This is a genomic window from Cytobacillus sp. FSL W8-0315, assembly GCF_038002905.1.
In the GTDB taxonomy this organism is placed as follows: Bacteria; Bacillota; Bacilli; order Bacillales; family Cytobacillaceae; genus Cytobacillus; species Cytobacillus pseudoceanisediminis.
Genome location: NZ_JBBOOC010000001.1, coordinates 2,418,818 through 2,880,190 on the forward strand (window position 1 = coordinate 2,418,818; position 461,373 = coordinate 2,880,190).

The following is a 461,373-nucleotide window of genomic DNA, read 5'->3' on the forward strand; positions in this document are numbered from 1 at the left end:
TCCATTGATTTAATTGGGAATGCCAGCTATGTTTACCGCTGTGAAGCGGAAATCAATATGGAAAAACCGCAAGAGTTCACCCTATCCCAGAAAGAAGAACATACTGGAGAAATTAAGCAATATGCTAAACTTCAGGAATATGCCCAAGCGGTACTTAAAGAATGGATGTAGGATAAGGCATTGGCCTTATCCTTTTTTGTTTTCCTGTTTTAAAAAATCGAGCACTGGAGAAAAGGGCTGATTTTCCTTTGTCTGAAAATAAGAACTGAATGGATCGCCATCGCTGTTTACCCTTTTTATAAGATTGGTTATCTGAAACCGCTCCATTGTGAGTTTCTCATTGACTTCCTCCCAAAACAGAGGAGCAGCAACAGTTGCTGCTTTATTTCCTCTTGCTGAATAAGGGGCAATGATCGTCTTGCCTTCTGCATGCTGGATATAATCCACATAAAGCCGGCCTCCGCGATTTTTCTTTAATCTTTCTATTGTAAAAGAATCGGGATCTTTGGAAATTAGATACTGGGCAATAAATTCGGTGAACAGCCGAGTATCATCAAAGCTATAGGTATTTTCCTGCAGCGGGATATAGATTTGCAGACCTTTATTCCCGGATGTTTTGACAAAGCTGATTAATTTCAGCTGATCAAGCACCTCTTTAATCAATATTGCAGCTTTAATGGCAAGATGAAAAGCGTCCCTCGAAGGAGGATCTAAATCAAACACTATTTCGCTGGGACCATTGCTGTAAATGGTCTTAAATGGGATATGATATTCAAATGCAAGCTGGTTGCCAAGCCAGAGCAGTGTTTGAAGATTATTGCAGACAATATAATTGATGCCTTCAGACATTTCAGTTTCTACAAAATCCGGTGCGTAATCCGGGCAATTTTTCTGGTAGAAAGGCTCAGCAAAGATCCCATGCGGGTAGCGGATTACAGTTAAAAGCCTTTTCTTTAAAAATGGCAGCATATATGGAGCAATCTCTCTTAAAAAGTGAATGTAATCAATCTTTTGAATAGCTGGTGTTTCCCATAATGGCTTATCTGGATGGGTGATTTCTATTTCGGGAGGCAGGTTTTTCTGCTGTTGTATAAATTTCTCATAAGTGCAGGCATCAGGCTTCAAATCGAAACGAAACTGGTGAAAATGCGGTTCGCGCATTTGATCCTCATAAATCTCCAGATATTTAACTTCCACACATATTGCTGGTTCTACATATATGAATTGGCTGTTTTCATCTGTTTTATTATCTTTGATGATTTGGAATAAGGCTTGTTTTTCATCGGGCTTCAACCCAAAAAGAAACTGTCCGATTGCTATGACAGCATCCCCCTGGAATACACCAGCATAAAAATAGCCATTTGATTTTTCATATGCGGTGATAAAGCAGTTAACGTATTTCCAATTCTTGAATTTTAGCCATAAAGATGATCTCTTTCCTTCTTCCCATTTATTCTTCAACTGCTTTGCCACGATTCCTTCACCATCATGCAGGACAATTTTTTCCCAAAGTTCATTAAAGCTGCGGTATGGAGGGATTAATTGTATCAATCTCGGATCCTTCTCATCAGGTTTTAAGGGCATATTACAATCCTTAAACAAAGCTTCCAGTTCTGCTTTTCTGGTAAAGTACTCTTTATCGGTCATTTTTTTGCCTTTTACCATCAAAATGTCAAAAATAAGAAGACGGCATGGCGCAGTTTTTGCCTTCTCTTGAATTTTCTTTTCAGACCTCATCCTGCCCCTGACCTGGATGGACCCAAAATGGGCTTTATAGGCATTCTCCAGAAAGACTAATTCTCCATCTAGTGTAAGTGGAAGGTATGATTCGAATTTATCTTTGTTTTGCTCTAAAAAATCCTTAATTTCCGGGAAAATATGTAATAAAGGCTTATCATTCCTGCTTGTCAGTCTGGGTTCCTTGTCCAAGTGCAGGATTGCTCTAAAACCATCATACTTCGCTTCAAAGAGCCATTCCTTCTCTTCCGGAACATCAAAAGTTAAGGTTGGAAGCATTGGTCTCATTCAATTTGGCCTCCTTTACAATCGTTACTATAGTTTTGGCCATTGCCGCTAAAACTACTCAGTTTCCAAATGTTTTAGCGTATTTCCCTTTTTGTTAATACACAAGTTATGAGTACTACATCTAATAAGAATGGGAGTTTGACTATGCACACAATGTGGAAAGGAAGCATCAGTTTTGGGCTGGTGAATATACCAATTAAGCTGCACTCGGCTACAGAAGATAAGGATATAAAGCTGAGAAATCTTCATAAAGAATGTCATACGCCAATTAAATATGAGAAAACATGTCCTGTTTGTGAAGTAGAAATTAAAAACGAAGATATTGTAAAAGCTTATGAATACACAAAAGGAAAGTTTGTCGTTTTAGAGGATGAGGATTTAGAAAAGCTTAAACAGGAAAATGAGGATAAAGCTGTCGAGATTGTGGACTTTGTAAAAATACAGGAGATTGATCCGATTTATTATAATCGCACATATTATATGTCTCCAGGGGACGGAGGAGGAAAAGCCTATTCCCTTTTAAGAAAAGCGCTGGAGACGTCAGAAAAGGTAGGTTTGGCAAAAATCATTATTCGATCCAAAGAACAGCTGGCTGTGGTCCGGGTATATGAAAACACTCTTGTAATGGAGACGATTCATTACCCTGATGAAGTGCGTAAGGCTGCGGATGTGCCAAATGTACCTGCAGAAGACAAAGTGACTGATAAGGAAATCGATACTGCCATTATGCTGATTGATCAATTAACCACTGAATTTAAACCCGAGAAATATAATGATGACTACCGGACAGCTCTTTTGGAGCTTATCGAAGCAAAACGTACTGGCAAAGATATAGTCACACCGGTCGAAAAAGAACCTGCAGCCAATGTAACCGACCTTATGGCTGCCCTGCAGGCATCAATTGATAAAACCAAGCCTGCTGATGCAGAAACAAAGAAAAAACCGGCAGCTAAAAAGAAACGTGCTCCTGCAAAAACAAAAGCAAAAAAGCAGGCTTAATAGAAATAAAACCGACTTTGCTTTTGCAAAATCGGTTTTTTACTGGAGCTATTTTTTTGAAGAAAAGTCTTCAAAAAATGTTCTGTTTATCAAAGTTAGTGGTAATCCTATAAATAAAAAGGATTTGTTTAAATGAACAGGAAGAATTTAACATCAAAAAATATCATCTACTTAACGTTGGCAGCTGCAATTATTGGCGGATTTGTGCTGCTTTTTATTGAAATAGTGGACGAATTGAAGGAAAATGAGCTAATTCGATTCGATGAAGCTGTGATTCAGTATGTACAGGCCTTTATTTCTCCCCGGCTCACGGAGTATATGAGCGTGATTACTTTTTTGGGGTCGGTAAAATGGCTGGCTTTTTCTGTAATTATGGCGGTCGTGCTTTTGTTTATATTTAAAAAGAGTTCACTTGCATGGTTCATGGTTCTTTCATCCGGTCTTGGAGCACTTTTCAACTTGCTGCTGAAATGGATTTTCAAAAGAGAACGACCGGATATCAGACCTCTGATTGAGGAGCAGGGATTCAGTTTTCCGAGTGGCCATTCAATGGGATCTTTTATTTTTTATGGCTCGCTGGCCTATATGATCATCCATTTGGCAAAAAGAAAACGATGGAAGACTGCATGGACAGTGATGCTAGGCTGTTTTATCATCATGATTGGGTTAAGCCGCATCTATTTAGGCGTTCATTTTCCCAGTGATGTAATAGCTGGATTTGCAGCCGGAGGTGCCTGGCTGACAATAATGATAATTGGATTCCGCTATTATGAGTACCGCAAAAATGTATAATGGGTATTGAGAAATGCGCAGTTTCTTTATAACATAGGGAAATAACAGATACAGGAGTGGGAACAATGAATCAAAAAATTTTGCCGGCATCTTCAAACATGAAAGAATTTGAAAAGTTCCTGAAAAGCCCCTATGACATTGGTGTATTTCTCGATATGCACATTTCGCAGCTGAAGAATGTTTCGCAGATGGCAAAAGCACATAACAAAAAAATGATTTATCATGTTGATCTGATTCATGGCTTGAAAAGCGATGATTATGCCGCAGAATATATATGCCAGGAATTTAAGCCTTACGGGTTAATTTCTACTAAATCCAGCGTCATCCTAAAAGCAAAGCAAAAAGGAGTGATCGCTGTCCAGAGGATTTTCCTCATCGATTCTCACGCGCTTGAAAAAAGTTATAAATTAATCGAGAAAACCAGGCCGGACTACATAGAAGTTTTGCCGGGAGCCATGCCATGGATGATAAAAGAAGTAAATGAACGTTTGAACACCCCCATATTTGCTGGAGGACTCATCCGATCAGAAGAAGAAGTGAAGAATGCGCTTGGTGCAGGAGCAGCTGCCATTACAACTTCGAAAATAGAATTATGGGAAAGGTTTTCATAAAAATGTTCAAGGAAAGTTTGACAACGTTTTCATAGACTTGTATACTCGGTTTAACAAGTTAATTTATGTGTCGGAGATTAGGAGATTCACACAGTTTAGCCATTAATGGCTTAATCTGTCGTGAATCTCCTTTTTTGTTTCCGATCACCCAAAACGGAAAGGGGATTTTCAGATGTCTGCTTTTATGGGAGAAATAATTGGAACGATGATCTTGATTGTTTTTGGAGGAGGCGTTGTTGCCGGAGCGAATTTAAAAAAGACTTTCTCTTTCAATGGAGGGTGGATTGTTATCACCATTGCCTGGGGACTAGCTGTAACGATGGGGATTTTTGCTGTAGGATCGATTAGCGGGGCACACTTGAATCCTGCTGTAACAATCGGGTTTGCGCTTAGCGGGGATTTCCCTTGGGCAGACGTGCCTGGCTATATTCTGGCTCAAGTCCTGGGAGGTTTTTTGGGAGGGGTTATTGTATTCCTTCACTATCTCCCGCATTGGAAAGAAACAGAAGACCAGGGTGCTAAACTTGCTGTTTTCTCAACCAGTCCTGCGATTCCCCATACATTTTCAAATTTATTAAGTGAAATGATTGGGACGTTTATTCTTGTACTGGGATTGATGTTTATTGGGGCAAATCAATTTACAGAAGGCTTAAATCCGATAGCTGCAGGCCTTCTGATTGTTGTAATCGGAATGTCGCTCGGAGGGACAACTGGCTATGCGATTAATCCGGCTCGAGACCTGGGACCGCGAATTGCTCATTTTCTTCTTCCGATTGCAGGAAAAGGGAAATCGAACTGGGGGTATGCATGGATACCGGTAGCTGGTCCAATCCTGGGGGGATTAATGGGTTCCGCATTCTATCAAGTGATGTTCGATGACAAAGCTTCAGGCATGTTATGGGCAGTGCTCGGTGTTAATATAATAGTATTAATTCTTTCATATATTTTTGGCAAAAAACAGCCAGGGGAAGTTGATTCTTCTAAAGTGGCTGCATAAATAAAATAATGAACAAGATTGGGAGGAGTCATTTGTGGACAAATATATTTTATCATTAGACCAGGGGACTACTAGTTCGCGTGCTATCCTATTTAATAAAAAAGGGGAAATTGTGCACACGGCGCAAAAAGAGTTCACACAGCATTTTCCAAAGCCTGGCTGGGTTGAACATAATGCAAATGAAATATGGGGTTCAATTTTATCGGTGATTGCAGGTGTTTTTTCGGAATCCGGGATTAAACCAGAGCAAATTGCCGGCATTGGCATAACAAATCAGAGGGAAACAACTGTTGTTTGGGATAAAGAAACGGGAGTCCCGATTTATAATGCGATTGTCTGGCAGTCAAGGCAGACAAGCGAAATTTGCGATGAATTGAAGGAAAAAGGCTATAACGATCTATTCAGAGAAAAAACCGGTCTTTTAATAGATGCCTATTTCTCAGGAACAAAAGTTAAGTGGATACTGGATCATGTGGAAGGGGCAAGGGAAAAAGCCCAACAGGGCAAATTATTATTTGGAACCATCGATACATGGCTAATCTGGAAGCTATCGGGAGGAAAAGCGCATGTGACCGATTACTCCAATGCGTCCCGCACTCTAATGTTTAATATCCACGAACTTAAATGGGATGAAGAGCTGCTGAACATACTCGGAGTCCCGAAAGCGATGCTGCCTGAAGTGAAGCCATCTTCCGAAGTGTATGCTAAGACAATTGACTATCACTTTTTCGGCAAGGAAGTACCCATTGCCGGAGCAGCGGGTGATCAGCAGGCAGCGCTATTTGGACAGGCATGCTTCGAGAAAGGAATGGCTAAGAATACTTACGGAACCGGCTGTTTCATGCTAATGAATACAGGTGAAAAAGCGGTACAATCTGAACATGGACTTCTAACTACCATTGCCTGGGGACTTGAGGGGAAAATTGAATATGCATTGGAGGGCAGCATTTTTGTTGCGGGCTCTGCCATTCAATGGCTCCGTGATGGAATGAGGATGTTAAAGGATGCAAAGGACAGCGAAAGCTATGCAAAAAAAGTGGACTCGACAGATGGAGTGTATGTGGTTCCGGCTTTTGTAGGTCTAGGGACACCATATTGGGACAGTGATGTAAGGGGTGCAGTATTCGGAGTCACAAGGGGAACGTCCAAAGAGCATTTTATCCGTGCGACACTTGAGTCACTTGCGTATCAGACAAAAGATGTTCTATCTGCCATGGAAGCGGACTCAGGCATTAAGCTTAAGACGCTTAGGGTTGACGGAGGTGCCGTGAAAAATAACTTCTTGATGGAGTTCCAGTCAGATATTTTAGAGGTGCCGGTAGAAAGACCGACAATTAATGAAACTACTGCGCTTGGTGCAGCTTACCTTGCTGGATTGGCTGTCGGGTTCTGGAAATCCCAGGAGGAAATTGCTGAGCAGTGGGCAATTGATCAATCATTTCATCCATCGATGGAAGAAAAAGTCCGTGCAGGTCTTTATCAAGGCTGGAAAAAAGCAGTCAAGGCAGCAATTGCATTTAAATAGTCAGAAGAAAGTTTTATACACAAATCATATCTTTTTATGTTATAATAAGATTAAGTTAATAGTTCGGCAGGAGATGCGGAGAGACCACAAAATCATTATCGGGTAAGCGATAATGTATTTTGTGGTCTCTTTTTTATTCCCTGCTTTTAAAGGGTAGTTATAACTACTAGCCTTTTCGACAAGGAGGAGACAACTATGATATTTTCTAATTTAAATCGTACTGAAATGATAAAAACACTGACAAAGGAAGAATTTGATGTTCTGATTATTGGCGGCGGCATAACGGGAGCGGGAATAGCTCTGGATGCAGCAGCACGGGGAATGAAAACAGCACTCGTCGAAATGCAGGATTTTGCAGCCGGAACTTCCAGCCGTTCAACAAAACTGGTTCACGGCGGATTAAGATATCTTAAACAATTTGAAGTTAAGATGGTAGCGGAAGTCGGCAAGGAGCGGGCAATCGTATATGAAAATGGGCCACATGTGACTACACCGGAGTGGATGCTGCTTCCGATGCATAAAGGAGGCACATTTGGAAAGTTCTCAACTTCTATCGGACTTAGAGTTTACGACTATCTTGCAGGCGTCAGAAAGTCTGAACGCAGAAGTATGCTCAATGCCCAGGAAACATTATCAAAAGAGCCGCTTGTAAAAAAAGATGGACTTAAAGGCGGGGGTTATTATGTAGAATACCGCACAGATGATGCCCGTCTTACAATAGAGGTAATGAAAGCTGCGGCAGAAAAAGGCGCTATGCCTGTTAACTATTTGAAGGTCGAAAAACTTTTATATGATGAACAAGGAAATGTATGCGGAGCTGCAGCTGCAGATCAGCTGACAGGCAGGGTTCATGAAGTTAGAGCAAAAAAAGTCATCAACGCAGCAGGTCCCTGGGTTGATTCCATCCGCGAGAAAGACGGATCAAAGAAAGGAAAGACCCTGCGTTTGACTAAAGGTGTTCATTTGGTAATAGACCAATCCAAGTTTCCGTTAAAACAGGCTGTATACTTTGATACACCTGACAAACGGATGGTATTTGCCATACCGAGAGATGGTAAGACCTATGTAGGAACAACAGATACATTCTATAATTCTAATCCTGTAAATCCCAAAATGACTGCAGATGACAGAACATACATCATTAATGCCATTAACTTTATGTTTCCTTCTGTGAAGATAGTGGAGGATGACATTGAATCCAGCTGGGCTGGTGTTCGTCCGCTTATTTGGGAAGAAGGAAAAGATCCTTCCGAAATATCACGCAAAGATGAAATTTGGGAGTCGGATACTGGTTTGCTGACGATTGCAGGTGGGAAACTGACCGGGTACAGGAAAATGGCCGAAACCATTGTTGATTTGCTTGCTGAAAAATTCAAACAGGAATCAAATAGAACATTTAGCGGAAGTATTACAAAAACATTGCCTATTTCAGGAGGAAATGTAGGAGGATCATCCAAATTTCAGGAATTCGTCAGGTTTCAGACTGAAAAAGGAACAAGTATTGGTTTATCAGCGGAACAGTCCAGGCACCTTGTTAAAATGTATGGATCTAACGTCGGTATCATTTTTAATATGATTGAGACGAAAAGGAGTGAAGCTGAGAATTATGGCTTGCCGATTGTATTATGGGCAAAGCTGAAATATGCAATTGAACATGAAATGGCTGCCACCCCTGTAGATTTTTTTAACCGCCGAACAGGAGCGCTGCTTTTTGATATTGAAACGGTAAGAAACTATCAAAAGCAAGTAATTTCATATATGGCTGATGCATTTAAGTGGGATATAGCTGCAGGAAATAATTTTGAAAACCAGCTGAACCAGGAACTCAGTTTTGCGGTAAAGCCGGCAGATCAGGACTAAAGCTCCCCAATTGGGGAGTTTTCATTTTTTAGGAGTATTTTCTTTAACAAAAGGGACATTCCATTGGCATATTATAGACTAGATAGGTAGCGGAGGTGGCTTATGTACAATGTTCTCATGTTTGTTGACTCGGGGGTTGATGATTCACTTGCCCTAATGTATGCCCTTCAGCATCCCGAGATTAATCTAGTAGGTGTAGTCAGCGCTTATGGCAACATAACCAAAGAAGAATCCATCAATAATACTGCATATTTACTGAAACTTGCAGGCAGAGAGGACATTCCCATTATAGCAGGGGCGAGCGGGCCATTATCCGGTGAGACCGCTGTCTTTTATCCTGAAATACACGGGGAGGAAGGCCTCGGGCCCATTCAGCCTCAGGAGAATTTCATCAGCAAAATAAAGGTATATGACATAAACAAAATAATAGAAATTGTAAATGAATACAAAAATGACCTTGTGATCGTTGGAGTTGGAAGGCAGACAGATTTGGCATTGCCGCTCATTCTGTATGGAAAGGATGCATATAAAGATGTAAATGCATTCTATTTAATGGGCGGTGCGTTTTTAGTTCCGGGAAATGTAACACCAGAGGCTGAGGCGAATTTTTACGCTGACCCCATTGCAGCGGATTCAGTGCTTGAAAAAGCAAAAAACATCTATATATTTCCCCTAAATGTAACAAATAAAGCGATTATCAGGCCTGAAACGATTGATTTTATTACAGATAATACTCAATCGCCTTTTAAAGATCTAATCAAACCTGCTTATGATTATTATTATGAGGCTTATCAAAAGCTTGTCCCGGGAATTAAGGGTGCACCTCTTCATGATGTTCTTGTATTAAGTGTTCTCACAAATCCTGATCTTGCCAAATATGTAAAACGAAGAGTGAGAATAGAACAGTTTGGAAAGGCAAAGGGTAAAAGCATAGCTGACTTTAGGCCGGTGCCCGAAGTTGATCCGCCCGAAACACTTGATAATATAGCGATGGAGTTTGATCTGGAACGTTTTGTTATTGATTTTATCGAGGTTTTCCTTGCTCAGAAAAATCAGAAATAGCTTTTGACACTCAGTGTTAAAAGCTTTTTTATTTGGTGTTGAAGGGGAAAGGAAAGTTGGCATAGAATGTATTAACATGGAAAACATTTGCAGTCAGGGAAGGTTTCTTCAGACAAGGAAGAATGGCAATAATTCCATTTAGTTTCAGCATACATTATCAAAATCAAATGGAGGCTTTCAAATTGCTAAAAAACAAGAAATTAAACAGGTTTCTTTCAATTCTGGGAATGGTCATAGCTATTGCCATAGCATATAGTGTACTTGTCTTTTTAAATAAGGATGAATCAAAGGTTCAAAAAACCTCAGCAAATGCGGAGACATCTGAACAGGGATTAATGTACGATGATTTAGGGGAATTCATTGCCTCCAATCATACTTTTTATAATGAAACACTTGGATGGGGAAGAGATCGTAAAGTCAGCTGGCCAAAACAAAGAGATCAGGCTGAATTAATCGTAAATTCGCTTAAAAAAATATCAGCTGAGAATGAGGATTTGCAGGCTGACCTGGGCACAATAACACGGCTGGCAGAAACTGTGCAGTCGGGCACTAAGGATAAGGAAGTTTTAATTAAATTGCACCGATATTTTCATGATCTGGATATTGGATTTAATGGCTATAAAGACACAACCGATTATTTTGATGTAACAGAGTATAAAGGAGAAGGCTAATAAGCGGGTGACAAGTTATTTTCTTGACACTTTACCGTAAATAAGATAACATAGTGATTGAAGTATTTGAGGTATATTGTTGAAGTCGTTAATTCACTTGGATTGTTCGGCAGCCGAACCTTCTTTTTTTGTGAAACTGCGGCTTTTTATTATGTTTCATGCTCTTTAGGATTTTGAAAGAGTAAGCATGTGTTTGTAATTAAGAATAATTTGTGTGGACAGCTTAATGCTGAATTTTCTTCTTAATCATCTTCTATAAACCAGACACTTCTCCGTATTTTTACTTCAGTAAGTTTCTTACCATTTAATATTAAAATCTCAGAGAGCATCTAAGTCGGAAAGAATTCCGACCAACCTGATTCCCACTGGCGCGGTCTAGGAGCCGCAAGGATGGAAGAGAGGCAGGGCTTTCATTGTTTTAGGTATAACTAATTAACTCAAATATATCATTTATAAGGACAGTATTTGCTGTCCTTTTTTATATATCTCGCAAAAAAACACGAACGTTTGAATAAGTTTCAGTTTAATTATTTGTGTTTTTGTGGTATGATGTATTCATTAGAATAGCTTTTCAAAATCGCAGTGACTGACGACAATGCGGAATGAACCGCTGGGGAGCTGCGTCTATGTATAGCCGGTCGTCTGGGCAGAGATAAGGGATACCCTTGTCTCTTTTTTTCATAACAAAATGGAAAAGCCCGTCAGCCGAATAGGTGCTTTTCCTATAGGAGGAATATGCATGGAAAAAAAGATTATTCTTGATGGAATTGTTGTGGCAAAACATGTGAAAGACCAATTAAAGGATCGAATTGAAGAATTGAAGGGGAAGTATATCGTCCCTTGCTTAGCCACAATTTTGGTGGGAGATGACCCTTCCTCTGAAACGTATGTACGGATGAAGGGGAATGCTTGTGAAAAACTTGGCATATTATCAAAACGTATTCATATGTCAAAGGATACAACAACACAAGAACTATTAGAGAAGATTGCAGAATTAAACAATGATCCTTCTGTACATGGAATCCTTCTACAGCATCCCGTACCAGGACATATAGATGAACGAAAAGCTTTCGAAGCTATTGCTATTGAAAAAGACGTAGACGGTGTTACAAGCCTTGGATATGGACAGACCGCATTCGGTTTTGGTGAATATCCGTCCTGTACACCTGCAGCTATTTTGGAAATTATGGATTTCTATAAATTGAGTGCTGAAGGTATGCATGCTGTAGTCGTAGGCAGAAGCCCAATCCTTGGCAAGCCGGTCTCTGCCCTTTTACTCAATCGAAACGCAACAGTCACTACGTGCCATTCATATACCAAAAATCTGCCCCAAATTGTAAAGCAAGCTGATATTGTAGTAGCAGCTGTAGGGAAACCTAACTTTATCAAGGGTGAATGGATTAAAGAAGGAGCTATTGTCCTTGATGCCGGATATAATGAAGGAAATATTGGGGATGCAGAGTATGAAAGCTGTGCTGAAAAGGCGTTTGCCATTACCCCCGTACCTGGAGGAGTTGGACCTGTTACGATTTCCATGCTTTTGAAACATACTGTTCATGCTGCAGAAAAAATCGCTGAAATACAAGGGAAGCATAAATAGTTCATTTATCCCTAAATAAAAATTGATCTTTAAAAGGATTGACTTATAACTGGGTGTCGTTTATTATTAGGTTAACGCTGTAAAGTTCGTTATATACTTTTTGGATAAGTAGTCGTAGCTGCAAAGAAATGTAGGCGATCGTTCATCCTCATTTCTGCAAGCTGCGACTTTTTTATGTTTAAGTTTATATGGTACATTATAGTGAAAAACAATTTATTGGGAGGCAACACAAATGAACACAGGTAAAGTTAAATGGTTTAATGCAGAAAAAGGTTTCGGATTCATCGAATCTTCAGAAGGTCAAGATGTATTCGTACACTTCTCCGCTATCCAAACTGAAGGTTTCAAAACTTTAGAAGAAGGTCAAGACGTAACTTTCGAAATCGTTGAAGGTAACCGTGGACCTCAAGCTGCTAACGTAACAAAAGCATAATTTTGCTTAAAATGAGGTGATGCATGTCTAATCATGCATCACCTTTTTATGTTTGCATATCCACTTTGTAGCCTTCAGCATTCCTCAAAACAGATCTTCTGTAATAACTGCTTTTAGGAATATGTATTTTTCATTTCACCCAATTAAAATACTTCACTTACAAAAAGTTTAAAAATAGTGCAAACGGAAATGTAAAAAAGAGATACAAACTGGAAAGCCTAGTAAAGTGTCCATGTCTTTATACAAAAAACAATCTTTCAGTACCTAATAAGATTTGCAATTCAAGGAGGAAATTATATTTTGACAACTTTTTCAGATTTTGGCTTAAGTAATGAAATAGTAAAAGCCCTTTCCAATATGGGCTTCGAGGAACCAACACCAATTCAGGCACAGGCAATTCCAATCGGAATGAAGGGGAAGGACATGATTGGCCAGGCGCAGACTGGAACTGGAAAAACCACTGCTTTTGGTGTGCCGCTGTTAGAGCAGATTGATTTAAACGAAGGTATTCAAGGTCTAGTCCTTGCGCCAACACGGGAGCTTGCTGTACAGGTGGCAGAAGAATTAAACCGTATAGGACAGGTAAAAGGAGTCCGGACACTTCCTGTTTACGGTGGTCAGGATATCACCCGCCAAATTCGTGCGCTTAAAAAGCACCCGCATATTATTGCTGCTACACCGGGAAGGTTAATTGATCACATTGAAAGAAAAACAATCCGTTTAAGCAACATCAAGATGGTAGTTCTGGATGAAGCGGATGAAATGCTTAATATGGGCTTCATCGAGGACATTGAAAGAATTTTAAGTGAAATTAAAGGTGAGCGCCAAACCCTTCTTTTCTCAGCAACAATGCCAAAAAGAATTCAGTCTCTTGCTGAAAAATTCATGCAGGAACCAGAAATGGTTAAAGTCAAAGCGAAAGAAATGACTGTTAAAAATATTGAGCAGTACTATATGGAAGTGCATGAAAAACAAAAATTTGATGTGCTTTGCAATCTGTTGGATATTCAGTCACCTGAACTGGCTATTGTGTTTGGAAGGACTAAAAAGCGTGTAGATGAAGTGGTGGAAGGTCTTATCAAGAGAGGCTATTCGGCTGAAGGAATTCATGGTGATATTCCCCAGGCGAAAAGAGATCAGGTTATCCGCCGTTTTAAAGAGCAGACAATCGACATAATGGTAGCCACTGACGTTGCTGCACGAGGTCTGGATATTTCAGGTGTTTCCCATGTTTATAACTTCGATATCCCGCAGGATCCTGAAAGCTACGTTCACCGGATTGGACGTACTGGGCGTGCCGGAAATAAAGGGCTGGCAATTACGTTCGTTTCTCCAAGAGAAATTGACCACCTAAAAATAATTGAAAGTGTTACAAAAAGCAAAATGGCGAAAAAGCCTGTTCCTTCCTTTAAGGATGTTGTTGCAGGCAATCAGCAGGCGACTATTAATAAACTTATGGAAGTTATTGAAAAAGAAGAACATGCAGACTTCAAGAGAGTGGCGGAAAGCCTTCTTGAAGATACAGATTCTGTTACTTTGCTTGCTGCAGCCATCAAATTGCTGACTAAAGGTCCTGATGTAACACCGGTTAAATTAACTGCGGTGGAACCTATCCGTGTCAGAAAACCTAAAGGTGATCGCGGCGGAAGAAGATTCAACGACAGGTCCAGAGGCGGCAGCCGTGATAGAAGAGATTTTAAAGGCGGCCGGGACAGACGCACTAAAAACCGCAGCAGCAATAAGGGATAATACGGTTTAAAATCCAAGAGAAAATGGATATATTGATTTTTTTCGGTACTTTTTGAACATTTTATTATAAAATTAGAGGAATTTACCCATATTAGTAAATGCAGGGTAAAAAATCACTCTGTGAGTTATAGATATTAGGAGGAAATTTACATGGCAACAGGCAAAGTAAAATGGTTTAACTCAGAAAAAGGTTTTGGTTTTATCGAAGTTGAAGGCGGAGAAGATGTATTTGTTCATTACTCTGCAATCCAGACAGAAGGTTTCAAAACCCTTGATGAAGGCCAGGAAGTTAACTTTGACATAGAGCAGGGCCAGCGTGGACCTCAAGCTGTAAATGTAACAAAGTTATAATTAATTGATAAGAGGGTCCCTATTAAGGGGCTCTTTTATTTTTGGGGTAAAATAGGGTATAAAAGTAAGAAGGAAGGAATGATAGTGATTAAAATCCTTATTCTGTCTGATACCCACATGCCAAAGAAGTCAAAACAGCTCCCTGATATACTTCTGAATGAACTTCTCAGCTGTGAATTAATTATTCATGCAGGTGATTGGCAGAGCGTCGAACTGTATTATGAATTAAAACAATATGCACCTGTTGAGGGGGTATATGGAAATACCGACAGTGATGAAATTTGCTCCATTCTTAAGAAAAGAGTACTGCTTAAAATAGAAGGTTTTAAAATTGGGGTTGTCCATGGACATGGAAAGGGAAAAACAACTGAAAAAAGAAGTATAGAAGCATTTGATAAGGAAAATGTTGATGCTATTATATTTGGGCATTCACATATACCGATAAAGAAACTCCATAATGGAATAATACTGTTTAATCCCGGGTCTCCGACAGATAAGCGCAGGCAGCCGAACTATTCGTTCGGCACCCTGGAAATTTCAGATGAGATGACATTCAATCATGTTTATTTTGATTCAAAGGAATAAAACGTGTTTCAAACCTTGAGTGTGTTCAGATCATATTCGTAATAATCTTGTGTGCCGTATGGTACAAAGCCGCATGATTTGTACAATGAAAGTGCATGGTCATTTTCTGCAGCTACTTCTAGATGCACCCAGCTAACTCCCTTGCTGTGCTGCAGATTAACAACATTTGTAAGAGCGCCCCTGCCGATTCCTTTCCCCTGAAAAGAAGGATCGACAGCAAAGCCGTAAATCCACGCAGCATCTTTTTCTGTTTGAATTCTGATTTTGCCGGCTTTTTGGCGTTTGTATTCAATGATAAAAGTCCTCTCATTTTTGCAGGCAAAGATTTTTTTATTAAAAACCTCTGCTTCGTCTTTGGGGATATCAAAGCATGCAGTATCCAGATGATTAATGAATGCAAGGTCACTGCTCACTGCTTGCCGCATAGTTACTTCAGAATTTGCTGTTCCGATTTTTTTGCTTTTATGGCGCTTCATTTGATACTCGGAGAATGAATAGGTGCAAGGTAATGATTTAATATAACCTTCTGCTGATTGGGAAGAGGCTGGAGCATTAATAAGTAATTTGCGTGCTTGGGCCAATTGTTTTACTGCCTCATTGAACAAGCTGGAAAAGATGCCTTTTCGTCTATGATTAGGATGAACCATTCCGCATAATTCAACCGGACCTCCGAAATTATATAGAGCAAGGTAACCTAATAAATTCCCGCTATTATCATAATGGAAATAGTCATTTTCCTCGTCGGCCCTTGACTTCAAGGTATCCCAATTTAATTTTAATTTGATATTGCCCGTTTCTTCGCAAATTTGCTGTAGAGAATGAATATCGTTTAATTGTTTTTTTGTCAGCACTCAGGCGGCCTCCTAGATAAAAGAAATAATAAACCAATATTATAAGAAAACGGTTCATACGAATAGTCCTAAATTTCAATCTATTAGCTTTGGATTGAAATTATGTAAATAAATATAGCAATATGTTAGGATTGTATGGAAAAAGGGGGAGAATCAATGAAGAATTTCACAGTGATGTTCCATAAGGAAGATAATATACAGCCGATGGCTGTTCAAAAATTAAATGAAAATGACTTTGAATTATACACAGAAGGCGGCACAAGGCATTTATTTGAATTGAACTCTAATGTTGGCTATTTTATATTTTTTGATGCTATTGATAAGGAAGGTAAGGAGTCTTACCTGGTTCTTCAATATGAAGGGGAGTCGGAAGAACCCAGTGCATGCTTTGCTTTTGAATTAAAAGATTTCTATCAATTCACCGCTCTTTATCTGAATGACCTTGATTTTAATGAAGGAAATAATGTGGATAGGGAAGAAGAAGCTTATACACCGATACAGCATTTGGCACATTTAATGTATCACATTATTGAAGAGGGTAAAAAAATTCAGTGATAAAATAAAAGAGCAGGTTCTCCTGCTCTTACTCTTGTGCTTGAGAAAGGTTCTCTCTGCAGAAAGCAGAAACTTTCTTTTCTTCCACTTCATCCAAAGCGAAATCCAATATGTTTCCTGAATGACTTTCGACAAAATGATAATTAAGAATCCTCTCATCTTCTCCATTTTTATAATAAAGGACCCTTAACTTAATGCCATTCTCTGAATATAATTCATCGTCTTCATCTACATCGATATCTAAAAAGTATTCGTAGCGGTCACCCGTTAAAATGCCGGTAGGATCCTGTATGTACTCAACAGTATAACTTGTAATATCCATGGTCTTCACCCTTTCTTTCGCTGCTGTACATGTCATTATACACTTTTCCCAGATTGGTTTAATAGTATTTATCAATTTTTTGCCGTGTTTCTAAGGCTGCTGTGTAAGTTTAGAACTTTTTGACAGCGCCCTTTAAATATGTTATACTAATTTTAGTTAAAAGAATATAATATTGCCCATAAACACTTGTTATATAGAGCCAGTGGTTCGTCACTTTATATAGCAAGTGATTTTTATTTTGGGTAAGGGTCTTACTCTTTGGGAGGTGCCTGATTATGGCAATGGGATTTGGCAGAAAAAATTTGGAAGAAATCAAGGTTGAAGAAGTGAAAATCTGGGAGTGTACATCTGAGTCTTGCAACTGCTGGGTAAGGGACAATTTCAAAAGCAGCCAGGTACCTATTTGTCCGATTTGCAAAAGTGAAATGGCAGAAACGACTAAAGAATTGCAAGTCGTTAACAATAACAGCATCTTTTCTAAATAATTGTAAGGGCGATGACATCGCCCTTTATTTTTTTGCTGATTTTTTCTATTACGCTTGCAAGCTCATCAGATCTTAGAAATTCAATAGTGGAAAGCTTTTTTAAACTTAATACTTCCAGATTCAATAAGCAGTACATAACGTCCGTTTACTTTGGCTATAGGAATCGTTTCCCTGAAATCTGAAGGAGCCCGATCACGGATACGTTGTCCATCCTTTAACTTAAGCTCAATCTATGGAGAATGTTTGATAATTTATATGGAAGCTTCAATTACGTGGTCTGTTGAATCTCCCTTTTTGGACTGGCTGCCCAAATTTCCATGCTGCTTTCCGATTGATCTCTCTTCTTCGCTATCAGACTGGAATGCTCTTCTATATGTTCTTGTACCACCGAGTCGTTTGCAATTTTAACAATTTCCGGCAGAGCTCTTTGCAAGCTCACCATCCTAAAAATCCTTTATTGCACTATTCTCATATTTCTCTGAATCGGGAGTCTGAAAGTGTTTAGAGTACTTCTCGGCATTTTCCCCTTTCCCTCGACCTGTACAACAAAAAATGACAAATAACTAATTTCAAAATCCATACATTTCCCCTTTTTCTTCATCTTTAACTTTATAATAAATCTTACATCTAATTGCCCTTCGTTCAATGTTGAGTATATGTTTTTCCATGATGAACAAAATAATGGAAACGCGCTAAACTGGATGTGGAAGAATGTCAAATTTGCTTTGGTTTCTTGGATTAGTGCTTATCAGCATAGGTCTTATTTATATAACTTATATTAGAACTGAATTTCGGCATAATCTGGCGGTTTATTTCTTTGTTATGGGACTTTCTTTTTTAATGGAATACATTGTATTAATTTTAGGTGACGCATACTCCTATTACCCGAAATTATTTTCTATCCAGTGGTATGATGATGTTTTTGGCTCCAGTATATCTCAGGCTTTTTTTATTCCTAGTGTACTAATGGCAATAGCTGCTTTTAGAATTCGCTTCAGATGGATTGCTTTCATAATCGCCGCGATATATGGAATAGAAGAGCTGTTTCTCTGGCTGGGCATCTATCAGCACAATTGGTGGAAATCTTGGTTTACCACGATTATCTTGTTTGCTTCAGTTTTTATTATAAAATGGTGGAGGAATAGAGTTGAAGATCCCACTTTTTTTATACAGTTTATAACCGTTTATATGGCCATCACCACAATTTTTCAGGGTATATCTTTTGGTTTGACGTCTATCCTGGGAACCCATCAGTATAACATTGGGTGGTTTGTATCACCTTATCAGGACCATATAGCTTTCAGTGTTCTGGTTTGGATTATCTATGCACTGCTGCTGACCATTATCATAATAAAATATTTTCGATTTAAATGGATGGCCTTGATATTTTTTGCCGATTTAGCTTTTCAGTGCTTTATGGTGAAAATGGACATTCTAGAAATAAGCACTTTTTGGAATCCTATTTACTTCAGTATGATACTTATGCTATTGCTGATGCTAATCAGGAAATTAAATAACTATATGTTTCCGTCAATCTGAAATCCATACTTTAAGAATTGTTATCTGATGATCCAAAGAAAAAAACTGGAATAAAATACCACGAATAAAGCGTTGACCTGAAGCACTGGCGGTGCTATTATTTAAGAACAGCTTTCACAAAATAACTGATTGAAATTTTTTTTAAAATGTTGTTGACGATGAAGGTTGTAAGTGATATGATATAAAAGTTGCTTTAAGAGATGGCAACTTGAAAGATTGATCTTTGAAAACTGAACGAACAAAAACGTCAACGTTAATTCTTTAGTCTTTTTTGAAAAGACAACTTATGAGCTTAATCAACTCTTATATGGAGAGTTTGATCCTGGCTCAGGACGAACGCTGGCGGCGTGCCTAATACATGCAAGTCGAGCGGACAGATGGGAGCTTGCTCCCTGAAGTCAGCGGCGGACGGGTGAGTAACACGTGGGCAACCTGCCTGTAAGACTGGGATAACTCCGGGAAACCGGGGCTAATACCGGATAATTCTTTCCCTCACATGAGGGAAAGCTGAAAGATGGTTTCGGCTATCACTTACAGATGGGCCCGCGGCGCATTAGCTAGTTGGTGAGGTAACGGCTCACCAAGGCAACGATGCGTAGCCGACCTGAGAGGGTGATCGGCCACACTGGGACTGAGACACGGCCCAGACTCCTACGGGAGGCAGCAGTAGGGAATCTTCCGCAATGGACGAAAGTCTGACGGAGCAACGCCGCGTGAGTGATGAAGGTTTTCGGATCGTAAAACTCTGTTGTTAGGGAAGAACAAGTACCGGAGTAACTGCCGGTACCTTGACGGTACCTAACCAGAAAGCCACGGCTAACTACGTGCCAGCAGCCGCGGTAATACGTAGGTGGCAAGCGTTGTCCGGAATTATTGGGCGTAAAGCGCGCGCAGGCGGTTCCTTAAGTCTGATGTGAAAGCCCCCGGCTCAACCGGGGAGGGTCATTGGAAACTGGGGAACTTGAGTGCAGAAGAGAAGAGTGGAATTCCACGTGTAGCGGTGAAATGCGTAGAGATGTGGAGGAACACCAGTGGCGAAGGCGACTCTTTGGTCTGTAACTGACGCTGAGGCGCGAAAGCGTGGGGAGCAAACAGGATTAGATACCCTGGTAGTCCACGCCGTAAACGATGAGTGCTAAGTGTTAGAGGGTTTCCGCCCTTTAGTGCTGCAGCAAACGCATTAAGCACTCCGCCTGGGGAGTACGGCCGCAAGGCTGAAACTCAAAGGAATTGACGGGGGCCCGCACAAGCGGTGGAGCATGTGGTTTAATTCGAAGCAACGCGAAGAACCTTACCAGGTCTTGACATCTCCTGACAACCCTAGAGATAGGGCGTTCCCCTTCGGGGGACAGGATGACAGGTGGTGCATGGTTGTCGTCAGCTCGTGTCGTGAGATGTTGGGTTAAGTCCCGCAACGAGCGCAACCCTTGATCTTAGTTGCCAGCATTCAGTTGGGCACTCTAAGGTGACTGCCGGTGACAAACCGGAGGAAGGTGGGGATGACGTCAAATCATCATGCCCCTTATGACCTGGGCTACACACGTGCTACAATGGATGGTACAAAGGGCTGCGAGACCGCGAGGTTAAGCGAATCCCATAAAACCATTCTCAGTTCGGATTGCAGGCTGCAACTCGCCTGCATGAAGCCGGAATCGCTAGTAATCGCGGATCAGCATGCCGCGGTGAATACGTTCCCGGGCCTTGTACACACCGCCCGTCACACCACGAGAGTTTGTAACACCCGAAGTCGGTGGGGTAACCTTTTGGAGCCAGCCGCCTAAGGTGGGACAGATGATTGGGGTGAAGTCGTAACAAGGTAGCCGTATCGGAAGGTGCGGCTGGATCACCTCCTTTCTAAGGATATTTACATGAAACGTGACGCGTTTTGTTCGTTTAGTTTTGAGAGTTCAATCTCTCAATGAAAGATTCGTTCTTTGAAAACTAGATAATGATAATGAAGAAGCAATAACCGAGTAATCGCCATCTTAGTTTTTTTCTCTTATTTTTGTTTTAAAACGAAGTAAGAGCACAAACCATGAGGGCAATGAGAAGCAAGAAGATCAAGGAAGCGACCGAACGAGCACCGGAGCGTACGAGAGTACGTGAGGAGCACAGTGACGGAGCTGACGCAGAGATTCGCCGCTTATCATTGGCCGAAGTAGGTTAAGTTAGAAAGGGCGCACGGTGAATGCCTTGGCACTAGGAGCCGATGAAGGACGGTACTAACACCGATATGCTTCGGGGAGCTGTAAGTAAGCTTTGATCCGGAGATTTCCGAATGGGGAAACCCCCTATCCGTAATGGGATAGGATCTTTACCTGAATACATAGGGTATAGAAGGCAGACCCGGGGAACTGAAACATCTAAGTACCCGGAGGAAGAGAAAGCAAACGCGATTCCCTGAGTAGCGGCGAGCGAAACGGGATTAGCCCAAACCAAGAGGCTTGCCTCTTGGGGTTGTAGGACACTCTACACGGAGTTACAAAGGAACGAGGTAAATGAACAGGTCTGGAAAGGCCGGCCAGAGAAGGTAAAAGCCCTGTAGTTGAAACTTCGTTCCCTCCAGAGTGGATCCTGAGTACGGCGGGACACGAGAAATCCCGTCGGAAGCAGGGAGGACCATCTCCCAAGGCTAAATACTCCCTAGTGACCGATAGTGAACCAGTACCGTGAGGGAAAGGTGAAAAGCACCCCGGAAGGGGAGTGAAAGAGATCCTGAAACCGTGTGCCTACAAGTAGTTAGAGCCCGTTAATGGGTGATAGCGTGCCTTTTGTAGAATGAACCGGCGAGTTACGATTACATGCGAGGTTAAGTTGATGAGACGGAGCCGCAGCGAAAGCGAGTCTGAATAGGGCGAATGAGTATGTGGTCGTAGACCCGAAACCAGGTGATCTACCCATGTCCAGGGTGAAGTCCAGGTAACACTGGATGGAGGCCCGAACCCACGCACGTTGAAAAGTGCGGGGATGAGGTGTGGGTAGCGGAGAAATTCCAATCGAACTTGGAGATAGCTGGTTCTCTCCGAAATAGCTTTAGGGCTAGCCTCATGTAGTAAGAGTCTTGGAGGTAGAGCACTGTTTGGACTAGGGGCCCCCATCGGGTTACCGAATTCAGACAAACTCCGAATGCCAAAGACTTATCCATGGGAGTCAGACTGCGAGTGATAAGATCCGTAGTCAAGAGGGAAACAGCCCAGACCACCAGCTAAGGTCCCAAAGTATACGTTAAGTGGAAAAGGATGTGGAGTTGCTTAGACAACCAGGATGTTGGCTTAGAAGCAGCCACCATTTAAAGAGTGCGTAATAGCTCACTGGTCGAGTGACTCCGCGCCGAAAATGTACCGGGGCTAAACGTATCACCGAAGCTGTGGATTGACATCTTACGATGTCAGTGGTAGGAGAGCGTTCTAAGGGCGTTGAAGCGGGATCGCAAGGACCCGTGGAGCGCTTAGAAGTGAGAATGCCGGTATGAGTAGCGAAAGATGGGTGAGAATCCCATCCACCGAATGCCTAAGGTTTCCTGAGGAAGGCTCGTCCGCTCAGGGTTAGTCGGGACCTAAGCCGAGGCTGAAAAGCGTAGGCGATGGACAACAGGTTGATATTCCTGTACCACCTCTTTACCGTTTGAGCAATGGGGGGACGCAGGAGGATAGGGTAAGCGCGCTGCTGGATTAGCGCGTCCAAGCAGTTAGGCCGGTAACGAGGCAAATCCCGTTACCACACAGGCTGAGCTGTGACGGCGAGGGAAATTTAGTACCGAAGTTCCTGATTCCACACTGCCAAGAAAAGCCTCTAGCGAGGGAAAAGGTGCCCGTACCGCAAACCGACACAGGTAGGCGAGGAGAGAATCCTAAGGTGAGCGAGAGAACTCTCGTTAAGGAACTCGGCAAAATGACCCCGTAACTTCGGGAGAAGGGGTGCTCATTAGGGTGAATAGCCCTGATGAGCCGCAGTGAATAGGCCCAGGCGACTGTTTAGCAAAAACACAGGTCTCTGCGAAGCCGCAAGGCGAAGTATAGGGGCTGACGCCTGCCCGGTGCTGGAAGGTTAAGAGGAGAGGTTAGCGCAAGCGAAGCTTTGAATCGAAGCCCCAGTAAACGGCGGCCGTAACTATAACGGTCCTAAGGTAGCGAAATTCCTTGTCGGGTAAGTTCCGACCCGCACGAAAGGCGTAACGATCTGGGCACTGTCTCAACGAGAGACTCGGTGAAATTATAGTACCTGTGAAGATGCAGGTTACCCGCGACAGGACGGAAAGACCCCGTGGAGCTTTACTGTAGCCTGATATTGAATTTTGGTACAGCTTGTACAGGATAGGTAGGAGCCTGAGAAGCCGGAGCGCCAGCTTCGGTGGAGGCGTCGGTGGGATACTACCCTGGCTGTATTGAAATTCTAACCCGCGCCCCTTATCGGGGCGGGAGACAGTGTCAGGTGGGCAGTTTGACTGGGGCGGTCGCCTCCTAAAAAGTAACGGAGGCGCCCAAAGGTTCCCTCAGAATGGTTGGAAATCATTCGCAGAGTGTAAAGGCACAAGGGAGCTTGACTGCGAGACCTACAAGTCGAGCAGGGACGAAAGTCGGGCTTAGTGATCCGGTGGTTCCGCATGGAAGGGCCATCGCTCAACGGATAAAAGCTACCCCGGGGATAACAGGCTTATCTCCCCCAAGAGTCCACATCGACGGGGAGGTTTGGCACCTCGATGTCGGCTCATCGCATCCTGGGGCTGTAGTCGGTCCCAAGGGTTGGGCTGTTCGCCCATTAAAGCGGTACGCGAGCTGGGTTCAGAACGTCGTGAGACAGTTCGGTCCCTATCCGTCGTGGGCGCAGGAAATTTGAGAGGAGCTGTCCTTAGTACGAGAGGACCGGGATGGACGCACCGCTGGTGTACCAGTTGTCTTGCCAAAGGCATCGCTGGGTAGCTATGTGCGGAAGGGATAAGTGCTGAAAGCATCTAAGCATGAAGCCCCCCTCGAGATGAGATTTCCCATAGCGTCAAGCTAGTAAGATCCCTGAAAGATGATCAGGTTGATAGGTCAGAGGTGGAAGCGTGGCGACATGTGGAGCTGACTGATACTAATCGATCGAGGACTTAACCAAAACGAAAAGCGGAGGCGACTGTCAACTTCGAGAGAAGTTAGGAGCCGAAGCTAGACAAGTCATTGGTGAATACTCGGCAAATGCTTCTTCATACATTATCTAGTTTTGAGGGAACGAAGTTTCTTCAATTACATAGTCCGGTGGCGATAGCGAGAAGGTCACACCCGTTCCCATACCGAACACGGAAGTTAAGCTTCTCAGCGCCGATGGTAGTTGGGGGCTGTCCCCCTGTGAGAGTAGGACGCTGCCGGGCATATGAAAGAGCACCTGATGGGTGCTCTTTTTTTGTATGTTTGGATGATTTTCAGTTTATGCTTCACTTTGGCACATATATGCGTCACTTTCATTCGTATAAGCGCCAGAAATGAATTATATATGCTTCACTCCTATTTAACTTCCTGTTTTATGTGTTAAATTTGTTCTCAGCAAAGAAGTATTGTGCCAAATGTGAGATAAACACCAAAACATGTAAGATAAAAATGAAAACCAGTTAGGTCAACTCTTAGACATGCTAAATAAAACTTAATTCATGTCAGATAAATCCCCAAACTTGACAGACAACCATATTAACTGTAATGCAGCTTCAAAGAATTCATACCCTTGGCCATCCTGCAGCTCAGATTGATATTTCAGCACGTAATTATCTGTTTTTCGCCCCCTTGTCTGAATGGATGGAATATGTATTACAACAAAAGTTTATAAGCCTGTATCCCAAAATAAATCCCAAAGCCAATCAGCGATAAGCCAGATAATATGGAAATTAAAGCGAGAATTTTTCCGGTTAAAAATCTTCTAAAGCTGCTGGCGACGGCAGCCATCGTTATGTCCCAGAGGAGAAGCCCAGTGAAAATTGCACCGCTGTATAAAATGACATGAGCCTTGTCATACTCGGCTGCTGTTTTGGCCAGAATGGAACCATAGATGCCAAGCCAAAACAGTATAGTTAAAGGATTTGACAAAGACATGAGAAAACCCGACATAAAGGATTTAATTTTAGATTCATCTTTGGTTCTATAGCTTGAAACGACTTTGCCGGCACTTGTCAGGGTTTCAACTCCTGTGTATACAAGGACGAAAAATCCAAAGCACCATAAGAATGCTTTCATGAATGGTATCTCAAGAAAGTGTACAACCCCCAAATAAACAGCCCCCATATATATGGCATCTGCTGTCATAGCTCCCAGCCCCACCAGCCAGGCATGGAAAAACCCATTTTTTATTCCTTTATCCAACTGTGCAGCATTGATTGGACCGATTGGCGCTGCAAGCGACAGACCCAAGAAAACATAGCTTAGAAAAATGCTCATAAGTGTACAGCTCCTAACTCCAAAACCTATTTGTACAAAGTGTATTCAGTGTATTGGAAGGATAGGACAACTTTTAATCCAGAGCAAGTTATGAACAGCAGATTTTAATCAGATGCCATAGTCCATATAGACCTTGATCAAAAATCGAAGGCTTACTCACTTCACTTTTTGACAAAGTAAAGCATAAATTTCTCGACCATGCAAAAAATAAAATGAAAAATGCAGAGGAGCGTGTTACTTATGGATGCAAAACGTGTGAAGCAAATTCTTTCATCATCAGCAGATATCGAAGTAAAATACAATGGTGCTTCTGTGTGGATCGATAAGCTGAATGAGGATGGAAGAACAGCTACGGTACATTTGCGCGGTCCACTTGAAGAAAGATCCGAGGTAGAAATTGGAGAACTGACAGAATTGTAAAGATGATCTTAAGCCGCCATGTTGGCGGCTTTTAACTCTATATTTCCTGATTGGACTCAGTTTGTGTACGTTCATTTAAATATTGATTCTCAGCAGAAGCAAAATTTACTGACTGCAGGCTGATATCTTTATCGATCCCATATAAATCTTTGCCCGTGTCTTCTGGATTTTTATGCTTTCTTTCCACATTAGCTGCCTCCTTTAATAAAGTGTTTCCGTTAGTATAAACAGAGATTTTAAATATCATGAAAGGGAAATTGTACATAAAAATCCGTAATTTATTTCATTTTGAGCACAGGCCTTTACATAGGATACCGGGGTATAATATAATAAATATAAAGGAGGCTGATCAAATGGCTTTTGAACTGGAAAATGAGGATTTATTGTCTGAAAGCTGCTGTTCGATCGAATCGGAACGAAAAAGTCATCACTCAGAAAAAGTTAAAAAGAATTTGACAACCCGTTTAAATCGGATTGAAGGTCAAATACGCGGAATAAAAGGACTAATTGACAGAGACGTGTATTGTGACGATATAATAACACAAATTTCTGCAACCCAGTCCGCTTTGAATAGCGTAGCGAAGCTTTTGCTCGAAGGCCATTTGAAAAGCTGTGTAGTTGAAAGAATCCATGAAGGCGATCAAGAAGTGCTTGATGAATTTTTAGTCACTATTCAAAAACTAATGAAAAAATAATTGGAGGTTTAAATATTATGGAAAATATCACTTTAAAAGTTAGCGGAATGTCATGCGGACATTGTGTAAAAGCGGTAGAAGGCAGTGTCGGCAAACTAAATGGTGTTGATAAAGTAGCAGTTGACCTTGATAATGGCCAGGTGCAGGTTCAATTTGACTCATCAGCAGTTACACTTGGGCAAATCAAAGAAACAATTGATGATCAAGGCTATGATGTAGAGTAATAGGATCGGGAAAGAACGTGTGAACAAAATACACGTTCTCTTTTTTTAGTAAATAAAATGAGTAATTTGTCTGGATTTATTTGGTTGACATATAGGGTAGATGGGTATAGTATACAAATTGTGAGGAACATCGTTTAATAAAGGAGTGGGAGTTATGGTTGATGCAGCCCTTAAAGAGGTTCACCTTCCAATATCAGGCATGACATGTGCTGCCTGTTCGTCTCGAATTGAGAAAGGATTAAATAAGCTGGATGGCGTCCAAGAAGCAAGTGTCAATCTTGCTTTAGAGAAAGCAGCAATTAAATATAATCCTGAAGTAACTTCTGTCGAAGCTTTTGAGAAAAAAATTGAGGATTTAGGTTATTCGGTCGTATCTGAGAAAGCAGAGTTCGAATTGCTGGGCATGACTTGCGCTGCTTGCTCTGGAAGGATTGAAAAGGGACTTAATAAGCTTCCAGGCGTCAAACAAGCTGTAGTCAATCTGGCTCTTGAAACGGGCACTGTGGAATATAATCCTGAACAAATCTCCATTCAGGACATGATAAAGAAAGTGGAGAATCTAGGGTATCAGGCGAAAGTGAAAATGGATAAAGACCAGGATATCGAGGGATATCGGGAAAAGGAAATTGAGAAACAAAAAGGCAAGTTTATTTTTTCTTTAATTCTTTCCATCCCTTTATTCTGGTCCATGGTTGGACATTTCGAGTTTACATCATTTATTTATGTTCCCGATATGTTTATGAATCCGTGGGTACAGCTGGCTCTTGCAGCACCGATACAATTTTTCATAGGAAAGCAATTTTATGTCGGGGCATATAAGGCATTAAAAAATAAGAGCGCCAATATGGATGTGCTGGTTGCACTCGGAACTTCTGCTGCTTTTTTCTATAGCTTATACCAATCAATTTTATCAATTGGCAGCAATGCACATATGGTGGAACTTTATTACGAAACAAGTGCTATCCTTATAACATTAATAATCTTAGGCAAGCTGTTTGAAGCCCGGGCTAAGGGACGTTCTTCTGAAGCAATCAAAAAGCTTATGGGGCTGCAGGCAAAAACAGCAACTGTCTTAAGGGAAGGGGAAGAAATTGAAATTTCCCTTGAAGAAGTCATTGCTGGGGAAATCATATATGTAAAGCCAGGTGAAAAAGTTCCAGTTGATGGTGAGATTATCGAAGGACAGTCTGCTTTAGATGAATCCATGCTGACAGGGGAAAGTGTACCTGTTGATAAAACAGCAGGAGATACAGTTATTGGGTCCACCATTAATAAAAATGGCTTCCTGAAAATTAAAGCCACTAAAGTCGGCAAAGATACAGCATTGTCACAGATTATTAAAGTGGTTGAAGAAGCGCAAGGTTCAAAAGCCCCTATACAGCGAATGGCAGACAGAATCTCTGGGATATTCGTTCCCATTGTAGTGGCCATAGCAGTGGTTACATTCCTGGTGTGGTATATATGGGTAAGTCCTGGAAATTTTGCAGAAGCACTCGAAAAATTGATTGCTGTCCTGGTAATTGCATGTCCATGTGCTCTAGGTCTGGCGACGCCAACCTCTATAATGGCCGGCTCAGGCCGGGCAGCGGAATATGGGGTTCTCTTCAAAGGCGGAGAGCACCTGGAGCTCACGCACGAAATCACTGCAGTCGTTCTTGATAAAACTGGAACAGTTACACATGGCAAACCGGTATTAACAGATGTGATTATAGAACACAACGTTGAAGAAAAAACATTTCTCCAGCTTGTAGGGTCAGCGGAGAAACAGTCTGAGCATCCATTGGCTGAAGCGATAGTAAAGGGAATAAAGGATAAAGGAATCATGCTATTTAATCCAGTTGAATTTGAAGCTATTCCGGGGTATGGAATAAAAGCGAGAGTGGATGGAAAAGATCTCCTGATAGGTACAAGAAGATTAATGGACAAATACGACGTTAATGTCCAGTCAGCCAAACTTGATATGGAAACACTGGAGGAAAATGGAAAAACGGCAATGCTTGTCGCGGTTGATGGCAAATATGCAGGTATCGTGGCAGTTGCGGATACAATAAAGGAAACATCCAGAGATGCAATCAAACGCTTAAGGAAACTGGGCATTGAAGTCATTATGATTACGGGAGATAACAAACGTACGGCTCAGGCAATAGCTGATGAAGTGGGCATAGACTCTGCAATTGCAGAGGTTCTACCTGAAGGCAAGGCAGAAGAAGTAAAAAAACTTCAGAACCAGGGAAAAAAAGTAGCTATGGTCGGCGATGGCATAAACGATGCACCTGCACTTGCTGTAGCTGATATTGGTATGGCGATCGGAACCGGTACAGACGTTGCGATGGAAGCAGCTGATATTACGCTAATGAGAGGGGATTTAAATAGTATTGCAGACGCCATCCTAATGAGCAAAAAAACCATTAGGAATATAAAACAAAATCTTTTCTGGGCATTTGCATACAATACCCTTGGCATCCCAGTAGCTGCATTAGGGTTCCTTGCACCTTGGCTTGCCGGCGCCGCAATGGCGTTCAGCTCCGTATCTGTCGTTTTAAACGCACTTCGTTTACAAAGAGTAAAAATAAAGTGAAACTTCAATCAGCGGGAATTCTTTTTCTCTGCTGATTGTTAGTTGAACAAATCGGGCCTCAATGGGCAGTTGACCCACTCATCCTCCATGGACTCCTCTGAGCCCTGTAGTGGGGTCATACTGTCCGTTAGACTGCGATAAATGAAAAAACGTTTTATTAAAAGGAGCAGATAAAATGAAAAAATGGGCAGGTGCAGCGATTGCGTATCTCGTTCTTGTAATGGCAGGGTATGCTGTATATGATTCATTTTGGGCTACCCCTGAGCCGGTATCTCATGATATTGAAATGGAAAATCATGAGTGAGAAATAAAGAACAGAGGGAATATCCCCCCTGTTCTTTTTCGTCCATTAACGATTAAAAATTTGTAATCTATTTCTCTATATGATAGAATCATCTACAATATATAGTATATATTAAAAAGAATAAAAACTACATATAGATCGTGATTGGTGTCCTATGAGGACTTAATAGGGAATTCGGTGTAAAACCGAAGCTGTCCCCGCAACTGTAAGTGCAGACGAAAAGAGCATGCCACTGTACAAAACGCTTTATGGCGTTTGTATGGGAAGGGCTTTAAGTAGAGTGAAGCACAAGCCAGGAGACCTGCCAGGGCGATCGAAAGTTTCATATCTTCGGGGATTGAGATGATGAAACGATCGCGTAATGGCCGTTTATTCATCTTCTTCCAGCTATTATACTATCGTTTGATCCGCTCATTTTCCGGGCGGATTTTTATTTTGCCTTTAGGAGGAAGTAAGATGGTCCAAACCATACAACCGATAGAAATTTTAGAAGAACTTAAGACAGAATTTCCACAGCTCGGCATAGAGCACCTATTAAAAAGGTATGAAGAAATGAGCCAGCTGGGAGCGGAAACAATGTATGACCAGTTTATACTGGATTGTTTATCTTTTATCAGTATTGATGAGCCTGATTGGACTTTTGCCGCGTCACGTCTGCTTCTTAAGAAGCTCTATACTGAGTCAGGAAAAAATAGAGAATGCCAGCCGGATGATTGCTACAAACATTTTTATACGTTAATTGAACGGCTGACGGCTTTAGGAATTTATGACCAGGATTTATTAGATGTGTATTCAAAGGATGAGATAAATGAACTTGCCCAATTCATAAAGAAAGAAAATGACCGCTTATTTACATATTTGGGGTTGAAAATGCTGGCTGACCGATATCTTGCCAGGGACAAACAGAAAAATCTTTATGAGCTTCCACAGGAACGGTTCATGATCATCAGCATGGTGCTGATGAAAAGGGAGCCGAAGGGTAAGCGGCTTGAACTCATTAAAGAAGCTTACTGGGCAATGAGTGGTTTGTATATGACTGTTGCCACGCCAACACTCGCTAATGCAGGGAAAAACTGGGGACAGCTTTCAAGCTGTTTCATTGAGACCGTTGATGACAGTCTTGATTCTATATATGACAGCAATACCGATATTGCATCACTGTCTAAAAATGGCGGGGGAATCGGAGTATATTTAGGGAAGATCCGCAGCAGAGGAAGTGATATTAAAGGATTTAAGGGTGCATCTTCAGGTGTGATTCCCTGGATGAAGCAGCTGAATAACACAGCAGTCAGTGTTGATCAGCTTGGACAGAGGCAGGGTGCTATAAGCGTCTATCTGGATGTCTGGCATAAAGATATCTTCTCGTTTCTTGATGCAAAGCTTAATAATGGAGATGAACGGCAACGGACACATGATTTATTCACAGGTGTCTGCATTCCGGATTTGTTTATGGAAAAAGTGGAAAGCCGGGGATATTGGTATTTATTTGATCCCCATGAAGTCCGCAAGGTAATGGGCTTTTCACTGGAGGATTTTTATGATGAAGGTGAAGGCGAAGGTTCATTCCGCCAGAAATATAAAGAGTGTATAGATAACCCGAATCTATCAAGGGAAAAAGTGCCTGCCATCGATATAATGAAATCCATCATGAGAAGCCAGCTTGAAACAGGGACACCATTTATGTTTTACCGGGATGAAGTAAATCGGAAAAATGCCAATTCACATTGCGGAATGATTTATTGTACAAACCTGTGCACTGAGATTGTACAAAACCAAAGTGTTACAAAGAGGGTTGAAGAATATACAAGGGATGGGAGAATTATTATCGAAAAACATCCAGGAGACTTCGTTGTCTGCAATCTTTCATCCATCAATCTTGCAAGGGCCATAAGTGAGGGAGTACTTGAAAGGCTTGTGCCAATTCAGGTGCGAATGCTTGATAATGTCATTGATATTAATAGTATTCCGGTGCCTCAGGGCCAGATCACAAACCAGAAGTACCGTGCGATTGGACTGGGGACTTTTGGATGGCACCACCTTCTTGCACTGAAAAAAATCACATGGGAAAGCGAAGAAGCAGAAAAATTCGCTGACATTCTATATGAGCAAATTGCTTTTTTAGCGATAAAAAGTTCTATGGATCTGGCTAAAGAAAAAGGAAGCTATTCAGCCTTTAAAGGTTCTGATTGGGAAACGGGTGCTTACTTTGAAAAGAGGGGATATCTGGAGGCAGAGTCAGACATGGACTGGGCTGCATTGAGCAAAGAGGTAAGTGAAAACGGTGTTCGAAATGCCTATTTGCTGGCGGTTGCACCTAATGCATCAACTGCTTTAATTGCAGGAAGCACTCCAAGTATTGATCCTATATTCAACAAGCAGTACTCCGAAGAGAAAAAGGATTATCGGATCCCTGTGACAGCTCCCGATATTAACAGTGAGACCATTTGGTATTACAAATCTGCCTATCATATTAACCAGGAGTGGAGCATCAGGCAGAATGCAAACAGACAAAAACATATAGATCAAGCTATTTCATTTAATTTCTATATACCGAACCATATTAAAGCAATCGATCTTTTAAATCTGCATCTTTCAGCATGGAAGAAAAAATTAAAAACAACGTATTATATCCGATCAACTTCATCTGAGATTGAAGACTGTGAATCTTGCTCAAGCTAAAGGAGGACGTTATGAATACTCTAGAAAAACGGCCAATTATTAATCAATCGGCGCCAAACAAATCAACATCAATCATCAATGGGGAATGCTCCAATATTCTTAATTGGGATGATGTACGCTTCTCCTGGGCCTATCCAAAGTATAAAAAAATGCTCGCTAACTTTTGGACGCCTTTTGAAATAAACATGTCACAGGACATTAAGCAATTTCCGGAATTAACGAAAAGTGAACAAGAGGCATTTTTGAAAATTATTGGCCTGCTTGCATTGCTCGACAGTATCCAGACGGATTATGCCGGAAAAGTTGCTGATTATATTACCGACTCAAGCATATCGGCACTCATGATCATACTTGCACAGCAGGAGGTGATTCATAATCACTCATATTCGTATGTTCTATCAAGCCTTGTTCCCAAACAAAAACAGGATGAGGTTTTTGAATTCTGGCGTACAGAACCTATATTAGCTGAAAGAAATGAATTTGTTGTGAACGGATATAAAGATTTTGCTGAGAATCCAAGTGCAGAGAACCTGCTTAAATCTATTGTGTTTGATGTCGTTCTGGAGGGGCTTTTCTTTTATTCAGGCTTTGCATTCTTTTATCACCTGGCCAGAAATCAGAAAATGGTAGCCACCTCAACGATGATTAATTACATCAACCGGGATGAACAAATTCATGTAGATTTGTTTGTTAAAATTTTTAAAGAAATTCTGCAGGAAAATCCGGAACTTAATACTAATGAATTAAGTAAATTCGTCCAGGAGACTTTTAAAAGAGCTGCTGAACTGGAGATTGAATGGGCCCGCGATGTGATCGGCAGCAAAACAGAAGGCATCCTGCTGTCTGACGTTGAAGCTTATATCAAATTTTATGCCAATATCCGCTGCAATCAGCTGGGATATGAACGGCCGTTTGAAGGCTACCGGACCAATCCGCTCCGCTGGATAGTAGCTTATGAGCAGGTTGACCATGGGAAGTCCGATTTCTTTGAACAAAAATCGCGGCAATATACAAAAGTTCAAATTGATAATGGCTTTGATGAATTATAAACCTTATCCGGATATAAAAAAAAAGATTCTGCTGTTGCGCAGAATCTTTTTTTTCATGAGAATACTGGTTCCCCAGATACAAAATCAATCTCAAAACCCAGATCCTTCAGCATTTGGTGATCCGCTGTGCTTTCCTGACCTGCTGTGGTTAAGTAATCTCCTACGAAAATAGAATTAGCAGGATAAAGCCCGAGCGGCTGAAGGCTCCTAAGATTCACCTCTCTGCCTCCGGATATTCTGATTTCCTTTGATGGATTGATAAAACGCATCAGGCAAAGCACCTTCAGACAATAGCGGGGATTCAAATCATCTGTCCCTTCTAAGGGCGTCCCATCAATTGCATGCAAAAAGTTAACCGGGATTGAGTCGGCATCCAGGGCTTTTAGGCTTTTGGCCATCGCTACGACGTCTTCCCTGGTTTCTTTCATGCCAATAATTACCCCGGAACACGGTGAAATACCTGCGTCCTTTATTAATTGGACCGTATTGACTCTGTCACGGTATGTATGGGAGGTAGTGATGCTCTCATGATGATTTTCAGAAGTGTTAATATTGTGATTATAGCGGTCGACCCCAGCCTCCTTGAGCTTATCAGCCTGATCAGGCTTTAGAAGCCCGAGACAGGCGCAGACCTTCATGTTATAGTTATCCTTAATTTCTTTAACCGCTGAAATTACTTCATTTAGCTCCCTATTGCTCGGACCTCTTCCGCTTGCAACGATGCAATAGGTTCCAACATTTAGCTGATGTGCCTGTTTTGCACCCTGGATGATAGATTCCTTATCCATCATCCTGTATTTTTCAATAGGTGCTGTTGAGATGCTGGATTGTGAGCAATAGCCGCAGTTTTCAGGACATAGGCCTGATTTGGTATTAATAATCATATTTAATTTAACATGATTCCCATAATGATGATGGCGGATTTTATAGGCGCTGTGCAATAGATTCAGCAGCTCTTCATCTGGACAATTTAAAACATCCATTGCCTCCGAGTCTGTAAGTTCATGTCCTTCCAGTACGTCAAGTGCTAACTGTTGGAAATTCATATGTATCCTCCTTAGTAAAATTGTTTATGCTGCTCGGTTCATTTTTCTGAACTGACTGCTTGCAAATACTCTATGCTCCAGACGATGGGCCATTAACCCGGCAAAAACAGAGAGAATTATGTCTTTTGGAAGGGGGACCGCCATCCACAGCCATGCCAAATGATAGGTAAATCCCTCAGGTGCTGTAAACCAAAGTTTATAGGCCATATACATCCAATTCGTCCCAAAAACATAATTGATCACCATTCCGATTAAAGCTGCAGTAATATACACCGGAACAGATTTTTTCTTTTCTATCAATTTGCCGGTGACATAGGCTGTTACTATAAACGATAAGATAAAACCGAAAGTGGGGCTTAATAAGGAAGCAAAACCGCCGCCGAATTTTGAAAATACAGGGGCGCCTGCAAGCCCGGCAAAAGCATAGACAGCCATAGTAATAGCCCCTAATCGGCTACCTAAAATAGCCCCTGCCAGAATGGCAAAAAAAGTCTGCAAAGTAATAGGCACTCCCCCAATAACTAAAAATGGGACAAATGAAGTGATATTTGCTCCAACCGCCATTAGGCCAACAAACATGCCAGCCAATGTTAAATCAATCGTTCTTAAACCTGTCTTCATAAAATGCCTCCTGATAGATTTGTATTTATACAATTTAGAATAATAGCAGCAAACGTTTATTGTCAACTTAATTTTATAATAGGTTAACATATATATTTGGTTAAGGTGTGTAAACGTATGGTATGGCATATTGAATGGAGGTTAGGAGAGAAGAAATCGGGGTTAGGCATGGAGTTTCTTTTTTGCTAATAAACCAGCCGCCGGCAATTGGCCAGCGGCTGGATAAAAGCATTAATTATTGCCTTGTGTTTTTTTTCGGACAACATCAAAAAGTCCGGAACCGATGATATCAAGTGCTGATTGCATTCTTTCTGCAGAGATATTATCTTCGATAGTATCCTGCGGTGTATGATAGACTTTTTCAATATGGTAAACAAGCGGATCCCAGCTGTCTATGCCCATCCAGATAAAAAGGGCCGCAGGAATGCCGGCATTATGGAAAGGAACATGGTCACTCGATCCGAATTTGCCTGGGAGAATATCCGAATTGCCCAAGCGTGCCCCAGCTTGACCAGTTGAAGAAGTTACAATGTTTTGGCTGCCGTCTGGTGTCATGGCATATAGGTTTGTAGCCTTTTCATAATTTGTAGCAACCATATCAGGAACAAAAACAGCTTCTATTTGATCTTTTTGTGTCTCTGTTAACTGATCTACATAATATCTTGCTCCTAAAAGTCCGCGTTCCTCAGATCCAAATGCAATGAATTTAAGGGTTTTGTCTGTATTGTATCCTTTATAAACTCTGGCAAGTTCAAGCATTAACCCTACACCGGAAGCATTATCATTCGCACCTGGAGCACCCACCACACTATCATGATGGGCACCTAGTATAACCTCTTTTGTATCTTCATCTTTTGATTTAGCTTCCTTGGTTGCAATTACATTTACCGATTTTAGATCCTTATAATGTTTTGCTGACAGGGAGAGCTCAACTGCACCTTGCTCCATTTGTTCCTTGAGCCATTCTCCATGAATATAGGAAGCCCCAAAAACCGGGATATCATATTCCGATGTAAGGTTAGGATTAAAAGTTTGTCCGTAATTGCCGCGGCTTCCAACAAGGCTTTGGAGAATCACACCAGCTGCCCCTGCCTCAACTGCTTTGGCTACCTGCTCTCGGTATCCGGCTGTAGTATCTGCTCGAGCCAGAAGAACTATTTTACCTTCGGCTCCCTGGAAATTCTCATTTTCCACAAAGATGACTTCTGCATGAACTGGCGTATCGCTGATTGCTCCGTTTGGTGCAGCGCCCATTTCCCATACCGTCCCATCTTCAAATGCTGCACTGCCTATGAATTGATCTGCTACTGGAAAGTATTGAAATTCAACATCATAGCCATAACTTTTGAGTGTATTGGCAATATACTCTGCCGATTTTTTTTCATTTTCTAATCCGCCGGGTCTTGTCCCGATTTCTTCCGATAGATACCTCACGTGTTCGATAGCACGTTCAGCATTTACTCTGGCAATAATCTTCTGATCTTGCGAGTGGGATGAATTTCCATTTTCATTACTTAGCGGGGCAGCATACCCGATTGTGCCAAAAGCTAAAGAAGCTGCTAGAGCCGCTGCTAATATCTTGGGAGATTTTCGACTATTTCTTGACATAATACCCTCCTGAAATTTAGTGGTTTTTCGATTCCCTAACGATTCCTAGTTTAGTAGAAAATGGTATTTTTTGAATAGAGTACTAATTCCTATGGGGTAAGCCTATTTTTGCGACACTATGTGTCAAATTTATATAATAAAAGACAAAATCTATTGGGAAATTATTACTGTTTATGGCGAGAGACTTTGTGTTTTTTTACTCCCTAAAAGGGTAAAGTGATAGTACTCATCGATAGATGAAAGTTCATTTATATAAAGGAGGTATAAACATGGCAAATCGTAAAAGCAACATTCACAGTGATGAACAGGAACAATATTTTAAGGACAGAGCAGGTACAGATGAAGCAAGATTCCATGTAGTACCGCACGATGAGGAAGGATGGGCAGTCAAAAAGGAAGGGCAAAACGAGCCTGAGTATACTGCAGAGTCACAGTCAGAAGCGGTGGAGAAAGCGAAGAGCATGGCAGAAGAAGCGGGGACAATGGCAATACTGCATAATGAAGATGGAAAAATAGATGATCTCGTAAATTATGAAGATAAATAATCGGTCTTATAGAAGGGCACTGCCATTGAGCAGTGCTCTTTTCCTGTTCTGGAAGGCTAATGGAAAGAGATTCTATTTCCAAAACAAAAAAATTCCGCTTTCAAAAAGAAAGCGGATCAAAAAAGAGACCTTGGAACGAGTTAATTCTTAAATTAAAACAATATATAGTATCTGTGGTTGAACAAGAAACTATATATTGTTATTTTTGATTCTAGCATAATCAGACGGATAGAGCAAACTATTATTTTAATATATTTAAAATATTCTACTATTTTAATAATTATTGAGTTAATAATCGTAAAACAATCAAAAACGTTCGATATTTGAACGCTTTTGATTGTTTTTGAATGAAAATGATTGATTTTTGCAATCGGTTTCAGTATGATGTAATCAAGAGGAGCAACACATTCCAGGGGGTGATGTTTTGTTAACACCAGAGCGCCACAAATTGATTCTGCAGCTTTTAAAAGAAAAAGGTGTAGTGAAAATTCAGGATCTCGTTGATATGACAGAAACATCGGAATCAACAATCAGAAGGGACCTGACTCAGCTTGAGGAAGGAAAATACTTAAAAAGGATACATGGAGGGGCTGCCAGGCTTCAGGGAAAGCTCCAGGAACCCAGCATGTCTGAAAAATCCGCCAGAAACCTTCAGCAAAAGCGCCAAATCGCCCAATATGCTGCAAGTCTTGTTGAAGAAGGTGATTCCATCTATCTGGATGCAGGCTCGACAGTTACTGAAATGATTCCTTTCTTGCCTGCAAAAGAAATTGTAGTTGTAACGAACGGATTAATGCATATCAACGCATTGCTGGAACGAAATATAAAAACGTTTTTAATTGGCGGTTTTGCCAAGAGCCAGACAAAAGCCATCATTGGCAGGGGGGCATTGGAAAGCCTCGAAAATTATCGATTTGATAAATGTTTTATGGGGGTTAATGGCATCCATCCTCAATTCGGATACACCACACCGGATCAGGATGAGGCCATGATTAAGCAAATGGCCATTTCGCTTTCAAGGGAGGCATTCGTGCTTGCCGATGATACGAAGTTTTCAGAAATCGCATTTGCCAAGATTGCCGATTTGCATACAGCAGCAATTATTACTAATGAACTGAATGAGGATCAGCAAGAGCCTTATATCAGCAAAACTACAATAAAGGTCGTGACAGCATGATACACACATTGACGCTAAATCCGTCAGTGGACTACATCTTAGAATTGGATGAGATAATAGTCGGCGGTCTTAACCGCATGCAGCATGATACAAAGTTCCCTGGAGGAAAAGGGATAAATGTTTCCAGAGTGCTGAACAGAATGGATGTTAAAAGCAAGGCCCTTGGCTTTGCAGGCGGATTTACAGGAGAGTATATTGTTGATTGCTTAAACAAGGAGAATATTCAAACTGACTTTGTCCAAGTTGCTGGTGACACAAGAATCAATGTAAAGATCAAGACAAAGACGGAAACAGAAATCAATGCCAAAGGGCCGGCCATTTCAGGAAGGAATTTCGAGGATCTGAAAAATAAGATCCGCAGCCTATCAGAAGAAGATTTGCTTGTTCTGGCTGGCAGCATTCCATCTACATTGCCGGAATCAACTTATGAAGAGCTGGTAAGAATTTGTTTAGAAAACGGGACGGCTTTTGTGGTGGATGCAGAGGGAGAATTACTGAAAAAGGTCCTTCCATACAAACCGTTTTTAATAAAGCCTAATCACCATGAATTAGGTGATTTATTCAAGACAGAATTTACTTCCGCAAAAGAAGTTATCCCATATGGACAGAAACTTGTAGAAATGGGCGCACAGAATGTAATTGTTTCATTAGCCGGCAAGGGAGCAGTCTTGATTTCTGATGAAGCAGCGTATATTTCAAGCGTTCCAAATGGGGAAGTGAAAAGTTCTGTAGGTGCAGGAGATTCCATGGTAGCCGGATTTCTTGCAGCTTATGAAAAAAACAAAAATATAGAAAAGGCTTTTCAATACAGTGTTGCTTCCGGAAGCGCTACGGCTTTTTCACTTGGTCTTTGCACAAAGGAAAAAGCAGAGGAATTGCTTTCTCAGGTTTCGATTGAAAAGGTCAGCCTAAAAGGGGAGATTTAGGATGAGAATAACAGAATTACTGACAAGAGATACGATTCTGCTCTCATTGAGCGGAACAGGCAAAATGGATGCCATAAATGGATTGGTAAACCAGCTTGATCAAGCAGGAAAGCTTCATGACAGTTCTGCCTTTAAGAATGCAATTATAAAAAGGGAAGAACAAAGCACAACAGGTATCGGTGACGGAATAGCCATTCCGCATGCAAAAACTGGTGCGGTCAAGGAGCCTGCTATTGCATTCGGCAAATCAGAAGCAGGAGTGGATTATGAATCACTTGACGGTCAGCCCGCACATCTATTCTTTATGATTGCAGCCCCGGAAGGAGCAAACAATACACATCTGGAAGCTCTATCCAGGCTTTCATCAATACTAATGAACGAGGAAGCACGCAAAAAACTCCAAAATGCTGCTTCTGCAGACGAAGTTATTGGAATTATAGACAGCTATGACGAGACAGAAGAAGAGGAAGTCCAAAATATTGCAGACAGTAAACGATTTGTTGTTGCTGTAACAGCCTGCCCAACAGGAATTGCCCATACTTATATGGCGGCTGATTCCCTAAAAGCCAAGGCAGCTGAAATGGGCGTTGATATTAAAGTTGAAACAAATGGCTCCAGCGGTGCTAAAAATGTTCTGACACCAGAAGAAATCGCGAATGCGGCAGCAGTTATAGTCGCAGCAGATACAAAGGTTGAGATGGAGCGATTCAGCGGGAAGCATGTCCTTGAAACGGCAGTTGCTGATGGCATCCGAAAACCTCAGGAACTAATCGAAAAAGCGCTAAAGCAGGATGCGCCGGTATACAAGGGCGGAAGCGCGGACAGCAGCGGAAAAGCAGATAATAAAAAAGAACAAAAAGCAGGAATTTATAAGCATTTGATGAATGGGGTTTCCAACATGCTTCCATTTGTTGTTGGCGGCGGAATACTCATTGCCATTTCCTTTATGTTCGGATATAAAGCAGCAGATCCTAATGATCCGTCGTATCATCCTATCGCAGAAGCACTGATGACCATTGGGGGAGGAAATGCATTTGGATTGATTGTTCCAATACTTGCAGCGTTCATTGCCATGAGTATTGCTGACCGTCCCGGCTTTGCTGCAGGCGCAGTCGGCGGAATGATGGCAGCATCTGGAGGCGCTGGATTCCTTGGCGGCATCATAGCCGGCTTCCTTGCAGGTTATGTAGTAGTTGGGTTGAAAAAAGTCTTTGCTGGTCTGCCTTCATCACTTGAAGGAATTAAAACGATTTTGCTCTATCCGCTCTTTGGAATTGCGTTCACGGGATTGCTGATGCTTTATGTTGTCAACAAACCAGTTGGCGCATTAAATACTGCTATCACCGAGTGGCTTTCAGGTCTTGGTACTGGAAATGCTGTATTGCTTGGAGTAGTCCTTGGGCTGATGATGGCATTTGATATGGGCGGCCCGGTTAATAAATCGGCTTACGTATTTGGTACAGGGCTGCTTGCAAATGGAGTATATGAACCAATGGCAGCCATTATGGCGGCGGGGATGGTTCCGCCTCTTGCCATCGCGCTTGCTACTACTTTATTCAAAAATAGATTTTCAAAACAGGAACAGGATGCAGGAAAAGCAAATTACATCATGGGATTTTCGTTTATCACAGAAGGCGCAATCCCGTTCGCAGCAGCAGATCCATTGCGTGTCATCCCGTCCATCATGGCAGGATCAGCCGTGGCAGGTGCCATCTCAATGATGGCTGGAGTCGGATTAAGGGCACCGCACGGCGGAGTCTTTGTCGTCCCTCTCGTCGATGGCCCATGGGGAATTTACCTTGCAGGAATAATAGCAGGTGCTCTTTTGTCTGCGATCCTTATCGGGTTTCTGAAAAAACCTTTAAATAAATAATGAATAACTAAAGCCGGTACTTAATGTATCGGCTTTTTTTTTTAGAAAATTCCTTTTAGAAAAGATTGAAAAAACAGAAAATAAATGATTAAATTAAAATAAACTAATCAGTCTATTTTATTATATGAATAAATAAACTATCCAGTCTGTATAATTGGAGGTGTGAAACCATGGCCATTATCATTGTTATTAGAAGAGGAAACAAACATAAATAACCAGCCATTAGATGCACACCAAGTAAAACATCAGAAAACACATGAAGGAGAGCGTTTATGAAAATAAAAAAACTTTCTCAAGTTACCCTGGAGGAGGCGCTGACTGCCTGGAATAAAGGCTTTGAAGGTTATATAGTTCCAATAAAAATGGATATCCAGGCCTTTGTTAATCGAATCGCATCTGAGGGACTTTCGCCTGAAAAATCCATTGTCGTTTTTATGCACGGCGAACCTTGCGGAATCATATTGAATGGGTTCCGTGAGATTAACGGCAGGAAAATTGCCTGGAACGGAGGCACCGGGATCGCACCACAATACAGGGGAAAAGGTCTTTCTGCAGCCATGATGTCAGAGGTGCTTAGCATATATAAAGCTGAAAATGTACACACTGCTGTTCTTGAAGCAATTGAAGAAAATGAGAGAGCGATTAAGCTGTACATAAAAGCCGGCTATGCAATTACTGATCAATTGCTTTATCTAAACAAGAAGCTAACACATAAAGAAATAGGCTCATTGACGGAAAGCCATTTAGCAATAAAAAAGATATATCCTGAACAGCTTCAGTCAATCAGCTTTTATGACAGCGATGCTGCCTGGCAGTGCCAGTGGCAAAGTGCGAAACAAGGGGAAGCTGCTGTGCTTATGAGTGAAGATGGGAAAGAGGAAGGCTATATTTTATACAAAAGAGTGCTGGAAGCAGCAGGACGTACAGAACGCATTATTATTTATCAGCTAAATTTTACGGATGGCAGTGCATATGAGGCAATGACTGAAAGTATTCTGGGCCAGCTGTTCCTTGATCAGGATGATTCGATTGATTTCACTGCAGTTAATATTTCTGTTTCCAATCCCGCATCGAAAGCTTTGCTTAAAATGGGATTTGAAAAAAAGATTGGCCAGGTAATGATGAAAAAAACACTATAGGATGCATGATTCCTAGTTAAGATTCCCCCTTTCTGCAAAAAAATAAGTTACCAATTAATTTTTGAGATTCGTGCTTATAGGCATAATTTCTAATGGTTACTGATATGTTTTTATGAGTAAGATGGAAAGGGGAGATATTTTGGCTGCTGGATTTGAAAATGCTGCAAAATTTGAACATGGATTTTGGCTTCAGATTTTGGGTGATCATGCACGCTTCATACATGATTCACTATCACCAAAGGAAAAAGACAGCATTGAAAGAGCAAATTACTTTATACAAACCTTCGATCAGCTATTAGGAAGGGTTGAAGTGGATAACCTGGAGCAATTGAGCCGGAGGGCAGAACAGGAAGCTAAAAAGCTCAGGGAATTTAAATTGAACCTACTTGAACGTCATCTGATAGGGAAAATTTCCATTCATCTTGGTCCTGTTTTTATAAACCATATGGTCAATGAACTTGAAGAATATATGCTTGTCCTTCAATATTTAAAAAAAGGGGAAGTCCCGCCTGTATTTCATGAGCTTCACCACCATTTAATCTGGCTTCTGGATGCAGCTGGCCATGCTGGAGCCATATCAGATAATATGGAAAGTGTTGAGAAGAAAATAAAAAAAATCAGTGATGGCTATACAAAGGATTTTGAAGCATTCTATTTAAAGGCGGTTGAAATGTCCGGCTTCCTTCGGACGAATGTTGAGTCATTCCCGGCACTTCAAAAGTTCAACAGCGATGTTGCACTTGAAATATCTTTGTTTATGAACTTTCTCAATGAAATTGAGGAGCTTGAATTGAGCAAAGAGGCATTGGGGACATTTGCAGCTTTAATGGCTGATCACATGTACCGTGAAGAATGCTATTACCTGTCAAAGCTTGCTGAGTCCACTCAGTCTGAAAAACCGAAATGTGATCCGGCAAAGCCGAGGCTTAAAGAATAAATTCAATGCTGCCAATTTGGCAGTTTTTTTTGCATTAAGAACATGCGTCAGTGTTTTCTGGGTAAAAAGAGTATAAAAAGGCTGATATCATGAAACTGGTAAGATGGAGTTACATGCGGAGAAATCAGGTAAAGGGATTGTTTGACTGTTATCCTGAAGCGGTCATCATTTTTAAAAGAATAAAGAATTATTATTTTATCCACAGTGCTGAATGGACAGGCAGTCCGCAGTTAATTGCTAAGCAGCAGATGGAGGAAATGGAGTATTTGCTTAATAAAGAAATGGGTTTTCTTCGTGGATATCTACAAAGGAAATCTGCAGGCGATAAAGATAGTGAAACTTGAAAAAATAGGAAAGAAGAATCAATTTTACTAAAATAGAACACACGTTCGACTAAATGGACAAGGTTGTGTTATAATAAAGAAGCAATGGGAGTTTCTCAAGGGTGGTCGGCTAGCCCCGTATGAAAGGGGGTGATGCCTTTTGACAGTTTTCGAATCGATCATGATGATGATTTCCTTTTCTAGTCTGATCATTGCTGTCATGACTTTTAACCATAAAAAATAGACCTCCCTTGATCTGACAATTGAGGGAGAGGTCTATGTCTTTGACAGGCCGATCCCCTAAGGGAACGACTATTGCGAATGACCGTGGGTGCGGCAACACCTGCGGTCGTTTTTTTTATTCATATTCTTAATTCAAGAATATCATATACGGTTCAGAAAGTCACGGAAATAAGCATAATCGCATGATTACTTATAGTATATGCAGATTCCAGCTGAAAATCCATAATGATTCGAATCCTAATGTGCCATACTATAATGGCAGTACTTTAAAGGAGGATTAACATGACAAAACGCAATATTAAGACTAAATCCGGATTGCAGAGCACAAACAAGAGCATAAACGATATGGAGTTCTCAAAAGAGCTTGATCAGCAAAGCAAAAAAGCTAAGAAGACAAGACCTAACTGATGTTGGAAATAAAGAATTGACCGAGATGGGGCAGACTAAAACTGTCCCATTTTTATATGGAACAGGAGGCTTTTGAGCCATCTATGTTTTGTGAATGGAAAGGACGATTCTTGTGCCAGCATGTATTTATGAGGATACAAAGATATTTTATGAAACGATGGGAAAAGGGGTACCGATAATCTTTATACATCCGCCTGCCATGGGGAGAAAGGTATTTTATTATCAAGGCCTGCTGGCTGAGCATTTTCAGGTTGTTTTTCCTGATTTAAGCGGGAATGGAGATACCATCGGTCCCGAGAAAACAGTAACCATTCAGGGCTATGCAGAAGAGGTTAAAGCTGTATTAGACCACTTGGAAATTGAAAAAGCCGTTATCCTGGGTTATTCCTCTGGAGGCATAATTGCTCAGGAATTTGCTCTTTCTTTTCCTGAAAGGACACTTGGAGTCATACTGTCTGGCGGATTTCCAGAGGTTTTATCAGAAACTTTCAAATATGAGCATATAATGGGAATGTATTTCGTGAAACATTTTCCGGGTTTTCTGCGGTATGTAATAGCAGCAAGTCACACAAATGATCCAAAAGTCAGAAAAGATATTCTGGAACACATGAAAAAGGCGAATCATACTATGTGGTTTCAATTTTACGATAGGTCGCTCCACTATTCATGCACGGATCGCCTGAGGAACTTGAGTGTCCCCCTTCTCCTGATATATGGATCAAGAGATTTTGTTAATCAGCATATTAGGAGCTATAGGAGATATGTCAGCTTTCAGGCGGCAATAATCAAAGGTGTTTCCCACCAGGCGCCAACCAAAAAGTGGCAGCTTTTCAACCAGGTTGTAACTGGTTTTGTACAGCAGCATTTTAAATAAAAAAATCCGTATCGTCATTGAACGATACGGATTTTTTTTAGCCCTCATTTGCGTCAGGTTTGATTGCTATAATGGCTGCTAGGGCAGCAAGAATGGTTATCCCGCTTAATATATAAAAAAGCCCTTGATCAGAATGCTTCATCAGAATGGCAATGGCCGGCGGGCCTCCGGCAACGCCTATAAACCTCATTGAACTGTATAAAGAAGTAATGGTTCCACGTTCTTCTTTTGCAATTCCTTCGGTAATCAGTGCATCCAACGAAGGCAATGCAACGCCTATGCCAATTCCGGCAAACAGGAACATGCTGATCATAAACCACATGTTGTTTGAAAAGCTTAAGATTGCAGTGGCAGCTGCCACAAGCACTGAGCCTAAAAATATGATCCACTTCATCAGTATTTTATTTTCTTTTATTTTTTTTCCTGTCAGATAGGAGGAAAGGCATAGTGCGCCAAGCGGGACAGCTAGGAGAAGCCCTTTTTTAACATCTTTAATATCGTATGTCTTTTCAAGCACATCAGATAAATAAAAAAGTATCCCAAAAAGCACAAACATAAGAATGGCACCTATTAAGAAAATAGCATATAGCCATTTTCCGTTGTTTTTAAAGGTATCCTTGATATTGCTCCAAAATTTCTTTAGAGGAAGCGGCTCTTCTCTTTTATTTGGCGTTTTTACAAGAAAGAAAACCAGCAGAATTGAAATCGTACAAAAAACCGGAAACGAAAAAAACGGTAAAAACCATATAAACCCTGCAAGAAATGCTCCAAGTATAGGCGATAGAACTTTTCCAAAAGTATTGGAAGTTTCAATAAGTCCAAGGGAACTGCTGACATCATCATCATTTTTAAACATATCCCCTACTAAAGGCATAACAATTGGTGCCGCACCAGCTGCCCCAACACCCTGCAATGCCCTCCCAGCTAATATGATCCAATAAGCATCCGCCATTTTCCATGCCGCCCATCCGGAGATCAGCCCGCCAATTCCTGCAATGAACAGACTTGGTATAATGACTTTTTTACGGCCGATATGATCCGATAAAAAGCCTGCGATTGGGATCAAAATAATGGCTACAATACTATAAACGGTAATAATCATGCTGGATTGGAATGCAGAAATATTTAGTTTATTTTCCATCGCCGGCAGTACAGGAATCAGCATGGAATTCCCAAGTGTCATAACGAGAGGAATTGAAGAAAGTGAAAGAATGGCCCATTTTTGGTTATGAACATCATCACCTGACTTCTTTTTAGCTTTGGAATTTACAGATTGTAAATTTTCAACATGCTCCATATTTCTGACCTTCCTTTTCGTTAATCAAACTAGTCTTAATATGAGCTAATTGCAGGAAAACTAACTAGAAAAACCTCTGTCTTTTTATGGGAAAATTCAAATTCTGGAAAAATATGTTTCGATTTACTAAAAGGAAAGCGTTAAAATATATAGAAAAGCGAATCTGGCGAGGGGATGAATGTGAAAGAAATTATTAGTTTAAGCATAGGGAAACCGAAAAAGCACAGCTGGAAAAACCGTGAGGAAATATCGGGAATAGGCAAAGAAAAAATTGAAAGTGCGTTCTTAACGAAGGATGGTTTCCTAGGGGATGGAGTGGCAAACACTGATTTTCATGGCGGCCCCGACCGGGCAGTTTGCCTATACCCGTTCGAACATTACGGGATGTGGGAAAAAGAATTTAAAAAGACATTCTGTCCCCCGGCATTTGGTGAAAATATTTGTGCGGGTAATATGCTGGAAAAGGATGTTTTTATAGGTGATACCTTTTCGCTTGGTGAATCTGTTATCCAAATAACACAGGGCCGCATTCCATGTTCAACCATATCAAAGCATAACGAAGAAGATCGGCTTTTAAGCAGAATTGTTGAAACATGCTTTACAGGCTACTTTTTCAGAGTGCTGAAGGAAGGAACTGTAACAGCAGGCAGCGTTCTTAAGCTCGAAGAAAGAAAGCAGGAAAAGGTATCGGTTCTGCAAGGAAATTTTATCATGTTCCATGACCGCAAAAATCGTAAAGCAATTGAAGAACTCCTGCAGATTGAGGCACTTGCAGCTGTCTGGAGAGAAAAGCTGGAAAAAGCTCTATTATAAAAAAATGAAAAATATCCTTGACATTTTTCATTTATCGGAATAGTATAATAAGCAATATATCGATCGGCAATGACAAAGAGTAGTAGCTGCAGTGGAAGCTAAAGAGAGCTGATGGTTGGTGCAAATCAGTGTGGAAACAGCAGTGAATGGACTTTCGAGCCTCCAAACCGAACCTTTTTAAGCAGTAGGCTTTGGCGAACGGTCTCATCGTTACAAGGGACAGATATTCAAACGGTTTTTCGTTTTGATATCTGTTAAGTGAGCTGATGTATCAGCTAATGAAGGTGGCACCACGGGTCTCTCGTCCTTTTTAGACGGGAGGCCCTTTTTTATTTAGTTCAGAAAAAATATAGAATTTTTGAACTTAAATAACTGTCTAGCGCAAGCAGCCTACCCCCTCGAGTTCACAAGCCAATCCCCTAAAAAGGCAAAGAACGCCTTTCCGGGAGGCTCGTCTTGTGCTTGTCGGGGGTGGCAAGGCGCTTCCGCTTTTCTTTAACTTTATTACTTTAAATCGCTGAGCAAGAGGAGTAGATTGATGGAGTCCGTTCAAGAGAGCCGGGGTAAGGTGAGAGCCCGGTACGGTAAGTCATTCGAATGGACTTGCGAGAGGCTTCCTGAAAGATAGTAGGGAAGCACGGATTTCCACCGTTAAAAGGATAGGGTATCGATATGTTTCCGTACCCGAAAAAGGGAGCAGCATGCTGCTCTAAAAAGAGGTGGCACCACGTTCACAAGACACGTCCTCTATACCCGCAGATTCTGTCTGTGTGTATAGGGGACTTTTTTATTTATAGTTAAGTAAAAATTCTGAAGTCAGATACCTGTCTGGCTCCATCGCCTGCTCCCTCAAAGTGTCAGGGGTGATCAGGGCGCTTGCGCTTATCTGAATCCGAAAGAACTGGAGGAGAAATATATTGAAAACGATTTTGGAAGGTCCTTATATCATCGAAGAGCTTGAGGGGGACACATTAACACCTATTTTGATCTACCAGAGAATGAGCGGGAGAAAAAAATTTCTGCTTGAAAGCTCGCTAAAGCATGAAAAGTCGGGAAGGTATTCCTTTATTGGGGCGGACCCGGTGATGGAACTAAAAGGGGAAGCATCTCGGACGGCTGTTACTGCGGAGGGGAAAATAGAAGTTTTTAATGAAAAGCCGCTTGATGTATTAAGAAGGCTGATGCCCGAGGAAAAGGCTCACCCCATTGAACAGTTCCCATTTTGTGGAGGAGCTGTTGGATATGCAGGCTATGATGTCATCAGGCAATACGAAGATATCGGGGTGATCCCTCATGATGAGCTGAATGTACCAGATGTTCACCTTATGTTTTTTGAGGAAGTGGCCGTTTTTGATCATCTGGAGCAAAAGGTATTTCTGGTAGCCATGTCTTTATTGGCAGCAACCGATGAATCTCAGCTACGTGAAAGATTGCAGAAAAGAAAGGCCGAAATCCAAAAGGGGGCTGCGGCATCCCAATCGGAAGAAGCATCGCTGTCGGCTTTCAAAGCTTCCATATCTAAAGAAGACTTCGTTGAAAAAGTAAAAAGGGCCAAGGCCTATATTGAAGAGGGAGACATTTTTCAGGTAGTGCTTTCTCAGCGGTTAAAAGCAGAATTGACTGGAGATCCTTTCGCATTTTACCGGAAGTTAAGAGTGCAAAATCCCTCCCCATACATGTACTATCTTGATTTTGAAGAATATGCGGTTGCAGGGGCATCGCCTGAAAGTCTTATAAAAGCAACTGGAAACAAAGTAATTACTAACCCTATTGCAGGAACAAGGCCAAGAGGCAAGACAGAAGAGGAAGACTTACAGCTTGAAAGGGACCTGATAGAAGATGAAAAGGAGCTTGCCGAACACAGGATGCTGCTCGATCTAGGCAGAAATGATCTCGGCCGTGTATGCGAATTTGGATCGGTAACTATAGAAAAAAACATGGTCATTGAGAGATATAAGCATGTCATGCACCTTGTATCCGAAGTGGGCGGCAAGCTGAAAAGTCCTCACAAAGCGATTGATGCCTTAATAGCGTGTCTCCCTGCCGGAACGGTTTCAGGTGCACCCAAAATTAGAGCAATGGAAATCATCAATGAACTGGAAGCAGTGAAAAGAGGAATTTACTCAGGGGCAGTCGGCTATTTTTCCGGAAACGGCAATATGGATTTCGCCCTGGCAATCAGAACCATGGTAATAAAAGATGGATTCGCTTATATACAAGCTGGGGCAGGCATCGTGCATGATTCGATTCCAGAAAAAGAGTACGACGAAACACTTCATAAATTAAAAGCATTTTTGGAGGACAAAAAATGATTCTGCTGATTGATAATTATGATTCATTTACATTTAACCTTTATCAGTATCTGGGTGAACTGGGACAAGAAATTAAAGTTGTAAGGAATGATCAAATAACAATCGAAGATATTGAAAAATTAAATCCTGAAGCCATTGTTCTATCACCTGGACCGGGACGGCCTGAACAAGCTGGAGTTATTGTTGATGTTATTCAGCAATTTTACAGGAAGCTCCCTATCCTGGGCATTTGCCTTGGCCATCAGGCAATCGGCTATGCCTTTGGGGCAAAGATTGAAAAAGCCAAGAGAATTATGCATGGCAAGGTGTCTAATCTGAAGCATAACGGATCACAGCTTTTTCAATACATGCCACAGCCGATCCATATCATGCGTTATCATTCCTTAATAATTAAGTCGGGAACTTTGCCTGGCAGTTTTAAGGTTTTGGCAAGATCAATGGATGATAATGAAATAATGGCAATCAAGCATGAAGATTATCCTTTATACGGTTTGCAATTCCATCCGGAGTCTGTAGGAACAGGCCTTGGAAAAAAGATTTTGGAAAACTTTTTACAAACTATCGGGAGGGAGAAAAACGATGAAAACTATACTGCAGAGGTTATCTGATCGCGAGTCATTAACAGAGGCAGAAATGAAGGAAGCGATGGACAATTTATTTGCCAATGATGTGACGGACAGTGAGATTGCGGCATTTATGGTGAGCCTTAAAACAAAAGGGGAAACAGTTGAAGAAATTGCAGGCATCGTAAAAGCAATGCGGGATAAATCCCTTACATTTAGCAAGAAAATTCCTAATGTTTTGGATAATTGCGGTACAGGAGGAGATGGTTCAAGCAGCTTTAATATCAGTTCTACTTCGGCCTTTGTGATTGCAGGAGCAGGAATTTCTGTTGCCAAGCATGGCAATAGAAGTGTATCCAGCAAAACAGGCAGTGCCGATGTACTGGAACATTTGGGAATAAACTTGGATCACTCGCCTGAGCGCACGGAGGAAATTCTGGAGGAAATTGGGATAGCCTTTCTATTCGCACCTCATGTCCATCCGAATATTAAAAGAATCATGAAAGTACGCAGGGACCTGAGAATACCTACAACTTTCAATTTAATAGGACCTTTAACCAATCCGGTTGAACTTGATCATCAGCTTCTCGGGATCTACCGGAGAGATTATATTGAAATGTTTGCAGAGGTGTTAAAAGCTTTGGGAAGAAAACGGGCAGTTGTTTTAAATGGTGCAGGGTTTATGGATGAAGCATCCTTACAGGGGGAAAATCACCTGGCCATTCTTAATAACGGCAAGGTAACGAAAAAGGTTCTTCATCCAGAGGAAGTTGGCCTATCGGTTAGCAGCAATGATGCGATCAGAGGCGGAGATTCCAGGGAAAATGCTGAAATACTCCTAAGTGTCCTAAAGGGGGAGAAGGGAGCAAGAAGAGACACGGTCCTTCTTAACGCCGGGATTGGCATCTTTACAGGAGGCAAGGCAGAAACAATTCATGGCGGGATAAATTTAGCCAAAGAAAGCATAGATTCAGGTGCTGCATTAGAAAAACTGCATAGGTTAATTGAAGCAAGTAAAAGCGTCCATAAAGAGGTGATATAAGATGGGAACAATTCTAGATCAAATACTGGCTGAAAAAAGAAAAGAAGTCATCGTACTGCAGAAGGAAAAGGAATATTTTCAAATAGGAGAAACCATGTATAAACGCTCCTTTATTAACAAGCTTGCATCAGGCAGTGAACTGGCTGTGATTGCGGAATTCAAAAGAGCCTCACCTTCAAAAGGTGATATAAATACCGGACAAAATCCGAAAGATCAGGCATTATTTTATAAAAAGTATGGTGCCGATGCCATTTCCGTTTTAACAGACAATAGGTTTTTTAAAGGCAGCTTCGCTGATCTGTCAGCTGTCAGAGAGACAGTCGACCTGCCTATCCTTTGCAAAGACTTCATTATAGACGAGGTGCAAGTATTAAAAGCAAAAGCATCAGGGGCAAACCTAATTTTACTCATTGCTGCTGCGATGGAAGCTGAACGGCTTCAAGAGCTTTTCGATTTTGCTGAAAGTGAAGGCCTTGAGGTATTAATGGAGGTTCATAATGAAGAAGAACTGGAAATAGCTCTAAGAACCGGTGCACAGCTGATCGGAGTCAACAACCGAAATTTAAAAACTTTCGAAGTAGACCTTGGTGTAACAGAAAAACTTGCCCCGCTAATAAAAAATGCGGGAAAATTCCTGATCAGTGAAAGCGGGATTAAGTCGGAAGACGATGTGCGGCGTGTAATTGCAGCAGGAGCAAACGCCATTCTTGTCGGAGAAGCATTCATGAAAGCAGATAATCTGGAAGGGCTTTTGAAGGCCATGAAGATTCCTTTGCAGGGGGCTGTCAGACAATGAAGGTGAAGATTTGCGGAATCAGGGATATCAGCACGGCACTTTTTGCTATTGAAAACGGGGCTGATGCCCTGGGATTTGTTTTTGCAGAAAGCAAAAGAAAAATTAATCCTGAGGCAGCAGGGGAGATAATCAGAGAGCTTCCCGGAGAAGTTTTAAAAGTCGGAGTGTTTGTAAATGAAACGAAAGCGACCATTGAAGAAATAGCAAATGTTTCAGGGATCAATGTCATCCAGCTGCACGGAGATGAAACGCCGGAATTTTGCAGCTCATTTTCTCTTCCGGTTATAAAAGCTTTGAGTGTAGGTTCACCAGATGATTTATCTCAATTAGATGAATTTTCATGCGAATACATTCTTCTTGATAGTCCGAAAGGAAAATATCGGGGGGGCAACGGGGTATCTTTTGATTGGTCGATTTTAAATAAACCATTGCAGGACAAAAAAATGATCCTTGCTGGGGGGCTCAATCCTGAAAATGTGGGGGAAGGAATTAAAGCAGCCAATCCTTATATGGTTGATGTAAGCAGCGGGGTTGAGACTGAAGGGAAGAAAGATCCGGAGAAAATAAAAAGATTCATAGAAAACGCTAAATGTGTGGAGAGGGAGGAAGTAAAATGAACACAGCTTATACATTGCCTGATGAACGAGGTCATTTCGGGGATTTTGGAGGAAGGTATGTGCCGGAGACACTTATGCAGGCCATTCTTGAATTGGAAGAGGAGTATAAGAAAGCTCAAGCCGATGAAAGTTTTCAGAAAGAACTGAAGGCTTTGCTGAAAGACTATGTCGGACGGGAAACTCCTCTTTATTTTGCTGAGAACCTCACAAATTATGCCGGCGGTGCGAAGGTCTATCTTAAAAGAGAAGATTTGAATCATACAGGTGCCCATAAAATAAACAACTCACTGGGCCAGGCTCTATTGGCGCTGCGAATGGGAAAAAGAAAAATAGTAGCTGAAACGGGTGCAGGGCAGCATGGAGTCGCAACAGCAACTGCATGTGCGCTTTTAAATCTTGAATGCATTATTTTTATGGGTGAAGAGGACATCAGGAGACAGCAGCTGAACGTATTCAGAATGGAACTGCTTGGAGCGAAGGTTGTAGGGGTACAATCGGGAAGTGCCACCTTAAAAGATGCAGTCAACGAAGCACTCCGCTACTGGGTGACAAATGTCGAGGATACACATTACATCCTTGGTTCTGTGATGGGACCACATCCTTTTCCTATGATTGTACGGGATTTTCAGAGTGTTATCGGAAATGAGACGAAGAAGCAATACCTTGAAAAAGAAGGTAAACTCCCTGATGCAGTTGTGGCTTGCATTGGAGGCGGAAGCAATTCAATGGGCATGTTTTATCCTTTCATTAAAGATGATACGGTCCGCATGGTTGGGGTTGAAGCAGCTGGTTTGGGTACAGATACAGATAAGCACGCTGCTTCTTTAACAAAAGGAACTCCTGGAGTTCTTCATGGAGCATTAATGTATTTGCTGCAGGACGAACACGGTCAAATTCAGGAGGCTCATTCCATCTCAGCTGGCCTTGATTATCCAGGAGTTGGGCCGGAACACAGCTATCTGAAAGACAGCGGAAGAGCCGAGTATGAATCCATTACAGACGATGAGGCGCTTGATGCATTAAAGCTTTTATGCAAACTGGAAGGCATTATCCCTGCGCTGGAAAGCTCCCATGCCGTAGCCTATGCATTAAAGCTTGCCCCGCAAATGAAAAAAGACGAAGGCCTTGTCATCTGTTTATCTGGCAGAGGCGATAAAGATGTAGAAACTGTAAGAGCAAGATTAGGAGGGAAAGGACAATGAACCGGGTTGAAAAAGTTTTTAAGAGCCTTAAGCAAAACAAAGAAAAAGCATTTGTGCCATATATAATGGCTGGGGACGGAGGCTTAGAGACACTGGCCGAGAAAATCACATTCCTTGAAAAAGCGGGAGCAACTGCCATTGAAATTGGGATTCCGTTTTCGGATCCGGTTGCAGATGGCCCAGTCATCCAGCAGGCTGGCATTCGAGCATTAGAAGCCAGAACAACCCTTAGAGGGGTCTTAGCTAAAATTGCGGAAATCCGGCCTATTGTTCACATCCCGCTGATCTTTATGACATACATGAATCCGATCATGGCCTATGGCATTGGCAACTTTATTTCTGATGCCTCCAGGTCAGGGGTAGACGGCTTAATAATCCCTGATCTTCCTGCAGAGGAAGAGGAGATCATTGCACCAATTGCAGAAAGATCTGGAATCGAAATTATCCGCCTTGTGACCTTAACCAGTCCATTGGAGCGCATAGAGGCGATTGCAGCTAAAGGGAAAGGCTTCCTATACGCTGTAACGGTTAATGGCATCACTGGGGCAAGAAAAGAATTTAAAGATGAGCTTGGAAAGCATTTGGAGAAGGTTAGAGATGTAAGTCCGATACCAGTATTGGCCGGCTTCGGAATTTCTGAACCAGAGCATGTAAAAGAAATGAATCAGCATTGTGACGGGGTAATCGTTGGAAGCAAGATCATAGAACTTTTTCAAAGCGGTGAGTTAGCAAAGGTTGAAGAGCTGATCGCTTCATCTAAAATAGAAGAAATTAAATTGTGAAACAATAGCTTTCTCCTTGATGGAGGAGGCTTTTTATTTGATTAAGCCCAATTTTAAAAATATTTATTGTAATGGTTGACATGCAAGGTGAATACTTTATAATTACAAGTAATCCGAGTAAATTAATGAGATTTATAGGAATAGGTGATTTTTAAAATGTTCATTGAGATAAACGATGTGAATAAACAATATTGCGATAAAGAAAATCGTCCTGTTGACGTCTTGAAAGATATTAATTTATCCATTGAGAAAGGCCAGTTTGTTTCAATTTTAGGCCCTTCAGGATGCGGAAAGTCAACACTTCTTTCAATCGTCGCAGGGCTGACTAAAACAACTTCAGGCCACATTCAAATCGATGGCAAAGCCATAACAAAGCCCGGAAAAGACAGGGGAATGGTGTTCCAGCAGGCAGCCTTATTCCCTTGGCTGACAGTCATGGAAAATGTCACGTTTCCGCTGAAAAAAGAAATGAAGAAGAAAGATGCAGAGGAAACAGCACTTAAGTATCTGCAAATGGTTCAGCTGGGAAAATATATATCCCATTATCCTCATGAACTTTCTGGAGGAATGCAGCAGAGGGTGGCGATCGCGAGAGCACTTGCGATGAACCCGGAAACACTCTTAATGGATGAACCATTCGGAGCTCTTGATGAACAGACCCGTTCGCGTCTGCACGGACAGCTGGAAAACATTTGGACTGAGACGAAGAAAACCATTCTTTTTGTTACTCATAGCATCTCAGAATCTATTAAACTGTCAGATCGAATCATTGTTATGGGAACAAAGCCGGGAATCATTTTACAGGATATAACGGTTGATATACCCAGACCCCGTGAAGAACACAAAAAAGAAATGCTCGAGATTGAAGACCACATTATGAAATACCTGAAGAAGGAAATTGATAAAGTTGTAAGTGAGGAACTCCAATATGCAAACAGCCATTAAAAGGATTATATTTTTTGCAGCCATCATTGCATTTTGGGAGATTGGGTCACGGCTTGAACTTTGGCATCCTCTGATTTTCCCTTCCCTTTCTAGTGTATTCAGTGCTCTTGTTGAAGGGTTTCAGGATAAAACTCTCATTTATGATTTAATCGCCAGTTTTAAGAGGCTCGCAGTCGGTCTGGCTATCAGCCTTGTCATTGGCACATTGATTGGCGTTCTCCTTGGAAAATCCAAAACAGCTGATGAAACACTGGGTGCAGTCATCCTTGCCTTGCAAAGTGTTCCCAGCATCGTCTGGCTGCCGATCGCGATTATGTGGTTTGGATTAAATGAAAAGGCTGTTATTTTTGTAACCATACTTGGCGGTACATTTGTAATGGCTCTGAACATGCGAACAGGCATAAAAAATGTTTCACCATTATATATCAAGGCAGCTCAGACTATGGGAGCGAATGGAATTGACTTATTCACAAGAGTCATCTTTCCGGCATCCATTCCATACGTTGTCACTGGTTCACGACTTGCCTGGGCATTTGCCTGGCGTGCATTGATGGCCGGTGAGCTTTTAAGCACAGGACCAGGATTGGGCTACACACTTCGATATGCTTCAGACTTTGGAAGAATGGACATCGTAATCGGTGTCATGATTATTATTGGAGCTATCGGAATGATTGTTGACCAATTCATATTCCAGCGCATTGAAAAATCAGTCATAAAAAAATGGGGACTTGAGTCTTAATTTTGGAGGGGTATAAATGAAAAAGGCTATTTTATGGGTTGCTATATTATTTACCTTCACCGGGCTGCTTGCCGGATGCGGGTCATCTGAGAAGAGCAGCGGAGGAGAAGACAAGATTGTCATCGGCTATTTCCCGAATATCAATCATGTGCCAGCAATGGTTGCGAAAGATCAAGGCTATTTTGAGAAACAGCTTGGCGATGGTACTAAGGTAGAATATAAGACGTTTGCTGAAGGCGGTTCATTCATGACTGCCCTGAAAACAGGCGATATTGATGCAGGACTAGTAGGACCCGGACCAGCAATGAACAACTTCTCAACCGGAGCTGATGTTAAAATTATCGCCGGTGCCTCAACTGGCGGAACAGTTGTCCTTGCCAGAGAAGGAGTAGAAATTAACTCACTTGAAGACTTCCAGGGAAAAACGTTTATTACACCTGGCGTGGGCTGTACACATGATGTCCAGTATGAGACATATCTTGAAGAAGCCGGCATCACTTCAGCTCGCATCGGAGGTACCATGAAGCATTTGACAGGCAACCCTGCACAATATGCAAGTATGCTGAAAACAGGTAAAGTCGATATTGCAGTTGCTCCCGAACCATGGGCAGCGGTCATTGAACAGGAAACAAACGCTGAAGTCGTAATTGGCTGGGATGAAGTATCCTTCGGTGAAACACTTCCGGCATCAGTATTGGTTGCTACTGGTGATGCTGTGAAGAACAGCCCGGAAAAAGTACAGAAAATCGTTGATGCACATAAAGATGCAGTTAAATTTATCGAAGAAAATCCTGAAGAAGCAAAAGCAATTACTATCAAAGACATTAAAGAAGTGACTGGCCAGGAACTGGAAAAAGAAGTCGTAGACCGCGCCTGGGAAAGAATCGGGTTCACTTACGATGTTGATGCAGACACCATCCAGGAATTTGCAGATTCATCCTACACTTTAAAATTCCTGAAAGATAAACCTGAATTCAGTGAACTGATTGCGAACAATTTTATTAAATAATCATACTTGAACTGGGGCCCGAATGGGTTCCGGGTTTTTGTTGTATTATAGGGATTGTTTGGCGCAACTGTGATAAGGAGGCAGCGCGAAAAAGAGACACGGAGGCTCGAATAACCTGCTGGATGACGCGATTATGGGAAGTTAGACGCATTAACGTTGTGATAGCGCAAAAAATTAAAAGATCAGTGCAATAACCTGTCCTGTAGACGCAATATAAGTCAGACATGAAGCAATAATGATAGATAATTACGCGATTACTCTTGATATTGTAAAAAGTCATATGCACGAAACCTACAAGAATTCGCGCTTTAAAGTAGTATATCCGCCCGAACCTGAAGCCTGCCACGATTAAAACGTGCCCCCCGCGCAGAAAAGGAGCCCGCCCGCGCGTAAATCATCCAAATCCGCGCACAAAAGTAATAATCCCGCGCAAAACAGAAGCCAGCCCGCGCAAAAAAACGTGCCCCCGCGCAGAAAAGGAGCCCGCCCGCGCGTAAATCATCCAAATCCGCGCACAAAAGTAATAATCCCGCGCAAAACAGAAGCCAGCCCGCGCAAAAAAACGTGCCCCCGGGCAGAAGGAGCCCGGTCGCGCGTAAATCATCCAAATCCGCGCACAAAAGTAATAATCCCGCGCCAAACAAAAGGAAGCCCGCGCAAAAAAACGTGCCCCCCGGGCAGAAGGAGCCCGGCCGCGCGTAAATCATTCAAATCCGCGCACAAAAGTAATAATCCCGCGCAAAACAAAAGGAAGCCCGCGCAAAAAAACGTGCCCCCGCGCAGAAAGAGCCCTGCCGCGCGTAAATCATCCAAATCCGCGCACAAAAGTAATAATTCCGCGCAAAACAGAAGGAAGCTCGCGCAAAAAAACGTGCCCCACGCAGAAGGAGCCCGCCCGCGCGTAAATCATCCAAATCCGCGCGAGCTTAACAACATCAGCAAACCAATCTCCAGGTTTAACTTTCACCCCAAAAAGGAAAAATACCATGCAAGTGACAAAACAACTTAGAAACAGGAGTGACGCAAATGAAAAAAGGTATGGGAGTTTTAATTGCCGTTATTGCGGCAGTAGTCATAGCAGGCATGATGCTGATGTCCAGTTATAACAGGTTTGTAAGTGCTGAGGAAAATGTGGATCAGGCTTATTCTCAAATTGAGAACCACCTGCAGAGAAGGCTGGATTTGATTCCTAATCTGGTAAATACAGTAAAGGGATATGCTGCTCACGAGAAGGAGACAATTCAGGCTATATCAGATGCTCGTGCGAGATTGGCGGGAGCGGGGTCCCCTGAAGAGGAAGCAGCTGCAAACGCCGAGCTGTCAAGCGCTTTGAGCCGTCTGCTTGTAGTGGTGGAGAACTATCCAAATTTAAAAGCGGATAAGCAGTTTACCCAATTAATGGACGAGCTTGCGGGCACAGAAAATCGGATTTCGGTTGCCCGAAAGGATTATAACGACCAGGTTGCCGTATATAACAAACAAGTAAAAAGGTTCCCGGGTGCAATTGTTGCAGGGATAACCGGCTTTGATGAAAAAGAGTATTTTAGGGCGGATCCGCTGGCGAACGAAGCACCTGATGTTGACTTTGGAGGCAATGGGGAATGATCATCCGCTGGGTCTCTTTGGCCCTTCTTTTCGCAAATTTAATAATGGGGGCAATCCCAGTCCATGCAGATGAATCCATACCGCAGCCTGCTGGAGATATTTATGTCCAGGATTTTGCGGAGGTTCTGAATGACCAGGAAAAAACTGAATTGAATAACCTGGGGAGGCAATTGGAAGATCAGACATCTGCACAGGTTGCAGTGTTAACTGTTGGAACTACTGGAGACAGACCGATTGAAGAATATGCTAATGAAGCTTTCCGGTCTTATGGCATAGGCAGTGCCGCAGAGAATAATGGTGTCCTCTTGGTTGTGGCCATGGAGGATCGGAAGGTGCGGATTGAGGTTGGTTATGGGCTTGAAGGCCAAATTCCCGATGGAAAAGCAGGCAGGATTCTGGATGACGTCACCCTTCCATATCTCCAGGATGGCCAGCCTAACAGAGCTGTAATTGAAACCTATAAGGTGCTTGTACAGGAAGCTGCCGGGGAAGAAGTGAATTTAGGCGGCGATTATGCTGATGCCGGAACACAGGATAGAGGCATTGGCATACCGTCCTGGCTGATAATTTTAATTGTTGTTGGATTATTATTTCTGGACATTAAATTTTTTGGAGGAGCCTTTTCTTACGCCATCCTTTCCATTCTCTCAAGAGGTGGAAGTGGCGGTGGCGGTCCCCGGGGAGGGGGAGGCGGTTCTTCCGGCGGAGGAGGAGCCAGCCGAGGCTGGTGATAAATTGAAAAAGAGCGGGAGCTGCAATCTCCCGCTCTTTTTTATTATTATTTAATTGCAGTTACACAAACGGTTAATACGGGGCGGGCTTCTTTATAAGAAATGGAAATAGAATGGAAACCTGCCGCTTCCATATCAGTTTTGATCACCTGTCCGAGATTTTTGGCAATGGTGTCATCTGCTCCTTCTTCTCTTGGCTGGACGGTGATGGCAATTATTCCGTCTTCCTCAAGCATCCCATAGAGATACTGAAGAGACTCTCTTGGTTTTGTCCATAAAGGATAATTGTTTACTGAAAATATCTTATTATACGTTTTATCAGGGAAGTAATCGTGTATATCTTTTACGAACAATCTGACCTTTCCCTGACGGATATACTCATCATTCCGTTTGGCTGCTGAAGCCTTCATATCTTCGGATACATCAACTCCATCCGTTTCTGCATGGCGGAAGTGATCCATTATATGCCTGATGCTGTAGCCAGGGCCAAAGCCTACTTCTAAAATAGAGTCCCTGCGATTAATCTTTAATTGCTGTATTGTCCATTTGTTAATCTTGCGGTTCTCAAAATACATGATTTTTCCAGCAAGCTTCCCAAGTAATCCTGCGGGTTTCTGAAATTGTTTTGCTAATATATCGAACATGTCCCTCACCTCGTTGCTTAATACTTATATTTAGTCCCTTTAAAGCGGTCCTAAACCTATTCCGTAAAATGGATAAATAATTTTTAACTGGAAAAGGTACTAATATGAATTAAGATTGGAGGAAGTCCGGTGATTTATGGCGAAGATCAATACCGAAAAGATTTAAACCGGTATATTGACAATATCGACAGTCAGATTCATTCTATTTCCAAAACGCTAGAGGACTTCAGCTGCTGTATTTTATCTGATTTCGAGAACTTGCAGAGGGCGGTAACGGAGGCTCACACAATTGCTTCGACATATTATCTTCAGTCATATTTATCGCCGTATACCAAGGAATATTCGAGCTTATCATTGGCCGCCCAGCATTTATCGGAAAAAAGGCATGGCGGGCTTATTGTTGTGGAGAGAAGGCTGCCTATAGGCGATTACCTTCATAATGGGACTCCTATTGGAGCAAAAGTAAGCAGCACTTTGCTCGAAACCATTTTTTATCCTGGAAACCCATTGCATGACGGGGGTATTCTAATAAAAGAAGATACCATTATTTCTGCAGGCAACATCCTGCCTCTTGCCAATAAAACCATTGAGGGGAAAAAATTTGGGACAAGGCATAGAGCGGCAATGGGACTTACGGAAAAATCAGATGCTGTTGCTATTGTAGTTTCAGAGGAAACAGGCCGTATTTCTTTTGCAGTGGAAGGACAGCTGTATACAATCAGGACATGAAAATCCCCCTAAAATGGGGGATTTGTCATTATGACTTCTTATTAATTTGCTTTCCGCTTTTTTTCTGGCTTTGAGATTTATCATTTCCTGCCTGAAACTCGCTTCCCAGTTCAACATCGTTTCGTTTATCCTGTTTTTCAATTTGGGCTCTCGTTTGATTTGCATTTTGTCTGCCTTGTTTTGTCATATTTCATTCCTCCCTGTAAAAATAGCTGACAGTTTTAATATGCGCTATATCCGGGAATAGATGAACATTATATTGCTATTGACTTAAAAGAGGTGATTATATTGTGCGGCCGGTTTACACTAACAGAAACCATCGAAAAACTTCAGCTGCTGTTTGAATTTGAATATGCAGAGGGAGAGGTTTTACCCAGATATAATATCGCGCCAAGCCAGAATATCTTAACCATCATTGGAGATGGTAAACAGCGGATCGGCAGACAGATGAAATGGGGACTGGTCCCCTACTGGGCTAAAGACGAAAAAATTGCTTACAAAATGATAAACGCAAGAGCGGAAGGCATCGACTCGAAACCCAGCTTTAAAGCTCCTTTTAAAAGCAAAAGGTGCTTAATCCTTGCAGATGGCTTTTATGAATGGAAGAAAACCGAAGAAGGTAAACAGCCGTACCGGTTCATTATGAAAGATGATAAGCCGTTTGCCTTTGCAGGCATTTGGGATTCATGGCATAAAGGAGAAAATCCTCTAACGAGCTGTACAATTATTACAACGGGGCCAAATGAAGTAACCGAAGATGTTCATGACCGAATGCCGGTGATATTAAAGGAAAGCGATTTTGAGGACTGGCTTAATCCTCGTTTTAATGACACTGAATACCTGAAGTCATTGCTTGAACCTTATCCGGCTGAAAAAATGGATAAGTATCCGGTATCAAATAAAGTGAATTCACCAAAAAATGAGCTGGCAGAATTAATTTCTCCCCTTAATAGTTTTTAAAACGGACGCGGCGACGCGTCCGTTTTTTCAAAATGATAAGAAATTATAACTTTTAACTTTGAGTACTGTCTAGCTCCAGCGCCTACCTTCTCGAGGAGTCGGGGGTGAGCGCCAAGGGAAAGCTTCCTTGGATGTTCTTCGCAGTAACAAGCGCTTTGGCTTGTTTCGAAGGCGCTTCCGCTTTTCTTATCATCTGCTCACAAACATCGGAAGCTCCGTATGGCCCATTTCACGTACGTAGACAAACAAATTTCCTTTATGATGAATTTCATGATCCATTGCAAGCTGCAGCAGCTGGATGCCGGTAAATTCCATTCCAAATATCCGTGACATATCAATCGTTCTTTCTAACTCATCATTTGTTAATGATGAAATGATCTCAATGGTTTTTTCTGTGTAGTTTTCAGCGGCTTCAGAAAGGTTTGGGGCAATTTCTTCGAATTTCTCGCCAAACACTGCAGGGCTGCCTTCTTTTACTGTTTTGGAAAACATATAAAAAGAAGTAAGCATATGTGTTACAAGCTTGCCGGCCGCCATGCTTGTTTCAGTTGGTTTGTAGTCATAGTTATTTTCATCAATCTTCTTGATTAACTCATTAGTCACCTTTCTGTGAGATAAAAAATAGTTCAGAAATTTTTGTGCTCTTTCCATATTAAAGACCTCCTAAAAAAAATTATCAGATTAACATTTCCACTTAACCTCTTTAAATACCTTTATATTTCAAAATATGTTTTGGACTGGCAGGGATTTTACAAAAACCGTGGAATTATTTAACAGGGGAAGATTTGGAAGAATCTCTATTATACAGACATAATGTTCATAAGGGGGGAGATTCGTACATGGGGAAAAAGAAGAAAAAGAAAAGCCATGTGCCTTTTAGGGTTAATTTATTGTTTTTTGCTGTTTTTGTTTTGTTTTCAGTACTAATCTTAAGACTTGGCGTTGTCCAGATTGTAAATGGTGAGACATACAAAAAAGAAGTGGACAGGACGGAAGATGTCATCGTAGCTAATCCGGTTCCAAGGGGAAGGATGCTTGACAGGAACCATCAGGTTATTGTGGATAATATTCCAAAGAGTGCGATTACGTATACAAATCGGAATGCCAAACAGAAAGAAATGCTTCAGGTGGCAGAGCGGCTGGCCATTCTGATTGATAAAAAGACGGATAAAGTGACGGAACGAGATAAGAAGGATCATTGGATTCTAAAAAATCCTGATGCTGTCCGGGATAAAATAACTGATAAGGAATGGAAGCTGTTTAAAGAGAACAAATTGGATGATAAGCAAATTTATGAGATGCAGCTTAAGAGAATTACAGACGAAGATCTGAAACAGCTGAGCAAGCAGGATCTGGAAGTGCGGGCAATCTTCCGGGAATTTACGAGCGGTTATGCCATGACGCCGCAAATAGTCAAAAATGAGGATGTATCAAGTAAAGAATATGCTGCGGTAAGCGAGAACCTTCAATATCTTCCAGGGGTCAATACAACTACTGACTGGGATCGAACTTATGCTTTTGACAGTACGCTCCAGACAGTCCTGGGGAAGGTTACAGATACAAACGAAGGGCTGCCGCAGGAAAGGCTGGATTATTTTCTGGCCAGGGACTACAGCAGAAATGAACGCGTAGGTAAGAGCTATCTCGAAATGCAATATGAGGATGTTCTGCATGGCCAAAAATCAAAGGAAAAGCTTATTACTAAAAAAGGAGAAATTCTCGGAAGTGAACTGGTTTCTCAGGGCCAAAGAGGCAAGGATCTTGTTCTGACGATTGATATGGATCTGCAGAAGGCTGTGGAAAAAATATTGGAAGAGGAAATTTGGGCTGCAAAAAGGACTCGGGGAACATATTTAATGGATCGTGCGTTTGTCGTCCTAATGAATCCGCATACTGGTGAAGTTCTGACGATGACAGGGAAAATGATAGACAAAGATGATGATGGCAAAACGGTTCTGCAGGATTATGCGCTGGGTACGATTGCCTCTTCTTATAATGTGGGATCCTCTGTAAAAGGGGCAACCGTTTTAACAGGATATAAAACCGGTGCAATTTCACCCGGGACTGCATTTTTAGATGCACCAATGAAAATTGCAGGTACACCACAGGTGAAAAAATCGTGGTTTAACTTTCAGGCAATCATGAACGAAACAAGGGCTTTGCGTATATCCTCAAACGTATATATGTTCAAAACAGCAATTGAAATTGCGGATGCGCGGTATGCATATGATCAGCCTCTGGGATTTAAAAACCCTAATGCATTTGAAGACATGAGAGAGTCATTCGGCCAATTTGGCCTCGGAGTCAGAACTGGCATCGATTTGCCGAATGAGGCGATAGGCTATGAAGGACCGCTTCGCTTGCCGGGATTTCTATTAGACCTTGCAATCGGACAGTATGATACCTACACTCCGATGCAAATGGCGCAATATATATCAACGATTGCAAATGGCGGCTATCGTATCCAGCCGCGCCTTGTAAAAGAAATCCGTGAGCCCGCCACAGAGCAGGAGGAGCTTGGCCGGATCTGGAAGGATATCCAGCCAACTGTCTTAAATACGATAGATGTAAGTGATAGAGAACTAAACACTGTCAAAGAAGGATTAAGACAGGTGATGCAGCATCCTGAAGGGACTGCATATCGAAGGTTCGCAGATGCGCCATATTCTCCAGCAGGAAAAACAGGTACAGCGGAAGCATTTTATGATGGCCCTCTCAAAAAAAAGGGAGATGCATTAATAGATGTTATGAACTTGAGCCTTGTTGCCTATGCACCCCATAATAATCCAGAAATCGCCATGTCTGTCATTGTTCCATGGGCATACCAGGGAAGAAGCGGACATACAGCCAATTATGAAATTGGCAGAAAAGTATTAGATGCCTATTTTGAGCTGAAAAAGAAGCGGATGTCCGGACAGGAACAGTCGCCAGAAGAAGATTCTGAAACAGAAGAATCTAATTAAATATGAGTTTTAGCGGCCAATACTTGCTGGACAAAAAAGCCTTTCCTTATTGGGAATGGCTTTTTTTATACTTGAATTTATTTTTTAAGTGATGCAGTTTTTGTTTAATTAAAACCGGTTTGCCGCTTTTTCCGAAGACCTTACGATTCACCGCAAATTGAATCGTTTCTTCCAAAATAGCGAGGATAATAATAGGGATGAAGATTACCAGAATCCAGAACCACATGCCTCTGCTCCTTTCGTCTGATCGGCATACAATTTATTTATATTCAGGATTGAAACGATAATGATATTTATGGGAAAATCAGCCATGTATTTTTTGGACCGAACAATGTCCTGGTTATTTTCTTAAATAACCTATTATTTCTGAAATAAACTTCTGCTTTTTTAAAGGTTCTGTGTAGTTTAATGAAAAGGCATTCGGGAAAATAGCTTAAAAAGGAGGTCCTGACATGAAAACAATAAATGTAGAGCTTCAGTATGATGATCAGGAAATGAATAATACTCAGACAAAGGTATTTGATCAATTGAAGAACCAGCTCGAAGGAACAGGATTTAAAGTGGTAACGATTATGGAAAATGATCAATATCTAAAGGAGCACTCAGGTCTACCCAATCAAAAGAAAAACAAAGTGCTGCCATCTCAGCCTGAAGGAGCAGAACCTGATATCAATTCCAGCGGTGCCGGCGGTATGGTCTCCCCTGATTCCAGTGAAAGCAAATACTCTGAGTAAGTTACATGAGCCTTAGTCACATTCCGGACTAAGGTTTTTTTATTTTTAAAAAGGAATTAATACGCGTTTGGATAGAATTTACAAAAATAGAGAATTTGTTTGGAGGAGGGGCATTTATGAGTCAAAAGCTCTTAAGAGTGGGAATAGTCACATACCTGTCAGAAATGTAATGGATTCTTTAAACTGGTACACAGAGAATCTTGGAGCAGCAAAAAGTTTTAGGGATGAAAAGGGAAAAATGGCCATAATCAATATGGCAAGCCAAAGCTTTTTCCTTTTGGAAACACCTCAAAGAGGAAAGTCTTAATTTTAAGGGTTCTGACGGAAGATTGCGATTTTGTTTAACCTTTGAACTCAATGGAATAACAGAGCTCGAAAACTTGCATCGGGAACTTTTTGAGAAGGAAGTAAATACAGGAGCTATCGAAAATCGCGGGCATCCTGGCAGGAATTTTGTATCTTCTGACCCGGACGGCATCTTGTTTGATGTATGGAGTGAACTGAGCCCAAGTTTTAAGAAATAACCTTTAGGAAAGAGAGCAGACAATGGACTCTGCTCTCTTTTTACATATGGACATCTCTCCAGCAAATCCTTAGCAATTATCCGATTTGTGAAGATGTAGCGGCGGAGGAATAAGCCAGCCTTTTTCTTTATTCATTCGAAGAACCTTAACACCTAAAGCTGCTTTCTGAGTATGAAATTGGCCAAACATGCCTGCGATATCTTCACGGATACATTGGCCCATGATTGTACTGCAGCCAACCAATCCTGCTGCCAGGTCTCCTGCTAACTTTGCAGCTACTTCAGGATCCATGAATCGGGCACCTGGAGGGATATCATTTACACAAGCATCAGGTCTATCAGGTGGTGCGGGGGGAAGACCGATCCCGTTTTCCTTTAACATCGCCTCAATTTGTTCCTCTTCCTGCTTGCAGAGGCGGATGGCTTCTTCAAGCATTTTCTTCAAGTCCCCATCCCCAGAGTGGCTAAGCATCGTTTGGTAGGCAGAGGTCATTCCCTTTCCTGCCAGCAAGTAGGACCATGTGCTATAAACCTCGCCATAATGCAAAGGCTCGTCCTTTGGATTTCCGCTTAAAATACCCATTGTATACCTCCTGAAAAGATTCATTTTTTGTGCCACCTTCCTTATAATGCACAGCTATATCATGCCCAACTAGCGTCTTAAAATGTCATTGAATATTAAATGGTTAAACTTCCTCAGTATGTGGTAAATATCGTATAAAAGATAGAGGAGATGAAAAACATGGACCAAACAAAAAAAACATATTATATAGATATTGAAAATGCGCAGATTTACACAGAACCAGTTGAAGCAGCCGAATGGCAGTTTAAAATTTTTGCAACAGATGAAGAATTAGCTCAGTTAAATGATTATATTAATGAGAATTATGATGCAGATCTTAAAACATTTGCCCGTGCACATGTCCCTTTCCTGGAATACCACAAAGAATCAAAAAATGATGAATATGATGCATCCATGGAAGGCATATATAAAATGATTTATGATCTGGGTGATGACAAAGCGCGGAGACATATAGAAGGGATGGGAATATTATAATCTAAAAAATGCAGCTGGTCTTTAATCGGACTGGCTGCTTTTGAAAAGATAATACATAAAAAAAGAACCGTCTCTTCTGTTTTCATCAGAATAACGGTTCTTATATTTGCTCCTGTATAATTGTTCTTTTTTGGTTTTTGTTTTTCTTGTGCGCATGTCCGCATTTGCAAATGGGCTTCGATTGCATTCAGGGTTTCTTTTTCCCTCACGTACTGCTTTTTCCCTTAACTTTTTCGCAGCTGATTTAGCCATATGACCAACTCCTTTTCAAGATTGTACCATAATGCCTAAATTGGAGGAATAATATTTGTTAACAGTAAGATAAAGAAAACAAGACCAATAAGTAAAAAGATAACCGAACCGAGAACAGCATAATTCGGTCTGAAGCTGAATTCCTCCCTTTTAGATATGAATCCAGTCATGGCACTTGCGGTGCTGTCCATAAACCTCGTAACCATACCGCCGCTGCTCGAAAACCATACAGTTAAAGCTGTAAAAACCACACCTGAAAAAAACATGATTTCGATGAATCGGATTGAAAAGGCACGTGAAGCGAGCAGGGTAATTAAAGTTTCTGCTGCTAGTGTAATGAACATTATAAATATATTTTTTTTCATTATTCCGCCTCCTATATAGAAATACGCATGAATTTGGAAAAAGTTTCAATATTTTCGCAAGACCTTTGAAAAGGTCTTTTTTTTGTGCATTGTCTTCAGCAACATGCTCATTTAATATCCTTTCTTAAAGATAGGGGAATTTCCCCCCTCTAATGGGGAAGTTCCCCGATATTGAAAAAGTCCTCCCGCTTTTACAATAAGGTTAAGGTAATTGTTTGTGAATGAGGAGGAGTTAATATGCAGGCAAAAGCTGCAGTCAATCAAAAAACAGGAAACACATTAAACAATGCGTTTGCATCTCATTTTGCCAAGTCGATGTTTTTATCTGTTACAGCATTAGCAATTCTTTCTTTTATTGGCACTAGAATGTTTACACATGTGGATTTAAACCTGTACGGATATATGGTCGGAACGATTGTGTTTATTGGAGGGTTTTTCTATAGGTTTATTGCCTGGGGCGAAAGGCCGCCAACAAAGCTTATCCTGAAAAAAGGATTGAAGCTGCTATTTAGAAAGTCAACGCCAAAAACGTCTGTTGAGCATCTTGCAACCTACAATTTTATCTGGAATAGGGGAATTTACCGATGGACTCAGCACGTGCTTATCGGCTGGGGCTGCATTTTATCCTGCTTCGTTACATTCCCTCTCGTTTTCGGATGGATGTATTTTACGATGGATGACAATGGCCATTACAACATTATTGCAATGGGCATGAAGGTAATGACTGTCCCTGCGGATGGCATCGTTGCCACCCTTTCTTATAACGCGCTGAATATTACAGCAGTAATGGTAATCGCTGGAGTTTGCATGGCGCTGTACCGCCGTCTGAAAAATATGCAGGCAAGAGCAGAGCAGAAATTCTTATATGATTTCATGCCTCTTTATATGCTGCTTCTAGTCAGCATCACAGGGTTGGCTTTAACCTTTATGAATCTCTTTTTACACGGTGCAGGACAGCCGGCAATGTCATTGATCCATCAGTGGTCAGTCATCATTACACTGATTTACCTGCCATTTGGAAAGCTTGCACATATTCCTTTCCGCCCAATGAGTGTTTTGGCAAGAAACTACAGAGAACATTATGCCGAACAGGGCATGAAGGAATGCAAGGTGTGCGGAGATCAGTTTGTTTCATCAGAACAATCAAAAGATGTCGTCGATGTACTCGGCGTGAACGATATTGAATTTAAAGCAAAGGAAGGACATCATCTTGCAGAAATGTGCCTCCCTTGCAGAAGGAAATACCGGATTGCACAATTTTCCGGATTCCCCACTCATGAAGTGAAGGTCAAGGAGGCAAACCAGAATGCAAAGGGATAAGTTTTTTAAAGAAATTGAGAATCTAAACCATCCGAATGAAAAATTGATCAAAACACATTGCAGCTATTGCGGCATGCAATGCGGAATGAACTTGAGGGTTAATACACAGACAAATAAAATCATTGGGGTCGAGCCCCGGTATGACTGGCCGGTTACGGTCGGGAAAATGTGCCCTAAAGGGGTTACCGCCTACCAGCAGACCAACCACAAGGACCGCCTGCTGAAACCGCTGATCCGGGATGATGCTTCGTTGAAAGGAACCACAGAAGGGTTCCGTGAAGCAAGCTGGGATGAAGCATACGATTTAATTGCAAAAAAATTTAAAGAGCTTCAAACAGAATTCGGAAAAGATTCACTCTCCGTCTTCAGCGGGGTATCAATGACAAATGAAAAATGTTATTTGACAGGTAAATTTGCCCGTGTTGCTCTTGCAACGCGATATATTGACTATAACGGACGTTTCTGTATGTCAAGCGCTGCCGGCGGTTTCCTCCGTTCTTTCGGAGTTGATAGAGGGTCAACATTGCCTTGGACAGATATTCATGAAACAGATTGCCTGTTTATCGCTGGAAGCAATACAGCTGAATGCCATCCAACTTCCATGTTCCGCATTTGGAACGTTCAGGAAAGAGGCGGTTATATCATTGTAGTCGATCCACGGGAAACGCCAATTGCCAGAAGAGCTGACCTTCATCTCGACCTGCAGCCCGGAACAGACCTTGCACTTGCAAACGGAATTGTTAATCAATTGATTGAAATGGGCTATATAGATGAAGAGTTTATTAATAAACATACCAACGGATTTGAAGAAACAAAGGAACTTGTAAAGGATTTCACACCTGAATATACAAGTATGCTGACTGGTGTGGCGGAGGAAAAAATCATTCGTGCTGCAGAAATATACGGAAAAGCTCCAAATGCAGTTGTCATGTTTGCACGAGGTGTTGAACAGCAGCATAAGGGTGTTGATAATGTTTCCGCCTACACCAATATGGCGCTTGTTACTGGAAAGATTGGCCGTCCGAAAGCCGGCGTAGCCACATTCACCGGTCAGGGCAATGGACAGGGCGGAAGAGAGCATGGACAGAAATCGGATTTGCTTCCAGGCTACCGAAAAATTACTAACCCGAAACATGTTGAAGAAGTATGCAGTGTTTGGGGAATTACACCTGAAGAAATGCCGCAGCCTGGTGTATCTGCTTATGAAATGATTGAGCTGATGGAGCAAAAAACGATTCGCGGTTTATACCTTCTATGTTCCAATCCTGCTGTATCTGCACCAAATCAACATTTTGTCAGGAAAGCATTTAAGGCTCTGGATTTCATGGTATGCTCCGATTTCTACCTTTCTGAATCGGCAGAATTTGCAGATGTTGTTCTTCCTGCAGTCACATGGTCAGAAGATGAAGGAACAGTAACGAATATTGAAGGCCGCATTATTAAAATCAATAAAGCCCAGGAACCTGTTGGGGAATCGAAGCCGGACTGGCAAATACAAGTGGAGCTGGCTGAACGTTTAGGAAAAGGAAAATACTTTTCTCACCTTAAAACGGCACGAGATGTTGCAGATGAGTTCAGACTGGCTACCAAGGGCGGCTATGCTGATTACTATGGAGCTACCTGGGATAAAATCGACAAGCAGGATGGAGTTTTCTGGCCATGCAAAAATGAAAAGGATGAAGGGACACCACATATGTTCCTTGATAAGAAATTTTATCATCCGGACGGCAAAGCAAAAATATGCGCACTTCCATACCGTCCGCCAGCGGAAGAACCATGTGAAAAATATCCGCTCCGTTTAACAACTGGCCGGGTGGTTTACCATTACCTATCCGGTAATCAGACTAGAAGAATTCCATTCCTTCATGATATGTGCCCTGAACCATTTGTGGAGATCCATCCGGAAACAGCATCAAAATATAATATGGAACATGAAGAAAGGGTCCGTTTATTTACCAGAAGAGGCGAGGCCATCTATAAAGTCAAAATTACGGAAGCCATCCGCAAGGATACCGTCTTTGTTCCATACCATTTTGGACATGAGGATTCTATTAATCTATTAACAATTGCAGCATTAGATCCTATTTCCCGAATGCCTGAGTTCAAGGCATGTGCTGCACAGCTGGAAAAAGTCGAATTAAAGAAGGTGCAATAAATGAAGAAGAGGCTGTATTTAGAACTTGAAAACTGTATAGGATGCCGTTCTTGTCTGGCAGCATGTACACAATGCGGGGGGCATGAGGAGCGCAACAGGAATTATGTGTATGATGTAAATCCTCTTGTGAACCGGCAGACGATGCCTCTCATGTGCCTTCACTGTGAAAATCCGGCATGTGCCCGAAGCTGTCCGGCCCAGGCTATTCAAATTCATGAGACAGGCGCTGTGTTATCTGCACTGGTGGAAAAGTGTATTGGCTGCCAGAACTGCACAATTGCCTGCCCATATGGCATACCAAAATTTGATCAAGAGCAGAACTTAATGTACAAATGCGACCTATGTATTGACCGTACTAAAGATGGAATTCCTCCTATGTGTGCGAGTGTATGTCCATCCAACACGCTGCAATGGCTGACAGATGAAGAAATTGAAAACAAGAAGAAGCAATTTAACCTTGATAACGGCAAATGGGTAACAAGCATGCCATACCTAGAAGGCGAAACAAACGTTAAGGTAAATCTGCCGGGAATCCTGCAGGGGATTACAAAGCTGTTTTAGGAGGGATTAGGGATGTCTGATAAGAATAACAAGATTCCCTTTAATGAAGATAATTATACGCATAATATCGAACGGAATAACGAAAGAAAACTGGATAGACGCGGGTTCATGAAAACTTTGGTTGGTGCCGCCGGTGTATTTGCGGTTTCCTCCCTTCCCTGGGGGGCAGTTGCTGCCAAAGAATTAATGGGGCTTGGCGAAAAAGAATATCCTCATAAGAAAATAACTGAAGTAAGCAAGCTGCCAATCGGTGATGCAGTGGAGTTCAAGTTTCCTGGGGATCATGATGACGCCATTTTAATCCGCTTATCAGAGAACAAATATGTCGCCTATCAGAATGCGTGCACACATTTGCGCTGTCCGGTATTTTGGGTGAAGGAGCAAGGTGAAATGATCTGCCCTTGCCACCACGGCAAGTTCGATGTGGAGACTGGTTCGCCAACTGCGGGACCGCCAAGAAGGCCGCTTCCGGAAATCCAGGTTAAGGTGGAGAATGGAGCAATCTTTGCAGTGAGGGTGAAACGTTATGAAGCGTAGCTACCTGGGTGTCATCATTTTGGCCGCGATATTAATGATGAATATTGTCTTTACCCAATATATGGTCCACCAATACTATTACGAAAACTATGTAAATGTACTGATTTTCGGCGGACTGAATATTGTTCTTTTTCCCTTGGCTGTATTCGCTTATAAAAAGACGATTAACAAGAGGGCGTGATTTTTATGAACAGTGAGACATATCTTGATTTTTGTTTTGTAAGAGAACAATCCGGGGATTTTGCTCCAGAAGTGGATCAGCTCCTTTCCGAACTATTCAAGGGAGTCCGCCTGAACTGGTATTTGGATGAGAAATCTCATGACGGCATGAACATTGTTGTAGCAGAGATAAAAGGGATGAGCAAATGGCAATCAGAAGAAGAAACCATTGAATTCATAGAAGAACATGCAAGTGAAACATTCTGGAAATATCTGCAGGGTTATCAAATGTATATTTACCCTGCAAAAAGAGGGTGCGGCAGCTGTGGAACTCATTAAAAAAGAAGATTTGGACCGCTTTGTCCGGCAAAATGTGCAGGTGGCAATTTTAGATGAAAAGGGAAATGACAAAGCCCCTTTTGTTCACAAAGAAATAATAAAAACCGGGCTCTGTCCGGATGGAACACATTTGCGTATTTATTTTGACCGCATGAATTTTTTTGCAGTCCCGCTGACTTCCTCTGTGGAAGCATCTGATAGCAGGTGGGCTGCTTTTGATCAGGAAGCCGGATTAAAATATGTAATAAAGAAGAGAGTGTGAACACAATGATCAGAAAAATACAGCTGCCTTTGCAGACGTTAAACTTAGTAGCCGGGTTTATGGTTTGGGTGCTGATATCCTCCCTTATGCCGTTTATTAAGGAAGATATCAGTATTCCAGCCGACAAGCTAGCCCTTGTAACAGCAGTTCCGGTAATCCTTGGATCGCTGCTGCGCATTCCTCTGGGGTATTATGCTAATCAGTTTGGCGCAAGAATAATCTTTATGCTGAGCTTTATTCTATTATTATTTCCAGTCTATTATATCAGTATAGCTGATTCCATTACTGATTTACTGATCGGGGGATTATTCCTCGGTCTTGGAGGAGCGGTGTTTTCTGTCGGTGTTACATCTCTTCCAAAGTATTATCCAAAGGAGCGCCATGGGTTTGTAAATGGAATATACGGGGCAGGCAATCTTGGAACAGCCATAACCGCATTTGCGGCTCCGGTTGTTGCCACAAAGTTTGGATGGTCCCTAACCGTACAAATCTATCTTGTCCTGCTCGGAATCTTCATTGCAGCAAACTTCTTGCTTGGTGATAAAAAAGAAGTTAAAGTGCAGACTCCGCTTCTGGAACAGATTAAAGGCGTATATAAAAATGAAAAGCTGTGGCTCTTGAGCTTATTCTATTTCATTACTTTCGGATCATTTGTTGCGTTTACCATTTATCTTCCAAATTTCTTAGTTGCTCATTTTGAACTCGATAAAGTGGATGCGGGATTAAGGACAGCCGGATTCATCGTCCTTGCAACTGCCATGAGACCGATTGGCGGATGGCTTGCAGACCGTTTCCATTCTTTAATTCTTCTAATGTTTGTCTTTGGAGTATATACCATCTCTGCAGTAATTCTATCATTATCTCCGTCAATTACATGGTATACATTTGGATGCTTAAGCATTGCTCTATCAGCGGGAATTGGGAATGGTGTTATCTTTAAGCTGGTGCCTATGTACTTCCAGCAGCAGGCGGGTATCGTAAACGGAATTGTTTCCGCAATGGGCGGCCTGGGAGGGTTTTTTCCGCCGCTGATCCTGACCCTGTTATTTAATATCACCGGCCATTATGCGATTGGCTTTATGGCATTGTCAGAAGTGGCGCTTGCCAGCCTGATTCTGGTTGTCTGGATGTACTTCCAAGGTAAAATGGAAATTGCGAGCCAGGTGATTGATCATACAATTGAAGGAATTCTGGTAACGGATAAGGGCGGTAAAATAATCTCTGTAAACCCTGCTTTCACAGAAATAACCGGTTACAAGGAAGAAGAAGTAGTCGGCAAAAATCCGAATATCCTTAAATCAGGGAAGCAGACTAAGGGCTTTTACCAGGACTTATGGACTTCAATCGAAAAAAATGGATTCTGGCAAGGGGAAATATGGAATTGCCGCAAAGACGGAGAAGAATATCTCCAATGGCTTACCATTAGTGCTATTAAAAATGATGCTGGAGATGTAGTCCAATATGCGGGCATGTTTAGTGACATTTCCAGCCATCGGGTAAAAAAAGCAAAGTAAAAGCAAAAATAAAGTCGTAAGGAGGAGGGGTGAAATGGAGATCCAGCCAGCAAAGAAAAATATCAGTTCCTATATTATTCAATCTCAGGAAGATGAGATCAAGCGCATCGCCCTGGAGCTTCATGAAGGGGTCGGGCAGACGCTCTACAGCTTATATACAGGCATGCAGTTCATTCAAACTGCGGTCGATCAGCCCGAGATGAGAGGCTATATTGGAGATATGGCGCAAATGATGGAAAAAACGATTCAGGAAATCAGGCTACTGGCTGTGGAATTGCATCCCCCTGCTCTGGGAACCCTCGGCCTGCTGCCGGCGCTGAAAAGTTATCTGAAATTATACACTTCCACATATGGAATAACAGTGGATCTTCAAAATGAGGGGATGGAAGTCCAAATCAATGAAAGAGAAAGCATTACTTTGTTCCGAGTTTGCCAGGAAGCTCTGGCAAACATAGCCAGGTATGCTGACACAATGAGTGCAGCCATCTTCCTGCAATGGAAACCGGGACAGCTTTCTATAAACATTGAAGACAAGGGGAAGGGCTTTGATGTTAATGCTGGAATGCAAAAATCGTCTGGTCTTGCTGCCATGATTGAAAGAATGTGTTTAATCAGCGGCAAGTGCGTCATCAGCTCCAAAATCGGTGAAGGGACTACAATAGATATCAGCCTTCCGTTATACTAAGATTATACTTAACAAGGGGCCTCGCAAAGCGGCTCCCTTGTTGCCTATAAAAGATTTTTAGCACTGGAATTGTTGCTTTGTACTTCGAGAACTGTCCGGCGCAAGCAGCCTGCCCCCTCGGGCAGGCAAGGCGCTTGTGCTTTTCTCGTGCGGACAAATGGTAAAGGGGGAGCAAGGTTGATCAATATTTTACTTTGCGACGACCACGCGGTAGTCAGAATGGGTTTGAAAATGCTTTTAAATAACCATGAAGATATGCAGGTGGTCGGTGAAGCTTCGGAAGGCAACGAGGGGATTCAGCAGGCTCTTGAATTAAAGCCTGATGTGGTAGTAATGGATTTGAGCATGCCCCATGGAAAAGATGGCATGTCGGCAACGTCAGAATTGAAAAAATTAAAACCGGAAATACAGATCCTGATTTTGACCATGCATGATGATGAAGAGTACTTATTCAGAGCGATCCAAGCGGGTGCGTCCGGATGTATTTTAAAAAGTGCTCCTCATGATGAACTGCTCGCAGCAATCCGGTCTGTTGCAAGCGGGAATGCCTATTTGCATCCGTCTGCAACTAAAAGGCTGATGGAAGAATATATCGGAAGTGTAAAGCAGGGGAACACCGATACATTCAACCTGTTGTCTGACAGGGAGAAAGAGGTTCTTACTTTAATAGCCAAAGGGTTTTCCAATAAGGATATTGCTGAACAGCTTGTGATTAGTGTAAAGACAGTTGAAACCCATAAAGGTAATTTAATGGAAAAACTTCAGATGAAAACCAGGCCGGAACTAGTAGCGTATGCTTTAAAGAAAGGGCTGCTTGGTTATGGAATATAAGGGTTGCAGCCCGGGGGGAAGTGCACTTATTGATCAGGCTTGTGAAAAGGTGCTGACAGAGCTGGACTGTAATTTTGTCGGATTGGCACTGCAAAATACAGATGGCCCGGATGTAAGATGGCATTATGCAGCAGGAAATAGCAACGAAAAATATAAGCGGATTACAGTAAGGTACGGCAAAGGCATTGCAGGAAAGGTAATTTCAACCGGCAGGCCGATGTACGTAGAAAACTTCCCGGAATATGTTGCTGGAAAGGCATTGGAATACCCGATTATGCTTGCTGAAGCCCTGAAGTATGCATATGCTGTTCCCATTCATTTTAAAGGAATCCCTAAAGGGGTCTTCTTGATCGGGAACCGGTCAGGTCAGCCTATAAATGAAAACAAGCAAAACACTGCAAGGAATGCAGCGAGGACACTTGAACTCAAGCTGAATGGTTAAAAAATGCAACTGGAGGAACGTAAATGGACAGGAATAATCAGTTGCCGAAAAAGAGAGAGATTGCTCCTGATTCCAGTGATGCAACGATTCTTGTTAATAGATTTGGGGTCATCTCCTATGCGAATGAGCAGGCGCAAGAGCAATTTGGATATAGGGTAAATGAACTGCAGGGGAAGAGCCTGAAGGAACTGCTCCCTGAGATCACTCTGCATGAAACGGAAGAGGGCAAAGTGGTACACCAATATGGCCGGCATCGTAATGGTCAGGTATTTTCAATCTTTTATAGAATTAATTCTTTCATGCAAGGAGAAGAAACCTATTATTTAATCGTCTTTCATTCAGTCAAAGACCGTTCCCGATTAAAAAAGCAGCAATCATATTCATTAAAGGAATTGGTTGATCTGCAATTTGCCCTGGATGAATCAACAATTGTGGCCTTTACAGACAAAAAAGGAAAAATTACGTATGTGAATGAAAAGTTCTGTGAGGTGTCGAAATATTCTGCGTATGAGCTGGTTGGTAAAGATCATAGAATTATCAACTCATCCTACCATTCCAAAGACTTTATGCAGAACCTTTGGGAAACCATTTCGAGCGGTGAAGTCTGGCGCGGGGAAATTAAAAACAAAGCTAAAGACGGAACTTATTATTGGGTGGATACCACCATCGTTCCCTTCATTGATGACAAAGGAAAGCCATATAAATACCTGGCGATCCGGAATGAAATAACTGAATATAAGCGTGTTGTGGAGGAACTGAAAAATTCCGTAAACGAGCTGATTGATTTAAAATTTGCCCTGGATGCTTCATCCATTGTGGCAATTACAGATCAGAAAGGCACCATTACTTATGTAAATGATCAATTCTGCAGCATCTCAAAATATTCACGGGAAGAATTGCTTGGACAGGATCATAAAATTATCAACTCAGGTTACCATTCTAAAGAATATTTCAGAGATTTGTGGAAGACAATTTCTTCCGGACAGGTATGGAAAGGAGAGATCAAGAACAGAGCCAAGGATGGCACACATTATTGGGTGGATACCACCATCGTCCCATTCCTTAATGAAAAAGGGAAACCTTATCAGCATCTTGCCATTCGCCATGAAGTCACGCAAAGAAAAAATGCAGAAGAAGAGCTGCAAAAAATGATGACCAGGATCATAGAGGTTCAAGAGGATGAACGGAAAAGATTGTCTCGTGAGCTTCATGACGGAATAGGACAGAATTTGTACAGCCATCTTATTACCATTAATAGGCTTCAGGCGGAAATAAGCCACCCGCTGCTTGATCAGATGCAGGATGAGGCTGCTGAAGTCATTGAGGAGCTGAGAGACCTTTCATGGGAACTGCGTCCTTCTGTGCTTGATGATCTTGGTCTGATACCAGCGATTCGATCCTACCTGGTCCGATTTTCAGAACATCACAATATCAACGTCCATTTTGATTGCTACTTGGCTACCCGTCTTAGTTCTAATAAAGAAATCACCATCTACAGGATCATTCAGGAAGCCCTGACTAACATAAGGAAATATGCTGAAACAGATGAGGCAGCAGTCACAATCAGGCAGATGGAAGAAGAAATCCGTATAGTCATTGAAGATAAAGGCATAGGGTTCAATGTTAATGAAGTCTCCAGAGGAGTTGGTCTTTTTAGCATGGAAGAACGAGCAAAAGCTGCAGGCGGTTCCATAAATGTTTATTCAGCAGAAGCTAAAGGGACAAGAATTGTACTTGAAATACCCCTATAGAAAAAAGCTGCCTAATCCAGGCAGCTTTTCTCATTAGATGCGTTTCTAAAATATTGATCCTAATATCGTTCCGCCGATGGCACCTGTCACAACAATAATCCATGGCGGCAGCTTCCAATAAACAAGCATGCTGAATAGTACTGCTGCAAAGGCAAAATCAGCCGGCTCCAGGATGCTGCTGGTCCAAATTGGATGATAAAAGGCAGCGATTAAAATGCCGACAACTGCAGCATTTACACCCATTAATGCACCCTTTATGTTAGGATTGCGGCGAAGTGTGTCCCAAAATGGGAGGGTGCCTAATATCAGCAGAAAGGCAGGCAGGAAGATCGCGGCCGTTGCAAGCAAACCGCCTTGCCAGCCATTCATCACTGCCCCAAGATAGGCAGCAAAAGTAAATAACGGCCCTGGCACTGCTTGGGCTGCACCGTAGCCAGCCAGAAAAGCTTCTTCACTTAGCCAGCCTGTTGGGACAAATTCACGTTCCAGCAAAGGAAGGACAACATGGCCGCCCCCGAAAACCAGAGATCCGGAGCGATAAAAGCTGTCAAAAAGAGCAACCCAATCCAATGCGGTTAACTCCCTTAAAATTGGAAGAATTATTAAAAGGGCGAAAAACAACACTAAACAGCCAATCGCAAACCCTTTTGAAATGGGGAATTCCATACGGGCTTCGCTGTTATCTGCATGCTTCTTGTAGAGTAAAAATCCAATAAATCCAGAAATAAGGATGACCGCTATCTGAGTGATGGCTGTCTGCCATAAAAGTGTGACGATAATCGCGAACAGTGCCAGCGTTTTTCGCGGCAGGTCAGGTACAAGTTTTTGTGCCATTCCCAAAACCGCATGAGCCACTACAGCCACCGCGACAATTTTGAGTCCATGGATCCAGCCGGCTTCCGCAGGATTAATGCCTTGAAGAAGAATGGCAAAAATAATCAGAGCAATAACAGATGGCAATGTGAAACCAAGGAAAGCCATAATGCCGCCGGCTACTCCGGCCCTCATGACACCAACGCCAATGCCAACCTGGCTGCTTGCCGGTCCGGGCAGGAACTGACAAAGTGCAACTAAGTCTGCGTAGCTTTTCTCATCCATCCATTTTCTTCTGCGGACATACTCATCGTGAAAATAGCCGAGATGAGCCACAGGTCCCCCGAAAGAGGTAAGTCCAAGCCTTGTTGAAACCATTAATATTTCCAGTAAAGATTTTAAGCCAGTTCTGTTTTTGTTCATATGCATCTCCTTTAGTCTTTAATCTCTTTAAAAAGCTCATAAGCTTTTTTTCTGGCTTCCTCCAGCACCGAAATTCCTTTTTCTGTTGCAGTATAATATTTTCGGATTCGGCCATCTACATTTTTCTTCTCCTGATGAAGCAGCCCGTCTGATTCCATCGAATGCAGGATAGGATACAATGTTCCGGAACTGATGCTATATCCATGCTCTTTCAGCTCTTCCACCATCCAAGCGCCGAAAACAGGATGTTCCTTTGCATGGTGAAGTATATGGATTTGAATAAACCCCAGGAACAGCTTACGCAATATTTTATCTTCCAAGCAAATGCCTCCTTATTAATTTCGAAAACCGATATCGGAATTCGATAATAGGATGATACCAAAATAATGAGGACAAAAAAAGGGGGAATTATAAATTTACAAAACTTTAACATAGACATAAAAAAGAACGCTTTTCCAAGCGTTCCAGTATTAACTATTTTGTTCATTTCTTAAAATTTCATAAGCATAATCACCGGCTGCTGCCGTTAAACTTTCCCATAGCTGATCACGCAGTAAATCGAGTTCAATAATTCTTCTCGCCAAATCTATTGTATTTTTAGTTTCCATACGGGCCCCCTGATTAATAACGGTTTCGATTGCTGTGTTTTTTAAATATTACCTCAAGTTCTGTTAAAGTCAGCTTTTGCAGAGCCGGTTCAGAATGCTGATATTCGCTTCCAGATTTGACCAGCAGGCCGATTAGATATTGCCGTTTTTTCTCAATCGCCTTCCGTAAATATTGCATTCATTATCTCCCCTTTCCTTTAATGTTTTTTTTATTCTAAAAGAAATTTAGCTCATATTCATGTATTATGTTAAGTTTTCTTACATTGTTTTTGCTGTATTGTTAGATTTTCTGACAGGATTGATGAAAATGTTTGAAAGATTAGTATAATAAAAGAAAATGGTTAGATTGAGGTGACATGATTGGAAAGTGAATCATCCTACAAAACCAGAAAAGTCATTTCGATTGGGACGGTCAGCGAACTGACAGGACTTAGTGAACGGCAGATACGGTATTACGAAGAGAGGAAATTGATTTTCCCTGAAAGATCAGAACGCGGGAGCAGGAAGTATTCTTTTAGCGATGTAGAGACGCTCATCGACATAGCCAACAAAAGGGAGGAGGGAGTCCGAACGGAAGAAATCCGCTCGGAATTAAAGAGAAAAAAGAAAAAAGACGATCAGGCATCACGTTCAAAAATGATTCAGGGTCAGCTTAATGCGCAGTTTGGAATCCGGAAGAAATAATGGGAAAGTGATTATTCTGCAAGGGATAATCGCTTTTTTTATTCAGCTTTAATTCTGCCTTTTAGAATATGCTGCCGGAGTTTACGAAACATTTTTATATAAATTTTAGACAAAAGGTCTTTCTTTCGTTTACCATTTCCGTTAAGATGTAACCCTATATATGAAGGTTTTAAATTTTGATCTGTAAAGCAGGTGAAAGAATGGGGAAGGAATTTCCTCCAACAATAGAAGTAATAGAGATCTGCTTGCTTGCCGGGAAAATCATGCTTCAGGGCGGTGCAGAAACCTATCGGGTAGAGGACACAATGACCAGGATTGCAGCCTCCCTGGGTATACCGCACTCCCATAGCTATGTGACTCCAACCGGAATCATATTTTCAACGGATGGAACTGAACCGGCAAAGCTGATTCGGATTTCAGAACGGTCAACGGATTTGTATAAAGTAACATTAGTGAACGGAGTTTCACGCAGGATCAGCAGCGGTGAACTGGATGGAAAGGGAGCCTTGGCAAGGCTGAAGGAAATTGAAAGTGCCGACTATACTTTCCCTGTTTATCAGCAGATTCTTGCAGCCTCCATTGCAAGCGGGTGCTTTTTAATTATGTTCCTTGGAAGCTGGACAGATTTTATTCCAGCCATGATTGCAGGCGGTCTTGGTTTTGTTTCTTTTATATACGTACATAGAGTGGTCGAGATTAAATTTTTCTCTGAATTTATTGCTTCATTACTAATTGGCCTTATCGCCTATTTCTTTGTGTACACAGGAGCGGGAACAGAACTTGATAAGATCATCATCGGTTCAGTCATGCCGCTCGTTCCGGGGCTGCTGATAACAAATGCAGTCAGGGACTTAATGGCCGGGCACCTTGTTTCTGGTCTGTCAAAAGGGGCTGAGGCCTTTTTGACGGCATTTGCCATTGGAGCTGGGATTGCTCTTGTATTCACTTTCTAAATGAAATGCATTAGCGGAGGAATATGCGTATGTTTATGTTGACACATATGATTACAAGCTTTATTGCTTCAGCAGGGTTCGGAGTGCTTTTCAACGCTCCGAAAAAATCACTGTTGAAATGCGGGTTTGTCGGGATGGTCGGCTGGTTTGTTTATATTTGGCTTGTCAATTGGCAGTATGATGCTGTCATTTCATCATTAATCGCTGCTTTTACCATTGCAGTGATCAGCCAGATTTTTGCCAAAATGTATAAAACACCTATTATTATATTCAGTGTTGCCGGCATCATTCCATTGGTCCCAGGGGGGATTGCTTATAATGCAATGCGGAATTTTGTTGAAAATGATTATAATACGGCAATTCAGCTGGCTGCGAAAGCATTCATGATATCAGGGGCAATCGCAGTAGGACTTGTCATTTCAGAGGTAATCAATCAAATGATCCGTAAAGTTCAGTTTAAATCAAGAATCTAAAATAACTGCGAAGTACGATTACATCGGCCTTTCTTAGGAATTAAGCCGTAATATAACCTCTAACTATCAGACTCGTTTCAGGAAATAAATAGGGACGGGTTTTTCTTGTAATATATTCCTGGTGAATTTATAATCCTATTATGTTTGATTTTTTCAGAAAAAGGAGATTATGATGATCCGACGGTTTTTTAGCTACTATAGGCCACATAAGCGCCTATTCATTCTTGATTTTAGTTCGGCGGTATTCGTGGCAATTCTTGAATTGGGCTTTCCGCTTGCGGTTCAGTGGTTTATCGACAGCCTGCTTCCAAGCGGGAATTGGTCCATGATTGTTTCTGTAAGTGCCGGCCTGCTTGCTCTTTATTTGACCAGCACACTTCTGCAGTTTGTTGTTAACTATTGGGGCCACAAGCTGGGCATCAATATCGAAACAGATATGCGGCAGCAGCTTTTTCAGCACGTTCAAAGGCAGTCTTTCCGCTTCTTTGATAATACCAAAACAGGGCATATCATGAGCCGGGTGACAAATGATCTTATGGATATCGGAGAGCTCGCTCATCATGGCCCCGAGGATTTATTCATTGCGGTCATGACGTTTGCGGGTGCCTTCTGGATTATGCTGACGATCAATGTGAAGCTCGCTCTTATAACGATATTTGTTCTTCCCTTTCTTGTATGGCTGATTACATTTTGCAATATTAAAATGAACAAAGCATGGAAAAGGATGTACGGTGAAATTGCTGATGTGAACGCCCAGGTTGAGGATAGTGTATCTGGAGTGCGTGTGGTTCAGTCTTTTACAAATGAAAGCTATGAAATTAAAAGATTTAGAGAAAACAATGGCAAATTCCGTCTTGCCAAGCTTGCAGCATATAAAATTATGAGCTTTAGTGCTTCCGGAGTTTATATGCTGACCAGATTAGTTACGCTGATTGTTCTAGTGTACGGTTCCTGGCTGAGCTTCAACGGGCAGCTATCATATGGAGAATTGGTCGGATTTGTGCTTTATGTGAATGTACTTTTAAAACCGATTGATAAAATTAGCGCCCTGATGGAACTGTATCCAAAAGGAATGGCTGGTTTCAAACGCTTTTTGGAAATTATTGATACTGAGCCAGAGATTGAGGATGCAAAAGATGCCATTGAGGTTGAATCCTTAAGGGGTGATATCCGCTTTCAAGATGTAGCATTTAGTTATGACAAGCATAAATCGGTGCTTCAGGGGATTGACCTTCAAATAAAAGCAGGTGAAACAGTTGCTTTTGTTGGACCTTCAGGTGCCGGAAAGACAACGATTTGTTCTTTGATTCCACGCTTTTATGATGTAAATAGCGGAAGCATTAAGATCGATGGCATGGATATCAGGGACATGACGAAAAAATCACTGAGATCGCAAATCGGCATTGTTCAGCAGGATGTCTTCCTGTTTACCGGTACACTGAAAGAAAATATAGCTTACGGAATGCTTGGGGCAACAGACGAGCAGATTGCGGACGCAGCTCAAAAAGCCCACCTGCAGGACTTCATTGCATCTCTTCCGGATGGCTATGAAACTCAAATTGGGGAACGGGGATTAAAGCTGTCTGGCGGACAAAAACAAAGAATTGCCATTGCAAGAATGTTCCTGAAAAATCCGCCGATTTTGATTTTGGATGAAGCAACTTCGGCATTGGATACAGAAACCGAACAGATTATTCAAACTGCGTTGAATGAGCTTGCCGTAAACCGCACTACACTTGTGATTGCCCACAGGCTTGCAACCATTCGAAATGCAGACAGAGTGGTGGTTGTCACAGAAGACGGCATAGCCGAAGAAGGTACACATGATGAGTTAATAGAACAGGGCGGGATCTTCGCAGGCCTCCATAATGTGCAATTCCAAAGATAAAGCAGAATCCGTAATGGATTCTGCTTTTTTGTCTAAATGGAGACCTCTGCAAAAATACTGTTTCATCAAACAAACCTGGAAAAAATTAAAGAATAGTAGAAAACTAGCAAACAAGCATTCATTTTTACAAATGAAATTTGGGAAATCTGCAAACAAATCATGGAGTCAATCAATGAAATGCATAATTTTCAGAATAGTCAAAAAGAACTATCGTTTTAATTAAATATATGGAAGTTTTTAACTAGAACAGGACTTATGTGGTATAGACAACTATACTCTAACTCTATTAATCTTACAGTATGTAAACCCTTTCAAACATAAAGGAGGTTATTGGCTGATGAAAGTTCATAAAATTAAAGGAGGCAGTATGAAACATAAAACCAAGCTTATTGCGCTATCAGCAGCACTTAGCACATCACTCTTTATTCCGGCAGCATATCCGGCATCTGCGCAAAGCGCGGAAGGAGTTAAGCCAACAATGGAAAGGAAGGATCATAAAGAGGTGAAATACAAAAGTCATCCGATTTTTTCATGGGATCGCCCTGGGCCGATTTCTCCTATTCTTCATCCAGGTTCAGCGGCGGGAGCTGGAATGGTTCAGCAGCCGCTCAATGAAATCGATCCGCTGATGGAAGGTATGATTTCAGAAGGAGTCATGCCTGGTGCTGTCACTTTTGTCGCAAGGCGGGGCCATATTGTCAAACAAGACGCATACGGATATTCCTACCGTTATACGGATGATAAATTTACTGAAGCGCAGAATCCGATTGAAATGACGGAAGATACAATCTTTGATCTGGCTTCAATCAGTAAAATTTTCACAACTACTGCTGCGATGATATTGTATGATGATGGCCGCTTTCAACTGGATGATCCGGTTGCGAAATATATCCCCGAGTTTGCTGAAAACGGCAAGGAAAATGTAACGATTCGCCAGCTGATGACACATACTTCAGGATTTACTGCATGGATTCCTTTATATTCACAAGGGAGCAGCAGAGACGATCGGATGCAAATCGTTTTTAAACATCCATTGGCCAATGAACCGGGTGAAGCGTATACATACAGCGATTTGAATATGATTACCCTCGGCGCAATAATCGAACGCCTGTCAGGACAAAGCCTGGATGAGTTTGTGAAAAAACGCATAACCAAACCCCTCGGTATGAAGGATACGATGTATAATCCTCCTGAATCTTTGAAACACCGGATTGCGGCAACGGAATACCAGCCTGCTATCGGCAGGGGCCTTGTCTGGGGGGAGGTTCATGATGAAAATGCCTGGTCCCTTAATGGCGTTGCCGGACATGCAGGTGTCTTTTCCACTGCATCCGATCTTGCTAAACTTGCCCATATGTATGTGAATGACGGGCGTTATGGCGGCAAGCGGATTTTAAAGGAAGAGACAGTGAAAATGCTGATTCAAAACCAGATTCCTCAATTTCCTGGAAATGATCATGGCCTTGGCTGGGAGCTTGGTCAGGGATGGTTCATGGATGCCTTATCAGAGGGAACTTCGCTTGGGCATACAGGGTACACTGGTACATCTATTGTAATAAACCGGAATAATGGCACGATTGCTATTCTCTTAACAAATCGCGTCCATCCATCAAGAAATACTGTTACAACGAATATTGCAAGGCGAGCATTTGCAAGACAGGTAGCAGATTCCATTCCTGTTGCAATCCCTGGAAAAGGAGATGCCTGGTTCTCAGGATATGGAGATAAAATTCAGCACAATTTAACGGCTAAAGTGGATCTCAATGAAGAGGCGGTCCTGTCGTTTGATACCTGGTACAGAACTGAAACCAATGCGGATATGGCCTTTGTAGAGGTATCAGAGGATGGCGTCAATTGGACACAGGCGGCACAGCCATTAACAGGCAGCAGCATCGATTGGAAAAACGAAAAACTAACGATTCCTGAAGGAACCTCCCACATTCGATTCCGATACCAGACAGACAGTACAGTAAATGGCAGAGGCTGGTATGTTGATAATGTAAAACTCAGACTTTCAGATGGCAAAAAAGTGACGCCTGCCTTCTCAGGAAACGGGTGGAAAAAAAGAAATTACTAGCATTCGATTTTTTAGTGAAAAGTAAGCTTAAGAGCATATGAAATAAATGCAGTAAGGACGGTGGAAGAAATGGTTAAAGCCCGTAAAATAATGTTCATTTCCCTTCTCGCAATTACACTTGCCGTTTCGCAGTTATGGATCGGAGGAACCTTGAAACAAGCCTCTGCAGAAAGTGCAGCAAAGGATTTAATCATCCTTCAGAATGTGCCTGATGTCAGTACGGAAATTAGTGGAGAAGCATTTCAATTAAAGGCGCTTCATGTCTATAAAGAAGGACATTTCATGGGAATTTCAGATGGTGTGAAATGGAAATCTTCAAATAAAAATGTTGCAGCAGTTGATCAGGCGGGGAATATCACCTTAATGGGGAAGCCAGGAAAAACCTTCATCAGTGTAACGGACGGAGTATATAAGGACCGTATTGCACTTCAAATAAAACCTGACGGCAAAAAGCACAGCAAGGGCAAGCCAGCTTTTAAAGTGAAAATCATTAAGGAGCATGGGAAACGGTATGATCTCATTAGCCGAGCAGTGAAAAACATGTCTATTGAAGAAAAGGTCGGCCAGATGCTGATGCCTGATTTCCGCACCTGGAAGGGGAAAAATGTCACTGAAATGCTGCCGGAAATTGAGAAGCTGGTAAAAGATTATCATCTTGGCGGGGTCATATTATTCCGTGAAAATGTGGTGACAACAGAACAGACAGCCACACTGGTTTCCGACTATCAGAAAGCTGCAGATAAATTCGGCTTATTAATGACGATTGACCAGGAAGGCGGAATTGTAACACGTCTTCAATCAGGAACAGACATGCCTGGCAATATGGCGTTAGGAGCTGCCCGTTCTGAAGAAATTTCCCGAAAGGTCGGCAAGGCGATTGGAAAGGAACTGGCATCACTTGGCATAAATATGAACTTTGCACCTGTTATGGATGTAAATAATAATCCCGACAATCCGGTAATTGGCGTTCGTTCATTTGGTGAGGACCCGCAGCTTGTCGCTGACATGGGTGTTGCTTATACCGAAGGATTGCAATCAGCAGGTGTTGCCGCTACAGCAAAGCACTTTCCCGGACATGGAGATACAGCAGTAGACTCCCATCTTGGATTGCCTGAAGTACCACATGACAAAGAACGTCTAAAAGAAGTTGAATTGTATCCTTTCCAAAAGGGAATGGAAGCAGGGATTGATGCGATCATGACAGCACATGTTACCTTCCCTAAGATTGATGATACAAAAGCAATCTCGAAAAAAACTGGTGAGGAAATTGCAGTTCCGGCCACTCTTTCCCATAAAGTGCTGACAGAACTTATGAGGGAAGAAATGGGCTATGATGGTGTTATTACAACAGACGCGATGAATATGAATGCCATTGCCGAACATTTTGGACCAGTTGACGCGGCCATTCGAGCAGTAAAAGCTGGAACAGATATTGTGCTAATGCCTGTTGGGCTTCAAGAAGTTGCAGAAGGGCTAGTGAATGCTGTGGAGAATGGAGAAATATCAGAAAAACGCATTGAATCATCAGTTGAACGAATTTTAACTTTGAAAATAAAGCGAGGAATTATTAAAGAAGAGACACCACAGCCGATCGATGAAAAAATTGCAAACGCACTTCAGATTGTTGGATCAGAAGAACATAAACAAATAGAAAAAGAAGCAGCTGAACGTTCAGTCACATTGGTTAAAAATGAAAGAGATGCACTGCCGCTGCAATTATCTCCTGAAGATAATATAGTCGTTGTCGGCAATACGTATATTGCAGACTTAAAGAACGCAATCAGCAAGTTTCATGCAAACACAACGGTCATCCAAACCTCAAGCTATGCATTAACGGAAGAGCAGAAGGAGCTAATCAGGAATGCCAGTGCTGTTATTGTGGGCTCCTATACGTTTAATGTATCAGGCCGCTCACCGGACAGCGCTCAGATGAAAATGGTTAATTCCATCATTGCTGAGTCAGAAGCTCCAGTCATTTCGGTTGGCATCCGTAACCCATATGACATCATGGCTTATCCGGAAGTTGATGCCTACATTGCGCAATACGGATTCAGGACGGCAAGCTTTGATGCATCTGCAGGTGTTGTTTTTGGCCAGGTTAATCCTTCAGGTAAATTGCCTGTAACAATTCCGGGTCCAGATGGCAGTGTTTTATTTGAATTTGGCCATGGATTGAGCTATTAGGCACACTGCTATTTTTAAATAGGAAGGGGTACAGGCAGCCTAGGGTTTTGCCTGTGCCTTCATTCTTAATATTAGTAGAATTTTTATCGTTGGAATTTTAGAAACTTTCTAGCTCCACCCCCTTCCCCACCAAGATGTAGGGGATGGGCAAGGAGCTTCCGCTTTTCTGATCAAGGAGGGAAAAATATATGAAGAAATGGTTTATGGGGTTTTTGACAATGATTCTCGTACTCTCTTCTTTAACTGTTGTGCTTGCAGATAACGGCAATGGCAAAGGAAAAGGCAAGAAAAAGAAATTCGAGCTTGGAGTTGAAGTTCTTTTAAATGATAAGAAGGATCTCATAGAGGGGAAAAGAGTGGGCTTAATCACAAACCCGACTGGGGTAGACCAGAATTTAAACAGCATTGTCGATATTCTGCACAATGATCCCGATGTGGAGTTAACAGCTTTATATGGCCCGGAACATGGAGTCCGCGGAAGTGCACAGGCGGGAGAATATGTTGAGTATTATATCGATGAAAAGACAGGGCTTCCTGTTTACAGCTTATACGGAAAAACCAAGAAGCCTACACCTGAAATGCTGGAAAATATCGATGTGCTCCTGTTTGATATCCAGGATGTAGGAACACGTTTCTACACGTATATTTATACAATGGCATATGCAATGGAAGCAGCAAAAGAAAACAATATTCCTTTAATCGTGCTGGACAGGCCAAATCCCCAAGGTGGAACAAAGGTTGAAGGACCTGTGCTTGATATGAAGTATTCCTCATTTGTGGGGAATTATTCGATCCCGCTCCGGCATGGGATGACAGTAGGTGAACTGGCCGAATTATTCAATGAAGAGTTCGAAATTGGTGCAGAGTTAACTGTTGTCAAAATGAATGGCTGGAAGCGGGAAATGTATTATGATGACACCAGCCTTCCGTTTGTCATGCCGTCCCCTAATATGCCCACTTTAGAAACTGCTTTAGTATATCCGGGAGCTGCATTGATTGAAGGGACGAATGTTTCTGAGGGACGCGGAACAACGAAGCCGTTTGAATTAATTGGTGCTCCATTTATCAACGCTGATGATTTGGCTGGACATTTGAACAGTCTTAATCTTCCGGGGGTAACCTTCAGAGCTGCTTCGTTTACACCAAGCTTCTCTAAGCATGCAGGAAAGCTTTCACATGGGATTCAAATTCATGTTACACATCGCGATGCATTCAAGCCTGTCGAGACCGGACTTCATATCGTGAAGGCGATCCATGATATGTATCCGGAAGACTTCGAATTCCGTGCCGAAAACAGTGCAGGAATTTCATTCTTTGACAATCTGATGGGCAATGGCTGGGTCCGTGAAGACATTGAGGAAGGGAAGCCAGTTGAAGAAATCTCCTCCAAATGGCAGAAAGAATTAAAACAATTCAATAAGACACGTGAAGAATATTTACTCTATTAAACTCGCAGGAAAGAACTTGGCGGCAAAATGCCCCAGGTTCTTTTTTTATTATATGGCGGGTCGGCATAATACTGATGGTGTCTGGTACTGAATTATAAAGCCTGTTCATATTATGTAATAATCCATGCAGAAAGAGGTGTGTAAAAATGTTGGGGTTTTTACAAAAGATTGGCAAGTCTTTAATGCTGCCGATTGCAGTCATGCCTGCTGCTGCACTTTTGCTTAGGCTGGGACAGGATGACCTTTTAGGCATTCCGTTTATATCTGCAGCCGGGAATGCTGTGTTTGGACATTTGGCTCTATTGTTTGCCATCGGGATTGCCATCGGTTTTTCTAAGGATGGCAGCGGGGCCGCTGCCCTAGCCGGTGCAGTGGGTTATTTTGTGCTGACTGAAGGTGCCGCGGCGATAAACGAAACGGTCAATATGGGTGTTTTTGGGGGAATCATTTCCGGTATTATTGCAGGGCTATTATACAATAAATATCATGATATTAGGCTGCCGGAATGGCTTGGTTTCTTTGGAGGAAAACGGTTCGTGCCCATTATCACATCACTTGTTATGATTGTCATTGCATTTTTGTTCGGGTATGTGTGGCCGCCGGTCCAGGCAGGCATTAACAGTGTGGGCGATTGGATTATTGGTGCAGGTGCCGCGGGTGTTGGAGTCTTCGGATTCCTCAACCGATTATTAATTCCGGTTGGGCTCCATCATATATTGAACACGCTTGTCTGGTTTGAGTTTGGTGAGTTTACTAATGCAGCCGGGGATGTCATTAAAGGAGACTTATGGCGATTCATTGCAAAAGATCCATCTGCAGGGATTTTCATGACTGGATTCTTCCCGATCATGATGTTTGGTCTGCCGGGCGCTGCTTTTGCCATGGTTGCAGCTGCTAAAAAGGAAAGAAGGAAAGCGGTGGCAGGGGCGATGGCAGGCCTCGCATTTACTTCCTTCCTGACCGGTATTACAGAGCCGATAGAATTCTTATTTATGTTCTTATCACCGGTACTATATTTTATTCATGCTATTTTAACAGGTTTGGCTATGTCCATCTCCTATTTGTTGGATATTCATCATGGGTTCGGGTTTTCAGCAGGTGCCCTGGATTATTTTCTAAACTTCGGCATTGCCCAGAAGCCAGTGCTGCTTGCGGGAATAGGTCTCCTTTATGGCCTTCTGTATTTTGTGGTTTTCTATTTCCTCATTAAGAAACTGGATTTAAAAACGCCGGGAAGGGAAGATGAAATTGCAGGTGAATTTGAAGGGAATTCCGCTCTAAAAGGCAACTATGCTGAAGCTGCAGATGCTTATCTGGAGGCTCTGGGCGGCAGAGAAAATCTTGAAGAAATCGATAATTGTGTAACCCGCCTTCGTTTAAAGGTGAAAGATATAGCTATGGTTGATGAAGGGCGTTTAAAACAGCTGGGGGCAAAAGGGGTAATAAAGCTCAGCAAAACCAGTCTGCAGGTTATTGTTGGAACGGATGTTGAATTTCTGGCAAATGAATTGAAAAAGAAGTAAATGAAAAGCTGGCTCGCTGTCACGGGGGCCAGCTTTTGTTACATATAGTTTTACAAGGGTGCCTCAATTCCCTTAGATACTGATGAAATATATGCTTTCTCATATAGTAATTAAGTTTTAATGATCTCTGCAAATCATAATTTTAATAGCTTTACAGTAAAAAATTAAATTTATAGGATGGACATTTTTTCAAATTTAAGTGTTATCCCCCATGGACAAGCGCCCTTTTTTCTCAGTATAGGATAGTAGTTTAAGCATGTCCAAATTTTAAACATAACATGTCTACGTAAGGGTTCCCTTGCTAAATGACTTTAAAGGGGGGATATCATCATGGTAGAACCATTAACGGTGTTAATTGTCATTCTTTTAGCCGTTGTATTACTTTTGGCAAGCATTCTTGTACCTTCAGCAGAAGGTGCCATCGTGGAGGCAATTTGCAGCCTTTTGGGATGCTCTGCAAATGACGCTTAAAGAAAAATTACAGAAACCCTGGTATATTTCCAGGGTTTTTCGTATGAAAAAATAAAATCTTTTAATCCTGTATGTTTGTCCATTCCAAATATACTGCAGTTTCATAGAATAGTGAGTGAAAACGAAGAAGGACGGGATAAAAATGGAGGAAAATAAACCAGAACAGCAGAATTCATCTGAAAAACCGGCAAGCAATAAGAATCGGTATAATTCCGAGGCTGTAGAAAAACTGGCAGCAAATTTACTGAAGGATGAAAATAATATCAATTTCGGATCTTTATTTAAAATGGCCAATAAGATATTGAAGGATGATTCCCTAATGGGACTGGTCGGGGAAATCTCTCAAAAGCCGCCTGAAGATAAAGATGGAGCAGCTATCGAAGAGATTCCAGACATCGAAAATAGAGAACTTGTTTCCTTGCAAAAAGAAATGGAGGCAATAAGATCCGAATTAAAAACAACTCGAAAAGAGGTAGCTGAATTAAAGAAACAAAACGCTTCCCTTTTAAGCCTATATTTAAAAGTACTTAATGCAGCAAACAATGATTTTAAAAAAGGTATTGGGCTTATATCAGGATTAAGCAAATTATTAAAATAGAGACTTAAGGCATTACTTTTACGGGTAATGCTTTTTTTATGGCACAAAACTAGACCGGCATGCTATAAAACCTTAGGATAGAAAGAAAAACGATGGAAAGATGGTGTCCCAATTGGAAGAAAAAACAGGAAGGATTGCTCAGCAGCAGCTTGATGCTTATAACCGGCAGAACATTGATGAATTTTTAGCAGTATATAGTGATGATGTAACAGTTATGACATTCCCTGGGGACGAGGTTATGTATAAAGGAAAAGAAAAAATGAGGGAGAGGTACAGCCAGCTTTTTAAAAACAATCCAAATCAGCATGCTGAGCTGATTTCCAGAATGGCAAAAGGAAATATAGTTATTGATTATGAATATGTTACTGGAAGGGCAAACGGTCAGTCTATTTATGCAATAGCAATGTATGAAATTGAAGAAGATAAAATTCAAAAAGTCTGGTTTGTAAAATAAAATAGTGTTAATTAAAAAATTTCGTATTCCGATTAAAAAAGTATTGTGCTATGCAGGAAAATCATTGATAATTTTTAAAAGATAGAGTGATACTCATCTATACATTTTCTGATGAGGGGGATTACATTGAAAATTCGTGTATCTGCTGTGCAGTATCATCTGCACACCATTCGTTCGTTTGAAGAGTTTGCCGGGCAATGTGAGCATTACATTAAAACTGCACAGGAGTTCGGATCGGAGTTTGTCTTATTTCCTGAATTTTTTACCACACAGCTTTTGTCCATTGGAAGCGAGCAGGGAACAAGTCTGACGATAAATGAATTGCCTGGTTTTACAGAACAGTATAAAATGCTATTTTCCAATTTTGCTAAAGATACAAAAATGCATATTATTGGCGGTACACACGTTATTAACAGAGATGGCCGCCTTTATAATGTGGCTCATTTATTTTATCCGGATGGGCGGATTGAAGAGCAGGCTAAACTGCATATCACTCCTACTGAAGTCCATGAGTGGAATATGTCACCTGGCGAAGGCCTCCGTGTATTTGATACAGATAAAGGCAGAATAGCAATCCTGACATGCTATGATATTGAGTTTCCGGAAATCGTCCGTATGGCAAAAGCAAAAGGAGCAGATGTTATTTTCTGTCCTTCCTGTACGGACGACCGGCATGGTTTCCACCGTGTCCGCTATACAAGCCATGCAAGAGCTATTGAGAATCAGGTATATGTTGTGGTCACAGGAACAATTGGTTCCCTGCCTACTGTCGACTTTATGCGTGCCAATTTCGGCCAGGCAGCTGTCATTACACCGAATGATATTCCATTTCCGCCAAAAGGGATTATGGTGGAAGGCGAGTTGAATGACGATATGATTGTGACTGCCGACCTTGACCTTAGCCTTTTATATGAAGTCCGAGAACGCGGCTCTGTTACGACTTGGCGCGACCGCAGAACGGATTTGTATGTCGACTGGGAAAAAGAAAATATCGAAGGATGAAAAATGGCATATAGAAGCGAATTTTATGTGTTTGATGGGGATAAGCCGGTGCCTGCTGTAATCAGGAATTATACTAAAGCGGATTTTGATCAATTAATTGACATTCAGGCTGAATGCTTTCCGCCCCCTTTTCCTTCGGATTTATGGTGGAATAAGGAGCAATTAACTAACCATGTGGAGCTCTTTCAGGATGGTGCACTTTGCATCGAGATTGAAGGAATATTAGCAGGGTCTTTAACTGGGCTGATTGTTGATTTTGATCCTTCCCACCCGGAGCATACATGGGAAGAAATAACCGACAGCGGCTATATTCGCAATCATAATCCTCAAGGCAAAACATTATATATTGTTGGTATAAGTGTCCGACCCAAGTTCCGAAAACTTGGGCTGGGCAAATTAATGATGCAGGCTATGTATCAGGTTGTCATTAGATTAGGTCTCGATCGCTTGCTTGGAGGGGGGCGGATGCCTGGCTACCATAAATTCGCCCATGAATTGACTGCCCAGGAATATCTTCAGCAATTGATCGATGGGAAGAAGAAAGATCCGGTTATCACATTTTTGCTGAGGTGCGGCCGAACTCCGCTTACTGTTGCAGAAAATTATTTAGAAGATGAGGAGTCACTTAATTACGGTGCCTTAATGGAGTGGAACAATCCATTTAAGGTATAAGCGGCAAAGGAGATAGTACATTGGAATATATCAGAATTACGAGTATTCATGATCCTCTTTTTGTTAAAATGCATGAGTTGATGAAAGAAGTCTTTCCTCCTGAAGAAGTACTTGAGTTTGAATTGTGGAAGGAACCTCTTGAAGATTCTGGAATTCGTGTGTTTGCGGCTGTTCATGAAGGTGATGTGGTCGGTGCTACCGAATATCGCTACTATCCGCAATGGAATATTGCCATGACTGATTTTACCATCATTGGCCATCAGGGCCTAAGCCTTGGCCGTTTCCTTGCACGAAATCGATCCAAGGATCTTGACGAGCTTGCCGGCCAAAACGGTAAAGAGCTATTTGGCATGTTTGCAGAAATTTATGATCCTTATGGAATTGAAGACCATGAATTTGGCGGTGCCAAGCCAATGAACCCATTCGTCCGCCGGGAGGTTTTGTCTCATATGGGCTATAAGAAGCTTGATTTCCCATATCTTCATCCTTCTTGGAAAAATGATGGGGAAGCAGTTAAGGGACTTGATTTTTGCTTCATGCCAGCAGATGAAGAAATCACAGAGATTCCTTCTGGCTTGGTTATTAATTTCCTTTCAGAATATTACGCTGTTCTATCGGCTAAACCGCAGGAGTGGTATGGAATGATTGAACAGCTGAAAGAAAAAGAGAAAATATCCCTGCTTCCTTTATAATCAGCAGAAAGCCCTTGCCTCAAGGGCTTTTTTGCATTCAATGTTTAACGGACATACTAAAAAGGTAAAGAATATAAAGTAATGTTCAAACCGAAAAGAGGGATCCTTTCATGGCATTGAAAAGATTAATAAAAGCATTCATTGTAAAAAACGGTGCTTCATTAGTGAAAAAATATGTTGTTCCGGCTGTAAAAAGAAAGCTGAAAAGCAGGAGATAAATTTATTCAGGCATCTTCCATTGGAAGGTGTTTTCTTTTTTTGGGGGGGGCAAAAGAAATACGCAAAGACTGGTCAAATTAGTGTAAATATCATATTCCATTATGTTCACTAGTTATATAGGATGGAAGAGAATCAGTCATATATTGTAGAAAATATAGGAAAATTTTCTGATATTAAAAATTCTGAATTTTCTTTAATATAAAAAATGCAGTATTTCGGGACACTTAAACTTAGCGTACCGACTACATAGCTAAATTATATTAGGGGGAATAAATTTGAAGAAGAAAATCTTAATTAAAACTGCTTTAGCCGGAGCTCTTGTCCTATCCGCTGGTGGCCCAACAGCATTTGCACATGATGAATTCAGCGGAGGTATTGAAAAAGGTGATAGTCTGGCAGGTGTTGAATTAGCTGTTCCATTGCTTGATGGCAGCAAAAATACAGGTAATCTTCAAGAAGTAGCGTCTGTTCCACTAAAAGAAGTAAAAGAGGGAGTACAAAATTCATCGGGTGATGTTTATGCGCATAAAGGCTTTGCCTATGTAGGCACACATACCAAAAATGGGGGTGAAGGCGGAGTGCGTGTATTTGATATGAAAAAGCCTTCAAATCCAGTAGAAGTGTCGTCATTTGCTCATATCCCAGGGACATGGCAGGAAAAAGTAATTGTAAAAACTGTTAATACGAAGCACTTTAAAGGTGATTTGGCTGCAGTCAGCGTTCAAAAGGTAGATCGAACCAACCCAAATGCAAAAGGAGGATTTGTATTATACGATGTAACAAACCCTCGGGAACCAAAGGAATTGGGATTTTGGGAAGATACATCGGGGGCACGGGGAACACATGAACTTTACCTAACCGTTCAAGGAAATAATGTTTATGTGCTGACTGCAAATTGCTATGCAGATCTGTATTCTCATGGTGATAAAATGGATGTTAATATTGTAGACGTTACTAATCCCTCAACGCCTGAAACAATTTATGAATTTAATCCGCGCAATTATATATCTGAAGTGAACGATGATAATTATGATGGATATAATTGGACTGATGAAGACGGAATTCAAAGGGCAGCGTTTGCTCATAGCGTCAAAACAGATGGAACTGGGAAAACAGCTTTCCTTTCGTACTGGGATTTAGGAACAATCATACTTGATATTAGCGATGCCAAAAATCCAGTTTATCTGGGCAGGACGGATTTCGCCAATGATGTTCAGGGAGCCGCCCATTCGATGGATTTAGCTAAAGGAGGAAATGTCCTTATAGAGACAAGGGAGGTATTTGGTCCAACCAGAGAGGGCTTTGAGAGTGCCTATGGCTACACAATGATTTATGATATCAAAGATAAGACAGATCCAAAGCTTCTAAGCACTTTTAGAACCGACTTCACTGAGAAGATTCCTGGAGGAGCGACGGTCCATGATCCAAAGGTTCAGGGGAACACATTGTATCTCTCACATTATGCAGGGGGTGTAAGGACAGTTGATATTACAGACCCGTCGAATCCGGAAGAAATTGGTGTCTATATTCCAAGCAAATCTAACATTTGGGGTGTATTCGTAGATCGCAATTATGTACTTGCATCCGATATGGGATCTGGATTGAAAGTCCTGCAGAAAAACGGCAGCCAATAATAATTAAAAAACAGGAGTCCCCGAAGAAGGCTCCTGTTTTTTGATATCTCCTAAAAAAGGACGGTTATAATGATAAACTTTTGACCTGACAAGAAGCAGGTTTTGTGAAACTACAGAGTTATTTTTGAGTTTTCAGCTTTCATTTTTCTCGGCCAAACAGTATAGCTGAAGCTGATGGCAAAATCGATTGCAAGAACCAATGTCCATATTCCTGCTAATCCTTTGAGACTCTCCGTTTGCTGGGGATTGTCAATAAAAAGGATCATAGCCATTAATAAAACCAAACCAATTATCCATGCGAGAAGATGCCTATACCATCCGTTTCTCTCTCTCCTTGCATGTTCTTTGCCGTATTTTGCTGGCTTTTCAGGTTTTGGTCCATTTCCGAACTTAAAGGCAAATCTTTCGTCTGCCCATTGAATCATAGGTTTTCCATAGGCTACGGTTACGCCAATATAAATTGCTGCAAAGCCATGGAAAATGGTTGCCTCTGTTCCACTGTGCAAATCAATGGTCGTTGCTGCAATTAGAATTAAATCAATTAGCGGGGTACAAAGCAGAAGGAAACCACCTAATGATTTTTTCTTTACTATATATCTTGCTGTTAAACCTGCAGCAACAAAAATCCAAAAACCAATTTCACATGCGATAATTAGCCAGCCAATCAGATTTTCCACATCCCTTTTTAACACAGTTGTACTATAAAAATATTGTAATACAACTGTGTTAAAAAAGCAATAGGTGGTATAATATAATTATGCCAAAAAAAGTTAACCATGAAGAGCAAAAGCATATTTTAGGAAAAGCAGCATGGCGGGTGATTAAAAAAGAGGGCATTGAAGGTGCTTCTGTTCGTAAAGTTGCGGAGGAAGCAGGTCTATCTGCTGGGTCTTTGCGCCATTATTTTTCAAATCAAAATGAACTGTTGGCGTATTCAATGAACTTAGTATCAGAAAGGGTGAAAACACGAATTCAGAATGCGGCTTTTACAGATGATCATTTCGAAAATATGATTCTCGTGCTGGGGGAATTACTTCCTCTAGATGAAGAACGGCGATTGGAAATGGAAGTCTGGATAGCATTTAATATAAAGGCTTTAGTAGACCCGCATCTTTCTGAACTTAGCAGCCGTGTATACGAAGAAATGAAGACAGGCATCAGAAACATCATTGAGGGACTAGTTAAATTAGGACTGTCCGGAACTGAAATGAAAGTTGAGGAAGAAGCAGGTCGTCTGCATGCCCTTATTGATGGCCTCGCCCTCCATGCAGTAATGAAACCAGATCAATTTAATGAAGAAAAAATGAAAGCGATTCTTAGAAATCATTTGTTGTCATTGCTGGAAAAATAAATGTGTTAAAGGCGGCTGAATTTACAGCCGTTTTTTTTGTGTCCATTAAAATCTATTTTTGTTAGAATGCCTGGAGTTATCTGCCAATATCATTAACTAAACGTTTAACTTTTTCTTGCAAGGGTAGTGAAAACCTAAGAAACCGATTCATTGAAAGGATGATTGAGTTGCCAGCATCTCTCAATATAAAGATAAATGGTATAGAAATGAAGGCAAAGCAGGATCAAACCGTTTTGCAATTATTAAACGATAGTTCGATTGAAATTCCTCAGGTTTGCTTCCATCCGAGCCTTGGAGCAATAGAGACCTGTGATACCTGCATTGTTTCTGTCAATGGAGAACTTGTACGTTCGTGCTCCACAAAAATTAAAGATGGAGACGTAATTGATACTGTGGATCCTGATGTAAAACAGGCGCAGACCATTGCCATGGATAAGATTCTCTTTAATCATGAATTGTATTGTACGGTTTGTGATTATAACAACGGGGGATGTGAAATACATAATACGGTTAAGGCGATGAAAATCAATCACCAAAGCATCCCGTTTGATCAAAAACCTTATGAAAAGGATGAATCTCATCCATTTTACAGATACGATCCCGATCAGTGCATTCTTTGCGGAAGATGTGTGGAAGCCTGTCAGGACGTCCAGGTTACTGAAACCCTTACCATTGATTGGGAGCGGGAGAGACCAAGGGTTATCTGGGATAACGATGTGCCCATTAACGAGTCCTCCTGCGTATCCTGTGGACACTGTTCTACGGTTTGTCCATGTAATGCCATGATGGAAAAAGGAATGGAGGGGGAAGCCGGATTTCTGACTGGAATTGCCAAAGACACTCTTCGTCCAATGATTGAAATCACTAAAAATGTTGAAACAGGATATGGGTCCATTCTGGCTATATCTGATATGGAAGCAGCTATGCGGGAAGAGAAAATTAAAAAGACCAAAACAGTCTGTACATATTGCGGTGTCGGCTGCAGCTTTGATGTATGGACAAAGGGCCGTGAAATACTGAAGGTGGAGCCTCAGGCAGAAGCACCTGCCAATGGAATTTCTACATGTGTAAAAGGGAAATTTGGCTGGGACTTTGTGAATAGTGAGGAACGATTAACGAAGCCGCTAATCAGGGAAGGCGATTCATTCCGTGAAGCAGAATGGGACGAAGCATTGGAACTGATTACACGAAAATTCTCGGAAATTAAAGAACAGCATGGCCCAGATGCATTGAGCTTTATTACATCATCTAAATGTACCAATGAGGAATCGTATTTAATGCAGAAACTTGGCAGGGCAGTCATAGGGACAAATAATATCGATAACTGTTCAAGATATTGCCAGACCCCTGCAACTGTAGGGTTATTTCGAACTGTGGGATATGGAGGGGATGCTGGTTCAATCGAAGATATTAAAAACTCTGAATTAGTGCTGATTATTGGTTCCAATACGTCTGAATCCCATCCGGTTCTTTCTACCAGGGTGAAACGATCCCAGAAGCTTAACGGCCAAAAAGTAATTGTGGCTGACTTAAGGGAACATGAAATGGCAGAGCGGTCTGATCTGTTTGTGCGTCCTCGTGCAGGTACGGATATGGTCTGGCTTTCTGCCATTACCAAATACATTATCGACCAGGGATGGGCGGATGAGAAGTTTCTGCAGGAAAAAGTAAATGGACTTGAAGAATTTGTATCAAACCTGGAGAAATATACGCTGGAATTTGCAGAAGAAACGACCGGGATTTCCAAAGACAATTTAATCAAAATGGCGAAAATGATTCATGAAGCCAATAGTGTTTCCGCTTTATGGGCAATGGGTGTCACACAGCATCTTGGAGGCAGTGATACAAGTACAGCCATATCAAATCTGCTTCTTGTAACAGGAAATTACGCTAAACCTGGTGCAGGTGCGTATCCTTTAAGGGGCCACAACAATGTGCAGGGGGCAGGTGATTTTGGAAGCAGCCCCGATAATTTGCCTGGGTATCAGAAGGTTTCAGACCCTGATGTGAGAAAGAAGTTTGAAGATGCATGGGGAGTAAAGCTTCCGGAAAAGGCCGGACTGAATAATCACGAAATGGTAGAAGGGATTCATGAAGACCAGCTGAAAGCGATGTATCTGAAGGGTGAAGATATGGGACTTGTGGATTCAAATATTAATTATGTGCAGGCTGCTTTTGAGAAGCTTGATTTCTTTGTGGTACAGGACATTTTCCTTTCCCGTACAGCTGAGTTTGCGGATGTGGTGCTTCCTGCAAGTCCAAGTTTGGAAAAGGAAGGAACATTTACTAACACAGAGAGGAGAATTCAGCGTCTTTACCAGGCGTTCGAGCCGCTTGGGGATTCGAAGCCGGATTGGCAGATTATCATTGAAGTTGCAAATCGGCTGGGAGCAGGCTGGACATATACGCACCCAAGCGAAGTAATGGACGAGGCAGCTGGACTTATGCCATTATACGCAGGAGTTACTTATGATAGATTGGAAGGATACAATAGTCTGCAATGGCCCGTGGCTGAAGATGGAACAGACAGTCCTCTCCTCTATACGGAAGGCTTTCCTTTTCCGGATGGCAAGGCAAGACTTTTTCCGGTAGATTGGACTCCTGCTCTTGAATACCCAATGGAATATGATATTCATGTCAATAATGGGCGTCTTCTGGAGCACTTCCATGAAGGTAATATGACCTATAAGTCAAAAGGAATCAGCTTGAAAACACCGGAAGTTTTCCTGGAGGTATCACCTGAACTAGCCGAAGAACGAGGGTTGAAGGATGGTACACTTGTTCGTTTGACATCGCCATATGGCAATGTGAAAGTAAAGTGCCATATAACGGATAGGGTTAAAGGAAAGGAAGTTTACCTTCCTATGAATGATAGGGGCGAAGCCGCCATAAATTTATTAACAAGCAGCTATGCCGACAAGGATACCGATACACCGGCATATAAGGAAACGAAGGTAAAGCTTGAAATCCTGAGTGAAGAAGGAAGCAACCCGCTTCCAAGAATTAATCACCGCTATGGCAATCCGCAGCCGCAGATAGGTGTAAACGTGCAAAAGAAATGGGCAAGAAAAGATTATATTTTCCCGGGAGAAATGGTGAAAAAGGAGCGAAAGCAGCATGGCTAAAGCGATTAATAACATCAAGCGTTTTGAATTAAGCCCAGAGGATAAACGCAAAAAGGACCTGGAAGAAGTGGAGAATGCCCTGATAGATAATAAGGATTCCATTCTTGAGCTACTGACAGCAGTAGGACATATGCATGATCGGGGAATTCTTTCATTATTAAATGGCTTATTTGGACAGGGAGATAAAGTATTGAATGTCCTTGTTAAAGCAGTGGATAAACCGGAAGCTACCAATACAATCAAAAACCTGCTTCTCATGGTTGGAACTCTTGGCACCATTAATGTTCAGCAGCTTGAACCCTTGCTGTTAAAATTAAATTCCGGTATTGCCAGGGTGGCGGAACATAAAGAAACGGATGAAAAAACAAGCTACTTTGAACTGGTAAAGGCATTAAAAGATCCAGAAGTCAATCGTGCGGTTACACTTCTGATTACTTTCCTAAAAGGGATGGGAGAAGATACAAGCGCCATGGAAAGGAACACACAGCTTCCAGAAGACCAGAAAATACACAAAATGGAGAAAAACGAAAGAGATGTTCCTCCTAACAAAAGAGAATGACAACAAGCCGGTGACCCCATTTAAGGTCACTGGTTTTTTATTGGAAATGATAAAATCAGGCAAATAGCCTTAAATATTGTCAATATTCTCTTTAATATCAATTTAATAGCAAAATTTTTGTGGAAAAATGGAAAATCATGTACTAGAATGGCAATATAGGAAAGTTTATTAATTTGCCACCCAAAACATACATCATTTGCGAAGTATAAGAAAGAGGGTAATAAAGTGGGCATTATAAATGAAGATAGTTTCATTGAAACAGTCCACATGAAAGGCTTGCAAATCTCCCTGATTGCTTCGGGGGACGGGACAGAGGTTATTTATCATAAGCTTGATCCGGGCATAATGTGGGGGATTGAACCCCAAGAAGGCTGGGAAGCACTAGAATATTTATGTGTACTTTCAGGGGAATTAATTCTTAGAAATGGAAATGAAACCAAGAAAATAAAAACAGGGAGTTCTTTTTTTAGGGCACCAGTAGAAGAACATTATGTTTTTGAAGCAGCAGCTACCACTGAATTTCTTTATGTAACATCAAGGCCAGTTTTTTTTCATTATAGTAAAGTAACAAAGGAAATGATGGAGTTATCAATATCAATTGAAGAAAAAGATGGATATACCAGAGATCACTGCCAAAGAATTAATAAGCTTTCTATGCTGGTTGGAAAAACATTAGAGTTAGATTCTAAGCAACTAGTAAACTTGAATTTAGCTTCTTTTCTTCATGATGTGGGGAAGTTGCGCATACCCCTGGAAATATTGCAAAAGCCGAGTAAACTCACTCCAGAGGAATGGGAAATAATGAAGAAACATTCTGTTTTCGGAAGAGAAATACTTGAGGAAACAGGATTGCCGCTCTTGATAGATGCAGGAAAAGTAGTCGAACAGCACCATGAGAGATTTGATGGAAAAGGTTATCCTCTTGGATTGAAAGGCAGCGAGATTTCTATTGAAGCTTCGATCATTTCGATTATTGATTCTTATGATGCTATTACCACGGATAGAGTGTACAAAAAGGGCAGGAGTAAGGAAGAAGCTAAAAAAGAATTATTGAATTACCGTGGAACCATGTATCATCCTGAAATTCTGGATGTTTTCCTGGGGCTTATAGATCAAATTTAAATTTATGGGGGAAAAAAATGAAAAAGATAGGGTTTATTTTAATGGCAGTAATCTTGACTGCCGCATTAGGAATTAAAACCGCGGAGGCTGCATATTTACCGGAATATGATAAATATGTCGAAGTTTCCTATGAAGATGCAAGGAAAATTGCTGATTTGCTGGGATTGAAAGATATACCATTAGGAGAGGAAACAGCAAGGTTATCGTTTGAAATGCAAGAAAAGTTAATCGCTAAAATTGAAGTGATACTTAAAACAGAGATTGACCATTATTATGTATGGTTAACAGTCGATGGACAGCCTGTATTAGGAATTGATCCTCCCGTTCCATTGTATAATTAAATTATAAATTGATTTCAGTGTGAAAAGCCGATCAGAACTTGATTGGTTTTTTTGTCTGAAAAATTAAAATAAAATTGAAACCAAGGTGTGTACAAACACCTTGGTTTGCTAGCTAATAATAATTAGGTTCCTCTTTTATTAATCTTCCGCCCCTGAAACGATCCTTTCAGGATGAGAATAAACATTAAAAGACTGACCGCGTATAAAGCCAACGGCTGTGATATTAAGATCTTCTGCCAGTTTTATGGCCAGATCAGTCGGAGCTGATTTTGATAGAATTATGCCTACTCCGATTTTGGAGGCTTTTAGAAGAACTTCCGAAGAGATTCTGCCGCTGAATGCAATAACTTTATCTCTTACAGGAATCCTGTTTTCAATGCAATACCCAAGGATTTTATCTAGAGCATTATGCCGGCCAATATCTGTTCTGCTGACAATCACTTCATCTGCAGAAAATAAGGCGGCATTATGTACTCCTCCGGTTTCTTGAAAAGTCAGACTGCCTTCCTGCAGCTGTTTCATAAATGAGATGCATTGGCTGGGAGACAAGGTCAGCTTTGATGTAGAAGTTCTGGCTGTCCTGGCATCATTGTGAAAATAAAATTGCCTGCTTTTCCCGCAGCATGAACCAATAAACCGTTTGGAGTGGAACTCATGGCTTGCTGTTGAAGTTTGGGTATGTAACTCCACATATGCAAATCCTTTGCTTTCATCTATTTGTATATCCTTGATTTCGTCAATACTCCTGATGAAGCCTTCAGAAGCCAAAAAGCCGATTGTTAATTCCCGAATATTCTCTGGGCTGCAGACCATTGTTGCGAACTCTTCTCCATTTAGATGAATTGTGAGAGGGTGTTCGGAAACAATTGAATCTTCTGCATCCTGCAGAACTCCATTCTGAAATCTGACAATTTTTCTGCTGCTTAGAATATCCATAATTCTTCCTCCTAGAACCTTTCAACTAACAAAATAGTAGCATATAATTCAGTTAAACAAGAAATTTAGATTGTTTAGTTTGACAATAATTGTATTAATTGATTAACTTATTAAAGTGAAACCTGCATTGGACATGTATAATTGGGATTATACATGAAAATAGGTTAATGAGGGTTGGAATATGAACAAGTATGAAGCTGAATTCAGTAATTTAGTGCGCTCCTTCCGAAAAAAACATATGGGCAAAGGACCTAGCAAAGTTAGGACAACTTTCTGCAAACATTGGGCTATATGTGAAATGGAAGGTAATTTATCTCCTGTGGAAAAATTCATAGCAAGTGCAGACGAAGGGAAACAAATGCTTCGGGCTGCCAGAACAGAAATGGTCAAGGAGATGTATAAAAAGAACCGGCCGGCTGAAATGGAAGAATTTTTGCAGGCAAGACTAATTGACCTGTTTGTGGATATAGATATCGAACGGGATTTTGGAATGTCGGTATTTGTGTTCGATCAGGATATCCAAAGCAAGTTTATGGATTAAAAGTATTCATTAAAGACTGAAATCTGGAAGATAGAATCCGGATTCCAGTCTTTTTTTATTCTTTCCGGAATACAGCACACAACTGTCGTTGGACATCTTCTCTGAGTAAAATAGGGAATTATGTCATATAAGGATGGCGAAAAAAGGGGTTTAATGTCACGTTTGAAATATTTTTGTAATATTTCTATAACAAGTCTGTCAAATAAGGATGGTATAATCCTCCATGGAAAGACAAATTTACTAGAGATATTTATTGTAATCACTTAACAAAATATACATAGATAAATAGTTTTATATTCTTACGGCCAATAAATGACCAAGTACATATTAGAAAGCAGGGTAATGACTTTGAGAAAAAGGCTCATCGTTTTAAATACAACTATTATCCTTGGGCTTGGAAGTGCTTTTTCAATCCCAGGTGTAAATGCTGAATCAATCAATAAGCTCGAAAACCAAAAAAGCCAAATACAGCAGCAGCGTTCCAGCTTGCAGGCCACACTGGCTGAAGCGGATAAGGAATTGGTAAGTGTACTTAAAGAAATCGCTGAATTAAATAATAAAATTAGTAAAGTTGAAAAGGCGATTGAAGATAATAATAAATTAATAGCTGAAACTCAAACTAAAATTGCCAGCACTAAATCCGAAGTAGATCAATTGAAGGCAGAAATGGCTATCATTGAGGAAAGAATCGAAAAGAGAAGCGCGATCCTAAAACAGCGTGCACAATCTTTTCAGGAAAGCGGCGGAACAGTGGCATATTTAGATGTTCTTCTTGGTGCGTCCAGTTTCAGTGACTTTGTTGACCGTGTCGGAGCAGTAACCACATTTGTTCAGGCAGACAAACAATTACTGGAAGAACAGGAACAGGATAAAAAGGCATTTGAAGAAAAGAAGGCTGCAGTGGAAGAAGAGTTAGCGGGATTAACCAGCATGATGACCGAATTAAAAGGCATGCAGTCCATCATGGAGGAGCAAAAGCAGCAAAATAGCTCATTAATCCAGCAGTTAAAAGATAAAGAAAATTCAATTGCAGATAAGAAGGCAAAGCTGCAAAGCGAAGATGTTAAATATGCTTCTATGATTGCTCAAATCGAACAAAGCATTGTGGCGCAAACAGCGCCAGTAGTACAGACAGCTGCATCGACTTCATCATCAGCAGGTTCGGCTTCAGTGACTTCTGCACCAACAGGTTCATCATCTGTCAAAGAGCAAAAAACTGCTGCACAGAAAACAAAAGGATCCAGCAACTCTGCTCCTAAGCCAAGCGTCAAGGGCGGAAGCGCAATTAGCATTGTTACAACTGCAGGCAATAAATATATCGGTAATTCTGTTTATGTTTTTGGCGGCGGCAGAAATGCTTATGATATAGCCAATGGAAGATTTGATTGCTCAGGTTTTGTGCATTGGGCATTCTCCCAGGCTGGAATTAGTGTTGGAGCCAGCACAGATTCTCTTAAGTTTGGCGGGCGCCAGGTTTCAGCAAGCGAAATGAGAGCTGGAGATCTTGTTTTCTTTGATACTTATAAAAGGGATGGCCATGTAGGCATTTACCTCGGCGGCGGTAAATTCATCGGTTCACAAAGCTCAACGGGTGTTGCGGTTGCAAACATGTCCAGTGGCTATTGGAAAACTAAGTTTAATGGACGAGTTGTACGCGTTATAGAATAGTAAAATTAACCTGACTTCCATGTTAAAACGTGGAAGTCAGGTTTTTTATGTTGAACTCACTTTTAGATTATTACCAAATCAGAGTTGGGGATTTATATTTTTTTGGGCCGTGCTGCTTGCAATAACTTGACTGGTTCGGACCCAAAATACGGGATAACCTCAACCAGAGTCCGAAGTTGCACTAGGTTCGGACTCAAATTCCAGGATGAGCTCAACCAAAGTCTGAAGTAGGCTCAGGTTTGGACCCAAAATACGTGATATCCTCAACCAGAGTCCGAAGTTGTACTAGGTTCGGACTCACATTTCAGGATGAGCTCAACCAGAATCTGAAGTAGACTCAGGTTCGGAGCCAAAAAACAGAATCTCTCTACCAGAGTCCAAAGTGCCATCAAGTCCGGACCCAGTTTACTAAACTACCTCAAACTGAGTTTAAAGATACCTCAAGTTTGAGACTCCATCTCCTCAAAAATCCGAAGTTCTCCAGCAATCAAACTCATCCCGCCCATCAAGATAAAATAATTTTTATTAAATTCTAAATATTTTATTGATTATTACAATTAAGCGTGCTTAAATAGTAAATAACAATTAACTTATCAGATATGTGATGTCTGCAAAGGGAGGAGGCGTAAGAATGAATGTAAAAAAGATCTCAACGCGCAAAATTTCTGAGGTTGCTGCTGAGCAAATTCAAGACATGATTGCAAAAGGTTCCTTTAAACCTGGGGATAAGCTTCCTTCTGTAAGGGAGTTGTGTGAACTATTTGGTGTTGGACGGTCAGCTGTCAGAGACGCGCTAACCTCTTTGCAGGGCAAGGGGATTGTGCAGGTAAAGCAAGGAGAAGGCACTTACATAACCCGCTTTGATTCTTCTAAACTGTTTAATAATCCACATTTGCACCCGGATATAAAAGATATCCATGAGTTATTCCAGGCAAGAAAAATGGTTGAGACAGGTCTCGCTGAAATGGCAGCCGCAAATCGGTCTGAAGCGGATTTGGCGAAGATGAATAAGCTGATTTCCGATGCAGCCATCCATGGATGGGAGGAGGATTATCAGTTTCATATGGCGATTGCCCATGCAGCAGGCAATGATATACTTATCCAATTTGTGCAATTTATATCTGAAACACTGAAAAAATCCATGATCGATTTCCATCATTATCTTCAAACACGGGATGATATCGCAAAAAAGATTGAAGAGCAGCATCTGGGTATCTATTTGTCTATTAAAAATAAGCAGCCGGATCAGGCGCATAAGAATATGATTGAACATTTAGAGCTGGTTGAGAAACTTTTGCAAATGAGTATCCTGCAAGAACGTTAATGTTTTTTTGAAATTTATCAGAAACGTTGTTTGCTATTACGAAACAAACGGGGTGGATATGTTGATTGCAGCAGAATCGATAAGTGCTTTAAAAACTTATTTTAGAGAAGACCAGATAATTAAAAATGAAGTTTCAAGCCCATTTGGCAACTCAGGAGAAATGATTATATTACCGGAAACAGAAGATGAGATTGCAGCGGCAATTAAGCATGCAGATTTGAATGGTCTAACCATCAACATTATGGGCGGTGGCACAAAACGTGGATTCGGAGGGTTAAATGAAAAAGCGGATTTTCTTTTATCACTTGAAAAATATACAGGGATTGTGGAACACACACCTGGTGATATGACAGTAACAGTAAGATCCGGAACTCGCTTTAAAGACCTTCAGGATTATCTGGCCAAACATAATCAAAAGATATCTCTCGATCCTTTTTGGCCCGAAAATGCCACAATAGGCGGAATCATTGCAGCAAATGAAAGCGGACCCAAAAGGTTGGGCTACGGTTCAGCCCGTGATGCAGTTATTGGATTAAGGACTGTTTATCCGGATGGAAAGGTAATACGTTCGGGTGGCAGAGTCGTAAAAAATGTTGCCGGCTATGATATGAATAAATTGTTTATAGGATCGATGGGCACACTTGGTGTGATTTCTGAAATTACCTTAAAGCTTCGCCCAATCCCTAAATGTGAGAGTCTGGTTCTCGTTTCGTTTCCAGCCGGAAATCTGGAGGATATAAAGGCGTTTGCAGTGAAGGTTTTGGATTCTATGATTGAACCAGTTTCGCTTGAACTGCTGAATCCGGCACTTTCAGATAGACTCAGCGGAATAAACTCTTACACGATAGCTATGAGTTTTGAAGATGTTGAAAGCTCTGTACGTTATCAGGAAATTTTTGTGGGAAATATGCTGCCGAAAGATGCGAAATTGAGTATAAGCTCCAAGGAAAAAGCGGATTTGTTTTGGGATCGCTTTTACAGGCATATTCCGAATGGGGCAGACAAGGAATTGCTAATTCAAACAGAAGCCTCCTTTAAGGTTGGAACTGTTAATCTCGACGCGGTGAGAATATTAAAGGATACTGAACTGCTTCAAGATAAATTCAATGTGAAAGTCGAATCACACGGAGGTCTGGGCCATGGATTGAGCCAAGTGACCATTAGAGGAGCAGAGCCAGATGTCGCCGATGCCGCTTTACATGTAAGGCAGATCGCTGAAAGAGCAGGGGGATATGCGGTTGCAAAGCACCTGCCATTTGAGCTTCGGAAAAAAGTGGATGTTTGGGGAAATAAACCTTCTCATTTCTTTTTGCTTCAGGGGATTAAAACAAAAGTCGACCCAAATAAAACAGTAAGCCCAAACAGATTCATAGGAGGGATATAAATGAGTGTCCGTGAACTCGATTTAAAGCAAGAGCCGCCATGTACCTCGGGATTGGGAAACTATTTATGGAGCGATCCGCCAGATGAAAAGAAATGGGCTGACTGTGTCCATTGCGGCATGTGTCTGGAATCATGCCCGACATATGAACAGACAGGTCAGGAACAGCATTCTCCAAGGGGGCGTGTACACTTGATCAAATCTGTGGCTGAAGGGAAGCTTCAAGTAAATGAGCAATTCATGGACCCGGTATTTCAATGTCTGGATTGCCGTGCCTGTACAACTGCATGCCCAGCTGATGTCGATGTTGGCGGTTTGATTGAGGAAGCACGCGGCCAGATTCGGCAGGCAATGCCATTAACTGGAGTGAAAGGAGCCATCAGCAAGTTTTTTCTTCATGACCTTTTCCCTCACCAGAATCGCTTAAATACGCTGGGCGGCCTTCTGAAATTCTACCAAAAAAGCGGCATGCAAAAAGCAGTCCGGAAAACCAAATTAATCAATATTATGCCGCAGCACCTTGCCGATATGGAATCCATCATGCCTGAAGTGAAAGAGCCTGTAAAAAAGAAATATAAAGACGTAAAAGTAATCAAAGCAAAAGGGGAGACAAAGCAGGAAGTTGCGATGCTGACCGGCTGTGTAATGGATGTCATGTTCAGTGATATTAATGAATCCACCATAAATGTACTGACCCGAAATGGAAATGATGTTGTCATTCCCCAAAACCAAACATGCTGCGGAGCCCTGCATGTTCACGCGGGAGACCGTGATATGGGCAGGAAGCTGGCGAAGCAGAATATGGAAGCATTCAAAGACTTTGATAAAGTAATTGTTAATGCAGCCGGATGCGGGTGCATGATGAAGGAATACGCAGAATTATTTAAGGAAGACCCTGAAATGCATGCAAAAGCGGAAGAGTTCTCTGAAAAGGTAGAGGATATTTCAAAATTTCTTCATGAAACAGGCTATGAAAAACCAAAGGCAGAAATGAAAACCAGAATTACTTACCATGATGCCTGCCATTTAGCACATGGTCAGGGAATCCGGCAGCAGCCGCGTGATATTCTCCTTGATATTCCTGGTGTTGACATGGTACACATGCCTAATTCAGACCGCTGCTGCGGAAGTGCAGGAATATACAATATTACCAATCCGGAAATGGCCAATGCGGTCCTTGAAAGCAAGATGGAAAATGTTCCAGATGATGTGGAAATGATCTCAATGGGAAATCCCGGCTGTATGCTTCAAATGGCCATGGGAGTTCAAAAATACGGCAGGAATCAGAAAATTGTCCATACTGTCCAGCTTCTTGACTGGGCTTACCAAAAGGAAGACCGTGTGAAGGAGGGAAAAGAGTGAGAACGAAAGATCGGGTTAAATCACAGGACCAACACATCTTAAATTTGGCTGAAATTGTGGGAGGTTCCCGTTCCATTCTTTACCAGAAAGAAGATCTTGTTGCTTATGACTGTGACGGCTTTACGATCCATAAGCACTTGCCAAGAGCAGTCGTTTTTCCAAAGAATACACAAGAAGTGTCGGAGATTGTCACGTACTGCTCGGAAAACAATCTTCCCTTCCTGGCCAGGGGGGCAGGTACGGGGCTGAGCGGCGGAGCCATACCTCTTAATGGAGAAATAATAATCAGTATGGTTAGGATGAAAAAACTTATTAGCGTTGATCTTGAAAACCGCCGCGCCGTTGTGGAGCCTGGGTTTGTAAATCTGAAACTCACAAATTCAATATCCGATAAAGGCTATTATTACGCACCGGATCCATCCAGCCAATACTGCTGTACAATTGGCGGAAATGTTGCAGAAAATGCCGGCGGTGCACATTGTCTGAAGTACGGAGTTACTACAAACCACATTCTTGGACTTGAAGTGGTCATGCCTAATGGTAAGATAGTGGAAATTGGCAAGGACGGTATTCCCGATGCTCCCGGATATGATTTACTGGGTCTGATTACTGGTTCTGAAGGGACCCTTGGAATTGTAACAAAAATAACTGTGAGGGTACTGAAAAACCCTGAAGGAAAGCAGACTGTCCTCGCCTACTTCGATCGGGTTGAAGATGGGAGCCAGGCAGTATCAGATATAATATCTGCGGGTATTGTACCAGCAGCTCTTGAAATGATGGATAAGACTGCTATTGAAGGTGTGGAAGCTGCAGCTTTTCCGGTAGGCCATCCAAAAGATATAGAAGCAGTTCTTTTAATTGAAGTGGATGGAATTGCAGCGGGAATTGAGGAACAGATCGACCAAATCCTTGAGGTTTGCAGAAAGAGGAATGTCCGTGAAGTCCGTGCGGCAGGAAGTGAAGAGGAAAGAGCAAGATGGTGGGCGAACCGTAAGACAGGCTTTGGTGCCATGGGAGCCATTTCTCCCGATTATCTGGTTCAGGATGGGGTCATTCCTCGAAGCAAACTGCCTGAAGTTTTAAGCAGAATCAATCAGATTAGCAGTGAATCGGGATTAAGGATTGCTAATATTTTTCATGCGGGAGATGGAAACCTGCATCCTCTTGTCCTATTTGACGCAAGGATACCAGGAGAATCAGAGAAAGCACTTGAAGCTGGAAGCCAGTGCCTAAAAGTCTGCGCCGATGTTGGAGGGACCATAACTGGAGAACATGGAGTCGGCATTGAAAAGCGGGAAGAAATGCGATTTGTTTTCACAGAAGAAGAAATTGCTGCCCAGACAGATATCCGGGAAGTCTTTAATCCTCATAATCTGCTGAATGCTGGAAAACTGTTCCCATCGCCGAGCAGATGTGCTGAAATCAAAAAAGAGATGAAGGCCCAGGCAATTTCATAACAGAATACCCAGCCTTCAATAGAAGGCTGGGCAGTTACCGAATGTTGAAAAACTAAATTCAGCCTTATCAATTAGAAGAATAAAGTTGTGTGAAAATTATTGAAAATCCATTTGGAAACATGCTATTATTTTTTTAAGAGAAAGTTAGAAACGCCGTTTCGTAATAAGAAACAAGGATCGGCAGCCGCATTAAAATTAGAAATGGTAAAAGCAGCAACCAAAGGAGGAAATGAATATGGGAAACTATGTAAAAACAGGAAGCCTGCAAGTTGCAAGAGAGCTTTATGAATTTATCAATTCCGAGGCTCTGCCGGGAAGCGGAGTGGATCAGGAACAATTTTGGCCAGGTTTGGAAGCGCTTATAAATGATCTGACACCTAAAAATAAAGCATTGCTGGCGAAGCGGGATGAAATTCAGCATAAGCTGAACAATTGGCACAGAGAAAATCAAGATTTTGATTTTAATAGCTATAAGTCTTTTTTAGAAGAGATCGGCTATCTTGAGCCAAAGACCGAAGATTTTAAGATTACTACGGAAAACGTGGATGATGAAGTAGCTGTGAAGGCTGGACCGCAATTGGTCGTTCCAGTTAATAACGGGCGTTATGCGATTAATGCAGCAAATGCCCGGTGGGGAAGCTTATATGATGCACTTTACGGCACAGATGCAATCAGTGAAGAAAACGGGGCAAATAGAGATGGCGGATATAATCCTGTAAGGGGAGAAAAGGTTATTGCGTTTGCCAGGGAATTCCTTGATCAAACCGTTCCTTTGTCAAGAGGTTCTCACAAAGACGCTGTTCAATATAAAGTGGAAGACGATAAGCTGTCTGTTGTACTTAACAATGGCGAAACTGCAAATCTAAAAGAAGAAGCAAAGTTTGCCGGATACCAGGGAGAGCAGGATCAGCCTTCTGCGGTACTTCTAAAGAATAATGGCCTTTATTTTGAAATTCAAATTGACAGAAGCCACCCAATTGGAAAAACGGATGATGCCGGAGTAAAGGATGTTTTGCTTGAAGCTGCAATTACCACAATTATGGATTGTGAAGACTCAGTAACAGCAGTTGATGCTGAAGACAAGGTCCTTGTGTACCGCAACTGGCTTGGTTTAATGAAGGGAGACCTTTCCGCCGCCTTTACAAAGGGTGCTAAATCAATGACACGTACATTAAATCCCGACCGTTCGTATGTTTCTCCAGATGGAGAGAAGTTCTCATTATCTGGACGCTCATTAATGTTTGTCAGGAATGTCGGACATTTAATGTCCATTAATGCGATTTTAGATGCGGATGGAAATGAAGTACAGGAAGGTATTCTGGATACGGTAATTACCAGCCTGATTGGCAAGCATACATTGCTTGGAAATGGCCCATACCAAAACTCATCAGAAGGTTCCATTTATATCGTTAAGCCAAAGATGCACGGTTCCAAGGAAGTTGCTTTTGCAAACGAGTTGTTTGACCGGACAGAAGATCTGCTCGGACTTGAGCGGAATACACTTAAAATTGGTGTAATGGATGAAGAGCGCCGTACATCTTTGAACCTGGCAGCCTGCATTCGTGAAGTAAAGGAGCGCATCGTCTTCATAAACACTGGGTTCCTGGACCGGACTGGGGATGAGATGCATACTTCCATGGAAGCTGGCCCAATGATCCGCAAGAATGACATGAAGGCAACAGCTTGGCTAAAAGGCTATGAAAAATCCAATGTCAATACAGGCCTTGAAACAGGCTTCCAAGGCCGTGCGCAGATTGGAAAAGGTATGTGGGCTATGCCTGATATGATGGCTGATATGATGGAGCAGAAAATCGGCCATCTGAACGCTGGAGCCAATACAGCCTGGGTACCTTCTCCAACTGCTGCAACCCTTCATGCTTTACACTATCATCAGGTGGAAGTTCAAAAGGTGCAAAACCAGCTGCTGGAAGAAATTTCGGACCTTCGTGATGAAATCCTGCAGATTCCGGTTGCTGAAAATCCGCAATGGACTCCAGGGGAAGTTCAAGAAGAACTGGATAACAACGCACAGGGTATCCTGGGATATGTTGTCCGCTGGGTTGAGCAGGGCATCGGCTGTTCCAAAGTTCCTGATATCAATAATATTGGTTTAATGGAGGACCGTGCGACATTAAGAATATCAAGCCAGCATGTTGCGAATTGGCTGCACCATGGAATCTGCACGAAGGAGCAAGTGCTTGAGACACTTAAGAAAATGGCTAAAGTTGTGGATGAACAAAATAGTGGAGATCCAGCATACCGCCCAATGGCTGCTGACTTTGATCAATCAGTTGCATTCCAGGCAGCATGTGACCTCGTTTTTGAAGGTTATGATCAGCCAAATGGCTATACAGAACCTATTTTGCACCGCCGCCGTCTTGAAGCTAAGTCCAGGTATGCTGTTAAACAGTAATAGTTTTAGAACAGGGCATGCATGTGCCCTGTTTTTCTAAAGATCTGCAGACTTAAAGTAATTGAGGGGAGAGGGAAAAAGATGAAATTTACTAGATTTGAAGTTAAAGGGGCAGTACATACAGGAGTAGCAGAGGGGGGCATATTTAAAGAAATTAAAGGTGATATTTTCGGAGATTGGGAGTATACTGGCCAGAGCTTTTCGCAGGATGAAGTTAAGCAGCTTGCTCCGCTGGTTCCAAATCAGATTATTGGTATTGGAGCTAACTATGTGTCAGTGAAATCAGATTTGCCTGAGACACTCCCGGAAATCCCTGTATTCTTCTTTAAGCCTGTATCTTCTGTTATAGGGCCTGATGAGGATATTATCATTCCTGAAGGCATTGAAGAGGTGAAATTTGAATCAGAACTGGCAGTGGTCATTGGCAGGGAAGCTAAAAATGTAGCAGAGTCAGATGTGCTTGATTATGTTTTTGGCTACACAGTTGGGAATGATGTTACTGCACCGCAATTCTTCCATAATGATGGACATTGGACAATTGGCAAATCCTTTGACACATTTACTCCGCTTGGTCCGGTTATCGAAACAGACCTGGATCCATTTCAGGTTAAAGTTGAGGCTAAATTAAACGGCTCAGAGAAGCAGAGCAGCAGCACAGAATTAATGATTATCCCAATTCGAAAAATGATTTCCTACCTGACTAATGTCATGACGCTGATGCCAGGTGACGTAATCCTTACAGGAAGCCCTGTTGGGGCTGAAATGGTTAGGTCAGGCGATGTTATCGAATGTGAGATCAAAGAGATTGGAACGCTGCGGAATACCTTTGCAGTGGCACGTGAAAGCGCAAAAACGGTATAATCTATTTGTAATGGATTAAGGTTTTTGCACCAGAGGTGAGTATTGTGGAAAGAGAAAACATGGTCAAGTCCGTCAGCAGGGCACTGGATATTATTACATTGATCAGCCTGAAAAAAAGCGGTCTTGGCGTAACGGAAATTGCCAATCAGATTGATATCAATAAAAGCTCTGTTTATCGTATCCTCTCTACTCTTGTTCAGTACGGATATATAGAGCAGGATAGCGAAACCGGCAAGTACAAATTAGGGTATAAATTCCTGGAGATCAGTTCAAAACTGCTTGAATCAATCGATTTGCGTGCAGAGGCAAGACCTTTTCTTCAGGAGCTGGAAAATGAAACAAATGAAGTCATTCATTTGGTCGTCTACGACCAGGGAGAGGTTGTGTACATCGAAAAGCTTGAGGGCAATGAGACTTTAAGGATGCATTCTAAAGTTGGCAAACGAGCTCCGATGCATTGCACTTCTGTCGGAAAAGCCATTCTGGCTCATCTGCCTTCAAGCGTTGTTTTTGATATCCTTGAAAGAAAAGGGATGCCGGTTCATACAAATAAAACCATAACGGATAAAGATGAATTTATGAAAGAATTGGGGCAGGTCAGGCAAAATGGATATGCCCTTGATCTGGAAGAAAATGAATATGGGATTACTTGTGTTGCCGTTCCTATTTTTGACCACCTCGGCAAAGTTATTGCTGCAGTCAGTATCTCAGGCCCGACAATGCGGATGACTAGTGATCGACTTGATGCATTAAAGTCTATAATGGTAAAAACCGGACAAGGGATTTCCGCCCGGCTCGGACATGTCAGCCGAATAAGTTAGGATTAGCCCAATATATCTTGATAAAAAGATATATTGGGCTAATTTTTTTGTATATACATACAAATTTTTTTGTGTAAATGCATAGATTAAATTTTCCAAATATTATTGAAATTATGAAAAATGTTTGTATAATAAAAATAAGCTTGATTCATTGTTGTATAACAAAACAATTATAGTTATATAACATGTTTCGCAGTCCGCAACAAAGTGCAATTATTGTTCGCTATTACAAAACAAAAGGGGGAAAAGTAAGTAATGAGTACTGGAATGTTAGCTTTATTATCATTATTGCCAATTATTGCAGTTGCAGTATTCCTTGTCGGACTAAGATGGCCGGCAAGTAAGGCCATGCCCATCTCGTACCTTGTAGCTGTTGTCCTGGCGCTATTTGTCTGGAAGGTGTCGGGTGCAAAAGTGGCGGCTGCATCCATTAATGGCCTGGTTGTCGCCGGAACACTCCTATACATTATTTTTGGTGCAATACTGCTTCTGAATACTCTGCAGGAAAGCGGCGGCTTAAAGACCATCCGCCAGGGATTTACCGATATCTCTCCTGACCGCAGAATTCAAGTGATTATCATTGCCTGGCTATTCGGTTCTTTCATTGAAGGCGCATCCGGGTTTGGGACTCCTGCAGCAGTAGCTGTACCGCTATTAGTGGGTCTGGGCTTCCCGGCTATGGCAGCTGTAATTGCCGGGATGGTTATTCAAAGCACACCAGTTTCATTCGGTGCAGTAGGCACTCCGATGCTCGTTGGTGTGCAGTCCGGTTTATCTGGCAATGCGAGCCTTACAGATAATCTGCTTGGCCTTGTAACGCAAATTGCCGGACAAGTAGCTATTCTCCATATGATTGCAGGCACATTAATTCCTTTATTTGTAGTAGCTTTAATGACAAGATTCTTTGGCAAGAACAAATCGTTTACAGAAGGGATAAAGATTTGGAAGTTTGCCCTGTTCGCATCTTTTGCCATGACAATCCCTTATGTAATTGTTGCCAATGTTCTTGGACCTGAATTCCCGTCTATGATTGGAGGATTAACTGGTTTAGCAATTGTTGTTGTTGCGGCAAAAAAAGGATTTCTTATGCCTCCTAAGGATCAGGTTTGGGATTTTGAAGAGAAATCCAAGTGGGATCCGGAGTGGACTGGTAAACTTGAAATCAAAGCAGTTGCCCACAAAAGCGGAAGCATGAGCATGCTGCGTGCCTGGACTCCTTATGTTTTAGTTGGCCTGTTCTTAGTATTGTCCAGATTGAAATCGCTTCCATTCCTGGAGTGGCTCCAGGCCTGGACGGTTAAGTTTGAAAACATTTTCGATTCCGGCATCACCTCAAGTTTCCAGCCGCTGTATTTGCCGGGGACCATTTTTATTCTTGTATCCGTTATCACCTATTTTATTCATGGAATGAATTCTGGTTCATACAAAAAAGCCTGGGCAGATTCAGGAAAAACAACCGTTGCTGCTTCAACCGCATTAATTTTCACTGTTCCGATGGTACAGGTTTTCATCAATACCGGCGGGGGAGAGGCAGGCTATAATCAGATGCCGATCGAACTTGCAAACGGTGCTGCAGCACTTGCAGGGGAATTCTGGCCGTTCTTTGCAACGTTTATAGGAGGCATGGGTGCTTTTATCGCGGGAAGCAATACTGTCAGTAATATGATGTTTTCTCTATTCCAATATGATGTTGGTTCACAGATTGGAGTGGATGCAACCTGGATTGTAGCTCTTCAGGCAGTCGGCGGAGCAGCTGGAAACATGATTTGTGTCCATAACGTAGTTGCTGCATCAGCTGTTGTTGGTCTTGTCGGAAAAGAAGGCACTGTCATTCGGAAAACCCTTTTCCCATTCTTCTATTATGCCTTGCTGGCTGGGTCAGTGGGCTACTCGATTGTATGGTATTCGCAAAAAGGGATCTTCAATCTCGGATCCTTCATTGCGGTTGGCATCGCATTCGCAGCTGTTTATATTATCGCAACAAACAATAGACGTTCCAACATGATTTTGCCTCCGCCTCCGGTGAATGTGAAATCAGCTAAATAATTAATTATAACTGGTTTAGCCCTTTGGCTGAGCCAGTTTTTTCTTTTTATAAAAATTTAAATTTCCTCTTCTCTTTTCCAATTACTTGTAATATAATCTAACTGTATTAACTGTACTATGAATGATAGTACACTACGTACAGATGGGAGGGTAAACATGTTTGAATTGGACGTAAGGAGCCGAAAGCCTATATATGAACAGCTGGTTGAGCGGCTTAAAGAGCTGATCATCACCGAGGTCTTAACAGCAGATGAACAGCTGCCTTCCGTTCGAACACTGGCCCATCAGCTGACAATCAATCCCAATACGATTCAAAAGGCATACAGGGAACTAGAATCTCAGGGCTATATTTATTCTATAAAGGGGAAGGGCAGTTTTGTCAGTCCAGCAACTCCCAATCTGAACAGAGAAAAAATAGAAAAAGTGAAAAGTGAACTTTCAAAGCTTTTATCAGAAGCTATATATCTTGGAATTACAAAAGATGAATTATTTAATATGATTCAGGAATTAGAAGCAGCTATAGGGGGAGGGATAGAAGATGATCAAAATCCGTAATGTACGTAAATCATTCGAGGAGATGGAGGCTGTTGAAAATGTCTCCATCGAAGTCAATAAAGGGTCCATATACGGCTTGCTTGGTTCCAATGGAGCCGGAAAAACAACGCTCTTGAAGCTTTTGGCAGGCATCTATGCGGAGGATGAGGGGTATGTTGCCATTGACGGCCAGCCGGTCTTCGAAAATCCGGTAATTAAGGAAAGGATCTTTTTTATTCAGGACCATCCCTATTTTCTGCCTCAATATACAGTTAAGCAAATGGCACAATTTTATCAAAATATTTACAGCAGATGGGATGACGGCCGCTTTGAAGAACTTGCTGCTATTTTTGAAATGGACATACATAAAAAGATTCATAGATTTTCAAAAGGCATTCAGAGGCAGGCTGCTTTTATCCTGGCTTTGTCTGCCAGGCCGGAAGTTTTAATTTTGGATGAGCCTATGGATGGGCTGGACCCGGTCATGAGAAAAAAAGTGAAAAGCCTGCTTATAGATGAGGTTGCCGAAAGAGAAATGACCATCCTTATTTCCTCTCATAACCTGCGTGAAGTGGAAGATTTATGTGATTTTATTGGCATCATGCATAAAGGGCGTATGATCCTGGAAAAAGACCTGGATGACCTTAAAACAGATACACATAAGATTCAAGTGGCTTTTAAAGGATCTGTACCAGCCATTTTCGATCCGCTGAAAATCCTTCATAAAGAAAAAAGAGGCAGCATTATGATCTGCATTGTAAAGGGAGATGCGAAGGAAATATCATCATATGTAGAACAATTTAAGCCTGTGATTTTCGATATGCTTCCCCTTACATTAGAGGAGATCTTCATCTATGAAATGGGGGATATTGGATATGCAGTCCAGAACATCCTTGGTTAAAAGGGAAATTTTAAAAACGATTTTCAGAAGTGTAGGCTGGGTTTCCATTGTATATTTTCTCGGTCTGTTCTTCGCTATTCCACTTGATATAATAATGAATTCTTCAGAGGAACAGCGGAAATTTCTGGACATTGACAATCTGTTTCAACACAACTTCCAAATCCAGTTTATTTTTAATATATCAGTGCCGGTGATCTTGTCAGTGTTCTTATTCAGATACACACAGGTAAAACAATATAGCGATTTAATGCACAGTCTCCCAGTCAAGCGGGCATCCATTTTTCATCAGTATGCTTTAACTGGCATCATGCTATTAATTTCGCCGGTTTTACTCATTGCTTTGATAGTTCTGATACTGTACCAGCCCATGAATTTGCAGGAGTTCTATTCAATTGGGGAGATATTCAATTGGGTGGGCATCACCCTTTTGTTTAATATTGTGATTTACCTGGCAGGAGTTTCTGTGGGAATGCTGACGGGATTATCCGCCGTTCAAGGTGCCTTAACGTATATTTTCCTCTTGCTCCCTGTAGGCCTGATCATTTTAGTTTCTATTAATTTGCCATTCTATTTATTTGGCTATCCAGACCAATATTATATGGCAAGCAAATTTGAGAAGTTTTCTCCCTTAATTGCACTAACTCAGATGAACATGCGCACTCCCTCAAGCGCAGAGGCTGTTATTTATCTCTTTCTTATTTTGTCTCTGTATTGTCTTGGTTTGCAGATCTATAAAAGGAGAAGGATGGAGGCTGTCTCCCATGCCCTGGTTTTTCCGATTACAAAACCCATCTTTAAATATGGTGTAACTTTTTGCACGATGCTTTTAGGGGGAGGATATTTCGGTGAGATGCGCGGCGGCATGAGCTGGCTTATAGCTGGCTACGTGTTTGGAGCATTGATTGGATATGCGGCTGCCGAAATGGTTCTGCAAAAATCATGGCGTGTGACCATTAATATGAAAGGATTGCTGGCATACACAGCTTTAATGGCGGCTTTATTCGCCTTATTCCAATTTGACTTTACTCAATATGAAAAAAGCATACCACGGGGCAATGAGATTGAGCGGGTTCATTTTAGCGAGAGTTTTTACCTTTATAGTGATATCGATACTGAGGAACCCTTATATTTGAAAGAATACGAGAATATTGATTTGGTCAGAAGATTTCATGAGACGATTGTAAAGGATGAAAACAGGCTTGCGGAGATTCCGGGCCGCGATTCAGTTTTTATCGTGTATGAACTGAAGAATGGTGAAAAGCTAATCCGTGATTACAGGATTAATAAAAAGGAATACAAGCCATTTCTTAAGCTGATTTATGAATCAGATGAATATAAAAAGGCAACAAATGAAATTTATCAGGTTTCAGCAGATGCTGCAACGAAATTGACGATTACTCCAACTGGCCCAGTTACGAAGCGGGCGGTCATTACAGACGATAAAGATCTAAAAGAGGCTATTGAGATATTAACTGAAGAAATTGATTCTGCTTCCTTTGAAGAACTCCAGGGAAGTGACGAGCCATATGCGCACATTGAGATTTTTTATAATGACAGCAATAAAGCTTATATGCCCTGGTATCCTTCTTATTCAAGATTTGAGAAATGGCTGGAAGAAAAGTCACTGCTGAATGAAGCAAGAGTGAACAGCAATGATATCTCTTATGCTTTGGCTGCAAAAGCGAAGGATATCGATATCAACTTTGCAGCAGGGTACTCGTATGAAGAAGTTTTTGAAGAAATGAGAGATAGCAAATCTGCCGTCAAATTAACGGATAAGGAACAAATTGAAAGCAGCTTGAAGAATTCAGAAGGATTCGTGGATGGAGACTATCTTATTGCGTTCTATTTTGATGAGCAAAGGACAATTGATATTAAAAGCTTCACGGAAAAAACAGTTCCAGCCTTTATAAAAGAACGGCTTCAATAAAAGGTTAGAAACCTATAGGAGAGGGGGATTAAAGTGATTAAACCTTCAATGGATATGAGAGAGATCTGCAGGCTCTACAATAAACGGCTCTATCATATTGCTTATAATATAACTCGGGATCATTATCTTGCACAGGATGTTGTGCAGGAATCCCTGCTCAAAGCATATAAAAAAATGGACAGCATTGATGATCAGGAAAAGCTGGGGGCCTGGTTATCCTCGATTGCAACCAGAACTGCGATTGATTTTGTCCGGAAAGAAAGAAGGACAAATGAGAGAATACAGGATTCTTTTGATTTTGAAAACTGCATGGAAAGTAAATTTATTGATGCTGGGCAGGAAGCAGAAGTTAATTTGCTTGAGGAGCAGATATACGCTTATGTGGATTCCCTCTCCTATGAACAGAAAAGGGTTTTCCTGCTTAAAACAAAGCACGGGCTGAAAGAGAAAGAAATAGCGGACATTCTCCATCTCAACCCAAACACTGTCAAAACTAAATTGTATCGGGTCAGGCAGCACCTTAGAGAAATTCTTGGCGATCGGTATTTGGCATAGAAAAACAGCTTCTGAAAAGGAGCTGTTTTTTTGTGCAATTACAAGGAATTGATAAATAATCAGCAGGGAATTCGGCCAGTCAGCAGGAAAATCTCCATTCTTAATGGAAATGTCTTCATAGAAAACCTGATTAATAAAAGGAGGTTCACTATGGAATTGAAAGATTGCAGGGCCATAATCACTGGCGGCGCCTCAGGGCTTGGCGAGGCGACTGTGAGAAAAATAGCCGGATGCGGCGGAAAAGTTCTTATTGCAGATTTGGCGGAAGATCGGGCAAGCCATCTTATCAAGGAACTGGGAGGGAATGTTTATTTTTTTAAAACGGATGTAACAAAAGAAGAAGACGTGCAGGGAGCAGTTGCATTCGCTTCTGAAAAATTTGGCAGCTTTAATACTGCCGTTAACTGCGCCGGCATCGGAATTGCCGCCAAGCTGCTTGGCAGAAAGGGAGTCCACACACTGGATATGTTCCAAAAGGTCATAACGATTAATCTGGTCGGGACTTTTAATGTCATTCGCCTGGCTGCTGAACAAATGGCAAAGAATGATCCGAATGATCAAGATGAAAGAGGCGTCATTATTAACACTGCTTCCGTAGCAGCCTTTGAAGGACAAATTGGCCAGGCTGCATATAGTGCATCGAAAGGCGGTGTGGTTGCCATGACCTTGCCAATTGCCAGAGAGCTGGCGGATTATGGGATTCGTGTTATGACGATTGCCCCTGGATTGTTTAATACACCTATGTTTGATTCACTGCCTGATGAGGCAAGGGATTCATTGGGGAAAATGGTGCCCTTTCCTTCAAGACTGGGATATCCTGAGGAGTATGCCAGGCTGGCTGAGAGTATTTTAGTGAATCCGATGCTGAATGGAGAAACGATCCGTCTGGATGGCGGCATCCGTATGCAGCCTAAGTAAATAGAGAACCTGCCCTTTCTGCATAGAATAGGTTCTTTTTTTGAAAAATTATTTTAATGTTCTAAAAATATCGATAATTATTGTACAATATAAATGTAAGCCTTTTCAAAGGTGAGGAATAGTACTTTGTGTTATGTCAAAAAAATTTTAGATTCGGAGGATCATAATATGGCTGCTTCATACATACAGGAAGAGCATGAAATTTTTCGGCAATCACTGCGTAAGTTTTTAGAGAAGGAAGCCTATCCGAATTATGACAAATGGGAAGAGGACAGGATCATTCCCCGGGATTTTTGGTACAAGATGGGGGAGCAGGGTTTTTTATGCCCTGATATTGAAGAAAAATATGGCGGAAGCAGCGTTGATTGGGGCTTCTCAGTAGTCATCAATGAAGAACTTGAACGTGTTGGCTCAGGCATGGTGGGAATTGGGCTTCACAATGATATCGTTGTTCCGTATATTACTGCTTATGGAACAGATGAGCAAAAGGAAAGGTGGCTGCCAAAGTGTGCGGCAGGAGAAATCATTACTGCTATCGCAATGACTGAACCTGGCGCCGGATCTGATTTAGCCGGCATCAGAACGACAGCAAGACTTGAAGGGGACCATTACATAGTGAATGGCGAAAAGACCTTTATAACCAATGGAATTCATTCCGATTTAATCATCATTGCCTGTAAAACCAATCCCAATGCAGTTCCCCGGCATAAAGGAGTAAGCTTGCTTGCGGTCGAGAGGGAAACCAAGGGGTTTACAAGGGGAAGAAAATTAAACAAGGTCGGACTTCACTGTCAGGATACGGCAGAGTTAATTTTTGAAGATTGTAAGGTTCCGAAAGAAAATCTGATTGGAGAAGAAGGGAAAGGTTTTCTTTATTTGATGGAAAAGCTGCAGCAGGAAAGACTTGTCGTAGCAATCGCTGCCCAGGTGGCTGCAGAGGAAATGCTTAATTTAACAATGAATTATGTTAAGAATCGCGAGGCATTCGGAAGACCGGTCAGCCAATTTCAAAACACTCAATTTAAGATTGCCGAAATGGCAACAGATATAGAGATGGGAAGGTCGTTCCTTGATCAATTGATCACAGAACATATGGCAGGCAAAGATGTAGTTACAAAAGTCTCCATGGCGAAATGGAAGCTTACAGAAAATGCCCGGAATATTGCCGCAGAATGCATGCAGCTTCATGGCGGCTATGGCTATATGGAAGAATACGAGATTGCAAGGAGATACAGGGATATACCGGTTGCCAGCATATATGCAGGTACAAATGAAATCATGAAAACCATTATTGCGAAGAACATGGGTTTATAAGGAGGAGTAAACATGCGTGAAGCTGTCATCGTCGAAGGTGTCAGAACGCCAGTAGGAAGAAAAAACGGCTTTTTAAAAGATATCAGGGCGGATGATCTGGCTGCTGAAGCACTAATGGCACTTGTCGAACGTGCAGGTATAGATCCGCAAATTATTGATGATGTCATTCTTGGGTGTGTCTCGCAAATAGGCGAACAAACAGGGGATATTGCAAGGGTCGCAGCTTTGATCGCAGGGTTTCCGATTGAAGTGCCAGGTACCACCATTGATCGTCAATGCGGCTCCAGCCAGCAGGCTGTCCATTTTGCAGCTCAGGCGATTTTGGCGGGAGATATGGAAATTGTTATCGCAGGCGGTGTCGAAAGCATGTCCCGTGTCCCAATCGGCTCCAGTTATCAGGGTGTAGGATTCAGTGAAAAACTGACAGACAAACATGAAATCATCCACCAGGGCTTATCAGCTGAACGCATTGCTGAAAAATATGGTTTTACAAGAGAAGAACTTGATCGCTATTCATTAGAGAGCCACCAAAAGGCTTTAAAAGCCCAGGACGAAGGACGTTTTGAGAGAGAGATTGCACCATTAAATGTGAAATTGCCTGATGGACAGCTCATGACGGTTTCGGAGGACTCTGGCCCCAGAAAGGAAACGTCGCTGGAAGCACTTGGAAGTTTAAGGGCTGTTTTTAAGGAGAATGGGGTCATTCATGCAGGAAATTCAAGTCAAATCAGTGATGGAGCCGCAGCACTATTAATTATGTCACGCGATAAAGCAGAGGAGCTTGGAATGAAGCCGAGATTCAGGATACTTTCCCGCACAGCAGTTGGCTCTGATCCTACTTTAATGCTGACTGGACCGATACCTGCAACCGAGAAAGTGTTAAAGAATGCTGGACTGGCTATTGAGGACATCGATGTGTTTGAAGTGAACGAAGCGTTCGCTCCTGTTCCGCTTGCCTGGCTGAAAGAAACTGGAGCCGACCCTGCAAAGCTTAACCCAAACGGCGGAGCCATTGCACTCGGCCATCCTTTGGGAGGCAGCGGTGCACGGCTGATGGTCACCATGATGCATGAACTAGAAAGAACAGGGGGGCGCTATGGACTTCAGACCATGTGTGAAGGCCTTGGTATGGCCAATGCGACTATTATTGAACGTTTAGACTGAAGAATGGGGAGGAATGAAAATGACTACTACTATTGGAAGAATTTTCGATCTAACTGCCGGAAAATTTCCGAATAAAGAAGCCCTGTATGATGTCAGAAAAAATCTGCGTCTTACCTATAAGGAATGGAGCCTTGAGATCAATAAATTGGCGAATGCCTTAATGAATGAGGGAGTCAGGAAGGGTGACAGGGTTTCAACCTACCTTTTTAATACTGAGGAGCTTGCAACAGCATTTTTTGCATGTGCAAAAATCGGCGCCATTTTTAATCCGATCAACTTTAGGCTGATGTCAGAAGAAGTTGCTTATATCCTTCAGGATGCAGAGCCAAAAGTAGTGTTATTTGAACAAATGCTGGAATCCGGCATTACCCCAATTGCTAAACGTTTTCCGCATACAGCCTTTTGGTACATTGATGACAAGGCACCCGGATATGCTTCATCCTATCGGGAAAAAGTGGATGCAGCATCACACGATGAAATTGAAATAGAAATGGACGAAAATGACTTATACGCGATCATGTACACAAGCGGTACCACGGGAAGGCCAAAAGGAGTTGTCCACAGGCACCGGGATATGGCTGAACAAAGTTTAATCGTAATAGGAGCCACAAAGCTTGAAAGCAGTGACAATGGTCTCGTGACTGCACCAATGTTCCACTGTGCAGAGCTTCACTGTGCCTTTTTGCCAAGGGTGCATGTGGGGGCAAAAAATACCATCCTCCATCACTTTGATGCAAAAGAAGTATTACAGTTAATCTCAGATGAGAAGATTACAAAGTTTTTTGCAGCACCTACCATGTGGAATATGCTGCTGCAGGAAAACTTAAGCCATTATAACCTGGAAAGCCTGAAGCTGGGACTGTATGGAGCAGCTCCAATGGCTCCGGCACTTGTTTATGCCTGCCGGGAAAAATTAGGCGTATCCCTCGTACAGGCATATGGAATGACCGAGATGGGGCCAGCGATTACGTTTTTATCTGAAAATGATCAAATCCGGAAAGCAGGGTCTGCCGGGCAGGCATGTTTAAATCATGAGATTAGGATTGTAAGGCCGAATGAAAATGGTCCATCAGATCCTGAGAATGTGGTGCCGACAGGGGAAACAGGTGAAATCATCGTAAAAGGTCCATGCATGATGAGTGGTTATTTTAATCGGGATGAGGCAAACGATCTTGCCATGCACGGGGGCTGGTACCATTCAGGTGACATAGGATATCTGGATGACGAAGGCTACTTGTACGTTAAAGACAGAGTCGATGATATGATCATTAGCGGCGGTGAAAACATTTACCCTAGGGAAGTGGAAGATATTTTATATACGCATAATGGCGTACTGGATGTGGCAGTGATCGGCCAGCCTGATGACCGCTGGGGTGAGACGGTCACAGCATTTGTAGTTAAAAAAGATCCGGCACTATCTGAAAATGAGCTGGATGAACTGTGCAGGAATAGTGATGAACTTGCTAATTATAAGCGGCCGAGAAAATACGTATTCTGTGAAGCTCTGCCAAGGAATGCAAGCGGCAAGATTCAAAAGTTTATGCTCAGAAAGCAGCTGGAGGATCTGTTCGCTGACGGAAAAATTTAGCCGGAAGAAAGGGATGCATGATGTTAAAAGGCATTAGAGTAATTGATTTTTCCAATTATCTCCCCGGTCCGTTTGCTTCCCAGAGACTTGCAGAGCTTGGAGCTGAAGTGATTAAGGTTGAATCCTTGACTGGTGACCCCGCAAGGCAGCTGGATATTAAAATAGAGGGTACAGGAGCCGTGTTTGCCGCCAACAACCGCGGTAAAAAAAGCATTACACTCAATCTGAAGAGTGAGGATGGAAGAAATGCAGCCCTAAAGCTGATTTCTGAAAGTCATGCCGTGCTGGAAAGCTTTCGGCCAGGAGTCATGAAAAAGCTCGGACTTGATTATGAGACTGTAAAAAGACACAAGCCCGCTATCGTTTATTGCTCCCTTACAGGCTACGGGGGCAATGAAGACTATCAATATTTAGGCAGCCATGATTTAAACTATATGGCAGTAAGCGGCGCCCTTTCCCAGCTGAAGGACCCCAGCGGCCGTCCAGTTCACCCGTCCAATACAATAGCGGACTTTATGGGAGGAATGGCCGCGAGTGAAAGGATACTGGCAGCCCTGCTTTCCAGCAGGATTTCCGGAAATGGCGGGCATCACTGCATTTCCATTGCTGAAGTGATGGCTTCCATCATGGGAAACCATTTGCTGATTGAAAACGAAACGGGTTATTCAAATGGGCTATCGGTACTAAGCGGGGAGATCGTCGCCTACTCTATTTATGAAACAAAGGATGCGAGGTTTGCTGCTCTTGCTGCATTAGAGCCGAAGTTTTGGATTAACTTCTGCAAGAGTGCCGGCAGGGAGGATTGGATTGATTCCCATTTCTCCCGTGCTTCTGGCAATAATCCTGTATATTTGGAGATGACCGAATTATTTAAAAGCAGGACATTAAAAGAGTGGACTGAATTCGGGCAAAGAGTTGATTGCTGCCTGACTCCGGTATTGGAGACGGGTGAATTAAAAGACTTTCCACTTTTTAAGGAGATTTATGAACAAGACGGGAATTACCCTTTAGTTAAAATGCATGGAGGAATTGACTCAGCATTGACTGGCCCTCCAAAACTGGGAGAACATAATGAGGAAGTTTTAAGCAATATTGCTGGAATGTCAGCGGAGAATGTTAAAGCTCTGACAGCAAAATAAATATTCTAAATAAAAGTCGGCGAACTTGTCTTTCAGATAGCCGATCTGTAACTTATGAATTCATGAAGAGCCCTAAATCCATATGATGGATTATGGCTCTTTCTTTTTTGGCGGCGAATGTTTCTATGAAAGAGGAGGGCTTTAAAGAAGATTAAATGGTATAATGAAAGGGAATATATAATAAAATAAACTTTTTTCTATTTTTGGAGTGTGATGGTCACTAGTGCGTTTTATTAAAACAATTCCCAATATGGTCACTTTGGGTAACTTATATTGCGGTTTTCTTTCAATCGGAATGGCTGCCAATGGCGAATTTAAAAATGCAGCAATATTAATTTTAATCGGCATGATGCTTGATAGCATGGACGGCAGGCTGGCAAGAATGCTGAAAGCGGATAGTACGCTTGGAAAAGAACTTGATTCACTGGCAGATATTGTTACATTTGGGGTTGCCCCTTCATTTTTGGTCTTTTATACATACTTTTTTCAATTTGGAATCCTTGGATTAATCGTTTCAGGTCTTTTTCCTCTATTCGGGGCATATCGGCTTGCCCGATTCAATATCAGTCCCCCAAAGTCCTCATTAAATTATTTTATAGGAGTTCCAATAACAGCAGCAGGAGGGATAATGGCCATACTGACCCTTTTTGGTGACCGTATTCCCAATATCATTACAACTGTTGTGTTCACAGCACTATGCTTTCTGATGGTAAGCAGAATTCGGATTCCCAGCTTTAAGGAAGTTCCTCTTCCAAAATACGGGACGATTGTTACCATTTTTCTTGGAAGTGTTCTGTACGTTATTTATAAGGGCTCCTATGGACCATTTCCCGATTTAATTTATATTGCGATTCCGCTTTACATAGCGTATTTGACATACCGATTCATTAAAGGTAAAAACAAAAAAGAAATCGATTAATTAGAAATGCGGAAGCGCCTTGCCCGCGAAGGAACGCAGACTTAGACCGCCACCCTCCCAAAAGCTGTTGCTTTCGGTCGTGTGATGTTTATGCTGACGCCCTGGGGCCTCACCTCGAGGAGGCAGGCTGCTTGCGCAAACAGTTATCAGAGTTCAAAGTTATACTTTTTTACAAATAAAAAAAGGCCGGGATGGCCTTTTTTATTTGTAAAATACCTTGTCTATATTAAATTTTGCATGAAGGGTATTAATGATATAAGTTTCATAAATTTCGCGCTCCATGCTGTCTTCCACGTAAATGACCGCAATTTTATAGATATCATCGCGATGATTTTTTATTGGAGAAACATTATCTTCAAAATGTTTTTTCACGCGCTGCCTTAATTTTCGTGCCTTCCCTACAAATAGCAGATCTTCATTCGCATCGAAAAACAGAATCATGCCGCCCTTGTCTCTTGGTATTTTATGATAATCTGTGAAACCATAGACACTGCTAAGGTCACTTTCTCCTGCCTGTCCCGTTTGCCTGCTTCTTGTAATTACGAGATCAGGCTGAGGGATTTCAATTTTTATCAATATCATCACTTCCTATTCTAAGATTAAAGAGTACCATAAATTTCATATGTAATCTACATTAAAAAGTATCATTGGATCCTGCCTTGCCGCAGAAGCTCCTTATATGAAGTGTAATTGTTTTTGTCTTTCTTTTGTCATATTCAGCAGCACTTCATTATTAAGCGAGCGTGCCATTTTAAGGGTAAGATCCAAAATCTTTTTGATTCCTTCCTTCTGGCCGTAATCAATAGCAACCCGATCACATTGAACTTCAGTATCTGTACAAATTATATTCTTTCCAGCAGGATAGGTAATATGTCCAATTTCATGCCAGATTATCGCTTCTTTTATTTCTCTGTCTGAACAGAACTTTTCATAATCATAGACGACAATAAACCAGTCATAATGCGCATACAGGGATTGATAAAACATAGTCAGGAGTCTGCAGTCAATATTCCACAAGTTCAGCCAGCTTCCATCGTTTAGACCAAAGTTTTTTAAAACAGTATGTTTATCTTCTAAAATGGCTATTATTCCGTCCAGGCCGCAATAGGATAAGGAAAGCTCTTCACACAAACAGATCAAGTCAGATTCTCCTTTTAATTAATTTCGGTTTACTAGCATTGTTATGTAAGCGGCACTTTTTTAATCACCAGCCTATAAAAAAATAAAGAAATGAATGGATTTGTTTGCAAACTGCCATGCGGCAGTATGATGCAAAAACGTGGCAGCAGATACATTTCAAGAAAATCTGCAAGGTAATTAATTTAGGTGTGATTTAACTAGTAATCCAAAAGCGGGGCCTCAGCAGCCTTCATGGAGGGGTAAAGGTTGCTCGAGACCAAACTTTCATATGCACAGCGGCTTTCCAGCACACTTTCAGCTAAGCCTGGTTAACGGCACTTTAAGAAGTTAATCGTGTTTTTTCCTGATTATAGTAAACCAAAATGGGTATATTCTAATAAAAATTAACATTGAACGGGTGAATTCCTAAGCTGAGCACATCTGTGTTAGCTTTTTTTCGTTCTTTTTACATAAAGAGTTTCCCTCATAATTATTACTTAGCTTATAGTGAAAAATACTTACACATAAGGAAATTGTCATATCAATATTCCATTTCACATAAAAATGAAAAATAGCTAAGGGCTAAAAAATATTTTAAATATAAAAAGGAGAAAATAAATATGTAAAGAATATTAAAACTATTCATAATTTTATAAAAAATATTTTGTGTTTCGAAATAAAGGGGGTTAGCAAGTTGGGGATATTAGAGATTAAAGATGCTACTTTGAGGTTTGGAGGCGTAGTGGCGCTTGACAACGTCTCATATGAAGTGCAGGAAGGAGAGATTTTTTCACTTATTGGGCCAAATGGCGCAGGGAAGACAAGTATGCTGAATTGCATTAGCGGACTATACAAGCCTTCATCTGGTTCCATCCATTTCAAGGGGGAAGATATCACCCGCTATAAACCTCACAAAAGAGCCAGTATGGGCATTGCCAGGGCATTCCAGAACATCGAACTTTTTCCGCATTTATCTGTTTTGGACAATCTGATGCTTGGCAGGCATGTGAGAATGAAAACCGGACTCCTTGCAGGAGGATTTTATTGGGGAAAGGCGCAAAGAGAGGAAATTGAACATCGGAAAAAAGTTGAGCAGGTGATCGATTTTCTTGAAATTGAGGATATCCGCAATACTCCCGTGGGTACCCTTTCGTATGGATTGCAGAAAAGAGTCGAAACCGGCAGGGCTCTGGCACTGGAACCTGACATCCTTCTTCTGGATGAGCCGATGGCAGGCATGAATAGTGAGGAAAAAGAGGACATGGCCAGATACATTATCGACATTCATGAAGAAATGAATACAACTATTATATTAATTGAACACGACATGGGGGTTGTAATGGATTTATCCGATCACATTGCAGTTCTTGATTTTGGTAAGCTGATTGGTTACGGGACGCCTGAAGAGATTCAGAATAATCCTAGAGTCATAGAAGCTTATCTGGGAGAGGAGAATGCCGTATAAAAGATGATTCGTCTAAACGGTAGATTAATAGTTTTGTAGGGGGGAGAGATTCTTTTGAGCATGACATTTCCGCAGCTGCTTATTGAAAGGGCATACATAAATGGGTCACAAGTTGCTTTAAGAGAAAAAGAATTTGGAATTTGGAATGAGATAACGTATGAAGCGTTCTTGGAGAAAGTTAAGAATTTCAGCTTGGGATTGGCCTCTTTAGGACTAAAAAGGGAGGATAAGCTAGCCATTATCGGCGATAACAGACCTGAATGGGTAATCAGTGAGCTTGCTGTGCAAAGCTTGGGCGGCATTTCAGTTGGAATCTATCAGGAATCCTTATCTGCAGAACTTAGTTACATTATTGATAATTGTGACGCAACTATAATAGTTGCGGAAGATCAGGAGCAAGTGGATAAGCTGATGGAGATTAAAGACTCCATTCCTAAAGTCAGAACGATTATTTATTATGATTCACGGGGCATGAGAAGTTATCGGGAGGATTTCCTGTTTGAATTTGAAGAGGTTCTGCAAATGGGACAAAGCTGTCACTCGGAGCAGCCTGATTTATTTTCGCAGGAAGTTGATAAAGGCACTGCAGATGACGTGGCGATTTTATCATATACTTCAGGAACGACAGGCAATCCGAAAGGAACGATGCTTACCTACCGGAATCTGCTGGATATGGCTAAAAATTTGTCAGACATTGATCCGCTGACGGACAAAGATGAATATGTTTCATTCCTTCCGCTTGCCTGGATCGGGGAGCAGATGATGACCCTTGCGATGGGCTTATACAATGGAATGACAATTAATTTCCCTGAAGAGCCTGCAACCGTTTTGGAAGATCTGCGGGAAATTGGGCCACAGGTTATGTTTTCGCCGCCAAGAATCTATGAAGATATGGTGTCGCGCTTTCAGGTCAGAATTCAGGATAGCGGCTGGCTGAAAAGAAAGATATATAACTGGTGCAAGCCGATAGGCGAGAAGGTAGCTAAAGCCCATTTTGGGAATAAACCTGTCAGCGCAGGTACGAAGGCTCTTTATAAAATTGCTGATTATGTGATGTTCAGTGCAATTCGCGATCACTTTGGACTTTTGAAGATCAAGCGTGCTTATACCGGCGGTGCTCCTTTGGGCCCGGATGTATTTGAATTCTTTCACAGTATTGGAGTCAATGTAAAAAGCATTTACGGGCAGACAGAAGTTGCCGGCATATCCATTGTGCACAGGGATGGCGACATTAAGCTTGATAGTGTCGGAATTCCTATTCCGGGAACAGAAGTGAAAATTTCTGATGAAGGGGAAATTCTGATCAGGAGCTCGAGTGTGTGCAAAGGGTACTACAAAAACGAGAAAAGCACAATCGAAACCATACAGGAAGGCTGGCTGCATACAGGGGATGCAGGGAGGCTGGATAAGGAAGGGCATTTGTATATCATTGACAGGATTAAAGATGTCATCCGTCTTGATACAGGTGAGATGTTCTCCCCGCAATTTATCGAGAATAAGCTTAAATTCAGCTCGTTCATACAGGAAGCGGTAGCAATCGGGAAGGATCGCCCATATGTGGTTGCCATGATCAATATTGATATGAAAAATGTAGGGCGCTGGGCCGAGAAAAATCAAATCAGCTATACCACGTATACCGATTTATCTTCCAAACCTGAAGTGCTGGAATTAATCGAAAAACAGGTGCAGGAAATCAACCAGACCCTGCCTGAAAAAGCCCGGGTTAAGAAATTCGTCCTTCTATATAAAGAACTGGATGCCGATGATGAAGAGCTTACAAGAACAAAGAAAGTCCGCAGGCAATTTGTTGCTAAAAAATATCAGGCATTGATCGACGGGCTTTATACAGAGGACAAAAAAATACGTGTAAATGGCACGATCAAATATCGTGACGGCATGGAACAAACCATCCAAACAACGCTTCAAGTCATTTTTATGGATGAAGGAGAGGGGGCAGCTTAATGACTTTTTTCTTGCAGATGCTTGTAACAGGAATCGTGGTAGGAAGTGTTTATGCACTTGTGGCATTGGGCTTTGTGCTTATTTATAAATCCAGTGACGCCATCAACTTTGCACAGGGTGAGTTCCTTTTAATTGGAACGTATGTATGTTTAACGCTTATTACAGCCTACAACATCCCGTTTATAGCAGCCCTTTTAATTGCGCTTATGTTCAGTGCCGTTTTGGGATTTGTCATTGAACGGATTGTTCTGAGGCCGTTTATCGGAGAGCCGGTCATATCCATGATAATGGCGACGATCGGTTTATCGAGTGTTCTTGCCGGGATTGTCCATATTATTTGGGGCCATGAAACACGTGTGTTTCCAAAAATCTTCTCAGAGCAGCCTGTTAATCTGGGTGAAATTGTCATTGCGCCCGTCTATTTATGGTCACTTTTAATCGTTGTGGCTATGCTAATCATTTTCACTCTATTTTTCAAATATTCGAAGCTGGGAATTGCGATGAGGGCAACCGCAGATGATCAGCAGGCAGCGATGTCGATGGGAATCAGCGTAAAAATGATTTTCGCAGTTGCCTGGGCGATTGCTGCCATTGTTTCAGCAGTTGGAGGCATCCTTCTCGGGAACATAAATGGTGTTAATGCATCCCTTTCAGCGATCGGGTTAAAGGTACTTCCGGTTGCCATCCTTGGGGGACTTGACAGTATCCCAGGGGCCATCATCGGCGGACTGATTATCGGCATTCTTGAGAGCCTGACCGGGGGATATCTGGATCCATTGGTTGGTGGCGGTCTGAAAGAGGTTATGCCGTTTGTCATCCTCGTATTTATCCTTATGTTCAAGCCATATGGTTTGTTCGGAAAAAAAGAAATCGAGAGGGTGTAGCCGAGTGAGAAATCCTTTTGTAATGGATTGTGGAGAATTCCATGTGAATTATAAACAAGATATGGCTATCTGGAAAATAACCAGAGTAAGGATGCGTGTCTTCATTCTTCTGGCTGTATTTGCAGTATTCCCGATGTTGGCATCCGATTATATTATTGGACTGGCTACGCTTTGCGGAATTGCCGCGATTGGTGCTATTGGTTTGAACATCCTGACGGGTTTTACCGGCCAGATTTCCATAGGGGTAGGCGCCTTTCTGGGGGTAGGCGGTTATACATCGGCCATTCTGACAGCAAAGCTGGGGTTAAGCTTCTGGATTGCTATGCCGACAGCCGGCATTGTGACGGCGATTGTAGGCGGACTATTCGGATTGCCTTCCTTAAGGCTAAAAGGATTATATCTAGCCATTGCCACCCTGGCAGCACAGGTAATCATCCTGTTTGTTATTTCCCGCTGGGATGCGCTGACTGGCGGAACAGCCGGAATGGTCCTATCCAGGCCTGAACTTGGCAGTTTTGTCTTTTACAGTGAGCGGAGCTATTATTATCTGATGTTTACGGTGCTGATTATTACAGCCGCCTTTACCTTAAACCTCTTCCGATCGCGGGTCGGCAGGGCATTCATAGCAGTCCGTGACCGTGATGTCGCTGCAGAAGTTATGGGAATCGATTTGTTTAAGTATAAGGTATTGGCATTTATTGTTAGTTCCTTTTTCGTCGGCATCGCCGGAGCTTTACTGGGTCACTATACGATGGTTGTAAGTCCCGAGCTTTACAGCATCACAGTGTCCATTGAATACTTGGCAATCATACTGGTAGGCGGTTTAGGGAGTGTATTCGGGTCGATTTACGGAGCCGTTTTTATTACACTGCTTCCGGTTGTCCTCAGGTCAGGTGTAGAAATGATGAGCGGGGTTTTCCCAGACTTATCTGCAGTCTTAATAGGAATGAAAGAGGTGGTATTTGGCCTCGTGATTATCTTATTCCTGATTTATGAACCGCAGGGGCTCGCAAAAATATGGAAGAATATTAAAGACTACTTTAAGCTGTGGCCGTTTTCTTATTAATTCCCGGGTAATAATTTCTGAAAATTTTGAAAGCAAAACTTTCAAATTTTTATAAAAAAGAGGTAAAAATGAGGGGGAACATTATGAAGAAGGTGTGGAAAGGTTTATTGGCAGCAACATTAATGGCTGGAATGCTTGCTGGCTGTTCAGGAGGCAGCGAGGGAGCATCCGGTGACAAGAAAGGCACTGTCAAAATCGGCGGTATCTTTGACCTAACGGGCGGTACCGGTGATGTAGGAACACCATATGCAGAAGGTGAAAAAGCATTTTTTGAATCCATTGCAGGTGAGGAGATCAATGGCTATAAGCTCGAATTAATCGGTGATGACTATGCTTATAAAATTCCTGAAGCTCAAAAACTTTATCAGAAATTAAAATCAAAGGATAAAGTATCGGCTATTTTAGGATGGGGAACAGGTGACACAGAAGCTCTTCGCCAGCAGGTGGCAGCCGACAAGCTTCCATTCATCTCGGCTTCATACTCAGAGAATCTAAAAAATATTGACGAAAGTCCATATAATTTCCTGGCCGCCGCTTCTTACTCCGACCAGGCAAGATCTGTACTGAAATGGATAAAAGACAATCACACTGGCGGCACACCTACTGTTGCCTTAATTTACAACGATACGGCTTTTGGAAAATCCCCAATTGAAGATGCCAAAAATTATGCACAGGAAAATGGCATTGAAATTGTTGATGAGCAAATAGTTGACCTGAAAACACTTGATGCAACCTCCCAATTACTGAACATGGAAAAGAAAAATCCTGATTATGCGATTATCAACCAAACTTGGGGGGCAACCGCAACGATTCTCAAAGATGCTAAAAAGCTTGGCCTTGATACAAAATTCATCGGTTTAAACTGGGCTACCGGAGAAGGCTTGCTTCCAATTGCGGGCGATGCGGCTGAAGGATTTATCGGGGTTGTCACACATGCATTCCCTTATGAAGATCTTCCTGGAATGGAAGAAATCAAGAAGTTCGTAGAAAGCAAGGGAGAAAAGCTGGAAGACAAAAACCAGAAATTTATCCAGGGATGGGTTTCCGCAAAAATTATGGTTGAAGGCCTAAAACTTGCTGAAGACCCGACTTCAGGCGAAGGGATCCGATCTGGCCTTGAGAAAATCTCAAATCTTGATCTTGGCGGTCTAGCTGCCCCAGTTACATTTTCACCTGACAATCATGCTGGTACAAACCAAATTCGGTTGGCAGAAGTCAAAAACGGCCAGTTTGAAGTGTTCACTGATTATATCGGCTACTAAAATGGTGGGGGCGAGGTTTTATACCCGCCTCCTGTTAACTTTTAAAGGCTTGGATCATTACTAGATTGAGAACTTGGCAAATAAACTCGAAATTTGGCAAACAAACGATTTGAATCCGCAAACAAATCTCAGATTTTGCAAATAAACCGAGAAAACCAGCAAACAACAAATGATTCAGAACTTGACCTTGGGACGAATAAATAGAGAAAGAGTTTATAAAGCTGGGAGGACAGATGAATGCTGACAATAAACAATGTCGAAGTGATGTACGATAAGGTCATCCTTGTACTAAAGGGGATGTCAATGGTGGTGCCCAAAGGGAAAATAGTTGCGTTGCTCGGCAGTAATGGCGCCGGGAAAACGACTACCCTTAAAGCCATTTCCGGACTGTTGAAAAGTGAGAATGGTGAAGTAACAGACGGATTTATCGAGCTGTATGGGGAGCGCATTGATGTAAGCGATGCTGAAACCATCGTAAAGAAAGGCATTTTTCAGTGCATGGAAGGAAGGCGCGTATTCAAGCACCTATCTGTGGAAGATAACCTGATTGCGGGTGCACATACCAGGAAAGACCGGAAGAATATTAAAAGTGATATTCAAAAAGTCTATCATTATTTTCCAAAGCTTGAAATGCTGAAGCACAGGCAGGCCGGCTATCTGTCAGGAGGAGAGCAGCAAATGCTGGCCATTGGCAGGGGGATCATGGCAAAGCCAAAGGTGCTGCTTCTTGATGAACCTTCATTAGGACTGGCCCCACTATTAGTAAAAGAGATTTTCGGGATCATAAAAAAAATCAATGAAGAAGAGGGGACCACGATATTGGTAGTTGAACAAAATGCCAATGTTGCCTTATCGATTGCCGATTATGGATACATCATGGAAAACGGCCGGATTGTGATGGATGGAACGGTGGACCGGCTCCTTTCCAATCAGGATGTGCGTGAATTTTACCTGGGAATGGGGGATAAGGGACGGAAAAGCTATAAAGATATTAAATCTTATAAAAGAAGAAAGAGGTGGCTGTAGTGGAAAAGCTGAAGGAAGTGATCCAGCATGCCTATGACAATGCAAGAGGCTTTAAAAGTCAGCTTGATGAGGCACATATTTCTCCAAGTGACATTCTATCTCTAAAGGATTTACAAAAAATTCCCGTGCTTAAAAAAGACCAATTGCCGGAACTGCAATCTGCAGATCAGCCCTTCGGAAGCCTTTCAGCTGTAAAGCCTAATGAGATGGCACGAATCTTTATGTCACCAGGACCAATTTATGATCCGCAAACCACCGAGAAGGATTTTTGGCGTTTCTCAGAAGCTCTCAGGGCAGCTGGTTTTAACAGTAATGATATTGTTCAGAATACATTTTCCTATCATCTTTCACCGGCAGGCTTTATGTTTGACTCGGCACTCCGAGAATTAGGAGCAACTGTCATCCCGGCAGGAACCGGGAATCGGGAACTGCAGATTCAGATCATGAAGGATACCAGGGTAACCGGCTATGTGGGAACTCCCAGCTTCTTTAGCCTTTTACTTGATGCCCTTGAAGAAAAGGGATGGAAGATGGGAAATGATGTTGTCTTGAACAAAGCTTTCTTTACTGCTGAAATGCTGACTGAACAAATGCGGAAAAGGTGTGAAGACAATGGAATTTCGGTATATGAAGGCTATGGGACTGCGGATTGCGGATGTATTGCTTTTGAAGACAAGCAGGGCCCGGGGTTGAGAATAACTGATTCTGCCATCGTGCAAATCTGTGACCCGCAGACTGGATGGGAGGTTTCAGATGGAGAAGGGGAAGTGGTTGTCACTCTATTTGATAAGAGCTACCCGCTCATCCGCTTTGGCACGGGCGACCTCTCCCGCTGGGTTAAAGGGTACGAAGGAAAAAGGATTGCAGGAGTGCTGGGGCGTGTTAGTGATGGTGTAAAGGTAAAAGGAATGTTTGTAAGAGAAAAACAGCTTGCAAAGATCTTGAATGAAGCAGGGTATTCGATTTTCCAGGCTGTTGTCACAAATGAGAACGGGCAGGATCAGCTTGCCATTTTCATAGAGTCTGAGGAAGGCTTGGAATCTGAGCTTTCAGCAAAAATTCAGGATGTGATCCGGGTCAAGCCAATCCTGAAATTAACAGCGGCAGGCTCAATTAAAAAGGATGATAAGAAGCTGGTGGATAACCGGAATTACGAATTAAAGAAGGTGTAGTCAAAGGAGGCTGATTGAATCGGCCTTCTTTTTTATAGAGAACTGAAAAGGATTTCTAATTTTGAACTATGAATAAAGGCGAAAGTGGATCATGAATAAGAGAATGGGAGTAAATCTTTCACATTAATGACGAAAATGCGCTAGGGGAGAGGAAAATGGTAGTTAACCAGCCGGATTAACGCTGAAAATGTGGTTGTGAAGAGGAAACTGGTAGTTAATCGACTGGATTAACGCCGAAAATGTGGAGGGGAGGAGGAAAAGGGGAGTTAATCGACTGGATTAACGCCGAAAATGTAGAGGGGAGGAAGAAACTGATAGTTAACCAGCCGGATTAAGGCCGAAAATGTGATAGGGGAGAGGAAAAGGGTAGTTAATCAGCCGGATTAAGGCCGAAAATGTAGAGGGGAGGAAGAAACTGATAGTTAATCAGCCGGATTAAGGCCGAAAATGTGGTAGGGGAGAGGAAACTGGTAGTTAATCGACTGGATTAAGGCCGAAAATGTGGAGGGGAGGAGGAAAAGGGTAGTTAATCGACTGGATTAAGGCCGAAAATGTGGAGGGGAGGAGGAAACTGGTAGTTAATCGACTGGATTAACGCCGAAAATGTAGAGGGGAGGAAGAAACTGATAGTTAACCAGCCGGATTAAAGCCGAAAATGTTAAGAGGGAAAAAACGGTAGCTACTCAGCTGCCAACAACAAAGATAGAGTAGCAATCCCAAATGGTGCCGCTAATTAAACATTAAAGGCTGCCATCGCTATTCTCACACTCCATTACCAGAAACAATCCTTTATAATAGGAAGCCACATTCGTAACCTTCATGCCGGATTTCTGAATAGACAGAAGTGTATCACGGTTTAGGTGGCAGCCGTCACAAATTCGTTTCCATAGAGGATTCAGGGCTTCCTGGGCAAATGCCAGAGCGGGCTGCTCCATTTTAACATGCTCAAAGAATAGTATTTTTGCCTTTGGCTTACATACTCGTCTGATCTCCGCTAGCGCTTTGTCAGGATTTGGTATCGTGCAGAAAACAAGAGTGGCAACTGCTGAATCAAAAGTTTTGTCCGCAAATTCAAGAACTTCAGCTGACTGCCGGTGGATATGGATAGGTACTGCGGCCGCATTTTTGCGAGGAATAGATTTTTCAATCATTGCCTGGTTTGGTTCAATGGCATCGACCCGATCCGCCTTTTTGTATAAAGGGAAGTTAATGCCTGTGCCGGCACCAACTTCGAGTACCCGGCCGTCCACCATGGAAAGAATTTCACTTCTGATTTTCCGGAATTTTCTTTTTTCTAGAGGCTGCATGGCCAAATCATATAGGGATGGGAATAAGCTGCTCAAAAAATTCACTCTTTTCATAATAGCTGTCTTTTTCTATTTTACTCTTATCCTAAAATGAAACAAGCCGGTACCTCTCTTAGGGGCACCAGCATCAAATAATCAGGGGAGGCTGTCGAACATCTCGTTAAGCTTCTCATACGTGTCCGGATACTTTGCCTCATACTGAAGGTAGGTTGGAACTGGGTAGCGCACACCGCCTTTGTGGGTTTGCTGTAATCCCTCAGCAAACTCATCTGCCATGGAAAAAGGAATGGTAAAGGCCATTTCGTGATCATGTGTCTGCCCGAAAACCCGATCTCCATAGCATGGCAGGATCACTTGCGGCTTACCGGTTTTTATGGTCTTAATAACGATATCGGCACAGTCAGCTCTAGCCGTAAAAGTGGATGTAATTTCACCGCCCGTATGATAGAGGGCAGCCGCAACCATTCTCATGACTTGGGCTGAATTACCATAAACAGTGATTACTTCCGGTTCAAATGCTGCTCTCCCCAGAGGAGCCATTAATACAGTTCCGGCTTCCTCTTTTGAAAATTTAGGAACTGCCGCTTCGGTTAAGGCGCCAAGGTCACAGGTTTTTGTATACATACCATCTGTTAAGCTGCCTTTTGAGTAATAGTCGAGTTCCTCTTCAAATCCAAAAGCGATTTTGGCAATTGGGCATGATAAGTCTTCTTTGCCCATGGCAATGGACCAGCCATATCTTCTAGACATTGTCACACCCTGACAGATGCTGAATGTTTTGCCAAAGTCTCTTGCCGGACGTTTTACCCTGACAGGCAATTCCTCCTCTTTTTTCAAAACTCTTATAGCCAGCGGAAAAGTATCGGGTCTCACATATGTAAGAATCGCAGTTTCCAGATCAGAAAGTTTTTGGGCTTGAATCGTTTCCTGCATCATGATCCCTCCTTTAGATATTAGATTAATTCTGTAAATTATATGGATTAACCTGCATATTTAGGCTTTATTTTAGAAAACATCATAATATTCCAGTTGACATGAAACCAAAAGGTTGTATATGATTTAAATGAAACCAAAAGGTTGTATTTTATAATTAAAGGAGAGTATGTAAATGGAAACACTTCAGGATATTAAACAAACAGTTATACTTAGTGCCCCGATTGAAAAAGTTTGGAAGACAGTCTCTACTTCGGAAGGGATCGAAGCGTGGTTTATGCCAAATGATTTTAAGGCTGAGCTGGGCTATGAATTTCATATTCAGTCCCCATTTGGTCCGTCCCCGTGTAAGGTCACAGAACTGGATGAGCCCAACCGGCTTTCTTTTAAATGGGATACAGATGGATGGTTTGTATCTTTCCTATTGAAAGATTTGGGCGGCAAAACTGAATTTACTCTTATACATGGCGGCTGGAAACAGTCAGATGAACTGGTTGAGAAAGCTCAAGCTGAGAGTGCAGTTATCCGTGAAAGAATGTCACATGGATGGACTGGAATTCTTGCGAAGCTTGGCAAGGTTGTTGAGGAATAATGGGTGCTTCTGCCAGGAAACATGATGTGTTTCAGGCAATCGCCGATCCAACTAGGAGAGAAGTATTGAGGCTGCTGGCTGAAAAAGAACGCCCGATCTCAGAGATAAGTGCTCATTTTCCCATAAGCCGTACCGCCATATCAAAACATCTTCAGATCCTTTCTGAAGCTGAGTTAGTAAAAGGGAAAAAGGCAGGCAGAGAAAGAATCTACCATCTCCAGCCTGAGCCGCTGACAGAATTGAAGCAATGGCTGTCCTATTATGAACAATTCTGGAATAATAAGCTGCAAAAACTTAAATATATACTTGAAGAAGAAAATGAGTGATGTCCTGAAAAAAGAGCTTCTGCAGCTCTTTTTTCTTTTGTCTAAAAATAAGGTCTTTATTCTTAAAGATATAATATAATGATATTTATGATTAATATTTTGAGAAGGAGTCCTTAGGATGTATCAGACATTTACTTTACAGGAGAAGATCAGGCAAATTACCATCATGTTAATTCCCATTTTAATCACGCAGCTTGGCATGTTTGCAATGGTCTTTTTTAATACGATCATGTCGGGAAGATATAATGCTTCCGACCTTGCTGGCGTAGCGATAGGCTCCTCCATTTGGAATCCTGTTTTTACCGGGCTCAGCGGAATTTTAATGGCTGTATCTCCAATTGCGGCTCAAGCGTTTGGAGAGAAAAAGAACAAGGAAGTAACTTCTATCGTAAAAAATGGAATATTTCTGGGCTTTGTTATTGCCTTTGCAGTCATTCTGTTGGGTTCATTTTTGCTTGACCCGCTGCTAGATAGCATGAATCTGACTAATGCTGTGGAAGCAACGGCTCGGGGCTATCTTGTGGGACTCAGCTTTGGAATCGTTCCTTTATTCATATTTAATGTTTTAAGATCTTTCATCTATGCACTCGGCAAAACGAGAGTTGTAATGGTGATTTTGTTTTGTTCGCTTCCAATCAATTTCTTTCTGAATTATGTCCTGATATTTGGCTATTGGGGATTTCCTGAACTGGGAGGAGCAGGTGGAGGGTATGCAACTTCTATTACTTATTGGTTCATCCTTGTCATGACTGCTTTTATTATAAAAACGAAGGAGCCTTTTTCAAACTATACGATATTCAGCGGTCTTAATGATTTTTCATGGGATAAATGCAAAGAAATCTTAAAGATTGGAGTACCCATGGGATTGTCAATCTTTTTTGAAACGAGTATGTTTGCAGTGGTGACCATCTTAATCAGTAAATTCAATGTGACAACTATTGCCGCTTATCAGTCTGCATTAAACATTGTTTCCTTCCTGTATATGATCCCGATCAGCATTTCCATGGCGCAGACAGTGTTAGTCGGATTTGAAGTGGGTGCAGGCAGGTATAAGGATGCAAAAGCCTACAGCTGGCTTGGCATCTATTTAGCCGTATTGATTGCCTTGTTTACTGGGCTGCTGGTCGTATTTTTCCGCTATGAAGTTGCAGGTTTTTATTCTACTGATAGTGCCGTTATTGCCTTAACTGCCCATTTTCTGATTTACGCCCTGTTTTTCCAGATTTCTGATGCCATCCAAGCTACTGCACAAGCTGCATTAAGAGGATATAAAGATGTGAATATTTCGTTTGTTATCACATTGATTGCTTATTGGCTGATTTGTCTGCCTGCTGGCTACGTTCTTGCACATCATACCAGCCTCGGGGCTACTGGATATTGGCTTGGCCTTACCTTCGGGCTTCTTGCTGCAGGTGTTTGTCTTTCAATGCGGCTCATCTTTATCCAGAAGAGGAAATTTATCAATGAAGAAATTCGGGAAGCAGGCTAAAAACCGTCTGGCCGTTTATTGCGGCATTGACGGTTTTTTTTATTTGTTAAGTTTTTTTTGACATCTACCTGACATATTGCCCGGATATAGTAAAGTCGAGGTTAAGAATGCTTGGCCTTGAAAATATTCAGGAGGTATAGGAATGAAAAAGACAATCATTGGTTTTAGCCTTGCAGGTTTATTATTGGCAGGTGGATATGCGACAACATCTTTTGCATCTGATACAGTAACTTCTGCAGAAAAAGGCGAGTTAAGCTGGAAATTTAAAAACAAGTGGTTTGGACATCATGGCAGGGGGTTTACTAATGACTCTGAATCTGTCCTTCAAAGGGCTGAAGAGCTCGGCATTAAAACAGAAGGAAAAGATGCCGAAACTTTAATTGGTGAAATCAGGGAAGAAGAAATTCTGAAAGTAGCGAAGGAGCTTGGGATTAAAACGGATGGAAAAGATACTGAAGACCTTATGAAGGAAGTAATGCTTGCTAAGCTGAAAAAGGAAGCTGCAGAATTGGGCATCAAGACAGAAGGAAAAGATGCAGAAGCTCTTCATGAAGAAATCGGTACAGCAAAACTGAAAGAGGAGGCCAAAGAACTGGGAGTATCGACTGAAGACAAAGATTTGGATACTCTTAAGAAAGAAATACAGGCTGCTTCCTTAAATAAGAAGGCAAAAGAGCTTGGGATTTCTACTGATGGAAAAGACTTGCAGACCTTATCAGAAGAAATATACACAGCGTCCGTAAAAAAAGAGGCAGAAAAGCTGGGAATCTCCATAGAAGGCAAAGATATCAGGGAAGCTTGGCAAGAGGTATTTTCCGTGATGGTCAAAATAGAAGCGAAGGAACTGGGCATATCAATAGATGGGAAATTTATTCAGCAAATTGCTCAAGAGGTCAGGGAGAAAAAAGTGACTGATCTCGCTAAGGACTTGGGTATTTCCACCAATAATAAATCAACAGCAGAACTTATCTCGGAAATAGAAGAGAAGGACAGTGCTAAATTACAGGATGTACTCGGAGAAAATTTTATGGATATTAAAGGGTTGGGCATGAAGGAAATGAGAGGCAGTCATGGGCATGGGAAAGATGGCAGCATGAAGCAGCGCGTATCTAAAGAAAGTCTAACTGAAACAGATACAGACTCAGGCTCTTTGTAATAAGTTTTAAAAATCCCCGTGTACAAATCCGGGGATTTTTCTTGTATAGTTAACATATTGGAGGAAAGTAAAATGAAAAAGATCCTTGTGGCAGAAGATGAATTGGCTATTTCCAGGGTTTTAAGCGCCTATTTGCAGCGAGAAGGGTTTGAAGTTCTAACAGCATATGACGGCACCAGTGCTCTTGAGCAATTTTTCAGTCACTCACCACAGCTTGTGATCCTGGATATTATGATGCCTGGCATGGATGGCTGGAGTGTGCTTGAAAAAATTCGTGAAAAAAGCGCATGTCCTGTTATCATGCTTACAGCGCTGGGGGATATTGATTACAAGCTGAAGGGCTTGAATACAGGTGCAGATGATTATATTTCAAAGCCTTTTATCGGAGATGAGGTTATTGCACGTGTGAATGCCGTATTGAGGCGATCAGCAAATGTGTACACGGATGAACATATAAAACAATATGGAAGTTTAACGATAAATTTTAATGCGCATACCATTTTCCTGAATGGCAAGGAAGTAAGTTTGACTCCGCGAGATTTATCATTGCTTCTGTTTTTGGCTGAACGGCCTAACAGAACTTTCACCAGGGATCAGTTGATTGAACATGTCTGGGGAATGGATTATGACGGAAGCGACCGTGCTGTCGATTTGGCCGTAAAGAGGATACGGCAGGCATTAACAGACTGGCCGGAAACAGAAGGTGAAATAAGGACGCTCAGAGGAATGGGGTACCAATTCCATGTTTATGAAAAATAACAAAAGAACAACACTGCTCCGCTATTGGACAACCCGCTATCTTATTACACTTGTCATCGGACTTATCTTACTGGCAGCGGGATCTATGTGGTGGATCAGGCAGACAACTCTTGAAAACCGGCTGAATTTGCTGCAGTACGTTGCTGTTGAAACAGCAGATCGTGTCGTACAGCAGGACGGCGGCATCGAATTTGATCCATTTTTTAATAGAATGCTGGAGGAAAGAGCGAAGCTGCTGGAATTTAAGTTTGATCCCCAGGTTTTTATAAGCGATTTAAATGGACAGATATTATATAAAAAATCTGGACGTATGCAGAGAAATAACCAGGCTGGTCCCAATCTCGGAACTTTGCCTGCAGATTTGCTTGAGAACCAAAAGAACGTCCAAAAACTGGAGACAGAGGATGGTCAGGCGGTGTATGCTGTTAAGTCGGAGATATCATTCGATAATAACCAGGTTGGATGGGTCGTGGTGGTCCAAAGCGCAGATGATTTGACGAATGTAAATCAGGAATATTCCTTGTTATTTATCATGCTCACAGGATTGGGTTTACTCGGATGGAGTGTCATTTATTTTCTTTCCAGGAAAATTTCGAGACCCATTCAGGAAGTGGCTCAAGCTGCCTCGAAGGTCAGCGAAGGTGACTATAAAATCGAACTGAAAGCCAGGGCCAATGAGGAAGAGATTCATAATTTAATCATATCGTTTAAAGAAATGACTGAGCGGCTTATGCACCTTGAAAAACTTAGGGCAGAATTGCTGGCTGGGGTCACACACGATTTGAAAACACCTGTCACATCTATAAGCGGTCTAATTCAGGCAGTGCGTGATGATGTTGTAAGCGGGGAAGAAAAAGAGGAATTTCTTGATATTTCTTTAAAAGAAGTCAGCCGTTTGCAGAAAATGATTGAGGACTTGCTCGATTTTAATTCTCTTTCGTCCGGTGCTTTTTCAATCAGGCCCGAAAACTGTGATATGAATAAGCTCGTGCAGAATATTGTAAGGCAATGGGCACTGGCTCAGAAAGGCCATTTTCACTATCGTGTAGAAGTGCCCTCTGAAACCATCTGCAGATCAACAGACCCGTACCGTCTGCAGCAGATTATGATTAATTTATTGAATAATGCTTATCATGCCATTGATGAAGATGGCAGCATTACTGTTATATTGAGTGAGAAATTTATTGAGGTTCATGATACTGGTTCAGGAGTAGCGGAAGAGGAGCAGCCTTATATTTTTGAGCGTTTTTACAGGGGTGAACAGAAAAAGCTGAAAGTAAGAGGGCTTGGCTTGGGGCTTCCATTCAGCAAACTGCTGGCTGGTGCTTTGCACGCAAATTTATTTCTAAAAGAAAGTTCGGCAAAAGGCAGTACATTTACGATTATGTGGGAAGAAGAAGGGTAGGTATAAGCTGGGAGACTTGCTTGCCTATCTCTTTTTTTTGGAGGTGAATAAAAAACTCTGCACGATAAGATGCTGAAAGTTGAATGGATTTTGACTCGCAGGCGGCAAATTTCAGCAGCTATATTTCAAAGGTTTTTTTCATATTTAATAAGGGTTTAACAGAAGCATATACATTTTTGACTCCGAAATAATCTTGAGGGTAGAATAATAATGTTCTTTAAATAGATGACTAGACAGCAACGAAAGTATAAAATGAGGGGGCATTCGATGGAGACTAAATCTTCCAAATATGAAATAAATGTAAATGGATCTTTATTCGATTGGGATTTGGATGATGCAACGTTTAGATTTGAGAACGACGATGTGGTAGTATTTTGGATAAACACAGCTTTCAAGACACTGCTGGACTCCATTGAAGAAATCTCTGGTGAAGAGTCGGCCAAGCTTGTGCTGGAAACAGCAGGGTACCGTACAGGGAAAATTGTCAGCAAATTTTATTTGGAATCGAATAAAGAAAAAGAAGACATTATCAATCATCTGCCCAATATTTATCTAACTGCTGGTTGGGGAAAAACAGACATTGTTTCCTTCTGTCTCGAAGAAAAGAAAGCCATTGTACGTGTTAACAGCGGCTGGGAATATAAGATTAATATTGCTCAAAAGAAAAAAACAGAAGGCACTTTTTTGCCTGGACATTGGGCAGGGGTGTTAAGCGGCCTGTTTGAAACAAATATATGGTATAAAGTGAGGCAAAGCCAGGTCCAGGGGGACCAGTATTCCGAATACGAATTTTTCGAATCCGAAATTACACCTTCCCAGAATATTAGCGCAATGATAAAAGAGCGGACACAGAGCTCCCAGAAAGAGCTGGAAAAGGAAATTGCTGAGCAGACCAGAGTATTGTCTGAAATCATTAAAGAGATTTCTTCTCCTATTATACCTGTGATCGATTCCATTTTAGTCATCCCTTTGGTTGGAAGATATGAAGAGCTGCGGGCAGAGGAATTGCTGAACAGAACATTACTGAATCTTCCCCGATATAAAGCTGAGTATCTAATACTGGACTTAACTGCATTAAAAGGGGTAGATCAATATACTCTGGATTTCCTGAAGAAATTTGTCCGAGCCGCTTCCCTATTGGGCAGCAACTGCATATTTGTCGGGATTTCACCAGAACTTAGCCTCCAAATAATAGAGAGCGGAAATAAAGAAACACAAATTCCTTGTTTTTCTATTCTGCAGCAGGGTATCACCCACGCACTGGATCAATTGGGATTGGAGATTTCTACTAAAAGATAATGAGGAAAAACCAGCATTTAGGGCCAATGCTGGTTTTTTACTGCTTATTAATGCAACTAGACTTTAACGATATTTCCTTCTGCAGGTATCGGATGAGCTTTCAACATTCTAGCAAAATGGATTAAATTATAGGCCATTATTTTGGCATGCTGTCTTGTGAAGTCATTTTCATAGCCCTTTGCTTCAATGAAGGATGGGCCGGGACCAGCCTCTCCAACCCAATAGGTGTCAACATTTGGCGGTATGGTGAATCCCATATGGGAGAGTGAATATAGCACAGAACGCGAAACATGTTTGGCTCCATCTTCATTGCCGGTCACCACTACGCCGCCAACCTTATTGTAATAAATATACTGCCCTTTTTCATTGGTCAGACTGCTCCCTCCATATAATCTTTCGATCACTTTAGTGGTGATGCTGCTTTGCTCGCCAAGCCAGATGGGAGAACCAAGGATAAGGATATCTGCCTCTTCAACCTTCTTAAAAATATCCGGCCATTCATCCTCCTGATCCACAGCTTCAGAAGTAATGCCATATCCAATCTTAAAGTCTGCAGCTGTAATGACCTCTGTTTCCACTTCCGTTTCATCAAAAAATTTAATAACCTCATCTATAAGTGCATCGGTATTGGAGGGTTCACTGCTCTTTTTTAGCGTACAGTTTAATACTAAAGCATTAATTGTCATGGTTAATCAACTCCCTTTCTATTATCCAATACTCTTAATTCCCTTTACTTTGGTTCAAAAACAATAAAATAAAGGAAATGTGATGATTTTAACGAATTACATAAATTGGAATGGGATGGGAGGACTGAAAATGATCTATGAAATGACGATTCAATTCAGGGTGCTGGACATGAAAAAGGGACTGTGGTGGTACGAAACTTTACTTAATAAACAACCTGATTTCATTCCGCATGAAGGTTTTGCAGAGTGGGAACTCATCACAGGGTGCTGGCTTCAGATAGCTGAGGGAACTCCCAGTATAGGAAGCGGTCCAATTAGGCTGGGTGTGCCTGATCTTGAACAGGAACGTGAAAGGCTGATCACAGAATTAAAAATAACACCATTTGATATCCATTCGAGGAAAGAAGTCCCTGTTAAGTGGGCAACATTCTCGGATCCCTGGGGAAATAGAATTGGATATTTTGAATATATCGATAAGCATGAACGGGAAACTCAAATAAAAAAGGTAATCAAAAATGAACGGGGGAGATGACAGCTATGGAGCATCATTTTATAGAAAGAGAGGAAGGCTTTACCCTTCATTATCTGGAATGGATACCTGCATTCGAGAATGACAGCCTTCCTGTAATATGCATTCATGGGAACCTTTCAAATGGAAGAATGTTCAGGTGGATTGGGGAAAAACTATCTCAAGGAAAATGGGGAAAACCAAGACGGGTCATTTCAATTGATTTAAGAGGGTGCGGGGACAGCGGCCTTCCGAAGACCGGCTTTACAATCCGGCATCTGGCCAGTGATATTGAGGCGGTTCTCCAGCACGCCGGAATTGAGAAAGCACACTTTATTTCATTTTCCAGGGGAGTCCCGAATACTGTGCAGTTTGCAGTAGATTATCCGGGCAAAATAAAGGGCTTTGTGGTAGGGGACTTTCCTGCAAAAAGCTTTGTTATGAAAAAGGAATGGGTTGAAAACATAATCGCCAGAAATAAAGTTCATCAGACATGGGAGGAGCATTATCAGGCTATCTCCCCTAATCAGGAAATCAGCCCGGAAGAATTTGCAGAAAGAAAGGAAGAATTCTATGTGAAAAAAGAAGATGGAATTCACGCAAGGGTTCATAAAGATCTCCCCATGAAACTTCAGATGGATTCAGAGGATTTGGACTTAACCTATGGGCTGGATCAAATTGAAGGGCCGGTCCTTTTATTGCGCGGAGAGGAAAAAGGCACTCTGATAAAGGAAGAAGAGGTGCAGGAATTTAGAAGATATCACCCTTCATTAAAAGAAGAATTGATTGCAGGGGCAGGACATTCCGTTTTTGATCCGAAAGAACAAACAGAAAGTATTTTCAAAGATTATTTTGAAAGCCTTGACATAAAAAGGAGGACATAATGAAGATTCGAAGTATTGGCCATTCAGAGCCCCCTCCTATGAACCTGCTATTATTGGCAGATCCTTCAATTGAATTTATTGAGGATTATCTAAATCGAGGGGAAACATATATTGCTGAACTTAACGGAGCAGCAGTCGGCGTTTATATCCTTCTTGCCACAAGGCCAGGAACCTGTGAGATTGTTAATATTGCCGTTAGTGAAAAATATCAGGGAGAGGGCATCGGCAAAAAACTTCTTCAGCATGCAATAGAGCTTGCTTTTCAAGGTGGAAATAAAACCCTTGAAATTGGTACGGGGAATTCCAGTATCGGGCAGCTGGCTCTTTACCAAAAATGCGGTTTTAGAATCACTGGGGTCGATAGAGATTTTTTTGTGCGGCATTACAAAGAAGATATCCATGAAAATGGAATTCTTTGCCGGGATATGATCAGGCTGTCTATGGATTTACAAAGACAGAGCCCAAAATGATTAGGGAGGGCAATGAAAAGGGCAAACTAAAAGCTGATTTCATGAATGTTATGCTGTAATGTGTTACGTTAAAATTAGAACAGTCAGAAAAGGAGTGTTTGGTTTTGCGTGAAAAGGAAACTTTAAAGGAAGACATTCTGAATGCCTATCAATTCAGGCATGCGACAAAGGAATTTGATCCAAATAAAGAAATTCCCGAAGAAGATTTTCGATTTATATTGGAGACAGGCCGTCTGTCACCAAGTTCATTTGGCTTTGAACCATGGCGTTTTGTGGTTGTTCAGAATCAGGAGCTCCGTGAGAAAATTAAGAATGCCTCCTGGGGAGCATTCGGTAAACTGCCTGAAGCAAGTCACTTTGTTTTAGTCCTGGCAAGAACGAAAAAAGATACTAAATATGATTCCCAGTATCTGCAGGATCATTTTAGAAATACTCTGGGGATGCCCGAAGAAATGATGGAAAAATATTTGCAGCGGATAGAGGAATTCCAGAAGTCTGATTTTGATCTTCTGGAAGGAGACCGCCCTCTCTTTGATTGGGCCTGTAAGCAAAGCTACATCGCACTGGGGAATATGATGACCGCTGCTGCACAAATTGGCATAGACTCCTGCCCAATTGAAGGTTTCGATATTGAAAAAATGAATAAGCTGCTGAATGAGGAAGGTTTGCTTGAAGAAGGAAGCTTCGGGCTGTCGGTAATGTGTGCATTTGGGTACAGAGTGAAAGACCCAAGGCCGAAAACACGCAGACCATTCGATGATATTATAAAGTGGATTGATTAGGAAAAGAGCTTTGACTCTTTTCCTTTTTTATTGCTTAAGAAAGGAAATTGAAATTATAGCTAGAAAACTAATAAGAAATCAAATGCGCCTAATTAAGAAAGGAATAATTTATGAAGATAACGAAAGAAAGATTTGAGAATACAGGCAGATGGATTAAAAGAAATGCAAGGCCGCTTGAATCAGCTTTATGGTCATACCATTTTGAGGATCTTAATGATGAAGGGGTAATAAAATGTATTGAAGCTTTTCAGAATGACGATGGAGGATTTGGCCATGGCATTGAACCTGATTTCTGGTCCCCTTACTCGTCACCGATGGCTTCATGGGCGGCCGGACAAATTTTGATGGACATTGAAGCAAAACCCGAGTTAAATGTTGTACAAAAACTAGTAAATTATTTAGAACACAGCTATATGCATGAGAAGAAAATGTGGCCATCAGTTATGCCTTCAAACAACGAGTACCCACATGCTCCATGGTGGCATTGGACAGAGAATGTCCAGGAAAATTGGTCTTATAACCCAAGTGCGGAGCTTGCCGGGTTCTTATTGCATTGGTCACCACCTGGTACCAGTTCTGCTGAAATAGGGTGGGAAACAATTAAGGATGCAGCTGATTACATAATGGAAGCTGATGAGATGGATAGGCATGAAATTAACAATTTTCAGAAGCTGGTAAAGTTAATGTCTAAGCAGGAAACTGAATTTGATTCCAGAATTAATTACACTCTCAAGCATACGGCTGAGAAAGTGAATGCTCTTGCATACAAAGCTGCCGGGAAGAAAAAAGAAGATTGGGGATTAGGCTATACAGCCACTCCCTTGGATTTTGCTGAGCATCCAGAAGATTCTCTTTCTATGAAATTTGGAACGTTAATTGATGATAATCTTGATTTCTATATTGAGCAGATCTCAAATGAAGGAACATGGGATATTTCCTGGAGCTGGGGACAATTTGATAATGAATTCCAAATTGCACGCAATCATTGGAAAGGAATACTTGCAGTTAAGCGATATAAAATATTGCATTCTTTTGGAAGGCTTGACGTTTAATAAATGAGGTGAAAATTATGAATCTAGTGATGAAAAGTGACTTAGCTGAGAGGCTGGACCAGGCAGAGACAGATGTGCTGCACTCCAGATTGACAGCTATTAAAAATCGGGATGAAAACCCAATGGGCGTTGAGATTAAAAGAATTGGCCAGACAACCGCTTTTTTTGCCAGGAATATTCCGGGTCCATCATTCAATCTCGTTAAAGGATTTAAGGAAGCCGATACAGAAGTTCTGGATCAAATAGTTGATTTCTACCAGGGAAAAGGAATCCCAATTCGATTGGAGATCACACCATCAAACGGATCATCAGATTTACTGAAGCTGCTTCATCAAAAAGGATTTTATCAATGTGATTTCCATACCACTTTGTTTGCGGAGCCTTCAGATCTTGTGGATCTTCCCATTCATGCTGGCATTGATATACGCAGGATACAAAGAAAGGAATTTGATCTTTTCGGCGAGGTATATACAAAGGGATTTGGCATGCCTGGTTTCCTTAGCCAGGGGATAGCTGAAAATAATGAGGTGCTTTATGGCAATGAAAACTGGGCCTTTTACCTAGCATTTGTAAACAACGAACCAGCTGGAATAGGTGTCATTTTTATGGAAGAAGGGGTGGCAAATCTTGCGGCCGCGGCTGTTTTGCCTTCTTTCAGAAACATGGGAGTCCACAGCGCGCTTATTCAAGCCCGAATCTGCCAAGCGATTACAAATAATGCCGAGCTGCTGACTGGTCAGGCAAGGTTTGGTTCGGTAAGCCAGAATAATATGGAAAAAGCAGGTTTGAAAATTGGATATACAAAAGCAATTTGGATAAGGGAATAAAACCGCTTGAAGGCAGGAAGGTGCAAAATGAAGCATAAGATACATATCAGGAAAACGGCTATTGAGGATATTCCCAAGCTTGCCCGTTTAATGGGAGACTTGGGTTATCCTGTATCGCAAGAGCAAATGGAAACAAGACTTAATAACATCGGCTCACATCCTGATTACTGCACATTAGTGGCATGTCTAAAAGATAAGGTTATTGGCATGGCTGGATTCCATACAGGTCTTTTATACAATACTGACGGCATTCATATCCGTGTTATTGCTTTAGTTACTGATAGTAATTACAGAGGGATTGGTGCAGGCAAGAAACTGATGCTGGCTGTGGAAGATTTTGCAGAACAATTGGGGGCTGCCGGAATCGTACTAAATAGCGGAAACAGGACTGAGCGTGAAGACGCTCATCATTTTTATTTAAGTTTAGGGTATCAGGCAAACAGTACCGGGTTTGTGAAAACTCTCAACTAGGCAGCGGGAATTGAGGTGAAGGAATAGGAAAACCAGGCTGTTTAAGAGCCTGGTTTTTCTTTATAAAGAAGCTTTTGCATCCATCCCAGAAAGGGACGAGTCTATACTCGCGATACCACTCTAATTCTGCAGTTCAAAACTGTAGCACTCAGCTACGTACAATCATACGCGTTCCAATGTAACGGTGGAAAACCCGTCAAAGCTTACTGTATTTCAGCTTTGCATCTCAGAGATGATCTTCGGATCAGGTACTGGACACCGGCTTTCACCATATGCCGGCTCTCTTTGGAAAAGCATTCCTGTCTTACTCTTCTCGTCAGCGACTTATTATTTGAAATTAATTAGTTGACAAGTAAATATTTTTTGTTAATTAAAATTACTTTTTTGGATAAAAGCGTTAAAGTAGACGGATATAGAGGTATTTACCGAATTATTACAGTAGACTGACTAGAATAAGAAAGTATTTTCTTGTTTAACAGTGCAAGGTGAAGAGGTAAATAATAAATATTCAATTGGAAGAGTGCTCATTAGGATATCGTTATCAAAAGTGGAAAAAATACGTTTACAGAATGGAAAGACTAGGAGACAATCATGATTAGAATACAAGCTGTAAATAAGAAAGATGAACTGCAGAAAGATATTACATTTGAGAGGCTGAAAGCAGAGTGGGAAAGTTATAAGTGGTTTTGGGTTGATTTTGATCAGCCAAACGAGGAGGAAACAGCTGAACTCGACAAGACTTTTCATTTTCATCCCCTGGCAATAGAGGATTGTGTTGTTAAACTCCAGCGTCCTAAAATGGATTATTATGAAGACTACAGCTTTTTTGTCACCCATAGCTTAAATCATATTAACGAAGATAAGCAGGAAATCAACTTTTTCATCGGTTCAAATTACATAGTATCGTACCACCATGAGCTCTCCAAAGAAATGAATGATGTTTGGGAAAGGCTGAGCCAGAGTAAGAAAATCAATAAATGGGACCCCTATTTGGTCATGTATCATATCATTGATAAAATAGTGGATAATTACTTTCCCATCGTTTATCACCTGGAAGATCGTTTGAGTCTCATTGAAGATAATCCAAATGATGAAACAATGGAAGAATTATTGGAGAAATTATTTGATATCCGTTATCATTTATTGCAGATAAGATATACAGTCATTCCGATGCGGGATTTAATATACCGTGTCATTAATTCTCACAGGCTTAAAGGCGTAAAGGAAAGATACGAATACTTTGCTGATATTCATGACCATTTGTTGAAATTGACTGAAATGATTGATGAAAACAGGGAATTGACGACCGATATCCGTGACAGTTATTTATCGATCAACTCCCATCAGACAAACCGGGTGATGAGAGTCCTTACCGTGATAACCACCATATTCATGCCATTAACCTTCATAGCGGGCATTTACGGAATGAATTTTGAAAACATGCCGGAATTAACATGGAAATATGGTTACTTTGAAACGCTGTTTTTAATGTTTATTATTGCCTTAGGCATGTTTTGGTGGTTTAAGAAGAAGGGCTGGTTTCGATAAAAGCATAATGAAAGCTTTGCCTGAAATTTTTGGCAGAGCTTTTTTTATTGGTTTTGTTTTGAGGAAGGGAGGAGAACTTTTTACTTATATGGAATGTTAATGTAATAGATTCGCCAGAGGCGGATTGGATAGAAAAATTAAGAAACGGGTGAACGGGTATGGATATTTTCGAGGTTAAATCCATTGAAGGATATAAAAAAGAGCTGTCCAAACTATTAATTGAGGTGGTAAATGAGGGAGCGTCAATAGGGTTTCTGCCTCCGCTTGATCAAGCTAAGGCAGAGGAATATTGGGAGGATTTATTAAAAAACAATGATGTGGTTTTGTTTTTAGCTGTAATGGATGGAAAAGCTGCCGGAACAATCCAGCTCCATTTATGCCAGAAAGAAAATGGAAGCCATCGTGCGGAGATTGCAAAATTAATGACTGACCCCTCCATCCGCAGAAAGGGTTTGGGACGATTGCTATTAAAAGCGGCAGAAGATAAAGCGAAACAGGAGGGCCGAAGCCTGCTTGTACTTGATACAAGAGAAGGTGATGTTTCCAATATCCTTTATCAATCAGCAGGATATCTTAAAGCAGGCATCATACCAGGCTTCGCACAGTCTGAACAAGGCAATCTGGAGGCGACAGTGATTTATTATAAAAATCTAAACGTGACTTATGACACAAAAACTTCAAGTTAATAGAATGCTTCACTAAATTTTTCATTTATAATGATAAGGTATATTATATTTACAGATGTATTTCTATTTACAAAGGAGTTTATATGATTATTTTCAATCAGCTGGGAGTATTAAAAGAGAGTAAAAACCGGGATACGGAACAGCTTTTCTACGTATTTATGCAATCTGAACAAGGTATGTCTAAATGGAGCAATACGGTTTTTCTTACCTGCTGAAATGATTCAATCCGAATACTTTTGGTCACCGGTTAAACTCTCACTGGAAATTGCCTCTATATCGCTTCTCGCTGTTTTAGTGATAGGGGTTTTAGCTGCAAAACTGATGGCAAATCGGACGTTTAAAGGCCAGGCAATTATAGATACTTTGCTGCTTTTGCCATTGGTCCTTCCACCTTCCGTTGTAGGATTTCTGCTTATTGTGGTTTTTGGAAAGCAATCTTTCGTCGGACGAGGGATTGAATCGCTGTTTAACGGGCCAGTCATTTTTACGTGGTGGGCTGCTGTCATTGCCGCGGCCGTTGTAGCATTTCCACTGATGTATCAATCTGCCAGGGCTGGTTTTGAATCCATTGACAATGAGATTGAAGACGCCTCAAGAGTCGATGGTGCATCAGATTTAAAGGTTTTTCTGTATGTAACGATGCCGCTGGCTTCTAAAGCCATCATGACAGGAGCAATATTAAGCTTTGCCAGGGCAATAGGGGAATTCGGCGCCACATTAATGTTTGCAGGCAATATTCCCGGAAAGACACAAACACTTCCCACCGCGATCTACGTTGCTATGGATTCAGGGGATATGGAACTGGCTTGGATGTGGGTTTCAATTATATTACTTATTTCAACTTCCATGCTTGTGTTCATGAATTTTATTAAGAAACGTTTCTAGAAAGGCGGAATGCAGTCATGTGCAAACCGCCTTTTTTTGTGTGAGCAATTGGATTAATTCACATCAATAAGCGCCACTCGTTCATGAGTATTCTATCTGAAAAGCACTATTCCTAGTGATAAGCGCCATTGGCTGATGATGATTCAGTCCAAAAGGCATTATTCTCATTCATAAGCGTCATTGACTGCTGTTAATTCAGCCTGAAAGGGCGCTATTGGGAATAGATTAGCGCCATTCACACAAGCTGATTTTGCTTGAAAGGCAATATCTAATCATAAGAGAGCCATTCGTTCTTTATTGTTGAACCTTGAATCGTATAGCCAAGCTAAGGGAGAGAGAAATGCTTGCATACATATACGAAAGCATTATTATCACAGGGATAAGCCTGTTAACAGCCAATGTATTTTTTCAGAGCGAAGGTGCTCCTGGTGAGTGGCAGTTTATAAGAAGGTATATTGAAACTGGTATTTCTTAAATAAACTTTTAACAAATTGATTTTTAAATAAAGAAAGGCACAGGAATTTCCCTTTTTAATCTTTTATCAGCTGGTACAGTCTAAACATATCATCTCTGCTGAAGATTTTCGGAACAGGATACAGGGGATTGGCTTCCTTTAAGGCACGTTCAGCCATGATTGGAATGTCCCTGTCTTGAATTCCGCTTACTTTTGGCGGGATCCCCATTCTGCTGTTTAGGGATTTTATGCTAAGAATAAAATTTTTAGCATTTTCTTCAGCCGAATCTGACGCATTGCCGATACCTGCGGCCACTGCCAGCTCGGCCAAAGGGTCCCATACTGCCTCTCCATAATGCTCCAGGACATATGGAAGGATGACGGCATTTGCCAAACCGTGAGGGACCGAATAAAAACCTCCGAGTGTATGGGCAATAGCATGAACATTGCCAACATAGGCCCTGGTGAAAGCCAATCCTGCAAGATACGCAGCTTTCTGCATATTGGCTCTTGCCGTCAGGTTTTCGCCATTCTGGTATGTTTCATAAAGATTATCATAAATTAGGCGGACTGCATTTATGCTGAATTTTCTAGTCTCTGCTGTATTGCTTCTGCCAATGTAGGCTTCGATGGCATGGGTTAGTGCATCCATACCGGTTGCAGCTGTTATATGAGGAGGCATTTTTAATGTAATCAACGGGTCAAGAACTGCATAATGCGGGATTAAGTTCAAATCAATAATCGCATATTTCTCGTGTGAGCTGCTGTCAGTAATGACCGCTGCAACGGTGGCTTCACTTCCAGTACCTGCCGTGGTCGGGACTGCAAAAATGGGAGGGAGCTCTTTTCTAACCTTAAATTGGCCTTTCATTTGTGAAATGCTTTTCTCTGGCCTCATAACTCTTGCACCAACTCCTTTGGCACAATCCATCGGAGAACCCCCGCCAAAAGCAATAATCCCCTGGCAGTCATTCTTTTTATATACCTCAAGTGCTTCTTCTATATTCGTATTTGTAGGATTTGGAATGGTTTTATCATATATATAAAACTCAATGTTCTTTTTCTGTAAATTTGAAAGCAAACCATCCATTAGGCCAAGACCACTGATGCCGCTGTCAGTTACAATCAGAATTCTGCTGATCTCATTCTTCTTAATAACATCAGGAAGCTTGTCCAGGCTATTGGGACCTTCTAATAATTCCGGTTTCCGCCATGGCAGAAAAGGCGATGCCAGCTTGAAGGTTTTTTGAACCATTCGGCAGTATGTTTTATACATTCCCTCACCCCTAAACTTATCGGAAAATTCTAATATTATAAATCATATATACCTTTATGTTAAAGAAGAAGTCAATATGCTGAATGATGTAAAATAATCAGTGATTAAAAATGAGTTAAAACACTTGGCTAAATTAATTCAGCTTTCTTCCCTGCCTTTCTCGTTTTCAATGCGGAATGATGAAAGAGTTCAATCCGGATGATTGACACAATCATAAATGTATTTTATAATTATCTCGAAATCAAGATAAATTAATTCGAAGTATTGGCAGGTGATAATATGAAAAGGCCTTGCCCTAACCCGGCATTCCTGATTCTCATGCAGACATCCAAATCCATTCATGAATGCATAAAGGACAGTATCACCAATTATAGCCTTAGCATGACCGAGTTTTCAGTGCTGGAAGCTCTATACCACAATGATATGCAGACGATACACGAAATTGGAAAGAGGATATTAATTACGAGCGGCTCGATGACTTATGTAATTGATAAGCTTGTGGAAAAGGGATATGCCAAAAGAATCGCATGTCCGAATGACCGCCGGGCGATTCATATTGGTTTAACTGACAAAGGAAATAAGTTATTGGAAGAGATTATGCCGAAACACCAGCAAAAGGTGAATACTTTTTTTGAAGAACTGAATTCAGATGAGCTGGATGATTTAATAAATTTACTTGAAAAAGTTAAAAAGCGGACAGAGATTTAAATTAATATCTTGAATTAAAAATATTTGAATTGAAATGAGTTTTATTGGCTGAATTTAGGATACATTAAATAGGAAGAGGTGTTTACAGTGGGCAGAAAAACTAGCGGGATCCATCATATCACTGCCATCGTCGGCCATCCGCAGGATAATGTCGATTTTTATGCAGGTGTACTAGGTTTGAGAATGGTCAAGCAGACCGTAAATTTTGATGACCCCGGCACTTATCATCTGTACTTTGGCAATCAAGAAGGAAAGCCGGGGACAATCATTACTTTCTTTCCATGGGCAAATGCTTTCCAGGGAGTTATAGGGGATGGCCAGGTTGGGGTCACCTCCTATGCCATTCCCAAAGGTGCCCTTGGATTTTGGCAAGACAGATTTAAGAAATTTAATATTTCTTACACAAGGGAAAAAAGATTCGGAGAAGAATTGATAAAGCTTCTTGATCCACATGGCCTTGTATTAGAGTTGGTAGAAAGAGATGAGGGAGAAATAAATACATGGTCTTTTGGAGGCATCACTCCAGATGCTGCAATAAAGGGATTTGCTGGGGCGACTCTTTATTCATCCCAGCCTGAACAAACGGCAAACCTGCTTGAAAGGGTAATGGGCCTTGAACGTATTGGGGAAGAGGAAGAAATGATCCGGTTCCAATCCACTGCCCAAATCGGCAATGTCATAGACCTGAAAAAGGTTTCCGGCAAGCGCGGCCAGATGGGTGTCGGTACAGTCCATCATATCGCCTGGCGGGCAGAAGATGATGAGGATCAATTGGAGTGGCAGGAGTATGTGAGGTCAAATGGATATAGTGTGACGCCAGTCAGGGATCGGAATTATTTTAATGCCATTTATTTTCGGGAGCAAGGGGAAATTCTGTTTGAGATTGCAACCGACCCTCCTGGATTTGCGCATGACGAATCACCTGGGAAAATGGGAGAGAAGCTGATGCTTCCTGAACAATATGAGGATATGAGAAATCGCATCGAGCGGAAATTAATCCCAATTGAAGTTAGGGAACTGGATTAAAACGAAGAGGGGAAGATACTATGAAACATATTTTTCAACAAGGAAAAGATCCTTCTAAACCTGTATTATTGCTGCTTCACGGAACAGGAGGTACAGAAACTGACCTGCTTCCGCTTGCAGGGCATATTGATCCGGAGGCCTCTGTTCTAAGTGTGCGCGGAAATGTGCTGGAAAATGGTATGCCGAGATTTTTCCGCAGACTGGCAGAAGGTGTCTTTGATGAAGAGGATTTGATTTTTCGCACTAAAGAATTAAACGGATTTTTAGATGAAGCTGCACAGAAATACAAATTTAAGCGTGAAAACATAGTGGCAATTGGCTATTCCAATGGAGCTAATATTGCAGGAAGCTTATTATTCCATCATGAAAACTCCTTAAGAGCAGCGATTCTGCACCATCCGATGGTTCCAAGGCGTGGTGCTGAATTGCCTGATCTTAGCGGAACATCAGTATTTATCGCTGCAGGAACCAATGACCCGATTTGTCCCGCAGAAGAATCTACTGATTTACAGTCTTTATTGGAAAGTGCAGGAGCGAAAGTCGAGCTTCACTGGGAAAGTTTTGGACACCAATTAACCATGGGTGAGGTTCAAGCTGCAGCCCGCTGGTATAAACAAATATAAAATTAGTTAATGCAATGAATTAATAGGGAAGACTATGAAAGAATAGGCGGTGCTGATATGGGTATCCTATCAAGGTTATTTGGAAATTCAACTAAAAAGGAGACGATTAATATGGAAAATGTGAAATTGGCCGTAATTTTTTACAGCATGGGCGGAACAAACTATCAATTGTCTAAATGGGCGGAGGAAGGCGGCAAAGAAGCTGGTGCGGAAGTCAGGGTTTTTAAGGTTCCAGAATTGGCACCGCAATCTGCAATTGAAGGCAATCCTGTATGGAAAGCAACTGTCGAGGCAACAAAGGATGTGCCTGAAATCAAGCCGGACGATCTTGAATGGGCAGATGCCATTATATTCAGCGTGCCGACCCGTTTCGGCAATATGCCTTCCCAAATGAAGCAGTTCCTTGATACAACTGGCGGTCTTTGGGCGAAAGGAAAGCTTGCGAATAAGGCAGTAAGTGCAATGACATCAGCCCAAAATCCTCATGGGGGGCAGGAAGCAACAATTCTTTCCCTTTATACAACAATGTATCATTGGGGAGCGATTGTCGCTGCTCCTGGATATACAGATCCGGTTCTCTTCGGAGCAGGAGGCAATCCGTATGGAACTAGCGTAACAGTTGACCAGGATGGAAAAATGATTGAAGATGTGAAGGAAGCTGTTAAGCATCAGGCGAAAAGAACCGTCACAGTTGCCGGGTGGATAAAAAAAGGTAATCAGTAAACATAATAGATGGAGCAATTGTTATTCAATTGCTCCCTTTACATGTAAAGGGGAGAAATGGCGTATGGAGGAGATTACTAAGCGGGAAATTGCTTCAATCAGGAAAGTATATCTGCAGGAGCATAGCCCCATTCATGCAGCAGGCCCTGTGATAGAACCAGGGAATTGGGAGAAGTTTGACCCATTCCTTCTGATGATGGAGGATAAATTTCAAAAAGGTGCGTTTGACATCCATCCCCATCGCGGTATAGAAACCGTAACTTATGTTATTGAAGGGGCTATTGAACATTTCGATAGTCATTCCGGTGAAGGAGGCGTGTTAGGGCCAGGAGATGTTCAATGGATGACAGCAGGCAGCGGTGTCGTTCATAACGAAGTGCCATCAGAAGGAATAACTGCCCATTCGCTGCAGCTGTGGATCAATCTGCCCAGCGGGAAGAAAATGACAGCGCCTAGATATCAAAATCTTAAAGGCAGTGAAGTTCCTGTCAGAGAGGAAGATGGCGTTATTTTTAAAGTCTTCTCCGGATCCTCAAAGGGGGTTGTATCTCCTGCCTTAAATCATGTGCCTGTAACGATGGTTGAAGCTAACATGAAAAAAGGAGCGGAAGCCTCGCAAGATCTGCCTGGAAGCTACAAGGGCTTCATCTATATTATAGAAGGCAGCGGGGTTTTTGGAGAAAATGAAGCATATGCAGCAAAAGGCCAGGTTCTTGAATTGGGAGATGGCGGGGACGCTGGAAGCGAAATTTTCATCAAAGCCGAAGAGCCTTTGCGCTTTTTACTATATGCAGGCGAGCCAGTCAAAGAACAGGTTGTTGCCCGTGGACCGTTTGTTATGAACACGGAAGAAGAAATACGAACCGCATATAAGGAGTATATGGAAGGTACCTTTCTAAAATAAGAAGAGGGTGAGGAGCAATCATATGGTTGCTCTTTTTTTGCCGGGAGTATTGGTTTTCAGAAACATTACCTGTATTTTAGAGAAGTACTAATCAAATCCAAATAAGGAGTTGGCCTATAATGTATGAAGTTAAAACCAAAGAGAACGATAACAGTGTATTTGAATTCATAGAAAAAGTTGAGAGTCCTAAAAAGAGGGAGGATGCATATAGGCTGCTGGATATCTTTACAGAAACGACAGGCTATCAGGCAAAAATGTGGGGACCAAGCATCATTGGCTTTGGTTCGTATCATTATAAATATGCAACTGGTCATGAAGGGGATGCACCACTTGTTGGCTTTTCGCCAAGAAAGGCAAAAATTAGCCTTTATTTTGCACCCGGGGATAGAAAAAGAGATGAATTGCTTGAAAGGTTTGGGAAACATACCACCGGAAAAGCTTGTGTTTACATAAGTAAGATTGCAGATATCGATGTAGAAGTGCTAAAGGAATTAATTGTTCAATCAATTGATTTTTTAAGAGAGACTTACCCGGAGTAATAGGAAGTCCAGTATGTAAATACTCTCGGATCCATGAGGCAGAAACACTTATTCATCCGCCCGGAGATCTGGTGTTATTTACCAGGTTACTTGACTCTCAGAATGATATATTTTTTAATTAAGTATATCATTTTGAAGGTGAGCCTATGAAGCCAAGTCTAACACCCATCGAGCCGGCAGCAAGACACGGAAGAAAAAAATTATATGTCTCCATTAATAAAAAGTTTGTACTCAGCCACCTCTCTTCAGCAGTATGGCTGACTTTTTCTATATATCTATCGCTGCCATGGCTGAAGGACTTATCGGAAATTGTCACACTCCCGATCAGTATTCTTATTATTGGCGGTATTGCCTATTTACCTGGCTATATGAATGCCTTTCTGGTGATGAGCCTGCTTTTGGACAGGCAGCCTTCATTTAAAAATCCGGATCCTGATAAGGAAGTGACATTGCTGGTAGCTGCCTTCAATGAAGAGAATACAATCTTTCAGACGTTAAGCTATGTGGCAAGCCAGGATTATAAAGGCAAAATTAAAGCTATTGTCATAGACAATCGTTCTTCAGACAATACCTATTGTGAATTAGTAAGGGCTCAAAAAGAGCTTAACCTTGAAATCAAGGTTTTAAAGGAATCTAAGCCGGGAAAATTCCATGCGTTAAACAAAGGGCTGCAGCATGTGACAACAGAGTATGTTATCTCGCTTGATGCCGATACCCTGCTTCATCCTTCAGCGGTCCGCTTTTTAGTGGCACGCATGGAAAGCAGTCCTGAAGAAGTGTGTGCCGTAGCAGGCTCCATGCTTGTGCGCAATAGCCGTGAAAACCTATTGACTAAAATACAGGAGTGGGATTATTATCTGGGGATTGCTTCAATAAAGAGGCTGCAGGGGTTATATCAGGGAACACTGGTTGCTCAAGGGGCCTTCAGTTTGTACAAAACAAATTCCGTCCGCCAGGTAAATGGCTGGCCCGATGCCATTGGCGAAGATATTGTCTTGACATGGAGACTTCTTCAGAAAGAATGGAAAGTGTATTTTGAGCCGCTGGCTGCAGCATTTACGGATGTTCCTTCCAATCTATCACACTTTGCAAAGCAAAGGTCCAGGTGGGCAAGGGGAATGATTGAAGGCCTGAATGAAATTAAACCATGGAATCAGCCCCAAATTTACACAAAATACTTAACGGGCGTTAACCTTGTTATGCCATATCTGGACATGGTGTATACTTTCTTCTGGATCCCTGGATTAATACTGGCATTCTTCGGTTATTTCTGGATAGTTGGTCCAATGACCTTATTTGTCCTGCCGCTTACAATTCTAAGTTACGGTATCTTATATATGTATCAAAAGCATTATGTTTTTAAAAATCTTAATTTGAAAGTAAGAAAAAATATATTAGGTTTTTTTGCATTTATCCTTTTTTATCAAATGATTATGTCGCCCATATCTGTATGGGGATACTTTCAGGAACTTTTCAAGTTAAAGCGTGTCTGGGATTGATCTTCGCTGTGGCAAGCAGCGGAGGTTTTTTTGATTTTTTTAATGCACATTTTCCTCAATCATTCTTATAATATTGAAGAAAAAAGAATTGCGGAGTCATTTTTATTGCTTTTGGTTTGCGTTGGAGATAAAATGTTTACCAAAGTAAACTTTTTAAGTTAGGCGCATATACTTTTAGTAATCTAGGATATATATTTTTTTAACGCAAAAGTTGCCCCAGTGAAACTTTTTGGCAACAGTGAAAAAGGAGAGAGTGAAATGTCGCAGGAAGTATTATTTGCATTAGGTCTCACATTGTTTGCCGGCTTAGCGACAGGTATTGGCAGTTTAATGGCTTTTTTTACTTCTAGAACGAATACGAAGTTTTTATCATTGGCACTTGGATTTTCGGCAGGTGTAATGATTTATGTCTCCATGATTGAAATATTTGTAAAAGCAAAAGATGCACTTGTAGGAGCATTAGGTCAAGTAAACGGCAATTGGGCAACAGTTGGAGGTTTTTTTGGGGGGATAGTCCTTATTGCACTAATAGATCGGTTTATTCCTAAAAAGGATAACCCGCATGAAGTAAGAACAGTTGAAGAGATGAATGATGCAGGCAAGGTTGTCGAAGATCCGGCCCTCTTAAAAATGGGGACCTTTGCCGCTTTGGCGATTGCGATTCATAACTTCCCGGAAGGAATTGCAACTTTTACATCTGCACTTCAGGACCCATCGCTTGGAATCGCCATTGCGGCGGCTATCGCGATCCATAATATCCCAGAGGGGATTGCTGTCTCAGTTCCTGTCTATTATGCCACTGGGAGCAAGAAGAAGGCTTTTAAGCTCTCATTTTTATCAGGGCTCTCAGAGCCAATTGGCGCATTTGTCGCATACTTGATTTTAATGCCATATTTAAACGATGTAATGTTTGGAGTCATTTTTGCTGCAGTTGCCGGAATAATGGTGTTCATTTCTCTAGATGAATTATTGCCGGCTGCCAAGAAGTATGATGAAGCCCATACTTCCATTTATGGACTTGTGGCAGGAATGGCCGTCATGGCGCTCAGCTTGCTGCTGTTTTTATAACAAAGAAAGCAGTCTCCTATTGTGCAGGAGGCTGCTTTCTTCATTTCACAATTAATGAGCTGTGCCTTTGTCAAAGTTGCTGCCGCTGACATCGGCAATATTTTCTATAGCCACTAATGCATTCGGATCGATATCTTCCACAATCGAACGGAGCGTAGATAATTCAATCCGTGTTACAATGGTATAAATGATTTTTTTCGGCTCCCCGGTAAAAACACCCTGGCCCTGAATATAGGTCATCCCCCGCCCTAATTGCTTCATAAGCTCTGCAGAGATTTCTTCAGGCATATCGGAAATGATCGTAACCGACTTCAGCTCTTCCATACCTTCCACAACGATATCAATCATTTTATATGCAATATAATAGGTGATAATGGAGTACATGGCAGTTTCCCAGCTGAAAACGAGGAAGGCCGCAAGAATAAATATAAATACGTTGACAATCATGATGAATTGGCCGACAGACACTGGGCGCTTCTTGCTGACTAGGATGGCGATAATTTCTGAACCGTCCAAAGCTCCGCCAGTCCTGATCACAAGGCCGACCCCTGTACCGAGAATGACAGCTCCAATGACCGTCGCTAAAAATAAATCATTGGTTACCGGCTCAAAATGATGCAGATAAGCGGTACTGGCAGATAAAACAATAACACCGTATAACGTATGTATCGTAAATTTCATTCCTATTTTACGGAAGCCAATATAGAGAAATGGCAGATTTAAAACAATCAGGAATATACTCATGGTTAACCCGGTCAGTTCAGCAGCGATAATGGAAAGACCGATAACCCCGCCATCGAGAATATTATTGGGAACAAGGAAAAACTCAAGTCCTGCCGCTGCAATCACCGCACCTAGCGTAATCATGATGAGCTGCCTTATCTCTTTTATTATCCGTTTTTTCTTTGTCATTGCCAATATGATCAAGCCCTTCTTTTTTAAATACTTTCATATTATAGCACTTATATAGAAAAATCTTTAAGCAGGAACCACTTAGCTGCAAAAAAGGAAATAATACGGGAAGCGTTGAATGTAATTAATTGGATTAAAAAAAAGCGAGGTAAATATATGACTGCTGCTAACGTGGATTGGGGCGGAGCAAGGATAAAATTAACCTGGAAGGAGGCAGCCTATCTTCCGGAGAGAGAATTTATTACGAGCGCTCATGGGTTTTGCTTTTTAGAGGGAAAGGTTTTATTAGTGAATTTGCAGAACCGGGGGTGGGATATTCCCGGCGGCCACATAGAAAAGGGTGAAAGCCCGAAGCAATGTTTTAAGAGAGAAGCCATGGAAGAAGGCTATGCCGAAGGGCAGTGCACACAATTGGGATATATTATCGTAGACCATAGCGAGAATCTGCAGTGGACTGAAAGCAGCGTATATCCCAAAATAGGCTATCAGGTTTTTTATCATATGGAAATAGAAAGAATGTATGACTTTGAAGCCCGGTATGAGTCATCAGAAAGGAAGCTGGTCGATCCTCTGCAAATAACTGAGTTTTGCAAGGGATGGCATGAAACACTTGCTGAGGCTTTAAACTCAGCAATGAAAAGGAGCTCCTCCATTTTATGAACCAAAACGAAATAGAGCATGACTGCTCCTTTTTCCATTATGATCCGTTTTTATTCTGGGCCAATTTTTTTCGGTCTTTTGTGCCGGGCGGCTTTTCCATCCAATGATGTTTAATCATAATGTCTGCTCCCGTTTTGGCATATTTGGCAATCTCAATGGACAAGCGTTCATAATTCATGGCCAGGTCGCTGCGCTGGCTGGCAGCTGCTGCCGTAGCATAATTTCCGGTTCCTGCTGCACTTATTAAACTCATATGGAACATGATCAGCTTATCTGAAAAAGTCTGTGTAACCGAATTGCTGACACTGACATCAGGCAGACGGGGTGTTGGAATATCATTTTGCAGCAGAATATCTGAGAAGATTTTAATATGTTTGTTGGCTATTTCTGCACCTCTAAGCATAAAATCTGAGACCTCTTTTGTCGATGAGGTCTGAGCAAAACTGAGGCTTAAGTTTACCCCCATGGCATTGGTCATGACATTCATATACAAATGAGATATTTCTATTGCATTTAACGGCCTTTTATTCGCCAAAGGATTCAGCCCGCTTAAATAATTTTTGCTATCTATATATTCAGTCACATCCGGAGTTTCAATATAAGGGTGCCTTGCAAGCAGGCCTTTGCTGAGGGCAATCCGGGTTGATTTATTATATAAAACGGAAGTTTCATGAAGCCCATTTGTAAAGTATTCACACATGTCTTCCCTTGAACTCATGGAAAGAAAGCCGCCATAAGAAATAAGACCTGTCCGAGCCATATGGTTAATATACGTTAAACAGAACATATCGGAAAAGAGCCATGGGGCAGACATAATGACGTCGTTATCAGAAAAACCATTAGGCACCGGCATCTCATTCTGCTGAAAAAACTTGACAAGTTTTTTTAAATGGGTGGTGGTCAAATTATATGCGTATTGGACCACTCCCTTAATTTCTTTGTCATCGAGATCTTTAAGCATAAACCCTAAAATGCACTTAGCCATGCTGTCATTCATATAGGAAGTCCACAAAGATGCAATTTCAGCGGCTGTGAGACGTGTCTTATTCTTTTGCATTGGATTGCCTCCATTATACGATTATTGACTATGGTTGATATTTTTTCCTTTAAAGTGGTTCTTATTCTTTTTCCGTATTAAGTCATCAATCAGCATTTTGAAAGGGGCCTGATTATTTGAGAAGAATTATGGTGATTGGGATTTCAGCGGGCGCAGGAAAATCAACCTTTGCCAGAAAGTTGGGAGAAAAAACAGGCATTGAGGTACATCATCTGGATGCTGTGTTCTGGAAGCCCGGCTGGGTGGAAAGCAGACTTTCGGAATTTTCGGATGCCCAGCGTGAACTTGTGAAAAAACAGCAGTGGATTATTGAAGGCAATTACAGCAATACTTTTGAAAACAGGGCAGCTGCTTGTGATACAGTCATATATCTGGAACTTCCCCTGTATCTCTGCCTATACAGGGTATTAAAGAGGTGGCTGACCAATCTTGGTAAAACACGTCCGGATATGGCAGCCGGGTGCAAGGAGAAAATGGACTGGAAATTTATTAAATTCATACTGACAACATACAGAACCCGCAAAAAGAAAATGGCTGAACGGCTTGACAGATTTGCAGCAGAAGGTAAAAAAGTCATTGTACTGAAAAATAAACCGGATATTGATTCATTCATAGAAGATTTTGATGTTAAGACTAACAATGCTTCATAGAAACAAAAACCCCTGCATTTTTTGCAGGGGTTATTCTTTCCTGAATTTCGAAACATTTACCCGGCCTGAAAAGAACACGGCACCGCCGCCCATATCGGAAAGCCGGTCCGGAGTCAGCGAATTGACCAGATGTTTTGTTCCTGGGGCGTCAGCCCATAACCCCTGTGAAACAACTGTACCAGGAAGGACAAGTTCTCCGACAGCCGCTTTGAGTTCGCATTCTCCTCGTTCATTCCAAATACGAACCAAGTCACCATCTTTAATTTCAGCATTTGCAGCATCCCTTGTATTTATGTGAAGACGCGGTTCCTTCTCCATCGCTGCATGTTTTGTATTATTTGAAAAAGTTGAATTCAAAAAGTTATGGTTCGGTGCAGGCACAAACAGAAAAGGGAATTTATTTTCTTCCTTCAGCGGTATGTATGCCGGCAGAGGAGGATACCCATCATCTTTCATTCTCTGCGAGTATAATTCTATTTTTCCGCTAGGCGTAGGCAGCCTGCCAGGAAAAAGCGGTTTTACCCTCGCTTTGATAAACTTGTTTTTCTTCAGAGATTCAGCATTGATTTCTTTGATTAGGGGGTTAGCTGGAAAATCTAGTGCGGCATCAATCATTTCTTCTTCTGTTTCTTTAAATACGGCATCATGAAAGCCCATTCCTTCTGCAAGAAGCCGAAACACTTCGACATTGGATTTTGACTCGCCGTATGGTTCTATGACTGGCTCCTGAATTTGCATGTAGTGGTGCCAATAGGATGAATAGATGTCCGTATTCTCAAAAGAAGAAGCTGCCGGCAGAACAATATCGGCATACTTGGCCGTTTCGGTTAAGAACAGATCATGGACAACAAGGAACAAATCCTCCCTCTGCAGCCCTTGACGGACTTTATTCCCCTCTGGTGCAACAACAGCAGGGTTGGTTCCATAGACATACATAGATTTAATCGGTTTTTCCAGTTCAAGGAGTGCCGAACCGATCTGATTCATATTAATGATGCGTGTATCCTTTTTGTGCAGGAGGTCAGGCCTTTGAAGGGCTCCAGTATTAAAAGCAAGATAGCCGGAGTTTCCCTTGATGGCACCGCCGCCCTTTAAGAGCCAGTGTCCTGTAATTGCAGGAAGACATGAAATGGTGCGGATGCACATTCCGCCATTGTCGTGATGCTGTGGCCCGTTGCCGATTCGGATAAAAGCAGGGGAAGTCTTTCCATACATACGGGCTAATTTCAAAATATCATCTTTGGGCACACCTGTTATGCCGGCTACTGTTTCAGGATCATACTCCTTCACATGTTCACGAAGTTCCTGGTGGCCAACCGTATACTTTTTCAGAAAGTTCTCGTCGGCCAGATTTTCGGCAAACAAGACATGCATCATGCCAAGGGCCAGAGCAGCATCAGTGCCGGGAGTAATCGGTATAAACCAGTCGGCCATTTTTCCAGTCTGGTTTTTATGGACATCAATCACAACGATTTTCGCACCGCTCTTTCTTGCTTTTTGTGCGAGAATCATTTGATGCATGTTCGTGCTGACTGCATTAATGCCCCATAGAATAATGAGCTTTGAATGGATGGTATCTTCTGGATCTATTCCAAAGCTACCGCCCATTGTGTACGTATATCCAGCTGTACCGGCAGATTGGCAAATCGTCCTCTCAAGGCGTGATGCTCCGACTTTATGGAAGAAACGGCGGTCCATTCCTTCTGCGTTTAATCTGCCCATATTTCCGTAGAAACTATATGGCAGGATGCTTTCAGGGCCATTATTGACAATTAGCTCCTTCCATCTGGAGGTAATTGTGTCTATCGCCTCTTTCCACCCAATCCGTTCAAAATGACCATCACCTTTGGTGCCAGTACGCTTCATTGGATATTTTAGGCGATCCTTATCATAGATCCTTGAAGGCATGCTGCGGACCTTATTGCATATATTCCCCTGTGTTACGGGGTGATTGGGATCTCCTTCAACTTTTACGATTCTTCCTTCTTTTTTATGAATGAGAAGGCCGCATTGATCGGGGCAATCCAGGGAGCAAACGGATGGGAAAACACCATTTAATATTTTGCTGTAAGAGTTCATGTCCACATACTCCTTCATCATAGTATTTCGATCATAACATAAAATTCAGATTATTTGATGGGTGTCTGGGGGCATCCATCAAATTTTTATAGTGAAACACCAAGCCTCATATTTGAAATTATTCTTTGTAAAAAATTTTATAAAATAGGTTGGTAGATTCAGAATACATCCGGGCAGGTGAACAGAGAAATGGCGATAAAAATTGCGATTGCAGATGATCATAAGCTCTTCAGAGAAGGGGTCAAACGGATACTGGAAATGGAAGAGGACCTTGAAGCAGCTGCTGAAGGGGAAGATGGCCGTGATGCTCTCATAATTGATAAGAATTATAGGCCTGACGTTATGATTATGAATATTCGATATGCCTATTATGAATGGCATCTAAGCAGTGGATAAGCTGAATGAATACAGTCATTAGTTTATTTTTTTATGATGATGAGAATTATGCACGAGGGTGCCTGGATAAAGAGATGATCTCTCCCTATGAAAAGCAGGATGAGTCGTACACATAAGGAGACGCCTTCAAGCTGGAGGTGTTTTTTTTTAATTTAAAAAACTTGTTGATTTTGATAATCATTATCAATTAAAATGAAGATAGGTGATAATCGTTTTCAATCATACATAGTTTTGATTTTAAGGAGGCGAGGAGTTGATCAAAAACCCTCAAGTATCCGTCCGCACAATGACTGACCAGAATTTAACGGATTTTATCCGGTGTCCTTATAAATTTTATTACGCACATATTGAAAAGAAAAAACATCCTCTTGGCTGGCGTCAGGCCATTCAGCATATTATCAATAAAGTTGTTTCATCCTATTTTCAGCTGCCGCAAAGCCATCGGACCCCTGCAAACGTTTTGATGCTGATCGATCAATATTGGGGAAGGCTGGAGCTGCGTATGTTTGATTCCCAGCTCCAATATTATATGGCTGCAGCAGCTATAACTGATGGTTTAATGAGAAACTTAAGCAGTGAATCTGAAATAGCACAGCCGCTGTTTTTGTATGAAAAGTTCAGAATGAATCTTAAAGAACTGAATGCAGATCTTTCTTTAACTTTTGATGTCGCGGAATGGCAGCAGGATTCTTTTATAGTGAAGAAATTCCTGGTAGATGCTGATGAGCAAATGCTTGAGCTTTATTGTCACTTAACAGTGGTTTTTTCAGAAAAGGTATTTGGAATAAGTCCGGCCAGAATTGAGGTCGTGACATTAATGGATGGTGAGAGGCATGTATTCAATCCAAATAAAGATAGCCTTGAAGCGGGATTAAACTATCTGCAGATGATGAAGACGCTTCTTGAAGACACAAAGCAGTTTTCGGATTTATACAATATGAATGAGTGTCCAGCCTGTCCTTTTCAGGGAGTCTGTGACAGGGATGAAAAGAACGAGAGAAAACCAAAATACTTATCTTAAAAAAGGCGCCTGGGGAAAACCAGGCGCTTCTGTTGTTTATGAATATGCACAACCGATTTAGGGTGAATGTATTTCCATTGCTTTTAATTGAATTTCCCGCTAAAGTTTTTACAGGGATGTTAGATAGAAAGGTTGAGATTCTTCTTTGAATATACTAATTACAGGTGCAAACGGTTTTTTAGGGAAAAAGCTTTCATTAAAGCTTTTGGAACAGGGGCATGAACTTTATTTATTAGTCAGGAGCAGAAAGCGGCTGGATGCCTTCATGCAAGGCGAAGGAAGCGATTTTTCCAGACAGATTCATATATTGGAAGGCGATGTTACCGAAGAACATCTTGGATTAAATAGAGAACTTATGAATTCATTAAAAGGAAAGTTGGATGCCTTATACCATAGTGCAGCACTTCTATCATTTGATGAAAAGGATCGGGATAAGACTTATAAAGTGAATGTGGGAGGAACAGAAAATGTTCTGAATCTTGCTTTGGAAATAAATTGTCCAAAAGTTTTATATATCAGTACCGCCTATACGGTTGGGACAGATACTCAGGGGGCGGAGGCTCTTTACTCTGTGGACAGGCGTTTTGTAAATCCCTATGAAGCTTCCAAGTGCGAGGCAGAACACCTCGTATATACATTCCGGGATAAACTGGATATTGTTATTCTCCGTCCCGGTATTATCATCGGTGATTCCAGAACAGGTGAAGCTGATACAAACTTCGGCTTATATGGATTTCTAAAAGGCATCAAGATCTTGAAAAAACGGGCCATGCGAAGACAAGACGGCCAAACGTGCAGAATCTATTTGGATCCTGAAGTTGCCCAGAATTTTGTGCCGGTGAATTATGTTATAGATACACTGGATGCCGCCCTGATTCATGCAGAAAATGGCGGGATCTTCAACATTACAAATCCTAATCCGCCTCTGCAATCAGATGTATATGAAATAGTAAGAGAGGTACTGAATTTTCCGCAATTGGAGATGTGTATCCCAGGATCATCTGCAGAAATGACTAGTGAGGAAAAGGCTTTTCATAATTCAATGAGCATTTTCCACAGTTATTTCCAGCGGACCATTGATTTTCCATCAGACAATACGGAAAGGATGCTTGCAGATGCAGGAGTTCACATGCTGCAAATGGACCGTGATGTATTAACAAGAATAATAGCAGGATATTTACTCGATGAAGCGGGTATACCTTCCTGACGAAAGAAAGACCGGGGATTGAATTCCCGGTCTTCCTTTATCATTCATGTCTGTTCCCCGTCTTTTTGGGCACCTGCTTCAAGGGGGGCTTTTAAAAGCTTCCTGTGCTTAATTTCCATAGTCTGAATTTGATTCAATTCCTCAATTAAGTCATGGATGGAGAGAACCTCATATAGAATGGCAGTTTCGGGCTGGACATGGTGGTGTGTGCGCGGTTTTAAGCCCCCCGCAGGGTTCAGCTGTTTTTGGTCAATAAACCACTGTGTTACCTCGCTGATTTTTTTATGATGGCTTTCTGTAATAAGAAAGACCGGGTCATATAGGCTGTTTTTTATATCCTCAAGAACAGCAGCGGCAGCCTTTTTCCTGTCTTCCTCCAGCTCCGGAAGGCCAGTTGGCAGAAAGATCAAGTTCCCCACGTGATAGGTAATCTGCCTTAAAATAGTCAATTTTTTATATTCATAATGAAAGTCGCGCATGTCTTCACGGCTAAATCGGTGATACCTATATTCAGCTTTTTGATAATGGCATAAAGTTTCCGTTTTATCGATATCTTTAATAAGTCTTTGAAAATCAGAACGGACAGTGCCATCAGATCCCTGTGAATTGAAAATTTCAAGTCCTCTTTTATGTAAAATGTCACCGGATCGTCTGTAAAGGGCATGTATGTTTTTTATGATGGATGTTGAGTAATTGGGCGGCATGACAAAAAAGTTAACTGCTGTGGAAACGACAATTCCGGTAGTGGTAGTCCCCAATCGAATGAAAAAAGAGGACAGATAATGGTCCTGTACCGTTGAAATCATAGCGACACCTGTTAATGTAGCCACCAGCATCCCATCATGAAGCTTCAGCTTATGGCAGACTATGATTGTCGTAAGCGAAACGGCAGCATAACTGTATGGGCTGTCCCCGAAAATGAACGTAAATAATACAGCAAAGCCCGCACCAATGGCTGCCGCAGGAAATCTGACATATGCTTTCCGAATGGAGTCCGCAACAGTAGGTTCAATCGTTACGATGGCCGTAATCACAGCAAACATGGCTGGCCAATCCAGCATATGGCAAATAAAAGCTGTTATAAAAACAGCCAGTCCGGTTTTGGCGATTCTTCCTCCAATAAAATTATATGGAATAGTCTGTTTCATACATAATCCTTCTTTAAATCGTGGTTTCAATATTAAATTTATATTAGTGCAAGAAACCAATAAGAGCAAATGCGAATCTTCTGACAAAAAGAAATTATCCCGGTGACATCATCTGATAGTATGTTAAAATAGACAACTATAAAGTATAAATACTGAATATATATAAGATTTTACGGACTTAGAGGAAGGGTGAGTTTGAATGTCAATTAAAAGTGTGAAAGCCCATTTCAAAAAATGGGATCGGGAACAGGATGTAATGGAGTTTGATTCTTTAAGCGCAACAGTGGAACAGGCTGCTGAAACAATCGGTGTCAGCCCTGCACAAATTGCCAAGACTCTTTCCTTCAGGGGTGATGGGGATGAAGCAATTCTTGTGGTGGCAGCAGGCGACGCCAAAGTGGATAACAAGAAGTTCCGGAAAACGTTCGGTCTCAAAGCCCGGATGCTTTCAGCTGAGGAAGTCCTCGAACAGACGGGCCATGCCGTAGGCGGAGTGTGTCCATTTGGACTGAAAAATAATCTGGATGTATATCTGGATGAATCTATGAAAAGATTCGAGACCCTTTTCCCTGCATGCGGAAGCAGCAATTCCGCCATTGAACTGACACCTGCTGAAATTAATACATATTCAGATGCAAAAGCCTGGGTGGATGTGTGCAAGGACTGGGAAGAGGCGCTGATCATTGAACGGCCACTGGAAAAAATAACGAAATAGAAGTGATATTTACGTGCCGAAATCAAAAATGTGTTGTATGATTATAATTATTAATGAATAAATATATAGATTTGCGGATTAGGAGAGCAGATAATTCATGGGAAAGAATCTGATTATTAAACATATTGATGAACTTCAGGATGACTTTAATAGAATAAGCACTTATATCGGCGAGAATCCCGAATTGGGCCATGAAGAGTACAAGGCATGCAAAGTATTGACAGAGGAGCTTGAAAAGCATGGCTTTTCTGTAGAAATCGGCATATGCGGTTTACCGACTGCTTTTACCGGAACTTATGACAGCGGAAAAGAAGGTCCTGTGATTGGATACATGTCTGAATACGACGCATTGCCTGAAGTGGGGCATGCATGCGGTCATAATCTAATCGGGACAATGGGGATTGCTGCAGGAATAGGACTAAGTAAAGTGATTCGTGAAACTGGAGGAAAGGTTATTGTCTTTGGCACGCCTGCAGAGGAGACGAAGGGCGGTAAGGTGACCATGGCTGAAGCTGGTATTTTTGATGTTTTGGATGCAGCGATCATGGTTCATCCCCTTGACAATTTTGTGAAAAGCGGGACATCACTGGCAATGGATGCTATACAGTTTGAGTTTTTTGGCAAATCAGCACATGCAGCTGCCAGCCCTCATTTAGGAATTAATGCGTTGGACGCTGTCCTGCAAACGTTCAACAGCATAAACGCTCTGCGTCAGCATATCAAACCTGATGCCAGAATCCATGGCATTATTACGGAAGGTGGCAAAGCCGCAAACGTGGTTCCGGACTATGCGGTTGCCCAATTTTATGTTCGTGCATCCAAACGTGAGTATGTGAATGAACTTGTAGAAAAGGTCAAGAAATGTGCAGAAGGGGCAGCTTTGCAGACTGGTGCCGAAATGAAGTGGTCATTTTATGAGTTTTCTTATGATGATATGGTTACGAACAGCCCTTTATCAGAAGCATTCAATAAAGAACTGCTTTCTCTTGGTGTGAATGAGGAGGAAATTCTGGAACAGAAGAATGGGTCAGGTTCTCTTGACATGGGGAATGTCAGCCAGGCAGCCCCTTCCATCCATCCTTATATTAAAATATGCAATGAGGCATATGCTTGCCACACCCATGAATTCCGGGAAGCTGCTATGAGTGAGCAGGCTAAAGAAGCCATGATCCTCGGGGCCAAGGCAATGGCACTTACGGGGTATGAAGTGTTAACCAATCAGGAGCTTTTAAAACAGATTAAAGAAGAATTCAAGTCAAACAAGGCATTAGCTTAAAATCCAAAATAAGGCCATGATCCATAAGAAACATACGGATCATGGCCATTATATTATGATAAACTATCCCATTCTGAATACAGTCCGGTTCCATTGCAGCCCTGGCAGTCAAATTGGTTGGCATGATAAGCGAATTCATTCCCCGGATAGAGTGAAAAACCCCTGCCGTAACAGTCAGGACACTTGTTTTCTTCCTTCATGCGATTGACATGATTTTGATATCTGCTTTCGCGCCATTCATTAAAGGCATTCAATAATCCCATCTTTTTCACCTCAGCCATTTTTTCCTTATTTTGAATAAAATGGGCAGATTTTATACACTTCGGTACTATAGTATATGAATAAAGTGGGACTAGTGTGAAAAAAAGCTTGTTCTAAAAATGACTATTTTCCCTTAGGGTGCTTCCATTTTTCGCCGAGTGCTTCGATAAAAATGCTGACATTCTTTTTTTCCTGCATGATGGGGGATAGAACATAGGAAAGAGTGCGTTTGAATTCCTGATTTTTCACTTTGATTATAGACAGGTTATTTTGTTTAACGTCCCTTTCGACGACGCTTCCGGAAAGAATGCTTATTCCCAGCCCGTTGATGAGTGTTTCTTTTATCCCCTGGTTGCTGCTGATCGTTAAAAGTGATTTCACCTTAAGGCCATTTGATCTGACTACATGGTTAAAATACTCACGTGTCCCTGACCCGTTTTCCCTCATGATCCATTGCTGATTTTGAAGGTCAGCAATGGTTGTTTCCTCTTTTTGTACCAATGGATGCTGGTTGGAAGTCACAATAAATAATTCATCCTCTAAAAAGGGAGTCACGATAAGCTCTCTTTCATTTGTCTGGCCTTCTATTAACCCTATATCCACATGATGGGACCGTGTTGACTGAACAACTTCCTCTGTGTTGGCAATCGTCACCTGGAGATTAAGCTCAGGATACTGATTCTGCAAATCAAGCAGGAGGGGAGGCAGGATGTACTCCCCTATAGTGAAACTGGCCGCAATTTTCAAGTCTCCTTTAATGGTGTTTTGCTGCTCTAAAATTTCCTGCCTGGTTTGCTCGTAAATGGTAATCATCTGCTTGGCCCGGTCATATAATATTTCACCGCTGGGCGTAATTTTCAAGTATTTTGGAGAGCGTTGAAATAGTTTGGTCTGAAATTCCTTTTCCAGATTTTTAATATGCAGGCTGACACTGGGCTGTGACATTAGAAGGAGCTCGGCCGTCTTCGTAAAATTTTTAACTTCAGCCAATGTGACGAATGTTTTTAACGCATCATAGTACAAAATATCACCCTTTCTATAATTAATAATATTAATAGCTGCGATAATTAATATTTATTTTACTAATGGAATATCATTCGGTAAAGTAATAGATATATATTTTTTGTGTATAAAACCGACTTTTTTTATAGGAAAAGAGGAAATTTAAAGAAATACTATAAAACCAGCCTTTTGCGCTGGTTTGCGAGGTGGATCATGTTGCAACTTCAGGTAATGAACAGTCCGTTTAATCAGGAGCAGACAGAGCTCCTTAATCGTCTTCTTCCGACTCTGACAGAGACACAATCTCTCTGGCTGAGCGGGTATCTTGCCGCAATACAGTCTTCATCATTACAGGCTGCCCCAGCAGTGGAAGAACGTCCCGCACCTGCAGCGGTAAGGGCCATTCCAAAAGAAGTGACCATCTTATTTGGATCACAAACCGGGAATGCGCAGAATCTGGCAAAGAAAGCTGGAAAAACGCTTGAGGAGAGAGGTTTTCAAGTAACGGTTTCAGCAATGAGTGACTTTAAGCCCAATAATCTTAAAAAGGTCAAAAACCTGTTAATTGTCGTAAGTACCCATGGTGAGGGAGATCCGCCTGACAACGCTTTGACATTCCATGAATTTGTTCACGGAAAAAGGGCGCCCAAACTGGAAGACTTCCGATACTCAGTTTTGGCACTTGGCGACAGCTCATATGAATTCTTCTGCCAAACGGGAAAAGATTTTGATAAACGTCTGGAGGAACTTGGCGGAACAAGAATAACGCCAAGAGTGGACTGTGATCTTGATTTCGAGGAGCCTGCAGCAGAGTGGACGGAAGCAGTTTTAGCCGGATTGAGCGAAGGGGAAAGCAGCAATCCTTCTCCTGCAGCAGCAGCTTCAGTTTCAGCCTCAGCACCTGCTGAGTCAGTCTATTCCCGGTCCAATCCTTTCCGGGCAGAAGTTCTGGAAAATCTGAATCTTAATGGACGCGGCTCCAATAAAGAAACCCGCCATCTCGAGATTTCTTTAGAAGGTTCCGGTCTGACTTATCAGCCTGGTGACAGCCTTGGGGTATACCCTGAAAACGATCCTGAATTGGTTGACCTGCTTTTAGCTGAGATGAGCTGGGATCCAGAGGAAACAGTCAGAGTGAAGGAGGAAACAGTAACGTTAAAAGAAGCGCTTACGGCTCACTTTGAGATTACTGTCCTGACTAAACCGCTTGTTGAAAAGGCTGCAAAGTTTTCTGGAAATGAAGAACTGCAACAGCTAGTGTCAGACAGCAATCAACTGAAATCTTATATGGTTGGGCGGGACTTAATTGATTTAGTCCGTGACTTTAAACCATGGAACGGTTCGGCACAGGAGTTTGTTTCTATACTGCGTAAGATGCCTGCGCGTCTTTATTCCATTTCCAGCAGCTTCAAGGCGAATCCCGATGAAGTCCATTTAACAATCGGTGCTGTCCGCTATGATGCCCATGGCCGTGAACGCAAAGGTGTCTGCTCCATATTATGTGCAGAGCGTCTCCAGCCTGGCGATACACTGCCAGTATTTATTCAGCACAACGAAAACTTTAAACTGCCTGAGAATCCGGACACACCAATCATTATGGTTGGTCCTGGAACCGGAATTGCACCGTTCCGATCATTTATGCAGGAGCGTGAAGAAAGCGGCGCTGATGGGAAATCATGGCTATTCTTTGGCGACCAGCATTTTGTGACTGATTTTCTTTATCAGACTGAATGGCAAAAGTGGCTCAAGGATGGAGTCTTGACGAAGCTGGATGTCGCTTTTTCCCGTGATGGTGATGAGAAGGTTTATGTTCAGCATAGAATGCAGGAAAATAGCAAGGAATTATTCCAGTGGCTTCAGGAAGGAGCAGCCATCTATATCTGCGGCGATGAGAAAAACATGGCGCATGATGTCCATAATGCACTTATAGATATTATTGAAAAAGAAGGCGGTATAAGCCGCGACCAGGCTTCTGAATATCTTGCCGATATGCAGAAAAATAAACGCTACCAGCGCGACGTATATTGATTTGGAAGGAAAGGAGTTTTACAGCATGGTAAACCCAAACTTAAAAGCACCGGATGGCCCTCCGAGTGATGTTGAGGGAATTAAGGATCGAAGCAACTATTTGCGCGGAACGCTGGCGGAAGTTATGCAGGACAGGATCAGCGCCGGAATTCCCGATGATGATAATAGATTAATGAAGCACCACGGGAGCTATCTGCAGGATGACCGGGATCTGCGGAATGAACGCCAGAAACAAAAGCTTGAGCCTGCCTACCAGTTTATGCTCCGGCTGCGCCTTCCTGGAGGGGTCGCAACACCTGAACAATGGCTTGTGGTGGATGATTTAGCTGAGAAATATGGGAACGGCACATTAAAACTGACAACACGCCAGACCTTCCAGATGCATGGAATCTTAAAATGGAATATGAAAAAGACAATTCAGGCAATCCATTCGACGATGCTTGATACGATAGCGGCATGCGGCGATGTGAACCGTAATGTAATGTGTATCTCAAATCCCGATCAATCGGAAATTCATTCAGAAGTGTATGAGCTGGCAAAGATGCTAAGTGACGACCTCCTGCCCCGCACACGTGCCTATCATGAAATTTGGCTGGATGAAGAAAAAGTAGCGGGCTCTCCTGAAGTGGATGAAGAGGTTGAGCCGATGTATGGCCCGCTTTATTTGCCCCGTAAATTTAAAATCGGGATTGCTGTACCGCCTTCCAATGACATAGATGTCTTTTCCCAGGATCTCGGCTTCATTGCCATTGTGGAAAACGGCAAGCTGTCAGGCTTTAACGTGGCAATCGGCGGCGGAATGGGCTTCTCCCATGGAGATAAGGCGACCTATCCGCAGCTTTCGAAAGTGATCGGCTTTGTGACACCTGATAAGATTTACGAAGTGGCTGAGAAGGTCATAACGATTCAGCGTGATTACGGCAACCGCTCAGTCCGGAAAAATGCCCGTTTTAAATATACGGTAGACCGCCTTGGTCTGGAAACAGTTATTGTAGAGCTGGAGAACCGTCTGGGCTGGAAGCTGGATGAAGCTCGGGGATTCAAGTTTGATTCCAACGGAGACCGCTACGGATGGGTAAAGGGTGTCCGCGGAAAATGGCATTTTACGATGTTCATAGAAGGCGGCCGTGTGGCAGACTTCGACGGATATAAATTGAAGACAGCATTGCGTGAGATTGCCAAAGTTCATAAAGGCGATTTCAGGCTGACCGCCAATCAGAACCTCATTATCGGAAGTGTATCAACTAAAGATAAGGCAAAGATCGAGGCGCTGATTAAGGAGTATGGCTTAACAGACGGAAGCCGCTATAGTGCATTGCGCCGCGGATCCATGGCCTGCGTGGCCCTTCCGACATGCGGTCTGGCGATGGCCGAGGCAGAACGCTATCTTCCTGTATTGGTCGATAAAATTGATGAGATTGTTGACGAAGCAGGCTTGCGGAACGAAGAAATCACTATCCGCATGACGGGCTGCCCGAACGGCTGCGCCCGTCACGCACTCGGCGAAATCGGATTTATCGGCAAGGCGGTCGGCAAGTACAATATGTATCTCGGGGCAGCATTTGACGGAAGCCGCCTCAGCAAAATGTACCGCGAAAACATTGGCGAAGAAGAAATCCTGAACGAGCTGCGTGCCATTCTGCCGCGCTACGCCCGTGAACGTCAGGACGGCGAGCATTTTGGCGATTTCGTGGTCCGGGCAGGGATTATTGAAGCGACAACGGACGGGACTAATTTTCATGATTGAGCTGAAGAAAGATGGGGCGGGGGCCCTGTCTTTTTTTGTTTGTGTGCGGGGCCGAATGCACGTAAATATTTCTATCCGCACATATTTTCTGTCTATAAGCACACAAAATTGTCTATCCGCACATAAATTTTGGCTATCCGCACATAAACATTCCCTTCGGATTTTTTCTTAGAGGATTTGAAGGAGTATTGCAGAATTTTTTAGTATAAAACAAGAATGGAGTGAAAAAATGATCCTCAAAGAACGAAAAGTTCCTCTTTTAATCCGTAAAACAGAAGCTCTCCTCCGCAGGCTTCCAGCTCATCACCCAAAAATTCCTATCATTAACGAAGAACTGAATAAAAGACTTGCAGGCTATAAAGGAGAAGTTTCATTGGATTTTCCTCTTGATTTTCTAGATAATAAGGTATATTTTATCCTTCATGATCTCCGCCTGCCAGATAATGATCGATTTTTCCAAATCGATACTCTTATACTTACAAAAAAGTTTGCTCTAGTAATTGAAGTGAAAAATATAACAGGTATCCTGCATTTTGATACGGTATATAATCAATTGATTCGTATAAAGAATGGAAAAGAGCAAGTTTTTCCCTGCCCTTTAATTCAGGTGAATAGACAGGCATCGCAGCTTAGAAGTTGGATTAATGCCAATGTCAGTATTGAAAATTTACCGGTCTATTCATTTGTAGTCATAAGTAATCCGCATACAGGAATTAAAGTCATTCCTCCTCATATTGACCTCAGCCATAAAGTTATACACCGAAATACTCTTCCTATAAAAATTGAGCAAATAGAAAAATCCATTAATAGAGAAATCAGTGATAAACTCCTTAAAAAGGTCATTCGTTTATTTAAAAAGCAAAATACAGAACAGGAAAGTTCAATACTATCAAGATTCCAGATTAATCAATCTGAAATTCTTACGGGCGTATTCTGCCCTTCTTGCACCTATCTGCCTCTTGAAAGAGTGATTCGCACCTGGAGATGTCCTAAATGCAAGATAACCAGCAAAGAAGCGCATATCAAAGCATTGCATGACTATAGCCTTCTGCTGGGGGATACCATCACGAACAAGGAGCTCAGAAACTTTCTGCATATTCCTTCTTCCTATACCGCAACCCGACTCCTCCAATCCCTCAACCTCCCGCAAACCGGCGCTCATAAAAATAGAAGATATACACTGATTTTCTCCGAAGGAAACACCAATCAAAAGGTAATTAAAAGAGGTATTTGATAGTAAATGTCGAAACATTTAGATATCTATAAACCTATCAAGGAGGAATATTCATGCCAAACGAGGAAATGCTTTTGATTCCAGGGCCGACACCTGTTGCGGATTCGATTTATGAGGCAATGGCACAAGAGACACGGGGGCATACGGATCCCAGGTTTGCAGCAATTTATAAAAGTGCGATTGAGAAGACCAGGGAGATGCTGAAGACGGATGGGGAAGTGTTTGTAATCTCTGGCTCAGGAACGATAGCAATGGAAATGGCTCTGGTCAACACGGTTGCAGCTGGAGAAAGGCTTTTGATTATAAGTCAGGGCTTCTTTGGTGATCGTTTTCAGCAGTTAGCCAAGGCGTTCGGAATCCAGGCAGAAATCATTCAGTCCGAATGGGGAAAGCAGGTGGATCCCGCAGCTGTTGAGGAAAAACTTGCGTCCCATTCCTATAAAGCTGTGACGATTACCCATGCTGATACTTCAACTGGTGTTGCGGCAGATTTGGATACATTAGTGCCTATCATTAAAAAGCACGGGGCTCTTGTTATTTTGGATGGGGTCTGTGCGACAGCGGCAATGGAGGAGGATATGAGCAAATCGTATGGCGAAGGGAAAATTGATGTCGTTTTGACAGGTTCACAGAAGGCGATTGGTGTCCCGCCAGGTCTCGCTGTTGTGGCATTCAATGGGACTGCACTGGCTGCAAGGGAACAAATGGAACGGGTTCCTGCCTACTATTGCGATATCTATAATTGGATTCCCATTATGCATGACCCCAAAAAATACTTTGCTACACCGCCTGTTAATCTGATTTATGCCTATGATGAGGGCATGAAACTGGTCTTGGCTGAAGGAATGGACAATCGCTACAAGCGCCATGAAGCATATGGTAAAGCGGTCAGGGCTGCTCTTGCTGAATATGGAATGAGGGCAATTGCCGATGAAAATGCAGCAGCAGCAACTCTCAGCTGTATCCTTTACCCTGAAGGAATGGATGATGCTGAATTCCGTGCATCTCTTGCGAAAAAAGGTGTGATTGTTGCGGGAGCACTGGCTCATCTGGCAGGAAAAGCGTTCCGAATTGGCCATATGGGGATTACGTCTGAAGATATGCTTGAAAAAGCCATTGTGCTGATCGGTGAAACAATGAACGAAGCGGGATTTGAAGCAGATATCCAAAAAGCAGTTGATAGGTTTAGAGAACTTGCATTGCCTGTTGCTTGATAAGGAGGGAAAAGATGTCTGATTTGACTTTGCGAGCGGCTGAGACAGAACTTGGAGAATTGAAACTTATAGGGATCCGCGTCTTATGCCCGCCGGATCAGTATCTAGCCGAAATTCCGCAGGCTATAAATCTATTATTGGGCCGCCTTACAGAAATTAAGGGAGCTGTAAATCCAAATCGGCTTGTTGGTGCCTTCAAAGTGGAGGAAGACTCTACTGAAGAAGACGGATATTGGATTGGCATTGAGGTGAAGGAATTTATAAGTGTACCTGATGGTATGTTCTCATTAGAAATTCCACCGCAAAAATATGCTTCTGTCCGGCACAAAGGACCTAATGATGAGATTGGAAATACCTATAGGGAATTGCACAGCTGGATTGAAGAAAAGGGATACAAGCGGCTGAAAAATAAGTGGCACATAGAAATCCATCATAGCTGGGAGAGTATGGAGGATTTAGATATAGAGCTGCTTGACACGATATCATAATGTTAAAAGACTGCCTTCCCGGCAGTCTTTTCCCTGAAAAAAGAAGAATGGAGAATTTAAAAGTGATAGATTATCGAATTAAGCATATGAAGGGCTACGATGAAAAAATAGGAAATCTTGTATCAATGCTTGAACATGCCAGGTCTGTGACTCTCAAAGATGTTGCTGGGTTGACACAGAAAGAGCTGGATTTTCTTCCCGATGAAAACAGTAATTCAATAGGAGCACTTCTGAAGCATATTGCTTTTGTTGAATATGTTCACCAAATCATTACTTTTGAAAATAGAGATCTTAACGAAAAAGAACTTTCAAAATGGGCCGCCGCTTATGAATTAGGTGAGAAAGCAAGGAATGAAATTAATAATCATCCTCTTGAATTTTACTTGGAGGAACTGTCAGCAATTAGAGAGAAAACGCTAAAACTTTTAACATCTAAACAGGATAGCTGGCTATACCAAGAAGGAAAGTGGAGCAACGGATTAGCCTTTAATAATTATTGGTTCTGGTATCACGTCATGGAGGATGAAATTAGCCATCGCGGACAAATCCGGGTGATAAAAAGACAGCTGGCAACTCAGAGGTGATAAGCTGACCGTCTGGTTTTTCCAAAAATATGAAACTATAGTTCCTTTTGTTCGTATATAAGGTAAAACATTTAAAGGCGGTTAAAAGTTATGAACAAAAAAAATTGGGCCCTTTCAACAAGCGGAATGGCATACGGTCTGTCGCTGGGACTAGTTTTTGGAATGCTATTTGAAAATTGGGCATTGGGTATTGCCGTGGGAGTCGCCTTTGGGGCATCCTTTGAATCCTCAGAAAAGAAGTAAAGGAGGATCTGCCTTGATTAAAAATAAAAAGCTCTTTCTGACTTCAATTGTGTTAATCGTTATTTCCATGGCATTAAACTTTCCTTTTCCACATGAAAATCGACTAGTTAATGCAGGGGTTATGATTTTAAATATTCCAATTAATTCAGCGGATGGATTTCATTATACAGGGATTTTTATTCTCCTTTTACTTCTGCTGGGTATGGTCTTGCTTCATCGTTCACTCGAAAAATATCATTTGCGATCATTTTTTGCCGTTATCATCATCGTTTCCCTTCTTCCTCCTTCTCTGGCAGAGGCTTGTCAAAAAACGCTGGCAAATGGCATCAATGCCGTTTCCTATATAAAAGATGAAAGTCAATGTAAGTTTGTAATGATTGGTGAAGATACTTTGCAGGGAACTTGTGAGCTGCCATTTGAAAATTACAGCAATGATGAAGTGTCTTTTACTATCGGCTTTTATGACACATATTTATTTGAAGAGGATGTAAAGATGCTTTCACTGATGAACAGCGGTAAACCTAGTAACGTTAAATTGCTCCCAAACGAAGCTAAGGTTGTCCGGATTGAGAAAGAGATCGATGTGTCAAAAATCAAAAACCACGTTGAAAATGGAGAGGCCGCTTATGTAAGCATCATTATTAAGTCAGGTGATTAAAACAGGAAATTATAAGAAGGTGCTGAAGAAATGAACATAAGATTAAAACCCGTCACAAGAGACAACTGGGAAGAAGCCATTAAGATGAAGGTAAAAGAATCGCAGCGTGACTTCGTTCCTTCAGCGGCTGTTTCACTTGCAAAGGTATATATTAAACCAGATGGGGATGCAATAGAGTATATCCCATTTTCTATATATGACAATGAACAAATGGTCGGTTTTATCATGCATGCCTATGAACCGGACACGGCTAACATGTATTGGATTAACGGTTTTTTTATTGACAAAAATTATCAGGGCAGGGGATATGGACGGCCAGCATTAGCCGAGATGATCGGCTGGATAAAAACTAAATTTCCGCAATGCGAGGAAATCCGCTTGACTGTTCATAAAGATAATCATCACGCAAGGAATCTGTATAAAAACTTCGGATTTTCCCCGACTGGAGAGATTTGGGGAGAGGAAGAAGTTTACTATTTTTCTGTAAAAGGAGATATTTATGATTAATGAAACACTAAAAATAAATAAGCAAAGCTGGGATGAAGCGGCTGAAAGGTTTTATGGGCGCAATCCGCTGCCTGAATATGGACCGCTGGCACCAACTGAAGATGATCTTCAATTGTTCGGAGATGTGCGCAGCTTAAAGATGCTGGAGATTGGGTGCGGAAGCGGGCATTCCCTAAAATATTTGGACCAGCGCGGAGCGGGTGAATTATGGGGATTGGATCTGTCTTCCAGGCAAATCGAATCCGCAAAGGAACTTCTGGTAAATTCATCTTCACGAGTAAAGTTGTTTGAATCCCCGATGGAACAAAATCCGGGAATCCCTGCTGATTACTTCGATTTCGTTTTTTCCATTTATGCGATTGGCTGGACCACGAATTTAGACTGTACGCTTAAAAACATTCATCATTACCTAAAATCAGGCGGGGTGTTTATATTCAGCTGGGAACATCCGATGTATAACCGGATTAAGGCTGAAAATGGAGCATTAATTATGGATAAATCCTATCATGAGGAAGGCTCCTATCAGCATATAGCCTGGAACCAGCCTGCCATTATGCAGCAATATAAACTAAGTACATATATCAATTTATTAATAGAAAACGGGTTTGCGATTGAAAGGGTAATTGAAGATGCCAGCCTTACTGAAGAAGATGTTCAGCGGCATTCCAACCGGTGGTATTCCTATGAAAAAACGAAAGCTATACCCGCTGCTTTTATTATTAAATGCAGAAAGCTATAGAAGAAAAGGCGGATGAGACCGAATGACCTATCATATTAGAGTCAGAGCAGGTGCAGTCATTATAGAAAACAATTCGATTCTGCTGATTGAGTTTCAGGATGACAGAGGCCTTCATTACAATTTGCCTGCAGGAGGGGTTGAACCCAAAGAATCTGTTATTGATGCAGTGAAAAGGGAAGCGAAAGAAGAGGCATCTGTAGATGTGACGGTCGGCCCATTGGCATTCGTTTATGAATATGCCCCTAACTTAAATGCATTCAGGTATGGGCAGATACATTCATTGGGCTTACTGTTTGAATGTCAGTTAAGGGAAGGCTCATTGCCTAAAATGCCTTCAGCCCCGGATCCTAACCAGACAGGAGTTAGATGGGTGCCGCTTTCTGAACTGTCCAATATAGTATTGTATCCTAATATGAAAGCTCACATCTTGGAATATGTTAAACATAAAAGAAACATAGATTTGATCGAAGAACACACACTGGATGTGTACGCAATGGAGAAGAAAAAATGAACGAAGAAATAATGATCGATTGCGGTGAGGTCATCCTTAGGGAATACAGGATGGAAGATGTGCCAGAGCTTTATGAAATTACTTTACAGCCGGAAGTATATAAGTTTATTCCGGGTGCACAGGCTACGCTTGAACAGCGTATGAACTGGATGGAGGATTATGAAATTCCTGCGAATAAAAAATTCAGGTCCTCGATGCCTGCCCTGAAAGATGCAGGATATTTGAATTTGGGAATCATACTAAAGGAAACTGGAAAGTTTATTGGCTTTTGCAATACAGGAATAAAAGATGAATTGCCTGAGCCGAACAGGGAAATTGGCTATGCCATCTCAAAACACTACCGAAATAAAGGATATTCCACGCTTGCTGCAAAAGGGCTAATGGGATTTCTTTTTGAAAAAACAGTTCTTGAAAAACTGAATGCCGTTGCATTAACAAGCAATTCCAGTTCCATTCGCGTTCTGCAAAAGTGCGGATTTCAGCATGCTGGAGAAATGGAAATCGACGGAGAGCGATATTTCCATTACATCATCAGAAAAAAGGATTGGGCATCAAATTCAAAAAAAAGCCGTAACTGCAAAGACACCCTCCATCCACTGTGAGGGTGTCCCGTCATTCCATTATCTATCTGATTTAGAGTTTGTATTAAATGTGCCATTTCTGTTTTCCTGTTCATGTCCACGGACCTGGTCTCCGCCATTTCCTTTTTCGTGTACCTTTTTGCCGCCGAGTTTTACGTTTGGATAATCTTGTTCCTGCATGGTATTCACCTCCATGTTAATTAAATTATCCATAAAGGAAAAAAATATATAAATTTTGGGGTTTTTAAATGGAAATAACACTTATCAGACATGGCAGGTCATCGCAAATGGATAATCACCGCATGAATAGCCGTGAATTTAAAAAATGGGTTGAAATATACAACCGCTTAGGGATTCTTGAGGGTGAGACTTGTTCTTCTGACGCAATTGAAAAAGGGAGTTCAGCATCTTTTTTACTTACAAGTGATTTAAAAAGGTCAATCGAGTCGGCCAAAAGCATAAATCCTTCTGCAAAGATACAGACAGATCCATTATTCAGGGAAACTGAATTGCCCATACCTGCCGATAAATTTCCGGGTATGAGATTGAAGCCAAATACCTGGGCTGTGGTATTAAGGCTACTATGGTTATGCGGCTATTCACAGGGCTGTGAATCATACAGGGATGCAAAATTACGGGCAAAGCATGCATCATCAACATTAACCTCTATTGCAAAAGAACATCACTTTGCTGTTCTCGTAGGTCACGGTTTTTTCAACCATTTAATTGCGAGGGAACTTCAAGAAGCCGGGTGGATCGGGAAGAGAAAAACAGGTTCAAAGCATTGGAATGCGGATACTTACATCTTTTAACGGAGGGGAAGTAGAATGGTAAAACCTAATCTGGCAACCAGATTCAAAACATTTGGACAATATGAATGTCATGGATCCAGTGGGCTTTATGAGTTCTTGTCTTACAAGATTGCAGAGGATGAAGAATTGCTGGTTTTGGCATCTGAAGCGAGAGAAGGCCAGCCTGTGCCGAATTTATTTCTTGGAGCCATTCATTATCTGCTTTTAAGCGGGAAAGAGCATGAACTTAAGGAATATTATTCAAGCTTAGTGGAGAATCCAAGAAACCCTCTTGAATCTTTCCAAAGCTTTAAAGATTTCTGCAGGCTAAATTCACAGGAAATTAAAGAAATAGTAAAAGCAAAATTAGTCCAGACGAATGAAGTTAGGCGCTGTGCTTACTTATACCCTGTGTTTGCCTGGATCTTTCAGCAAACCGAAAAGCCCCTGGCCTTGATTGAAATAGGAACAAGCGCGGGCCTGCAGCTTCTTTGGGATAAATACTGCTACACATATGGTACAGAAGAAACTTTTGGAAATCCAGCCTCGAATGTTCAATTATCCTCTGAAATTAAAGGAGGCCATGTCCCGATTTTACCGCCAGAAATGCCGCCGGTAGCTTCAAGAACTGGAGTTGATCTGCATATAAATGACCTGAATAATGGGGAAGACTTTCTATGGCTGAAATCACTTATCTGGCCAGAACACCAGGAGAGAAGAACTTTATTCGAAAAAGCTGCCCAATGTGTGAAAGAAAATCCAATCAGCCTGTTTGAAGGAGATGGTGTTGAGCTTTTGCCCAGTCTGATTGAAGGTATACCTGATGAACACACAATCTGTGTTTTCCACACCCATGTGGCGAATCAAATGCCCGCTGATGTAAAGGAGAATCTGCTTGGAAAAATAAAAGCAAGCGGACAAAGCAGGGATATCTTTCATATTTATAACAATATCCAGGACCGGAATTTGCATCTGGATTATTATCTGGATTCCAAAGAATATAAGAAATTGGTCGGCCAAACCGAGGGGCATGGACACTGGTTCACATGGGAATTAAATTAAGCTTCCTTACTATTTCGCACCTCTAAAATTTTGAAACTTGACAGCATCTGTTATACTTATCTAGGTAAGTATATATTGTTTTAACCTATTAACAGATATATCTTGCAAATATTAAGTGATAGGTGGAAATACAAATGAGTCAAAAACCATACAGAGTTTTACTTTACTACATGTATGTTCCGATTGAGGACCCTGAGGAGTTCGCAGAGGAGCATAAAGCTTTTTGCAATGAGCTGGGCCTAAAGGGGCGTATTCTTGTTGCGAATGAAGGCATAAACGGGACTGTTTCCGGACCAGTGGAACAGACCGACAGGTATATGGAAGCAATGAAGCAGGATCCGCGCTTTGCGGAAATGGTTTTCAAAATAGATGAAGCAGATGGACATGCATTTCCTAAGATGAAGGTTCGTGCCCGTCCCGAGCTTGTAACTCTTCGCCTTGAAGACGATGTGAACCCGAACGAGGTTACAGGCAAATACCTGGAGCCAAAAGAGTTCTTCGAAAGACTTCAGGATGAAGACACAATTGTGTTAGATGCACGAAATGATTATGAATTTGATCTTGGCCACTTTAGAGGTGCGATCAGGCCGGATATCAAAAATTTCCGCGATCTGCCGGAATGGGTCCGTGAAAATAAAGAATTGCTTGGTGATAAAAAGATCATTACGTATTGCACAGGCGGCATCCGCTGTGAAAAGTTCTCCGGATGGCTTGTAAAAGAAGGATTTGAAGATGTAGCCCAGCTTCACGGAGGAATTGTCACTTATGGAAAAGATCCTGAAGTACAGGGAGAGCTTTGGGACGGCCAGCTATATGTATTCGACGATCGCATTGGCATTCCGGTTAACCAAAAGGAGCATGTAATCGTAGGCAAGGACTACTTCACAGGCGAGCCATGTGAACGCTATGTCAACTGTGCAAATCCTGCATGCAATAAAAAAATCCTATGCTCTGAAGAAAATGAGCATAAATATATGCGCAGCTGTTCTGATGAATGCCGCACGCATCCTCGGAACCGTTATGTTGCTGAACACGGCCTTTCCGAGTCAGAAGTGGAAGAAAGATTAGAAGAAGTAAGAGCATAAATGTTTGGAGCAGATTTTCCTTTATGGAATCTGCTCTTTTTTTATTGGAAATTTCATGAAAACTGATATAATATTCTTAAAATTTTTAGGTGGGTGGGATATGGAGAATTTACTGTTATTTCTGTTTATGTCGTTTCTGCTTGTCATTTTGCCGGGACCTGATACTGGCATCCTAATTCAAAACACGATTTCGAGCGGGAAAAAAAGCGGCATTAAAACGATGTTCGGATCTGTCGCCGGGCTGATGGTCCATACAATGGCCGTTGTATTTGGCTTATCGGCATTAATTGTAAAGTCTGCTTACATTTTTTCTTTTATTAAGTATGCTGGTGCGATATATCTTATTTATTTGGGCATCGTTTCGTTAAAGTCTCTATCAAATAAACAAGAATCAGCGGACATGGTGAGAAAGCATAAGAAGAACAAGTCCCATTTTCTTCAAGGATTTTTCACTTGTGTGTCCAACCCAAAAGTAGCTGTATTCTTTTTAACATTTTTTCCTCAATTTTTAAGTACGGAAGGGAATCACTTTGCGCAGTTTCTTGCGATGGGCTTAATATATAGTCTTATCACAATTATCTGGTTCTTTTTCTACGTATATTTGATTGACTTCTTCAGGGCCTGGCTGAAAAAACCTTCTGTTAATAATGCCATCCAAGGCGTTTCTGGTGTGGTTTTAATGGGCTTTGGCATTAAATTGGCACTTGAGAAACAGCCTTAAGGAAGGGACTGCTTAACCTCTAATATAGGTTAAAGCAGTTTTTTTTATGTTTTAAAGGAGGAATTATACCTTTGATTATAGCTGTTCTCCCCATCTTCTAATTAAATCTGTCATAGCATATTTGTTCTGTTCGAACTGCTTAGCCCGGTGCCCATTTGCGCCAGAAGGATGCGGAAAGCCTGATACTATGATATGTCCTGTAAGTTGTTTGGCTGTGTATAGATGACGGATGATCCTTTCGGCGGTTATTCCCAGCGGGATAATGAGTGCATGGCTATTGATTTGAGCCAGCTCTTCTGGGAATACTTCTGTTGCGTACTCGGCAAGCATCGCTGTTTTTAAAAGATCAGGCTGGTGTCCGGTATAATTATTGCCACGGAAGAAAACCGGATATTTTAGAACAGATGTGGTGTGAAGGAGCGGTCTATTTCGCTCGAAAAGTGTATCAGACCCACAATGTGCAGTGCTTCATATAAACCGCATTGATCTAGCATGCTTATTAAATTTCTCCTCATCCCTCCTGAAAAGCTGGCTGCCTTTTTGGTCTCCTTCAGGATTGCATTAAGCTCTTTTTCAGCAGCCAGTCCTTTCATGAATGATTCAAAGGCAATCCTCATTTGGCTCCATCCAGGAGTAATCCCGACGATCACAATTTTTGCGTCTTTATTGATATATTCGTTGTGCGGAGCATAATATATGTCCAAATCCCCACCCTGACTTATTAAGAACTCTTCAGTCATTAATTGATCCTTTGTCAGCGGCTCGCCTTTTGGCAGCTTTTCAATGGCCGGAAGATACTTTGAAAGTAATGAACACTCCATCAAGATCTCCTTCTAATATGAATTGGTATATGAATAATGTTACCAAATCATGAATAATAAAAGCCATCTAAGAGACATTAACAAATAAAAAGGATTCTGCTCATGATTGGACTGATAATAGCTGCCATTCTTTTTAATTTCATTGCATTTACAACAAAAAAGCGTCTGACTAAAAATCAAATTTTACATATATGGACATTCACAATTTCAGCTCAGCTGATATTTGATGTCATGATTGAGTTTAAATATTGGGGATACTGGTACTTTGACAAGGAGCCAAACTGGGCAGGATTGATGGCACATATTGTTCTTGTACCCCCGGTTAACATGATGTTTCTGAATTGGTATCCTTTCAGAGGGGATCTCATTAAACGATTTTCTTATATTATCTTTTGGGTAGTTGCCATTTTGCTGTATGAAGTCATCGCTTTATTGCCCGAGCCCTGGGGATATTTTAATTATGGCTGGTGGAGATTATGGCATGCAGCTTTACTTGATCCCATGCTGCTTTTATTGATGGTCAAATTCTATAAGCTGATTACGAGGTTTGAAGGGGAACTTAAATAACAGTATAAAGGATGATCTATAAGGGGGATGTGCTCTCCCTTTTTGTGTTAGATGAAATGATTTATGGCAGATGACTGTGATACAATTTAAGTATACATATTCCCGGAAGGAGAACATTTGTGGATATTAAATTGAGTCACAAATTGATAAAAGAAATGTGCGGTACTGTCTCCTTCAAAAGAGGGGACGCTTTTTTCCGTAATAAGAAGGTAACGATAAAGAAATACAATGATGATATTTGTGAAGCAACAGTATCTGCTGGTGAGGATTTTTTCGTTTCGGTCGAGAGTACATCCGGAAACAGTTTTAAGACATTGTGCAGCTGTCCAAAGCTAGCTTCGTTTGATAAAGAATGCCAGCATGCAGCGGCTGTGCTGCTGGAAATTTATGATATGCAGCAGCACAGATCGCCCATGATAAAGGATTCAGCAGGCACCCTTGGGGTTTCTCCCGAACACGCCTTAACGGATGGTCTCATGACACTTTTCAGTGAACAGCCAAGAAGGTCAAGCGGTCACCAGCTTCATTTTGAAAACAGGCAGGTGCTACATCCGGAATTCACATGTGTGCCTGTTCATTTGGGGAAGGGGCATTATTTGTTAGCAATAAAATGTACCATCGGCCCAACAGCTGTCCTTGATATCCGGCAATTTCTTCACTCCGTTAAAGAGGGTGAACCAAGCCTATTATCATTATCATTTACCTATGACCCCGCTTTGCATTGTTTCCCGCCAGAATCTGATGCAGTCCTTCACCAGCTGATACAGCTGATACACGATGAATCCATTTATATAAATGCTTTAATGGATGATTTCGATTATACTGCGACCAAGCATATGCTCTTAATCCCTCCATCATCGTGGGAACGTTTGAAGCCTGTTTTGGCGCTCGCTGAGATAGTAAGGCTTGAGATAATGGGAAAAACATTTGAAAGGATGGCTTTTTCAAAGGAACAGCTGCCTTTAAGGTTTGAGCTTAGCGAAAAAGAAGAGAAATGTTATTTAAATGTTTTTGGCCTGGATCGAATGCTGATCCTGGATTCGTATTATGCTGTTCTATCTGGCGGCAAATTAATCACGCTCAATAAAGAAGATTGCCAGCGTTTATATGATTTAACACAAATGCTGGAGTCAGCCGGGAGAAGCCAGATTCCGATTGCTGCTGAACAAATGGAACTGTTTCTGGAAAAAGTGGTCCCTGGACTGAGAAAGCTGGGGGATGTCCATATTTCTGAAGACATGTCACAAAAATTTATGAAAACACCTTTGGTTGCCAAGCTATACTTAGATCGCCTGCGGAACCGGCTTCTGGCAGGAATTGAATTTCACTATGAAAATATCGTGATCAATCCGCTTGAAAGGAGAGAGCCGAAAGGCGGTACGCGGATTATCAGAGATGTGGAATTAGAGGATGAGATCCTTCAGCTTATGGAGGAAAGCTCCTTTGCAAAGACGGATGGCGGCTACTTTCTGCAAAATGAAGAGCTGGAATATGAATTCCTTTATCATGTTGTCCCTAAACTGCAAAAACTGGTGCAAATATATGCCACTACGTCTGTCAGAAACCGTATTTTCAGGGAGAATGCCAAACCGCAGATACGGATAAAAATGAAAAAAGAGCGGACGAATTGGCTGGAATTCAAGTTTGAATTGACCGGTATAGCTGATCAGGAGATACGGGATGTATTATTTGCACTTGAGGAGAAACGGAAATTCTATCGCCTGAAAAATGGCGCGCTCCTTTCTTTGGAAACAAAAGAATTTGAGGAAATCCAGCGTTTTCTGAAAGCTGTGCCTGAACAGGCTGAGGATCTGGAGAGCGGTTTGAACATGCCGATTGTATCTGGTCTTAGAATGCTGGAGGCAGCTAGTGATCAGGAGATGTTCCGTCATGAGGAATCCTTCAGGGAGTTTTTAGAAGAGCTTCAGAATCCATCATGCCTCCAGACTCCTGTGCCGGAAATCCTGAATCCTATTTTGAGGGAATACCAGAAAAACGGCTTTAAATGGTTAAAGACAATGGCGCATTATGGATTTGGCGGCATTTTGGCTGATGATATGGGACTGGGGAAGACGCTGCAAAGCATTGCTTTTATTCAGTCTGACCTTAAGGAGATTCGGGAATATACCGCTCCTGCACTTATTGTGTGCCCTTCATCCTTAACATATAACTGGTTAAGCGAACTGACGAAGTTCACACCGGACATCCAGACTATTGTCATCGATGGAACTCAAAATGAACGGGCTGAGCTTCAAACGGATTTATCTGGCATTGATGTGGTGATTACTTCCTACCCCTTGGTGCTTAAAGATATTAAATGGTATGAAATGCAGGATTTTTACACTGTTTTTTTCGACGAAGCACAGGCATTTAAAAATCCGGTAACCCAAACAGCGAGGGCAGTAAAGAAAATTAAAGCCAAGTATCGCTTTGCTTTAACAGGCACACCCGTTGAAAATTCAGCGGAAGAACTGTGGTCTATTTTTCATGTTGTCTTCCCTGAATTATTTGGCGGCTTAAAGGATTACGGAAATTTAACACGGAAGACGATTGCCAGAAGGGTTCGTCCCTTCATGCTCAGGAGGCTGAAAGAAGATGTTCTTTCAGAGCTGCCTGAAAAGATGGAGCTTATTGATTCTGCTGAATTGCTGCCGGATCAGAAGAAGCTTTATGCAGCTTACCTGGCAAAACTGAGAGAAGATACCTTAAAGCATTTAAATAAAGATACACTCAGAAAAAACCGCATAAGAATCCTAGCTGGTTTGACACGGCTCCGTCAAATTTGCTGCCACCCTGCTTTATTTGTGGATGGATATAAAGGGAGTTCAGCAAAATTTGAACAGCTCAAGAGAATTATCGAAGAATCCAGATTGTCTGGAAGAAGAGTACTTATTTTTTCGCAGTTCACTAAAATGCTTGATCTTATTGGCCGAGAACTTGCCCTTCTGGATCTGCCGTTTTTCTACCTTGATGGACAGACACCTTCCGCGGAAAGGGTGGAAATCTGCCGCCGATTTAATGAGGGAGAGCGCGATTTTTTCCTGATTTCATTGAAGGCAGGCGGTACGGGTCTAAATTTGACTGGTGCAGATACAGTCATCTTATATGATTTGTGGTGGAACCCCGCCGTTGAGGAACAGGCAGCCGATCGGGCTCATCGCATAGGACAGAAAAATACCGTCCAGGTAATAAAATTATTGTCGAGAGGCACCATCGAAGAGAAGATGAATGAACTTCAGGATAAAAAGAAAAACTTAATTGAAGAAATCATCGATTCGAATGAAAGTGCAGCCGGAAGACTGACGGAAGAAGATATACGCGAAATATTAATGATCTAAAAGGAGAGACCCCATGCCAGAAAATAATCTAAAGGGGAGCAGATTCCCTGAAAAGCTGGCAAAGCCAGCAGTACGTGCACTTGAAGGGGCAGGCTATTTTTCACTGGAACAGCTAGCCGCTGCCACTGAAGCAGAATTGCTGGAACTTCACGGAATGGGACCGAATGCCATGGAAAAACTTCGCAAGGCAATGGCGGACAATGGTTTGTCATTTAAAGGTTAGTTTGGAAGACGCGACTCTTGAGGCGCGTCTTTTTTTTGGCTGTCGTATATTTAGGTTTTTTTAATTACTTAGTTTAATTTGCTGAGTTGATCTTCGCTGTGGGCACTTGATCTCGAAAATGCTGACGCATTTCCTTCGTGCGGTGTTGATTCGAGGAAGTTTATTCAATGTCCTGCGGGATCACCGCACGCCCCGCAGAAAGCAAGTGCCCCGTGCTGAAATCAACGGGCAGAATTCATAGGCAACAACGACAATCTATGAGAAAAAAGTCTTCTTAATCTATCAGATTAAAGGAGGGATTTTCCAATAGTTAGAGAAACTCTTAGTATTAAAAGTTTGGAGGGATTCCTATGTGTAAAGTTGTTTCGCAGGAGTTTAAAGCAGTAGTCATAAAGAACAAGGGTCTTTTTAAGGATTATGCCGGCTTGGTGCCTGAAGCAGCTCAGAGCTTCTTGAAGCATGGCCATCTTGTACAGCATAGCAGCGGACTGGAAGTGACCATTTATGAACCTAAAAGAGGGGAAGACCACTTAGAGGGAATATTTTTTGTCGGTTACTTAGTTCATGAGAAACCTGATACGCTGCCAGATGGGATGGAATATATAGAGGTACAGCATACTTATGCATCAATCAGAGGAAAGGGAGCTGACATGGGCGGCCTGTATGCGCGTCTTAACAATTGGATTAAGGAGCAGGGCAATACGCAGGATTCCGCTGATCATTATATTTTGGAAGTTTATTATCCGGTTGAAAATGAGGATGAGGATGTAGAAGTATACATTCCAGTCAAAAACTAACCGCTCAAATTCTGAGCGGTTGTCTGTCTTAGATCTCTTTCGACGAAATCGGGAGAAAGAGCTTTATGCCCCTTTTATTAAATGGAAGCAATTTAAAATCGGCTATCAAATGACTTATATAACCCGCAAGGCATGTATAGAATACACCCTCTATGCCAAGTGATGCTTCAAATTTCGCAGAGATGAATCCAAAAAAAATAACACCCAGGATGGAATGAGTATAACTGCGGTGGGAAACGAAGGAAGCTATTAATATATAAACCCCAAATAATATCAGCCAAAGTTCCTGCAAAGAGATGCCTCCCGCCAGGACGCCAATTCCGGTAATGGTCAGCATATGCTTTTGCCTGATTTTCGCAGAAATGGCAGTCATACTGATCCCTATAGCGATTCCCAGCCATTTCTCTTTCGGCGAGCCTTCATAGAAGCTATAGATGATCATTAAAATTCCTATGATTTGTGCAACTGTCCGAACGACTTCATGTGAAAGTGTAAGCCGGTCACGAAGTTTTCCATCAATGTCGAGGTCCGGAATTAATCCAGAAACGCTGCCGAGTCCTACTAATAATAGAGTTGTGGATGGGCTGGCATGAACAGTGTTCGCAACCACGTATCCTGCTGCTGCTCCAATAGCTGCATGGGCGGTACCATTCAATATAATTTCCACCTTTATAATATATTTGCATTTTTTTCATGCATTCTTATATTATATCAAAACATTTGTTCTGTTTAGGGGTTAATAGATTATTTTGTTATTTAGGGCTAAATTCCCCTCAGAGTTCATTATCCTGGGCATACTTAAAACAGTTCATGGTATAATGAACAATACATTGAGCTATAAGCATACAAAATAGAATTTGTATCTAAGGAAGGTATTTATGTCAGAGGAAAACATAACGAGGATTCATTTAGACGGCAAGGAATACATACTGATAGGAACAGCACATGTTTCAAAGCACAGCGCGGAACAAGTGAAGGAAGTCATAGAGGCTGAACAGCCTGACTCTGTTTGTGTGGAATTGGATGAACAGAGATATCAATCGATTACAGAAGGCAGCAAGTGGAAGGAAATGGATATCATCCAGGTAATTAAGGAGAAGAAGGCATCACTGCTTTTAATGAATCTGGCGATTTCATCCTTTCAAAACCGCATGGCTGACCAATTCGGCATTAAAGCCGGCCAGGAAATGATTCAGGGAATTGAATCAGCAAAGGCTGCCGGGGCAAAGCTTGTTCTGGCCGACCGGAATATCCAGATTACCTTTGCAAGGATTTGGGGTAACCTCGGATTAAAAGGAAAATCCCTGCTTCTTAGTCAAGTAGTAGCAAGTATTTTCAGCAAGGATACGATAACTGAAGAAGAACTTGAGAAAATGAAAAATCAGGATACGATAAATGCGATTCTAAATGAATTTACAGATAGTTTTCCGCGATTAAAGAAACCGCTCATTGACGAACGGGATCAGTACCTGGCACAAAAAATTAAAGATGCACCAGGAGAAAAAATAGTAGCGGTGCTTGGGGCAGCCCATGTACCGGGGATCAAAGAGGAAATCAAAAAAGAACAGGACATGGCCAAATTGACTGAGCGCCCTCCAAAATCCAATGTTCCAAAGATAATTGGCTGGAGTATTCCGGTGTTCATTTTAGCCATAATCGCCTATACATTCTTCGCAAATCCTTCTGCGGGTCTTGCGCAGACTATCAGCTGGATTATTTGGAATGGCTCCTTGTCGGCGCTGGGGGCTGCCATTGCAATGGGACATCCGCTCACCATTTTAACTGCCTTTGTTGCAGCGCCAATTACATCATTGAATCCCCTTCTTGCAGCAGGCTGGTTTGCCGGACTGACTCAGGCTTATATAAGGCGTCCGAATGTAAGGGATTTTGAAACCTTATCTGAAGATGTCTTCAGTGTTAAAGGATTCTGGAGAAACAAAGTGAGCCGGATTTTATTGATTGTTGTCCTGTCCAATCTGGGCAGTTCGCTGGGAACCTTCATTGGGGGAGCCGATGTAATCAGAGTGTTTTTTGAAAATTTATAAGAAAGCTTTTCTGGGATGAAATCAAAATGATTTCATCCTTTTTCAATTTTAATGAATTTTTTATACTTCCAAAAAAATAATGAAGAAGGCCAGATGGCCGATTTTGGCAGCTGGCACTTCTTTCATTATCTGTCAGCAGCAATCGCTTTTCTCTTATAAAGCAAGGACCCCAAAAGAAAAGTAACGGCTCCCCATATCACCATCACGCCAATTCCTGCCCAAAGTGCTGCTGTAGCAATGCCGGTTTCATACACCATGCTTTCCCTTAAGCCTTCAGCAAAATAGGTTAGCGGCAGGATGCTGGATATTGGCTGGATCCATTCAGGCATCGTTTCAATAGGGAAGAACACTCCGCTTAAAAACATCATGAGAAAACTGCAGATATTGGCTACTCCCATATAAGCTTCTGTCGTTTTGCTGAAAGATGAGAAGAAGTAGCCAAGTGCATTAAAGGATAAAGCACCGATCAGGAATACGATAATCAAGGTAATAGGATTAATATAAAGATTGGCGCCAAATACGAGGACACCTATTAATGAAAGCAGGATGATCTGCACAATACTGAACAACAGCCTCATAACCATATCACTTAATCCGAAGATGCCCATATTTGCCGGTGTCATACGCAGCCTTTTGATTAATCCCTTTCTGCGCATGTCCACCAGGTCCACCATGCCAAACATCCCGCCCTGGGCAATGGATAAAGCTATCATCCCAGTTAAAAGGAAATCTGTATAATCCAATTCATTGGTGCCGGAGGTTATCGATTCATATTGCAAATCATATTTCGGAGAAGCACCTGCAGCCATTAAATTGGCCTGCTGGACAAACTTATCCAGAATGCTTGAAACTGCCTGGGCTGCGGCACCCTGTTCATTTTCTTTGTTTATTACAAGGAAAACAGAGGAAGCCTCTGCCGACTCCGGCAGGATGATGGCGGCATCCACTTCCTGATCTTTTACCCATTCCTCCGCTTTATCCCTCGTGACAGGCTTTCCTGATTTGACTTCCAAAACGGGAAGTCCGCTGATTTGAGAAAGCATCATCTCTGAAGCTGGATTCGGGCTTGGATCCACAACAGCCACTTCGGTTTTAAACTCTTCATCTGAATTTCCGCTGAAGATGACCATGAAGATAACCATTAGAATAACCGGGAAAAAGATGCCCCAGAACCATGCCTGTTTTTCTCGAAGAGTTAATTTCAGCTGTGCCAAAAACATCATTTTAAATTGATGGTATCTATTAATCTTAATCCCTCCATTCTTTGCCGGTAAACGCAATAAACACATCTTCCAGGCTCATTTCCCGTATAGAGACCTGTTCCACCCCGAATGAATTTTCTTTTGTAAACTTAAATAAGTCCAAAAGGGTTTCTTCAGGCTTTGCTGCCCATATTTTTAGAGTTGCTCCTTCCCGTTCCGTTTTGGATACAGATTCCAGATCCTTCGAAAACATATCAGCATTTTCTGCAGCACTTACGCCATCAAGAAAACTCAACCTTATTTCCCGTTCATCTGTAAGCTTCTCTATGAGTGCGGAAGGGGAGTCAAGTGTGATCACATTCCCCTGATCCACGATGCATACACGATCACTTAATTTTTCTGCTTCTTCCATGTAATGAGTGGTAAGGATGGTTGTTTTCCCTAGTTCTTTAAGATGAAGAATGATATCCCAAATATTTCTTCTGGCCTGGGGATCAAGGCCGGTAGTCGGTTCATCCAGAAAAATGATTTCAGGGTCACTAATCAGCGCCAGTCCAATGGCAAGTCTTTGCCTCTGACCGCCTGAAAGCTTTTTTACATGATTTTTGCGGTGCTCCGTAAGATTGACTATTTCCAGGATTTCTTTGGCTGGCCGTGCATGGTCGTAAAAGGATGCAAAAAGGTTCAGGTTTTCTTCTGGTGTCAATAAATCAAACATGGCACTTGACTGTGGCTGGACGCCAATTTTCTTCTTTATTGAAACTGCATGCTTATTCCAATCGAGGTCGCCAAAATGGATTTCACCGTTATCGGGTGAAACAAGGCCCTCAATCATTTCCAGTGTAGTTGTTTTGCCAGCTCCGTTTGGACCGATAATAGTGAAGACTTCCCCGGCATTAACCGAGAAACTTATATCCTGGACAGCCTTTATTTGGCCAAAGGACTTTTGCAGATTTCTTACTTCTAACACAGTCATTCGTTTTCCTCGCTTTCATGACAAGTTGGATATCAGCATCATGCAAATTTCTAACCTTTTATTTAATACGTTACTTTTTTTGAAAAAATTCATTTTTTTAGTAAACTTAATAATATCGATACTGGTACCATAATGTGGGACAAACCGATATAGAAAAGATGAATGCTGAGTTTGAAAATGATATGAGAAGGCTTTTTCTATTAGAAGTTAGGGGAGAAGTGTAAATGCGAGAACTTCCAATAGTGGTTAATGATTTATTAAATGAGTACATAGATCTAGTAAATGAATATATGCCCAATCAGCTTGAAGGCCTTTATTTGCACGGGTCGCTTGCACTGGATGCTTTTGTGGAAGGATCAAGCGATATTGATTTTATTGCGGTTACACAAAGCGGTTTAACTGAATCAGAATTAAAAAAAGCTAAGGAAATCCATAGGATACTAGCAGACAAATATCAGTTTCCTAAGATGGATGGGGTTTATTTAACTCAAAATGACCTGGGAACGCTTTGTGAATGTTTCTACTATAATAACGGGATAATGAATTATGGGCATTTTCTGAATCCAGTCACCTGGTGGCTTTTAAAGAAGAATGGTATTGTCATTTATGGGGATGTTCCGGTTATAGAGATAAATGCCAATGATTTGGTTCGTACACTTATGAGAACATGAATACATATTGGGCAAATCGAATCCAGTCATACGAGGAATCGATTGATGAACTTACACAAACAGCCGACTCTGCGATTGATAAAGAAGTTGAATGGACGGTGCTCGGCATTTTGCGTCAGTTTTACACATTGAGAGAGAAGGATATTATCTCTAAGCAAGGGGCTGGGGAGTACTCCTTAAAGCATTTGCCGGAAAAATGGCACCCAATCATAGTGGATGCCATCAATATTCGCAGAGGTGAGGAAAATAGACATTATACAAGTAAGCGTGATCGAATTGAGGAGACTATTAAACTGTCAAAATATCTTATAAGCCAATCAGCAGCAATTAAAAATAAGTGAGCTTCCCTTGATGTGAAGCTCACTTGACTGAAGGCCGTTACGTTATCCTCATTGGAGTATTCAAGTTATGGGAATCCCGATAAGATCGATAAGAGACAAATCTTTTTCCGTGTGAGGATCCATCCAATTGAAGAATCCTTTCATTAATTGTTTCCATATACAGAAAGTCATCATTCGCATTTAGACGATAGAAAGTGTAGGTGTTTCCAAGGAGTTCTTTCTTTGTTATTTGCGTATCGGGATGCTGCTGGATGAATTCTGACAGCTGCTTAACAGAAACTGAAGGAATCTCTGCCATTTCATAAAGCCTTCCTTTAAGGCTGGCTTTTAGCTTGCCTACGGCACTCATTGCCTTTTCTTTATATTTATTCCTGGACATGAAGTCACTCCTTTATAATGAGATATTAAGAATAATTTCCATTTGCAGAAAGAATAAACATTACCGGCAGGAAAGTCAAGAACAGTAACAACTGAAAAAATATTGCTGAAATCTTTCCTGTACTATGAACGATAGGAAGTGCGCGTTTTGCCTAAACAGATGAGTTATTTAATACCCGATTGTGAAAATTGTTTTGGGCTTTGCTGTGTGGCCCTCCCATATGCAAAATCTGCTGACTTTGCTTTTGATAAGGAAGCAGGTAAACCATGTCCCAATCTGCAAGCTGATTTTCGCTGTCAGATACATGCAGACCTAAGGGGAAAAGGCTTCAGAGGATGCACTTCATTTGAATGCTTTGGAGCAGGCCAAAAAGTATCCCAAAACACTTTTATGAATAGAGACTGGCGCACACATCCCGGACTTAAGAAAGAGATGTTTGATGTGTTTCCCATTATGCATCAGCTTCATGAAATGCTTTTCTACTTAACAGAAATTCTATATTTGGAAGCCGCTAGGCCTATTCATGGTGAAGTCAGAGAAATTTTGGACAAAACAGAGGATTTAACTAATATGGAACCGGGTGTGATTATGGGTACTGATGTCCAGTCACATAGGGGTGAAGTTAATAAGCTGCTTCTGAAAGCCAGTGAGCTTGTCAGGAAGAATTCAGGATTGAATCAAAAATCCGCGAAAAAATATAGCGGCCGGAGAGATTTTATCGGAGCCAGATTAAGCGGTGAGGTGTTGTGCGGAGCAAATTTAAGAGGTTCCCTGTTTATTGCTGCTGACCTGCGCAAAGCTGACTTGAGATATACGGATCTTATTGGTGCAGACTTGAGGGACGCGAATTTAAGCGGAGCTAATCTAATGGGAAGTATTTTTCTTACACAGGCTCAGGTTAATTCAGCAAAAGGGGACATGTATACGAAGCTGCCAAAGGGTTTACAGAGACCTCAGCACTGGGTGAATTAAAAGGAAAGAAGAGATACCGAATGACACAGAACGAAATCGTGCTTGCTGCCAGCACATCAATTCTACAGGAAGGCAAAGTGCTGATGATAAAAGAGAATAAACCCATTGTAAAGAATAAATGGAATTTCCCGTCCGGCCGTGTTGAAAAAGGGGAAGATATCCTTGCGGCTGCCTGAAGAGAAGTAAAAGAAGAAACGGGCTTGGACGTAAACCTGACCCATACAACTGGTATCTATAACTTTACCAGCAGTACAAACCATCAGTCATCTTATTCCCTTTTATTGCTCAAATAAGAGGGGGCTTTTTAAACCTTCAGGAAGAGGAAATTGCCGATAGCTTGGTGAACCTGTCAAACCTTAATCGCTTAAAAGACGAGGCACTTCGCGATGCCAAAGTGATAAGGCAAATCCTCCATGCCGTAAAAGCTGATAAACTTATTCCCTTGGAGCTGTTCAAACAAAGTTATGCTGATAAGGTAAAAGGAATTTTCAGGAATTTTGTCGAAAGAATATCCTATCGATAAAATTAGGTGGGGTATGAATGGAGTTTAAAATTAAGAATGAATATTTTAATAAAGCCGTTGGAGAAGTAAGCAGTGCAATTTCTGCCAAGACACCTTTTCCGATTTTAACCGGGATAAAGCTGACTGCTTGTGAGAACCATTTAAGACTCACTGGAAGCAACTCTGATATTGTGATTGAAAAAGTCATTCCTGCTGCTGATAAAGGGGCTGAACTGGAAATAGTAAAGACTGGCAGTGTTGTAGTAACATCCAGATACCTGACAGAGCTAATTAAAAAGCTGCCGGGTGACATACATATCAAAGTGAATGAAAAGCATAACGTGACAATCATATCAGATGAAATTATCACATACATAAATGGTTTTCCAGCCGAACAGTATCCAAAACTTCCTGAATTTGATAATTCGCACGAGATCCAAATTTCTTCTGTAAAATTATCAGCAATAATAAAGCAGACCGTGTTTGCAGCTTCGAAGAATGATACAAGGCCGGTGCTCACAGGAGTGCATATGATTGTTAAAGAAAATCACTTTTCGTGTGCGGCAACTGACTCACATCGTTTAGCGTTTCTGCAGACAAGGATCGCTTCTGCTTCCAAAGGGTCTTTCATTGTTCCAGGCTCGAGCCTAAAGGAACTTTTAAAGCTATTGGCTCATCAGGAAGAAAGTGAAGTACAAATCTTCTCATCAGAGAGCTATTTAGTTTTCAAAACAAAATCGATCATGCTCTGTTCACGGCTTATTGAAGGCAAGTATCCTGATGTAACTGGACTCATCCCGAATGAAGCGAAAACAGTTATAAAACTGGACGCAAAAAAACTATTAAAGGGAATTGACCGTGCCTGCCTGTTTGCCCTCGAATGGAAGAATAACAATGTCCTCCTGGAGATAAAAGAAGGGGCATTGAAAATATCTTCAGTTTCCTCTGCCATTGGAAAAATTGAAGAAACACAGCCTCTGTTAGAAATCACCGGCGAGCGGGAACTATCCATATCACTTGATGGGAACTTTTTAATGGATGCCCTAAAAGCTATTCAGGAAGAGCATGTACTTTTAAGCTTCAGCGGTTCAATGAAGCCGGTTATAATCAAGCCTGTCAGCGGCGAATCTTATATTCAGCTTGTTTCGCCCGTCCGTTCGTATTGAGAGCAGTCTTCTTACAGAATAAATGACATTTCTAAATCACTTTTTGCACCATTCACCAGCTGGGACAGCTGGCGGATGGTGCTTTTTTATGACTTACCATTACAAGTCTATATTTCCATTTCCATCCATTATAAAATAGAAGGGATGTAAAACTTAAGAAATGCAGATTCAATCTTAAGAAATTCTTAAGATTTCTATTACATTAATGTTAAGATTTTGCGTTTAGTATAAAAATATGAAAAGAGCACCTTGAAAGCAGGGGGATTATGGATAACTATTATGTACTCGTTGTAGATGATGAAAAAGAGATAAGAGATGCTATAGAAATTTATCTTAAAAATGAAGGCATTACTGTATTAAAAGCGAAAGATGGAATCGAAGCTCTGGAGATATTGAATGAGAATCAGGTGCATCTGATTATTTTGGATGTCATGATGCCAAAGCTGGATGGCATTTCAGCTACATATAAAATTCGCGAAAAGAAAAACATCCCGATTATTATTCTGAGTGCCAAAACAGAGGATACAGATAAAATCCTGGGGCTGCAGGTTGGAGCTGATGATTATGTGACCAAGCCTTTCAATCCTATGGAATTGGTTGCCCGTGTGAAATCACAGCTGAGAAGATATGTGACATTCGGAACGTTTGAAGGAGTCAAAAAAGTGATTGATCTGAACGGTCTCATGCTGGATAAGGAAGCAAAAGAAGTGAGTGTTAATGGAGAGCCAGTGAAAATGACTCCGATCGAGTATAAAATTGTGGAACTTTTAATGACGAATGCCGGACGCGTTTTTTCCATTAATGAAATTTATGAACGGGTATGGAACGAGCCGTACTATAACGCAGAAAATACGGTGGCAGTCCATATTCGGAAAATCCGTGAAAAGATTGAAATCGACCCGAAAAATCCGAGATATTTAAAGGTGGTATGGGGAATTGGATACAAGATGGAAAAATAAATTCATCATTGCGATGATAACGGTTTTATTTGCTTACGGAGCGAGCGGCGTTTTGTCTGTTCTAATAAACGGAAGGGAATATGCAAACCCGGACTATTTTCACACAAATCAGTTTAGAAGTGATTTGGATCAATATGCCGGATACCTGGAAATGTTCGAACTGAATAACCTTACCCTCGAAAAAGCTAAGGAAGCCATCGAGGTGTCGGAAGAGGACATCCATGAACATCGCTATCGTTATGGGACTCTGCCTGAACAAATAGATAATATTAGAAGCCAATATGAATATAGAATCCAAGAGGCAAAGGACACTGAAAATAATGAATTTGCCAAGGCTTTAACCGATCAGATGAACAAAAGAATCGAGGATATTACGAAGAACTTTGAGAGCGATGAACACGTACGCCCCAAAGTGATAAAAGAAAAAGAAGAAAAAATAGAAGAGTTTTTCAAGGAAAAAGAACAATTGCGGGATCAGTATGACTTTTATGAGGATTCATTTACTTATTATTTTGAGGACACTTCCACTGGTGAAGTATACACCAATTTAACTTTGTCCAAAAATGAGTCTCCGGATGAAGTAATGAAAAAAGAGATGGTTTATCATACCGATTACACCATGGACAAAAATTACTTCCTTCATATTATTATGGGGGGGTATGAGGGGTTTGAACAGTCGCTGGTAGAATCGCAATCAGGCTACTTCAAAGGACAAATTGGCCTGGCTAAAAATCTTCCTGATTCAAATATGTTCATTGACCAAAATAATCTTTTCAAACAAAAGCAGATTGTATTATTAATCTATGGCGGCTCAGCGGTTTTGGCTGTTATCGCTGCATTGATTGCTGGCAGAAGGTCAAAGGCCCTGTCTGCTGAAATCAAAAGGTGGGAGCCTTTATATAATAAGCTCCCTATTGATTTAAGAATAATCTTCTTGGGATTGACAGTAATAGGGAGCAGTTTAGCTCTTTTTCTGATAAATGATTTTTTAATAGACTCCTACAATATCCTGCCGCGTGTTATTGAATTGATTATTGTGCTACTTGGAGCATCTGTTCTATGCGGTCTGACAATTGTTCAGCTCAAATATATCGCGGGTGAATTTAAGGACTTGGAAAACGCAAAGGCAGTTTTGAAAAAGAGTCTGGTTTATAGAACGGCTGGCGGTTTGAAAACCAGCCTGCAGGAAGCCTTTTTAAACCGGAGTACAGGAACGCAGCTGTTTGTTGTTCTAATAATCATCTTTGGAATGGGAATGGGTTCAATTGTCATGTTCTTCCATCCGCTATTTGCCCTGTTTTATGTAATGCTCTTAGCGTTTGCAGGTATTCCGCTGGTTATGGCACTAATCAGGCGCTTAGGCTATTTCAACCGAATTGTTGAGACCGCAAATGAATTGGCAACGGGTCACATGGGCCAGGACTTGCCGGTTAAAGGAAAAGGTGTTCTGGCTTCACTCGCAGGAAATATTAATGTATTGAAGCAGGGCGTCAAAACTTCCCTTAGCGAGCAGGCAAAAAGCGAAAGGCTGAAAACGGAGCTGATAACAAATGTCAGTCACGATCTAAGAACACCATTAACTTCCATTATTACGTACACGGAGCTGCTGAAGTCAGGTGAGGTTTCTGAGGACGATCGCTCTGCCTACCTTGAAATCATTGACCGGAAGTCTAAACGTCTAAAGGTTTTGATTGATGATTTATTCGAAGTCTCGAAAATGGCTAGCGGCAATATTGAGCTCCGGAAGGAAAGAGTGGATCTTATCCAGCTGCTGCAGCAGGCTCTCGCGGAGCATAATAACGCTATTAATGAATCCAATCTGCATTTCAGAGTAACCAAACCTGATCATCCGGCAATCGCATTTGTAGATGGCCAAAAGCTCTGGCGAGTCTTTGATAATTTAATTGGCAATATACTGAAATACTCATTGGAAAACTCAAGGGTCTATATTGCGATAGCGAAAGTGAAAGGCCAGGCAGTTATAACGTTTAAAAATGTTTCTAAATATGAATTGGACGATCAAAGCGAAGAACTGTTCGAGCGTTTCAAACGAGGAGATAAATCAAGGCATACAGATGGTTCAGGCCTGGGGCTTGCCATAGCCAAATCGATTATTGATCTTCATGATGGAAATCTTGAAATAGATACAGATGGTGACTTGTTCAAGGTGAGCATTTCACTGAATATAGAGGAGTAAGGGAAGAGGATGGATTATGGATATTACCGAGCTGTATACGTGTCATTATAAACGCCTTTATCATATATGTTTCTCAATGACAAGAGACGCTTATCTTGCGGAGGATATCGTTCAAGAAACTTTTATTAAAGCCATGAAGAAAGCGGAAACGATTATCGATGAAGAAAAAGCGGGGGCATGGCTGTCTGTCATTGCCCGAAGGACTGCCCTGGACGCTATTCGGAGAGAAAGGCGGAAGGCTGCTGTGCCGATGGAGCAGGACATGCTCGAATGTCTCGGTGTTGCTACAAAACAGAATGTCGAGCAGGAAGTTGAATCCGGCTTTGCTGCTGAGGAAATCACCGGGGCTGTAAAGAAGCTGACAGGCAGCTATAGAGATATTCTTTTGCTGAAAATAGACCGGGGATTAAAGGAAAGGGAAATAGCGGCTATGCTTAATTTAAATCCTTCAACTGTAAAAACCAGAATCTTCAGGGCTCGAAAGCAGCTGAAAATGATGGTGAAAATGGGGGCATAATAACGAGCAATTGGCCAATAAGATTGGCCGCTTGCTCTCTTTTACATTTATCCTTCCGGCATGGGTGTCGTAGCAGACTCGAATCCGATGGAATTGTACTTCTTCATATCAGGTCAATTGTCTTCGCCTCCTTTGCATAGCAGACGTCCGAATTAGTAAATAATAATAATATAAACTTTCGAGAAAGAGATATAAGGAATAACTATGATCTTACTTATAGCTTCAATAATCGCCTTTAATATGATTGCCTTCAAAATAAATAAAAAAATGACTCCCAGCCAAGTATTGCAAATCTGGACTTTTACAATAGCTTTTCAGATGTTATTTGATTTAGTTGTTGAATTTAAACATCATCATTATTGGTACTTTTCTCCAGGTGTTGAATGGGCAGGCTTGCTGCCGAGGTTATTTTTAATTCCGCCGGTAAACATCATTTTTTTGAACGGATACCCTTTTTCAAAAGGGATTATTAAAAAAATGGTTTATATGTTTTTCTTTGTTGCGGCAATTATCCTTTATGAAATGGCGGCTCTGCTTCCTGAACCCTGGGGTTACTTTAATTATGGTACATGGAAAATATGGTATTCGATTATGGTAGATCCATTTCTTCTGCTGTCTCTCGTTTTATTTTATAAATTTATGATTTTATTAGAGCAGAAAAGTTCTTTCCATCAAAAGTATTGAAACAATAAAAGGCGGTTCATTGTATGTATTGGTTTCCTTATCTTTCCTTGCCAAATAATCTGATAAAAGCTCTTATCGAAAATAGAAATTTACGTCAGCTGGGTTGTCATTGCTTTAATTAACTTAAGAACGGATGCAATGCTAAGTTTATATTTTCGCCTATATAAGCTAAAAAGCGGGGAAGCGTAGCTGGGAGTCCGTATCATTGAACTGACTCTTGAAAGCATCATTTGGGATTATTTTTTTAAATTTCATGCCAGAAAGCAAGCCTCTTTTTTCTTCTATACAGCAGCCTGGGTCATTTTTTCACTTCTTTTCGACTGGGTTACAGTCAAGAATTATTTCTCCTGTAAAAGTGGTATCATGCCCCCTATTTTTATGTGTTTGATTTGCATATTATTAGGTGAAATTAAAGCTTCCTGCTTGTGCCGGAAGCTCATTATCTGTTTGGGAGCCTATCTTTATGCCTGGCCATTCTGTTATCGAACAATTTTTTTGCCTCGTGCTTTATCAAACCTCGAAGTGTTGTCAGTATTTTCATGTTTATCACCACTATAGAAATATGCCGCAAAAATCATTCAGTGCAAGTCCTTATATCTGCTAAGGTGAGGAACAAAAGACTCCTGCTCCGTTAATTAGAGGCAGGAGTTTTTTATTTCATTTTTGGGGGAGAACATTCAATTTTCGATAAAATCCATATTTTCCCCTGCTGAAAAAGGGTTTTTATTATTGATATAATAGATGGATGTGTACAGCGGAGGTGAAAACAGCATGAATGCATTTATTAATGTGGTTAAAGAATCATTTAATTTCAGCGGAAGATCCAGACGAAGAGAATATTGGATGTTTATTTTGTTTACATTTCTCATCTCAATCATTTTAACTATTATTGAGATGATTTTTGGATGGGAGATTACAGAGGACATTGGAGTCCTTACAACTCTTTTCTCTCTGATTATGTTAATTCCGAGTCTTTCTGTAACTGTCAGAAGGCTGCACGACACCGGGAAAAGCGGCTGGTGGATTCTAATTTCTTTGATTCCTTTAATCGGGGGGATTATAATCCTCATCTTTACTCTAATGGATAGTGAACCTGGATCAAATAAATACGGGCCATATCCTAAAAAAGCAGTATAATAAAAATCTTCAGCCGCCTTGGCTGGAGTTTTTTTTTGAAACCTTTTTTTAGAAAATTCGTATTACTAATAAGTGGTACTCTTTACCCGGAAGTGAGGAATTTTGGTGAGGAATCGAATATTGAAGAGATTTTCCTATCTTTTTACTGGTGAAACAACGAGTCTCATAATGTTTGTTTTTGTTAGTTATATGGTGAATTATGCTTATCCTGATCTCCATTTATATTCACTTTTTTCTTTCTGGTCATCGTTTCTGCTGCTGGAGTTTTTACTCCTTCAAGGCTCCATTTATTGGTTTGTAAAATGGAAGCGGTTAAAAAAAGAAAATACAGCTGCTGCACCGATAAGGCTGATTAAACAGTTAAGGGCCATAAAAAAATGGAACATTGCTATCATAATAATTATTCCTGCTGCCTTCATAGCAGATTATTATATGTGGCAACCATCAACACCTCAGGGACTGACTATTGCCGCCTTTATCTATATCTTTGCCATCCTCGAGTATGTTAACTATTTTCATATTCAGTTATCTTATGATAATCGCTCTGACATTAACAGCCTCAAGCAGTCAAAGCGCTTTAAACAATCATGCTTGAGCAAAGACTTTAAAAGACTGAAAAATTTAAAAGCAAAAAGCAGGAATTTAGGGTGAGCATACTGAACACACATGACATGGAAATGATAGAATCAGCAAATAAATTAATGAAGAAATTATACCAGGAAGGAAAACATCATGTTGCCGCACCAGTCAGAACCAATTCCGGCAAGGTCTATACTGCGGTGAATCTTGAAGCTTATGTTGGAAGAGCTGCTGTCTGTGCTGAAGCAATTGTACTTGGAAAAGCCATATCAGAAAGCGATCAGGAATTTGAGACTATTATTGCCGTACTATCAAACAGTGAAGGGTCTGATTCCCGTGTGGTCTCCCCATGGGAATGTGCAGGGAACTGGTGAGCGATTATGGGGAAGATATACAAGTGATTCTGCCAGGTAAAGGCGATGTTTTTAGGAAATTTGGGGTAATGGAATTGCTGCCGGATAAGTCTAAAAGAATTTAGTATATTGGAGGCGGATTTGTATGAATGGGATTATATGCTAAATACAAAGGAAGAGATTCTGAACTTCCGCGACATAGAGAAAGAATCATGCATTCTATTGAAAAGGATTTGATACTTGATCAAAATGTATTATCTGTTTTTTATGGCGGTTCCATAGGAGAAAACAGTACGGATTTATTTTCAGACATTGATCTGCGGATTATCGTGAATGATAAGGTATTTGAGGAATATAGGCTTAATAAAAAGGAAAGGGCGAAAAAATGGGGAAATGTATTATTCTTCGAAGATAATCCCCGCGCATCACATACAGTTGCACACTATATTAATTTTATTAAAGTAGATGCATTTTATTATCGTTCCCAACAGCTCCAGCCATCTGTATGGCTTCAGAATATAAAGATTGTTCATGATATGGCTGGAGTAATGCTTGCATTATCGGAAAAGTCAAAAGGTTTAACTTACCAGCCCGCTCTTGAGGAAGTAGAAAGCTGGAGAAATAAATTTTTTGCCTATGTACATGAGATATACAGAAGAGTGAGCCGGGGGGAGATATATTATGCTCTGCACTGCCTGGACAATCTCCGGTTATCCATAGTAACAGCATGGCATATGGAAGCAGGGCTGCAGCCAAATACCTTTGGAGACTGGGCCAGATTGCAGGGAACAAGGAGCAAACTGGAAACCTGGCAGCTAAAACTACTGGAGGAATGGTTCAGCAGTCCGGAACCCTCTGAAATTATGAAGGTAATGACAAGCATGTTCCCGGAATTCAGAAGAGTTCATGCATGTCTTTGTCACAAGGTTGGGCTGGAAGAAAATGATGATGTTTTGGCGGAAAAGGTACTAGGAATGGTTAATTAAGACAAAGAAAGCAGGCGAGACCAATGGCGAAAGTAATCGGATTTGAATTAAACAGCCAGGATCCGGAAAAAGCAGCTGAGTTTTATTCCAATGTTTTCGGATGGGAGATTGAAGAACCGAATTGGGGATATTGGCCAGTCAAGACAGGAAATGACCAAAATCAAGCTGTAAATGGGGGCATCAGTAAAGGGCCAAACGATTATCCGCATGGAACCCGTATTCAGATAGAAGTGGAATCGATTGACGAATCCATTTCTCTTGCAAAGGAAAATGGGGCAATGGTGGTAAGGGACAAAATGGAATTTGATGATTTCTATCTTGCCTATCTGGTGGATCCGGTCGGGCTTGGGTTTGGGCTTATACAGAAAAAGGGATAAGAGTGATGTTTTAGTGGCGTCCCTCTTGCTTTCTGTCATGATAAAGGAGGTTTTCAATATTCAGCCGCCTGGTAACGATTCCATGGGAATGGCGGAATACATGATTCAAGAACTAATAACGACGAAAAAGACGAAGGTCGAAGGAAAATGGGAGTTAATCGAGAAGAATAACGACGAAAAAGACGAGTGTTGAAGGAAAATGGTAGTTAATCGAGAAGAATAACGACGAAAAAGACGAAGGTCGGAGGAAAATGGTAGTTAATCGAGAGGAATAACGACGAAAAAGACGAAGGTCGGAGGAAAATGGGGGTTAATTAAGAATAATAACGACGAAAAAGACAGGGGTAGAAGGAAAATGGTAGTTAGTCGAGATGAATAATGCCCAAAACGACGAGGGCCGAAGGAAAATGGGAGGTAATAAGAAGAATAACGGCGAAAATCCGAGTGTCGAAGGAAAATGTAGTTAATCAAGAAGAATAATGACGAAAAAGACAAGGGTAGAAGGAAATGGTAGTTAATCCTGCGTCTCTTCAAAAAACGATTTCACAGGTATAGGTCCTAATGAGTCCCAATCTTACTGAAGTTAAAAAGGAGGCCATATTATGAGTATAGGTGCAAATTATCTAATGATCGTAAAGAAAAGATTCCAGGCAGTGAAGGAATTAGCGGATATAACCATTCAGCGGCTTTCCAATGAGGAATTGAATTGGGCTTGCAATGAAGAGTCCAATAGTACAGCGGTAATTATCAGGCATATGAGCGGCAATATGGTTTCACGGTGGACCAATTTTTTGACATCAGATGGAGAAAAGCCTTATCGAAACAGGGATGAGGAGTTTTCAACAGCCACAGCCACAAAGGATGAACTATTATTGATTTGGGAAAAAGGGTGGAAAGTACTGTTTTCCGCTTTAGATAGTTTAAAAGAGGAGGATCTGCTTAAAAATATCACTATTCGAGGCGAGAGCCATCTAGTTATGGATGCAATAGAAAGGCAGATGGCCCATTATTCTTACCATGTTGGACAGATTGTTTATATCGGCAAGCTATTAAAAAACGAAGAGTGGGAAAGTCTCAGTATTCCGAGAGGGAAATCCGATGAATTTCTTAAGGAAATGCTCGACAAGCACGATGCCGGAAAATAGGATAGGCAGTGCATTATTTGCAATTGAGGAGGGAAATCATTGAGTAAACTAAGAATATCGCTGGCGGCAGGCAACATTTTAATTTCCCTTTATATGTTAATCACCCAAAGCTTTGATTGGATTCCATTTAGTTCTTTTCTTTTAGGCATGTTAATGCTGGTGATAGGCTGGGAAGAGCTGAAGAAAGGCAAAAGGGGATTCTTTTTCATCACGCTTCAAACATAATTAGCCTAATGGTATAATAAGGAAAAATCGAAAGAAGTGTTCTTTTTGGATCTTATGACGGGGAAAATCGTGTTTACTTCTTTATTTATTATCCTTATACATAGTATTGAAACACTGGCTTATGCAGTCCGATTATCGGGTGCCAGGGTCAAGCTGATAGCATCAGGGCTTTCTTTGTTCAGTACCATTGTCATTGTTTCACGAATGGCAAACATGGGGCAGCAGCCTTTGCTTGGCAGTATTATTGATACAGCGCCTGAACAAAACTTTCTCGTTTATGTGGAAAGCCAATTCAGGGTGTTAATAGGGGCATCCACAATAGGAACCATAATTGGAATTCTATTGCTCCCAACATTCATAGCCATTTTCTCAAGAGCGATTATCCGTCTTGCCGATGAGGAAGGGTCGGTTCCTTCATTACTGAAAATCGGGTTTAATTGGAAATCGGCAAAGAGAATGGTTAAACATTTTAAAATTCCGAGAATCTCCTATTTAAATGGGCTTAAACTTAGTGAAATTCCAAAACGGCTATTTTTATTCAATATGTTTGTAACAGCCATATATACAATTGGAGTACTGGCAGCCTTATATGCTTCCCTGCTTACAACGGCTAGCTCAAATACTGCTGTAATGGCATCCGGACTCATAAACGGTGTGGCAACGATTCTTCTATCCATTTTTGTGGACCCGAAAATTTCTGTTATGTCAGATAATGTGGTGCACGGGAAGGCCAAGTATTCGAATTTAAAAGGAATTTCGATTATGATGGTTACCTCCAGATTGATTGGAACAGTCCTTGCACAAATCATGTTTATACCCGGTGCATATTACATAGCCTGGGCTTCAAAGTTTTTTGTATAAAACATAAATAGAAACGGCACTGTCCATCCAGTGCCGTTTCCATTTAAATTTATATACTTTGGCTTTTTTTGCGCTTGTTTACATATTTGTAAGTGAACACTATAATGACTGCTGCAATGATGATCAGGGCTAGAGGCAGGGCATAGCTATTAAAAATTTCCTCTGCTTCTTTGTAGTGAGGGCCCAGTTTATATCCTAAATAAACATAGAATGCGGTAATCGGCAGCATTGCGAGGAATGTATAGATAGAGAACTTCCACACATTCATTTTGGCCATCCCGCATGGAATGGAAATCGCAGTACGGACAACTGGCATAAATCGGGCGAAGAAAGCTACCCCTGCGCCATATTTTTCAAAAAACTTGTCCGAAGCATCAATCTGTTTTTGAGAAACCAAGAAATATTTTCCGTATTTTAAAACCATTGGACGGCCGCCATATCTGCCCAATGCATATAAAGTCAGCGGTCCAATCGTTCCTCCCACTGTACCTGCTAATACGACTAAATAATAATTAAAGTCTCCCTGGAAGACCCAAAAGCCCGCCAAAGGAAGAACCACTTCTGCCGGGATAAATTCAAAGCATAATGAAAGCAAAATACCAAAGTAAGAAAACTGTTTTAAGAAATCAATAAAGCTGATAATAATTTCTGACATAGCCACACATCCTGTTGATTAATAAGAAAAGCGCAAGCGCCTTGCCCACCCCGACACCTCGAGGGGGCAGGCTGCTTGCGCTGGACAATTCACGAAATTAAAAGATATAAAACGTACATAAGTCAGTCTAACGGGTAATAGGAAAACAATCAAGTATTTATATAGACAGGCAAAAAAGAAACGGCAGCTGCCGTAACCGGAGCCGCCGTTTTTCCTAGCTTAATTGGGGCTTGCTTTTAAAAACTTCCAGATAATGCAGCTGGTGCCCATCTTTTTCGTGGACTTTAAATGTAAATCCATCTGCTTCAATCTCTGTTCCTATCTCTGCTTCCATATGCTGTGTCAGGAACCAGCCGCCGATTGTATCAACGTCTTCATGCTCAAAATCTGTGCCAAGCAGATTATTGACATCGTCTATAAGAAGCTTGGAATCCAGAATATAGTGGTTATCGTTAAGCTTTCTAATTTCAGGAACCTCATCTTCATCAAATTCATCACGGATTTCTCCGACAATTTCTTCAAGAATGTCTTCGACAGTCACCAATCCGGAAGTTCCGCCATATTCATCCATTAAAATGGCAATATGGATGCGTTCTTTTTGCATTTTGACTAGCAGGTCATGAATCGGAATGCTTTCAATTACATGGATAACCGGGTTAATAAACGAGTCAAGCTCAAGATTCTCCGGGGTGATCCTGTTTGTAAGACTGGCCGTCAGAAATTCTTTTACATTAATAAACCCTCGGATATTGTCCTTATCCCCATCTTCCACTGGATATCGTGTGTAATTCTCTCTCTGGATTGTTTGCATAATATCTTCTATTGTGTCATCAGAAGCAATCGTAATCATTTCAGTACGCGGAACCATGATTTCTTTTGCAATTCTTTCATCAAATTCAAAGATATTGTTCACGTACTTTAACTCATTTTTATTGATCTCACCGCTTTTATAACTCTCGGATAAAAGAATTCGCAGTTCTTCTTCGGAATGGGCGATCTCATGCTCAGAAGCCGGTTTTAAACCAAATATGCCAACCAGTACCCGAGCAGATCCGTTTAAGAACCAAATGAAAGGGAACATCAAACGGTAGAACCAAATAATCGGCGCTGCGAACGCCATTGTAACAGCCTCAGCTTTTTGAATGGCAACGGTTTTTGGTGCAAGCTCACCTACAACCACATGCAGGAAGGTGACTAAAGCAAAGGCTATGCCGAAGGATAAAATATGGGTAAGCGATTCGGCAATCTCAAATCTTTCAAATACCGGGTGCAATAACTTTTCGACAGTAGGCTCACCAAGCCAGCCCAGCCCTAATGCGGTAATGGTTATTCCCAATTGACAGGCTGATAAATACTCATCAAGGTGAGTGACGACTCTCTTAGCTGAAATAGCCCTTTTATTGCCCTCAGCAATCAGTTGATCAATTCGGGAAACACGTACTTTTACAATCGCAAACTCAGTTGCTACGAAGAATGCGGTTAATGCTATTAATAGTGCAATCAGTAATAAATTTATGGTTGTCAACGAGCAGTCTTACTAAAGTAAGACATACACCTCCTAAAATGGTTATAATCCTTATAAAGTTCACTACTTAAATTGTGCCCAAATAGATATCCATAATGCTCCAAAAACCCAAAAAAACGTTTTGGGACAGGATATCAGTTGAGCAATAAAAGCAATGTTTGAATTAATGATAAGCTTTCATGTGAAATATTCTTTTTGACATATTCGTATTTTTCGGGATCAGATTTTTTAAGCTGTGAAAGTGCTTTTGTCACATCTTCCTCCAGATCCTGAATTTTGAGCCTTAGTTCAAGAACATCTACCTCTTCAGAAAATCGGCCGATAACTTTTTTCTTTATTTCCTCCAGCGACAAACCATCCGCTTTACATTTTTCGATAAAAGCAATACGTTCGATGGCGGAATAATCATAATAGCGATAATTTGAAGGGGAACGTTCTGCTTTTAGCAGTCCGAGTGAAGTATAGTAATCAATCGTTCTCTTAGTAACCTTTGCTTTTTCAGCCAATTCTCCTATTCTTAACTTCTCAGCCCCATGAGGATTCCTCCAAACTGTTACGTGATGGTTATGAATCTAATTATACTAAAAAATAATAGAAAATCAATGAATTTGAATAATGAAACAAGCAGGGAGGAAGAGATTTCCACAAAAAAATAACACCGGATAACCGGTGCTATTTTGCATTCAGGCTTTAACGGCCTCTTTCTTTGCTTCCGTTTCCGCTACAATTACTGCACAGGCAGCATCACCTGTAATATTAACTGCTGTTCGCGTCATATCAAGCAGACGGTCAATCCCAATGATTAATGCGATACCTTCAACAGGAAGATTGACAGAGTTAAGAACCATCGCTAGCATAATCAAACCGACACCAGGCACACCAGCTGTACCAACGCTGGCAAGAACGGCAGTAAGGACAACCGTGATTAGCTGTGTCAATGTTAAATCAACATTATATACCTGGGCAATGAAAATAGTTGCAACTCCCTGCATGATGGCTGTTCCATCCATGTTGATGGTTGCACCGAGAGGCTGAACAAAGCTGCTGATTGATTCAGGAACTTTCAGATTTTTTTGGGCCGTATTCATGGAAATCGGCAGAGTCGCATTACTGCTTGATGTACTGAAAGCAACCCCCATGGCCGGCGCAAAGCCTTTAAAGAACCATAGCGGGTTTTTCTTTGCAAGTAAAGCAATAGAACCTCCATAGGTTAAAATCGCATGTATAAATAACGCAAGAAGAACTACGATCATATAAAGTCCCATAGCTTTAATGGCACTTAGACCCTGACTTCCTACAGCAGAAACGATAAGTCCAAACGTTCCATAAGGAGCGAACCTCATAACCAGGTTAACAAGGTACATCATCATGTCATTGCCTTGTTCAATAAGGTTTAATATGCCTTTTGTTTTATTGCCGAGCATGGTTAATGCAAATCCGACAAAAATAGAAAAAGTGATAATCTGAAGCATATTGCCTTCCGTGAAGGCTTTTACCGGATTGGTTGGAATAATATTTAATAGTGTCTCTGAGACAGGAGGAGCTTCCTTCGATTCGTACTCCACGTTTGTTACGTCAAATTCACCAACGTTTCCTGGCTGGAAAACAGCTGCCAAAGCAAGACCTATGACGATTGCAATGCTGGTGGTAACCAGGAAGTAGGAGATTGTCTTAATCCCAATTCTTCCCAACTTCTTAGGATCACCGAGGCCTGCTGTTCCAAGGGTGATGGAAAAGAAGACGATCGGAACAACCAGCATATTGATGAGATTTAAAAAGATTTTTCCCAGCGGAGTAAACAAAAACTTGTCAAGCTCGGGGAAAATGCCAGGTGCAAATAAATTAATCAACAGCCCTGTGATTCCCCCCGCGATCAAAGCAAGAATAATTTTAGTAGATAATTTCATACACGTTCCTCCAATGAAATAAATGATGTAAAAAAATGTAAATCGCGCACAAAAAATATTTTGCCTTTCCTATAATACCCCCAAAAAACATAAACCTAACTAAAAAAGGCAACAAAAAAACACAGAGGTAATAACCACTGTGCATTTATGCAGTGTTCCCTCTCAACACGCTTACGAGGTTAGCTGTCGGGTTCGGGTCTTGAGAGTACCCTACCTGTAAAAGGATTCACCCCAGGTACTTTTGTTAAAAAAGTACAGTTGGTTCCCCCGCTCAATTAAGATTAAGCGAAAATTATTAATGTTTTTTTAATATATTAACAATAATCATAAAAGTTGTAAATCATACGATTTTCTTATCTAGGTTTACTAAGGTTACTATAATTCAAATAGTAATTTAATAGGAAAGGTCAATTTGGTTTTTTAGCAATAAGATTAGAAGTTAAGCCAGCTTAAAAGAGGATGTCTTTTTTTGTCTTTCACTTTCAATTCCTTCTTATTCAGCTTGTCTTCATGTTCGGCCAGCCACTCTTTTAACTCTTCTTTGTCCTTGCATTGCGTATAATAAGTCTCGCCGTTTTTCCCAGTGGCACTTACAACATATCTGCATGTATTTCCCATAAAGCACCCTTTTCAAAGTAATTTCTTTTAGAATTATAACAAGATTTATGACAATGTCCACCATTATTTTTTTGGATTATGAGTATATTGGCTTTGGGGATATTGCTGATGAAAATATGCCTGAAAAAATTCAGGTAAGATATCCGCTGAATTATTGTCGCTTCTGCATTTATCCAATTGGTCCGGCAGCTTATTGATTACTGGGAAAGTTTTTTCCTGTTGTCTGTTCCAGGGGGAATGGCCTTTCTTATTTGCGCGGGAAACTGTAATAAAGCCGTCGAGAATCTCATGACTAACAGTAAACCCTTTGCGAGTATAAAATTCAAGAGCCTCTGTATTCCTATTTGATACATAGATAAAATAATCTTCCACATCTTTGAATTGGCTTAACCATTCCATCGACATGTTAGAAAGAACTGATCCAATTCCATATGGTCTGTAGCATTTTTTATAAAGAATTGAGATAAGCAGCCAACATGGCTTTTCCCGACTGAAGTCAGATCAAAAAAAGTGGCGAAATCATTGGAGCTGGCTTCCTTAGGAGAAACATTGGAATAGACATAGCCCGCGATTTCTTCATCGTCCTTAACGATCTCTAAATAATTATGTAAAGCTGATTTTACGGATGGAATCATTCTAGTTTCAAAATTCATGCTGTCAAAACGCTCAGGTGTTATATGTGCCTTAGATTTCTGAAAAGCCATCAGCTTATTGCATAAATCCCGGCAAAGTCTGATTTTCTCTTCTGTTATCACTTCATATTTTAAATTCATCCTATTCACCCCTAGTTAAATTTTAAATTGGAAGGTCTTCATTCGTCCAAAAAAGAGGGAATTTATCCTTGATAGAGAAGTTTATCTTAAAACTAATATAAAAAGAGGGACCATAATGATTAGGGAAATTGATATTAAAGATCGAAAAGCTGCTGTGCAAGTTCTAAGTGTCCAGCTTCCTGCGTATAAAATTGAGGCTGAAATCATTGGATGTCCTGATTTACCGCCTTTGAAGGATACGGCTGATGACTTGCGAATAACCGGAGAAACCTTCCTGGGGTATTTTATAGGTGAAAAATTATGCGGTGTGATTTCTTTTAAAGAGGAAAATAATGTTTTAGATATTCATAGACTGATTGTGCATCCTGAACATTTTAGAAAGGGAATTGCACAAAAGCTGCTGAACTTCATTGAACTGAGGCCGATGAATGAAAAAATGATTGTCACAACAGGCTCTAAGAATACCCCTGCTGTCACTTTTTATTTAAAGAATGGTTTTAAAGAGCTGAAGAAAATGGAAATAAATGAATCACTGACTATTACTGCTTTTGAAAAATATTTATAAAATACTAAAAGATTAAGCGACTCTTTCATTTGGAGGAATCATCCTCTTTAAATCCGTTATATGTTTTTATAGAGTCTGCTATTACTGTCCCGCATTGCTTTAGGTCAATGGAATATTACTTAAAGGGGAATACTCATGTTATTTAGGGATTATGATAAAAGGTTAAGGTCTGTAATTAAAAATGTTGGTTTTTCCGGTGTCGTACTTGTTAAAGAAAAGGAGGAATTGATCCTTCAATTAGCAGAGGGGGATGCTGATCGAGCAAACAAAACCCAAAATAATCCAGGTACCAGGTTTGGCATCGCCTCCGGGTGTAAGATTTTTACGGCGGTTGGCATTTGTCAATTGGCCGAGAATGGATTCATATCATTCGAAACAAGACTTAATGATGTATTGAAGGATGTTTTTCCCTTATTTGATGAGACAATTACCATTCATCACCTGTTAACCCATACATCCGGAGTGCCCGACTATTTTGATGAGTCAATTATGGATGATTTTGAGGAGCTGTGGAAAGAAAGGCCAATGTATCTATTAAATCATCTGAGAGATTTTCTTCCTATGTTCCAGAATAAAAAGATGATGTTTAAGCCCGGGGAGAAATTTCATTATAATAATGCCGGATATATACTTTTGGGTTTAATTATAGAGAAGAAGACAGGACTGAGTTTCCAGGATTATATTCATTCCCAAATTTTTGAACCATGTGGAATGAAGGATTCAGGCTTTTTCCGATTTGACAATCTTCCTGAAAATACAGCAATTGGTTATATAGATAATGAAGAAGATGGGACATGGAGAACCAATATTTATTCATTGCCCATCAGAGGCGGTTCTGACGGAGGAGCCTATGTTACTGCTCAGGATATGATCTTATTTTGGGAAGCATTGTGTAATGATAAGCTCATGAGCGGGGAGTATACTGAAAAGCTGATGTCCCCGCATGCCAAAGCAGATGAGAATGAGTATTACGGCTACGGATTATGGATCAAAAAGAAAAACGAAGCCATCTTCAAATATCACCTCATGGGCTATGACCCGGGAGTCAGCTTTCATTCTGCCTATTACCCTGAAAGCGGGATAACCCTTGTGGTGCCATCAAATAAATCATATGGGCCATTTACTGTAATGAAAGAAATTGAAAAGGACTTTTAGATGAGCTAAGTACAGGTGCTTATTTTTTGTATCTGATCGGGTCTGTTTATAAAGGAGCGGTTATATGAATTTTAATTTAAGAGAAGCTATTGAGATTCTTGAACGTACACCCCATACGCTGGATGCATTACTAAGCGGTCTATCTTCGGAATGGCTTAATGGCAATGAAGGGGAAGGCACGTGGAATGCTGCCGAAGTGGTTGATCATTTGATTGATGGCGAGGAGAAAAATTGGATTCCACGGCTAAAATTTATTCTGCAGGAAGGGGAAAGCAAGCCCTTCCCCCCATTTGACCGCTTTGCTCATTTAAATGTGTCAGAGAGTCTATCACTTGAAGAAAAGCTTGAAGTCTTTAAGACCCTTAGAATGAAAAATTTGGCCATGCTTAGGGGTATAACTGATCTGGAAATTCATTTCGAAAAGACAGGGCTTCATCCAGCATTTGGACCAGTCAGAGTCAGGGAATTGATTTCCACTTGGGCTGTGCATGACCTTACGCATATTTCACAGATTTCTCGAGTATTGGCAAATAGATACAGAACTGATGTTGGTCCTTGGATTGAGTATCTGGGCATTTTAAAAAAGTAAGCACTTTAAATAAATTGCATCATAGTTAAGTTTGTAAATTCTGTGTGAAAAGTAAACTTTTGGGACCAAAACCTCATGATATGGCCGAAGGTGTTCATTTATACTTGTATGGGATTGTGACTTTTCTGATTATTTAAGTCCATTCAAAAAAATATGGAGGCGAATGAATGCTGAATCGTAAGAAAAAAGGCCTGCTGTTAACTTTTATTCTGGTTACTGTCATTCTGATCGTGATGCAGCCCATTCAAAATTCTATAACTAGGGCAGCTGCAGGGGATGGCTCCTGGACATCACCTTATTCCGTATCACAGGGAATCAATACTCAAAACAACTCATCCAAAACTGTTCAAGGCTATGTGGTTGGACAGCCGACTGCGGCAAATACGGTTATTTCAAACCAGTTTCCAAATGACTATGCTTTGGCCCTGGCGGATAGTCCATCAGAGACCAGCACAGCTAAGATGCTTTATGTTCAAATTCCTTCCACGTTTCGCTCTGCTTTCGGCTTAAAATCCAATCCATCTTTGATTGGAGAAAGAATTAAGGTAACCGGAACACTTACCGCCTATTTCTCTCATCCCGGGCTAAAAGATGGGACGGCCTTCGAACAAGCTGGTGATGGAACAGTCATTCCCGGCCCTGAACCAGGAGGATATTATGATGCTGCAAACGGAAAAACAGGGGAGGCTTTAAAAACAGCCCTCCACACTATCATTGATGATCACACGGAAATTTCCTATTCGAATGTATGGGAAGCACTGCGCGAGACAGATGAAGATCCTGCCAATCCCAATAACGTCATTCTTTTGTATACTGGCCGCTCTCAGGGGAAATTCACCAATGGTTCTGGCGTCAATGATTGGAACAGGGAGCATGTTTGGGCTAAATCTCACGGGGACTTTGGAACAGCTATGGGTCCGGGAACAGACTTGCATCATTTGCGGCCAACAGATGCTTCAGTAAATAGCTCGAGAGGGAATCTTGACTTTGACGATGGGGGCACCCAGCATTCAGAGGCACTGGGAAACTACTATGATTCAGATTCCTGGGAACCCAGGGATACAGTAAAAGGCGATGTTGCGAGGATGCTTTTTTATATGGCTGTCCGTTATGAAGGAGACAGCGGAGAAGTGGATCTGGAGCTAAACAATCAGGTCAATAATGGCTCTGCTCCTTATCATGGCAAAATGTCTGTCCTGCTTAAGTGGCATAAGGAAGATCCGGTAGACGATAACGAGCGGAGAAGAAACGAAATCATCTATTCTGATTACCAGCATAACCGCAATCCATTTATAGATCATCCCGAGTGGGCATCAGCAATTTGGGAATAATCTTCAGGAAAGCACTTTCCGTTACTGGGAAGTGCTTTTTATTTTACTTACTTTGAAAAAAAGATTGACAAGAGATTTCCATGGGAGTAATTTATATTTATTAATTTCATAGTAACCTTTTTGCTGAATCATTATGAGCGGGGGAACCAATTTTGATAAACCTGGTTTATCTTGGGGTGAATCTTAGCATATTAAGGCTAAGAAGGGATACTCTCAATCCCTAATCCGACAGCTAACTCCGTAAGCCGAATCGAGGGAAGGGTTGATGGAAACCATTGGCCATTCTTTTTTTAAGAGTGGTTTTTTTGTGTTCATTTTCAAAAAGAAGGGAATTTCTTCAATGAAAAAACAGTATGCAGTATTTGGTTTAGGCCGCTTTGGCGGAAGTCTCGTAAAGGAATTTCATGAATTGGGAGTGGAAGTGCTCGCAATTGATGTAGACCAGGAGAAAGTAAATCAATACGCACAGTTTGTGACATATGCAGTTCAAATCAATGGCATTGATGAAGCTGCCATAAAGCAATCAGGGATAAAAAATATCGATCATGCATTTGTTTCATTTGGTGAAAACATTGAGTCCAGTATATTGACATCCTTGTTATTAAAAGAAATGGGGATTCCAAAGGTGTGGGCAAAGGCACATAATGAGTATCATGCCAGGGTGCTCGAAAAAATTGGCGTTGATCGTGTTATCCACCCGGAGCGGGATATGGCTAAGCGGATTGCCCACCATATTGTTTCGGAAAAAATGATTGATTATATTGAGCTGTCTGAAGATTACAGTATGGTTGAGATTGTGGCTACAGATAAAATTGCCGGAAAATCCCTTTCTGAATTGAATATTAGGGCTAAGTATGGCTGTAATATTGTGGGGATTCAGCGCGGGAAGGAAATAATCGTTACTCCGTCAGCTGAAGAGGTTATTTTAAAGGGCGACGTCCTGATTGTAATGGGACACAATAAAGGGATTGGCAGATTTGAGAGGCATGGAGTATAAGCCTTGCCGATAAAAAAATACCAATACAAGGGGTTAGCCCTATATGTATAAGGAGCATAAAAGAATGAGGAGAATGGGACGTTCCTATAACTGGATAAAAATGAATCCGGCACAAATGCTTTCGGTCGGTTTCTTAATCTTAATTGGTGTAGGCACACTGCTGCTGATGCTGCCTTTTGCTACGAAAGACAGACATCATTTATCGTTTATCGATGCACTTTTTGAGGCGACTTCTGCTGTATGTGTAACGGGTCTCGTGGTAGTGGATACCCAAACCACATTTACTGTTTTTGGCCAGATTGTACTGATGGTCCTCATACAGATTGGCGGCCTTGGATTTATGACATTTGGGGTTCTCATAGCTATCATGCTTGGAAAGAACATTGGTTTGAAAGGAAGGCTGATGATCCAGGAATCTTTAAATCAGCTTTCGATTGAAGGGATGGTCAGGCTGGTTAAATTCGTTGTCGGCTTTACATTAATCGCTGAAATGATCGGTGCATTGATATTGGCTATTCGCTGGTCGTCCGATTTTGGCTTCCCCCGCTCATTGTATTATGGCATTTTCCATTCGGTTTCTGCCTTTAATAATGCCGGATTCGATATAATGGGCCAATTCAGGAGCGTTACTGAATATGCCGGTGATTTTACTGTCATCATGACACTCAGCTTCCTGTTAATAATCGGAGGTATCGGCTATATCGTTGTACTTGATGTAAAAAGAAACAAGAGTTTGAAAAAGCTCTCTTTGCATACAAAATTGGTCCTCCTGATGACGCTGATCCTTAACATTCTCGGAACAGTATTTATCTTTGCGCTTGAATATGATAATCCTGGGACACTTGCCAATTTGCCTTTAAAAGATAAACTATTGGGGGCTTTTTTTCATGGTGTGGTCCCGAGAACGGCTGGATTTAATTCTTTGAATACTGGCGAATTAACTTTAGGTTCGCAGCTGGTAACAATGCTGCTCATGTTCATTGGAGGGGGATCAGGAGGTACCGCCGGCGGCATTAAAGTCACTACCTTTGTCTTGATTTTTCTTGCAGTCAGAGCGCTGATAAAGGAAGAAGATGAAGTGAGCCTGATGGGAAGGCGAATTCCAAAGGATCTTATTGTCAGAGCTTTTACAATAACCGTCTATTCAATAGGATTCATCTTCTTTATCTTATTTATTTTATCCATAACAGAAAATGCTCCATTGAACGTCCTTTTATTCGAGGTGATATCCGCTTTTGGCACGGTAGGCATGTCGATGGGGCTCACACCTGAATTAAGTGCAACAGGAAAAGGGGTAATTGCATTTATGATGTTTGCAGGAAGAGTAGGGCCAATCACAATCGCTTTTGCACTTGCCCGAAGAAAAGGAAAGGCCAAATATAAATTTGCAGAAGAGAAAATCATGATTGGATAAGTGAAGGAAAGTTATCTGGTGTATAGGACAGAATAATTTAGTTTCAATAAAATTTTCCACCATAAATAGGATAGGGGATTTTAAATGAAAACCAGATTTAATGACTATATAAGCATTAAGATTCATCAAATAGACCTGACCTTAACAAGCTATATTAAGACTAAATTAGCCCACTTAAATATTGCCCCGGAGCAGAACCTGATTCTAATGCTTCTCTGGGAAGAAGACGGATTAAGCCAAAATGAAATCGCCAGGCGGCTGGATAAAGATAAATCTAACATTGCCAGAATGCTGAGCAGTCTTGAAAAGAAAGGCTTTATCAAAAAAAGCATGAATAAAGAGGACAGCAGATCTCTGAATGTTTATCTAACCAAAAACGGCAAAAATCTCAGTGAACATGTATATCCCATCACAGAGGAGTTTCACTCAATCGTCACATCGGGTATTACGAAGGAAGAGCTGAGAATTGTTGACGATGTTTTAATGAAAATGAGAAGAAATATGGAGGGTAATTAGCGGTGCAGGATAGAGTGGGATGCTTCTATCCTGTTTTTTTGTGAAGGTCATGAAGCCCAAAATGAGAACAGCGCTGAGAAACAGTCGCCATGAAGGCTCCATGAACCCGAAAAGTCGTGAAGCGAGAAGAAAACAGTCGCCATGAAAGCTTCATGAAGCCGAAAAGTCGTGAAGCGAGAAGAAAACAGTCGCCATGAAAGCTTCATGAAGCCGAAAAGTCGTGGAGCGAGAAGAAAACGATCGCCATGAGGCAGTCATGAAGCCGAAAAAGAGAGCAGCGGTAAGAAAACGGTCGCCATGAGGCAGTGATGAAGCCGAAAATGGGAGCAGCGCCGAGAAAACTGTTGCCATGAATCTATAAGAATTTAAAACGGCACTCTAAAGAGAATCAGTTTATATGCAAATTTGAACTATCTGAGTTACCAGGTAAATCGATTCAGTTCATTCATTAATAATAGTATAATAAAATACATATATTTCTATATCTGGCTAACGGATGTTTTCATTGAGTCATACAGGGGGAAGATGATGACGAAGATTATGCAGATATCAGATGAACTAAAGGATTGGATTGTGGGTGCGCTAAAAAGTGATGTGAGTCCGATTGCGCTTGCGAACGCTTTGATTAAGAAGGGTTTCGATAACCGGTTTGCATATGAGACTTTATTTAAAATTGTTGGAAATGAAGCAATTAAGACGACAGAAGGGCAGCAGATTCGATATACTTATGAAGTCCCCAAAATAGGCAGGAAGGGGAATATCCTTCATACGAGTGATAAGGACGTAAAAGTGCTTTCCAGAAATGAAAAGCCATTTGTGCTCCATTTGGATCAGGTGCTCAGCTCAGAAGAATGTGATGAGCTTATCAGTCTTTCAAGGAGCCGGCTGCAGCCATCCCTGGTGGTGGATAGGGGTTCTGGAGAAGAACGGGCGGGTTCAGGAAGGACAAGCAAGAGCATGGCTTTCCGGCTTAAAGAAAATGAACTGGTCGAAAGAATCGAAACGAGGATTGCTGAATTGACCGGTTATCCTGCAGAAAATGGTGAAGGCCTTCAGATCTTAAACTATGGATTGGGTGAAGAATATAAGCCTCACTTTGATTTCTTTCCCCCCCACATGGCGGATGCCAGCAAAGGCGGACAGAGGGTTGGAACGTTCCTCATCTATTTGAATGATGTGGAGGATGGCGGTGAAACGGTCTTTTCTAAAGCTGGACTTTCATTTGTTCCCAAAAAGGGAGCGGCCATTTACTTCCATTATGGCAATGCTCAGGGTCAGCTGGACCGATTGTCAGTCCATAGCAGTGTGCCTGTAAGAAAGGGAGAAAAATGGGCTGCTACCAAATGGATTAGGGAAAGCAATATATATTGCCATTAGAGTTTTTAAAGAATAATCAGAAGGAAGTTTGATCAGGTGAAACTCATCAACAAACTATTCTCAAAGCAAAAAACGGCTTCGATTGAATTTTGTCAGCGGAATCTGGATGAATTTTTAAAAGAAGAGAGTTTGGCTGCATTTAATCAATTTCTGAGCCAGAAGAATATTAACTATAAAGAATACGAATGCCAGAGCAGATGCAAAGAATGCAGGCAATCACCTTATGCCCTGGTGGACGGGAAGCTGATTGCAGCGGAGAGTTCGGATGAATTATTGATAAAATTGAAAGAAGAAGTAAAGAAATAAAAGGAATCGGAGCAATCCGATTCCTTTTTTCATACTCTTTTTTTTGATGTACATTGAGAATGTGAATGTGCAAATTAATCTAGTATTGATCCTGAAATAGCATCTCCCTATTCATATAAAAGAGAAGGAGGATTATTGCTCCTTCCCTGCACCAAGATCTTCTGCCAATTCCATAATCGCTTTATTGATTCTCCAGACGAAATAAAGGTGATGAATCAAATCACGCTGGGATTGCTGCCTTGCTGGTGCCAATCGTTCAATTTGTTCCCTTTCATTTTCAAGACTATACACAAGCATGCCGTCTCCGCTATCTTTAATCAAATCCATTAATGTCTCAATATTTAATTCAAGCTTTTCTTCAATCCTTATGAAAACATCGACCAGCTCATCGGGATAGTCGAATCCTTTTCGGTAGGAGGAAGCCACAAGGTGTCTTGCATAATAGTTGATGGCTGAAAATAGTGTAATCCATCTGTTAACGTCAGCATGGCGCGGGGATCCGGGTTTTTTTATCAGAGATTGTGCTTCAACGTTTATGGTTTTAAGTTTTTGATCCAATAAGAAGCCTTTGCCTGAAAGCTCCTTAACGTTCACATCTTCCCGGAAGCTTCTCACATACTCAGTGACATACGGTTTCAGTTCTTGTAAGTAGTCATTTAAGGTATCCGCCACTTTTTCCTTCGTTTTCTTTGGGAAAATAAATAAGGAAACTCCGAATGCAATGCCGGCACCGGCAATTGTATCGATTACCCTTGCACTGATAAGGGAAAATGTAATTCCTCCAAGTAAAAGGTCATATATAAAAGCAACCAGCATCGTTATAAACATGCTCATTAACGTATAGGAGACCTCAAACAAATAAAAGGCGAAAAAAACCGCTGCAAAAATCAGCGTTATTTCCAGGACGGAATGGCCGCTGACCACTCTTGCAAGTGTAAATCCAATTACTGCTCCAATAATTGTTCCAACCGACCGCTGAAAACCTTTCGTATAAATGCGCCCGATCGATTCGGTACCGAGCAAAACAATAAAAGCTGTTAAAAGAACCCAATAAGGCTGGTCAGGCGAAAGAATCTGGCCGGCAATGATGGAAATGATTGCAGCAGTCAATGCCTGAAAAGCTTTTTTGGTGGAAGGTTTGATGCCCTTATCTTCTTCAGATGGTTCATCTTCAGTGTCGCCTTCAGCTGCCTCTTCAGATAATTTAATCTCATTGTCTTTCATTTTATGAAGTGCCTGCTGTATGGTTATGCCGCCCTCGATGACATGGTTCGCAATGGACTCGATCCGCCTGATCAGAAACAGCCATCCTGCAGGTTTGTCTTCCCGGCTGAACAAATCAATAATAAGCAGGCGGAGGGCCTGAACAGCAAGCTCTGCTTCACGCAGATTTTGTTCTTCATATTGTTGGGCAAGAACTTCAGCATCGCGAAGAGAACGGGTTACCCAAACCAGGAGTTTTCTCAGCTCATCAATTTCAAGGGCATTTGCTTTTTTTAAGCTTCTAATTGAGTCTGTCAGTGTTTCAATCAGCATACCTGCATCAAATATATATAACCTCAGCTGAGTAGAGGTCAGCCCAGGCCATAATTTTTGAACATCTTCATCATTTATATACTCCGAAACCATGACAGCATAATCCCTGAGCTTCAGCACGTTTCTCCCCAATTCCTCCCGCTGCTGAGGAGTCATTTCCTTGGCTTGCATCCCCTCAATTAAGAGATTGAACGTAAAATTACTTTGGAAATGAAAGGAGCGAATGCTTCTTTTCAGGTTTTTCGCGGTGTCCTGAAAAAGGATGAAATTGAACAGGAAAGCATACGCGATCCCAATCCAAATGCCGAAGTAGAAGGATGGAAGCTGACTGCCTGATAGTTTTAAAATAGACGCGAAATAAAGTGTCATGAATGCAATCATGCATAGAGAAAAATACCGCACTCCAAAGCGGGTCAAATAAAAGCTTAAGAAGATTAACAGAACCATTGCAATATCGATAAAGACCGTGCTTCCCGCCAATAGGGAACCGCTCGATACCCCTGCCATGGCTGAAAGTCCAAGCAGGCCAGTTGTGAGCATTTTACCTTTTTTGGAGTCATCCATGACAATCATGATGCCAAGCATGCCTGCCATTCCGGACACTATCGCCGGAGTGAGAGCGGCATCAGCACCAGCCAATTGCATGATGAACAAAGTCGTAAAGACTGAAGCCATTAAACTTAAAGTGGCCCGTCCTGCTTTTTGAAATCGGATAAGCCCGGGATCGGATGCCAGCAAACGTCCGAGCCACCGGTGTTTTATAGGAAACTGCTTCATTGTTTCACCAATCTTTTCAGAGAGTTAAAGATTATTTTACCACTCGTACTTTTATTATCCAAATGAACCAGCTTGAGATTTTGTGCTTTACAGGTTTAAAAACAGAACAAATGTTCTATAATAAGAATGGAGGGATTTACTATGCCGCTAAAAGACAGAGGGAAAATAAAATGGCAGCCAGCCCACTTCATGCCGGAACACCGGGCGATGCTAAGAAAATTGGAAACTGAACAAATGGCACAGGACAAGCCGCTTATAGATGAATATGAATTGGAGGACTATGAAAACAAAATTCACTATGCAATGGAATATGCCTTCTTTCTAATAGTAAAAGTCTGGCGGGAGGGATTATTCCACGAATATACAGGGAGGGTAAACAGGCTGGACGGCATCGGCAGAAAAATTTATCTGGAATTGGAAGATGGGTTTCTTGAGAAGGTCATGTTTGATGAAATAGCTTCGGTTGAAGTGAAAGAATAGTGCAGCGAGACATAATTCAATTTTTGCAGAAAAGTTAAAGCTTTACCATACCCATTATTTGCAATTTTTAGATATAATAGAAAGAAAGCGGTGATCGGAGGTACATATGAGCACGGACTTAGAAAAAGCGATTGTACTTCGCAATCTCGGGAAATACAAAGATTCCAGCCTTCTGCTTGTGAAATTGGCTGAAGAGTTTCCCCTAAACCCAGTGATTCATTATCATTGTGCCTGGAGTTTTGACGTTCTAGGGGAGGAATCGAAAGCTGTTTCTCATTATGAAAAAGCGATCGAACTTGGGCTGCCTGAATCTGATCTGCCAGGTGCCATTTTGGGTCTTGGGAGCACATACCGGACTCTTGGGGAATATGAAAAATCAAAGATGGTGTTCGAGAAAGGAATCTCCCAGTTTCCGGCTAATCGTGCAATCCAGGTGTTTTATTCCATGACGCTCCATAATTTAGGCCAGCACAGCGAGGCAATGGAGATGCTCCTAAAGTGTGTGGCCGAAACTTCTGATGACCCGGAAGTTTTGCAATATAAAAAAGCAATTACTTTTTATGCAGACAAACTTGATGAAATATTTGATAAAGATTAGAAAAAGGATTTCCCAAAATACATGATATGACGGCGGAGAATAATTCAAACATCTCTGATTTATTAGAGGTAATTTTAATGAATGGTTAATTGCTATAATAGATGATCTTAAAAGGTCAGACGGCGGCCGTATCCTTTATCCATTCGATGAAAGAGACTGCTATCTTCAAAATGGAGTCTCTTATATATCTGCAGGTGCCAAAAGCGGAAAATGACCGTAGTTTCCTCCAATTTGATAAGTGGAAGAGTATGAAAAGAAGGTTTCCAAGGTTATTTCTCAACATGGCCGGAATTTCCTGTGTGCTTATGATAACAGCAGTACCCTTTGAATTAAAGAATAATTAATACGCTGCCATGATCTGCTTATTACAGATAAAGAATATAAATTTTTGCAAAACTAAAGTGTTTGCTATATTAGGAGAAGCCGATGGAAAAAATCACTTTTAATAATATCCATAAACCGGGACACACAGTACTGGAAAATGAACTTTTTATTCACAACCATAACCCTGACATGCTCCTTCAGTATGACAGCAACTTTATTGCTTTTAAAAGAATGCCTTCTGTTCAAGAGTTTGAGGAGGCACATCAATATTTAAGAACTTTTCATCAAAAATATGGCCAAAAGCATGTAAGATTTTATTTTCCTGATGACGAGGAGCTTACCGGAGAACTTCTGGCCAGCTTTGAGAAGGATGTTGATTTTACGGTTGGTTATTTAGAATTATTTGCGATTCATCCAGCTGATTTTCCTGATGTTCAGGAAAAGGATGAAATTACTGTCGAAAATGTTACGGATGAAACATGGAATGATTATCTGGAATTTCAGCATGAGCAGGATTCGGTTTACGGGATTAATTATGCCGAGAAAAAGAAAGGTCAGCATTTAAGGAATTTTAACGATGAAAGGATTAAGCAGTTCATTGCATATTATAAAGGGAAAGCTGCCGGATCAGTAGATGTAATTATCAAGGAATACACAGCTGAAATTGATGGATTGATGGTCCATGAGGATTTTCAGAAAAAGGGCATCGGCAGGCGCCTGCAGAAATGCGTGATGGATCAGTTTCAGGATAAAACCATCATACTTATTGCAGATGGAGAAGATACTCCAAAGGAAATGTACCGCAGGCAAAATTATCAGTATCTTGGAAAGCAGTATAACCTATTAAAAATATACGAATGAAGAGAAGCCTGGTTCTATAGAGAGCCAGGTCTTTTTGTTTAAATAGAACACTGTTTTATAAAGGGGAGTTCATCCTGGATTGATTTCATGGTGTAAAATCGGGATTTTGTCGAAAAACCTCGGAAAAAAATGAATAATACAATATTCTTAACGTAACAGTGTTATGTTACAATCATACCATCGGAAAGGAGACCTGGAATTGAGCGATGAATTAATTTCAAAAAAAGAAGTCCTTGATTTAACTGGAATTTCTTATGGGCAGCTTTATCGGTGGAAAAGGAAAAGCCTGATACCGGAGGATTGGTTTGTCAGAAAATCAACTTTTACAGGGCAGGAGACATTTTTCCCAAAAGAGAAAATTCTGGAGCGAGTCGATAAAATACAAAAGATGAAGGATAGCCTTTCACTGGATGAGCTGGCAGATTTGTTTTCCTTGAATGCTTCGAATCTGAAGCTGACAAAGGAAAGCCTGATTGCTAAAGGGATAGCTTCTGAACCGGTTATGAATATCTTTCTCGAGACACAGGGAGAGCTTAACGAATTCAATTACCATGAGATTTTGAAGCTTTATATCCTTTCCATCCTGCTTGAATCCGGAGATATCCATATCGAGGAAGGGAAAATGCTTCTTCAGTTATTGAGTGATCATCAAAGTATCCTGCAGCAGCCAAAAGCTGTTATCTGCTTTATTCGCAAACTTGGAATGTCCAGCTGCCTGATTTCGGTTAACGGGGAACAAGTCCTGCTTGAAAAAGGAACAAAAGTGGCCGCCACTTTATCGTTAGAACATTGTGCAGAGGAATTAAAATCCAAATTGGTATAGGGGGAATTTTGCTGTGAATATGAAAACACTAGGGAACTTAATAATTAATGGAGTGGGATCGTCTAATGGAGGTACATATCAGAAGGTTGAATTAAATGGAAAGGGAACGGTAAACAGTGATATTGAATGCGAGAGATTTCATTGTAACGGGACGGGCACTGTCCTTGGAAACATAAAAACTGAAAAGGGAAAGATCAGTGGTGCAGCAAAGATCCATGGAGCTGTTAAAGCTGAATCCCTTGTTATCAATGGCTCTGCCGTCATTTCTGAAGCTGTCAGCTGTCAAAACCTTGAAGTCGCCGGAAGATCCACTATCGGAGGCTCTGTAAAATGCGAAGTAATCGCTGTGAATGGGAAAGTAACTATTGAAGGGGACTGTGAAGCGGAGGTCTTCCGTGCTGAAGGGACATTTTCAGTAGATGGTTTACTGAACGCTGAAACTATTGATATTAAGCTTTTTGGAGACAGTAAAGCGAAAGAAATCGGCGGCAGAAAAATTAAAGTGACACAGCATAGAGAAACCCTATTAAAATTAATCAAATCCATTTTTCCCTTGAAACTGGAGGCGGATTTAATTGAAGGGGATGACATCGAACTCGAAGGCACAGCAGCTCTTGTCGTAAGAGGGAAAAATGTAAAAATCGGCAAAAATTGCGAGATCGGACTTGTGGAATACTCTGGTGTTTATGAATGTGCAGCAGAAGCGGAAGTTAAAGAACTTCGCAAAATCTGATAAAAGGAGAGAGGTGCAGGGAAGCAGTTTTTTACATTTTCTTTCGGATAGTCAAATTTTATTTACAGATAAAATGTTATAAGCTGTTTTTATGACTGGATAACAGAAATTATTTGCGTACATTGCAGAAATGAAAATGTTATCCTAATAACTAACTTCGAAAAGCATAGTGTACAAAATAAGAAAAATATACTGTAGAAAAAATAAAAAATAATTTTAGTAATGTAAGCGCTTTAAAGGGTTGAAGTTTTCAGAAGACTTTGATAAGATTTAAAAAACTGAAAAGGCTATGTGTAACTGGCGAAACGCGGATCACCGCGAGGGAGCACATAGTGTCGAAGCCGTTCGCCTGGGCAGAGGTAAGGGATTCTACCCTTGCCTCTTTCTGTTTTAAAATCTGACAAAGTTAGTTGAAAAGGGGAGAATCCAGTGAGTACCATGACTTTAGACAGAGTGAAGACGATTAAAACGCTGAATGCGATTGCGCCAAGCGGTCTTGAGGTGTTTAACAAGGATCAATTTACAATCGATAATGAAAGCGGCAATCCGGATGCGATAGTCCTTCGGAGCTTTAATATGCATTCAATGGAATTGGGTGATCGATTAAAAGCAATTGCCCGTGCAGGCGCGGGTGTGAATAATATTCCGGTTGAGAAATGCACTGAACAGGGCATTGTTGTTTTTAATACACCTGGTGCCAATGCGAATGCAGTAAAAGAAATGGTGCTTACTTCCTTAATGGCTTCATCCCGCAATCTCTTTGCCGGCATCTCCTGGACCAAAACGCTGAAAGATGAAGGAGACCAGATTCCTAAGCTTGTAGAAGCAGGGAAAAAGCAATTTGTCGGAAAAGAAATTAAGGGGAAAACTCTCGGTGTGATCGGATTGGGGGCAATCGGGGCCCTTGTGGCCAATGATGCACTTGAACTTGATATGGATGTCGTAGGCTTTGACCCATTCATTTCGGTTGACACTGCCTGGAACTTATCCCGCAATGTTCAGCGCGCCATGACCATTGAGCAGGTGTTTGCAGAATCTGACTATATCACTGTACATGTTCCATTAACCGATGATACAAGGGAAATGTTCAATGAAGATACATTCAGCATGATGAAGAATGGTGTTCATATTCTGAATTTCTCACGCGGGGAGCTTGTGAATGAATCAGATATGGCAGCCGCCCTTGAAAGCGGAAAAGTGGGCAAGTATATTACAGATTTCCCAAATGAAAATATCCTGAAAATGAAAAACGCAGTGGCAATTCCGCACCTTGGCGCTTCAACAAAAGAATCTGAGGAAAACTGCGCTGTCATGGCAGCACGACAGGTGAAGCACTTCCTTGAAACAGGCAATGTCAAAAACTCAGTTAACTTCCCAAATGCTGCTCTTCCTTACACAGGCAAGCGGCGTGTCACTGCTTTTCATAAAAACATTCCTAATATGGTCGGCCAAATCACACTTGCTATTTCAAGCTACCAGCTGAATATTGCGGACATGGTGAACCGCAGCCGCGGTGAATATGCGTATACCATGATCGATATCGATAATAAAGTTAATGGTGATGTCATCCCTGGACTGCTTGAACAGATTAATCAAATTGAAGGCATTATCAAGTCACGAATTATATAAAAATACAGCCTCAATTCCGCAGGGATTGGGGCTTTTTTTAACTGCACGAAGGAATGAATCAAAAAAGGTATATGACAAGTATAAAATCAGCTATCCTTAGAATAAACTGATAAAAAATATTAATCACCCGTATCTTTTTGTTCTCTTATTCCGTTATAGAAGCAGAGATGTATTAAAGGAGTGAACAGGTTTATGAAGCAAGGGAAAGTTCAGGCTGAATCAAGGGATTCCATAAAGCAGAAGGAAAGCTGTATTGCAGATATCTATCCTTCACTGCAGCGTTATAGCCGGTTTCTTGCACAGAACCGCTGGGACGGGGACGATCTGGCCCATGAGGCAATCATCCGCGCTTATAGAAGCTATTCGCCTGAGAAAATTAATCAGGCTCTTTTAAAGAAGATTGTCTATAATTGCTGGATTGACACTCTTAGAAACAGAAAGCGGGAAAAGCTTCAAGAGGCGCCGGAACGGGAAATGAAGGAGTTCAGCCCTGATGGCACAGAAGCAATCACCCATCTCCTCAATAGGCTGACATTAAAGCAGGCTGTTGTTTTCACGCTGAAGGAAGGGTTTCAATATCAAACAAAAGAGATTGCTGATATACTTCGGACCACTGAGTTTGCAGTGAAGTCCTCGCTGAACCGTGCACGGAAGCAGCTTCAGCACCCAGTGGAAGATGAGGCTGAGGATTCTTTTGCAAATGAGGAAGAAGAAAAGTTATTTCAGCTGCTGCAGCAATCAGTGGCAGCGGAAGACCCGTCCATCCTGATAAAAACCATACCTTTTCTGCGATCCCTTGAAAGTCATGCCCAGAAGCCTGTACTGCGCGTTCCATCTTCTTCTAATACTCTCTGTATGGCGGCATAGATCCGCAATGAACAGGAGGGATACAGGTGACAGCAATACCATATGTCATTGAGCAGTCCAGCAAGGGAGAACGTTCTTATGATATTTATTCACGGCTGTTGAAAGACAGGATTATCATGATAGGAGAAGAGATTAATGATGTGGTTGCCAATAGTGTGATTGCCCAGCTGCTATTTCTTGCAGCTGAATCTCCTGAAAAGGATATCTCCCTTTATATTAATAGTCCAGGCGGTTCGACAACCGCAGGGTTTGCCATCTTTGACACGATTCAATATATAAAGCCTGATGTGAGAACGATTTGTACAGGAATGGCCGCATCATTTGGTGCGATGCTTCTTCTGGCAGGAAAAAAAGGAAAACGCTACAGCCTTCCGAACAGTGAAATCATGATTCATCAGCCTCTTGGCGGAGCAAGAGGCCAGGCGACCGAAATCGAGATATCTGCAAAACGGATCATAAAGCTTAGGGAGCATATTAATGGAATTATTGCTGAACGAACTGGCCAGCCTATAGAAAAAGTAGCACGGGACACGGACCGCGATTATTTCATGACTGCCGAAGAAGCAAAGGAATACGGGATTATCGATGAAATTATCTATAAAAGCTAGAAAAAAAGAAAAAGCAGCCGATGAAGGCTGCTTTTTTCAGTTTGATCATTTTTCCTCGGAGTAGTACTCATCAATTGCCCGAAGCCAGTTGACGCGTGCAATGTGTCCGGCTTTTTCTCTGTCTTTTTGTTCAAAAGCTTTTAATATATCTTCATGTTCTTCTATTGAACGTTCTTTCAAAATAATTGTTTTATTGTAGTAAAGCCGCATGACATGAGCCTGAAGCATGGAAGCTGTATTCGAGATATAAGGATTCTGAGCAAGATCTATAATAATATTATGAAACTTCTCGTCCTGCTTCAAAGCTGTGAAGGTATCTCCTGCAATTAGAGCTTTAGCGAATTTATGATTAATATCCCTGAGTATATTAATCGTTTCCTGGCTGATAACAGGAGCAGCCAATTCTGCAGCAAGTGCCTGCAATACGCCTAAAGGGGGCAGGATTTTACTAATATCCTCAGGATTAACTGAAGTGACCTGCGTTCCAACTCCGGGAAACATTTCGACGAACCCCTGAACATTCAGCAGCTGAAGAGCTTCCCTGATGGGAGTTCGGCTGACGCCTAATGCTTTTGCTAGATCGGCATCATTCAATTTTTCTTTCGGCTGGAGTGTGCCGTCAATGATCCACTCCTGGATTTGGGAGAAGGCGCGATCCTTGGCTGACACACGGGTAGGTGATGAATAATTGGAGGGTATCGGCATAGCTGTAACCACCTTTTCATTTCATGCAATATATCTGTGAAATTATAGTTATTTCCAATAGATTATAAATTTAGTATATAGAAGTATCTTGAAAAATTCAATATATCGCATGATTCGACAAAAAGTTTTGTGCGATATATTGCATAAGTATTTTGGATATGTTATCTTGAGTTATGCAATATATTACTAGCGTACAAAAATAATAATGTTACAGCGCAATAATTTTTCGGAAAATTTAAATTTAACAAAATAAGTAAATCTTTTAAGACAGACAGATTAATAGGAGGAATTGAAATGACAAGCAAAATACCATTCTCATATATTGTAACAGTTGGTTTTATGCTCTTTGCCTTGTTTTTTGGGGCAGGAAACTTAATTTTCCCTGCGATGCTTGGCCAATCGGCAGGAACGAATGTATGGTCAGCGAACGCTGGCTTCATCATCACAGGTGTAGGTTTGCCTCTTCTTGGTATACTGGCATTGGGCTTCTCGGGAAAAAGTGATCTGCAATCACTGGCGAGCCGCGTCAATCCATTGTTCGGACTAGCCTTCACAGTGGCCCTGTACTTATCAATTGGTCCGCTTTTTGCCATTCCGAGAACAGCTACAGTGTCTTACGAAATTGGAATTAAGCCATATCTATCCGAAGGAAGCGGTTCAATCGGCTTAATCGTATGTTCAGTTATTTTCTTTGGAATTACCGCATTTTTCTCTTTAAATTCTTCAAAGATTGTTGATATCGTGGGGAAATATTTAACACCAATTCTTCTAATTGTAATCGCGGTTTTAATCGGTGCTGCATTTTTCAATCCAATGGGTGCATTCCAGGCTCCGACTGAAGCTTATATGAATGGTGCCTTCTTTAAAGGGTTCCAGGAAGGCTATCTGACAATGGATGCACTGGCAGCATTTGTATTCGGTATTATCGTTGTAAATGCTGTGAAGGAAAAAGGCGCAGTAACTAAAAAGGATATCATGTTATCCATTGCGAAAGCAGGTGTGATTGCTTCTGGTCTATTAGCAGTCATTTATACATCGCTTTCCTTTATTGGGGCTTCAAGTGTCAGCGGTCTAGGAACATTGGATAATGGCGGTGCGGTTCTATCTGGTGCATCTTCCCATTACTTTGGCTCATTTGGTGCGCTGCTATTAAGTGTCATTGTTTTTGGAGCATGTTTGACAACCAGCATCGGTTTAATTACAGCTTGTTCTTCATACTTCAATAAACTGATGCCAAGAGTTTCTTACAAAATGTTCGTGATTGTTTTATCTTTATTCAGCGCAGTTTTTGCCAACTTTGGCTTAAGCCAGCTTATCGCCATTTCCGTGCCTGTCTTGGTGGGAATCTATCCATTGGCTATTGCATTGATGGCTCTTACTTTCCTGCACCCAATCTTTAAAGGCAAGAAAGAAGTTTATCAGGGAAGCATGCTTTTCACATTTGTGGTAAGTTTGTTTGATGGTTTGAATGCAGCAGGCATTTCGTTTGCGCCAATCAATGACCTATTCGGTGCGATCCTTCCTTTATATGATGTTGGGTTAGGATGGATTGTCCCTGCTATCGCGGGCGGTCTGATCGGTCTCGTTGCTTCTGCCATAAAGAATGACAGCCAATCACCTTCGGCTGAAGCAAAAAAAGCAGCATAATGATCACAGCCTCCAGTTTTATACTGGAGGTTTTTTTATGGATGAATATAGTGGAATTGCGAATATTAAATAGTTAATATGAACTAAATGTTCGTATTTTAGTTGAAAACCCACGTGCTATTTGTTATATTGTCATTGTAATCTTACAAATTTCATCACTCGTATATGCTCGGTAATATGGTCTGAGTGTTTCTACCTGGTTCCCAATGAAAGAACCGGACTACGGGTTAAAGTATAGAAAAGGCTGCATTCTTTATGTCAGCTGCTTTAACTCTATGGTCTGGAAGGTAGATATCATTCTGCTTTTACAGGCCTTTTTCTATGGTTAGAACTTCGGGTGTATCAGACAACAAGAAAAGGGGAGAACGTACAATGAAAAAGAAATTAGCTTCACTCGCTGCGATTGCAGCACTGTCTGCAGCAATGCTTGCAGGATGCTCTTCGGCTGCAAAATTAGAAACCGAGGCTGAAGGTGCCCAAAAGCCAATTCTTATCCAAGGGCCAATGCCGATCGAGGCCGAAAAGTTTGCTGAGCGATTAGATAAAGTTAAAGTAGAAAAATCAGGGAACTTTGTTTTTTATAAAGGAAAGCTGGACAAGTACCCAGTCATCGTTGCTAAAACCGGAAAAGGCATGGAAAATACGGCGGCTGCCACAGCAATCGCCATCGAAAAGTATGATCCAGCCGCAATCATCAATCAGGGGACTTCAGGCGGCCATGACCCAAGCCTGAATGTGTATGATATCGTTTTAGGAGAAAGAACAGTCAATATCGGATCATTGAAGACTGGTCATTTGGAAGAAGGGGAAGGGATTGAACCAACCAATTGGATCCCGATGGACCTGATGGCTTCTGAGGGAAGTGCCGGTGAAGACCCTGATGCAGAAAAGATTCGTTATTATGAGGGAAATGAAGACCTTCTTGCTGCTGCCAAAGCAGTAAAAGATAAGCACAAGAAGGGCAAAGTAGTCGAGGGGACAATCGGTTCAGCGGACCTATGGAATAATGAAGTTGACCGCATCAAATGGTTTCATGAAAACTACGGAACATCGGTTGAAGAAATGGAAGGCGCAGCAGCAGCGCAGATTGCCGGAGCATACGATGTTCCATTCCTGGGAATTCGTATTCTTTCTAATAACAAAACAAACGGAGGCCAATACGACCCCAACACTGCTGCTGCAAACCAGGATTACGTATATGAAGTCGTAAAACAGTATATTTCAGAGATAAAAGGAAAGTAAATTGGCTATTTACTTATTAGGACAGGAGAAGGACGAATCCGAGGAATTGAGTCCGAAGTCGGAGCACCTTCGGACAGAATTAAGCAAGAATCCGAGGAATTGAGTCCGAAGTCGAGGCACCTTCGGACAGAAGAAGCAAGAACCCGAGGGAATGAGTCCGAACACGGCCCCCTTCGGACAGGATAAGGATAATTCCGAGGAGTTGAGTCCGAAGTCGGAGCACCTTCGGACAGAAGAAGCAAGAATCCGAGAGAATGAGTCCGAAGTCGGAGCACCTTCGGACAGAAGAAGCAAGAATCCGAGAGAATGAGTCCGAACACGGCCCCCCTTCGGACAGAAGAAGCAAGAATCCGAGGGAATGAGTCCGAACACGGCCCCCCTTCGGACAGAAGAAGCAAGAATCCGAGGGAATGAGTCCGAACACGGCCCCCCTTCGGACAGAAGAAGAAAGATTCTGAGAGGATGAGTCCGAACTCGCTCGCCAGTCAAAATAGGAATAAACACGATCAAAGAGATAACACAAAAAAGAGTCTTCCAAATAGGGAAGACTCTTTTTTGATATATATATAAATTAAGCCTATAACCAGTTCTGCGACCATTTTTCTATTTCCTTCATCAGCGGCTCCATGGCCAGGCCCTTTTCTGTCAGGGAATATTCGATTCTAACAGGAGTTTCAGGGTAAACCTCGCGTTTTACGACCCCCTCATTCTCCAGGTCCTTTAACCGGTCTGAAAGAACTTTGCCGCTTATCCCGATAGAGGATTCTATACTGCAGAACCGCTGCGGCCCGTTAAGCAATTGATAAATGATCAATCCGGTCCAGCGCTGGCTCAATATGCCAATGGCTTTTTCAAATCTTGGACAAATTAGCGACTTTTCCATAATAATCACTCCTTGTTTCTTATTATAGTCATAAACTAGAAATAATTAAATCACTTTTTATAAAATGATTACTTGACGAAAACAAATATCAATATTATACTAACTTACATAAAGTAAGTAACTAACATATGATTCAAGGAGGAAAACATGAACAAAAACGAATTAGGTCATTTCATTCTGCGTGTGATTTTAGGATTTATTTTCTTTATTCATGGATTTTCAAAATTTCAGGGAGGAATAAGCAATACTGCCGGTTTCTTCGATAGTATCGGTATTCCTGGTTTTATGGCTTATGCCGTTGCTGTAATCGAGCTGGCAGGAGGCATAGCGCTTATTTTGGGCATTGGTACAAAAATGGTTTCTGTACTATTTGCTTTCATCATGCTGGGAGCTATCTTTACTGCTAAGCTGCCCGCTGGCCTGCTTGGGAACGGCCAAATGACAGGATATGAATTAGATTTAATCTTGCTTGCTGCATCGATCTATTTTGTATTAGCAAAGGAATCACCACTGTCTCTTGGGAGCAAATTAACACAATCAAAGGCAAACTAATGAGAGGAGAAATTTACATGAACTTTCATCAAAAACCGATTACCTTTGTAGCTCAAGTCAATCTGAAAGTACAGGATCTGGAACGGTCACTGGCCTTCTATCAAGAAGCAATTGGCTTTAAAGTGTTAACAAAGACTGACAGAACTGCCCAGCTTACTGCAGATGGCAATAGTACCTTACTGACCATCGAACAGCCGGAAAATGTTGAACCTGCATTGGGAAGAACAACAGGTTTGTATCATTTCGCCCTGCTCCTCCCAAAGCGTTCTGATTTGGCTAAGATCGTGCGTCATTTCGTCGAGATTGGGCTGCAATTTGGATCTTCCGACCATCTGGTCAGCGAAGCGCTCTATCTCTCGGATCCTGATGGCAATGGGATAGAAATCTATACTGACCGTAACCCTTCCGAATGGACATGGAAAAACGGGGAAGTAAATATGACTGTTGATCCCCTGGACTTCCCTGATCTGCTGTCAATTGGGCAGCAGCAGTCCTGGAGAGGACTGCCCGGCGGTACGGTCATGGGGCATATCCATTTGCATGTGGCTGAACTGGCGAATACCGAAACGTTTTACACAGAGGGGCTGGGATTTGAAGCAGTCTGCCGATATGGCAAACAGGCACTTTTCATTTCGAGCGGAAAATATCACCACCATATTGGTTTGAATACATGGAATGGAGTAGGAGCCCCGCAGCCTTCATCGAATAGTGTCGGGCTTCAATCCTTCAAACTCATTTTTGAAAATGAAGCAGCCAGGGATCAGGCCGTGGGAAATTTGAAAAAGATAGGTGCGGCTGCAGCAGTTGAAAATAATCAGGTGATTACCGAAGACCCTTCGGGGAATCGAATCGTTTTAGGATTTTAAATTGTCATCAGGTGGTGTGAGTAATGGGTTTTTTAAATCAATTATTTGGAAGAAAATCTAAGGAGGAACAAAAAATGAACGAGAAATTAAACATTGGGATTATCTTAGGAAGCACACGTCAGGGGAGAGTTAGCCCTCAGGTCGGATCATGGGTTAAAGAAATTGCCGATAAACGCGGGGATGCCAATTATGAGATTATAGATATCGCTGATTTCAAATTGCCATTCTTAGGTGAAGCGGATTCACCGGGAATTGCTGCATGGAATGAGAAGCTTAACAGTCTGGATGGATTTATATTCATCGTTCAAGAATACAACCACAGTATTACAGGGGCATTAAAGAATGCACTTGATCTAGCTCGTGAACCTTGGAACAATAAAGCTGCAGGAATTGTAAGCTATGGCTCAACCGGCGGTGCGAGAGCTGCTGAACATCTGCGCGGAATCATGGGTGAATTGATGATAGCTGATGTGCGCGTGCATCCAACATTGTCATTATTTACTGATTTTGAAAATGGCACAGTATTTAAACCTCAAGATCTTCATCTCGATAATGTGAACGCAATGATTGACCAGGTTATATCCTGGAGCGGTGCATTAAAAACCATTAGATAGAGATTATAAGCAGAACCTTCGAGGTTCTGCTTTTTTAATCTTATTCTGAATAGCGGTTTTTAGGAAGGATCAAAAGGAAATAACTAAAGAAACAAGAGAAAATGGAAGGGGTGATCATGATGTGGAATGCTGCACTATGGGGAGGGGTCTCTGGATCAGCTGTCCTTTTAGGCGCATTGGCAGCCATGTATTTGCCCATCCAAAACAAAATGATTGGTTACATTATGGCATTTGGAACAGGTGTCCTGATTGGTGCTGCTTCATATGAGCTTCTTGGGGAGTCAGTCCATAACGGCGGCTTACTGCCGACAGGCATTGGATTTGTGGCTGGAGCCATTGTCTTTACCCTGTTTGATATCATGATTTCAAACAGGGGAGCTAAGAACCGGAAAAGATCCGGCCATAAAGCAGCAGCCAGCAGCGGAATAGTCCTTTTTGCGGGGACCATCATGGATGCCATACCAGAATCAATCATGATCGGGACAAGTCTGCTTGAAGGAGGTAAGGTGAGTTTTCTATTGGTGACAGCCATTTTTATCAGCAACTTTCCAGAAGGCCTTTCCAGTACCTCGGGAATGAAAAAGAGCGGCTATTCAAAAAAGAAAATGATCCTCCTTTGGAGTTCGGTATTTGTCATTGCGGGAATTGCTTCGATGGCTGGATACATATTTTTGGATGGAGCTTCAATAGAGGTCATATCAGGAATTGCAGGATTTGCCGGTGGTGCAATTATTGCCATGGTTGCTTCCACGATGATGCCTGAAGCCTTTGAGGACAGTGGTCCGATGACCGGATTCATTGCAGCTATCGGTTTGCTGGCTTCATTGGTGCTTGATCATTTTTCTTGAAATTTTCCAGAAAACAACACCTATATCATGAATGTTTGACACCTTATGTGGAAAAGACAAAACAGAGGTGTTATTCATGAAGATTAGAAATATTGTAAAGGAACAGCAGGAAGATGTGCATATTGAGATAGGCGCCTACGAAATGATCATTGAAAAGCGATATAGGGTAGTATCATTTATTAATGATCTGCTTCTGGGTGTTTTATATTTTATCGGAAGTATATTATTTTTAACAGATGTCAGCCAGGCGGTTTCGATATCGTTTTTCCTTGCAGGAAGCATTATGATGATCATCAGGGCAGGCTTGAATATATTGAAGGACCTTCATGTTAAAAAGATAACAGGAACAAAGAGAGAGTAAATCCATTTGAACATGAATTGGGTTTTACGGAAGGGCGAAACGGCAATACTAGCGACATAGCGAAAACCAGCTAAAAAATAAAAGTTTTTAAAGGAGAATGGCGATGACTGAAGAAACAGAAAAGGTAAGCAAAGGAAAAAAAGCGGATGTCGGCGATACGATCAGCATTTTAAGCGGTTCTGAAAAAGGAAAAAAAGGCAGGGTAATCGTGGTACGGGATAACTCAGTCATTGTTGAGCTTGGAATTAATCCGAAAAAGGATGAGCCCATAAAAACGGTGATCAGCCACAAGCGCTATAAAGTCGTTAAATAAAAAGGGAGTGTTAAAGATGAAATCTGAGCCAAAAAGAACATCTGCGTCCATACCTCCTGACGTCCGTGAAAAGATTATTCAATCGGACAAGGATGAGAAAGCAAAGCGGCAAACAAAACGGCCGCAGTAAATGATATCCATGACAGCCCAACACGCTGTCATGGGTTTTTCTGTTGGCTGAAGGGAGTGGAGTGGAAGGTGCTAATAGGACATGTTAAAGAGATTGTCCGCTATCCGGTGAAAAGCTTTTACGGGGAAAGTGTGGAAAAAACAAAAGTAATGAATTATGGCCTGTATGGGGATCGCAGCCATGCCTACCTGGATGAATCAAGGCCGGGGAAGTATTTGACGATTACTCAGTTTCCGGAAATGGTCATGTATAAAGCAGGGTTTATGGGAGAGGAAAATGAGAACATGTTTCCTCCAGTAAGAATTACTACTCCGGACGGAAGACGGATTCCCTGGGATAATAAAGAATTGCTAAAAGAAATGGAAGAGCATTCTTCCAGAAAAATCACTCCAGTGAAATATAGTCCTGCCCATGTACCTGAAGGGGCAATTGAAGAAGAAAATATTCTATTAGTGACAGACGCGTCTTTGCAAAGAATGAAGGAGCTGTGGGGCAAGGACAAGCTGGACTTCCAGCGGTTTCGCCCGAATTTAGTCATTTCCCTATTAAGAGATGAACCTTTTATTGAGGAAAGCTGGTTTGGGAAGACAATGAAGATTGGCAGCGTTGAGATTCAAGTTAAGCGGCATTGCGAACGGTGTATGATTATTACAGTAGATCCAGAGAGCGGAAAGAGGGATCCCAGTTTGCATAAAAAGGTTATCAGTGAAAGGGATAATCACTTCGGTGTGTATTCCTCAGTCAGGAAAACAGGTGAAATTTCGGCAGGGGATGAGGTTTATCTTTTTGATTAAGTACATGTAAACTGGAAGCAATAAATGTTTCCGGGAATGAAAATATGTACGGGCTGGTTTAACCGAAATGGGGGGAGGCTATTTAATTTGGGAATGGATATGGGAAGGAAGCTTATTCCTGGTGAATCGGCAAAGCGGGTTCATCTTTGGCATCATAAGGCGATTCCTGGCCTTCCCGTTTTTTGGAAGAGTGTATGCTGCATGTGGTGGAGTTTTTTTATAGTTCTATCCATCCTCAGGGGTTGGGGCATAGACAAGAAGGCACCGGATCTATATGACTGAATGGTGCATTAGTTTGTCTGGCGGTGGCTTCTATGAACCTCTTCGCACCGAATCATCAAGGCTATTTTTTATACCTTTTTATTTTAAATGACAGGGTAGTATTGCTTATATGTGGGGTGACAATAGAAAGGAGGCCTCATCCCTATCACTGGCAATCGCAGACTCTGAGCATTTGAATTATACATAACCTTCACTTTTTCATCTGACTGGCTGACTAATAAAAATTTTACTTCCGGTGAGTAATAAAACGGCTCCATATCCTTCTCCTCCTCGGCATCTCTCCATTCACTTTATGCACTCCTGCCCGGTTTGATGCAAATTCCCGTTTATCGGGAGAACAAATTGGGCATTTTCCGCATATTTTAGTCGGGAGTGGAATATTAGGAGGGTTTCTATGCCTGATCGGAAAAAAGAATATCCCATGCACCCTAATTATGGGAAAATAACCCGTTATGAAGAAGTGGCGATTACAGTACCGGAGCAGCGGCAATTTCGGCAGCCGGGGACAGAAGGACTAATGGTTCCGAGACCAATCATTGAGAATCCCAATTATATTGGTACAGGCAAACTTGCGGGAAAAGTGGCGCTCATCACGGGAGGAGATAGCGGCATTGGTGCTGCGGCGGCAATAGCTTTTGCAAAAGAAGGGGCAAATGTAGCAATTTCGTATTTGGATGAACATGAGGATGCGAATCGGACTAAATCAAGAATCGAAGAAATCGGGCAAAGCTGCTTATTGCTTCCGGGAGATGTGAGGGAAAAAGAGCATTGCGCCGACATTGTGGAAAAAACAATTCAAACCTTCGGGCAACTGGATATCCTTTGCAATCATGTCGGAATTCAGTTCCAGCAATTAAGCCTGCTCGATATTACGGATGAACAATTCGATGATACCTTTAAAGTGAATGTGTATTCTCATTTTTACACAACGCGGGCAGCTCTCAGATACTTAAAAGCCGGAAGTTCAATTATAAATACATCATCAGTAGTCGCATACTATGGGAATGAGCAATTAATCGACTATTCCGCGACAAAAGCGGCTAATGTTGGCTTTACCAGGGCACTTGCCAATAATTTGGCAGCAAAGGGGATTCGCGTAAACGCAGTGGCTCCAGGCCGTTTCTGGACACCGCTTATTCCGTCCAGTTTCTCCGCGGACGAGGTCACATTAGCCGGCAACCCGATGGACCGGCAGGGACAGCCATTTGAGCTTGCGCCAACTTTTGTATACCTTGCATCAGATGATTCAAGATTTGTAACCGGGCAAACCCTTCATGTTAATGGAGGACAGATTACATCCTCATAAAATGGGCCATTCCCCAGGATTAAGGGGAAGGCCCGTTCTCAAATTCTCCTTCTTAAACATTTTGACCCATCTGTTCAGCCTTTACCGGCTTTCTCGAAAAGAAAATCACCAGAATGACTGTGGTAATCAGGGACCCATGGAATATCCATACCATCTTAGATAATGATAAAGACTCCAATAAAACAGGAGCGACAGCGAATCCGAGGGCAAAACCTAGAGATTTTAAGAGCATGCCTACTCCAAAAATTCTCCCTCTAATATGATTATCTGTCTTTTGCAGGATTGTCGCATGCAGAGTAGTAAAGCAGGCATCAAAAATACCGGTTAAAAAGGCAAACGGCAGGATAATCCATAAGCTGCTATTTGAGAGGAAGGTGATAAATCCTGCTGACATAAGCATCGCTGTAAAAAAACAAGCATAATATAAACGGCTCCCCTGCAGGCTTTTCAGCTTTGGCAGAATCATGGTTGCCAGTACGGAACCAATCCCCCAAACGCCCCAAATCAACCCGTAATAGAAACTTTGTTTGCTGCTGTCGATGTTTTCAGCGAGCAGCGGAATCCCTAAGTTATGTGAAGCTCCTGCAAATGCGCCTGAGAGGAAGACAATATGACAATATTCACCAGAAGCAGCATCGGTTTAAGTAATATAAACGAATAAACTTCTTTCAAATCCCTGCCAATGCTGGCCAGTTTTTCTTTAAGGCCGCTGCTGATTTTTTTATTCACAGCCGATTCCGACGTTTGCCATTTCATTTTTAATAAAACGAGTGCTGAAATGACGTATGTGGCGGCATCAATGATTAAAGTTATCTGGTATCCGAGGAAATCAGTTATGACTCCAGCCCCGATAAAACCAAACACCAGACTGACAGATGTTAATCGGGAAATTAACGCATTCGTCTCAAGTACCTTATCCTCGCCAAAAATCTGAGGGATTTCTGCGCTGTAGCTAACTGCAAAAAAGCTTGATGTCAATCCGATAAAGAAGCAGACAATGAGAATCATGATTGGATTTGGAAAAGGTATTAAGCCTAAAATGATGACTGCCCGGAATACATCTGTCCAAATCATAATTTTTCGGCGGTCAAAGCGATCGGCCAGAACCCCTGAGAAAAGACTTGATAAAACGCCGCCAAGTGTCCTGATGGCCATTGTCGCTGCAAGCCAGGCAGAGCTTCCGGTGGCCGCATACATGAGCACATTAATGGCAATCAGGTCCATGAACGTACCCAAATCGGAAAAAGCTTTTACATACAGAAAAATTTTACGGTTCATGCGTGTCTCCCTAGTTTTCAAAGATGTTTTCTGTTTTATTTTAAAGATTTTGAATTTAATTCGCAATACGAAACTTCAGATCTTTAATTTGCTGATTTGGCATTCTTTATAAAGGATAATCACATAAGAATGTGGAATACATGATTGGTCAAATTTGAAAGCAAGACTGAATTTAAAAGCACATTATACAAAGAAGGTAAGAGAATGAGCAATATATTCGGGAATCAAAAAAAAGGACTTGATTATAAAATACGCAAGGGTGCTTACGCTGTCATATTCAACCCGGAAAATGAAAAAGTATTAACTGTGCAAACTCAGTCTGGCCATTACTTTCTCCCAGGCGGAGGAATAGAAAAAGGTGAAGGGAAAATCGAATGTCTGAAAAGGGAAGTACAGGAGGAGACCGGCTATGAGATTTCAAATTTATTCTTTATCGGTAATGCAAAGAGCTATTTGCCGCAGACCAAGAAAAGGCCAATGCTAAGTGACGGGTATTTTTATCTGGCTGATCTGGCGGATAAAATACAAGAGCCGACTGAAGAAGACCATGCAATAAAGTGGATTGAAACTGAAAGAATAGCAGAATTGCTGGTTCACAGTCACCACATAGGGGCGGTCCAGAAAGGGATAGGATATAAAAAGCAGGAGGGGGAAGATGAATGATTGCCTACTACGGGGAACTCTGCACAAAGATGTATGAAAGTGATAAATCAATGGCAGAGGGTCCAGAGTTGAGCTTTTATCTGTCATATGTAAAAGACAGGAAGATGAAAGTATTGGAGCCGATGTGCGGAAATGGAAGAATGCTCATACCTTTTATTCAGCATGGCATCGAGACTGATGGTTTTGATGTTTCACAAGACATGCTGAAAGTCTGTAAGGAAAAAGCTGAGAAATTAAACTTAAATCCTAATGTTTTTCAGGAAAAGATAGAAGAGTTTAAAAGTACTAACAAATACGATTTAATTATGATCCCGTATGGTTCTTTTTCACTTTTGCCTGACTCTCTGGTAAATATAAGTCTTCAAAATTTAAAGAATGCCCTAAATGAAGGCGGTAAAATGCTTCTTACCATTGTAGAAAAAGATAATGAAGTAGAAGAAGCTGCAGAATGGACAGAAACGAACAGGAAGGAATTAGAGGGGCAGACCATTATTGAAAATAGAAAAATAGCTTATGATGATGAAACGAAAATCCTGCATATCCAGCTGAAGTATGATGCTGTTGGAGAGGGAACCGCAGAAAGAACAGAATTGATGGATTTTCCTATACGGCTCTATGATCCAGGTGAATTCAATAGAGTACTCAAAGATAACGGGTTTAGGCAAATCGCCGTTCATGAAGTTAGAGATGGGTACGGAGATGGACAATCTTTTCCTGTTTATGAATGTACGAAATAACAAGCTGTCATCTTGACGGCTTTTTTCAGCTTTGTTGGCGGGATAAGGGGTTTTTTATCAAATTACTAAGTGCCAGCATTCATCAGAGAGGGGTGCTCATATGGAACTAGAAGAAAAAAGGGAGTCATCTGAACGTTTGAGGCTGAATAAAAAGATCATGTGGGGAATAACGATTATTTCGATCCTCTTAGCGATGTTCTATATAGATAAGCAAAAGGTATACAAGGAAGAAAAACCGCCAATGCCCACTGTACTATTAGGGGAGCAGGAGTTACATCCAATCTTAAGCACTTATACATGGAACGCAGGAAAAATTGAGAAGGAGATAAAAGATCTTACCAAATTGATTGAATATCAGCATGCTGAATTTCGCGAGAATCTTAACATAGAATTTCCTAAAGATCAGCAGCCCATCTTCATTGCTAGAGGAAATTACTATAATGGCGGGATTCAAGTAGAGCCTTATCAAACTCTTTATAGTAATTTTACACTATTAAGAAACGAATCCCGCAAAGAAATATATTCTATAAAAGCCTACTGGAAGGATGGCAAGCGGGCTGAATATATCATACCTGTTAACATTAAAGAGGTTAGTCCGGAAAAGAACTATCTGGCAAGGAATAAAGGGTATCATTCACTTCTGATTGTTGGAGATACTGATAAAAATGTAATTGATGAACTCTATTCGGAACCATTGCACTTTCTTTTCGAAACAAGCAATTCATTAGGTCTAAAGGATGTAAATGATATTTATCTTGAATTACAAGTAAAGGAAGAGCCAAGTTATATTTTATTTGATCATACGAAGGAAGTATTTCGCGCAGCTTCTCTAGAAGAGTTATTGAAATATATGAAAGAAAATACGTATTCTAAAAAAAGCACAATAGAGGGAAAAGTCACAAAGCTGGATCGAAATTTAGGAGTAATCCAAGTGGATGATAAAATTTTTACTGCTGCAGATATGGAAGAGGTTAAAGTTGGACAGAAAATCTCTTTAGAGGTGATTCAGCTAAATAAGGACATCCCTTACTATCGAGCAATCGAAAACATCAATGTGATAAAAGCTCCTGACACGGTCTTTTCCGCTGCTAAATGGCTAGCGAAGGATGCTGAAAAGGTTTCTATTCTTGCTATTGGACCATCTGCCTTTACTGAGCAGTTTAAATCTCCAAATAAGGAAGACTTCAAGCTGGTGGAAAATATAGAGATTCAAGAGACACTAACATTAAAAAATGGAGAGGCAATCACAGATGCTGCTGTTTATGTATTTAATGATAAGGAATTAGTTTTTCAGACGGACGAATTTGACCAGCTCCTGAACTATTTATTTGAGTTTGAAATGTTAATGCCTGCTAGAAAGGAAAGAAACGGTCTTTAGTGCAGCGAAAGGGGAATAAAGGGTGACTGCTCCTATTATCAAAACAGACAGATTAATAGCGTTGTCTCATTTAATGGAAATTTTCTCTGACCCGGTGGCCATGAGATTTTATCGCTCAACAAAAACAAGAGAACAGGCCGAAGAATGGATCAGCTGGACCTTGCATAATTATCGGACGCATGGTGTGGGCCTTTGGGTTGCGGAAGAAAAAACATCCGGCAGGTTTTTGGGGCAGTGCGGAATTACCCCCTAGGATACAGGCGGCGTTACAGAAATGGAGATTGGCTATTTGTTTGCCAGGCGTGAATGGGGAAAAGGCTATGCGGCGGAAGCGGCATTAGCCTGTAAGGAATATGGGTTTAAAAGCTTAAAATATAAAAAGCTGGTTTCCATCATAAATGTGAAAAATCTTGCTTCTATCCGTGTTGCGGAAAAAGCTGGCATGAAAAAGGAAAAAACATTTCTCAGAGCGGGAAATAAGATGTATGTATATTCCATATCAAACGGTTAGCATTTTAGATGATGTTTTTATAATGTTCATTAAATACCTTAAAAAGCCTTTCATCACCGCCTCGGTCTGGATGGAGGGCTTTTAGCAGTTTCTTGAATTCTTTACGGATCAATTGCACATCCTCATCAGGCTTCAGCCCCAGGAGCCTTCCAGGCTTGATTTCTTCATCAGCGATCATATTTTGTGCTTGTATCATTCTCTTCAATGATCTAACTTTGGATTCCTCTATTTGGACTCTAGTATTCAGGATCTCTATTTGTCCTTTAAGGTCTTTAACTTGCACGAGGATCCCTTCTAGTTTTTGCTGATAAAGCTCTTCATGTTTTTTGATGATGAAATCATTGAGATCCTTCGTCTTAATTGTGTAGCTGATTTGCCTCCTGGGGCTTCGATCCGCTTTCATTTTTCCTTCTTCAATCCAGCGCTCAATGTCGGCCCCATTCGCCTTTATTCCAGCTTTATGTAATTGTGCCACAGCATCAGTAATGTTCATGCTTCATGCTCACTCTCTATAAAATCTATTTAGCATTCAAAAACATCATATCACTGAACACTTTCAGAAAAATAACAAGCAGATAACATAGTATTAAAGTTTATTTACACTGGTAACGCCATCATTTCGAAGAACTGGAATTATTAGAAAATTAGGTGGAATCTTGGTATAATGTAAAAAAATGGATGAGGAAGGATGGGGATAATATTGAAGAGAATGTTTAAATTTGCAGTATGGGTCGCTGCTTTACCGTTTATTCTGCTGTGGACAATCTTTTTTGATTCGAGCGGAAACTCTGCCATGTTTGTGAATGATGTATTAAATGATAAAAAATAGGTTGAAGAAATCCTATGTTTAAGTTTGATTGTTAGCTGAACCAATCGGACCGTATGGGCAGCTGGACTCCCGTACATCCTCAGTTGAACCTTTGAGTGAGGGAGTCTTATGCCCGTTAGACTGCTGTAAAGTGAAACTTCAACAAACAATTACTTTATAGGGCGCTCGAGAGTCAGGATTTCATCCTCCATTGAAGCATATTGCTGCTCCACTACATGCTTAACATCTGAAATTGCTGCATTGTAAAAATGCGGGGCCAATGACTCTTTAACAAAATCCAGCACCCTTTCTGCACCGAACTCAGATATTTCCTCATCTCTTTCTTCAGAGAAAAAAATCTGGATATCCTCGATCATCTTTTGCTGCTGCTCTTTTGTTATTTTTAAAAACATGCCATGCCTTCCTTTCGGTTTTGGATACATGTTACTATACACGGAAATTTTATCAAAAGGGAGGCTGTTATTTTTAAAAGAAATATGTACAGCAGGAAAATGGAGAGCTCCTGCCAACTACTTATGTGATGATTCATCGCCATAGACATCAAAGAGAAGGCTGTAATAATCTTTTACATAAATGTCTTTGTTTGCAGCTTTCTTTTTCGGATAGAGAGAAATAGGGATAGATGACAAGGCAAGAATCGAGCTGCATAATAGAACCAGATATAATATTCCAGATAGAATGAACATTTAGGATACCTCCTTGAGTTGTTAAAAAAAGCTTAAATTATGAAACGCATTTCATAGCAAGAAAAAATGAAAAAAAATTAGGTGGTTTTATGGCAAATATAAAAGACATCGCTAAAAAGGCAGGAGTTTCAGTTACGACCGTATCCAGAGTGCTGAATAATCATCCTTATGTAAGTGAGGATAAAAGGGAAGCTGTCTTGCGGGTGATGGAGGAATTCAATTATCAGCGAAATATTAATGCAGTCCATTTAAGTAAAGGGGAAACACTTCTTATAGGGGTCGTAGTTCCTTTTACCAATCATCCTTATTTCGGCCAGCTGGTAGAAGGGATTGCAAATGAGGCCATGAAAAACAACTATAAATTAGTTCTTTTTCAAACCAATTACGAGGAAGACAGGGAGATTGAAGCTCTAAAAATGCTTCAGCATAAACAAATCGACTCTTTAATCATCTGTTCCAGAATCTGCGAATGGGATGTCATCAATCAGTTTACCGAGTATGGCCCCATTGTTCTCTGTGAAGATGCGAGGAATCGTAATGTATCATCTACTTTTATCGACCATTACATGAGTTTCTCTAATGCTTTAGAGTATCTGCATAACAAAGGGCATCAGAAAATCGGGTATTGCATTGGAAGAAAGACTGGTGCCAACAGCAGGCAGCGCGGAAAGGCTTATGCTGATTTTTTAAAACGAATTGACGAACCATATCAGGAAGAATTTATCTTCTATGAATGTCTGCATTTTGAGCATGGCGAAGAAGTGGTCCGGCGATTATCGAACATGGATAATCCCCCATCTGCTCTGCTGGTAACAAATGATTTTGCTGCTGCCGGAATAGTAACTTCCTGCAGGGAAAACGGCATCCATATTCCGGATGATCTGGCAATCATGGGATTTGATAACCAGCCAATAGCCAAAATCATGCACATTACAACACTTGAAATTCCGCTGGTTCAAATGGGAAGGCAGCTGCTTCTTCAAGCGATTGATGGTAAAAAGCACACACATCAGGAGATATCGGTGAAGCTGATCGAACGGCAAACCGTATAGCATTAAGTTGTTTGAAGCGGCTGCCCTCAGCCGTTTTTTTATTTATTTGTTTTTGCAATTTAAAGATATCAGAGGGTGTCCATTCTGACAGCTGAAAGAGAAGTCTTATGAAATGAGTCTGAACAATGCTTATCTTCGGACAGGAGAAGATGTAATCCGAGGGAACGAGTCCGAACATAGCACATCTTCAGACAGAAGGAGATGAAATCCATGGAATGAGTCCAAACAAGGCTCATCTTCGGACAGGAGAAGAAAAAACCCGTGGGAATGAGTCCGAACAAGGCTCATCTTCAGACAGAAGGAGAAGAAATCCGAGGGAGTGAGTCCGAAGAAGGCTCAATTTCGGACAGGGGAAGAAGAAATCCGTGGGAGAGAGAAATCCATAGAACGGGTCGAACCACAAAACAACCATCAGAATAATTGTCAATTTCCAAGCCAATACTAACAAAAAAGTATGGGACTGATGTTACATGGGATTTGTACTTATAGTTTTTCTAGCCTGGCTGGTGCTAATGCTGTTTACATCGATGAATAAAAATCTGACATTTATTGAAAATACCTTCGTCTATTTGGTGGCGTTAGTCATTAATATTAATTTTACATGGATTGTGTATGAAGAGTTGAATATGGCGAAGATTTCCCAGCAGATCTTAGATAATTCCGCGTTCTTAATACATAGAAGTATAACCCTTCCGCTCACAGTTGCTATCACACTGAATTTATTCAGGACAGCGCCTTCCTTTGGTTCAAAAATTTTTAAAACCATCCTGTCAGTGTTGTTCCTTGTTTTGGCAGTGGTGATTGCCCTTTATTTTGACATTGTGGATTATAGAAAGTGGAATATCGGTTATGAAATAATATATTTATTCCTCCTGCATTTAGTGGTTCAATCCCTGCTGAAGTATTTTGGACAGCTTAAAACTAAAGGGGTGAACGAAGCATGAAATTATGGGAGGATTTCGGCGGCAATGAGCTCTTTCTCTTATTAACTGCTGCTGCTGCCTATCTTGTATATTTTTTACTTATAAGAAGGCCGGATAAGCTGGCCAAACAAATCAGAATCCTGAGCCTGCTTTGGGGAATGTCGATTGGCATTCTATATGATTTCACAATAGGCGGAGGCAGGACTGATTTTTATAAGATAAACGATTTAAATAATTATGAAGTGACAGATGTTCTTTATTATTTATTATTCGCGCCATTCGGCTACTTCTTTTTTTATTTTTATGAAAAAATGAAGATCGGCAAAAAAACATTCATTATATATGTTTTGGTATGGGCGTTATCAGGTGTTTTCTTTCAATGGGTGTTAACTGCTGCAGGTATCATTACCCTGCAGAAAGAGTATCGGATCGCGCACTCTTTTCCTATCTTTCTGCTGACTCAAACACTGACAGGAGTTTATATCCAGGTGCTCAAATCCAAAGAACAGCTTTCAGCAGGAGAATAGACAAATGAAGGCGGCCACATCAGGGATGGCCGCATTTTCTGTTTTTCATGAAACCTTTTCCGGCTTCTGCTCGTATTTAATATTATCAGTAGCAGAATGGGAGAAAAAAAATGTCCTAAGTGCGGATCTAGTGAATTGGGGAAAGGGAACCATTCGGGTTATGGAGTTATGTTCCCTGTCAACAAGATGAGCATCGGTTCTGATATTGAATATCTTATTTGCACCAGCTGCGGTCTTATCATTGAAGGGTACGTGAAGAAGCCGGGAAAATTTATAAGTTCAAAATTTTAAAAAGTCTTTTTAAATTATGAAAAATGCTTACCAGGAAAATTAAAATTCTAAGGTGTATAATAACTATTCTAGAGATTCAATCTCAATTAATCTGAAAAGCTATAGGAGCACCAAGATAAGATCATGAAAAAATATAAATTAAAGAACCATTTTAAAGGATTAAAGAAGGGAACGCACTTTTACCTGATTGCTGAATCTGAATTTATTGGCATTAAAGAGTATGTTTTGCGGACAAAAGACTTAGCGGTCAGGATTTCCATTAATGAAAGCGAGCTGAACAGGTATTTTACTTTAATGCACAGTTATGCATCCAAAGAGGATTAATTCCTCCACTTTATTGTGCTGTAACATAATAAAAAAGCCCCGTATAGGCGGCCTTAAATTAGTACTTTCGATGTTTGACCCCAGCGCATGACAATGGCTCCCCAGCCGAGACCTGCACCATATCCAGCCAGTACAACTACATCCCCGTCTTTTATTTTGCCTTCCTTCACTTCTTCATGAAGCCCAATAGCTATCGTAGGTGCAGAAGAGTTTCCGTAATATTGTATGGTTTTGGTATGAACTTTTTCCATAGGGAAGCCGAGGCGTGCTGTACCTGCTTCAATGATACGCAAGTTGGATTGGTGAGGGATGATGAAATCCACTTCTTGCAGGCTCAGGCCAGAGAGTTCCAAAACTTTATGAACCGCTTTGGGAAATCTGTCTACTGCAAATTCAAAAACGGCTCTACCGTCCATCTTGATGTGCTTGTTTTCATCAAGATGAAGATATTTTCCCCCGCTTCCATCCATTTGCATATGGATGCCGAGAATACCATTGCTTTTATCCACCTGACCTAAGACAACAGCAGCAGCTCCATCTGAAAACAGCAGCGCCGTCTTTTTATCCATCGGATTCAAGAGGGAGGAGCATTTGTCGACAGCAATGACTAATACGTTTTTATACAATCCTGTCTGAACAAATTGGGCCCCGGTTGCCAGGGCAGTGATAAAGCTGGAACAGCCTGAATGAAGGTCCAGCCCTGCACAATGTGCAGCACCGATTCTATCCTGAACCAGCGCAGCCGTAATGTGGGTGTCATGTGTGTTTGTTCCAATAATGACCATGTCAATATCCTTCGGGTTGACCCCTGCGTCTTCTATCGCACGTTTTCCAGCAATTTCGCACATATCTGTAAGTGATGAGTCTGGAGATTCGTAGCGTCTTTCCAGTATGCCCGTTTTTCTGCATATTTCTTCTTGTGTAATACCGAAACGTCTGGCAATCATCTCATTTGTTATAATATTTTCTGGAATGTTTACACCGATTCCTAAAACACCTGCACTGAACAAAGCAATGACCTCCTCGGATGAGTTAATTTTTACCATTACATTTTATCACATAATTGGACAAATTTTGCAATATTGAGAGTTTTATAATTTTATAAAAAAATGCTCAGAGCATTTCGCCCTGAGCAATCTTCATTTCATAAGTTCTTTTACCAGATGTCACCGCGCTCTTTTTTTAGAGCCTTCATTTTTTCAACCCATTCGTCGACTCTCAGCTTGATCTCATCACTTTCCGCCTCAGCTGTATTTCGGTTTTTTTCATAGAGTTCTAAATAGAGGTCCTTCATTTGCTCGCTTCGTTCATAGCCCCAATCACGCAGCTCTGATCGCTGCTCATCAGTGATCCAGCCATTGTCTCCCATGACTGTAACAGCATCAAGGATTCGATGTGCTTCACGCCTGCCGATCGTAAATAATTGGCGGGGATAAATTTCTCCGAGTTCATACTCATCCATCATTTCCCATGGGCTTGGCGACAGTGTAAATGCCCAGGCCAGGTCGCCGGCAGAAGGAAGCCACTCGTATTGGATCGTGTTTTTCAATTCATCCGGGTTATCCGCTTTTAAATATTCCCCATTGCAGGCTTCGGCTACTGCTTTTAATTGGTTCTCGGCTTTTCCATCTACACCAAACCCTATGATATTCACACTATTGCTGCTGTTGTTTTTTACAAGGTTTTTACTGGCCGAGACGGGGTCGCCATCACATGTTTCGGCACCGTCACTGACAATGTAGATCGTTGTGGATCCATCATAACCGCTGCTCATTTCTGCAGCCTTTTGAATGGCACCGGCAAGAGGTGTCCAGCCTTTGCTTTCAAATGAATCCACTGCTTCGTGGAACTCTTTCTTGGAATATTTCCCCATCGGGTAGACTTCCTCTACTCCTGAGCAGGAAATTTCTTTATCAGCGTCCGCTTCAGAGCCTTTATGGCCATATACAACTAGGGAAACTTCGCTGCTTTGGCCAATTGTCTGGGCGAAACTCTTTACGGCACTTTTAGCAATATCCATTTTCATTTTGCCGCCTGCCTGCAGCAGCATGCTTGAACTGGCATCAAGAAGAATAATAGCCTGTTCTGATGCCTTTTTTTCTTCCCCAGGTTCTGATTTAGTGGGATCCGGCAGGTAAGGCTCTTCAAAATCTGGTTTGTAGGAATTGGACTTTTCAATGATGTTTTTATAATTCGGACTCGCCAACAGGGAAAGAAGCCCTTTTTTAATCGAGTCTGTATCTTTGGCTTCTTTCGTCAGCTCCTCAAGTTTGGGGGTCATCTTGCTTATAAGCTCAGGATCAGTTTCAGGCACATTGAATTCAATGGCCTCAATGTCCTTCTCGTATGTGAGCCCTTCCATTAGTGTTCCAGGGGTCAATTTCAGCAGGCTTTCTTCTGAAACCTCCAAATTAATATTCTCAGATTCTGCTAAAATGCTTTCCTGCTTTTTTTCTTCCTTGTCTTCTTGTTTTTGTTCTTCTTTACCTGATGAATCAGCTTCCGCTTCCGCTTTCTCTTTGTCATTGCTGCATGCTGAAAGAATCAATGCGGCAAACAGCAGCCATAACGCATAACGTTTCACATAAATTCTCCTCTTTATTTAAGTTTTACTAATAATAGAGTTTAACATGGATAAAGCTGGGTTTGAAGTAATTTCCATATGATAGGATTTTTTTACAGCATTTTGGTATAGTTGAAGGAAGATATAATGCAAAGGAGGCAATCCGTTGGAAACAGTATTTCCGATCCTTGAAACAGAAAGATTAATTTTAAGAGAAGCAACTGAAGAAGATGCAAAAGATATGTTTGTATACCTGTCAGATCAACTGGTTGTAAAGCATATGGGAATCTCGGCCTGTGAATCTGTCGAAGAGGTGCTGGATGAAATAAAGTGGTATAAATCCATTTACAAAAATCGCACTGGAATGCGCTGGGGCATAACCCTAAAGGATTCCGGGAAGGTCATAGGGAGCTGCGGTTTCCTAAACAGGAATCCCAGACATTTCCGAAGTGAAGTCGGTTATGAATTAAGCAGAGAGCATTGGGGAAAAGGGATTGCCAATGAAGCTCTTGAGAGAGTTTTAAAATTCGGATTTGAACACCTTGAGCTTGAAAGGATTGAGGCCCTGATAGAACCTAAAAATCTCTCATCCCAGAAGCTGGTTGAAAGGCAGGGATTCACGAGAGAAGGTTTGCTGAGGCACTATGAATATACAAATGGAAAATTTGATGATTTGTATATGTACTCTATTTTAAAAGGGGATTTGTAGAAGGGCTGGAGTTAGGAATACATATTGAGTTTGAGTGAAAAAACCAATCTGCTGGGAGGATTATTTTTATGAACTACAATGGCCGTACCTTTGTTTCTGTTCAAAATACTGAGAATGGTGAAGTATCATCAAAAACCTTTTTTCAGTATAAACAGGAGGGAAACATTATATCTGCTGATTATGGCGGGGGAGAGATTATTCAGGGGACACTTATTGGAATTGTAAATGAAGATGGCAGTTTAGAATTTAGATATAACCATGTGAATAACAAATATGAAATACGCGGAGGAAAATGTCATTCAAAACCTGAAAAGCTGCAAGACGGCCGCATCAGGCTATATGAAAAATGGCAATGGCAGGATGATGAAGGGACGGAAGGTCATTCGATTATCGAGGAAGTAAAAAATTAAAGTTTAATAGGCGGCATGGGAGCCGGAGGGAATTATCCCTCCGCATGCAGCTTCAGGTTCTGTCTGCTTCTTTTTGTTTTTTCTTTCGTTAAAGTGAAGAAGAAAACAAAGCCGATGAATGATGTAATAAACAATATGGCACCCATTGGTACCGCAGTGGTTTCATCAATGCTCACCAAAGGGGAAACAGCAGAACCCAGCACTAAAGGAAGCATTCCAATAACGGCGCTGGCACTGCCGGCACGATGCCCCTGATTTTTCATGGCCAATGTAAACGAACTGGTAATGATCATTCCCATTGAAGTCATATAGATAAAGATCGGAATGACAAGCATGAATAGCGGACCATTAATGATGGTCATGATTAAAAGTAACGAAGTGGCACTGACGGCAAGGCAGACGGCTGTCCGGAGCAGGCTTCTTTCCGGAATGACACCTGCCAGGCGGCCAATTAGAAAACTCCCCGTAATGATGGCCAATCCATTAATGCCAAACAGGATGCTGAACACCTGAGGCGATACACCATAAATCCCCTGATAGACAAAAGGTGTCCCCGAAACATAAGCAAAGCTTCCACCATGTATAAATCCTACGATAAGGGCATACCCGATGAAGGAACGGTCCCTGAAAAGGCCCCCCATGCTTTTAACGGAATTTCCAATGGAGCTTGGGACCCTTTTTTCTGGAGGAAGGGTTTCTTTTAATCGGAAATAGATCACAATGGTAATAAATAATCCCAAAAAGCTTAGAAAATAAAATATGGTTTCCCAGCTTGCGAAAGGAATCAGAAGCAGGGCACCGCCTGTCATTGGTGCGATCATCGGAGCTGTTGCATTAATGACCATAAGCAAGGCAAAAAACTTCGTGAGCTCTTTACCGCTGAACACATCACGGACAACTGCCCGGGATAGGACAATTCCAGCAGAGGCGGTTAATCCCTGCAGAAATCGGGCTGCAATAAAGGCTCCGATATTTGGTGAAATGGCGCATAAAAGGGAAGATACGGCAAAGAGAGAGATCCCGATAAGAAGAGGCTTTCTTCTTCCATGGGAATCACTGAGCGGTCCGACAATAACCTGTCCAGCCGCAAGTCCAATCAAGCAGGCTGTTAAACTCATCTGAACAAGTGAAGCCCGGGCACTGAAATCATCAGCGATTTCTGGGAAGCCTGGCAAATACATATCAATATTAAATGGCCCCAATATTCCAAGCATGCTGAGGAGAAATGCCAGCGCAAGCCTCTCTTTTCCAGTAGGGTTGTGAATCATGTTAAACACCTTTCTTTCTATGAAGCTGTTAATCTTTTACATAAATATGGCTAGTATACGCCAGGTGCAGGGGGATGTCCAGCGGAGAATGCTGTAAATAAAAAAATCCATGGCGGAATAGCCACAGATTTAATCATTAACAATTGCAGATCATCAATACATTTCCATCCAAGTCCTGAAAGTTGAAATAGGCAAAATCTCCAATACGCTCAATTTCCTTTACAATGGTGATTCCCTGATCTTTAACAAACGTGTATGCCTCATCAATATCCTGGACGAAGAAATTAAATAAAACGTGACCGGAAGGATTTAAGGTAAAGGCTGGATCAAAGGTGTGGTCATCCAGTGTAAGACCGGTTTCAGAGGTGACAGGAATGTTGTATACCGGGGATTCTACTGAACCCTTATGAAAAGGCAATCCAAGCAGTGTGCTATACCATTCAGCCGACTTTTCCAGGTCGCTGACATGAATAAAAACATTGTTCACTTTGCCTGCAATCGGGGAAGCAATTGATTTCATATACTCACCGCTTTCATTGTGATTATTTTACCAATTCTCCATACGCAGGAAATCTCCTTTAATTTAAGGGTTCAGCCTGTGTATTTCCCTGGCGACAGCTTCCAAAATGTACACAACTGGAACTTGAGTCGTAATATTGGACTGCTCAAACGTTTCCTCTGTCACATAATAGGCGATATTCAAATCTGAAACTTTCGCAATTGTTGAAAGCCGGCTGTTTGTGATGCTGATGATTTTACTGCCTTCCTGCTTCAGCTGGTTAAGATGGGTGACTGTAAAAGGAGTCTCCCCTGAGACAGATAGGGCAATCGTGGCACTGCTGCTGCGGATGCTGGAATGGATCGGAAAATGCAGTGAAAACTTGCCAAGACTCGAGAAATATCTGGCTCCGTATTCAGCCAGTATGCCTGAGCTTCCGATCCCTATAAATATAATGTTATCTGCCGTATTTATAAGTTCTGCTGCCTCGATGATTTTTTCGTCTAAATCACCTCTTAGCGTTCGCTCGAAAAACTCGACGATGGATTGCTTGGAACCTTTTATAGAGGTCTTTTTATTTTCCTGCAAATATAATTTAAACTTTATCTTAAATTCAGTGAAACCCTCACAATTCAGCTTCCTGCAGAACCGCAGGATGGTGGCCGTCGAAACATGGGTTTCATCTGCAAGTTCACGAATCCGCATATAAGGTATCTTTTCTTTGTTTTGACAGATGTAATGATATATGGATGTTTCTAAATCATTGAAAGATGCGATGATTTCATTTGAAAACATGATTCAGTAATCCTCCGTTGAAAAAATAGATAGGCTCATTTTATCACAAGGAGAAACAATACGTTACTTTTATGTAACAAATATCAAAATGCCGTTAAACAAGACTTAATTAACTCTATTTATTTACATACCCTTTGACTCGCTTTAAGCTTCTTCTATATCCCTTTTCGGGTAACATAAAAACTCCATTTAAACAAATATTAAAAAATAGCGGGTATTGGAGGTAATGAAATGAAAAAATACGATTTTCCTAAAGGTTTTTTGTGGGGCGGCGCCACTGCAGCGAACCAAATTGAAGGCGGTTATAAGGAAGGGAATAAAGGCTTGAATATTGCGGATGTCCTTCCCGGAGGAAAAGAAAGATACAATATCTTAATGAAGCCTGGGTTTGACTTCGAAATTCATGAGGATCTTTTTTTTTATCCCAATCATGAAGCAATCGATTTCTATCATCGATATGAAGAAGATATTGCCTTATTTGCCGAAATGGGCTTCAAGGCATTCCGATTGTCGATAGCCTGGACCCGCATTTTTCCTAATGGTGATGAGTCGGAGCCAAATGAAGAAGGACTTGCTTTTTATGATCGTGTTTTTGATGAATTGCAGAAATATGGAATTGAGCCAGTTGTAACGATTTCCCATTATGAAATGCCTGTTCATTTAGTAAAAGAGTATGGTGGGTGGAGAAACCGCAAAGTTGTCAGTTTCTTTGAGAGGTATGCTAAAGCGATTTTGGGCCGGTATAAAGATAAAGTAAAGTACTGGATGACTTTTAATGAAATCAATAGCGGATTGGTCATGCCGATTAATGGGCTCGGCTTTTCCTATCAAAGTGAAGAAGATAAATACCAGCCGACCTTCCAGGCCTATCACCATCAATTGGTCGCAAGCGCAATCGCGGTTAAGGCATGTCATGAGCTCATTCCTAAGTCAAAAATTGGCTGCATGCTTCTATTTGCGCCTGTGTATGCTTATGACAGCAACCCGGAAAATGTCATGTATGCCCTGCAGGAAGAGCAGCTTTTCAATTACTTTTGTGGTGACGTACAGGTTCGCGGTGAATATCCGGCTTTTATTAAAAGGTACTTTAAGGAACATCGTATCAGCCTGGAAATACTGGAAGGCGACCTGGATTTGTTAAAGGACGGCACTGTTGATTATATTGGCTTCAGCTATTATATGTCCCGCACCGAAAAGAAGGTAAAGTCAGATGCAGACTCATCGGAAGGGAACATCATTGGCGGGGTTAGAAATCCCTTTCTTGAAACAAGTGACTGGGGCTGGGAAATCGACCCTGAAGGTTTGAGGATCAGCTTGAACAAGTTATATGATCGCTATCAGAAACCGCTATTTGTCGTAGAAAACGGACTTGGGGCCTATGACAAGGAAGAAGAGGACGGCAGCATCCATGACGACTATCGGATTGACTATCTTCGCGAGCATATAAAAGCAATGGGTGAAGCTATAGAGGATGGCGTCGAGCTAATGGGCTATACAAGCTGGGGCTGCATCGATATGGTCAGCATGTCAACAGGCGAATTTTCAAAACGCTATGGCTATATTTATGTGGACAAGCATGATGATGGCAGTGGAACATTGGAACGGAAAAAGAAGAAATCTTTTTATTGGTATAAAGATGTGATCGAGTCAAACGGAGAAAAACTATAGAATATTTAAGCGGGCTGCCTGAGGGCAGTCTTTACTTGTTTAGAAAGTTAAATGTGCAGGTGTTATTATGAGAAATTTACACATGAACTAATGAAAAAATCTTTATGGAGTAAAATATGAATTAAGTCCAGGAAAATGATATTTCAGAGGAGCTAATAAATAATCCTGGTGTTCAGGAAGTCTAATGAATAGGGAGATGAAGCAGGTGATTTATATCTACCATGATTTTGGGGGAACTCATACAACATCTCTGGCAGCGGCATACCATCTAAAAATCATTCGTCACCGCAAACTCGAAAAAGAAGAAATAAGTGAGCTGCCGTATTTTAATAAATTGACAAAGAAAGATGCAGGAAAATTTATTTTTCATGGTGAAGATGAGGAAGGAAATCCGGTGTACACCCTTGGAAGAAGATCTTCTAAGCTGGCAGTTGAAACACTGCATCACTTTTGCCATTTATTAAATAGTCATAAAGGAATTAATGATAAAATCGTCCTCTCTGATACTTCACCTGCAGTACCGCTTTCTCTGACTATAGGTGGATTCATATCCAAAGGCTTAGGACTGGACAGATTAGGGACTCCACTGGTTATTAAAGGAGCACAGAAATGCAGCGGAAATATTCTGGAGCTGGTGAACGAAACGAAAAAAATTGCCGCCGGTTCTAATTCTGCCATAATTAAAATTGATAATAAGGAGTTTCAGGCATAGACAGTAAGAACCACCCTGATATTCAGATGGTTCTTTTCTTTTGCAGGTAACTATCCGGACAGAAAAAGCCTAGTTTCTTAATATAAATATAGTATCAGTCTGTCGGTTTTAAAATTTCCAGCAGCAGCTCTAACAGCTCTTAAAAACTTATGGAATGTTAGTTTTGCAGGAGTAAGCAAATAATAAAAAGTATTATTAAACCCCCATAATATAAAGAATCTCCTTCGTATTCTTTGAATATAATCAATCAAAAGTCTCGAGGGGAAAAATATGAAATCACCAGCTAAGGGGGCCCTTGCCATGGTATTTGCAGGGGCTATAACGTTTTCTGTTGCCAATGGCATGCTGAAAGCTACTAAACTTTTTTCAGAGGAACACTCTTCTGTTTTATCAGGTATTCAACAAAAATCTGACAGACAAATTGATGAAAAGTCAGAAGCAAACATACTGGCTGTGCAAGAGAATGCGAAACAAAAAACGGTTACAGAAGATGCTCCTGATTTTGAAGAATCATTAAAAAAGGAAAAGAATACCGATAAGATGATTGTTGCTGTTCATACGAATACCGAAAAATCCAATCGGAAACCTGCTGTAAATCCTGTTTCAAAAGCTGTATCTGTCTCAAACGAAAAACCTTCGGCACCGGAGCCTGCCTCTGCACCTGCGGGAAGCAAGACAACAACTGAAGCATCAAAACCTGAGACCAGCACACAAGATCCAAACACACCTGCCTCTGGCACGGGAGGAGGAAGCATAATAAATCCTGCTGCAAAAACACTTAACCATGGCCAGCAGGTTTCCCAAGCCGCAAAAGAAAAAGCTGAGAGTAATCGGGTTAGCAAAGGAAAAGAAGACAAAGAAAACAATGGGAAAAATCATTAAACCTCAGGAAGGATCATCAGGAGACGGTGGTCCTTTTTCCTTTATAGGTATTAGATTATACAGCAAAAAGGCCTTCCCCAAATGGGAAAGGCTCTTGAATTCATTTAATATTCATAATGGAATTATCCTGAGTTACATTGCCTTTTCGTTTAAGTTTATTCCAGCCAACGGCTACTCCTTTTATAGCGGAGAAGATCGATTTTACCACAACATAAGTCATCAGCTGTTTATATAAAATTCGCTGCAGAAACAATGAGACCAGTGGTTTAGGGCTTTCTTTCTCCAGCCTGAACGCATAAAGGGAGGCGAAGAAATCCATCAAGTAGAATAGGACAAATCCAAAGGCTGCTTTTTCAGGGTTTGGGCTGAAAAGGGCAAAGATGAACAATATATCTGCAATAGGAGAAATGGTTTGATAAACATATTGAAAAAGCCACATGTTAGGCAAGGCTACATATCCTAATGAATGATGTTTTTTGTTAAATAATGCCGCGCGATGTTTCCAAAGGCATTGGAGAGTGCCATATACCCATCGGTAGCGCTGCTTTGCCAGGCTTTTAATATCTTCAGGCACCTCTGTATAAGCATAAGCCTTTTCTTCGAACTCAATTTTCTTACCTTTGCGCAATAGTGCAAGTGTGATATCCGTATCTTCTGCAAGGGTATCCTCTCTAAAGTAACCAGCCTCTTCAACCGCAGACTTTTTCCATGCACCGATGGCACCTGGTACTACGGTAATGCAATTAAGAGCCGCAAAGGCTCTTCTTTCCAAATTAAAGCCTGTCACATATTCAATATGCTGCCAATCCGTCAGGAGATTCCCCTTATTCCCAACCTTTACATTACCTGAAACAGCAGCCACTTGATTATCTTTAAAATGGCTAACAAGTAAAGAGATGGCGTTTTCAGCAATGAGTGTATCGGCATCTAATGCAATTACTATTTCCCCCTTAGCTTCCTTAAATCCAAGGTTTACAGCCGAGGATTTTCCGCCATTGGGTTTTTTAACTAACCGGACGCAAGGAGTGTCCGCAAAAGTTTCTTCAACTGCACGAGCAGTATGATCCTTTGAGCCATCGTCGATTATCAGTATCTCAAAATCCGGATAGTCACTGGATAAAATAGAATCTACAGTTTTGCAAATTACTTTTTCTTCATTATAAGCTGCAATTACAACACTGACATAAGGAGTAAAGCCAGGGTCAATCCGGGTCTCTTTATACCTTTTGACCTGTTTCCAGGATAGGAAAACAAGAAATAGAATGCGCAAAACACCTAAGAGGATGGCTGAGTAAAACAAAAAGCTAAGTCCAGTGTTCCAGCTTTTAATGACCTTAAATACCGCCATATCATAAACAGAATAAGGGTTTTCCTGATCAGCAAAAGGCATGATTTCGGTATCTCTTTTCCCAATTAAACCGGCAGTTGTCGTAAATGTGTAGCCTCTATTTTTAAGAGTTTCAATAATTACCGGAAGGGCTTCCACTGTTTTGGAGCGGTCACCGCCAGCATCATGAAGCAAAATGACGTTACCTTCGGCCAGCTGATCCAATGTTCGATTTACAAGTTCATCTGCTGAAGATCCTTGCCAATCACCCGAGTCAATGGATTGGCCGACCATGGTATAGCCCAGATTCTGAGCTTCCATAATAGGAAGCTGTTCGTTTCTTGTGCCCAGTTCCGTATCTGCTATGTATGGAGGGCGAAAAAGAGTCATAGAATGACCTGTTATACCTTGAATTAAGCGCTGTGTTGCATTCAATTCCATTCGTAAACGAGATGGTGTGATGGATGTAATATCAGGGTGTGTAAAGGTATGATTTCCGATTTCATGTCCCTCATCATAAATTCTGTTAACCAGCTGGGGATGCATCAATGCATTTTCTCCAACGATAAAAAAGGTGCCTTTTACCTCATACTTCTTCAATATGTCCAATATTTTTGGTGTGTAGGCTGGGTCAGGACCATCATCAAAAGTAAGAACGATTTCTTTTTTGCTGGATTTTCCATGGCGGATTACTTCAAAAGGCTTTGGATATTTGATATAGGTTTCCTTTTTTATCATTCCATTGGAATTTATCTCGAAAGTCCTATTTCCTTTTTCAGTTTGTGAGGCGATTTTCAATATCTCTCCGTTCCCTGTATGAAGTGGTGAGATATGACTTTCAAAGGCACTTAACATTTGAGATGGATTAATGATTTCCTTAGGCTTGTTAATAACACTCCAGATAGAGGGATCCTCCGAACCGAGCCTCCATATTGCTATTCCGGTAGAGCCGCCATTAATCGCAAGGATCATCTGGTTATAAAAAGTAGCAGCATCCAGAAACCAGACAGTATGATTTTTTCCATTTTCTTTATAGCGTAAGTAGGGGTTTCCAGCATCCATACTCCAATTGATATTAAGGTTCGCCTCGCTGCCCAGCTTCATGATATCTCCAAATGTCATGTCAGCTGCGGGCTTATCCGAACCTTCTTCCCAGTCGTAACCGTATGTTCCTAAGCCTGCTACCAATTTTCCGGATGGAATATCAGCTTGATTCAAGTTCTCCTTAACCCAATCGGTTTGAGCGACAGGGCCTGGTGTGCTCATGGAATAATGCTGGTCATAGAGCATGACAATCACTCGGTCAGCGTATTTTGCTAAAGAAGTATAATCGTAGCTTTCGTCATTGGGCGGAACATCCAATGTCACCATTAAGCCTTCTTTGTGGAAGGCTTTATAAACTTTACTCATGAACTGAGTAAAATGATCCCTGTCGGCTGGTTTAATTGCTTCAAAGTCAATATTTATACCATCAAAGCCATTTGTTATCACATAAGAAAGCATTTCTTTAATAAAGAGATCGTCAGCACCTGGGGCAGTGAATAACCGGTGAAGAACATCTGAATCCCATTTGTTGTCTATAAAATTATTCACTAATGGCAGAATCTTAATTTCATGTTTATTTGCTTCTTTTACTATGGACCGGTCAATTGAAGACTTGAGCTTTAGATCTGGAGTAACCTGCATCCACTCAGGGACTAGAGTGGTTATGGACTCTTTATTTTTCTTGAAGGATGTTTTACTATTCTTGTCCCAATTGACATAGAATCCATACACTTCTTGCTTTCGTGCAATTTGTGCCATCTTTGGCTTTTCTGAAATAGCCGCTGAAGAAGTTGTCTTTTGAATCTGTGATGCCAATTCTTCTTCATTGAAGGGCTTATTTATCGGATTGATCCCGGAACTTGATACGCTTTGATCTAAATGCAGTTCAGGAAGCTTTGGAGCTGTATTTAAACTCTGTATGAAAAATGTCGATATAACAGCAATTAATAGGATGAAGCCAGCGCTCATTCGCTTAATCAGGGACCATCGCATTTTAGCAGGATCAAGAAATATATATTCCTGCTTTCCCTCGTTTTTTTTCAGACCCAGGTTATAAAACCAGTGGAAGAAAAAATAGCAGACTAGTCCAACCAAGCCTCCTAAGACTCCTGATGTAATTGATTCCGAGGTTACTATTTTGGTTTTAAGTGATGAAATGAACCAGTACTCTTCAAATGGGCCAAAATCCATGAAAGGCAGCTCGTGTATGTAGGGTATAAAAACAGTAATCAGAGTGCCCAGGAATAAGGCAATAATATTTAGGCGCAGCAGCAGTGAACAAACAAACAATAATGGAATACTAAAACTTTCCAAAGGTAAAAATGCCAGAAAAAACCCTAGAGTGCTTGCAATCGCTCCTGCATTTCCGGAGACAGGTGCAAACAAAGATCTGACAATCCACCTGAAAAAACGATCCACATTCATTCCCCCCAAAAGTAATGTCGAATTATCTATAATAATTTAATAGCTTTTGGAGTGTATGCTCCAAACATCCAATGGGTCAATTTTTCGACAAAAAATGACCATCAACAAAAATTTAGGTTGTGGTTCTATAATTTTGGGGGTGGGATAAAAAAATGTGTTTGCTTTTTTATGGTATTTAACGCGATTTACCATGGTTTAATGTAAGTAAGTGATAATTGTTTCAATTAAGTTAATTTGAACACCTTATCACCTTGTCTGCTCTGTAAGATTTCCAGCAGCTGTTCCGACATATAATTTGAGTCATATTCAAACCCATGATTTATCCATTCCGTAATCATTCCCAGCATGGCATGTACATAGAAGCTTGCCTGCAGTTCACGATTAATTTTGGGGTTAAACTGTACACCTTTAAGGTCTCTCAAAGTTATCTCTTTCAGTACATCGCACAATTTGCTCTGCAATCCAGATAATGCATTGGATTTTACCATTAGGGAATAGAATTCTTTTTTATGACTGACATGTTCAAAGATTTTAATGGCAGAAGAGGTAAGGGTCTTTAACTCGAAGGTTTCTGTGTCCTTATATGGTTCGCGATAGGAAGAGATTAGGTCTGCTATAACATCATCGACAATTTCATCAAGGAGATCTTCTTTGTATTCATAGTGCTTATAAAAGGTCCCCCTGTTGAGATTGGCTGTCTTCACGATATCTGTTACAGTTATTTTCTTGAATTCTTTCGTCTGCATTAAGGATAATAGGGCATCCATTAAGGCTTGTTTAGATTTAGTTATTCTTCGGTCAATAGGGAGATTTTGCTTATTGGACATAAATGGCCTCCATTGTAGAAATTGGATGAAAAAATGATCAAAATACAATGAATGTGTTCAATAGTAGACAAATTGCCGTTCATTTGCTGATTGAATGGAAGGTTTTATTACCATATTATAAAGGTGTAAGAGATAATCAACAAGTGTTCACTAAAACATTCAACCGAACGGAGGAAGTCTTTATGAAGCTTCAGGATAAAGTAGCGATTGTAACAGGTGCAGCATCAGGAATGGGAAAAGCGATTGCGGAGTTGTACGCAAGGGAAGGTGCAAGTGTCATTGCAGCTGACCTGAACCTGGAAGGGGCAGAGGCTGTGGCAAAGGGAATTACTGAGAATGGCGGAAAAGCCAAAGCTGTTCAGGTTAATGTTTCAAAACAAGCAGATATTGAAGGAATGATAGATGCAGCAGTACATGAATTTGGAACGCTGGATATCCTGGTGAATAACGCAGGAATTATGGACGGATTTGAACCCATTGGAGACATCCAGGACGAACGATGGGATTTAATATTTGATATCAATACGAAGGGCGTCATGCGCGCCATGCGAAAAGCCATCCCGCTCTTTTTAGAAAAAGGGAAAGGGGTAATCATTAATACTGCTTCTACAGGCGGATTGAATGGTGCCCATGCGGGAGCTGCTTATGGGGCTTCAAAGCATGCAGTTATAGGGCTTACGAAAAACACTGCCTATATGTACGCAAACAGCGGCATCCGCTGTAACGCCATTGCACCAGGCGGAGTGGAAACAAACATCGCTGCTTCAATGAAAAACCTGAACGAATTTGGATTCGGCCGTACAAAAGCTGTTCAGGGTGTAATGCCAAGAGTCGGAAAGCCGGAGGAAATTGCACAGGTCGCATTATTCCTGGCATCTGATGATTCCAGCTTTGTTAATGGATCCGTGATTGTTGCTGATGGCGGGTGGACTGCAGCATTCTAAAGGGTAATCATATTTATAAATGGTGAGGCATCAAATCATGATGATTTGGTGCCTTTTTTTGCGACAAATAAGCTAACTGGTTTGGCGTGTCTTGATTCATGCATAGCTGCCAAATTCATAAAAGAATCATAATCTGAAGTTGTCCGGCAGTATGATAAAGTAATAACTTTTTGGCAGATCCCCAGGAGGAGAATAGGTATGGTCTTTTATCGGGATCCACAGGTAAATACAGAAGAAATGCTATCCATCATCAGAAACGGTCTCGGCATTTCTAAGGTCCAAAAAAAAATAATCGTTGTCGGAGCCGGTATGTCAGGTCTTGTTGCCGCTTCCCTGCTGAAGGCAGCAGGGCATGATGTGACGGTTTTAGAGGCAACACAAAGGGTTGGCGGCAGAATATTTACAATGAGAGAGCCTTTTATGGACGGAATGTATCTGGATGTGGGAGCCATGCGCATTCCTCATACCCACCCTTTAGTTTTGGAATATATAAAAAAATTCCGCTTAAAGGTAAATGAATTCCGGAACACAACTCCCCAGGATCTTATCTTTGCCAATGGCATTAAAATAAATCGCACCATATATCAGCAAAACCCTGATATCCTGCGTTATCCTGTTGCTCCGCATGAAAAGGGGAAGACGGCGGAGGAGCTGCTTACGATGGCCATTAAGCCAGTAGCAGATTTTATTAATCAAAACCCTGCTCAGAATTGGAATATTATAGTAAGAGAATTTGACCGGTATCCGATGAGCTTCTTTCTCAGATACAACCCGGTTGGACCGAGTTTATCACCTGGTGCCCTTGAAAGCATTAAAGTTTTGCTTGGTCTGGAAGGCTTCCCGGAGTTGTCGTTTCCTGCGATTCTGCGGGAACTGCTTCCTTTATTTAGCCCGGACATTCATTTTTATGAAGTAGAAGGAGGGAATGACAAGCTTCCAAATGCTTTTTTGCCCCAGTTAAAAGAAGACCTTTATTTCGGTTACCAAATGACAAAAATAGAACAGGATCCTCAGCAGGTTACAATCCATGCCAGACATACCTTGAGTCAAAAACCTTTGACGGTCAGTGGTGATCTTGCCATCTTAACTATACCTTTCTCCTTGCTGTCCTTCGTTGAAATCGTTCCCCGGCAATCATTTTCCCCTAATAAATGGAAAGCTATCAGGGAACTGCATTATGTTTCCTCCACGAAAATTGGGCTGCAGTTTAAACAGCGTTTTTGGGAACGCGAAGGTTTGCAGGGAGGAAAGCTGATGACAGATCTGCCCATTCGGTTCGCTGCCTATCCGAGCCATCTGATTGGATCTTCAGGTTCCGGCATCATTATGGCAAGCTATACATGGGAAGATGATACTTTATCCTGGGATAACCTTCAAGAAGGAGATCGGATTCGGAATGCCCTTGACAACTTGGCTGTCGTTCATGGCAATCAGGTTTACGAGTATTTCTTAACAGGCGCCTCCCATAGCTGGTCACAATATCCGTTTTCTGGCGGAGCCTTCTCCATGTTCAAACCGAACCAGGAAACTGAGCTATTCCCATTTATTCCTGTTCCGGAGGGAAGAGTCCATTTCGCCGGGGATCACACGTCCCTAGCCCCGGGATGGATTGAAGGGGCAATTCAATCAGGAATAAGGGTTGCACGTGAAGTAACCGATTTGCCCCGCAGCTATTAGGGGAGGCAAAAGCTAAAATGCGACAGGAATGTCTGTTTTTGACGTTAAAATGTGCCATTGGATAGGCACTTTTTAACGATTTTCCAACAAATTGTACAAGACAGCTGTAAACGCTTTCAATATAATTGAAATAACAGATAGGAAAGGGGGATGCGTTCAAATGGAACTTTTAATGGAAAAATGTGAACATGGCCAGCAGGAAGAACCTTGTGAAAAGTGTGCCCCTAATCCAGAAGGGGAAGAGAGTTACGATACCTCTGATTATGACTATCATAAGAGACTGTGGTTCTAAGAAAAGCGAAAGCGCCTTGCCCGCCCCCGTTTTGAGACCTCGGGGGGGGGGGCAGGTGCTGAAGCTGGACAATTACAAATTGTTGTATGTTAAAAAACACTTGGAGAAAATTTTTCCCAAGTGTTTTTCTATCTATAATTTTTTTCTCCTCATCCATTGCGTAGCAGCCCATTTATCACCCATGACAACAGGTGCTCCTCCATGAAGTGTCAGGTCGTTTAAGTTCTGATCATTATAAAAGTATTCAAAATAAACAGCCATGCCTTTTTGTGGAGAAACGGAGAAGTTAAGCTTGGGAAAATACGTTTCCCCGCCCTGTTCCACATCATTCAGGTACATGACAAGCGTGCTGATTCTAGGATTGCTTGCTGCTCTGCTGGTCGAAGAGAAGAAGTCAAAATGAGCTTTATATTCCTGGCCTATTTTATAGTTAAGGATCTGCAGCCCTTCACCATGCTCAACTGGAATGTTCATGATTTGAGATATTCTTTTTTCGATTCTGGCGACAATTTCATTTTCCCCTTCATGGAAAAAAGTGCTGCTGCTGGTTCGCAGTTCATCAACTTCAAGGGAGTTGGCAACTTTTGAACGCTGCATGCGATCTTTTGATTGCTGAATCAGCTGGTCACATTCTTCATCGCTCAGCACATTTCCCAGAATCACGATCAATGGTTCTGCTAATTTGGCAATAATATGAATTTCCCGATCTTCTGTAATTATTTTATTTCCAACATGATCAAAAATCGTTAGTTCTTTATTAGATGCATCCATTGCCATGTACATCAACCTCTTTTTATTTAGTTTTCTGAAAATTCGATATATTAAGGGGCTGCTTGAAGTATTCCTATTTGTGCGTTCCTTCCTCCTAAATAAATGGATGTCTGCAGCAGTTTTTCAACTGGCTGAATTTATTTTACACTCTGATATGAAGGAATTCTATCTTTTTTTTACTGGTAAACTATTAAAATAGAAAGGAGGCTTCTGCATTTTATTGATTTTCCGGAATATATTTCAATACATAAGCCAGTCTGAACAAAAGGAGATGGCCAGTGTATAGAAATAGGGTTCAATACTATTTAAGCCAAAGACGAAAGGGCAATTTTTCCACCTTTAAAAATGGACTGATTATCATACTCGGAGCAACACTTGTGGCTGTTTCCCTGCAATTATTCCTTGTGAAAAATTATGTTATTGATGGAGGAATTGTTGGATTGAGCATCATCCTTTCACATGTCTTTCGTGTAGAGGTGGGTGCCTTGATCCTGCTGATGAATCTCCCATTTTTAGTGGCAGGCTTTTTCTTTTTAGGGGGAAGATTTTTGGTGTTAAGCCTGTTTGCCAGTTCAGTGCTGGCAGGGGAGACATACATATTGGCCCCATTTGAGGAAGTGACTAACCATCCGCTGCTGATCATAATTCTGGGAGGCCTCTTGCTCGGAATGGGAGTGGGCCTCATTATCCGGTTTGGAGCCTGCCTGGATGGAACAGAAGTTTTGGCGATTTTATTCAGCGAACGTTTGCCCTTAACCATCGGACAATGCATTCTTATAATGAATACCTTTATCTTTGGAAGTTCTGTATTTTTATTCGGCATTACTGAAGCCGCATACTCCCTTGCAACATTTTTTGTTGCTTATAAAACCATAGATACCATTATAATGAAGACTTAAACATTTTCGAATAATTTGATGGGCCAGGTGCATCCTAAGTCGTAAAAAAGCTGAAGGAGATTTCCTGTGAATCCATACGAAATTACCAGCATGATTATTGATGATGAATTTGATGGAGAAGAATATGTCACAACTGAATTTCTCCAGGAAAATAATACTTTTAGCATAACATTTAAAAAAGCAGATCTTGAGGTGATCAACGCCTGGGTATTTAATGATGGCTCATCGCTTCCCGCGAATTTGTCTGAGGAGATGATAGAGTCAATCAGAAACTCTGTGAAAAAAAGAATAGGACGAAAATAGAGGCAGGAAATTGAACCTCTATTTTTTTTGCATAAAATAAACCCTCTCTCAAACAATACTTGTAAATACAATTGTATCTGCAAGTGAGGGGGAAAAGGGTGAACATTCTATTGAAACAGCAGACATTGCTTGTCATAAGGGCACTGTACTTCTGCATGGAAAAGAAGTGGGCGGAGCTTGAAAAGAAGTTTAAACTGACGCCCGCACAGCAGCATATTCTGTTTCTGCTTGGCACTCATAATCAAAAAATAACCCCGACACAAATAAGTGATCTGGGATGCTGGCATCCATCGACTGTAACTAGGCTTTTAAAGCCGTTAAAGGAAAAAGGGCTGGTCGAAATCACGGCCAATAAAAAGCAGCTCCGCTATAAATTTGTCGCTATTTCTAAAAGCGGAAAGGAAGTATTGGATCAGATTATGGATGAGGTAAAAGAGATGGAACAATTTCCGCTGAATTTGAGTCATTTATCCGAAAACGAGCTTATGTCTTTCCTTGAATATGGTCAGAAGATAGCAGGGGTTCAAAAAGGAGATGCCTTTAGAAAAATGCTGATTGATGCACGGGTAGAAAATTATGATTATGCATAATTCTTTTAGGCTGATGATGCATTTTGGGAGGTGATTGTATGAGTTATAGCGAATATTGGGAGCAAATATATTCACGAAGCGAAAAGATGAATGTCCTCATTTCTTCATACTGGAGAGAATATTCAGGTCTTGGAACCTGGCAGTTTTGGGCGGTTTTGGCACTAATGGTGCTGCCTCTTGTTATTGTATATCTATCAGTAGACCGGACCAGGATATTTGAGATTTTCTTTTTTGGATATACCTTGCACATTCTATGGACGTACGCCGATAGCTTTTTGGAGAGGTACAGTTATTTTGTCCACACCTATTTTATATTGCCCATGTTTCCCTATGCCATGAATATGACAGCCTCTGCTTTGCCGGTCGGTTTCCTTCTGATCTATCAGTACTGCACGAACCGCAATAAAAGCTTTCTTCTTTACACCATTTTAGCAAGTGCGGTTTTTGCCTTTGTTTTTGCCACGGTCGAAGAATGGGCTGGTATGGTCCATTTTAACAAAGGAATGAATCAATTTTATATTTTTCTGATTGATATCGCTATTGCTTATGCAGCCTATTTTTTAACGATGTTTGTTAAAAGAATGAGTGATAATATCAAAGGGTGAAAAGCAACTAGCCTCCCATCTGCTTAGAGATGGGAGGCTAGTTGTTAAACGTTCTCTTTCCAAAGCTTCATTGGATTGTCTTGATCCTCCTGCAATGGCATTTGCACCAATTTGAGTTCCCTGTCATCTCTTGCGTTTTTCAAATCTTCATAAATCATTTTAGACTTGCCTAAGCCTGCATGAAAAGCGTCGTCTACTGATTGGCAATAGTATACCTTATCGATGCCAGCGAAATACATGGCAGTTAAACACATCGGGCAAGGTTCCCCGCTTGCATACATCGTAAAGCCGGCTAAATCATTCGTTTGAAACTGCTCCTGTGCCCGCCGGATAGCAAGCAGTTCCGCATGACCGCTGACATCATGCTTTTTATGCAATTCATTCACTCCTTCAGCAATGATGTCCTGTTCTTTCACCAGAACTGCACCGAAGGGCTGGCCGCCGTCTTTTACATTATTAATGGCCAGTTCTAGAGCCCGTTTCATGAAGTGATCCATTATTAATCATCCTTTTTCAATTAATTGACTCTAATTAAATTAATATCATTTTTTCGTTGGTTATCCAAATAATCTGCTGACTTTACAGCCTGGCAATAGCAAAATTTTCAAATTCGCGCATCAGCATCTGCTGTAAAAGGATGGATATTCATTCAGGTAATCTATATAATTAATTATACATTTTACAGAAAAATAATAAGGAGGCATCCATTATGACAGAGTTAGATTCCAATAGTCCTATTCCGCTTCACATACAGCTAAAGAATGAGCTGCAGGAGTTAATAGACAATCGTTCTTTCAATGAAAAAATACCAAGTGAAAGAGAGTTGATGGATACCTATAAAGTGAGCAGAAGCACTGTGAGAGAAGCGGTTTCCCATTTAGTAAACGAAGGTGTGCTAAAGAAAGTCCACGGAAAAGGCACTTTTATATCAAAAAAACCGATTGAGGAGTGGCTTGGGAATATTACCAGTACAACAGAAGTGATAAAAAAAATGGGTATGAAGCCGGATGCAAAATTATTGGATAATGGCATCGTTGTTCCGGCAAAAGAAATTGTGGAAGCCAGCGGACTTACAGAGGCATACTTTATAAAGCGAATTCGCTATGCTAACGATAAGCCATTGGCCCTTGAAAGTCAGTATTACCCTATTGAAATTGGTGAAAGCCTCGCCCAATATGATATTGAAAAGGGAACACTGTATGATCTGCTTGAGCAGAGTCTGAACTTAAAGTTTGCAGAAGCCGAACAGATGATTACAAGCACTTATTTATCTAAAGAAGAAGCCGATTTGCTTGGTGTTCCATGTTCCTTAAGTGTGCTTCACATTGAACGGTTATTATCAGACATTAATGGAAACTTAATAGAATATTATTCTGCTTATTTTCGTTCGGATATGTACTCATTTAGAATAAAACTATCAAAGAATTCTAGTTAAATACAGTGTTATGCAATTTTGCAATGATACCTATTGATAATTCCGATAATATAAAATTTTTAGAAAATATTGAAAAGAAGTAATGGTTGTGTTTTAATTACAACTGAGGCTAGTCATACAACAACTGGTACGGACGACATGACGTCATGATGTGATGAATACTATTTTTATTTTGCAGGATGGAGTGATGACATGATTATAGGTGTGCCAAAGGAAGTAAAGAATAATGAAAATCGGGTTTCCGTTGTACCGGCAAGTGTTTCTGCGTTTGCAGATGCCGGCCATACAGTCCTGATTGAGAAAGGTGCAGGTGCAGGATGCGGGATCTCTGACCAGGAATATGAAAAAGCAGGTGCAGCAGTTGTTTCAAGTGCAGAAGAGGCCTGGTCTGCGGATATGGTCATGAAGGTGAAGGAGCCGCAGCCTGATGAATACCAATATTTTCGAAAAGGATTGATTCTCTTTACCTATTTGCATCTGGCTGCCGAACCTGAATTGACAAAGGCTTTGCTCGAAAAAGAAGTTACCTCGGTTGCTTATGAAACCATTCAGCTGGATAACAGATCATTGCCTCTCCTTACTCCTATGAGCGAAGTTGCGGGCAGGATGTCTGTCCAGCTTGGAGCCCAATTTCTTGAAAAGATTCATGGCGGGAAAGGAGTCCTTTTAGGCGGAGTTCCCGGTGTGAAGCCAGGAAAAGTGGTGATTATCGGCGGTGGAGTGGTTGGGACGAATGCCGCAAAAATGGCAGTTGGCCTCGGTGCAGAAGTTAGCATCATTGACATAAGTGCTGAAAGACTCCGCCAGCTGGACGATCTTTTTTCCGGCAGGGTAAGGACGGTCATGTCAAATCCGTTCAATATCGCCCAGGAAGTAAAACATGCCGATTTAGTGATAGGGGCTGTTCTCATCCCCGGTGCAAAAGCACCTCAGTTAGTAACCGAAGAAATGGTTAGGCAAATGGAAAAGAATTCGGTCATTATTGATGTTGCCATTGATCAGGGCGGTTCAATTGAAACCATCGATCATATTACCTCACACGATTCTCCAACATATGTAAAGCATGGTGTTTTGCATTATGCGGTTCCAAACATTCCGGGCGCTGTAGCAAGAACTTCCACTTATGCCCTCGCTAATACTACAGCACCATATGCCTTAATGCTCGCTAATACAGTAATTGAAAATTCTATTGTTAAGTATCCTTTTCTTGAAAAAGGGGTCAATACCATGAATGGAAAGGTCACTCATCAGAGAGTTGCAGAGGCGCATAACTACCCTTATACACCCACCCATGAGTTAATAAACAAAATTCCAGCCGCAACATGATTCCCCATTAGAAGAGACACAATGCATACCTGAATCTTTACTAAATAGAAGGAGGCAAGCAATATGTCTACAGTAGAACTGAATGATAACAAAAAGTTAACTGATCAGGATCAGGAACACTTATGGCATGCGATGAGCCGGCATACAGAAGGAAGCAGTCCGATGATAGCCAAATCAGGTGAAGGCTCATGGTTTACTGATATGGATGGCAATCGATATTTGGATGGTGTTTCCGGTCTTTGGTGTCTGAATCTGGGACACGGACGGAAAGAAATTGCAGAGGCCGCAGCAGAGCAAATGATGCAGCTGTCGTATTTCCCTCTCACATTAAGTCATGCGCCAGCCATTAAGTTATCTGCCAAAATTAGTGAATTGCTGGGGGATTCCTATAAAACATTTTTCTCAAATAGCGGTTCCGAAGCAAATGAAACCGCATTCAAAATAGCGAGGCAATACCATAATCAGAATGGCAATCCGGGTAAATATAAATTTATTTCGCGCTACCGTGCCTATCATGGTTCAACTTTAGGTGCATTAAGTGCTACTGCACAGGCCAACAGGAGAGTGAAATACGATCCTGGCATGCCGGGATTCCTGCATGTTCCGCCTCCTTACAGCTATCGCTGTCCATTTGGCGAAGATGTGAAGGATTGCGATAAAGTCGCAGCTGATATGATTGACCAGGTCATCCAATGGGAAGGGTCCGAAACCGTTGCTGCGGTCATAATGGAGCCATTCATTTCAGGCGGGGGAGTTATTATCCCATCTCCTGAATATCTGCAGAGAGTGGCACAAATCTGCAAAAAACATGATGTCCTCCTGATAATGGATGAGGTTGTATCCGGATTCGGGCGAACGGGTAAAATGTTTGGATTTATGCATTCGGCGGGGGTTCAGCCTGATATCGTAACGATGGCAAAAGGGTTGACAAGCGGCTATCTCCCGCTTGGTGCTACGGCAGTTCATTCCAGAATTTATGAGAAATTTAAAGAGCAAGGTACAGATAACCATTTCCGCCATGTCTCAACATATGGCGGACATCCGGCAAGCTGTGCGGTTGCATTGAAAAATATCGAAATCATCGAAAGAGAGAATATTGTCAGCAGGGTAGAGATTCTGGGTGAAAGCATTTTAGGCAGCTTAAAAGATTTGCAGACTCATAAAAATGTAGGCGAAGTCAGAAGCGCCGGTTTCTTGTATGGAATTGAAATGGTTGAAAATAAGGAAACAAAGCAGCCGGCATCAGATCAATTAATGGCAAAGGTCATTGCACTATGTAAAGAAAAAGGCCTGATCATTGGCAGAAATGGGGATACAGTGCCTGGTTTCAATAATGTCCTTATTATAGCTCCGCCACTTTCATCTACAGAAGAAGATTTAAAATTCGTTGTCAGGACGGTCGAAAGTGCATTTAAGGAGATTTAGACAAAAAGTTGTATCTGGATGAGAGCTCTTTTTTTACAGGGCTTCTATCCATTTAAATATATGGAACTTTTAAAAACCGGAAAGGGAGTGCTCGTAATGGCAAAAGCAGAAAAAGAATTAGCAGAAATCAAAACAAAAAAGGTGAAAATGACACCAAGTGAGGCTATTGTAGAAACTTTGGTCAAGGAAGGTGTCACACATATTTCCGGGATTTTGGGATCGGCATTTATGGATCTATTAGACTTGCTTCCAACTGCCGGGATCCGCTTCATCGGTGTGCGGCATGAGCAAAGCGCTGCCCACATGGAAGATGCCTATACTCGAGTTAGCGGAATTGCAGGAGTAGTGATTGGCCAAAATGGGCCAGGAATCACCAATATGGTAACATCTGTTGCCGCTGCGAATCAGGCACACACCCCTATGGTCGTCATTTCTCCATCAGCGGGAACACCTACAGTCGGATGGGACGGTTTCCAGGAGTGTGATCAGGTTTCAGTTTTTAAAGCAATTACAAAGGAAACCGTTCGGGTCACACATCCGGGGCGTGTGGCAGATTGCCTGAGGACTGCCTTTAGAATCGCTTACGCAGAGAGAGGTCCAGTGCTCTTTGATATTCCGCGGGACTATTTTTATGGGGAAGTAGAAGATGTCATTCTTGAACCGCATCAATATCGTGTTGATAATAGGGGCTGCGGATCATTAGAGCAGATTGATCAGGCTGTGGATTTGATTGCTTCTGCCAAGAACCCTGTCATCATTTCCGGCAGGGGAGTAGTGGATTCAGATGGAATAGAGGCAGTGAAGGAAATTGCCGATCACTTAACGATTCCTGTAGCTGTTTCATATATGCATAATGATGCTTTCCCGGCAAATGAACCTTTAGCGGTAGGACCTATTGGATATATGGGGTCAAAAGCAGCTATGAACACATTAAAGGATGCAGATGTGGTGCTGGCTATCGGTACTAGATTATCTGTATTTGGAACATTGCCATGCTATGACATTGATTATTTTCCGAAAAACGCAAAGATTATCCAAATTGATATCAATCCACGCAATATCGCCAGGACCCATCCAGTAGAAATTGGGATCATTGGAGACGCAAAAGCAGCTTCTGTTGAAATCGCAAAACGGCTAAAAGAAAAAGTACCAAGTAAGCAATTCAATTCTGAAAGAATGGCAAGAGTCACAAATGAAAAAGAGCAATGGGATAAAGAACTTGTGGATCTGGCCATGGTGGAAGGAAATCCAATCAATCCGCGCAGGGCGCTCCTGGAGCTTACTAAGGTCCTTCCGGAAAACGCGATTGTTACTACAGATATCGGGAATGTATCTTCTACCGCAAATGCCTATTTAAAATTCAATTCCGGCCGCCAGCATGTGGCAGCCTTAACATTTGGGAATACAGGCTTTGCCTATCCTTCAGCATTAGGCGCTAAGCTTGCAAATCCGAATAGCCCTGTAGTGGCCATCGTAGGGGATGGCGCATGGGGAATGAGCCTGCATGAAGTAAGTACGGCTGTAGAGGAAAACATTCCAGTAGTGGCATGTGTTTTTAATAACAATGCCTGGTGTGCAGAAAAGAAGAACCAAGTAGATTTCTATAATAATCGCTTTGTAGGAGCAGATATCCAGAATCCCGACTTTGCAGTGGTAGCAAGGTCCATGGGGGCACAAGGAATTAGTGTAGATAAACCTGAGGATGTAGGGCCAGCCATTCTCCAGGCTATAAAATCCAATAAACCGACAGTCATTGATATTCAGGTGGATGGCACTCAATTGGCACCTCCATTCCGCAAAGATGCGTTAAAGATGCCGACTCGCCTTCTGCCGAAATATGCTCACCTTGATCATAAAAACTGGTAGGTAAAATGGAAGGAGCTTAATAGATTTTTGATTAAGCTCCTTTTTAAAGGAAAGCTTACGAGTTTGAAGAGAGCGTTATTATGCTGATGTTAGAAAGTTCCTATGACGCGGACTGACCGATATATTAGAAAAGATGGCCGATTAAAATAAAAAATGACCGATAAATCCTAAATCTGACCTATAATCATAGGGAAGTGACCAATATAGTGGAATCCAAATAAAAGATATTACTGTCAATAATTTACAGAATATTAAGAAAAAATAAAGGGGGCAGTCGATGGGCTGGTATTTTGGATACATTTTGGCGTATTTCATATTCATGTTTGCAATTGGAATCTATTATTTTACAAAAATTAAAACCTCAGACAGTTATTTAATTGCAGGCTGGAATATGGGTTTTTGGAATATTGTCGGCACAATCATCAGCACGAATTGCGGCGCTGCTGTTTTTATTGGCTGGATTGGAATGGGATTCACAATTGGCGTATCGGGATTTTTTAAATTTGCTTTACCAGCCATGCTTGTCAGTATGCTCTTGATCTTCTTCTTTAGCCGTCCATTAAGAAGACAGAGATTATATACACTGGCGGACCTATTTAGTGAAAGATTTGGATCAAAAACCGGTATCATTCCATCAGTGTTATCTGCTTTCATTTACTCAGTACCCACTACTGCCCTGCAGATTGTAGGGATGAGTACCGTATTCAGCATTGCTTTTAATATGAATGTGAAAACTGGAATTGTGCTTTCTTTTATTTTGATTCTTGGCTTTACGATTTTGGGCGGCTTAGTAGCGACAATTGTAACGGATGCCATTCAAAGCGTAATTCTGATTGCAGGGATTGTTATGCTTGCATATGCCGCCTTGCAATTTGGCGGAGGAATGGAACACATTCTCAGTAACACGCCGAGAGATTTTTTGACTCCGCTTGGTGCGAATGGCCTTGGGGATGTACTGCTTTTTGCTCTTTCTGTGGCTCCGTTCTACTTGGTCTGGCAATCTACATGGCAGCGGATCTTTGCTTCTAAGACAGAAGATATCGCCATTAAAGCAGGCTTAACCGGTTATGCCATTACTTTATGTATTTCTGTGCTTCCTTATAGTATAGGAATTATGGCAAGGCAATTTGTGCCAGCCGATATTCACCCAGATTTAATTTTCTCCTATGTAACCGTGGAAATGCTTCCTCCGTATATTGGCGGCATTATTCTGATCGGACTCCTATCAGCACTTATGACAGGTGCAGACTCCTTCATTTTACAGGGAAGCTCTAATATTACTCAGGATTTGTATCACCGGCTATTAAATCCCAATGCAACAGAAAAGCAAATGATGTTTGTTTCCCGCTTGAGTGTAGTGATTATATCGGTATTATCACTGGCAGTTGCCTTTGCATTAACAGATATAGTCAGTATGTATCAATGGGCACTCAGGCTGTCAGCAACCACTCTGGTGTTTCCGTTTCTGGCTATTATGTTTTGGAAAAGGACAACCAACACCGCTGTCATTTCCAGCATGCTTCTTGCTTGTTTCACGACCATTCTATGGCCTCTTCTCCATACAGGAATAGATCAGACCATACCTGGCTTTATCATCTCTTTTTGTTCGCTTGTCATAATTAGTCTCTGGACAAAACATTCATCATCAGAAAATGTAATAGCTGTTTACTGGGAAGACCTTCCTTCAGCAAATAGAAAGATAGACGCTATCGATTCAGCAGAAAACAAAGCTGTCTAAATAAGGAGGGATAAGGGTGAGTATCCTTATCATAAAAAATGCAAATATCATCACGCTTGATCCACATAATACTAAGGCAAAATCACTGCTTGTCAGAAATGGAATCATCGAAAAAATTTGGAATAAAAACGAGCCGCATCGTACGGAAGTTCCAGACGGTCCTGATATTGAGATCCTGGATTTGAAAGGGGCTGCGCTGCTTCCTGGTTTTATAGACACTCATAGTCATTTATTAATGTACGGTCAAATGCTGAATTATGTTGATTGCAGATCCCCACGGAATAAAAACATTGGTGATATAAAGGGAGAAATAGCAGCAAGAGCCGGTAAAGCGAAACCTGGGGCATGGATCATAGGGTGGGGTTATGATGATACCCTCTTGGAGGACAAGAGACATCCGAACAGGTCTGATTTAGATCAGGCAGCTCCGGACAATCCCGTTTTTATCCGGCATATTTCAGGGCACTTTGGTGCTGCCAATTCCAAAGCTCTTGAATTGGCTGGAATCGACGAAAGCACATCGAATCCGCATGGCGGGTACTTTACACGGGATGATAATGGAAGGCTGGATGGTGTCATTCATGAAATACCTGCCCTGGAATTTATTTTTCCAGTCCTGCCTTCTCCGTCAAGTGATGAACAAATCAAAAATATTGGGAATGCGGCGAAGGTGTACCTGTCTCAGGGGATCACCACATGTACAGATGCCGGTGTGGGCCTTGACAGAGGAATAGAGGAATTAAATGCGCATATAGCGGCCATTAATTCAGGAAAGAATCCGATGAATATGCGGCTAATGATCTTGCATCATCTTTTAAGAGAGGGAAGTGCTTTTTCCGGTTATACTGCAGATCAGCTGGATCTTGAATTAAAAAGACGCACTAAAAACAGAGCTTCACTGGATAGTGCCAAATTATTTCAGGATGGATCCATCCAGGGACTTACAGGTGCACTCCGCAAACCCTATCATTGTGATGAATCTGTATATGGTGAGCTGCTGCATGATCAAAACAAATTTGCAGAAGAAATGCTGGATCTCCATAAGAGAGGATTTAGGATTGCGATTCATGGAAATGGAGATCGGGCAATCGGATCTATCCTTGAGGCTTTCGATTATGTTTTGTCAAAAAGTCCGATGGAAGACCACAGGCATCGGATTGAACATGTACAGACTGCCGGCAGTGAAGACCTTGATGCCATGCAAAGATTAGGTGTAGCAGCTTCGTTTTTCATCAATCATGTTTACTATTGGGGAGATCGGCACCGCAGAATATTCCTGGGTGAAAAGAGAGCGGCTAGAATTAATCCTTTGGCTGATGCGGTTGACCGCAATTTGCTGTTCACACTGCATTCTGATTGTCCTATTACCCCAATTTCGCCCCTGTTTTCCATATGGGCGGCTGTGAACCGCATCACTTTAGAAGGTGAAGTGCTTGGAGATGATCAAAAAATTGATGTTCTGGAAGCTTTAAAAGCGATGACATCTTACGGGGCAGCTCTGAACTTTGAAGAAGATTCTGCTGGCACCATTGAAGAAGGAAAAAGAGGAGATTTTGTTGTCCTGGAGGCCGATCCTCTAACTTGTCCAGCAATGGAATTAAAAGATATTCCTATCTTGGCGACGATTATTTCCGGTAAGGTTGTGTGGGAGAATACAGAAAAAGCTTATATTCATTCATAGATAACCACTATTGAAAAACTCCTTAATACTGAAGCAAAAGCCGGGGGTCAGCTTTTGCTCCGTTTAAGGATGAGGCATTAGCTCAACAAGATTACGCAGTCCTTAATAGATTTGAGAGAAGCCTTAATAATGGAGGGGAAAACATGGAAGAAAGGGTACAGCTGGAAAAAACGTTTAAGCCGCAATGGGTGTGGGCTATCGCGCTTGGTTCTGCCATTGGCTGGGGAGCATTTATTCTGCCAACTGAATGGATGGGGAAAGCAGGTCCGATTGGTGCGGTGATCGGGTTAACCATTGGTGCTTTATTAATGATGGTGATTGCTGTCAGTTATGGGGTTTTAATTGAAAAGTATCCTGTTTCCGGCGGAGAATTTGCTTATGCATATATCGGGTTTGGGAGGAATCATGCTTTTATTTGCGGATGGTTTCTGACTCTTGGCTATATTTGTATTGTCGCCCTGAATGCATCTGCATTGGCCTTGCTCGGAAAGTTTATGCTTCCCTCGCTTACAAATATCGGTTTGTTATATGAAATAGGCGGCTGGCAGGTTTATCTGGGTGAAGTAGCAATAGCGACAGCAGCACTCCTGATCTTTGCCTATTTTAATATAAAGGGTGCTTCCATATCTGGTAAACTCCAATATATATTCTGTATTATCCTTGTTGCCGGTGTGTTTCTGCTTACTTTAAGTATGTTATTAAGTCCATCTTCAGATCTGTCAAATCTTCAGCCTTTTTTTAAGCCCGAGATTCCTGCCCTTACTGGAATCATTGCAATCATCGCTATTGCTCCATGGGCATACGTTGGTTTTGATAACATTCCTCAGGCGGCTGAAGAGTTTAATTTTCCTCCTAAGAAGGCATTCATGCTTATCATATATTCGTTAATTGTAGCCTGTATCTTATACTCCTTTATGATTATTGCAACAGCAGTGGCAATGCCATGGCAAAACCTTGTTGCCGGAAAGCCGATTTGGGGGACAGGTGATGTCATCTCTGATACTTTAGGTGCCTTCGGAGTACTTCTGCTCGCAATCTCCCTTTGTATGGGTGTATTCACAGGGCTTAACGGATTCTATGTATCTTCCAGCCGTTTATTGTTTGCGATGGGGAGAGCTAAAGTAGTTCCTAAAGTATTTTCCAGGCTTCATCCGAAGCATGGCACCCCATATGCAGGAGTTCTGTTCACATGTGCCGTGTGTCTGTTTGCCCCATGGTTTGGGCGTCCCGTCCTATTATGGATTGTTGACATGTCAGCAACAGGAGTAACCATTGCCTACTTTTATACTTGTTTCACAGCCTATAAGCTATTCAGCTGGACAGAAGCAGCCGATGGAAAAATGGTCTCACCCGGCAAAAAACTGGTTGCTCTGATAGGTGCACTAAGCGGTCTTTCATTTCTTGGATTGCTGCTCATTCCTGGGTCTCCATCAGCACTTGGAGCACCTTCACTGATCGCCTTACTGGTTTGGACAGTATTAGGATTAGCTTTCTATCTATATAAAAGGAAAGAATATAAGCAAATACCTAAAAGTACACTTGATTATTATATTTTAGGGAGTACAGAGAAAATTGGGAAGGAGGATAAGACTGACACTGATACCCAGGTTAGTATCAAAATAGATGCTTAAGTGCTTAAGGGGTCAGCCGCTGATAAATCTATTAAACTGCGTAAATTGGTCTGTTAATTAACGGGGGATGAAGCTTTGGGCAAAAATAGAGCTGGCTTCCAATTCTAGTGCGAAGACGGGCGGATTAAGACAGGAGAGACCGAAAATAGCCTGTTTGTGTCCGAAGAAGGGGCAGGTTCAGACAGGAAGAACGAGAAATAGCCTGTTTGTGTCCGAAGACGGGGCAGGTTCAGACAGGAAGAACGAGAAATAACCTGTTTGTGTCCGAAGAAGAGGCAGGTTCAGACAAGGAGAACCGGAAATAGCCTGTTTGTGTCCGAAGACGGGGCATGTTCAGACAGGGAGAACGAGAAATAACCTGTTTGTGTCCGAAGACGGGGCGAGTTCAGACAGGAAGAACCGGAAATAATCTGTTTGTGTCCGAAGAAAGAACAAGTTCATACAGGAATAAGTATAGCCCCAATCAATAAGTGATTGGGGCAAATTGTTATTTATAAAGTTTAATCACAAAAACTTAACTACCCAGCCTGCAGCTCTACTATAATCCTGCCAATGTCTTTATTGTCTTGATGATATAAATTCCATCAGCTTCCTGCTGGTATGTTTCAGGGCTTCCTCATGATAGATCATGTAAAAGTCCCGCTGCATTGTAATTCCGTCTATATTTAATTGCTTTAAAGTACCGAGCCGAAGTTCTTTTTTTACAGCAGATTTTGAGATGATGGAAATTCCTAATCCTGCTTCTACACAGGATTTTATGGCTTCGGTGTGTTTCAGTTCCATAATGACATTCAATTTGGATGCATCTACATGGCATCTTCTAAAGGAATCCTCCATCACTTGCCTTGTTCCTGATCCTTTTTCACGGATAATAATAGGAACTGAGAGCAGCTCCTCGATGGTTATATTGTCCGTCTTAATGAATTTATTTTCAGGAGAGGCTATGATAATCAACTCATCTTTGGCAAATGGAACTTGTTTTAAGGCTGGGTAGGAGAGCATGGATTCAATGAATCCTAAATTGATTTCATGATTTAACAGCTTCTCAACGATATGCCTGGAGTTGTATACATTTAAATGCAGGCTGACTTTTGGATAAAGACTCGAAAAGTCGGCTAATAAAAAGGGGAGGACATGCTCCCCGATGGTTAAGCTGGCTCCGACCTTTAAGTCCCCATGTACACTTCCCTTTAGTTCTTCAAGTTCATTTTCAGTTTCATTCATTAAAGCTATCAGCTTTTTGACTTTATGATAAAGGATTTCGCCTGCAGGAGTCAGCGAGATTTTTTTGGTTGTCCGTTCAAAGAGCTGACAATCCCACTGTTCTTCAAGTTGTTTGATTTGAAGGCTGACACTTGATTGAGAGAGGTGAAGATCTTTGGCAGTCTGAGAAAAACTCTTATTATTTGCAGTGACATAAAATACTTTCAAATAGTCGAGGTTCATAAATATTCTCCTTCAATCCTGTAACTTCCCTCTCTATTGTAATCGATAGAGGGACATTTAAAAAATTTTATATAGCAGGAGCAGCAGAGGGGTTATGGCAAGAAGACCCAGAAAGCCTGCTATGGCAACAGCCACTGGTTTAAAGCCTACTTTCACGAAGTCTTTCCATTTAATATTAAGCCCAAGCCCTGCCATTCCCATTGCGAGGAGGTAGGTGCTAAGCAATAAGAAGATGCTGACGATACTTCCGGGGATGGAGAAAAGAGTATTGATCAGGCTGGTAAGCAGAAATCCAAAAATAAACCATGGAATTGGCAGCTTCCCTATATTCCGGCTTTTACCGCTGTTTTTTCTGCTGTAAACAAAACTGATAATAAGGGCAACTGGTATCAGCAATAATACTCTTCCGAGTTTAACCAGTATGGCAGAGTCACTGCTGGCATCTCCGCCTGGAACACCAGCCGCCACTACATGGGCAAGTTCGTGCAGTGTTGCGCCGGCTAATACACCATATTCCTGCTCGCTAATAGGCAGCAAGGGAAATAAAACAATATACAAAATGGCCCCTATGGTCCCTAAAACTGCTATGCATGAAACTGCAACTGCGGTTTGCTCTTCCTTGCTTTTGACAATAGGCGCAATCGCAATAATGGCTGCCGCTCCGCAAATAGCAGTGCCTGCAGCAAGCAAAGCTGACAATTTCTTATTGATTCTGAACGCTTTGCCCAAAAGCAGGATGAAACTCATGGTAAAGACGATGACCACAACATCGATGATCATGATTGAAAAACCTGCTGATATAATTTCCTGCAAATTCAGCCTAAAGCCCAGTAAAATAATCCCTGCACGAAGCAGTACCTTGCTTGAAAACTGAATACCTGAATGAGCGTCCGCAGGTACAGATAGCGTATTTCCCCAAATGCCTCCCATCAGAATGGAGAGGATCATGATTCCGAGAATGGAGAAAAAGGGAAGATTGGCAATTTGGCCAGCCAGAACCGCAAGGATGAGGGTCAGCAATAATCCTTTCGCAAACCCGATAGCCTTTTGTTTTTTTTTAGGTTCTTCTATTACATATTCTTGAATTTTTTGTGCTTCCACAGAAAGTTCCCCTTTCGTTCATTTGATACCTTAACCGTATCATAGGAAAGGAAAACCGCTTCACCGATTGTTTAATAAGGCTTATTGGATTTCTTAATGATTCAAAATGGTATGGCTTAAGCCCCTTTTTGCTGCAAAATCATGACTTCCTCTTCTTTTTCTTTCATTGATAGGAAAAGTACTCCAGCAATGATGAAAACACCGCCGAGCAGTTGATAGCTTCCGAAGGTTTCTTTTAGCCACAGGAAGGATATCAAAGCTGCCACAAGCGGCTCAATACTGGATAAAAGACTGGTTTCTGTGGGGGAAAGATACTTCAGAATTCCTATATAGAACAAAAAGGAGAGGGTGCTGATCACAATAATGGCAATTAACATAGATAATGTACCAATATTAAGGGCAACTGCCATGCTGGCAAAGCTGAATGATGGCATCAGTAAATATAGGACGATTCCGCCAAGCAGCATTCCCCAGCCTATGATTGTCATCGTTCCCCAGGTCTTAATGAGGGAAACAGGCTGCAATGTATAAAAGGCAAATCCCAGCGCAGTTAAAAATCCGATCCATAAAGCCTTATCTGTCAAGAGAATTTGGTCCAGAGATCCATTGGTAATAAGCAGAAAAATTCCTGATAAAGCGGTGACAATGGCCAGCAAATGGGTCTTGGATGGCCATCTTCTGGACTCGATTGCCACATAAATCGTGATCAGCACCGGACCAGCAAATTGAAACAGGGTGGCTGTAACGGCATTGCTCACCTGAATGGTTTCAATAAAAGCATATTGCCCTCCAAGCATCCCCAAAACAGCAAAAAGAAGTAGCTGTATCCAGTGGCGGGGATGTTTCCATATCGCAAATACATTTACTTTTCGGCATGATAAGAAAATGAGCGTGAAAATGCCTGCCGCAATCAATCTGATAACTAAATAATCGCTTGATGATAAGTGGGTCTCCTGAAAAAACCACTGGAGCATTGGACCAGATAATCCCCACAAAGAAGCACCGCTTATAATCATGGCCAGTCCCAGCCTGCGTGAATTGCTCATGTTGTATGTCTCCTTACTATATATGTAATTATCATGTATTATAGATAATAACTGGTGTTGTTAGAAGGGTCAGATTTTTATTATAGAAGGGGGCCAGATTAATGTCCGAGTTAACGCCAAATCTAAACTTTACAAGCGGTGAGCCACTATATGTGCAATTATATAAATATATTAAAAACGAAATTAAGACAGGCAATCTGGCGGTAAATGCAAAGCTCCCATCCAAAAGGAAATTTGCCCGTTATCTTCAGGTTAGTGAGAATACAATTGAATCTGCATATGAACAGCTTATGGCTGAAGGATACATCGAATCGAAGGCACGCAAAGGATATTTTGTGTGTGAAGTTGAACAATATCATTTTGCTTCAGAAAATGAAGAGCCTCTCGCTGAAGAAAAGCAGCATATAGAGGGTAAGTTCATGTATCATTTTACTCATTCCGGGGTGGATATCAGGACTTTCCCATTTTCTGTGTTCCGGAAATTAACAAATCAAGTCCTGACAAGGGATAATGGCGAGGTTCTAATGCTTGGCCATCCTCAAGGCGAGCAGGAGCTGCGGAACCAGATCGCGAAGTATCTCTATAAATCCAGGGGTGTAAATTGTTCCCCAAGCCAAATCATTCTTGGATCTGGAACACAATATTTAATGAAAACGTTATTACAGCTGCTGGATGGAAGTACTTTTGCTGTTGAAAATCCGGGATATCACCGCAAGCTCATCATCTTTGAAAAAGGTATGGACAATGTGAGGGACATTCCTCTCGATCAAGATGGACTTGTTTTATCAAAGCTGAAAAAGTCAGGAGCAAACATCGTCTTTGTCACTCCATCTCACCAATTCCCTTGCGGAATGATTATGCCTATTGCCAGAAGGATGCAGCTTTTAAAATGGGCAAAGGAAAAACCTGGACGTTATATCATTGAAGATGACTATGACAGTGAATTCCGCTACACGGGCAAGCCGATTCCTGCCCTGCAGGGATTGGATAAGGATGAAAAAGTAATTTATATGGGCACATTCTCGAAAGCCCTGCTTCCCTCTCTAAGGATTAGTTATATGGTCCTTCCAAGACCTTTGCTGAAGATTTATCAGGAAGATTATTTCTTTTATGCGCAAACTGTTTCCCGGACAGATCAGGAGATTTTAATAAAATTTCTTCAGGAGGACTACTGGGATAAGCATATCCAGAAAATGAGGGTCGTTTATCGAAAGAAAAGAGATATCCTAATTGCTGCCATATCGAAGTATTTTCCACCAGGTTCTGAAGTAATCGGACAGGACTCAGGTTTGCACATATTACTTCGGCCGAATAATGAAATGAATGAACAACAGCTGATCAGGAAAGCCTTAGAGGCAGGAATAAAAATTTATCCTGTATCTCAATTTGGAGAAAATGACGGTCACACTGTATTGCTTGGTTTTGCCTTACTATCTGAAGAAGAGTTATTTGAAGCTATAAGGGTATTGGCCAGGGCATGGTTTGAATTGTAAAACCTGAAAAATGGTGATTTAGCATTCGTAGATTATCAAAACCCATAATGTGGAGAACAGTTGCAGGATTTTTAAAGTAGTTATTAATGCTCATTTTACCAAGTAAAGCGAACTGTTTGTCCATTCAGTACGTTTCCATTTATAACAGGCTTAGCCTGAAAAATTAGATGGAGGTTTTCTTGAATGAAAAAGTTTTCTTTCCTGATGGTTTGTCTATTTGTTATGGCAGGTGCAGCGGGTTTTACGGCATTTTCGAATTCCGCAGAGCCGGCAAATTCTTCAGTTGAAGCCGCACAGACTGAAGCTGTTCAAGTTTATGGTCCAGGTGGTCCTTTGGGCCCGATAAAGGAGACTGCAGAAAAGTTTTCAGCTGAAACAGGTATCAGGGTGAACGTAACGGCTGGACCGGAATCCAATTGGATTCAGCAGGCAAAGGAGGATGCTGACCTGATTTACGGAGGTTCAGAGTATATGATGCAAAGCTTTGTTTTTAACCACCCTGGAATGATAGACGAAAAATCACGAACAGAGCTGTATACTCGTGCTGCTGGCATTCTGGTAAGAAAAGGAAACCCCAAAAAAATAGAATCCCTAGAGGATTTAACAAAGCCAGGAGTTAAAATAGTGGATGTTAACGGTGCAGGCCAGCTTGGTCTTTGGGAAGACCTGGCAGGAAGAAAGGGCCTGATCGCTGGTTTAAATCAAAACATGGATATTTCAGTCAAAACCAGTGCTGAAGCCATTGATCTTTGGAAGACTAATTCAAAGCTGGATGCATGGATCACATATGAGTCCTGGCATTATCGCTTGAAAGAGGAAACAGAATTAATCCAAATGCCGGAAGATGAAAAGATTTACAGAGGAACACCTATTGCTATTGCCAAAGCTTCGCAGCATAAAAAAGAGGCTAAAAAATTCATAGAGTATCTGCAAACGGAATCAGCCCATAAGATTTTTCAAAAATGGGGATGGAACTAAGTGAGTAAGCTGCTATTAAACATGCCTATTTTTCTATCGAAAAACAACAGGCTGTGACCTCTTATCAAGTTTGATATGAATACAAGAGGGAATGAAATGGGCGAGGAGGGATCAAATGAAAAAAATACTTTCATTTATATCCATTTTGGTGATTATTATATTGGCAGCGGGCTGCAGTTCCAATGGAGAGAATGAGAAGCAGGAAAATGCAAACAGCGAAAAAGCAAACAACGCAGACGGACAAATGGCTGATGAGCTTTTAAATGGCAGTGATGAGGTAATGGCGGTTCTGGATGATTTACAAGCTAATTTGGAAAATAAGGCGGAAAACTCGGAACTGATACAAAAAAAGGGCAAAGACCTTGAGGAAAACTGGGATGAGATTGAGAAGAAAGTGGAGGAGAATTTTCCAGAAGACTACGAAAGTATTGAAAAGAGCTTATATCCGCTAATTAGTGAATCTCAGAAAGATCAGGGTGACTCAGCAAAAATGAAAGATCTGGTTACCGAAACAAAGGAAAAATTAGAGTCATTTAATGAGAAATTAGCTGAAAAATAATGAGTTTAAACCTGCCCTAAATTTTATTGGGCAGGTTTATTTCATTATATTAGGTTCCCAGCACTTTTTGTCCTTGCGGCTGAGTGTTAAACGGATTAGGTTCCAATGTAATCCCAATATCTTCAAACGAATATTCTGGAGGCAGGCGGTAGGTGATAAGTCCGCTGCCGTTTTGATCAGGTATCAAAGTGCCAGCACTTTGCCGGTTTCCGTTTTTTAACAGCCATACTTGGTAAACCTCATTACCCTTCGTAATAGGCATATTATTCAAGGCAATGACAAGACTTGTTTCCGTACCTTCCTGAAGAAGGTATGCGCTGCCGGTTGCAGAAGCAGCTAAGCTTTGCCCTGTTAAGGAATAAGTCGTAACAATTTGTGTCGGATCAGCAGCTTTATTCTCTAATGACTTAATAGTATCTTTCAATTGAAGGCTGTTCCAATAAAACCCAATTAAACAAATGATTAAAATAGCTGTTACAGCAGTGGATAGGGGTGAGAAATGCCTTTTGGTAACTGATAAAATTCGTTCTTTAAAGCTAATCGGTTCGGCTTCTATTTTTTCTTCGTGTTTAAGAAATTTATTTTCTTCAAAGACAAAATCCATCACTTGTGACTTCAATGATTCCGGTACCTCTGTTTCTTCTACATCATAAGAAAGCATTTGCCATGTTTCTTGTATAGATTTCAGTTCCTGCTGGCATTTTGCGCATTTTAGCAGATGGTCTTCGAACTGTTTTTTATCTTGGTTATTAAGTTCATTTATAATATATAAAGATAAATTATCACATTTATTCTCCATGCCGAACACCTCCTATTTTCCCGCTGAAATTATTCCGCAGTTTCTTTAAGGCCTGATGCAGGCGGCTTTTAATCGTACCCAGCGGCTTTTGTTCAAGTTCTGCAATTTCACTTAAGGAGTACCCTTCCCAATATAATAAGTTGATCAGGCGCTGCTGAGGTTCAGAGAGATGTCGTTTTGCTTCTTGAATCTGCTGTTTTAGCTGATTTCTGGTAACTTGCTGCTGTACATCATCAGCTGGTAGACCTTGCATTTGCTGCCAGTCCTCAAGCTCCAATTGGACCGTTCCTTTATATTTTTGTTCTTTACGGATGAGATCTATGGAAATGTTTCGAGTTATGGTGAGAAGCCAGTTCACAAACTGTCCTTGGGATGCATTATAGGTGCTTTTTGTCGTCCAAAGCCGAAGGAACACCTGCTGAACAATTTCTTTCGTTTTTTCCGTATCGCCTTTGGTTATTTTTATGGAGAAGCTATAAATAAGCTTTACATATCGGTCATATAGCTCTTCAAGTGCTGGCCGATGATTTTGAACAATTAATTCTATTAGTTCTTCATCTGACTTAGACTTCATTGACGGAAATCGCTCCCTTGTTAAACGAAATTATTTAGTATAGATGTTAACATAGATTGACGGGAAAATTTGATAGGGGAGGAAAAAAAGAACTGCCGATAAACCAGGCAGTTCCTTCGGCAGTATCCATTATTGTGCAAATGATGTTTCGCTGTTAACAATAAACCAAACATCTTTGACGCCTTGTCCCTTTACATCACCAGATGCTCCGTCCTTTACGAAGTAGTAAAGCGGATAGCCCTTGTAGGTCGTTTGTTTCTCACCAGTGTCAGCGCGAGTAATCGTTCCGAAGTCTTCTTTATTAAATCCTTCCGGAACGGCAAAATCTTCAGAGTAGAAAGCAGGCCAGTTTTCAAGGCAATCTCCACTGCAATTTGATGTATTTGGCTGATCTTTTGCAAAGAAGTAAAGTGCCATACCTTTAGCATCTGTAAGATATTTACCAATTTTTTTGTTTTCCATCAGTTGAAGTTTCGCATCCGATTCTGCAAGATCTTTTTCTGACTCGTTGTTAACCGCTGTTGTTGTTTCTTGTGCTTGTTCTTTTGTACCTGTGCTTTCTGGTTTTTCCTGAGAGCTGCATCCTGCAAAAAGTATGCAAGCTAAAAGAATTGTCCAAAAATAAACTTTTGTTTTCATGTTTAATCCCTCCGTTATTTTTTCTTATCAAATACAGGTAACGCAGGGGAGGGGTAAACGGTTTTAAACAAATTTAAAATTTTTTAAGATTCCTTAAGACAGGGCGGAATCAACAACGCGTATTGTGGCATTGATAAATTTAACAATTTTATATTTGTATATAACTTTCTAATCTGACTAGCCTGATTTGAGTGCGCTGATGAGTCAGGGGAAATAATACTAATGAAACAGCAGCCGGTCTTATGTGAACCGGCTGCTGTTTTTTTGCATTATGCAATAGTTGAAGCAGTTTTATCCTGTTTATTGTGCTTATCCTGCAAAACAAATTGATTACGCCCTGCCCCAATTCCGGAAATAGTAAAGATGGCAGTAATGGCCATAAGGAAGATAAGTGGAACGGTCCAGGAGTGAAACAGGTCATACAGTGAGCCGATGAGTATCGGTCCTGCCGCGGCAAGCAGGTAGCCGACCGATTGTGCCATTCCTGAAAGACTGGCTGCCTGTTTGGCATTTTCAGCACGAAGGCCGATCAGGGTTAAGGAATGACTGATTGCAGCCCCAAGACCAATCCCGAGGAGAACAATACTGATGTTAGAGATGATGGCATTGATATTCATCAGGAGTCCCGTTATGCCGGCAAAAGTGAAAATGCCGATGCCAAGAGCAATCCCCTTTTGGTTAGGCAGCCGATCGGCAAGAACCGGAATAATAAAATTAACAGGGAGTCCTGAAAACTGGAAAACTGTTACCATCCATCCAGCAGCAGCGATTTCCCGCCCCTGGCTATGAAGAATTTCGGGGAGCCAGGTGGTGGTGCTGAAATAGACCATTGATTGCAATCCCATAAACAGTGTGACCTGCCAGGCGATGGGTGAGGACCAGATAGAACCCTTTGGTGCAGAACCTTTAGGTGCTTCCGTTTTTTTCTTTCGCAATCTGATCTGAGGAAGCCAGACAATAATGGCGATAAGGATTAAGATGGTCCATACACCAAGTGAAAGCCTCCATCCCAGGCCAAGATCTTCTGCAATCGGGATACTGAATCCTGGCGCAAGCCCTGCACAAATCCCCATTGAAAATGTATAAATGCCTGTAAGCAGGCCAACCTTCTGCGGAAACTTTTCCTTGACCATTCCAGGAAGAAGCACATTGCAAAGACCTACGCCTAAACCTATTAAAATAGTTCCTATGTACAGAGGCGGAAGCATCCCTACAGAACGTGCAGCAATGCCGGATCCCAAAATAGTCAAACCCAATAGAATGCTCCATTCACTTCCAAGCTTTTGGGCAATCCTCGGAACAAAAGGAGAGAGCAGGGCGAAGGCAACGAGCGGAAGGGTAGTCAGAAGGCCTGCTGCACCATTGGAAATTCCCGTTTCATCCCGGATTGCTCCGATCAATGGCCCAACTGATGTAATCGCAGGGCGTAAATTAAAAGCAACAAAAATAATGCCGGCCATCAGGAAAAAGGTTTTTGAATCAAATTTTGCTGAACTTCTCAACTAAAGACACTCCTTAAAGGTATTTCGAAAATCCTTCGCGTAACGAAAAGACAATATTCAGAATAGTATAATTGCTTTTGAGCTAAAAGTACATAGCTTTTAAGCAAAATGGCAATATTTTTACAGTTTATTAGATGGGGATAAATCTGAGGAAACAGCCGGATATATAAAAAGCAAGGGGAGGTACCCCTTGCTTCTATTTTTATACTGATTCTAATGCATCAAGAATTTTAGAAAGCCAATTCATATAAAACTCATTTAACCCTTTATAATGCTCCTGGATCAGGTTCGGAATGACGTCTTGGTAATCATGCTTCACTTCACTTTCTGTCTTCAGATCGGAGATCCAGGATTTAATATGCTCTGCTGCTGCAGGGACTTCGGGTGATTCGATAAATAATAGGGCTGGATAAAGGGAACGAGGTTCAGGCATCCGTTTTTTAAACACCTCAATGATCTCTTCTGAAAGCTGATTTTTTCCTTCTTCAGTAATTTGATAGACAGTGCGGTTTGGCCGGTTATTCACCTGTTCCCGCTTTTCCGCCTGGATCCACTTATGTTTTTCTAGTTTGCGGATGGCATGATATAAATTGCCGTCCGTAACGGGGAATAGCTGATCCCATTTGTGTTCTAAAATAACTTTTTTCATTTCATATGGATGATATTCTTTCTCTTTTAAAAGACCGAGAATCACGATTTGCATGGACATAATAGCAGCTCCTTTTAAATTATTACTTTGTACAAAGTAATGAATGATTTATAATAAAGGTGAGGAGGAGATCATATGAATCTAAAGGACAAAGTTGCATTAATTACAGGCGGTGCCGGCGGAATTGGCAAGGGAATAGCTACTGCCATGCTGAAACATGGCGCTAACGTTGTGATTGCAGATATCAACCGGGAAGCCGGAGAAGCGGCTGTAAAGCAATTACGCCAGTTTGGATCGATTCTTTTTATTGAAAAAGACATATCCCGGAAGGAAAATGCCGTAGAGCTTGTGCAGGAGACTATCTCACAGTATGGAAAATTGGATATCCTTGTCAACAACGCGCATGTTTCCAGACAGATGCCATTTGTGAATACAACACTGGAAGACTTTGAATTATCCTTTAATTCAGGATTTTACCCTACTGTCCATTTAATGCAAGCCTCATACGAACAGCTTAAGAAAAATAAAGGATTCGTGATTAACTTTGCTTCAGGTGCCGGTATTTCGGGCCAGGTTAACCAGGCTTCCTATGGATCTGCAAAAGAAGCGATTCGCGGTTTGACGCGAACCGTTGCAAATGAGTGGGCTAAGGATCAGATTAATGTGAATTTAATCTCACCAATCGCTTATACTGAAGGCGTGAAAAATTGGAGCGAGAACTTCCCTGATCAATATGAGCAGGTACTCAATGGAATTCCGCTTGGCCGCATGGGGGATCCGGAAAAGGATATTGGGGAAGCGGCTGTATTCTTAAGCAGCGAAAGCAGCTCTTATATTACCGGACAGACAATAATGGTAGACGGCGGAACGCAAAAGTTAACATAAACAAAGAAACTGTCTCCTTGGACAGTTTCTTTGTTTGAGATAGGCTTACCTGCTCTGAAGTTAGTTAATTGTCTGGCTTAAAGACCCTTCCGCTTTTCTATTGTGCAGAAAAGCCGCCGTCAATAACTAATTCTGCTCCTGTAATATATGAAGAATCATCTGAAGCAAGGAACAATACAGCGCGTGCCACGTCATCCGCTTCACCAAGTCTTTGGAGCGGAGTGGCCTGAATTAATCTTTGCAGCACTTCACTGGATTCTGACAGGTTTTCTGTCATTGGCGTTTTAATGACGCCAGGGAAGACGGCGTTAACCCTGATACCGAAACGGCCATACTGTGTGCTTGCCGCTCTGGAGATGGCTCTGACAGCACCTTTTGAAGCAGTGTACGTGTTTGTCCCCATCCCCACCATGGCTGTGTAGCTTGAAATATTCACAACTGCACCGCTTTGCTGTTTGACCATCTGCGGCAATACATGCTTCATTCCTGCAAATGGCCCGAAACCATTTATGCGCATCATAAGATCCCAATCTTCAATGGTCACATCATCCATATGCTTCTCGCTTGAAATGCCGGCATTATTAATAAGAACATCGATTCTTCCATGATCGGCAACGATTTCTTCCACTGCCTTTTTCCAATCATCCTCTGACATGACATTCAGCAATTTGCCTTCCACTGAAACATTTTGGCTGACAGCGTTCAAGAGCTCTTTATTAATGTCCGCTGCAATAACATAAGCGCCTTCTTCGACTAAAAGCTCAGTCATTCGTTTTCCCATTCCAGATGCTCCGCCAGTAACCAATACAATTTTATTATCAAATTTACCCATTACAATTCCCCCTTGATGTATCTTTTTAAAATGCGTTTGCAAATTAAGTATAATCGAAAATATACTTTGCGCAAAGTAATTAGTTCTGGGAAAATAACAAGTTTTAAGGGACATTTCATTATTCTTGATAGAAAGGGAAAGGATTGGTATAATGAATGACAGTCAGTCACTTTGAACAAGGAGGATATATACATGCAGGATCGGCCGGATGATAAATACAGTAGAATACTGAACGCTTCTATTGAGGTTATTTCTGAAAAAGGCCTTGAAAAATCCTCGGTATCAGAGATCGTTAAGAAAGCAGGCATTGCTCAGGGAACGTTCTATTTATATTTTTCTTCAAAAAGTGATTTGGTTCCTGCGATCGCCAATTCACTTCTCACCAAAATACTGGATCGGATGAAGAGGAAGGTGCAGGGAGCAGAAAGCTTCTGGAGCACTTTAGATGCCGTCATTGATGAGACCTTTAAGGTTACAGATGAACATAAAGATATCATCGTACTTGTATACTCAGGGCTTGCTGTCAACCATTCCCTGGAAAAATGGGAAGAGGTATACCGGCCATATTACGAATGGCTTGAGGTTGAAATCAGCAAGGCGGTTCAAAAAGAAGAAATTTTACCAGACATTAATGTGAAGTGGACCTCAAGGACCATCATTAACCTTATCGAAAATGCTGCTGAAAGATATTATATTGGCCGCGAGCGGGATGAGTCCCTGACTGTTTATAAGGAAGAGCTTTTTAAATTTATCAGGAAATCATTAATCACGGACTAAAATTATTGGACTGCTTCCAATAATTTTTCTTTAAATAAAAATGACTGACTGTCATTCATAAGGAGTTGAGAGCAAATGAAATGGATGTTAGTATTTACAGCCGGCATCCTTGAAGTGATGTGGGCTTCAGGTTTAAAATATGCAGATTCATTTCTGGAATGGACGATTACCACTGTACTGATAGCAGCAAGCTTTATACTATTGATTCGCTCATATAAAGTAATTCCTGTTGCGGCAGCTTATACCGTATTTGTCGGGATTGGAACTGTAGGCACTTATATTTTAGGTGTGATCATGGGGGAGCCTTTTTCGGTAACTCAAGTATTTTTTCTGGTGATATTATTGGCAGGGATCATTGGCATGAAGACTTTTACGAAACAGGAAAACACTGAAGTGAGAGGTGAATTATAATGGCTTGGGGATTATTGATTCTGGCGGGCATAGAAGAAGTGGTCGCTACAATTGCCATGAAATACATGGATGGAACGAGAAAGAAATGGCCGATCGTTATAATGGCAGTTGGTTTTATTTTCTCTTTCTTCTGTTTATCTATGGCCATGCAAAGGATTCCAGCCGGTGTGGCCTATGCTATTTGGACAGGAGTGGGGAGCATTGGCATTACGCTGGCTGGTTTGTTTTGGTTTAAAGAAAAATTTGGTTATAAGCAATATTTATCCCTGGCATTCATCTTAGTTGGTGTTATTGGACTGGGGATGACATCTTAAGAACTCCTTAGGCTATTAATATCAGAAGCAGACCTTAAAAGTGATGGTCTGTTTTTTTGAAAAAGAAATTAGTTGCAAAATACAACTAAAAGAACTATACTGTAACCAAGAGGTGAAAATAATGGAAAATCTTCGCAGTTTGTTTCAAGTAATGACGCGCCGTTTTGGCTTACTCAATAAAAATTGCTGCAATGTCGGCGGTTGCGATATTTCCCTCATTCAAAGCCATATTCTTTATGAGATTGACAATCAGCATAACCCCTCCATGCAGCAGATTGCAGATACGTTAGGGACGGATATTACTACTTTCAGCAGGCAGGTTCAATCTTTAGTCAAGATGAACTTAGTTAAGAAAACACCGGATCCTGCTGATAAGAGAATCAGTATTCTTTCGCTGACTGCAGAAGGCAAATATATTGCAGGTTCAATAGATCAGCAGATGAATTCATTTTTACATGAGGTTTTTTCACAAATGAATGAGTTTGAAAAAGAAACAGTCATCCGCTCGATTCATTTGTTAAATAATGCAATGGCAAAGTCCAGTGCATGCTGTAAGCCAATACAGGGGTGAATCCCCTGGGTATAATACTTGTATATTGCAAGTAAAAGCAATCAATCCTAATTTGGAGAAAGAGGAGAGAGCATGACGAATCAGAATGATCTTTTTGTTGTCAAAGGGTGCTGCACGTCTAAGAAAGATGTATCAGAAAAGGCGTCGCTAAATAGGGATGATGGAAGAGAGTTGCCTGTGGCTATAATTGGCGCGGGGCCGGTTGGGCTGGCAGCAGCTGCACATCTGGCAAGCAGGGGGCAATCATTTATTTTGCTGGAGTCAGGGAAGCAAGCAGGAGCCAATATTAAAAGCTGGGGTCATATTCGGTTATTCTCACCATGGCGGTACAATATTGATAAAGCGGCTGTCAGGTTATTAAGCGCCAATGGCTGGGTACAGCCGCAGCTGGAAGCTTTGCCTACAGGGGAAGAGCTTGTTGAACACTATCTCAAGCCGCTGTCCAGGTTACCTGAAATAAAGCCTTTCATTCACCTAAATACGAAAGTTTTGTCAGTTGGCAGAAAAGACACCGATAAAATGAAAACCGCAAACCGGGAAAATATTCCCTTTGTTATCCATGCTGAGGAGAATGGAGAGTACAAAACATACGAATCAAAAGCAGTAATAGATGCTGCAGGCACCTGGGGAAATCCTAATCCAGCTTCGTCAAGCGGAATTTGGCTGGCAGAAGAACAGCAGCTGAAGGAGAAAATATATTATGGAATACCCGATATATTAGGGAGTGAGCAGCAGCGCTATAGGAATAAACGGATAGCAGTTGTCGGGGGTGGCCATTCAGCCATTAATGCCTTGCTGGATTTAGCCGAATTGAAAGAGACCTATCCTGAAACAGAGATTCTATGGATTATGAGAAGGAATCAGGTTGAGGATTCCTACGGAGGAGAAGAAAAAGATGCACTTGAAGCACGCGGCCGCCTCGGAAGCAGAATCCGCCAATTGGTTGATAACGGCCAAGTGGAGGCCATTACTCCATTTCGCATCCAGCTGGTCAAAAAGTCAGAAACGGGAATCGAGTTAATAGGCAGCCAAAACGGCAAGCCGGGCAGCCTGGAAGGAATCGATGAAATGATTGTCAATACAGGAAGCCGTCCGGATTTTGCAATGATAAACGAACTCCGTACTTCTATAGATTCTGCAACTGAAAGTGTAGAAGCTTTGGCACCATTAATTGATCCTAATATTCATAGCTGCGGTACAGTTCGCCCCCATGGAGAAAAGGAGTTAAGACAGCCTGAGAAGAATTTTTATATCGTGGGTTCAAAAAGCTATGGCCGTGCTCCAACCTTCTTGATGGCGACAGGCTATGAGCAGGTTAGGTCAGTGGCAGCTTATCTAAGCGGTGATTTCGCCGCTGCAGAAAAAGTGGAACTCGATTTGCCGGAAACGGGTGTTTGCAGCGTTAATCTAAAAAGTTCCTGTGATGAACCTGCTTCTACTTGCTGCAATTAAATAAAGGGGAGAATTAGTTCCCTAATAAAGGTGATGCCAATGACCATCAATCATGCTGGATCGCTCAAAAAAGAATATTTTATTTCATATATGAAATTACTCATGAATGCATTTGGATGTTCTGTTGAGGAAGCCAAAGATAGAACCTTTGAAAGGCTGTTTCGATTGCGCGAAAGTGAAATGGGGCAGGAAACGTATACACAATTTCTTTTGGCTTATCGGGATTTAATGAAACATCCCAATGATTAAGAAAACTCCGGAGAGGATGAATCATGGTGACTATTAAAGATCAATTATCTTCAAAGCCTATTATAATAGTCGCCGTCGTCACAGCTTTAAGTCTATTAGGAGATTCCATGCTTTATATTGCCTTGCCTGTCTATTGGGAAACTGCAGGCCTTGATTCAATTTGGCAAGTGGGTGTGCTCCTATCCATAAACCGTTTCATACGATTGCCTTTTAATCCAATTGCAGGCTGGATATATAAACATATTTCATTAAAGGCTGGCCTGATCGTTGCTGTTCTGTTAGGCGGATTCACAACGATTTGTTATGGTGTTTTCGAAGGATTTGCGGCATGGGTGATCCTCCGTGCATTATGGGGGATTGCCTGGTCATTTTTTCGAATAGGCGGATTATCAGCTGTTGCCGTATATGCGGATAACAATAAGCGGGGAAGTTCCATGGGGTTATATAACGGGCTTTACCGTACTGGAAGCCTGGTTGGAATGCTGATTGGGGGCTTGTTCGTTCCGGTTATAGGTTTGAGAACGGTTTCAATTGCATTTGGGTTTTTGTCCCTATTGGGGCTGCCTTTAATGCTGATTTCTAAAATAAATCAGGATGTGAAAACTCCTGAAAAGAAAGATAGAATGGCTAAAGAGACGCCTTTCATTGGAAAGGCCGGATATAAAGCATCGATAATTGTTTCAGGCTTTCTAATTGCCATGTTATATCAAGGAATAGTGACATCCACACTTAGTTCCTTGATTGAACATTTTTACGGAGAGAATATATCAATATGGAATGTGGTTGTCAGTGTTACATTATTATCAGGCATCATTCAAGCGGTAAGGTGGACATGGGAACCTTTTCTGGGAAGGACAGTGGGGCATTGGTCTGATGGAGCGCGTGGGAGGCTGCCGATTTTTATTGTGTCCCTGATTTTTGCAGGGGTTGTCTTTGGCATGGTATCCATTAGACTTCCATTAGAGCTGTGGATAGCCGTTACTCTTTTAGTAATGGCCGGTGCTACAATTTTATCTACCATTCTGGACACGATTGCACTGGACACAGCAAAGACTGCAAACATTGTATCTTTCCTTACGATATACTCAATCTCTCAAGATATGGGGGCAGCTTTAGGCCCGGCGCTTAGTTACATATTAATACAGTTAGAGGCGGGTTTTACATTTTTATATTGGGGCGGTTCGATCATACTGATTATTTTAGCAGCGATTTGGATGTTGTTAGCAAAGAGGTTAAACACATGTATAAAAAAAGAGATCTATGAATCTTATTAGCGGGGGACCAGAAATGATAAGTGAAACTGTTATTCGTGAAGCCAGAAAGACAGATTTAGAGGATATTCTGGAGATTTATAATCAGGGAATAGAAGATCGCATCGCTACATTGGAAACAGACGCAAAAGATCTTTCCTATATGACAAACTGGTTTGAACAGCATCAAGGCCGATATAGTGTGCTTGCCGCTGAAGAAGGGGATCAAGTGATTGGCTGGGCTTCCTTGAATCCGTATAGCAGCCGCTGTGCTTATGATGGAGTTGCAGATCTATCAGTCTATATCTCCAGAGCATTCAGGGGCAAGGGAGCAGGCGGGAAGCTGCTTTCTGCTCTCGAAATGAAAGCAAGAGAAAACAAGTTTCATAAGCTGGTCTTGTTTACTTTTCCATTTAATGGACTTGGACAGGGACTGTACAAGAAAATGGGGTATCGTGAAGTAGGCATATTTCAAAACCAGGGTGTTTTGGATGGAGAGTTTGTCGATGTGATGGCTATGGAAAAACTGCTTTAATTAAAGGTGCGGCTATTGGTTTAGCCGTTTTTTTGTTGGCTTTTTCTTAAAAGTTCGGAGGGGGAAGAGGTTCAGACAGGGTTTCCCGGATTTCCTGTTTATCTGTCCGAAGTTGGATAAGGTTCGGACAGGATTTCGCGGATTTCCTGTTAATCGGTCCGAAGTTGGATAAGGTTCGGACAAAATCAGCCGGAATTCCTGTTAATCAGTCCGAAGTTGGGACAAGGTTCAGACATGATCTCTCAGATTTCTTCCTCGCCTGTCCGAAGGAACGGAGTGCTATCTATAGTCAGTTTCTTCATAGTAAAATCCCCTTGTTCGAAAAAGCCTTAAGTAAGGCAACCGCACAAAAAAACGGCTCTGTTCCAATAAGCTCATTTGTCAAAACCAGCAAACCAAAATGAATGAGCTGAAGTAAAAAAAGCAAACTATATGTGTAAAGTTTTTGTAAATAAGAAAAAAAGCATTTACTTATATAAGTAAATCATTATATATTAATATGTGCAAAGCGGGGGTGAAAAGATCATGGAAGTGTCCACAGTTGAAATCGACAAAGCATCATCCATTTTAAAATTATTAGGCGATAAAACACGGCTCACAATGGTCAAACTTTTAAATAACCATGAATGCTGTGTGTGTGAGTTTGTGGAAATTTTTAAAATGAGCCAGCCGGCCATTAGCCAGCATCTCAGGAAACTAAAAGATGCAGGAGTGGTAAGGGAAACCAGAAGAGGTCAGTGGATTATTTATTCATTGAATCAGGATAGTGAATACTACCCATTGGTTCAGACTGTGCTCGATCACCTTCCAAGCCAAGATTATTTATTAGAAAAATTGAAAGAACAGGGTTTGCGAATTTCCTGTGAGTAAGAGGGGAGAACACATTGACTCAAATAATTTTAGCATCGGTGATTTTCTTGGTCACCCTCATATTAGTCATTTGGCAGCCAAAAGGGCTATCCATCGGCTGGTCAGCATGCGGTGGAGCCATCCTGGCCTTAATTGCCGGTGTGGTTGACTTCCATGATGTTATAGATGTTACTTCAATTGTCTGGAATGCGACATTAACTTTTATTGCCATCATCATTATATCTCTTATTTTAGATGAAATCGGGTTTTTCGAGTGGGCCGCTTTACATATGGCGAGAGCGGCAAAGGGCAGCGGAGTGAAGATGTTCATTTACGTGTCCATTTTGGGAGCGGTTGTCGCAGCATTCTTTGCGAATGATGGAGCGGCACTCATTCTCACGCCAATCGTCCTCGCAATGGTCCGGAACCTTCAATTTGAAGAAAAATTGGTTTTTCCGTTTATCATTGCGAGCGGATTTATTGCGGATACAACGTCCCTGCCATTGGTTGTCAGCAACCTTGTCAATATCGTCTCAGCTGACTTTTTTGGCATCGGCTTTGTGGAATATGCGTCCCGCATGATTATTCCGAACTTCTTTTCGCTGGCAGCCAGCATTTTAGTCTTATTCCTATACTTTAGAAAAAGCATACCAAAAAATTATGATTTATCTCATTTGAAGGAACCGGCGGAAGCAGTTCGGGACAGCAAAATGTTCCGATTGTCCTGGCTTGTTTTAGGCATCTTATTAATTGGTTATTTTGCAAGTGAATGGATTGGTGTCCCCGTTTCATTCATTGCAGGCATTATAACCATTTTCTTCCTGATTATGGCGCGAAGAAGCCCGGCTGTGAATACGCGTACTGTCATCAAGGGTGCTCCATGGGCGATCGTTTTCTTTTCAATTGGCATGTATGTTGTGGTTTACGGATTAAGAAATGCGGGTCTTACAAATGTATTGGCAGACTTAATTCAAATGACAGCGGACCAGGGACTATTTGCAGCCACGATCGGAATGGGATTCATTGCGGCCATCCTTTCATCTGTCATGAACAATATGCCAACCGTTATGATTGATGCCCTGGCCATTGCTGATACGAATACAAGCGGAATCATGCGTGAAGCCCTTATTTATGCGAACGTGATTGGATCTGACTTAGGCCCGAAAATCACGCCGATTGGTTCCCTGGCAACCTTGCTATGGCTTCATGTATTGTCCCTGAAGGGAGTAAAAATCTCATGGGGAACGTATTTTAAAACAGGGATTGTATTAACCATTCCAACATTATTTATAACATTAGCCGGTCTATATATTTGGCTGCAGATCCTTTAAAAAACTTACCTAAAAGGAGAAATTCAACATGACTAAAAAAACAATCTACTTCCTATGCACAGGCAACTCATGCCGCAGCCAGATGGCAGAAGGATGGGCCAAGCAGCATTTAGGTGATGAATGGAAGGTTTATAGTGCGGGGATCGAAGCACATGGTTTGAATCCTAACGCTATAAAAGCAATGAAAGAAGCAGGAATTGATATTTCCAATCAGACTTCTGATATCATAGATCCTGAGATTCTGAATCATGCTGATTTGGTTGTAACGCTTTGCGGAGACGCAGCTGATAAATGCCCGATGACACCTCCTCATGTGAAGCGGGAGCACTGGGGATTTGATGACCCTGCAAAAGCAGAAGGAACAGAAGCAGAAAAATGGGCTTTTTTCCAGCGTGTCCGTGATGAAATTGGCAGCCGCATTAAAACATTTGCCGAAACAGGAAAGTAAATAATATACTAAAAAACATTCAAGGGAGGGAACAAACATGATAATCACAGACAATGCGCGTGATGAATTAAGAAAAATGCTGGAAGAACAAAATGCCAGCAGCATTCGCATCTTTTTTGATGGCTATGGCTGAGGACAGCCAAGAATAGGACTGGCTCTGGATGAGCCGGCAGCAGATGATATTATTGTCACAATCAATGAAATCAAAGTAGCAATTGACCCTATTATTGAACCAAACACCGAAGACCTTGTTTTAGAGCGAAGCGGAAACGGAAGCGGGATTTCGATGATCGGGAATACGGGAAGATGCTGTTAGAAATAGGACCTTTAGGGTCCTTTTTTATTTTCTTTAAGAGATAGGTGAAATCGGATCAAAAACCTAAGCTGCAGGAGGAATTTAGCACATTCTTGCGGAATAGTCATAGCATCGAAGTAAAAGAAGGAACAAATAAACCCATGAATGAAAATGAAATAAAGGCTATTGTTGACTGCATGGCAGCGGGCAAAATGGCATATGAAGTACAGATGGTTCAGACGAGGCATCGCATAAAGCTTGTGGATTTCTGGGGTATAAAAGCTGAAAGCCAAATTCTTGAAATTGGATGCGGACAGGGAGATACAACCGCGGTGCTGGCTGCCTATGCTGGTGAAAAGGGATTTGTACATGGGATTGATTCTGCTTCACCTGAATACGGGAGTCCGGTTTCACTCGGTGAATCGGCTGAATACCTGAACCAATCCAAAGTCGGCAAGCAGATCAAAATAGATTTTAATTTAGATATTTTAGCTGAGAATGTGGAATTTCAGGAAAACTTCTATGATTATATCGTATTCTCCCACTGTTCATGGTACACGAAATCTTCTGCCGAGCTTTTAAGGATCCTCGAAAAGGTAAAAAAATGGGGAAAGCAGCTTTGTTTTGCAGAATGGAACACCGATATAAACACAATCGAACAATATCCGCATTTATTATCGATCCTCATTCAGGCACAATATGAAGCCTTTAAACAAGAAAGTGATTCTAATGTGAGAACCCTGCTGACTCCTGGCGATTTGAGGGATATTGCGGAACAAGCAGGATGGCGAATCATTAAAGATTCTAACATAGATTCCCCTGATTTGCAGGACGGCCTTTGGGAAATAGATAAGGTGCTGACGGACTTTAACGATGAAATAAAGGGGATAAAGAATTTGCCTGAGAAATTAACAGATCTCCTGCAATCCGAGGTTTCGATGCTGAAAACGGTAGCAGAATCAACAGAAGTTAAGCCTCTATCTGTATATAGCTTTATAGCTGAATAGCTGACTAAAAAAGCCATGCAGCCCCCAAAGAGGACTGCATGGCTCTTTTAACTCAGCGTTCCGAAGTTTTTTCAGTCAAAAAGGTAATCGCCACAAACAGTGCAAAGGCCAGCAGCAGCAAGGTTCCGCCAACGATGAAGAAGACCAGAACAAAGGTATCCCCTAAATTAAACGGATTTAATGTGTACATCCACATTCCGATTGTCAATCCGAGTGCTCCTGCCATTCCAAGTATGCTGTGAATGGCAACGAGCTTTTTATATTTTACTCGGTATACCTTATAAAAGATTCCCCATGCAAATACGGAAAGCCATCCTACGAGCAGGATGTGGGCATGAATAGGCCTTAAAGAATAATCCATTTGCCCGGACATATGCGATCCAAGGTAGGTCCCGATAATGCCAAAGATGGCTGCAAATCTTATTAATCTGATGCTCCATTTTTGTTCCATAGTTTTTTATTCCTCCCGATGTTTCTCCCTGAAAAATGTAATGGTTAAGGTGGTTCCTTTGCCAGCCTGGCTGACTGCCCTGATTTCCCCAGTATGCAGTTCAATAATCTGTTTCACAATCGAAAGCCCGAGTCCTGTGCCATCTTTTTTTCTTGCTGAGTCCACCCGGTAAAATCGGTCGAAAATCTGGCTGATCGCATCCTCGGATATTCCGGTCCCGGTGTCTTTAAAAACAACTTCAATCGATGATTCAGTTTGAGACAGGCTGATTAAAATACTTCCGCCATGAGAGTTATATTTTATCGCATTCGTCAGCAGGTTGTCCCAGATATTCACCAAGAGCTCCGGATCTCCCTTGAAAATGACAGGCGCAAGCTTGTAGGAAACCTCAATCTCTTTTTCTTCCAGCCGCCATTGATGTCTGCGGATGGTTTCCTTGATCTGATCGTCCAATTTCACATCCGAAAGCTTCATCGGATACGATTTCTGGTCAAGAGAAGTCAAAAGCAAAAGCTGTTTGGTCAGATTGGAGAGCCGCTTCGACTCCTGATCGATAATCTGTACATATTCGAAGTGTTCTTCTGCAGACAATTTCTGTGTCTGCAGAAGTTCTGCATACCCTTGAATATTCATAAGAGGGGACTGAAAGTCATGAGATACATTGTTGATGAATGACTTGCGGGCCTCGTCATTGTGCTGCAGCTGTTCCTGCATGCGGCTGAAGCTTTCTGCCAGCTGTCCGATTTCATCCCTGCGGGCAATATTCAGCGGGAAGTTAAAATTCTCCCGTGTGATTTCCCTGGTGGCTTCCGTCAGTTTTGTTATCGGCTTAATGAGATGCTTGGCGAACCAAATTACTCCGGTGATGCTGACAACGGCAATGGCGACAAAGAACCATGCGAAAATCATATGAATGTCCGAGAAAAGAAGTTTATTATTCGGGCGAAGGAATAGCCCGTAATTCTGATCGTTCATGGTAAAGGGGACACCGACGGTATTTTCAAGATCGTTTGAAAAATGCCCCATCAGCAGAAATTGGCCTGCAAAACTATCCATCCCATGATAAACTTCCTGATCGGTCAGCACTTTGGCAGCTTCCTCAGGCAATTCGGTCTTATTAAACGGCTGCCCGAAGAATTCCCCTTCACCCGATTCCGTCACGATATAGAGCTGATAGCCGAGCTTGCTCATGGAATTTAAGTAAGTTTCATAAGCAGGACCAGAGGAATGCATATTTTCCAGGCCATGAGCAATTTCCTCTGCAATCACAACATTTTGCCGGTCGATTTTCCCCTTTGTCGAAGTCATATAGACCCAATTGGTTAAAATGAAGGAAAGCACGATGCTTATGGCTAGAATCACAATTGTGGCTACAATGAATTTTCGGTATAGGGTTTTCATTTTATTTCCTCAAGCTTATAACCGATACCGCGAACAGTCTGGATTTCAACGGTTGCGCCATATTTTTTCAAACGATCGCGAATTCGGTTGATATGGGTATTTAAAGTTTGTTCGCTGCCCTCGTAATCCGATCCCCAAGCCTGTTCGATCAATGCAGCCCGCTGTGTGATTTTACTTTTTCGTGCCGAAAGTAAGCTCAGCAGCTCAAATTCCTTTAATGGAAAAAGGATGGTCTCCTGATTGATTTCCACTTCAAAGCTTTTTCTGTCCATTAACAGGTTTCCGGCTTTGATGACTGTTTCCATTGCCCGCTCAGCCCTTCTTAACACCACGGCTACCCGGAAAAGGAGCTCCCTCACTTCAAACGGCTTTACAATATAATCTTCAGATCCGGATAAGAAGCCTTGTTCCTTATCACCCAGCTGCCCCTTCGCCGTTAAGAGTATAACAGGGATTCCGAAGTCATTAGTCAGAAGCCTGGTGAGTTCGAAACCGTCCATACCAGGCATCATGACATCGACAACTGCTAAATCTGCGGTTTGTTCTTCTAAAAGTGCTAGTGCTTCTTGTGCATTGTTTGCGCGCAGGACTTGATAGCCTTCACGATTTAGATGGATTGTGACGAGTTTCTGTATATTCACATCATCGTCTACGACAAGTATCTTCATATCAGGGCCACCTCACAGAGGAATAGGGAGGGGACCCTCTCTCTATTCCGATATTTTTTGCCGGGAAGTCTCCTTGTCTTTTTCGAAAAACAGAATTAATGCTGGAAGCAGCATCCCTCTAACAAGGAAGGTATCAATCAATATTCCCATGGCAACAATGAATCCAAAAACGAATAAGTCCGCTATCGGCATGGTCATCAGGGCCGCAAATGTAGCAGCCAGAATGAGGCCGGCAGAAGAAATGACGCCTCCGGTATTCCGGATGGCAATTTCAAGAGCGTTCTTGACTCTATGTGTCTTCCTTTCCTCGATAAACCTTGAAACAAGAATGATGTTATAGTCAATCCCCAATGCTACAAGGAAAATGAATGAATAGACAGGAACACGGGAACTGATGGATTCAAAGCCGAATAATACATCAACAAGGAATATCCCCAGTCCTAAAGCTGAGACAAATGAGAGCAGAATGGTTGCCATCATGTAGATCGGCATCTTTACAGATTTCGTAAGCGCAAATAACAGCGCAAGAATCAGAACCGTCTCAAGCAGAACAATTTTTATTATATCACCGTTGTTGATATCCTGTTCGTCCACTATTTTCGCAGTGACCCCGCTGTAGTAAGATTCAGCTTCCAAACCGGCTTCTTGCAGCAGCTCCGGTGTGTCGTCACGCAAATTTTCCATAAAGGCTAAGGCTTCAGTCGAATAGGGATTAATGGATAAAGCGACACTCATTTTAGCTGCCTTGCCGTCTTCAGAAAGTGCTGACAGGCGGACAGAAGCAATTTCATCAAATCCCTGCAGCTTCTCAGTTATCGCACTGGCATCTGTTTCATCCAATTTTTGATTACTGACAACCAGAAGTGTCGAAGGAGCCAGTTCTCCTTTGTCAAATCTGGATTCTACTATTTCATAGCCGACACGGGATGGCAGGTCATCCGGAAATTTTTTAACCATATCGAATTCATAATCAAGGTTAAAGATATTAAGCGCTGTGATGAGCATAAAAATGCCGACCATTCCGCCTGAGAGGCCAGGCTTGTTCACTACGAATCTGGCAAGCGGTCCCCAGACTTTATGTTTAACTTCCGTTTCCGTTCCGTACTGAGGAACTTTCGGCCAAAAAGCCTTACGCCCGAACAGGGTGAATAAAGCAGGAACCAGCGTTACGGACGCGAGCATGATAAAAAACATGGCTGTTCCAAAAATAGGAGCAAAGTTCTGATAATCCCGGAAATCCGCGAAGAACAGAACCAGCATGGCAGCAAGAACGGTTCCGCCCGCAAAGAACACAGGCTCGCCTGTTGCGCGCATCGCATGCTTCATCGCTATATATTTGTTTTCGTAATGGTTGAGCTCCTCCCGATAACGGGAGAATACAAATAATGAATAATCAATGACAGCAGCAAACAGCAAAATACTCATAATCGAGGTTGTCTGGTTATTAACCTCAAGTCCGCCAGCACCCATCAAAGCTATACTCTGGTTTACGACCTGGTAGACAATCGCCGTTGCCAGAAGCGGTATGACTGCAAGCAATGGTGAGCGGTAAATCGCTATAAGCAAAACAAGAATGATAAGAACGGTGGCAATCAGGAGAACAAAGTCCGCCTGTTCAAAAAGTTTAACCGTGTCTCCCGCTATACCCGCTGGGCCAGTGATATAAAATGCAGTACTCTCGAGATCCTCTGCAATGTTATTGCCAGCTTCAGAAGCAAGGTCGTTAATTTCGGCATACTGGTCATTGCCAAGCCCGTTCTCAAGCTCCATCGGCACAATCATCGTGGACTTATCTTCAGAAATGAAAGAACCTAAGGCTTGAGGGGGAAGCTTGCTGATATCGATAATCGTCTTGATTCCATCGATGTCCTCAAGCGTGATCCCTTCTAATATCTGTTTAGCTTCTTCGATATCAACCTCGCCATTTTCATTATGGAAAACCAGGATGCCCGGAGTTCCTTGTTTGTTTGGAAAATATTCCTCGGTTTTATTTTCGGCAATAATGGATTTCGCCTCATCAGGAAGTGACTGGAAATTATTTGTTTTATAATCGCCAAGCTTTGGACCTGCACTTAAGCCAATCATCAGCACAAGCCAGGCAATAATGGTAATCCACATCCCCCGTTTGGTGGAAACCCAATCTGTAATCGAATGCAGCAGTTTTTTCACATGAATGCCTCCTTAACTTATTTCAATGCCTATCTTACAAAAGGAAAATAAACTTAAGATCAACTTTTGTTTACAGTTGAATGGTGAAGGCACAAGGTGATGATTTAGCATTAACAAGCATATTGGATAAAGTATGAAAAAAATCTTTTTGCAGAAAATAGCCATAATGATTTTCGCTGTCTTGGGAGGAGAATTATGGCTCTTGTACTCAGGAAACAGAAAGAGGCTTCAAAGCTTTCCCATTTAAGTATCTTTGGCACAACACAAATCCATCTGCGGAATCCATATATTATAGCCATGTGGTCTGTGATGTTCCCAGGCTACGGGCATCTCCTGTTAAATAAATATTTAAGAGGGTTTTCATTGGTTATATGGGAATTGTTCATAAACCAATCGATCCATTTAAATTCGGCCATGGTTTACTCTTTTATTGGTGAAATTGAAAAAGCAAAGGAAGTATTGGATGTCAGGTATATGCACCTGTATATCCCTGTTTATATATTCGCAATCTGGGATAGTTACCGGACAACCGTGGATATGAATAAAATATATTTGCTTAATGAAAAGGACGCTGCTGCTGTGGAACGTTTAGTGATAAAGCCTTTTGAAATAAATTATCTTGATAAGAGAAATCCTTTATCCGCCATCATGTGGTCAGTGACTATCCCAAGCCTTGGCCAATTGTACATTCACCGAATATTTGCAGCTTTATTTACTTTGGTCATGACTGTCATACTTGTTCACTTTTCTCACTTTATCGAAGCCTTTCATTACCTCTTGGTGGGTGAACTTAAAAAATCCACTCAGGTATTGAATGCTCAGTGGTTAATGTATTTGCCCTCTTTCTACTTTTTTACGATTTATGATTCCTATATGAATGTGGTTGAAAATAATAAATTATATGATTCAGAGCAGAAAAGGCTATTAAGGAAGTTCTATCAATCCAAATCATTTATAGTAAAGAAAGGCATTAAGGTGAAGTAAATGCAGGTTTTTGCAACATTTGATCATTCATCCTATCTGGAACTGGCAATTAAAAAGCTGGAGCAGCATGGAATAAAGGACATATACTCAGTTCCATTGGATAACCGGGCGGAGGATCCCGCGTTGTTTGACACCATTCACCAATCGGATGGAACATCTCTCATAAATAAAGGGATGATTCTGGCAGTAATGTTCTCGGTTGTTGGAGCCAGCAGAGGATTTATATTGGAATGGGGTCCAATTTATTGGGGCCTAATTGGAGCTGTTGCTGGTTTTCTGCTTGGATTTGCAATTGATTTCACTCTTTTAAAGCTAAGGTCCAGAAATAAGCGCCTGTTAAAAGGAGTAAAGTCAGAGGTTATTCTTATTATTGACTGCCAGGAGGAAGAAGGAAAAAAGGTTGAGGCAATCCTCTGGGAGCATCTTGCAAACGGAGTCGCCAGAGTAAATTAAATATCCTTTTTGGAGGACGAGTGATGAATTAATTTCCTAATGCACCAGCATTGATGGTATTAGATATGCAAAAAGGCTTTGATGATCCGTATTGGGGGAAGCGAAATAATCCCCGGGCTGAAAAATGATTTAAGGAGCTGGCAGCTGTTCTGAAGGCGCAGGCCCATAATGTGTAGGGGGAATTTTAATGACGGTAAACGAGACGATCCTTCGTGTAACTATCTCGTTTCTAGTACTTTTCTTATTAGCCAGACTGATGGGACGCAAGGAAATTGGACAAATGACCTTTTTCAACTGGGCTTCAGCCATTGGAATCGGGTCTATCGCCGGTAACCTTGCTGTGAATGAGAGTACCCTCATCAAAGATGGAGTTATATCACTGATTGTTTGGACACTTTTTACCATACTGATGGACATGCTTGACCTCAAGTCGAAACAGGGAAGGACAGTCACAACTGGTGAACCATTAATAGTCATAAAAGCTGGCAGGATAATGGAAAGGGCACTCAAGATATCGAGGGTGGATCTGGATGAGCTGCAGGCATTATTAAGGCAAAAGGACATATTTTCGCTTAACGATGTCGATTACGCAATCCTGGAAACAAACGGAGATCTGTCCGTTTTGAAAAAGGAAAGTCAACAGCCTGTTACGAAAAATGATTTAAATATTATGAGTCCAAAAAAAGATCTCATTCCTTTACCAACAGAAGTCATTGCAGATGGAAAGGTCAATTCAAAAAATCTTTCTAAATTAAAATTAGACAACAACTGGCTTGACAGGGAACTGCAAAAAGCGAAGATCCACTCAGCCGAAGATGTATTTTTTGCTCAAGTCCAGCAGGATGGCACTCTTTATATCGATAGAAAAAACAAATAGAGAACAGAAGCTGCTTCTGTCCTCCTTATTTATTCTTGAATGTTCCCAGCAGACGATGAAAGGGGCATTTAGAGATCGTGGTGTCATCATCCCGCAGAAAATATTGTTTCCATTCGAAGTTATCATCGGCTCCATAACTGTTCAAATCAGGGTGTATCGCTATGCTGTCATATTTTTGAAGCCGTTTGCGGACCTGACTTTTAATTCGTGATGCTAAAGGTACTTTTTTCATAAACTCTTGCAAAACCCACCTCGGTGTGATGGCGAGCATCATCGTATCAAAATGCCGGCTCTGCCGATTTTTATGCGCAGGGGTGGCACAATAGACAAAATACTTTTCTCCGTTAAAGCAAAACTCCCAAAGTGGATCATGCGGATCTTTTGGGATTTCGTTTGGCCACCCAGCATTATCCATCTCAGATAACTCTGTGAGCTGCTCCCAAAAAAGCTGCTCATATTCCTCCACACTCAAATCATCCCTTGTTTTGTAAAAAATGATCAGAGAAGTGTAGCTTCCGAACTCTCTTGAATGTAGAGAGAATTCCCTCAGCATGACTGCGGTTTGCTGAATGGCGGCCGGATCCATTGGGTCGTCAGCAAACCCATAACGGAGCTGATTTTTGGCAAACCCTATAGTTGCTGGTATGCAGGGGAAAGGCCTTTCTTTATCGGTCATCTTTGTCTGGAATCTATCAAAAGCAATCTGCTGCCAATCTTCTAAACTATGCATGCCGGAGGAGTTCGCAGTATATAGACTGTTGATCTTAGTCACCCCCTTCAGACTCCTACACTATATTCAAAATGGGATAAGGCAGGTGAGTGTCCATGGTGAAAATGGGCTGACAGAGGAGGTGACGTTGTGGGGTTTGCAGGGGATGGCGACTAGAAATAGGAGAGTGGGCTGGGAAATGGTACCCATGGTGGGGACAAGGCGACGAAAAGGGGTGGAGAGGTGGGAGAGTGGCAGTCATGGACACAGTGATAAAGACGAAAAATCCAGTGATCAGGAAAAATGGTAGTTAATCAGAGTGAATAACGACGAAAAAGCGGAATGGTCAAGGAAACTGGTAGTTAATCAGAGCGAATAACGACGAAAAAGCGGATGGTCAAGGAAACTGGTAGTTAATCAGAGCGAATAACGACGAAAAACGGAATGGTCAACGAAAGTGGTAGTTAATCAGAGAGAATAACGACGAAAAACGGAATGCTCAAGGAAACTGGTAGTTAATCAGAGAGAATAACGACGAAAAAGCGGAATGGTCAAGGGAACTGGTAGTTAATCAGAGCGAATAACGACGAAAAAGCGGATGGTCAACGAAACTGGTAGTTAATCAGAGCGAATAACGACGAAAAACGGAATGCTCAAGGAAACTGGTAGTTAATCAGAGCGAATAACGACGAAAAAGCGGAATGCTCAAGGAAACTGGTAGTTAATCAGAGCGAATAACGACGAAAAACGGAATGGTCAACGAAACTGGTAGTTAATCAGAGCGAATAACGACGAAAAAGCGGAATGCTCAAGGAAACTGGTAGTTAACCAGAGCGAATAACGACGAAAAAGCGGAATGCTCAAGGAAACTGGTAGTTAATCAGAGTGAATAACGACGAAAAACGGAATGGTCAGCGAAAGTGGAAGTTAATCAGAGTGAATAACGACGAAAAACGGAATGGTCAACGAAACTGGTAGTTAATCAGAGCGAATAACGACGAAAAAGCGGAATTCTCAACGAAACTGGTAGTTAATCAGAGCGAATAACGACGAAAAACGGAATGGTCAACGAAACTGGCAGTTATTCACCATTCTTCCTCAATTAACTTAAATAATTTTAAAGTCAGAGGTTTATTCCAAAACTCGCACGGGTATTGAGATATGTTTAGGATGAAGCGGACCCATTCTTAATGGATTAAATCTAAGTACTATAGGGGGAGAACATGAGTAAACAGATGTGTCTTTTAGGGGAAAAGATTTTAAGAGAGAAAGATATGATAGCCAAAAACCTGCATAAGGATCGAATGAGCGGTGTCGAGATGACGGAAATGGAGAGAATGCAGGCTGACAAAATGGAAGCGCAGATTATTCAGATTCGTACTGAGTTTATTGGATTGTTCGGTGAAGCATTGCTGAACCATGATAATAAAAATAAAACGATGGAAAAGATAGAAAAATGGTGCAAGGAAACAGGGGGAAATTTATTTAAGCTTGGAATCCCTTTGGATGAAGCTTTAAAAGATGCGGGTTATTATCGGAAACATATCTGGAAATCTTTAGAGGAAGCTATGATGGAGCTTGAGATGCCGGCAGCAGAGGTTTTTAAGGTTATCTATTTTATAGATCCCCTGCTGGATCATTCCATCCATTGCTTCAGCATGTCTTATGTCAAATACCATCAGGTAACACTCGAAAATGCAAAGCAGGCTTTTCTTGAGTTATCCGTCCCTGTCGTTCCTCTTTCAAAAGGAGTTGGCATCCTGCCGCTAATTGGAAACATTGATACAGAGAGAGCGCAGCTTCTGATGGAAGAAACATTAAAACAGTCTGCGAACCTGAAGCTGTCGCATTTAATTTTAGACATTTCAGGCGTGATGATTGTTGATACGATGGTGGCAGATCAGCTGTTTAAAGTAATTGAGGCACTCTCGCTGATTGGAGTTAAAACGATTATTACCGGTATCCGTCCGGAAGTGGCCCAGACGATAGTCACGCTCGGCATTAAGCTGAATGGCATTCAGGTTAAAGCCAATGTGTATCAGGCTTTTGAAGAACTGCATGGGTGAGCATAGAAAAATAGCAGAGTAATTCAAAATGAATTTACTCTGCTATTTTTTGGTTTCATAAATTGGGTTTTCGTGCCCAATAATTGATATAAAGGTTTGAAAGAGTAATCTCAACAGTCTCTTCATTTTCGGAATCAACATCTGAAGCGTATATAGAAACTGAAGTCATTCGCATCCTTGTATCCTTAAAGGGCCTTAGCACGCAGGAAATAGTTCAAATGTTATACCCTGATAAGCTGCACCTGCAGTATATCTGTATCTCCTTTATTTTGTCTGGCGTGTTCAATTCCGGAAACCAGTGTCGCCCCGCTGAAATTATAGCTGCCAATGGAGCTAAAAATCACTTGATAATTTGAATATGTGTCGAAAAATACCTCTGAAACATAAATCTTATTGTTATCTTCCTCATAAATAACTTTTCCCTCAGTTTTTTCAAAATTTATTTTTACAACAGGATAGGCTTGAGCAAAAATATCCCCAGCATCTTCCGATATATCCTTTATTTCATGTTTCCAGATTCCGAAGAAGCCGGCTATCCAGAGGAAAAAGATTAGACCAAGTAAAGCAATGAGGTTAATGATAAAAAGAGGAGACTTAAAACTCATTCCATCCCCCTACCCCTTATACTAAAAGGTTAACATAATTTTCCTTTTGGGCGGGCATAAAATCCGGTTTTTCCGCATATTAACCGTGTTTATTTTCCTCACTGTGAATAGAATGAATCAAACAGCACTTCACTGCCTATTGAGGGGGGATGACATCATGTTTTCGGTATCGGGTATGCAGGGATTTGAAATGTTTTCGGTTATGCACCTTGTTACACTGTTTCTTTTCTTTTTTACCGCCTGGTGGCTTGTGTATTACAGGCAGGCACTTAGGGCCTATCAGAAAATCATAAAATGGTCGCTGTTTGGTGCTTTGCTGGCTTGTGAAGTGACGCATCATATATGGCTGGTTCTTACAAATCAGTGGGATGTGGCAGATCTGCCGCTCCAGCTTTGCTCTTTGAGCACTTTCATTGCTCTTTACCTGTTTTTGAAGCCTGATAAAAAGGCTTTTTGGCTGCTTTATTTTATTGGTGCAATACCTCCAATTTTAAGCATGGTGACACCTGATATGGTTTACCAATTTCCTCATTACCGCTACATCAAATACTTTCTTCATCATTCAGCCATTCCGCTTGCCGTATTATATTTTATTTTGTTTGAAGGGTACAGGGTGCCAAAAAAAGCAGTGCTGAAAGGCTTTTTAACACTCAATGTCATTGCGGTTCCAGTCTTCTTTTTGAATATGATGCTTAGTACAAATTTCTTTTATTTGGCCAGCCCGACAGAAACTAAAACCCTGCTGTCGTTTTTCGGGAACGGTGTCTGGTACTATGCAGCACTTGAAGCTGCTGCGCTGATAGTCTTTTTTATTACCTATTTACCGATGCATTACTTGCAGTCAGCGGAACAAAAAAGGGTCCGCGGAAAATGAAAGCCTTATTCCTGCCGGGATTAAGGCTTTTCTCTTTGAAACATATATAATGTAGGTACATATTTATCAAAGCAGGAGGATTTATGCTGATTAAAGACGAGTTATATGGAGAATACAAGCTTGAACAAGTGCTGGAAGAATTAATCAACAGCAGGCCGGTGGAAAGGTTAAAGGGAGTACACCAGGGCGGAGCGGGCTACCTTGTCAATGAAATATGGAATGTCACGAGGTACGAACATTCATTAGGCGTGATGCTGTTAATAAGGAAACTGGGCGGTTCTGTGGAAGAGCAGATTGCCGGTTTGCTTCATGATGTTTCTCATACTGCCTTTTCCCATGTGGTTGATGGAGTCTTGGAAAATGAAGCAGAAGATTATCATGAACATATTTTTGAGCGTGTTGTCCTTGAATCTGAGATCCCGGCCATTTTGAAAAGGCATCATCTTGATTATGAAAGTATCCTTTTTGAGGATTCACAATGGACATTATTAGAACAGCCCGCACCCGAACTTTGTGCGGACCGGCTGGACTACACGTTGAGGGACATGTACCGATACGGTTATATTTCTTTAAATGAGGCACACAGCTTTCTGAAGAATCTGATCGTTGTTGACGGCCGAATTTATATTTCTGACCTGCAGGCAGCTGAGTGGTTTGTAAAAACTTATTATAAAGAAGTCATTGATTTCTTCATGGAACCCTTAAATATTTATGCAAATGAATCTCTTGCAAAGGTCCTGAAAAGATCTCTGGAAAAAGAAATTCTTCATTTGGGTGATCTCCTTGGCAAAGATGAAGAGGTATTAGTTAAAATAAGGGAATCAGGGGATCAGGAAGTGAAGGGTCTGCTTGAGAAAATTGATCATAAGGTCACCGCAGAAGAAAACAAGTTAGACTACGATATTCATTTCAAAGGGAAAATCAGATTGATAGATCCTTCCGTTTTGATTAACAGCAAGCTCATCAGGGCATCCAGCCTGTCAGATGATGTTAAAAACAGTGGACAAAATGCATATGAAAAAGCCATGGAAGGTGTGTACATAAAAATTCAATAATGAAGGAAGCCTTATCACTGCATCCGGGCAGGAATAAGGCTTTTCCTATTTTTATCGTTTATTCTGTTCCTTTTCTTTTTCATACTGCCGCTGCGGAGTCATTTTGGAAATGGCATCTTCAACAACTTCCTGTGCTTTCTGCGCTTCCCGATCCTGCTTTTGAGCTTCTTCCTGAATACGGTTAACATCCTGTGGAGTTTTTTCACTCATATCATTTGCCTCCCTTTTCTCCTGTATGTTACTAATGTTTCCGTTTTAGAAGGAAATAAACAATCCGGATAGAGATGAAACCAACGTAAAATGATAGCGAAGGGGCTGATAAATGGCAGATTTCAATTGATGTTTATCTTATTTATTCCTGTATTCGGGGTGCAGATCTGGAGTTATTTCGATCCGGAAGAAAGCCTGCTGTGGGGAAAGTGGTGGATGTATAAGGAAGAGCCAGAGAAATCGGAAGGGGCCATTCGCTATACAAAAATGATGTGTATGATCGTTCTAACTGTTATCTTTGCATTTGGCCTCTTTTAAGAGAACTCTCAGTCACTCCGTCTAACAGTGGCCTGAGAGTTCTGTTTCATTTTATGTATAGACTTTTACCCATTTTAGCCCATTGAACTTGATTTCCTCCTCCGGCCAATTCTGCGGCAAATCCGCATCAGTAATGACAAAATCAATAGCCGAAAAAGGGCTGATATGGAAAAATGCCCTTTGATTCAGTTTTGAGGAATCGGCTGCCACATAAACCTGTTTAGATCTTTTTATCATGATAGCAGAGGCAGCAGCTTCATCAATATTATAATCGCATATCCCTTCGCGGTTCATTCCTCCACAGGAGATAAAGGCCTTGTCAAAATAAAAGTGTTCCAGCATCTGATTAGTTAGTGAACCTGAGGTTGAGCGCTGCAGAGGATTCACGGTCCCGCCAATCAGAATGACCCTGCCATTGAACAGTTTATTTTCCATTCTTGTATTTAATATTTCTGCGGCAGCCAGTGAATTGGTTACGATCGTTACGTTCTCAACATTTTCAATCGAACCGGCAATATGAAGAGTTGTGGAGCCGACATCCAAAACAATTATTTCTCCATCGGAAATAAAGCTTGCTGCAGCTTCACCAATTTTCTTTTTGATGGGGAGGCTTACAACAATCCTTTTATTTAATTGCTGCTCCTTCTCTAAGCCAAAATAGCATATGGCTCCTCCATGAATTCTTCGCAATTTGTTTCCCTTCTCAAGCCGTCTCAAGTCACTCCGGATTGTTTCTGGCGTTACACTTAATTTTCTGGAGAGATCCGCTACACTCACTTTATTTGTTAATTCTAATTCCCTGATAATCCTCCTGTGCCTTTCCGCAACGAACCCTTTTTTCATTATTGGTCCCCCCGTTTTCATCTTATGGATCATTATAGGGCTGAAGTTTTAAAAATTGAGGTCAAAAATATTAATTTATATAAAAGTTTAAAAACAGAAATGAAAACAAAAGAATACAAAGAGAGGAAAGTCCCGAATTTCATTCTTCCTTCCTATTAATCTCAGATGAAAATTGAAAATCATATTTTTGTTTATCTTTTTGCCTTTGTTTTCTTTACTAAACAATCTATTGATATTAATACTTCTTTAATAGATTTACTCTAGGATTTTAACCGTAGGGGAATTTTTTATCAATTCATGGAGGTAAGGATGATGAAAGAAAATGAAAGCAAAGGAATGGACAGAAGGGCATTTATTAAAGCGGGAGGAGCAGGGACACTGGCTTTAACTATGGCAGCTGCAGGCTTGCCTGGAGACTTATTCGAAAGCAGGGTTCAAGCGGAAGAGATAAGTGAAAAGCTGGAAGGGCCAAGGCTTTCCTTCAATTCGAATGGGAAATTTAAAGTTGTCCAATTTAATGATACTCAGGATGATGAAAGGATCGACAGACGGACCATACAGCTGATGGAAAAGGTGCTTGATTCAGAGAAGCCTGATTTTGTCGTTTTAAATGGTGACAATATAACAGGCGGGTGTGATACAGAATTAGAAATGAAGCAAGCCATGAATAATGTCGTCCAGCCAATGGAAAAAAGGGGAATCCGCTGGGCGGCTACGTTTGGAAATCATGATGAGGACTCAACTCCAAAGAGCGGCATGGATGAGAGCGGTATGCTCAAATTCTATATGAAATACAAGCATAATATGAACACACCTGGGCAAAAAGGCCTTACGGGAACAGGAAATATGAATCTATTAATCAAAAAATCCAAAGGGAATAAGGCAGCATTTAATCTCTGGCTTTTAGACAGCGGCAGATATGCCCCTCAAACGATCGCCGGCCAGGATTTCAAGGGCTATCCAACATGGGATTGGCTGCGATTTAATCAGGTTAATTGGTATTATGAAAGATCCAAAGCAATAGAAAAGCGTTATGGCTATAAAGTGCCTTCTCTTGTATTCATTCATATTCCTCTATGGGAGCACCGTTTTATGTGGTGGGGCAGTGTGGACGGCAGAACACAGGCCGGGCATGATTTGGCTGTGGCCAGGCATCAAATCAATGGAGAGCGGAATGAAGATGAGTGCCCCGGCCCGATCAACAGCGGCTTGTTTACAGCCATGCTGGATAGAGGGGATGTGAAAGGCGTATTCTGCGGCCATGATCATATTAATACATATTGCGGCAACTATTATGGAATTCTGCTCGGATATGCCGGAAATACCGGCTTTGGCACTTACGGTCTTTCAGGGCCCGACAGAAATAGACTTCGGGGAGCGAGAGTGTTTAATTTAGATGAAAATCATGAAGGTGTTTTAGCAGATACCCATATGGTTTTTGCCAAAGACTTCGGTATTGATTTAACAGCCAACGACCAGAGCATTGATCCGCTGCCGCTGGAAAAAGAATAGGATAAAGCATAAGGGACGGTGTTAAGAGGAGTATGGAAAAATTGGAGAAGGAGTTTATTAATCATGAATGATAATCGGACTGGACAAAGAGATGGAAATATATTTAAAAAAGAAATGGATCGCCGTGCTTTTTTGCAGAAGACTACCTTAGCTGCCAGTGCAACAATTGGATTATCTCTTGCTAACTCTCTTAATTTAATTACAGCAAGTGCTGCCTCTTCTGCTTCGATTATGAATTCTGCTGGCAAACCGGATTTAGTTTTCCCGGTTATTAGTGACATTCATATCCATAACAGCAGCAATAAAACACTTGAAAAGTTTATAACAACTTTAGAACAGCTAAATAAGGCTGTTCCGGAGCAGGATGCTTTTTTGGTTGTGGGAGATTTAACAGATTATGGATATGAAGCCGAATTCGATAAGTTTATGTCAGCTTATAATGCCCACAAACAGCCGGGTGCCGTCTCCATGTTTGCCATAGGGAATCATGACTATTGGAATGGCTTATCAGCAGCAGATGCACAGAAGCGATTCCTAACAAAAACAGGCATGGAATCTATCTGCTATCACAAGGTAATCAAAGGCTACCATTTTATTATTCTGGGAACAGAAGATGGATTAACAGAGGGCACATTCTCCGTTGAACAAATTAATTGGCTGGGTGAGCAGCTGAAGATTGCTCATGAAGATGATTGGAAAAAGCCAATTTTTGTCTTTCACCATCAGCCGATTAAAGGGACGGTCTATGGAAGCGAATGGGGCTTTACTCAAAATAGAGACCTTTTTTACAACACTTTAAAGGAATATCCGCAAGTCATCTCATTTTCCGGTCATACGCATTATCCTCTTGATGACCCGAGAATCATTCACCAGAAGGATTTTACTTCAATTGGAACCTCAACTGGCGCTTATTTGTGGCTGGATGCCGGCAGAATTCAAGGGGAAGTGCCTGAGGGTGCAGATGTCCTGAATCAGGCATTAATTGTAGAGGTACATAATAATAAGGTGCTGATCAGGCGACGCGATATTCATCATAATGATTGGACAGGTGAGCCATTTGAAATAAACTATCCGGCAAATAAGCGGAAATTTTCATACACAGAAGACAGAGATAAGCAGGCACCTTTTTTTACAAAAGATGCGATGCTTTCCATTAATCATGAAATGACATCAGCCACTGGCATGGCCATTATGTTTACCCAGGCCAAGGATGACCTGCTGGTTCATGACTACAAGGTAGTGGCAAGACATGCAAATTCAGAGAAAGTTGTGAAGGAATTTCTTGCTTTCTCGGAATTCTATAAAGATCCTGTGCCAAACCCCTTGACGTTAACAATTGAAGGATTAGAGGCCAATACAGCCTATCAAATTGAGGTGCATGCACTGGATGCTTATGGGAATGTATGTAAGAGGCCTTTAAAAGCTTTAGGGAAGACGAAAACATTGGCTGCCGCAGAAACCGTTTAATTAAGACGGTTAGTAACAATACTCAGCAGGAGGGATGAACATGCTGCAAAATATAGGTATACCTGGACTAATATTAGTATTAGTTATCGCACTTATCATTTTCGGTCCATCGAAGCTGCCGGAAATTGGCCGAGCATTCGGCTCGACATTGAGGGAATTTAAAAGCTCAACAAAAGAATTGCTGTCAGAGAACCAGGAAGACAGCAGCAAAACGAAATCATAAAGCAGAAATGGGCCGACTTTTTTGGAGTTGGCCCTTTTTCGTGAAGATTTTTATGAAAAAAGCTGTCTTCCAAATGGGAATATCGGCCACTTTCGGTAGATTATCGGTCAGAAATTGAATATATCGGTCACTTTTCCAATATATCGGTCAGTTGCTTTAATGCGGGGCTTTTACTAAGGCAGAAACCACTAAACTGAAAATCATAATAGGAATTACAAACTCTTAACAGAAATTTACATCCCGTTAACCTATCTGGCTTGGCACCAAGTTATTCTAGTAAAAAAGGCTGCAAATGGGAGGAATGGAGATGAAAGCAGAGCTGCATTGCCATACGAATATTTCTGATTGCCCGCTATCAATTGATGAGGTTTTGAATCTGGCCATTGCCAATGAGGTTTCACATTTGGCCATTACGAACCATGACACCACAAAAGGGCTGAGGGAAGCAATTGAGCGAGGTAAGAGGTATGGAGTGGAGGTGATCCCTGGTATTGAAATTTCTGCTTTTGATTTTGACAGGGCACGCCGGGTCCACATTCTGGGCTATTTTATCGAACCTGGGCATAAGTCAATTGAAACGCTGTGCCAGCCGATCATTGAGCGGAGGCATAAGCTTTCGTTCGAAATGGTTCAAAGGCTGATATCAGCAGGCTACAGCATTACATGGGACCGCTGTCTGGAGCTTTCTGCGGGTGGAACGGGAGTTTATAAGCAGCATATCATGGAAGCTCTTATTGAAACTGGATATGCAGATTCTATATATGGTTCCCAATACAAAAAATTATTTGGCCGCGGTCAAAATGGAGAATCGAAAGGAGTGGCTTTTATCCCGATGGAATATGTGGATGCGAGGCTTGCTGTTGAGGCAATTCTTGAAGCAGGCGGTGTGCCGGTACTTGCCCACCCTGGCCAATATGGAAATTTTGAAAAAGTGCCTGAGCTGGTTGAAGCCGGCCTGCAGGGGATAGAAGTCTGGCACCCCCTTCATAATAAACAGCATGAAGAAATGGCAAGGAAACTGGCCATACAATATGGATTAACCATGACTGGAGGCTCCGACTTTCATGGTGCTTATGGTGAGAAACCGGTTGTGCTGGGCAGCATGTCTCCGGGTGTGGAGAGAGTGCATGAATTAGCTGCAAGACGGCAGAGACTGAAAAGCCAGCGACTATAGGCAGTACATTTAAAAAGGGGTGGGATTTGCACATGTCAATGATTTATAAACCAAAAAAGGATGAAAAGCTCTCTGTTTCACCTGCTGTACATCATTCCAGCTTCATCATTGACAGCTATGCGGGAGAATGGACATCAATCGGAGAAAGAAATAAAATTATCGAATCAAAATTTGGCGACTACACTTATACAATGGATGATGTGACAGTCAACTATGCTGAAATCGGCAAGTTCTGTTCCATTGCTTCTCATGCATGCATTAATCCCGTTCAGCATCCGATGGACCGGGTGACCCAGCACCATATGACCTATCGGAAAGTCGATTATGGTTTTGGCAATCAGGACGATCATGAATTTTTTGATTGGCGCCGAACCAATCGGGTCAAAATTGGCCATGATGTATGGATTGGGCACGGTGCCATCATCATGAAGGGCGTTGAAATCGGCACGGGATCGGTCATCGGGTCCGGGGCAGTCGTTACAAAGGATGTTGACCCCTATACGATTGCAGCCGGAGTGCCCGCTAAGCCGTTGAAAAGAAGGTTCACTGAAAAAACAGCTGCAAAGCTGCTTGAGATTGCCTGGTGGGATTGGCCACGAGAAAAGCTGGAAGCCCATTTTGATGAATTAAACGATACGGAAGCTTTCATCAGGAAATTTGGGAGCTGAAACATAGCCTTACAAGACCCAGTCACTAAAAGGATTGGGTCATTTTCATTTTTTATAAAAACATTACATTCATGTAACTCTCCATATAAACTCTTTTTTTAGACTTAAATTGTTTCCGGATTCCGAAAGGGGCTGACTGTATGAGTGAAAAAATGCTGCTGGTAGACGAGCTGATTACCCAAATAAAGGAAGGGATTTACAAACCAAATGAAAAACTTCCTTCTGAGAATGAGCTTGCAGATCAATATGGGATACCAAGGATGGTTGTACGGAAAGCATATGAACAATTGCAGGATCTTGGGTTCATTTTTTCAAAGCAGGGAAGGGGCAGCTATGTCCAAAATAGGAAACAGCAGATTCCGCTGATTTTGACAGGAGATATCAGCTTCAGTGAAAAGATGAATGAGCATGGGTATGACTTCAGGTCGGAGAATGTTTGCTTTGAAAAGATCCCCTATGAATCTGATATCTATCATTCGTTAAAGGTCAATAAGCAGGATGAGGTCTATAAAATTTCCAGATTAAGAATCGTGGACGGCTGCCCGATTGCCTTGCATACATCTTATGCAGCCAAATCAGTTTTTCCGCAAATTGATAGGGATGGACCAGGAATTACCTCTATTTTTCATTATTACAAAACGCATGGCTATAAAGAATTCACTTCGGGCCAAAGTCAGCTGAGTGTGGTTTTCCCGAATGAATCTGAACGGAAAATCCTGCAATGCTCGAGTTTGATTCCGCTTCTGCTTCTGGAGTCCCTCTGTAAGGACAAGGAGACGGGAACAGTACTGGAAGTCTCAAGAATCAAATATAGGAGCGATTGCTTTACTTACTTAATTTAATTTGGCTTTGGAAATATATCAGGTTAATAAAACTCTTACATAATTTACACTTCTTTAACATCCGCCAGCTTGGCAACAAGATAGATTTAAGATGCAGAACAAAAACAGATGGAGGCCAAAAGGTGAAAAGAAAACAGCGAACAGAAATTTTGATTGAAGGTTCACATGAATTGGCAAAATCTTTAGCGAAAGAAATTGAGCAAAAATATTCAGTTTCTGTTATACAGGAACCGGAAAATGGGCTTGTGATGTTAAAGGTGCGGGAGACTTCCAGGAAAAGCCTGTTTTATTTAGGGGAAGTGCTGGTGACAGAATGCAAGGCAAAGGTGGAAGGAAAGATCGGCATAGGAATTGTGAGAGGCGATCATCCAGATCTGGCTTATCATCTTGCCGTGATTGACGCGGCATTTCTCGGGAATCTTCCCGAAACCAAACCATGGACCGGGATACTCGAAATTGAAAAGCACTATATAGAACAGAAAAGAAAAGCAAAGAATGAAGCCATTTTAAGAACAAAAGTCAGCTTTGAGACGATGGATGTTTAATAGAAGGAGGAACAGGCTTTGAAATTGGATGTTGTTCATGACCTGCAATCTGTATATAGAAAATTAGTCGATTCCACTTCAAGGCCAGGACTGATATCAGACCTGGGCAAGGAGGCAGCAATACTGGACGGAGAAAATGCTGCTGGCTGCTCCAGCTCAATTTTACTGCTGGCACTCACGCTGCTTGATCCTGAGGTTACGTTTAAGGTGTATGGCAGTAAGGCTGAAGCAGTTGAAAAAGAAATCAATCAATTAACATTCGCAAAAGCGGTACAAGCGGGTCAGGCAGATTATTTATTTCTCCTGAAGGATGCCGGGGCTGGGTCTCTGGAACATGCCATTGAAATAGCGAATCCGGGGACGTTCATAAACCCGCACAAATCCGCAGTGATTATAGCAGAAACAGGAGCGATCACGGTCGGTAATGACCTGCTTTTGAAAGGACCTGGCATTCAAACAAGCACCGGAATCAGTATAGATCTAACAGGAAATTGGATTGAAAGACGTAGTGAAAAAAATAAAGAGTATCCAACAGGGGTCGACCTGATATTCGTGGACCGATATCATCAGCTTTTATCACTGCCAAGAACGACTCAAATAACTGAAACCAGGGAGGTGGAGAAAGAATGGGTTATGTAGCGGTAAAAGGCGGGACACAAGCCATTGAAGAATCGATAAAACGCTTGAAATATGAAAGGATTCATAAGGAACAAGTGCTGGAAACCGGACAGATTGAAGCAGGGATGAGAGGGTTAATCGATCAAGTGATGTCAGAAAGCAGCTTATATAATGAAAAGCTTGCAGCATTAGCGATCAAGCAGGCTGAAGGAAATCCGGAAGAAGCAGTATTCCTGCTTCGCGCATACCGCTCGACGCTGCCGAGAAAGTACTGCTCGAAAACCATTGAAACCGGGGAAATGAAGGTTGAACGCCGGATTTCAGCAAGCTTCAAAGATATTCCCGGCGGCCAGATTTTAGGGGCGACAACGGATTATACCCACCGGCTCCTCGATTTCAATCTGATGAAGGAAACGGAAAAGACGGTAAAAGAATGGCTGTCATCTTATGCTTCAGAAAATAACCCATTTGGTGAATTGCAGCAGGAGCCCGATCTTATATTACCGAAGGTGCTGGATTATTTGAGGAAAGAAGGCTTAATTCCTCCACTTGAAAACAATGATGCTGAGCCGGATGATGTGACGAGGGAAAGCCTTGACTTTCCCTCAAGCCGCAGCCAGCGCCTGCAAATTCTGACAAGAGGAGAGACAGGAGCTGTTACTTCACTGGCTTATGCGGTTATCAGAGGCTATGGCGCTCTGCATCCGACTGTTGGGGAGCTAAGAGTTGGAAGCCTGCCAATATACGTGGGCCATCCGAATGACGAGGGCAGTGATGAAGATGACTATTACATTGGTGATATCAAAACAACAGAAGCGGAAATGCTGATGCCGTTCATGGCTGAAAAGGAAAAAGGCAAAAAGGAATTGGAGTTTGAAATCGGATACGGATTATGTTTCGGACAGAATGAGACAAAAGCGATCGCAATGGGCATTCTGGATAATTGTCTGGAGCATCCTGATAATAGCTTCCCAAGCCATAATGAGGAATTTGTCCTTTTTCATATTGATTCTGTCGAGTCAACCGGCTTTATATCGCACTTGAAAATGCCGCATTATGTAACGTTCCAGTCGAAGCTTGACAGTGTGAGAAAGACAAAAACAAAAGCAGACGAACGGGAAGAGGTGCAAGCATATGAATAACGCCTATAACTTTGCTTTCTTTGACGAAGGTTCGAAGCGGGAAATTAGAAGAGCTACATTAAAAGCGATTGCCATCCCGGGTTATCAGGTTCCATTTGCGTCAAGGGAAATGCCGATTGGAAGGGGCTGGGGGACAGGCGGCCTGCAGCTGACACTCTCATTGATCGGGAGAGAGGATGTATTGAAGGTAATTGATCAGGGTTCAGATGAATCTGTCAATGCGGTCAGTATTAAAAAGCTTGTATCAGATACAACAGGTGTTCAGATAACGGAATATACTTCTCAGGCGACCATTATTCAATCACGGCACAGAATCCCTGAGGTACCGCTGAAAAAGGAACAAATCCTTGTGCTGCAGGTACCGCTTCCTGAACCGCTCCGTTATTTTGAACCGAGTGAGCATGTGACGAAAAAGCTGCATGCAGAAAAAGAATACAGCGGTGCCTGGCTCATGCTCTTTGAACAGATCATGAAATACGGAAGCATGACAACAGGTGCAGATCATCCGGTCATGGTTCACGGCCGCTATGTAATGGCACCAAGCCCGATCCCTCGCTTTGATAATCCGAAAATGGATGAAAATGAAGCACTCATTTTATTGGGAGCAGGTCGCGAAAAGAAGATATATGCAGTTCCGCCATTTACGAGAATCGTTTCCCTTGATTTTGAAGATTATCCGTTTGAAGGGGAAAGTTTTGATGGGAAATGCTGCAGGTTGTGCGGCTCTGAGGGAGTATTCCTTGACGAACTGATCGATGAGGCAACAGGAGAGACATATTACCAATGCAATGATACAAGCTATTGCTATGAAATATTAAACGAAGTCGAAAAGGCAGGAGTGAATTAAATGACTGAATTTGAGGTTCCGGTCTTATCTATAAAAAACTTAAACAAGCAATTCGGTCCCGGCTGCGATCATTGCAGAAACCCGGAGCCTTTGACCCTGATCAAAAATTACTGCAGTGTGTGCGGAACGGTCTATGCGTGCAGAGATGTATCATTTGATGTATACCCTGGAGAGGTGCTTGGAATTGTAGGGGAAAGCGGAAGCGGCAAGTCCACCTTAATGCAATGCCTGTACTTTGACCAGGAAACAACTTCAGGGGAAGCGTATATTTCTTCCTACCAGAATGGGCTGAATAATCTTTTTGAGGAGTCTTCCCAGCAAAAACGGTATATCCGCAACCACTTAATGGGGAAAGTCTATCAAAACCCTCTTTTGGGATTAAGAATCGACTTTTCTTCGATTGGAAATATTGCCGAAAAATTGATTGCAGCCGGCAGCAGGAATGTAGGGATTATGGAAGACAGGGGATCAGAGCTGCTCAGTAAGGTGAATATTCCCGTCCATCGCCGGAAAGAAGCACCAAAGAATTTTTCCGGAGGAATGCAGCAGCGTGTGCAAATTGCCAAGGCACTTTCTAATCAGCCTCCGATTCTGCTTTTGGATGAGGTTACGACCGGACTGGATCTATCTGTACAGGCAAGTGTTCTGGATTTAATTAAAAGCCTGCAGAGGGAGATGAATATTAGCATAGTGCTGGTTTCGCATGATTTGGGCGTTATCCGGATGCTTGCGGACAGAACATTGGTCATGCTGGAGGGACAGGTCATTGAACAGGGGCTGACAGATCAAATACTCGAAGATCCTCAAGCTCCATTTACTCAAAGCTTGGTTCATTCGCTTCTTTAAGGCTTAATCGGAATATATTTCATTTCAAATTAGGGGGAAGCACATTGTACGTCATTACGAACGGAAAACTTATTACAGAGGATACTATTCTGCAAGGCTATGACCTTCTGATTGAGAATGATAGGATCAGCAGAATTGCTCCAAAGGGAGAAATGAAATTTGAAGATTCCATGGAAGTGATAGATGCAGCGGGCGGCTATGTCACACCTGGATTTATCGATATCCACTCCGACTATATTGAGCATATGGCGGCACCGAGGCCAACCTCATTAATGAACTTTCATTTAAGTCTAAGGGAAGCAGAGAAGGAGCTCATATCCCATGGAATCACAACGATGTTCCACTCCCTTTCCCTATTTAAAGAAACAGAATATGCATACAAGCCGATCCGGGAACCGGAAAATGTCAGAAAGCTCATCGACCTGATTGATGAGACACACAGTACGAAGCATCTTGTCCGACATCGCTTCCATGCACGAATGGAAATTGATAATGTGGATGAAATCGAAAACCTCAAAAGCTATATAAGCGAAGATAAGGTGCACCTGATTTCGTTTATGGACCATACACCCGGACAAGGGCAATATCGCCATCTGGAAATTTACCGGAACACGGTTAAAAGCTATAACAGCATGAGCGATGCCGCTATAGACGTTTTAATCCGAAATCACCAAACGAAGGAAAAGCTTTCAGTCGAAGATATGAAGGAGATTGCGGAGCACGCACGGGCACATAATATAGCAGTTGCTTCACATGATGATGACAGTTTCGAAAAGCTGGAGCTGGTCAAAAGCTTTGGCACTACCATCAGTGAATTCCCGATTACCCAGGAGGTAGCGTACAAGGCGAAGGGGCTTGGCATGTATACAGTGGCCGGAGCCCCAAATGTGCTGCTCGGAGGCTCCCACAGCGGAAATCTGGGTGCTGCCGACGCGATTCAAAATGATTCAATTGATATCTTGTGCAGTGATTACTATCCGGCTGCCATGCTTCATGCCATTTTTGAACTGGTAAGGAAGTTTGGGATGGATCTGGCAGACATGATCAGGCTTGTCACCATTAATCCTGCAAAAGCCGTGAATATGGATGAGGAAATCGGTTCGATCAAGGAAGGAAAAAAAGCAGACCTTTTGATCATTGAAAAATTGGCAGACGATTTTCCGGTAATCACGGGCGTATTCGTTGATGGGAAGCTGATCCAAAAAACGAATTACAGAATTTAATACTACTTTGAGAGAAAGCGGGTGGATTGGTGGAAAATCTATTGGAAATCAGGGAACTGTCCAAATCATTTAGCCTTCATAATCTCGGGAAAAATATCCATGCAGTGAGCGGCATTGATATCAGATTGGGGGAAGGAGACTTTGTTGGAATTACTGGAAAAAGCGGAAGCGGAAAATCAACAATCCTGAAATGTATTTATGGAACATACAGACTTCAACATGGAAGCATTTGGTACAATTCCAAAAAGTTCGGTCCTCTCAATATTGCAGAGGCAACAAATAGACAAATGATTTATTTGCGCAAGCATGAAATAGGCTATGTATCTCAATTTCTGAATGTTATGCCAAGAACCACTGCCAGGCAGCTTGTAATGCAGGCCCTTATTGAAATGGGACGGGACCTTGTTCATGCTGAGAAAGAGACAGAGCAGATCCTTTCGCATTTCGAGCTGGACCCAGAGCTATGGGACAGCTATCCTGCCACCTTTTCTGGCGGGGAAAAACTCAGACTCAACATTGCGCGGGCGATGGTCAAGAAGCCAAGACTGCTTCTTCTGGATGAACCGACCGCAAGCCTGGACTATGAATCTAAAATGAAGGTGAAAGTCTTAATAGAGCAACTAATGCAAGAAGGCACGACGATGCTGGGAATCTTTCATGATCTTGAATTTATGAACAACTTATGTGACAGGGAATACAACATGCAGAATGGTGTATTTACATTGTCTCATTAATTCTTTACCAGTGCTTAACGATTTCTCATAATGCCTTATCAGTAGATTAATATTCTTTCGCTATAGTTAGGTCAATGGTATTATAAAAATTTTTCCAAATAAGAGAGGGGAAAAAATCATGAAGAAAATGGCGCTATTTCTGCTTTCTATGGCTATGACAGTTGTATTTGCAGGCTGTTCGTTCACTGCAAACTCAGAGAAGGATGATACACTGACGATCGCTTGGCTTCCAAACGAATCAGGCGCAGATTTAGGTGAGGCACGTGACGAAATTGGGAAATTAATAGAAGAGAAAACAGGAAAGAAAGTGGAGCATCAAACAACGACTGACTATATTGTAGCAATTGAAGCGATTGCCAACGGCAATGCAGATATGGCGTTTCTTGGTGCACAAGGATACATAGAATCCCATAACAAGAATGAAAAGGTTCTTCCGCTGGTTGTTCCAAGCGGCGAGTCCGGCACTTTGGAGGACGCTGTGTATTACAGCTGGCTGGCTGTTCAGAAGGAAAATGCAGATGAATACAAAAACGGCGGGGAATTTGCCATAGACAATATTCAAGGAAAGAAATTCTCCTTTGTTTCAAACAGTTCCACATCAGGATTCAAGGTTCCATCTACAGGCATTACTGATTATTTCAGCGAAAAAGAAGAGTTTAAGAGTTTGACAGCTGAGGATTTACTTGAGGGCGGAGAGGACAAGTTCTTCAATGAAGTATTATTTGGCGGCTCCCACCAGGGTTCTGCTGTCAATCTATTAACCGGCAAAGCGGATGTAGCGGCATTCTGTGATACATGTGTGAACAATTATGTGGAGCTTGCAGAAGGTGATGCTAACAAGCCAGGCGCAGTTTATAAAGTGAAAGATGATGCTGCTGAACCATTGAACACGGTTGCCGGAAAAGAGTTCAGCTTAATCTCAGTAACTCCAGTTTTAAATGCACCATTTGTAATTAATTCCGGTACATTGAGCGAAGAAGACCAAAAACAGCTTCTTGAAATCATGACATCAGATGAAGTGGCAAATAACGAAAAAATCTTTGTTCCGGAGGACTCCGAATTTTCCGGATTATTCAGCAAGAAATCTGGAAATGAGCGTCTGGTTGAAGTAGAGGATGGGTGGTTCAATCCGATCCGCGAGCTTGCAAAATAAAGGTAAGCATTCATCAGTGGGGGCTTCCATTCCCCGCTGATGACTTTTACTTTATTGTCTTTGGGGATAGATTAATTTATTTGCATAGAATAGAGAATTTTTTAGGTATATTTCTGATTTATTTTCGGTTAAAATTATTAATTTGCTTACAGTCAAGATTTATTTGCAGTTAGAACAGAGTGATGAAATCTACTGCCCGTTAAAGCAGGATAAAACAATTGGATAGGAGGGGTTAACTCATGACAGCATTATTGGAAGTTAATCACCTTACAAAGCAATTTGGCAAAGATTCGAAAGCATTAACTGATGTAAGCTTCTCAGTCCAGGAAGGGGAGTTCGTTTCCATTATCGGCCCATCAGGAGCAGGGAAATCAACTCTCCTCCGCTGCATCAACCGCATGATTGATGCGACAGGCGGAGAAATAAGGTTCCAGGATCTCCAGGTAATGGACTTGAAGAAAAAAGAATTAAAGCAGGTCCGCACCAAAATTGGCATGATCTTTCAGCACTATAACTTAGTGAATCGATTATCGGTAATCGAAAACACGCTGCACGGAAAATTGGGAACCAAATCAACACTGGCTGGAGTTCTTGGATATTACAGCAAAGAGGAAAAGCAGCAGGCCGTCCAGATTTTGAATGTGCTTGGACTGAACGAAATGATATATAAGCGTGCAGACCAATTAAGCGGCGGGCAAAAACAGCGGGTTGGCATTGCCCGTGCGCTTATCCAAAATCCGCGGATGCTTTTGTGCGACGAACCCATTGCGTCCCTGGATCCTAATTCGGCAAAAGTGATCATGGATCATTTGAAGAAGGTTTCAACAACAATGGGCATTACCGTTGTTGTCAATCTTCATCAGGTAGATGTAGCAATCAAATATTCAGACAGAATCATCGGCATTAACAAAGGGCAAGTAGTGTATAATGGATCGGCTAAAGGCTTGACTTCAGAAGACATTCAGCGAATATATGGATCGGAAGCAGAAGATTTAATCTTTGACATTGGAGGCATACATGCAGGCTGATATCTTTGCTAAGAAAAAGCGAAACACACTTGCCTTCCTATTACTCCTTGGAGCCGTGACCATCCTTGCCATGATTATTACGGAGTACAATGCTTTAAAGGGCTTTGCTTCAATCCCGAAAGCCATTCAATGGGGAATGGCGAACTTTTATCCAACCGCAGAATCCTTAGAAAAGCTGCCAGTTATTCTGGAAAAGCTGCAGGAAACACTCCTGGTTTCGATTGCGGCTACGACAGCAGCTGCTGCATTCGCCCTATTATTTTCCATTTTCGGTTCGAATACAACAAGAATAAATCCCTTTTTTGGAGCGATTACAAGAGGAATTGCCACTGTCTTTCGAAACATCGATGTTGCAGCATGGGCGCTGATTTTGCTGTTTTCATTCGGCCAAAGTTCGTTAACTGGCTATTTTGCTTTATTCTTCGGGTCATTTGGATTTTTAACAAGGGCTTTTACGGAAACGATCGATGAAGTGAGCGGAGGATCAGTAGAGGCGTTAAAAGCGACAGGTGCGGGCTACTTTTCTATCATCTTCCAATCAGTGATCCCATCAAGCATACCGCAATTAATCAGCTGGGTTTTGTTCATGATCGAAACGAATATCCGAAGTGCCACATTAATTGGACTGCTGACAGGATCTGGAATCGGCTTTACATTCAACTTATACTATAAGAGTTTGGCTTATGACACAGCAAGTCTGGTCGTTGTTGTCATCATTGCTGCTATCCTATTGATCGAATATGCATCCAATTATGTAAGGAAGGTGATATTGTAATGGAGGTAAAGGAACAGCTGAGTAATGTAACAGCACCAGCCGATCATCTGCTTGGCAAAAGAATGCCGGCTAAGCCTTTGAACAAAGCGGCCATTGTGACAAGATTAACCCTCTTTATTCTGGCTGCGGTGACAGTCTATGCATTTTACAGCTTTGATTATAAGGAACTGGACTTTATGGATGCGCTTCTTGGCACATTCGCCAATTTAAAAACCATCTTCCTTGAACCGCACTTGAAGCATTTCTCCTTTGGACATGCCCTTTACCAAGTTATGGTCACACTCGGGCTGGCTTTCCTGACAACCTTGTTTGGAGCCATAATTGCAGTACTATTCGGATTGCTGGCTGCTGAGAATCTGTCCTCGAAAAGGGTTTCAATAGTCATTAAAAGCATGGTAGCCTTTATAAGAGCTGTGCCGACCGTCCTGTGGGTGCTGATCTTCGCGGTTGCAGCCGGACTTGGAAGTACAGCTGCAGTTATTGGAATGACCTTCCATTCGATCGGTTATCTAATCAAAGCTTATTCGGAGTCCTTTGAAGAATTGGATAGGGGAGTGATTGAAGCGCTGCAGGCGAGCGGAGCCAATTGGTGGCAAATTGTCTTTCAAGCGGCTATCCCATCTTCCATCACTTATATGATTTCCTGGACATTTCTCCGCTTTGAGATTAACTTTGCAGTAGCCGTTGCCATGGGAGCAGCAGCAGGGGCCGGCGGAATCGGATTTGACATGTTCATGGCAAGCAGCTTTTACCTGGATATGAGGGAAATAGGGGCAATTACTTATTTTATCCTGGCCGTAGCGATTATCCTTGAAGTCTTTGCTGCCAGGATTAAAAGAAAGCTGAAAACAGCTTAATAAGCAAGAATTTGACCAGGTGCTGATATGCCTGGTCTATTAATTTTATAAGAAGAAATTCGGTGGTTATCAAATTTGATGTTTTCAATGGATTTGAGGAAAAGGGACGATTAGCCAGGCAACAAGATTGAAATGAATTGGTCTTATTGGCAAGTTCATTTAACGGGGGCCAACAATCTGAAGTTAAGCCTGGAATCTGGGAAATTGTTCCGATATGCTCATTCATCAGGTGACCCCGACATTGTCAAAAAGAATCAAATATCCATAAGTCAAAGCGGAAGCTGATTTAATGCGTTAAATAGGCTCAGAAAGAGCTTTATTTGCAAGGTTTACATCGTTTTTAAGTAATTTGTTTAAATTGTAAGAAGGATAAAAGCCTCTTTTATACATATACTGGTAAATTTTTGCGTGTAAATCAATTGCTACCATAAGATGTTTAGTTAATACAATTCTTACTGAATCCGTCGCTGTTTCGGTAATGGCAATTGCATAATTCCTGACAGAAGTTTTGGCCAGGCCTAATAAATCCCCAGAGTAAAATGGCAGTTTATCCACTCTTTCCTCATCAAATCGATCCGATCCTGGAGCCATGGGATAAAACTGAAGAAGCTCGCTGATATTTTTACTTAGGGCATGAATGGACTGTCTGTATATTTCCTTTAAATCCGGGTCAGTTATTTCCCGGTATGCTTTTTTTAGTTTCATAAGTCCAATAGATTGAAAAGCGACTAATTCATGGATTTCTAATGTTTCGTGCCATGCGAGATGCTGCGGGGGACGGTTATAGCTTTGTTCCATTATCAAACCTCCAGTAAAGAATTTATATAACTGTTTCAAAAAAATGAATCTGGGACTTTGTCTATTAAATTTTAAATTTCCGGCTTATAAGTTCGGTATTTCTCTGCCTTGTACGAAACTAAAAATAAAGGGAAGAGATAAGAAGTACACCGTGAAAAATAAAAAAATATAAAATTTTCAGAATTTAATATTGAAATCACGAGAATATCAATCTATAATAAATTTAATTATTTTCATCAGTGGAGAAAATAATATGTAAAACAAACTAAAATACGCTAAAATACATAATTTTTTTGCATATTTATTAACTTGGTGAAATTAATTATCTGAATTGAACTTCCAAGAAAAGCAAAAAAGACAAAATTGTTCGAGGGGGAAAGCAATTTGAGAAGGGTAAACGTGTGGAAAATGCTATTTGTTGTTTTTGTTTCTTTGGTACTAATGGCTGGCTGCTCCAGCAAAGAAAGCGGAACGGATGAGAAAGAAAGCTCTGGAAGCTCTTCAAGCTCGAATGAAGAAGAATTAGTGATTGCGGTAAATGAAAACTTTATATCCATGGACCCGCATAATACGGGCGATACGAATTCAAATTCTGTCCAGACGGCCATGTTAGAGGGATTGCTGGGGTCGGATGAAGAAGGGCAAATTATTCCGCAGCTGGCTGAGGAATACAGTGTCAGTGACAATGCACTGGAATATTCATTCAAACTCCGGCAGGGTGTTACCTTCCATGATGGAGAGCTGTTCAATGCAGAGGCGGTTAAAACCAGCTTTGAAAGGATTATGAAGGATGAGAGCCTCAGGTTAAATAGCCGCGGTTTCAATCTTATTACCAGCATCGATGTGATTGATGATTATCAAATTAAAGTCACATTAAAGGAACCATATGCAGGTATGCTGACAAGATTTGTTTCCGCTAAAATCTTAAGCCCGAAGCTGATCAATGATTCTTCCGGTGATATCGGCAAAACACCAGTTGGCACCGGTCCATTCAAGTTTGTGGAATGGGTTCAGGGGGATCATCTAACAGTTGAAAGATTCGATGATTATTGGGATAAGGCTGATCGTGTGAAAAAGATTACTTACAAACCTGTTCCAGAAAACGGCTCCCGTGTAGCTATGCTTAAAACAGGCGAAGCACATGTGATCTATCCGGCGCCAGTTCAAAACTTGAAGGAATTGGAGAGCAATTCAGACGTTGAAATTCATAAGATTCCTTCCACGATTGCCCGATATGTATCCATCAATACGATGAAAGAGCCTTATGATGACGTCCGCATTCGCCAGGCCATTAACTATGCAGTGAATAAAGAGGCATTCATAAGTGTCGTAAATTCCGGCTACGGCTTGCCGCTGGACTCGATTATACCTAGCAAAACCCAGTTTTACTCCAAACAGGAAACCTATGATCACAACATTGAGAAAGCAAAAGAATTAATGAAAGAGGCTGGATTTGAAGATGGCTTCAATGCTGAAATTTGGGGTAACACCAATTCAGATACATTGAAGGGAATGCAGTTTATCCAGCAGCAGTTAAAAGAAATTGGCATTACGGTTGAAATTAAATCAATGGAAGAAGGCACGCTGTCAGATGAGATTTATGGAGCTCAGACACCGGAAGAGGCAAAGGTGCAAATGTGGTATGTCAGCTGGTCTGCGTATCCATCCGATACCACCAATGCAACGAAGCCATTGTTCAGCAGCAGCTCATTCCCGCCGGATGGAGCGAATACTGCATACTACAAAAATGATGATGTAGATAAGTGGATTACAGAGGTAAATCAAACAGCAGATCCTGACAAGCAGGCAGAAATCTACAGCAATATTCAATCAGCTATCTACAAAGATGCACCTTGGATCTTCCTTGGGGTAGATGAGATTCTAGCTGGTTCAAGGTCCAATGTCGAGGGCGTCTTCATTTCTCCAACAGGCGGAATTAATGTGACAGACGCGAATCTTAAGTAAAAGCAAGGTAATCAGAAGAGGCAAAGGTTGTGTACCACCTAATGCCTCTTCCTTTCTAAGAAAGGGGTTTTCATTTTGCTTCAATATATCCTGAAGAGAATCCTGGAAATGATCCCAATCCTATTTATTGTTTCAATATTAATCTTTTTCTTCACTCATTTAATTCCTGGAGATCCTGCCAGATTAGTTGCCGGAAAGGATGCAACTCTTGAAGAGGTCAATATCATCAGGGCGGAATTGGGGCTCGATAAGCCTATTTGGGATCAATACATTACATACATGAGCAATTTGTTTCAAGGAGATTTGGGGACTTCCTTAAAGACAGGTCTTCCGGTTTCAGAGATGTTTGCAGACCGCTTCATGCCCTCCATCTATTTAACGTTCATGAGTATGGGCTGGGCATTGGTGCTTGGTTTGTTAATAGGCACACTGTCTGCGGTATTCAAAAATAAATGGCCGGATTATCTTGGGATGGTCACAGCCGTTTCTGGAATTTCCATGCCGGGATTCTGGCTTGGGTTGATTCTTATTCAGATTTTTTCTGTCCAGCTTGGCTGGTTTCCAACAGGGGGGGCCGAGAGCTGGAAAAGCTATATATTGCCTTCCCTCACTTTAGGCGCAGGCATCATGTCCATGCTTGCCAGATTTACCCGGTCATCATTGCTTGAAACATTAAGAGCCGATTTTATCCGGACGGGAAGAGCGAAAGGGTTAAAGGAATCAGTAGTCATTCCAAAGCATGCATTGAGAAACTCTTTAATTCCTGTAGTCACTATTGCAGGGCTGCAGTTTGGCTTCCTGCTTGGAGGGTCAGTTGTAGTAGAAACCGTCTTTAGTTTTCCGGGAATGGGACGATTGCTGATTGATTCCATTGCCTTCAGGGACTATCCAGTCATCCAGGCCGAGCTATTGCTTTTTTCCATTGAATTTATTCTCGTTAATTTAATAGTAGACATCATGTACAGTATGCTGAATCCGAAAATACGCTACGTTTCCTAGAGGAGGGGAATCATGGAAATCATAAAAGAAGTAAATGCCTATACCCCAGTGATTCCAAAGAAAAAATACTCACCTGTTAAAGAATTCTTTAAGAATTGGAAAAAGCAAAAAATGGCATTTGGGGCAAGCATTTTTATCCTGCTGCTAATCATCATTGCCATCATTGGGCCTTATATTGCACCCTATGATCCTTATGAGCCCGATTATAATACGACGCTGCAGGGTCCGAGCAATGAACATTGGGCAGGCACGGATGAATACGGACGCGATATTTTCAGCCGGCTGCTCGTAGGTGCGAGAATTTCGCTTGGTGTCAGTTTTCTGGCTGTTTTTTTGGGAGCGGCTGGAGGAATCATCCTTGGACTAATGAGCGGTTATTTTGGCGGCTGGCTGGATCGTCTTATTATGCGAGGCAGTGATGTCATGTTTGCGTTTCCGGATCTGCTGCTGGCAATCGCCATTGTGGCCATTTTAGGGCCGGGATTAACGAATGTGGTAATTGCAGTATCCGTTTTCAGTATTCCATCTTTTGCAAGACTGGTAAGGGGCTCGACATTGGAGGGGAAAGAGACCGTCTTTGTGGAAGCAGCGAAATCAATGGGAGCCTCGCACCGAAGAATTATGTTCAAGCACATTTTCCCTGAAACTCTTGGAAGCTTAATCGTTTTTATTACGATGAGAATTGGCACGGCAATCTTAGCGGCCTCCAGTTTAAGTTTCCTGGGTCTCGGCGCCAGTCCTGAAACACCGGATTGGGGTGCTATGCTCAGCCTTGGCCGTGATTATTTAGGAACAGCTTCCCATGTTGTCATGATGCCGGGATTAGCGATCTTTTTGACAGTGCTTGCTTTCAATCTTGTCGGAGATGGGCTCCGGGATGTCCTGGACCCTAAAACGAAGAATGAGTAAGGGAGATTGAAAAAATGGAGAAGCTATTGCAGGTTAACGAGCTGGAGACGCAATTTACAAAGGATAAGGAAAAGCTGAAAATTTTGCGGGGTGTCAGTTTTCATATCAATAAAGGAGAGGTACTCGGGCTCGTAGGGGAATCCGGCTGCGGCAAAAGTTTAACCTCCCTGTCAATCATGAAATTATTTAAAGGCACTAGCGGAGAAATATCGGGCGGGAGCATTTCCTTTAAAGGCGAGGATCTTACTCATAAATCAGAGCGGGAAATGAGAAAGATCCGCGGAAAACAAATGGCCATGATCTTTCAGGAGCCGATGACTTCATTAAATCCCGTAATGAAAATAGGGGAACAGCTGCTGGAGCCTATCCGGCTGCATCTTGCTTTAAACGAAAAACAGGCGAAGGAGCATGTGATTTTTATTTTAAAGAAAGTTGGGATTCCCCGGGCAGAAGAAATCGTTTATGAATTTCCCCATCAGCTGTCCGGGGGGATGCGGCAAAGGATTATGATTGCCATGGCCATGTCCTGCAATCCTCAGCTTCTAATAGCAGATGAGCCGACGACTGCACTGGATGTAACCATTCAGGCGCAAATATTGGAGTTGATGAAACAGCTGCAGCGAGAGGAAGGCATGTCCGTTCTATTAATTACCCATGATCTGGGTGTAGTGGCGGAAATGTGTGACCGGGTAGCAGTCATGTATGCAGGCCGCGTAGTAGAGGAAGCGAATGTATTCGATTTATTTGAAAGCCCCAAGCATCCTTATACGAAAGGACTGATAGGATCTGTTCCAAAAATCGGGCAGAGGAAGGATAAACTGACATCCATTAAAGGGAATGTGCCTGATCCCAGCAATATGCCAAAGGGCTGCAAATTTGCGCCAAGATGCACTGAGGCCATGGCCATTTGTTTAGAGGAAGAACCGAATCCCACTGATTTGGGAAATGGGAGAATGTGCAGCTGCTGGATGATTGAAGAAGGGAGGAAGAATGTATATGCCTGAGACACTGCTGAAAATAAACGGGCTGAGGAAGTCATTCACGCTTCCTGGCGGCATGTTTGCCAAAAAGAGATCATTAAAGGCAGTTCATGATGTGTCGTTCGGGATCGAGCAGGGGACTACATACAGTCTGGTTGGAGAAAGCGGGTGCGGCAAGTCTACAACAGGCCGGCTGATCTCAAGGCTGCTGACTCCTAGCCATGGTGAAATCTGGATTGATGGCGAAGAAATTTCACAAAAGAAAGAATCACAGCTGAAATTGGTAAGAAGAAAGGTGCAGATGATCTTTCAGGACCCTTATGCATCTCTCAATCCAAGAATGAAAGTAAGAGAGATTATTGCCGAACCTCTTGTGATCCATACGAAACTATCAAAAGCCGAACGGAATCACCTGGTGTCAGAAATGCTCGAAGTCGTTGGACTTACAGAACATCATGCAGACCGGTATGCTCATGAATTCAGCGGCGGCCAGCGCCAGCGGATCGGCATAGCCAGGGCGCTGATTATGAAGCCTAAGCTCATTATAGCTGATGAACCCGTGTCCGCTCTTGATGTTTCCATTCAATCTCAAATCCTGAACTTATTAAAGGATTTGCAGACTGAATTTAATCTTACCTATCTATTTATTTCTCATGATCTAAGTGTAGTCGAACATATCAGCGACAGCATCGGGGTCATGTATCTTGGCACCATTGTTGAATCAGGTCCGAAGGATGTCATCTTCTCAAATCCGCAGCATCCTTATACAAAAGCACTGTTATCTTCTGTGCCAGTCCCGGATCCGCGGCTGAGAAGGGAGCGGATTGTCCTGCAGGGAGACTTGCCGAGTCCGGTTAACCCTCCTTCCGGTTGCCGCTTTCACACGAGGTGTCCTGCCTGTATGGATATTTGCAGAACAGTGGAACCAGAGGTGAAAAAAGGACTGGCTGATGATCATTTTGTTGCATGTCATTTAATGGATTAGCCAAACGTGCTGATTCAAGGAGATTTATCTTAAGGATTTTACGCACTGCAGGAATTTATCGGTCACTTTTCGGAGATATAGTTCAGAATTTAATTTTTTCGATCACATGTTTAAAATATCGGCCACTTGGCGGAATATCTGCATTCCTGGCAAATTCACTATAAAAATACTGGAAATAGGAGAGGATTTTCATGAAGGTTGGACTTAGCACGTACAGTTTGGTAAGAGAATTAAGAGATGGCAATATGACGGTTCTGGATGTGATCGACTGGATTGCCGAAAATGGCGGGGAACATATGGAAATAGTCCCTTATGGTTTTTCGGTTGTGGATAATGCGGAGCTGGCACATCAAATTAAGAAGAGAGCAGAAGCAGCAGGTATTGAACTTTCTGCCTATTCCCTGCCGGCCAATTTTGTTCAGCCGACACAGGAAGCATTCGAACAAGAAGTGGAGAGGCTGAAGGAGCATGTGGATATTGTTAATCTCATGGGCATTAAGATTATGCGCCATGATGTAACAGCATTTCAGCTGAAGCCAGAAGAAATGACGATTCACTACTTCGAAGAGCATTTTGATAAGCTAGTAGAAGGAAGCCGTCAAATCGCAGATTATGCAGCACAATACGGCATTACGACAACCATTGAAAACCACGGATTCAATGTCCAATCGAGCGACCGGGTACAGCGGGTCATTCATGAGGTGGACCGTCCTAACTTCAAAACAACTCTCGATGTCGGCAACTTCCTTTGCATTGATGAGGATCCGCTCGTTGGGGTGAAAAAGAATCTGAAATACGCGGCAACTGTCCATTTAAAAGATTTCTATATTCGCCCATATTATGAGAATCCGGGTGATGGAGTATGGTTCAGAACGGTAAATGAAAACTATTTGCGCGGAGCCATCGTGGGCCACGGAGATCTAAATATACGCGAGATTATCAGATTGATAAAAGGCTCCGGCTATGACGGCTATCTAACAGTGGAATTTGAAGGCATGGAAGATTGCAGGACCGGTTCGAAAATTGGCATGGATAATGTAAGAAGATTATGGAACGAAGTGCAGGCAGTGAATGATACTAAGCCGGTTTTGAAAGGGTGAAGAAAGTGGAGCCTTTAAGAGTCTGTATTATAGGAGCCGGATCCATATCTGATATGCACTTCAAGTCCTTTGCCAGCAATTCTGATGCTGTCCTGTACGGAGTTTTTGATTATTCTGCGGAAAGAGCGGAAGCGAAAGCGCTGGAGTATGGAATCACCCATGTATATAGGGATATAGAAGAAGTGTATAGTGACCCGAATATCGATGCAGTAAGCATTTGCACCTGGAATAATAGCCATGCGGAAATATCTGTTGGGGCACTACACGCTGGAAAACATGTACTGGTAGAAAAGCCTTTGGCCATGAATGTGGAAGAAGCGTTAAAAGTGGAAGCGGCTGTAAGGAATAGCGGGAAAACCCTGCAGGTAGGATTCGTCCGAAGGTTTGCTACAAATACAAAAGTGCTGAAAGCTTTTGTTGATAACGGAACTTTAGGCGACATTTACTATGCTAAAGCATCATGCCTGCGCCGTCTCGGAAATCCCGGGGGCTGGTTTGCTGACAAGGATCGCTCAGGGGGAGGCCCTTTAATTGACTTAGGTGTCCATGTCATCGATGTATGCTGGTACCTTATGGGCCGCCCTAAAGTGAAGTCGATTTCCGGAAATGTGTACAGCAAGCTGGGGAACAGAGGGAATGTCGAGAATTTGCGCTTTTATAAAGCGGCAGATTATCAAAAAGACCGTAATACAGTAGAAGATTTAGCAAATGCCCTTATAACGTTTGAGAACGGTGCCTCTTTATTTGTGGATGTATCCTATACACTTCATGCGAAGCAAGATGAAATTGGAGTCAAATTATATGGCACAAAAGGCGGGGCAGAACTTGAGCCAGAATTGGCCATTGTAAGTGAAGAAAATAACACCATTTTAAATATTCATCCGCAAATGGATCATCTAACATTTGATTTTGCCAATGCCTTTCAGAATCAGATCGATTCCTTTGTTTCAAGCAGCATAACAGGTACAAATCCATTGGCGCCCGTTGAAGATGGAGTGGAAATGATGAAGATCCTCGCTGGCATTTATGAAGCGGCTGATAAGAAAAGTGAGGTGACGTTTGCTTAAAATGAAGACTGTGAAACTTTCAAATAAAATTGGTGTCATGGTGGATAGTCTTCGGCTGCCCTTGTACGAAGGACTTAAAGTCTGCAGGGATATGGGGGCGGATGGTGTACAAATATACGCCGTTGAAGGAGAAATGGCTCCTGAAAATATAGATCAAGCTTCCCGAAAAAAACTTAAAAGCTATTTGGATTCCATTGGACTGGAAATATCGGCACTTTGCGGCGACCTTGGAGGGCATGGGTTTCAGGATGCTGAGCAAAATCCAATTAAGATCGAAAAATCCAAACGCATTTTGGATCTCGCTGCAGAATTGGGAACAAGTATTGTTACGACGCATATTGGCATTATTCCTGAAGAGCAGGACAGCCCCATATATGAAGCCATGCAGACAGCATGTGAAGAACTGGCTGTTTACGCAAGAAGCATGAATGCCTACTTTGCCATTGAGACAGGTCCTGAACCTTCTGCCAGGCTTAAAGACTTCCTGGATACCCTGAGCACAAATGGAGTGTCAGTTAATTTCGATCCAGCGAATATGGTTATGGTAACCGGAGATGACCCGGCAGCTGGTGTTAGGCTCCTAAAGGATTATATTGTCCATACACATGTGAAGGATGGAAAAAGGCTTAAGCCTGCTGATCCCCGTGATGTCTACGGGTTCCTTGGATATGGCGGCGGTACAGACCATGCGAAAATTGCCGAAATGGTTGCCTCAGGTGAATATTTTAGGGAGCTTCCGCTCGGAAAGGGAAATGTTGACTTCGAGGCTTACTTCAATACTTTGAACGAAATTAATTATCAAGGGTACTTAACGATTGAAAGAGAAGTGGACCAAAATCCAATCCGTGATATCGCGGAAGCGGTAGGGTTCATTAAAAGCTTTAGGTAAATGGATTCATGCTTTGAACAAAGTGTATAATGAGATAGGGATTTCCAATGAAAGCTTCCAAAATGGAAACGTAAGATTTCTCTTTTGGAAGCTTTAACGAACTTGCACAGAAAAGTGATTTAGTTTTAAAGGATGTTGTTGGTTTTTCCAATGAAGGCGAGAGTCAACACGATTCTTTAAATGCACCTTCAGAGTTGGAAGTCTAAATCTGCAGGCATAAAGAAGGTAGGATAATGGAGAAACACGATCAGCTTTTAATGAAAAGACAAAATAAAAATCTTGTTCTTGATATTTTAAAGACCAAGTCTCCTATATCAAGGATAGATATTGCAAAAATGACGGGGATGAGCCCGACTTCCATAACACGAATTGTCACTGAGCTTCAGCTGCAGGGCTATCTAAGGGAAACGGAGGCAGTTGCATCGGGAGTAGGGAGAAAAGCAACCTTGCTGGAAGTTCGCGGAGATGTGCTTTATACAGTTGGCATTGAAATTGATAAATCCCTGCTGAAGGTTGGAATTGTCAATTATATTGGAGAAATGGTTTCATTACATAAGAGTAAAAGAAATGAATCAGAGAGTTATATGGAAACACTTCATAAAATAGATGCGGTCATTCGAAAGATCATGGATGAAAACGAGATTCCTGCTGCTAAAATAATGGGCCTGGCAGTCGGTTTACCTGGATATATTGATTATAAAAACGGAATTGTAAAGATATCGGATCAGTTAAAGTGGAAAGATGCAAGCCTGGCTGAAGATCTGCAAAAGCTTACCTCTTTTAATGTCATAGTAGATAATGAATTAAAAATGAAGATTGTGGCAGAGAGCTTTACAGGCAAAGCGAAGAATTCGCAGAATTCCATATTAATAGGCATTGGGTCAGGAATAGGCTCTTCTATCATGCTTAATGGAGACATTTACAGAGGGGAAACCAATAATGCAGGGGAAATCGGGCATACCGTGATTGATCCTACTGGCAATGTCTGCAATTGCGGCAAAATAGGCTGTCTTGCAACCTATATTTCTGAAGGGGCGATCCTTGCTGACAGCAGGAAAGTAAAGGATATTTCTTCTATAAAAGATGTGTTCCAATCCTACCGGGACCGGGAGCCCTGGGCACTAAATATTATGGATAGAGCCTCCACTTATATTGCATTGGCCATCAGCAACCTCCTCTGTCTGTATAATCCTGAAGTCATTATCTTGAGCGGCAATACGATTGAGAAGCTGCCTGAAATGAAGCAAGCCATTGAGCAAAAATGCGAGTTATATATTTGGGAGCCATTGAAGCAATCGGTGAGAATCGTATATTCGGAATTAAGTGAGAACGGAGTTGTTCTTGGAGCGGCCATACAGGCCCAAAATCTCATGCTGGAGCTTGAGTAGATAAGCTAATTTTAAGGAGAGAACTGAATTGAAATACACTGCATTAGTAGAGGAAGTCAGGGGAGGACTGGTTGAGAATATTCATACAGGGATCATTTGCGGTATGAATGATCAATTAGAATCCTTTTATCAGGTTGGTGATGAAGAGCATTACACATACTTTCGCTCTGCTTCTAAGCCAATCCAGGCGCTGCCGGTGTTTCTGACTGACATAATTGATAAGTACGGATTAACAGAGCAGGAAGCTGCACTGTTTACAGCTTCCCATCGAGGAGAACCCTACCATATTAAGGCGCTGGAATCCATGCTAGCAAAACTCCCTGTAAAGGAAGAAGAACTTTATTGCCCCCCTTCTTATCCTTTAAATATACAGCCAAGAGAAGAGATGATCAGACAAGGGATTCAGAAAAGGAGGCTTTATCACAATTGCGCAGGCAAACATATGGGATTTATTGCAGTATGCCGTGAATGGGGATTTCCAGTGGAGGGATACTGGAAAGAAGACCATCCTTTACAAAAGCACATCATGGATATTCTTTCTCATTTATCGGGCATCCCGGTCTCTGCTATTCATATTGGTATTGATGGCTGCGGGACCCCCGTTTTTGCCATTCCTTTAAAAAGGATGTCAGAAGTATACCTGAAGCTGGCTTGTCCCGATCTGATTCAAGACCCCCAGCTCCAGCTGGCAGTTGTTAAGATGACGGCCATTATGAATAACCAGTTCAATATGGTTGCATCACAGCATTTTATCTGTTCGATTTTATTGGAAGACAAGAATATTGTAGCTAAAGGCGGAGCCCAGGGTGTGTATTGCTTCGGACTAAAAAAAGAACGGGCTGGATTTGCCCTCAAAGTGTTAAATGGATCTGAGGATGTCTGGCCAAACATTGTAGCATCTATTCTTGAACAAATACACTATAGCAATCACGAAACCATAAAAAACCTGAGAAACCTAAGGCCTTCCGTTATTCGAAATGATGCTGGAATGGAAGTGGGATCTATAAAGGAAATATTTCAGTCCGAGAAATTGCTTTTAAATTAAAATTAGAACGCACGATTAAAGGAGATACAAACATGTTAATAGAAGTGATCGCAGATACCCTAAGTGATGCGCTAATTGCCCAGGAAGCAGGAGCAGGCAGAATTGAACTGGTAACCGGGCTCACAGAGGGCGGTCTGACACCAGGCTATGGCGTCATTGAAAGAGTGTGCAAGGAATTAAAGATTCCAGTAAATGTGATGATCCGTCCGCACAGCCGCGGGTTTTTCTATTCGGAAGAAGACCTTGACATTATGATTCAGGATATTAAAGTATGCAATAAATTAGGAGCGGCGGGTGTAGTGCTTGGCGTTCTTACACCTGATCATCAAGTACATAACGATCATTTGAAACGTCTAATCGATGCAGCAGGTGGGTTGGATATAACCTTCCACCGTGCCTTTGATGAGGCCGATGATCAATTTGCAGCATTGGAAAGTCTAAAACAGTATCCGCAAATTTCGAGAATCCTTACTTCCGGAGGCCGGAGAAGTGCAGCTGATGCAGCAGAAAGACTAAAGAGCCTGCATGAACGTACAGCAAATAGTCATTTAAAGATCATGGCGGGTGCAGGTCTTTCCATTGAAAATATCAGTGTGTTTTTGGATGAGGTGCCAGTCACTGAAGTTCATTTTGGTACAGGAGTTCGTGTGGAATCAAGCTATGAGCATGCGATTGATCCTGAGAGAGTGCAAAAGGTAAAGAAAATAATCGGTGCATAATGTGAAAAGGCTTTAGCGGAATGCGACCTGCTGAAGCAATATAAATTACAAGCCAAAACGCTCAGAGTTATTCTGAGCGTTTTTTTTGAGTGTAATTTTCTATAATCCTTAATCTTTATTTAAGGTGAATCGATGATAGATTCTTAAAGCGGTAAGAACCAATCCAATAATGAAAACAATCGCTAATAAGACCATTGCAGCAGGAAAAAGACCAAATGCATCAATTGTGGTTGAACTATTATTTTGTAATGTTGGGACAATAAAGAACAACCATCCGATTAATGATGCTGGAATTAATTGAGGAATTAATCGAAGGATAAATCTCCAAGTTGGTTGATGTTTCCGTTTTTTCGACCATTTTTTACTTCGCAGTATACCTCTTATTCCTAAAAGTAAGTAAATCAATGTGATAACGCCAAGTGATAAATCGATTATTTTAGGTGAAGGAGCTTTTGATTCAGGTTCTTGTCCCTCGGCTAATTGGATAATACCTGAACTAATCTCATAAGCGTGTTCTAAAGTAGGGGTAAAGCTATTTAGTAAAACTGCAACCGCATAGCCACTGCCAGGAACAATATCTTGTTGAGTTTGATACGTTGAAACTGCACCGCTATGTGAGATTCGGACTGGTTTGACGCTTGGTGAGCTTAAAGACCAGCCAAGTCCGTATTTATTGCTGCCAGGCTGCTGTGAATAAGATTCTTCCAATAATTCTTTGGATAAAAGCTGTTGCCCAGAACTGTTTTTCCCTTCGTTCGTGTGCATAGCAAGCCATTTCCCCATATCTGATGCAGTTGATATGATACTTCCAGCCCCCATATTCATCGCTACAAGCTCTGTCCAAGGTATTGCAGTTCCATAAGCTGTTACATATCCTTTAGGCAGTCCTTGTACAAAATCAGTAGAGTTCACTGCTGCAAGTGAATCACCCATTCCTAATGGAGAGAATATCTTTTGTTTAAGATATTGAGAGAATTCTATTCCGCTTACTTCTTCCACTAAGCGGGCTAAGAGCCAGTAGTTTGCATTGCTATAATAGTGTTTCTCTCCTGGATTTGATTGCAGATTCCAATCATATAAACGTTCCACTCCTGCTTTTAAGCTGCTCGCTGGCGAAACAATAATCGGATTCGGAATCCCTGATGTGTGACTCATTAGTTGACGTATTGTAACTTCTTTCCATCGTGTGTCGTCAAGTTTTACCTCTGGTAAATATTTTATTACTGGGTCATCCAGTTGGATTTTCCCTTCGTCAACGAGCTGTAAAACAGCAAATGAAGTAAATGATTTGGATGCGGAACCGATTCTCATTAATGAGTTTTCATTTATAGACATACCTTCAGAATCGTGACCATATCCTTTCTCATATACTAATTTACCATCTTCTACCACTACGATGGATGCACCGGGTAGTCCGTTACGTTCCATATAGTTAGTAACAAATTTATCAACATCTTCAGTTCTAAACGATTGAGCAGCATGTGCAGAAAAAGGGAGGTGGAACATAGGCATTACAAGAATTATTAACAGAGGAATAAAAAATAATTTCTTCGTATTAAAAGGTATCAAATAATTTTCCTCCAGTAGATTTGTGTTTATTATGAAAGGCTCGAAGTACAAACATAATCATACAAGATAGTCTTTATTAGGTTAACCTGCTATAGACTAATTATTTTCTAAGCCCTCAGTCGTATTTGAATATTCTGCTGTTAATATGATGGTTATTTTCCATGTCAATTCATTGCAAACATTGTTATGACAATAAAAAAACAGACCAAATTGATATGCTGAATGGTCTGCTTCATATACTAATTCAATTGTTCTCTCCCTTATCGGAACCCGTTAACGAATTACACCTGTCTTTTTTATTTCAAAAAGACCTATAAAATACTTTAAATCGCATAAGATTTAAGAAGATAACGTTCAATAAACTCAGCTAATCCATCATTTTCGTGGTGCCCTGTAACAAAATCAGCTGCGTCTTTAACCAGTTTGCCGGCGTTCCCCATTGCCACACCCGTACCGGCATGACGAAGCATCTCTATATCATTGGGGCCATCTCCAATGGCTGCGACTTCATTTGGGCTGATTCCAAGTTCGTTAAGTAAGCTTTTGATAGCAGCCCATTTGGAAACATCGGGAGCAACCAGCTCAAACCCGTCATTCCAATCGATGACTGCTGCTTCCGTTTTAAACAAAGCAGATATTTCTTGGCTTGGGGAACCAGTTCGAACACTATATTTAAGAACATCCTGATAAGCAGCCTGTCTTAAATCTCCAATATACTGCGGCGGAATTTGCCCAACTTTCGTCCAATAATCGATTTCTTCATTTGTTTCCTTACAATATAGCCCAGTTGATGTATGGATCATAACATTACATGGACTTTCTGCGGTCAGATGGTGAAAGCGTTCCTCGTTCAATCGTACGGTTTTTATTTGCGTAGCCCTTCCTGTCTCTGCATCGTGAATAGAGGCACCATTCAAACAGATCATGGGAGTTTGCAATCCAATTTCTTTATGGTAGGGAGCAGTTACTTCATAGTGCCGGCCAGTGGCTAGAAACACCATGACTCCCTGATCTATGAGCCGATAAATGGCTTCCATGTTTCGGCGGGAAATGCAGTTTGAGGCTTTCAGGAGTGTACCATCCATATCAATAAATACTGCACGCATATTCATTTATATTGCCTCCTCTTTCGTTGATAAACCAATCATATCCTCTTAATATTAAAGCCAGGTAAACTCAGTGTATAGTTTTGTGTTTTTTATTTATCGAGTTGAAACATCCACAAAGAATAGAGGGGCAGACTATGAATATTATTCTTGCTAGTGAAGCAAAAGGAAATATAAGAAATGAGATGAGTGTCATTTTTGTAGACGGCTTTTATCAATGGCTGAATTACTTTTCAAAGGATAAAGCTAAACTTTACAGGACATTTGCCCATATGTTTAATACTGAGGTCTTCTATACGGCTGCAGATGACAATCATATTGCAGCTATAGCCGCCTGTACAAACAATACACCTGCAGTGAGATTAAAATATAGTGAATTTAGAAAGCATCTTGGTTTAATTATGGGAAGTATTGCTTATATCGTTCTCAAAAAAGAATTTGAGAAAAATCAATATCCCTTTCAAATATCTGAAAATATGGGTGCAATAGAGTTTGTGGCAACATCAGTTAATTATAGAGGACAGGGTGTGGCGGCAGAACTGCTAAAATCCATAATGGATTCAAATCCATTTGACGAATATGTTCTAGAGGTAGCAGATACCAATACAAATGCCATCAAGCTTTATGAAAAACTGGGCTTTTCAGAGTTTATGCGTATACCTCAAAAGCATAGTGAAAGAAGCGGTGTCAATAATCTTGTCTATATGAAGCATGTGAAGAAGAAAGAAGTTGAGTAGCTGGGTCCTGTCCTGTGATGTGATGGCTAAATGGACGAACTGAGAAACCCTGATGCTGCATAGTTGATTTGAATCCATTTATCTAAAAATACGTTATTTTCACGAAAAAGAAGTTTAATAGAAGTAAAGTTAAGACATCAATTATACTAGGCTTCGATTATAAAATATTTCTAAGAAGGAGATTAATATCAATGGCATCTGTATTCAAAGAAGAGAAACTGTATCGGATTCAGATTATTAAACCATGCCAGGTAATAGGCATTCTCGATAATGTTTTTGGAGGGTTTTATCCCTTTTTAGACGATATTAAAGCAGAAAACTGGGGATGATCCCGGCAGGCTGTGAAGGGTGGTTAATCAAAAAATGGGGACGAACATACTTTTTGCCTGATGAAAACCAGAATGGAATCGAGCAATTCACACCTACAGACCAGCCATTTGTGTTAATTCCCTATCATAAAATAAAAGACTCTTACAAAAAAAAGAGCTAACGGGGACTAAAACTTAATCGGTTATAGAAAAAAATAAGGAGCGGCGGCTGCGGTGATTAATGACTGGATTCTTACAATTATTATCTTGCTGATTATAATCCTTTGTCTTTACTTTATTGCCAGACATAAAAAACAAGCGGTTCAGGTATTTACTTTAGAGAGTTTTTTAAATGCACATCACTGGAATGAAAGTGAAGATACGAATAAAAATATACTGGATTCGATTAAAGGATTTTTTGATGAAGCTGATCATGCCGGGAACGGCGATGAGAGTAATACAGGAGACAGCGATGATGGAGGGGACGACGGTGGAGAATGAGTGCCAGCAGTTACCCTGAAATAAATTAGATCATGAGTTTCAAGGTACCCGTTTGTGAAGGGCTTTTAGTCCCGCTCTTTGAAAAAGCTATGTTTTATTTTCATGAACTTTCTTAAAAGAAGGTTAATGAATGTAAAAAAATGGATTGTGACCTTCTATTTCCGTTCGGATTCTTCTATGATTACTACTGTAACAAATATAGCAGCCAAGGAGGAATTGGAAATGAAAAAATGGTTATTAGCTATGATGGCAGTTTTAATGATTACAGGTGTGGCTACAGGCTGCAACAATGAAGATGATACTGACGAGACTAACACAGAAGAAACTGAAGATACGGGAACAGAAGAAGGCACTGAAGAAGGAACAGAAGAAGGAACTGAAGAGGAAACTGAGTAAGATTCAAATTCAAAGAAAGTGCGCCTTATGAAGAAGGTGCACTTTTCTTTTGGAAAAACAGCTTTATAAACAAGGCTGTTTTCGCAAGGTTTGTTGCTTTTTATATATTATTATTTACTGAGTTGATTGTAGCGGAAGGTGCGAGACTCCTGCGGGAGTAGCAGGACAGGTGAGACCCCGCAGATGCGCAGCGTCGAGGAGGCTCACCGCCCGCCCCGCGGAAAGCGAGCATCCTGGAGCGGAAATCAACGGACAACATTGATAGACGAAAAACAACAATTTATACGAAAAGAGCCTTAAATAATGTACAAATAATTCCAAAAGTTGTTTGACGAGACTGGCAGTTCCGTGCTACAGTAATTTCATAATACAAAAAGGTGTGGTGAAGTATGTCGGTAGTAGGTGTCAACTAATTGTTATTAGTTGAATAAGGTGTTTATTTTTCTGGTTTTAGCCAGTTTATTAAGAATGCCTTTTTTCAAACATAACTTGTTTGAATACCTACTATAAGACTGCTTCCATTTCTATATTTTCGTGTAGCTTAAGACACTATGCCTGCTTTAGGGTTTAGTTTGTTTATGCCTGTTCGAAATAGAACGCCCGCGGAAGCTTTCTGCCCAATTCAATTTGGCGGTGGGGAAGGCTTTTGCGGGCTATTTTATTTGGAGTGAGGCAGAGAATATGAATAAAATGACTTTTGAAAAATTACAATACCACGAATTGAAGAATAAAGTGAAACAGCATTGCGTCAGCAGTTTAGGGAAAGAGTTAATCGACCGGTTACAGCCGAGCTCGAATATGAAAGCCGTCCGCAACCGCTTAAATGAAACAAGCGAGGCCAGAAGGCTGCTGGACGCCGAAAAGCATTTGCCATTAACAGGCATTTCCAATATCACAAGCCATATTGAAAAATTGGAAAAAGGCATCATATTAACTCCATCCGAGTTAAACGCTGTATCCGATTTTTTAAGAGGCTGCCGGAAAATCAAGAAGTTTATGGCTGATAAAGAATTCTTTGCGCCAGTTCTGTACACTTATGCGCTATCTATGACTGAATTTAGAAATATCGAAGAAGAGATCTTATATGCGATTAAAGGAAACATGGTTGATTCCGGTGCCAGCAAAGAGCTGAAACGAATCAGAAATCACATAGCAAAAACAGAAGGGAAAATCGAAGAACGTTTGAATAAGTTTTTGCGTAGCGGAGCAAATAAGGAGTACATTCAAGAATTCTATATCAGCAAAAAGGATGACCGTTTTACAATTCCGATTAAAGCATCCTTTAAAAATCAGGTAGCCGGAACCGTAATCCAAACATCTTCAAAAGGGTCGACTGTTTTCATAGAGCCTGATGCAGTTTCAAAGCTCAATGTTGAATTGGCGATGCTAAAATCGGAGGAGTCGGTAGAGGAATATCAAATATTAGCCACGCTTTCCGGAGCCATTCTTGAATCCATTCATGAGATCCGCATCAATATTGAATGCATCAGCCAGTACGACATGATTTTTGCGAAAGCGAAGTACAGCAAAAGTACGGACGCCATTGAACCGGAAATTAATAATCATGGGTATATCAAATTAGTAAGCAGCAAACACCCCTTATTAGAAGGAACCATTGTCCCGCTGGATTTTGAAATCGGGAAAGATTATAGAAGTTTAGTCATAACAGGCCCAAATGCGGGCGGGAAAACCGTCGTCTTAAAGACAATCGGAATCCTCACTCTGGCTGTCATGTCCGGGTTTCATATTATGGCGAAACCGGGAAGTGAAATCGCCATCTTTGATCATGTGTTTGTTGATATTGGCGATAATCAAAGCATAGAGAACGCTCTAAGCACGTTTTCTTCCCATATGAAGAACATATCAGAGGTCATGAGTGCTTCCACGAATAATACACTGCTTTTATTCGATGAGATCGGCAGCGGAACAGAGCCGAATGAAGGTGCCGCTTTAGCCATTGCCATTCTGGAAGAGTTTTATCATATGGGATGCATCACGGTTGCCACTACTCACTATGGAGAGATTAAACGGTATTCTGAAATGCATGATGATTTTATGAATGCTGCCATGTTATTCGATAGTGCGGAATTGAAGCCGATGTATAAGCTCTTAATAGGTGAATCAGGAGAGAGCAATGCGCTTTGGATTTCCAGAAAGATGAATATCCGCGAACATGTCCTGAAGCGTGCGCAAATGTATATTGAAAACAAGGATTATAATCTGGAAGCAGTAAGAGAGAACAGAATAAAGAAGCCGGTGATTGAAGTGACGCAGAACATAGAGGAATATCATTATGAAATCGGTGACCGGGTAAAATGGATCAGCCAGGATGATTATGCCATTGTTTATGAGCCAATAGATAAATTTAATATCATCAAGCTGTTCTATAAAGATGAAATAGTGGAAGTGAACAGTAAGCGGGTTGAATTGGACATTAAAGCAAGCGAGCTTTATCCGGAAGGATATGATATGAATTCCTTATTTACCAATTACCATCAACGGAAGCTGCAGCATGATCTGGAGAGAGGATCGAAAAAGGCGCTGAGAAAGGTTCAAAAGGAGATCAGAAATAGAAAGCAGGAATAGTGTCTAATGGTATGAAGGCGATCCTCCAGTTTTGGAGAGATCGCTTTTTCTTCTTTGTGTCAATGCGTTTCGGCCCATAATATGAACTAATAGTTAGATAATCCGTTTAAGCAGAAGTAGATTTCTAATCAGCCATTACACCATTATTTAAAAATTACTTACTTAGGCAAATCATTTACCTCATATGCAGCTCGTATGCCGGATTCGATTGCCCCTTGAATCCATGTCCGGGTTTTGGATGCATGCTCTCCGGCAAAATGGACACGCCCCGCAGGTGAAACAATACCGGGAAACAATTCGGTTTCCTGTCCTGGTTCAAAGAATGAAAATCCGCCAGAAGCAAAAGGATCCAGTGCCCAGCTGTATGAAGCACCTGCAGCAAATTCGCTATAAACGATATTGCCGTAAATATCCGCCAGGTTTTTTAGTGCGTATTGAATACGCATCTCCTCCGGCTGGCTATCCCACGTATGAGCCTCATCCGCCCAGGTATAGCTGGCAATAAGAATGGCAGGGCCGCTTGTGCCAATCCCATGGCTTGGAAGATAGGTAAATCGAATCGGCTGATCTGTAATGGTTTTGCCGCCCGGCTGGCCTGCTATCTCCCAAAACCGGGACTTAAACTCAATGGCGATTTTGGTTGCTGCCATATAATTAAGTTCGCGAATAGCTCTCCGCTTGAAATAGGAAAATGAATGAAAGGGTTCGATATTGACAAATCTCATAACTGAAAAGGGGATAGTGATAATGGCAAGGTCTCCGGTTATGGTGGAATGCTCATTGGTCTGCTGATGGGTTAATTGAATGGTCACGCTGTTTGTGTCCTGAATGATTCCAGTCATTTTTTGATGGAGATGAATATCATTTTTCAATTGAGGGAGGAAAGCCTTTGGCAATCGGTCCATTCCTCCTGTTATTTCATAGTAAGCTCCTGGAGAAGTGAAAATGACCAACTCACGTAAAACTTCGGTAAAAGACATTCCCATAAATGCTTCCAAATCCAGCAGCACACCGATCATATCAATCGCACCAGCTGAAAAATAAAGGTTTAATATATAGCCAAAAGAGTATTTTTTATATTGGCTTTCCAAAATGGCCCAATTTCTGGCGGGGTCTGTGCTGACAAAGTCAATAAAAGGCTGTACCGCTGTCAGCAGAAGCGTTTCAGCCGATTTTCCTCTCTCATTAGGATGAATGGGGAAATTTAATATGCCTGGATAGCGTTCAAACACCTCAAGCCGTGTTTTAATGCCATTTGCGTAAAGAAGATCCATAGGAGTGCGGTTTATAAAAACATTTATAGGGAGCTTGAATTTTTTTATATAGGACAAGGTAAGCGAATGGATATGAGGAATTCTCATTGGGCCTGCGTTAAAGAATAATCCTTTGCTGAAAGGGGAGCGCATGGTATATACCCGTCCGCCTATTCTGTCATTTGCTTCAAGAATGGTGATCTTATGCCCCGATTCCTTTAATAAAGAACCTGCCACCAGACCAGCCATACCTGCACCAACAATGATGATATGCTTTGGCGACTGTGTCTTTGGAAGGCCGTGATGAATCACATTCAGCATTTGATCATTCGTTAATTCCGGCTTTTTCTTCCAAGTCATCTCACCGCCCCTTTGCAATAGGATTCATTGCAGTATATTCATTTGCATGAATCACTATGTGCATAAGAGGAAAGGGACTGCTGGACACAGCAGAAGTGAATACAAACTTCCTAGGAAATAAAAACCCCGCTTGCAATGAATAGCCCCGCTGCAATCACACCGCCAATGGCTGAGACCTTCAATTTATATCGTGCATAATCCACAAGGTCCATATCTAAGATCGAAGCAGTGGTAATGGTCGTATCTCCAAGCGGTGAGGTTAACGCTCCGAATGCCCCGCTTGCGAATACGGCTCCAACGGTAAGCGGAATGGAGGCGCCAGTCGAAACCGCCAGGGTAATTCCAAGCGGCATGAATAATCCCCAGGTTCCCCATGAGCTTCCTATAAAGTAGCCGACCACTGAACCGAGCACGAAGATGGCTGCTGGAGTCAGGAAGGCAGGCAGAAAGCTTCCGAGTGAACTCCCGATGAATTCGGAAAATCCAAGATCCTCCGCAGCTAAGGTCAGTGCCCAAATCAGGATGAGCAGGCTGATCGCCTCCATCATCTGATTGCCTCCATCATAAAAATGATAAAGGATTTCGTTCATCTTCTCCCGTCTTATTATGTAGAAAATAAAGGTTAAAACGAGGGTAATAAAAACAGCAAGCAGCATCACAAAGGTTGCATCTGCCATGGAAAAGGCCTCGAATATTGTATTTGCACCCTGTGCCATGCCATCCTGCCATAACAGGAACAGAGAAAAGGCAAGCAATAAAACCACCGGTAAAATCAAATGCCATGGCTGGGCTTTGACAAGGGATAATTCCTTTTTAATTCCCATCCGATGGAACTCATGCTCTTTTTCCTCCAAATCGGTATGGGCCTCCCCATTTTGCTCTCCGGTCTTTTTCCGGCGCCAAAAGGTTTGAATGATTCCGATCAGCAGCATAATGATCGCGTAAAAGTTAAACAAAATACTTAATAAAAAGATCTCATATGCCGACATATCCAGGTTCAGCCCGCTGATGCCGCCTTCAACCAGGGACACCATGAAGCCCACAAATGCCGTTGCAACCGGCAGCAGCACGATGACTGATTCGGTTGAAATATCCAATGTCATGCCCACTTTTTGCTTGGACAAATTCATCTTTTTGATTAAGGATTTTATAATAGGCCCAATCATCATAATCCTGAACATCGGCATCATGAAAGTGAAAGGGAGGGTGATCCAGATGAACACAAGAAGACCCCGCTCAGATCGGATCCGCCTCCCGGCCCATTCGGAAAACCCCTTAATGCCTCCTGAGATATTCATCATCCCGACAAGCCCTCCGAACAAATATAAAAACCCGACAATCTTAATATTTGTTTCATCTGAAAGGGTTGTCACGATATAAGCGACTGATTGCTCCGTACCTGTCAGCAAATCAGCTGAAACAATGATGGAACCAACGAGAATGCCGACTACTAAGCCTGGAAGGATGTTTTTCAGCCAGATGGACATTCCGATTACGATTATAAATGGTATGAGAGATAACCAGGTATGATTCAAATTTCTGCCCTCCATTAAGAATGCCATTACTTATTTAGTATTGCCCAAAATTGTACTATGTAGAGCTATAAATGCCATGAACCTTATTCCTTTCTGCATGGTTATATGGAACCCGATAAATCTGGGTGTTTGATTCAGTAACAATACCCCAGCCCGGCACATATTTTGATGAGGAGAGTATTCGGAGAATGGATGAATTCAAAGAAATGCCGATTGATTTCTGCTGTTCTTCATGATTGCCCTTTGTTGCAGGCACAGCTTATTAATATTTATGGAGGTATGAACATGAATGATTTTCAGAGAGATCTTCAAATGCTGAATGTTGGTGATTTCCATGCGAACGAGGCGGTTCCATGGGATCAAAGCCAGTATTATAATGATCAATCCCGGCAAATTGGTTTTGGTTTTGGCCGCTGCTTTAGCTGCTTTTTCTTCTTCTGTTTCAACTGCTTTAACTGTTTTAATTGTTTCAACTGTTTCAGATGCTCTAATTGTTTCAGATGCGGCGGTCGCTGCGGAGGCCGTTGTGGCGGCCGCTGCGGTGGTTGATAACCATGAATCTATAAAACAATCCTTGCTGTATTGCAAAAGGAAGGCCCCTGCATTTTGCAGGGGCACTTCTCTTGAAGGTAAGACATATGAGACAAAGCCCGGTACATAGGATTATAGAGAAAGTAATGTTTAATAAATAGGAACAGTTTACGGGTAAGGAGGCGCGAAATGAAAAATTTGACCCCTTCTATGCGGCTGAAGGTAAAAAGGGACACGTTTTTTCTCCCAGATCCAACTAAGGGTGTGTATTTCCGCAATAATGTAAGTTCCTTCCAAATGGAAGGAACTATGATCGATCAGTGGGTTCAAAAGCTGATGCCAATGTTTAATGGCGAGCATTCGCTGGGGGAATTGACAGCCGGCTTGCCGGGCCCGCATAGGGATCGGGTGTTTGAAATTGCAGAAGTGCTATACCGTAACGGCTTTGTAAGGGATGTAAGCGGGGACCATCCTCATCAATTGGAAGATCATGTCCTTAAAAAGTATTCTTCTCAAATCGAATTATTGGAAAGCTTCGGTGACTCGGGTGCATACCGATTCCAGGCCTACCGGCAGGAAAAAGTGCTGGCAGCAGGATCTGGCCCTTTTTTGGTTTCGCTGGTTTCTTCGCTGATTGAGTCCGGATTGCCTAAAGTTCATATGGTCATTACAGACCCTGAATCGACGAATACAAGGCGGCTGAATGAGATTGTCGCACATGCCCGGCAAACAGACCCCGAAGTTTCAGTTGAGGACGTAACACACCAGAAGGAAGAAGACTGTCCCTGGGAGGAATTGATACAGCCTTATGATTCCATTTTATATGTTTCGGAAGCAGGGAATGTAGAGGAACTGCAGGTTATACATGCCGCGTGCCGGAAAGAGAAGAAGATATTTCTTCCTGCTATTATCTACAAACAGGCTGGTATGGCAGGGCCTCTCGTGCATCCGGAATCAGAAGGCTGCTGGGAGTCTGCCTGGCATAGAGTCCATCAATTCGCGTTTTGCGAAGACAAGCAATTGCACACCACCTCCCCAACGGCAGGAGCGATGCTGGCTAATTTAATCGTGTTTGAACTGTTTAAAGAGGTCACCGGATTAATCAGTGCTGAACAGAGAAATCAGTTTTTCCTGCTGAATCTGGAGACGCTTGAAGGAAATTGGCATTCCTACCTGCCACATCCGAACCTGATCGGAAATGCTGCTGTGGAATGGATTCAAGATGTTGATCAGAGGATCGGGCAGAGTTCCGAAAGAAATAAGACTGACAGTTTGTTTCTGTTTTTCAGCCAATTGACTTCCAAAGAATCCGGGATTTTTCATACATGGGAGGAGGGGGATTTAAAGCAGCTTCCGCTGGCACAGTGCGGCGTACAGGCAGCAGACCCGTTGTCAAAGGGCCCGGCAGAGCTCCTGCCAAATATAATCTGTGCAGATTTGAGGCATGACGAGGCACGCAGGGAAGCGGGGTTGACCGGGATTGAAGCGTATGTATCGCGGATGGCTGGCCGGCTTGAACTGCCTCCAAATAGCGAAATAAAGGGGAATATTTTAAATTTAAATGAATTTGCTGGAATTGGAGCAGGGGAAACATTTGCAGAGGGTGTTTTACGCGGGCTGGATAGGTGTTTGGAAGAGAAACTGGCTAAGCGTCAAGAGGTTCAGAAAACAGTTTCTCCGCTCCATTTGAATGCAGTAGAAGATGAACGATGCAGGTTCTATTTGGATGCATTGACAACGATGCAGGGAGCACCGAAAATCTGCCGGGGTGAGGGAGTATACGGCTTCCCTGTGGTCTGGGTCGGCACGGACGATCGCTGGTATGGCAGTGTTGGCTTTAATAACACATTAGCTCTGAGGAAAGCGCTGCAGCATGCGATTATACAGGTGCAAAACCAATTGGGGACTCATAAGGGGACCGCTGTGGAGGCACCATCTGTGCTTCTCGAAGAAAAGGAGCCTCAAAGTCTGGTCATTCCTCCTTGTGATGAGAAGGAACAAACCCAGCTATTGCTGTCTGCAAGAAGGGTGCTGGAAGAAAACAGCAAGCGGCTCTTAGTCTGTGAATTTTCGTTCGAGCCATTTTTGAAAGAGAGTCTGGCAGGGGTGTTTGGGGTGTTCATAAGAGAGGAGGAATCTCAGTGAGTGCTGTCGTGGTAGTTGTCGGAGAGGGACTGCTGGCGGACAGCGTAAGCAAAGAACTGCCCGCCGAATATAAGGTAGTCCGTCATGTGAACTTTGAGCCTGAACTGCCGGTTGGGACTGATTTGATACTGGTGGTGCACGATAGCTGGATGCCTTCAGTTCATAAGAAAGCGGAGGAGGTGTCACGATCATCAGGTATTCCCTGGCTGCGGGGCTTTGTATCATTTGGAGAGGGTGTGATTGGCCCATTTGTTCACCCGTCCGCGCCGGGATGCTCACAGTGTGCGGACACTCGAAAACTCCTGGCAGGGCGTGACCGGGAAGAGATGTGGGAACTGCAGCAGAGACTCGAAGGGAGCAGCGGATTAGAGCGTGATGCCTGGGCATCGCGCACAGGCCTTTTACAGATGTCCTGCCTGCTTGTGTCAGAGGTAAAAAGGGTACTGGAGGGCAGTTTGGCGGATCTGGAAGGGCGAATGTATTTGGTCAGCCTGAAAACATTTAAAACCTCTTGCCACCTCATTTTGCCGGATTCAATGTGCCCAGTGTGCAGCTCCCTGCCTGAAGATTCACAGGAAGCTGCAAGAATTACCATTAAGCCAAGTCCGAAAATAAGCGCAGCCAGTTACCGCTGCCGATCATTGGAAGATTTAGAACAAACGCTCGCCAAAAATTATCTGGATCCGCGGACTGGTTTAATGAATGGGAAAATGTATGATTTCACGCCGCCTTTTGCGGATGTAGTCGTAAACCTTCCGCTGTTTAGAGGGGACGAAGGCGTGGCTGGCCGCACTCATTCCTATAAGGTGAGCGAGCTGACAGCCATCCTGGAGGGGCTTGAGCGTTCATGCGGCATATCGCCCCGTGGAAAGAGGACAGCAGTCTATGACAGTTTCCGCAACCTGGAAGATCGGGCTCTTAATCCTGTAAAAGTAGGTGTGCATGCGGATGATCAATATGCACGGCCCAACTTTCCATTTAAAAAATTTAATCCAGATAACCCGATGAATTGGGTATGGGGTTATTCGTTTTTGCAGGAGCGCCCGATTTTGGTTCCTGAGCTGCTTGCTTATTACAGCCTGGGCTGCGGGAATGGATTTGTCTATGAAACATCCAACGGATGCGCGCTGGGCGGCAGCCTGGAAGAAGCGATCTTCTACGGTATTTTAGAAGTGGTGGAGCGTGATTCATTCCTGATGACCTGGTATGGGCAGCTGTCCCTGCCGCGTCTTGATCCTTATTCCTCCAATGAACAGGAATTGCAGCTGATGATTGATCGGGTGAGGACAGTGGCGGGATATGATCTGCATCTGTATAACGCCACAATGGAGCATGGAATTCCAAGTGTTTGGGCGATGGCGAAAAACAGGAAGAAAAAAGGATTGAATATCATTTGTGCGGCTGGAGCTCATCCCGACCCGGTCCGGGCGGTAAAAAGCGCTGTTCATGAGTTAGCCGGAATGATGGGGACACTGGACGATAAACTCGAAGAAAACAAGGGGGAATTTTTGCGAATGCTGCAGGATTCTTCCCTCGTCGGCAAAATGGATGACCATGGGATGCTTTACGGCTTGCCGCAAGCGGAGGAGCGCCTGAAGTTTTTGCTGGATGAAAACCGTCCGCTCCGAACGTTTTCCGAGGAGTTCAAGCGGGAGAGAAGACATGCAGACCTGACAGATGATCTGCAGGACCTTCTTCAGGCATTGCACCGGCAAAATCTTGATGTAATAGTGGTGGATCAGACGACACCGGAAATACAGCGGAGCGGATTGCATTGTGTCAAAGTGCTGATTCCGGGTATGCTGTCAATGACATTTGGACACCACCTGACACGTGTAACAGGGCTTGAGAGGGTGCTTGAGGTCCCAATGAAACTGGGATATGCAAAAGAACCCCTTACAGTTGAACAGCTTAATCCACATCCTCACCCATTTCCATGAGCATGACCGGGAGGTAAAAAGGATGAATCTAGATACCTTTCTGCACAATTTGCATTTTGATATTGACCAAATAAGCCCGCCGGATTGGGAAGTGGATTGGGAAGATGCGCCGCTTGCCTATAAGCTTTACCGGGGCTTGCCAGTTGTTCCCCTGTCACTGGAGGTTCCCCTTTCCTGTAAAGAAATGGAGGAACCTGCAAAGCCTGAACTTAGGAGAATGGGTCATTTTCTTTGGTACACATTCGGCCTTAATCAGGTTAGCCAATCCCTCTTTCCAATTGGGTCCAATGAAGAGGCGGATGGGTTTATGCAGTCGTTTCGGCGGTCTGTGCCTTCTGGCGGAGCGCTGTATCCTAACGAACTATACATGTTCCTGAAATTGGATGACTTGCCGGAGGGAATCTACCACTACGATGTGCTGCACCACCGCCTGGTGCTGCTGCGCAAGGGTAATTTCGATTCCTATATAGCCCGTGCTCTTGGCAATCGCTGTGATGTGACATCTTGTTTTGGGACTGTATTTATGACGACCATGTTCTGGAAAAATTACTTTAAATACAATAACTTTGCTTATCGACTGCAGGGCTTGGATGGAGGTGCAGTGATGGGACAGTTATTAGAGGTTACAAAGAGGTTTGGTTTTGCAGCGGGAGTGTACTTCAACTTTCTTGATCGTGCCCTAAACCATCTCCTTGGACTGTCTGATCAGGAGGAGAGCGTATATGCCGTTATCCCGCTGTCAGTTGAACCGACCAGCTGGGCTGTGAACAGAAGCGGCAGGGATGGAATGGCCTCTGCCTCCGAATTGTGCGAGGAAGTAACATCGGTTCAGAATAATGACTGGGTCAGGTCAATCAGAGTGAAAGACTTTCCGATGTTAACCGGCATCAATAAAGCGTCCATGCAGGAATCAGCTAAATCGTTTCGTCAAATCAGCCCTAGTGAAACCAATTGTGAGGGCCGGCCTTTGACTCTTCCTCATGTAAAAAGGATATCGTATGATTTGGCGTCAGTCTGCCGCGAGCGATTTTCACCGGACATGGATTTTGTTTCAGGAAAGGTTAGCCAGGAGCAGCTTGCTGCACTCCTTCAGGAGGCGACCGCATCCTGCTTGTATCGAAACGACTTAGATATGGCACTTGACAGGCGCGCGTCACGTGTAACTCTATATGTGTGTTTGAATAACGTCGAAGGGATTCCGGATGGAGCTTATTATTATGACAGCGATGCTCATTCACTAAGGGAGCTTAATCCCGGAGACCATCGAATTGCGCTTCAAAACGGAATGCCTGCAGGCAATGTGAATCTGTTTCAAGTCCCGCTCTGCTTTCATATAGCAGGGGATAGAGATTTCCATAAAGAGGAAATGGGCTACAGAGGCTATCGCATCCAGCAAATAGAAGCGGGAATGCTTATGCAGCGGCTGCTTATAGCTGCGACAGCCCTTGGGATGGGCGGGCATCCGCTTCTCGGATTTGATGCGAAAATCTGTGATGAAATTTACAGAATGGAATCACAGGGAAAAACAAGCCTTATCCAAATCCCGATTGGCTTCTACCGGGCACGTCCATGGCTGAGAGGGAATTTAATCAGCTAGGTGAAGAGATGTTTTATGAGAGGCATGCTTGGTAGATTTCCCTGCTAATAATTCAATATAAGACTATATTGTAATTCTCATAGGAAACACTTATTAGTATAGTTGTACATTTTTTTAATTTCATAACTTAAATATGTAAGGCCCCTGTTCTTGAATGAAGGATTCATTAACAGGGGCCTTATCTATTGATGCCGCTTTAAACATACAAAATCTAGCTATTTGAGAGAGCCATGTGTGAAAAATATTGGATGGACTGGTGAGCTGAGTATTTATAGCTTTTTACAAATGCCTGCGCAAAATTTATTAAAGGGTAACCTTTGAATATAGAGAATATTAAATATCATCAGAAAATAACCCGTTTTATAAGGAGGCCCTCATGGACAAAAATCTCTACAGAAGATTCGATTTTCCGGAAACAGGAATTAATTTGTATGAAAGCAAGCATCTCAGAGGCAAGTTTGTGGCTGAACATTATCATGATCATTTTCAAATTCTCTATGCGCTTGAAGGTGAAGGGGAGATTACCCTTGATGGCAAGGCTTATAATTTTTCTAAAGACAAGGTAGTGCTGATAACTCCAAACTGTGTTCACTCCATAAAAGCGACTACTAAAATGACTGTTCTGGTTCTGGCATTTTCAGTACCTTTGCTGAATATTACCCTGCAAAATGAATTGCTTACATTAATTCAGAAAAGCGCCCGCCATTTTGAGCTTGATTTATATACGGCAAGTGAAATTCGGCCGTTAATTAGAAAAATGCTGTACGAACAAAAAAATGGGGACTTATTTGGAAAGCTGTCCATGCCTGTATATCTGATTGAAATCATCATTCACCTTCTGCGTCAGCAGAATTTTTCATTTGTCCAGGACGCGAATGATATTCGGTCCATACAAATGAAGGAATACATAGAAAGGCATTATTTCAATAATATTACGGCAGAAAGCCTGTCTGCTGTGTTCGGAATTTCAACAAGATACATGAATGATATTTTTAAAAGGAAGTTTAATGATACCCCCCTGCAATATCTCCAGAAAGTAAGGATTAACCATGCAAAGGAATTGCTGCTCCAATCTGATCAGGATATCGTATCCATTTGCTTTGAGGTTGGATATGAAACATTATCAACCTTTTATCGTACTTTCAGAAATCTGGTGGGGATTTCACCGAATAAATTCCGCTTGTCCTCTCAGTCAGCTTCAGATGTGTCAGATACCGTTTCCTGATGGCCTATCTCCAAAATTAAGAATTTTTCTCTCAATCTCATAAGACAATAGTTGAAAGAAAATTCAAAATAGTAAACAAGAGAGAAAATCATTTTACTTAGGAGGGCCAAAGGGACATGAAAAGAAAATGGGGATTATTTTCAATTTGTATTTTGATGCTCGCTATGTTTACAGCTGGCTGTGGAAAATCAGCATCATCAGGGGGAAGCGGCAAGGCTGAAGAAAAAGGGGAATATGTAATAAAATTCGCACATGTTGTAAGCGCTTCAACAGCAAAGGGCAAAGCTGCCGAGAAGTTTAAAGAGCTATTGGAAGAGCGGACAGACGGCCAAATTAAAGTGGAAGTCTTCCCGGATTCCCAATTGGGAGCTGACCGGGAAATCACAGAACAAATGCAGTCTGGAACCATTCAAATGAACGCTCCTTTTACTGGCGTTTTGCCTGCCTTTGTTAAACAATTTGAAGTGTTTGACCTTCCCTATTTATTTAAAGACCGTGACCATGTGAAAAGCGCGGTAAATGGAAAAGTGGGTGAAATTTTCAACCAGCACTTAGAGAAACAGGGTCTTCGTGCCTTGGGATATTGGGACGGTGGATTCAAGCATCTGACGAATTCCAAGCAAACGATTCAAAAGCCGGAGGACCTGGATGGCCTGAAGATGCGTGTCTCCCAAAGCCCGCTCTTAATTTCCCAGTTCCAGGCGATGGGCGCTGGCGGGGTTTCCATTGACTTTGCGGAATTATATACGGCTCTTCAAACCAAAACGGTTGATGGGCAGGAAAATCCTTTAAGCAATATCGTCAGCAAGAAATTTTATGAGGTCCAGGATTATTTAACCTTAAGCAGCCATGGATATATGGCTTATCCATTATTAATCAGCGAGCAATTCTATCAGAAGCTTCCTGCAGATCTTCAGAAAGCTGTCGATGAAGTGTCTGCTGAGGTAACGGATTGGCAATGGGAACAATCTGCTGCTGATGAAGAAGCCTATATGAAAACGTTAGAAGAGTCAGGGATTGAAATTACCGAACTGACAGAATCGGATAAAGAGGCATTTATTAAGGCTACAAGTGAAGTATATGAAGACTTTAAGAAAGTGGAGGGCGGGCAGGAAGTACTGGATGCCATAAAAGAAGCGCAATAGCATTTTTAAAATACAATCAAGGACGGCTGATAGCCGTCTCTTTTTCAAGAAGGAGGGATCTTCATTGCAGAAAATCAATCATATTTTGAACTACCTTGAGGAATATGTCGGAGTTGTTTCCTTAATCCTTACTTCCTTGCTTGTGTTCGTACAGGTGGTGTTAAGATATGTTTTCAATTATTCGCTGTCCTGGTCAGAGGAGGTGGCAAGATACTTAATAGTGTGGTTTGTATTTATAGGAAGCAGTATTGCCGTCAGGGAAAAAGCGCATGCCACGATGGACGCCCTTGTTACGTATTTGCCTGAAAAGGGAAAAAAAATCTTCTCAACGATTGCCAATCTGATTTCCATTGTTTTCTGTGTCTTTTTAATTTGGTCAGGCAGCGGGATCGTTTCCAGTGTTATTGAATTCGGCAGTGTGACTCCGTCCACCGGAATGCCGATGTATATCCCATATCTGGCTCTCCCTGTTGGGGCAAGCCTGATGCTGATTCGCTTTCTGCAGCTATTAGTTCAGGATGTAAAAAGCTTGCGTGCAGTAAACCAAACAATTATTCCTCCAAAAGAGGAGGCACCCAAACTATGATGCTATTAATCATCTTTCTGGTTCTTCTTTTATTGGGGGTTCCAATTGCTATTTCCATTGCGTTAAGTACGATTATCGTCATCTTTCAAAGTAACGTTCCAATGGATACATTGGCGAGAACCATGTTTTCTGGAGTAGATTCCTTTTCACTGATGGCCATCCCTTTCTTTGTATTTGCAGGAGATTTAATGCTGGCAGGGGGGACATCCAAGAGATTAATAGATTTCACGAAGAAATGGGTCGGTTGGACAACCGGAGGCCTGCCAATTGCAGGGGTGCTATCGTCCATGTTTTTTGCTGCCCTTTCAGGATCAAGCCCTGCAACGGTTGCTGCGATTGGGGGCATCATGATTCCATCCTTAAAGGAAGCGCGGTTTTCTGAAAAATTCTCGGTTGGATTAATGTGTGCATCCGGCTCGCTCGGGATCATCATCCCTCCCAGTATAACGTTTCTAGTCTATGGCTCAGTTGCGGAAGTTTCAATCGGCAAATTGTTTATTGCCGGAATCATTCCGGGAATCTTTATCGGACTGATTCTTATGACTGTCGGGTATGTTATTGCAAAGAAACAGGGGCATAAGCCAGATCCAAGACCGACCGGAAAGGAATTATGGAAATCAACGGTTTCTGCCATCTGGGGAATTTTGATGCCAGTCATCGTCCTTGGCGGTATTTACTTTGGCGTTTTCACCCCGACCGAAGCTGCAGCGGTTGCGATTGTATACAGCATGATTGTCGGCTTTTTTATCTATAAGGAACTGACCTTTAAAGAATTATTTGCCGTTACAAAAAGATCGATTGTGACATCTGCCATGATTATGCTTGTCATTTCTGCTTCGAAGGTGTTCAGCTGGTATTTGACCTATGAACAGATCCCGTCTACCGTCGCAGGAACACTGATAGAGTATGCATCAAATCCTATTGTTTTCTTAATTCTGGTCAATATCATCCTGCTGATCGTGGGCATGTTTATGGATTCGAGCGCAGCAGTGCTGATCCTCGTCCCGCTGTTTTTGCCGGTGGTGCTTGAAATGGGAATAGATCCGATTCATTTCGGCGTTATCATGATTATCAATCTGGCAATCGGAATGCTGACTCCTCCTTTTGGATTGAATCTATTTGTGGCATCAGGCATCAGCAAAATGTCGCTGGCTGGTGTAACAAGAGGTACCATGCCGTTTATATTTGTGCTGATTGCAGCGCTAATGGTCATTACGTATGTTCCTCAGCTTTCTCTATATCTAGCAGATTTTGTTTACCAATGATCTCATTAATTACCGTCCTTCTTCTGAGAAGTGACGGTATTTTTTTTGAAGGTTTGTAAAAAAGCTTTTAGCACCCTGCTGATTGGAGTGGAAGGTGCGGGACTCCTGCGGGAGAAGCGTGTCATCGGGAGACCCCGCAGGTGCGAAAGCGCCGAGGAGGCTCCCGGACCGCCCGCGGAAAGCGGGTACCTGCAACGGAAATAAACAGGCAAATTTAACAGAGCCAATTGTAATAGATTTCCCCTCTTATCTCCGATATTGCAAATAGCCTTCCGATATGGATGAGATAATCCTTTCAAAAATTTTTAGAATAAAAGTAAGCTAAACAACAAATTACTTGGCTTTAAAGTCAAAAGGAGGAAGTAGTTATGGCAGTTAAAAATATTGGAATTATCATGAACGGTGTGACCGGTAGGATGGGAACGAATCAGCATCTAGTGAGATCTATCGTGGCAATCCGCGAGCAAGGAGGGGTGGAGCTGGCGAATGGTGATGTTATTATGCCGGACCCCATTCTTGTTGGAAGAAACAAAGATAAACTGCAATTGCTAGCTGAAAAGCACAATATCAGCCGATGGAGCACAGACCTTGATGAGTGCCTGGCAGATCCGCATAATGTAATCTATTTTGATTCTCAAACCACCGTCCGAAGGGCAGATGCGATTCGGAAAGCCATAAAAGCCGGAAAGCACATTTACTGTGAAAAACCAACTGCCACAAGCTTGGAGGAATCTATTGAACTGGCAAAGCTGGCGTATGGGGCTGGGGTGAAAAATGGGGTTGTGCAGGATAAATTATTCCTGCCTGGACTATTAAAATTAAAGAGACTGATAGATTCAGGGTTCTTCGGCAAAATCCTATCCGTTCAGATGGAATTTGGCTATTGGGTATTTGAAGGGGATTGGCAGGCTGGACAGAGGCCATCCTGGAATTATCGCAAGGAGGATGGAGGCGGAATTATTGTTGATATGTTTGCCCATTGGCGTTATGTCCTAGATAACTTATTTGGAAATGTAGAGTCTGTTTCCTGCCTGGGTAAAACCCATATTCCAAAACGGGTCGATGAAAATGGAAATACGTACGTGTGCACAGCCGATGATGCTGCATATGCAACCTTTGAACTCGAAGGCGGCATTGTTGCACAGGTGAATTCCTCCTGGACTGTCCGGGTTAATCGGGAAGACTTATTAACGATTCAAGTAGATGGCACACACGGAAGCGCTGTAGCTGGTTTAAGAGATTGCAAGATTCAGCATCGCACCAATACACCGAAGCCTGTATGGAATCCTGACATTGAGAATCCTTTTGCATTTACAGAACAATGGCAAACAGTCCCGGATAACCAGGTTTTTGATAATGGCTTCAAGGTCCAGTGGGAGCTGTTTTTAAAGCATATTGCAGCCGGCGAACCGTTTCCTTGGGATTTGCTCGAGGGTGCCAAAGGAACTCAGCTGGCTGAACTAGGGCTTAAATCGTGGGAGGACCGGCGCTGGGTTGATGTACCGGAATTAAGCCTGGAGGTGAGAAAGAATGGTGAAGCAGTTAACTCTGCCAGATAAAAACGGCAAGTCATATGAATATCACGCTGGGAATCAGAAAGCTTTCATCCTGCCGGAAGGCCCTATCAAAAGCAGGATCGCCTTTTCAGCTGCCCATGTGGTTTGTAATCCTCTCGCAGATTCCGATCCCGTTTTAAAGGCAAAGATCGACTGGGAAAACACCTTAGCTTATCGAAGGCATCTATGGTCTATGGGTCTCTCGGTAGCAGAGGCGATGGATACGGCCCAGCGCGGAATGGGTCTTAATTGGGAGCATGCAAAGGAGCTGATTCGCCGGTCGGCGGCGGAAGCAAAAGTAGAGGGCGGCAGGATAGCATGCGGAGCCGGGACAGATCAGCTGCTCCCTGGCCCATCCGTCACCTTAGCGGATGTTCAAGCTGCCTATGAGGAGCAATGCGAATTTGTGGAACAGCATAACTCTCAAATCATCCTGATGGCAAGCAGGGCCCTGGCAGATTGTGCCCAAGGCCCTGAGGATTATGAGAGGATTTATGCCAATATTTTGAGACAGGTCTCTAAGCCGGTTATCCTTCACTGGCTTGGCGATATGTTCGATCCATCCTTAAAAGGATACTGGGGCTATAAGAATCTGGATGATGCGATGGAAGTTTGTCTGAATGTCATTTGGGATAACAAAGACAAAGTCGACGGAATCAAAATCTCTCTTCTTGATGCTTCCCGTGAAATAGAAATGCGCAGGCTTCTTCCACCAGGTGTGAAAATGTATACCGGTGATGATTTCAATTATCCTGAACTGATTAAAGGGGACGAACACGGATACAGCCATGCCCTGCTGGGGATTTTTGACGCCATCGCACCAGCTGCAGCTGCAGCCCTGCATGCTCTGGATGATCGTGACTATGAGTCCTATCATGCATTATTGGAAAAAACAGTTCCGCTGTCACGTCATATTTTCCAGGCGCCAACTTATTCCTATAAAACCGGTATCGTCTTCATGGCTTATCTGAACGGGCACCAATCCCATTTCCGCATGATTGGCGGGGCTGAGAGTGCAAGGTCCATCGTGCATCTGTCGGAACTGTTTGTATTGGCAGACCAGGCCGGACTGCTGTCGGACCCTGAGCTTGCTGCAGAAAGAATGAAGCTGGTATTGAATTTAGCCGGGATTCGTCAGGAGGAGTATTCCAGTGGAAAATTATGAGCGTTTAAGTCTAAATCAAATTACGACAGAGCAATGGAATTTAAAAGAAGCCATCGAGGGATGTGCCCGGGCGGAAGTTCCCTGGATCGCCCCCTGGAGGCATAAGGTAGAGGAGTTGGGCTTAAGCACAAGCAAACGTCTGATCAAGGATGCGGGATTAAAGGTTTCCAGTTTGTGCAGAGGCGGCATGTTTCCCGCTGGAACTCCATCTGAGCGGCAAAAAAGAATAGAAGATAATAAAAGAGCGGTGGAAGAAGCGGCCGAGCTGGGTACGGATGTTCTCGTTCTGGTCTGCGGGCCGTCTCCTGACCGGGACATTGTATCTGCCCGGCAAATGGTCGAGGAAGGAATCTCCCAGCTGGTTCCATTCGCGGAATCGCATGGGGTGAAATTAGGCATCGAGCCGCTGCACCCTATGTATGCGGCGGAACGGTCGGTGGTCGTTTCTATGGACCTGGCTAACACTCTTGCGGAAGCATACCGGCCTGAACAGGTAGGTGTCGTTGTCGATGTCTTTCATGTATGGTGGGATCCCGACTTATATAACCAGATCAACCGGGCCAAAGGCCGAATCTTAGGCTTCCATGTTTCCGATTGGCTCGTTCCTACACCTGATATGCTGAAGGGACGGGGCATGATGGGCGACGGAGTAATAGAAATCAGCCGCATTCGCAAGGCTGTAGAGGAAACAGGCTACTCGGGGCCCATTGAAGTGGAAATTTTCAATGATCAAATTTGGAGCCAGCCTGCCGATGATACATTAATTCAAATGAAAGAAAGCTACTTGAAGCATGTGTAGTAAAAAAGAAGCGACAATAGTTGTCGCTTCTTTTTTGTATGAGGGAATCTGGCGCATTAAGTGCAAGGAGGTAATTAACATCTCTTTCCAGATTGGCTAATGGATCAACGATCATCCGAACTTCCGATGATAATGAGCCAAAGCCATCAGGGGAAAAATATACCGATAGCTATGATAATGGATGTAAAAGCTTCCTGCCATAGCCTGCCCTTTTGGATAGGCTGTTGTCCAATCCTCTTTATCGATTGAATGGACCAGGCAATGAATTCCTTTCTGGATCTCTTCGGTTGGCTGATCTTCCGCTGTAATTAAGGCATCCAGCGCCCATGCCGTGTCTGTTATGGTACTTGCATGCAAAGGAACATATGATTTCTTGCTGTCACTCAGGCAGGATTCCCCCCAGCCGCCATCCTCGTTTTGAATACCCTTCAGCCAGTCAGCGGCTTTTTGGATGGAAGGATGGTCTTTTGACATGCCTGAAGCAATAAGCCCTGTTACGGCTGCCCACGTGCCATAAATATAGCAAACACCCCATCTGCCATACCAGGAGCCATTCTGTTCCTGGTTGTTCAACAGCCAGTTAATCGCGTGTTGAACTGATGGGTCCTGATCAGGCAGATTGGTATAGTTCCCCAAAAACTCCAGCGTCCTTCCGGTCAGGTCGGCAGAGGTTGGGTCTCCAAATATATATTCACCCTTTTCAATTGGCAGGAAGTCAAGCCATGGATTCTCGGTGTTTCTTTCAAAGGAAGGCCAGCCTCCATCATCATTTTGCATGGATAGCAGCCATTGGGTGCCCCGATTCCAGGCCTCCTGATTTTTTGAATTGTCCTCCACACTCCTGGCTATCGCTCTTAACGAAACAGTTGTATCGTCTATATCGGGATTGCGGGTGTTTACGTCGGAAAATCCCCATCCACCCGGCAGAGCATTCGGATTATGAATAACCCAATCTCCAAACTGATCATGCTGACGCTGCAGCAAATAGGTATTTGCTTTCTTTACAGAAGGATCTTCTGCCGAAAGGCCGGCTAATTGGAGAGTTGCATTAATCAGAGAAGTATTCCAGACACCGGCGTTAGCATACTGCATATGGGGGAGACCATCGATTTCAGTCCTGAGCGATTTCAGCCCTGCGACCGCATTTTTTATAATCGGATCATCCTTGGAGTAGCCAAGAGACAGGAGTGCAAAGATCATTAAAAAGGTAGAGCTGAAATAACTATAGAATGTTCCATCCGGTTCAATCCGCTCGAGCATATATTTTTTTGTCCGGTCCATAGCCAATGAGTGAAACTGTTCAGGCAGTCCTAAAAGATCTTCTACTCCTTCTTTGATGAATGATAATAATGACCGGTATTCCGGCTGGATATCCCATGGGACTTCTCCTGACCTTGTTAAAAGTAAATCTGAAAGGTCGGGGCTGTTTTTCGTTTTAATGCTGAACTTTTTCTCTGCCAGAATGAGAATGGGAGCCAGATTCACACGCCCATACACGGAAAATTGGTAAAAGTTAAAAGGAAAAGATAAAGGAAGAAGCATGATTTCCACCGGAACCGGAAAGGATTCTGGCCATTTATACTGTCCTGTAGAGGAAAGCATAATTTTTGTAAAAACATTCACGCTCTCCATACCGCCATGCTCCAGTATGAATTCCCTGGCGGCTTTCATTCGGGGATCTTCCTTCTGAATATAGCCCGAATATAATAGCCCGTAATAAGCCTCCAAAGTGGCAGTTGCATTTCCATCCTTTTCATCCTCAAAAATCTTCCAGGCGCCATTTTCCTCCTGTTTGCTTATGATCCTTGCTGCCAGCCCCTGTATTAATTTTTCATCATGTATCTCCAGTGTCTTTAATAAAATGATCATATAAGCATCTGTTGAAATGCCAGTTTCAAATGGATAATTCCAGGAACCATCAGGAGACTGGTCTTTTCTTAATAGGGTGATGAGATTGTTCATGCTAGAAACCGTATCAGTCATTTCATGCACATTCCTCTCAAGTAAAATGGATCCTTTAGATACATATTCATCTGACTGAAAGAGAATTCATGGAGGAGGGGATGCTCATCTTTTTTCAAAAGAAACAAGGGAAGTCCCCAATGGGCTGGTTAAAGGAAGAATTAAAGAAAAGGACACGAACTCAAAAATCGATCCATCTTTCAGAAGAGGAGAAGGGGATCCTCGGCCATATTAAACGGGAGACAATGGGCTGGAATCTGAATAATGTCACCAGAACAAAAGCCTATCTTGATTTTTACCGGCAGCACCCGGAAATCCATTGGGCGTTTTTGGGACATATGGTTTCCCGCAATGGCGGATGGAATATGACCGATTTAAAGGGGGAGATTCTGTCCCGATTATTACCGGATCGCGAAAAACATTCCTTCTTTTCCTTTCTGGAAAGAGGGAATTGGCTCATTTTTCAAGATGCCTATCCGCAATTCTTGATTTACCGGGAAAGCCTGAAAAGAAATAAGCCATTATTTTACCTTTTTCCGCTCCTTAATATTTCCGTCTTCATGGAAACGGTCTGGAGCTGTTTTTGGAGAAAGCCCGATCCTTACCTTCTCACCATTGCCCTTGTCATAAATGAACAAAGCTATTTAGAAAATAGGGTGATTCAAAATCCGCTATATAAACAAGAGGTTTTTCATAAGTTTGAATTTAAGCTGCAGGAGCTTCTGGCCTTGAATCACATCCTTTTTCCTTATGAAAGGAATGGCGTTACCCATATGAAGGGCCAGACATTGAATCATTTTGAATCGCTTCATGAACGGATCCTATTAGGGAAAAAGCTGTATGATATCCTGTTTAAGGACAAAGAGTTGCTTGCCTTAACGGAACAATGGGCATATGCTCACCCCCATACCGGTTCAAGGAAGGATTATTGGCCGCATATTTTCAATGATGTCCATGAAGGACTGCCAGGCGAGCAATATCAGTTTCAATTAAAATCGTGCCAGCTGCGGCCGGGGGGAAGACGGATTTATAGCCCAAGCCTTGAAACGGCCTGGAAAAATAGGAGCCAGCCTGATGCCGAATCAGGGGATTGGTTTAGGGATTTTCACGTATTGGAGTATTTTCTGGAGTTAGACGATATGATCAATGGGGAGATCCAGCATGCATACTGTAAAACACTTGAAAGGCTCGAGCTCGCAGCCCTTGCGAAAAAAGCCGTCTGGAATTAAAAGCTATATGCCGGCCATGCTATTGGCATCGCTGTTAGGCACATACTTAGATTTGTACTTTATCGGGAAGGGGATGTACTATTTTCCGAACCGGCCATTCTCAGCCATTTTTACAATCAATATACTGTTCACCCTGGCAGTCCTTCCTATCTTTATGATTCTATTATTAAAAATCATGAAAAGCCTGAAGGGCTGGTTAAAAGGGATGTTTGTTTTATCCATCAGCTTAGCAATGGCAGCCTTGGAAAAAATGGGAGAGGACATGGGAATGTTTGTCCATGCAGAAAACTGGCATCATCATTATACCTTTGTGGGATACAGCCTATTTATCGGATTGATCACTGCGTTTCATGGATGGATCAATAAAAAGAATAAGGAATGAATTATGTTTAAAAGCCTATTTCGATGGAAAATAGGCTTCTTTCTTTTTTCTGTATCAATTAATACGCATCAACGAAAATAGAAGACTATCTTTCAGTAATAATACAAAGATTAGAATTATTAAAGAAAGTTAACACTCTATTTACAAATCGGTAAAGGTGCGATTGTTCGACATATTTTTAAAAAACGCTTGATATAATGACAGTATTTTAAAGGGAGGGAGATGAAACCGGCTAAGTACTTGCATGTTTAATACAATTTGACAATCCTTCGCAGCGAGAATTAACCCATCTATAAAGAAAAATTCACGTCAAAATCATTGGGGGAGGAATCATGACGGAGGTTTTACTTTATGTCGGTACATATATTTCTCTTACTTTTGCCCTCGGCTGGCTGATTACGGTTGCTTTTAATCTGTTTTTAAAATGAACACAACCTCCCATTTCCATACACGATAGAGGGTTCTGCGGATTGTGCTCATTCTTCAAGCATCTTTAAAACCAGGGAGGTTATAAGATTTGTGGATTCTAACACTTTTTTTACATGACAAAGTCAAAATGTTTGAGTATGACAACAAGGATGAAGCCAGAACGGAGTTCGAGAAAGCAAATGGATGTAAGATTCTTTCTGAGATCATCCATTACAGGGACTTTGAAAAAGAGGAAGTTAAATCCCTGGGCAAATGAAGCAGAGTCGTAAATGGGGTAATAATGCTAGGCCTTCTTAACCGGAGGTCTTTTTTTTATGAAAAATTTAAACCTTTTTGTTGGGTGTTTGGAATTATGCAAACATTTAATAGGTGTGTTTGTTATTTCATTGACTAAATTCAAACTTTGTATTATTATGTTTATCATAAAGCAAACAAAGTGATAATTTGTTTATTCATATGGATTAGGATGTGTATTGGCTAATGGAATTATCAAATCTATTCTGGGACGCTTCTTTGGAGGAGCTTAAGCAGGGCTATATCGAAGAAAAGGATTCATTTACATGCCTCTTATGCGGGGAAAAGATTGAAAAAGGGATTGTATATCCGTATAAAGATAGATTGTACGAAGCGGAACGGTATATGCGCATTCATATCGAAACGGCACATAACTCGGTGTTTGATTATTTGCTGTCCATGGATAAGAAGCTTACTGGGCTTACCGATCATCAAAAAAGTCTTCTTCAGCTTTTTCATCAGGGTAAAAGCGATAAGGACATTCAGAAAGAACTGGACATGGGGAGCACCTCGACCATCCGCCATCACCGTTTTGCTTTAAAGGAAAAGGAACGGCAGGCGAAGACCTTCCTGGCAATCATGGAATTGCTGAAGGAAAAGGATGAGTACGCACCAGCGTTCCTGCCTGTCCATAAAACAGCGACAATGGTGGATGATCGCTACAACATTACAGAAGAAGAACAGGAGAAAATCCTTAAGAAATACTTCCCTGAAGGCACTGATAAGCCTCTCGTAAAGTTTCCGCCAAAGGAGAAGCAAAGGCTGATTGTGCTGCGGGAGATTGCCGGGCAGCTTCAGCCTGAGCACACATATGGCGAGAAAGAGATAAATCGGGCATTGAAGGGCTTTTATGAGGATTATGCTCTGATCAGACGATATTTGATCGATTATGGATTTTTGGACCGGAAGCTGGATGGCAGCGAGTATTGGCTTAAAAAATAGATAAACGGGGGATTATCATGGAACGCAAAAGAGAATTAAAACAGCAGTTTAAAGAAACGCCCATTGAAGCAGGGGTTTATCAAATAAAGAATACAGTGAACAATAAAATCTTCATTGGCAGCACGAATAATTTAAAAAGCTTGAATGGAGTAAGATTTTCACTCGAAACAAACGGCTACATGCCTAATCGGGAGCTGCAGGACGAGTGGAATCAGTACGGGAAAGAGGCTTTTGAAATCGGCATTCTGGAGAAGCTGAAAAAGAAAAATGATCCGTATTTCAACGAAAAGGAAGCCCTGGAAAAGCTGGAAGAAAAGTGGCTGGAGGAGCTGCAGCCATACGGGGACAATGGATATAACAAAAAACTAAAGGGCTGATAAAAAGGGAATGGCGTGTATAAATCGCGTCATTCCTTTTTTTCTTTTATAGTGGGCGGAGTGATTTAGTTAAAAGGATACACATTTAGAACATCAAAATTATTGAAATTAAGTAAAAATATACCATGTTTTGTTCAAAACCAGAAGCTATAATCATTTAGAGGAAGGCACCGGTGTTTCGTCAGCGAACTTACAAACAAAGGAGTGGCAGTGTTGGAAAGGAAAAGAATTGCCTATTGGGTTATCCCTCTCATCCTGTTCATTTGCTTTTTGGGAAGTGCTGTCTATACTGCAGGGCAGCCGGAAGCAGCGAGCGGTAAGAACCAATCCGCCCTAAAAGGGCAATATTATCTTGAAGACGTGGTAAAAATTTATGTGCCATCCACCTATGATGTTGATCAGCCAATTGATAATACTCCCTATGTGAACAAAACTTTAGAAAAATTTTCGGGAATGTTTGGAGGGGCAACAGCTGTTGATGGAACAGGTGCATGGCTGTCTGATGACGAGCAGCTTGTAAAGGAGAAAGTGACAATCGTGTACAGCTTTGCAGAGGATCTTGACAAGAAAAAGATTAAGGAAGTAGTTGCCTATGCCAAATCTTTAAAGGAAGAAATGAAACAATCATCCGTATCACTTGAAGTCAACGGAAAGATGTATTTTATTGAATAATATATAAAAAAGAGAGGCTGAAGGTGTGTATCCTTCCAGCCTCTCTGATTGCTATTTCAAGGCTAATGATTCCTTCAGCCAATTCTTTCCCTCGACAAATCGGCTGACCATCATGGCCGAAACCGTATTGCCGGCTGAATTCAGAAGGGTTGCCGGTGCATCAATGATTGTAGAGATGACCGCGATGATCGGAAGTACTTCAGGCGGGAACCCGAACACGCTTAAGATCAGCATCTCGCCAATCATACCGCCGCCAGGGATAGCCCCCATTACAGCTCCAACCAGGAATGATACAGCAAGAATGGTCAGAATGCTTGTCATGCTCGACATGTCTTTTCCAAACAAGCTGAACAGGAAAACAATCTTAAACACTCCGCCAAGAACAGAACCATCTTTATGCGTATTAGCCCCAAGCGGAATCATGGTCTCAGCAATATCCTGCGGAACCCCCATCTTTCTGACGGCTGCAAGGTTAATCGGAATACATGCTGCACTCGAGCATGTGGCAATCGCACTGACTGAAGGAGTGATGGCATTCTTCCAGAACACCTTGACCCCATCCTTCCCGCCAGCCGCAAAGGCATACAGCGTAAAGAATCCAAAGAAGTAGATTAGCGTTAATACAAGATAAAGGACAAACACACGTACATATCCGCCAAGAATCTGCGGGCCAAGCTCACCTATGATGGTTGCGAAGTAACAGCCAAGACCAATCGGTGCATAGTACATCACAAATCCAACAATCTTCATCATGACAGCTGAACCAGAAGAAAGAAGATTTGCAATCGGCTTGCCTTTTTCACCAGACATCGCAGTTGCCAGTCCGAATAAAATCGAGAACACAATCAGCTGCAGCATATTATTTTTCGAAAACAGCATCTGGAAATCAGGCACCGTGAACGCCTGAACCAGCTGACCTAGGAACGTGACATCTTCTGCTTCAGGATCAACAGCTGCCTCCGTCATAATGCTCTTAATGGCAGAGATATCTGTGTTTTTCAGCGGATCCACAATGGAAATTCCGATGAAGCCCAGGATAGCGGAAATAACAGCCGTAATGAAAAACACAGTGAAAATTCCGGCCATGATTTTCCCGAGCCTTTTCATACCGCCCATATTCGCCAGGCTTGAAGCGATGCTGAAGAAGACGAGCGGGACAATGATCATAAACAATAAATTTAAGAATAAATCCCCAAACGGCTTCACAACCGCTGTCTTCGGGCCAAAAACCACTCCGGCAATTCCGCCGATCAGGATGGAAAGGAGCAGGAAGATGGTTAGTTTGTAATTTGAAAGAACCTTTTTCATGAATGTCTCAACCTTTCTATATATTCCAACACTCTATTATATTATCAAATACTGCTGTAAAAAAGGCTGTAGAAATATTTTTTAAAATTCTGTCTGATTTGCTTTTTTCTGGATAAGGATTTCCATCTTTGACCAAGCACCATTTGACTTGAATCATTAAATATCTTACAGTTAAAACAACCAATAGTCGAAAGGGTGAAGAAAAGCACATGATCCTATAATCCTAGCTTTAGAGAAAATCGATATTTCAGCCTCTGGTTCAGTTCCGAAAATGTGTTGGAATGGGCTTTATTTATCGATTGTTTTTCTGAGATAGGATTAATGTGTGTGCTTTTTGACTTGAAAAGGGGCTGAACTAATCGAAAAGCCTATTTAAGTCTATTTATGTGCTGCATTGCCTCCTGTCTTGGAAAAACGAGATAGGGGGCTTTTTGTTTTTGAAAAAAAATATTGGTGTTCGGAGGGAACAGTATGGAATTTAAATTACAGGAAATAGATCTTGCCAGTAAAGATACAGGTCCATACGGAATCGCTGTTTCAGATAAGGGAGAGGTCTGGTTTACACAGCATAAAGCCAATAAGATAAGCTGCATTGGGTTGGACGGGGAATTGACAGAATACCCTCTGCCAACACCGGATGCAAAGGTCATGTGTGTAATGGTATCGTCAAAAGGAGAGGTCTGGTTTACCGAAAATGCAGGCAACAAAATAGGGAGAATTACAAAAGAAGGCACTATTCTTGAATATCCCTTGCCCCATCCAGATTCAGCACCCTATGGAATTACAGAAGGGCCAAACGGAGAGATATGGTTTACTGAAATGAATGGAAACCGTATTGGACGGATTAAGAATGACGGTTCTATCCATGAATACGAGCTTCCTACTCAAGGTTCTTACCCATCATTTATTACGCTGGGATCTGATGATGCCTTATGGTTCACGGAAAACCAAAATAATGTGATTGGAAGAATTACGGAATATGGAGAAGTGACAGAGTTTACAATTCCTACACCGGCTTCTGGGCCGGTTGGAATTACAAAAGGAAACGATGGTGCACTCTGGTTTGTCGAGATTATCGGTAATAAAATAGGACGTATTAACACTTCAGGTGACATAACGGAATACGAAATTCCAACCTGGAACGCCAGGCCGCATGCCATAACGGCAGGAGCAGGAAATGATTTATGGTTCACGGAGTGGGGAGCAAATAAGATTGGAAGACTTACAGATAATGGGATTATTGAGGAGTATCCGATTGAAACTCCAAGTGCTGAACCGCATGGGATTTCAAGCAGTGATGGGAAGACCATATGGTTTGCATTGGAGTGTGATAAGATTGGGAAACTCACTATTATGAATGATTGATCTCATTTTTTAGAGGAAATTTAATAGAGTATTCAACCCCGTTATAACTATTATACGGGGATCTTTTAATTGTGTTTTAAAAACCAAAACTAATATCCTCAGAAAAAATATTATAAGTTATTGTTGTAATTTTAAGAATATTAATTATAATAAAGTTGAGAGGTGATTCAGGTGTCAGTTAAAAATGCGACTGAGGAAAAAGTACTTACTCCAAGAGGAATTGAAACGCGTGAAAAACTGTTAAGAGCAGCTGAAGAGGTTTTTGGGCAGAAGGGATATTTTGAGACTTCCATCGTCAATATTTCACAGGAAGCCAAAGTCGCCCAGGGAACCTTCTATAACTATTTTCCTTCAAAGAAAGATATCTATGATGAGTTAATCCGCAGCTACAGCCGGGATCTGCGCATTGCGATTAAGGAAGGAATGGCAGGAAGTTCTACATTTGAAGAAGCACAGCGAAATGGCTTTTTTGCTTTCTTCAGCTGGGTCAAAAATCATCCTAATTTATACAGCATTGTCCAGCAGGCTGTCGTGGTGGATCAGGAGCTGTTCCGCTGGTATTACGGGAAGCTCGCCAATGGATTTTTAAAGAGTTTGTCTCAAGGCGTAGAGGCTGGCGAATTTAAAGACCTTGACCAGGAGACAGTTGCTTATTGTTTAATGTCGATTGGACAGTTCCTCGGTATGAGATGGGTGTATTGGGAAAAGAAAGAAGTCCCTGAAGAGGCATTTGATGCTGCAATGACACTCATCTTTCAAGGACTAAAAAAGTAAAGAGGGGGAGTTCGATGAAAGGGATTGCCTATTGGATTCAGAAATGGGCATACACACATCCAGATCGAACAGCAGTCATAACAGATAACGAAAAGGTGTCCTACAGGCAGCTGGATAGAATGGTCGATTCAGCTGCCGCGAAGATTCAGGAAAAGCTGCAAGGAGGAAAAGGGGAGCGCATCGCCATTCTGTCGCACAACCGGATTGAATACATAGTCCTCCTTTTTGCCATTGCAAAGGCAGAATGTGTGGCGGTCCCGCTCAATATTCGGCTAAGTGCAACGGAACTGGTTTTCCAGCTCAACGATAGCGGTTCAAAGGTGATCTTTGCTGAAAAAGAAAATGCTGAGTTTGCAGCCTCCCTTATTGAACAAAGCGAACTCCAGAGTATGGAGTTTATGGAGGACTTATACCAGGGTACTCAAACAAGCTTTGTGAATGAAAATACGATTAATGAAGAAGCTCCATACATTATCTGCTACACCTCGGGGACCACCGGCAAACCGAAAGGGGCCGTACTGACACAGAGCAATATGTTCTGGAATGCGGTCAATAACAAACTCGCGATTGATTTAACATCAGAGGACCGCAGCATTGTGCTCCTTCCGCTGTTTCATATTGGCGGAATTGGACTATTTGCATTTCCGGCCCTGTTTTCAGGGGGAACGATCGTCATTCCCGGAAAGTTTGAGCCTGAAAAGGCGATGTCGATGATCCAGGAGCATAAGGTGACCATCGTGATGGGTGTTCCGACCATTCATCAGGCACTGCTGACAAGTCCATCATTCCAAACGGCTGATTTAAGCGCAGTCCGCTGGTTCTATAATGGAGGAGCACCATGTCCGCGTGAATTAATAGATGCCTATTTTGATAGAGGATTCCTGTTCGGCCAGGGCTTTGGAATGACCGAAACCTCTCCTACTCTATTTATGCTTACAAAAGAAGACGCACCGCGAAAGAAGGGATCGATCGGCAAGCCGGTATTATTTTCCGAATATAAGCTGATCGATTCTGACGGTAAGGAGGTTGAAAAAGGAGAAGTTGGCGAGCTTGCGGTGAGAGGGCCAAATATTATGAAGGAATATTGGAACCGGCCTGATGCCACGAAGGATTCATTGAAAGATGGCTGGCTTCTGACAGGCGATTTAGCGAAAACGGATGATGAAGGTTTTCTTTACATTGTAGGCAGGAAGAAAGAAATGATCATTTCAGGCGGAGAAAATATATACCCCCTTGAAGTAGAGCAAGTGATCAGCCAATTAAGAGATGTTGTTGAAGTTGCCGTGGTTGGGAATGCTGATCCACTTTGGGGTGAAGTACCTGAAGCGTTTATTGTCAAACGAAATGGAAGCGCTTTAACAGAGGGGGATGTTATTCAATACTGTCAGGGGAAACTCGCAAAATATAAGATTCCGAAGAAGGTTACTTTTTTAAACGGGCTTCCGAAAAATGCCACGGGAAAAATACAGAAAACACAACTTTTAGTAAGAGGGTGAAATGGTGATCAGTTATAGTGTCGGCCAGCAGGCCTCCTGCAGCAAAACCATTACGGAAACAGACTTTGTGATGTTTGCGGGATTAAGCGGCGACTTCAACCCGGTCCACATAGACGGGGAATACGCCAAAAAAACGAGGTTCAAACAGCGGATCGCTCATGGTCTCTTAACATCCAGTTTATTATCCCAGCTATTGGGTGTGCATCTGCCGGGAAAAGGATCCATTTATGTAGAACAGACGATCCGATTTAAGGCGCCTGTTTTTATAGGGGATACCATTACCGCAAAAGGAACGGTTCAGGAAATTGACAGCGAAAGGCGAATACTGACTTTGCTGACAGAATGCTTTAATCAGGATGGGACACTAGTTTTGACGGGCACAGCCAAAATGATGGTGCCTGAGGATGGAGGGGTAATCTGATGGGAATTGGCATTAAAGCAACAGGAGTTTTTTTTCCTCCTGAAATCGAAACGGCAGCCGATCTGGCTGTAAAGACGGGAATACCCGAACAGGTGATTATCGAAAAGTTCGGTTTAGTTCAAAAGCACGTTGCAGATGACAGCCTGCATGCCTCCGACCTGGCAATTGCTGCGGGAACGCAGGCGATCGAAGGGATCGACCCGCTGTCCATCGATGTCGTGATTTACTTTGGAAGTCCTCATAAGGATTATTATGTCTGGTCAAGTGCTCCGAAAATACAGCATGAATTAGGGACAAAAAATGCCTATGCGTTTGAAATCATGAATGTCAGCTCCTGTTTTCCGATTGCATTGAAGGTAGCGAAAGATATGATTGCTTCAGACCATTCCATTCAAAATATTTTGCTGGTTGGGGGATGCAAGGAATCACAAATTATCGATTATGCTAACCCGCGCTCACGCTTCATGTTCAACTTTGCGGATGGAGGCACTGCTGCTCTGGTCACAAGGGATGCCTCCCAGAATGAAATACTCGAAAGTGCCATCCTGACAGACGGATCCTTTCATGATGATGTCCGAACACCGGCTGGAGGGTCCAAGCACTTTGCAAGCCACGAAACAGTCGAGAAAAACCTCCATTATATTGATGTAAAAGATCCGCAATCCATGAAAGAAAGACTTGATCCTGTATCGATTGCAAATTTTGATCATGTAGTTCGCGAAGCACTCCATAGAAGCGGTTATACTCCTCAAGATATGAAACTCCTATTGCCACTGCACACCAAACGTTCCATGTTCAAAGAACTCTTACAATCACTCGAACTTACAGAAGAAAAAGCCATTTACTTAAATCACCATGGCCACATGTCTTCACTCGACCCATGCATTGGTCTGCACTTTGCACAGGAACGGGGACTTTTAAAACCAGGGGATATTGCCGTAGCTGTCAGTGCGGGAACTGGGTATACGTGGGCTGCGACTGTTGTGAAGTGGAAAGGAGAGAAAAGATGAAAAGGATAAAGGGGATAGTCCTGTTCCTCCTTCTATTTTCACTTTGGGGCGGAAGCAGCGGTTTTGCAGAATCTTCCTATAGCTTTCAGCAGGCCTGGGGAAATGAGACTGATCCCGCCAACAAGTTCAGGACGCCGGTAGCACTGGCCAAAGATAGCTCCGGTAATCTTTACATGGCAGATATGGGGAATCATCGTATAGTAAAAATGGATTCCTCCGGCAAAATCCTGGGTGCATTTGGATCCCTCGGCCATTCACCGGGAGAATTTAATATGCCTTTTGGCATTGCCATTGATCGAGAAGGGAACATTCTGGTTGCTGATACAGGCAACTACCGAATTCAGAAGTTTGATTCCCAATTCAAATTCATTAAGAGCTGGGGAACTAAAGGGGAAGGGAATAATCAATTTGGGTTTCCTAGAGAAATAGCGATAGATCAGCAGAACAATTATTACATTACAGATGAATTTAACCATCGCATTCAAAAATATAATTCCGAGGGACAGTATCTCCTTACGATTGGATCCTATGGAAAAGGCGATGGGCAGATGGCGCTTCCGCAAGGCATTGCCATAAACAATAGTGGCGAAGTTTATGTAGCGGATACGTACAACAATCGAATTCAAGTGTTCGATCAGAACGGCAGCTTCAAGCGAAAAATAGGCGGTCTTGAACCTGGATTAGGCTCTTATCAGTTTTACCATCCAAGGGGAATCAACTTTGAGCCTAATTCCGGAGCTTTATATGTAGCGGACACCTATAATAACCGAATCATGAAATTTGATGCCTCTGACCGTTTTCTCTATACAACTGGTATTTTTCCTAACTTAGTGTATCCGAATCAGGTCCTGCCGGATGGAGATGGAGATTTATTTATTACCGATACAGGCAATAACCGGATTGAAGTCTACAAGGAAATAGGATTGAGCATCTCGTATAAGATGACAATCGGATTAGGCAGGTATGGTGACAAACAATATGCAGGACCTTACGATGTTCAAAGCGATTCAAAGGGAAATGTGTTTGTTTCTGATTCCTTTAATCATAGAATCCTGAAGTATAATACAAACGGAAGTCTGGTAAGTAAATGGGGAAGTATGTACGGGACAGGCGGACCTTTTGGCTACGGCAGTTATGCAGGTCAATTTTTTGTGCCGAGACAAATAGCAGTTGACCGTTATGACAATGTATATGTGGCTGACTCAGTGAATCACCGCATTCAAAAGTTCTCCAATTCAGGAACCTTTCTGGCAGCCTACGGATCTTTAGGAACATTAAGCGGCTTTTTTCAATTCCCAAGCGGTGTGGCAGTTGACAGCAAAGGCAATATCTTTGTGTCAGACTCTGAAAATAACCGAATCCAAAAGTTTAATTCCTTTTTCGTGTATATGAAGGAATGGGGCAGAAAAGGGACTGGCAATGGCGAATTCTCTCAGCCGATGCAGCTGGCGATTGATTCTAAAGACAATGTGTACGCAGTGGACCGAATCAACAATCGTGTTCAGAAATTCGATAACAATGGCCAGTTTATTACGAAATGGGGAACAAACGGAGGAACCGGCCACCTGGATCCATTAGAGAATTGGGGCGAAGAACCGGGTGATTTGTTCCTGCCTACAGGCATTGCCATTGATGAACAGAACCGTGTGTATGTGACAGATACTTCCAACAACCGTATGAATGTCTATGATGAAAATGGCAGATTCATAGAGCAGTTTGGATCTTTCAGCGGTGAGGACGGACATTTCTTTTCACCTCAGGGTCTTGATATAGACAGCAGCGGGAATATCATTGTCGCTGACGGACTGCTCCATAAAATTCAGTTCTTTAGAAAAGAAAATTAAAAAAGGGAAGTGAAGTGTAAGGTGAAAGGCATTAAGTCTGTTTTAACTCTCTTAATCGTACTCACTCTTTTATTCATTACCGGATGTTCCGGAGACACAGCAAGTTCAGAAGAAGATACGGTTAAAATTGGTGTTCTAGCCTCCTTAACCGGTCCTCTCGAGACGTACGGAAAGCAAACAGTTGCCGGATTTGAGCTGGGGCTCGATTATGCAACCGAGGGATCCAATGAAATAGCCGGCAAAAAGGTTGAGTTCATTGTGGAAGATACAGAAACAAAGCCGGATGTAGCAGTAAGAAAAGCAACGAAGCTGCTGGAAGAGGATGAGGTAGATTTCTTAGTGGGTTCATCAAGCTCTGGAGACACTCTTGCCGTCTTGCCGCTCGCTGAAGAATACGAAAAAATTATGGTGGTTGAGCCTGCTGTAGCAGATAGCATCACTGGACAGAACTGGAACAAGTATATCTTCAGGACAGGAAGAAATTCGTCTCAGGATGCTGTTGCCGGTGCGGCAGCAATCGCTGAAAAAAATGTGAAAATCGCGACCTTCGCACAGGATAATGCCTACGGCCGGGAAGGAATCGCCGCTTTTAAAGAAGGAGCAGAGAAGCTCGGTGCCACTATTGTGAATGAACAGTATGCAGACCCGAATTCCACTGACTTCACAGCGAATATTCAAAGCATCATAAATGAAAAGCCTGATTATCTTTATATCGTCTGGGCAGGATCCAATGCACCATGGAAACAGTTAAAGGATATGCAGCTGGAAGAGCAGGGTATAAAAATTTCCACAGCCGCACAGGACATTGCTTCCCTAAAAACGATGGATTCCTTAATTGGCATGAGCGGTTTTTCCATTTATTATCATACCCTTCCGGATAATGAAGTGAACGACTGGCTGGTGGAGGAGCATAAGAAAAAATTTGACGGTGAAATTCCGGATCTGTTTACAGCAGGCGGAATGACAGCTGCCATTTCCATTGTGGAGGCACTAAAGAAAACGGAAGGCGATAAAGATGTGGATGGGTTGATCAGCACAATGGAAAACATGGAATTTGAGACACCGAAAGGAACGATGAAATTCCGTGCTGAGGATCATCAGGCAATGCAGTCTTTGTATGCAGTAACTCTCGAGGAACAGGAAGGCGTAGATCATCCGGTACCGGTCCTGATCAGGGAATTAAATATGGAAGAAACCGAGCCGCCAGTCCGGAATGGCAAGTAAAAAGTCAAAATAGTTAGGTAAAAGGAGGGGCCGACAAGTTGGAAAAAATACTGGAAACAAAAAGCCTATCGGTTTCCTTTGGCGAGCATGATGTCATCAAAGATGTGAGCCTGGAAATAGAGCGAGGGAAGCTGACTTCGATTATCGGTCCCAATGGGGCAGGCAAGACCACACTCTTTAACCTGCTGAGCGGCCAGATCACCCCGACAAATGGAGAGATTTATTTTAAGAAAGATAATATAACCAAGCTTTCGGTACCTTTACGGGCGAGAAGGGGCATCGGCCGCTCCTTCCAGCTCACCAATATTTTTCCGGAGCTGACGGTCCTGGAAAATATCAGGCTGGCTATCCAGTCATCGAGCAAAGATTATTATTCGATCTTACCAAGGCTTTCTTTCATGAGCCGCCAGCAGGAGGAAGCAAAATTTGTCATGGAGCGGTGCATGCTAAGTGGCAAGGAAGATGTGCTGGCACAGGATCTGGCACATGGGGAAAAAAGAAAACTGGAACTGGCCATGCTGCTGGCTCTTAAAACAGAACTGCTTCTGCTCGATGAGCCGACGGCAGGCATATCGATTGAAGAGATCCCTGCGATTCTGCAAGTGATTGAGAACATTAAGAAGGAAGGCATGTACACGATTGTCTTAATCGAACACAAAATGGAAATGGTCATGCATCTGTCCGATACCCTTGTGGTGCTATTCAATGGAGAGCTCTTGGCCAGTGGCAATCCGAAGGAAATTATTAAGGATCAAAGAGTTCAGACGGCATATTTAGGAGGCTTGCACCGTGAGTCTATTAAAACTGGATAATCTGGAGACCTATTTGGGTCAATATCACATTCTTCAGGGTGTGTCCATGTCTGTGGAAGAGGGAAGCATCACCGTTCTCTTCGGGAGAAATGGCGCAGGCAAAACGACAACACTGCGGACCATCATGGGCTTTAACCCATCCACCACGGGTTCCGTGCATTATCACGATCAGAAGATCAGCGGAATCCCTACCCACCTTATCTCCAGAAAAGGAATCGGCTATGTGCCGGAAAATCAGGGAATGTTCAGTGCGCTGACAGTAGAAGAAACCCTGAATCTGGCCAAGGCAAAGAGCACAGGTGAGACAGAGGAAAAAATGGAGTGGATGTTGGAGCTCTTCCCGGATTTGAAGAAGTTCTGGAGCAAGAAAAGCGGATTGCTTTCCGGCGGACAAAAACAGATGCTTGCCATTGCCAGAGCCTATATCAATGGAGATGGACTGCTGCTGATAGATGAACCTAGCAAAGGACTGTCACCCATTATGGTGGAAAAACTCATGGAATCTATTCTGAAAATGAAGGAAAAAACAACGATACTGCTTGTGGAACAGAATTTCCTAATGGCGAGTGAAATCGGCGATTACTTTTACATTATGGACGACGGAAAAATAGTCCATGATGGCTGCATGCAGGATCTTAAGGAAGACAAGGAAACCTGTCAGAAATACTTGGGCATCGCGTAAGCAGTGAAGGGGGGCTGGAAATGGAAGTCTTTATTAATTTATTGGTCAATGGGGTTTCAACAGGGCTTTTGATATTCCTTCTGGCTGCTGGACTTACCTTAATCTTTGGACTGATGAGTGTATTGAACTTCGCCCATGGCGGATTATTCGTCTGGGGCGCTTTCTCAGGAGCGTGGATCTTTAAAGAAACAAACAGTTTTCTATTAGCGATAGCGGGTGCCGCTGCAGTTGGAGTGGTCTTGGGCTGGGTACTGGAGAGATTCCTGATCCGTCCTGTCTATGGGAATCATGTGAGGCAGCTGCTGATTACATTAGGCGGGATGCTGGTATTATCGGAAAGCATCAAAATCTTCTGGGGGCCAAACCCGATAAGGGTAAACCTGCCAGCGTGGCTTGAAGGGAGTTATCAGTTTGATGGAATCATCATCATAAAATACCGTGTGTTTGTGATTGTGGTTGGTTTGCTGCTGTATCTGGCATTATGGCTATTGCTCAGCCGTACGCAGATTGGACTTATGATCAGGGCTGGAGTGCTTGATAAGGAAATGGTTCAGGCGCTCGGAATCAATGTCAAGGGTCTTTTTACATTCGTATTCCTGCTTGGTGCCGGATTGGCTGCTTTAGGAGGAGCGCTATTGGCGCCGTATTCCGGAGTCGTTTTTGCGGAAATGGGTATGCAGTATGCCATACTGGCTTTTATTGTGGTCATCATTGGCGGAATGGGCAGTCTGCAGGGATCGGCACTGGCTTCCCTGATCGTAGGAGTAGCGGGAGCGTTTATGGCTTATTATATGCCTGATTTGTCACTGGCATTGAATATGCTCCTATTGGCCATTGTATTATTAGTAAAACCAACAGGGCTGCTGGGAGAAAAGGGGAGTACCGTATGAGAGGGGTATTTCATAAAGTGCCGCTGTACTGGGGGCTTGCGATTCTGCTATTCCTGCTTCTGTTTCCCTTTGTTAATGACTCCCGAAGCACACTGATTTTACTTGCACAAATCTTCATTTTTGCCATATTTGCGATGAGCTTTGATATTCTTTTAGGTTATACCGGCATTGTTTCCTTTGGTCATTGCATGTTCTTTGGGATCGGCGCGTACAGCACGGCTCTCATTTTTAATAAGCTGGACGCAACTCTGCCCAACTTTTTAATAGGATTGGTGATAGGCATCCTTCTGTCCGCTTTGGTTAGCTATATCATCGGGTTGTTATCCCTAAGGCTCAAAAGCCACTTTTATGCGATGCTGACACTGGCTGTATCACAGCTGTTTCTTGTACTGGCAGAGAAGTGGAGGGGACTGACACAAGGCGGTGACGGATTTACATTCAGTGTGCCAGATGTATTCAAAGACCGTACTTCCTTCTATTATATTACGCTCTTCAGTGTGGCTGCCGTTTTTATCCTGCTGAAGCTCTTTACGGAATCATCCACAGGCAAGGTATTAAAAGCCATATCCCAGAATGAATATCGCGCAGAGGCATTAGGGTATAAAACCTTACATTATAAATTGATTGCCAGTGTAACGGCCGGAGTGGCAGCTTCCTTCAGCGGGGCTCTGTATGCTGTATCGTTAAGGTTCATCAATACCAATGTCTTTTCCATTGAAGTCACGCTGGATGCCCTCCTGATGACAATGATCGGAGGACTGGGAACCCTGGCAGGTGCCATAGCAGGAGCGGGGATCATCGAATTTTTAAGACATTATCTTTCAGAGCTTGCGATGACTTACCCCATCTTTGAACGATGGACGATTATCCTTGGGTTCTTATATATAGTGGTGCTCCTTGGGTTCCCTTCCGGCTTGGCAGGAGTTATGAAAAAATTCACATTGAAAAAGGGGAGGAAAGAGAAGAAGAAAAGGGAAATGGAGAGGGCTGCTTAGGGTACTAAAAGCCATTTTGAGCCCTTAAATAATTTAGTAGAGAAAAACGCTCGGTCATCCCAGCGTTTTTCTTTCATATTTGTATTAGATTATAGTGGTGGATTCGCGACACATAAATTAACCCGGTCTTCTTTAGGTGGCCAATTCTAAATGACGGATCTAACGCTTCATCATCATATCGATAGGACTGTTCTTAAAGCAGCTTGTAAAACTTATTTCGATCACATATCGGTTTTAAGATTATGGGTTCTTCTAAGTGCGTGTTTCAGTTTTGGGACCAGGAAAAATGAAAAAGCCGTAACCGCCAAGTCAAGCGGCAAATAGGCCAGCATCCAGCCCCAGGCCATGCTATAGCTAAACCCCTTTGGTGCTTCTGCCCAAAGAATAAGAGCTAAGTACATCCAGTTGGTTCCAATTATGTAATTGCATAATATGCTTAAAAATCCTGCAGTAAAATAGTGCTTTTGTTTAATAATTTGAGAATCCCCCACTAATTTTCCAGAAACATAAGCAACAGCCACAAAAGACAGCACGAAACCGAAAGTAGGGCTTAATAACTGGACAGGTCCCCCTTTAAACTGCGCAAAAACAGGTGCTCCTATTAAACCAACAAACATATAGACAAGCATTGCCAGTGTCCCTTTTCTGCTCCCTAATACCGCCCCGCCCAAAATAGCAAAGAGAAGCTGGATAGTAATCGGAACACTCCCTATCATTAAAAAAGGGGATAGATTTGCGCCAATTGCCATTAGAGCTGCAAAAAGGCCACAAAGAACTAAATCTTGAGTGCTTAAAGCTTTCATATTAACCTCCTTAAGTTGTGTTAATTTAATTAGTTACTTAGTTAACAATAAGTTGAATATAATAGTCTCATATGTTAACTTTATTGTAAATATGGTTAACATATAAAAAGGGGGAATTTATATTAAAAGTCTCTTTATAACAGGTACAGATACAGATGCAGGAAAAACCACCGCTGCCGCTCTCCTAATAGCATTTTTAACAAAGAGAGGTACCCAGGTCGCGGCATATAAGCCTGTGCAAAGTGGAGCTGAAATCATTAATGGCAAGCTTTCAGCACCTGATGTGGAATTTTATAAACTGGCCAATCCGGAATTAACAGCTTCCTATACATATTTATTTAAAAAACCATGTTCCCCGCATCTGGCAGCAAGGGAAGAAGGAAAAGAAATAGATGTCAATAAGATAATTGAACATTATGAGCAGCTGTCAGAGGACAATGATTTTGTATTAATGGAAGGTGCTGGAGGAGTTATCGTTCCTTTAAGGGATGATGGATATAACATGCTTAATTTAATGAAAGATCTGGATGTTCCTGTTGTTATTGTAGCAAGGACAGGGGTAGGCACAATCAACCACACAACTCTTACAGCAGAGAGATTAATACAGGAGGGTGTGGATGTAAAGGGGATTATTATGAATCAGATGTCCATCGGAGATACAAAGATTGAGCAGGACAACATACAGATGATTGAACTTATGACAAAGCTGCCAGTAATTGGCATGATACCACATTTAGAAAATCCATCATCCGCAGTTGGTGATTCGGAATTTCTTGAGAACATATTTTCAAAGCTGGGCAATATAATGGAGGAGGACAGAAATGAGTGAGCAGGCAAATCTATTAGAAAGCAGCACAAAGCATCTATGGTTACCGTTTACACAAATGAAAGATTATGAGAGTGATCCGCTGATCATTGAATGCGGAGAAGGCATCATTCTGAAGGATATTTGCGGGAAGGAATACTTGGATGGCTACTCCTCACTATGGCTAAATGTACACGGCCACCGGAAAAAGGAATTGAATGAGGCCATAATGGAGCAGCTTGATTTAATCGCTCATTCAACCTTATTAGGAGCAGCTAATGTCCCTGCCATTCGGCTTGCTGACAAACTTATTGAAATTACACCGGAGAATTTGCAGCGAGTATTCTATTCTGATTCAGGAGCAACATCAGTAGAAATTGCCATCAAGATGGCCTATCAATATTGGCAAAACAAAGGAAATCAAAAGAAAAAGAAATTCGTAACCCTCACTAACAATTATCATGGAGATACAATTGGTGCAATCAGTATTGGGAGTGTCGATCTATTTCACCGTGTCTATGGATCCTTAATGTTTCCAACGATAAAGGCCCCTTTTCCGCTCCAATACCGCAGTCCTTATTCAGGAGAAGCGGAAGTTAAAGAACGGGCATTAACAGAGCTAAGAGCCATTTTTCAGGAACATCATGAGGAAATTGCAGCCATAACACTGGAACCGCTTATCCAGGGGGCAGGAGGCATGAATATCATGCCTGAGGGCTATCTTAAAGGAGTAGAAGAGCTGTGCCGGGAATTCAATATCCTTTTAATTGTTGATGAGGTAGCTACTGGTTTTGGCCGGACAGGAAAGATGTTTGCAATCGAGCATGAAGGCGTTCAGCCGGATATTATGACCGTTGCGAAAGGGATAACTGGCGGCTATCTTCCCCTTGCTGCAACACTTACGACAGAGGAAATTTATAAAGAATTTTATGGCGAATATCAAGAAATGAAGACATTCTTTCATGGACATTCATACACGGGCAATCAGCTCGGATGTGCGGTTGCTTTGGCCAATCTGAAAATCTATGAAAAAGAAAAACTCGTGGAACAGGCAGTAAAAAAAGCAGAAGTAATAAAATCCGAACTGGCAGCATTAAAAAGCCTAAAACATGCAGGAGACATCCGCCAATTAGGATTAATGTGCGGTATTGAACTAGTTCAGGATAAAGAAACAGGGAAACCTTTTCCATGGGAAAAGCGAATGGGCTATCATGCCACACTGGAAATGAGAAAAAGGGGGATGCTCACAAGGCCGCTTGGGGATGTAATCGTCTTTATGCCGCCTCTGGCGAGTTCTGATGATCAAATCAGAAAAATGGTTCAAATTATGAGTAATTCAATTGAAGCGGTGACTGAAAAAAAGAAGTCAGTGGTTTGAGAGGAGCAATCGTGTTAATTGTAATTGAATTCAGGAGATTTGTTCTCTAAAACTTCATCTCAAATAACAATACAATTAGAACGAAAAAACGCTTGGTAATCCAAGCGTTTTTTCTTTTTACCTTTGTCACTGATTAGTGGTGGGTTATCTGCCCCTAATTTGACCGAGTCTTCTTTAAAGTGGCCCATACACCCCAAAAGGCCGTGAGCCTACCTGGCGGTTCGGCAATGGGGCATGTTTATTGAGGGTGGTTGCAGTTACAATAAACAATCCAATGGTACAACAAACCTCTCCATATTCCTCTTTAAGGAATTACAAGAGAGGTTTGTTTTATAGGCTGCTCTTGGAGAAATATTTCCGGGTTTCTTCACGTATTTGATTTGGCAAGACACGATCAAGCTCTTCATTTAACCATGAAAGTGTTTTACTTCGCAGGAAATCACGCATTTTTTCTTCGGCTGAGAGCATAACTAAATTGATGGTACAAGAGGAGGGAGCCGAAGAACAGGTATTATCTCTATACAAATAACCATTATCTTTAATGTTTTTGCATTGAAAAATCGGCTTGGGACCTTCCACTGCTTCAATTACATCCCAAAAAGATATTTCTTCTGGAGATTTAGCGAGTTTATAGCCACCCTTTACTCCAGGAACGGAACTGACAATACCGTTCTTTGATAATTTACTGAAAATCTTTGAAAGATATGTTTCGGAAACCCCTTGGAAGGTGGAGAGTTCCTTTATTCCAATGGAGGAATCCTCTGTATGATCAATTAAATATACGAGGCAGTGAAGTGCATATTCAACCCCAATACTATACTGCATTACAAACACCTCTTTATAAATGAGATTCATTTATCTTAAGAATTTTTTATTTCTTTGTCAAACAGGGTCAATTGGAATCAATTAACATGAAAAGTTGTTTGACATAATAAAGTGTACAATTTATTATAGATAATATCAATCGCTGATTGATATTATCTATAATTGAAATTTCAAAATGCGGTTCAATTATTTGTTGAATCAGCTTATAAGGAGGAATTGATATTGGAACAACGAATTGATTATTACAATTTAGCACCAGAGGCAATGAAAATAATGATGGAAATGGAGAAGTATACGAAAACGACAGGTTTAGACCGTAAGCTGCGTGAACTTATAAAAATCAGGGCTTCACAAATAAATGGCTGTGCCTATTGCATTAACATGCATACAGCTGATGCGAGAAAAATGGGAGAAACAGAACAGCGTTTATATTGCATCAGTGCATGGAGAGAGTGCACATTTTACACCGAAGCAGAAAAAGCAGCTCTTGAATTAACAGAGCACATAACTTTAATCCCGGCAAAACGTGTGCCAGATGAGCTTTATCAGCGGGTACGTGAACATTATGATGAGAAGCAATATATTGACCTTGTTCTAATCATCAATCAAATCAACAGCTGGAATAGAATTTCAATTGCAATGGGGAATGTCGCAACTGAATAATAATTCTCCAACAGTTCCGTGAGTTCATAATTTGTCCATTTTTCCCTTGCTTGTCGTTGTAGCACAAGATCGTTTTTTTAAGATAAACTTACCTTCTAGTAAGTAAATTCACGGTGCACCAAAGATAAGGGCAAAGACCAGCTGTATAGAAAAAGTCATTGTCGAGCTCATAAAGGTTACCCTGAATGCAAAAGCTACTTGTGGAAATATTGAAGCCAAAAATATACTAATCCATTATAAAAAGGGGAGTTTTTAAAATGATGAAAATAGAAAAGAAATTGTACACGGCTACTGTAAATGTTCAAGGCGGAAGAGATGGGAAAGCCGTATCTGACGATAACAATCTGAATGTAGACTTGAGATATCCAAAGGAATTAGGCGGGGACGGAGCTGGAACCAATCCGGAGCAGCTGTTCGCTGCAGGGTTTGCCGCATGTTTCCAGGGAGCGATGGGCACTGTCCTTAGGAAAAGGAACATTAAAACAGACGGTATAAATATTGCTTCACAAGTTACGCTTGGCAAGGATGCGAACGATGGCTATGTGCTGGCTATTACAATGGATATCACTGTTAAGGGCGTTGAAACAAGCGTGGCAGAAGAAGTCGTTGCAGAAGCTCATAAGGTTTGTCCTTATGCCAAAGCAACTCAAGGTAATATCGAAGTAATATCAAAAGTTGTTGGTTAAACAGCTTCATGGATCACCTAAAGGGTGCCTATCTTTTAACTAGATAGGCACTCTTTATGCAGTAGGAATTAGATTTTGTTTAACTTATGTTTCATAAAATGGCTCTTTATCCATTTTATAATAAGAAGGAGCGGCAGATACACGTATACAAAACCAATTCCCGCATTAGAAGTAATTTGGACAAGATAATCGATACTCCTAAATTCCTGAAGGTATACAGAAGCTATCATCTCTGCAATAAGCAGGAATAGTAAAGTCGCTTTAGGTGGAATTGAAAAGGTCCTTTTTACGATTCTTGTACATGCCCACAATGAAATACATATAGGGGATATAATCACTAACAGCCATATAAAAATGAATACATATTCAAATCTTTCTATGAAAGAGAATTTAACGATTTTAACCATCATTAAAGTGGGCCAGGGTAAATGTTTCAATACATCCTGATTAAAGTATGAGAAGGATATTAACGTGATAACCAGGTACACAATGAAAGTATATGTATTGCCATAATAGGCCCATTTAGAAATATCTTTGTTATTCGAACTCCTAATGAAGGGATAATACATCAGTATCCACTCGAAGCCAAGAAAAAGCAGGGCATACGCTTTAGAAGAGACAAATAGCTCTTTGAGGGAATGACTGAAGGCCGGGAGCAGATAAATAAAATTCGTATGCTTCAATGGGAAATAGATTAAAAAGAACAGAAAAGAAGGCAGAATCACTCCCCAGAAACTAAAGCCGGCAAGACTGCGGAAGCCGCTTGAGATAATATAATAAAATGTCAGTCCGAAAATGAAACATAGCTGCCATGTTTTTATGGTAGGATACACCCAAATTTGGATGACCTCAATATAAGCACGAAGGACCGTAAAAGAAGCCAGCCAGAAATAAACCAATGCCAGAATAGACATAATGCTACCAAGTGCTTTTCCAAAGCAATACTGATGAACAGCTACTAAATCATTGGTTTCCCCGCCTAGCAGCTTAAAGATCATGTAGAGTATGATTTGGGTTGTGACCCAAGTAATAATTAAAGAAATCCACGCATCCTGTTCAGCATCTTTGATCACCTGGCTTTGAAAATTTAGGATACCAATTCCCGTTTGAGAAGAGTGAATGAGAAAAAATGTGAAAAAAGCTGAAACCTGAAATTGTTTTTCTACTTTTACGTTCACCTATTTTCCCACCCCGGTTTGCCTAACTGTAATTTTGGTAGTTACATCACGTGTCATACTGGGATAAATCCGATCGTAAAAACTCAGTTCAGAATAATTTCTGTGATTGGCTTTATACCTTCTTCCTATACCTAAAGGATCTACCCCATTTGTTTGAAATTTCTTAAGGAGTGATTCAGCCTCTTTTGAAATGGATTTCTGTAAGGCGTTTTTAAACAGTTCAAGGTCTTTTTCATTTTCTAAATTAATCCACTCAGGTAATGCATCAAGCTCTACATCCAAATTCAGACTCACATTTACCTGGTCCCTGAGGTTTTCCCTGGTGATTTTGATCTTATGTTTTCCATTGATCGTTCTGGCCCCAATATTTGCTTTGTGTCCATTCATGTCGAGGTTAAAACTGTAAACCCCTCTTTTATTTGTGTCCGTCATTAATTTTAATAGGAAGGTTTCTTCTTCCGAAATCCTGAGTGCTAATTTGTCATCTTTAAAAATCCCCATTCCATCGACTTTAACATGATCTTTAGAATCAACAGTGAGATTTGGAAAGGACATATCAATTCCGGTTCCAAAATACTGGTCATACATCACATGAAGATCAGATTCAGGAATTCCCTCATTTTCAATACTTTTTTCAATCATATCCATTAGATATAGGGGACTTTCCTTCATGGTTTTACTAAGCAGAAGTTCTGGAGTTCCATCTGTAATGACAATCCTAATTATGCCGATTTTTGGATCCTTGCAGATGGTGTCTAGTATAGGTGCCAACCCCTCTCTGCTTAATTGATCCCCAAATATCATGAGCCTCACCTGACCAATTTCAAAGGGGAATTGAGATTTATGACTAAGCTCTTCCTGCAGGCTGGATGGATTTTTGGCAGCAGCTGTGATCAAAGCAGGTTTATCACTCTCGGCATAATTTGGATAAACAACACTTGCTTTTAACATCTCTTCTTCTTTGTCATATCCGACATTATGCATCAAAGAAACTTCATTAATAATACTGGGTGGTACACATCCAGCCAGAGTTAGAGCAAGAACAACAATACTCACTTTAAGAAATGTGTTATTCGTCATTAAGATCTTCCTTCTTTTTGTTACTCTCTTTAGGTGAATATTTAATTTTATCTTTAGGTCTCAAATAATCCGGCCTTTTGTTTAATTTAGTATAAGGCGGCCTAATGATACTATCCGCAAGACTATTGCTTCGGAACGGATGTAATGGGACCATGTAAGGAGTATTAAATGATTTTAATGTAAACAAATGACTTAGCAGCACAGCAAAGCCTATCATAATACCCAGCCCGCCCAGGAATGATGACATGATGATAAATGGAAATCTTAATATTCGAATGGTGTTGGACATAACGTTAGTGGGTGTAGTAAATGAAGCTAAGGCTGATAAAGCGACAATGATAAGTAAAATATTACTTGTCAGTGCTGCCATTACAGCTGCCTGTCCAATGACAATACCGCCAACAATGCCCAATGTCTGTCCTACTTTAGTAGGCAAACGGGCTCCTGCCTCTCTTAATAATTCAATGGTCAATTCTAAAAAAAGAACTTCCAGCAGCGGCGGAAATGGAACGTTTGCTCTGGACTCGATTAGCGGACCCAGTAAATCCGCGGGCACCACCTCATAATGAAACGTTACAACCGCAACATAAATGGATGAAGAAAAGATGGAAAAGATGATCGCAAGTATTCGGGTAAAACGGAAGAAAGACCCAATAATCCAGTTATAATAATAATCTTCAGATGATAGAAAAAAATCGAATATGGTAGTAGGTCCGGATACTGCGTAGGGTGAACCATCACTAAAGATCACGACTTGGCCGGAAGTGAGTGTATATGAGATTCGATCAAGCCTCTCTGAAGAAAAGTAAAGTGGAAAGGGAGTATAAGAATTCTCTTTAATGAGCTGGATTAAAGCAGAAGTATCCCAAATAATATCAAAATCTATTTCAGAGAGCCTTTTCTTTACAAATTTTATGTGGTCTTCATTTGTAATACCATCTAAATAAACAATGACCACCCTTGTTTTTGACAGCGTGCCCAGCACGATCTCTTCAGTCGTTAATAAAGGAGATTTTAACTTAGTTCGAAGTAGAAGAATATTCGTATCAAGACTCTCAACAAATCCTAATTTTGGACCGATAACATTAAATTCATTTTCTGTTTCATTAGATTCTCTTATCCCTTTAGATAAATTATTTACATTTACCAAAAGAAAATCATCTAAGTTATTTTTAAATTGAATTAGGACATATCCCTGATGAATTTTTTCTTCGATTTCTTTTGCTTCCTTTGTTCTGATAACGTCTTCAAGCGGAAGGCTGTTTTTAAATTGATTAAGATCAAAAGCCTGGTCAGTCTTTTTTTCGCACTCATTAATATATGGAAGAAATACATGTTCCATCGTCTTGTGATCGATTAGTGAAGTAAAGTATAAAATGAATATCTGAATTCCAGAAAAATTTTTTTTAATCTCTTTAAAATCAGATGACTTTTTGGCTCTTTTCACTATCTCTGCAGGTGTTTGATTTTCTGCAGGATTCAGATTATTTTTTTCCTTTATCATAAAAAAATGTACTCCCTAAGATGTGTTAATACTTATTATTATTACTAACAAAAATTGTATGCACTTTATCATTTTTATTATTGCTGAAAGACAAGCAGATAGAGGAAATATTTAAATTTATGAAATTAACATTTTGGCTCAGAATTTTTCCGATTTGACACTTACCTATTAGTAAGTTACTATTGAGGCATGGAAAACAGAAAAAAACAAATTGTAGACTTAGCCATTAAATTGATCCAGCAAAAAGGGTATGTAGCCTTCAGCTATGATGACATTTCTAAACAGCTTGGGGTGACCAAAGCAAGCATTCACTATCACTTTGAGAAGAAGGAGGATTTAGGAGTCGCGGTTGCAGAACGCATTTTATTGAGACTGCAGGAATCTTTAATGTCAATTAAAAATTCGCCGGCTTCTGCTGAAGAGAAGCTGAAGCAGTTCATCCAGCAGCAGGCTCAAAGATTTGAGTGTACTGAAATTTGTCCTATTTCTTCACTGCAGACGGATTATGAATCTTTGCCATCTGCCGTTCAAGAAAAGATTGGGGAAGTCAGCAGACTGGAGATCAGGGTAATGAAAGAATTAGTTGCAGAGGCACAAACTGAAAATATCATAAATAGCTCTCAAGATGTCCATCAAGTAGCGGTTACGATATTATCAAGTGTTAAAGGAGCATTATTATATAGACGTGTTCTGGGTAATGATGTATTAGCCGAAGTACTAAATCAGTTGGATCGTTTCTTAAAAAAACCGTAGTAACGGTTTTTTTAACATCAAACACTTACCTTCTAGTAAGTAACTTTTTCTTGGAGAATTTATTATAGAAAGTGGGGAATTCCGCAGTGAAAAGAATGCTATTGGTTTCTCTATTGATGTCATGTGGGGCTACCTTTATTACTCCGTTATTCCCTCTATATAGTGAGGCTTACCGGCTGAACAGTCTGCATATCACGATCTTGTTTGCCATTTATGCCGCATTCTTGCTGCCGACCTTGTTTATTGCGGGAGAAAAAGGCAGCACGTGGGGATTAAAAAGGGTTGTTCGCATCAGTATATGGATATCCATCGCATCTACCTTGTTCTTCTTGGCAGGCAATCATTCCTGGATGCTCTATCTCGCCAGATCATTGGAAGGAATCGCATATGGAGCCTTTACAGGTACAGCTGCTGCTTTTCTTATGAAGCAAACTTCTCCCAGCCAAATGAGTGCAGCTCTCAAATTATCAGGTGTTACGATTCTCATTGGTTTCGGTCTGGGACCAGCTATCGCGGGTTTGATTCTGCAATATATACATTACCTGCCACTCCATTTGCCATTTTGGATTTTGCTCGTGCTGCTCATCATCTCACTATTCGTGCTGGAAACAATTCCTAAAGATTCTGTTTCCATTGAACAAAAACGCGTAAAAAGGAAGATATCGCTTGGTGTGCCAAATAATATTCGTTCTCCATTTTTCTCAATGGCCGGATTGCCTATCTTCACAGTTTTCACAATTCAAGGAATCGCGTTTGCTCTTATTCCTAATTTCGTAAAGAATGTCATTCATACGTCTAACCTTGCTGTTTCCGGGTTAATCATTTTCGTGCTTCTCAGTGGAGCAGCTGTGGCTCAGTTCATTCCTTGGCCGGGTCACCCCATTACACGTATGAGATTCGGCATCCTGCTTCTTGCGATAGGGTCATGGGTTATTGTTTCTTCCGGGTTAACATCAAGCTTGCCGCTGCTCTGGACAGGCATTTTCATCCAGTCTATCGGGGGCGGATGGACCTTTCAAATCGCCCTGCGGTTTGCCGGACAGTTACCGGAACCAAAAGAACGGCCACGAGTCATTTCGGTTTTCTATTTATGCGCGTACTCAGGATTTATCGTTCCCGTTATTGGTGTCGGAGCGCTTACTCAATTTTTCAGTTTGAACCATTCGCTGATTGTGCTGAACCTGTTTGCTGCATTTATTGTTATATATGTGCTGCTGTATTCCGTCAGATATAATCGCACTTATTCGGACATGATAAATCCCTAATCTATTACTACGCCCTTCGAACCTAATCAAGAATGCATTAAAATCCAGCTGCCGGTTCGGCAGCTTTTTTTCTCCTATTAAAAGGGAGATTAGTTTGAGAAGAGTGCTTACATAATAATAAGTGTGATGCTGAGTAATATTAATTGATATCTTCAGGCAGATGGCAATTAGTTTGCTGTTCTTTAAAAGGGAATTACAGGAAGAGAACACCTATAAGAAACATGGTAAGGGGCTTGAATAGAATGGCGACATCTATAGAAAGGCTATTATGGAGTATTGCACTTCCTGGTTTTGGGCAATTTTTAAATGGAAAACTGATAAAGGGATTGGTTATTGTATTTTTAGAGTTCCTTATCAATGTACAAGCGAATTTCAACGGGGTCATTATTTCAAGTTTTCATGGAGATATTGAGAAAGCAATAGCAGAAACCGATTATTTGTGGCTGATGTTTTATCCTTGTTTGTATTTCTTTGCGATGTGGGATTCCTTTAAAGATGCAGGAGGAGGTAAAAACAGTTATTCGTTTCTTCCGTTTGTGTCTTCAGCTTACTTCGTTACAGTGGGGTGTATATATTCCTCTACCTTTAAGCTTTTTGGTGTATTATTAGGGCCTATTTGGCTTCCGATATTGTGCGTAATACCAGGTGTCAGTGTGGGTGTTATTTTAATGAAGATAATAAGTAAGAAACACATCGATCCAATTTAAACAGGACAGACGTTTTATTGTTAAGCAGCTTAATAATAGGCAATGTAAGATGTTTAGAGACTATTTAATGAATAATTACTATTTTCAATTTACAAACTAAGATAAGAAATAAATTGTGGAGGAGCCTTTTAGATGAATTTAAACGAATTAGGCTTTCTTTGGTACTTACATTCAAGTTCCAATATGGTCAATATTTTTTTGGGAAATCTGATGGAGACTGCTGAAGATACTGATTTGAAGGATGTTTTAACTGAGATTAAAACACTTTCTTCATTCCAGGAACAAGAGGCTTTTCAATTCTTAGCTGATAATGGATTACATGTTACACCGTTTTTTAGTGAAAATGATTTACATAGCCCCTCAGAAAAGTTATTTTCTGATCAATTAATGATAGAAATTCTTAAGCATATAACCAGTAATGGACTGGGTGTACTTTCTTTTCACTACACAGACTTAACCGTCCCAAAGGTTAAGAATTTTTTTAAAGAAATACTCAATAAGTTAATTCAAATTGATATTTCTATTTTAAATTTGCTGGAGCACAAAGGGTTGCTGCAAAACAGGTCCTTTTCATACACAAATGCTGAAGACAGAGAAAACAAATTATTTAAAGTGGCATCAACCCAGCAGAGGCCGCTTAATGCTGTTGAATTAGCAAGTATGTTTGGTTCATTTCAATGTAATAATGTTGGGGTAGCTCTATGTACTGCTTTTTCGGATGTGGCGAAGGATGAAGATACAAAGAGTTTTTTGCAGGATGGGATCAAATTATCCTATCATCAAGTGGATGTTTTATCCGAAATATATAGAGAAAACGGAGTCCCGACAACGACCGGATTAGAGGCTCATGTTCAAAAGGTGAATAAATCCCCATTTTCAGATAAACTAATGGCTAACTTAATCATGTTCTTAAATCCCATTGCAATCGGCAATCTGCAGACTGCTGTCGTTTCCAGTTATAAAAAAAGTCACGTGAAATCTCTAAAGGAATTAATTGATCAAGTGGAAGATTATTCAGAGAAAGGGTTTAAGTTATTGGTAAGGAAAGACTGGTTTAATGAGCCGCCGGTAACCAATAGGTCAATTGATAATTAAAAATTAGAACCAAACAATCTAAAGGAAAACCATCAAAATGGAAGATGAAAAAAGCCGATTTGTTCATTATAGAAAATCGGCTTCTTAAAATAATAAAATTTTTGCTGGGTATTTGGAGTTCGTTATTATTTTTGAAGGAATTCTGTTAACCTTTTATAAGAAAGAACATCGCCATTCGTCATGTGATGAAAGGTCTGGCGGTTAACAATCTCTTCACTGATAGTCCGTAAGAATGTTAGGGTGGCTCTGAATGGGACGGATCCACAGCTAAGCCTTTCGATTCCGATCTCAGATAACTCCGATAAAGAAGGCATCTCTGGATCAACCAATAGGTTGATCGGACAAGAAATTTCCTCTCTAATTTTTTTAATAATCTTCCTATCAGTTAAACCAGGAATGAAAATGCAATCTGCCCCTGCATCTTGATAGGCTTTTGCCCGCTTTATTGCTTCTTGTAATCGCGTTGAAGAATCCCCAATTTTTAACCAATATAGATCTGTTCGTGCATTGATAAATAAAGGCATATTTCTGGATTCTGAAAGTTCTTTGATAGCTGTTATCTTTTCCACTTGGGATGTGATATCAAAGATAGGCCGGTTAGGATCACCTGTACCGTCCTCCAGATTTATCCCGATAGCACCAGCAGCAGCTACTGCTTTTACGGTCTCTAAAACCTCTTCAACTGTCTGTCCATAACCTGCCTCAATGTCTGCGCTCACAGGAACATTCACTGATTTGGCGATATTTTCAATCGTTTCAACCATTTTGTTAAGAGGTATACTTTGCCCATCAAAGTACCCCAAAGAAGCAGCGATGCCAGCACTTGTTGTTCCAATCGCTTTAAAGCCGCATTCTTCAAACATTTTTGCACTGATTACATCCCATGCGTTTGGCAGAACAAAGGTGGACGATTGCTGATGTAAGCGGTGAAAGGTTTTTGCCTTTAATGATTGTCCTTTGCTACTCATAATATTAAGCTCCTTTTACTGATTTGGTTTTAGTTTCTTATTGCTTCATTTCTATTATAAGAGCTAAATAATTCGATTTTCATCGAGATATGGAATACATATTGTTTTTTCAAATAGGATGCCATCTTAATGACGGTGATCGGAGGATTCGATACCCTGGATGGTGCCTTTGCAGGAGCGGGATCATCGAATCCTAAAGAAATTATGTTTCAGAGCTGCAATGACGAAGTTAAGAGGGCAGCTTAGTAAAAAACCTTCCCATTTGAAGGTTTTTTATCTTTTTACCACAATTTTTTCGCTAATAATGATTCCTTCAGGCGTTTCCTGAATCGAATCATGCTATACAGATTTGTAAAAGAGCTATCTATATAGGAATTAAATTTCTTTTTTATCTAATTCCTCCTCATTCGCACTGAACCTCGCACTTCCTATTGAATAGTATATGGGCAGATAGTGTGTGCGCATTTAATTCCTCAATGGAAATTTATTCTTTGGGAAGTGAAGATCATGCAAATTTTTTATACAGTACGTTCAGGTGATACGCTGTACGGGATATCAAGGAGATGGGAAATTCCGGCCGATTCCCTTATTGCGGCAAATAATTTGAAGCCCCCTTACACGATTTATATCGGTCAGCAGCTGTCCGTTCCACCTGGGGTTGATGCTGTGCGTGTTAGGCAAGGAGATTCAGTGTATCGAATTTCACAATTTTACAAAGTTCCGCCTTCAGTTATCATAGAGGCGAATCAGCTTCAGCCACCCTATGTCATTCAGCCCGGTCAATTATTAAAGGTTCCGCCAGGTGTTCCATATTATACCGTCCAGCCAGGGGATACACTTTATCAGCTTGCCATTCGTTTTAATGTCATTACGAATGGGGAGCCAAATACTGAGCTTATTCGGTTTGTAAACCAGCTATCATCCTCACAGCTATTTCCCGGAATGAAATTAAGGATTCCATACGCCCCTCCTGGTGGCCAAGGCCTGATTGCCTATACTGCTGATAGAGGAGGCCAATATGATATTTGGTTATATAATCCCCGGACAGGAGAGAACGTGCAGCTCACCATTGGATTGGGTGACTCTTTTTCAAGTCCAGAATGGTCACCTAATAGCAGGAGAATTGCGTTTATTGGAAAGAACAGAATTATATATGTTGTGGATGTGGCATCTGGTGCGATCGCTCAAATCGATCAGATGGAAGAAGGTGCTGAATTCAAATTGGATTGGTCGCCTGACAGCAGCCAAATTGCTTATACGAAGCAAGGTCGCATTATTATGTACAACGTTCTGTCTCATCAACCGCAAAGCATTCAACAGTCTGACTCAACAGATATTCAATGGTTTCCGAGCGGCAGGGAACTGCTTTTTCAGGCACCGGATGAATCAGGAATTAGCCAGCTTTTCCGAATTCAAACCGATGGATCCGGGAAACAGCAAATTACACGTAACACAGGAGGGCGGCTTAATAATGCCCAGCTATCACCCAACGGAAGCTTTGTTCTTTATACAACACCAGGTGTCAGTATCTCCATCATTCACACCGTTGAGCTTTCAACAGGCAATGTGGTTGAAGTAAAAGGCGGGCCCCTTGCAAAAAATTATTATCCTACATGGTCACCTGATTCTTTGAAAATTGCCTATAGCTCTACCGCCTTTGAAGATCGCGGGTATTTTTCACAAGTTCGAACGGTGGGGAGGCGAGGAGAAGAGGATCGAATCTGGGCTATTTCCAATTGTTTTGCATCGCCTGTCACATGGTCAACAGACGGAACAAAAATAGCCTATCTTAGTGGATGCACGGAACAGGAATTTGCAAGTGAAATGTGGGCTATCGACCTCCGTCACCCCGTCCCGATACGGCTAATTGCAGGAGTTAACATTCAGTCACTTCAATGGTCTCCAACTGCCCTATTGGATGGTACCCAAAAGACCACATATACGAACACTGCCTACAAGATTCGTTTCCAATATCCGTCAAACTGGCGAAAAGTGAACGAGGAAAGATACGAAGGTGCTGACGGCTTTTTTCAAATATCAGCGATTTCAGCAGGTGAAAACTTAGAAGAGGTGTGCCATGGCGAAGCTTTCCATCCATTACTGCCCTATGGATCCATGCCAAGCATCTTGAAGACTCGAATTCAAAACCAGGAAGCCTGCTACATTTTTCCCTCTGCGGACCAGCCAGCAGAAATGCTGAATCAATCAGCTTTAATCGTAAGGTATCCAACTCCCATTACAATCCAAGGAGAAACCTACAATTACTTCATCCTATGGGCAGATCAGCCGCATTTAAAGGAGATAGCTTTAAGTTTAATCTTTTTATAAACATGTGGGCCTGTCCTTCGGTTCGTTGAAGCATTAACGTACTGTGGAGGCTAGGCTCTTTTTTTTGTTCCTATTCATTGCAGCTGCCCTAAAAGACTTCTACCATTTTGAAAGATGGACCATTATCCTCGGGTTCTTATATATAGTGGCGCTGGTTGGATTTTCTTCTGGTTTAACAGAATTTATTAATAAGGTCATTTGAAAAAAGGGGAGGAAGGAGAAGAAGAAAAGGGATAGAGAGGGCTGGTTAGGGTAGCCTTTTATCTAGAAACTAAGAAAAACGCCCGGCAATCTCCGAGCGTTTTCCTCTTTCCCTTTTATAGCGGCGGATTCGTGACACCTAAATTAACCCAATCTTCTTTTGGCGGACCATACACCCCAAAAGGCTTTAATCCTGCCTGACGGATGAGAATGGTCAATTGCCCCCGATGATGCACAATGTGTTTGATTAGCCCCATCAAAATTTGAGCATTGGTTTCTTCTCTTCCAAATGCATTCTGTGTCTGGCTCAATGAGTCATCTGTCCACTGCTGCTCAATCGCCAGGGCTGCTTCCTCACTCAGCTTTTTAAATGTATCCGCAATTTCTTTTGCCGAAGCGGGGACATTTTCTTCATTTACAGCCTTTTCGATTTTTAACCCGAAATGAGCTAAATAATCTGGAATACTTGCTGTTAAATGCCACGCAATTCTCCCTAATGTGCGTCCTTCCGGGTAAACCTGCTGCTTTAAAGAGTCATCTGTTAATCCGTCCAACACCTTTTGCGTCAGTACTGCCTCTCTTTTCCATTCATTAATAAAATCTGAAATGGTTACATACATCAATCGTTCCTCCATTCGTTGGATATTATAGGTAAATAATAAAACATTTGTTCGTGTTTTTCAAGTTGAAGTAAATATGGGAGAAATTAGAAGATCTAAGCCACCTATAATGTATGAGATTCGCAACAAAAAATTCATATTTCATTCGACAATATTCGCGCGAAACGGAGGAATGATTTCTATATAGTTGAAAGTGTTCCTGATACATGATAGATGCGGTGTCAATGCTGGCAGCTTTTAATAGAAATGGGGTGTAGGGATGAGAACTTTAAAGATAAAAGACTTAACTCTGGGCGAGCTGGAGCTGCTTGAACAGGATCTTCACGAAAACGGGGAAAAAAGCGATTACGGCTATTACATGCAGCTGGTGACCGTCTATGAAATGATGTATAAAAAGCTAAAAAGTTTAGCGAGAAATAATGGACCACAATATGACCATTCCCTTCAGCATACTAAAAATGTTTATGTATCCCATCTTATTAAATTCGGTCCCTACATAAAAATGAATCACTTCAAGAATGACGGTGATGCTGTAGAGTCGCTGATCAGGGCCATTGGTTTAGAGCAAAAACTTCCCATTGCCTATTATCGACTTGGTTTTCTGGCTTATAAACATGGCAAGTATGGATCAGCCGTCCGCTATTTTCAGCAAGCCCTGAACAAGCAGCTTCTGAATGATCCCAGATACGACCTTAATCAGCAGCAGGAATTCCATGCCCATATGTATCTGGCTAACAGCGCTTTATACGTTGCCAGCCAGACCTATGAAACGATGGAAAAACTCCCATATTTGCCGGAGGAGCAGCTGCCGAATCCAGAGCTTTCGCCATTAATTGAAACATTGGCAACGAATGAAAAATACTTACAGAACCACGCGTTCTACAAAATAACGAAAAATAAAACGGAAACATGTTCAAAGGAATCATGTGTAGACCTCTACGAAAACAGTGAACCTAATGAACTTATCCTGTACTTTAATGACCGCGAAAATATTCTCTTATTTAATGGGGAGGAAGTCATTATCACCCCAACCCAGGCCAATATGATGAGACACTTCCTGCTATCCTCCAGCAAGGAGAATCCATGCACGAGAATGACCATGTGTGATTTCTTTGGAAGGACTGGCAGTGATGGAGGGGTGAAGAAGAACACTTTTATCAAATCTATTGAAAGACTAAAAGAAGCTTTAAGGTCAATAGAGATACCTGAGATTTTTGATGTTACGCAGTATAGGGGGGAGACTGCTTATTATTTTAATGAGTCGGTTCCTTTTACTGTTTTGTTTAGGGTGGATGATGCATTTGCTAATGAGTATGTGAACTGAAAATGTACGGATTAGGCTCCTTTGCACGGAATGCCTGTTACAGCTCTATCTTACGTGAATAGAAGTGCAATAAAAACAGCCCCTTATTCATTTTAAATAAGGGGTTGGAAGTGTTGAGGGTTATTTAGTAAATTCTTTAGTGCCAGATCTAGGGTGGCATGATTTTCAGGATCCAGCCAGTTTTCTGGAATGATGAGATAAGAGCAGCTGCCGCTGTGTAAATAACGGTAAATAATATGCGCTGCATCGATTTCATGTCTGCTAACGTCTCGGGCTGCATTTGCTTCATCTTTTTTTAAATAAGCTAGAATGTTCGTTTTTATTTTTTCCTCCATGTTGCCTGCTGCTGCATAGTTGTTGCTGAACAGAATATCCGTCCTTTTAATAAGGAAAAGTTTAATCGTTGTATCTGTTAGTCTTTCGATAGCGGCGATATTATGATTTTCTTCGGTGAATTCGATCACTTTTTCTTTTTTTAACAGGGAGCTTACTGCCTGTATATGATCCCGATAGGCGGAGGCCGATTCAAAATCAAATGCTTCAGAAGCATTTAGCATCATTTGATTCATGTCCTCCAGAATACTCATGTCAGTGCCTTTCAGAAAACCGATAAACCTGTCCAGGATGTCATTGTACTGTTGTTCCGCAGGTCCCCCAAGGCACCTGCCAAGGCATGAGCCTAAGGAATAATTCAGGCAGGCAGAGTTCGTTCCATTGGGATTGCTGCAATTCAGCTTAAAGCATTCCTTTAACCCCAGGAGAGCTCTTTCCACATTGCTTCGGCTTGTAAAAGGGCCAAAATAAATCTTGCCGTCATTCTCAATGGGATTAAAGGCAATATCAATTTTACGATGATTGCCGGTAAGGCTGATCGAGATATAAATGAATGACTGCGGACTCTTCATCATTCGATTATATAGCGGCTTAATGTTTTGAATTAATTGGCATTCAAGCATAAAAGCCTCGAATTCAGTATCTGTCAGGATATAGTCAAAATCCCTTAAGTGTTTGACCAGCTTTTTAATCTTGGGAGAATGCTGTGTAGAGTTTCGGAAATAAGACTGAACCCGATTCTTTAGATTTTTCGCCTTCCCCACATACAGAATTTGACCTTGCGAATCCTTCATCAGATATACGCCTGGAGTTAAGGGCAGGTTTTTCACCTTGTCAGGGAGATTAATAGACATTCATTCCTTTTCTAGAATATATATCTAGTATTTTAGCATGGGATGGGATTTTGTAGCTATTGCTCTGATTTGGGTATTGGCATGAATATGTACTGCTTGCCTTTTTGTAATGCGGAGTTATCTTGCTGTTAAAATATGGTATGCTGTTTTTGCTAATTAAAAAATACTACAAAGAGTGGAACAGGAGAAGTGTGAGAAAAATGAGATTAAGAGACTTAACCCTTGAAGAGCTTGAGGACCTTGAACAAGAATTACATGAAAATGGGGAACAAAGCAATTTCGGTTATTACGCCAAACTGATAAATGTCTATGAAGAGATGTATAAAAGAATAATTCCACTTGTAAGAAAAGATAGAGCTATGTACTTTCATTCTCTTCAGTACACAAAAAAATTGCTAGTTTCCTACCTGGTTAAATATGGTACATATTTAAAAATGAATCAAATTAAGGATGATAAAATTGCTGTAGCATCATTAAAGAAGGCATTGAGTTATGAAAAAAATATTCCGATTGCCTATTATAGACTAGGGTTTTTAGCTTATAAGCAAGGTGAATACAGTCAAGCAGTACGCTATTTTCAAGGGGCTCTAAATTATCATAAATTAGGGGATCACCCAAGCTTTAGCATAAATCAGCAACAGGAATTTCACGCACATATGTATCTGGCAAACAGTGCTTTATATGTGGCAAGTTCAACATATGAAGCAATGGAAGATATCCCATACTCCTCAGCAGCAGCTCCCGAATTTAGCACTTTCACCATTATATGAAGCACTGAGGGATAATGAGCAGTTTTTAAAGAATCATGCTTTTTATAAAATTTCAAAAGGACATATTGAGACCTGTTCGAAAGACACTTGTGAGGAAATTGCTGAAAATGGGGAAAAGAATACGCTTGTCGTTTATTTTAATGATCGCGAAAATGTCCTGTTCTTTAATGGGGAAGAGACCATAATTACTCCGGGACAGGCAAATATGATCAGGCATTTTCTGCTGTCATCTAATGAAAAGAATCATGCAACAGAATGACGATGAAGGACTTTTTTGGAAAAACCGGACCTGACGGAGAAGTTAAGAAAAATACCTTCATTAAATCAATAGAACGTCTTGGAACTCGAATGAAAACATTAAGTATGCCTGACATTATCGATGTAAAACAGTACAGGGGAGAAACAGCGTATTATTTCAACGAAACGGTTCCATATATTGTTCTTTTCAGGGTTGATGACGCTTTTGCGAATGACTATGTAAGCTGATGACAGGGCTGTCATCGTCTTTTTGTGATAATGAAGCTACATTCACGAAAGGGAGATGATGTTCAATGAAAAGCTGGAATACATTATTCATTCGTCAAGGCTTTGCTGTGAGGGAGTACTCTAAAAATGAGTTTGATTTTTTAAATGAAACCGAAGAAAATATAGAGTTTTTAATTGAGTGCCTTCAAAAAGCAGGTGCAAACTTCACACGTCAGCATTTTTTTCTTACTATTCACTCTGAGCCTGTTACTGAAAAAGAGTGGCTAGTTGCAGCTGATTTTTCTCACAGAGGATATGGAGAAGGGCTTTGGTTCCATGCCGAAAAAGAAGAGCCGAAAATCAGGGAATTAGATCTGTATATCAGTGGCTTGGTCCGTCAATTAAATCGTCTAGAATTATTTACTATGGGAAGCTGCGACGGCCATGGAAAAAGATATGCTTCCATCCAATTTCGTCCTGGTGTATCTATGGATAAAGCGGCAAAACATTTCAGCATCATTTCTGAAAAAATGTCAAAGTCAGAAACCAGCGCTTGATTCTGCCGCATTCCAGAGAGGAGCTTTTAGAATTAGCTGAAAAAAGCCTTGATCATAGATGCAGCCATCCTGGAACTGGAAACGGAAGAAATCGAAAAACAGCTGTTTTTTGATCAGCTGGAGAAACTCCTTAACATCAGCGGAGAAAGCGGAAACGAGGGCAAAATCCGCAAGCATGCAGAAAGGATTCTTGCTCCTCTAGTTGATCATCTAACTTTTGACAGCAAAGGCAACATCCGGGCTCAAAAACGCTATCGAGGCGGCCATGGACCAACTATTCTATTAAATGCCCATTTGGATACTGTACTTCCGATCGATCCAGGCAGAATAATATTAAAGGAAAAAAACATCTGGACCAGCAGCTCCGGGATACTTGGTGCAGATGACCGTGCGGGTGTGGCGGTATTGCTGCAAATGGGCAAAAACTTAAAAAAAAGCAGATTCAGCGGCACTGTGAAATTTATTTTAACCATTGAAGAAGAAATAGGGCTAGTGGGGGCTCAGCATGTTGATGAATACTTCCTCTGGGACGTAGATGCTGCTGTTGTCCTTGATCGCCGCGGCACTGGTGATATCGTAGTCTCATGTGGTGGATTCATTCCGTTCTGCGATGGAAAATACGGCAAGATTATTGAGTCTACAGCAATAAAGGCAGGTTTAACGAACTGGAAATGCACAAATGGAGGAAGCAGTGACACTAGGATTTGGGCTTCAAATGGGATATAGAGTGTCAATTTATCTGTTGGTTATTTTAAAGAGCATACCAATGATGAAACGTTGGATGTGGAGGGTTGTTATAATACGGTGAAGCTTGTGGAGGCGGTTTTTGAGAGGGCACGGGAGCTGAGGAGAGCTTTGACAGAAAGAAACAGAAATAAATTTCATTTTGCAAACTAATTATTGATTTTTCTAAACTAGGTAATCAGGGGATGGTTCACGCGGTTATACTCTGAAAGAGAAACATAAGAACTGTCCCTGTGTTTCCTCTCCTTAATATCTTCTGGACGTTTTGTACCAGAAGGAGTGTATTTGCATAAAGGAATGTTGACAAGTAGTCTATATTAAATTTTGCAGGTCTTATATAGACTGGAAAATTAAATGTCATAACGTACATTTAGATAATGCCATAAATACTCAGACATATTTAATAATTATTACTTAAAAAGGTGTTCAATTAATGAGCAGCTTTTTTTCTTTAATTTGTAATATGTGGGTACAAGACGCATCGATGAATTTAATAGATTATATTTTTGCGATAAAGACACCAAAAAGACGAAAATCGTCTACTGTTGGTGTCTTTATTTTTTATTTTTAAACTACTAATAATATAAAGAGGAATGATTAATAGATGGAAAGAGCAAATATTAGCGGTAATAGAATAAAGGAAGCTAGAAAACGGGTCAGTATGGATCAAGTAGAATTAGCTGTTGCATTAGAGGTTGAGTACAAAGTTAATTTAACTCAATCTGATATATCAGAGATAGAACGTGGAATTCGCGGAGTTAAAGATTATGAGCTAGATTACATTTCAAGAATTTTAAATGTGAGTCCAATTTGGCTTCTTAGAGGTCAAAGTAATGAGATTTAAATATGATGAACTAAGTCAAGCTATATTAATAGTTAACTCAATATATGAAGGTGGTTCAAAAGGAAGTCCTCCTGCCGATGATCCTTTAACAAAGATATTTAAAGTTGACGGCTTTTTAAGAAGTGTTGGAAATAGAAGTGGATTTAGGAAATCTATGAAAGAAAAAAACGGAAAATCAACAAAAGATGTTGCTTTTGCTGTAATTTATTCTACGGGAAAAGTGAAGGAGTGGCCAGATTTCTATGATAAAAAAAACCAAACCTTTACATATTATGGTGACAATCGAGAACCAGGAAATCATTATCTAAATACAAAGCAAAGAGGGAATTTACTATTAAAGGATTTATTCGAAAAGGCCGCTTCAAAATCACCTGAAATTAGAAGGACTATCCCTCCTATTTTTGTATTTGAATCCACGGGGATTGCCTCAAATGTGGAATTTCTAGGTCTAGCTGTTCCTGGTGTTAAGGGGACAGCAGTAGACCAATCATTAGAGTTAGTTACAGTTGGGGAAGAAGGAAGTCAGTTCCAGAATTATAGGGCCACTTTTACTATGGTAGAAATTGAATTAGAGGGAATTAGCAGGAAATGGCTGGCAGAACTTAAGGATTATAATGGAGATACGTTTAGGTACGCTCCAAAAGAGTGGGTGAAATTTGTTGAAGAGGGTCTAAATTCCGTTTCAGTGATGGATGGAAATTCTGGAGAACAAACCACTTTACCAGATGTTAATGGATTTTCACCAAGTGAAAAGCAATATCTCCTTAAAACTAGACTTACTCAAGGGAAATTTCGTGAAACACTACTCAAGCGTACGAAAGTTTGTAAGCTTTGCGGGGTGGATAATATGAATCTACTAGTTGCTAGTCATATTAAACCTTGGAGTCACAGTGACGATAGAGAACGAATTAATTTCTATAATGGCATACTGTTATGTCCATCCCACGACGCTGCATTTGATAAGGGGTTAATTAGCTTTAATAGTAATGGTAATATAGTCATTTCATCTCTCCTTAGTCAAGAAAATCAAAAACTCCTAAATGTTAACCCAGATATGAAGATAGAGCTGGAACCAAACCATAAAAAATTTATGGACTGGCATTTGAGCAAGGTTTTTGTAACGGAATAGTATTCGTACATTATTCTTACGAGTTAGGGAATAGATTTTAGAAGAGTACAGGAGTTTAATTATTTCATAATGGCTTTTGGTTTACTGGTAATTAAGTAAAAGATTCAAATAAGCTATTAATAAAGAACAAGAAGTAGAGTTAAGACGTTAGGAACCGAAATTCGTAAAAAGGATTTAATAACTAACTGTTAAAACCACCAAAAACAAGACTATAAGAAAAGATTAGATAAGAAACTCTGCCATGGCGCAGGGTTTCTTCCTTTATGTTAATCATTTAATCAAGAAATCCATTTAGAAAATGGTGTCTGACCATAAAATCTATTCTTCAAGGTTTTATTTAGCCTTTAACTTTGGGGGAAATACCTTTTTGTGGGAATCTCTTGGGATTTGCTTACAACTTACCATTTTCTTGCTATAATGTTAATTGTCGAAATATAGGATAAAACTACTAAAGTAGGTGAAGTTTTGGCTGGATTGTTTGTATCTACCTATATGAGAAGAAAAAAGGGTAGCAAAGCAGAAGAAATGGTTTGGAATGCTATTAAAACAGCATTTAAAGAGCGGGATTGTCTAGGTTATTGGAATTATCCAATCTTCTCTCATGATTATAACGGGAGGAAGGAACCTGACATTTTGATTTTAGATAAATTATTAGGAATCACGCTAATAGAAGTTAAGGGAATCACGATTAACAATTTAGAAGGCATCCATGGCCATCAATGGGTATATCAGGGCTTTTATACAGAAGAAGGGAATCCATATCAACAAGCTGAGGATCAAATGTTTAGCTTAATGGATTGGGTTAGAGTGAATGAAGGATTAGATAATAAGCTGACACGAAGGATTTTGGTAGCCCTTCCATATATCACTAAGCTAGAGTGGAAAGAGCGGGGATTTGATCGGCTGCCGAGTAGTCCACCAATTTTATTCAAGGATGATTTTGTAAATGGAGGAGCATTAATCGAAAAAATCTCAGCTACTTCCCTTTACCGTGCGAACTCTTCTTTACTAGAAGAGGAGTGGAGTCGACTAACGGAACTCATTCATGGTGGGAAGCTACCAGTGAGCAAAGAGGAGGAAGAAGGACCTAAATATTCCCTCCTTTACATTGTTTCCACAGAAAGGAAGCTTCTTGACTCGAGACGGATGTTCAAACCACTCTTGGAGAAAGGGATTAAGGTGATTGTCCTTTCTCAATTTAAAAGAGAAGATGATTGGTTTCCAACTGATTTTTATAAGAAATATGAGGATGCTTATTTATTTCAATATATGACCTCGGAAACATACTATGAATTAGATGAGCCAATTATGGTATTCGATGGTAACGGTGTGGATGAAGCATTTGAAAAAGATTGGTTGGATAAGTTCCCACACTTTAATAAAGGACAATACAAGGTAGAGCATGCTTTAACCGACTCTAACCTTACCATTACAGCTGGAGCTGGGACTGGAAAGACAACAGTGATGATTCAACGGATTATGTTCCTGCTTGCTATGGTACCGGATCTCTCACTGAAGGAGATTGTGATGATAACATTTACTAGGGAATCATCACAGGAGATGAAGCATCGGTTAAAAGAGGAATTGGTATTGCGCCAGCAGGTTACGTGTCAACCAAAGTTTCTAGAGTATGCGGAAGAATTGAGAGAAATGAACATCAGTACAATTCATTCCTTTGCGAAATCTCTCATTCAAGAACTTGGCTTTGTCCTCGGATTTGGACGCAATGTCCAACTTAAAGGGTATAAGATAAAACGCCGGGAAATTATCGGGAAAATTTTAAATGAGTATGTTGGTGGAACACCAATTGATCAGCTCGGTCTTAAGGAATTTCGCCATTATGAGCTTGTCAAGATCATTGAATCCTTTTGGGGTGAAATGGAAAGCAAGGGCTTGAGTGAGAATCAAATTGCTCAGTTAGTCTGGCGTGAAGATAATCCAATAGACCAACCATATGAAAAATTGAATGATTTGTTCCGATACGTATTTCCACGTTGTGAAGTAGAGTTTAACAAGGTAAAAAGGATTGATAATGCCATTACTATCGGAGATCTTGTCCGTAAAATTAGTGAAATCAGCATTGAGAATCCCGAGACTTTAAGAGAGTTATCCTATCCGATTAAATACTTATTTGTTGATGAATTTCAGGATAGCGATGATGTCCAAATCAAGCTAGTTGCTCAAATTTACCACATGCTTAAAGCCCATTTGTTTGTCGTTGGGGATATTAAGCAATCAATCTATCGTTTTAGGGGAGCTGATTATACCGCCTTTACTCAATTGAAGGATGAAGTGAAAAAGCATGGTGGCGAACCTTTTGTGGAAGAACCGTTGCAAATTAATTACCGTACCTCTGCATCGCTACTCGAAAAGCTGGATCAGTATTTTAATGCTTGGGGAAAGCGTAGCGAGTTAACCTATGAAAAGAATGATAAATTACTAGGAAGTAATTTTTCAACATTCGGAATGAACGAGTTTCGGGTAAAGAAATACAATAAATGGGCGGATGAGTTAAAAGGTAAAGTTTTACAGGAAGTAGAAAATGCCCAGGAACTCATCAAAAACCAGACACACGAATCAAAGAAAAAAAAGCTTGCTTTGCTAGTTCGGACGAACAATCAAGCAAAGCGTGCCTTTGACTGGCTGGACCAGCATGGGATTGGAGCAGAGATGAATGTGGGTGGAACTTTTTACAATAGTGAAGCAGTCAAGGATTTCTATGTGTTGTTAAGTGCTCTACTTTATCCAAACGACGCAAAAAGCGTACTTAATGCATTAGCCACTCCCTTTTTTAAAGCAGACGTAATGTTAGATGAGCTTGTTAAATGTAACGGAGATAATAATCAAATTCTTGCGTTTTTGCGTGATCATTATAGTCTACATAAGAATTTTGAGGTCCATGTTGAGCAACTAAGGATTAAACCTGTTTTTGCAGTAATTCGTAGGTTTCTCACGAGCGACATTTTCCAAACACTTTATTCAAAGAAGTTAGCATTGATTGAGGGTGAGCCAACAGATAAGGAAAAGGCGAAAGTAAAATTCGAGGTGCAGAAATATCAAACGAACCTTAACCACTTGATGAATATCCTTCATCAGCAGTTCGATAGTACCAATGCGACACTTTATGCGCTACAAACCTGGCTTGGAATTAATATCAAAACCAACCGTGAGGAAGATGAACCTCTAGTTGAGGAAATTGATACAGAAGATGTGGTTGAAATTGTCACCGTTCATAAGTCAAAAGGATTGGAATACCATACGGTTATCATGCCGTTTACTGATCAACCTTTTCATTTTGAATGGGATGAGATTCTTTTTGATGATAAAAAGCAAAAGGTTGGTTGGTTCATAGAGAAGCTAAAGCTTGAAAACGATTTTTATGAACAAATGAATGACCTGGAAACAAAAGAAATTGTTAAAGAAGAAACACGCTTGTTGTATGTTGCGATGACAAGATCGCGAGAGAGACTAGTTATTCTGCAGCCAAAGAAACCAATGGATGAAACCTGGTCCATGCAATTGGATATCGGGAATTAGGAGGGATACCAGCCATTATGAATTGTAAAGTGATTACCTACACCAATCCTAAAACCCTTGACCAATTAGAGGGGTTTAAATCCTATAAAGATGTCCTTCATGTTTGTGCGACGAAAAATATGAGGGATGGGGTCTATGAACGTTATCAAAAAAAAGAGATGTTTATTACGGCTCCTATTGTCAGTTCTGTCAATTTATTGGAGAGTTTACTTGGGGATTGGTATAGCGCGGAAACCAAGCTTATGCAATATCTTCATCTGTCCGAGATCATTCAAGATGATATTCCAATGAGGCAGAATCTTTTATCATCCTTTCGCCGTAACCAAATAGAGGTCCTTGAGACAATTCGGATGCTTGAGGTATCAGGAGTGACATCCGAAAGTTTAGATGATGAGGAACTAGAGCTATCAGAAAAGGAAAACACCTTTCTAAAAATATGGAAAAAGTTCGAGGAAAATCAGACGGTAAGAAGATTCAGAAATTTACTATCAAGTGGTTTTCAGAACAGGTTAACAGCGAATTGGAGCGGAAGGGTTCAAAAGTTGATTAAGGATGCTTACAACAAGGACGATGAAGTATTACGGAAACTAGACCACCAAGTTGGCTGGGAAACGGTTGTTCTTCATGGCTTCTACTTTATGACGCCTGAACAGCAACAAATTTTCCAGTTGATAAAAAATGCTGGTGTAAACATTATCTTTTTAAATCTTTATGATGCCCGGTTCACCGAGACGTTTAACTTTATCGAGAAGTTTATAAATGAGCGACATGGCTGGGTCGATAAGAAAGATTGGAAAATGGAAAAGTGGGTTAATAAGCGTTTAACGTTAGCAGACAAGTTTCTAGCGGACTTTGAAGGAGAGCAAGTTGAGGAGTACCAATTCCCAAATCATTTAAAGGTTAAGGACTTTAAAGATTTCTATGATTTCCTTCAGGACTATGAAAACAACCTAGATATAGATCCGGCGGAAAAGACAAAATACAAAACGTATCTGGCTCCGAATGCAGCGACTTTGAATGACCGCTTGCAGGAATATTACCCAGAGCTATTCAAAGCCAAACGTCATTTTCTCGGATATCCAATCGGACAGTACCTCTTCCAACTGCATCAAATGTGGAGTGAGGAAGAGGATAGCTTAATTTTGTCAGAGAATGTGCTGTTTGAATGCTTTGCTTCTGGTTGGCTGTATGACGAAATAACGGGGAAGAATGCAAGAGAATATACGAAAGCATTACAAGAAGTCCTACCGTTTTTTCAAGGTTGCGTTACTCAAGAATCTTGGTCTAGAAGGGCTGCTACATTGCTTACAATTCATGAACATATCTTACCACCTTTCAAGGAAGAGGACGATGATCGCTTTGAACAAATGATGTCTAGTCCATTTAGCCGGTTTTCTCAATTTGCAGTTTCGATAGATGAGGTTACACAGATTGTTGCTTTTATGGGAATGATTTTCAGGACTTCTTCGGATTTATTCGGTGACGGAAAGAAACGAATATTACTTGCTGACCACTTTTCCAAGCTCAGGAAACTAATAGAGGCATCCAATCCGTTTTTACAGCATGAAATGGTGAAGGAAGAAAAAGTTATCATTCATCAATTAAAGCAGAAGTTGCAGACAACTCCTGATATCGGAGCCGTCCGAGTACATGATATAAGTACAGCAATCAGTCTATACTTAGCGGGTCACTTAAAGAAGGATCATTCGGAAGAAGACGAATTAATCCGTCCATTTATTGAGATTGATGGCGAAGCTTTTAAGCAGAACGGGATTACGCATGTGACTGGACTGGATGAAAACAGTCTCCCATACTCTGAGTTTAAGCTGCCATGGCCGTTGACGGAGAGCGTATTCCATGATCTTGCTAAAAGAAATGTACCTCTGTCTTTTCAAGTTTTACGAAACGAACATGTCAAAGAAATAACAAGATACTTGGTTTACAATTTGCTTCAATTCTCTGAAAGGCTTGAATTATCGTGGATGGTTCATTATGAGGCTGAAAAGAACCTCGATAAAGCCGTCTATTTAAGCCAACTGAATCTCAAACCAAATGAAGAGAGCAGGCAAAATCATAAAGAATGGAAAGATGTAAAATTAGACAGAGAAGTTACGAAGCAGGAACTGGATTTATTTTTAGCTTTTCCGATTGACGCATTAGCTGAATTCAAGTTCTGCCCACGTAGATTTTATTATAGCTATCTAGCAGGTAGGCCGGAGACCTTTCAAAGTGAATTTGTGCAGGAGTTTCTATTTGGCAATCTTCTTAAATCGTTCGGTGCCTTATTACCGAATCTTAGTGATGAGAAAATAAAGGAAGAAGTTTACAAGCTTTTTCCTTATTGGGATGAGTTCAAGTTAAACATGATTGGAGAAGAAAATATAGGTTATCGAAATTGGGCCAAAAAGAATTATGGTGAACACACACCATACGGAGAAGGGAAATTCAGCGATTTGCGTAAGCTATTCCTTTTCCCGGTTCTTCAAAATAAAAAAGCGGATAATGATAGCAAAACAGTTGCTTCAGCCATTGAACAGCTATATTCAAGTCCGGGGGAGTTTCTTCCAGCGTTGAGGGAGGAATTTGAACGTCAGCTTCAAGAATTTCCGATTCAAATGGAGGCGACACCAAGTGGGAAATGTCGTTATTGCCCACATTATCAATTTTGCACGGATGCTTTCCATTCTGTAGATGACGTGGAAAGGAAGCTGGCGAAATGACAATTTGGGAGAAGCTGGCGAAAGAATGGCGCATCCAAATTCCAAAATTCAATAAAGACAAGCTAGAAGAGGACATCGGTGGCAATTTAAATATAGTGAAAAAAACGATAGAGAAAAGCAAAACAGTTCCGTCTGCAATGGATGAAATCTTTGCAGACGACGATAATGATGACGACTGGTGAAATTGGGGGAGAGGTAATGAGTTTAGCAGCCATTGAGCATCGATTGACGGATAAACAGGAGGAAATCGTCAATTATGATGGTGATGAATTATTAGTAAAAGGGATTGCCGGCAGCGGCAAGACAACAGTTTTATTAAAAAAAGCACGGAAGGTAATTGAAAAGAATCCATCGATTCGGATTGGTCTATTCACCTATAATAAAACGCTAAGCCAGTATTCAAAAAAAATTGCTGAACAGATTGGTCCAGACAATCTTTTTGTTTACACATTTCATAGCTGGGCTTATGGTGCCTTAAGGGATGTGACAAGAACTAGATTGAATGTGACAACTACAAGAGATCAAAAGGACTGTTTAAAAAGGGCAGTTGAGATTATTCGGAAGGATTCGAAACATCGCTTTGTCACGGAGGAAAAATTCAGGGAGTTTCTAAGTGATGAAATTTCTTGGATCAAAGGAAAAGGAATTAAAAATCTCTTGGAATATCAGAATGTATCACGAATTGGGAGAGGGAGCTCCGTTCGAGTAACAAAGCCGGATCGAAAAATTATTTTTCGTATTTTTGAAGAATATGAGCGGGCCAAGAAGAACATTCGAAAAATCGATTATGATGACTTCGCTGTTATGCTTTTGGAAAATAAGACAAAGATTAAGGATTCATTTAAGTTTGACCAAGTTATGATTGATGAAGGTCAAGACCTGCAGCAAATCCAACTGAGGCTTTTAAGATATATCGCAAAAGAGAAGTTTATAGTTGCAGCGGATAAAGGGCAGAAAATCTATAAGACTTCTTTTTCATGGAAAGATATTGGTATTAACATCCTTGGGGGAAGAACAAAAATATTACAAAACTCATTCCGCTCAACAAAGCAGATTATTCAGATGGCTCATAGCTTACAGATGAACGATTCAATCATTAAAGATGAAGAATATGTGGCACCCGTTCTCCCAGAATACACTGGTCCAGTACCAGATGTTTTTGAATGCGATTCAAAGGAAAAACAGGATGCAGCCATAATCAGTACAATTAAGCAGCTCTTGGAGGAAAACCCCGATAAAACAATCGGAATCCTTTCAAGGGAATGGAGAAGTATTAATCGCTTGTATTACTCGTTTCAGGCCGAATCAATTCCTTATGAGTTCATAAAAAAAGACCAGGGAGATGCCCATACTCCTGGAGTTAAGCTTACAACTTTCCACTCTGCAAAAGGGTTGGAATTTGATTATGTTATTATCCTAGATTTAGTTGATGAGAGTATTGACGAAGAGCTTCAGGATGAGGAGTATTTGGAAGTTGAACGCCGATTGCTTTATGTATCAATTACACGGGCGAAGACGTACTTACAGCTGTATTATTATGATCAGCCATCTTCTTTATTGAAGGAAATCGATTCGAAGTATTATAAGAAACATAAGATTTAACGGATTCCGGCCTTATAAGAAACAATGATTAATGACTGTCTATAGGGGGGCAAATCGTTAAACGTATTCGTCCCCTATTTAAATGAGGAAATCATAAAAATGAAGTTTGTAAAACACCGTCTAAACTGGAATTCATTAAAAAAATCTCCTCCAAACAAGAAATTCTCCTAGTAAAAAACGCGTAAATTCCTACTTTTAACCGAAAAATCCTTCTGAGAATTCTAGGATATGGAAAAAAGTATACTATAATAGTAAATAAGTGTTATTTCGACAGTGTTTTCATCAGAAGGGGGACTCATGATGGATCAGCAGATTGTATACTCGTATGTCCTATTTAGTGATTGGAAAAAGATTGAAAAACAATCGGATTTTCTCTACGAAATACTAAACCAAGGGGTTAAACTCCTTTTATTTACTAATAAGGTAGTTGAATTGAATATACCAGAACATAAGATATCGGCTTTTAAAAAGGCCAATTTACTTCACTTGATTGTGAACGAAGAAGCCAATATAGACGAAATCATTTCCATTATAGATGGCCAGTCTCAAGATAGGATGGAAACCATTGTAAGCGCTTTTCCGACATTTAATATTGAACAATATAAAATTGAGCACGCACCGTTCCAGGAAAACATTATGGTCAAGGCGGGAGCGGGTACTGGTAAGACGACAGTGATGGTGGACCGTGTTCTCTATCTATTATTGAAAAAAAAGGTAAAGCCAGCGGAAATTGTGATGATTACGTTTACAAAGGACGCAGCACAAAACATGTATAAGAAGCTCCGAGAACAGCTTTTTCTCCGTTCCAAGGCGACTGGTACGACAAAGTTTCTTTCCCTGCTTGAGCAATTAAACGAAATGAATATACAGACAATCCACTCCTTTTCAAAAGCGTTGCTAAAGGAGCTTGGTTCTTTAAGAGGATTCGGCTTGAACCTTCAGTTGCGCAGCTTTAAAACGGAAAAGAAGAGGTGGATTGAGGATGAGTTAAATCAATATTTTGAGAAAGAGCTTGGCGAAAAAAATGGAAATATCGAGGCCCTCATTAGCCCATTAAAATTTTATGAACTCCTTGATACCATTTACGATTTCTGGGAAAAGTTTGAGCAAAAAGGCTTTTCTTCCGAAGAAATTATTAAAAAGGTGGATTATGGAACTGCCTCACCTGGAAATGAACGCTTGAACGATTTAATTCAAACCGTGATTCGGAAGGTGGAGGAGCAGTTTGGTCAGGAAAAAGAGATTTTGAATGCGGTGATGATGAACGACCTGACAAGACAGATTGATTTGATTCGGAAAAACCATGGTGCAGAAGCTTTTAAGACGCTCTCAAAGAAGATTTCGTATTTGTTTGTGGATGAGTTTCAGGATAGTGACGATGTCCAAATCCGATTAATTACCACAATTCAAGAGGCGTTTGAATCGAAGCTTTTGGTGGTTGGAGATACGAAGCAGTCCATATACCGGTTTAGAGGAGCGAATCATACAGCGTTCGATATTTTGAAAAAAGCGTTAAACGAGCGCGAGATTTCCATCAATGATGAAGATTATTACTTGAATAAGAACTACCGGACGACAAAGGAACTATTAGATGAAATGGACCAGTTCTTTACTTGGTGGGGAGAAAGGAAGTATCTTCAATACGATGGGGATAAGGATCGTCTCCAAGGGATGAAACATGGGCAAGAGGAAAAACCACTTGTGACTTTGAACAAGCGGGAGGACACAAAGGACAATATGCAGGTGAACATTATGCCATTCATTAGGGAGCGTTTTAAGAACGTCCAAGCAATGAATGCTTCATTGAAAGAAGGGGAAGAACCAGAAAAGTTAGCGGTCCTTACAAGGACGATTGAAGAAGCGAGAATGATCAACCGCTGGTGCAGTGAAGGAGATATGCCAACGAAGTTAAAAGTGGGTGGGGGCTTCTTTTTATCGGAAGCTGTTCGAAACTTTCATTCACTTGTATTGGCGTTGCTTTTCCCAGAGAACGGGAAATACATTGCGAATCTATTAGTCGGACCATTTGGTCAGGCGCATGCTTATTTACTTCCTGAATTACTATTAGATGGGAGATATTCCCCGAATACAATCGATAGGCTTAAAAAGGCAACAACCTTCTCGTTTAATAAGTATCAAAAGTTGCTCTCTTATCAACCTGTTTTGGCTGTCTTACGTACTATCATAAAAGACCGTAAACCATACAATTGGATTTTTTCGAGAAAGCTTGATGAACTTCGCTACACTTATGAAGGTGAATATACCGAAGAGCAACTTATCAATGAGGCGAAGGATGAAACACGCAAGTATGAGCTGAGTATCGGGAAATTATTTGAGATGCTTCACCAACGATTTTCAGAGGAATTTGTTTCTCTGAATCAAATTGCTGACTGGCTGCAAATCCAGATTGCGACAAACAGAGATGAAGAGGAAGTTTCTTATGAACCATCGAGTGGCGGCTTGGATTATGTTCATATCCTAACCGCGCATCGCGCCAAAGGGATGGAGTATCACACAGTCATCATACCATTTACCGAACGTCCATTTACTTCTTCCTTTAGTAAAATCATTTTTGATGAACAAAAAGAGAAAGCTGGGTGGGCGATTCACAAGCCAGGCTATGAAATGCGCCATAATGACTATTTTATTGACCTTACTTCTCATGATGAAACGGAATCGATTCGGGAAGAGACAAGGCTTCTTTATGTGGCCATGACTCGTGCAAAGAATGAACTAGTCTTGATTCGCAATATGAAAAACGATGCGTTTCAGTGGACTTGGTCAAAATTATTATCTCAATATAGATAGGATGATTAATATGAGTGGGAATGTCAGTGTTTTGACCTATGAAAATCCATATACCTTCCATCTAAAGCCTGAGTTTCAGCCATATGCTAACAGCCCACAGATTTGTGCGACAAAATCATTGGAAATCGGGGTAAGACAACGTCATCGGCTGTCACACGTCCAATCAGCTGGAGCAATTATTGACTTATTTTATCCTGGCTGGAACCTCCCGGAGAACCGATTTATCCAGTACGCTCAACTTTCGGATATATTAAGAAATTGGGACGACACTAGTGAACCAAAGGTCATTCGTTCTTTTAAACGGAATAAACTAAATTTATTGATCACGATGAGGAACTTTATACAAATTGGTTTATGCCCAAGTGACTTGCGTCCAAACGTGACGAAGGTGGAGGAAGAATTATTTTGTGATATTTGGGAAGAGATGTTACCCCATTTTAAAAATTATATGGATGAAGCCGCAGAAACGGTTCAAGATTTAGAAACCGTTCAAGAAGTTTTCAATAAAGCTGAGATTCCGTTGAAAAACAATACAGTGTTATTGCATGGGTTTTACTATATTTCACCTGTACAGCATTATTTGTTCACCAAGTGGAAGGAACTTGGAATCAATATCGTTTTTCTCAATCTTTATTATAGTGATTACCCATCTGTGTTTTCGTTTTTAAATGAAAACTTTTCTGAAAAATACGGGTGGGCAAAAGAGAAAGATTGGCAGATTACTAGCGATGAAACAACGTTGAATGGAGTTATGTTTACGTCCCGGATTGAAGGTATAAACCCTTCATTAGAATACTCTGCTGCTATCTCGGAACAGCCGTACGAGTACATGGTGGAATTTGTGGAGGATTTAAAAGAGGACGTCCGTTATGTATCACCAAACAGCGAGGAGTTAAAAGAAAGAATTCGTGAGTTTAGCCCTGATTTATTTATAGAAGAACGTCATTTTCTTGCGTATCCAATCGGGCAATATCTTTTTCATTTGCATTCGGTTTGGGACGAGGAGAAACAGGATTACTTTTTAACTGAAAAAATCTTAATGGAGTCTTTTGCTTCTGGCTGGTTAGAGGCGGAAGGGGAAAATGCCCGTGATTATACCGCTTATCTTAAAGCGGTATTGCCGTACTTCACAAACTGCCATACCGCTAAGGAATGGGTGTCACAATTCCAAACGCTCATGGATGCAAAACGTTCATCAATTCAAGCCTTTAAAAAGTACAACTTAAAGAAAAATGATTTTCTTGAAGCAGTCAGAGTCAGTCCTTTACTAAGATTTTCGTACTTTTCTGTTCCGGTCCGAGTCTTGAAGAAGTTGCAGGGGTTCATTGAAAAATTAGTAGGAGATGCGACAGGGCTTCTTAACATTAAAGAAGAACGGATTAGCATTAAAAATCATTTTCAGCGTATTCAACAGTTACTTGAGGATTCGAACCTAAAAAGCTCGCTTGCGAATGATTTGGAGAAAAAACTGGTGGACCAGCTAGAGGATATGCTGACAAGTCCATTTGAAGATGAGCAGGAGTATCATATTGGCGACCTTTCGGATGCAATCATCGTGTTTTTAAAAAATGGTTTGGAAGACCCCGACCAGAATTTGATTGGTTCCCTTGATAGAACATCTGATCAAACTAGTAGTGAGAACAAGCCTAACAAGTTTCACCTTTATAAGATGGCTGATTTAGATGGGGTGATTTTAAGAGATGATGTTGATGAATTGCATGTTTGCGGGATGGATGAACAGCATTTTCCAGAAACGTCATCTCCAATGCCGTGGCCGTTATCACTGGAACTTATCACCAAGCTAGATAATCGTTCTGCTGATATGTATCTTTTCCGGAAAAATCATTCTCTAGCATTTTCAAGATATTTGTTTTTTGTTGCTTTGTGCTTTGAAAAAAAGATTTCGTTATCATGGGTTAAAAACTGGAATGAATATCAAAACTTAGATAAATCAATTTATATGGAAATCCTTAATCTTAATTCGGATGAAGAAGAAAATGTGGGAAGTTATGAATATGTAGAATCCCCATCTGTTCCAGAGGCATTTGATTTTGCTTCGATACAGGAGAGATTAGCTCAACTTCCACAAGAAGAGTTTGCTGAAATGAGCTTATGTAAAAGGCGCTTCGTATACAGCTCCATTGTCGGTGGCTTTGCCAACTACCGTTCTTCTTTCCATCAAGGGTTCTTAATTGGAAATCTGGTGAAGATTTACGCTTCAATCGGGAAAATGAAAAGTGAAATCCTCGATATGCTTAGTGATATGTTCCCGTTTTTAACGGAAATCTTATTACGTACGATTGTGGATCAAAACATGAATGATGATTATGTTGCAGGAATGCGGAAGTATGGCTTGGGGAAAAGACGCAAGTTCAATGAAATCGTATATCCGGAAAGTATGCTTTATTTTCAGTTTTTAACCCATCGGGGAGCTTTTCAGAATGAACTTTGGCAGTCTGCTTTTATGCCACCGTCTGGAATAAGAAGACAGAAGGCAGAACTGATTCAACAAATGGTCACTCAATCAGGTGTATTGGGGGAAGCGAATCCCTCTGTTTTTTGTAAACTTTGTCCGCATACTGAATATTGTGAAGACGCCAACTATGCCGTTGATATTTCAAAAAAGGGATTTGATGATAATGACATTGAAGCAGCCGGAATTTGATTCAAAGAAGAATAAGTTTGATTATGCTTTTTCCGTTCTTTCTGATGCTCTTTCCCATGTTCCTAGCGTTGAAGACGATATTTCCGGTCAGACTTCTCAGTTCCTTCGGAATATTGAATTGAGCGATGAGCAGCAAAAGGTAGCCAAGATGAATTCGACTCATTTGCTTATTAAAGGGACCGCCGGTAGTGGGAAGAGCATCACCCTTTTAACCAGAATGATTCAAAAAATGTCAGAGGATTTTGGAAAGCGTTTTTTATTCGTCTCTTTTAATCAGGAGCTGGTAAAGGATGCTGAGAATCGTTTTAAGCAGTCGGAGTATTTTGAGCAGCTTAACAAACAGAATCATAGCGTGCATTTCTATACATTCCATGAGCTTGCCTCTAATCTCTTAAAATCGGTCGGAAAAAAGGTGAAGTTTTTTCAAACGAGTCACTATAACCTGAACCGAAACGAAGATAATGTGAAGGGAACAATGCTACGTTTAATGGATCTTCTCGAAACAGAGGAATTTAAGAACCTACCATCCATTCATACTATAAAAAAGACAAAAAACACCTCCTTTCTGTTTGATGAATTTTCCTGGATGAAAGGTAACGGTTTTATTACGCTAGAAGACTATTTGAACTGTGAACGTGTTGGTCGCGGGAAGCTTCCGAATGTTTCAGTTAAGCAGCGAAGAACGATTTTTCGATTGTTTGAATATTACCAGCAGGATCAATGGAAGGACTTTTATAACCGTATTGACCGTGAAGATTATGCCTTGCTGGTAATAGAGAATCTTCACCGGCTGTTAAAGAAAGAAATGTATGATCATATATTTATTGATGAGGTCCAGGATTTGCAGCCGATGCAATTGCGGGTACTCGTCAATATTAATAAAGGGACGCTTACGCTGAGTGGAGATGAGCGACAGCGAATCTATAAAAGTAGCCCATTTTCCTACAAAGCACTTGGGATTAATGTTCAAAGCGGACATAACGTCGTGCTGAAGCGAAACTGGAGATCGACTTATCAAATTATGAAGCTAGCAAATTCCTTGCAGTTTTCAAGGTCACATGAGGATTCAAAGTATGATGACGAGAAATATTTCCCTCGACAAGGGGATAAGCCCATCATCCAAGCGTTTCCTGGCCACCAAAGGATGCTGACGGCTATTGGGAATAAAATTGCTGAACTACATTCCGAGAATCCAAAAGCGACCTTTGCCATCATTCATCGGCAACATGATGTCAAAAAAGAAAAAGAAATGATAAACTTCCTAGGGCAATTTTTTACTTTTGATACGTATATAAAACGGACCAATGGAATTCAAGAGGATTCAGGTAAGAGAAAACCAGAAATCTATTTTCTTGAAGCCAAAACAACAAAAGGACTGGAGTTTGACTATGTATTCATCATCGACTTTAGCATATTTTATTATCCACATAAAAGTGAGATAGATAGCTTGAAAAAGAAAAAAACCGCTACTTCTAAAGACTTTGATGACGATAAAAAAGAAATCGAGGAAAAAGAAAAACGGATTCTTTACGTATCCTTAACTAGAACCAAGCAAGCCGTGTTTCTATACTTCGCCGCGTCAGAAAGAGCGGAGGAAATTATTTCTCCATTTGTGAAGGATTTTAATTCGAGGGATTATGAAGCAAAGGGGTTTAGGAAGACTATGATATAATGGAAAAGGGAACTAACGGTTGTTAGTTCCCTTTAAATTAAGTAAATTTAATATTATTCTTGAGGTATCAGAACGATAACGGTGGGGTAGGAAAGACACCGAACATTCCTACTTCTCTACACAAATGAGATAACTAACTTTCTTTATGGTGATTTATGGAATAATTTTGAATTAATTAAAGCACCTTTAAGATGATTTAGATGAAGTCGATGTCCTTCAACATAGATACAGCAACGTCGCCTTTCATCCATAGGTATTGCGAGTACATATGTATTCCATTGAGTAATAATGGTTTTTTTGATGCATCTGTACCAGATCCACGTACAAAAAAGTTCCACTCTTTTGCTTTTGGAAAGTTAGGTGCTGTCATAGGTATTTTTGTTTTTGGAGTTATTCGTTGATGATTATTTTTATCTAGAACAGGCTCTTCTTTAAGTTTATTATTATTTACTAAATCTCTTATTTCTTGCCATACATTCTTAATATCATTTTCTAAAACATTTTCATCTATTACCATGCGCTTAAAGCCGATGAACTTATTGTCTAATAATTTCGAACCTGTAGTAGGTTCCTCGAAAATAATGCAAAGAAATTGTTGGCCATTAAAATAGCTATATACAAATGATTCCTCAAAAATTGTCCTTGGATTTGTCCATTCTTCAAAGTCAATCTGAAACAATTTCATATCTTCAGTACGTGATCCTTTCGATGTTTGAACGATTGTTTTAGGGATAATGCCAATTTTGCTAAATAACTCGATTTTACTTAGTTTTTTTGCTTCCCCACCAAACATTTTAACGATAATTTGCTCAGTTACACTTTTATAAACATCACATTTAGCATTAAGTTTAATAGGAATACCTAATATATTCATTAATTCTCGGACAGTTTTATTTTTATATTGTTTTGTAAGCTGATGTAATTCATCATCGAGTTCTCTAAATGTTGAATATGTTTCATCCAGCTTTTCAAATTTAGCGCCAAAGTGTTTTTGTACAATTGTTGAAACAGTTGTTCGCTTTAATCTGAACCGTGGGCGATTCGGCCATTTAGGAGCTGTGTCGATAAGCATCAACTTTTTCTTAAGATCTGAAGAAATACGTGAATACTCATCTTGTGGGTTTTCATATCCATCTTTCAAAGATTGAATAAAATCTCGTACGATGAGCCAGTCATTCATTAGAATTTCTTTATCTTCATTAGAAAATTCATGAAAGTGATAACCTTTGATTAGAAAGTTTGCATACTCAGCAGCCGGCACAGTTTCTGGGGAATCATAGTGGTAATAAACCAACAACATATGCTCTAATTTATGCCAGAAGCTAGATGTTTCAAACTCTTCTTCAGTAATAGAGTGGGGGGAAACAGCTGTTATGGTCATAGGTTCTTTTGCTTCAAAAATCAAGTCTCCTTTCTGCTTGGGTTTTCTGATTCCTGTTGTTTTTAACTCTATCTCAATTCCATCTACAATTAGATCTGGATACTTATCTTGATCCGGTGGATAACCTAAAATCGAGCGCTCTACAACGTCGCCAGCGATTCCGGTAATTTTAGGATGGGTTATTGTGCGGGCAAAAACATTATTTACATCAGCTTCACCAAGCGTTTTACCAACAACATTGCTTAAAATTGTATCTAATTCTTTTCGAGTGAATTTATGCAAGGCCATGATTGAAGAGCTCCTTTTTCGTGTGCTGTTATAACTATAAAATATATGTTTGATTATTTTAACATATTTAACATATTTTGATTTGTTGTTTTTTCTTTACACTTTATTAAAGATGTTTAAAGGTATATTTTCTCTAGGATTACCTATAATGAGTCTGGTATTAGTTGTTGAAAAACTAGTTGTCCTTGATGATGCAACTTCAGGGGTTATACCATTAAACAAAGGTTATCTAGATTAGATTTGGTGAAAAGTATAGAACGAATGTTCTTGAGGGGTTATAATATTATTAGGAAATTAGATATTAGGTTTTAATATAATATAAGTTTCATTTTAAATATTCCAATCTTTTCAGGAGAACTGAAATTTTTTCGTGGTTATGATAAAATAATTTAATCTATTTCTTATTGGTATGGAAAAATACGTAGATAATTATTAGTATTTTGGATCACAACTAGTAAGGTTTAAAAAAAATTAATGAATATTTCTTGGACCATACCGAAAGGATGTACAGTTATGTTGAAAGTAATTGAATTATTCGCTGGTGTCGGTGGTTTTAGACTAGGATTAGAAGCGACAAAAGGGTTCGAGGTCGTTTGGGGGAATCAGTGGGAGCCTTCCAAAAAAGCCCAGGATGCCTTTGATTGTTATGCTAGAAACTTTGAGGGAAATGGAATTCACTCGAATGAAGATATAGCTGCAGTTAAAGTAACGGATTTAATGGATTTATACCCGGAAATCATCGTTGGCGGATTCCCATGTCAGGATTATTCTGTAGCCAGAAGCCTTCATGGAGAAAAAGGTATTCAAGGGAAAAAGGGTGTACTATTTTGGGAGATTATGAGATTGGCAAGGGAGCTTCGTCCGAAGTACCTGTTGCTTGAAAATGTCGATCGCCTGTTAAAATCTCCTTCGAAGCAAAGAGGAAGAGATTTTTCTGTGATGCTAGCAAGTTTCAATGAAGCTGGATATTCAGTAGAGTGGCGTGTTGTCAATGCAGCAGAGTATGGCTTTGCCCAAAGACGCCGTCGAGTGTTTATTTTTGCGATTCGAAATGACACCCCGTATGTTCATTCTAAAAAAATGATTAATCATCCAAAGATGTTGCGGCAAGATGGCTTTTTTGCCAAAGCGTTTCCCGTGACAGATGCGATATCGAAGCATAATCCAAGTGAATTTGAATTATCTAATGATCTTGTCTTTGTATCTGATCATTTCTCAGCAAAATACCTGAATGCTGGAATCATGCGAGATGGGATTGTTTATACCGAGGAACTCCTTCCAAAAACAGAGAAGCCAACAACATTGGGGGAAATCATAGAATCCAATGTGGATCCAAAATATTATCTTTCCCAAGATGCGATAGAGAAATTTAGATATCTAAAAGGGCCTAAAAAGATTGAGCGAACCTCTGCAAGTGGACATAAATACACATTCTCTGAAGGGGGCATGTCATTTCCAGAGCCATTGGACATGCCTGGTCGGACAATGCTTACAAGTGAGGGAACCACGAACCGTAGCAGTCATGTCATAGAGGATCCGGAAACCAAACAAATTCGTATTCTAACTCCAGTTGAATGTGAACGACTCAATGGTTTCCCTGATAATTGGACAGAGGGAATGTCCGAGCGTATGAGGTATTTCTGTATGGGGAATGCACTGGTGGTTGGGCTAATTCAACGGATGGGTGAAAGAATCCTTGAAATTGAAGAGGAGGATCGTGTGGCTCTAAGGAAAGATCCACAACAGCTTACTCTGTTTTAATCTTTTGGGAGAAGTTTGGGCGAACGACTCTAGAAATTAAAAAAAGAAGCAAAAATTATTAGGAATTATCCTCGGCAATTAAGTCAATTTTGAATGATCAATAGAATGGCCATGACTTGAGTCATGGCCTTTTTGAATTATATGATGCTTCAACCATTTTTGCGTCCTCTATGAAAATGATTATTTTTTCAAGTGTATTATCGAAATCCTTCCTAATTTCATGTTCCCAAATCCTCAAAATATGCCACCCTTTCTGCATGTAATACTGGGTGTGTTCCTTATCCCGTTCCTGGTTACGTTCAAGCTTCTTCTTCCAAAAGTCTATATTGCTTTTAGGCATTCTGCCATGGATAGGGCAAAAATGCCAGAAACATGAATCTATGAAGATAACGATTTTATATTTCTTTATAGCAATGTCAGGGGTACCGACCAATCCTTTGACATTCCGTCTGAATCTGTAGCCCCTTTTCCAGAGTTCATGTGTGACTATCGACTCCAATTTGGATACTGCTTTTATAGATGACATTATCTTGCTTCTGGTAGTAGATTCAATAGACATGACCGTACTCCTTTTTAGAGATATGTTATTAAATTCTACCTAATTTAGTGGGATTTAAACATTTATCACTTACTTTTTACAAAACATGAGGTTTAATGAAAAAGGGATTAGTTTTATTAACGTTTGATCTTTCTAATTATTAATAAATGATTAATTCAGTTGCAATTGAATTAAATGTTAGGGGGAAGCCTTAGTGGGGATCTGGATGTTTTGAAGGAATCCGAACACAGAAATGAAATTGTTGATTGTAATAAGGTGCCTGGAAACCAGATGCTGAAGGAGAAAAACTTCAGATAGATACTTCTCTTGTAACAAAGACCTGAAACATTAATTGATACGATTTAAGAAACTGATAAATTTGACTGTATCAAACTATTAGTTATTTGAGTTGATAAGTAGGATGACCCAGGGATGGTAAATGTAGTTTATGACTTACTTTACCCTAAAGTTTTTAAGGAGTTGATGTTAAGTTAGTTGTATCATTAAAACTATCCCTATGAGGAGTGTTAAAAATGGTAAATGTAAAGTCCGCTCAATTAATTAGTAATTATATTAAGGACCACAAAAGTTATTATATTGAAATTTTTTATGTTGACAATGGTATACAAGCGTTTGCTTCATTCCAAGAAAACATTGCAAAAAATGGAGATTGCTTAGTTGGTTCGGGGAATCATGCAGATAATAAAGAATTAGCTATTGAAACTGCAATTGCTGATTTAATGTATCAATTGAATTAAAAAGTTTCACTAGGCGATACAAGGTGGAGCTGTAATAGAGGCTTATAAGAAAACAAATATGATAAACCCTTTGCTAGTTTTAGCAAAGGGTTTATGTATGTACTTAAAAATGGAGAAGCATAATCTCTAAAGAACATTAACGGTCTTTTCATAAAATAGGATTATAAAAAATACTTTTTCCTGGAAAATTTTTAAAGAAATGTTTTCCTTATATACATCTGCAACCTTTTCATTACTTCTTAAATGTCCTCACCTAAATTTCTATAGTATTTTGTATGAAGATTTACTGCTTTTAAATCTATAACATATCAATAATTTCGGGTTCATCATTCCTAATGGAGTTTTGTTCTTGAATAAACAGCTTGTAAGCAACATTCCCTATAGTATTTGTAGCAACTGCATCTACGGTACCGCCAATAATTCCTCCTGCTAAAGGCACCATCTTACCTAAATTTATGACTCCTTTTTCTCCAAACTTTGTTAGTAAACGAAAGCCTACAGCTTGGTTGATTTTTTTAATTACTTCGAAAGGAATTTTTTTAATACCGGCTGCTGCAAGTTTTTTTCCTAGCTGAACGCCGGCACTTTTTAGAATATCTTTTGCTCCATTTCCAGCTAAACAGGCATAAACAAAAGATTTAACCTGGTCATCTTTTATATCATAACCACCCATATGTGCAATAGCTGCAATCATTCTCATTTGAACTAAAATAACGCTTGTTATATTGGCGGGTACAGCAACAGGTAATGTAATAAGTCCACCCAAACCTGTTAAAAATCCACTAGTAGCACTTTTGGTGTTTTGCCATAGTATTAAACTTTTAACTTTTTCATCTAAGGTCCCACTCTTTTGTAAGTAACTATCAGCTAATTCTATGGCAGTGTCCATTCCAGGTACACCACCATTAATTGCTTTATCATAAGACCAATCTAATGCCTTCATTATTGCGTCGTGTGTTAATGATTTTGTGTTTGACAATTTTACTCACCTTTCTCCTAGGGAATTATGGTAATATTATACTATAAAACTAAGTGTGGAAATTACTGTTTTTTCTCTTAAATATTATTAAATAGAGGTGTGAGTATATGCCTATAGAAGTTGGGATATGGAAAGTAAATGGCGGTCTAAAAAAGGTGGATTTTTCTGTAATTGAATCAGAAAAAAAGTTAGAAGATATATTGTCGAAAGATTTGTCTATTATATCTGATAATCTTTTATTGATTGGTAGACAAGTTCAAACAGAGTATGGGAAATACTTAGATATGCTCGCAATAGATAGAGAGGGAAACCTTCATATTATTGAATTAAAAAAGAATAGAGCACCTAGAGAAGTAGTAGCTCAAGCAATAGACTATGCTTCCTGGGTACAGAATCTTACATATGATCAAGTATTGAGAATATACGTAGATAAAAATAACAGTCCCTTAGAAGAGGCATTTGCCGAAAAATTTGATGACAGTTTACCAGATAAGTTAAATGGCACACATCAAATAACGATTGTTTCGTCACAACTTGATAGTGAGACAGAGAGAATAATTAATTATTTAACAAATAATTATGATGTTCCAATTAATGCTGTTTTCTTCCGGTATTTCGAAGAGGGGGAACAACATTTCTTAACTAGAAGTTGGCTTTTAGATCCTAATGTAATAGATGAGAAATCTAGTAATACAAAAGTAGAGAATAAAAAGGAAAAATGGAATAAACAAGACTTTGTAGTTAATTTTGAAGATAAGGCATCAAGAAAATGGGAAGATGCAGTAAAATATGGATTTATTTCAGCAGGTGGAGGACGCTGGTATAGTAGGACATTAAATCAATTATTTGTTGGTGCTAGAATATTCTGTATGATACCTAAAAGTGGATATGTCGGTATTGGTACAGTAATAGATACTGTTAAACCTATAAAAGATGTTACATTTAAGGTTAATCAAACAGAGGTGAAAATGTCAGATCTAAACCTCAAAGCAACTAATATGTTTCACGATGTAGAAAATCTTGAGAAGTGTGAGTATGTAGTTAAAGTAAAATGGTTAGCCAATGTATCTAATGAGGAAGCCTTTTGGGTGAAGGGCTTAAAAGCTAATCAGAACAGTGCCTATCAATTGAGAAGTCAATATACTATTGATAAAGTTTTGGAGTTTTTTAAACTTAATACTGATGAATAAAGATAATAAATAGACAGGTGTTAATATGGAGAGAAAAAGACCTATAATACAAAACAATCTAGAAATCCCAGTAAATATTTTCAAAGGAGAAGAATTAATCGCTGAATGTCCTAGTATTCAAAAGGCGGCAATATTTTTCAAAAAAGAAACAAATTCTAAACGTTTCAATTGGTCTGCCATTAATAAGGGGATTTGGTACGGTGAATCGTATTCTAAAGATGGTACTACTTATTTTTTTACAACCGATAAAGAAGCGGTTAAGAGAAAACTGGATACGATGTAGTCTAAAACTAGCTAAGATTATGATACCAATTACAGAAAGAGGTATTTCCTTTAATACTAGTGAGGTATGTTAAGAAATACTATAGGTACGAAACAGCAGGGAATTAGAGAGGTGGATCAACCTGACAACATATATATTCTTAGAGAAAGAGCCAAAATGAATGTCAATTTTCTAAGAATATTAGGCTGGCTAAAGTATGAGAAAATGAAGTTTATATAGGGTATCTATCTATTCAATGTGATATAAAGAGATGTACGGAGATTATAAATCCTTCTCAAGTACAGGGTGCTATACTTCAAATAGGAATAAAGCTTGTTATCAAAATAATCGTAATAATATATCGTTTCAAAATGGAGATTATAAGCAACATTAGAGGGAAAATTAATTTGCTAGTAAAACTACTATTTATTTTTATAGAAATGAGGTTAATTATGAATAATAAAGAACAAAAGCACTTGTTAATCCAAAAAGCCTTTATTTATGATAAACCAAGAAAAAAGCCCGAGCTAAAGGAATATACTTTTTTAAATAAGGCTGGATATTGGATAGACAAACAAGATAGTCAACCGTATGTCCTTGATTCAAAGAGACCCAAGCCGCAAACTAAAAAAGCCGATGTCGAAACAGGGGAAGATCAAAAAGGTGAGTAATATAGAATTCCTTATCATTTCAAGTAAACTTGATTTTACGACTGATTATATATGTTTAGAGCTAGAAAGGAGAAGATTAAAATATCTCAGATTAAATCGTGATGAGTTTAGAAATTACGAAATTATTTTTAATTTAAATGATTTAACCCTCCAGGTGAAAATAGAAAATAAAATTTATAGTCTAAGTGAAGATACATTAAAAGCCATTTATTATCGTGCTCCAATATTTCTTAGAGATATTTATCAACCTGACATAGATGTTGAAGAACAATTGTACCGGTCTCAATGGACTGCCTTTATTAGAAATCTTACTATATTTGAAAAGGTTAAATGGGTTAATAATCCAATATCAACTTTTAAAGCTGAAAACAAGCTTTTGCAACTGAAGTATGCAGCAAGAACTGGTTTTGAGATTCCACGAACATTGGTAACCAATTCAAATAATCTTAATATTAATCCCTTAGAAAACTATATTGTAAAAACAATTGATACTGCTTTGCTTAGAACTGAAAACAAGGAAGCATTTATTTATAGTTCAGTAGTGAAAGGTAGTGAAGTGTTAGACTCTTACATAAGTACGTCACCTTTGGTATTGCAGGATTATATCCATCCAAAAGTCGATGTTAGAGTAACTGTTATTGGTGATAAAGTTTATCCGGTTAAAATTGAAAAAGATGGTGAAGGAATTGATGGTGATTGGAGGTTGGAGAAATACAACATTTCGTATATTCCTTTTAACCTTCCACAGAAAATAGAACAATACTGTGTAGAGGTAGTTAAGGCTCTTGATTTAGCTTTTGGTGGAATAGATTTAATTGAATCCGAAGGTAAATATTATTTTATAGAAGTTAATCCAACAGGTGAATGGGCTTGGTTAGTGGATAATGCAGACCTCAAAATTTATAAAGGTATTTGTGATTATTTAGAAAGTAAAGAAGATTATGATTAAGAAAATACTTAATTGGTTATTTCCAATAGTTTTTATGGTTTCTGCAAATAAAAAATTAAATAATGAAATAGAAGAATTAAAGGCAAAAACTGAGCAAGATGATGATTACTTATCAGAATATATGGAGGATTTTCAAAGTATAACAACAGAGGAAGCAAAGAATTTATTTGACCAAGTTATTTCTACCAGAAAAACTATAGAAGAAAAGGCTAAAGGCAACATTTTAATTGTTACCATTGCCGTATCAGTAATTCTTGGATTAACAGGTTATTTATTTGGAATGCAAGATAAAATAAATAGTAACTTTGCTTTGGACAGTATTTTAGCCATACTATTTTCTTTATGTTTGGTATATCTTACAATGGGTTCGATTTTATCAATTGCAACTTTAAATAGAGGTGAGCTGAATCAAACTTATGATTTTTCTTCTGCTGATTATAAATACTTATCTAGTTTAGAAGATGATCAAAAAGAGAAGGAAACAAAATATTTTTTATCAAAGTATTCTGAGTTAAATATAAAGGTTAACTTGAAAATTAATAATTATGTGAGTGGCACTTATTCTTTTTTGATGAACTCACTTATTACACTATGTATTATTGGTGTGATTTCTTGCATACTATATGTATTTCAAACTGAGAAAGACAATAAAACTGAAACTGAATTAGAAGAGCAGCAAACTGTATTAGAAGATATAAATAGTAACTTAATAAACATAGGTAAAAATATAAAAGACGTTGATCAAAATGATGAGGAAGATTATAATGATTTACTTGAACTATTAAAAGAAACAATAAATATTTTTAATAAGAATATGAATCAGGAAGGCCAAAAGTAATATTTCAATATGTTAGCTGCTTTATCTATTTTATTTTTGGGGCAGGAGTATTTTGATAAATATTTGTAGTTACAAAAATTTTCAAGTCTGAATAGCTGGTAAACCCACCAACATCCCTTTGTGTTGTCAATTACAGTCCATACATGTTGAGTGTGTAAACATTTTTACCCAATTTAAATATGCTTATATAAACCTAATCAATATTTCAAATAGTCATTAAATCTACTATTCTGTTTTGAAGATAAGTAACATTCAATTAAACACAAAATAGTTGGGAACACATTTGTTGAAGCAAATTAGTTCTGCTTCTTCTAGTTATATTCTTACTTCTTTCATATTGATGTCAGGGGTTAGCTATCTTGCAAACCACTTGAAAAAAGCTGCAGAGCGTGTGCTGATATTATGATTTGTCCAGGAGATTATTTATATATTACACAGCCAGAAGCACTTGCTGCTTTATTAGATATTCATAAAAGATTGAAAACCGTATTTGGAAAAGTAATGGGACTTCTTTTCATCCCAAGGCTTTAAGAATCGTAAGTTCTAAAAATATGAAAGAACCGATCATTTGTGATCGGTTCTCAGACTGTCGACAAACTCGATGAAAATCGTGCTTGTCTGCAGTCTTTTTTATTTTAAAATAGAAGTAATACAAAGCTTGAGGTGATTTAAATGCTTTCAAAACATAATCCAATTCAACGGGATCAAATTGAAATGGTTGCTTTAGACGAACTTGTACCGGCGGACCATTTGGTCCGCAAAATTGAAGCGGCGATTAATTTCTCATTCATCTATGACTTGGTAAAAGATAAGTATTCAGAAAAAGGCCGCCCAAGTATTGACCCTGTAATATTAATTAAACTCACATTTATTCAATATACCTTCGGTATTCGCTCCATGCGTCAAACAATTGAAGAATTGAAAACGAATATGGCTTATCGATGGTTTTTAGGATATGGCTTTCACGATAAAGTTCCTCACTTCTCAACTTTCGGTAAAAATTATGAGCGCCGATTTAAAGACACCGATCTCTTTGAACAAATATTTTACCGAATCTTAAAAACCGCAGCTGAAAAGAATTTAATTAGTGCTGAACACGTTTTTGTAGATTCTACTCATGTAAAAGCGAGTGCAAATAAACGCAAATTTGAAAAGAAAGTTGTTCGAAAAGAAACCCGTGCTTATCAAGAACGCCTTCAAGAGGAGATTAACCAAGACCGCGAGGATCATGGAAAAAAGCCGTTTCCACCAGATAAGTTTGATAAAGAAGAATACAAAGAAATCAAGGAAAGTACAACAGATCCAGAGAGTGGCTACTATGTAAAAGATGAGCGTACAAAACAGTTCGCTTATTCTTTCCATGCGGCCGCAGACCGCAACGGCTTCGTGTTAGGCGCAATTGTAACCCCTGGTAACACGCATGATAGTCATATTTTAGAGCCATTGGTAGAACAAGTCATTGAGAAAGTTAGTAAACCAAAAGCTGTTGCGGCAGACGCAGCCTATAAAACACCTGCTATCACGAGCTACTTATTGAAAAACGACATCACACCTGCTTTACCTTACACACGACCTCGCACAAAAGAGGGTTTCTTCAGAAAACATGAGTATGTTTATGATGAGCATTTTGACTGTTACATTTGCCCAACTGGTGAGATATTAAAATATACTACAACTACAAAGGAAGGGTATCGTCAATATAAATCAGATCCTCGAATTTGTGCTGGATGCCCTTTCTTGTCTCAATGCACACAGAGTCAAGCACATCAAAAACTGATTCAACGTCATGTGTGGGAGGAACATGTGGAAGAAGCAGATCATCTTCGCCACCATCAAGACGTCAAACCGATCTATGAAAAACGCAAAGAAACAATTGAACGAGTATTCGCAGATGCAAAAGAAAAGCATGGCATGCGTTGGACAACCCTCAGGGGACTTAAAAAAATGTCGATGCAGGCGATGCTTACTTTCGCTGCCATGAATTTGAAGAAAATGGCCAACTGGACTTGGCAAGGTCCAGAAATGGCCTAAATGATAACCTCGGAGAGGTCTGCAATTCTCTGTAATTACTTGAAGTCCTACAAAAAATCAAAAAAAGAGTTCGGATGAGACTATTCCGAACTCTTTTTGTCTACAAACTGAGAACCGATCATTTGTGATCGGTTCTTTCTTTATTCCTGATAGATTGTAAATAAAACAGCTATTCTTTTTGGTCGTCATTTTAAACTAAAGTGAAGTTATGCTTGAATACCTGTTCAATAGTAAGATTAAGCTTCTACACTAGGGAATCTATCATTAAATTGTTTAGCATTAATGGAATGTGGAAGAAATAAAAAATGAAAAAGGAAGGGGCTAATAATGAATAGAAAAAGAAAACTCACAGAAGACACAACAGAGATTAGTGGAACTGATAAAACAATAATCGATTTCTGGAATTGGGGATTTTCTGATTTGCTAAGCAACTCCTTAAGAGGTATATTTGCAGAATTTTTGGTGGGAAGTGCTCTAGACTGTATAAATGAATCAAGAGTTGAGTGGGATACGTATGATTTAGTTTACCGAGGGAAAAAGATTGAAGTGAAATCTGCTGCATATGTACAGTCCTGGCATACTGACACATTTTCAAAAATCAGTTTTAACATTGGAGTAAAAAGAGAATATAGTTATACGACTAGGAAATATAGTACAGAGATGAAAAGACACGCTGATATTTATGTCTTTTGTTTATTGAAGGAAAAAGATATCGATACTCTTGATCCATTGGAAATGAGTCATTGGGAGTTTTACATCGTTTTGACTAAGGAATTAGATGAACGTTTTCCGAGTCAAAAATCAATTAGTCTATCTTCTTTAAGTAAAATAGCAAAACCGGTCAAATATGGAGAAATAAAGCTAAAGATAGATGGGATTACTTAAATATTCATTGGATTAATTTTTTCCAAAAGTCAGCTATAAAAATAAGTGCCTGTTCCCAAGTTTGTAATGCTTTTCCTTACTGGGGGCAGGCACTGGCACTATTTTAATTTAATTATTATCTTCCTCCAACTTCTCCATGTTACTCCTGCCTAATTACCGAAAGTGCTTTACCGCTTTCTTTATGAATGGCAAATACGGCAAATACGAAATTACCGGATATTTTATACAAGTAGTAAACCTCCCTTTTTCTGGGTTGTTTCTAACCATATTAATCCATATTTTGAGAGTCAATTCTTATAACTATTTTTTTCACAATCGAAAGTGTCACAAATGGAATCCTTGCATCGTTATATTTATGAGCGAGATCAAAAGAGGATGGTGAGACTAATCAAGGTAGAATGATAAACAGAAAACGATGACAGCCAGAAACATTTAGCTTAAGATTGGGCTTCCAAAGATTTATATTAGATTACATGCTATAAGAAAATAAAATTATAAAAGAAAAGGGGTACAACAATATGACACATCGTATTAATTACATGCAGCAATCTCCGGAATTTGTTAACAAGATGATGGCACTGAGCAATGCAGAGAAAGAAAGTTCAATTGAGGAAAAAATCCGTCATCTCGTCCACATTAGAGCTTCCCAAATGAATGGATGCGGATTTTGCCTGGATATGCATATCAAGGAGGCAAAAATCCATGGAGAGAGAGAGCTTCGCCTATATCATATCCCAATTTGGCGCGAATCCACTCTGTTTAGCCCACGCGAACGGGCAGCGCTTGAATGGACTGAGATTTTGACTAAGCTGCCTGCACACGGTGTTCCTGATGATATTTATGACAGTGTTCGTGAGGAGCTATCAGAAAAAGAACTATCAGATCTTACCTTCTCCATCATGGCAATCAATGCCTGGAATCGTATCAGCATAGCTTTCAAAAATGTGCCGGGTTCTGCTGACACTGCGTTTGGATTAACTAAAGCTGGACTATGAGCGGTGTAAACCCGTAATAATCATACGCTTCTACAGGTGTCCAACAAAAATAGACCGGTAAGATGGAAGTGACCATCTTATCGGTCTCCGTATAAAAAGAACCCTAATATGTTTGTATCCCTGTATGCTTCAGTTTATCGGGGTTTCGGATAATGTATATGTTGCGGATCAAATTTCCCTCTGCATGAATGATTCCCACAGTATGAATGCCGTCATGGGTTCTTAAGATATAAGAAGGTTGTTCGTTAATTTGACTGATTTCCATTTTCAGAGTTCCCTCAACCATTGATGCTTTGCGTAAAACGCCGAGAAGAAAGCGAACAACGCGATCACTCGTTTTAATTGGAAAAATAGCAGCCTTGGCTTTTCCTCCTCCATCAGAGACCAGTATAACATTAGGATCAAGCATAGATACCATTCGCTTCATGTTCCCCTGTTTGAGTGCTGTCAGAAAGTCGGTAATCAGTTCTTTAGGGGCTGTTTCAGTATGAACAAGCTCTTCAGAGGTGATCCCCATTTTTGCACGCGCTCGACTGAACAGTTTACGGCAATTCACCGCGCTTTTTTCCATGAGCTCTGCAATCTCCTCATAGTCAAAGCCCAGTGCCTCACGCAGAACAAAAACAACACGCTCCGTCGGTGTAAGCCGTTCAAGCAGTACGATCATCGCATAAGACAATAAATCACCCCGCTCGACTGATTCTATGGAATCATCACTCGAACTCGAATGAAACAGGGGCTCTGGAAGCCACTCCCCAAAATACTGCTCCCGTTTTTTGCGCGCAGATTTTTGTAAATCATAACATCGATTCGTGACCATTTTACAAAGATAAGCTTTAGGCTCAGATAGCTTCTCCTTCGGAACATCATATAATTTCAAAAACACATCATGCACAACATCCTCTGCATCAGAGGCAGATCCTGTCAATTGATAGGCAAGCTTAAACAGCAACCCTTTATATTGCATGTACATTTCCTGCATCATTTCACTTCCAATCTTATACTGCCAAATGCTGTTTCAAAGCAAAAGGCTGCAAAAATAAAACGAGTAAAGGAGGGTTTTTGTGACAAATAGCAGAGGTGCTCCTGAAATTAGTACACAAACTTCTTTGTACTTAATATTTGTGTTGGCTTAGGAAGAGTTTGTTTTTTTACTATCTATTAACGGCTTTGGAGTTGAAATGCCGCATTCGCCCTTTTTAAAACGGGTGTGCCTACTATAAGACTTGGAATTTTATATATATATTATATCTGAGCCACGTTGCTTGTAAGAACAAAATATGGTTAATTTGGTTATTAAATGATAAAATTTACAGTTGTAAACCCTAAAGAAATGGGGTCATAATATGAAATCCTACTGGCTATGGATCCTATTAAATGTGGTTGTTTGGCCATTTGCTATTGCTTATCTTAACCTTCCTATAAATCAAATACCAGTTTACATAATTGGAGTAGCTTTTTATTTCCTGCTATTTTTTCTCGTTCCATTGATCGAGAAAAAGCCCGTTGCTTTATTTTTCATATTAGTTACTAATACCATTATTGCAGCAGCAACCCTGTTTCCCTACAATGATCATTTTAATCCCTTTCTTATACTCATCCTTTCCCTTCTAATCGCTGAGGGCTTTTATCGGCTACCGTTTCAATACAGTATAGTAAATGGGGTAATTGGGGCATTCGCATTAGGGTTCACCACTTTATACAGTAATCTGGGCGGGTTCCTTCAGACTTTCATAATTGTATATATCATATTCCTTTTGCTTGCTCTCATCCAATATAAAAAAACCAAGGATCATCTAATGGATCTGGAAGCACGCCACGAGGCTATTTTCAGTGAATTTCGAGATTTAAAACGGAGAGCTGTGTCAGAGGAGGAGCTTGCGAGGCAGGAGGAGCGGGTGCTGATTGCCCATGAAATCCATGATTCAGTTGGCCATAAACTGACCGCCCTTATCTTGCAGCTGGAAATGTTTCGTCTGCAAACCTCTGAAAACGAACAGGAAAGAGTAGAATCATTAAAGGAACTGGCTACTGAAAGCCTCAACGAAACACGCAGGGCCGTAAAATCTCTAAAGGCAAATGACACCGGAGGTCTACCAGGCATCCTGCGGCTAATTCGCAGGCTCGAATTGGAAAATATGATGCACATTCACTTCTCCGTCAAATACGGTGCCTTTTCTGCCCCGTTGACTGGTGAACAATCCTTTGTGATCTACAGATCAGTCCAGGAAGCATTAACCAATATCATGAAGCATAGTGATGACAAAGAAGCAGAAATCACCTTCGAAGCACCAGGCGGCAGCATATTCCGATTCGAAATTCGGAACCCAGCCACTGGAACGGAGGGCTATCAAGAAGGATTCGGACTAAGCCAAATGAGGCAGCGTTTAGAGAAGCATAATGGTGGTTTGAAGGTGTACCAAACTGAAGGACATTTCATAGTTACCGGATTCATTAAAATAAGGTAGTTCTCGTAAAGGCTTTTGAACGCTTATTTAAGTATAATCTCTGAGTTGATTGAAGCGGAAGGTGCGAGACTCCTGTGGGAGTAGCGAACCAGGGGAGACCCCGCAGACTCGCAGCGGCGAGGAGGCTCCCGGTAGCCCCACGGAAAGCGAGTGCCTGCAGCGGAAATCAACGGGCAAAATTCAAAGACAATCTATGAGAATAGAGGGGATACCCATGATTCGAATCCTCCTGGCAGAAGACCAGGTAATGGTAAGACAGGGCTTAAAAATGATGATTGAAACCGAACCTGAGTTCAAAGTCACAGGTGAAACAGATAACGGCAAAGAAGCCATCAACCTTTGTGAAAAAAGGCAATTTGACATTGTGATTCTTGATATCCGCATGCCAGTAATGGATGGGCTAAAAGCGGCGAAAATAATCCAGTCCCGCTGGCCACAAACCAAGATTCTAATGCTGACAACCTTCGATGACGATAATTATGTCATGGAGGCGCTTCGAATAGGCGTGAGCGGCTACATTCTTAAAAACGGGGACACTGATTCGCTGCTCCGTTCAATCCGCAGTGCATTAAAAGGGGGATTATCCATAGAAGAAGGGGTGGCTGCAAAGGTCGTCCCACAGTTAATGAAACAGCAGGACACCAAGGAACCGGATCCTTCTCTAACACCCAGGGAACGGGCCATCTTAAAATGCATTGGAGAAGGGCTCAGCAATAACGAAATTGCAGAACGGCTTGCCATTTCCATAGGCACCGTAAAAAATAATACAAGCCAGATTTTGACGAAGCTGGATTTAAGAGACCGGACACAGCTCGCCATCTATGCCATCCGCCATAACCTTGTCTAATACAGATAAAATGATGAAAGTAATGGTGAAATACATAACTAGTGACGGGAGACAGTAGTGATGCTGTTTCCTTTTTTATATTTTAAAGGTATAACTCAATAAAGGAGTGTGGAACCATGCTCGAAACAGTAAAACTGACAAAAAGCTTTAAAGATAAAAAAGTGGTGGATGAAATTAACCTATACCTGCATACAGGCGAATCAGTCGGCCTGCTGGGACCGAACGGCGCAGGTAAATCAACGACGATTTCCATGATTGCATCCCTCATTAAGCCGACTTCCGGGGATGTAAAGCTTGATGGGAAAAGCACGATTCAAAACCCTTCTGACCTAAGAAAAGTGCTGGGGGTAGTCCCGCAGGAAATTGCGTTATACGAGGAGCTATCAGCCTATGAAAATCTGAAGTTCTTCGGAAAAGCCTACCGTGTGGAGAAAGAGACCCTGGAAGTCCGTATTCAGGAAGTGCTGGACATGGTCGGCTTAAAGGATCGCCAAAAGGAGCTGATTAAAACCTTTTCAGGCGGAATGAAACGAAGAATCAACATCGCTGCTGCGCTGCTGCATAACCCGAAAATCCTCATACTCGACGAACCGACAGTCGGCATTGACCCCCAGTCACGAAACCATATATTAGAAACGGTTCGGGAATTAAATCAAACCCAGGGCACGACCGTCCTGTATACGAGCCATTACATGGAGGAAGTCGAGCAATTATGCAATAGGGTCTACATCATGGACCATGGAAAAATCATTGCTACAGGCAGCAAGGAAGAATTGCTGAGTATCTTATCAAGTGAAGATACCATCGGGGTTCAGCTCAGCAAGAGAAGCGAAGCATTCACGGACAAAATTAAAATGCTGCCGGATGTCCTTCAAGTGGAACAAACGAGTGAGGGCCTTCGCATTCTGGCGAAAAAGAATCATCATCTTTTGAGCAGCCTTGTGCATGCTGCTGAAAAAGAAGGCATTCAAATCATGAATTATCAAGTAGAAATTCCAAGCCTGGAGGACGTCTTTCTGCACCTGACAGGTAAAACATTGCGGGATTAAGGAGGGGTGAAAAATGGGCGCTTTTATTAAAAAAGATCTTCTGGTTTTCTGGAGAGACCGCAAAGAGATCTTAATGGCATTATTGCTCCCCATCCTGATCATTGTGATCTTGAATTTTGCCTTTTCAGGCCTTTTTAAGGATGAAAAAGCGATGCAAATAGATATTTCAGTGGTGCAGGAAGATGATGTGAAGAAGGGGAAGGAACAATTTGCAGCTGCTGTGGAAGCGAAGGGATTATCCTCCGAAGAAAAAATTGTACTCCTTGCAGAAGCAGATAAGCTTGATCCTGTTAAGCTTATTCATGATTTTCTGAACAGCTCTGATTTGAAGGATTGGGTGACTGTAAAAAACTTCAGTGAACAGGAAGCGGCGGAACAAGTGAAAAACGGGGATCTGGATGCGATTATTAAAATTCCAGAAGGGTTTACGTTTGAATCGTTATCCGGTGTTCTATTAGGGGAAACATCTCAAGGGTCCGTAACCATTTTGGCCGAGGAGGAATCGGCAGAGGTCAGCACCCTTCAAGAGGTCGTCCATACCTTTGTAAATACGGTAAATACGCAGTTTGCCCTTGGGAGTCAAGGAGTTCAGGCTACGGCAGAACCCATTTTGCCAAAGGGAGGCAAGGAAGTGGTTGAAGGCGATGATGGTGCGGATGCGTATACGATTTCCCAATACTTCACGATCGCAATTGGTACCCTTTTTGCCTTATTTATGGCTCAAACGGTTTCGTTAAAAACGATGACAGAGAAGCGGGAGCAGGTGTTCAATCGGATTTTATTAACGAATAGCCATCCGCTGTCCTTCTTAATTGGGAAAACGGTATCAGCTTTTATTCTCGCCATTCTGCAATTCGCGATTACCCTGACGGTTGTTCAATTGGTGTTAAATGTATTTCCGGATAAATCATTCACGTTTTGGGCGGGGTTAATGGTTGTCCTGATCGCATTTGCCTTAACAGTAGGGGGGCTTTCCGCTTTATTTACGGCTCTTACACTTCATTTAAGCGACACCAACGCAGCAAGTGGTATATCTACCCTGGTCATTATGGGGTTTGGCGTCCTGGGCGGCAGCTTCTTTCCGCTGGAAGGACTTCCGGACCCGATTCAAAAAATCGGCGAATGGACACCGAATGGCCTGACACAGACAGCCCTTATTGAATGGGTTCAATACAGCCATTTCAATGACTTGCTATTCCCGATTCTCTTTCTTATGGGTGTATTTATCATTTGTTTTGCCATCAGTGTGTCAATCTTTCCAAAAAGGGGGCGAAGCTGATGTATCCAGTGTTTTACGCTCAATTTCTAAAGGACAAACGAAAACCGCTCCTAATCCTGACATTTATTGGCCTGAGCATCTTAGCTACCCTCATTTTCGGAAACTCAGCCTGGCAGACGAATACCACTGTTTCTGTGTTTGCCTCCGGGCCAAATGCAGAGGAGATTGAACAAAAATGGGTAAAGTTATTAAATAAGGATAATGAAAATACCGAATATGTTATATCAGAAGAAGAGGAAGCACGTGAACAGGTTAGAGAGGGAAAAAGGGATGTTGCCATTCTATTGATGGAAGAGGATTATCGCTTAATAACCGCCTCTGATATGCCCAATATCCAGCTGATCGAGCAGGAGGTCCATAAAGTATTTATGGAGGAAGCACAGCTTCAGGCGATTGCAGGCTCTGCTGATACAGCTGAATTAAGAGAAGAAATCGATCGCTACCTGGAAAAACCGCCCCTGACCGTTAACACCGAAAGCGTGAATGGCGGAGAATTGACTAGCCATAATATGGGGACCCAGCTCCTGTTTGGCTTTACCCTGTTTATTGCCATGTTCACCATTGGATTTAAGGTTAATGGCATTAATGCGGATAAAGTCAGCGGGGTTTGGAACCGTCTGAACCTTTCGCCAGTGAGTAAAACCAATATGTATACCGGCCATCTGCTGTATAGCTTTTTCATTGGATTTTTTCAAATGGCCGCTGTTTTTCTGATATTCGAATACGTCATGAACTATGAAATAGGGCCGCTTTCCCTTATTCTGACGATAGCCGCCGTGTTTACATTAAGCAGTGTAAGCTTGGCTATGCTTGTTGCCGGCTTTACCAAAACGCCGGAAAAGTTCAATATGGTTTATCCATCTGTTATTCCGATTATCCCGATTATCAGCGGTGTGTATGTGCCGCCGGGTGTAATGGATAATCCGGTATTCACCTTTATTGCTGACCTTTTCCCTATGGGTTATGCGCTTGAGGCCATGATGGATGCTGCTCTTTTTGATGCAGGCTGGAGTGAGATTCTGCTGCCGGTTTCGTTAATGCTGCTGATTGCCGTTATCTATATGGGGATTGGGATTAATTTAGGGGAACGGGGCAGGAGGTAAGCAGAGGCTGGGTTCTTTCGTTTACCTTTTAGCTCTCTTCCTTATGAATAGAAATAAAAATAGACAAATCGGGACATTGTCTCGTTTTGTCTATTTTTTGAACGTTTTTTTTACAGAATTGCCAGTATTATTGACTTCTTTTTTTTGGTACGAATAAAGTAGATGAAATAAATTTTCCAAGGAGTCTGCATCCTAGATTTCCCTTTGCACCAATTCATAACTTCAATGACAGAGGGGCCTGGTTTCAGGGAATCCAAGAGGATTACCGTTAAATTAAATTACGACAATTTCCAAGCAGGAATTAATGAGTGGAAGTTAAAAAAGTAACTCATTATGACGTGAATGACAGAATACAAGGCTAATATTGTTATATAGGTAAGAAACCAAATAGGCAAAGGTTTTTTCATAAAAAGATAGAGCAGAAACATCCCAACAGGAAAAGGTATTAAAACAATTAACCAGATGGGGGCACCTAATGCCTCCGTAATGGATCCTAACGATACTACTGAAGTACCAATTATGAATGCTGCTAAAACAGAAATAGCATTCTTAGTAAAGATACTGCCGAAAAAATAAGACAAAGAAGTAAGAGATACAGCTAGAATAAAACTAAGAAAATAGTTCATAATAACCACCTTTGATATTTATTGCTAAATTATACCAAAAAAACCAAAGGTGAAATGTTTTATTTTAGTAAATATTTTAAGCAATTTCATTTATTTTTTTTCTCAGCTCTATAAGCAAAAATCAACTGCTAAAGCCAAAGAGAAATTAGAACTCGAAGCCATGATGGATGCTGCTCTCTTTGGTGCTGGCTGGCTTCTTCCGTCTGCAAAATAGAAATCCTTTTTAGTAGAAACATAAGTAGACAAATCGAGACACTGTCTCGTTTTGTCTATTTTTTTCGCGCAAAATTATACAAAAATTGCTGAATTTAGCGGCTTACTATCTTGGCACGGTTCTTGCAATTAATTTAGTTGAAATCTATTTTTCCAAGGAGGCTGAAAGAATGAAAGCATTGGAAAGCAGTAAAGATGTAGCTTTATCAAAGGAGAAAGCCCAGTGGATGTATCAAAAAATGGTTGAGATCCGTCAGTTTGAGGATCGAGTTCATGAGCTGTTTGCAAAGGGAATCCTGCCGGGATTTGTTCATTTATACGCAGGTGAGGAAGCGGTCGCTGTTGGGGTTTGTGCGCATTTAAATGACAAGGACAGCATAACAAGCACCCATCGCGGACATGGGCACTGCATTGCGAAAGGCTGTGATTTGGATGGGATGATGGCTGAAATTTATGGAAAAGTCACAGGGCTATGTAAAGGCAAGGGAGGTTCCATGCATATTGCCGACTTTGATAAAGGCATGCTTGGAGCCAATGGAATTGTAGGTGGAGGATTTCCGCTCGCCTGTGGTTCAGCACTTACAGCCAAGTATAAGAAGACTGAAAATGTAAGCGTTTGCTTCTTTGGTGACGGTGCCCAGAACCATGGGACTTTCCACGAGGGAATTAATCTGGCTGCGATCTGGAAGCTTCCTGTTGTTTTTGTTGCTGAAAATAATGGATATGCGGAAGCGACGCCATTTTCGTATGCATCGAGTTGTAAGTCCATTGTGGACCGGGCAATTGCCTACAATATTCCTGGCATCAAGGTGGATGGGAAGGATGTTCTGGCTGTATACCAGGCTGCTGAAGAAGCTGTTCAGCGGGCAAGACGCGGGGAAGGTCCGACACTGATTGAATGTGTGACATACCGGAATTATGGCCATTTTGAAGGGGACGCCCAAACCTACAAAGCAGATCAGGAAAAAGCAGAGCACAAGCAGGATAAAGATGCCATTCTCCTCTTTAGAAATCATTTGTTGAATGAGCAGCTGCTTGCTGAAAGGGAAGTTGAGGCAATTGAAGAATCTGTTGAGGCAGCAGTGAATCAGGCTGTAAAGTTCAGCGAAGAAAGTCCCTATCCGAATGCATCTGAGCTGTTAACGGACGTATATGTCTCTTATTAGTTATAAGAGTATACAAGACAATGTTTTGACTAAAGGACACTTTAAATAAAAGGAGGAGTCTTTCATGACAAGAAAGGTAAGTATGTCAGGGGCGATCAATGAGGCTATGAAACTGGCGATGCGCAAGGATGAGAATGTCATTCTAATGGGTGAGGATGTTGCCGGCGGAGCCCAGGTGGACCACTTACAGGATGAAGATGCATGGGGCGGTGTGCTCGGGGTCACGAAAGGTCTTGTCCAGGAGTTTGGGCGGGAGCGGATTTTAGATACACCGATTACGGAAGCGGGATATATGGGAGCTGCAATGGCTGCTGCATCTACCGGACTGCGTCCCATTGCCGAATTAATGTTTAATGATTTTATCGGAAGCTGCTTGGACGAGGTTTTAAATCAGGGGGCAAAATTCCGTTACATGTTTGGCGGAAAGGCCCAGGTTCCGGTCACGATCAGAACGATGCATGGCGCCGGATTTAGAGCCGCTGCCCAGCATTCTCAAAGTTTATATGCACTATTTACTGCAATCCCTGGTGTGAAAGTGGTCGTTCCATCAACCCCATATGAAGCAAAGGGATTATTGCTTGCGGCAATCGAGGATAATGACCCTGTCATCTTTTTTGAAGACAAGACCCTCTATAACATGACAGGTGATGTCCCGGAAGGCTATTATACAATTCCAATCGGCAAAGCAGATATTAAAAGGGAAGGTTCAGACGTGACGGTTGTAGCCATAGGGAAGCAGGTTCATACCGCATTGGAGGCTGCCGAACAGCTTTCTCAAAAAGGAATTGAAATTGAAGTTGTCGATCCGCGGAGCCTTTCACCATTGGATGAAGAAGCGATTCTTTCATCAGTAGAAAAGACAAATAGACTCATTGTGATTGATGAAGCGAATCCTAGGTGCAGTATAGCGACAGATATAGCCGCACTGGTGGCTGACAAAGGATTCGATTACCTTGATGCACCAATCAAACGGATCACAGCCCCTCATACTCCCGTACCATTCTCTCCGCCGCTTGAAGATCTTTATCTGCCAAAAGCAGAACGAGTGGTGAAAGTGGTATCGGAGTTATTAGGAACACCTCTTGAAGTGTAATGGGAAGGCGGGATAACCATGTCAGTAGAAGTTGTAATGCCAAAATTGGGAATGGCCATGAAGGAAGGAACGGTATCCATATGGAACAAGCAGGTCGGGGATCGGGTTGGAAAAGGAGAACCGATTGCAAGTGTCAGCTCGGAAAAAATTGAAATTGATGTAGAATCTCCAGCAGAAGGAACATTATTGGAAATTGCCGTTCCTGAAGGGGAAGGAGTCCCGCCGGGAGCTGTTATTTGTTATATCGGCAATCCTGGTGAAAAAATTGCTCCGGTGAGTGCCTCTGTACAAACTGAGGAGCCTAAAGCAGATGCTGAATCTCCAGAGAAGAGCAAGCAGGTGAAAAGCGGTGGAGACCGCGTAAAAATCTCTCCAGTAGCCAGAAAAATGGCAGAAGCGGGCGGCATCAATATTAGTGAAATCCAGGGCACAGGACCTGGAGGAAGAATTACAAAGGAAGATGTCCAGGAAGCTTTGAAACAATCCCGTGTGCAAAAGGCAGAAGAGGAGCAAATGGACAAATCCGCCTTGGAAACAGCTGAACAGGCTCAGGAAATGAAGGTTTCTGGCATTCGAAAGGTTATTGCAGGCAGAATGCATGATAGCCTGCAGCAGACCGCACAGCTGACGATGAACATGAAGGTGGATGTGACGGAATTAATCTCATTGCA

The 461,373-nt window shown here is 41.3% G+C and carries 469 protein-coding genes, 3 rRNA genes, 3 pseudogenes, 6 riboswitches and 3 other annotated features (2 of these 484 only partly in view); of the genes and pseudogenes, 371 read left to right on the plus strand and 104 right to left on the minus strand.

Annotated features, from left to right (window positions below):
- Positions 1-171, plus strand: the final stretch of a protein-coding gene (gene dapF, locus MKY20_RS12445) for a diaminopimelate epimerase (RefSeq protein ID WP_009332519.1). It extends 813 nt beyond the left edge of the window; the window shows 171 of its 984 coding nt (coding positions 814-984); its start codon lies off the left edge, out of view; the stop codon is at positions 169-171.
- A 15-nt stretch (positions 172-186) separates the two neighbouring features.
- Here the strand turns inward: dapF and MKY20_RS12450 are convergent, their stop codons facing one another.
- On the minus strand, positions 187-2,025 hold the full coding sequence (locus MKY20_RS12450) for a DNA ligase D (protein WP_071157313.1): 1,839 nt from the start codon (positions 2,023-2,025) through the stop codon (positions 187-189).
- A 144-nt stretch (positions 2,026-2,169) separates the two neighbouring features.
- Here MKY20_RS12450 and ku point away from each other — a divergent pair, with 144 nt between their 5' ends.
- From ku to MKY20_RS12515, 13 genes are all read left to right on the plus strand, one after another.
- Positions 2,170-3,024: a non-homologous end joining protein Ku gene (gene ku, locus MKY20_RS12455; protein ID WP_341001261.1), complete on the plus strand. Its 855-nt coding sequence runs from the start codon at positions 2,170-2,172 to the stop codon at positions 3,022-3,024.
- 132 nt (positions 3,025-3,156) lie between these two features.
- A complete protein-coding gene (locus MKY20_RS12460) occupies positions 3,157-3,816 on the plus strand; it encodes a phosphatase PAP2 family protein (protein ID WP_251175699.1) in 660 nt (219 codons plus the stop codon).
- A 65-nt stretch (positions 3,817-3,881) separates the two neighbouring features.
- Positions 3,882-4,427 (plus strand): glycerol-3-phosphate responsive antiterminator, encoded by a 546-nt coding sequence (locus MKY20_RS12465; RefSeq protein WP_019379659.1) that lies wholly within the window; start codon positions 3,882-3,884, stop codon positions 4,425-4,427.
- Positions 4,428-4,599: 172 nt separating this feature from the next.
- Complete coding sequence (locus MKY20_RS12470; protein WP_019379658.1) at positions 4,600-5,424, plus strand: MIP/aquaporin family protein; 825 nt, start codon at positions 4,600-4,602, stop codon at positions 5,422-5,424.
- A 34-nt stretch (positions 5,425-5,458) separates the two neighbouring features.
- On the plus strand, positions 5,459-6,949 hold the full coding sequence (gene glpK / locus MKY20_RS12475) for a glycerol kinase GlpK (RefSeq protein ID WP_009332513.1): 1,491 nt from the start codon (positions 5,459-5,461) through the stop codon (positions 6,947-6,949).
- A gap of 195 nt (positions 6,950-7,144) precedes the next feature.
- Positions 7,145-8,809 carry a glycerol-3-phosphate dehydrogenase/oxidase gene (locus MKY20_RS12480; protein WP_341001265.1) on the plus strand — a complete coding sequence of 555 codons (1,665 nt, stop codon included), beginning with the start codon at positions 7,145-7,147 and terminating at the stop codon, positions 8,807-8,809.
- Between the two features lie 102 nt (positions 8,810-8,911).
- A complete protein-coding gene (locus tag MKY20_RS12485; protein ID WP_251264309.1) occupies positions 8,912-9,871 on the plus strand; it encodes a nucleoside hydrolase in 960 nt (319 codons plus the stop codon).
- A 182-nt stretch (positions 9,872-10,053) separates the two neighbouring features.
- Complete coding sequence (locus tag MKY20_RS12490) at positions 10,054-10,542, plus strand: hypothetical protein (RefSeq protein WP_252245205.1); 489 nt, start codon at positions 10,054-10,056, stop codon at positions 10,540-10,542.
- A gap of 572 nt (positions 10,543-11,114) precedes the next feature.
- A riboswitch (ZMP/ZTP riboswitch) is annotated at positions 11,115-11,197 on the plus strand.
- Positions 11,198-11,281: 84 nt separating this feature from the next.
- Positions 11,282-12,142, plus strand: coding sequence for a bifunctional 5,10-methylenetetrahydrofolate dehydrogenase/5,10-methenyltetrahydrofolate cyclohydrolase (locus MKY20_RS12495; RefSeq protein ID WP_251264308.1), 861 nt, complete (start codon positions 11,282-11,284; stop codon positions 12,140-12,142).
- Between the two features lie 232 nt (positions 12,143-12,374).
- Entirely contained in the window at positions 12,375-12,575 is a 201-nt protein-coding gene (locus MKY20_RS12500) for a cold-shock protein (RefSeq protein ID WP_009332508.1), read from the plus strand.
- A gap of 300 nt (positions 12,576-12,875) precedes the next feature.
- On the plus strand, positions 12,876-14,324 hold the full coding sequence (locus tag MKY20_RS12505) for a DEAD/DEAH box helicase (protein ID WP_019379653.1): 1,449 nt from the start codon (positions 12,876-12,878) through the stop codon (positions 14,322-14,324).
- Between the two features lie 150 nt (positions 14,325-14,474).
- Complete coding sequence (locus tag MKY20_RS12510) at positions 14,475-14,675, plus strand: cold-shock protein (protein ID WP_009332506.1); 201 nt, start codon at positions 14,475-14,477, stop codon at positions 14,673-14,675.
- Positions 14,676-14,753: 78 nt separating this feature from the next.
- Entirely contained in the window at positions 14,754-15,260 is a 507-nt protein-coding gene (locus MKY20_RS12515; protein WP_009332505.1) for a metallophosphoesterase family protein, read from the plus strand.
- Between the two features lie 8 nt (positions 15,261-15,268).
- On the opposite strand, the gene MKY20_RS12520 is transcribed toward MKY20_RS12515, so the two are convergent.
- The gene (locus MKY20_RS12520) at positions 15,269-16,111 is read right to left on the minus strand and encodes a GNAT family N-acetyltransferase (protein WP_251175694.1); all 843 of its coding nucleotides are present in this window, start codon (positions 16,109-16,111) and stop codon (positions 15,269-15,271) included.
- Positions 16,112-16,267: 156 nt separating this feature from the next.
- Between MKY20_RS12520 and MKY20_RS12525 the strand changes: the two genes are divergently transcribed.
- Positions 16,268-16,666, plus strand: coding sequence for a cytosolic protein (locus tag MKY20_RS12525; protein ID WP_251175693.1), 399 nt, complete (start codon positions 16,268-16,270; stop codon positions 16,664-16,666).
- Between the two features lie 28 nt (positions 16,667-16,694).
- On the opposite strand, the gene MKY20_RS12530 is transcribed toward MKY20_RS12525, so the two are convergent.
- The gene (locus tag MKY20_RS12530; protein ID WP_026041546.1) at positions 16,695-16,988 is read right to left on the minus strand and encodes a DUF6509 family protein; all 294 of its coding nucleotides are present in this window, start codon (positions 16,986-16,988) and stop codon (positions 16,695-16,697) included.
- Between the two features lie 275 nt (positions 16,989-17,263).
- Here MKY20_RS12530 and MKY20_RS12535 point away from each other — a divergent pair, with 275 nt between their 5' ends.
- On the plus strand, positions 17,264-17,473 hold the full coding sequence (locus MKY20_RS12535; protein WP_009332501.1) for a cold-shock protein: 210 nt from the start codon (positions 17,264-17,266) through the stop codon (positions 17,471-17,473).
- Positions 17,474-17,553: 80 nt separating this feature from the next.
- Here the strand turns inward: MKY20_RS12535 and MKY20_RS28690 are convergent, their stop codons facing one another.
- Positions 17,554-17,703, minus strand: coding sequence for a DUF3898 domain-containing protein (locus MKY20_RS28690; RefSeq protein ID WP_157380201.1), 150 nt, complete (start codon positions 17,701-17,703; stop codon positions 17,554-17,556).
- A 38-nt stretch (positions 17,704-17,741) separates the two neighbouring features.
- Positions 17,742-17,906, minus strand: coding sequence for a hypothetical protein (locus tag MKY20_RS12540; protein WP_251175691.1), 165 nt, complete (start codon positions 17,904-17,906; stop codon positions 17,742-17,744).
- A 278-nt stretch (positions 17,907-18,184) separates the two neighbouring features.
- Here MKY20_RS12540 and MKY20_RS12545 point away from each other — a divergent pair, with 278 nt between their 5' ends.
- From MKY20_RS12545 to rrf, 5 genes are all read left to right on the plus strand, one after another.
- On the plus strand, positions 18,185-19,012 hold the full coding sequence (locus MKY20_RS12545) for a hypothetical protein (protein ID WP_009332498.1): 828 nt from the start codon (positions 18,185-18,187) through the stop codon (positions 19,010-19,012).
- 304 nt (positions 19,013-19,316) lie between these two features.
- Positions 19,317-20,866, plus strand: a 16S ribosomal RNA gene (locus tag MKY20_RS12550).
- 181 nt (positions 20,867-21,047) lie between these two features.
- Positions 21,048-21,179: a hypothetical protein gene (locus MKY20_RS12555; protein ID WP_258760818.1), complete on the plus strand. Its 132-nt coding sequence runs from the start codon at positions 21,048-21,050 to the stop codon at positions 21,177-21,179.
- Positions 21,174-24,109: ribosomal RNA gene (locus MKY20_RS12560) — 23S ribosomal RNA — on the plus strand. The genes MKY20_RS12555 and MKY20_RS12560 overlap by 6 nt, the downstream gene beginning before the upstream one ends.
- Positions 24,110-24,245: 136 nt before the next feature.
- Positions 24,246-24,362: ribosomal RNA gene (gene rrf, locus MKY20_RS12565) — 5S ribosomal RNA — on the plus strand.
- Together the 16S, 23S and 5S rRNA genes form the textbook arrangement of a ribosomal RNA operon.
- Positions 24,363-24,792: 430 nt before the next feature.
- On the opposite strand, the gene MKY20_RS12570 is transcribed toward rrf, so the two are convergent.
- Positions 24,793-25,416, minus strand: coding sequence for a LysE family transporter (locus MKY20_RS12570; protein ID WP_009336787.1), 624 nt, complete (start codon positions 25,414-25,416; stop codon positions 24,793-24,795).
- A 240-nt stretch (positions 25,417-25,656) separates the two neighbouring features.
- On the opposite strand from MKY20_RS12570, the gene MKY20_RS12575 reads away from it, so the two are divergent.
- The gene (locus MKY20_RS12575; protein WP_009336786.1) at positions 25,657-25,836 is read left to right on the plus strand and encodes an H-type small acid-soluble spore protein; all 180 of its coding nucleotides are present in this window, start codon (positions 25,657-25,659) and stop codon (positions 25,834-25,836) included.
- A 37-nt stretch (positions 25,837-25,873) separates the two neighbouring features.
- On the opposite strand, the gene MKY20_RS12580 is transcribed toward MKY20_RS12575, so the two are convergent.
- Complete coding sequence (locus tag MKY20_RS12580) at positions 25,874-26,023, minus strand: hypothetical protein (protein WP_009336785.1); 150 nt, start codon at positions 26,021-26,023, stop codon at positions 25,874-25,876.
- 166 nt (positions 26,024-26,189) lie between these two features.
- Between MKY20_RS12580 and MKY20_RS12585 the strand changes: the two genes are divergently transcribed.
- From MKY20_RS12585 to MKY20_RS12610, 6 genes are all read left to right on the plus strand, one after another.
- The gene (locus tag MKY20_RS12585; RefSeq protein WP_019380472.1) at positions 26,190-26,531 is read left to right on the plus strand and encodes a metal-sensitive transcriptional regulator; all 342 of its coding nucleotides are present in this window, start codon (positions 26,190-26,192) and stop codon (positions 26,529-26,531) included.
- Positions 26,532-26,548: 17 nt separating this feature from the next.
- The gene (copZ, locus tag MKY20_RS12590; RefSeq protein WP_251175011.1) at positions 26,549-26,755 is read left to right on the plus strand and encodes a copper chaperone CopZ; all 207 of its coding nucleotides are present in this window, start codon (positions 26,549-26,551) and stop codon (positions 26,753-26,755) included.
- Positions 26,756-26,909: 154 nt separating this feature from the next.
- Entirely contained in the window at positions 26,910-29,333 is a 2,424-nt protein-coding gene (locus MKY20_RS12595) for a heavy metal translocating P-type ATPase (RefSeq protein WP_251157393.1), read from the plus strand.
- A gap of 175 nt (positions 29,334-29,508) precedes the next feature.
- Positions 29,509-29,637, plus strand: coding sequence for a hypothetical protein (locus MKY20_RS12600; RefSeq protein ID WP_256815313.1), 129 nt, complete (start codon positions 29,509-29,511; stop codon positions 29,635-29,637).
- 128 nt (positions 29,638-29,765) lie between these two features.
- Positions 29,766-29,959: riboswitch (cobalamin riboswitch) on the plus strand.
- Between the two features lie 134 nt (positions 29,960-30,093).
- Positions 30,094-32,316, plus strand: coding sequence for a ribonucleoside-diphosphate reductase subunit alpha (locus tag MKY20_RS12605; protein WP_251175010.1), 2,223 nt, complete (start codon positions 30,094-30,096; stop codon positions 32,314-32,316).
- An 11-nt stretch (positions 32,317-32,327) separates the two neighbouring features.
- Entirely contained in the window at positions 32,328-33,365 is a 1,038-nt protein-coding gene (locus MKY20_RS12610; RefSeq protein ID WP_019380470.1) for a ribonucleotide-diphosphate reductase subunit beta, read from the plus strand.
- 53 nt (positions 33,366-33,418) lie between these two features.
- Here MKY20_RS12610 and bioB read toward each other — a convergent pair whose 3' ends face one another.
- The 3 genes from bioB to MKY20_RS12625 all read right to left on the minus strand — a co-directional run bounded on the left by bioB (position 33,419) and on the right by MKY20_RS12625 (position 36,640).
- Entirely contained in the window at positions 33,419-34,411 is a 993-nt protein-coding gene (bioB, locus tag MKY20_RS12615; protein ID WP_009333451.1) for a biotin synthase BioB, read from the minus strand.
- Between the two features lie 24 nt (positions 34,412-34,435).
- A complete protein-coding gene (locus MKY20_RS12620; protein WP_019380468.1) occupies positions 34,436-35,032 on the minus strand; it encodes a biotin transporter BioY in 597 nt (198 codons plus the stop codon).
- Positions 35,033-35,263: 231 nt separating this feature from the next.
- Complete coding sequence (locus tag MKY20_RS12625; RefSeq protein WP_217027666.1) at positions 35,264-36,640, minus strand: M28 family metallopeptidase; 1,377 nt, start codon at positions 36,638-36,640, stop codon at positions 35,264-35,266.
- A gap of 269 nt (positions 36,641-36,909) precedes the next feature.
- Here MKY20_RS12625 and MKY20_RS12630 point away from each other — a divergent pair, with 269 nt between their 5' ends.
- The 10 genes from MKY20_RS12630 to MKY20_RS12670 all read left to right on the plus strand — a co-directional run bounded on the left by MKY20_RS12630 (position 36,910) and on the right by MKY20_RS12670 (position 45,085).
- The gene (locus MKY20_RS12630) at positions 36,910-37,185 is read left to right on the plus strand and encodes a DUF2188 domain-containing protein (RefSeq protein WP_019380466.1); all 276 of its coding nucleotides are present in this window, start codon (positions 36,910-36,912) and stop codon (positions 37,183-37,185) included.
- A 424-nt stretch (positions 37,186-37,609) separates the two neighbouring features.
- Complete coding sequence (locus tag MKY20_RS12635; protein ID WP_009333455.1) at positions 37,610-38,362, plus strand: DeoR/GlpR family DNA-binding transcription regulator; 753 nt, start codon at positions 37,610-37,612, stop codon at positions 38,360-38,362.
- Positions 38,359-39,288, plus strand: a complete 930-nt coding sequence (gene pfkB / locus MKY20_RS12640; RefSeq protein WP_019380464.1) for a 1-phosphofructokinase — start codon at positions 38,359-38,361, stop codon at positions 39,286-39,288. The genes MKY20_RS12635 and pfkB overlap by 4 nt, the downstream gene beginning before the upstream one ends.
- A 1-nt stretch (position 39,289) precedes the next feature.
- Positions 39,290-41,161: a PTS fructose transporter subunit IIABC gene (locus MKY20_RS12645; protein ID WP_341001278.1), complete on the plus strand. Its 1,872-nt coding sequence runs from the start codon at positions 39,290-39,292 to the stop codon at positions 41,159-41,161.
- A gap of 272 nt (positions 41,162-41,433) precedes the next feature.
- A complete protein-coding gene (locus MKY20_RS12650; RefSeq protein WP_258753771.1) occupies positions 41,434-42,300 on the plus strand; it encodes a GNAT family N-acetyltransferase in 867 nt (288 codons plus the stop codon).
- A 121-nt stretch (positions 42,301-42,421) separates the two neighbouring features.
- Positions 42,422-43,237, plus strand: a complete 816-nt coding sequence (locus MKY20_RS12655) for a DUF2935 domain-containing protein (protein ID WP_009333459.1) — start codon at positions 42,422-42,424, stop codon at positions 43,235-43,237.
- A 113-nt stretch (positions 43,238-43,350) separates the two neighbouring features.
- A complete protein-coding gene (locus MKY20_RS12660) occupies positions 43,351-43,581 on the plus strand; it encodes a hypothetical protein (protein WP_157380208.1) in 231 nt (76 codons plus the stop codon).
- Between the two features lie 139 nt (positions 43,582-43,720).
- A complete protein-coding gene (locus MKY20_RS28695; RefSeq protein ID WP_226280784.1) occupies positions 43,721-43,804 on the plus strand; it encodes a putative holin-like toxin in 84 nt (27 codons plus the stop codon).
- Between the two features lie 281 nt (positions 43,805-44,085).
- Entirely contained in the window at positions 44,086-44,211 is a 126-nt protein-coding gene (locus MKY20_RS12665; RefSeq protein ID WP_256815309.1) for a hypothetical protein, read from the plus strand.
- Positions 44,212-44,323: 112 nt separating this feature from the next.
- Positions 44,324-45,085, plus strand: coding sequence for an alpha/beta fold hydrolase (locus MKY20_RS12670; protein WP_026041652.1), 762 nt, complete (start codon positions 44,324-44,326; stop codon positions 45,083-45,085).
- Positions 45,086-45,122: 37 nt separating this feature from the next.
- Here MKY20_RS12670 and MKY20_RS12675 read toward each other — a convergent pair whose 3' ends face one another.
- Positions 45,123-46,382 carry an MFS transporter gene (locus MKY20_RS12675; protein ID WP_019381158.1) on the minus strand — a complete coding sequence of 420 codons (1,260 nt, stop codon included), beginning with the start codon at positions 46,380-46,382 and terminating at the stop codon, positions 45,123-45,125.
- A gap of 174 nt (positions 46,383-46,556) precedes the next feature.
- Here MKY20_RS12675 and MKY20_RS12680 point away from each other — a divergent pair, with 174 nt between their 5' ends.
- The 13 genes from MKY20_RS12680 (at position 46,557) to MKY20_RS12740 (ending at position 59,538) form a co-directional block, all read left to right on the plus strand.
- The gene (locus MKY20_RS12680) at positions 46,557-47,195 is read left to right on the plus strand and encodes an MOSC domain-containing protein (protein ID WP_026041653.1); all 639 of its coding nucleotides are present in this window, start codon (positions 46,557-46,559) and stop codon (positions 47,193-47,195) included.
- Positions 47,196-47,255: 60 nt separating this feature from the next.
- Positions 47,256-47,507, plus strand: a binding site (T-box leader).
- 196 nt (positions 47,508-47,703) lie between these two features.
- Positions 47,704-47,946: a binding site (T-box leader), on the plus strand.
- A 166-nt stretch (positions 47,947-48,112) separates the two neighbouring features.
- On the plus strand, positions 48,113-49,507 hold the full coding sequence (gene trpE / locus MKY20_RS12685) for an anthranilate synthase component I (RefSeq protein ID WP_252245194.1): 1,395 nt from the start codon (positions 48,113-48,115) through the stop codon (positions 49,505-49,507).
- Positions 49,504-50,115, plus strand: coding sequence for an anthranilate synthase component II (locus MKY20_RS12690; RefSeq protein ID WP_019381161.1), 612 nt, complete (start codon positions 49,504-49,506; stop codon positions 50,113-50,115). The genes trpE and MKY20_RS12690 overlap by 4 nt, the downstream gene beginning before the upstream one ends.
- Positions 50,087-51,112 carry an anthranilate phosphoribosyltransferase gene (gene trpD / locus MKY20_RS12695; protein ID WP_217027660.1) on the plus strand — a complete coding sequence of 342 codons (1,026 nt, stop codon included), beginning with the start codon at positions 50,087-50,089 and terminating at the stop codon, positions 51,110-51,112. Before MKY20_RS12690 ends, trpD begins: the two co-directional genes overlap by 29 nt.
- 1 nt (position 51,113) lies before the next feature.
- Complete coding sequence (gene trpC / locus MKY20_RS12700) at positions 51,114-51,908, plus strand: indole-3-glycerol phosphate synthase TrpC (RefSeq protein ID WP_009333468.1); 795 nt, start codon at positions 51,114-51,116, stop codon at positions 51,906-51,908.
- Positions 51,905-52,525, plus strand: coding sequence for a phosphoribosylanthranilate isomerase (locus MKY20_RS12705; protein WP_019381163.1), 621 nt, complete (start codon positions 51,905-51,907; stop codon positions 52,523-52,525). Before trpC ends, MKY20_RS12705 begins: the two co-directional genes overlap by 4 nt.
- The gene (gene trpB, locus MKY20_RS12710; RefSeq protein ID WP_009333470.1) at positions 52,522-53,727 is read left to right on the plus strand and encodes a tryptophan synthase subunit beta; all 1,206 of its coding nucleotides are present in this window, start codon (positions 52,522-52,524) and stop codon (positions 53,725-53,727) included. The genes MKY20_RS12705 and trpB overlap by 4 nt, the downstream gene beginning before the upstream one ends.
- Entirely contained in the window at positions 53,724-54,509 is a 786-nt protein-coding gene (gene trpA, locus MKY20_RS12715) for a tryptophan synthase subunit alpha (RefSeq protein WP_258753770.1), read from the plus strand. The genes trpB and trpA overlap by 4 nt, the downstream gene beginning before the upstream one ends.
- Before the next feature lie 156 nt (positions 54,510-54,665).
- Entirely contained in the window at positions 54,666-55,454 is a 789-nt protein-coding gene (locus tag MKY20_RS12720) for an ABC transporter ATP-binding protein (RefSeq protein ID WP_258753769.1), read from the plus strand.
- Complete coding sequence (locus MKY20_RS12725; RefSeq protein ID WP_258753768.1) at positions 55,438-56,193, plus strand: ABC transporter permease; 756 nt, start codon at positions 55,438-55,440, stop codon at positions 56,191-56,193. Before MKY20_RS12720 ends, MKY20_RS12725 begins: the two co-directional genes overlap by 17 nt.
- A 16-nt stretch (positions 56,194-56,209) precedes the next feature.
- Positions 56,210-57,202 carry an aliphatic sulfonate ABC transporter substrate-binding protein gene (locus tag MKY20_RS12730; RefSeq protein WP_009333474.1) on the plus strand — a complete coding sequence of 331 codons (993 nt, stop codon included), beginning with the start codon at positions 56,210-56,212 and terminating at the stop codon, positions 57,200-57,202.
- A gap of 1,026 nt (positions 57,203-58,228) precedes the next feature.
- Positions 58,229-58,807, plus strand: coding sequence for a LemA family protein (locus MKY20_RS12735; RefSeq protein ID WP_258753767.1), 579 nt, complete (start codon positions 58,229-58,231; stop codon positions 58,805-58,807).
- Positions 58,804-59,538, plus strand: coding sequence for a TPM domain-containing protein (locus tag MKY20_RS12740; protein ID WP_217032352.1), 735 nt, complete (start codon positions 58,804-58,806; stop codon positions 59,536-59,538). Before MKY20_RS12735 ends, MKY20_RS12740 begins: the two co-directional genes overlap by 4 nt.
- 47 nt (positions 59,539-59,585) lie before the next feature.
- Here MKY20_RS12740 and MKY20_RS12745 read toward each other — a convergent pair whose 3' ends face one another.
- Positions 59,586-60,182 carry a class I SAM-dependent methyltransferase gene (locus tag MKY20_RS12745; protein WP_251175003.1) on the minus strand — a complete coding sequence of 199 codons (597 nt, stop codon included), beginning with the start codon at positions 60,180-60,182 and terminating at the stop codon, positions 59,586-59,588.
- 129 nt (positions 60,183-60,311) lie between these two features.
- On the opposite strand from MKY20_RS12745, the gene cdaS reads away from it, so the two are divergent.
- Entirely contained in the window at positions 60,312-60,911 is a 600-nt protein-coding gene (gene cdaS / locus MKY20_RS12750; protein ID WP_071155159.1) for a sporulation-specific diadenylate cyclase CdaS, read from the plus strand.
- Positions 60,912-60,939: 28 nt separating this feature from the next.
- Here the strand turns inward: cdaS and MKY20_RS12755 are convergent, their stop codons facing one another.
- The gene (locus MKY20_RS12755) at positions 60,940-61,098 is read right to left on the minus strand and encodes a hypothetical protein (RefSeq protein WP_009333479.1); all 159 of its coding nucleotides are present in this window, start codon (positions 61,096-61,098) and stop codon (positions 60,940-60,942) included.
- Between the two features lie 101 nt (positions 61,099-61,199).
- Here MKY20_RS12755 and MKY20_RS12760 point away from each other — a divergent pair, with 101 nt between their 5' ends.
- Positions 61,200-61,871: an SOS response-associated peptidase gene (locus MKY20_RS12760; RefSeq protein ID WP_019381170.1), complete on the plus strand. Its 672-nt coding sequence runs from the start codon at positions 61,200-61,202 to the stop codon at positions 61,869-61,871.
- Positions 61,872-62,060: 189 nt separating this feature from the next.
- Here the strand turns inward: MKY20_RS12760 and MKY20_RS12765 are convergent, their stop codons facing one another.
- Positions 62,061-62,522, minus strand: coding sequence for a DinB family protein (locus MKY20_RS12765; protein WP_009333481.1), 462 nt, complete (start codon positions 62,520-62,522; stop codon positions 62,061-62,063).
- 188 nt (positions 62,523-62,710) lie between these two features.
- Here MKY20_RS12765 and MKY20_RS12770 point away from each other — a divergent pair, with 188 nt between their 5' ends.
- On the plus strand, positions 62,711-64,834 hold the full coding sequence (locus MKY20_RS12770) for a peptidoglycan D,D-transpeptidase FtsI family protein (protein WP_258753766.1): 2,124 nt from the start codon (positions 62,711-62,713) through the stop codon (positions 64,832-64,834).
- Between the two features lie 46 nt (positions 64,835-64,880).
- Here MKY20_RS12770 and MKY20_RS12775 read toward each other — a convergent pair whose 3' ends face one another.
- Positions 64,881-65,060, minus strand: a complete 180-nt coding sequence (locus MKY20_RS12775) for a hypothetical protein (RefSeq protein WP_009333483.1) — start codon at positions 65,058-65,060, stop codon at positions 64,881-64,883.
- 226 nt (positions 65,061-65,286) lie between these two features.
- Here MKY20_RS12775 and MKY20_RS12780 point away from each other — a divergent pair, with 226 nt between their 5' ends.
- Both MKY20_RS12780 and MKY20_RS28700 read left to right on the plus strand, forming a co-directional pair.
- Complete coding sequence (locus MKY20_RS12780) at positions 65,287-65,568, plus strand: hypothetical protein (RefSeq protein WP_019381172.1); 282 nt, start codon at positions 65,287-65,289, stop codon at positions 65,566-65,568.
- A gap of 67 nt (positions 65,569-65,635) precedes the next feature.
- Complete coding sequence (locus MKY20_RS28700; protein WP_034296749.1) at positions 65,636-65,875, plus strand: hypothetical protein; 240 nt, start codon at positions 65,636-65,638, stop codon at positions 65,873-65,875.
- A gap of 286 nt (positions 65,876-66,161) precedes the next feature.
- Here MKY20_RS28700 and MKY20_RS12790 read toward each other — a convergent pair whose 3' ends face one another.
- The gene (locus MKY20_RS12790) at positions 66,162-66,674 is read right to left on the minus strand and encodes a DUF3231 family protein (protein WP_009333489.1); all 513 of its coding nucleotides are present in this window, start codon (positions 66,672-66,674) and stop codon (positions 66,162-66,164) included.
- A gap of 159 nt (positions 66,675-66,833) precedes the next feature.
- On the opposite strand from MKY20_RS12790, the gene MKY20_RS12795 reads away from it, so the two are divergent.
- Positions 66,834-67,148 (plus strand): hypothetical protein, encoded by a 315-nt coding sequence (locus MKY20_RS12795; protein ID WP_019381175.1) that lies wholly within the window; start codon positions 66,834-66,836, stop codon positions 67,146-67,148.
- 21 nt (positions 67,149-67,169) lie between these two features.
- Here MKY20_RS12795 and MKY20_RS12800 read toward each other — a convergent pair whose 3' ends face one another.
- Positions 67,170-67,400, minus strand: coding sequence for a hypothetical protein (locus MKY20_RS12800; RefSeq protein ID WP_251175001.1), 231 nt, complete (start codon positions 67,398-67,400; stop codon positions 67,170-67,172).
- A 35-nt stretch (positions 67,401-67,435) separates the two neighbouring features.
- On the minus strand, positions 67,436-67,765 hold the full coding sequence (locus MKY20_RS12805) for a hypothetical protein (RefSeq protein WP_009333494.1): 330 nt from the start codon (positions 67,763-67,765) through the stop codon (positions 67,436-67,438).
- Positions 67,766-68,002: 237 nt separating this feature from the next.
- Here MKY20_RS12805 and MKY20_RS12810 point away from each other — a divergent pair, with 237 nt between their 5' ends.
- The 12 genes from MKY20_RS12810 to MKY20_RS12865 all read left to right on the plus strand — a co-directional run bounded on the left by MKY20_RS12810 (position 68,003) and on the right by MKY20_RS12865 (position 78,321).
- Positions 68,003-69,085 carry a hypothetical protein gene (locus tag MKY20_RS12810; RefSeq protein WP_252245190.1) on the plus strand — a complete coding sequence of 361 codons (1,083 nt, stop codon included), beginning with the start codon at positions 68,003-68,005 and terminating at the stop codon, positions 69,083-69,085.
- Positions 69,072-71,240 (plus strand): molybdopterin oxidoreductase family protein, encoded by a 2,169-nt coding sequence (locus MKY20_RS12815; RefSeq protein ID WP_252245189.1) that lies wholly within the window; start codon positions 69,072-69,074, stop codon positions 71,238-71,240. The genes MKY20_RS12810 and MKY20_RS12815 overlap by 14 nt, the downstream gene beginning before the upstream one ends.
- Positions 71,241-71,801 carry a 4Fe-4S dicluster domain-containing protein gene (locus MKY20_RS12820; protein WP_009333499.1) on the plus strand — a complete coding sequence of 187 codons (561 nt, stop codon included), beginning with the start codon at positions 71,241-71,243 and terminating at the stop codon, positions 71,799-71,801.
- 12 nt (positions 71,802-71,813) lie between these two features.
- Complete coding sequence (locus tag MKY20_RS12825; RefSeq protein ID WP_009333501.1) at positions 71,814-72,338, plus strand: Rieske (2Fe-2S) protein; 525 nt, start codon at positions 71,814-71,816, stop codon at positions 72,336-72,338.
- Positions 72,328-72,519, plus strand: a complete 192-nt coding sequence (locus MKY20_RS12830; RefSeq protein ID WP_251174999.1) for a hypothetical protein — start codon at positions 72,328-72,330, stop codon at positions 72,517-72,519. Before MKY20_RS12825 ends, MKY20_RS12830 begins: the two co-directional genes overlap by 11 nt.
- 5 nt (positions 72,520-72,524) lie before the next feature.
- Positions 72,525-72,836, plus strand: a complete 312-nt coding sequence (locus tag MKY20_RS12835; RefSeq protein WP_009333504.1) for a hypothetical protein — start codon at positions 72,525-72,527, stop codon at positions 72,834-72,836.
- Positions 72,823-73,098, plus strand: coding sequence for a hypothetical protein (locus tag MKY20_RS12840; protein ID WP_251174998.1), 276 nt, complete (start codon positions 72,823-72,825; stop codon positions 73,096-73,098). The genes MKY20_RS12835 and MKY20_RS12840 overlap by 14 nt, the downstream gene beginning before the upstream one ends.
- Before the next feature lie 5 nt (positions 73,099-73,103).
- On the plus strand, positions 73,104-74,612 hold the full coding sequence (locus MKY20_RS12845; protein ID WP_019381179.1) for a nitrate/nitrite transporter: 1,509 nt from the start codon (positions 73,104-73,106) through the stop codon (positions 74,610-74,612).
- Positions 74,613-74,646: 34 nt separating this feature from the next.
- On the plus strand, positions 74,647-75,297 hold the full coding sequence (locus MKY20_RS12850) for a sensor histidine kinase (RefSeq protein ID WP_019381180.1): 651 nt from the start codon (positions 74,647-74,649) through the stop codon (positions 75,295-75,297).
- A 177-nt stretch (positions 75,298-75,474) separates the two neighbouring features.
- Entirely contained in the window at positions 75,475-76,128 is a 654-nt protein-coding gene (locus MKY20_RS12855; protein ID WP_009333508.1) for a response regulator, read from the plus strand.
- Complete coding sequence (locus tag MKY20_RS12860) at positions 76,118-76,570, plus strand: GAF domain-containing protein (RefSeq protein ID WP_258753764.1); 453 nt, start codon at positions 76,118-76,120, stop codon at positions 76,568-76,570. Before MKY20_RS12855 ends, MKY20_RS12860 begins: the two co-directional genes overlap by 11 nt.
- A 23-nt stretch (positions 76,571-76,593) precedes the next feature.
- Positions 76,594-78,321, plus strand: coding sequence for a PAS domain-containing sensor histidine kinase (locus MKY20_RS12865; protein WP_019381181.1), 1,728 nt, complete (start codon positions 76,594-76,596; stop codon positions 78,319-78,321).
- Between the two features lie 45 nt (positions 78,322-78,366).
- Here MKY20_RS12865 and MKY20_RS12870 read toward each other — a convergent pair whose 3' ends face one another.
- The 4 genes from MKY20_RS12870 to fbpA form a co-directional block, all read right to left on the minus strand.
- Positions 78,367-79,557, minus strand: a complete 1,191-nt coding sequence (locus MKY20_RS12870) for a chromate transporter (protein ID WP_157380209.1) — start codon at positions 79,555-79,557, stop codon at positions 78,367-78,369.
- 11 nt (positions 79,558-79,568) lie between these two features.
- Entirely contained in the window at positions 79,569-79,877 is a 309-nt protein-coding gene (locus tag MKY20_RS12875; RefSeq protein ID WP_019381183.1) for a PadR family transcriptional regulator, read from the minus strand.
- A 150-nt stretch (positions 79,878-80,027) separates the two neighbouring features.
- Positions 80,028-80,165 carry a hypothetical protein gene (locus MKY20_RS12880; protein WP_019381184.1) on the minus strand — a complete coding sequence of 46 codons (138 nt, stop codon included), beginning with the start codon at positions 80,163-80,165 and terminating at the stop codon, positions 80,028-80,030.
- Positions 80,166-80,178: 13 nt separating this feature from the next.
- Positions 80,179-80,343: a Fur-regulated basic protein FbpA gene (fbpA, locus tag MKY20_RS12885; RefSeq protein WP_009333513.1), complete on the minus strand. Its 165-nt coding sequence runs from the start codon at positions 80,341-80,343 to the stop codon at positions 80,179-80,181.
- A 182-nt stretch (positions 80,344-80,525) separates the two neighbouring features.
- On the opposite strand from fbpA, the gene MKY20_RS12890 reads away from it, so the two are divergent.
- From MKY20_RS12890 to MKY20_RS12960, 15 genes are all read left to right on the plus strand, one after another.
- Positions 80,526-80,849: a MerR family transcriptional regulator gene (locus MKY20_RS12890; protein WP_009333514.1), complete on the plus strand. Its 324-nt coding sequence runs from the start codon at positions 80,526-80,528 to the stop codon at positions 80,847-80,849.
- 200 nt (positions 80,850-81,049) lie between these two features.
- Positions 81,050-81,802, plus strand: a complete 753-nt coding sequence (locus MKY20_RS12895; RefSeq protein ID WP_341001328.1) for a threonine/serine exporter family protein — start codon at positions 81,050-81,052, stop codon at positions 81,800-81,802.
- A 29-nt stretch (positions 81,803-81,831) separates the two neighbouring features.
- Positions 81,832-82,275, plus strand: a complete 444-nt coding sequence (locus tag MKY20_RS12900; RefSeq protein WP_009333516.1) for a threonine/serine exporter family protein — start codon at positions 81,832-81,834, stop codon at positions 82,273-82,275.
- Positions 82,276-82,447: 172 nt separating this feature from the next.
- Entirely contained in the window at positions 82,448-84,163 is a 1,716-nt protein-coding gene (locus MKY20_RS12905; protein ID WP_192908906.1) for an ABC transporter ATP-binding protein, read from the plus strand.
- Between the two features lie 337 nt (positions 84,164-84,500).
- Positions 84,501-86,240, plus strand: coding sequence for a serine hydrolase (locus tag MKY20_RS12910; protein ID WP_251174996.1), 1,740 nt, complete (start codon positions 84,501-84,503; stop codon positions 86,238-86,240).
- Between the two features lie 69 nt (positions 86,241-86,309).
- A complete protein-coding gene (locus MKY20_RS12915; protein ID WP_251174995.1) occupies positions 86,310-88,424 on the plus strand; it encodes a glycoside hydrolase family 3 protein in 2,115 nt (704 codons plus the stop codon).
- Positions 88,425-88,612: 188 nt separating this feature from the next.
- Positions 88,613-89,872, plus strand: coding sequence for an exo-beta-N-acetylmuramidase NamZ family protein (locus MKY20_RS12920; protein ID WP_251174994.1), 1,260 nt, complete (start codon positions 88,613-88,615; stop codon positions 89,870-89,872).
- Between the two features lie 146 nt (positions 89,873-90,018).
- Positions 90,019-91,395, plus strand: a complete 1,377-nt coding sequence (gene nagE / locus MKY20_RS12925) for an N-acetylglucosamine-specific PTS transporter subunit IIBC (RefSeq protein ID WP_251174993.1) — start codon at positions 90,019-90,021, stop codon at positions 91,393-91,395.
- A gap of 330 nt (positions 91,396-91,725) precedes the next feature.
- Entirely contained in the window at positions 91,726-91,866 is a 141-nt protein-coding gene (locus MKY20_RS12930; protein ID WP_019381191.1) for a hypothetical protein, read from the plus strand.
- Positions 91,867-92,008: 142 nt separating this feature from the next.
- Positions 92,009-92,464, plus strand: coding sequence for a hypothetical protein (locus MKY20_RS12935; RefSeq protein ID WP_019381192.1), 456 nt, complete (start codon positions 92,009-92,011; stop codon positions 92,462-92,464).
- A 103-nt stretch (positions 92,465-92,567) separates the two neighbouring features.
- The gene (locus tag MKY20_RS12940) at positions 92,568-92,918 is read left to right on the plus strand and encodes a nuclear transport factor 2 family protein (protein ID WP_226280783.1); all 351 of its coding nucleotides are present in this window, start codon (positions 92,568-92,570) and stop codon (positions 92,916-92,918) included.
- A gap of 126 nt (positions 92,919-93,044) precedes the next feature.
- On the plus strand, positions 93,045-93,920 hold the full coding sequence (locus MKY20_RS12945) for a carbon-nitrogen hydrolase family protein (RefSeq protein ID WP_009333526.1): 876 nt from the start codon (positions 93,045-93,047) through the stop codon (positions 93,918-93,920).
- Positions 93,921-93,923: 3 nt separating this feature from the next.
- Complete coding sequence (locus tag MKY20_RS12950) at positions 93,924-94,592, plus strand: GNAT family N-acetyltransferase (protein ID WP_341001339.1); 669 nt, start codon at positions 93,924-93,926, stop codon at positions 94,590-94,592.
- Between the two features lie 20 nt (positions 94,593-94,612).
- Positions 94,613-95,284 (plus strand): GNAT family N-acetyltransferase, encoded by a 672-nt coding sequence (locus MKY20_RS12955; protein ID WP_252245183.1) that lies wholly within the window; start codon positions 94,613-94,615, stop codon positions 95,282-95,284.
- Positions 95,285-95,778: 494 nt separating this feature from the next.
- Positions 95,779-97,137, plus strand: coding sequence for an LVIVD repeat-containing protein (locus tag MKY20_RS12960; protein WP_019381195.1), 1,359 nt, complete (start codon positions 95,779-95,781; stop codon positions 97,135-97,137).
- A gap of 110 nt (positions 97,138-97,247) precedes the next feature.
- On the opposite strand, the gene MKY20_RS12965 is transcribed toward MKY20_RS12960, so the two are convergent.
- Positions 97,248-97,805: a membrane protein gene (locus MKY20_RS12965; RefSeq protein WP_026041657.1), complete on the minus strand. Its 558-nt coding sequence runs from the start codon at positions 97,803-97,805 to the stop codon at positions 97,248-97,250.
- A gap of 89 nt (positions 97,806-97,894) precedes the next feature.
- Between MKY20_RS12965 and MKY20_RS12970 the strand changes: the two genes are divergently transcribed.
- The 5 genes from MKY20_RS12970 (at position 97,895) to MKY20_RS12990 (ending at position 103,635) form a co-directional block, all read left to right on the plus strand.
- Complete coding sequence (locus tag MKY20_RS12970) at positions 97,895-98,488, plus strand: TetR/AcrR family transcriptional regulator (protein ID WP_251174990.1); 594 nt, start codon at positions 97,895-97,897, stop codon at positions 98,486-98,488.
- A gap of 158 nt (positions 98,489-98,646) precedes the next feature.
- Positions 98,647-101,613 (plus strand): formate dehydrogenase subunit alpha, encoded by a 2,967-nt coding sequence (gene fdhF, locus MKY20_RS12975; RefSeq protein ID WP_341001345.1) that lies wholly within the window; start codon positions 98,647-98,649, stop codon positions 101,611-101,613.
- Positions 101,606-102,172, plus strand: a complete 567-nt coding sequence (locus MKY20_RS12980; protein WP_217025493.1) for a DUF1641 domain-containing protein — start codon at positions 101,606-101,608, stop codon at positions 102,170-102,172. Before fdhF ends, MKY20_RS12980 begins: the two co-directional genes overlap by 8 nt.
- A 345-nt stretch (positions 102,173-102,517) precedes the next feature.
- Positions 102,518-103,294 carry an HD domain-containing phosphohydrolase gene (locus MKY20_RS12985; protein WP_251174989.1) on the plus strand — a complete coding sequence of 259 codons (777 nt, stop codon included), beginning with the start codon at positions 102,518-102,520 and terminating at the stop codon, positions 103,292-103,294.
- A 17-nt stretch (positions 103,295-103,311) separates the two neighbouring features.
- Entirely contained in the window at positions 103,312-103,635 is a 324-nt protein-coding gene (locus MKY20_RS12990; RefSeq protein ID WP_019381201.1) for a hypothetical protein, read from the plus strand.
- 138 nt (positions 103,636-103,773) lie between these two features.
- Here the strand turns inward: MKY20_RS12990 and fdhD are convergent, their stop codons facing one another.
- Complete coding sequence (gene fdhD / locus MKY20_RS12995; protein ID WP_019381202.1) at positions 103,774-104,571, minus strand: formate dehydrogenase accessory sulfurtransferase FdhD; 798 nt, start codon at positions 104,569-104,571, stop codon at positions 103,774-103,776.
- A 181-nt stretch (positions 104,572-104,752) separates the two neighbouring features.
- On the opposite strand from fdhD, the gene MKY20_RS13000 reads away from it, so the two are divergent.
- From MKY20_RS13000 to pssA, 20 genes are all read left to right on the plus strand, one after another.
- Positions 104,753-105,112, plus strand: a complete 360-nt coding sequence (locus MKY20_RS13000; RefSeq protein ID WP_009333537.1) for a DUF2294 domain-containing protein — start codon at positions 104,753-104,755, stop codon at positions 105,110-105,112.
- A gap of 342 nt (positions 105,113-105,454) precedes the next feature.
- Positions 105,455-106,780, plus strand: a complete 1,326-nt coding sequence (locus MKY20_RS13005) for a C40 family peptidase (protein ID WP_009333538.1) — start codon at positions 105,455-105,457, stop codon at positions 106,778-106,780.
- Positions 106,781-107,411: 631 nt separating this feature from the next.
- Positions 107,412-108,104, plus strand: coding sequence for a FadR/GntR family transcriptional regulator (locus MKY20_RS13010; RefSeq protein WP_019382478.1), 693 nt, complete (start codon positions 107,412-107,414; stop codon positions 108,102-108,104).
- 61 nt (positions 108,105-108,165) lie between these two features.
- Positions 108,166-109,488, plus strand: coding sequence for an FAD-binding oxidoreductase (locus MKY20_RS13015; RefSeq protein ID WP_251174988.1), 1,323 nt, complete (start codon positions 108,166-108,168; stop codon positions 109,486-109,488).
- The gene (locus tag MKY20_RS13020) at positions 109,489-110,847 is read left to right on the plus strand and encodes a (Fe-S)-binding protein (protein WP_019382480.1); all 1,359 of its coding nucleotides are present in this window, start codon (positions 109,489-109,491) and stop codon (positions 110,845-110,847) included. It begins immediately after the preceding gene.
- Entirely contained in the window at positions 110,844-112,304 is a 1,461-nt protein-coding gene (locus tag MKY20_RS13025; RefSeq protein ID WP_019382481.1) for an FAD-linked oxidase C-terminal domain-containing protein, read from the plus strand. The genes MKY20_RS13020 and MKY20_RS13025 overlap by 4 nt, the downstream gene beginning before the upstream one ends.
- A 235-nt stretch (positions 112,305-112,539) precedes the next feature.
- On the plus strand, positions 112,540-114,717 hold the full coding sequence (locus MKY20_RS13030) for a malate synthase G (protein ID WP_019382482.1): 2,178 nt from the start codon (positions 112,540-112,542) through the stop codon (positions 114,715-114,717).
- Positions 114,718-114,798: 81 nt separating this feature from the next.
- Entirely contained in the window at positions 114,799-115,578 is a 780-nt protein-coding gene (locus MKY20_RS13035) for a fumarylacetoacetate hydrolase family protein (protein ID WP_019382483.1), read from the plus strand.
- Positions 115,579-115,622: 44 nt separating this feature from the next.
- Positions 115,623-116,399 carry an IclR family transcriptional regulator gene (locus MKY20_RS13040; protein WP_009333545.1) on the plus strand — a complete coding sequence of 259 codons (777 nt, stop codon included), beginning with the start codon at positions 115,623-115,625 and terminating at the stop codon, positions 116,397-116,399.
- 255 nt (positions 116,400-116,654) lie between these two features.
- Positions 116,655-118,445, plus strand: a complete 1,791-nt coding sequence (locus tag MKY20_RS13045) for an L-lactate permease (RefSeq protein ID WP_019382484.1) — start codon at positions 116,655-116,657, stop codon at positions 118,443-118,445.
- Positions 118,446-118,601: 156 nt separating this feature from the next.
- Complete coding sequence (locus tag MKY20_RS13050) at positions 118,602-119,000, plus strand: GntR family transcriptional regulator (protein ID WP_009333547.1); 399 nt, start codon at positions 118,602-118,604, stop codon at positions 118,998-119,000.
- The gene (locus MKY20_RS13055; protein ID WP_252245181.1) at positions 118,984-119,880 is read left to right on the plus strand and encodes an ABC transporter ATP-binding protein; all 897 of its coding nucleotides are present in this window, start codon (positions 118,984-118,986) and stop codon (positions 119,878-119,880) included. The genes MKY20_RS13050 and MKY20_RS13055 overlap by 17 nt, the downstream gene beginning before the upstream one ends.
- Positions 119,834-121,810: a DUF6449 domain-containing protein gene (locus MKY20_RS13060; protein ID WP_341001377.1), complete on the plus strand. Its 1,977-nt coding sequence runs from the start codon at positions 119,834-119,836 to the stop codon at positions 121,808-121,810. The genes MKY20_RS13055 and MKY20_RS13060 overlap by 47 nt, the downstream gene beginning before the upstream one ends.
- Positions 121,811-121,843: 33 nt before the next feature.
- A complete protein-coding gene (locus MKY20_RS13065; RefSeq protein ID WP_019382486.1) occupies positions 121,844-122,365 on the plus strand; it encodes an RNA polymerase sigma factor in 522 nt (173 codons plus the stop codon).
- A 150-nt stretch (positions 122,366-122,515) separates the two neighbouring features.
- Positions 122,516-123,283, plus strand: a complete 768-nt coding sequence (locus MKY20_RS13070; protein ID WP_251174987.1) for a 3-hydroxyacyl-CoA dehydrogenase — start codon at positions 122,516-122,518, stop codon at positions 123,281-123,283.
- 168 nt (positions 123,284-123,451) lie between these two features.
- Positions 123,452-124,597 carry an acyl-CoA dehydrogenase family protein gene (locus MKY20_RS13075; protein ID WP_009333552.1) on the plus strand — a complete coding sequence of 382 codons (1,146 nt, stop codon included), beginning with the start codon at positions 123,452-123,454 and terminating at the stop codon, positions 124,595-124,597.
- A gap of 12 nt (positions 124,598-124,609) precedes the next feature.
- The gene (locus MKY20_RS13080) at positions 124,610-125,761 is read left to right on the plus strand and encodes a thiolase family protein (RefSeq protein WP_192908892.1); all 1,152 of its coding nucleotides are present in this window, start codon (positions 124,610-124,612) and stop codon (positions 125,759-125,761) included.
- Positions 125,762-125,780: 19 nt separating this feature from the next.
- A complete protein-coding gene (locus MKY20_RS13085) occupies positions 125,781-127,349 on the plus strand; it encodes a fatty acid--CoA ligase (protein ID WP_217025502.1) in 1,569 nt (522 codons plus the stop codon).
- Between the two features lie 20 nt (positions 127,350-127,369).
- On the plus strand, positions 127,370-128,488 hold the full coding sequence (locus tag MKY20_RS13090; protein ID WP_019382491.1) for a CaiB/BaiF CoA transferase family protein: 1,119 nt from the start codon (positions 127,370-127,372) through the stop codon (positions 128,486-128,488).
- Positions 128,489-128,711: 223 nt separating this feature from the next.
- Complete coding sequence (pssA, locus tag MKY20_RS13095; RefSeq protein ID WP_009333556.1) at positions 128,712-129,407, plus strand: CDP-diacylglycerol--serine O-phosphatidyltransferase; 696 nt, start codon at positions 128,712-128,714, stop codon at positions 129,405-129,407.
- Between the two features lie 201 nt (positions 129,408-129,608).
- On the opposite strand, the gene MKY20_RS13100 is transcribed toward pssA, so the two are convergent.
- A complete protein-coding gene (locus tag MKY20_RS13100; RefSeq protein WP_019382492.1) occupies positions 129,609-129,983 on the minus strand; it encodes a nucleotide excision repair endonuclease in 375 nt (124 codons plus the stop codon).
- 99 nt (positions 129,984-130,082) lie between these two features.
- Positions 130,083-130,547 carry a hypothetical protein gene (locus tag MKY20_RS13105; RefSeq protein ID WP_251174986.1) on the minus strand — a complete coding sequence of 155 codons (465 nt, stop codon included), beginning with the start codon at positions 130,545-130,547 and terminating at the stop codon, positions 130,083-130,085.
- Positions 130,548-131,220: 673 nt separating this feature from the next.
- Between MKY20_RS13105 and MKY20_RS13110 the strand changes: the two genes are divergently transcribed.
- The 7 genes from MKY20_RS13110 to MKY20_RS13140 all read left to right on the plus strand — a co-directional run bounded on the left by MKY20_RS13110 (position 131,221) and on the right by MKY20_RS13140 (position 139,363).
- Positions 131,221-131,991, plus strand: a complete 771-nt coding sequence (locus MKY20_RS13110) for an ABC transporter ATP-binding protein (RefSeq protein ID WP_009333559.1) — start codon at positions 131,221-131,223, stop codon at positions 131,989-131,991.
- Between the two features lie 60 nt (positions 131,992-132,051).
- Positions 132,052-133,953, plus strand: coding sequence for an AMP-binding protein (locus MKY20_RS13115; RefSeq protein WP_192908963.1), 1,902 nt, complete (start codon positions 132,052-132,054; stop codon positions 133,951-133,953).
- Complete coding sequence (locus MKY20_RS13120) at positions 133,953-134,837, plus strand: branched-chain amino acid ABC transporter permease (RefSeq protein WP_009333561.1); 885 nt, start codon at positions 133,953-133,955, stop codon at positions 134,835-134,837. The genes MKY20_RS13115 and MKY20_RS13120 overlap by 1 nt, the downstream gene beginning before the upstream one ends.
- A 4-nt stretch (positions 134,838-134,841) precedes the next feature.
- Positions 134,842-135,903: a branched-chain amino acid ABC transporter permease gene (locus MKY20_RS13125; protein WP_019382495.1), complete on the plus strand. Its 1,062-nt coding sequence runs from the start codon at positions 134,842-134,844 to the stop codon at positions 135,901-135,903.
- A gap of 83 nt (positions 135,904-135,986) precedes the next feature.
- On the plus strand, positions 135,987-137,165 hold the full coding sequence (locus MKY20_RS13130; protein WP_251174985.1) for an ABC transporter substrate-binding protein: 1,179 nt from the start codon (positions 135,987-135,989) through the stop codon (positions 137,163-137,165).
- Between the two features lie 237 nt (positions 137,166-137,402).
- The gene (locus tag MKY20_RS13135; RefSeq protein ID WP_009333564.1) at positions 137,403-138,191 is read left to right on the plus strand and encodes an ABC transporter ATP-binding protein; all 789 of its coding nucleotides are present in this window, start codon (positions 137,403-137,405) and stop codon (positions 138,189-138,191) included.
- Positions 138,191-139,363, plus strand: a complete 1,173-nt coding sequence (locus tag MKY20_RS13140; protein ID WP_019382498.1) for a phenylacetate--CoA ligase family protein — start codon at positions 138,191-138,193, stop codon at positions 139,361-139,363. The genes MKY20_RS13135 and MKY20_RS13140 overlap by 1 nt, the downstream gene beginning before the upstream one ends.
- 740 nt (positions 139,364-140,103) lie before the next feature.
- Here the strand turns inward: MKY20_RS13140 and MKY20_RS13145 are convergent.
- The gene (locus MKY20_RS13145; protein WP_251174984.1) at positions 140,104-140,706 is read right to left on the minus strand and encodes a class I SAM-dependent methyltransferase; all 603 of its coding nucleotides are present in this window, start codon (positions 140,704-140,706) and stop codon (positions 140,104-140,106) included.
- A 99-nt stretch (positions 140,707-140,805) separates the two neighbouring features.
- On the minus strand, positions 140,806-141,606 hold the full coding sequence (locus MKY20_RS13150; RefSeq protein WP_033196598.1) for a DUF169 domain-containing protein: 801 nt from the start codon (positions 141,604-141,606) through the stop codon (positions 140,806-140,808).
- Between the two features lie 172 nt (positions 141,607-141,778).
- Between MKY20_RS13150 and MKY20_RS13155 the strand changes: the two genes are divergently transcribed.
- The 7 genes from MKY20_RS13155 to MKY20_RS13185 all read left to right on the plus strand — a co-directional run bounded on the left by MKY20_RS13155 (position 141,779) and on the right by MKY20_RS13185 (position 148,629).
- A complete protein-coding gene (locus MKY20_RS13155; RefSeq protein ID WP_251174983.1) occupies positions 141,779-142,195 on the plus strand; it encodes an SRPBCC family protein in 417 nt (138 codons plus the stop codon).
- Positions 142,195-142,521: an ArsR/SmtB family transcription factor gene (locus MKY20_RS13160; RefSeq protein ID WP_251174982.1), complete on the plus strand. Its 327-nt coding sequence runs from the start codon at positions 142,195-142,197 to the stop codon at positions 142,519-142,521. Before MKY20_RS13155 ends, MKY20_RS13160 begins: the two co-directional genes overlap by 1 nt.
- A 118-nt stretch (positions 142,522-142,639) precedes the next feature.
- Positions 142,640-144,010, plus strand: coding sequence for an MATE family efflux transporter (locus tag MKY20_RS13165; RefSeq protein ID WP_009333570.1), 1,371 nt, complete (start codon positions 142,640-142,642; stop codon positions 144,008-144,010).
- Positions 144,011-144,152: 142 nt separating this feature from the next.
- Complete coding sequence (locus tag MKY20_RS13170; protein WP_251174981.1) at positions 144,153-145,166, plus strand: hypothetical protein; 1,014 nt, start codon at positions 144,153-144,155, stop codon at positions 145,164-145,166.
- A gap of 72 nt (positions 145,167-145,238) precedes the next feature.
- Entirely contained in the window at positions 145,239-145,925 is a 687-nt protein-coding gene (locus MKY20_RS13175) for a response regulator transcription factor (protein WP_251174980.1), read from the plus strand.
- Positions 145,909-147,330, plus strand: a complete 1,422-nt coding sequence (locus MKY20_RS13180; RefSeq protein ID WP_251174979.1) for a sensor histidine kinase — start codon at positions 145,909-145,911, stop codon at positions 147,328-147,330. Before MKY20_RS13175 ends, MKY20_RS13180 begins: the two co-directional genes overlap by 17 nt.
- A 267-nt stretch (positions 147,331-147,597) precedes the next feature.
- Positions 147,598-148,629: an STAS domain-containing protein gene (locus tag MKY20_RS13185; protein WP_251174978.1), complete on the plus strand. Its 1,032-nt coding sequence runs from the start codon at positions 147,598-147,600 to the stop codon at positions 148,627-148,629.
- A 56-nt stretch (positions 148,630-148,685) separates the two neighbouring features.
- Here MKY20_RS13185 and MKY20_RS13190 read toward each other — a convergent pair whose 3' ends face one another.
- Positions 148,686-149,315 (minus strand): flavodoxin family protein, encoded by a 630-nt coding sequence (locus tag MKY20_RS13190; protein ID WP_009333575.1) that lies wholly within the window; start codon positions 149,313-149,315, stop codon positions 148,686-148,688.
- A gap of 130 nt (positions 149,316-149,445) precedes the next feature.
- On the opposite strand from MKY20_RS13190, the gene MKY20_RS13195 reads away from it, so the two are divergent.
- From MKY20_RS13195 to MKY20_RS13245, 11 genes are all read left to right on the plus strand, one after another.
- Positions 149,446-149,847 carry a VOC family protein gene (locus MKY20_RS13195; protein ID WP_019382508.1) on the plus strand — a complete coding sequence of 134 codons (402 nt, stop codon included), beginning with the start codon at positions 149,446-149,448 and terminating at the stop codon, positions 149,845-149,847.
- A gap of 5 nt (positions 149,848-149,852) precedes the next feature.
- Positions 149,853-150,707, plus strand: coding sequence for an alpha/beta fold hydrolase (locus tag MKY20_RS13200; RefSeq protein WP_251174977.1), 855 nt, complete (start codon positions 149,853-149,855; stop codon positions 150,705-150,707).
- Positions 150,707-151,177 carry a GNAT family N-acetyltransferase gene (locus MKY20_RS13205; RefSeq protein WP_009333578.1) on the plus strand — a complete coding sequence of 157 codons (471 nt, stop codon included), beginning with the start codon at positions 150,707-150,709 and terminating at the stop codon, positions 151,175-151,177. Before MKY20_RS13200 ends, MKY20_RS13205 begins: the two co-directional genes overlap by 1 nt.
- Before the next feature lie 104 nt (positions 151,178-151,281).
- Positions 151,282-151,959 carry an NAD(P)H-dependent oxidoreductase gene (locus MKY20_RS13210; protein WP_192908882.1) on the plus strand — a complete coding sequence of 226 codons (678 nt, stop codon included), beginning with the start codon at positions 151,282-151,284 and terminating at the stop codon, positions 151,957-151,959.
- 110 nt (positions 151,960-152,069) lie between these two features.
- Positions 152,070-153,011, plus strand: a complete 942-nt coding sequence (locus MKY20_RS13215; protein WP_251174976.1) for a hypothetical protein — start codon at positions 152,070-152,072, stop codon at positions 153,009-153,011.
- A 17-nt stretch (positions 153,012-153,028) separates the two neighbouring features.
- Entirely contained in the window at positions 153,029-153,838 is an 810-nt protein-coding gene (locus tag MKY20_RS13220) for a GNAT family N-acetyltransferase (RefSeq protein WP_251156804.1), read from the plus strand.
- Positions 153,839-153,865: 27 nt separating this feature from the next.
- A complete protein-coding gene (locus tag MKY20_RS13225; RefSeq protein WP_009333582.1) occupies positions 153,866-154,309 on the plus strand; it encodes a GNAT family N-acetyltransferase in 444 nt (147 codons plus the stop codon).
- Positions 154,310-154,397: 88 nt separating this feature from the next.
- Positions 154,398-154,638 (minus strand) — a binding site (T-box leader).
- Positions 154,639-154,900: 262 nt separating this feature from the next.
- Positions 154,901-155,857 carry a magnesium/cobalt transporter CorA gene (gene corA, locus MKY20_RS13230; protein WP_341001412.1) on the plus strand — a complete coding sequence of 319 codons (957 nt, stop codon included), beginning with the start codon at positions 154,901-154,903 and terminating at the stop codon, positions 155,855-155,857.
- Positions 155,858-156,015: 158 nt separating this feature from the next.
- The gene (locus MKY20_RS13235; RefSeq protein WP_251174975.1) at positions 156,016-156,543 is read left to right on the plus strand and encodes a GNAT family N-acetyltransferase; all 528 of its coding nucleotides are present in this window, start codon (positions 156,016-156,018) and stop codon (positions 156,541-156,543) included.
- A 216-nt stretch (positions 156,544-156,759) separates the two neighbouring features.
- Positions 156,760-157,428, plus strand: a complete 669-nt coding sequence (gene modB, locus MKY20_RS13240; RefSeq protein WP_009333585.1) for a molybdate ABC transporter permease subunit — start codon at positions 156,760-156,762, stop codon at positions 157,426-157,428.
- A gap of 340 nt (positions 157,429-157,768) precedes the next feature.
- On the plus strand, positions 157,769-157,903 hold the full coding sequence (locus MKY20_RS13245; RefSeq protein ID WP_019382515.1) for a hypothetical protein: 135 nt from the start codon (positions 157,769-157,771) through the stop codon (positions 157,901-157,903).
- 55 nt (positions 157,904-157,958) lie between these two features.
- Here MKY20_RS13245 and MKY20_RS13250 read toward each other — a convergent pair whose 3' ends face one another.
- Entirely contained in the window at positions 157,959-159,158 is a 1,200-nt protein-coding gene (locus MKY20_RS13250; RefSeq protein ID WP_251174974.1) for an iron-containing alcohol dehydrogenase, read from the minus strand.
- Positions 159,159-159,437: 279 nt separating this feature from the next.
- On the opposite strand from MKY20_RS13250, the gene MKY20_RS13255 reads away from it, so the two are divergent.
- The 8 genes from MKY20_RS13255 to zupT all read left to right on the plus strand — a co-directional run bounded on the left by MKY20_RS13255 (position 159,438) and on the right by zupT (position 166,248).
- Positions 159,438-159,866: a MarR family winged helix-turn-helix transcriptional regulator gene (locus MKY20_RS13255; protein WP_009333587.1), complete on the plus strand. Its 429-nt coding sequence runs from the start codon at positions 159,438-159,440 to the stop codon at positions 159,864-159,866.
- 87 nt (positions 159,867-159,953) lie between these two features.
- Entirely contained in the window at positions 159,954-160,892 is a 939-nt protein-coding gene (locus MKY20_RS13260; RefSeq protein ID WP_019382518.1) for a ring-cleaving dioxygenase, read from the plus strand.
- A 20-nt stretch (positions 160,893-160,912) separates the two neighbouring features.
- Positions 160,913-161,515 (plus strand): alpha/beta hydrolase, encoded by a 603-nt coding sequence (locus tag MKY20_RS13265; protein WP_009333589.1) that lies wholly within the window; start codon positions 160,913-160,915, stop codon positions 161,513-161,515.
- A gap of 111 nt (positions 161,516-161,626) precedes the next feature.
- Positions 161,627-162,238, plus strand: a complete 612-nt coding sequence (wrbA, locus tag MKY20_RS13270; protein WP_019382520.1) for an NAD(P)H:quinone oxidoreductase — start codon at positions 161,627-161,629, stop codon at positions 162,236-162,238.
- Between the two features lie 64 nt (positions 162,239-162,302).
- Complete coding sequence (locus tag MKY20_RS13275) at positions 162,303-163,142, plus strand: pirin family protein (RefSeq protein ID WP_258752590.1); 840 nt, start codon at positions 162,303-162,305, stop codon at positions 163,140-163,142.
- A gap of 119 nt (positions 163,143-163,261) precedes the next feature.
- The gene (locus MKY20_RS13280) at positions 163,262-163,681 is read left to right on the plus strand and encodes a DUF1801 domain-containing protein (protein ID WP_341001424.1); all 420 of its coding nucleotides are present in this window, start codon (positions 163,262-163,264) and stop codon (positions 163,679-163,681) included.
- 146 nt (positions 163,682-163,827) lie between these two features.
- Positions 163,828-165,180 (plus strand): glycosyltransferase family 2 protein, encoded by a 1,353-nt coding sequence (locus MKY20_RS13285; RefSeq protein WP_251174973.1) that lies wholly within the window; start codon positions 163,828-163,830, stop codon positions 165,178-165,180.
- Positions 165,181-165,438: 258 nt separating this feature from the next.
- Positions 165,439-166,248, plus strand: a complete 810-nt coding sequence (gene zupT, locus MKY20_RS13290) for a zinc transporter ZupT (protein ID WP_009333594.1) — start codon at positions 165,439-165,441, stop codon at positions 166,246-166,248.
- Between the two features lie 51 nt (positions 166,249-166,299).
- On the opposite strand, the gene MKY20_RS13295 is transcribed toward zupT, so the two are convergent.
- Positions 166,300-167,166, minus strand: coding sequence for a YitT family protein (locus MKY20_RS13295; RefSeq protein ID WP_034296760.1), 867 nt, complete (start codon positions 167,164-167,166; stop codon positions 166,300-166,302).
- Positions 167,167-167,316: 150 nt separating this feature from the next.
- On the opposite strand from MKY20_RS13295, the gene MKY20_RS13300 reads away from it, so the two are divergent.
- Entirely contained in the window at positions 167,317-167,820 is a 504-nt protein-coding gene (locus tag MKY20_RS13300) for an NUDIX hydrolase (protein WP_251267119.1), read from the plus strand.
- Between the two features lie 37 nt (positions 167,821-167,857).
- Here the strand turns inward: MKY20_RS13300 and MKY20_RS13305 are convergent, their stop codons facing one another.
- Positions 167,858-168,877, minus strand: a complete 1,020-nt coding sequence (locus MKY20_RS13305; protein WP_009333597.1) for a DUF3231 family protein — start codon at positions 168,875-168,877, stop codon at positions 167,858-167,860.
- A gap of 116 nt (positions 168,878-168,993) precedes the next feature.
- On the opposite strand from MKY20_RS13305, the gene MKY20_RS13310 reads away from it, so the two are divergent.
- Positions 168,994-169,527 (plus strand): topology modulation protein, encoded by a 534-nt coding sequence (locus tag MKY20_RS13310; protein ID WP_341001437.1) that lies wholly within the window; start codon positions 168,994-168,996, stop codon positions 169,525-169,527.
- A 30-nt stretch (positions 169,528-169,557) separates the two neighbouring features.
- Here MKY20_RS13310 and MKY20_RS13315 read toward each other — a convergent pair whose 3' ends face one another.
- Positions 169,558-171,606 carry a molybdopterin-containing oxidoreductase family protein gene (locus MKY20_RS13315; RefSeq protein ID WP_251267118.1) on the minus strand — a complete coding sequence of 683 codons (2,049 nt, stop codon included), beginning with the start codon at positions 171,604-171,606 and terminating at the stop codon, positions 169,558-169,560.
- Between the two features lie 189 nt (positions 171,607-171,795).
- Between MKY20_RS13315 and MKY20_RS13320 the strand changes: the two genes are divergently transcribed.
- From MKY20_RS13320 to MKY20_RS13330, 3 genes are all read left to right on the plus strand, one after another.
- Positions 171,796-172,002, plus strand: coding sequence for a response regulator (locus tag MKY20_RS13320; protein ID WP_251174970.1), 207 nt, complete (start codon positions 171,796-171,798; stop codon positions 172,000-172,002).
- A gap of 253 nt (positions 172,003-172,255) precedes the next feature.
- Positions 172,256-173,023 (plus strand): hypothetical protein, encoded by a 768-nt coding sequence (locus MKY20_RS13325; protein WP_009333602.1) that lies wholly within the window; start codon positions 172,256-172,258, stop codon positions 173,021-173,023.
- A 145-nt stretch (positions 173,024-173,168) separates the two neighbouring features.
- A complete protein-coding gene (locus tag MKY20_RS13330) occupies positions 173,169-174,230 on the plus strand; it encodes an SDR family NAD(P)-dependent oxidoreductase (RefSeq protein WP_009333603.1) in 1,062 nt (353 codons plus the stop codon).
- A gap of 44 nt (positions 174,231-174,274) precedes the next feature.
- Here the strand turns inward: MKY20_RS13330 and MKY20_RS13335 are convergent, their stop codons facing one another.
- Positions 174,275-175,378, minus strand: coding sequence for an aromatic acid exporter family protein (locus MKY20_RS13335; protein WP_251174969.1), 1,104 nt, complete (start codon positions 175,376-175,378; stop codon positions 174,275-174,277).
- Between the two features lie 199 nt (positions 175,379-175,577).
- On the opposite strand from MKY20_RS13335, the gene MKY20_RS13340 reads away from it, so the two are divergent.
- Together MKY20_RS13340 and MKY20_RS13345 are read left to right on the plus strand one after the other, a co-directional pair.
- Positions 175,578-176,093 (plus strand): YbaK/EbsC family protein, encoded by a 516-nt coding sequence (locus MKY20_RS13340; RefSeq protein ID WP_251174968.1) that lies wholly within the window; start codon positions 175,578-175,580, stop codon positions 176,091-176,093.
- Positions 176,094-176,190: 97 nt separating this feature from the next.
- Positions 176,191-177,369 (plus strand): M20 family metallopeptidase, encoded by a 1,179-nt coding sequence (locus tag MKY20_RS13345; protein WP_251174967.1) that lies wholly within the window; start codon positions 176,191-176,193, stop codon positions 177,367-177,369.
- A 53-nt stretch (positions 177,370-177,422) separates the two neighbouring features.
- On the opposite strand, the gene MKY20_RS13350 is transcribed toward MKY20_RS13345, so the two are convergent.
- Positions 177,423-177,632, minus strand: coding sequence for a hypothetical protein (locus tag MKY20_RS13350; protein ID WP_009333607.1), 210 nt, complete (start codon positions 177,630-177,632; stop codon positions 177,423-177,425).
- Between the two features lie 121 nt (positions 177,633-177,753).
- Entirely contained in the window at positions 177,754-178,653 is a 900-nt protein-coding gene (locus tag MKY20_RS13355; RefSeq protein WP_019382535.1) for a LysR family transcriptional regulator, read from the minus strand.
- Positions 178,654-178,848: 195 nt separating this feature from the next.
- Between MKY20_RS13355 and MKY20_RS13360 the strand changes: the two genes are divergently transcribed.
- The 12 genes from MKY20_RS13360 (at position 178,849) to MKY20_RS13415 (ending at position 189,187) form a co-directional block, all read left to right on the plus strand.
- Positions 178,849-180,660, plus strand: coding sequence for an assimilatory sulfite reductase (NADPH) flavoprotein subunit (locus MKY20_RS13360; RefSeq protein WP_251175014.1), 1,812 nt, complete (start codon positions 178,849-178,851; stop codon positions 180,658-180,660).
- A gap of 25 nt (positions 180,661-180,685) precedes the next feature.
- A complete protein-coding gene (gene cysI / locus MKY20_RS13365; protein WP_217025517.1) occupies positions 180,686-182,407 on the plus strand; it encodes an assimilatory sulfite reductase (NADPH) hemoprotein subunit in 1,722 nt (573 codons plus the stop codon).
- Between the two features lie 229 nt (positions 182,408-182,636).
- A complete protein-coding gene (locus tag MKY20_RS13370; RefSeq protein ID WP_009333611.1) occupies positions 182,637-183,641 on the plus strand; it encodes a nuclease-related domain-containing protein in 1,005 nt (334 codons plus the stop codon).
- Positions 183,642-183,694: 53 nt separating this feature from the next.
- On the plus strand, positions 183,695-184,855 hold the full coding sequence (locus tag MKY20_RS13375; protein ID WP_251174966.1) for a pyridoxal-phosphate-dependent aminotransferase family protein: 1,161 nt from the start codon (positions 183,695-183,697) through the stop codon (positions 184,853-184,855).
- Between the two features lie 14 nt (positions 184,856-184,869).
- On the plus strand, positions 184,870-185,343 hold the full coding sequence (locus MKY20_RS13380) for a GyrI-like domain-containing protein (protein ID WP_251174965.1): 474 nt from the start codon (positions 184,870-184,872) through the stop codon (positions 185,341-185,343).
- A gap of 62 nt (positions 185,344-185,405) precedes the next feature.
- Positions 185,406-185,927: a DinB family protein gene (locus MKY20_RS13385; RefSeq protein ID WP_009333614.1), complete on the plus strand. Its 522-nt coding sequence runs from the start codon at positions 185,406-185,408 to the stop codon at positions 185,925-185,927.
- A 90-nt stretch (positions 185,928-186,017) separates the two neighbouring features.
- Positions 186,018-186,170, plus strand: coding sequence for a hypothetical protein (locus MKY20_RS13390; protein WP_251174964.1), 153 nt, complete (start codon positions 186,018-186,020; stop codon positions 186,168-186,170).
- Positions 186,171-186,183: 13 nt separating this feature from the next.
- On the plus strand, positions 186,184-186,828 hold the full coding sequence (locus MKY20_RS13395) for a hypothetical protein (protein WP_251174963.1): 645 nt from the start codon (positions 186,184-186,186) through the stop codon (positions 186,826-186,828).
- A gap of 30 nt (positions 186,829-186,858) precedes the next feature.
- Positions 186,859-187,335, plus strand: coding sequence for a GNAT family N-acetyltransferase (locus MKY20_RS13400; RefSeq protein ID WP_019382542.1), 477 nt, complete (start codon positions 186,859-186,861; stop codon positions 187,333-187,335).
- Complete coding sequence (locus tag MKY20_RS13405) at positions 187,328-188,074, plus strand: class I SAM-dependent methyltransferase (RefSeq protein WP_019382543.1); 747 nt, start codon at positions 187,328-187,330, stop codon at positions 188,072-188,074. The genes MKY20_RS13400 and MKY20_RS13405 overlap by 8 nt, the downstream gene beginning before the upstream one ends.
- A 22-nt stretch (positions 188,075-188,096) precedes the next feature.
- Positions 188,097-188,585 (plus strand): NUDIX domain-containing protein, encoded by a 489-nt coding sequence (locus MKY20_RS13410; protein WP_251174961.1) that lies wholly within the window; start codon positions 188,097-188,099, stop codon positions 188,583-188,585.
- Positions 188,582-189,187 (plus strand): GNAT family N-acetyltransferase, encoded by a 606-nt coding sequence (locus MKY20_RS13415; RefSeq protein WP_251174960.1) that lies wholly within the window; start codon positions 188,582-188,584, stop codon positions 189,185-189,187. The genes MKY20_RS13410 and MKY20_RS13415 overlap by 4 nt, the downstream gene beginning before the upstream one ends.
- Before the next feature lie 18 nt (positions 189,188-189,205).
- Here MKY20_RS13415 and MKY20_RS13420 read toward each other — a convergent pair whose 3' ends face one another.
- Positions 189,206-189,346, minus strand: a complete 141-nt coding sequence (locus tag MKY20_RS13420; protein WP_251174959.1) for a hypothetical protein — start codon at positions 189,344-189,346, stop codon at positions 189,206-189,208.
- A 68-nt stretch (positions 189,347-189,414) separates the two neighbouring features.
- Here MKY20_RS13420 and MKY20_RS13425 point away from each other — a divergent pair, with 68 nt between their 5' ends.
- The 4 genes from MKY20_RS13425 to MKY20_RS13440 all read left to right on the plus strand — a co-directional run bounded on the left by MKY20_RS13425 (position 189,415) and on the right by MKY20_RS13440 (position 192,825).
- Positions 189,415-189,978 carry a histidine phosphatase family protein gene (locus MKY20_RS13425; RefSeq protein ID WP_019382547.1) on the plus strand — a complete coding sequence of 188 codons (564 nt, stop codon included), beginning with the start codon at positions 189,415-189,417 and terminating at the stop codon, positions 189,976-189,978.
- Positions 189,979-189,993: 15 nt separating this feature from the next.
- Entirely contained in the window at positions 189,994-191,019 is a 1,026-nt protein-coding gene (locus MKY20_RS13430; protein ID WP_009333623.1) for a DUF2332 domain-containing protein, read from the plus strand.
- Between the two features lie 134 nt (positions 191,020-191,153).
- Complete coding sequence (gene trhO / locus MKY20_RS13435; RefSeq protein ID WP_251174958.1) at positions 191,154-192,104, plus strand: oxygen-dependent tRNA uridine(34) hydroxylase TrhO; 951 nt, start codon at positions 191,154-191,156, stop codon at positions 192,102-192,104.
- A gap of 100 nt (positions 192,105-192,204) precedes the next feature.
- On the plus strand, positions 192,205-192,825 hold the full coding sequence (locus MKY20_RS13440) for a LysE family translocator (protein ID WP_009333625.1): 621 nt from the start codon (positions 192,205-192,207) through the stop codon (positions 192,823-192,825).
- Positions 192,826-192,900: 75 nt separating this feature from the next.
- Here MKY20_RS13440 and MKY20_RS13445 read toward each other — a convergent pair whose 3' ends face one another.
- Both MKY20_RS13445 and MKY20_RS13450 read right to left on the minus strand, forming a co-directional pair.
- Positions 192,901-193,155, minus strand: coding sequence for a hypothetical protein (locus MKY20_RS13445; protein WP_341001464.1), 255 nt, complete (start codon positions 193,153-193,155; stop codon positions 192,901-192,903).
- A gap of 65 nt (positions 193,156-193,220) precedes the next feature.
- Entirely contained in the window at positions 193,221-193,646 is a 426-nt protein-coding gene (locus MKY20_RS13450; RefSeq protein WP_341001466.1) for a hypothetical protein, read from the minus strand.
- A 102-nt stretch (positions 193,647-193,748) separates the two neighbouring features.
- Between MKY20_RS13450 and MKY20_RS13455 the strand changes: the two genes are divergently transcribed.
- The 4 genes from MKY20_RS13455 (at position 193,749) to MKY20_RS13470 (ending at position 198,571) form a co-directional block, all read left to right on the plus strand.
- Positions 193,749-194,213, plus strand: coding sequence for a hypothetical protein (locus MKY20_RS13455; RefSeq protein WP_009333627.1), 465 nt, complete (start codon positions 193,749-193,751; stop codon positions 194,211-194,213).
- Between the two features lie 119 nt (positions 194,214-194,332).
- Entirely contained in the window at positions 194,333-197,551 is a 3,219-nt protein-coding gene (locus MKY20_RS13460) for a DEAD/DEAH box helicase (RefSeq protein ID WP_341001468.1), read from the plus strand.
- A gap of 13 nt (positions 197,552-197,564) precedes the next feature.
- Entirely contained in the window at positions 197,565-197,774 is a 210-nt protein-coding gene (locus MKY20_RS13465; protein WP_217032161.1) for a DNA-binding protein, read from the plus strand.
- Between the two features lie 350 nt (positions 197,775-198,124).
- Positions 198,125-198,571: a GyrI-like domain-containing protein gene (locus tag MKY20_RS13470; RefSeq protein ID WP_217032159.1), complete on the plus strand. Its 447-nt coding sequence runs from the start codon at positions 198,125-198,127 to the stop codon at positions 198,569-198,571.
- Between the two features lie 28 nt (positions 198,572-198,599).
- On the opposite strand, the gene MKY20_RS13475 is transcribed toward MKY20_RS13470, so the two are convergent.
- Positions 198,600-199,226 (minus strand): metal-dependent hydrolase, encoded by a 627-nt coding sequence (locus tag MKY20_RS13475; protein WP_019382551.1) that lies wholly within the window; start codon positions 199,224-199,226, stop codon positions 198,600-198,602.
- 223 nt (positions 199,227-199,449) lie between these two features.
- Here MKY20_RS13475 and MKY20_RS13480 point away from each other — a divergent pair, with 223 nt between their 5' ends.
- On the plus strand, positions 199,450-200,616 hold the full coding sequence (locus tag MKY20_RS13480) for a TraB/GumN family protein (RefSeq protein ID WP_019382552.1): 1,167 nt from the start codon (positions 199,450-199,452) through the stop codon (positions 200,614-200,616).
- A gap of 125 nt (positions 200,617-200,741) precedes the next feature.
- Here MKY20_RS13480 and MKY20_RS13485 read toward each other — a convergent pair whose 3' ends face one another.
- Together MKY20_RS13485 and MKY20_RS13490 are read right to left on the minus strand one after the other, a co-directional pair.
- On the minus strand, positions 200,742-201,905 hold the full coding sequence (locus MKY20_RS13485; RefSeq protein ID WP_251156832.1) for an ABC transporter permease: 1,164 nt from the start codon (positions 201,903-201,905) through the stop codon (positions 200,742-200,744).
- Positions 201,865-202,794, minus strand: coding sequence for an ABC transporter ATP-binding protein (locus tag MKY20_RS13490; RefSeq protein ID WP_251174955.1), 930 nt, complete (start codon positions 202,792-202,794; stop codon positions 201,865-201,867). Before MKY20_RS13490 ends, MKY20_RS13485 begins: the two co-directional genes overlap by 41 nt.
- Before the next feature lie 224 nt (positions 202,795-203,018).
- Between MKY20_RS13490 and MKY20_RS13495 the strand changes: the two genes are divergently transcribed.
- Both MKY20_RS13495 and MKY20_RS13500 read left to right on the plus strand, forming a co-directional pair.
- Positions 203,019-203,465, plus strand: coding sequence for a nucleotidyltransferase domain-containing protein (locus tag MKY20_RS13495; RefSeq protein ID WP_251174954.1), 447 nt, complete (start codon positions 203,019-203,021; stop codon positions 203,463-203,465).
- A complete protein-coding gene (locus tag MKY20_RS13500) occupies positions 203,462-203,806 on the plus strand; it encodes an aminoglycoside adenylyltransferase domain-containing protein (protein ID WP_251174953.1) in 345 nt (114 codons plus the stop codon). Before MKY20_RS13495 ends, MKY20_RS13500 begins: the two co-directional genes overlap by 4 nt.
- 37 nt (positions 203,807-203,843) lie before the next feature.
- On the opposite strand, the gene MKY20_RS13505 is transcribed toward MKY20_RS13500, so the two are convergent.
- Entirely contained in the window at positions 203,844-204,185 is a 342-nt protein-coding gene (locus MKY20_RS13505; RefSeq protein WP_009333636.1) for a hypothetical protein, read from the minus strand.
- Positions 204,186-204,344: 159 nt separating this feature from the next.
- Between MKY20_RS13505 and MKY20_RS13510 the strand changes: the two genes are divergently transcribed.
- From MKY20_RS13510 to MKY20_RS13585, 16 genes and pseudogenes are all read left to right on the plus strand, one after another.
- Positions 204,345-205,157 carry a pentapeptide repeat-containing protein gene (locus MKY20_RS13510; RefSeq protein ID WP_251175013.1) on the plus strand — a complete coding sequence of 271 codons (813 nt, stop codon included), beginning with the start codon at positions 204,345-204,347 and terminating at the stop codon, positions 205,155-205,157.
- Between the two features lie 20 nt (positions 205,158-205,177).
- Positions 205,178-205,333: an NUDIX hydrolase gene (locus tag MKY20_RS13515; protein ID WP_251174952.1), complete on the plus strand. Its 156-nt coding sequence runs from the start codon at positions 205,178-205,180 to the stop codon at positions 205,331-205,333.
- A gap of 364 nt (positions 205,334-205,697) precedes the next feature.
- A complete protein-coding gene (gene dnaN / locus MKY20_RS13520; protein ID WP_251174951.1) occupies positions 205,698-206,825 on the plus strand; it encodes a DNA polymerase III subunit beta in 1,128 nt (375 codons plus the stop codon).
- 266 nt (positions 206,826-207,091) lie between these two features.
- Positions 207,092-207,784: a response regulator transcription factor gene (locus tag MKY20_RS13525; protein ID WP_009333640.1), complete on the plus strand. Its 693-nt coding sequence runs from the start codon at positions 207,092-207,094 to the stop codon at positions 207,782-207,784.
- The gene (locus tag MKY20_RS13530; protein WP_019382558.1) at positions 207,762-209,981 is read left to right on the plus strand and encodes a sensor histidine kinase; all 2,220 of its coding nucleotides are present in this window, start codon (positions 207,762-207,764) and stop codon (positions 209,979-209,981) included. Before MKY20_RS13525 ends, MKY20_RS13530 begins: the two co-directional genes overlap by 23 nt.
- A gap of 16 nt (positions 209,982-209,997) precedes the next feature.
- On the plus strand, positions 209,998-210,498 hold the full coding sequence (locus MKY20_RS13535; RefSeq protein WP_019382559.1) for an RNA polymerase sigma factor: 501 nt from the start codon (positions 209,998-210,000) through the stop codon (positions 210,496-210,498).
- Positions 210,499-210,702: 204 nt separating this feature from the next.
- Entirely contained in the window at positions 210,703-211,182 is a 480-nt protein-coding gene (locus tag MKY20_RS13540; RefSeq protein WP_019382560.1) for a hypothetical protein, read from the plus strand.
- Between the two features lie 771 nt (positions 211,183-211,953).
- Positions 211,954-212,319, plus strand: coding sequence for a DUF805 domain-containing protein (locus MKY20_RS13545; RefSeq protein ID WP_009333644.1), 366 nt, complete (start codon positions 211,954-211,956; stop codon positions 212,317-212,319).
- A gap of 105 nt (positions 212,320-212,424) precedes the next feature.
- The gene (locus MKY20_RS13550) at positions 212,425-212,970 is read left to right on the plus strand and encodes a hypothetical protein (RefSeq protein ID WP_050807812.1); all 546 of its coding nucleotides are present in this window, start codon (positions 212,425-212,427) and stop codon (positions 212,968-212,970) included.
- Positions 212,971-212,990: 20 nt separating this feature from the next.
- Positions 212,991-213,376: pseudogene (locus tag MKY20_RS13555) on the plus strand (cytidine deaminase).
- 24 nt (positions 213,377-213,400) lie between these two features.
- On the plus strand, positions 213,401-214,237 hold the full coding sequence (locus tag MKY20_RS13560) for an aminoglycoside 6-adenylyltransferase (RefSeq protein WP_251174950.1): 837 nt from the start codon (positions 213,401-213,403) through the stop codon (positions 214,235-214,237).
- Positions 214,238-214,260: 23 nt separating this feature from the next.
- Complete coding sequence (locus MKY20_RS13565) at positions 214,261-214,614, plus strand: VOC family protein (protein WP_251174949.1); 354 nt, start codon at positions 214,261-214,263, stop codon at positions 214,612-214,614.
- 13 nt (positions 214,615-214,627) lie between these two features.
- Positions 214,628-214,807: a hypothetical protein gene (locus MKY20_RS13570; RefSeq protein ID WP_341001497.1), complete on the plus strand. Its 180-nt coding sequence runs from the start codon at positions 214,628-214,630 to the stop codon at positions 214,805-214,807.
- Positions 214,808-215,216: 409 nt separating this feature from the next.
- Positions 215,217-215,759: a DUF1572 family protein gene (locus tag MKY20_RS13575; protein ID WP_009333649.1), complete on the plus strand. Its 543-nt coding sequence runs from the start codon at positions 215,217-215,219 to the stop codon at positions 215,757-215,759.
- Between the two features lie 39 nt (positions 215,760-215,798).
- Positions 215,799-215,984 carry a hypothetical protein gene (locus MKY20_RS13580; RefSeq protein ID WP_009333650.1) on the plus strand — a complete coding sequence of 62 codons (186 nt, stop codon included), beginning with the start codon at positions 215,799-215,801 and terminating at the stop codon, positions 215,982-215,984.
- Between the two features lie 45 nt (positions 215,985-216,029).
- Positions 216,030-216,845: a lipid II flippase Amj family protein gene (locus MKY20_RS13585; RefSeq protein ID WP_034296771.1), complete on the plus strand. Its 816-nt coding sequence runs from the start codon at positions 216,030-216,032 to the stop codon at positions 216,843-216,845.
- 49 nt (positions 216,846-216,894) lie between these two features.
- Here the strand turns inward: MKY20_RS13585 and MKY20_RS13590 are convergent, their stop codons facing one another.
- The 6 genes from MKY20_RS13590 to MKY20_RS13615 all read right to left on the minus strand — a co-directional run bounded on the left by MKY20_RS13590 (position 216,895) and on the right by MKY20_RS13615 (position 222,323).
- Complete coding sequence (locus MKY20_RS13590) at positions 216,895-217,500, minus strand: DedA family protein (RefSeq protein ID WP_009333652.1); 606 nt, start codon at positions 217,498-217,500, stop codon at positions 216,895-216,897.
- A 214-nt stretch (positions 217,501-217,714) separates the two neighbouring features.
- Positions 217,715-219,025 (minus strand): hemolysin family protein, encoded by a 1,311-nt coding sequence (locus MKY20_RS13595; protein WP_009333653.1) that lies wholly within the window; start codon positions 219,023-219,025, stop codon positions 217,715-217,717.
- A gap of 134 nt (positions 219,026-219,159) precedes the next feature.
- Entirely contained in the window at positions 219,160-219,531 is a 372-nt protein-coding gene (locus MKY20_RS13600) for a MerR family transcriptional regulator (protein ID WP_009333654.1), read from the minus strand.
- Positions 219,532-219,708: 177 nt separating this feature from the next.
- Positions 219,709-220,932 carry a dicarboxylate/amino acid:cation symporter gene (locus tag MKY20_RS13605; protein ID WP_019382662.1) on the minus strand — a complete coding sequence of 408 codons (1,224 nt, stop codon included), beginning with the start codon at positions 220,930-220,932 and terminating at the stop codon, positions 219,709-219,711.
- Positions 220,933-221,084: 152 nt separating this feature from the next.
- A riboswitch (cyclic di-AMP (ydaO/yuaA leader) is annotated at positions 221,085-221,230 on the minus strand.
- 134 nt (positions 221,231-221,364) lie between these two features.
- Entirely contained in the window at positions 221,365-221,550 is a 186-nt protein-coding gene (locus MKY20_RS13610) for a hypothetical protein (protein WP_009333656.1), read from the minus strand.
- 386 nt (positions 221,551-221,936) lie between these two features.
- A complete protein-coding gene (locus tag MKY20_RS13615) occupies positions 221,937-222,323 on the minus strand; it encodes a hypothetical protein (protein WP_251156138.1) in 387 nt (128 codons plus the stop codon).
- 115 nt (positions 222,324-222,438) lie between these two features.
- Here MKY20_RS13615 and MKY20_RS13620 point away from each other — a divergent pair, with 115 nt between their 5' ends.
- From MKY20_RS13620 to MKY20_RS13660, 9 genes are all read left to right on the plus strand, one after another.
- Positions 222,439-222,888 (plus strand): GNAT family N-acetyltransferase, encoded by a 450-nt coding sequence (locus MKY20_RS13620; protein WP_009333659.1) that lies wholly within the window; start codon positions 222,439-222,441, stop codon positions 222,886-222,888.
- A gap of 135 nt (positions 222,889-223,023) precedes the next feature.
- Complete coding sequence (locus tag MKY20_RS13625) at positions 223,024-224,043, plus strand: serine hydrolase domain-containing protein (protein ID WP_009333660.1); 1,020 nt, start codon at positions 223,024-223,026, stop codon at positions 224,041-224,043.
- Between the two features lie 64 nt (positions 224,044-224,107).
- Positions 224,108-224,632, plus strand: coding sequence for a DinB family protein (locus tag MKY20_RS13630; protein ID WP_019382664.1), 525 nt, complete (start codon positions 224,108-224,110; stop codon positions 224,630-224,632).
- Positions 224,633-224,799: 167 nt separating this feature from the next.
- A complete protein-coding gene (locus tag MKY20_RS13635) occupies positions 224,800-225,963 on the plus strand; it encodes an endonuclease (protein ID WP_251174947.1) in 1,164 nt (387 codons plus the stop codon).
- A 111-nt stretch (positions 225,964-226,074) separates the two neighbouring features.
- Positions 226,075-226,225: riboswitch (cyclic di-AMP (ydaO/yuaA leader) on the plus strand.
- Positions 226,226-226,303: 78 nt separating this feature from the next.
- Positions 226,304-226,960: a potassium channel family protein gene (locus MKY20_RS13640; RefSeq protein ID WP_026041776.1), complete on the plus strand. Its 657-nt coding sequence runs from the start codon at positions 226,304-226,306 to the stop codon at positions 226,958-226,960.
- Between the two features lie 64 nt (positions 226,961-227,024).
- Positions 227,025-228,374, plus strand: a complete 1,350-nt coding sequence (locus MKY20_RS13645; protein WP_019382667.1) for a TrkH family potassium uptake protein — start codon at positions 227,025-227,027, stop codon at positions 228,372-228,374.
- An 84-nt stretch (positions 228,375-228,458) separates the two neighbouring features.
- A complete protein-coding gene (locus MKY20_RS13650; RefSeq protein WP_071155725.1) occupies positions 228,459-228,890 on the plus strand; it encodes a MarR family winged helix-turn-helix transcriptional regulator in 432 nt (143 codons plus the stop codon).
- A 528-nt stretch (positions 228,891-229,418) separates the two neighbouring features.
- Positions 229,419-230,267, plus strand: coding sequence for a 2OG-Fe(II) oxygenase (locus MKY20_RS13655; RefSeq protein ID WP_071155723.1), 849 nt, complete (start codon positions 229,419-229,421; stop codon positions 230,265-230,267).
- Between the two features lie 36 nt (positions 230,268-230,303).
- Positions 230,304-230,573 carry a DUF1450 domain-containing protein gene (locus MKY20_RS13660; protein WP_251174946.1) on the plus strand — a complete coding sequence of 90 codons (270 nt, stop codon included), beginning with the start codon at positions 230,304-230,306 and terminating at the stop codon, positions 230,571-230,573.
- 132 nt (positions 230,574-230,705) lie between these two features.
- On the opposite strand, the gene MKY20_RS13665 is transcribed toward MKY20_RS13660, so the two are convergent.
- Positions 230,706-232,886, minus strand: coding sequence for an FUSC family protein (locus MKY20_RS13665; protein ID WP_341001530.1), 2,181 nt, complete (start codon positions 232,884-232,886; stop codon positions 230,706-230,708).
- 141 nt (positions 232,887-233,027) lie between these two features.
- On the opposite strand from MKY20_RS13665, the gene MKY20_RS13670 reads away from it, so the two are divergent.
- The 8 genes from MKY20_RS13670 to clpP all read left to right on the plus strand — a co-directional run bounded on the left by MKY20_RS13670 (position 233,028) and on the right by clpP (position 239,809).
- The gene (locus MKY20_RS13670) at positions 233,028-233,366 is read left to right on the plus strand and encodes a YolD-like family protein (RefSeq protein WP_019382671.1); all 339 of its coding nucleotides are present in this window, start codon (positions 233,028-233,030) and stop codon (positions 233,364-233,366) included.
- A gap of 106 nt (positions 233,367-233,472) precedes the next feature.
- Positions 233,473-233,964 carry a tetratricopeptide repeat protein gene (locus tag MKY20_RS13675; RefSeq protein ID WP_341001532.1) on the plus strand — a complete coding sequence of 164 codons (492 nt, stop codon included), beginning with the start codon at positions 233,473-233,475 and terminating at the stop codon, positions 233,962-233,964.
- Between the two features lie 426 nt (positions 233,965-234,390).
- Positions 234,391-235,149, plus strand: a complete 759-nt coding sequence (locus tag MKY20_RS13680; RefSeq protein WP_251267115.1) for a GNAT family N-acetyltransferase — start codon at positions 234,391-234,393, stop codon at positions 235,147-235,149.
- Between the two features lie 199 nt (positions 235,150-235,348).
- Positions 235,349-235,972: a YhbD family protein gene (locus tag MKY20_RS13685; protein WP_217032104.1), complete on the plus strand. Its 624-nt coding sequence runs from the start codon at positions 235,349-235,351 to the stop codon at positions 235,970-235,972.
- Positions 235,973-235,991: 19 nt separating this feature from the next.
- On the plus strand, positions 235,992-236,705 hold the full coding sequence (locus MKY20_RS13690) for a polymer-forming cytoskeletal protein (RefSeq protein WP_009333674.1): 714 nt from the start codon (positions 235,992-235,994) through the stop codon (positions 236,703-236,705).
- 283 nt (positions 236,706-236,988) lie between these two features.
- Positions 236,989-237,067, plus strand: a riboswitch (ZMP/ZTP riboswitch).
- Between the two features lie 67 nt (positions 237,068-237,134).
- Positions 237,135-238,334: a phosphoglycerate dehydrogenase gene (locus tag MKY20_RS13695; RefSeq protein ID WP_019382676.1), complete on the plus strand. Its 1,200-nt coding sequence runs from the start codon at positions 237,135-237,137 to the stop codon at positions 238,332-238,334.
- A 192-nt stretch (positions 238,335-238,526) separates the two neighbouring features.
- On the plus strand, positions 238,527-239,201 hold the full coding sequence (locus tag MKY20_RS13700; protein WP_019382677.1) for a sigma-70 family RNA polymerase sigma factor: 675 nt from the start codon (positions 238,527-238,529) through the stop codon (positions 239,199-239,201).
- A 26-nt stretch (positions 239,202-239,227) separates the two neighbouring features.
- Positions 239,228-239,809: an ATP-dependent Clp endopeptidase proteolytic subunit ClpP gene (gene clpP, locus MKY20_RS13705; protein ID WP_071155714.1), complete on the plus strand. Its 582-nt coding sequence runs from the start codon at positions 239,228-239,230 to the stop codon at positions 239,807-239,809.
- A 45-nt stretch (positions 239,810-239,854) separates the two neighbouring features.
- On the opposite strand, the gene MKY20_RS13710 is transcribed toward clpP, so the two are convergent.
- Positions 239,855-240,514: a GntR family transcriptional regulator gene (locus MKY20_RS13710; RefSeq protein ID WP_009333678.1), complete on the minus strand. Its 660-nt coding sequence runs from the start codon at positions 240,512-240,514 to the stop codon at positions 239,855-239,857.
- A 294-nt stretch (positions 240,515-240,808) separates the two neighbouring features.
- On the opposite strand from MKY20_RS13710, the gene brnQ reads away from it, so the two are divergent.
- Together brnQ and MKY20_RS13720 are read left to right on the plus strand one after the other, a co-directional pair.
- Positions 240,809-242,161, plus strand: a complete 1,353-nt coding sequence (brnQ, locus tag MKY20_RS13715; protein ID WP_251267114.1) for a branched-chain amino acid transport system II carrier protein — start codon at positions 240,809-240,811, stop codon at positions 242,159-242,161.
- A gap of 139 nt (positions 242,162-242,300) precedes the next feature.
- Positions 242,301-242,404, plus strand: a riboswitch (purine riboswitch).
- Positions 242,405-242,533: 129 nt separating this feature from the next.
- On the plus strand, positions 242,534-243,403 hold the full coding sequence (locus MKY20_RS13720) for a 5'-methylthioadenosine/S-adenosylhomocysteine nucleosidase (protein ID WP_009333680.1): 870 nt from the start codon (positions 242,534-242,536) through the stop codon (positions 243,401-243,403).
- Positions 243,404-243,980: 577 nt separating this feature from the next.
- Here the strand turns inward: MKY20_RS13720 and MKY20_RS13725 are convergent.
- A complete protein-coding gene (locus tag MKY20_RS13725; RefSeq protein WP_019382679.1) occupies positions 243,981-244,286 on the minus strand; it encodes a winged helix-turn-helix transcriptional regulator in 306 nt (101 codons plus the stop codon).
- A gap of 147 nt (positions 244,287-244,433) precedes the next feature.
- Here MKY20_RS13725 and MKY20_RS13730 point away from each other — a divergent pair, with 147 nt between their 5' ends.
- From MKY20_RS13730 to MKY20_RS13765, 8 genes and pseudogenes are all read left to right on the plus strand, one after another.
- Positions 244,434-244,838, plus strand: a complete 405-nt coding sequence (locus MKY20_RS13730) for a DoxX family protein (RefSeq protein ID WP_019382680.1) — start codon at positions 244,434-244,436, stop codon at positions 244,836-244,838.
- Positions 244,839-244,855: 17 nt separating this feature from the next.
- Positions 244,856-245,704, plus strand: a complete 849-nt coding sequence (locus tag MKY20_RS13735) for a VOC family protein (protein ID WP_251156132.1) — start codon at positions 244,856-244,858, stop codon at positions 245,702-245,704.
- A gap of 23 nt (positions 245,705-245,727) precedes the next feature.
- Positions 245,728-246,318, plus strand: a complete 591-nt coding sequence (locus tag MKY20_RS13740; RefSeq protein ID WP_071155708.1) for an NADPH-dependent FMN reductase — start codon at positions 245,728-245,730, stop codon at positions 246,316-246,318.
- Positions 246,319-246,437: 119 nt separating this feature from the next.
- The gene (locus tag MKY20_RS13745; protein WP_019382683.1) at positions 246,438-247,166 is read left to right on the plus strand and encodes a ZIP family metal transporter; all 729 of its coding nucleotides are present in this window, start codon (positions 246,438-246,440) and stop codon (positions 247,164-247,166) included.
- A 76-nt stretch (positions 247,167-247,242) separates the two neighbouring features.
- A complete protein-coding gene (locus MKY20_RS13750) occupies positions 247,243-247,527 on the plus strand; it encodes a YrhK family protein (protein WP_019382684.1) in 285 nt (94 codons plus the stop codon).
- A 103-nt stretch (positions 247,528-247,630) separates the two neighbouring features.
- Positions 247,631-247,840, plus strand: a complete 210-nt coding sequence (locus tag MKY20_RS13755; RefSeq protein ID WP_009333687.1) for a DUF2187 family protein — start codon at positions 247,631-247,633, stop codon at positions 247,838-247,840.
- Between the two features lie 198 nt (positions 247,841-248,038).
- A complete protein-coding gene (locus MKY20_RS13760; protein ID WP_009333688.1) occupies positions 248,039-248,764 on the plus strand; it encodes an MOSC domain-containing protein in 726 nt (241 codons plus the stop codon).
- Positions 248,765-248,831: 67 nt separating this feature from the next.
- Positions 248,832-249,096, plus strand: a pseudogene (locus MKY20_RS13765) (YnfA family protein); the annotation flags it as partial.
- A gap of 33 nt (positions 249,097-249,129) precedes the next feature.
- Here the strand turns inward: MKY20_RS13765 and MKY20_RS13770 are convergent.
- Entirely contained in the window at positions 249,130-249,303 is a 174-nt protein-coding gene (locus tag MKY20_RS13770) for a hypothetical protein (RefSeq protein ID WP_009333690.1), read from the minus strand.
- A 137-nt stretch (positions 249,304-249,440) separates the two neighbouring features.
- Here MKY20_RS13770 and MKY20_RS13775 point away from each other — a divergent pair, with 137 nt between their 5' ends.
- Positions 249,441-250,352: an SDR family oxidoreductase gene (locus MKY20_RS13775; protein WP_009333691.1), complete on the plus strand. Its 912-nt coding sequence runs from the start codon at positions 249,441-249,443 to the stop codon at positions 250,350-250,352.
- 52 nt (positions 250,353-250,404) lie between these two features.
- On the opposite strand, the gene MKY20_RS13780 is transcribed toward MKY20_RS13775, so the two are convergent.
- Both MKY20_RS13780 and MKY20_RS13785 read right to left on the minus strand, forming a co-directional pair.
- Positions 250,405-250,962, minus strand: coding sequence for an MFS transporter (locus MKY20_RS13780; RefSeq protein WP_341003340.1), 558 nt, complete (start codon positions 250,960-250,962; stop codon positions 250,405-250,407).
- Positions 250,917-251,630 (minus strand): MFS transporter, encoded by a 714-nt coding sequence (locus tag MKY20_RS13785; RefSeq protein ID WP_256815923.1) that lies wholly within the window; start codon positions 251,628-251,630, stop codon positions 250,917-250,919. Before MKY20_RS13785 ends, MKY20_RS13780 begins: the two co-directional genes overlap by 46 nt.
- 204 nt (positions 251,631-251,834) lie before the next feature.
- On the opposite strand from MKY20_RS13785, the gene MKY20_RS13790 reads away from it, so the two are divergent.
- The 4 genes and pseudogenes from MKY20_RS13790 (at position 251,835) to MKY20_RS13805 (ending at position 254,919) form a co-directional block, all read left to right on the plus strand.
- Positions 251,835-252,293 (plus strand): NUDIX domain-containing protein, encoded by a 459-nt coding sequence (locus MKY20_RS13790; protein ID WP_341001542.1) that lies wholly within the window; start codon positions 251,835-251,837, stop codon positions 252,291-252,293.
- Complete coding sequence (locus MKY20_RS13795; RefSeq protein ID WP_256815921.1) at positions 252,290-253,030, plus strand: class I SAM-dependent methyltransferase; 741 nt, start codon at positions 252,290-252,292, stop codon at positions 253,028-253,030. The genes MKY20_RS13790 and MKY20_RS13795 overlap by 4 nt, the downstream gene beginning before the upstream one ends.
- Before the next feature lie 100 nt (positions 253,031-253,130).
- Positions 253,131-254,408, plus strand: a complete 1,278-nt coding sequence (locus tag MKY20_RS13800) for a hypothetical protein (RefSeq protein ID WP_217025531.1) — start codon at positions 253,131-253,133, stop codon at positions 254,406-254,408.
- A gap of 73 nt (positions 254,409-254,481) precedes the next feature.
- A pseudogene (locus MKY20_RS13805) lies at positions 254,482-254,919 on the plus strand (GNAT family N-acetyltransferase).
- 4 nt (positions 254,920-254,923) lie between these two features.
- On the opposite strand, the gene MKY20_RS13810 reads toward MKY20_RS13805, so the two are convergent.
- Positions 254,924-255,412 carry a J domain-containing protein gene (locus tag MKY20_RS13810; RefSeq protein WP_217025532.1) on the minus strand — a complete coding sequence of 163 codons (489 nt, stop codon included), beginning with the start codon at positions 255,410-255,412 and terminating at the stop codon, positions 254,924-254,926.
- Between the two features lie 207 nt (positions 255,413-255,619).
- Between MKY20_RS13810 and MKY20_RS13815 the strand changes: the two genes are divergently transcribed.
- On the plus strand, positions 255,620-255,748 hold the full coding sequence (locus MKY20_RS13815) for a hypothetical protein (protein ID WP_341001547.1): 129 nt from the start codon (positions 255,620-255,622) through the stop codon (positions 255,746-255,748).
- A 149-nt stretch (positions 255,749-255,897) separates the two neighbouring features.
- On the opposite strand, the gene MKY20_RS13820 is transcribed toward MKY20_RS13815, so the two are convergent.
- Both MKY20_RS13820 and MKY20_RS13825 read right to left on the minus strand, forming a co-directional pair.
- The gene (locus tag MKY20_RS13820; protein WP_019382696.1) at positions 255,898-256,140 is read right to left on the minus strand and encodes a DUF2164 domain-containing protein; all 243 of its coding nucleotides are present in this window, start codon (positions 256,138-256,140) and stop codon (positions 255,898-255,900) included.
- A gap of 117 nt (positions 256,141-256,257) precedes the next feature.
- Positions 256,258-256,434 (minus strand): hypothetical protein, encoded by a 177-nt coding sequence (locus MKY20_RS13825; protein ID WP_157380214.1) that lies wholly within the window; start codon positions 256,432-256,434, stop codon positions 256,258-256,260.
- An 89-nt stretch (positions 256,435-256,523) separates the two neighbouring features.
- On the opposite strand from MKY20_RS13825, the gene MKY20_RS13830 reads away from it, so the two are divergent.
- The 4 genes from MKY20_RS13830 (at position 256,524) to MKY20_RS13845 (ending at position 259,551) form a co-directional block, all read left to right on the plus strand.
- A complete protein-coding gene (locus tag MKY20_RS13830) occupies positions 256,524-257,486 on the plus strand; it encodes a LacI family DNA-binding transcriptional regulator (RefSeq protein ID WP_251264291.1) in 963 nt (320 codons plus the stop codon).
- Positions 257,487-257,956: 470 nt separating this feature from the next.
- Positions 257,957-258,430: a hypothetical protein gene (locus tag MKY20_RS13835; RefSeq protein WP_019382701.1), complete on the plus strand. Its 474-nt coding sequence runs from the start codon at positions 257,957-257,959 to the stop codon at positions 258,428-258,430.
- On the plus strand, positions 258,427-258,936 hold the full coding sequence (locus MKY20_RS13840) for a hypothetical protein (protein ID WP_009333701.1): 510 nt from the start codon (positions 258,427-258,429) through the stop codon (positions 258,934-258,936). Before MKY20_RS13835 ends, MKY20_RS13840 begins: the two co-directional genes overlap by 4 nt.
- 414 nt (positions 258,937-259,350) lie before the next feature.
- Entirely contained in the window at positions 259,351-259,551 is a 201-nt protein-coding gene (locus tag MKY20_RS13845; protein WP_217025534.1) for a hypothetical protein, read from the plus strand.
- Positions 259,552-259,604: 53 nt separating this feature from the next.
- On the opposite strand, the gene MKY20_RS13850 is transcribed toward MKY20_RS13845, so the two are convergent.
- Both MKY20_RS13850 and MKY20_RS13855 read right to left on the minus strand, forming a co-directional pair.
- Positions 259,605-260,561 carry a 3-oxoacyl-ACP synthase III family protein gene (locus MKY20_RS13850; protein WP_217025535.1) on the minus strand — a complete coding sequence of 319 codons (957 nt, stop codon included), beginning with the start codon at positions 260,559-260,561 and terminating at the stop codon, positions 259,605-259,607.
- A 146-nt stretch (positions 260,562-260,707) separates the two neighbouring features.
- Positions 260,708-262,135 carry a vWA domain-containing protein gene (locus tag MKY20_RS13855; RefSeq protein WP_341001553.1) on the minus strand — a complete coding sequence of 476 codons (1,428 nt, stop codon included), beginning with the start codon at positions 262,133-262,135 and terminating at the stop codon, positions 260,708-260,710.
- Positions 262,136-262,280: 145 nt separating this feature from the next.
- Between MKY20_RS13855 and MKY20_RS13860 the strand changes: the two genes are divergently transcribed.
- Both MKY20_RS13860 and MKY20_RS13865 read left to right on the plus strand, forming a co-directional pair.
- Entirely contained in the window at positions 262,281-262,823 is a 543-nt protein-coding gene (locus tag MKY20_RS13860) for a GNAT family N-acetyltransferase (RefSeq protein ID WP_009333705.1), read from the plus strand.
- Positions 262,824-262,891: 68 nt separating this feature from the next.
- Positions 262,892-263,233: a n-acetylglutamate synthase gene (locus tag MKY20_RS13865; protein WP_217025537.1), complete on the plus strand. Its 342-nt coding sequence runs from the start codon at positions 262,892-262,894 to the stop codon at positions 263,231-263,233.
- Positions 263,234-263,265: 32 nt separating this feature from the next.
- Here MKY20_RS13865 and MKY20_RS13870 read toward each other — a convergent pair whose 3' ends face one another.
- The 3 genes from MKY20_RS13870 to MKY20_RS13880 all read right to left on the minus strand — a co-directional run bounded on the left by MKY20_RS13870 (position 263,266) and on the right by MKY20_RS13880 (position 265,795).
- Positions 263,266-264,501 carry a Bcr/CflA family efflux MFS transporter gene (locus tag MKY20_RS13870; RefSeq protein WP_251267103.1) on the minus strand — a complete coding sequence of 412 codons (1,236 nt, stop codon included), beginning with the start codon at positions 264,499-264,501 and terminating at the stop codon, positions 263,266-263,268.
- A gap of 136 nt (positions 264,502-264,637) precedes the next feature.
- Positions 264,638-265,021, minus strand: coding sequence for a VOC family protein (locus MKY20_RS13875; RefSeq protein ID WP_009333708.1), 384 nt, complete (start codon positions 265,019-265,021; stop codon positions 264,638-264,640).
- A gap of 63 nt (positions 265,022-265,084) precedes the next feature.
- The gene (locus tag MKY20_RS13880) at positions 265,085-265,795 is read right to left on the minus strand and encodes a MurR/RpiR family transcriptional regulator (RefSeq protein WP_251267102.1); all 711 of its coding nucleotides are present in this window, start codon (positions 265,793-265,795) and stop codon (positions 265,085-265,087) included.
- 231 nt (positions 265,796-266,026) lie between these two features.
- Here MKY20_RS13880 and MKY20_RS13885 point away from each other — a divergent pair, with 231 nt between their 5' ends.
- The 3 genes from MKY20_RS13885 to MKY20_RS13895 all read left to right on the plus strand — a co-directional run bounded on the left by MKY20_RS13885 (position 266,027) and on the right by MKY20_RS13895 (position 269,057).
- A complete protein-coding gene (locus tag MKY20_RS13885; RefSeq protein WP_341001556.1) occupies positions 266,027-267,463 on the plus strand; it encodes a glycoside hydrolase family 1 protein in 1,437 nt (478 codons plus the stop codon).
- Between the two features lie 205 nt (positions 267,464-267,668).
- Positions 267,669-268,175: a DUF3189 family protein gene (locus tag MKY20_RS13890; protein ID WP_026041781.1), complete on the plus strand. Its 507-nt coding sequence runs from the start codon at positions 267,669-267,671 to the stop codon at positions 268,173-268,175.
- 270 nt (positions 268,176-268,445) lie between these two features.
- Positions 268,446-269,057: a hypothetical protein gene (locus MKY20_RS13895; protein ID WP_251156126.1), complete on the plus strand. Its 612-nt coding sequence runs from the start codon at positions 268,446-268,448 to the stop codon at positions 269,055-269,057.
- Positions 269,058-269,157: 100 nt separating this feature from the next.
- Here the strand turns inward: MKY20_RS13895 and MKY20_RS13900 are convergent, their stop codons facing one another.
- Entirely contained in the window at positions 269,158-272,847 is a 3,690-nt protein-coding gene (locus MKY20_RS13900; protein ID WP_341001561.1) for a polysaccharide deacetylase family protein, read from the minus strand.
- A gap of 230 nt (positions 272,848-273,077) precedes the next feature.
- Positions 273,078-273,680 carry a TetR/AcrR family transcriptional regulator gene (locus MKY20_RS13905; RefSeq protein WP_217025544.1) on the minus strand — a complete coding sequence of 201 codons (603 nt, stop codon included), beginning with the start codon at positions 273,678-273,680 and terminating at the stop codon, positions 273,078-273,080.
- Positions 273,681-273,862: 182 nt separating this feature from the next.
- Between MKY20_RS13905 and MKY20_RS13910 the strand changes: the two genes are divergently transcribed.
- The 3 genes from MKY20_RS13910 (at position 273,863) to MKY20_RS13920 (ending at position 276,593) form a co-directional block, all read left to right on the plus strand.
- Entirely contained in the window at positions 273,863-274,624 is a 762-nt protein-coding gene (locus MKY20_RS13910; RefSeq protein WP_251267099.1) for an SDR family oxidoreductase, read from the plus strand.
- 198 nt (positions 274,625-274,822) lie between these two features.
- Complete coding sequence (locus MKY20_RS13915; RefSeq protein ID WP_251267098.1) at positions 274,823-276,301, plus strand: flavin monoamine oxidase family protein; 1,479 nt, start codon at positions 274,823-274,825, stop codon at positions 276,299-276,301.
- A 160-nt stretch (positions 276,302-276,461) separates the two neighbouring features.
- On the plus strand, positions 276,462-276,593 hold the full coding sequence (locus MKY20_RS13920) for a hypothetical protein (protein WP_256815916.1): 132 nt from the start codon (positions 276,462-276,464) through the stop codon (positions 276,591-276,593).
- Between the two features lie 132 nt (positions 276,594-276,725).
- Here MKY20_RS13920 and MKY20_RS13925 read toward each other — a convergent pair whose 3' ends face one another.
- Positions 276,726-277,370, minus strand: coding sequence for a 2OG-Fe(II) oxygenase (locus tag MKY20_RS13925; protein WP_071155686.1), 645 nt, complete (start codon positions 277,368-277,370; stop codon positions 276,726-276,728).
- A 272-nt stretch (positions 277,371-277,642) separates the two neighbouring features.
- On the opposite strand from MKY20_RS13925, the gene MKY20_RS13930 reads away from it, so the two are divergent.
- The 4 genes from MKY20_RS13930 (at position 277,643) to MKY20_RS13945 (ending at position 279,761) form a co-directional block, all read left to right on the plus strand.
- Entirely contained in the window at positions 277,643-278,263 is a 621-nt protein-coding gene (locus MKY20_RS13930) for a YitT family protein (protein WP_251156123.1), read from the plus strand.
- A 66-nt stretch (positions 278,264-278,329) separates the two neighbouring features.
- Positions 278,330-278,566, plus strand: coding sequence for a hypothetical protein (locus tag MKY20_RS13935; RefSeq protein ID WP_009333725.1), 237 nt, complete (start codon positions 278,330-278,332; stop codon positions 278,564-278,566).
- Between the two features lie 98 nt (positions 278,567-278,664).
- Positions 278,665-279,156 carry a MarR family winged helix-turn-helix transcriptional regulator gene (locus MKY20_RS13940; RefSeq protein ID WP_251156122.1) on the plus strand — a complete coding sequence of 164 codons (492 nt, stop codon included), beginning with the start codon at positions 278,665-278,667 and terminating at the stop codon, positions 279,154-279,156.
- A 38-nt stretch (positions 279,157-279,194) separates the two neighbouring features.
- Positions 279,195-279,761 (plus strand): hypothetical protein, encoded by a 567-nt coding sequence (locus MKY20_RS13945; RefSeq protein WP_071155679.1) that lies wholly within the window; start codon positions 279,195-279,197, stop codon positions 279,759-279,761.
- A 44-nt stretch (positions 279,762-279,805) separates the two neighbouring features.
- Here the strand turns inward: MKY20_RS13945 and MKY20_RS13950 are convergent, their stop codons facing one another.
- A complete protein-coding gene (locus tag MKY20_RS13950; protein ID WP_341001571.1) occupies positions 279,806-280,258 on the minus strand; it encodes a nucleoside deaminase in 453 nt (150 codons plus the stop codon).
- Between the two features lie 212 nt (positions 280,259-280,470).
- Here MKY20_RS13950 and MKY20_RS13955 point away from each other — a divergent pair, with 212 nt between their 5' ends.
- From MKY20_RS13955 to MKY20_RS13985, 7 genes are all read left to right on the plus strand, one after another.
- Positions 280,471-281,196, plus strand: a complete 726-nt coding sequence (locus MKY20_RS13955; protein WP_071155675.1) for a GntR family transcriptional regulator — start codon at positions 280,471-280,473, stop codon at positions 281,194-281,196.
- A 192-nt stretch (positions 281,197-281,388) separates the two neighbouring features.
- On the plus strand, positions 281,389-282,522 hold the full coding sequence (ald, locus tag MKY20_RS13960; RefSeq protein WP_251267097.1) for an alanine dehydrogenase: 1,134 nt from the start codon (positions 281,389-281,391) through the stop codon (positions 282,520-282,522).
- A gap of 63 nt (positions 282,523-282,585) precedes the next feature.
- The gene (locus MKY20_RS13965) at positions 282,586-283,947 is read left to right on the plus strand and encodes an aspartate aminotransferase family protein (RefSeq protein ID WP_071155671.1); all 1,362 of its coding nucleotides are present in this window, start codon (positions 282,586-282,588) and stop codon (positions 283,945-283,947) included.
- Between the two features lie 96 nt (positions 283,948-284,043).
- On the plus strand, positions 284,044-285,813 hold the full coding sequence (gene xsc / locus MKY20_RS13970; RefSeq protein WP_251267096.1) for a sulfoacetaldehyde acetyltransferase: 1,770 nt from the start codon (positions 284,044-284,046) through the stop codon (positions 285,811-285,813).
- Between the two features lie 277 nt (positions 285,814-286,090).
- The gene (locus MKY20_RS13975) at positions 286,091-287,551 is read left to right on the plus strand and encodes a sodium:solute symporter family protein (protein ID WP_251267095.1); all 1,461 of its coding nucleotides are present in this window, start codon (positions 286,091-286,093) and stop codon (positions 287,549-287,551) included.
- A 16-nt stretch (positions 287,552-287,567) separates the two neighbouring features.
- Positions 287,568-289,232 (plus strand): amidohydrolase, encoded by a 1,665-nt coding sequence (locus tag MKY20_RS13980; protein ID WP_341001573.1) that lies wholly within the window; start codon positions 287,568-287,570, stop codon positions 289,230-289,232.
- Positions 289,233-289,375: 143 nt separating this feature from the next.
- A complete protein-coding gene (locus tag MKY20_RS13985; protein WP_251267093.1) occupies positions 289,376-290,863 on the plus strand; it encodes an APC family permease in 1,488 nt (495 codons plus the stop codon).
- Positions 290,864-291,421: 558 nt separating this feature from the next.
- On the opposite strand, the gene MKY20_RS13990 is transcribed toward MKY20_RS13985, so the two are convergent.
- The 3 genes from MKY20_RS13990 to MKY20_RS14000 form a co-directional block, all read right to left on the minus strand.
- Positions 291,422-292,309, minus strand: coding sequence for a selenium metabolism-associated LysR family transcriptional regulator (locus MKY20_RS13990; protein WP_009333736.1), 888 nt, complete (start codon positions 292,307-292,309; stop codon positions 291,422-291,424).
- A 57-nt stretch (positions 292,310-292,366) separates the two neighbouring features.
- Complete coding sequence (locus tag MKY20_RS13995; protein WP_071155663.1) at positions 292,367-293,410, minus strand: YeiH family protein; 1,044 nt, start codon at positions 293,408-293,410, stop codon at positions 292,367-292,369.
- A 116-nt stretch (positions 293,411-293,526) separates the two neighbouring features.
- On the minus strand, positions 293,527-294,456 hold the full coding sequence (locus tag MKY20_RS14000; protein WP_341001576.1) for a DMT family transporter: 930 nt from the start codon (positions 294,454-294,456) through the stop codon (positions 293,527-293,529).
- Positions 294,457-294,557: 101 nt separating this feature from the next.
- Between MKY20_RS14000 and pdxR the strand changes: the two genes are divergently transcribed.
- The 3 genes from pdxR to MKY20_RS14015 all read left to right on the plus strand — a co-directional run bounded on the left by pdxR (position 294,558) and on the right by MKY20_RS14015 (position 297,486).
- Entirely contained in the window at positions 294,558-295,949 is a 1,392-nt protein-coding gene (gene pdxR / locus MKY20_RS14005) for a MocR-like pyridoxine biosynthesis transcription factor PdxR (protein WP_009333739.1), read from the plus strand.
- Between the two features lie 183 nt (positions 295,950-296,132).
- The gene (locus tag MKY20_RS14010) at positions 296,133-296,927 is read left to right on the plus strand and encodes an extracellular solute-binding protein (protein WP_251267092.1); all 795 of its coding nucleotides are present in this window, start codon (positions 296,133-296,135) and stop codon (positions 296,925-296,927) included.
- A 115-nt stretch (positions 296,928-297,042) separates the two neighbouring features.
- Complete coding sequence (locus tag MKY20_RS14015) at positions 297,043-297,486, plus strand: hypothetical protein (protein ID WP_019382361.1); 444 nt, start codon at positions 297,043-297,045, stop codon at positions 297,484-297,486.
- Positions 297,487-297,535: 49 nt separating this feature from the next.
- Here MKY20_RS14015 and MKY20_RS14020 read toward each other — a convergent pair whose 3' ends face one another.
- The 5 genes from MKY20_RS14020 to MKY20_RS14040 all read right to left on the minus strand — a co-directional run bounded on the left by MKY20_RS14020 (position 297,536) and on the right by MKY20_RS14040 (position 301,709).
- Positions 297,536-298,285: an anti-sigma factor gene (locus MKY20_RS14020; RefSeq protein WP_009333742.1), complete on the minus strand. Its 750-nt coding sequence runs from the start codon at positions 298,283-298,285 to the stop codon at positions 297,536-297,538.
- On the minus strand, positions 298,275-298,859 hold the full coding sequence (locus tag MKY20_RS14025) for an RNA polymerase sigma factor (protein WP_009333743.1): 585 nt from the start codon (positions 298,857-298,859) through the stop codon (positions 298,275-298,277). The genes MKY20_RS14020 and MKY20_RS14025 overlap by 11 nt, the downstream gene beginning before the upstream one ends.
- A 129-nt stretch (positions 298,860-298,988) precedes the next feature.
- Positions 298,989-299,498 (minus strand): COG4315 family predicted lipoprotein, encoded by a 510-nt coding sequence (locus MKY20_RS14030; protein WP_192908854.1) that lies wholly within the window; start codon positions 299,496-299,498, stop codon positions 298,989-298,991.
- Positions 299,499-299,767: 269 nt separating this feature from the next.
- Complete coding sequence (locus MKY20_RS14035; protein WP_071155768.1) at positions 299,768-300,958, minus strand: CynX/NimT family MFS transporter; 1,191 nt, start codon at positions 300,956-300,958, stop codon at positions 299,768-299,770.
- A gap of 244 nt (positions 300,959-301,202) precedes the next feature.
- Positions 301,203-301,709 (minus strand): PadR family transcriptional regulator, encoded by a 507-nt coding sequence (locus MKY20_RS14040; protein WP_019382358.1) that lies wholly within the window; start codon positions 301,707-301,709, stop codon positions 301,203-301,205.
- 75 nt (positions 301,710-301,784) lie between these two features.
- On the opposite strand from MKY20_RS14040, the gene MKY20_RS14045 reads away from it, so the two are divergent.
- Positions 301,785-302,534 carry an SDR family NAD(P)-dependent oxidoreductase gene (locus MKY20_RS14045; protein WP_251175279.1) on the plus strand — a complete coding sequence of 250 codons (750 nt, stop codon included), beginning with the start codon at positions 301,785-301,787 and terminating at the stop codon, positions 302,532-302,534.
- 97 nt (positions 302,535-302,631) lie between these two features.
- Here MKY20_RS14045 and MKY20_RS14050 read toward each other — a convergent pair whose 3' ends face one another.
- Positions 302,632-303,366: an SDR family NAD(P)-dependent oxidoreductase gene (locus MKY20_RS14050; RefSeq protein ID WP_009333748.1), complete on the minus strand. Its 735-nt coding sequence runs from the start codon at positions 303,364-303,366 to the stop codon at positions 302,632-302,634.
- Between the two features lie 192 nt (positions 303,367-303,558).
- Between MKY20_RS14050 and MKY20_RS14055 the strand changes: the two genes are divergently transcribed.
- From MKY20_RS14055 to MKY20_RS14110, 12 genes are all read left to right on the plus strand, one after another.
- On the plus strand, positions 303,559-304,143 hold the full coding sequence (locus MKY20_RS14055; RefSeq protein WP_251175280.1) for a TetR family transcriptional regulator: 585 nt from the start codon (positions 303,559-303,561) through the stop codon (positions 304,141-304,143).
- A 75-nt stretch (positions 304,144-304,218) separates the two neighbouring features.
- Positions 304,219-304,554: a DMT family transporter gene (locus tag MKY20_RS14060; RefSeq protein WP_009333750.1), complete on the plus strand. Its 336-nt coding sequence runs from the start codon at positions 304,219-304,221 to the stop codon at positions 304,552-304,554.
- The gene (locus tag MKY20_RS14065; RefSeq protein ID WP_009333751.1) at positions 304,554-304,868 is read left to right on the plus strand and encodes a DMT family transporter; all 315 of its coding nucleotides are present in this window, start codon (positions 304,554-304,556) and stop codon (positions 304,866-304,868) included. Before MKY20_RS14060 ends, MKY20_RS14065 begins: the two co-directional genes overlap by 1 nt.
- Before the next feature lie 121 nt (positions 304,869-304,989).
- The gene (locus MKY20_RS14070; protein WP_009333752.1) at positions 304,990-305,439 is read left to right on the plus strand and encodes a MarR family winged helix-turn-helix transcriptional regulator; all 450 of its coding nucleotides are present in this window, start codon (positions 304,990-304,992) and stop codon (positions 305,437-305,439) included.
- Positions 305,440-305,511: 72 nt separating this feature from the next.
- On the plus strand, positions 305,512-306,891 hold the full coding sequence (locus MKY20_RS14075; protein WP_251175281.1) for an FAD-dependent oxidoreductase: 1,380 nt from the start codon (positions 305,512-305,514) through the stop codon (positions 306,889-306,891).
- A 39-nt stretch (positions 306,892-306,930) separates the two neighbouring features.
- Positions 306,931-307,140 (plus strand): hypothetical protein, encoded by a 210-nt coding sequence (locus tag MKY20_RS14080; RefSeq protein ID WP_034296789.1) that lies wholly within the window; start codon positions 306,931-306,933, stop codon positions 307,138-307,140.
- 23 nt (positions 307,141-307,163) lie between these two features.
- The gene (locus MKY20_RS14085) at positions 307,164-308,414 is read left to right on the plus strand and encodes an MFS transporter (protein WP_251267091.1); all 1,251 of its coding nucleotides are present in this window, start codon (positions 307,164-307,166) and stop codon (positions 308,412-308,414) included.
- A gap of 13 nt (positions 308,415-308,427) precedes the next feature.
- Positions 308,428-308,925 carry an arsinothricin resistance N-acetyltransferase ArsN1 family A gene (locus MKY20_RS14090; RefSeq protein ID WP_009333756.1) on the plus strand — a complete coding sequence of 166 codons (498 nt, stop codon included), beginning with the start codon at positions 308,428-308,430 and terminating at the stop codon, positions 308,923-308,925.
- A 525-nt stretch (positions 308,926-309,450) separates the two neighbouring features.
- Entirely contained in the window at positions 309,451-309,795 is a 345-nt protein-coding gene (locus tag MKY20_RS14095) for an ArsR/SmtB family transcription factor (RefSeq protein ID WP_009333757.1), read from the plus strand.
- Between the two features lie 14 nt (positions 309,796-309,809).
- Positions 309,810-311,105: an arsenic transporter gene (locus tag MKY20_RS14100; protein WP_284521739.1), complete on the plus strand. Its 1,296-nt coding sequence runs from the start codon at positions 309,810-309,812 to the stop codon at positions 311,103-311,105.
- 28 nt (positions 311,106-311,133) lie between these two features.
- Entirely contained in the window at positions 311,134-311,553 is a 420-nt protein-coding gene (arsC, locus tag MKY20_RS14105; protein WP_251175282.1) for an arsenate reductase (thioredoxin), read from the plus strand.
- A gap of 408 nt (positions 311,554-311,961) precedes the next feature.
- A complete protein-coding gene (locus MKY20_RS14110; protein WP_251175283.1) occupies positions 311,962-312,855 on the plus strand; it encodes a class I SAM-dependent methyltransferase in 894 nt (297 codons plus the stop codon).
- 52 nt (positions 312,856-312,907) lie between these two features.
- Here the strand turns inward: MKY20_RS14110 and MKY20_RS14115 are convergent, their stop codons facing one another.
- From MKY20_RS14115 to MKY20_RS14130, 4 genes are read right to left on the minus strand one after another with little or no spacing between them, the layout of a single operon-like run.
- The gene (locus tag MKY20_RS14115; protein WP_009333761.1) at positions 312,908-313,306 is read right to left on the minus strand and encodes a hypothetical protein; all 399 of its coding nucleotides are present in this window, start codon (positions 313,304-313,306) and stop codon (positions 312,908-312,910) included.
- Between the two features lie 6 nt (positions 313,307-313,312).
- A complete protein-coding gene (locus tag MKY20_RS14120) occupies positions 313,313-314,707 on the minus strand; it encodes a sensor histidine kinase (RefSeq protein WP_251175284.1) in 1,395 nt (464 codons plus the stop codon).
- Positions 314,704-315,375 (minus strand): response regulator transcription factor, encoded by a 672-nt coding sequence (locus MKY20_RS14125; RefSeq protein WP_009333763.1) that lies wholly within the window; start codon positions 315,373-315,375, stop codon positions 314,704-314,706. The genes MKY20_RS14120 and MKY20_RS14125 overlap by 4 nt, the downstream gene beginning before the upstream one ends.
- 42 nt (positions 315,376-315,417) lie before the next feature.
- Entirely contained in the window at positions 315,418-317,544 is a 2,127-nt protein-coding gene (locus MKY20_RS14130; RefSeq protein WP_251175285.1) for an MMPL family transporter, read from the minus strand.
- Between the two features lie 195 nt (positions 317,545-317,739).
- Between MKY20_RS14130 and MKY20_RS14135 the strand changes: the two genes are divergently transcribed.
- The 3 genes from MKY20_RS14135 to MKY20_RS14145 all read left to right on the plus strand — a co-directional run bounded on the left by MKY20_RS14135 (position 317,740) and on the right by MKY20_RS14145 (position 319,858).
- Positions 317,740-318,528 (plus strand): hypothetical protein, encoded by a 789-nt coding sequence (locus tag MKY20_RS14135; RefSeq protein WP_251267090.1) that lies wholly within the window; start codon positions 317,740-317,742, stop codon positions 318,526-318,528.
- Complete coding sequence (locus MKY20_RS14140) at positions 318,529-318,981, plus strand: hypothetical protein (RefSeq protein ID WP_019382342.1); 453 nt, start codon at positions 318,529-318,531, stop codon at positions 318,979-318,981. It abuts the gene before it with no gap.
- Between the two features lie 187 nt (positions 318,982-319,168).
- Positions 319,169-319,858, plus strand: coding sequence for a YetF domain-containing protein (locus MKY20_RS14145; protein ID WP_009333767.1), 690 nt, complete (start codon positions 319,169-319,171; stop codon positions 319,856-319,858).
- A gap of 25 nt (positions 319,859-319,883) precedes the next feature.
- Here MKY20_RS14145 and MKY20_RS14150 read toward each other — a convergent pair whose 3' ends face one another.
- Positions 319,884-320,621: a YqcI/YcgG family protein gene (locus MKY20_RS14150; protein WP_374940707.1), complete on the minus strand. Its 738-nt coding sequence runs from the start codon at positions 320,619-320,621 to the stop codon at positions 319,884-319,886.
- 94 nt (positions 320,622-320,715) lie between these two features.
- On the opposite strand from MKY20_RS14150, the gene MKY20_RS14155 reads away from it, so the two are divergent.
- Positions 320,716-320,877 (plus strand): hypothetical protein, encoded by a 162-nt coding sequence (locus MKY20_RS14155; protein ID WP_217025559.1) that lies wholly within the window; start codon positions 320,716-320,718, stop codon positions 320,875-320,877.
- A gap of 913 nt (positions 320,878-321,790) precedes the next feature.
- Positions 321,791-322,633, plus strand: coding sequence for an STAS domain-containing protein (locus tag MKY20_RS14160; protein ID WP_251175288.1), 843 nt, complete (start codon positions 321,791-321,793; stop codon positions 322,631-322,633).
- 221 nt (positions 322,634-322,854) lie between these two features.
- Here MKY20_RS14160 and MKY20_RS14165 read toward each other — a convergent pair whose 3' ends face one another.
- Positions 322,855-323,238, minus strand: coding sequence for a hypothetical protein (locus MKY20_RS14165; protein ID WP_251175289.1), 384 nt, complete (start codon positions 323,236-323,238; stop codon positions 322,855-322,857).
- Between the two features lie 157 nt (positions 323,239-323,395).
- Between MKY20_RS14165 and MKY20_RS14170 the strand changes: the two genes are divergently transcribed.
- Together MKY20_RS14170 and MKY20_RS14175 are read left to right on the plus strand one after the other, a co-directional pair.
- Positions 323,396-324,112: a YwaF family protein gene (locus MKY20_RS14170; RefSeq protein WP_251175290.1), complete on the plus strand. Its 717-nt coding sequence runs from the start codon at positions 323,396-323,398 to the stop codon at positions 324,110-324,112.
- An 83-nt stretch (positions 324,113-324,195) separates the two neighbouring features.
- Entirely contained in the window at positions 324,196-325,167 is a 972-nt protein-coding gene (locus tag MKY20_RS14175; protein ID WP_251175291.1) for an HD domain-containing protein, read from the plus strand.
- A gap of 51 nt (positions 325,168-325,218) precedes the next feature.
- Here the strand turns inward: MKY20_RS14175 and MKY20_RS14180 are convergent, their stop codons facing one another.
- On the minus strand, positions 325,219-325,377 hold the full coding sequence (locus tag MKY20_RS14180; protein ID WP_009333774.1) for a hypothetical protein: 159 nt from the start codon (positions 325,375-325,377) through the stop codon (positions 325,219-325,221).
- Positions 325,378-325,506: 129 nt separating this feature from the next.
- Between MKY20_RS14180 and MKY20_RS14185 the strand changes: the two genes are divergently transcribed.
- The gene (locus MKY20_RS14185) at positions 325,507-325,695 is read left to right on the plus strand and encodes a hypothetical protein (RefSeq protein WP_251175292.1); all 189 of its coding nucleotides are present in this window, start codon (positions 325,507-325,509) and stop codon (positions 325,693-325,695) included.
- A gap of 51 nt (positions 325,696-325,746) precedes the next feature.
- On the opposite strand, the gene MKY20_RS14190 is transcribed toward MKY20_RS14185, so the two are convergent.
- Positions 325,747-326,538 (minus strand): DeoR/GlpR family DNA-binding transcription regulator, encoded by a 792-nt coding sequence (locus MKY20_RS14190; protein WP_251175293.1) that lies wholly within the window; start codon positions 326,536-326,538, stop codon positions 325,747-325,749.
- Positions 326,539-326,847: 309 nt separating this feature from the next.
- Here MKY20_RS14190 and MKY20_RS14195 point away from each other — a divergent pair, with 309 nt between their 5' ends.
- From MKY20_RS14195 to MKY20_RS14275, 17 genes are all read left to right on the plus strand, one after another.
- Entirely contained in the window at positions 326,848-328,050 is a 1,203-nt protein-coding gene (locus MKY20_RS14195) for a metallophosphoesterase family protein (RefSeq protein ID WP_009333776.1), read from the plus strand.
- Between the two features lie 63 nt (positions 328,051-328,113).
- A complete protein-coding gene (locus MKY20_RS14200) occupies positions 328,114-329,517 on the plus strand; it encodes a metallophosphoesterase (protein WP_019382331.1) in 1,404 nt (467 codons plus the stop codon).
- A gap of 40 nt (positions 329,518-329,557) precedes the next feature.
- The gene (locus tag MKY20_RS14205; protein ID WP_009333778.1) at positions 329,558-329,740 is read left to right on the plus strand and encodes a twin-arginine translocase TatA/TatE family subunit; all 183 of its coding nucleotides are present in this window, start codon (positions 329,558-329,560) and stop codon (positions 329,738-329,740) included.
- A gap of 307 nt (positions 329,741-330,047) precedes the next feature.
- Positions 330,048-330,914 carry a PHP domain-containing protein gene (locus tag MKY20_RS14210; protein ID WP_251175294.1) on the plus strand — a complete coding sequence of 289 codons (867 nt, stop codon included), beginning with the start codon at positions 330,048-330,050 and terminating at the stop codon, positions 330,912-330,914.
- A gap of 32 nt (positions 330,915-330,946) precedes the next feature.
- Complete coding sequence (locus tag MKY20_RS14215) at positions 330,947-331,582, plus strand: DapH/DapD/GlmU-related protein (RefSeq protein ID WP_034296792.1); 636 nt, start codon at positions 330,947-330,949, stop codon at positions 331,580-331,582.
- Positions 331,583-331,722: 140 nt separating this feature from the next.
- On the plus strand, positions 331,723-332,424 hold the full coding sequence (locus MKY20_RS14220) for a GntR family transcriptional regulator (RefSeq protein ID WP_251175295.1): 702 nt from the start codon (positions 331,723-331,725) through the stop codon (positions 332,422-332,424).
- A gap of 122 nt (positions 332,425-332,546) precedes the next feature.
- Positions 332,547-332,969, plus strand: a complete 423-nt coding sequence (gene phnG / locus MKY20_RS14225; RefSeq protein ID WP_251175296.1) for a phosphonate C-P lyase system protein PhnG — start codon at positions 332,547-332,549, stop codon at positions 332,967-332,969.
- A gap of 18 nt (positions 332,970-332,987) precedes the next feature.
- Positions 332,988-333,608 (plus strand): phosphonate C-P lyase system protein PhnH, encoded by a 621-nt coding sequence (gene phnH, locus MKY20_RS14230; RefSeq protein WP_251175297.1) that lies wholly within the window; start codon positions 332,988-332,990, stop codon positions 333,606-333,608.
- Positions 333,596-334,729, plus strand: a complete 1,134-nt coding sequence (locus MKY20_RS14235) for a carbon-phosphorus lyase complex subunit PhnI (protein WP_251156099.1) — start codon at positions 333,596-333,598, stop codon at positions 334,727-334,729. The genes phnH and MKY20_RS14235 overlap by 13 nt, the downstream gene beginning before the upstream one ends.
- The gene (locus MKY20_RS14240; RefSeq protein WP_019382325.1) at positions 334,722-335,576 is read left to right on the plus strand and encodes an alpha-D-ribose 1-methylphosphonate 5-phosphate C-P-lyase PhnJ; all 855 of its coding nucleotides are present in this window, start codon (positions 334,722-334,724) and stop codon (positions 335,574-335,576) included. The genes MKY20_RS14235 and MKY20_RS14240 overlap by 8 nt, the downstream gene beginning before the upstream one ends.
- Complete coding sequence (locus tag MKY20_RS14245; RefSeq protein ID WP_341001591.1) at positions 335,577-336,422, plus strand: ATP-binding cassette domain-containing protein; 846 nt, start codon at positions 335,577-335,579, stop codon at positions 336,420-336,422.
- Between the two features lie 44 nt (positions 336,423-336,466).
- A complete protein-coding gene (gene phnM, locus MKY20_RS14250) occupies positions 336,467-337,645 on the plus strand; it encodes a phosphonate metabolism protein PhnM (RefSeq protein WP_251267088.1) in 1,179 nt (392 codons plus the stop codon).
- A gap of 29 nt (positions 337,646-337,674) precedes the next feature.
- Positions 337,675-338,379 (plus strand): phosphonate C-P lyase system protein PhnL, encoded by a 705-nt coding sequence (locus MKY20_RS14255; RefSeq protein WP_341001592.1) that lies wholly within the window; start codon positions 337,675-337,677, stop codon positions 338,377-338,379.
- A gap of 118 nt (positions 338,380-338,497) precedes the next feature.
- Positions 338,498-339,532 (plus strand): phosphate/phosphite/phosphonate ABC transporter substrate-binding protein, encoded by a 1,035-nt coding sequence (gene phnD, locus MKY20_RS14260; RefSeq protein WP_341001593.1) that lies wholly within the window; start codon positions 338,498-338,500, stop codon positions 339,530-339,532.
- A gap of 239 nt (positions 339,533-339,771) precedes the next feature.
- Positions 339,772-340,560 (plus strand): phosphonate ABC transporter ATP-binding protein, encoded by a 789-nt coding sequence (phnC, locus tag MKY20_RS14265; protein WP_009333790.1) that lies wholly within the window; start codon positions 339,772-339,774, stop codon positions 340,558-340,560.
- The gene (locus tag MKY20_RS14270) at positions 340,550-341,335 is read left to right on the plus strand and encodes a PhnE/PtxC family ABC transporter permease (RefSeq protein ID WP_009333792.1); all 786 of its coding nucleotides are present in this window, start codon (positions 340,550-340,552) and stop codon (positions 341,333-341,335) included. The genes phnC and MKY20_RS14270 overlap by 11 nt, the downstream gene beginning before the upstream one ends.
- Positions 341,335-342,192, plus strand: a complete 858-nt coding sequence (locus tag MKY20_RS14275) for a PhnE/PtxC family ABC transporter permease (protein WP_341001597.1) — start codon at positions 341,335-341,337, stop codon at positions 342,190-342,192. Before MKY20_RS14270 ends, MKY20_RS14275 begins: the two co-directional genes overlap by 1 nt.
- A gap of 294 nt (positions 342,193-342,486) precedes the next feature.
- On the opposite strand, the gene MKY20_RS14280 is transcribed toward MKY20_RS14275, so the two are convergent.
- A complete protein-coding gene (locus MKY20_RS14280; protein ID WP_284521752.1) occupies positions 342,487-342,990 on the minus strand; it encodes a spore coat protein in 504 nt (167 codons plus the stop codon).
- A 384-nt stretch (positions 342,991-343,374) separates the two neighbouring features.
- Here MKY20_RS14280 and MKY20_RS14285 point away from each other — a divergent pair, with 384 nt between their 5' ends.
- The 11 genes from MKY20_RS14285 to MKY20_RS14335 all read left to right on the plus strand — a co-directional run bounded on the left by MKY20_RS14285 (position 343,375) and on the right by MKY20_RS14335 (position 355,036).
- A complete protein-coding gene (locus MKY20_RS14285) occupies positions 343,375-344,955 on the plus strand; it encodes a glutathione ABC transporter substrate-binding protein (RefSeq protein ID WP_217025574.1) in 1,581 nt (526 codons plus the stop codon).
- 75 nt (positions 344,956-345,030) lie between these two features.
- Positions 345,031-345,954 carry a glutathione ABC transporter permease GsiC gene (gsiC, locus tag MKY20_RS14290; RefSeq protein WP_009333796.1) on the plus strand — a complete coding sequence of 308 codons (924 nt, stop codon included), beginning with the start codon at positions 345,031-345,033 and terminating at the stop codon, positions 345,952-345,954.
- 12 nt (positions 345,955-345,966) lie between these two features.
- Positions 345,967-346,863, plus strand: coding sequence for an ABC transporter permease (locus tag MKY20_RS14295; RefSeq protein WP_019382316.1), 897 nt, complete (start codon positions 345,967-345,969; stop codon positions 346,861-346,863).
- 14 nt (positions 346,864-346,877) lie between these two features.
- On the plus strand, positions 346,878-347,867 hold the full coding sequence (locus tag MKY20_RS14300) for an ABC transporter ATP-binding protein (RefSeq protein WP_009333798.1): 990 nt from the start codon (positions 346,878-346,880) through the stop codon (positions 347,865-347,867).
- A complete protein-coding gene (locus tag MKY20_RS14305) occupies positions 347,860-348,828 on the plus strand; it encodes an ABC transporter ATP-binding protein (protein ID WP_026041742.1) in 969 nt (322 codons plus the stop codon). Before MKY20_RS14300 ends, MKY20_RS14305 begins: the two co-directional genes overlap by 8 nt.
- A 191-nt stretch (positions 348,829-349,019) precedes the next feature.
- Positions 349,020-349,928, plus strand: a complete 909-nt coding sequence (locus tag MKY20_RS14310; protein WP_341001600.1) for a sugar phosphate isomerase/epimerase family protein — start codon at positions 349,020-349,022, stop codon at positions 349,926-349,928.
- Between the two features lie 5 nt (positions 349,929-349,933).
- Entirely contained in the window at positions 349,934-350,995 is a 1,062-nt protein-coding gene (locus tag MKY20_RS14315; protein WP_341001602.1) for a Gfo/Idh/MocA family protein, read from the plus strand.
- A 1-nt stretch (position 350,996) separates the two neighbouring features.
- On the plus strand, positions 350,997-351,884 hold the full coding sequence (locus MKY20_RS14320; RefSeq protein ID WP_341001604.1) for a sugar phosphate isomerase/epimerase family protein: 888 nt from the start codon (positions 350,997-350,999) through the stop codon (positions 351,882-351,884).
- 233 nt (positions 351,885-352,117) lie between these two features.
- A complete protein-coding gene (locus MKY20_RS14325) occupies positions 352,118-353,272 on the plus strand; it encodes an ROK family transcriptional regulator (protein WP_019382310.1) in 1,155 nt (384 codons plus the stop codon).
- A gap of 28 nt (positions 353,273-353,300) precedes the next feature.
- Positions 353,301-354,317 (plus strand): asparaginase, encoded by a 1,017-nt coding sequence (locus MKY20_RS14330; protein ID WP_341001606.1) that lies wholly within the window; start codon positions 353,301-353,303, stop codon positions 354,315-354,317.
- Positions 354,318-354,349: 32 nt separating this feature from the next.
- On the plus strand, positions 354,350-355,036 hold the full coding sequence (locus tag MKY20_RS14335) for a copper homeostasis protein CutC (RefSeq protein ID WP_341001607.1): 687 nt from the start codon (positions 354,350-354,352) through the stop codon (positions 355,034-355,036).
- Between the two features lie 108 nt (positions 355,037-355,144).
- Here the strand turns inward: MKY20_RS14335 and MKY20_RS14340 are convergent, their stop codons facing one another.
- Together MKY20_RS14340 and MKY20_RS14345 are read right to left on the minus strand one after the other, a co-directional pair.
- Positions 355,145-356,605 carry a serine hydrolase domain-containing protein gene (locus MKY20_RS14340; protein ID WP_341001609.1) on the minus strand — a complete coding sequence of 487 codons (1,461 nt, stop codon included), beginning with the start codon at positions 356,603-356,605 and terminating at the stop codon, positions 355,145-355,147.
- Between the two features lie 323 nt (positions 356,606-356,928).
- Positions 356,929-357,717, minus strand: coding sequence for a Cof-type HAD-IIB family hydrolase (locus tag MKY20_RS14345; protein WP_019382306.1), 789 nt, complete (start codon positions 357,715-357,717; stop codon positions 356,929-356,931).
- A gap of 131 nt (positions 357,718-357,848) precedes the next feature.
- Here MKY20_RS14345 and MKY20_RS14350 point away from each other — a divergent pair, with 131 nt between their 5' ends.
- The 5 genes from MKY20_RS14350 (at position 357,849) to MKY20_RS14370 (ending at position 362,239) form a co-directional block, all read left to right on the plus strand.
- On the plus strand, positions 357,849-358,448 hold the full coding sequence (locus MKY20_RS14350) for a GNAT family N-acetyltransferase (RefSeq protein WP_009333808.1): 600 nt from the start codon (positions 357,849-357,851) through the stop codon (positions 358,446-358,448).
- A gap of 191 nt (positions 358,449-358,639) precedes the next feature.
- Complete coding sequence (locus tag MKY20_RS14355) at positions 358,640-358,777, plus strand: hypothetical protein (RefSeq protein WP_019382305.1); 138 nt, start codon at positions 358,640-358,642, stop codon at positions 358,775-358,777.
- Between the two features lie 213 nt (positions 358,778-358,990).
- Positions 358,991-359,257 carry a hypothetical protein gene (locus MKY20_RS14360; RefSeq protein WP_009333810.1) on the plus strand — a complete coding sequence of 89 codons (267 nt, stop codon included), beginning with the start codon at positions 358,991-358,993 and terminating at the stop codon, positions 359,255-359,257.
- Positions 359,258-359,479: 222 nt separating this feature from the next.
- Positions 359,480-359,653 carry a hypothetical protein gene (locus MKY20_RS14365; RefSeq protein WP_226280741.1) on the plus strand — a complete coding sequence of 58 codons (174 nt, stop codon included), beginning with the start codon at positions 359,480-359,482 and terminating at the stop codon, positions 359,651-359,653.
- Positions 359,654-360,334: 681 nt separating this feature from the next.
- Positions 360,335-362,239 carry an endonuclease MutS2 gene (locus MKY20_RS14370; RefSeq protein ID WP_034296801.1) on the plus strand — a complete coding sequence of 635 codons (1,905 nt, stop codon included), beginning with the start codon at positions 360,335-360,337 and terminating at the stop codon, positions 362,237-362,239.
- Between the two features lie 158 nt (positions 362,240-362,397).
- Here MKY20_RS14370 and MKY20_RS14375 read toward each other — a convergent pair whose 3' ends face one another.
- Both MKY20_RS14375 and MKY20_RS14380 read right to left on the minus strand, forming a co-directional pair.
- A complete protein-coding gene (locus tag MKY20_RS14375; RefSeq protein ID WP_009333813.1) occupies positions 362,398-363,852 on the minus strand; it encodes a flavin monoamine oxidase family protein in 1,455 nt (484 codons plus the stop codon).
- Positions 363,853-363,962: 110 nt separating this feature from the next.
- Positions 363,963-365,387, minus strand: coding sequence for a Na+/H+ antiporter NhaC family protein (locus MKY20_RS14380; protein WP_009333814.1), 1,425 nt, complete (start codon positions 365,385-365,387; stop codon positions 363,963-363,965).
- A gap of 312 nt (positions 365,388-365,699) precedes the next feature.
- Here MKY20_RS14380 and MKY20_RS14385 point away from each other — a divergent pair, with 312 nt between their 5' ends.
- The 11 genes from MKY20_RS14385 (at position 365,700) to MKY20_RS14435 (ending at position 379,341) form a co-directional block, all read left to right on the plus strand.
- Positions 365,700-365,936, plus strand: a complete 237-nt coding sequence (locus MKY20_RS14385; protein ID WP_232292512.1) for a heterocycloanthracin/sonorensin family bacteriocin — start codon at positions 365,700-365,702, stop codon at positions 365,934-365,936.
- A 171-nt stretch (positions 365,937-366,107) separates the two neighbouring features.
- Complete coding sequence (locus MKY20_RS14390; RefSeq protein WP_341001616.1) at positions 366,108-368,063, plus strand: putative thiazole-containing bacteriocin maturation protein; 1,956 nt, start codon at positions 366,108-366,110, stop codon at positions 368,061-368,063.
- Positions 368,060-370,003 (plus strand): TOMM precursor leader peptide-binding protein, encoded by a 1,944-nt coding sequence (locus tag MKY20_RS14395; RefSeq protein WP_009333816.1) that lies wholly within the window; start codon positions 368,060-368,062, stop codon positions 370,001-370,003. Before MKY20_RS14390 ends, MKY20_RS14395 begins: the two co-directional genes overlap by 4 nt.
- A gap of 22 nt (positions 370,004-370,025) precedes the next feature.
- Positions 370,026-371,600 carry a SagB/ThcOx family dehydrogenase gene (locus MKY20_RS14400; protein WP_341001619.1) on the plus strand — a complete coding sequence of 525 codons (1,575 nt, stop codon included), beginning with the start codon at positions 370,026-370,028 and terminating at the stop codon, positions 371,598-371,600.
- A 376-nt stretch (positions 371,601-371,976) separates the two neighbouring features.
- Positions 371,977-372,825 carry a helix-turn-helix domain-containing protein gene (locus MKY20_RS14405; protein ID WP_251267076.1) on the plus strand — a complete coding sequence of 283 codons (849 nt, stop codon included), beginning with the start codon at positions 371,977-371,979 and terminating at the stop codon, positions 372,823-372,825.
- Positions 372,826-372,941: 116 nt separating this feature from the next.
- Positions 372,942-373,970 (plus strand): TRAP transporter substrate-binding protein, encoded by a 1,029-nt coding sequence (locus tag MKY20_RS14410; RefSeq protein ID WP_019382298.1) that lies wholly within the window; start codon positions 372,942-372,944, stop codon positions 373,968-373,970.
- 64 nt (positions 373,971-374,034) lie between these two features.
- Positions 374,035-374,556: a TRAP transporter small permease gene (locus tag MKY20_RS14415; protein ID WP_009333820.1), complete on the plus strand. Its 522-nt coding sequence runs from the start codon at positions 374,035-374,037 to the stop codon at positions 374,554-374,556.
- Positions 374,553-375,821: a TRAP transporter large permease gene (locus MKY20_RS14420; RefSeq protein WP_009333821.1), complete on the plus strand. Its 1,269-nt coding sequence runs from the start codon at positions 374,553-374,555 to the stop codon at positions 375,819-375,821. Before MKY20_RS14415 ends, MKY20_RS14420 begins: the two co-directional genes overlap by 4 nt.
- A gap of 368 nt (positions 375,822-376,189) precedes the next feature.
- Positions 376,190-377,380, plus strand: coding sequence for a Gfo/Idh/MocA family protein (locus MKY20_RS14425; protein ID WP_341001624.1), 1,191 nt, complete (start codon positions 376,190-376,192; stop codon positions 377,378-377,380).
- A complete protein-coding gene (locus tag MKY20_RS14430) occupies positions 377,352-378,542 on the plus strand; it encodes a dihydrodipicolinate synthase family protein (protein WP_341001626.1) in 1,191 nt (396 codons plus the stop codon). The genes MKY20_RS14425 and MKY20_RS14430 overlap by 29 nt, the downstream gene beginning before the upstream one ends.
- Positions 378,529-379,341 (plus strand): sugar phosphate isomerase/epimerase family protein, encoded by an 813-nt coding sequence (locus MKY20_RS14435; protein ID WP_341001628.1) that lies wholly within the window; start codon positions 378,529-378,531, stop codon positions 379,339-379,341. The genes MKY20_RS14430 and MKY20_RS14435 overlap by 14 nt, the downstream gene beginning before the upstream one ends.
- Positions 379,342-379,452: 111 nt before the next feature.
- Here the strand turns inward: MKY20_RS14435 and shc are convergent, their stop codons facing one another.
- Entirely contained in the window at positions 379,453-381,324 is a 1,872-nt protein-coding gene (shc, locus tag MKY20_RS14440) for a squalene--hopene cyclase (RefSeq protein WP_341001630.1), read from the minus strand.
- A gap of 80 nt (positions 381,325-381,404) precedes the next feature.
- On the opposite strand from shc, the gene MKY20_RS14445 reads away from it, so the two are divergent.
- From MKY20_RS14445 to MKY20_RS14470, 6 genes are all read left to right on the plus strand, one after another.
- Positions 381,405-382,532 carry a DUF2515 family protein gene (locus MKY20_RS14445; RefSeq protein WP_341001633.1) on the plus strand — a complete coding sequence of 376 codons (1,128 nt, stop codon included), beginning with the start codon at positions 381,405-381,407 and terminating at the stop codon, positions 382,530-382,532.
- Positions 382,465-382,914 carry a CBO0543 family protein gene (locus tag MKY20_RS14450; RefSeq protein WP_258752512.1) on the plus strand — a complete coding sequence of 150 codons (450 nt, stop codon included), beginning with the start codon at positions 382,465-382,467 and terminating at the stop codon, positions 382,912-382,914. The genes MKY20_RS14445 and MKY20_RS14450 overlap by 68 nt, the downstream gene beginning before the upstream one ends.
- A 517-nt stretch (positions 382,915-383,431) precedes the next feature.
- Positions 383,432-383,599 carry a hypothetical protein gene (locus MKY20_RS14455; protein ID WP_009333828.1) on the plus strand — a complete coding sequence of 56 codons (168 nt, stop codon included), beginning with the start codon at positions 383,432-383,434 and terminating at the stop codon, positions 383,597-383,599.
- A 224-nt stretch (positions 383,600-383,823) separates the two neighbouring features.
- Positions 383,824-384,579: a DUF2087 domain-containing protein gene (locus MKY20_RS14460; protein WP_341001636.1), complete on the plus strand. Its 756-nt coding sequence runs from the start codon at positions 383,824-383,826 to the stop codon at positions 384,577-384,579.
- A 17-nt stretch (positions 384,580-384,596) separates the two neighbouring features.
- Positions 384,597-384,956: a GIY-YIG nuclease family protein gene (locus tag MKY20_RS14465; protein WP_019382290.1), complete on the plus strand. Its 360-nt coding sequence runs from the start codon at positions 384,597-384,599 to the stop codon at positions 384,954-384,956.
- Between the two features lie 210 nt (positions 384,957-385,166).
- Positions 385,167-385,628, plus strand: coding sequence for a DUF3574 domain-containing protein (locus tag MKY20_RS14470; protein WP_284521774.1), 462 nt, complete (start codon positions 385,167-385,169; stop codon positions 385,626-385,628).
- A gap of 51 nt (positions 385,629-385,679) precedes the next feature.
- Here MKY20_RS14470 and MKY20_RS14475 read toward each other — a convergent pair whose 3' ends face one another.
- Positions 385,680-386,936 (minus strand): dicarboxylate/amino acid:cation symporter, encoded by a 1,257-nt coding sequence (locus MKY20_RS14475; RefSeq protein ID WP_009333832.1) that lies wholly within the window; start codon positions 386,934-386,936, stop codon positions 385,680-385,682.
- Positions 386,937-387,407: 471 nt separating this feature from the next.
- Here MKY20_RS14475 and MKY20_RS14480 point away from each other — a divergent pair, with 471 nt between their 5' ends.
- The 11 genes from MKY20_RS14480 (at position 387,408) to MKY20_RS14530 (ending at position 398,449) form a co-directional block, all read left to right on the plus strand.
- Entirely contained in the window at positions 387,408-388,301 is an 894-nt protein-coding gene (locus MKY20_RS14480) for a Vgb family protein (protein ID WP_341001640.1), read from the plus strand.
- Positions 388,302-388,472: 171 nt separating this feature from the next.
- Positions 388,473-389,075: a TetR/AcrR family transcriptional regulator gene (locus MKY20_RS14485; RefSeq protein ID WP_071155541.1), complete on the plus strand. Its 603-nt coding sequence runs from the start codon at positions 388,473-388,475 to the stop codon at positions 389,073-389,075.
- Positions 389,076-389,089: 14 nt separating this feature from the next.
- Complete coding sequence (locus MKY20_RS14490; protein WP_009333835.1) at positions 389,090-390,571, plus strand: o-succinylbenzoate--CoA ligase; 1,482 nt, start codon at positions 389,090-389,092, stop codon at positions 390,569-390,571.
- 4 nt (positions 390,572-390,575) lie between these two features.
- Positions 390,576-390,992 (plus strand): MaoC/PaaZ C-terminal domain-containing protein, encoded by a 417-nt coding sequence (locus MKY20_RS14495; RefSeq protein ID WP_087944881.1) that lies wholly within the window; start codon positions 390,576-390,578, stop codon positions 390,990-390,992.
- Positions 390,992-392,002, plus strand: a complete 1,011-nt coding sequence (locus tag MKY20_RS14500; protein WP_341001644.1) for a 3-oxoacyl-ACP synthase — start codon at positions 390,992-390,994, stop codon at positions 392,000-392,002. Before MKY20_RS14495 ends, MKY20_RS14500 begins: the two co-directional genes overlap by 1 nt.
- Positions 391,999-393,846, plus strand: coding sequence for a 6-bladed beta-propeller (locus MKY20_RS14505; protein WP_341001646.1), 1,848 nt, complete (start codon positions 391,999-392,001; stop codon positions 393,844-393,846). Before MKY20_RS14500 ends, MKY20_RS14505 begins: the two co-directional genes overlap by 4 nt.
- A 21-nt stretch (positions 393,847-393,867) precedes the next feature.
- On the plus strand, positions 393,868-395,070 hold the full coding sequence (locus MKY20_RS14510) for a substrate-binding domain-containing protein (RefSeq protein WP_009333839.1): 1,203 nt from the start codon (positions 393,868-393,870) through the stop codon (positions 395,068-395,070).
- A 38-nt stretch (positions 395,071-395,108) separates the two neighbouring features.
- Positions 395,109-395,882 (plus strand): ABC transporter ATP-binding protein, encoded by a 774-nt coding sequence (locus MKY20_RS14515; protein ID WP_341001648.1) that lies wholly within the window; start codon positions 395,109-395,111, stop codon positions 395,880-395,882.
- On the plus strand, positions 395,860-396,564 hold the full coding sequence (locus MKY20_RS14520; RefSeq protein ID WP_009333841.1) for an ABC transporter ATP-binding protein: 705 nt from the start codon (positions 395,860-395,862) through the stop codon (positions 396,562-396,564). The genes MKY20_RS14515 and MKY20_RS14520 overlap by 23 nt, the downstream gene beginning before the upstream one ends.
- 20 nt (positions 396,565-396,584) lie before the next feature.
- On the plus strand, positions 396,585-397,454 hold the full coding sequence (locus MKY20_RS14525; protein ID WP_009333842.1) for a branched-chain amino acid ABC transporter permease: 870 nt from the start codon (positions 396,585-396,587) through the stop codon (positions 397,452-397,454).
- Between the two features lie 41 nt (positions 397,455-397,495).
- On the plus strand, positions 397,496-398,449 hold the full coding sequence (locus MKY20_RS14530; RefSeq protein WP_034296916.1) for a branched-chain amino acid ABC transporter permease: 954 nt from the start codon (positions 397,496-397,498) through the stop codon (positions 398,447-398,449).
- A gap of 221 nt (positions 398,450-398,670) precedes the next feature.
- Here MKY20_RS14530 and MKY20_RS14535 read toward each other — a convergent pair whose 3' ends face one another.
- Positions 398,671-399,252 (minus strand): biotin transporter BioY, encoded by a 582-nt coding sequence (locus tag MKY20_RS14535; protein ID WP_009333844.1) that lies wholly within the window; start codon positions 399,250-399,252, stop codon positions 398,671-398,673.
- Between the two features lie 136 nt (positions 399,253-399,388).
- Here MKY20_RS14535 and bioD point away from each other — a divergent pair, with 136 nt between their 5' ends.
- Positions 399,389-400,081 carry a dethiobiotin synthase gene (bioD, locus tag MKY20_RS14540; RefSeq protein ID WP_232292513.1) on the plus strand — a complete coding sequence of 231 codons (693 nt, stop codon included), beginning with the start codon at positions 399,389-399,391 and terminating at the stop codon, positions 400,079-400,081.
- Positions 400,074-401,435 carry an adenosylmethionine--8-amino-7-oxononanoate transaminase gene (gene bioA / locus MKY20_RS14545; protein ID WP_009333846.1) on the plus strand — a complete coding sequence of 454 codons (1,362 nt, stop codon included), beginning with the start codon at positions 400,074-400,076 and terminating at the stop codon, positions 401,433-401,435. Before bioD ends, bioA begins: the two co-directional genes overlap by 8 nt.
- 330 nt (positions 401,436-401,765) lie before the next feature.
- On the opposite strand, the gene MKY20_RS14550 is transcribed toward bioA, so the two are convergent.
- On the minus strand, positions 401,766-402,260 hold the full coding sequence (locus tag MKY20_RS14550) for an RrF2 family transcriptional regulator (protein ID WP_009333848.1): 495 nt from the start codon (positions 402,258-402,260) through the stop codon (positions 401,766-401,768).
- A 222-nt stretch (positions 402,261-402,482) separates the two neighbouring features.
- Between MKY20_RS14550 and MKY20_RS14555 the strand changes: the two genes are divergently transcribed.
- Positions 402,483-402,923 carry a carboxymuconolactone decarboxylase family protein gene (locus tag MKY20_RS14555; RefSeq protein ID WP_009333849.1) on the plus strand — a complete coding sequence of 147 codons (441 nt, stop codon included), beginning with the start codon at positions 402,483-402,485 and terminating at the stop codon, positions 402,921-402,923.
- A 257-nt stretch (positions 402,924-403,180) separates the two neighbouring features.
- Positions 403,181-403,609 carry an organic hydroperoxide resistance protein gene (locus tag MKY20_RS14560; RefSeq protein WP_009333850.1) on the plus strand — a complete coding sequence of 143 codons (429 nt, stop codon included), beginning with the start codon at positions 403,181-403,183 and terminating at the stop codon, positions 403,607-403,609.
- A 68-nt stretch (positions 403,610-403,677) separates the two neighbouring features.
- Here the strand turns inward: MKY20_RS14560 and MKY20_RS14565 are convergent, their stop codons facing one another.
- Genes MKY20_RS14565 through MKY20_RS14575 form a run of 3 tightly spaced genes read right to left on the minus strand, consistent with a single transcriptional unit; the run spans position 403,678 to position 407,371 of the window.
- Positions 403,678-404,787: a GerAB/ArcD/ProY family transporter gene (locus MKY20_RS14565; RefSeq protein WP_009333851.1), complete on the minus strand. Its 1,110-nt coding sequence runs from the start codon at positions 404,785-404,787 to the stop codon at positions 403,678-403,680.
- A complete protein-coding gene (locus MKY20_RS14570; RefSeq protein ID WP_009333852.1) occupies positions 404,788-405,867 on the minus strand; it encodes a Ger(x)C family spore germination protein in 1,080 nt (359 codons plus the stop codon).
- Complete coding sequence (locus tag MKY20_RS14575) at positions 405,857-407,371, minus strand: spore germination protein (protein ID WP_009333853.1); 1,515 nt, start codon at positions 407,369-407,371, stop codon at positions 405,857-405,859. Before MKY20_RS14575 ends, MKY20_RS14570 begins: the two co-directional genes overlap by 11 nt.
- Positions 407,372-407,560: 189 nt before the next feature.
- Here MKY20_RS14575 and MKY20_RS14580 point away from each other — a divergent pair, with 189 nt between their 5' ends.
- The 4 genes from MKY20_RS14580 to MKY20_RS14595 all read left to right on the plus strand — a co-directional run bounded on the left by MKY20_RS14580 (position 407,561) and on the right by MKY20_RS14595 (position 411,191).
- The gene (locus MKY20_RS14580; protein WP_217025604.1) at positions 407,561-408,124 is read left to right on the plus strand and encodes a TetR/AcrR family transcriptional regulator; all 564 of its coding nucleotides are present in this window, start codon (positions 407,561-407,563) and stop codon (positions 408,122-408,124) included.
- Positions 408,125-408,219: 95 nt separating this feature from the next.
- Entirely contained in the window at positions 408,220-409,389 is a 1,170-nt protein-coding gene (locus MKY20_RS14585) for an MFS transporter (RefSeq protein WP_341003352.1), read from the plus strand.
- Between the two features lie 242 nt (positions 409,390-409,631).
- Positions 409,632-410,096, plus strand: coding sequence for a hypothetical protein (locus tag MKY20_RS14590; protein WP_341001660.1), 465 nt, complete (start codon positions 409,632-409,634; stop codon positions 410,094-410,096).
- Positions 410,097-410,228: 132 nt separating this feature from the next.
- The gene (locus MKY20_RS14595) at positions 410,229-411,191 is read left to right on the plus strand and encodes a DUF3231 family protein (RefSeq protein ID WP_341001662.1); all 963 of its coding nucleotides are present in this window, start codon (positions 410,229-410,231) and stop codon (positions 411,189-411,191) included.
- 125 nt (positions 411,192-411,316) lie between these two features.
- Here MKY20_RS14595 and MKY20_RS14600 read toward each other — a convergent pair whose 3' ends face one another.
- Complete coding sequence (locus tag MKY20_RS14600; protein ID WP_341001664.1) at positions 411,317-412,159, minus strand: isocitrate lyase/PEP mutase family protein; 843 nt, start codon at positions 412,157-412,159, stop codon at positions 411,317-411,319.
- 507 nt (positions 412,160-412,666) lie between these two features.
- Here MKY20_RS14600 and MKY20_RS14605 point away from each other — a divergent pair.
- Positions 412,667-414,487, plus strand: a complete 1,821-nt coding sequence (locus MKY20_RS14605) for a LysM peptidoglycan-binding domain-containing protein (protein WP_341001665.1) — start codon at positions 412,667-412,669, stop codon at positions 414,485-414,487.
- Positions 414,488-414,804: 317 nt separating this feature from the next.
- Here MKY20_RS14605 and MKY20_RS14610 read toward each other — a convergent pair whose 3' ends face one another.
- Complete coding sequence (locus tag MKY20_RS14610) at positions 414,805-415,308, minus strand: DinB family protein (protein ID WP_252245094.1); 504 nt, start codon at positions 415,306-415,308, stop codon at positions 414,805-414,807.
- Positions 415,309-415,567: 259 nt separating this feature from the next.
- On the opposite strand from MKY20_RS14610, the gene MKY20_RS14615 reads away from it, so the two are divergent.
- Positions 415,568-416,632 carry a tetratricopeptide repeat protein gene (locus MKY20_RS14615; protein ID WP_341001668.1) on the plus strand — a complete coding sequence of 355 codons (1,065 nt, stop codon included), beginning with the start codon at positions 415,568-415,570 and terminating at the stop codon, positions 416,630-416,632.
- 92 nt (positions 416,633-416,724) lie between these two features.
- Here MKY20_RS14615 and MKY20_RS14620 read toward each other — a convergent pair whose 3' ends face one another.
- Positions 416,725-417,819 (minus strand): GIY-YIG nuclease family protein, encoded by a 1,095-nt coding sequence (locus MKY20_RS14620; RefSeq protein ID WP_341001670.1) that lies wholly within the window; start codon positions 417,817-417,819, stop codon positions 416,725-416,727.
- A gap of 200 nt (positions 417,820-418,019) precedes the next feature.
- Here MKY20_RS14620 and MKY20_RS14625 point away from each other — a divergent pair, with 200 nt between their 5' ends.
- From MKY20_RS14625 to MKY20_RS14690, 14 genes are all read left to right on the plus strand, one after another.
- Positions 418,020-418,589 carry a hypothetical protein gene (locus tag MKY20_RS14625; RefSeq protein ID WP_341001672.1) on the plus strand — a complete coding sequence of 190 codons (570 nt, stop codon included), beginning with the start codon at positions 418,020-418,022 and terminating at the stop codon, positions 418,587-418,589.
- Positions 418,519-418,848: a hypothetical protein gene (locus MKY20_RS14630; protein ID WP_341001674.1), complete on the plus strand. Its 330-nt coding sequence runs from the start codon at positions 418,519-418,521 to the stop codon at positions 418,846-418,848. Before MKY20_RS14625 ends, MKY20_RS14630 begins: the two co-directional genes overlap by 71 nt.
- Before the next feature lie 2 nt (positions 418,849-418,850).
- Positions 418,851-419,075, plus strand: coding sequence for a hypothetical protein (locus tag MKY20_RS14635; protein WP_341001676.1), 225 nt, complete (start codon positions 418,851-418,853; stop codon positions 419,073-419,075).
- A 65-nt stretch (positions 419,076-419,140) separates the two neighbouring features.
- Complete coding sequence (locus MKY20_RS14640) at positions 419,141-419,611, plus strand: hypothetical protein (RefSeq protein WP_341001677.1); 471 nt, start codon at positions 419,141-419,143, stop codon at positions 419,609-419,611.
- Between the two features lie 48 nt (positions 419,612-419,659).
- Entirely contained in the window at positions 419,660-420,337 is a 678-nt protein-coding gene (locus MKY20_RS14645) for a M28 family peptidase (protein ID WP_341001679.1), read from the plus strand.
- A 622-nt stretch (positions 420,338-420,959) separates the two neighbouring features.
- Positions 420,960-421,199, plus strand: a complete 240-nt coding sequence (locus tag MKY20_RS14650) for a helix-turn-helix domain-containing protein (protein ID WP_341001680.1) — start codon at positions 420,960-420,962, stop codon at positions 421,197-421,199.
- Entirely contained in the window at positions 421,189-422,328 is a 1,140-nt protein-coding gene (locus MKY20_RS14655; RefSeq protein ID WP_341001682.1) for an HNH endonuclease, read from the plus strand. Before MKY20_RS14650 ends, MKY20_RS14655 begins: the two co-directional genes overlap by 11 nt.
- A 465-nt stretch (positions 422,329-422,793) precedes the next feature.
- Entirely contained in the window at positions 422,794-425,865 is a 3,072-nt protein-coding gene (locus MKY20_RS14660; RefSeq protein ID WP_341001684.1) for a UvrD-helicase domain-containing protein, read from the plus strand.
- A gap of 17 nt (positions 425,866-425,882) precedes the next feature.
- Positions 425,883-428,585 carry a hypothetical protein gene (locus tag MKY20_RS14665; RefSeq protein WP_341001686.1) on the plus strand — a complete coding sequence of 901 codons (2,703 nt, stop codon included), beginning with the start codon at positions 425,883-425,885 and terminating at the stop codon, positions 428,583-428,585.
- A complete protein-coding gene (locus tag MKY20_RS14670) occupies positions 428,582-428,767 on the plus strand; it encodes a hypothetical protein (protein ID WP_341001688.1) in 186 nt (61 codons plus the stop codon). Before MKY20_RS14665 ends, MKY20_RS14670 begins: the two co-directional genes overlap by 4 nt.
- Complete coding sequence (locus MKY20_RS14675; RefSeq protein WP_341001689.1) at positions 428,736-430,187, plus strand: ATP-dependent helicase; 1,452 nt, start codon at positions 428,736-428,738, stop codon at positions 430,185-430,187. Before MKY20_RS14670 ends, MKY20_RS14675 begins: the two co-directional genes overlap by 32 nt.
- A 297-nt stretch (positions 430,188-430,484) precedes the next feature.
- Entirely contained in the window at positions 430,485-432,995 is a 2,511-nt protein-coding gene (locus MKY20_RS14680; RefSeq protein ID WP_341001691.1) for a UvrD-helicase domain-containing protein, read from the plus strand.
- Between the two features lie 10 nt (positions 432,996-433,005).
- Positions 433,006-435,660 carry a hypothetical protein gene (locus tag MKY20_RS14685; RefSeq protein WP_341001693.1) on the plus strand — a complete coding sequence of 885 codons (2,655 nt, stop codon included), beginning with the start codon at positions 433,006-433,008 and terminating at the stop codon, positions 435,658-435,660.
- The gene (locus MKY20_RS14690) at positions 435,635-437,332 is read left to right on the plus strand and encodes a UvrD-helicase domain-containing protein (protein ID WP_341001695.1); all 1,698 of its coding nucleotides are present in this window, start codon (positions 435,635-435,637) and stop codon (positions 437,330-437,332) included. The genes MKY20_RS14685 and MKY20_RS14690 overlap by 26 nt, the downstream gene beginning before the upstream one ends.
- A 196-nt stretch (positions 437,333-437,528) precedes the next feature.
- On the opposite strand, the gene MKY20_RS14695 is transcribed toward MKY20_RS14690, so the two are convergent.
- Positions 437,529-439,001, minus strand: a complete 1,473-nt coding sequence (locus MKY20_RS14695) for a MutH/Sau3AI family endonuclease (RefSeq protein WP_341001696.1) — start codon at positions 438,999-439,001, stop codon at positions 437,529-437,531.
- Positions 439,002-439,514: 513 nt separating this feature from the next.
- On the opposite strand from MKY20_RS14695, the gene dcm reads away from it, so the two are divergent.
- Positions 439,515-440,762, plus strand: a complete 1,248-nt coding sequence (gene dcm, locus MKY20_RS14700; RefSeq protein WP_341001698.1) for a DNA (cytosine-5-)-methyltransferase — start codon at positions 439,515-439,517, stop codon at positions 440,760-440,762.
- Positions 440,763-440,883: 121 nt separating this feature from the next.
- Here dcm and MKY20_RS14705 read toward each other — a convergent pair whose 3' ends face one another.
- Positions 440,884-441,321: a very short patch repair endonuclease gene (locus MKY20_RS14705; RefSeq protein WP_341001701.1), complete on the minus strand. Its 438-nt coding sequence runs from the start codon at positions 441,319-441,321 to the stop codon at positions 440,884-440,886.
- A gap of 512 nt (positions 441,322-441,833) precedes the next feature.
- On the opposite strand from MKY20_RS14705, the gene MKY20_RS14710 reads away from it, so the two are divergent.
- Positions 441,834-442,058, plus strand: coding sequence for a hypothetical protein (locus tag MKY20_RS14710; protein WP_341001703.1), 225 nt, complete (start codon positions 441,834-441,836; stop codon positions 442,056-442,058).
- 298 nt (positions 442,059-442,356) lie between these two features.
- Here the strand turns inward: MKY20_RS14710 and MKY20_RS14715 are convergent, their stop codons facing one another.
- Complete coding sequence (locus MKY20_RS14715) at positions 442,357-443,037, minus strand: EcsC family protein (RefSeq protein WP_341001705.1); 681 nt, start codon at positions 443,035-443,037, stop codon at positions 442,357-442,359.
- 107 nt (positions 443,038-443,144) lie between these two features.
- Here MKY20_RS14715 and MKY20_RS14720 point away from each other — a divergent pair, with 107 nt between their 5' ends.
- From MKY20_RS14720 to MKY20_RS14755, 8 genes are all read left to right on the plus strand, one after another.
- Positions 443,145-444,227: an endonuclease NucS domain-containing protein gene (locus MKY20_RS14720; RefSeq protein WP_341001707.1), complete on the plus strand. Its 1,083-nt coding sequence runs from the start codon at positions 443,145-443,147 to the stop codon at positions 444,225-444,227.
- Positions 444,228-444,252: 25 nt separating this feature from the next.
- Positions 444,253-444,510, plus strand: a complete 258-nt coding sequence (locus tag MKY20_RS14725; RefSeq protein WP_341001709.1) for a hypothetical protein — start codon at positions 444,253-444,255, stop codon at positions 444,508-444,510.
- 431 nt (positions 444,511-444,941) lie between these two features.
- On the plus strand, positions 444,942-445,160 hold the full coding sequence (locus MKY20_RS14730; protein WP_341001711.1) for a hypothetical protein: 219 nt from the start codon (positions 444,942-444,944) through the stop codon (positions 445,158-445,160).
- The gene (locus MKY20_RS14735) at positions 445,153-446,109 is read left to right on the plus strand and encodes an ATP-grasp domain-containing protein (RefSeq protein WP_341001713.1); all 957 of its coding nucleotides are present in this window, start codon (positions 445,153-445,155) and stop codon (positions 446,107-446,109) included. Before MKY20_RS14730 ends, MKY20_RS14735 begins: the two co-directional genes overlap by 8 nt.
- A complete protein-coding gene (locus tag MKY20_RS14740) occupies positions 446,102-446,947 on the plus strand; it encodes a hypothetical protein (protein ID WP_341001715.1) in 846 nt (281 codons plus the stop codon). The genes MKY20_RS14735 and MKY20_RS14740 overlap by 8 nt, the downstream gene beginning before the upstream one ends.
- A 672-nt stretch (positions 446,948-447,619) precedes the next feature.
- Positions 447,620-448,978, plus strand: a complete 1,359-nt coding sequence (locus MKY20_RS14745) for an IS1182 family transposase (RefSeq protein ID WP_009336809.1) — start codon at positions 447,620-447,622, stop codon at positions 448,976-448,978.
- 327 nt (positions 448,979-449,305) lie between these two features.
- On the plus strand, positions 449,306-449,863 hold the full coding sequence (locus MKY20_RS14750; RefSeq protein ID WP_341001718.1) for a hypothetical protein: 558 nt from the start codon (positions 449,306-449,308) through the stop codon (positions 449,861-449,863).
- Positions 449,864-450,381: 518 nt separating this feature from the next.
- The gene (locus MKY20_RS14755; protein WP_341001719.1) at positions 450,382-450,858 is read left to right on the plus strand and encodes a carboxymuconolactone decarboxylase family protein; all 477 of its coding nucleotides are present in this window, start codon (positions 450,382-450,384) and stop codon (positions 450,856-450,858) included.
- Between the two features lie 103 nt (positions 450,859-450,961).
- Here MKY20_RS14755 and sigJ read toward each other — a convergent pair whose 3' ends face one another.
- Positions 450,962-451,840 carry an RNA polymerase sigma factor SigJ gene (gene sigJ / locus MKY20_RS14760; protein ID WP_341003355.1) on the minus strand — a complete coding sequence of 293 codons (879 nt, stop codon included), beginning with the start codon at positions 451,838-451,840 and terminating at the stop codon, positions 450,962-450,964.
- A gap of 364 nt (positions 451,841-452,204) precedes the next feature.
- Here sigJ and MKY20_RS14765 point away from each other — a divergent pair, with 364 nt between their 5' ends.
- From MKY20_RS14765 to MKY20_RS14785, 5 genes are all read left to right on the plus strand, one after another.
- The gene (locus MKY20_RS14765) at positions 452,205-453,326 is read left to right on the plus strand and encodes a sensor histidine kinase (RefSeq protein ID WP_341001720.1); all 1,122 of its coding nucleotides are present in this window, start codon (positions 452,205-452,207) and stop codon (positions 453,324-453,326) included.
- 214 nt (positions 453,327-453,540) lie between these two features.
- Positions 453,541-454,173 carry a response regulator transcription factor gene (locus tag MKY20_RS14770; protein WP_341001722.1) on the plus strand — a complete coding sequence of 211 codons (633 nt, stop codon included), beginning with the start codon at positions 453,541-453,543 and terminating at the stop codon, positions 454,171-454,173.
- Between the two features lie 116 nt (positions 454,174-454,289).
- Positions 454,290-455,222, plus strand: coding sequence for an ABC transporter ATP-binding protein (locus MKY20_RS14775; RefSeq protein ID WP_009333890.1), 933 nt, complete (start codon positions 454,290-454,292; stop codon positions 455,220-455,222).
- 13 nt (positions 455,223-455,235) lie between these two features.
- Complete coding sequence (locus tag MKY20_RS14780; RefSeq protein ID WP_341001724.1) at positions 455,236-456,501, plus strand: ABC transporter permease; 1,266 nt, start codon at positions 455,236-455,238, stop codon at positions 456,499-456,501.
- Positions 456,501-457,604, plus strand: coding sequence for an ABC transporter permease (locus tag MKY20_RS14785; RefSeq protein WP_341001725.1), 1,104 nt, complete (start codon positions 456,501-456,503; stop codon positions 457,602-457,604). Before MKY20_RS14780 ends, MKY20_RS14785 begins: the two co-directional genes overlap by 1 nt.
- Positions 457,605-457,882: 278 nt before the next feature.
- On the opposite strand, the gene MKY20_RS14790 is transcribed toward MKY20_RS14785, so the two are convergent.
- Positions 457,883-458,230 carry a hypothetical protein gene (locus tag MKY20_RS14790; RefSeq protein ID WP_341001727.1) on the minus strand — a complete coding sequence of 116 codons (348 nt, stop codon included), beginning with the start codon at positions 458,228-458,230 and terminating at the stop codon, positions 457,883-457,885.
- 383 nt (positions 458,231-458,613) lie between these two features.
- On the opposite strand from MKY20_RS14790, the gene MKY20_RS14795 reads away from it, so the two are divergent.
- The 3 genes from MKY20_RS14795 to MKY20_RS14805 all read left to right on the plus strand — a co-directional run.
- The gene (locus MKY20_RS14795) at positions 458,614-459,609 is read left to right on the plus strand and encodes a thiamine pyrophosphate-dependent dehydrogenase E1 component subunit alpha (protein ID WP_341001730.1); all 996 of its coding nucleotides are present in this window, start codon (positions 458,614-458,616) and stop codon (positions 459,607-459,609) included.
- A gap of 64 nt (positions 459,610-459,673) precedes the next feature.
- On the plus strand, positions 459,674-460,702 hold the full coding sequence (locus MKY20_RS14800) for an alpha-ketoacid dehydrogenase subunit beta (RefSeq protein ID WP_256815125.1): 1,029 nt from the start codon (positions 459,674-459,676) through the stop codon (positions 460,700-460,702).
- Between the two features lie 18 nt (positions 460,703-460,720).
- Positions 460,721-461,373 carry the 5' portion of a dihydrolipoamide acetyltransferase family protein gene (locus tag MKY20_RS14805; protein WP_341001735.1) on the plus strand. 562 nt of this gene lie beyond the right edge of the window, so 653 of the gene's 1,215 nt are visible here — the first part of the coding sequence; its start codon is at positions 460,721-460,723; the stop codon falls past the right edge of the window.

Coding starts and splice junctions, on each gene's coding strand:
- MKY20_RS12450 (WP_071157313.1), bottom strand. CDS start 2,025: ATGAGACCAATGCTTCCAACCTTAACTTTTGATGTTCCGGAAGAGAAG.
- ku (WP_341001261.1), top strand. CDS start 2,170: ATGCACACAATGTGGAAAGGAAGCATCAGTTTTGGGCTGGTGAATATA.
- MKY20_RS12460 (WP_251175699.1), top strand. CDS start 3,157: ATGAACAGGAAGAATTTAACATCAAAAAATATCATCTACTTAACGTTG.
- MKY20_RS12465 (WP_019379659.1), top strand. CDS start 3,882: ATGAATCAAAAAATTTTGCCGGCATCTTCAAACATGAAAGAATTTGAA.
- MKY20_RS12470 (WP_019379658.1), top strand. CDS start 4,600: ATGTCTGCTTTTATGGGAGAAATAATTGGAACGATGATCTTGATTGTT.
- MKY20_RS12480 (WP_341001265.1), top strand. CDS start 7,145: ATGATATTTTCTAATTTAAATCGTACTGAAATGATAAAAACACTGACA.
- MKY20_RS12485 (WP_251264309.1), top strand. CDS start 8,912: ATGTACAATGTTCTCATGTTTGTTGACTCGGGGGTTGATGATTCACTT.
- MKY20_RS12495 (WP_251264308.1), top strand. CDS start 11,282: ATGGAAAAAAAGATTATTCTTGATGGAATTGTTGTGGCAAAACATGTG.
- MKY20_RS12500 (WP_009332508.1), top strand. CDS start 12,375: ATGAACACAGGTAAAGTTAAATGGTTTAATGCAGAAAAAGGTTTCGGA.
- MKY20_RS12510 (WP_009332506.1), top strand. CDS start 14,475: ATGGCAACAGGCAAAGTAAAATGGTTTAACTCAGAAAAAGGTTTTGGT.
- MKY20_RS12515 (WP_009332505.1), top strand. CDS start 14,754: ATGATAGTGATTAAAATCCTTATTCTGTCTGATACCCACATGCCAAAG.
- MKY20_RS12525 (WP_251175693.1), top strand. CDS start 16,268: ATGAAGAATTTCACAGTGATGTTCCATAAGGAAGATAATATACAGCCG.
- MKY20_RS12530 (WP_026041546.1), bottom strand. CDS start 16,988: ATGGATATTACAAGTTATACTGTTGAGTACATACAGGATCCTACCGGC.
- MKY20_RS12535 (WP_009332501.1), top strand. CDS start 17,264: ATGGCAATGGGATTTGGCAGAAAAAATTTGGAAGAAATCAAGGTTGAA.
- MKY20_RS12545 (WP_009332498.1), top strand. CDS start 18,185: ATGTCAAATTTGCTTTGGTTTCTTGGATTAGTGCTTATCAGCATAGGT.
- MKY20_RS12555 (WP_258760818.1), top strand. CDS start 21,048: ATGAGGGCAATGAGAAGCAAGAAGATCAAGGAAGCGACCGAACGAGCA.
- MKY20_RS12570 (WP_009336787.1), bottom strand. CDS start 25,416: ATGAGCATTTTTCTAAGCTATGTTTTCTTGGGTCTGTCGCTTGCAGCG.
- MKY20_RS12575 (WP_009336786.1), top strand. CDS start 25,657: ATGGATGCAAAACGTGTGAAGCAAATTCTTTCATCATCAGCAGATATC.
- MKY20_RS12585 (WP_019380472.1), top strand. CDS start 26,190: ATGGCTTTTGAACTGGAAAATGAGGATTTATTGTCTGAAAGCTGCTGT.
- copZ (WP_251175011.1), top strand. CDS start 26,549: ATGGAAAATATCACTTTAAAAGTTAGCGGAATGTCATGCGGACATTGT.
- MKY20_RS12595 (WP_251157393.1), top strand. CDS start 26,910: ATGGTTGATGCAGCCCTTAAAGAGGTTCACCTTCCAATATCAGGCATG.
- MKY20_RS12600 (WP_256815313.1), top strand. CDS start 29,509: ATGAAAAAATGGGCAGGTGCAGCGATTGCGTATCTCGTTCTTGTAATG.
- MKY20_RS12605 (WP_251175010.1), top strand. CDS start 30,094: ATGGTCCAAACCATACAACCGATAGAAATTTTAGAAGAACTTAAGACA.
- MKY20_RS12610 (WP_019380470.1), top strand. CDS start 32,328: ATGAATACTCTAGAAAAACGGCCAATTATTAATCAATCGGCGCCAAAC.
- bioB (WP_009333451.1), bottom strand. CDS start 34,411: ATGAATTTCCAACAGTTAGCACTTGACGTACTGGAAGGACATGAACTT.
- MKY20_RS12620 (WP_019380468.1), bottom strand. CDS start 35,032: ATGAAGACAGGTTTAAGAACGATTGATTTAACATTGGCTGGCATGTTT.
- MKY20_RS12625 (WP_217027666.1), bottom strand. CDS start 36,640: ATGTCAAGAAATAGTCGAAAATCTCCCAAGATATTAGCAGCGGCTCTA.
- MKY20_RS12630 (WP_019380466.1), top strand. CDS start 36,910: ATGGCAAATCGTAAAAGCAACATTCACAGTGATGAACAGGAACAATAT.
- pfkB (WP_019380464.1), top strand. CDS start 38,359: ATGATACACACATTGACGCTAAATCCGTCAGTGGACTACATCTTAGAA.
- MKY20_RS12645 (WP_341001278.1), top strand. CDS start 39,290: ATGAGAATAACAGAATTACTGACAAGAGATACGATTCTGCTCTCATTG.
- MKY20_RS12650 (WP_258753771.1), top strand. CDS start 41,434: ATGAAAATAAAAAAACTTTCTCAAGTTACCCTGGAGGAGGCGCTGACT.
- MKY20_RS12655 (WP_009333459.1), top strand. CDS start 42,422: ATGGAAAGGGGAGATATTTTGGCTGCTGGATTTGAAAATGCTGCAAAA.
- MKY20_RS12660 (WP_157380208.1), top strand. CDS start 43,351: ATGCGGAGAAATCAGGTAAAGGGATTGTTTGACTGTTATCCTGAAGCG.
- MKY20_RS12665 (WP_256815309.1), top strand. CDS start 44,086: ATGACAAAACGCAATATTAAGACTAAATCCGGATTGCAGAGCACAAAC.
- MKY20_RS12675 (WP_019381158.1), bottom strand. CDS start 46,382: ATGGAGCATGTTGAAAATTTACAATCTGTAAATTCCAAAGCTAAAAAG.
- MKY20_RS12680 (WP_026041653.1), top strand. CDS start 46,557: ATGAATGTGAAAGAAATTATTAGTTTAAGCATAGGGAAACCGAAAAAG.
- MKY20_RS12690 (WP_019381161.1), top strand. CDS start 49,504: ATGATTCTGCTGATTGATAATTATGATTCATTTACATTTAACCTTTAT.
- trpD (WP_217027660.1), top strand. CDS start 50,087: ATGAAAACTATACTGCAGAGGTTATCTGATCGCGAGTCATTAACAGAG.
- trpC (WP_009333468.1), top strand. CDS start 51,114: ATGGGAACAATTCTAGATCAAATACTGGCTGAAAAAAGAAAAGAAGTC.
- MKY20_RS12705 (WP_019381163.1), top strand. CDS start 51,905: ATGAAGGTGAAGATTTGCGGAATCAGGGATATCAGCACGGCACTTTTT.
- trpB (WP_009333470.1), top strand. CDS start 52,522: ATGAACACAGCTTATACATTGCCTGATGAACGAGGTCATTTCGGGGAT.
- trpA (WP_258753770.1), top strand. CDS start 53,724: ATGAACCGGGTTGAAAAAGTTTTTAAGAGCCTTAAGCAAAACAAAGAA.
- MKY20_RS12720 (WP_258753769.1), top strand. CDS start 54,666: ATGTTCATTGAGATAAACGATGTGAATAAACAATATTGCGATAAAGAA.
- MKY20_RS12725 (WP_258753768.1), top strand. CDS start 55,438: ATGCAAACAGCCATTAAAAGGATTATATTTTTTGCAGCCATCATTGCA.
- MKY20_RS12730 (WP_009333474.1), top strand. CDS start 56,210: ATGAAAAAGGCTATTTTATGGGTTGCTATATTATTTACCTTCACCGGG.
- MKY20_RS12735 (WP_258753767.1), top strand. CDS start 58,229: ATGAAAAAAGGTATGGGAGTTTTAATTGCCGTTATTGCGGCAGTAGTC.
- MKY20_RS12740 (WP_217032352.1), top strand. CDS start 58,804: ATGATCATCCGCTGGGTCTCTTTGGCCCTTCTTTTCGCAAATTTAATA.
- MKY20_RS12745 (WP_251175003.1), bottom strand. CDS start 60,182: ATGTTCGATATATTAGCAAAACAATTTCAGAAACCCGCAGGATTACTT.
- MKY20_RS12755 (WP_009333479.1), bottom strand. CDS start 61,098: ATGACAAAACAAGGCAGACAAAATGCAAATCAAACGAGAGCCCAAATT.
- MKY20_RS12765 (WP_009333481.1), bottom strand. CDS start 62,522: ATGGAAAGAGCACAAAAATTTCTGAACTATTTTTTATCTCACAGAAAG.
- MKY20_RS12770 (WP_258753766.1), top strand. CDS start 62,711: ATGGGGAAAAAGAAGAAAAAGAAAAGCCATGTGCCTTTTAGGGTTAAT.
- MKY20_RS12775 (WP_009333483.1), bottom strand. CDS start 65,060: ATGTGGTTCTGGATTCTGGTAATCTTCATCCCTATTATTATCCTCGCT.
- MKY20_RS12780 (WP_019381172.1), top strand. CDS start 65,287: ATGAAAACAATAAATGTAGAGCTTCAGTATGATGATCAGGAAATGAAT.
- MKY20_RS12790 (WP_009333489.1), bottom strand. CDS start 66,674: ATGGGTATTTTAAGCGGAAATCCAAAGGACGAGCCTTTGCATTATGGC.
- MKY20_RS12795 (WP_019381175.1), top strand. CDS start 66,834: ATGGACCAAACAAAAAAAACATATTATATAGATATTGAAAATGCGCAG.
- MKY20_RS12800 (WP_251175001.1), bottom strand. CDS start 67,400: ATGGCTAAATCAGCTGCGAAAAAGTTAAGGGAAAAAGCAGTACGTGAG.
- MKY20_RS12805 (WP_009333494.1), bottom strand. CDS start 67,765: ATGAAAAAAAATATATTTATAATGTTCATTACACTAGCAGCAGAAACT.
- MKY20_RS12810 (WP_252245190.1), top strand. CDS start 68,003: ATGCAGGCAAAAGCTGCAGTCAATCAAAAAACAGGAAACACATTAAAC.
- MKY20_RS12815 (WP_252245189.1), top strand. CDS start 69,072: ATGCAAAGGGATAAGTTTTTTAAAGAAATTGAGAATCTAAACCATCCG.
- MKY20_RS12820 (WP_009333499.1), top strand. CDS start 71,241: ATGAAGAAGAGGCTGTATTTAGAACTTGAAAACTGTATAGGATGCCGT.
- MKY20_RS12825 (WP_009333501.1), top strand. CDS start 71,814: ATGTCTGATAAGAATAACAAGATTCCCTTTAATGAAGATAATTATACG.
- MKY20_RS12830 (WP_251174999.1), top strand. CDS start 72,328: ATGAAGCGTAGCTACCTGGGTGTCATCATTTTGGCCGCGATATTAATG.
- MKY20_RS12835 (WP_009333504.1), top strand. CDS start 72,525: ATGAACAGTGAGACATATCTTGATTTTTGTTTTGTAAGAGAACAATCC.
- MKY20_RS12845 (WP_019381179.1), top strand. CDS start 73,104: ATGATCAGAAAAATACAGCTGCCTTTGCAGACGTTAAACTTAGTAGCC.
- MKY20_RS12850 (WP_019381180.1), top strand. CDS start 74,647: ATGGAGATCCAGCCAGCAAAGAAAAATATCAGTTCCTATATTATTCAA.
- MKY20_RS12860 (WP_258753764.1), top strand. CDS start 76,118: ATGGAATATAAGGGTTGCAGCCCGGGGGGAAGTGCACTTATTGATCAG.
- MKY20_RS12865 (WP_019381181.1), top strand. CDS start 76,594: ATGGACAGGAATAATCAGTTGCCGAAAAAGAGAGAGATTGCTCCTGAT.
- MKY20_RS12870 (WP_157380209.1), bottom strand. CDS start 79,557: ATGAACAAAAACAGAACTGGCTTAAAATCTTTACTGGAAATATTAATG.
- MKY20_RS12880 (WP_019381184.1), bottom strand. CDS start 80,165: ATGGAAACTAAAAATACAATAGATTTGGCGAGAAGAATTATTGAACTC.
- fbpA (WP_009333513.1), bottom strand. CDS start 80,343: ATGCAATATTTACGGAAGGCGATTGAGAAAAAACGGCAATATCTAATC.
- MKY20_RS12895 (WP_341001328.1), top strand. CDS start 81,050: ATGGGGAAGGAATTTCCTCCAACAATAGAAGTAATAGAGATCTGCTTG.
- MKY20_RS12900 (WP_009333516.1), top strand. CDS start 81,832: ATGTTTATGTTGACACATATGATTACAAGCTTTATTGCTTCAGCAGGG.
- MKY20_RS12905 (WP_192908906.1), top strand. CDS start 82,448: ATGATCCGACGGTTTTTTAGCTACTATAGGCCACATAAGCGCCTATTC.
- MKY20_RS12910 (WP_251174996.1), top strand. CDS start 84,501: ATGAAAGTTCATAAAATTAAAGGAGGCAGTATGAAACATAAAACCAAG.
- MKY20_RS12915 (WP_251174995.1), top strand. CDS start 86,310: ATGGTTAAAGCCCGTAAAATAATGTTCATTTCCCTTCTCGCAATTACA.
- MKY20_RS12920 (WP_251174994.1), top strand. CDS start 88,613: ATGAAGAAATGGTTTATGGGGTTTTTGACAATGATTCTCGTACTCTCT.
- nagE (WP_251174993.1), top strand. CDS start 90,019: ATGTTGGGGTTTTTACAAAAGATTGGCAAGTCTTTAATGCTGCCGATT.
- MKY20_RS12930 (WP_019381191.1), top strand. CDS start 91,726: ATGGTAGAACCATTAACGGTGTTAATTGTCATTCTTTTAGCCGTTGTA.
- MKY20_RS12935 (WP_019381192.1), top strand. CDS start 92,009: ATGGAGGAAAATAAACCAGAACAGCAGAATTCATCTGAAAAACCGGCA.
- MKY20_RS12950 (WP_341001339.1), top strand. CDS start 93,924: ATGGCATATAGAAGCGAATTTTATGTGTTTGATGGGGATAAGCCGGTG.
- MKY20_RS12970 (WP_251174990.1), top strand. CDS start 97,895: ATGCCAAAAAAAGTTAACCATGAAGAGCAAAAGCATATTTTAGGAAAA.
- fdhF (WP_341001345.1), top strand. CDS start 98,647: ATGATTGAGTTGCCAGCATCTCTCAATATAAAGATAAATGGTATAGAA.
- MKY20_RS12980 (WP_217025493.1), top strand. CDS start 101,606: ATGGCTAAAGCGATTAATAACATCAAGCGTTTTGAATTAAGCCCAGAG.
- MKY20_RS12985 (WP_251174989.1), top strand. CDS start 102,518: ATGTGGGGGATTGAACCCCAAGAAGGCTGGGAAGCACTAGAATATTTA.
- MKY20_RS12990 (WP_019381201.1), top strand. CDS start 103,312: ATGAAAAAGATAGGGTTTATTTTAATGGCAGTAATCTTGACTGCCGCA.
- fdhD (WP_019381202.1), bottom strand. CDS start 104,571: ATGGATATTCTAAGCAGCAGAAAAATTGTCAGATTTCAGAATGGAGTT.
- MKY20_RS13000 (WP_009333537.1), top strand. CDS start 104,753: ATGAACAAGTATGAAGCTGAATTCAGTAATTTAGTGCGCTCCTTCCGA.
- MKY20_RS13005 (WP_009333538.1), top strand. CDS start 105,455: ATGACTTTGAGAAAAAGGCTCATCGTTTTAAATACAACTATTATCCTT.
- MKY20_RS13010 (WP_019382478.1), top strand. CDS start 107,412: ATGAATGTAAAAAAGATCTCAACGCGCAAAATTTCTGAGGTTGCTGCT.
- MKY20_RS13020 (WP_019382480.1), top strand. CDS start 109,489: ATGAGTGTCCGTGAACTCGATTTAAAGCAAGAGCCGCCATGTACCTCG.
- MKY20_RS13030 (WP_019382482.1), top strand. CDS start 112,540: ATGGGAAACTATGTAAAAACAGGAAGCCTGCAAGTTGCAAGAGAGCTT.
- MKY20_RS13035 (WP_019382483.1), top strand. CDS start 114,799: ATGAAATTTACTAGATTTGAAGTTAAAGGGGCAGTACATACAGGAGTA.
- MKY20_RS13045 (WP_019382484.1), top strand. CDS start 116,655: ATGAGTACTGGAATGTTAGCTTTATTATCATTATTGCCAATTATTGCA.
- MKY20_RS13050 (WP_009333547.1), top strand. CDS start 118,602: ATGTTTGAATTGGACGTAAGGAGCCGAAAGCCTATATATGAACAGCTG.
- MKY20_RS13055 (WP_252245181.1), top strand. CDS start 118,984: ATGATCAAAATCCGTAATGTACGTAAATCATTCGAGGAGATGGAGGCT.
- MKY20_RS13060 (WP_341001377.1), top strand. CDS start 119,834: ATGAAATGGGGGATATTGGATATGCAGTCCAGAACATCCTTGGTTAAA.
- MKY20_RS13070 (WP_251174987.1), top strand. CDS start 122,516: ATGGAATTGAAAGATTGCAGGGCCATAATCACTGGCGGCGCCTCAGGG.
- MKY20_RS13075 (WP_009333552.1), top strand. CDS start 123,452: ATGGCTGCTTCATACATACAGGAAGAGCATGAAATTTTTCGGCAATCA.
- MKY20_RS13080 (WP_192908892.1), top strand. CDS start 124,610: ATGCGTGAAGCTGTCATCGTCGAAGGTGTCAGAACGCCAGTAGGAAGA.
- MKY20_RS13085 (WP_217025502.1), top strand. CDS start 125,781: ATGACTACTACTATTGGAAGAATTTTCGATCTAACTGCCGGAAAATTT.
- MKY20_RS13090 (WP_019382491.1), top strand. CDS start 127,370: ATGTTAAAAGGCATTAGAGTAATTGATTTTTCCAATTATCTCCCCGGT.
- MKY20_RS13115 (WP_192908963.1), top strand. CDS start 132,052: ATGACATTTCCGCAGCTGCTTATTGAAAGGGCATACATAAATGGGTCA.
- MKY20_RS13120 (WP_009333561.1), top strand. CDS start 133,953: ATGACTTTTTTCTTGCAGATGCTTGTAACAGGAATCGTGGTAGGAAGT.
- MKY20_RS13130 (WP_251174985.1), top strand. CDS start 135,987: ATGAAGAAGGTGTGGAAAGGTTTATTGGCAGCAACATTAATGGCTGGA.
- MKY20_RS13135 (WP_009333564.1), top strand. CDS start 137,403: ATGCTGACAATAAACAATGTCGAAGTGATGTACGATAAGGTCATCCTT.
- MKY20_RS13150 (WP_033196598.1), bottom strand. CDS start 141,606: ATGATGCAGGAAACGATTCAAGCCCAAAAACTTTCTGATCTGGAAACT.
- MKY20_RS13155 (WP_251174983.1), top strand. CDS start 141,779: ATGGAAACACTTCAGGATATTAAACAAACAGTTATACTTAGTGCCCCG.
- MKY20_RS13160 (WP_251174982.1), top strand. CDS start 142,195: ATGGGTGCTTCTGCCAGGAAACATGATGTGTTTCAGGCAATCGCCGAT.
- MKY20_RS13165 (WP_009333570.1), top strand. CDS start 142,640: ATGTATCAGACATTTACTTTACAGGAGAAGATCAGGCAAATTACCATC.
- MKY20_RS13170 (WP_251174981.1), top strand. CDS start 144,153: ATGAAAAAGACAATCATTGGTTTTAGCCTTGCAGGTTTATTATTGGCA.
- MKY20_RS13175 (WP_251174980.1), top strand. CDS start 145,239: ATGAAAAAGATCCTTGTGGCAGAAGATGAATTGGCTATTTCCAGGGTT.
- MKY20_RS13180 (WP_251174979.1), top strand. CDS start 145,909: ATGTTTATGAAAAATAACAAAAGAACAACACTGCTCCGCTATTGGACA.
- MKY20_RS13185 (WP_251174978.1), top strand. CDS start 147,598: ATGGAGACTAAATCTTCCAAATATGAAATAAATGTAAATGGATCTTTA.
- MKY20_RS13190 (WP_009333575.1), bottom strand. CDS start 149,315: ATGACAATTAATGCTTTAGTATTAAACTGTACGCTAAAAAAGAGCAGT.
- MKY20_RS13195 (WP_019382508.1), top strand. CDS start 149,446: ATGATCTATGAAATGACGATTCAATTCAGGGTGCTGGACATGAAAAAG.
- MKY20_RS13200 (WP_251174977.1), top strand. CDS start 149,853: ATGGAGCATCATTTTATAGAAAGAGAGGAAGGCTTTACCCTTCATTAT.
- MKY20_RS13205 (WP_009333578.1), top strand. CDS start 150,707: ATGAAGATTCGAAGTATTGGCCATTCAGAGCCCCCTCCTATGAACCTG.
- MKY20_RS13215 (WP_251174976.1), top strand. CDS start 152,070: ATGAAGATAACGAAAGAAAGATTTGAGAATACAGGCAGATGGATTAAA.
- MKY20_RS13220 (WP_251156804.1), top strand. CDS start 153,029: ATGAATCTAGTGATGAAAAGTGACTTAGCTGAGAGGCTGGACCAGGCA.
- MKY20_RS13225 (WP_009333582.1), top strand. CDS start 153,866: ATGAAGCATAAGATACATATCAGGAAAACGGCTATTGAGGATATTCCC.
- corA (WP_341001412.1), top strand. CDS start 154,901: ATGATTAGAATACAAGCTGTAAATAAGAAAGATGAACTGCAGAAAGAT.
- MKY20_RS13235 (WP_251174975.1), top strand. CDS start 156,016: ATGGATATTTTCGAGGTTAAATCCATTGAAGGATATAAAAAAGAGCTG.
- modB (WP_009333585.1), top strand. CDS start 156,760: ATGATTCAATCCGAATACTTTTGGTCACCGGTTAAACTCTCACTGGAA.
- MKY20_RS13245 (WP_019382515.1), top strand. CDS start 157,769: ATGCTTGCATACATATACGAAAGCATTATTATCACAGGGATAAGCCTG.
- MKY20_RS13250 (WP_251174974.1), bottom strand. CDS start 159,158: ATGTATAAAACATACTGCCGAATGGTTCAAAAAACCTTCAAGCTGGCA.
- MKY20_RS13255 (WP_009333587.1), top strand. CDS start 159,438: ATGAAAAGGCCTTGCCCTAACCCGGCATTCCTGATTCTCATGCAGACA.
- MKY20_RS13265 (WP_009333589.1), top strand. CDS start 160,913: ATGAAACATATTTTTCAACAAGGAAAAGATCCTTCTAAACCTGTATTA.
- wrbA (WP_019382520.1), top strand. CDS start 161,627: ATGGAAAATGTGAAATTGGCCGTAATTTTTTACAGCATGGGCGGAACA.
- MKY20_RS13275 (WP_258752590.1), top strand. CDS start 162,303: ATGGAGGAGATTACTAAGCGGGAAATTGCTTCAATCAGGAAAGTATAT.
- MKY20_RS13280 (WP_341001424.1), top strand. CDS start 163,262: ATGTATGAAGTTAAAACCAAAGAGAACGATAACAGTGTATTTGAATTC.
- MKY20_RS13285 (WP_251174973.1), top strand. CDS start 163,828: ATGAAGCCAAGTCTAACACCCATCGAGCCGGCAGCAAGACACGGAAGA.
- zupT (WP_009333594.1), top strand. CDS start 165,439: ATGTCGCAGGAAGTATTATTTGCATTAGGTCTCACATTGTTTGCCGGC.
- MKY20_RS13300 (WP_251267119.1), top strand. CDS start 167,317: ATGACTGCTGCTAACGTGGATTGGGGCGGAGCAAGGATAAAATTAACC.
- MKY20_RS13305 (WP_009333597.1), bottom strand. CDS start 168,877: ATGCAAAAGAATAAGACACGTCTCACAGCCGCTGAAATTGCATCTTTG.
- MKY20_RS13315 (WP_251267118.1), bottom strand. CDS start 171,606: ATGAACTCTTACAGCAAAATATTAAATGGTGTTTTCCCATCCGTTTGC.
- MKY20_RS13320 (WP_251174970.1), top strand. CDS start 171,796: ATGGCGATAAAAATTGCGATTGCAGATGATCATAAGCTCTTCAGAGAA.
- MKY20_RS13335 (WP_251174969.1), bottom strand. CDS start 175,378: ATGAAACAGACTATTCCATATAATTTTATTGGAGGAAGAATCGCCAAA.
- MKY20_RS13340 (WP_251174968.1), top strand. CDS start 175,578: ATGTCAATTAAAAGTGTGAAAGCCCATTTCAAAAAATGGGATCGGGAA.
- MKY20_RS13345 (WP_251174967.1), top strand. CDS start 176,191: ATGGGAAAGAATCTGATTATTAAACATATTGATGAACTTCAGGATGAC.
- MKY20_RS13350 (WP_009333607.1), bottom strand. CDS start 177,632: ATGGGATTATTGAATGCCTTTAATGAATGGCGCGAAAGCAGATATCAA.
- cysI (WP_217025517.1), top strand. CDS start 180,686: ATGGTAAACCCAAACTTAAAAGCACCGGATGGCCCTCCGAGTGATGTT.
- MKY20_RS13370 (WP_009333611.1), top strand. CDS start 182,637: ATGATCCTCAAAGAACGAAAAGTTCCTCTTTTAATCCGTAAAACAGAA.
- MKY20_RS13375 (WP_251174966.1), top strand. CDS start 183,695: ATGCCAAACGAGGAAATGCTTTTGATTCCAGGGCCGACACCTGTTGCG.
- MKY20_RS13380 (WP_251174965.1), top strand. CDS start 184,870: ATGTCTGATTTGACTTTGCGAGCGGCTGAGACAGAACTTGGAGAATTG.
- MKY20_RS13390 (WP_251174964.1), top strand. CDS start 186,018: ATGAACAAAAAAAATTGGGCCCTTTCAACAAGCGGAATGGCATACGGT.
- MKY20_RS13400 (WP_019382542.1), top strand. CDS start 186,859: ATGAACATAAGATTAAAACCCGTCACAAGAGACAACTGGGAAGAAGCC.
- MKY20_RS13405 (WP_019382543.1), top strand. CDS start 187,328: ATGATTAATGAAACACTAAAAATAAATAAGCAAAGCTGGGATGAAGCG.
- MKY20_RS13410 (WP_251174961.1), top strand. CDS start 188,097: ATGACCTATCATATTAGAGTCAGAGCAGGTGCAGTCATTATAGAAAAC.
- MKY20_RS13415 (WP_251174960.1), top strand. CDS start 188,582: ATGAACGAAGAAATAATGATCGATTGCGGTGAGGTCATCCTTAGGGAA.
- MKY20_RS13420 (WP_251174959.1), bottom strand. CDS start 189,346: ATGCAGGAACAAGATTATCCAAACGTAAAACTCGGCGGCAAAAAGGTA.
- MKY20_RS13425 (WP_019382547.1), top strand. CDS start 189,415: ATGGAAATAACACTTATCAGACATGGCAGGTCATCGCAAATGGATAAT.
- MKY20_RS13430 (WP_009333623.1), top strand. CDS start 189,994: ATGGTAAAACCTAATCTGGCAACCAGATTCAAAACATTTGGACAATAT.
- trhO (WP_251174958.1), top strand. CDS start 191,154: ATGAGTCAAAAACCATACAGAGTTTTACTTTACTACATGTATGTTCCG.
- MKY20_RS13440 (WP_009333625.1), top strand. CDS start 192,205: ATGGAGAATTTACTGTTATTTCTGTTTATGTCGTTTCTGCTTGTCATT.
- MKY20_RS13445 (WP_341001464.1), bottom strand. CDS start 193,155: ATGCTTGCCGAGTACGCAACAGAAGTATTCCCAGAAGAGCTGGCTCAA.
- MKY20_RS13450 (WP_341001466.1), bottom strand. CDS start 193,646: ATGGAGTGTTCATTACTTTCAAAGTATCTTCCGGCCATTGAAAAGCTG.
- MKY20_RS13455 (WP_009333627.1), top strand. CDS start 193,749: ATGATTGGACTGATAATAGCTGCCATTCTTTTTAATTTCATTGCATTT.
- MKY20_RS13465 (WP_217032161.1), top strand. CDS start 197,565: ATGCCAGAAAATAATCTAAAGGGGAGCAGATTCCCTGAAAAGCTGGCA.
- MKY20_RS13470 (WP_217032159.1), top strand. CDS start 198,125: ATGTGTAAAGTTGTTTCGCAGGAGTTTAAAGCAGTAGTCATAAAGAAC.
- MKY20_RS13480 (WP_019382552.1), top strand. CDS start 199,450: ATGTCAGAGGAAAACATAACGAGGATTCATTTAGACGGCAAGGAATAC.
- MKY20_RS13485 (WP_251156832.1), bottom strand. CDS start 201,905: ATGTGTTTATTGCGTTTACCGGCAAAGAATGGAGGGATTAAGATTAAT.
- MKY20_RS13490 (WP_251174955.1), bottom strand. CDS start 202,794: ATGACTGTGTTAGAAGTAAGAAATCTGCAAAAGTCCTTTGGCCAAATA.
- MKY20_RS13495 (WP_251174954.1), top strand. CDS start 203,019: ATGCGAGAACTTCCAATAGTGGTTAATGATTTATTAAATGAGTACATA.
- MKY20_RS13500 (WP_251174953.1), top strand. CDS start 203,462: ATGAATACATATTGGGCAAATCGAATCCAGTCATACGAGGAATCGATT.
- MKY20_RS13505 (WP_009333636.1), bottom strand. CDS start 204,185: ATGTCCAGGAATAAATATAAAGAAAAGGCAATGAGTGCCGTAGGCAAG.
- MKY20_RS13510 (WP_251175013.1), top strand. CDS start 204,345: ATGAGTTATTTAATACCCGATTGTGAAAATTGTTTTGGGCTTTGCTGT.
- MKY20_RS13515 (WP_251174952.1), top strand. CDS start 205,178: ATGACACAGAACGAAATCGTGCTTGCTGCCAGCACATCAATTCTACAG.
- dnaN (WP_251174951.1), top strand. CDS start 205,698: ATGGAGTTTAAAATTAAGAATGAATATTTTAATAAAGCCGTTGGAGAA.
- MKY20_RS13525 (WP_009333640.1), top strand. CDS start 207,092: ATGGATAACTATTATGTACTCGTTGTAGATGATGAAAAAGAGATAAGA.
- MKY20_RS13535 (WP_019382559.1), top strand. CDS start 209,998: ATGGATATTACCGAGCTGTATACGTGTCATTATAAACGCCTTTATCAT.
- MKY20_RS13540 (WP_019382560.1), top strand. CDS start 210,703: ATGATCTTACTTATAGCTTCAATAATCGCCTTTAATATGATTGCCTTC.
- MKY20_RS13545 (WP_009333644.1), top strand. CDS start 211,954: ATGAATGCATTTATTAATGTGGTTAAAGAATCATTTAATTTCAGCGGA.
- MKY20_RS13560 (WP_251174950.1), top strand. CDS start 213,401: ATGGGATTATATGCTAAATACAAAGGAAGAGATTCTGAACTTCCGCGA.
- MKY20_RS13565 (WP_251174949.1), top strand. CDS start 214,261: ATGGCGAAAGTAATCGGATTTGAATTAAACAGCCAGGATCCGGAAAAA.
- MKY20_RS13575 (WP_009333649.1), top strand. CDS start 215,217: ATGAGTATAGGTGCAAATTATCTAATGATCGTAAAGAAAAGATTCCAG.
- MKY20_RS13590 (WP_009333652.1), bottom strand. CDS start 217,500: ATGTCAGAAATTATTATCAGCTTTATTGATTTCTTAAAACAGTTTTCT.
- MKY20_RS13605 (WP_019382662.1), bottom strand. CDS start 220,932: ATGAAATTATCTACTAAAATTATTCTTGCTTTGATCGCGGGGGGAATC.
- MKY20_RS13610 (WP_009333656.1), bottom strand. CDS start 221,550: ATGGGAAATACATGCAGATATGTTGTAAGTGCCACTGGGAAAAACGGC.
- MKY20_RS13615 (WP_251156138.1), bottom strand. CDS start 222,323: ATGAATTTAAAATATGAAGTGATAACAGAAGAGAAAATCAGACTTTGC.
- MKY20_RS13620 (WP_009333659.1), top strand. CDS start 222,439: ATGATTAGGGAAATTGATATTAAAGATCGAAAAGCTGCTGTGCAAGTT.
- MKY20_RS13625 (WP_009333660.1), top strand. CDS start 223,024: ATGTTATTTAGGGATTATGATAAAAGGTTAAGGTCTGTAATTAAAAAT.
- MKY20_RS13630 (WP_019382664.1), top strand. CDS start 224,108: ATGAATTTTAATTTAAGAGAAGCTATTGAGATTCTTGAACGTACACCC.
- MKY20_RS13635 (WP_251174947.1), top strand. CDS start 224,800: ATGCTGAATCGTAAGAAAAAAGGCCTGCTGTTAACTTTTATTCTGGTT.
- MKY20_RS13640 (WP_026041776.1), top strand. CDS start 226,304: ATGAAAAAACAGTATGCAGTATTTGGTTTAGGCCGCTTTGGCGGAAGT.
- MKY20_RS13645 (WP_019382667.1), top strand. CDS start 227,025: ATGAGGAGAATGGGACGTTCCTATAACTGGATAAAAATGAATCCGGCA.
- MKY20_RS13650 (WP_071155725.1), top strand. CDS start 228,459: ATGAAAACCAGATTTAATGACTATATAAGCATTAAGATTCATCAAATA.
- MKY20_RS13655 (WP_071155723.1), top strand. CDS start 229,419: ATGACGAAGATTATGCAGATATCAGATGAACTAAAGGATTGGATTGTG.
- MKY20_RS13665 (WP_341001530.1), bottom strand. CDS start 232,886: ATGAAGCAGTTTCCTATAAAACACCGGTGGCTCGGACGTTTGCTGGCA.
- MKY20_RS13670 (WP_019382671.1), top strand. CDS start 233,028: ATGCCGCTAAAAGACAGAGGGAAAATAAAATGGCAGCCAGCCCACTTC.
- MKY20_RS13675 (WP_341001532.1), top strand. CDS start 233,473: ATGAGCACGGACTTAGAAAAAGCGATTGTACTTCGCAATCTCGGGAAA.
- MKY20_RS13680 (WP_251267115.1), top strand. CDS start 234,391: ATGGAAAAAATCACTTTTAATAATATCCATAAACCGGGACACACAGTA.
- MKY20_RS13690 (WP_009333674.1), top strand. CDS start 235,992: ATGAAAACACTAGGGAACTTAATAATTAATGGAGTGGGATCGTCTAAT.
- MKY20_RS13700 (WP_019382677.1), top strand. CDS start 238,527: ATGAAGCAAGGGAAAGTTCAGGCTGAATCAAGGGATTCCATAAAGCAG.
- MKY20_RS13710 (WP_009333678.1), bottom strand. CDS start 240,514: ATGCCGATACCCTCCAATTATTCATCACCTACCCGTGTGTCAGCCAAG.
- brnQ (WP_251267114.1), top strand. CDS start 240,809: ATGACAAGCAAAATACCATTCTCATATATTGTAACAGTTGGTTTTATG.
- MKY20_RS13720 (WP_009333680.1), top strand. CDS start 242,534: ATGAAAAAGAAATTAGCTTCACTCGCTGCGATTGCAGCACTGTCTGCA.
- MKY20_RS13725 (WP_019382679.1), bottom strand. CDS start 244,286: ATGGAAAAGTCGCTAATTTGTCCAAGATTTGAAAAAGCCATTGGCATA.
- MKY20_RS13730 (WP_019382680.1), top strand. CDS start 244,434: ATGAACAAAAACGAATTAGGTCATTTCATTCTGCGTGTGATTTTAGGA.
- MKY20_RS13735 (WP_251156132.1), top strand. CDS start 244,856: ATGAACTTTCATCAAAAACCGATTACCTTTGTAGCTCAAGTCAATCTG.
- MKY20_RS13740 (WP_071155708.1), top strand. CDS start 245,728: ATGGGTTTTTTAAATCAATTATTTGGAAGAAAATCTAAGGAGGAACAA.
- MKY20_RS13745 (WP_019382683.1), top strand. CDS start 246,438: ATGTGGAATGCTGCACTATGGGGAGGGGTCTCTGGATCAGCTGTCCTT.
- MKY20_RS13750 (WP_019382684.1), top strand. CDS start 247,243: ATGAAGATTAGAAATATTGTAAAGGAACAGCAGGAAGATGTGCATATT.
- MKY20_RS13755 (WP_009333687.1), top strand. CDS start 247,631: ATGACTGAAGAAACAGAAAAGGTAAGCAAAGGAAAAAAAGCGGATGTC.
- MKY20_RS13770 (WP_009333690.1), bottom strand. CDS start 249,303: ATGGAGCCGTTTTATTACTCACCGGAAGTAAAATTTTTATTAGTCAGC.
- MKY20_RS13775 (WP_009333691.1), top strand. CDS start 249,441: ATGCCTGATCGGAAAAAAGAATATCCCATGCACCCTAATTATGGGAAA.
- MKY20_RS13785 (WP_256815923.1), bottom strand. CDS start 251,630: ATGAACCGTAAAATTTTTCTGTATGTAAAAGCTTTTTCCGATTTGGGT.
- MKY20_RS13790 (WP_341001542.1), top strand. CDS start 251,835: ATGAGCAATATATTCGGGAATCAAAAAAAAGGACTTGATTATAAAATA.
- MKY20_RS13795 (WP_256815921.1), top strand. CDS start 252,290: ATGATTGCCTACTACGGGGAACTCTGCACAAAGATGTATGAAAGTGAT.
- MKY20_RS13800 (WP_217025531.1), top strand. CDS start 253,131: ATGGAACTAGAAGAAAAAAGGGAGTCATCTGAACGTTTGAGGCTGAAT.
- MKY20_RS13810 (WP_217025532.1), bottom strand. CDS start 255,412: ATGAACATTACTGATGCTGTGGCACAATTACATAAAGCTGGAATAAAG.
- MKY20_RS13820 (WP_019382696.1), bottom strand. CDS start 256,140: ATGTTTTTAAAAATAACAAAAGAGCAGCAGCAAAAGATGATCGAGGAT.
- MKY20_RS13825 (WP_157380214.1), bottom strand. CDS start 256,434: ATGTTCATTCTATCTGGAATATTATATCTGGTTCTATTATGCAGCTCG.
- MKY20_RS13830 (WP_251264291.1), top strand. CDS start 256,524: ATGGCAAATATAAAAGACATCGCTAAAAAGGCAGGAGTTTCAGTTACG.
- MKY20_RS13835 (WP_019382701.1), top strand. CDS start 257,957: ATGGGATTTGTACTTATAGTTTTTCTAGCCTGGCTGGTGCTAATGCTG.
- MKY20_RS13840 (WP_009333701.1), top strand. CDS start 258,427: ATGAAATTATGGGAGGATTTCGGCGGCAATGAGCTCTTTCTCTTATTA.
- MKY20_RS13845 (WP_217025534.1), top strand. CDS start 259,351: ATGAAAAAATATAAATTAAAGAACCATTTTAAAGGATTAAAGAAGGGA.
- MKY20_RS13865 (WP_217025537.1), top strand. CDS start 262,892: ATGAACTACAATGGCCGTACCTTTGTTTCTGTTCAAAATACTGAGAAT.
- MKY20_RS13870 (WP_251267103.1), bottom strand. CDS start 264,501: ATGATTCACAACCCTACTGGAAAAGAGAGGCTTGCGCTGGCATTTCTC.
- MKY20_RS13875 (WP_009333708.1), bottom strand. CDS start 265,021: ATGAAATCAATTGCTTCCCCGATTGCAGGCAAAGTGAACAATGTTTTT.
- MKY20_RS13880 (WP_251267102.1), bottom strand. CDS start 265,795: ATGTTTTCAAATGAAATCATCGCATCTTTCAATGATTTAGAAACATCC.
- MKY20_RS13885 (WP_341001556.1), top strand. CDS start 266,027: ATGAAAAAATACGATTTTCCTAAAGGTTTTTTGTGGGGCGGCGCCACT.
- MKY20_RS13895 (WP_251156126.1), top strand. CDS start 268,446: ATGAAATCACCAGCTAAGGGGGCCCTTGCCATGGTATTTGCAGGGGCT.
- MKY20_RS13905 (WP_217025544.1), bottom strand. CDS start 273,680: ATGTCCAATAAGCAAAATCTCCCTATTGACCGAAGAATAACTAAATCT.
- MKY20_RS13910 (WP_251267099.1), top strand. CDS start 273,863: ATGAAGCTTCAGGATAAAGTAGCGATTGTAACAGGTGCAGCATCAGGA.
- MKY20_RS13915 (WP_251267098.1), top strand. CDS start 274,823: ATGGTCTTTTATCGGGATCCACAGGTAAATACAGAAGAAATGCTATCC.
- MKY20_RS13920 (WP_256815916.1), top strand. CDS start 276,462: ATGGAACTTTTAATGGAAAAATGTGAACATGGCCAGCAGGAAGAACCT.
- MKY20_RS13925 (WP_071155686.1), bottom strand. CDS start 277,370: ATGGCAATGGATGCATCTAATAAAGAACTAACGATTTTTGATCATGTT.
- MKY20_RS13945 (WP_071155679.1), top strand. CDS start 279,195: ATGAGTTATAGCGAATATTGGGAGCAAATATATTCACGAAGCGAAAAG.
- MKY20_RS13950 (WP_341001571.1), bottom strand. CDS start 280,258: ATGGATCACTTCATGAAACGGGCTCTAGAACTGGCCATTAATAATGTA.
- MKY20_RS13955 (WP_071155675.1), top strand. CDS start 280,471: ATGACAGAGTTAGATTCCAATAGTCCTATTCCGCTTCACATACAGCTA.
- ald (WP_251267097.1), top strand. CDS start 281,389: ATGATTATAGGTGTGCCAAAGGAAGTAAAGAATAATGAAAATCGGGTT.
- MKY20_RS13965 (WP_071155671.1), top strand. CDS start 282,586: ATGTCTACAGTAGAACTGAATGATAACAAAAAGTTAACTGATCAGGAT.
- xsc (WP_251267096.1), top strand. CDS start 284,044: ATGGCAAAAGCAGAAAAAGAATTAGCAGAAATCAAAACAAAAAAGGTG.
- MKY20_RS13975 (WP_251267095.1), top strand. CDS start 286,091: ATGGGCTGGTATTTTGGATACATTTTGGCGTATTTCATATTCATGTTT.
- MKY20_RS13985 (WP_251267093.1), top strand. CDS start 289,376: ATGGAAGAAAGGGTACAGCTGGAAAAAACGTTTAAGCCGCAATGGGTG.
- MKY20_RS13990 (WP_009333736.1), bottom strand. CDS start 292,309: ATGAACCTCGACTATTTGAAAGTATTTTATGTCACTGCAAATAATAAG.
- MKY20_RS14000 (WP_341001576.1), bottom strand. CDS start 294,456: ATGAGCAATTCACGCAGGCTGGGACTGGCCATGATTATAAGCGGTGCT.
- pdxR (WP_009333739.1), top strand. CDS start 294,558: ATGTCCGAGTTAACGCCAAATCTAAACTTTACAAGCGGTGAGCCACTA.
- MKY20_RS14010 (WP_251267092.1), top strand. CDS start 296,133: ATGAAAAAGTTTTCTTTCCTGATGGTTTGTCTATTTGTTATGGCAGGT.
- MKY20_RS14015 (WP_019382361.1), top strand. CDS start 297,043: ATGAAAAAAATACTTTCATTTATATCCATTTTGGTGATTATTATATTG.
- MKY20_RS14020 (WP_009333742.1), bottom strand. CDS start 298,285: ATGGAGAATAAATGTGATAATTTATCTTTATATATTATAAATGAACTT.
- MKY20_RS14025 (WP_009333743.1), bottom strand. CDS start 298,859: ATGAAGTCTAAGTCAGATGAAGAACTAATAGAATTAATTGTTCAAAAT.
- MKY20_RS14030 (WP_192908854.1), bottom strand. CDS start 299,498: ATGAAAACAAAAGTTTATTTTTGGACAATTCTTTTAGCTTGCATACTT.
- MKY20_RS14035 (WP_071155768.1), bottom strand. CDS start 300,958: ATGGCCGGCATTATTTTTGTTGCTTTTAATTTACGCCCTGCGATTACA.
- MKY20_RS14040 (WP_019382358.1), bottom strand. CDS start 301,709: ATGTCCATGCAAATCGTGATTCTCGGTCTTTTAAAAGAGAAAGAATAT.
- MKY20_RS14045 (WP_251175279.1), top strand. CDS start 301,785: ATGAATCTAAAGGACAAAGTTGCATTAATTACAGGCGGTGCCGGCGGA.
- MKY20_RS14050 (WP_009333748.1), bottom strand. CDS start 303,366: ATGGGTAAATTTGATAATAAAATTGTATTGGTTACTGGCGGAGCATCT.
- MKY20_RS14055 (WP_251175280.1), top strand. CDS start 303,559: ATGCAGGATCGGCCGGATGATAAATACAGTAGAATACTGAACGCTTCT.
- MKY20_RS14060 (WP_009333750.1), top strand. CDS start 304,219: ATGAAATGGATGTTAGTATTTACAGCCGGCATCCTTGAAGTGATGTGG.
- MKY20_RS14065 (WP_009333751.1), top strand. CDS start 304,554: ATGGCTTGGGGATTATTGATTCTGGCGGGCATAGAAGAAGTGGTCGCT.
- MKY20_RS14070 (WP_009333752.1), top strand. CDS start 304,990: ATGGAAAATCTTCGCAGTTTGTTTCAAGTAATGACGCGCCGTTTTGGC.
- MKY20_RS14075 (WP_251175281.1), top strand. CDS start 305,512: ATGACGAATCAGAATGATCTTTTTGTTGTCAAAGGGTGCTGCACGTCT.
- MKY20_RS14080 (WP_034296789.1), top strand. CDS start 306,931: ATGACCATCAATCATGCTGGATCGCTCAAAAAAGAATATTTTATTTCA.
- MKY20_RS14085 (WP_251267091.1), top strand. CDS start 307,164: ATGGTGACTATTAAAGATCAATTATCTTCAAAGCCTATTATAATAGTC.
- MKY20_RS14090 (WP_009333756.1), top strand. CDS start 308,428: ATGATAAGTGAAACTGTTATTCGTGAAGCCAGAAAGACAGATTTAGAG.
- MKY20_RS14095 (WP_009333757.1), top strand. CDS start 309,451: ATGGAAGTGTCCACAGTTGAAATCGACAAAGCATCATCCATTTTAAAA.
- arsC (WP_251175282.1), top strand. CDS start 311,134: ATGACTAAAAAAACAATCTACTTCCTATGCACAGGCAACTCATGCCGC.
- MKY20_RS14115 (WP_009333761.1), bottom strand. CDS start 313,306: ATGGAACAAAAATGGAGCATCAGATTAATAAGATTTGCAGCCATCTTT.
- MKY20_RS14120 (WP_251175284.1), bottom strand. CDS start 314,707: ATGAAAACCCTATACCGAAAATTCATTGTAGCCACAATTGTGATTCTA.
- MKY20_RS14125 (WP_009333763.1), bottom strand. CDS start 315,375: ATGAAGATACTTGTCGTAGACGATGATGTGAATATACAGAAACTCGTC.
- MKY20_RS14135 (WP_251267090.1), top strand. CDS start 317,740: ATGGCTCTTGTACTCAGGAAACAGAAAGAGGCTTCAAAGCTTTCCCAT.
- MKY20_RS14140 (WP_019382342.1), top strand. CDS start 318,529: ATGCAGGTTTTTGCAACATTTGATCATTCATCCTATCTGGAACTGGCA.
- MKY20_RS14145 (WP_009333767.1), top strand. CDS start 319,169: ATGACGGTAAACGAGACGATCCTTCGTGTAACTATCTCGTTTCTAGTA.
- MKY20_RS14160 (WP_251175288.1), top strand. CDS start 321,791: ATGAGTAAACAGATGTGTCTTTTAGGGGAAAAGATTTTAAGAGAGAAA.
- MKY20_RS14165 (WP_251175289.1), bottom strand. CDS start 323,238: ATGAGTTTTAAGTCTCCTCTTTTTATCATTAACCTCATTGCTTTACTT.
- MKY20_RS14170 (WP_251175290.1), top strand. CDS start 323,396: ATGTTTTCGGTATCGGGTATGCAGGGATTTGAAATGTTTTCGGTTATG.
- MKY20_RS14175 (WP_251175291.1), top strand. CDS start 324,196: ATGCTGATTAAAGACGAGTTATATGGAGAATACAAGCTTGAACAAGTG.
- MKY20_RS14180 (WP_009333774.1), bottom strand. CDS start 325,377: ATGAGTGAAAAAACTCCACAGGATGTTAACCGTATTCAGGAAGAAGCT.
- MKY20_RS14185 (WP_251175292.1), top strand. CDS start 325,507: ATGTTTATCTTATTTATTCCTGTATTCGGGGTGCAGATCTGGAGTTAT.
- MKY20_RS14190 (WP_251175293.1), bottom strand. CDS start 326,538: ATGAAAAAAGGGTTCGTTGCGGAAAGGCACAGGAGGATTATCAGGGAA.
- MKY20_RS14195 (WP_009333776.1), top strand. CDS start 326,848: ATGATGAAAGAAAATGAAAGCAAAGGAATGGACAGAAGGGCATTTATT.
- MKY20_RS14200 (WP_019382331.1), top strand. CDS start 328,114: ATGAATGATAATCGGACTGGACAAAGAGATGGAAATATATTTAAAAAA.
- MKY20_RS14205 (WP_009333778.1), top strand. CDS start 329,558: ATGCTGCAAAATATAGGTATACCTGGACTAATATTAGTATTAGTTATC.
- MKY20_RS14210 (WP_251175294.1), top strand. CDS start 330,048: ATGAAAGCAGAGCTGCATTGCCATACGAATATTTCTGATTGCCCGCTA.
- MKY20_RS14215 (WP_034296792.1), top strand. CDS start 330,947: ATGTCAATGATTTATAAACCAAAAAAGGATGAAAAGCTCTCTGTTTCA.
- MKY20_RS14220 (WP_251175295.1), top strand. CDS start 331,723: ATGAGTGAAAAAATGCTGCTGGTAGACGAGCTGATTACCCAAATAAAG.
- MKY20_RS14235 (WP_251156099.1), top strand. CDS start 333,596: ATGGGTTATGTAGCGGTAAAAGGCGGGACACAAGCCATTGAAGAATCG.
- MKY20_RS14240 (WP_019382325.1), top strand. CDS start 334,722: ATGAATAACGCCTATAACTTTGCTTTCTTTGACGAAGGTTCGAAGCGG.
- MKY20_RS14245 (WP_341001591.1), top strand. CDS start 335,577: ATGACTGAATTTGAGGTTCCGGTCTTATCTATAAAAAACTTAAACAAG.
- phnD (WP_341001593.1), top strand. CDS start 338,498: ATGAAGAAAATGGCGCTATTTCTGCTTTCTATGGCTATGACAGTTGTA.
- phnC (WP_009333790.1), top strand. CDS start 339,772: ATGACAGCATTATTGGAAGTTAATCACCTTACAAAGCAATTTGGCAAA.
- MKY20_RS14270 (WP_009333792.1), top strand. CDS start 340,550: ATGCAGGCTGATATCTTTGCTAAGAAAAAGCGAAACACACTTGCCTTC.
- MKY20_RS14275 (WP_341001597.1), top strand. CDS start 341,335: ATGGAGGTAAAGGAACAGCTGAGTAATGTAACAGCACCAGCCGATCAT.
- MKY20_RS14280 (WP_284521752.1), bottom strand. CDS start 342,990: ATGGAACAAAGCTATAACCGTCCCCCGCAGCATCTCGCATGGCACGAA.
- MKY20_RS14295 (WP_019382316.1), top strand. CDS start 345,967: ATGGAAATCATAAAAGAAGTAAATGCCTATACCCCAGTGATTCCAAAG.
- MKY20_RS14300 (WP_009333798.1), top strand. CDS start 346,878: ATGGAGAAGCTATTGCAGGTTAACGAGCTGGAGACGCAATTTACAAAG.
- MKY20_RS14305 (WP_026041742.1), top strand. CDS start 347,860: ATGCCTGAGACACTGCTGAAAATAAACGGGCTGAGGAAGTCATTCACG.
- MKY20_RS14310 (WP_341001600.1), top strand. CDS start 349,020: ATGAAGGTTGGACTTAGCACGTACAGTTTGGTAAGAGAATTAAGAGAT.
- MKY20_RS14320 (WP_341001604.1), top strand. CDS start 350,997: ATGAAGACTGTGAAACTTTCAAATAAAATTGGTGTCATGGTGGATAGT.
- MKY20_RS14325 (WP_019382310.1), top strand. CDS start 352,118: ATGGAGAAACACGATCAGCTTTTAATGAAAAGACAAAATAAAAATCTT.
- MKY20_RS14335 (WP_341001607.1), top strand. CDS start 354,350: ATGTTAATAGAAGTGATCGCAGATACCCTAAGTGATGCGCTAATTGCC.
- MKY20_RS14345 (WP_019382306.1), bottom strand. CDS start 357,717: ATGAATATGCGTGCAGTATTTATTGATATGGATGGTACACTCCTGAAA.
- MKY20_RS14350 (WP_009333808.1), top strand. CDS start 357,849: ATGAATATTATTCTTGCTAGTGAAGCAAAAGGAAATATAAGAAATGAG.
- MKY20_RS14355 (WP_019382305.1), top strand. CDS start 358,640: ATGGCATCTGTATTCAAAGAAGAGAAACTGTATCGGATTCAGATTATT.
- MKY20_RS14365 (WP_226280741.1), top strand. CDS start 359,480: ATGAAAAAATGGTTATTAGCTATGATGGCAGTTTTAATGATTACAGGT.
- MKY20_RS14370 (WP_034296801.1), top strand. CDS start 360,335: ATGAATAAAATGACTTTTGAAAAATTACAATACCACGAATTGAAGAAT.
- MKY20_RS14375 (WP_009333813.1), bottom strand. CDS start 363,852: ATGACTTGGAAGAAAAAGCCGGAATTAACGAATGATCAAATGCTGAAT.
- MKY20_RS14385 (WP_232292512.1), top strand. CDS start 365,700: ATGCTGAATGTTGGTGATTTCCATGCGAACGAGGCGGTTCCATGGGAT.
- MKY20_RS14390 (WP_341001616.1), top strand. CDS start 366,108: ATGAAAAATTTGACCCCTTCTATGCGGCTGAAGGTAAAAAGGGACACG.
- MKY20_RS14400 (WP_341001619.1), top strand. CDS start 370,026: ATGAATCTAGATACCTTTCTGCACAATTTGCATTTTGATATTGACCAA.
- MKY20_RS14405 (WP_251267076.1), top strand. CDS start 371,977: ATGGACAAAAATCTCTACAGAAGATTCGATTTTCCGGAAACAGGAATT.
- MKY20_RS14410 (WP_019382298.1), top strand. CDS start 372,942: ATGAAAAGAAAATGGGGATTATTTTCAATTTGTATTTTGATGCTCGCT.
- MKY20_RS14420 (WP_009333821.1), top strand. CDS start 374,553: ATGATGCTATTAATCATCTTTCTGGTTCTTCTTTTATTGGGGGTTCCA.
- MKY20_RS14425 (WP_341001624.1), top strand. CDS start 376,190: ATGGCAGTTAAAAATATTGGAATTATCATGAACGGTGTGACCGGTAGG.
- MKY20_RS14430 (WP_341001626.1), top strand. CDS start 377,352: ATGGTGAAGCAGTTAACTCTGCCAGATAAAAACGGCAAGTCATATGAA.
- shc (WP_341001630.1), bottom strand. CDS start 381,324: ATGACTGATACGGTTTCTAGCATGAACAATCTCATCACCCTATTAAGA.
- MKY20_RS14445 (WP_341001633.1), top strand. CDS start 381,405: ATGCTCATCTTTTTTCAAAAGAAACAAGGGAAGTCCCCAATGGGCTGG.
- MKY20_RS14450 (WP_258752512.1), top strand. CDS start 382,465: ATGCATACTGTAAAACACTTGAAAGGCTCGAGCTCGCAGCCCTTGCGA.
- MKY20_RS14460 (WP_341001636.1), top strand. CDS start 383,824: ATGGAATTATCAAATCTATTCTGGGACGCTTCTTTGGAGGAGCTTAAG.
- MKY20_RS14465 (WP_019382290.1), top strand. CDS start 384,597: ATGGAACGCAAAAGAGAATTAAAACAGCAGTTTAAAGAAACGCCCATT.
- MKY20_RS14475 (WP_009333832.1), bottom strand. CDS start 386,936: ATGAAAAAGGTTCTTTCAAATTACAAACTAACCATCTTCCTGCTCCTT.
- MKY20_RS14480 (WP_341001640.1), top strand. CDS start 387,408: ATGGAATTTAAATTACAGGAAATAGATCTTGCCAGTAAAGATACAGGT.
- MKY20_RS14490 (WP_009333835.1), top strand. CDS start 389,090: ATGAAAGGGATTGCCTATTGGATTCAGAAATGGGCATACACACATCCA.
- MKY20_RS14500 (WP_341001644.1), top strand. CDS start 390,992: ATGGGAATTGGCATTAAAGCAACAGGAGTTTTTTTTCCTCCTGAAATC.
- MKY20_RS14505 (WP_341001646.1), top strand. CDS start 391,999: ATGAAAAGGATAAAGGGGATAGTCCTGTTCCTCCTTCTATTTTCACTT.
- MKY20_RS14525 (WP_009333842.1), top strand. CDS start 396,585: ATGGAAGTCTTTATTAATTTATTGGTCAATGGGGTTTCAACAGGGCTT.
- MKY20_RS14535 (WP_009333844.1), bottom strand. CDS start 399,252: ATGAAAGCTTTAAGCACTCAAGATTTAGTTCTTTGTGGCCTTTTTGCA.
- bioA (WP_009333846.1), top strand. CDS start 400,074: ATGAGTGAGCAGGCAAATCTATTAGAAAGCAGCACAAAGCATCTATGG.
- MKY20_RS14550 (WP_009333848.1), bottom strand. CDS start 402,260: ATGCAGTATAGTATTGGGGTTGAATATGCACTTCACTGCCTCGTATAT.
- MKY20_RS14560 (WP_009333850.1), top strand. CDS start 403,181: ATGATGAAAATAGAAAAGAAATTGTACACGGCTACTGTAAATGTTCAA.
- MKY20_RS14570 (WP_009333852.1), bottom strand. CDS start 405,867: ATGACGAATAACACATTTCTTAAAGTGAGTATTGTTGTTCTTGCTCTA.
- MKY20_RS14575 (WP_009333853.1), bottom strand. CDS start 407,371: ATGATAAAGGAAAAAAATAATCTGAATCCTGCAGAAAATCAAACACCT.
- MKY20_RS14580 (WP_217025604.1), top strand. CDS start 407,561: ATGGAAAACAGAAAAAAACAAATTGTAGACTTAGCCATTAAATTGATC.
- MKY20_RS14585 (WP_341003352.1), top strand. CDS start 408,220: ATGCTATTGGTTTCTCTATTGATGTCATGTGGGGCTACCTTTATTACT.
- MKY20_RS14590 (WP_341001660.1), top strand. CDS start 409,632: ATGGCGACATCTATAGAAAGGCTATTATGGAGTATTGCACTTCCTGGT.
- MKY20_RS14595 (WP_341001662.1), top strand. CDS start 410,229: ATGAATTTAAACGAATTAGGCTTTCTTTGGTACTTACATTCAAGTTCC.
- MKY20_RS14600 (WP_341001664.1), bottom strand. CDS start 412,159: ATGAGTAGCAAAGGACAATCATTAAAGGCAAAAACCTTTCACCGCTTA.
- MKY20_RS14605 (WP_341001665.1), top strand. CDS start 412,667: ATGCAAATTTTTTATACAGTACGTTCAGGTGATACGCTGTACGGGATA.
- MKY20_RS14610 (WP_252245094.1), bottom strand. CDS start 415,308: ATGTATGTAACCATTTCAGATTTTATTAATGAATGGAAAAGAGAGGCA.
- MKY20_RS14615 (WP_341001668.1), top strand. CDS start 415,568: ATGAGAACTTTAAAGATAAAAGACTTAACTCTGGGCGAGCTGGAGCTG.
- MKY20_RS14620 (WP_341001670.1), bottom strand. CDS start 417,819: ATGTCTATTAATCTCCCTGACAAGGTGAAAAACCTGCCCTTAACTCCA.
- MKY20_RS14625 (WP_341001672.1), top strand. CDS start 418,020: ATGAGATTAAGAGACTTAACCCTTGAAGAGCTTGAGGACCTTGAACAA.
- MKY20_RS14630 (WP_341001674.1), top strand. CDS start 418,519: ATGAAGCAATGGAAGATATCCCATACTCCTCAGCAGCAGCTCCCGAAT.
- MKY20_RS14635 (WP_341001676.1), top strand. CDS start 418,851: ATGAAGGACTTTTTTGGAAAAACCGGACCTGACGGAGAAGTTAAGAAA.
- MKY20_RS14640 (WP_341001677.1), top strand. CDS start 419,141: ATGAAAAGCTGGAATACATTATTCATTCGTCAAGGCTTTGCTGTGAGG.
- MKY20_RS14650 (WP_341001680.1), top strand. CDS start 420,960: ATGGAAAGAGCAAATATTAGCGGTAATAGAATAAAGGAAGCTAGAAAA.
- MKY20_RS14655 (WP_341001682.1), top strand. CDS start 421,189: ATGAGATTTAAATATGATGAACTAAGTCAAGCTATATTAATAGTTAAC.
- MKY20_RS14665 (WP_341001686.1), top strand. CDS start 425,883: ATGAATTGTAAAGTGATTACCTACACCAATCCTAAAACCCTTGACCAA.
- MKY20_RS14670 (WP_341001688.1), top strand. CDS start 428,582: ATGACAATTTGGGAGAAGCTGGCGAAAGAATGGCGCATCCAAATTCCA.
- MKY20_RS14680 (WP_341001691.1), top strand. CDS start 430,485: ATGATGGATCAGCAGATTGTATACTCGTATGTCCTATTTAGTGATTGG.
- MKY20_RS14685 (WP_341001693.1), top strand. CDS start 433,006: ATGAGTGGGAATGTCAGTGTTTTGACCTATGAAAATCCATATACCTTC.
- MKY20_RS14690 (WP_341001695.1), top strand. CDS start 435,635: ATGACATTGAAGCAGCCGGAATTTGATTCAAAGAAGAATAAGTTTGAT.
- MKY20_RS14695 (WP_341001696.1), bottom strand. CDS start 439,001: ATGGCCTTGCATAAATTCACTCGAAAAGAATTAGATACAATTTTAAGC.
- dcm (WP_341001698.1), top strand. CDS start 439,515: ATGTTGAAAGTAATTGAATTATTCGCTGGTGTCGGTGGTTTTAGACTA.
- MKY20_RS14705 (WP_341001701.1), bottom strand. CDS start 441,321: ATGTCTATTGAATCTACTACCAGAAGCAAGATAATGTCATCTATAAAA.
- MKY20_RS14710 (WP_341001703.1), top strand. CDS start 441,834: ATGGTAAATGTAAAGTCCGCTCAATTAATTAGTAATTATATTAAGGAC.
- MKY20_RS14720 (WP_341001707.1), top strand. CDS start 443,145: ATGCCTATAGAAGTTGGGATATGGAAAGTAAATGGCGGTCTAAAAAAG.
- MKY20_RS14725 (WP_341001709.1), top strand. CDS start 444,253: ATGGAGAGAAAAAGACCTATAATACAAAACAATCTAGAAATCCCAGTA.
- MKY20_RS14730 (WP_341001711.1), top strand. CDS start 444,942: ATGAATAATAAAGAACAAAAGCACTTGTTAATCCAAAAAGCCTTTATT.
- MKY20_RS14740 (WP_341001715.1), top strand. CDS start 446,102: ATGATTAAGAAAATACTTAATTGGTTATTTCCAATAGTTTTTATGGTT.
- MKY20_RS14745 (WP_009336809.1), top strand. CDS start 447,620: ATGCTTTCAAAACATAATCCAATTCAACGGGATCAAATTGAAATGGTT.
- MKY20_RS14750 (WP_341001718.1), top strand. CDS start 449,306: ATGAATAGAAAAAGAAAACTCACAGAAGACACAACAGAGATTAGTGGA.
- MKY20_RS14755 (WP_341001719.1), top strand. CDS start 450,382: ATGACACATCGTATTAATTACATGCAGCAATCTCCGGAATTTGTTAAC.
- sigJ (WP_341003355.1), bottom strand. CDS start 451,840: ATGCAGGAAATGTACATGCAATATAAAGGGTTGCTGTTTAAGCTTGCC.
- MKY20_RS14765 (WP_341001720.1), top strand. CDS start 452,205: ATGAAATCCTACTGGCTATGGATCCTATTAAATGTGGTTGTTTGGCCA.
- MKY20_RS14770 (WP_341001722.1), top strand. CDS start 453,541: ATGATTCGAATCCTCCTGGCAGAAGACCAGGTAATGGTAAGACAGGGC.
- MKY20_RS14775 (WP_009333890.1), top strand. CDS start 454,290: ATGCTCGAAACAGTAAAACTGACAAAAAGCTTTAAAGATAAAAAAGTG.
- MKY20_RS14780 (WP_341001724.1), top strand. CDS start 455,236: ATGGGCGCTTTTATTAAAAAAGATCTTCTGGTTTTCTGGAGAGACCGC.
- MKY20_RS14785 (WP_341001725.1), top strand. CDS start 456,501: ATGTATCCAGTGTTTTACGCTCAATTTCTAAAGGACAAACGAAAACCG.
- MKY20_RS14790 (WP_341001727.1), bottom strand. CDS start 458,230: ATGAACTATTTTCTTAGTTTTATTCTAGCTGTATCTCTTACTTCTTTG.
- MKY20_RS14795 (WP_341001730.1), top strand. CDS start 458,614: ATGAAAGCATTGGAAAGCAGTAAAGATGTAGCTTTATCAAAGGAGAAA.
- MKY20_RS14800 (WP_256815125.1), top strand. CDS start 459,674: ATGACAAGAAAGGTAAGTATGTCAGGGGCGATCAATGAGGCTATGAAA.